General features: G+C 64.8%; 402 protein-coding genes, 3 tRNA genes and 6 pseudogenes (1 of these 411 cut by a window edge). 179 read left to right on the forward strand and 232 right to left on the reverse strand.

The genetic code is table 11. From position 1 onward, the window contains the following. On the reverse strand, positions 1-962 hold the 5' portion of the coding sequence (locus E1742_RS08585; RefSeq protein ID WP_134384487.1) for an SGNH/GDSL hydrolase family protein. 790 nt of this gene lie to the left of the window's left edge; 962 of the gene's 1,752 nt are visible here — the first part of the coding sequence; it begins with the start codon at positions 960-962; the stop codon falls past the left edge of the window. Beyond that, on the reverse strand, positions 959-1,090 hold the full coding sequence (locus tag E1742_RS27045) for a hypothetical protein (RefSeq protein WP_259772437.1): 132 nt from the start codon (positions 1,088-1,090) through the stop codon (positions 959-961). Before E1742_RS27045 ends, E1742_RS08585 begins: the two co-directional genes overlap by 4 nt. A gap of 305 nt (positions 1,091-1,395) precedes the next feature. On the opposite strand from E1742_RS27045, the gene E1742_RS08590 reads away from it, so the two are divergent. Beyond that, positions 1,396-2,073: a PEP-CTERM sorting domain-containing protein gene (locus E1742_RS08590; RefSeq protein ID WP_134384488.1), complete on the forward strand. Its 678-nt coding sequence runs from the start codon at positions 1,396-1,398 to the stop codon at positions 2,071-2,073. A gap of 392 nt (positions 2,074-2,465) precedes the next feature. Here the strand turns inward: E1742_RS08590 and E1742_RS08595 are convergent. Continuing rightward, positions 2,466-3,589, reverse strand: a protein-coding gene (locus E1742_RS08595; RefSeq protein WP_134384489.1) for an IS3 family transposase whose coding sequence is annotated in 2 segments (ribosomal slippage) — positions 2,466-3,349 and positions 3,349-3,589 — 1,125 coding nt in all. Because the reading frame shifts where the segments join, the coding sequence is not laid out codon by codon here. Between the two features lie 50 nt (positions 3,590-3,639). Here E1742_RS08595 and E1742_RS08600 point away from each other — a divergent pair. Next, complete coding sequence (locus E1742_RS08600) at positions 3,640-4,212, forward strand: hypothetical protein (RefSeq protein ID WP_134384490.1); 573 nt, start codon at positions 3,640-3,642, stop codon at positions 4,210-4,212. 123 nt (positions 4,213-4,335) lie between these two features. Here the strand turns inward: E1742_RS08600 and E1742_RS08605 are convergent. Beyond that, positions 4,336-4,412, reverse strand: a tRNA-Pro gene (locus E1742_RS08605). A 97-nt stretch (positions 4,413-4,509) separates the two neighbouring features. On the opposite strand from E1742_RS08605, the gene E1742_RS08610 reads away from it, so the two are divergent. Further along, positions 4,510-5,343, forward strand: a complete 834-nt coding sequence (locus tag E1742_RS08610; RefSeq protein WP_134384491.1) for an SIR2 family NAD-dependent protein deacylase — start codon at positions 4,510-4,512, stop codon at positions 5,341-5,343. On the opposite strand, the gene E1742_RS08615 is transcribed toward E1742_RS08610, so the two are convergent. Next, entirely contained in the window at positions 5,340-6,047 is a 708-nt protein-coding gene (locus E1742_RS08615; RefSeq protein WP_134384492.1) for a fumarylacetoacetate hydrolase family protein, read from the reverse strand. The two genes, E1742_RS08610 and E1742_RS08615, sit on opposite strands and share 4 nt — an antisense overlap. 20 nt (positions 6,048-6,067) lie before the next feature. Then, positions 6,068-6,679, reverse strand: coding sequence for a TetR/AcrR family transcriptional regulator (locus tag E1742_RS08620; protein ID WP_134384493.1), 612 nt, complete (start codon positions 6,677-6,679; stop codon positions 6,068-6,070). Between the two features lie 138 nt (positions 6,680-6,817). Here E1742_RS08620 and E1742_RS08625 point away from each other — a divergent pair, with 138 nt between their 5' ends. Beyond that, positions 6,818-7,318 (forward strand): GNAT family N-acetyltransferase, encoded by a 501-nt coding sequence (locus E1742_RS08625; protein WP_166793450.1) that lies wholly within the window; start codon positions 6,818-6,820, stop codon positions 7,316-7,318. Between the two features lie 162 nt (positions 7,319-7,480). Here E1742_RS08625 and E1742_RS08630 read toward each other — a convergent pair whose 3' ends face one another. The 3 genes from E1742_RS08630 to E1742_RS08640 are packed head-to-tail and all read right to left on the reverse strand — an operon-like array spanning position 7,481 to position 13,286. Beyond that, on the reverse strand, positions 7,481-8,902 hold the full coding sequence (locus tag E1742_RS08630) for an efflux transporter outer membrane subunit (RefSeq protein ID WP_134384495.1): 1,422 nt from the start codon (positions 8,900-8,902) through the stop codon (positions 7,481-7,483). Between the two features lies 1 nt (position 8,903). After that, entirely contained in the window at positions 8,904-12,056 is a 3,153-nt protein-coding gene (locus tag E1742_RS08635) for an efflux RND transporter permease subunit (RefSeq protein WP_134384496.1), read from the reverse strand. A 24-nt stretch (positions 12,057-12,080) separates the two neighbouring features. Then, complete coding sequence (locus E1742_RS08640) at positions 12,081-13,286, reverse strand: efflux RND transporter periplasmic adaptor subunit (protein ID WP_134384497.1); 1,206 nt, start codon at positions 13,284-13,286, stop codon at positions 12,081-12,083. 39 nt (positions 13,287-13,325) lie between these two features. Between E1742_RS08640 and E1742_RS08645 the strand changes: the two genes are divergently transcribed. Then, positions 13,326-13,625 (forward strand): hypothetical protein, encoded by a 300-nt coding sequence (locus tag E1742_RS08645; RefSeq protein ID WP_134384498.1) that lies wholly within the window; start codon positions 13,326-13,328, stop codon positions 13,623-13,625. Between the two features lie 144 nt (positions 13,626-13,769). Here E1742_RS08645 and E1742_RS08650 read toward each other — a convergent pair whose 3' ends face one another. From E1742_RS08650 to E1742_RS08675, 7 genes are all read right to left on the reverse strand, one after another. Next, a complete protein-coding gene (locus E1742_RS08650) occupies positions 13,770-14,531 on the reverse strand; it encodes a hypothetical protein (RefSeq protein WP_134384499.1) in 762 nt (253 codons plus the stop codon). Positions 14,532-14,639: 108 nt separating this feature from the next. Beyond that, positions 14,640-16,526 carry an MFS transporter gene (locus E1742_RS08655; RefSeq protein WP_134384500.1) on the reverse strand — a complete coding sequence of 629 codons (1,887 nt, stop codon included), beginning with the start codon at positions 16,524-16,526 and terminating at the stop codon, positions 14,640-14,642. A 108-nt stretch (positions 16,527-16,634) separates the two neighbouring features. Continuing rightward, entirely contained in the window at positions 16,635-16,778 is a 144-nt protein-coding gene (locus E1742_RS26125; RefSeq protein WP_166793451.1) for a hypothetical protein, read from the reverse strand. A gap of 70 nt (positions 16,779-16,848) precedes the next feature. Beyond that, on the reverse strand, positions 16,849-17,505 hold the full coding sequence (locus E1742_RS08660) for a DUF799 domain-containing protein (RefSeq protein WP_134384501.1): 657 nt from the start codon (positions 17,503-17,505) through the stop codon (positions 16,849-16,851). Then, on the reverse strand, positions 17,502-17,867 hold the full coding sequence (locus E1742_RS08665) for a DUF4810 domain-containing protein (protein ID WP_134384502.1): 366 nt from the start codon (positions 17,865-17,867) through the stop codon (positions 17,502-17,504). The genes E1742_RS08660 and E1742_RS08665 overlap by 4 nt, the downstream gene beginning before the upstream one ends. After that, positions 17,864-18,193, reverse strand: coding sequence for a hypothetical protein (locus tag E1742_RS08670; protein ID WP_134384503.1), 330 nt, complete (start codon positions 18,191-18,193; stop codon positions 17,864-17,866). Before E1742_RS08670 ends, E1742_RS08665 begins: the two co-directional genes overlap by 4 nt. Before the next feature lies 1 nt (position 18,194). Next, positions 18,195-19,160, reverse strand: a complete 966-nt coding sequence (locus tag E1742_RS08675) for a CsgG/HfaB family protein (protein ID WP_229466645.1) — start codon at positions 19,158-19,160, stop codon at positions 18,195-18,197. A gap of 235 nt (positions 19,161-19,395) precedes the next feature. On the opposite strand from E1742_RS08675, the gene E1742_RS08680 reads away from it, so the two are divergent. From E1742_RS08680 to E1742_RS08695, 4 genes are all read left to right on the forward strand, one after another. After that, positions 19,396-20,826, forward strand: a complete 1,431-nt coding sequence (locus E1742_RS08680) for a HAMP domain-containing sensor histidine kinase (protein WP_134384504.1) — start codon at positions 19,396-19,398, stop codon at positions 20,824-20,826. Continuing rightward, positions 20,819-21,409 (forward strand): hypothetical protein, encoded by a 591-nt coding sequence (locus E1742_RS08685; protein WP_134384505.1) that lies wholly within the window; start codon positions 20,819-20,821, stop codon positions 21,407-21,409. Before E1742_RS08680 ends, E1742_RS08685 begins: the two co-directional genes overlap by 8 nt. Beyond that, positions 21,406-22,788 carry a sigma 54-interacting transcriptional regulator gene (locus E1742_RS08690; RefSeq protein ID WP_371860213.1) on the forward strand — a complete coding sequence of 461 codons (1,383 nt, stop codon included), beginning with the start codon at positions 21,406-21,408 and terminating at the stop codon, positions 22,786-22,788. The genes E1742_RS08685 and E1742_RS08690 overlap by 4 nt, the downstream gene beginning before the upstream one ends. Positions 22,789-22,999: 211 nt before the next feature. Then, positions 23,000-23,317 carry a BON domain-containing protein gene (locus tag E1742_RS08695; RefSeq protein WP_134384506.1) on the forward strand — a complete coding sequence of 106 codons (318 nt, stop codon included), beginning with the start codon at positions 23,000-23,002 and terminating at the stop codon, positions 23,315-23,317. Positions 23,318-23,597: 280 nt separating this feature from the next. On the opposite strand, the gene E1742_RS08700 is transcribed toward E1742_RS08695, so the two are convergent. The 3 genes from E1742_RS08700 to E1742_RS08710 all read right to left on the reverse strand — a co-directional run bounded on the left by E1742_RS08700 (position 23,598) and on the right by E1742_RS08710 (position 27,066). Beyond that, positions 23,598-24,392 carry an APH(3') family aminoglycoside O-phosphotransferase gene (locus tag E1742_RS08700; protein ID WP_134384507.1) on the reverse strand — a complete coding sequence of 265 codons (795 nt, stop codon included), beginning with the start codon at positions 24,390-24,392 and terminating at the stop codon, positions 23,598-23,600. 75 nt (positions 24,393-24,467) lie between these two features. Then, positions 24,468-25,790: a homoserine dehydrogenase gene (locus tag E1742_RS08705; protein WP_134384508.1), complete on the reverse strand. Its 1,323-nt coding sequence runs from the start codon at positions 25,788-25,790 to the stop codon at positions 24,468-24,470. Positions 25,791-25,836: 46 nt separating this feature from the next. Next, positions 25,837-27,066 (reverse strand): pyridoxal phosphate-dependent aminotransferase, encoded by a 1,230-nt coding sequence (locus E1742_RS08710; RefSeq protein WP_134384509.1) that lies wholly within the window; start codon positions 27,064-27,066, stop codon positions 25,837-25,839. A gap of 174 nt (positions 27,067-27,240) precedes the next feature. Here E1742_RS08710 and E1742_RS08715 point away from each other — a divergent pair, with 174 nt between their 5' ends. From E1742_RS08715 to E1742_RS08730, 4 genes are all read left to right on the forward strand, one after another. After that, on the forward strand, positions 27,241-27,627 hold the full coding sequence (locus E1742_RS08715) for an Mth938-like domain-containing protein (RefSeq protein ID WP_134384510.1): 387 nt from the start codon (positions 27,241-27,243) through the stop codon (positions 27,625-27,627). Between the two features lie 80 nt (positions 27,628-27,707). Beyond that, complete coding sequence (locus E1742_RS08720; protein WP_259772438.1) at positions 27,708-28,175, forward strand: peroxiredoxin; 468 nt, start codon at positions 27,708-27,710, stop codon at positions 28,173-28,175. A 334-nt stretch (positions 28,176-28,509) separates the two neighbouring features. After that, positions 28,510-30,366 carry a PhoH family protein gene (locus E1742_RS08725; protein ID WP_134384511.1) on the forward strand — a complete coding sequence of 619 codons (1,857 nt, stop codon included), beginning with the start codon at positions 28,510-28,512 and terminating at the stop codon, positions 30,364-30,366. Between the two features lie 137 nt (positions 30,367-30,503). After that, a complete protein-coding gene (locus tag E1742_RS08730) occupies positions 30,504-30,704 on the forward strand; it encodes a heavy-metal-associated domain-containing protein (protein ID WP_134384512.1) in 201 nt (66 codons plus the stop codon). On the opposite strand, the gene E1742_RS08735 is transcribed toward E1742_RS08730, so the two are convergent. Further along, positions 30,688-31,437 carry a glutathione S-transferase gene (locus E1742_RS08735; protein ID WP_134384513.1) on the reverse strand — a complete coding sequence of 250 codons (750 nt, stop codon included), beginning with the start codon at positions 31,435-31,437 and terminating at the stop codon, positions 30,688-30,690. The genes E1742_RS08730 and E1742_RS08735 overlap by 17 nt on opposite strands. A gap of 97 nt (positions 31,438-31,534) precedes the next feature. On the opposite strand from E1742_RS08735, the gene E1742_RS08740 reads away from it, so the two are divergent. Continuing rightward, positions 31,535-32,296: a sulfite exporter TauE/SafE family protein gene (locus tag E1742_RS08740; protein WP_134384514.1), complete on the forward strand. Its 762-nt coding sequence runs from the start codon at positions 31,535-31,537 to the stop codon at positions 32,294-32,296. A 26-nt stretch (positions 32,297-32,322) separates the two neighbouring features. On the opposite strand, the gene cueR is transcribed toward E1742_RS08740, so the two are convergent. The 7 genes from cueR to E1742_RS08780 all read right to left on the reverse strand — a co-directional run bounded on the left by cueR (position 32,323) and on the right by E1742_RS08780 (position 45,727). Next, complete coding sequence (cueR, locus tag E1742_RS08745; protein ID WP_134384515.1) at positions 32,323-32,715, reverse strand: Cu(I)-responsive transcriptional regulator; 393 nt, start codon at positions 32,713-32,715, stop codon at positions 32,323-32,325. Continuing rightward, entirely contained in the window at positions 32,712-34,946 is a 2,235-nt protein-coding gene (locus E1742_RS08750) for a heavy metal translocating P-type ATPase (RefSeq protein WP_229466648.1), read from the reverse strand. The genes cueR and E1742_RS08750 overlap by 4 nt, the downstream gene beginning before the upstream one ends. Before the next feature lie 136 nt (positions 34,947-35,082). Next, on the reverse strand, positions 35,083-35,793 hold the full coding sequence (locus E1742_RS08755; RefSeq protein ID WP_229466650.1) for a FecR family protein: 711 nt from the start codon (positions 35,791-35,793) through the stop codon (positions 35,083-35,085). Between the two features lie 10 nt (positions 35,794-35,803). Further along, positions 35,804-40,081, reverse strand: a complete 4,278-nt coding sequence (locus E1742_RS26680) for a two-partner secretion domain-containing protein (RefSeq protein ID WP_229466652.1) — start codon at positions 40,079-40,081, stop codon at positions 35,804-35,806. Positions 40,082-40,090: 9 nt separating this feature from the next. Beyond that, the gene (locus E1742_RS08770; RefSeq protein ID WP_134384517.1) at positions 40,091-41,692 is read right to left on the reverse strand and encodes a ShlB/FhaC/HecB family hemolysin secretion/activation protein; all 1,602 of its coding nucleotides are present in this window, start codon (positions 41,690-41,692) and stop codon (positions 40,091-40,093) included. Positions 41,693-41,849: 157 nt separating this feature from the next. Beyond that, entirely contained in the window at positions 41,850-44,114 is a 2,265-nt protein-coding gene (locus tag E1742_RS08775) for a CHASE2 domain-containing protein (protein WP_134384518.1), read from the reverse strand. Further along, positions 44,111-45,727, reverse strand: coding sequence for an HD domain-containing phosphohydrolase (locus tag E1742_RS08780; protein WP_134384519.1), 1,617 nt, complete (start codon positions 45,725-45,727; stop codon positions 44,111-44,113). Before E1742_RS08780 ends, E1742_RS08775 begins: the two co-directional genes overlap by 4 nt. A gap of 233 nt (positions 45,728-45,960) precedes the next feature. Here E1742_RS08780 and E1742_RS08785 point away from each other — a divergent pair, with 233 nt between their 5' ends. Genes E1742_RS08785 through E1742_RS08805 form a run of 5 tightly spaced genes read left to right on the forward strand, consistent with a single transcriptional unit; the run spans position 45,961 to position 49,012 of the window. Further along, a complete protein-coding gene (locus E1742_RS08785; RefSeq protein WP_134384520.1) occupies positions 45,961-46,854 on the forward strand; it encodes an MBL fold metallo-hydrolase in 894 nt (297 codons plus the stop codon). 56 nt (positions 46,855-46,910) lie between these two features. Next, positions 46,911-47,366: a hypothetical protein gene (locus E1742_RS08790; RefSeq protein ID WP_134384521.1), complete on the forward strand. Its 456-nt coding sequence runs from the start codon at positions 46,911-46,913 to the stop codon at positions 47,364-47,366. 35 nt (positions 47,367-47,401) lie between these two features. Continuing rightward, positions 47,402-48,001 (forward strand): hypothetical protein, encoded by a 600-nt coding sequence (locus E1742_RS08795; protein ID WP_134384522.1) that lies wholly within the window; start codon positions 47,402-47,404, stop codon positions 47,999-48,001. Positions 48,002-48,009: 8 nt separating this feature from the next. After that, a complete protein-coding gene (locus tag E1742_RS08800) occupies positions 48,010-48,618 on the forward strand; it encodes a hypothetical protein (RefSeq protein WP_134384523.1) in 609 nt (202 codons plus the stop codon). 1 nt (position 48,619) lies between these two features. Then, on the forward strand, positions 48,620-49,012 hold the full coding sequence (locus E1742_RS08805) for a VOC family protein (protein ID WP_134384524.1): 393 nt from the start codon (positions 48,620-48,622) through the stop codon (positions 49,010-49,012). Position 49,013: 1 nt separating this feature from the next. Here the strand turns inward: E1742_RS08805 and E1742_RS08810 are convergent, their stop codons facing one another. The 10 genes from E1742_RS08810 to rpsF form a co-directional block, all read right to left on the reverse strand. Further along, a complete protein-coding gene (locus E1742_RS08810) occupies positions 49,014-49,541 on the reverse strand; it encodes a GNAT family N-acetyltransferase (RefSeq protein WP_134384525.1) in 528 nt (175 codons plus the stop codon). Further along, a complete protein-coding gene (locus E1742_RS08815) occupies positions 49,538-50,101 on the reverse strand; it encodes a helix-turn-helix domain-containing protein (RefSeq protein ID WP_134384526.1) in 564 nt (187 codons plus the stop codon). The genes E1742_RS08810 and E1742_RS08815 overlap by 4 nt, the downstream gene beginning before the upstream one ends. 40 nt (positions 50,102-50,141) lie before the next feature. Then, positions 50,142-51,122, reverse strand: a complete 981-nt coding sequence (locus E1742_RS08820; RefSeq protein ID WP_134384527.1) for a bile acid:sodium symporter family protein — start codon at positions 51,120-51,122, stop codon at positions 50,142-50,144. Positions 51,123-51,199: 77 nt separating this feature from the next. Then, on the reverse strand, positions 51,200-52,210 hold the full coding sequence (locus E1742_RS08825; RefSeq protein ID WP_134384528.1) for an inorganic phosphate transporter: 1,011 nt from the start codon (positions 52,208-52,210) through the stop codon (positions 51,200-51,202). 30 nt (positions 52,211-52,240) lie between these two features. Continuing rightward, on the reverse strand, positions 52,241-52,867 hold the full coding sequence (locus tag E1742_RS08830; RefSeq protein WP_134384529.1) for a DUF47 domain-containing protein: 627 nt from the start codon (positions 52,865-52,867) through the stop codon (positions 52,241-52,243). Between the two features lie 82 nt (positions 52,868-52,949). Then, positions 52,950-54,338: a replicative DNA helicase gene (locus E1742_RS08835; protein WP_134384530.1), complete on the reverse strand. Its 1,389-nt coding sequence runs from the start codon at positions 54,336-54,338 to the stop codon at positions 52,950-52,952. A gap of 187 nt (positions 54,339-54,525) precedes the next feature. Beyond that, a complete protein-coding gene (gene rplI, locus E1742_RS08840; RefSeq protein ID WP_134384531.1) occupies positions 54,526-54,978 on the reverse strand; it encodes a 50S ribosomal protein L9 in 453 nt (150 codons plus the stop codon). Positions 54,979-55,006: 28 nt separating this feature from the next. Then, positions 55,007-55,297, reverse strand: a complete 291-nt coding sequence (gene rpsR / locus E1742_RS08845) for a 30S ribosomal protein S18 (protein WP_107143310.1) — start codon at positions 55,295-55,297, stop codon at positions 55,007-55,009. A gap of 1 nt (position 55,298) precedes the next feature. Then, on the reverse strand, positions 55,299-55,619 hold the full coding sequence (priB, locus tag E1742_RS08850) for a primosomal replication protein N (protein WP_134384532.1): 321 nt from the start codon (positions 55,617-55,619) through the stop codon (positions 55,299-55,301). A 30-nt stretch (positions 55,620-55,649) separates the two neighbouring features. Continuing rightward, positions 55,650-56,042, reverse strand: a complete 393-nt coding sequence (gene rpsF, locus E1742_RS08855) for a 30S ribosomal protein S6 (RefSeq protein WP_134384533.1) — start codon at positions 56,040-56,042, stop codon at positions 55,650-55,652. Positions 56,043-56,511: 469 nt separating this feature from the next. Here rpsF and lexA point away from each other — a divergent pair, with 469 nt between their 5' ends. Continuing rightward, positions 56,512-57,180, forward strand: coding sequence for a transcriptional repressor LexA (lexA, locus tag E1742_RS08860; protein WP_134384534.1), 669 nt, complete (start codon positions 56,512-56,514; stop codon positions 57,178-57,180). Positions 57,181-57,389: 209 nt separating this feature from the next. Here the strand turns inward: lexA and E1742_RS08865 are convergent, their stop codons facing one another. The 19 genes from E1742_RS08865 to E1742_RS08955 form a co-directional block, all read right to left on the reverse strand. Beyond that, positions 57,390-57,767 carry a hypothetical protein gene (locus E1742_RS08865; RefSeq protein WP_134384535.1) on the reverse strand — a complete coding sequence of 126 codons (378 nt, stop codon included), beginning with the start codon at positions 57,765-57,767 and terminating at the stop codon, positions 57,390-57,392. 24 nt (positions 57,768-57,791) lie between these two features. Next, the gene (locus tag E1742_RS08870; protein WP_134384536.1) at positions 57,792-59,033 is read right to left on the reverse strand and encodes a cystathionine gamma-synthase family protein; all 1,242 of its coding nucleotides are present in this window, start codon (positions 59,031-59,033) and stop codon (positions 57,792-57,794) included. Between the two features lie 56 nt (positions 59,034-59,089). Beyond that, positions 59,090-60,613 carry an amidophosphoribosyltransferase gene (gene purF, locus E1742_RS08875; RefSeq protein WP_134384537.1) on the reverse strand — a complete coding sequence of 508 codons (1,524 nt, stop codon included), beginning with the start codon at positions 60,611-60,613 and terminating at the stop codon, positions 59,090-59,092. 38 nt (positions 60,614-60,651) lie between these two features. Next, on the reverse strand, positions 60,652-61,140 hold the full coding sequence (locus E1742_RS08880) for a CvpA family protein (protein ID WP_134384538.1): 489 nt from the start codon (positions 61,138-61,140) through the stop codon (positions 60,652-60,654). Positions 61,141-61,168: 28 nt separating this feature from the next. Then, entirely contained in the window at positions 61,169-62,191 is a 1,023-nt protein-coding gene (locus tag E1742_RS08885) for an SPOR domain-containing protein (RefSeq protein WP_134384539.1), read from the reverse strand. Positions 62,192-62,202: 11 nt separating this feature from the next. Then, positions 62,203-63,489 carry a bifunctional tetrahydrofolate synthase/dihydrofolate synthase gene (gene folC / locus E1742_RS08890; protein WP_134384540.1) on the reverse strand — a complete coding sequence of 429 codons (1,287 nt, stop codon included), beginning with the start codon at positions 63,487-63,489 and terminating at the stop codon, positions 62,203-62,205. Positions 63,490-63,609: 120 nt separating this feature from the next. Continuing rightward, positions 63,610-64,482: an acetyl-CoA carboxylase, carboxyltransferase subunit beta gene (accD, locus tag E1742_RS08895; protein WP_134384541.1), complete on the reverse strand. Its 873-nt coding sequence runs from the start codon at positions 64,480-64,482 to the stop codon at positions 63,610-63,612. A 182-nt stretch (positions 64,483-64,664) separates the two neighbouring features. After that, positions 64,665-65,495 carry a tryptophan synthase subunit alpha gene (gene trpA, locus E1742_RS08900; RefSeq protein ID WP_134384542.1) on the reverse strand — a complete coding sequence of 277 codons (831 nt, stop codon included), beginning with the start codon at positions 65,493-65,495 and terminating at the stop codon, positions 64,665-64,667. A 90-nt stretch (positions 65,496-65,585) separates the two neighbouring features. After that, complete coding sequence (gene trpB / locus E1742_RS08905) at positions 65,586-66,830, reverse strand: tryptophan synthase subunit beta (protein ID WP_134384543.1); 1,245 nt, start codon at positions 66,828-66,830, stop codon at positions 65,586-65,588. A 58-nt stretch (positions 66,831-66,888) separates the two neighbouring features. Continuing rightward, on the reverse strand, positions 66,889-67,575 hold the full coding sequence (locus tag E1742_RS08910; protein WP_134384544.1) for a phosphoribosylanthranilate isomerase: 687 nt from the start codon (positions 67,573-67,575) through the stop codon (positions 66,889-66,891). 11 nt (positions 67,576-67,586) lie between these two features. Continuing rightward, entirely contained in the window at positions 67,587-68,411 is an 825-nt protein-coding gene (gene truA, locus E1742_RS08915) for a tRNA pseudouridine(38-40) synthase TruA (protein WP_134384545.1), read from the reverse strand. 73 nt (positions 68,412-68,484) lie between these two features. Beyond that, positions 68,485-71,397, reverse strand: coding sequence for a motility hub landmark protein FimV (locus E1742_RS08920; RefSeq protein WP_134384546.1), 2,913 nt, complete (start codon positions 71,395-71,397; stop codon positions 68,485-68,487). 300 nt (positions 71,398-71,697) lie between these two features. Next, entirely contained in the window at positions 71,698-72,825 is a 1,128-nt protein-coding gene (gene asd / locus E1742_RS08925) for an aspartate-semialdehyde dehydrogenase (RefSeq protein ID WP_134384547.1), read from the reverse strand. An 87-nt stretch (positions 72,826-72,912) separates the two neighbouring features. Further along, positions 72,913-73,986, reverse strand: coding sequence for a 3-isopropylmalate dehydrogenase (gene leuB, locus E1742_RS08930; protein ID WP_134384548.1), 1,074 nt, complete (start codon positions 73,984-73,986; stop codon positions 72,913-72,915). A 10-nt stretch (positions 73,987-73,996) separates the two neighbouring features. Continuing rightward, on the reverse strand, positions 73,997-74,644 hold the full coding sequence (gene leuD / locus E1742_RS08935; protein ID WP_134384549.1) for a 3-isopropylmalate dehydratase small subunit: 648 nt from the start codon (positions 74,642-74,644) through the stop codon (positions 73,997-73,999). A gap of 50 nt (positions 74,645-74,694) precedes the next feature. After that, entirely contained in the window at positions 74,695-74,817 is a 123-nt protein-coding gene (locus E1742_RS08940) for an entericidin A/B family lipoprotein (protein ID WP_134384550.1), read from the reverse strand. Positions 74,818-74,997: 180 nt separating this feature from the next. Further along, positions 74,998-76,401, reverse strand: coding sequence for a 3-isopropylmalate dehydratase large subunit (gene leuC / locus E1742_RS08945; protein WP_134384551.1), 1,404 nt, complete (start codon positions 76,399-76,401; stop codon positions 74,998-75,000). Positions 76,402-76,705: 304 nt separating this feature from the next. After that, positions 76,706-78,589, reverse strand: coding sequence for a chemotaxis protein CheA (locus E1742_RS08950; RefSeq protein ID WP_134384552.1), 1,884 nt, complete (start codon positions 78,587-78,589; stop codon positions 76,706-76,708). Continuing rightward, the gene (locus E1742_RS08955; protein WP_134384553.1) at positions 78,589-79,431 is read right to left on the reverse strand and encodes a protein phosphatase CheZ; all 843 of its coding nucleotides are present in this window, start codon (positions 79,429-79,431) and stop codon (positions 78,589-78,591) included. The genes E1742_RS08950 and E1742_RS08955 overlap by 1 nt, the downstream gene beginning before the upstream one ends. 378 nt (positions 79,432-79,809) lie before the next feature. Here E1742_RS08955 and E1742_RS08960 point away from each other — a divergent pair, with 378 nt between their 5' ends. The 6 genes from E1742_RS08960 (at position 79,810) to E1742_RS08985 (ending at position 84,197) form a co-directional block, all read left to right on the forward strand. Continuing rightward, entirely contained in the window at positions 79,810-80,274 is a 465-nt protein-coding gene (locus E1742_RS08960) for a universal stress protein (RefSeq protein WP_134384554.1), read from the forward strand. Between the two features lie 88 nt (positions 80,275-80,362). Beyond that, entirely contained in the window at positions 80,363-81,007 is a 645-nt protein-coding gene (locus E1742_RS08965) for a response regulator (RefSeq protein ID WP_134384555.1), read from the forward strand. Between the two features lie 373 nt (positions 81,008-81,380). Then, complete coding sequence (locus E1742_RS08970; RefSeq protein WP_229466803.1) at positions 81,381-82,223, forward strand: Crp/Fnr family transcriptional regulator; 843 nt, start codon at positions 81,381-81,383, stop codon at positions 82,221-82,223. 175 nt (positions 82,224-82,398) lie between these two features. After that, positions 82,399-82,590, forward strand: coding sequence for a hemin uptake protein HemP (gene hemP, locus E1742_RS08975; protein ID WP_134384556.1), 192 nt, complete (start codon positions 82,399-82,401; stop codon positions 82,588-82,590). 60 nt (positions 82,591-82,650) lie between these two features. Further along, a complete protein-coding gene (locus tag E1742_RS08980; protein ID WP_134384557.1) occupies positions 82,651-82,983 on the forward strand; it encodes a hypothetical protein in 333 nt (110 codons plus the stop codon). A gap of 2 nt (positions 82,984-82,985) precedes the next feature. Next, a complete protein-coding gene (locus tag E1742_RS08985; protein WP_134384558.1) occupies positions 82,986-84,197 on the forward strand; it encodes a DUF2325 domain-containing protein in 1,212 nt (403 codons plus the stop codon). Between the two features lie 156 nt (positions 84,198-84,353). On the opposite strand, the gene E1742_RS08990 is transcribed toward E1742_RS08985, so the two are convergent. From E1742_RS08990 to E1742_RS09015, 6 genes and pseudogenes are all read right to left on the reverse strand, one after another. Beyond that, complete coding sequence (locus E1742_RS08990) at positions 84,354-87,107, reverse strand: TonB-dependent receptor (RefSeq protein ID WP_134384559.1); 2,754 nt, start codon at positions 87,105-87,107, stop codon at positions 84,354-84,356. A 316-nt stretch (positions 87,108-87,423) separates the two neighbouring features. Next, positions 87,424-88,788 (reverse strand): sulfite reductase subunit alpha, encoded by a 1,365-nt coding sequence (locus tag E1742_RS08995; protein WP_134384560.1) that lies wholly within the window; start codon positions 88,786-88,788, stop codon positions 87,424-87,426. A 5-nt stretch (positions 88,789-88,793) separates the two neighbouring features. Continuing rightward, a complete protein-coding gene (locus tag E1742_RS09000) occupies positions 88,794-89,780 on the reverse strand; it encodes an FAD:protein FMN transferase (RefSeq protein ID WP_134384561.1) in 987 nt (328 codons plus the stop codon). 2 nt (positions 89,781-89,782) lie between these two features. Then, entirely contained in the window at positions 89,783-90,601 is an 819-nt protein-coding gene (locus E1742_RS09005) for a DUF4198 domain-containing protein (RefSeq protein ID WP_134384562.1), read from the reverse strand. A 9-nt stretch (positions 90,602-90,610) separates the two neighbouring features. Next, the gene (locus E1742_RS09010; protein ID WP_134384563.1) at positions 90,611-91,126 is read right to left on the reverse strand and encodes a DUF2271 domain-containing protein; all 516 of its coding nucleotides are present in this window, start codon (positions 91,124-91,126) and stop codon (positions 90,611-90,613) included. A 17-nt stretch (positions 91,127-91,143) separates the two neighbouring features. Further along, a pseudogene (locus E1742_RS09015) lies at positions 91,144-91,830 on the reverse strand (PepSY-associated TM helix domain-containing protein); the annotation flags it as partial. A 181-nt stretch (positions 91,831-92,011) separates the two neighbouring features. Here E1742_RS09015 and E1742_RS09020 point away from each other — a divergent pair. Then, positions 92,012-92,509 carry a pyridoxamine 5'-phosphate oxidase family protein gene (locus E1742_RS09020; protein ID WP_134384565.1) on the forward strand — a complete coding sequence of 166 codons (498 nt, stop codon included), beginning with the start codon at positions 92,012-92,014 and terminating at the stop codon, positions 92,507-92,509. 85 nt (positions 92,510-92,594) lie between these two features. Here E1742_RS09020 and E1742_RS09025 read toward each other — a convergent pair whose 3' ends face one another. The 11 genes from E1742_RS09025 to E1742_RS09075 all read right to left on the reverse strand — a co-directional run bounded on the left by E1742_RS09025 (position 92,595) and on the right by E1742_RS09075 (position 107,729). Continuing rightward, positions 92,595-92,825: a hypothetical protein gene (locus E1742_RS09025; protein ID WP_134384566.1), complete on the reverse strand. Its 231-nt coding sequence runs from the start codon at positions 92,823-92,825 to the stop codon at positions 92,595-92,597. Positions 92,826-92,864: 39 nt separating this feature from the next. After that, positions 92,865-93,197 carry a KGG domain-containing protein gene (locus tag E1742_RS09030; RefSeq protein WP_134384567.1) on the reverse strand — a complete coding sequence of 111 codons (333 nt, stop codon included), beginning with the start codon at positions 93,195-93,197 and terminating at the stop codon, positions 92,865-92,867. Between the two features lie 209 nt (positions 93,198-93,406). Further along, positions 93,407-94,063 (reverse strand): ligase-associated DNA damage response endonuclease PdeM, encoded by a 657-nt coding sequence (gene pdeM / locus E1742_RS09035; protein ID WP_134384568.1) that lies wholly within the window; start codon positions 94,061-94,063, stop codon positions 93,407-93,409. A gap of 13 nt (positions 94,064-94,076) precedes the next feature. Continuing rightward, a complete protein-coding gene (locus tag E1742_RS09040; RefSeq protein WP_134384569.1) occupies positions 94,077-96,557 on the reverse strand; it encodes a ligase-associated DNA damage response DEXH box helicase in 2,481 nt (826 codons plus the stop codon). Continuing rightward, on the reverse strand, positions 96,554-98,206 hold the full coding sequence (locus E1742_RS09045; protein WP_134384570.1) for an ATP-dependent DNA ligase: 1,653 nt from the start codon (positions 98,204-98,206) through the stop codon (positions 96,554-96,556). The genes E1742_RS09040 and E1742_RS09045 overlap by 4 nt, the downstream gene beginning before the upstream one ends. Next, positions 98,199-99,362, reverse strand: coding sequence for a ligase-associated DNA damage response exonuclease (locus E1742_RS09050; RefSeq protein ID WP_134384571.1), 1,164 nt, complete (start codon positions 99,360-99,362; stop codon positions 98,199-98,201). Before E1742_RS09050 ends, E1742_RS09045 begins: the two co-directional genes overlap by 8 nt. A gap of 445 nt (positions 99,363-99,807) precedes the next feature. Next, positions 99,808-101,511 carry a RecQ family ATP-dependent DNA helicase gene (locus tag E1742_RS09055; RefSeq protein ID WP_134384572.1) on the reverse strand — a complete coding sequence of 568 codons (1,704 nt, stop codon included), beginning with the start codon at positions 101,509-101,511 and terminating at the stop codon, positions 99,808-99,810. Positions 101,512-101,638: 127 nt separating this feature from the next. Next, positions 101,639-102,016: an MAPEG family protein gene (locus E1742_RS09060; protein WP_229466655.1), complete on the reverse strand. Its 378-nt coding sequence runs from the start codon at positions 102,014-102,016 to the stop codon at positions 101,639-101,641. A gap of 16 nt (positions 102,017-102,032) precedes the next feature. Then, on the reverse strand, positions 102,033-105,401 hold the full coding sequence (locus tag E1742_RS09065) for a hybrid sensor histidine kinase/response regulator (RefSeq protein WP_134384574.1): 3,369 nt from the start codon (positions 105,399-105,401) through the stop codon (positions 102,033-102,035). Then, positions 105,398-106,549, reverse strand: a complete 1,152-nt coding sequence (locus tag E1742_RS09070) for a hybrid sensor histidine kinase/response regulator (protein ID WP_134384575.1) — start codon at positions 106,547-106,549, stop codon at positions 105,398-105,400. The genes E1742_RS09065 and E1742_RS09070 overlap by 4 nt, the downstream gene beginning before the upstream one ends. Before the next feature lie 202 nt (positions 106,550-106,751). Continuing rightward, positions 106,752-107,729: an aldo/keto reductase gene (locus tag E1742_RS09075; protein WP_134384576.1), complete on the reverse strand. Its 978-nt coding sequence runs from the start codon at positions 107,727-107,729 to the stop codon at positions 106,752-106,754. An 82-nt stretch (positions 107,730-107,811) separates the two neighbouring features. On the opposite strand from E1742_RS09075, the gene E1742_RS09080 reads away from it, so the two are divergent. After that, on the forward strand, positions 107,812-108,738 hold the full coding sequence (locus tag E1742_RS09080) for a LysR family transcriptional regulator (protein ID WP_134384577.1): 927 nt from the start codon (positions 107,812-107,814) through the stop codon (positions 108,736-108,738). After that, positions 108,735-109,241 (forward strand): free L-methionine (R)-S-oxide reductase MsrC, encoded by a 507-nt coding sequence (gene msrC, locus E1742_RS09085; RefSeq protein WP_134384578.1) that lies wholly within the window; start codon positions 108,735-108,737, stop codon positions 109,239-109,241. The genes E1742_RS09080 and msrC overlap by 4 nt, the downstream gene beginning before the upstream one ends. A gap of 141 nt (positions 109,242-109,382) precedes the next feature. Here msrC and E1742_RS09090 read toward each other — a convergent pair whose 3' ends face one another. Further along, entirely contained in the window at positions 109,383-110,222 is an 840-nt protein-coding gene (locus tag E1742_RS09090; protein ID WP_134384579.1) for an HDOD domain-containing protein, read from the reverse strand. Between the two features lie 570 nt (positions 110,223-110,792). Here E1742_RS09090 and E1742_RS09095 point away from each other — a divergent pair. Further along, positions 110,793-111,404 (forward strand): hypothetical protein, encoded by a 612-nt coding sequence (locus E1742_RS09095; RefSeq protein WP_134384580.1) that lies wholly within the window; start codon positions 110,793-110,795, stop codon positions 111,402-111,404. A gap of 129 nt (positions 111,405-111,533) precedes the next feature. On the opposite strand, the gene E1742_RS09100 is transcribed toward E1742_RS09095, so the two are convergent. Continuing rightward, positions 111,534-112,793 carry an MFS transporter gene (locus E1742_RS09100; protein ID WP_134384581.1) on the reverse strand — a complete coding sequence of 420 codons (1,260 nt, stop codon included), beginning with the start codon at positions 112,791-112,793 and terminating at the stop codon, positions 111,534-111,536. A gap of 60 nt (positions 112,794-112,853) precedes the next feature. On the opposite strand from E1742_RS09100, the gene E1742_RS09105 reads away from it, so the two are divergent. From E1742_RS09105 to E1742_RS09115, 3 genes are all read left to right on the forward strand, one after another. Then, positions 112,854-113,891 (forward strand): AraC family transcriptional regulator, encoded by a 1,038-nt coding sequence (locus tag E1742_RS09105; RefSeq protein ID WP_134384582.1) that lies wholly within the window; start codon positions 112,854-112,856, stop codon positions 113,889-113,891. Between the two features lie 139 nt (positions 113,892-114,030). Further along, positions 114,031-116,721, forward strand: a complete 2,691-nt coding sequence (gene mutS, locus E1742_RS09110; RefSeq protein ID WP_229466657.1) for a DNA mismatch repair protein MutS — start codon at positions 114,031-114,033, stop codon at positions 116,719-116,721. Next, the gene (locus E1742_RS09115) at positions 116,718-117,734 is read left to right on the forward strand and encodes a hypothetical protein (protein ID WP_134384583.1); all 1,017 of its coding nucleotides are present in this window, start codon (positions 116,718-116,720) and stop codon (positions 117,732-117,734) included. The genes mutS and E1742_RS09115 overlap by 4 nt, the downstream gene beginning before the upstream one ends. Before the next feature lie 60 nt (positions 117,735-117,794). Here E1742_RS09115 and E1742_RS09120 read toward each other — a convergent pair whose 3' ends face one another. Further along, positions 117,795-118,340, reverse strand: coding sequence for an FKBP-type peptidyl-prolyl cis-trans isomerase (locus E1742_RS09120; protein WP_134384584.1), 546 nt, complete (start codon positions 118,338-118,340; stop codon positions 117,795-117,797). A gap of 113 nt (positions 118,341-118,453) precedes the next feature. Between E1742_RS09120 and E1742_RS09125 the strand changes: the two are divergent. From E1742_RS09125 to E1742_RS09140, 4 genes and pseudogenes are all read left to right on the forward strand, one after another. Next, positions 118,454-119,583, forward strand: a pseudogene (locus E1742_RS09125) (ribosomal protein uL16 3-hydroxylase). 28 nt (positions 119,584-119,611) lie between these two features. Continuing rightward, a complete protein-coding gene (locus E1742_RS09130; protein WP_134384585.1) occupies positions 119,612-120,082 on the forward strand; it encodes a DUF7931 domain-containing protein in 471 nt (156 codons plus the stop codon). 341 nt (positions 120,083-120,423) lie between these two features. Further along, positions 120,424-120,708 (forward strand): hypothetical protein, encoded by a 285-nt coding sequence (locus tag E1742_RS27220; RefSeq protein WP_134384586.1) that lies wholly within the window; start codon positions 120,424-120,426, stop codon positions 120,706-120,708. Positions 120,709-120,854: 146 nt separating this feature from the next. Next, positions 120,855-122,360 carry a hypothetical protein gene (locus E1742_RS09140; RefSeq protein ID WP_134384587.1) on the forward strand — a complete coding sequence of 502 codons (1,506 nt, stop codon included), beginning with the start codon at positions 120,855-120,857 and terminating at the stop codon, positions 122,358-122,360. Positions 122,361-122,817: 457 nt separating this feature from the next. On the opposite strand, the gene bamC is transcribed toward E1742_RS09140, so the two are convergent. The 9 genes from bamC to E1742_RS09185 form a co-directional block, all read right to left on the reverse strand. Next, on the reverse strand, positions 122,818-123,936 hold the full coding sequence (bamC, locus tag E1742_RS09145; protein ID WP_134384588.1) for an NlpB/DapX family lipoprotein: 1,119 nt from the start codon (positions 123,934-123,936) through the stop codon (positions 122,818-122,820). Between the two features lie 131 nt (positions 123,937-124,067). Beyond that, on the reverse strand, positions 124,068-124,946 hold the full coding sequence (gene dapA / locus E1742_RS09150) for a 4-hydroxy-tetrahydrodipicolinate synthase (RefSeq protein WP_134384589.1): 879 nt from the start codon (positions 124,944-124,946) through the stop codon (positions 124,068-124,070). 97 nt (positions 124,947-125,043) lie between these two features. Beyond that, positions 125,044-125,607 carry a class I SAM-dependent methyltransferase gene (locus tag E1742_RS09155; protein ID WP_134384590.1) on the reverse strand — a complete coding sequence of 188 codons (564 nt, stop codon included), beginning with the start codon at positions 125,605-125,607 and terminating at the stop codon, positions 125,044-125,046. Between the two features lie 50 nt (positions 125,608-125,657). Continuing rightward, a complete protein-coding gene (locus tag E1742_RS09160) occupies positions 125,658-126,860 on the reverse strand; it encodes a tryptophan--tRNA ligase (protein WP_134384591.1) in 1,203 nt (400 codons plus the stop codon). Positions 126,861-126,892: 32 nt separating this feature from the next. Further along, positions 126,893-127,564: a site-2 protease family protein gene (locus tag E1742_RS09165; protein WP_134384592.1), complete on the reverse strand. Its 672-nt coding sequence runs from the start codon at positions 127,562-127,564 to the stop codon at positions 126,893-126,895. Positions 127,565-127,648: 84 nt separating this feature from the next. After that, a complete protein-coding gene (locus E1742_RS09170; RefSeq protein ID WP_134384593.1) occupies positions 127,649-128,272 on the reverse strand; it encodes an L-threonylcarbamoyladenylate synthase in 624 nt (207 codons plus the stop codon). 15 nt (positions 128,273-128,287) lie between these two features. Next, positions 128,288-129,160, reverse strand: coding sequence for a protease HtpX (gene htpX / locus E1742_RS09175; protein ID WP_134384594.1), 873 nt, complete (start codon positions 129,158-129,160; stop codon positions 128,288-128,290). A gap of 180 nt (positions 129,161-129,340) precedes the next feature. Then, positions 129,341-130,171, reverse strand: coding sequence for a 3',5'-nucleoside bisphosphate phosphatase (locus E1742_RS09180; protein WP_134384595.1), 831 nt, complete (start codon positions 130,169-130,171; stop codon positions 129,341-129,343). 86 nt (positions 130,172-130,257) lie between these two features. Beyond that, complete coding sequence (locus tag E1742_RS09185) at positions 130,258-131,133, reverse strand: alpha/beta fold hydrolase (protein ID WP_134384596.1); 876 nt, start codon at positions 131,131-131,133, stop codon at positions 130,258-130,260. A 166-nt stretch (positions 131,134-131,299) separates the two neighbouring features. Between E1742_RS09185 and E1742_RS09190 the strand changes: the two genes are divergently transcribed. Beyond that, positions 131,300-131,824 (forward strand): gamma carbonic anhydrase family protein, encoded by a 525-nt coding sequence (locus E1742_RS09190; protein WP_134384597.1) that lies wholly within the window; start codon positions 131,300-131,302, stop codon positions 131,822-131,824. A gap of 3 nt (positions 131,825-131,827) precedes the next feature. Continuing rightward, on the forward strand, positions 131,828-132,769 hold the full coding sequence (hslO, locus tag E1742_RS09195) for an Hsp33 family molecular chaperone HslO (protein ID WP_134384598.1): 942 nt from the start codon (positions 131,828-131,830) through the stop codon (positions 132,767-132,769). A gap of 80 nt (positions 132,770-132,849) precedes the next feature. Here the strand turns inward: hslO and E1742_RS09200 are convergent, their stop codons facing one another. The 4 genes from E1742_RS09200 to E1742_RS09215 form a co-directional block, all read right to left on the reverse strand. Then, complete coding sequence (locus E1742_RS09200; protein ID WP_134384599.1) at positions 132,850-133,701, reverse strand: PEP-CTERM sorting domain-containing protein; 852 nt, start codon at positions 133,699-133,701, stop codon at positions 132,850-132,852. A gap of 449 nt (positions 133,702-134,150) precedes the next feature. Then, complete coding sequence (locus E1742_RS09205) at positions 134,151-135,056, reverse strand: TauD/TfdA family dioxygenase (protein WP_206076741.1); 906 nt, start codon at positions 135,054-135,056, stop codon at positions 134,151-134,153. Positions 135,057-135,096: 40 nt separating this feature from the next. Continuing rightward, entirely contained in the window at positions 135,097-136,653 is a 1,557-nt protein-coding gene (locus E1742_RS09210; RefSeq protein ID WP_134384601.1) for an AMP-binding protein, read from the reverse strand. Continuing rightward, entirely contained in the window at positions 136,650-137,372 is a 723-nt protein-coding gene (locus E1742_RS09215; RefSeq protein ID WP_134384602.1) for a thermostable hemolysin, read from the reverse strand. The genes E1742_RS09210 and E1742_RS09215 overlap by 4 nt, the downstream gene beginning before the upstream one ends. A gap of 364 nt (positions 137,373-137,736) precedes the next feature. On the opposite strand from E1742_RS09215, the gene E1742_RS09220 reads away from it, so the two are divergent. The 3 genes from E1742_RS09220 to E1742_RS09230 all read left to right on the forward strand — a co-directional run bounded on the left by E1742_RS09220 (position 137,737) and on the right by E1742_RS09230 (position 142,386). Next, on the forward strand, positions 137,737-140,130 hold the full coding sequence (locus E1742_RS09220) for a TonB-dependent receptor (protein ID WP_134384603.1): 2,394 nt from the start codon (positions 137,737-137,739) through the stop codon (positions 140,128-140,130). Beyond that, on the forward strand, positions 140,130-141,245 hold the full coding sequence (locus tag E1742_RS09225) for a glycerophosphodiester phosphodiesterase family protein (RefSeq protein ID WP_134384604.1): 1,116 nt from the start codon (positions 140,130-140,132) through the stop codon (positions 141,243-141,245). The genes E1742_RS09220 and E1742_RS09225 overlap by 1 nt, the downstream gene beginning before the upstream one ends. A gap of 73 nt (positions 141,246-141,318) precedes the next feature. Beyond that, on the forward strand, positions 141,319-142,386 hold the full coding sequence (locus E1742_RS09230; protein WP_134384605.1) for an SDR family oxidoreductase: 1,068 nt from the start codon (positions 141,319-141,321) through the stop codon (positions 142,384-142,386). Between the two features lie 27 nt (positions 142,387-142,413). Here the strand turns inward: E1742_RS09230 and E1742_RS09235 are convergent, their stop codons facing one another. From E1742_RS09235 to eno, 6 genes are all read right to left on the reverse strand, one after another. Further along, entirely contained in the window at positions 142,414-142,884 is a 471-nt protein-coding gene (locus tag E1742_RS09235; protein ID WP_134384606.1) for an RES family NAD+ phosphorylase, read from the reverse strand. Next, entirely contained in the window at positions 142,881-143,375 is a 495-nt protein-coding gene (locus tag E1742_RS26685) for an Xre family toxin-antitoxin system antitoxin (RefSeq protein ID WP_229466658.1), read from the reverse strand. The genes E1742_RS09235 and E1742_RS26685 overlap by 4 nt, the downstream gene beginning before the upstream one ends. Positions 143,376-143,452: 77 nt before the next feature. Then, a complete protein-coding gene (locus tag E1742_RS09245) occupies positions 143,453-144,616 on the reverse strand; it encodes a hemin-degrading factor (RefSeq protein WP_134384607.1) in 1,164 nt (387 codons plus the stop codon). A 7-nt stretch (positions 144,617-144,623) separates the two neighbouring features. Further along, positions 144,624-146,885 (reverse strand): TonB-dependent receptor domain-containing protein, encoded by a 2,262-nt coding sequence (locus E1742_RS09250; RefSeq protein WP_134384608.1) that lies wholly within the window; start codon positions 146,883-146,885, stop codon positions 144,624-144,626. Between the two features lie 174 nt (positions 146,886-147,059). After that, on the reverse strand, positions 147,060-147,407 hold the full coding sequence (gene ftsB, locus E1742_RS09255) for a cell division protein FtsB (RefSeq protein ID WP_134384609.1): 348 nt from the start codon (positions 147,405-147,407) through the stop codon (positions 147,060-147,062). A gap of 61 nt (positions 147,408-147,468) precedes the next feature. Continuing rightward, positions 147,469-148,752 (reverse strand): phosphopyruvate hydratase, encoded by a 1,284-nt coding sequence (eno, locus tag E1742_RS09260; protein WP_134384610.1) that lies wholly within the window; start codon positions 148,750-148,752, stop codon positions 147,469-147,471. A 196-nt stretch (positions 148,753-148,948) separates the two neighbouring features. Between eno and E1742_RS09265 the strand changes: the two genes are divergently transcribed. Then, positions 148,949-150,298, forward strand: coding sequence for a glycerate kinase type-2 family protein (locus E1742_RS09265; RefSeq protein WP_134384611.1), 1,350 nt, complete (start codon positions 148,949-148,951; stop codon positions 150,296-150,298). A gap of 31 nt (positions 150,299-150,329) precedes the next feature. On the opposite strand, the gene kdsA is transcribed toward E1742_RS09265, so the two are convergent. Together kdsA and pyrG are read right to left on the reverse strand one after the other, a co-directional pair. Then, positions 150,330-151,184: a 3-deoxy-8-phosphooctulonate synthase gene (kdsA, locus tag E1742_RS09270; protein ID WP_134384612.1), complete on the reverse strand. Its 855-nt coding sequence runs from the start codon at positions 151,182-151,184 to the stop codon at positions 150,330-150,332. Beyond that, positions 151,181-152,872: a CTP synthase gene (gene pyrG, locus E1742_RS09275; RefSeq protein ID WP_134384613.1), complete on the reverse strand. Its 1,692-nt coding sequence runs from the start codon at positions 152,870-152,872 to the stop codon at positions 151,181-151,183. The genes kdsA and pyrG overlap by 4 nt, the downstream gene beginning before the upstream one ends. Positions 152,873-153,053: 181 nt before the next feature. Here pyrG and E1742_RS09280 point away from each other — a divergent pair, with 181 nt between their 5' ends. Continuing rightward, on the forward strand, positions 153,054-153,467 hold the full coding sequence (locus tag E1742_RS09280; RefSeq protein WP_134384614.1) for a PRC-barrel domain-containing protein: 414 nt from the start codon (positions 153,054-153,056) through the stop codon (positions 153,465-153,467). Positions 153,468-153,658: 191 nt separating this feature from the next. On the opposite strand, the gene E1742_RS09285 is transcribed toward E1742_RS09280, so the two are convergent. Together E1742_RS09285 and E1742_RS09290 are read right to left on the reverse strand one after the other, a co-directional pair. Next, entirely contained in the window at positions 153,659-154,123 is a 465-nt protein-coding gene (locus tag E1742_RS09285; protein WP_229466660.1) for a GNAT family N-acetyltransferase, read from the reverse strand. Between the two features lie 43 nt (positions 154,124-154,166). Then, complete coding sequence (locus E1742_RS09290; protein ID WP_134384615.1) at positions 154,167-155,333, reverse strand: hypothetical protein; 1,167 nt, start codon at positions 155,331-155,333, stop codon at positions 154,167-154,169. Positions 155,334-155,481: 148 nt separating this feature from the next. On the opposite strand from E1742_RS09290, the gene E1742_RS09295 reads away from it, so the two are divergent. Then, on the forward strand, positions 155,482-155,721 hold the full coding sequence (locus E1742_RS09295; RefSeq protein WP_134384616.1) for a hypothetical protein: 240 nt from the start codon (positions 155,482-155,484) through the stop codon (positions 155,719-155,721). A 14-nt stretch (positions 155,722-155,735) separates the two neighbouring features. Here the strand turns inward: E1742_RS09295 and E1742_RS09300 are convergent, their stop codons facing one another. Then, on the reverse strand, positions 155,736-156,227 hold the full coding sequence (locus tag E1742_RS09300; protein ID WP_134384617.1) for a GNAT family N-acetyltransferase: 492 nt from the start codon (positions 156,225-156,227) through the stop codon (positions 155,736-155,738). 36 nt (positions 156,228-156,263) lie between these two features. After that, positions 156,264-159,425, reverse strand: coding sequence for an error-prone DNA polymerase (locus tag E1742_RS09305; protein WP_134384618.1), 3,162 nt, complete (start codon positions 159,423-159,425; stop codon positions 156,264-156,266). A gap of 68 nt (positions 159,426-159,493) precedes the next feature. Between E1742_RS09305 and E1742_RS09310 the strand changes: the two genes are divergently transcribed. From E1742_RS09310 to E1742_RS09325, 4 genes are all read left to right on the forward strand, one after another. Further along, complete coding sequence (locus E1742_RS09310; protein ID WP_134384619.1) at positions 159,494-160,285, forward strand: PhzF family phenazine biosynthesis protein; 792 nt, start codon at positions 159,494-159,496, stop codon at positions 160,283-160,285. 123 nt (positions 160,286-160,408) lie between these two features. Next, complete coding sequence (locus tag E1742_RS09315) at positions 160,409-162,856, forward strand: TonB-dependent receptor plug domain-containing protein (protein WP_229466663.1); 2,448 nt, start codon at positions 160,409-160,411, stop codon at positions 162,854-162,856. Between the two features lie 156 nt (positions 162,857-163,012). Next, positions 163,013-165,163, forward strand: a complete 2,151-nt coding sequence (locus tag E1742_RS09320; RefSeq protein ID WP_134384620.1) for a bifunctional 2',3'-cyclic-nucleotide 2'-phosphodiesterase/3'-nucleotidase — start codon at positions 163,013-163,015, stop codon at positions 165,161-165,163. Next, a complete protein-coding gene (locus tag E1742_RS09325) occupies positions 165,163-165,864 on the forward strand; it encodes a tetratricopeptide repeat protein (protein ID WP_134384621.1) in 702 nt (233 codons plus the stop codon). The genes E1742_RS09320 and E1742_RS09325 overlap by 1 nt, the downstream gene beginning before the upstream one ends. A gap of 267 nt (positions 165,865-166,131) precedes the next feature. Here the strand turns inward: E1742_RS09325 and coaD are convergent, their stop codons facing one another. The 6 genes from coaD to E1742_RS09355 form a co-directional block, all read right to left on the reverse strand. Next, positions 166,132-167,289 (reverse strand): pantetheine-phosphate adenylyltransferase, encoded by a 1,158-nt coding sequence (gene coaD, locus E1742_RS09330; protein ID WP_134384622.1) that lies wholly within the window; start codon positions 167,287-167,289, stop codon positions 166,132-166,134. 65 nt (positions 167,290-167,354) lie between these two features. Then, the gene (locus tag E1742_RS09335) at positions 167,355-168,722 is read right to left on the reverse strand and encodes an ATP-binding protein (protein ID WP_371860214.1); all 1,368 of its coding nucleotides are present in this window, start codon (positions 168,720-168,722) and stop codon (positions 167,355-167,357) included. Next, a complete protein-coding gene (locus tag E1742_RS09340; protein WP_134384624.1) occupies positions 168,719-169,378 on the reverse strand; it encodes a response regulator in 660 nt (219 codons plus the stop codon). Before E1742_RS09340 ends, E1742_RS09335 begins: the two co-directional genes overlap by 4 nt. A gap of 106 nt (positions 169,379-169,484) precedes the next feature. Further along, complete coding sequence (locus E1742_RS09345; protein WP_134384625.1) at positions 169,485-171,005, reverse strand: DegQ family serine endoprotease; 1,521 nt, start codon at positions 171,003-171,005, stop codon at positions 169,485-169,487. 186 nt (positions 171,006-171,191) lie between these two features. Further along, positions 171,192-171,644: an Hsp20 family protein gene (locus E1742_RS09350; RefSeq protein WP_134384626.1), complete on the reverse strand. Its 453-nt coding sequence runs from the start codon at positions 171,642-171,644 to the stop codon at positions 171,192-171,194. 191 nt (positions 171,645-171,835) lie between these two features. Further along, positions 171,836-172,291, reverse strand: a complete 456-nt coding sequence (locus E1742_RS09355) for an Hsp20 family protein (protein ID WP_134384627.1) — start codon at positions 172,289-172,291, stop codon at positions 171,836-171,838. 247 nt (positions 172,292-172,538) lie between these two features. On the opposite strand from E1742_RS09355, the gene E1742_RS09360 reads away from it, so the two are divergent. The 3 genes from E1742_RS09360 (at position 172,539) to E1742_RS09365 (ending at position 175,175) form a co-directional block, all read left to right on the forward strand. Continuing rightward, a complete protein-coding gene (locus tag E1742_RS09360; RefSeq protein ID WP_134384628.1) occupies positions 172,539-174,437 on the forward strand; it encodes a M61 family metallopeptidase in 1,899 nt (632 codons plus the stop codon). Positions 174,438-174,537: 100 nt separating this feature from the next. Next, positions 174,538-174,732: a glutathione S-transferase N-terminal domain-containing protein gene (locus E1742_RS26690; protein ID WP_229466665.1), complete on the forward strand. Its 195-nt coding sequence runs from the start codon at positions 174,538-174,540 to the stop codon at positions 174,730-174,732. 2 nt (positions 174,733-174,734) lie between these two features. Beyond that, positions 174,735-175,175, forward strand: a complete 441-nt coding sequence (locus tag E1742_RS09365) for a glutathione S-transferase family protein (RefSeq protein WP_229466667.1) — start codon at positions 174,735-174,737, stop codon at positions 175,173-175,175. A gap of 135 nt (positions 175,176-175,310) precedes the next feature. Here E1742_RS09365 and E1742_RS09370 read toward each other — a convergent pair whose 3' ends face one another. The 5 genes from E1742_RS09370 to E1742_RS09390 all read right to left on the reverse strand — a co-directional run bounded on the left by E1742_RS09370 (position 175,311) and on the right by E1742_RS09390 (position 180,655). Beyond that, positions 175,311-175,775: a GNAT family N-acetyltransferase gene (locus E1742_RS09370; RefSeq protein ID WP_229466669.1), complete on the reverse strand. Its 465-nt coding sequence runs from the start codon at positions 175,773-175,775 to the stop codon at positions 175,311-175,313. A 62-nt stretch (positions 175,776-175,837) separates the two neighbouring features. Next, positions 175,838-176,605, reverse strand: a complete 768-nt coding sequence (locus tag E1742_RS09375) for an alpha/beta hydrolase family protein (RefSeq protein ID WP_134384629.1) — start codon at positions 176,603-176,605, stop codon at positions 175,838-175,840. 595 nt (positions 176,606-177,200) lie between these two features. Then, positions 177,201-178,676 carry a Y-family DNA polymerase gene (locus tag E1742_RS09380; protein ID WP_134384630.1) on the reverse strand — a complete coding sequence of 492 codons (1,476 nt, stop codon included), beginning with the start codon at positions 178,674-178,676 and terminating at the stop codon, positions 177,201-177,203. After that, the gene (imuA, locus tag E1742_RS09385; protein WP_134384631.1) at positions 178,606-179,394 is read right to left on the reverse strand and encodes a translesion DNA synthesis-associated protein ImuA; all 789 of its coding nucleotides are present in this window, start codon (positions 179,392-179,394) and stop codon (positions 178,606-178,608) included. The genes E1742_RS09380 and imuA overlap by 71 nt, the downstream gene beginning before the upstream one ends. A gap of 196 nt (positions 179,395-179,590) precedes the next feature. Then, positions 179,591-180,655, reverse strand: a complete 1,065-nt coding sequence (locus E1742_RS09390; RefSeq protein ID WP_166793452.1) for an extracellular catalytic domain type 1 short-chain-length polyhydroxyalkanoate depolymerase — start codon at positions 180,653-180,655, stop codon at positions 179,591-179,593. 171 nt (positions 180,656-180,826) lie between these two features. Between E1742_RS09390 and E1742_RS09395 the strand changes: the two genes are divergently transcribed. Then, on the forward strand, positions 180,827-181,558 hold the full coding sequence (locus tag E1742_RS09395) for a PRC-barrel domain-containing protein (protein ID WP_134384632.1): 732 nt from the start codon (positions 180,827-180,829) through the stop codon (positions 181,556-181,558). Positions 181,559-181,734: 176 nt separating this feature from the next. On the opposite strand, the gene hrpA is transcribed toward E1742_RS09395, so the two are convergent. Then, positions 181,735-185,919 (reverse strand): ATP-dependent RNA helicase HrpA, encoded by a 4,185-nt coding sequence (hrpA, locus tag E1742_RS09400; protein ID WP_134384633.1) that lies wholly within the window; start codon positions 185,917-185,919, stop codon positions 181,735-181,737. Between the two features lie 54 nt (positions 185,920-185,973). Between hrpA and argA the strand changes: the two genes are divergently transcribed. Then, positions 185,974-187,284 carry an amino-acid N-acetyltransferase gene (gene argA / locus E1742_RS09405; RefSeq protein ID WP_134384634.1) on the forward strand — a complete coding sequence of 437 codons (1,311 nt, stop codon included), beginning with the start codon at positions 185,974-185,976 and terminating at the stop codon, positions 187,282-187,284. Between the two features lie 34 nt (positions 187,285-187,318). Further along, the gene (locus tag E1742_RS09410; protein ID WP_107143414.1) at positions 187,319-187,591 is read left to right on the forward strand and encodes an oxidative damage protection protein; all 273 of its coding nucleotides are present in this window, start codon (positions 187,319-187,321) and stop codon (positions 187,589-187,591) included. Positions 187,592-187,773: 182 nt separating this feature from the next. Here the strand turns inward: E1742_RS09410 and E1742_RS09415 are convergent, their stop codons facing one another. Next, positions 187,774-189,186 carry a glycoside hydrolase family 5 protein gene (locus tag E1742_RS09415; protein WP_134384635.1) on the reverse strand — a complete coding sequence of 471 codons (1,413 nt, stop codon included), beginning with the start codon at positions 189,184-189,186 and terminating at the stop codon, positions 187,774-187,776. Positions 189,187-189,433: 247 nt separating this feature from the next. After that, positions 189,434-190,111 carry a ribose-5-phosphate isomerase RpiA gene (gene rpiA / locus E1742_RS09420; protein WP_134384636.1) on the reverse strand — a complete coding sequence of 226 codons (678 nt, stop codon included), beginning with the start codon at positions 190,109-190,111 and terminating at the stop codon, positions 189,434-189,436. Positions 190,112-190,241: 130 nt separating this feature from the next. Between rpiA and E1742_RS09425 the strand changes: the two genes are divergently transcribed. The 4 genes from E1742_RS09425 (at position 190,242) to E1742_RS09440 (ending at position 193,278) form a co-directional block, all read left to right on the forward strand. Beyond that, on the forward strand, positions 190,242-190,607 hold the full coding sequence (locus E1742_RS09425) for a response regulator (protein ID WP_134384637.1): 366 nt from the start codon (positions 190,242-190,244) through the stop codon (positions 190,605-190,607). A 1-nt stretch (position 190,608) separates the two neighbouring features. Beyond that, the gene (locus E1742_RS09430; protein WP_134384638.1) at positions 190,609-191,256 is read left to right on the forward strand and encodes a chemotaxis protein CheC; all 648 of its coding nucleotides are present in this window, start codon (positions 190,609-190,611) and stop codon (positions 191,254-191,256) included. 4 nt (positions 191,257-191,260) lie between these two features. Then, the gene (locus E1742_RS09435) at positions 191,261-192,229 is read left to right on the forward strand and encodes a sensor domain-containing diguanylate cyclase (protein ID WP_134384639.1); all 969 of its coding nucleotides are present in this window, start codon (positions 191,261-191,263) and stop codon (positions 192,227-192,229) included. Between the two features lie 110 nt (positions 192,230-192,339). Next, on the forward strand, positions 192,340-193,278 hold the full coding sequence (locus E1742_RS09440) for a CHAD domain-containing protein (protein WP_166793453.1): 939 nt from the start codon (positions 192,340-192,342) through the stop codon (positions 193,276-193,278). A gap of 70 nt (positions 193,279-193,348) precedes the next feature. Here E1742_RS09440 and E1742_RS09445 read toward each other — a convergent pair whose 3' ends face one another. The 10 genes from E1742_RS09445 to E1742_RS09490 form a co-directional block, all read right to left on the reverse strand. After that, positions 193,349-194,446: a protein-glutamate methylesterase/protein-glutamine glutaminase gene (locus E1742_RS09445; RefSeq protein ID WP_134384641.1), complete on the reverse strand. Its 1,098-nt coding sequence runs from the start codon at positions 194,444-194,446 to the stop codon at positions 193,349-193,351. Between the two features lie 5 nt (positions 194,447-194,451). Then, on the reverse strand, positions 194,452-195,270 hold the full coding sequence (locus E1742_RS09450; RefSeq protein ID WP_134384642.1) for a CheR family methyltransferase: 819 nt from the start codon (positions 195,268-195,270) through the stop codon (positions 194,452-194,454). Between the two features lie 2 nt (positions 195,271-195,272). After that, complete coding sequence (locus E1742_RS09455; protein WP_206076742.1) at positions 195,273-195,785, reverse strand: chemotaxis protein CheW; 513 nt, start codon at positions 195,783-195,785, stop codon at positions 195,273-195,275. Between the two features lie 8 nt (positions 195,786-195,793). Beyond that, entirely contained in the window at positions 195,794-197,719 is a 1,926-nt protein-coding gene (locus tag E1742_RS09460; protein WP_134384644.1) for a methyl-accepting chemotaxis protein, read from the reverse strand. A 34-nt stretch (positions 197,720-197,753) separates the two neighbouring features. Further along, a complete protein-coding gene (locus tag E1742_RS09465) occupies positions 197,754-199,394 on the reverse strand; it encodes a methyl-accepting chemotaxis protein (protein ID WP_134384645.1) in 1,641 nt (546 codons plus the stop codon). Positions 199,395-199,429: 35 nt separating this feature from the next. Beyond that, positions 199,430-201,550 carry a chemotaxis protein CheA gene (locus tag E1742_RS09470; protein ID WP_134384646.1) on the reverse strand — a complete coding sequence of 707 codons (2,121 nt, stop codon included), beginning with the start codon at positions 201,548-201,550 and terminating at the stop codon, positions 199,430-199,432. Continuing rightward, on the reverse strand, positions 201,547-201,873 hold the full coding sequence (locus E1742_RS09475) for an STAS domain-containing protein (protein WP_134384647.1): 327 nt from the start codon (positions 201,871-201,873) through the stop codon (positions 201,547-201,549). Before E1742_RS09475 ends, E1742_RS09470 begins: the two co-directional genes overlap by 4 nt. Before the next feature lie 57 nt (positions 201,874-201,930). Then, complete coding sequence (locus E1742_RS09480) at positions 201,931-202,299, reverse strand: response regulator (protein ID WP_134384648.1); 369 nt, start codon at positions 202,297-202,299, stop codon at positions 201,931-201,933. Between the two features lie 8 nt (positions 202,300-202,307). Beyond that, positions 202,308-203,447, reverse strand: coding sequence for a methyl-accepting chemotaxis protein (locus E1742_RS27225; RefSeq protein ID WP_443094117.1), 1,140 nt, complete (start codon positions 203,445-203,447; stop codon positions 202,308-202,310). Positions 203,448-203,761: 314 nt separating this feature from the next. Next, positions 203,762-205,000, reverse strand: a complete 1,239-nt coding sequence (locus E1742_RS09490) for a nidogen-like domain-containing protein (RefSeq protein WP_134384650.1) — start codon at positions 204,998-205,000, stop codon at positions 203,762-203,764. Between the two features lie 246 nt (positions 205,001-205,246). Between E1742_RS09490 and E1742_RS09495 the strand changes: the two genes are divergently transcribed. Then, entirely contained in the window at positions 205,247-205,939 is a 693-nt protein-coding gene (locus E1742_RS09495) for a helix-turn-helix transcriptional regulator (protein WP_166793454.1), read from the forward strand. 9 nt (positions 205,940-205,948) lie between these two features. On the opposite strand, the gene E1742_RS09500 is transcribed toward E1742_RS09495, so the two are convergent. After that, entirely contained in the window at positions 205,949-206,419 is a 471-nt protein-coding gene (locus tag E1742_RS09500; RefSeq protein WP_134384652.1) for a hypothetical protein, read from the reverse strand. A 351-nt stretch (positions 206,420-206,770) separates the two neighbouring features. On the opposite strand from E1742_RS09500, the gene E1742_RS09505 reads away from it, so the two are divergent. Then, positions 206,771-208,060, forward strand: coding sequence for an ATP-binding protein (locus E1742_RS09505; protein ID WP_134384653.1), 1,290 nt, complete (start codon positions 206,771-206,773; stop codon positions 208,058-208,060). On the opposite strand, the gene E1742_RS27150 is transcribed toward E1742_RS09505, so the two are convergent. The 4 genes from E1742_RS27150 to edd form a co-directional block, all read right to left on the reverse strand. Next, on the reverse strand, positions 208,048-211,470 hold the full coding sequence (locus E1742_RS27150) for a beta strand repeat-containing protein (RefSeq protein ID WP_134384654.1): 3,423 nt from the start codon (positions 211,468-211,470) through the stop codon (positions 208,048-208,050). The two genes, E1742_RS09505 and E1742_RS27150, sit on opposite strands and share 13 nt — an antisense overlap. Positions 211,471-211,759: 289 nt before the next feature. Further along, positions 211,760-211,852: a PEP-CTERM sorting domain-containing protein gene (locus tag E1742_RS09515; protein WP_134384655.1), complete on the reverse strand. Its 93-nt coding sequence runs from the start codon at positions 211,850-211,852 to the stop codon at positions 211,760-211,762. A 641-nt stretch (positions 211,853-212,493) separates the two neighbouring features. After that, complete coding sequence (gene eda, locus E1742_RS09520) at positions 212,494-213,120, reverse strand: bifunctional 4-hydroxy-2-oxoglutarate aldolase/2-dehydro-3-deoxy-phosphogluconate aldolase (protein WP_134384656.1); 627 nt, start codon at positions 213,118-213,120, stop codon at positions 212,494-212,496. After that, complete coding sequence (gene edd, locus E1742_RS09525) at positions 213,117-215,039, reverse strand: phosphogluconate dehydratase (protein WP_134384657.1); 1,923 nt, start codon at positions 215,037-215,039, stop codon at positions 213,117-213,119. The genes eda and edd overlap by 4 nt, the downstream gene beginning before the upstream one ends. Positions 215,040-215,249: 210 nt before the next feature. Here edd and pgi point away from each other — a divergent pair, with 210 nt between their 5' ends. The 4 genes from pgi to E1742_RS09545 all read left to right on the forward strand — a co-directional run bounded on the left by pgi (position 215,250) and on the right by E1742_RS09545 (position 220,272). Continuing rightward, a complete protein-coding gene (gene pgi, locus E1742_RS09530; protein WP_134384658.1) occupies positions 215,250-216,899 on the forward strand; it encodes a glucose-6-phosphate isomerase in 1,650 nt (549 codons plus the stop codon). Continuing rightward, entirely contained in the window at positions 216,896-217,780 is an 885-nt protein-coding gene (locus E1742_RS09535) for an SMP-30/gluconolactonase/LRE family protein (RefSeq protein ID WP_134384659.1), read from the forward strand. The genes pgi and E1742_RS09535 overlap by 4 nt, the downstream gene beginning before the upstream one ends. A 94-nt stretch (positions 217,781-217,874) precedes the next feature. Further along, entirely contained in the window at positions 217,875-219,347 is a 1,473-nt protein-coding gene (gene zwf / locus E1742_RS09540; protein ID WP_134384660.1) for a glucose-6-phosphate dehydrogenase, read from the forward strand. Positions 219,348-219,417: 70 nt separating this feature from the next. After that, entirely contained in the window at positions 219,418-220,272 is an 855-nt protein-coding gene (locus E1742_RS09545; RefSeq protein ID WP_134384661.1) for an SIS domain-containing protein, read from the forward strand. A 48-nt stretch (positions 220,273-220,320) separates the two neighbouring features. Here E1742_RS09545 and E1742_RS09550 read toward each other — a convergent pair whose 3' ends face one another. From E1742_RS09550 to E1742_RS09560, 3 genes are all read right to left on the reverse strand, one after another. Continuing rightward, entirely contained in the window at positions 220,321-222,246 is a 1,926-nt protein-coding gene (locus E1742_RS09550) for a PAS domain-containing hybrid sensor histidine kinase/response regulator (RefSeq protein WP_134384662.1), read from the reverse strand. Positions 222,247-222,367: 121 nt separating this feature from the next. Next, the gene (locus tag E1742_RS09555; protein WP_134384663.1) at positions 222,368-223,573 is read right to left on the reverse strand and encodes a multidrug effflux MFS transporter; all 1,206 of its coding nucleotides are present in this window, start codon (positions 223,571-223,573) and stop codon (positions 222,368-222,370) included. Positions 223,574-223,577: 4 nt separating this feature from the next. Beyond that, positions 223,578-224,207, reverse strand: coding sequence for an FAD/NAD(P)-binding protein (locus E1742_RS09560; RefSeq protein WP_134384664.1), 630 nt, complete (start codon positions 224,205-224,207; stop codon positions 223,578-223,580). Between the two features lie 94 nt (positions 224,208-224,301). On the opposite strand from E1742_RS09560, the gene pdxR reads away from it, so the two are divergent. Further along, entirely contained in the window at positions 224,302-225,792 is a 1,491-nt protein-coding gene (pdxR, locus tag E1742_RS09565; RefSeq protein WP_134384665.1) for a MocR-like pyridoxine biosynthesis transcription factor PdxR, read from the forward strand. On the opposite strand, the gene E1742_RS09570 is transcribed toward pdxR, so the two are convergent. Genes E1742_RS09570 through E1742_RS09590 form a run of 5 tightly spaced genes read right to left on the reverse strand, consistent with a single transcriptional unit; the run spans position 225,793 to position 231,877 of the window. Continuing rightward, positions 225,793-226,854 (reverse strand): ABC transporter ATP-binding protein, encoded by a 1,062-nt coding sequence (locus E1742_RS09570; RefSeq protein WP_134388106.1) that lies wholly within the window; start codon positions 226,852-226,854, stop codon positions 225,793-225,795. Positions 226,855-226,894: 40 nt separating this feature from the next. Continuing rightward, positions 226,895-228,703 carry an ABC transporter permease gene (locus E1742_RS09575; protein ID WP_134384666.1) on the reverse strand — a complete coding sequence of 603 codons (1,809 nt, stop codon included), beginning with the start codon at positions 228,701-228,703 and terminating at the stop codon, positions 226,895-226,897. Positions 228,704-228,713: 10 nt separating this feature from the next. After that, positions 228,714-229,799, reverse strand: a complete 1,086-nt coding sequence (locus E1742_RS09580) for an ABC transporter substrate-binding protein (RefSeq protein WP_134384667.1) — start codon at positions 229,797-229,799, stop codon at positions 228,714-228,716. Between the two features lie 25 nt (positions 229,800-229,824). Continuing rightward, on the reverse strand, positions 229,825-230,772 hold the full coding sequence (locus E1742_RS09585) for a Bug family tripartite tricarboxylate transporter substrate binding protein (protein ID WP_371860229.1): 948 nt from the start codon (positions 230,770-230,772) through the stop codon (positions 229,825-229,827). Positions 230,773-230,806: 34 nt separating this feature from the next. After that, positions 230,807-231,877, reverse strand: coding sequence for a porin (locus E1742_RS09590; RefSeq protein WP_134384669.1), 1,071 nt, complete (start codon positions 231,875-231,877; stop codon positions 230,807-230,809). A gap of 101 nt (positions 231,878-231,978) precedes the next feature. Between E1742_RS09590 and E1742_RS09595 the strand changes: the two genes are divergently transcribed. Both E1742_RS09595 and E1742_RS09600 read left to right on the forward strand, forming a co-directional pair. Further along, entirely contained in the window at positions 231,979-232,671 is a 693-nt protein-coding gene (locus E1742_RS09595) for a response regulator (RefSeq protein WP_134384670.1), read from the forward strand. Positions 232,672-232,676: 5 nt separating this feature from the next. Continuing rightward, a complete protein-coding gene (locus E1742_RS09600; protein WP_134384671.1) occupies positions 232,677-234,104 on the forward strand; it encodes a sensor histidine kinase in 1,428 nt (475 codons plus the stop codon). Between the two features lie 101 nt (positions 234,105-234,205). Here E1742_RS09600 and E1742_RS09605 read toward each other — a convergent pair whose 3' ends face one another. From E1742_RS09605 to E1742_RS09615, 3 genes are all read right to left on the reverse strand, one after another. Next, complete coding sequence (locus tag E1742_RS09605; RefSeq protein ID WP_134384672.1) at positions 234,206-235,267, reverse strand: hypothetical protein; 1,062 nt, start codon at positions 235,265-235,267, stop codon at positions 234,206-234,208. Between the two features lie 237 nt (positions 235,268-235,504). After that, positions 235,505-236,425, reverse strand: coding sequence for a methyl-accepting chemotaxis protein (locus tag E1742_RS09610; RefSeq protein WP_307721916.1), 921 nt, complete (start codon positions 236,423-236,425; stop codon positions 235,505-235,507). Positions 236,426-236,923: 498 nt separating this feature from the next. Next, entirely contained in the window at positions 236,924-238,180 is a 1,257-nt protein-coding gene (locus E1742_RS09615; protein ID WP_134384673.1) for a D-amino acid dehydrogenase, read from the reverse strand. 406 nt (positions 238,181-238,586) lie between these two features. Here E1742_RS09615 and tal point away from each other — a divergent pair, with 406 nt between their 5' ends. The 5 genes from tal to E1742_RS09640 all read left to right on the forward strand — a co-directional run bounded on the left by tal (position 238,587) and on the right by E1742_RS09640 (position 246,542). After that, on the forward strand, positions 238,587-239,519 hold the full coding sequence (tal, locus tag E1742_RS09620; RefSeq protein ID WP_134384674.1) for a transaldolase: 933 nt from the start codon (positions 238,587-238,589) through the stop codon (positions 239,517-239,519). Between the two features lie 156 nt (positions 239,520-239,675). Next, complete coding sequence (locus tag E1742_RS09625) at positions 239,676-240,875, forward strand: efflux RND transporter periplasmic adaptor subunit (RefSeq protein WP_134384675.1); 1,200 nt, start codon at positions 239,676-239,678, stop codon at positions 240,873-240,875. A 12-nt stretch (positions 240,876-240,887) separates the two neighbouring features. Next, positions 240,888-244,031: an efflux RND transporter permease subunit gene (locus tag E1742_RS09630; RefSeq protein ID WP_134384676.1), complete on the forward strand. Its 3,144-nt coding sequence runs from the start codon at positions 240,888-240,890 to the stop codon at positions 244,029-244,031. Continuing rightward, positions 244,031-245,464, forward strand: coding sequence for an efflux transporter outer membrane subunit (locus tag E1742_RS09635; RefSeq protein WP_229466810.1), 1,434 nt, complete (start codon positions 244,031-244,033; stop codon positions 245,462-245,464). The genes E1742_RS09630 and E1742_RS09635 overlap by 1 nt, the downstream gene beginning before the upstream one ends. Before the next feature lie 4 nt (positions 245,465-245,468). Next, positions 245,469-246,542 (forward strand): patatin-like phospholipase family protein, encoded by a 1,074-nt coding sequence (locus E1742_RS09640; RefSeq protein ID WP_134384677.1) that lies wholly within the window; start codon positions 245,469-245,471, stop codon positions 246,540-246,542. Between the two features lie 184 nt (positions 246,543-246,726). Here E1742_RS09640 and hemW read toward each other — a convergent pair whose 3' ends face one another. From hemW to E1742_RS09665, 5 genes are all read right to left on the reverse strand, one after another. Then, positions 246,727-247,968, reverse strand: a complete 1,242-nt coding sequence (gene hemW / locus E1742_RS09645; RefSeq protein WP_134384678.1) for a radical SAM family heme chaperone HemW — start codon at positions 247,966-247,968, stop codon at positions 246,727-246,729. Further along, positions 247,965-248,549 (reverse strand): RdgB/HAM1 family non-canonical purine NTP pyrophosphatase, encoded by a 585-nt coding sequence (rdgB, locus tag E1742_RS09650; RefSeq protein ID WP_134384679.1) that lies wholly within the window; start codon positions 248,547-248,549, stop codon positions 247,965-247,967. Before rdgB ends, hemW begins: the two co-directional genes overlap by 4 nt. A 107-nt stretch (positions 248,550-248,656) precedes the next feature. Further along, positions 248,657-249,391: a ribonuclease PH gene (gene rph / locus E1742_RS09655; RefSeq protein ID WP_134384680.1), complete on the reverse strand. Its 735-nt coding sequence runs from the start codon at positions 249,389-249,391 to the stop codon at positions 248,657-248,659. Between the two features lie 38 nt (positions 249,392-249,429). Continuing rightward, positions 249,430-250,362, reverse strand: a complete 933-nt coding sequence (locus tag E1742_RS09660; RefSeq protein WP_134384681.1) for a PP2C family protein-serine/threonine phosphatase — start codon at positions 250,360-250,362, stop codon at positions 249,430-249,432. A gap of 7 nt (positions 250,363-250,369) precedes the next feature. Continuing rightward, entirely contained in the window at positions 250,370-251,371 is a 1,002-nt protein-coding gene (locus E1742_RS09665; protein WP_134384682.1) for a serine/threonine protein kinase, read from the reverse strand. A gap of 88 nt (positions 251,372-251,459) precedes the next feature. Between E1742_RS09665 and E1742_RS09670 the strand changes: the two genes are divergently transcribed. Continuing rightward, positions 251,460-252,350 (forward strand): YicC/YloC family endoribonuclease, encoded by an 891-nt coding sequence (locus E1742_RS09670; protein ID WP_134388108.1) that lies wholly within the window; start codon positions 251,460-251,462, stop codon positions 252,348-252,350. 87 nt (positions 252,351-252,437) lie between these two features. Here E1742_RS09670 and E1742_RS09675 read toward each other — a convergent pair whose 3' ends face one another. Then, positions 252,438-253,310, reverse strand: coding sequence for an alpha/beta hydrolase family protein (locus tag E1742_RS09675; protein ID WP_134384683.1), 873 nt, complete (start codon positions 253,308-253,310; stop codon positions 252,438-252,440). A gap of 158 nt (positions 253,311-253,468) precedes the next feature. On the opposite strand from E1742_RS09675, the gene gmk reads away from it, so the two are divergent. The 3 genes from gmk (at position 253,469) to E1742_RS09690 (ending at position 256,741) form a co-directional block, all read left to right on the forward strand. Continuing rightward, entirely contained in the window at positions 253,469-254,110 is a 642-nt protein-coding gene (gene gmk / locus E1742_RS09680; RefSeq protein ID WP_134384684.1) for a guanylate kinase, read from the forward strand. Between the two features lie 69 nt (positions 254,111-254,179). Continuing rightward, on the forward strand, positions 254,180-254,383 hold the full coding sequence (rpoZ, locus tag E1742_RS09685) for a DNA-directed RNA polymerase subunit omega (protein WP_107143459.1): 204 nt from the start codon (positions 254,180-254,182) through the stop codon (positions 254,381-254,383). A gap of 63 nt (positions 254,384-254,446) precedes the next feature. Further along, positions 254,447-256,741, forward strand: coding sequence for a RelA/SpoT family protein (locus tag E1742_RS09690; protein ID WP_134384685.1), 2,295 nt, complete (start codon positions 254,447-254,449; stop codon positions 256,739-256,741). 64 nt (positions 256,742-256,805) lie between these two features. Here the strand turns inward: E1742_RS09690 and E1742_RS09695 are convergent, their stop codons facing one another. Together E1742_RS09695 and greB are read right to left on the reverse strand one after the other, a co-directional pair. Next, a complete protein-coding gene (locus tag E1742_RS09695) occupies positions 256,806-257,456 on the reverse strand; it encodes a transposase (protein WP_134384686.1) in 651 nt (216 codons plus the stop codon). A 245-nt stretch (positions 257,457-257,701) separates the two neighbouring features. After that, positions 257,702-258,261: pseudogene (greB, locus tag E1742_RS09700) on the reverse strand (transcription elongation factor GreB). A gap of 53 nt (positions 258,262-258,314) precedes the next feature. Between greB and E1742_RS09705 the strand changes: the two are divergent. The 13 genes from E1742_RS09705 to E1742_RS09765 all read left to right on the forward strand — a co-directional run bounded on the left by E1742_RS09705 (position 258,315) and on the right by E1742_RS09765 (position 277,446). Further along, the gene (locus E1742_RS09705; protein WP_134384687.1) at positions 258,315-259,733 is read left to right on the forward strand and encodes a sensor histidine kinase; all 1,419 of its coding nucleotides are present in this window, start codon (positions 258,315-258,317) and stop codon (positions 259,731-259,733) included. Positions 259,734-259,764: 31 nt separating this feature from the next. Beyond that, positions 259,765-260,412: a response regulator gene (locus tag E1742_RS09710; RefSeq protein WP_134384688.1), complete on the forward strand. Its 648-nt coding sequence runs from the start codon at positions 259,765-259,767 to the stop codon at positions 260,410-260,412. Between the two features lie 145 nt (positions 260,413-260,557). Continuing rightward, on the forward strand, positions 260,558-262,150 hold the full coding sequence (locus E1742_RS09715; protein ID WP_134384689.1) for a GGDEF domain-containing protein: 1,593 nt from the start codon (positions 260,558-260,560) through the stop codon (positions 262,148-262,150). A gap of 123 nt (positions 262,151-262,273) precedes the next feature. Next, a complete protein-coding gene (locus E1742_RS09720; RefSeq protein ID WP_134383509.1) occupies positions 262,274-263,599 on the forward strand; it encodes an IS4 family transposase in 1,326 nt (441 codons plus the stop codon). 199 nt (positions 263,600-263,798) lie between these two features. Then, complete coding sequence (locus E1742_RS09725) at positions 263,799-269,036, forward strand: calcium-binding protein (RefSeq protein WP_134384690.1); 5,238 nt, start codon at positions 263,799-263,801, stop codon at positions 269,034-269,036. A 622-nt stretch (positions 269,037-269,658) separates the two neighbouring features. Then, positions 269,659-271,131 carry a flagellin N-terminal helical domain-containing protein gene (locus E1742_RS09730; RefSeq protein ID WP_134384691.1) on the forward strand — a complete coding sequence of 491 codons (1,473 nt, stop codon included), beginning with the start codon at positions 269,659-269,661 and terminating at the stop codon, positions 271,129-271,131. Between the two features lie 77 nt (positions 271,132-271,208). Beyond that, complete coding sequence (locus E1742_RS09735) at positions 271,209-271,592, forward strand: flagellar protein FlaG (protein ID WP_134384692.1); 384 nt, start codon at positions 271,209-271,211, stop codon at positions 271,590-271,592. 150 nt (positions 271,593-271,742) lie between these two features. Next, complete coding sequence (gene fliD / locus E1742_RS09740; RefSeq protein WP_229466672.1) at positions 271,743-274,412, forward strand: flagellar filament capping protein FliD; 2,670 nt, start codon at positions 271,743-271,745, stop codon at positions 274,410-274,412. Positions 274,413-274,432: 20 nt separating this feature from the next. Next, positions 274,433-274,870: a flagellar export chaperone FliS gene (gene fliS, locus E1742_RS09745; protein ID WP_134384693.1), complete on the forward strand. Its 438-nt coding sequence runs from the start codon at positions 274,433-274,435 to the stop codon at positions 274,868-274,870. Between the two features lie 9 nt (positions 274,871-274,879). Beyond that, positions 274,880-275,206, forward strand: coding sequence for a flagellar protein FliT (locus tag E1742_RS09750; protein WP_229466674.1), 327 nt, complete (start codon positions 274,880-274,882; stop codon positions 275,204-275,206). Positions 275,207-275,220: 14 nt separating this feature from the next. Then, the gene (fliK, locus tag E1742_RS09755) at positions 275,221-276,345 is read left to right on the forward strand and encodes a flagellar hook-length control protein FliK (protein ID WP_229466676.1); all 1,125 of its coding nucleotides are present in this window, start codon (positions 275,221-275,223) and stop codon (positions 276,343-276,345) included. Continuing rightward, positions 276,335-276,685 carry an EscU/YscU/HrcU family type III secretion system export apparatus switch protein gene (locus tag E1742_RS09760; RefSeq protein WP_134384694.1) on the forward strand — a complete coding sequence of 117 codons (351 nt, stop codon included), beginning with the start codon at positions 276,335-276,337 and terminating at the stop codon, positions 276,683-276,685. The genes fliK and E1742_RS09760 overlap by 11 nt, the downstream gene beginning before the upstream one ends. A gap of 26 nt (positions 276,686-276,711) precedes the next feature. Further along, positions 276,712-277,446: a flagellar brake protein gene (locus E1742_RS09765; RefSeq protein ID WP_134384695.1), complete on the forward strand. Its 735-nt coding sequence runs from the start codon at positions 276,712-276,714 to the stop codon at positions 277,444-277,446. Between the two features lie 160 nt (positions 277,447-277,606). Here E1742_RS09765 and fliE read toward each other — a convergent pair whose 3' ends face one another. Continuing rightward, positions 277,607-277,948: a flagellar hook-basal body complex protein FliE gene (gene fliE / locus E1742_RS09770; RefSeq protein WP_134384696.1), complete on the reverse strand. Its 342-nt coding sequence runs from the start codon at positions 277,946-277,948 to the stop codon at positions 277,607-277,609. Between the two features lie 307 nt (positions 277,949-278,255). On the opposite strand from fliE, the gene fliF reads away from it, so the two are divergent. The 13 genes from fliF (at position 278,256) to fliR (ending at position 289,744) form a co-directional block, all read left to right on the forward strand. After that, on the forward strand, positions 278,256-279,983 hold the full coding sequence (gene fliF, locus E1742_RS09775; protein ID WP_134384697.1) for a flagellar basal-body MS-ring/collar protein FliF: 1,728 nt from the start codon (positions 278,256-278,258) through the stop codon (positions 279,981-279,983). After that, positions 279,976-280,974, forward strand: coding sequence for a flagellar motor switch protein FliG (gene fliG / locus E1742_RS09780; protein ID WP_134384698.1), 999 nt, complete (start codon positions 279,976-279,978; stop codon positions 280,972-280,974). The genes fliF and fliG overlap by 8 nt, the downstream gene beginning before the upstream one ends. 30 nt (positions 280,975-281,004) lie before the next feature. Beyond that, positions 281,005-281,754, forward strand: a complete 750-nt coding sequence (locus tag E1742_RS09785) for a flagellar assembly protein FliH (protein WP_134384699.1) — start codon at positions 281,005-281,007, stop codon at positions 281,752-281,754. A 9-nt stretch (positions 281,755-281,763) separates the two neighbouring features. Continuing rightward, positions 281,764-283,188 carry a flagellar protein export ATPase FliI gene (fliI, locus tag E1742_RS09790; RefSeq protein WP_134384700.1) on the forward strand — a complete coding sequence of 475 codons (1,425 nt, stop codon included), beginning with the start codon at positions 281,764-281,766 and terminating at the stop codon, positions 283,186-283,188. 34 nt (positions 283,189-283,222) lie between these two features. Further along, on the forward strand, positions 283,223-283,663 hold the full coding sequence (gene fliJ, locus E1742_RS09795; RefSeq protein WP_134384701.1) for a flagellar export protein FliJ: 441 nt from the start codon (positions 283,223-283,225) through the stop codon (positions 283,661-283,663). A gap of 51 nt (positions 283,664-283,714) precedes the next feature. Then, a complete protein-coding gene (locus tag E1742_RS09800; RefSeq protein ID WP_134384702.1) occupies positions 283,715-285,055 on the forward strand; it encodes a flagellar hook-length control protein FliK in 1,341 nt (446 codons plus the stop codon). 189 nt (positions 285,056-285,244) lie between these two features. Continuing rightward, positions 285,245-285,763, forward strand: coding sequence for a flagellar basal body-associated protein FliL (fliL, locus tag E1742_RS09805; protein WP_134384703.1), 519 nt, complete (start codon positions 285,245-285,247; stop codon positions 285,761-285,763). 23 nt (positions 285,764-285,786) lie between these two features. Then, positions 285,787-286,770, forward strand: coding sequence for a flagellar motor switch protein FliM (gene fliM / locus E1742_RS09810; RefSeq protein WP_134384704.1), 984 nt, complete (start codon positions 285,787-285,789; stop codon positions 286,768-286,770). Between the two features lie 26 nt (positions 286,771-286,796). Then, positions 286,797-287,216, forward strand: coding sequence for a flagellar motor switch protein FliN (gene fliN / locus E1742_RS09815; protein ID WP_134384705.1), 420 nt, complete (start codon positions 286,797-286,799; stop codon positions 287,214-287,216). After that, complete coding sequence (gene fliO, locus E1742_RS09820) at positions 287,213-287,881, forward strand: flagellar biosynthetic protein FliO (RefSeq protein WP_134384706.1); 669 nt, start codon at positions 287,213-287,215, stop codon at positions 287,879-287,881. The genes fliN and fliO overlap by 4 nt, the downstream gene beginning before the upstream one ends. Beyond that, a complete protein-coding gene (fliP, locus tag E1742_RS09825; protein WP_134384707.1) occupies positions 287,871-288,629 on the forward strand; it encodes a flagellar type III secretion system pore protein FliP in 759 nt (252 codons plus the stop codon). Before fliO ends, fliP begins: the two co-directional genes overlap by 11 nt. A gap of 8 nt (positions 288,630-288,637) precedes the next feature. Continuing rightward, entirely contained in the window at positions 288,638-288,907 is a 270-nt protein-coding gene (fliQ, locus tag E1742_RS09830; protein ID WP_134384708.1) for a flagellar biosynthesis protein FliQ, read from the forward strand. A gap of 6 nt (positions 288,908-288,913) precedes the next feature. Next, on the forward strand, positions 288,914-289,744 hold the full coding sequence (fliR, locus tag E1742_RS09835) for a flagellar biosynthetic protein FliR (RefSeq protein WP_134384709.1): 831 nt from the start codon (positions 288,914-288,916) through the stop codon (positions 289,742-289,744). A gap of 378 nt (positions 289,745-290,122) precedes the next feature. Here fliR and E1742_RS09840 read toward each other — a convergent pair whose 3' ends face one another. From E1742_RS09840 to E1742_RS09860, 5 genes and pseudogenes are all read right to left on the reverse strand, one after another. Next, positions 290,123-290,626 carry a hypothetical protein gene (locus E1742_RS09840; protein WP_134384710.1) on the reverse strand — a complete coding sequence of 168 codons (504 nt, stop codon included), beginning with the start codon at positions 290,624-290,626 and terminating at the stop codon, positions 290,123-290,125. 1 nt (position 290,627) lies between these two features. Beyond that, positions 290,628-291,020: a hypothetical protein gene (locus E1742_RS26390; RefSeq protein ID WP_206076743.1), complete on the reverse strand. Its 393-nt coding sequence runs from the start codon at positions 291,018-291,020 to the stop codon at positions 290,628-290,630. Between the two features lie 178 nt (positions 291,021-291,198). Continuing rightward, entirely contained in the window at positions 291,199-291,816 is a 618-nt protein-coding gene (locus E1742_RS09850; RefSeq protein WP_134384712.1) for a PAAR domain-containing protein, read from the reverse strand. A gap of 80 nt (positions 291,817-291,896) precedes the next feature. Beyond that, positions 291,897-293,046, reverse strand: a pseudogene (locus E1742_RS09855) (IS3 family transposase). Between the two features lie 38 nt (positions 293,047-293,084). Beyond that, the gene (locus E1742_RS09860) at positions 293,085-293,351 is read right to left on the reverse strand and encodes a hypothetical protein (RefSeq protein WP_206076744.1); all 267 of its coding nucleotides are present in this window, start codon (positions 293,349-293,351) and stop codon (positions 293,085-293,087) included. A gap of 450 nt (positions 293,352-293,801) precedes the next feature. Here E1742_RS09860 and E1742_RS09865 point away from each other — a divergent pair, with 450 nt between their 5' ends. Next, a complete protein-coding gene (locus E1742_RS09865; RefSeq protein WP_134384713.1) occupies positions 293,802-294,374 on the forward strand; it encodes a hypothetical protein in 573 nt (190 codons plus the stop codon). A 108-nt stretch (positions 294,375-294,482) separates the two neighbouring features. Here E1742_RS09865 and flgL read toward each other — a convergent pair whose 3' ends face one another. The 11 genes from flgL to flgB form a co-directional block, all read right to left on the reverse strand. Next, the gene (gene flgL, locus E1742_RS09870; RefSeq protein WP_134384714.1) at positions 294,483-295,706 is read right to left on the reverse strand and encodes a flagellar hook-associated protein FlgL; all 1,224 of its coding nucleotides are present in this window, start codon (positions 295,704-295,706) and stop codon (positions 294,483-294,485) included. A gap of 20 nt (positions 295,707-295,726) precedes the next feature. Beyond that, on the reverse strand, positions 295,727-297,733 hold the full coding sequence (flgK, locus tag E1742_RS09875; protein ID WP_134384715.1) for a flagellar hook-associated protein FlgK: 2,007 nt from the start codon (positions 297,731-297,733) through the stop codon (positions 295,727-295,729). A gap of 70 nt (positions 297,734-297,803) precedes the next feature. Next, a complete protein-coding gene (gene flgJ, locus E1742_RS09880; RefSeq protein WP_134384716.1) occupies positions 297,804-298,751 on the reverse strand; it encodes a flagellar assembly peptidoglycan hydrolase FlgJ in 948 nt (315 codons plus the stop codon). Positions 298,752-298,772: 21 nt separating this feature from the next. Then, positions 298,773-299,888: a flagellar basal body P-ring protein FlgI gene (locus E1742_RS09885; RefSeq protein ID WP_134384717.1), complete on the reverse strand. Its 1,116-nt coding sequence runs from the start codon at positions 299,886-299,888 to the stop codon at positions 298,773-298,775. Between the two features lies 1 nt (position 299,889). Beyond that, on the reverse strand, positions 299,890-300,543 hold the full coding sequence (locus E1742_RS09890; RefSeq protein WP_134384718.1) for a flagellar basal body L-ring protein FlgH: 654 nt from the start codon (positions 300,541-300,543) through the stop codon (positions 299,890-299,892). Between the two features lie 2 nt (positions 300,544-300,545). Beyond that, positions 300,546-301,328, reverse strand: a complete 783-nt coding sequence (gene flgG, locus E1742_RS09895; protein ID WP_134384719.1) for a flagellar basal-body rod protein FlgG — start codon at positions 301,326-301,328, stop codon at positions 300,546-300,548. Between the two features lie 117 nt (positions 301,329-301,445). Beyond that, entirely contained in the window at positions 301,446-302,189 is a 744-nt protein-coding gene (gene flgF, locus E1742_RS09900) for a flagellar basal-body rod protein FlgF (RefSeq protein WP_134384720.1), read from the reverse strand. 134 nt (positions 302,190-302,323) lie between these two features. After that, positions 302,324-303,862, reverse strand: a complete 1,539-nt coding sequence (locus E1742_RS09905) for a flagellar hook protein FlgE (protein WP_134384721.1) — start codon at positions 303,860-303,862, stop codon at positions 302,324-302,326. Between the two features lie 76 nt (positions 303,863-303,938). Next, positions 303,939-304,622, reverse strand: coding sequence for a flagellar hook assembly protein FlgD (locus E1742_RS09910; RefSeq protein ID WP_134384722.1), 684 nt, complete (start codon positions 304,620-304,622; stop codon positions 303,939-303,941). Between the two features lie 11 nt (positions 304,623-304,633). Continuing rightward, the gene (flgC, locus tag E1742_RS09915; protein ID WP_134384723.1) at positions 304,634-305,038 is read right to left on the reverse strand and encodes a flagellar basal body rod protein FlgC; all 405 of its coding nucleotides are present in this window, start codon (positions 305,036-305,038) and stop codon (positions 304,634-304,636) included. Between the two features lie 2 nt (positions 305,039-305,040). Beyond that, on the reverse strand, positions 305,041-305,457 hold the full coding sequence (gene flgB / locus E1742_RS09920) for a flagellar basal body rod protein FlgB (RefSeq protein ID WP_134384724.1): 417 nt from the start codon (positions 305,455-305,457) through the stop codon (positions 305,041-305,043). A gap of 150 nt (positions 305,458-305,607) precedes the next feature. On the opposite strand from flgB, the gene flgA reads away from it, so the two are divergent. The 5 genes from flgA to E1742_RS09945 all read left to right on the forward strand — a co-directional run bounded on the left by flgA (position 305,608) and on the right by E1742_RS09945 (position 308,182). After that, a complete protein-coding gene (gene flgA / locus E1742_RS09925; protein WP_134384725.1) occupies positions 305,608-306,294 on the forward strand; it encodes a flagellar basal body P-ring formation chaperone FlgA in 687 nt (228 codons plus the stop codon). A gap of 94 nt (positions 306,295-306,388) precedes the next feature. Beyond that, entirely contained in the window at positions 306,389-306,733 is a 345-nt protein-coding gene (flgM, locus tag E1742_RS09930) for a flagellar biosynthesis anti-sigma factor FlgM (RefSeq protein WP_134384726.1), read from the forward strand. 30 nt (positions 306,734-306,763) lie between these two features. Beyond that, the gene (locus tag E1742_RS09935) at positions 306,764-307,210 is read left to right on the forward strand and encodes a flagella synthesis protein FlgN (protein WP_229466678.1); all 447 of its coding nucleotides are present in this window, start codon (positions 306,764-306,766) and stop codon (positions 307,208-307,210) included. Positions 307,211-307,556: 346 nt separating this feature from the next. Continuing rightward, positions 307,557-307,901 (forward strand): PilZ domain-containing protein, encoded by a 345-nt coding sequence (locus E1742_RS09940; protein ID WP_134384727.1) that lies wholly within the window; start codon positions 307,557-307,559, stop codon positions 307,899-307,901. Between the two features lie 65 nt (positions 307,902-307,966). Continuing rightward, on the forward strand, positions 307,967-308,182 hold the full coding sequence (locus E1742_RS09945) for a hypothetical protein (protein WP_134384728.1): 216 nt from the start codon (positions 307,967-307,969) through the stop codon (positions 308,180-308,182). Positions 308,183-308,235: 53 nt separating this feature from the next. Here E1742_RS09945 and E1742_RS09950 read toward each other — a convergent pair whose 3' ends face one another. Together E1742_RS09950 and E1742_RS09955 are read right to left on the reverse strand one after the other, a co-directional pair. Further along, positions 308,236-308,712: a hypothetical protein gene (locus tag E1742_RS09950; RefSeq protein ID WP_134384729.1), complete on the reverse strand. Its 477-nt coding sequence runs from the start codon at positions 308,710-308,712 to the stop codon at positions 308,236-308,238. Beyond that, the gene (locus E1742_RS09955; protein ID WP_134384730.1) at positions 308,709-309,008 is read right to left on the reverse strand and encodes a hypothetical protein; all 300 of its coding nucleotides are present in this window, start codon (positions 309,006-309,008) and stop codon (positions 308,709-308,711) included. The genes E1742_RS09950 and E1742_RS09955 overlap by 4 nt, the downstream gene beginning before the upstream one ends. Positions 309,009-309,228: 220 nt before the next feature. Here E1742_RS09955 and E1742_RS09960 point away from each other — a divergent pair, with 220 nt between their 5' ends. The 3 genes from E1742_RS09960 to E1742_RS09970 are packed head-to-tail and all read left to right on the forward strand — an operon-like array spanning position 309,229 to position 310,665. Next, positions 309,229-309,768, forward strand: coding sequence for a DUF4256 domain-containing protein (locus E1742_RS09960; protein ID WP_134384731.1), 540 nt, complete (start codon positions 309,229-309,231; stop codon positions 309,766-309,768). Continuing rightward, complete coding sequence (locus E1742_RS09965; RefSeq protein ID WP_134384732.1) at positions 309,765-310,214, forward strand: helix-turn-helix transcriptional regulator; 450 nt, start codon at positions 309,765-309,767, stop codon at positions 310,212-310,214. The genes E1742_RS09960 and E1742_RS09965 overlap by 4 nt, the downstream gene beginning before the upstream one ends. Positions 310,215-310,239: 25 nt before the next feature. After that, positions 310,240-310,665 carry a VOC family protein gene (locus tag E1742_RS09970; RefSeq protein WP_134384733.1) on the forward strand — a complete coding sequence of 142 codons (426 nt, stop codon included), beginning with the start codon at positions 310,240-310,242 and terminating at the stop codon, positions 310,663-310,665. Here E1742_RS09970 and E1742_RS09975 read toward each other — a convergent pair. The 7 genes from E1742_RS09975 to flhF form a co-directional block, all read right to left on the reverse strand. Continuing rightward, the gene (locus E1742_RS09975) at positions 310,628-311,518 is read right to left on the reverse strand and encodes a hypothetical protein (RefSeq protein ID WP_134384734.1); all 891 of its coding nucleotides are present in this window, start codon (positions 311,516-311,518) and stop codon (positions 310,628-310,630) included. The two genes, E1742_RS09970 and E1742_RS09975, sit on opposite strands and share 38 nt — an antisense overlap. 83 nt (positions 311,519-311,601) lie before the next feature. Then, positions 311,602-312,009, reverse strand: a complete 408-nt coding sequence (locus E1742_RS09980) for a hypothetical protein (RefSeq protein ID WP_134384735.1) — start codon at positions 312,007-312,009, stop codon at positions 311,602-311,604. A gap of 20 nt (positions 312,010-312,029) precedes the next feature. Beyond that, positions 312,030-312,833, reverse strand: a complete 804-nt coding sequence (gene motD / locus E1742_RS09985; RefSeq protein ID WP_134384736.1) for a flagellar motor protein MotD — start codon at positions 312,831-312,833, stop codon at positions 312,030-312,032. 15 nt (positions 312,834-312,848) lie between these two features. Then, positions 312,849-313,595, reverse strand: a complete 747-nt coding sequence (locus E1742_RS09990) for a flagellar motor protein (RefSeq protein WP_134384737.1) — start codon at positions 313,593-313,595, stop codon at positions 312,849-312,851. Beyond that, the gene (locus E1742_RS09995; protein ID WP_134384738.1) at positions 313,577-314,308 is read right to left on the reverse strand and encodes an RNA polymerase sigma factor FliA; all 732 of its coding nucleotides are present in this window, start codon (positions 314,306-314,308) and stop codon (positions 313,577-313,579) included. The genes E1742_RS09990 and E1742_RS09995 overlap by 19 nt, the downstream gene beginning before the upstream one ends. A gap of 27 nt (positions 314,309-314,335) precedes the next feature. Next, on the reverse strand, positions 314,336-315,151 hold the full coding sequence (locus E1742_RS10000; RefSeq protein ID WP_134384739.1) for a MinD/ParA family ATP-binding protein: 816 nt from the start codon (positions 315,149-315,151) through the stop codon (positions 314,336-314,338). Beyond that, positions 315,144-316,619: a flagellar biosynthesis GTPase FlhF gene (flhF, locus tag E1742_RS10005; RefSeq protein ID WP_134384740.1), complete on the reverse strand. Its 1,476-nt coding sequence runs from the start codon at positions 316,617-316,619 to the stop codon at positions 315,144-315,146. The genes E1742_RS10000 and flhF overlap by 8 nt, the downstream gene beginning before the upstream one ends. 220 nt (positions 316,620-316,839) lie before the next feature. Here flhF and E1742_RS10010 point away from each other — a divergent pair, with 220 nt between their 5' ends. After that, complete coding sequence (locus E1742_RS10010) at positions 316,840-318,957, forward strand: TonB-dependent receptor (protein WP_134384741.1); 2,118 nt, start codon at positions 316,840-316,842, stop codon at positions 318,955-318,957. Between the two features lie 83 nt (positions 318,958-319,040). Here the strand turns inward: E1742_RS10010 and flhA are convergent, their stop codons facing one another. Then, positions 319,041-321,179 carry a flagellar biosynthesis protein FlhA gene (gene flhA, locus E1742_RS10015; protein ID WP_134384742.1) on the reverse strand — a complete coding sequence of 713 codons (2,139 nt, stop codon included), beginning with the start codon at positions 321,177-321,179 and terminating at the stop codon, positions 319,041-319,043. On the opposite strand from flhA, the gene E1742_RS10020 reads away from it, so the two are divergent. Further along, entirely contained in the window at positions 321,169-321,351 is a 183-nt protein-coding gene (locus E1742_RS10020; RefSeq protein ID WP_134384743.1) for a hypothetical protein, read from the forward strand. The two genes, flhA and E1742_RS10020, sit on opposite strands and share 11 nt — an antisense overlap. Positions 321,352-321,376: 25 nt before the next feature. On the opposite strand, the gene flhB is transcribed toward E1742_RS10020, so the two are convergent. Together flhB and E1742_RS10030 are read right to left on the reverse strand one after the other, a co-directional pair. Continuing rightward, positions 321,377-322,531: a flagellar biosynthesis protein FlhB gene (gene flhB / locus E1742_RS10025; protein WP_134384744.1), complete on the reverse strand. Its 1,155-nt coding sequence runs from the start codon at positions 322,529-322,531 to the stop codon at positions 321,377-321,379. An 85-nt stretch (positions 322,532-322,616) separates the two neighbouring features. Then, positions 322,617-323,642: a fumarylacetoacetate hydrolase family protein gene (locus E1742_RS10030; protein WP_134384745.1), complete on the reverse strand. Its 1,026-nt coding sequence runs from the start codon at positions 323,640-323,642 to the stop codon at positions 322,617-322,619. A 148-nt stretch (positions 323,643-323,790) separates the two neighbouring features. Here E1742_RS10030 and E1742_RS10035 point away from each other — a divergent pair, with 148 nt between their 5' ends. Beyond that, positions 323,791-324,336 (forward strand): MEDS domain-containing protein, encoded by a 546-nt coding sequence (locus E1742_RS10035; protein WP_166793455.1) that lies wholly within the window; start codon positions 323,791-323,793, stop codon positions 324,334-324,336. 1 nt (position 324,337) lies between these two features. Here E1742_RS10035 and E1742_RS10040 read toward each other — a convergent pair whose 3' ends face one another. Further along, the gene (locus E1742_RS10040; RefSeq protein ID WP_134384747.1) at positions 324,338-325,054 is read right to left on the reverse strand and encodes a pseudouridine synthase; all 717 of its coding nucleotides are present in this window, start codon (positions 325,052-325,054) and stop codon (positions 324,338-324,340) included. Between the two features lie 426 nt (positions 325,055-325,480). Here E1742_RS10040 and E1742_RS10045 point away from each other — a divergent pair, with 426 nt between their 5' ends. Continuing rightward, positions 325,481-325,711, forward strand: a complete 231-nt coding sequence (locus E1742_RS10045) for a hypothetical protein (RefSeq protein WP_134384748.1) — start codon at positions 325,481-325,483, stop codon at positions 325,709-325,711. Positions 325,712-326,046: 335 nt separating this feature from the next. On the opposite strand, the gene E1742_RS10050 is transcribed toward E1742_RS10045, so the two are convergent. The 4 genes from E1742_RS10050 to E1742_RS10065 all read right to left on the reverse strand — a co-directional run bounded on the left by E1742_RS10050 (position 326,047) and on the right by E1742_RS10065 (position 329,174). Then, the gene (locus tag E1742_RS10050; protein ID WP_134384749.1) at positions 326,047-327,051 is read right to left on the reverse strand and encodes a S49 family peptidase; all 1,005 of its coding nucleotides are present in this window, start codon (positions 327,049-327,051) and stop codon (positions 326,047-326,049) included. Positions 327,052-327,092: 41 nt separating this feature from the next. Beyond that, positions 327,093-327,404 carry a Rieske (2Fe-2S) protein gene (locus E1742_RS10055; RefSeq protein ID WP_134388113.1) on the reverse strand — a complete coding sequence of 104 codons (312 nt, stop codon included), beginning with the start codon at positions 327,402-327,404 and terminating at the stop codon, positions 327,093-327,095. 66 nt (positions 327,405-327,470) lie between these two features. Continuing rightward, entirely contained in the window at positions 327,471-328,133 is a 663-nt protein-coding gene (locus E1742_RS10060) for an HAD-IIIA family hydrolase (protein WP_134384750.1), read from the reverse strand. A gap of 102 nt (positions 328,134-328,235) precedes the next feature. After that, positions 328,236-329,174 (reverse strand): RluA family pseudouridine synthase, encoded by a 939-nt coding sequence (locus tag E1742_RS10065; RefSeq protein WP_229466816.1) that lies wholly within the window; start codon positions 329,172-329,174, stop codon positions 328,236-328,238. Positions 329,175-329,957: 783 nt separating this feature from the next. Here E1742_RS10065 and E1742_RS10070 point away from each other — a divergent pair. The 4 genes from E1742_RS10070 (at position 329,958) to moeA (ending at position 337,611) form a co-directional block, all read left to right on the forward strand. Continuing rightward, positions 329,958-333,191, forward strand: coding sequence for an Rne/Rng family ribonuclease (locus E1742_RS10070; protein ID WP_134384751.1), 3,234 nt, complete (start codon positions 329,958-329,960; stop codon positions 333,189-333,191). Positions 333,192-333,252: 61 nt separating this feature from the next. Then, positions 333,253-334,581: a chromate efflux transporter gene (gene chrA, locus E1742_RS10075; RefSeq protein WP_134384752.1), complete on the forward strand. Its 1,329-nt coding sequence runs from the start codon at positions 333,253-333,255 to the stop codon at positions 334,579-334,581. An 8-nt stretch (positions 334,582-334,589) separates the two neighbouring features. Beyond that, entirely contained in the window at positions 334,590-335,702 is a 1,113-nt protein-coding gene (gene moaA, locus E1742_RS10080) for a GTP 3',8-cyclase MoaA (RefSeq protein ID WP_134384753.1), read from the forward strand. A 1-nt stretch (position 335,703) separates the two neighbouring features. Further along, positions 335,704-337,611, forward strand: a complete 1,908-nt coding sequence (moeA, locus tag E1742_RS10085) for a molybdopterin molybdotransferase MoeA (protein WP_259772441.1) — start codon at positions 335,704-335,706, stop codon at positions 337,609-337,611. A gap of 15 nt (positions 337,612-337,626) precedes the next feature. On the opposite strand, the gene E1742_RS10090 is transcribed toward moeA, so the two are convergent. From E1742_RS10090 to E1742_RS10100, 3 genes are all read right to left on the reverse strand, one after another. After that, complete coding sequence (locus tag E1742_RS10090; protein WP_134384754.1) at positions 337,627-338,871, reverse strand: DNA recombination protein RmuC; 1,245 nt, start codon at positions 338,869-338,871, stop codon at positions 337,627-337,629. A gap of 144 nt (positions 338,872-339,015) precedes the next feature. Continuing rightward, complete coding sequence (locus E1742_RS10095) at positions 339,016-339,417, reverse strand: group II truncated hemoglobin (protein ID WP_371860215.1); 402 nt, start codon at positions 339,415-339,417, stop codon at positions 339,016-339,018. Between the two features lie 102 nt (positions 339,418-339,519). Further along, complete coding sequence (locus E1742_RS10100) at positions 339,520-339,840, reverse strand: hypothetical protein (RefSeq protein ID WP_134384756.1); 321 nt, start codon at positions 339,838-339,840, stop codon at positions 339,520-339,522. Between the two features lie 13 nt (positions 339,841-339,853). Here E1742_RS10100 and E1742_RS10105 point away from each other — a divergent pair, with 13 nt between their 5' ends. From E1742_RS10105 to E1742_RS26710, 3 genes are read left to right on the forward strand one after another with little or no spacing between them, the layout of a single operon-like run. Further along, the gene (locus E1742_RS10105) at positions 339,854-340,819 is read left to right on the forward strand and encodes a sensor histidine kinase (protein WP_166793456.1); all 966 of its coding nucleotides are present in this window, start codon (positions 339,854-339,856) and stop codon (positions 340,817-340,819) included. Further along, on the forward strand, positions 340,816-341,508 hold the full coding sequence (locus E1742_RS10110) for a response regulator (protein ID WP_229466680.1): 693 nt from the start codon (positions 340,816-340,818) through the stop codon (positions 341,506-341,508). The genes E1742_RS10105 and E1742_RS10110 overlap by 4 nt, the downstream gene beginning before the upstream one ends. Next, the gene (locus E1742_RS26710) at positions 341,505-341,825 is read left to right on the forward strand and encodes a hypothetical protein (RefSeq protein WP_229466683.1); all 321 of its coding nucleotides are present in this window, start codon (positions 341,505-341,507) and stop codon (positions 341,823-341,825) included. Before E1742_RS10110 ends, E1742_RS26710 begins: the two co-directional genes overlap by 4 nt. Before the next feature lie 84 nt (positions 341,826-341,909). Here E1742_RS26710 and E1742_RS10115 read toward each other — a convergent pair whose 3' ends face one another. Both E1742_RS10115 and E1742_RS10120 read right to left on the reverse strand, forming a co-directional pair. Further along, entirely contained in the window at positions 341,910-344,441 is a 2,532-nt protein-coding gene (locus E1742_RS10115; RefSeq protein WP_134384758.1) for an ABC transporter permease, read from the reverse strand. 142 nt (positions 344,442-344,583) lie between these two features. Then, positions 344,584-345,597 carry an adenosine deaminase gene (locus E1742_RS10120; RefSeq protein ID WP_134384759.1) on the reverse strand — a complete coding sequence of 338 codons (1,014 nt, stop codon included), beginning with the start codon at positions 345,595-345,597 and terminating at the stop codon, positions 344,584-344,586. A gap of 706 nt (positions 345,598-346,303) precedes the next feature. Between E1742_RS10120 and E1742_RS10130 the strand changes: the two genes are divergently transcribed. The 20 genes and pseudogenes from E1742_RS10130 (at position 346,304) to E1742_RS10220 (ending at position 368,092) form a co-directional block, all read left to right on the forward strand. Continuing rightward, complete coding sequence (locus tag E1742_RS10130) at positions 346,304-348,226, forward strand: PrkA family serine protein kinase (protein ID WP_134384761.1); 1,923 nt, start codon at positions 346,304-346,306, stop codon at positions 348,224-348,226. 99 nt (positions 348,227-348,325) lie between these two features. After that, the gene (locus E1742_RS10135) at positions 348,326-349,594 is read left to right on the forward strand and encodes a YeaH/YhbH family protein (protein WP_134384762.1); all 1,269 of its coding nucleotides are present in this window, start codon (positions 348,326-348,328) and stop codon (positions 349,592-349,594) included. 5 nt (positions 349,595-349,599) lie between these two features. After that, positions 349,600-350,843 (forward strand): annotated as a pseudogene (locus E1742_RS10140) (SpoVR family protein); the annotation flags it as partial. A 6-nt stretch (positions 350,844-350,849) separates the two neighbouring features. Beyond that, positions 350,850-351,131, forward strand: a complete 282-nt coding sequence (locus E1742_RS27465; RefSeq protein ID WP_443094118.1) for a hypothetical protein — start codon at positions 350,850-350,852, stop codon at positions 351,129-351,131. Between the two features lie 831 nt (positions 351,132-351,962). Next, positions 351,963-352,622 (forward strand): energy transducer TonB, encoded by a 660-nt coding sequence (locus E1742_RS10145; RefSeq protein ID WP_134384763.1) that lies wholly within the window; start codon positions 351,963-351,965, stop codon positions 352,620-352,622. Positions 352,623-352,702: 80 nt separating this feature from the next. Beyond that, positions 352,703-353,641: a MotA/TolQ/ExbB proton channel family protein gene (locus E1742_RS10150; RefSeq protein ID WP_166793457.1), complete on the forward strand. Its 939-nt coding sequence runs from the start codon at positions 352,703-352,705 to the stop codon at positions 353,639-353,641. Between the two features lie 4 nt (positions 353,642-353,645). Then, on the forward strand, positions 353,646-354,074 hold the full coding sequence (locus E1742_RS10155) for an ExbD/TolR family protein (protein WP_134384764.1): 429 nt from the start codon (positions 353,646-353,648) through the stop codon (positions 354,072-354,074). Between the two features lie 60 nt (positions 354,075-354,134). Continuing rightward, positions 354,135-354,569 carry an ExbD/TolR family protein gene (locus E1742_RS10160; protein WP_189568439.1) on the forward strand — a complete coding sequence of 145 codons (435 nt, stop codon included), beginning with the start codon at positions 354,135-354,137 and terminating at the stop codon, positions 354,567-354,569. A gap of 209 nt (positions 354,570-354,778) precedes the next feature. Beyond that, positions 354,779-355,999, forward strand: a complete 1,221-nt coding sequence (locus E1742_RS10165) for a tetratricopeptide repeat protein (protein ID WP_229466685.1) — start codon at positions 354,779-354,781, stop codon at positions 355,997-355,999. Positions 356,000-356,183: 184 nt separating this feature from the next. After that, positions 356,184-357,174, forward strand: a pseudogene (locus E1742_RS10170) (bifunctional riboflavin kinase/FAD synthetase). A 61-nt stretch (positions 357,175-357,235) separates the two neighbouring features. After that, the gene (ileS, locus tag E1742_RS10175) at positions 357,236-360,094 is read left to right on the forward strand and encodes an isoleucine--tRNA ligase (protein WP_134384765.1); all 2,859 of its coding nucleotides are present in this window, start codon (positions 357,236-357,238) and stop codon (positions 360,092-360,094) included. A gap of 98 nt (positions 360,095-360,192) precedes the next feature. Next, on the forward strand, positions 360,193-360,699 hold the full coding sequence (gene lspA / locus E1742_RS10180; RefSeq protein WP_134384766.1) for a signal peptidase II: 507 nt from the start codon (positions 360,193-360,195) through the stop codon (positions 360,697-360,699). 25 nt (positions 360,700-360,724) lie between these two features. Further along, positions 360,725-361,942, forward strand: coding sequence for a bifunctional phosphopantothenoylcysteine decarboxylase/phosphopantothenate--cysteine ligase CoaBC (gene coaBC, locus E1742_RS10185; RefSeq protein WP_134384767.1), 1,218 nt, complete (start codon positions 360,725-360,727; stop codon positions 361,940-361,942). Then, positions 361,942-362,391, forward strand: a complete 450-nt coding sequence (dut, locus tag E1742_RS10190; RefSeq protein ID WP_134384768.1) for a dUTP diphosphatase — start codon at positions 361,942-361,944, stop codon at positions 362,389-362,391. The genes coaBC and dut overlap by 1 nt, the downstream gene beginning before the upstream one ends. A 22-nt stretch (positions 362,392-362,413) precedes the next feature. Continuing rightward, entirely contained in the window at positions 362,414-363,514 is a 1,101-nt protein-coding gene (locus E1742_RS10195; protein ID WP_134384769.1) for a M48 family metallopeptidase, read from the forward strand. Continuing rightward, entirely contained in the window at positions 363,511-363,915 is a 405-nt protein-coding gene (locus tag E1742_RS10200; protein WP_134384770.1) for a surface-adhesin E family protein, read from the forward strand. The genes E1742_RS10195 and E1742_RS10200 overlap by 4 nt, the downstream gene beginning before the upstream one ends. A 52-nt stretch (positions 363,916-363,967) precedes the next feature. Next, entirely contained in the window at positions 363,968-364,987 is a 1,020-nt protein-coding gene (locus tag E1742_RS10205; protein WP_134384771.1) for an XdhC family protein, read from the forward strand. A 259-nt stretch (positions 364,988-365,246) separates the two neighbouring features. Then, positions 365,247-366,134 carry a DMT family transporter gene (locus E1742_RS10210; protein WP_134384772.1) on the forward strand — a complete coding sequence of 296 codons (888 nt, stop codon included), beginning with the start codon at positions 365,247-365,249 and terminating at the stop codon, positions 366,132-366,134. Next, positions 366,131-367,027 carry a DNA-3-methyladenine glycosylase family protein gene (locus E1742_RS10215; protein WP_134384773.1) on the forward strand — a complete coding sequence of 299 codons (897 nt, stop codon included), beginning with the start codon at positions 366,131-366,133 and terminating at the stop codon, positions 367,025-367,027. Before E1742_RS10210 ends, E1742_RS10215 begins: the two co-directional genes overlap by 4 nt. A 54-nt stretch (positions 367,028-367,081) precedes the next feature. Continuing rightward, the gene (locus E1742_RS10220; RefSeq protein ID WP_166793458.1) at positions 367,082-368,092 is read left to right on the forward strand and encodes a MerR family transcriptional regulator; all 1,011 of its coding nucleotides are present in this window, start codon (positions 367,082-367,084) and stop codon (positions 368,090-368,092) included. A gap of 793 nt (positions 368,093-368,885) precedes the next feature. Here E1742_RS10220 and E1742_RS10225 read toward each other — a convergent pair. After that, positions 368,886-368,962, reverse strand: a tRNA-Met gene (locus E1742_RS10225). Positions 368,963-369,196: 234 nt separating this feature from the next. On the opposite strand from E1742_RS10225, the gene E1742_RS10230 reads away from it, so the two are divergent. The 6 genes from E1742_RS10230 (at position 369,197) to E1742_RS10255 (ending at position 376,255) form a co-directional block, all read left to right on the forward strand. After that, a complete protein-coding gene (locus E1742_RS10230; RefSeq protein ID WP_134384775.1) occupies positions 369,197-369,784 on the forward strand; it encodes an NUDIX hydrolase in 588 nt (195 codons plus the stop codon). Further along, a complete protein-coding gene (gene aat / locus E1742_RS10235; protein WP_134384776.1) occupies positions 369,781-370,509 on the forward strand; it encodes a leucyl/phenylalanyl-tRNA--protein transferase in 729 nt (242 codons plus the stop codon). The genes E1742_RS10230 and aat overlap by 4 nt, the downstream gene beginning before the upstream one ends. A gap of 128 nt (positions 370,510-370,637) precedes the next feature. Beyond that, the gene (locus tag E1742_RS10240) at positions 370,638-371,366 is read left to right on the forward strand and encodes an arginyltransferase (RefSeq protein WP_134384777.1); all 729 of its coding nucleotides are present in this window, start codon (positions 370,638-370,640) and stop codon (positions 371,364-371,366) included. Between the two features lie 51 nt (positions 371,367-371,417). Continuing rightward, positions 371,418-372,461, forward strand: a complete 1,044-nt coding sequence (locus tag E1742_RS10245; protein ID WP_134384778.1) for a quinone-dependent dihydroorotate dehydrogenase — start codon at positions 371,418-371,420, stop codon at positions 372,459-372,461. Between the two features lie 8 nt (positions 372,462-372,469). Continuing rightward, on the forward strand, positions 372,470-373,516 hold the full coding sequence (locus E1742_RS10250; protein WP_134384779.1) for an aldo/keto reductase: 1,047 nt from the start codon (positions 372,470-372,472) through the stop codon (positions 373,514-373,516). A gap of 384 nt (positions 373,517-373,900) precedes the next feature. Next, positions 373,901-376,255 carry a TonB-dependent receptor plug domain-containing protein gene (locus E1742_RS10255; protein WP_206076745.1) on the forward strand — a complete coding sequence of 785 codons (2,355 nt, stop codon included), beginning with the start codon at positions 373,901-373,903 and terminating at the stop codon, positions 376,253-376,255. Positions 376,256-376,302: 47 nt separating this feature from the next. Here E1742_RS10255 and E1742_RS10260 read toward each other — a convergent pair whose 3' ends face one another. The 8 genes from E1742_RS10260 to E1742_RS10295 all read right to left on the reverse strand — a co-directional run bounded on the left by E1742_RS10260 (position 376,303) and on the right by E1742_RS10295 (position 383,048). Then, complete coding sequence (locus tag E1742_RS10260) at positions 376,303-377,235, reverse strand: CysB family HTH-type transcriptional regulator (RefSeq protein WP_134384781.1); 933 nt, start codon at positions 377,233-377,235, stop codon at positions 376,303-376,305. Continuing rightward, on the reverse strand, positions 377,232-378,308 hold the full coding sequence (locus tag E1742_RS10265; protein ID WP_134384782.1) for a sulfate/molybdate ABC transporter ATP-binding protein: 1,077 nt from the start codon (positions 378,306-378,308) through the stop codon (positions 377,232-377,234). The genes E1742_RS10260 and E1742_RS10265 overlap by 4 nt, the downstream gene beginning before the upstream one ends. Positions 378,309-378,320: 12 nt before the next feature. Beyond that, positions 378,321-379,196: a sulfate ABC transporter permease subunit CysW gene (gene cysW / locus E1742_RS10270; protein ID WP_134384783.1), complete on the reverse strand. Its 876-nt coding sequence runs from the start codon at positions 379,194-379,196 to the stop codon at positions 378,321-378,323. A gap of 2 nt (positions 379,197-379,198) precedes the next feature. Beyond that, a complete protein-coding gene (cysT, locus tag E1742_RS10275) occupies positions 379,199-380,080 on the reverse strand; it encodes a sulfate ABC transporter permease subunit CysT (protein ID WP_166793459.1) in 882 nt (293 codons plus the stop codon). A 241-nt stretch (positions 380,081-380,321) separates the two neighbouring features. After that, the gene (locus E1742_RS10280) at positions 380,322-380,960 is read right to left on the reverse strand and encodes a peroxiredoxin (RefSeq protein WP_134384784.1); all 639 of its coding nucleotides are present in this window, start codon (positions 380,958-380,960) and stop codon (positions 380,322-380,324) included. A 35-nt stretch (positions 380,961-380,995) separates the two neighbouring features. Then, entirely contained in the window at positions 380,996-381,550 is a 555-nt protein-coding gene (locus tag E1742_RS10285; protein WP_134384785.1) for an RBBP9/YdeN family alpha/beta hydrolase, read from the reverse strand. A 7-nt stretch (positions 381,551-381,557) separates the two neighbouring features. Next, on the reverse strand, positions 381,558-382,553 hold the full coding sequence (locus tag E1742_RS10290; protein WP_134384786.1) for a sulfate ABC transporter substrate-binding protein: 996 nt from the start codon (positions 382,551-382,553) through the stop codon (positions 381,558-381,560). A 111-nt stretch (positions 382,554-382,664) separates the two neighbouring features. Next, positions 382,665-383,048, reverse strand: coding sequence for a diacylglycerol kinase (locus tag E1742_RS10295; protein ID WP_134384787.1), 384 nt, complete (start codon positions 383,046-383,048; stop codon positions 382,665-382,667). Between the two features lie 111 nt (positions 383,049-383,159). Between E1742_RS10295 and E1742_RS10300 the strand changes: the two genes are divergently transcribed. Further along, positions 383,160-383,936 (forward strand): IclR family transcriptional regulator, encoded by a 777-nt coding sequence (locus E1742_RS10300; RefSeq protein ID WP_134384788.1) that lies wholly within the window; start codon positions 383,160-383,162, stop codon positions 383,934-383,936. 49 nt (positions 383,937-383,985) lie between these two features. Here the strand turns inward: E1742_RS10300 and E1742_RS10305 are convergent, their stop codons facing one another. The 3 genes from E1742_RS10305 to E1742_RS10315 form a co-directional block, all read right to left on the reverse strand. Continuing rightward, a complete protein-coding gene (locus tag E1742_RS10305; protein ID WP_134384789.1) occupies positions 383,986-385,170 on the reverse strand; it encodes a serine hydrolase in 1,185 nt (394 codons plus the stop codon). Positions 385,171-385,489: 319 nt separating this feature from the next. Continuing rightward, positions 385,490-386,182, reverse strand: a complete 693-nt coding sequence (locus tag E1742_RS10310; RefSeq protein ID WP_134384790.1) for a nitroreductase — start codon at positions 386,180-386,182, stop codon at positions 385,490-385,492. 19 nt (positions 386,183-386,201) lie between these two features. Next, complete coding sequence (locus tag E1742_RS10315; RefSeq protein ID WP_134384791.1) at positions 386,202-387,110, reverse strand: DMT family transporter; 909 nt, start codon at positions 387,108-387,110, stop codon at positions 386,202-386,204. A 413-nt stretch (positions 387,111-387,523) separates the two neighbouring features. On the opposite strand from E1742_RS10315, the gene E1742_RS10320 reads away from it, so the two are divergent. The 3 genes from E1742_RS10320 (at position 387,524) to E1742_RS10330 (ending at position 389,868) form a co-directional block, all read left to right on the forward strand. Then, complete coding sequence (locus tag E1742_RS10320) at positions 387,524-388,093, forward strand: phasin family protein (RefSeq protein ID WP_134384792.1); 570 nt, start codon at positions 387,524-387,526, stop codon at positions 388,091-388,093. Between the two features lie 168 nt (positions 388,094-388,261). Continuing rightward, positions 388,262-388,903 (forward strand): helix-turn-helix transcriptional regulator, encoded by a 642-nt coding sequence (locus E1742_RS10325; protein ID WP_134384793.1) that lies wholly within the window; start codon positions 388,262-388,264, stop codon positions 388,901-388,903. Next, positions 388,900-389,868, forward strand: coding sequence for a threo-3-hydroxy-L-aspartate ammonia-lyase (locus tag E1742_RS10330; protein ID WP_134384794.1), 969 nt, complete (start codon positions 388,900-388,902; stop codon positions 389,866-389,868). The genes E1742_RS10325 and E1742_RS10330 overlap by 4 nt, the downstream gene beginning before the upstream one ends. 72 nt (positions 389,869-389,940) lie before the next feature. On the opposite strand, the gene E1742_RS10335 is transcribed toward E1742_RS10330, so the two are convergent. The 6 genes from E1742_RS10335 to E1742_RS10360 form a co-directional block, all read right to left on the reverse strand. Continuing rightward, the gene (locus E1742_RS10335; protein ID WP_134384795.1) at positions 389,941-390,672 is read right to left on the reverse strand and encodes an ABC transporter ATP-binding protein; all 732 of its coding nucleotides are present in this window, start codon (positions 390,670-390,672) and stop codon (positions 389,941-389,943) included. Next, a complete protein-coding gene (locus E1742_RS10340) occupies positions 390,672-391,439 on the reverse strand; it encodes an ABC transporter ATP-binding protein (protein ID WP_134384796.1) in 768 nt (255 codons plus the stop codon). The genes E1742_RS10335 and E1742_RS10340 overlap by 1 nt, the downstream gene beginning before the upstream one ends. Positions 391,440-391,447: 8 nt before the next feature. Further along, positions 391,448-392,665, reverse strand: coding sequence for an ABC transporter permease subunit (locus E1742_RS10345; protein ID WP_134384797.1), 1,218 nt, complete (start codon positions 392,663-392,665; stop codon positions 391,448-391,450). 10 nt (positions 392,666-392,675) lie between these two features. Next, positions 392,676-393,605 carry a branched-chain amino acid ABC transporter permease gene (locus tag E1742_RS10350; protein WP_134384798.1) on the reverse strand — a complete coding sequence of 310 codons (930 nt, stop codon included), beginning with the start codon at positions 393,603-393,605 and terminating at the stop codon, positions 392,676-392,678. Positions 393,606-393,934: 329 nt separating this feature from the next. Further along, entirely contained in the window at positions 393,935-394,861 is a 927-nt protein-coding gene (gene ispH, locus E1742_RS10355) for a 4-hydroxy-3-methylbut-2-enyl diphosphate reductase (protein ID WP_189568433.1), read from the reverse strand. Between the two features lie 2 nt (positions 394,862-394,863). After that, positions 394,864-395,307, reverse strand: coding sequence for an FKBP-type peptidyl-prolyl cis-trans isomerase (locus tag E1742_RS10360; protein WP_134384800.1), 444 nt, complete (start codon positions 395,305-395,307; stop codon positions 394,864-394,866). 166 nt (positions 395,308-395,473) lie between these two features. Here E1742_RS10360 and radC point away from each other — a divergent pair, with 166 nt between their 5' ends. Then, positions 395,474-396,148 (forward strand): RadC family protein, encoded by a 675-nt coding sequence (radC, locus tag E1742_RS10365; protein WP_134384801.1) that lies wholly within the window; start codon positions 395,474-395,476, stop codon positions 396,146-396,148. Between the two features lie 66 nt (positions 396,149-396,214). Here the strand turns inward: radC and E1742_RS10370 are convergent, their stop codons facing one another. Further along, positions 396,215-398,236: an LTA synthase family protein gene (locus E1742_RS10370; protein ID WP_229466687.1), complete on the reverse strand. Its 2,022-nt coding sequence runs from the start codon at positions 398,234-398,236 to the stop codon at positions 396,215-396,217. Between the two features lie 441 nt (positions 398,237-398,677). Between E1742_RS10370 and rpmB the strand changes: the two genes are divergently transcribed. Then, positions 398,678-398,914, forward strand: a complete 237-nt coding sequence (gene rpmB / locus E1742_RS10375) for a 50S ribosomal protein L28 (protein WP_008451488.1) — start codon at positions 398,678-398,680, stop codon at positions 398,912-398,914. A 12-nt stretch (positions 398,915-398,926) separates the two neighbouring features. After that, positions 398,927-399,094 (forward strand): 50S ribosomal protein L33, encoded by a 168-nt coding sequence (rpmG, locus tag E1742_RS10380; RefSeq protein WP_134384802.1) that lies wholly within the window; start codon positions 398,927-398,929, stop codon positions 399,092-399,094. 377 nt (positions 399,095-399,471) lie between these two features. Here the strand turns inward: rpmG and E1742_RS10385 are convergent, their stop codons facing one another. The 5 genes from E1742_RS10385 to E1742_RS10405 form a co-directional block, all read right to left on the reverse strand. Then, complete coding sequence (locus tag E1742_RS10385) at positions 399,472-400,674, reverse strand: DesA family fatty acid desaturase (RefSeq protein WP_134384803.1); 1,203 nt, start codon at positions 400,672-400,674, stop codon at positions 399,472-399,474. 136 nt (positions 400,675-400,810) lie between these two features. Further along, on the reverse strand, positions 400,811-402,133 hold the full coding sequence (locus E1742_RS10390; protein WP_134384804.1) for a mechanosensitive ion channel family protein: 1,323 nt from the start codon (positions 402,131-402,133) through the stop codon (positions 400,811-400,813). Further along, positions 402,133-403,452, reverse strand: coding sequence for an RsmB/NOP family class I SAM-dependent RNA methyltransferase (locus E1742_RS10395; RefSeq protein WP_134384805.1), 1,320 nt, complete (start codon positions 403,450-403,452; stop codon positions 402,133-402,135). Before E1742_RS10395 ends, E1742_RS10390 begins: the two co-directional genes overlap by 1 nt. A gap of 73 nt (positions 403,453-403,525) precedes the next feature. Beyond that, on the reverse strand, positions 403,526-404,149 hold the full coding sequence (purN, locus tag E1742_RS10400; RefSeq protein WP_134388121.1) for a phosphoribosylglycinamide formyltransferase: 624 nt from the start codon (positions 404,147-404,149) through the stop codon (positions 403,526-403,528). A gap of 111 nt (positions 404,150-404,260) precedes the next feature. Then, positions 404,261-404,659 carry a barstar family protein gene (locus E1742_RS10405; protein ID WP_134384806.1) on the reverse strand — a complete coding sequence of 133 codons (399 nt, stop codon included), beginning with the start codon at positions 404,657-404,659 and terminating at the stop codon, positions 404,261-404,263. A 484-nt stretch (positions 404,660-405,143) separates the two neighbouring features. On the opposite strand from E1742_RS10405, the gene E1742_RS10410 reads away from it, so the two are divergent. From E1742_RS10410 to E1742_RS10460, 11 genes are all read left to right on the forward strand, one after another. Further along, positions 405,144-405,653 carry a glycine zipper 2TM domain-containing protein gene (locus E1742_RS10410; protein WP_134384807.1) on the forward strand — a complete coding sequence of 170 codons (510 nt, stop codon included), beginning with the start codon at positions 405,144-405,146 and terminating at the stop codon, positions 405,651-405,653. A 131-nt stretch (positions 405,654-405,784) separates the two neighbouring features. Further along, positions 405,785-406,594, forward strand: a complete 810-nt coding sequence (locus E1742_RS10415) for a spermine/spermidine synthase domain-containing protein (protein WP_134384808.1) — start codon at positions 405,785-405,787, stop codon at positions 406,592-406,594. A gap of 13 nt (positions 406,595-406,607) precedes the next feature. Beyond that, positions 406,608-408,377, forward strand: a complete 1,770-nt coding sequence (gene tfpB / locus E1742_RS10420) for a type IV pilus assembly ATPase TfpB (RefSeq protein ID WP_134384809.1) — start codon at positions 406,608-406,610, stop codon at positions 408,375-408,377. 66 nt (positions 408,378-408,443) lie between these two features. Further along, positions 408,444-408,519: transfer RNA gene (locus tag E1742_RS10425), tRNA-Lys, on the forward strand. Positions 408,520-408,906: 387 nt separating this feature from the next. Next, positions 408,907-411,939: a type VI secretion system Vgr family protein gene (locus E1742_RS10430; protein ID WP_229466689.1), complete on the forward strand. Its 3,033-nt coding sequence runs from the start codon at positions 408,907-408,909 to the stop codon at positions 411,937-411,939. Between the two features lie 7 nt (positions 411,940-411,946). Beyond that, positions 411,947-416,899, forward strand: coding sequence for an RHS repeat-associated core domain-containing protein (locus E1742_RS10435; protein WP_134384810.1), 4,953 nt, complete (start codon positions 411,947-411,949; stop codon positions 416,897-416,899). A 1-nt stretch (position 416,900) separates the two neighbouring features. Then, on the forward strand, positions 416,901-417,362 hold the full coding sequence (locus E1742_RS10440; RefSeq protein ID WP_134384811.1) for a hypothetical protein: 462 nt from the start codon (positions 416,901-416,903) through the stop codon (positions 417,360-417,362). 124 nt (positions 417,363-417,486) lie between these two features. Further along, entirely contained in the window at positions 417,487-417,777 is a 291-nt protein-coding gene (locus E1742_RS10445; protein WP_134384812.1) for a hypothetical protein, read from the forward strand. A 248-nt stretch (positions 417,778-418,025) separates the two neighbouring features. Continuing rightward, complete coding sequence (locus E1742_RS10450; protein WP_134384813.1) at positions 418,026-418,418, forward strand: hypothetical protein; 393 nt, start codon at positions 418,026-418,028, stop codon at positions 418,416-418,418. Between the two features lie 744 nt (positions 418,419-419,162). Next, positions 419,163-419,441, forward strand: a complete 279-nt coding sequence (locus E1742_RS10455) for a PAAR domain-containing protein (protein ID WP_134384814.1) — start codon at positions 419,163-419,165, stop codon at positions 419,439-419,441. Positions 419,442-419,576: 135 nt separating this feature from the next. After that, positions 419,577-420,290, forward strand: coding sequence for a PEP-CTERM sorting domain-containing protein (locus tag E1742_RS10460; RefSeq protein WP_134384815.1), 714 nt, complete (start codon positions 419,577-419,579; stop codon positions 420,288-420,290). A 91-nt stretch (positions 420,291-420,381) separates the two neighbouring features. Here the strand turns inward: E1742_RS10460 and E1742_RS10465 are convergent, their stop codons facing one another. After that, a complete protein-coding gene (locus E1742_RS10465) occupies positions 420,382-421,506 on the reverse strand; it encodes an acyltransferase family protein (protein ID WP_134384816.1) in 1,125 nt (374 codons plus the stop codon). Between the two features lie 355 nt (positions 421,507-421,861). Continuing rightward, positions 421,862-423,013 carry an L-dopachrome tautomerase-related protein gene (locus tag E1742_RS10470; RefSeq protein ID WP_134384817.1) on the reverse strand — a complete coding sequence of 384 codons (1,152 nt, stop codon included), beginning with the start codon at positions 423,011-423,013 and terminating at the stop codon, positions 421,862-421,864. A 266-nt stretch (positions 423,014-423,279) separates the two neighbouring features. Here E1742_RS10470 and E1742_RS10475 point away from each other — a divergent pair, with 266 nt between their 5' ends. Continuing rightward, positions 423,280-423,816, forward strand: a complete 537-nt coding sequence (locus E1742_RS10475; protein WP_134384818.1) for a hypothetical protein — start codon at positions 423,280-423,282, stop codon at positions 423,814-423,816. Here E1742_RS10475 and E1742_RS10480 read toward each other — a convergent pair whose 3' ends face one another. The 7 genes from E1742_RS10480 to E1742_RS10510 form a co-directional block, all read right to left on the reverse strand. Beyond that, on the reverse strand, positions 423,817-424,653 hold the full coding sequence (locus E1742_RS10480; protein WP_134384819.1) for a PhzF family phenazine biosynthesis protein: 837 nt from the start codon (positions 424,651-424,653) through the stop codon (positions 423,817-423,819). A 115-nt stretch (positions 424,654-424,768) separates the two neighbouring features. Then, positions 424,769-426,952, reverse strand: coding sequence for a metallophosphoesterase family protein (locus tag E1742_RS10485; RefSeq protein WP_206076746.1), 2,184 nt, complete (start codon positions 426,950-426,952; stop codon positions 424,769-424,771). Between the two features lie 118 nt (positions 426,953-427,070). After that, positions 427,071-427,994 (reverse strand): BON domain-containing protein, encoded by a 924-nt coding sequence (locus tag E1742_RS26715; protein WP_229466692.1) that lies wholly within the window; start codon positions 427,992-427,994, stop codon positions 427,071-427,073. A 213-nt stretch (positions 427,995-428,207) separates the two neighbouring features. After that, positions 428,208-428,894, reverse strand: a complete 687-nt coding sequence (locus tag E1742_RS10495) for a hypothetical protein (protein ID WP_134384820.1) — start codon at positions 428,892-428,894, stop codon at positions 428,208-428,210. Positions 428,895-429,083: 189 nt separating this feature from the next. After that, positions 429,084-430,865: a methyl-accepting chemotaxis protein gene (locus tag E1742_RS27155; RefSeq protein WP_134384821.1), complete on the reverse strand. Its 1,782-nt coding sequence runs from the start codon at positions 430,863-430,865 to the stop codon at positions 429,084-429,086. A 138-nt stretch (positions 430,866-431,003) separates the two neighbouring features. Further along, positions 431,004-432,719, reverse strand: a complete 1,716-nt coding sequence (locus E1742_RS10505) for a DUF8614 domain-containing protein (RefSeq protein ID WP_134384822.1) — start codon at positions 432,717-432,719, stop codon at positions 431,004-431,006. 354 nt (positions 432,720-433,073) lie between these two features. Then, complete coding sequence (locus E1742_RS10510; RefSeq protein ID WP_134384823.1) at positions 433,074-433,709, reverse strand: NAD(P)H-dependent oxidoreductase; 636 nt, start codon at positions 433,707-433,709, stop codon at positions 433,074-433,076. A 119-nt stretch (positions 433,710-433,828) separates the two neighbouring features. Here E1742_RS10510 and E1742_RS10515 point away from each other — a divergent pair, with 119 nt between their 5' ends. After that, entirely contained in the window at positions 433,829-434,731 is a 903-nt protein-coding gene (locus tag E1742_RS10515) for a LysR family transcriptional regulator (RefSeq protein WP_134384824.1), read from the forward strand. 145 nt (positions 434,732-434,876) lie between these two features. Here the strand turns inward: E1742_RS10515 and E1742_RS10520 are convergent, their stop codons facing one another. From E1742_RS10520 to E1742_RS10530, 3 genes are read right to left on the reverse strand one after another with little or no spacing between them, the layout of a single operon-like run. Then, on the reverse strand, positions 434,877-436,316 hold the full coding sequence (locus E1742_RS10520) for an efflux transporter outer membrane subunit (RefSeq protein WP_229466694.1): 1,440 nt from the start codon (positions 436,314-436,316) through the stop codon (positions 434,877-434,879). Between the two features lie 44 nt (positions 436,317-436,360). Continuing rightward, positions 436,361-437,947, reverse strand: a complete 1,587-nt coding sequence (locus E1742_RS10525) for a DHA2 family efflux MFS transporter permease subunit (RefSeq protein ID WP_134384826.1) — start codon at positions 437,945-437,947, stop codon at positions 436,361-436,363. A 19-nt stretch (positions 437,948-437,966) separates the two neighbouring features. Next, on the reverse strand, positions 437,967-439,121 hold the full coding sequence (locus E1742_RS10530) for an HlyD family secretion protein (RefSeq protein WP_134384827.1): 1,155 nt from the start codon (positions 439,119-439,121) through the stop codon (positions 437,967-437,969). A gap of 150 nt (positions 439,122-439,271) precedes the next feature. Between E1742_RS10530 and E1742_RS10535 the strand changes: the two genes are divergently transcribed. From E1742_RS10535 to E1742_RS10555, 5 genes are all read left to right on the forward strand, one after another. Continuing rightward, the gene (locus tag E1742_RS10535; protein WP_229466696.1) at positions 439,272-439,952 is read left to right on the forward strand and encodes a TetR/AcrR family transcriptional regulator; all 681 of its coding nucleotides are present in this window, start codon (positions 439,272-439,274) and stop codon (positions 439,950-439,952) included. A 98-nt stretch (positions 439,953-440,050) separates the two neighbouring features. Beyond that, entirely contained in the window at positions 440,051-440,233 is a 183-nt protein-coding gene (locus E1742_RS10540; protein WP_134384829.1) for a hypothetical protein, read from the forward strand. A 58-nt stretch (positions 440,234-440,291) separates the two neighbouring features. Next, a complete protein-coding gene (locus E1742_RS10545) occupies positions 440,292-440,585 on the forward strand; it encodes a DUF3144 domain-containing protein (RefSeq protein ID WP_134384830.1) in 294 nt (97 codons plus the stop codon). Positions 440,586-440,723: 138 nt separating this feature from the next. Continuing rightward, complete coding sequence (locus E1742_RS10550) at positions 440,724-442,043, forward strand: GH1 family beta-glucosidase (RefSeq protein ID WP_134384831.1); 1,320 nt, start codon at positions 440,724-440,726, stop codon at positions 442,041-442,043. A 73-nt stretch (positions 442,044-442,116) separates the two neighbouring features. Further along, positions 442,117-443,457 (forward strand): MFS transporter, encoded by a 1,341-nt coding sequence (locus tag E1742_RS10555; protein ID WP_206076747.1) that lies wholly within the window; start codon positions 442,117-442,119, stop codon positions 443,455-443,457. Between the two features lie 57 nt (positions 443,458-443,514). On the opposite strand, the gene E1742_RS10560 is transcribed toward E1742_RS10555, so the two are convergent. From E1742_RS10560 to E1742_RS10575, 4 genes are all read right to left on the reverse strand, one after another. Next, positions 443,515-444,537: a hypothetical protein gene (locus E1742_RS10560; protein ID WP_134384832.1), complete on the reverse strand. Its 1,023-nt coding sequence runs from the start codon at positions 444,535-444,537 to the stop codon at positions 443,515-443,517. 211 nt (positions 444,538-444,748) lie between these two features. Beyond that, entirely contained in the window at positions 444,749-445,561 is an 813-nt protein-coding gene (locus E1742_RS10565) for a TlpA disulfide reductase family protein (protein ID WP_134384833.1), read from the reverse strand. A gap of 24 nt (positions 445,562-445,585) precedes the next feature. Beyond that, complete coding sequence (locus tag E1742_RS10570; RefSeq protein ID WP_134384834.1) at positions 445,586-445,960, reverse strand: hypothetical protein; 375 nt, start codon at positions 445,958-445,960, stop codon at positions 445,586-445,588. A 188-nt stretch (positions 445,961-446,148) separates the two neighbouring features. Continuing rightward, positions 446,149-448,599, reverse strand: a complete 2,451-nt coding sequence (locus tag E1742_RS10575; protein ID WP_134384835.1) for a TonB-dependent receptor — start codon at positions 448,597-448,599, stop codon at positions 446,149-446,151. Positions 448,600-449,098: 499 nt separating this feature from the next. On the opposite strand from E1742_RS10575, the gene E1742_RS10580 reads away from it, so the two are divergent. Continuing rightward, on the forward strand, positions 449,099-450,673 hold the full coding sequence (locus E1742_RS10580) for a tryptophan halogenase family protein (protein ID WP_134384836.1): 1,575 nt from the start codon (positions 449,099-449,101) through the stop codon (positions 450,671-450,673). Positions 450,674-450,756: 83 nt separating this feature from the next. Then, complete coding sequence (locus E1742_RS10585; protein ID WP_134384837.1) at positions 450,757-451,773, forward strand: LacI family DNA-binding transcriptional regulator; 1,017 nt, start codon at positions 450,757-450,759, stop codon at positions 451,771-451,773. Between the two features lie 10 nt (positions 451,774-451,783). Here E1742_RS10585 and E1742_RS10590 read toward each other — a convergent pair whose 3' ends face one another. Beyond that, a complete protein-coding gene (locus tag E1742_RS10590) occupies positions 451,784-452,092 on the reverse strand; it encodes a DUF1272 domain-containing protein (protein WP_134384838.1) in 309 nt (102 codons plus the stop codon). Positions 452,093-452,156: 64 nt separating this feature from the next. Here E1742_RS10590 and E1742_RS10595 point away from each other — a divergent pair, with 64 nt between their 5' ends. Next, positions 452,157-453,152 (forward strand): GlxA family transcriptional regulator, encoded by a 996-nt coding sequence (locus E1742_RS10595; protein WP_229466698.1) that lies wholly within the window; start codon positions 452,157-452,159, stop codon positions 453,150-453,152. A 107-nt stretch (positions 453,153-453,259) separates the two neighbouring features. After that, on the forward strand, positions 453,260-453,859 hold the full coding sequence (locus tag E1742_RS10600; protein WP_134384839.1) for a hypothetical protein: 600 nt from the start codon (positions 453,260-453,262) through the stop codon (positions 453,857-453,859). Between the two features lie 91 nt (positions 453,860-453,950). Here the strand turns inward: E1742_RS10600 and lpdA are convergent, their stop codons facing one another. The 3 genes from lpdA to aceE are packed head-to-tail and all read right to left on the reverse strand — an operon-like array spanning position 453,951 to position 460,184. Beyond that, positions 453,951-455,795 (reverse strand): dihydrolipoyl dehydrogenase, encoded by a 1,845-nt coding sequence (gene lpdA, locus E1742_RS10605; RefSeq protein WP_134384840.1) that lies wholly within the window; start codon positions 455,793-455,795, stop codon positions 453,951-453,953. A gap of 12 nt (positions 455,796-455,807) precedes the next feature. Further along, positions 455,808-457,466 carry a dihydrolipoyllysine-residue acetyltransferase gene (gene aceF / locus E1742_RS10610; protein ID WP_134384841.1) on the reverse strand — a complete coding sequence of 553 codons (1,659 nt, stop codon included), beginning with the start codon at positions 457,464-457,466 and terminating at the stop codon, positions 455,808-455,810. A 21-nt stretch (positions 457,467-457,487) separates the two neighbouring features. Next, positions 457,488-460,184, reverse strand: coding sequence for a pyruvate dehydrogenase (acetyl-transferring), homodimeric type (gene aceE / locus E1742_RS10615; protein ID WP_134384842.1), 2,697 nt, complete (start codon positions 460,182-460,184; stop codon positions 457,488-457,490). 342 nt (positions 460,185-460,526) lie between these two features. Here aceE and folD point away from each other — a divergent pair, with 342 nt between their 5' ends. Continuing rightward, the gene (gene folD, locus E1742_RS10620) at positions 460,527-461,372 is read left to right on the forward strand and encodes a bifunctional methylenetetrahydrofolate dehydrogenase/methenyltetrahydrofolate cyclohydrolase FolD (RefSeq protein WP_134384843.1); all 846 of its coding nucleotides are present in this window, start codon (positions 460,527-460,529) and stop codon (positions 461,370-461,372) included. Position 461,373 lies beyond the last annotated feature (1 nt).

Genomic DNA, 461,373 nt, shown 5'->3' on the forward strand with positions numbered 1-461,373 from the left:
GCATCCCAGGCGCCAAGGCCAAGGCGATCAGCCATCGCGCGTACGCCGATGTTGAACTCGACAGCGGCCTGTGTCATCGCCGCCGTCCGGTCATCGTACGGCAGCAGGCAGCCGACAGCGACATTCGAACCGATGTCCTGGCGCGAGCGTACGATGTTCTCGAGGTTGATCAACGCCTGCAGCGCCGTCTCACGGCTGTTCACGTCATTGGTGCAAACGACGATATGCGAATCGTCCGTGTAAATGTCTTGCCACTGAGCTCGAGCATCCCACCAGTCCGCGGCCCGGATGCTGGAAATGCAGAACGGATAGATCACGTCGTACGGATTGCCCAGCAGCGTGTTCGTCCAGCCCACCACGCCGTTACTCGCGCAGTTGTTACGCAGTTTGATCGTGCCGGATACGTTGAACGTATCGGCGCGGTCGACAGTCGGCTTCCAACGCGGGATCAGGGCCAAATAGACCTCTTTCCCGCCCGTGCCGCTGTCGATTCGGTAGAAGCAAGCTTCGATCGTGATCGAAACGCGCGGGCCTTCGGTATCGCCGAACGCTTGCCAAGTCATCGTGGAGTCGGCCGCGTAGTAGCGCAGCGTGCCATTACCCGACGGGCAGGTGGCGGCCGTCAGCACCTCCTTGACGAAGGAGCCGTCCGTGTTCAGGTTCGGCGTCGCCGCCGTCATCCAGCGTACGGCCTTGTGGCGTGGCAAGTGCGCCATGCTGATCGTTGCGGCACTGATGCTGTCGCCGATGTACATGGCGGAACGGTGCACGTCCGGGCGTTTGCTCGGCCGGGACGTCGTTACCCGTATAGCCGTCGGCTTGTTCTTGGCCGTAAAGACGCCGCCGGCAAGCTCGGCCATCGCCAGCTTTGCAGCCAGCAGCCCGGCCTCGGTCTCGGGCGACTCGGTGATGATCGTGTTCGCCTCGTAGTCGCTCCACTTTGTCAGCAGTCGGATGGTCATGCAGTCCTCGGATGGTTGGGCCGGCGCTCCGGCAGGTTGTAGGCGCGATAGGCCGTGTCTTCTTGCAGCTGCGCCAGCTGGAAGCACAGCTGCAGCCAGGCCTTCAAGGCCGGGTCGGTCAGTTTCATGGTTCGTTCCTGCAGTCGGGCCGGCGAGTCTCCGGGATCAGGTCCCAGCCCAGGGCGCGCCGAATCTCTTCCGGCGTGGGCGGCGGCTCGGGCGACCAAGTGCGGCGCTCCATCCACTCGCGGACCGATTCTTTCGATGGGTGCGTGGTCGTGGTCATGGGCGCCTGGCAGAAACGACGAAGCCCGCGCCATTGCTGGGCGAGCGGCATAGTAATGTGACAATTCGTGAGTATTAGGCTGTTCTCTTCGATATAGAATCGACAGATAAATGCACTTCTTCCCTACCCACTCAAAGGAATAATTAGATGAAATCTCTGGCACGCGCAGCTCTTATGTTGGCTTTCTCAAGTGCAATGCCTGCGTACGCGGCACCGGTTCTTGTGGAATTCACAGCCGAAATTTCGAGCATGACCGATATGACTGTACAAAGTCATTGGATACCATTACAAAGCAGTAATGCATTGGGGTATGACATATCTGTCGGCGAAACAGTAAAACTTTATTTTTCTTACGATACAGAAACGGTCTTGCCTATAATTGACAGTCCTTATTACCCGACAGAACATTTCTCGTATGGCAACTTTCAGCAGTCGGTCAAGTTCGCTAATGGAACATCTGCGCTTTCTTACAGCAACCGCAACTGGGTACATACGTATGAATATTCCGACAGTCTTTTGATCCAGACGGGTGGCTTATTCGCGGGTAACAGTTCCAGCTTTAGCTATAGATTTGAGTGGGAATCGCCCTATGCTCCGGTGAACCAGGCCTTGCCTGGGGCCGACCAATGGTCCAGTGTGAAAGGCTTATTTGGGCTCGTTCTTCCTTCAGCCGGCTGGATTACAGTCGGAGGTGAAATTACTTCTGTTCAAGTCGTGTCGTCGGTGCCTGAGCCATCCACCTACCTGATGCTAGGAGCGGGCCTTGGCCTGATAGCCCTCTCCCGCCGGAAGCGCCGCACGGAAACTGAAAGCTCTTCGGCATAACGCCCGGAACGGCTGCCCTCGCTCGCCACCTCGTGCTGCGGCTACGATGAGTTGGGGTTGCCGGTTACAGCGTCCGGCGCCGGCCGCAGGTCATGCGCTCGGCTGAAAACGACGAAGGCCCCACGATCAGCGATGACGCGGGGCCTTCTGGTCTATCGTGTGGTGTCCGGAACCTCTCGGCTTTTATCCGGGGTATTGGCTACTGGTCTCCGCCTTGCGGTTGGGATCACCACACAGGATGGGGCTGGCTCCGTGGATTGCCGCCAGCGGCCAAGGGTTGCGACCCCTACGTTACCATCCTGTGTGGCGACTGGTTGAGCCAGTCAGGCGTCATCAAAATAGCCGGGTGAATCGCCACGAGTTTTCTAGACACTCGCGAGCCGCTTGAAATACTACTTTTCATACTCGACCGGCGACAAGTCATTGCTGAAGCTGTGCCGGCGCTTTGGATTGTAAAACATCTCGATGTAATCGAAGACATCCTGCTTTGCTTCTTCCCGAGTGCCGTAGGTCTTGCGCCTGATTCGCTCCCGTTTCAGAAGTTGGAAGAAGCTCTCGGCCACGGCGTTATCGTGGCAGTTTCCGCGTCGGCTCATGCTCTGCTGCAGGTTGTGCTCGGTCAGGAAGTCGCGCCAGTCGTAGCTGCTGAACTGACTGCCCTGATCGGAATGCACCATCACCGAATTCTTGGGCTGCCGACGCCAGACAGCCATCAATAGCGCGTTCATCGCCAGCTCGCGATCGATTCGGGAACTCATCGACCAGCCGACCACCTGACGCGAGAACAGATCAAGCACTACGGCCAAATACAGCCAACCCTCATGCGTGCGGATGTATGTTATGTCCGTCACCCAGATGCAATTCGGTTCTGCTACATCAAATTGGCGCTGCAAGTGATTTGGTGCCACCAGCGATGGTGCGCCGCCGCGTTTGTACTTGCGCTTGGCATAGCCTGTCTGCGAGCCAATCCCAGCGGAGCGCATCAGCCGATGGACGCGGTTAATGCCGCACTGCTCGCCAAGCTCGCGCAGATCGTCGCTGACCTTGCGGTAGCCGTACACGCTGCCGCTTTCAAGCCACGATTCCTTGATAGGGATGAGCAGACGCTTGTCTTCCTTGGCACGCTTACTTTCAGGATTCAGACGCCATGCATAAAAGCCACTCGGATGCACTTCGAGCACTTTGCACAGCCGGCGCACCGGGAATTGGTCCTGTAACTGAGCAATTAAGGTGTACCTTACCCGGACGTCTTGGCAAAGTACACCGCGGCCTTTTTCAATATGTCACGCTCCTCCGTGACACGCTTTAGCTCGGCCTTCAGGCGCCGCATCTCGTCGGACTGGGCATCGACAGCCTTGCGCTCTGCCTCGGGTACGCCATAGCGTTTCGTCCAAGCGTACAGGCTGTGGATGCTTATCCAGAGCCGTGCCGCTACCTCGCTTGCTGGATGACCGCCCTGCGCCACCTGCTTGACCGCTGCAATCTTGAATTCCTCTGTATACCGCTTGCCGCTCATACGTTCTCCTTGTGCCTGACATTATGGCTCAAGGAGTGTCTACAATAGTCGTGGCGATTCACATTGCTATAACGATTGTTGCTGTTTCGCTATACTGGTATGCGCTGGATCGAAAACTTTCTTCCGAATCAGCAGACTGGAGTGCGTTCGGGTCATACGTAGGCGGAGTCTTGGGTCCTGCGGTGTCTTTCGTCGCGTTAATTGCAGTGCTGCGCACGATTAGCCTCCAGCGCGACGCGGTAAATACCCAGCGGACACAATTCCAGCAGCTCGAAAAAATACAGCAAAACACGTTACTCTCGCAGCTCGATCAGCTGACACTAGCTAAACAGTCTGAGCAAGCAGACGTTCTGGCGTACAAAACTGCTGTGCTAAAAGTGGCGGAGCACCAGATTGGCTACTATATGGATGCGGGCCAGAAATTGGAGGGAAGGCTGGATATGCTGCAACAAGCGGCTACGCAGTCGACCGACGCAAATTCATGGATCGAAGCATTGAAAAAGGTTGCCGGGGATCGAGATATTGCTCAGTCGAGATTGAATGGCTTGCAAGCGTTCGTTTTGAAGTTCATGCTCAAGAAGCACACGACGATGAGATACAAATCGACGTCGAAAACAAGCTAGCAGCAGCTTTCAAACAATAGCCAGATTTCCGAAATGAAAAAACCCAGCACTGTATATTAGACAAGTGTCTAATATACAGTGCTGGGTTTATGTACAGCTTTCGCCGTAAGTCATTGAATCTATTGGTCGGGGCGAGAGGATTCGAACCTCCGACCCCATGCACCCCATGCATGTACGCTACCAGGCTGCGCTACGCCCCGACGAGTTGCGGATTATAGCAGAGGGGTTTGAGTTTTTGCTATGGTCTTTTGCGCAACGGCAGTTCGCCTGTGGAGCGTCGCGGCGTAGAATCCGGTCATGACACTTTCCTCCAACCTGCTCGATCGGGCTGCGGACCTGATCTGCCAGGCCGACGGCCTGATCGTCGCCGCCGGCGCCGGCATGGGCGTCGATTCGGGGTTGCCCGACTTTCGCGGCGATGCCGGCTTCTGGCGCGCCTACCCGGCGTTGGGACGGGCGCGGCTGGCGTTTACCGAAGTCGCCTCGCCCGCCACCTTCCGTACCGATCCCGCGCTGGCGTGGGGCTTTTACGGTCACCGGCTGGCGCTGTACCGCGCCACGCTCCCCCACGCGGGATTCGACCTGTTGCGGGACTGGGGCGCGGCGCGGCCGCACGGCGCCCTGGTCTTTACCAGCAATGTCGACGGCCAGTTCGGGCGTGCCGGATTCGATCCCGCCCGGATCTACGAATGCCACGGGTCGATTCATCACCTGCAATGCCTGCGCCCCTGCTGCGACGGGATCTGGCCAGCCGATGCGTTCGTGCCGGACGTCGATGCCGATGCATGCCGGCTGCGCAACGAGCCGCCGACCTGCCCGCACTGCGGTGGCCTGGCGCGGCCGAATATCCTGATGTTCGGCGACTGGGACTGGGTGGAAGAACGCAGTGCGCGCCAGGGGGAGCGGTTGCAGGCCTGGCTGGAGCGGGTGCGGCGGCCCGTCGTGATTGAGCTGGGGGCGGGGACGGCCGTGCCCTCGGTACGGCATTTCAGCCAGCAGGTTGTCGCGGGTGGCGGACGGCTGGTGCGGATCAATCCGCGCGAGTGGGAAGTGCCGACGTCACGCGACGTCGGCCTGGCCACAGGAGCGCTGGAGGGGTTGCGGGCCATCGCGGCCCGTCTTGGCGCTTAAACGTAGCGTACCGACAGCTCGGTCAACCCGTCGACGCGCCCGACCAGCGTCTGGCCCTTCTGCACGGCGCCGACACCTTCCGGCGTGCCCGTGAAAATCAGGTCGCCCGGCTGCAGGGTGAACAAGGTGGACAGGTTGGCGATCGTCTCGGGAATCGACCAGATCATCTCGTTGACGTGGCCGTCCTGCTTTGTCGTGCCGTCCACCTGCAGGCTGATCGCAGCCCCTTCGATGTCGGTCACGCCAGCTGCGGGGTGCACCAGGCTGACGGGCGCCGAATAATCAAAGGCCTTGCCGATTTCCCAGGGCCGGCCGGCGTCCTTCATTTTTCCCTGCAGGTCGCGGCGCGTCATGTCGAAACCGACGGCGTAGCCGAAGATATGCGCTGCGGCATCCACCACGGCGATGTTCGCGCCGCCCTTGCCGATGGCGACCACCAGCTCGCACTCGTAGTGAAAATTGGTCGTCTGCGGCGGGAACGGCAGCTCGGCCGTCGTGCCGGGTGCCACGGACACGACACCGTCGGCGTCACCGGGTTTGCAGAAGAAGAACGGTGGCTCGCGGTTCGGATCCGAGCCCATTTCGCGCGCGTGGCCGGCGTAGTTGCGGCCGACGCAGTAAACTCGCCGGACGGGAAAGCGGGCGTCGGTGCCGGCGACGGCAAGGGTCGCGCCCTGATGCGGGGGGAAGACGTAATCGGTCATGATGCTCCGTATGATGGACTTCAGGTAAACAACAGGGCCTTCATCGCCACCTGGACGGAGGCGGTCAGCGCGGCGCTGTCGATATCCGGGTTGTGCTGGGCGCGCGCGCTCAGCCCCTGGAATATCGTGATGATAGCGTCCATCCGTCCTTCCAGCAGGGCGTCGTCCACGGACAGGCCGTGCAGCTCCCTCCCGGCCTTGAAAATGGTGCGGAACTGCGCCCGCGTGCGGCGGTCCGCATCGTGCACGACCGCGGCGATCGTGGGATTGCGCGACGCTTCGGCCGTGATTTCCAGCGGCAGCTTCCAGGTATCCCGGTCCAGGTGTTCCAGCACGCTTTTCGGCACGTCGTCGAGCAGCGCCTGCAGCACGTCGCCGCGCGCTTCCAGGTCCTGCAGCAGTGCCGTCACGCGTTCGACGTTTTCCTCGACGAAGGCGGCGATGATCGCATCCTTGCCGTCGAAGTAGTTATAGATATGGCCGGCGCTCATGCCTGCGGCCTTCGAGATTTCAGCCATGCTTGCACCGTGGAAGCCGCTGCGGCTGAAACATGCCGTTGCCGCTTCCAGCACCTGGCGGCGCCGGCTGCGGGCGCGCTCAGGATCGTTGTGACGCTTTTCTGTGTTGCTCATCTGGTTTCCGCCTGCTCGGCTCGCTGTGGGCACCGTTGCCCTGTTTGTCTGATGCGCCGCACCCGGTCGTTGCGCCTGATGCTATTATTTCTACCGCAGTCCCGCTTTCGCCCACTGTCGTCTTTTTCAGGAAAGTACATGGCTACCCGGACCTCCCCTTCCCGTTCTATCGAAATGCGGCCGCTGGAACAGGCCGACCAGGGATTCATGGAACAGTTGTACGCCAGCACCCGCAGCGCGGACCAGCGCATGGACGGCTGCGATGCCCGTACCGAGGCGCTGCTGGTGGCACTGCAGTTCCGCGCCCGCCAGGCGCAACTGCGCACGCAGTACCCATACGGCGACATCGCCGTCATCCTGGAACGGGACCGCCCCATCGGCAGCCTGTACGTCAATTACGGCCCGGACGAGATCCGCATCCTCGACATGAGCCTGCTGCCCGAATACCGCAACCGCGGCATCGGCCTGGGCCTGCTGCGCAGCCTGCAGGCCCAGGGCGTACGCATGCGCGTGCCCGTGCGGATCGACCTGCTGCTGAGCAGCCCCGCCTATCGCCTGCTGCAGCGCTGCGGCTTCGTGCTGCGCGGGGCCAATGGGCTGCATAACAGTCTCGAATGGGTGCCGCCTTTGCTGACGTAATGCGACGGCACTTGAGGAGTACCGGTGTCAGACCCGATGGGGCGTAGCAGGGGTTTCAAGGAGCACAGCTCCTTGCCTGCGAAGCGGTGATGGCATGCATGCCATCACTCCTCCCTGACCCCGGCACTTATCAAGCGCCGCGGCGACGCATAGGAACAGCACTTACTGCCAGCCACCACCAAGAGCCTTGTACAACGTCACCTGATTCGTCGCCTTGGCCAGCCGCGCCGAAATCAGCCCCTGCTGCGCCGCATACAGGTTACGCTGCGACGTCAGCGACGTCTGGTATGCATCCGCGCCCTTCTGGTAACGTGCTTCGTAGATGCGGTAGCTCCTGGCCGATGCTTCGGCCAGTGCTGCCTGCGATGCTACCCGCTCGTCCAGCGTGCCCCGCTGCGCCAGCGCGTCCGCCACTTCGCGGAACGCCGACTGGATCGCCTTTTCGTACTGCGCCACGGCGATGTCGCGGTCGGCCTTCGCCACGGCCAGGTTGGCCTGGTTGGCGCCGCCCGAGAAAATCGGCAAGGTCAGTTGCGGCACGAAGCTCCACGCGCCCGAACCGGCCTTGAACAGGCCGGAAAGCGCCGTACTGGCGCTGCCCGCGCTGGCCGTCAGCGAGATGCTGGGGAAGAACGCGGCACGAGCAACGCCGATATTGGCATTCGCGGCCTGCAGGCTGCGTTCGGCCGACAGCACGTCCGGACGGCGTTGCAGCACCGTCGATGGCACGCCGGCCGGCAGGTCCGCCAACTGCGTCGCCGACGTCAGCTCGCCCACCGGCAGCAGTTCGGCCGGCACCGGAGCGCCGGCCAGCAGCGCCAGCGCGTTCTGGTCCGCCGCGACCTGCGCCGTGTAGACGGCCATGTCGTTGCGGGCCGATTCCACGCTTTGCTGCGCTTCGTACATGTCCAGGCCCGACGTGGCACCGGCCGCGAAGCGCCGGCGGCTCAGCTCATAGCTGATCTGCTGGCTCTTCAGCGTGTCCTGCGCCAGGCGCAGGCGCTCCTGGTCGGCGGCGAGCGTCAGCCACGCGTTGGCCACTTCGGCCACCAGCGTGATCTGCTGCGCGCGGCGCGCTTCCTGCGTGCCCAGGTACTGCTGCAGGCCCGCCTCGGACAGGTTGCGCACGCGGCCGAACAGGTCCAGCTCATAGGCAGCCACGCCCAGGTTGGCGCTGTACTGGCGCGTGATGTAGCCGTCGCCCGTGGGGCTCATATTGTCCGGCACGCGCTGCGCCGTCTGCCCCACCGACGCGTTCACCTGCGGCAGCTGCGCCGCGCTGGTGACGCGGTACAGGCCACGGGCCCGTTCGATGTTCAGGATCGATACGCGCAGGTCGCGGTTGTTCCCGATCGACAGTTCCACCAGCTTGCGCAGGCGGTCGTTGCCGATGAATTCACGCCAGCCGATATCGGCCGCTTCGCGCGCCTCTGTCGGCCGCGCGGCCGGCTGGTAGGCGTCGCCTTGCGGCCAGGCCGTCGTCACGGGCGCCGCGGGGCGCTCGTAGACAGGCGCCAGGCTGCAGCCGGCCAGCAGTGCGGCGATCGCCGCGGCGACTAAGCTCTTGTTCAACGTCTTGTTCATATCAGTGTGCTTCCTTAACAACGATTGCATCCGTGCCACCGTTGGCCTTCGCGGTGCGGCTGGCGAACCAGCTGCGCACCAGCACGAAGAACACGGGCACGAAGAAGATGCCGAGGAACGTCGCCGTCAGCATCCCGCCCAGCACGCCCACGCCGATGGCGTTCTGCGAACCGGAACCGGCGCCGCTTGCCACGGCCAGCGGCAGCACGCCCAGGCCGAAAGCGATCGACGTCATCAGGATCGGACGCAGGCGCAGCTTGACCGCCTCCAGCGTCGCCTCGCGCAGGTCGCGGCCTGCTTCCTGCAGCTCCTTGGCGAATTCCACGATCAGAATCGCGTTCTTCGCCGACAGGCCGACCACCGTCAGCAGGCCCACCTGGAAGTAGACGTCGTTCGACAGGTGGAAGCCCCAGGTGGCGATGACGGTACCCAGGATACCCAGCGGGATCACCAGCAGCACCGAAACCGGCACCGACCAGCTTTCATACAGCGCGGCCAGGCACAGGAACACGATCAGGATCGAGATCGAGTACAGCTGCGTGGTCTGCGAGCCGGACTCGCGTTCTTCCACCGACAGGCCGGTCCACTCGTAGCCGATGCCGGCCGGCAGTTGCGCCATCATCTTCTCGACTTCGGCCATCGCCACGCCCGACGATACGCCCGGAGCGGGACTGCCCTGCACGTTCACGGACGAGAGGCCGTTGTAACGCTCAAGGCGCGGCGATGCATACTTCCACTCGCCATGCGCGAACGCGGAGAACGGCACCATGTCGCCGGCGCCATTGCGCACGAACCACTTGTTCAGGTCTTCCGGCACCATGCGCGCATCGGCCTGGCCCTGCATGAACACCTTCTTCACGCGACCGCGGTCGATGAAGTCGTTGACGTACGCCGAGCCCCAGCCGACCGACAGCACGCGGTTGACGTCCGCCACCGTCAGGCCCAGCGCAGTCGCCTTCTGCTGGTCCACGGTGATCTTGTACTGCGGCGTATCTTCCTGGCCGTTCGGGCGCACGCCCACCAGCGCCTTGTTCTGCGAGGCCATGCCGAGCAGCTGGTTACGGGCCGCCATCAGCGCCTCGTGGCCCACGCCACCCTGGTCCTGCAGCTGCAGGTCGAAGCCGGATGCGTTACCCAGTTCCAGCACGGCTGGCGGGGCAAAGGCAAACACCATCGCATCGCGCAGCTGCGAGAACGAACCCATGGCGCGGCCGACGATCGAGCCGACGCGGTTTTCCTTGCCACCGCGTTCGGACCAGTCCTTCAGCTTGACGAACGCGATACCGGTGTTCTGGCCATTGCCGCCGAACGAGAAGCCGGCGACGGCAAACACGGAAGCCACGTTGGCCTTCTCGTCCTGCAGGAAGTGCTGTTCCACCTTCTCGATGGTTTTCAGCGTGCGCTCCTGCGTGGCGCCTGTCGGCAGCTGGATCTGCGAGAACAGCACGCCCTGGTCCTCTTCGGGCAGGAAGGAAGTCGGCAGGCGCATGAACACGAATGCCAGTGCGGCCAGGATGACGGCATAGACGATCATCGAACGGCCGGTGCGGCGGATCATGCTGGCCACCCAGCCCTGGTACTTGTTGGTACCCGCCTCGAACTTGCGGTTGAACCAGCCGAAGAAGCCGCGATCGGTCATGTGGTGACCTTTCTCGACAGGTTTCAGGAACGTGGCGCACAGCGCCGGCGTGAAGACCATTGCCACCAGCACGGACAGCGCCATCGCCGAAACGATCGTGATGGAGAACTGCCGGTAGATGACGCCCGTGGAGCCACCGAAGAACGCCATCGGCACGAACACGGCGGACAGCACCAGCGCGATACCCACCAGGGCGCCGGAGATCTGGCCCATCGATTTTTTCGTTGCCTCTTTCGGCGACAGGCCCTCGTCCGTCATGACGCGCTCGACGTTTTCAACGACGACGATCGCATCGTCGACCAGCAGGCCGATCGCCAGGACCATCGCGAACATCGTCAGCGTATTGATCGAGTAGCCGAACGCGGACAGGATGGCGAAGGTACCCAGCAGGACGACCGGCACGGCCATCGTCGGGATCAGGGTGGCGCGGAAGTTCTGCAGGAACAGGTACATGACGAGGAACACGAGCACGATGGCTTCGCCCAGCGTCTTGACGACTTCCTCGATGGACAGCTCGACGAACGGCGTCGTATCGAACGCGACGACGGCCTTCATCCCTTTCGGGAACAGCCTGCCCATCTCTTCGACGCGCTGCTTGACCGCTTCGGCGGTATCGAGCGCGTTGGCGCCGGTGGCCAGCTTGATGGCGATACCGGCGGCGGGCTTGCCGTTGAAGCGGGCGACCGTGTTGTAGTTCTCGCGGCCCAGTTCCATCTTCGCCACGTCGCGCAGGTGCACGGTGGCGCCGCTTTCCATCGTCTTCAGCAGGATCGCGCCGAACTGCTCGGCCGTCTGCAGACGGCTTTGTGCCGTCACGGTGGCGTTCAGCTGCTGGCCCGGGATGGCGGGCGCGCCGCCCAGTTCACCGGCCGAGACCTCGGCATTCTGCGCCTGCACGGCCGTCATCACGTCCGCCGGCGTCAGCTGGTAGCTTTGCAGCTTGGTCGGATCCAGCCAGATGCGCATCGCATACTGGGAGCCGAACAGCGTGACGTCGCCGACGCCGGCCACGCGCGACAGCGGGTCGACAACATTGGCGGCCACGTAGTCGCCCAGGTCGGCGTTGTTCATGCTGCCGTCCTCGGAGACGAAGCCCAGCACCATCAGGAAGTTCTTGGTGGCTTTCGAGACGACGAGACCCTGCTGCGTGACAGCGGTCGGCAGCAGCGGCGTGGCCAGCTGCAGCTTGTTCTGCACCTGTACCTGGGCGATGTCGGGATTGGTGCCGCTCCTGAACGTCAGCGTGATGCTGATGCCACCGGTGGAATCGGACGACGACGACATGTAGCGCAGGCCGTCGATACCCTTCATCTTCTGTTCGATCACCTGCGTGACGGCGTCTTCAACGGTCTTGGCCGAGGCGCCAGGGTACGAACCCGCGATCGAAATCGATGGCGGGGCGATGCTCGGGTACTGTGCGATCGGGAGTGTCTTGATCGCCAGGACACCGGCGAGCATGATCACGATCGCGACCACCCAAGCGAAGATCGGGCGGTCGATGAAAAATCTTGCCATTATTGAGTTCTCCTGCCTGGCGGATTAGTGGGCTGCCGGAGCAGCCGGTTTGGCCGAAGCGGTATTGGCGACGGCAGGTGCGACGGTTGCCGGTGCGCCCGGTTTCACCTTCTGCACGCCTTCGACGATGACGCGGTCGCCACTGGACAGGCCGGCCTTGACCAGCCACTTGTCGCCCAGCGTGCCCGTCGTCTGCAGCACGCGCTGCTCGACGATGCCTTGGCTGTTCAGCACCAGCGCGGTCGCTTCGCCCTTCGGATTGCGCGTCACGCCCTGCTGCGGCACGGCGATGGCATGCTCGTCGACGCCGTTTTCCACGACCGCGCGCACGAACATGCCCGGCAGCAGGTCATGCTTCGGATTCGGGAACAGCGCGCGCAGCGTCACGTTGCCGGTGCCCGGGTCGACGCTGGCGTCGGCGAACTGCAGCTTGCCCGGCTGGGCATACGTGGTGCCGTCCGCCAGCTTCAGCGTGACCTTGGCCTGGCCGCCGGCCTGCTTGAAGCCGCCGGATTCGAGCTGACGCTTCAGGCGCAGCATCTCTTCGCTGGACTGCGTTACGTCAACGTAGATCGGGTCGAGCTGCTGCACGGTCGTCATGGCCGTGGCCTGGCCGGCCGTCACCAGCGCGCCAGGGGTCACGGTCGAGCGGCTGATGCGGCCGGAAATCGGTGCGCTGACCTTCGTGTATTCGACATTGATGCGGGCCGCTTCCAGCGCGGCCTGGGCCGATTCCACATCCGCTTTCGCCTGCGCGTTGGCGGCGATTGCGTCCTCATAATCCTGGCGGCTGACGCCTTCGATCTCCACCAGTTCCTTGTAGCGCGCCACCTTCGGGCCGGACGTCAGCAGGTTTGCCCTGGCGCGCGCCAGCGTGGCCTTGGCCTGGTTGTAGCTGGCCTGGTACGTGGCCGGATCGATCTGGTACAGCGGCGTGCCGGCCTTGACGTCGGCACCTTCCGTAAACAGGCGCTTCTGGACGATGCCGCCCACCTGCGGGCGCACTTCGGCGACCAGGTAAGGCGACGTGCGGCCTGGCAGTTCGGTAATCACCGGCAGCGCCTGCGGCGCGACCGTGTAGACGCCGACCTGGGGCGGCGGCATCTGGCCGCCAGCGCCCGGGCCTGCGGCTTTCTTGTCGGAGTCGCAGCCGGCGGTCAGTGCCGCCGCGCATGCGAGGAAAAGGATGCCGGCCGACCGCAGCGGCGGGCTCGAGAGCGTGTGGTTCATACGGTCACTTTCTGATCTGAAGAGGGTGGTGCGAATAGAATGAACGATCATTCTAATACAAAACAGAAACAGCTGCACTTACTGACTCGTAAGTTATTTATCTGTCCGAAAGGAAAATGTCGGGTCGTGGACGTGGAGTGGGACGGCGCCGCGGTGGCGCGTCATCGACTGTGCTGCCACGGCCGGTTCTGCGGCCGGATGGCGATCGGGCGTCCGCCCGGCGTGGAAGAGATGCCAGTGATGTTGCCGCAATACAACGCAGCCCACCGGAAAGATGGTGCAGCAATCCTGCGCAGCCGGCACGGGGGCGGTGTCCGTCCATCCCGGAAGCTGGATTGACGGAGTGATATCAGGCATACCGCCCGCGCAAAGGCACCCGCAAGCTGCACGCCGGAAACAGACATCCGTCACCGATGCCAAGGGGGATCAGCGCATCAGTTTGTCCAGCGGCGCGCCAGGGGCAGTACCGCCGCGAGAGCGCCCTCAGGTCGCCGTCACCGGCGTAAAGTAAGTCGTCACACTCTGCAGATAGACGCCCGTGGCCGCCTCGAACCCGGAATCGATGCCGACATAGATCCACAGCTTGCCTTCCGCATCGGCCTTGACGGCGGGGCCCGTCACGTAACGGTACAGCTTGGCTGCGTACGGCGGGTTCTGCACGCAGGCCTGCCCGTTGGCCAGAGTGCCGAGGATGACGGACGTGGCGCCCGCGCCGGCCTGGTTGCCCTTGTCGACACTGAACTTGACCGTGCCGTTTTCCGTGACGGCTTTCGGCTCCGCAGGCGAGGCGCCGGCAACGACCCATACCGATTCGCCGGGCGAGCCGCCAACACCCATGCAGCCCGATGGCGCGTTGCTGAGCAGATTGACGGAATACGCGACCGTGTAGCTGGTGTTGGCGGCGAAGCCCGTCAGCTGCTTGCGCACGTACATGAACGCGTCGTCGCTGTTGTTGCGGGCGCTGAGGAACAGCGCTTTGCTCTCGGCAGCAAGCCCAAGGTTCAGGCTGGCGGTGGAGCGCTGCTCGGCCACCACTTCCGTGGGGGCCGTCTCAAGCGTGTAATCGCTGGTGCCCGCGACCCAGCCATCCATGCCCTGCTTGAAGTCCGTCGTAAACTGGCGCGCCCCCGCGGTCGGGGTCGCGCCAGTGGGCGTATCGGCCGGATCGTCGTCATCGCCACCGCAGGCGGCCAGCAGGGCGAGGATTGCAGCGGATATTCCGGTTTTCCAGAGTCGGGTCATCATGGCCTTTCTGTAGTGGGCAAAAGCCCTATTTTAGAAAGGAAAACATTTCTCGAGTGACCAACTTGTAACCAGTTGTACAACCTGGACTGTAACGCTTCGCTGTAATTCTCACTTCCAGCTGCCCCGCAAGGCGGCAACCTCCTGCCGCAGCAGCTCCGGCGTCACCTGCGCCGGCGCCACCGGCACGCCGATCGCCAGCGCGAGGCGCGAACGCAGACCCTTGCGGAACGCGCGCTCCAGCAGGCTGTCGCTGCTGCGGCTGAGCAGGTGGCCCCACAGCCCGCGCAGCGCCATCGGAATCACGGGCACGTGCGAGCGCTCGACGATCTTCATGATGCCGCCCTTGAACTCATTCATCTCGCCCGTTGTCGTCAGGCGCCCCTCGGGGAAGATGCAGACCAGTTCGCCATCGTGCAGCGCGTGGGCGATATCGACGTATGCCTTCTCCAGCAGCCACGGGTCTTCCTTGGCCGGGGCAATGGGTATTGCCTTCGCCGTGCGGAAGATCCAGCCCAGCAGCGGCGTCTTGAAGATGCGGTGATCCATCACGAAGCGGATCGGGCGCGGGCTGGCCGCGCCGATGACGATGGCATCGACGTAGCTGACGTGGTTGCAGACGAGGACCGCGGCGCCCTCCTCCGGGATGCGGCCCTTCTCGATGACTTTCACCTTGTGCACCGTGTGGATCAACAGCCAGGCCAGGAAGCGCATCAGGAATTCCGGCACCAGCGAGAAGATATAGACGGCCACGAGCGCATTCATCACGGCCGTGGCCAGGAACAGCTCGGGGATCGTCAGGCCCTGGCCCAGCAGCAGGATCGCCACGCCGGCCGCGGCCACCATGAACAGCGCGTTCAGGATGTTCATCCCGGCGATGGTGCGCGACAGGTGCCGCGGGTCGCAGCGCAGCTGGATCAGCGCGAACAGCGGCACGATGAAGAACCCGCCGAAGATGCCGATCATGACCACGTCCAGCAGGATGCGCCAGGCGCCGTGCTGCGCCAGCAAGCCGAAGGCGTCGACCGCGCTGGTGTTGGTATAGCCCTGGCTGGCGAAATACAGGTCGATGCCGAACAGCGACAGGCCGATGGAGCCGAACGGCACCAGGCCGATCTCCACCTTGTGGCCGGACAGCCTCTCGCACAGCAGCGAACCGACGCCGATCCCCAGCGAGAATACCGTCAGCAGCAGCACGAACACACTGTGGTCGCCATGCAGGTACGTCATCGCATACACGGGGAACTGGGCCAGCACCATCGCGCCGTAGAACCAGAACCACGAATTGCCCAGCATGGACAGGAACACGGAGCGGTTGCCCGCCGAATGCTTCAGGTTGCGCACCGTCTCCGTGAACGGATTCCAGGCGATGTTCAGGTCCGGCGCGGGTGCCGGCGTGACGGGGATGCCGTAACTGGCGATCAGGCCCAGCACCGCGAAGCCCACGGTGCCCGCCGCAACGAAGCCGATGCCCAGCGTCTGGTGCATGACGATGACGTCGCCGAACACCTGGCCGAGCAGGATGCCGACAAAGGTTCCCATCTCGACGACGCCGTTGCCGCCGGTGAGCTCCTCGGGGCGCAGCTGCTGCGGCAGATACGCATATTTGACGGGGCCGAACAGCGTGGAGTGCGTGCCCATGGCGAAGATGGCGAAGACGAGCAGCCACAGCGTGTGCGTCATCCAGCCCACGGCGGCAACGGCCATGATGGCGATCTCCAGCCATTTGACGAAGCGCACCAGCCGTGATTTCTCGAACTTCTCGGCGACCTGCCCGGCCGTGGCCGAGAACAGTACGTATGGCAGGATGAAGAGGCCGGGAATCAGGTTCGTCACCAGGGATGGCGACAGCGTCGTCCAGCTGGCGGCGTCGAACGTGAGGACGACGATCAGCGCCGTCTTGAACAGGTTGTCGTTGAACGCGCCGAGAAACTGCGTCCAGAAAAACGGGGCGAAACGGCGCTGCGTCAGCAGCGAAAACTGGCTCGACTGGCTCATGGGGGTCGGTCGGAGTTGAAAGAATCGACAACATACAGGACATCGGGCGCACGAACAATGCTGCCGCGCATGGTATCGGTTTGCGATACCGCCACCGTCTACGCGCCGCTACGAAGGCTGCACGCGGCAGCTCGATGGCGATGCGCGCGCCGGCGGCGTGGCTTGCAACGATGAAGCTGCCGCCAGTGCCTGCACCCGCTCGCGCATGCCGCTGAACGGCGTGCCGCAGTCCTCGACGCGGATGCAGTACACGTGGAACCTGGACGACCGGATGAAATGGGACGAAAAAAAACCGGTGACAGGCACCGGTTTTCAAAGGAGATCAATACTGCTGCTGGTCTGTCTTGTACTTCGCATCGTACGGACCGGCAGGCAGCCCGCGTCCCGCGCGCGCCACCGAGATGCCGTTGACGCTCTTGGCCAGCGGGATGTAGTTCGGCTTGGCCTTCTCGAACGCCGCCACGATCGCCTTGGCCAGCAGGCCGTTCTGGCCGCCCGCCGGGTCGTATGCCATCGTCTCGCTGTGCTTCCACAGTTCGTCGCCCGTCTTGCCGTTGCGCAGCGAGTAGCTCAGTTCCACCGTCGTCGTCGTCGAAATGACGGCGTATTTCGAGTCCCACCGTTCGATGACGACGTACAGCACCGCATCGGCGCCGAACAGCTCCGCCAGTTTCGGCGTGGCGCTGGCGTGCACCAGGTTGGCGTCGCCCAGGCCGTCGTCTTCCATCACGCGCTTGATCAGGTTGACGGGGAAGACGTAGTAGCCGCGTTCGGCGATGGGCTGCGAGATCGTCGACAGGAAGTAGTCGGGCGCGTCGACGTCGACGCTGCGGCTGACGACCGGCACCACCAGCACCGAGCGCGGGTCCGCCTGGCGGAACGCCGTGTAGTCGTTGTGGGCCTGGGGCGGCGTGGCGCAGCCGGTGACGACGATGGCGACGGTCGCCAGGGCCAGGACGCGTTGCAGGATCGATTTCATTGTTTTACCTCGCTGCCGGCGCTCTTCACTTCGGCGATCTTGATCATCCGGTTCATCAGCGTGGCCGACTCCGGCCATTTGGCCTTTTCCTTGCCAAAGAACGCGATGGCGTCCCGGTTTTTCCCCTGCTGCAGCAGCAGGTAGCCATATTCCGCGTACAGCCCTGGCGGCACGACACGGCTGGCCTTCTCGGCATTGACGATGCTGGCGTCCAGCGCTGCGGCCAGGACGTTCATCTCCGCCGGCGTCTTGTAATACTGGTACAGCGACTGTTCATACGTGCCCCAGTCGTATTTCGACTGCGGGGCGGTGGCGCAGGCCGTCAGCATCAGTGCCGCGGCCGCGATGGCGATACGTTTCATTGTTTTTGCTCCGACTGGACGGTCACGGTACTGGTTTCGCCGGCGCTGGCGAAGATCTGCTGCGCCAGCAGCACGGTCTGGCCCTGCTTCACTTCGACGCGGTGGACGCCTTCTTCGATCAGCAGCTTCTGCGCCACGCCGTTGTACTTGCCTGCGTCGCCGATCAGGATGCCGTCGAGGTAGAGCGCCGCACCGGCCGGAGCGCCCTGCACCGCCAGCGCGGGCCGCGCGGCGCCCGTGCGCACTTCGGTCGTCGGCAGCGCGCAGGCCGATACCAGCGCCGCCAGCGCGGCCGCCATCAGTGTATTCTTCAGAATAATCGTCATATCAGTTCTTCGCTTCCGTGATGAAGTAGCCCGTGCTGTTTTTCGGCAGCGTGCCCGAAACCACTTCGGCCACCGCGCCCTCGTCGCTTTCGGCTTCGCCGAACAGGCTGACCACCTTGACGGAAGCGACGGTCGTACCCGGCAGCGTGATCTCGAAGCCCGTCTGCGCGCTCTTGACCTTCTCGCCCTCGCGCATCACGGCAAACGTGTCGCCGACCTTGACGCCCTGGCGCGCGCCGCCCGACATGTACACGGTGCGGCCATCGCTTTTGAGGATGTCCGTGCGCCAGCGGCGCTCTTCCAGCTTGTTGATCAGGGCCGTCTGCACGTCCGAGATCGCGGCCGCGATGGCGCGGTCGTTCAGCGTGGCGTCGTAGTCGGCCTTGCTGCCGTAGCCGGCGATCTCGCCCGACTCGGTATTGGCTTCGCCCGTGCCCGTCGCCGTAAAGAACACGTGGCCCGTGCGCGCATCCGCCAGGCGCACTTCCACCTTCGCGCGTGCCGTCTGAATCTTCGTCGAGCTGAGGAAGCCCGCCTTGCCCGTCGTGCTGCGGCCGAACTCCGTGACGGAGCCCAGGATCAGCGTGTCGACGCCGATCAGCCCCGCGGCCGGCGCGCCGTTGATGCGCTGCTCGTCCTTGATCTTGTTCAGGTCCTGGCGCTCGAAGACCAGGAACCTGTTCGAGCCGACCAGTTTCGTGGCCAGCATGTCGGAAGCCTGCTTGCCCAACGGATCGCTGCTGGCGTCCGTCAGGAACGTGCGGCCGTAGCGGGTCTCGTTGGTAAAGCGGCCGATGGCAACCTTGCGCTTGAAGATTTTCTGCTGCGGCAGCGCGGCCGCTTTCTGGGCTTCGGCCTGCTGCACGCGCGAGACCGGGGCCTCGACGGCTGCCGGCGGCGTGCTGGTCGTGGCGCACGCACTCAGCAACAGCAGCGAGCCCGCTGCCATGAACGACTTCGTATTCACTTCAACCTCATCATTTATCGTTAAGTCGTCATCATATAATTTCCACGTGGAAATTTCACAAATATATCTTTCACCGTTGTGACAATTCGGGAGAATGTTTCACTGTCGAAAGTGTTAAGAGGAAATTGCCATGTGTTTCCGGAAAAACAAGAAATTACCCTCGCGGACGCCGTTTTCCCCTATCATTCCAGAGTTAACATTTCTATTACAATTCCGGCCACGCCGCCGCTCGTGCATGTCCCTCAAGCTATCGTTCCGCCAGCTGCTGCTGGGTGCCTTCCTGTTGATCGCCGCGCTGCTCAGCGCCACCTCCGTGCAGGCGCTGCTGACGCTCGAACGGCTGGCCGCGCAAAGCCGCGAGACGAGCCGCGATGCACTGATGCTGACGGCCAGCGCGCAGCAGCTCGCCGAGCGCAGCGTGGCGATGGAGCGCAGCGCACGCCAGTTTCTCGTGTTGGACGACCGGGTGTTCCGCGAGCGCTTCGCCGAGGCGTGGCGCGATGCGCTCGCGGCCCTGGACGTCATCGCCACGGCCCTGCCGGGCGCGGAACCGACGGCCTTTGCCGACTGGCGCCGCAACGGCCAGGCGGCATGGGAAGCGCTCGACATGCCGCGCGAGCGCCGCAACGCGCGCCAGTTGCGCCTCGATGCGGCGCTGGCGCAACTGCCCGCCATCAACGAGGAGCTGGCCGAACGGGTGAAGGATGAAGTCGACCGCCGCAACGGCGCCATCCTGACGGAGCTCGAAGAGCGCCGTACGATCCTGAAGGGCCAGGCCGCCGCATCGATCGGCCTGGCGGCCGTGCTGGCGCTGGGCTTCGGCATCTGGCTGGCGCGCCCCCTGCGCCAGATCGAGAACGCCATCGCGCGCCTGGGCGGCAACCGTTACGACATGCCCATCGCCGTCTACGGCCCGGCCGACCTGCGCCGGCTGGGGCGGCACCTGGACTGGCTGCGCCAGCGCCTGGGCCATCTGGAGGCGGACAAGTCGCGCTTCCTGCGCCACATCTCGCACGAACTGAAAACGCCGCTGGCCGCCCTGGTCGAAGGCGTGGCGCTGCTGGAAGACGAAGTGGCTGGCCCGCTGGCGCCGAACCAGCGCGAGATCGCCGGCATCCTGCGCCAGAATACCGTGTCCCTGCAGACCCAGATCGAGGATCTGCTGCGCTACAATGCCGCCAGTTTCGATGCCCAGACGCTGCGGCGCGAGCCGACCGACGTGCACGAGCTGCTGGCACGCGTCATCGACAGCCAGCGCCTGCAATGGCAGGCCCGCGCGCTGACCGTCACCACGGCCGGCACGCCCCCGCCGATCGCCGTCGACGTCGACAAGCTCGGTGTCGTCATCAGCAACCTGCTGTCGAACGCCGTGCGGTTCAGCCCTGCCGGGGGCACGATCCGTTTCGAACTGAACGTAACGCCGGCGGGGCGCGGCAGGCAGCTGCAGATCGACTGCATCGACGCCGGCCCTGGCGTGGCCCCACAGGACGCGGACCGTGTCTTCGAGCCCTTCTACCAGGGCGAACGCCAGCCGCCCGGCGCCCGCCGCGGCAACGGTATCGGCCTGTCGATCGTACGCGAATACGTGAGCGTACATGGCGGCACCCTGCAACTCATGCCCTCCTCCGCGGGGGCCCACTTCCGTATCGAACTGCCCTATGACTAAACTATCTGCCAAACGCGGCGTCCCGTTGTACCTGGCGATCTGCCTGCCGCTGGCGCTGCTGCTGGAAGGCTGCGCCCAGAAGCCCGTCGCCACGCTGCACTACCCGCTGACGCCGCGCGTTGCGCCGCTTCCTGTCGCCGTGGCGCCCGTCGTCCCGCGCGACGAAGTGGCCCCGCTGCTGGCCTATCACCAGTCGCTGCACCGCATGACGCAGGGTGAGCTGCTGAAGGAACTGTCGAGCATCATGCTGCAGCAGCGCACGCCCAAGATCGCGCTGCAGACGGGCCTGATCCTGATGCTGACACGCGGCGGCGGCGACCTGGCGCGGGCCCAGGCCAACTTCGACAGCGTGGTCGGCTCCACCGAGCCGGAAGCGGAAGGCCTGAAGCCGCTGGCGCAACTGCTGGCGAGCCACTGCGCCGAAGCACGCCGGCTGTCCGACGCGACCGACCGGCTGGCACTGCAGCTGCGCGAGACGCAGCGCAAGTCCGACCAGCTGAACGAGACGCTGGAAGCGCTCAAGGCCATCGAACGTGGCCTGCCCGTGCGACCCACCAGCGGCGCATCCGCGGGAGGGCGATGATGCCGAACGGTGCCCACCTGCTGCTGGTCGACGACGACCCCGACCTGCTGCGCCTCCTGTCGATGCGGCTGACGGCCAACGGCTACCGCGTCACGGCCGTCGGCAGCGCCGAAGCGGCGCTGGCGCGCATCTCGATCCAGCTGCCCGCGCTCGTCATCAGCGATATCCGCCTGCCGGAGCGCGACGGCATGGCGCTGTTCCAGCAGATCCGCAGCCAGTGGCCGGCGCTCCCGGTGATCCTGCTGACGGCGCATGGCACCATTCCCGACGCGGTGGAAGCGACGTCGCTGGGCGCCTACGCCTATCTGACCAAGCCGTTCGACGCCAAGGTGCTGCTGGAACGGATCGAGCAGGCACTGGCGCTGACGGCGCCGTCGGCCGCGCGCACGACGGGCGACGAAGCCTGGCGCTCGGAGATCATCAGCCGCAGCCAGTCGATGGCGGAGCTGCTGGCCGAAGCGCGACTGGTGGCCGCGTCGGACGCCAGTGTGCTGATCCGCGGCGAGAGCGGCACGGGCAAGGAGCTGCTGGCGCGCGCCATCCACCGCGCCAGCCGCCGCGCCAAGGCACCGTTCATTGCCGTCAATTGCGGCGCGATCCCCGAGCAGTTGCTGGAGTCCGAACTGTTCGGCCACGTGAAAGGCGCGTTCACGGGCGCCGTTACCAGCCGCGAGGGCCTGGTACAGGCGGCGGACGGCGGCACGCTGTTCCTCGACGAGATCGGCGACATGCCGCTGCTGCTGCAAGTCAAGCTGCTGCGCGTGCTGCAGGAGCGCGTCGTGCGCCAGCTGGGGTCGGACGCCGGCCGTCCCGTGGACGTGCGCATCCTGTCGGCCACGCACCGCGACCTGGACGCCGCCATGCTGGAAGGCCAGTTCCGTGAAGACCTGTATTACCGCCTGAACGTCATCACGCTGACATTGCCGCCGCTGGCCCAGAGGCGCGAGGATATCGGCCTGCTGGCGACCCAGTTCCTGCAGATGCTGGCGGCGAAATATGGCAAGGTCGTCAACGGCTTCGCGCCGGACGCCCTGGAGGCGCTGACGCGTTCCTCGTGGCCGGGCAACGTGCGCCAGCTATACAACGTTATCGAGCACGTTTGCGCGCTGGCAACGGCGCCTCTCGTGCCACTGTCGCTTGTACAGCGCGCCCTGCGCGTCCCCACGCTGGAGGTGCTCAGCTACACGGAAGCGAAGCAGCGCTTCGAGCGCAATTACCTCGTGCAATTGCTGAAACTCACTGATGGCAACGTGTCCGACGCGGCCCGCCTCGCTGAACGGAACCGTACTGAGTTCTACCGACTGTTACAGAAGTACGACCTGAACGCCAGCCAGTTCCGTGGCGACGGCAACCCTGTCGCTGACGAGCGACAAGAATAATCTGTTATAAATCAGTTGGTTAGGCTTGTAGGGCCGGAAACTGTCGCTGTATCACGACAGATCCGGCCCTTTTTCATTACTTGCCTGCAAGTTAATCTTGATGAATTTCTCATGTCATTGATTTCAAAGGATTTATTTGACCTGGCACGGCGCTTGCTCATACCTCGTCAACGTCTCAAGGCGTTCCTTTAAATGAAACTGGAGATTAACCATGACGAATTCGAAACTGATCGCTTCCCTGCTGATGGCCGCATCGATGAGCGTAGCTTCCGTAGCTTTCGCCGCCGAGCCACAACAGGACGCAGCCATGGCAGGTGCGGCAGCCGCTTCCGGCGACACCGCGCTGACCGCCAAAGTCAAGGCTGCGCTGGCTGACCAGAAACAGATTGGCGTGTCGAGCCAGCAAGGCGTCGTCGTCCTGAGCGGCACTGTCGCCAGCACCGACGAAGGCACCAAAGCCATCCAGGCCGCTTCCTCCGTCGAAGGCGTGAAGGAAGTCAAAAGCGAACTGACCGTCGCCAGCAAGTAAGCTGACGCAACCAACCCCGGCAGTCCCGGGCAACCGGGGCTGCTGTAGTAGCACCAGCAGTACCCGCAGTACCGCAGTAGAAGTAGCATCTGAGAGTAGCAGTACCTCCCCTTCCCGCGGATGGCACGCAAGTGTCGTCCGCGCTTTTTTTTGTGCGGTCCGGTTGATGCGGACCGTGGACCAGGCAATCCGCTGTCTGCGATGGCTTGCTGGCGTTGCCCAAGGGCCGGCACTTTTCAGGCATTCGCGCTGGCAGGGCGGTCCCCGGTGCTCCCGACAATCAGAAAAACTCGTCCAGCAGCCGGTAGAACGCGGCGCGGCCGGCATCGAAGCCGATGGGTTCCGGCGCAAAGTAGCGCTGCAGGAACGGCGCGATCCACTGTTCGCCCAGCTCCTCTGCGATATCGCGCACGGCCAGCACCAGATCCTGGTGGCGGTCGCCCACGCCCAGGCGGCCGCAGTCGATGAACCCGGCGAACACGCCACCGGACGCCAGCACGTTCGGCAGGCAGGCGTCGCCGTGGGTGACGACGAGATCCTCGTCGCGCGGCTTGCGTGCCGCCAGCAGCGCGGCCAGCTCGCCGGCCGTCCGGCCGGCATTGTCGTCATCGAAATCGTCCTCGTCCACCAGGCCAGCCGCCAGCCGGGCGAGCGCGCGTTCGATGCGGCCCGAGGCGCGATGGTCGAACGGGCAGTCGCGCGGATCGAGCACGTGCAGGCGCCGCAGCGCGTCGGCCAGCACGGCCACAGACTGCTCCGGCGGCACGTCCGTCAGATTGGCGCCGGGCACGGCGCCCAGCAGCAGCCAGTGCAGTCCGTCCACCGTCGTCATGTCCAGCACCGGAGGGCACGGGATGCCTGCCGCCGCCACCCAGCGTAGCCGGGCGGCTTCGTCCGCCAGCTCGGCCAGCACGTCCGCCGGCTCGGTCTTGATGAAGAACCGCGGCGCCCCGCCAGCTGCGGATTCGAGGCGATACACGGCCGCTGCCGAACAGCCGCCCGACTGCGTCACGATCGTAAAACCTTGCAGCCGCTCGCGCCAGGGCCCAGGCAACATGTCGACAGAACTATCCATGAGTCCCCTCGAAGTTGTACACCCCACAAAAAAAAGGACGGCCACGGCCGCCCTTCTCTCAACGCAACCAGCCAGTCAGCTGAGGTTTTCCAGCCTGATCTTCGTCACGCTGCCCAGCACCGTCGGCAGCCCTTCCATGCGGGCGATCGCGTCCAGCACCTTCTTTTCCTGCGTCTGGTGCGTCAGCATGATGATGTCGGCCTGGGTTTCGCCTTCGGCCGGTTCCTTCTGCATCATGGCGTCGATGGAGATCTCGCCGTCGGCCAGGATCCGGGTCAGGTCGGCCAGCACGCCCGGCTGGTCCGCCACGCGCATGCGCAGGTAGTAGCTGGTCGTGACTTCGGCCATCGGCAGGATGGCGATGTCGGCCAGTTCGTCCGGCTGGAACGCCAGGTGCGGCACGCGGTGTTCGGGGTCGGCCGTGGCCAGGCGGGTGATGTCGACCAGGTCGGCAATCACCGCCGATGCCGTCGGCTCAGCGCCCGCGCCCTTGCCGTAGTAGAGCGTGGCGCCAATGGCGTCGCCCTGCACCAGCACCGCGTTCATCGCCCCTTCCACGTTGGCGATCAGGCGCTTGGCCGGGATCAGCGTGGGGTGCACGCGCAGTTCGATCCCTTCGATGCCGTTGACCTTCGCGCGCTTGGCGATGCCGAGGAGCTTGATGCGGTAGCCCAGCTGCTCGGCGTAGCGGATGTCGGCCGCTTCCAGCTTCGTGATGCCTTCCACGTGCGCCTTCGAGAACTGCATCGGGATGCCAAACGCGATGGCCGACATGATGGTCGCCTTGTGCGCCGCGTCGACCCCTTCGATGTCGAACGTCGGATCGGCTTCCGCGTAACCCAGCGCCTGCGCCTGTTTCAGCACGGTGTCGAAATCCAGCCCCTTTTCGCGCATCTCGGACAGGATGAAGTTCGTCGTGCCGTTGATGATCCCGGCCAGCCATTCGATGCGGTTGGCGGTCAGGCCTTCGCGCAGGGCCTTGATGATGGGGATGCCACCGGCGACGGCCGCCTCGAACGCCACCATGACGCCCTTCTCCTGCGCCGCCTTGAAGATCTCGTTGCCATGCACGGCCAGCAGCGCCTTGTTCGCCGTGACGACATGCTTGCCGTTGGCGATGGCCTTGAGCACCAGTTCGCGTGCCAGGTCATAGCCGCCGATCAGTTCGACGACGATGTCGATCGACGGATCGTTGACGATGTCGAACGGGTCGGCCACGACGGCTACCAGCCCGCCGGTGCGCTGTTTTGCGCGCTCGATATTGCGGGCCGAGACGGCCGCCACTTCAATGCCGCGGCCAGCGCGGCGGCGGATTTCTTCCTGGTTGCGCTTGAGGACGTCGAAGGTGCCGCCGCCCACATTGCCAACGCCTAGCAAACCTACTCTTATCGATTTCATGTCTGTGCTTCTGATGCGGCGCCCGCTGGGGCGCCTGGTTGATCGGTCAGGCCTGGCCGTTACGGCGGCGGTAACCTTCCAGGAAGCGCGCAATGCGCCCGAAGGCTTCCGTCATGTCGTCCGCATTGGGCAGGAACACGACGCGGAAATGATCCGGCGCGATCCAGTTGAAGCCCGTGCCCTGGACGATCAGGACCTTGGTTTCGGCCAGCAGGTCGTAGGCGAACTGCTGGTCATCCGCGATCGGGTAGATCTTCGGGTCGAGGCGGGGGAACATGTACAGTGCCGCCTTCGGTTTGACCACGCTGATGCCGGGGATCTCCGTCAACAGCCGGTAGGCGAGGTCGCGCTGCTTCAGCAGACGCCCGCCGGGGCCGACCAGGTCATTGATGCTCTGGTAGCCGCCGAGCGCAGTCTGGATGGCAAACTGGCCCGGTGCATTGGCGCAAAGGCGCATCGATGCGAGCATGTTCAGGCCCTCGATGTAGTCCTTCGCGTGTCTCTTTTCGCCCGACAGCACCATCCAGCCGGCACGGTAGCCACAGGCGCGGTAGTTCTTCGACAGGCCGTTGAACGTGACGACCAGCAGGTCCTCGCACAGTGCCGCGATCGACGTGTGCCTGATACCGTCGTACAGCACCTTGTCGTAGATTTCGTCGGCGTAGATGATCAGGCCGTGCTCGCGCGCCAGCCCGATGATCTGCAGCAGCACGTCGTCGGGATACAGTGCGCCCGTCGGGTTGTTCGGGTTGATGACGACGATGGCCTTCGTCTGCGGCGTGATCTTGCGCCGCATGTCGTCGATGTCGGGATACCAGTCCTGCTGCTCGTCGCAGACGTAATGCACCGGGCGTCCGCCGGACAGGCTGACGGCCGCCGTCCACAGGGGATAATCCGGCGCCGGCACCAGCACTTCGTCGCCGTTGTTCAGCAACGCGTTCATCGCCATGACGATCAGCTCGGAGGCGCCGTTGCCCAGGTAGATATCGTCGATCGTCACGCCGGCGATGTTCTTTTCCTGGGTATAGTGCATCACGGCCTTGCGTGGCGCGAACATGCCTTTGGAATCCGTATAACCGGCCGCGTTGGGCAGCTGGATCTTCATGTCCTGCACGATTTCGTCGGGCGGATCGAAGCCGAACACGGCAAGGTTGCCGATATTGAGCTTGGTAATCTTGTGGCCCTCTTCTTCCATCTGGCGCGCTTTCTCCGGCACCGGACCACGGATCTCATAGCAAACTTCGGCCAGCTTGTTCGATTTCTGAATCGGTCGCAAAATCAATCCCTTATTTGTCGGGCGGCGGGTCGCTGCCACCCGTTTGCTGCAATGCGTAAATACCCATTCTGCCGAAACCGCCCCATTTAAGCAACCTCCAGCCCCGCCCGAGCCGGAAAACGGGGTGACAAGCGTTACAATAGGGCCTGTTTGGGACCAGATACGAGTCTTTTCATGAAGCTTCATGCCAGCAACACAAAGCAGTACCAGACCGTGACGGGTTATTTCCCCGGCGGCGTCGAGATCAACGCCCAGCCCTACGACTACAGCTTGCTGATGCTGCCCGAGACCGAGCCGCGCCCCTGGCCGGTGGCGTCGTTCGAGCAGCTGACGGTCGAGCATTTCGAGCAGCTGCTGGCCGAGCAGCCGGACGTCGTCATCCTGGGCACGGGCGAGCGCCAGCGTTTTGTACACCCGCGCATTTCCGCACCGCTGACGTCGCGCCAGATCGGTGTCGAGTGCATGGACACGAATGCCGCCTGCCGCACGTACAACATCTTGATGGGCGAAGGGCGCAAGGCGCTGCTGGCCCTGATCATTGAAAACAAACCTGAAAAATAACGGAACCCCTTGAAACGCGACTTCCCGGATGCAATATCGGGAAGATGTTTCGACACGTTCGCACTTGATGGAGAACCGCAGTGGCCGATAGCCCAAACCCCTCCCCTCTGGCAGATTTTTCCGCCGCCATGACCGGCGGCCAGACGTTCAGGCTGTCGGGCCGTCCGGCCAGAACCACCGTGCTGTATTTCTACCCGAAGGACAACACGCCCGGCTGCACGACGGAAAGCCTGGCGTTTCGCGACCTGCACGAGCAGTTCAAGGCGGCCGGCGCCGAGGTGTACGGCATCAGCCGCGATTCGCTGCGCTCGCACGAGGGCTTCAAGTCCAAGCTGGAACTGCCGTTCGAGCTGATTTCGGATCCGGACGAAGCCGTCTGCCAGACCTTCGGCGTCATGAAGATGAAGAAGATGTACGGCAAGGAAGTGCGCGGGGTCGAGCGCAGCACGTTTGTCATTGACGCTGACGGCCGATTGGTGAAAGAATGGCGTGGCGTCAAGGTCCCGGGACACGTCGACGAAGTGCTGGAATTTGTCGCGCGCCGCTGAAGGCGCAGCCTGCGATACACTGTCGGCACGGGACCATGCCCGGCGCGAACATGCCCGGCCGCCCTCCGGACGACCAGCTCGGGTTTTTCAGTTTGGTTTTTTTAGCTTATTCGGACACAGCCATTCAGCAACATCTTGAGTCGACCGCATTCTCCTCTCCTCACTGTTCGGTGGCCAGCCGGCCACCTGGTTTTATCTGCGTCTTCCCGTCTGTTTCTCCCCTTTTATCGTTTACCGGGCAATCTACCGCCCACCGGCATCCAACCATTCCGACAGTCCCATTCTCCGTGGCGCGCATTGCGCCATGGCGGAACCTTTTTAAGATGAGATCCTGATGCCACTGCCAAAACTGCCTACCAAGCCAGCGACCCTGCTGCTGGCCAAAGATTATCCCAAGGCGAGCGGAGCGAATCCGGTCCCGTTCCCTGAACATGAAGCCGACGCCGCGCCGAAGAAGTCGACGCGCTCCAAATCCGTCGAGCTGTTCGAACCCGTATCCCCGCCCGTGATGGCGGACATCCCGACACCGGCGCCGAAAAAAACGGCGCGCAAGACCGCCGCGAAAACGGCCGAGACACCGGCTGCAACACCTGCTGCAATACCGGCGGCGGTACCGCCAGCTCCACCGGCCGTGCCGGTCGCGCCCGTGACGGCGCAGGCCCCTGCTGCCAAAGCGCCGCGCGCCAAGGTCACGCCCATCAAGGCCGAAGGCCCGCATCCGGTCCACCACAAGGACAAGGAAGTCGTCATCAAGTCGTCGACGAGCCGCCATGCGGACCAGATCGGCGGCACCAAGCTGTTCGTGCTCGACACGAACGTGCTGATGCACGACCCGACATCGCTGTTCCGCTTCGAGGAGCACGACGTCTACCTGCCGATGATGACGCTGGAAGAGCTGGATAATCACAAGAAGGGCATGTCCGAAGTGGCGCGCAACGCCCGCCAGGTATCGCGCACGCTGGACGGCCTGGTCGCCAACACGGACGACGACGCGATCGAACAGGGCATTCCGCTGTCCAAGCTGGGCAACAAGGACGCCCGCGGCCGCCTGTTCTTCCAGACCCGCCTGCAGATCGCCGACCTGCCGGAAGGTCTGCCGCAGGGCAAGGCCGATAACCAGATCCTGGCCGTCGTCCGCTCGCTGGAAGCGGAACAGGAAGGCCGTGCCGTCGTGCTGGTGTCGAAGGACATCAACATGCGCATCAAGGCGCGCGCGCTGGGCCTGCCTGCCGAGGACTACTTCAACGACCACGTGCTGGAAGACACGGACCTGCTGTACTCGGGCATCGTGCAGCTGCCGGACGACTTCTGGAACAAGCACGGCAAGGACATGGAGTCCTGGCAGGAGAACAAGAACGGCTACAGCTACACGTACTATCGTGTGACGGGACCGTTCGTGCCGTCGCTGCTGGTGAACCAGTTCGTCTACCTGGAACCGAACAACGGCGAGGCCTCGTTGTACGGCCAGGTCAAGCAGCTGAACGGCAAGACGGCCGTCATCAAGGTGCTGCGCGACTACAGCCACAACAAGAACAACGTCTGGGGCGTCACGGCGCGCAACCGCGAACAGAACTTCGCGCTGAACCTCTTGATGGATCCGGAATGCGACTTCGTCACGCTGCTGGGCCAGGCCGGTACCGGCAAGACCCTGCTGGCGCTGGCCTCGGGCCTGGCGCAGGTACTGGAGACGAAGCTGTACAACGAGATCATCGTCACCCGCGTCACGGTGCCGGTCGGCGAGGACATCGGCTTCCTGCCAGGTACCGAGGAAGAGAAGATGAGCCCATGGATGGGCGCCTTCGACGACAACCTCGAAGTACTGAACAAATCCGATAACGACGCCGGCGAATGGGGCCGCGCCGCCACGCAGGACCTGATCCGTTCGCGCATCAAGATCAAGTCGCTCAACTTCATGCGCGGCCGTACGTTCGTCAACAAGTTCCTGATCATCGACGAGGCGCAGAACCTGACGCCGAAGCAGATCAAGACGCTGGTGACGCGCGCAGGTCCCGGCACGAAGATCCTCTGCCTGGGCAATATCGCGCAGATCGACACGCCGTACCTGACGGAGGGCTCGAGCGGCCTGACGTACGTGGTGGACCGCTTCAAGGGCTGGCAGCACAGCGGCCACGTCACGCTGGCACGCGGCGAACGTTCGCGCCTGGCCGATCACGCGAGCGACGTGCTGTAAGCGTCACGACGTCGTTTCCGAAGCCCGCCCGCAGCGATGCCGGCGGGCTTTTTTATGGTTAAACCGGAGGCACGCTTGACCTTCCCCCTATGGGAAGCCTTACAGTACGCCCATCGACCATCACAGAGGAGCAGCAAATGTACGAACTGGTAGTGGAAAACATGACCTGCGGCCATTGCGTGGCCAGCGTGACGAAAGCCGTCAAGGGCGTCGATGGCGCCGCGCGGGTCGACGTCGACCTGGCCGGCAAGCAGGTCAAGGTCGAGTCGTCCGCCGGCCTTGACGTCATCAAGGCCGCCATCATGGATGCCGGCTATCCCGTCACCGGCGCGCACTGAGCGAAGCTGGCGCCTGGCCGTCCAGCTCCGGATAACGCCGGAAAATTCCGTCCTCATTGAACGGGATGCGCCGCTTCGACTTCAGGTAGGCCTCGATGTTCGGCCGCGCGGCCACCATGTCGTGCAGCGCGATCAGCCGCGGCCACTGCGGTTCCAGCCGCGCCATCGTCTGCGGGAACGCATAGCGCAAGCCGGCGATCAGCTGGAACAGCGACAGGTCGACGTACGTCAGCCGCGCGCCCACCGCGAAGCCGCCCCGGCGCGGATTGTTCTCCAGCACCCGCTCGAAATAGCCGAGGAACTTCGGAATGCGTTCGGTCCGGAAGTCCTTCGCGCGCGCCTTTGCCTCTTTTTTCTGATCGTCGTAGTACAGGTTCATTGAAATCGGATGATGGCTGTCGTGCGCCTCGGCGACAACGTCCGCAATGGTCAGCTGCAGCTGGTTGCACCATAGCCGGCCTTCCTGTGTGCGCGGCGCCAGGGCATGCTTCGCGCCCAGGAACTGCAGGATGTTGGTCGTCTGGCCGATCAGCTGGGCACCCGCACGCAGCACGGGCGGTGCGAATGCCGGCATCGCTTCGATTGCCGCATCCAGCACCGCATCGATCTGCGGCATACCCTTCCTGCCGCGCCCCACGTCCTGGTACGGCACGGCGGCCTCCTCCAGCGCCAGCCGGACGAACTCGCCGCGGCCCTGGATCGTCGGCCAGTAGTACAGAATATACGGTTCCACCTTTCCTCCTGTCGGCTGTGACGGTATCCGATTCTAGCCCGGCGGCGGCGGCCCTGCCGGACGCTATAATCGCCCGACCACCCTATCGAGACGCTTCATGCCACCTGTCCCCCCGCTCGACCTGCTTACCGTCATCCTGATCGCCGCCGCCGGGCTGTTCGCCGGCACCCAGAACGCCCTGGCAGGCGGCGGCTCGTTCATCACCTTCCCCGCCCTGCTGCTGGTCGGCCTCAATCCGCTGGCCGCGAACATGACGTCGACGATCGCCATGTTCCCTTCCCAGGCCACGTCCGCCATCGCCGGGCGCAAGCTGGTGGCCGACGTGGGACCGCTGACCTTCCGGCAGATGTTCGTCATCAGCGTGATCGGCGGCATTGCCGGCGCCATCCTGTTGCGCATCACGCCACCGACATTTTTCGAGCGGCTGGTGCCCTGGCTGGTGCTGTTCGCCACGTCGATGTTCGCGTGGGGCGCCTTCCGCAAGCAGCCGCTGCACGCGGCCAGTTCGATGCCGCGCTGGGCGCTGGTCGTGACGCAGACGGCGATCTCGATCTACGGCGGCTACTTCGGCGGCGGCATCGGCTTCCTGATGCTGGCCGCGCTGACGATCGCCGGCCAGCAGATCCGCGCCGCGACGGCGACGAAGAACATGCTGGCCATGGCGATGAACGCGGCCGCCACGGCCATCTTCGCCTTTTCCGGCCTGATCAGCTGGCCGGCCGCGCTGGCCCTGTGCGCCGGCGGCATCGGCGGCGGCCTGCTGGGCTCCTGGCTGATCTTCCGGCTGCCACCACGGGCCATGCGCATCTTTGTCGTCTGCGTGGGGGCGGCGCTGACGGTCTATATGTTCTGGCGCTGACCGCCAGCCGCGTCAAGCGGCAGCGTTCATGCGTCGATGGCGAGTGTTTGCAGGATGGGGCAGTCCGGCCGGTCGTCGCCGTGGCAGCAGTGGGCCAGCCTCGCCAGCGTATCGCGCATCTCCGTCAGTTCGCGGATACGATCATCGAGTTCGGCTACGTGCGCCAGCGCGATGCGCTTGACGTCGCCGCTGGCGCGGCCGTCGTCGCGCCACAATGACAGCAGGTCGGCGATGCGCTCCAGCGAAAAACCCAGCTTGCGCGCGCGGCGGATGAAGCGCAGCACGTGCAGCTCTTTTTCACCATAGACGCGGTATCCGCTGTCCGTACGCGCCGCCGCCGGCAGCAGCCCGATGCTTTCGTAATAGCGGATCATCTTTGCGCTCACGCCCGACGCCGTCGCAGCCTGGCCGATGTTCATGTGCGGCTCCCGGTATCGTTGGCCGGCTTCCAACGCCGCAGCAATAGCGCGTTGCCGATCACGCTGACGGAACTGAGTGCCATCGCGCCGCCGGCGACGACGGGGTTCAGCAGCCCGAACGCGGCCAGCGGAATGCCGGCCAGGTTGTAGATGAAGGCCCAGAACAGGTTCTGGCGGATCTTGCGGAACGTGCGGCGCGAGATGTCGATGGCGTCCGCCACCAGCACCGGATCGCCTCGCATCAGTGTGATGCCGGCTGCATGCATCGCCACGTCCGTGCCCGTCGACATGGCGATGCCGACGTCCGCCGCCGCCAGCGCCGGCGCGTCGTTGATGCCATCGCCCACCATGGCGACACGCCTGCCTGCACCGCGCAGTGCGTCAATGGCGGCCGTTTTATCGGCCGGCAGCAGATTGGCCTGCACGCTGCCGATCCCTACCGCGCGCGCAACGGCGGCCGCGCTGCCCGCGTTATCGCCGGTCAGCATGACGGTATCGATGCCGCGTGCCTGCAGGCGCGCAACCGCGGCGGCGGCGCCCGCCTTGGGTGGATCGGTAAACGCCAGCAGGCCAAGCAGCGTGCCCGTGCCGGCATCGGCCAGCCAGGAGATCGTATGGCCGGACGCTTCCAGGCGCGTGGCGACGTCCGCGAGCCCGTCCAGGTCGATGCCGCGTTCGCGCAGCAGCCGCGAACTGCCGAGGAGCAGTTCGTGCCCTTCGACGATGGCTGCCAGGCCGCGGCCCGGCAATGCCGTCACGGCCTGCGCCGCCAGCCGGTCGGCCCCACTCGTCTCGGCGGCATCGACGACGGCGCGGGCCAGCGCATGTTCGCTGCCGCGCTGGATCGCGGCCGCCAGTGCCAGCAGCCGCGTCTCGTCGCCATCGGCTGGTGCCTGCAGCACGGTAAGCACGGGCCGGCCCTGGGTCAGGGTGCCTGTCTTGTCGAAAACCACGGTCGTGATGCCGTGCGCCAGTTCCAGCGCCTGCGCGTCCTTGATCAGGATGCCGTGGCGTGCCGCAACGCCGGTACCGGCCATGATGGCGGCGGGCGTCGCCAGCCCCAGCGCGCACGGGCAGGCAATGACGAGCACCGCCACCGCGTTGACGATGGCAGTCTCGCCGCCGGCGCCGGCCAGCAGCCAGCCGACGAACGTCAGCGCCGCCAGCACGATCACCACAGGGACGAAGGCCGCACTGACCTTGTCCACCAGGTGCTGCACGGGCGCCTTGGCCGCCTGCGCATCCTCGACCAGACGGATGATGCGCGCCAGCGTGCTCTCGGCGCCGATGGCCGTCGTGCGCACCAGCAGCAGGCCGTCGCCATTGATCGCGCCCCCCGTTACCGTGTCGCCGGGGTGGCGGGCGACGGGCAGGCTCTCGCCGGTGATCAACGCTTCGTCCACCTGGCTTTGTCCTTCGACGACGATGCCGTCCACGGCGACGCGCTCGCCGGGCCGGACGACGACCACGTCGTCCAACCGCACGGCGGCGATCGGCACGTCCGTCTCGATGCTGCCGCGCCGCACGCGCGCCGATTCTGGCCGCAATGCCTGCAGCGCCCGGATCGCCGATGCTGTCTGGCGCTTGGCGCGCGCCTCCAGCCATTTGCCCAGCAGGACCAGCGTGATGACGACGGACGACGCTTCGAAGTACAGGTGCGCCGCCTCGCGCGTCAGCAGCAGGTACAGCGACAGGCCATATGCCGCGCTGGTGCCCAGGGCCACCAGCAGATCCATATTGCCGGCACGGGCGCGCAGCGCCTTCCAGCCGGCACGATAGAAACGCGCGCCGAACAGGAACTGGACGGGTGTCGCCAGCAGCCATTGCAGCCACGCGGGCAGTACGCCATGCGGCAGGGACGGCAACAGCATCGGCAAAATCAGCGGCAGCGACAGCGCGGCCGACAGCAGCACCGGCAGGCCGGCGTTTTCGCCGCGCAGCCAGGCCAGCGGCGCCGCGGGCGGTGGAGCAGTAGTCTCCGGTTGCGCAGTCAGGTCGACCGGCGGCACGTGCGCTTCATAGCCGGCCCGCTCGACGGCGGCCACCAGCAGCGCCACGTCGACCGGCCCGGCCGTTTCGACGCGCGCGGTCTCGGTGGCCAGGTTAACGCTGGCCGAGGTCACGCCGGGAAGCGCGGCCAGCGCCTTTTCGACGCGGCCGGAGCAAGACGCGCAGCTCATGCCGCCGACGCGCAGGTCCGTCGATATCTGTGGGGTTGCAGTTTCACTCATGGGGACTCCCGATGCAGGATGCGGTTCGATGATATGACCGCCATGATCAAGTATCCCACGATGGGAAGGTCAAGCGCTTTCGTCCACGCCGGCATGGACGCAGGAACGGGGGGTGTCCCTATTTTCCCGGCAAACCTCAGCGGACCTCGCAGTCGACGGCAGCCGGTGGCCGCGCACCACCGCGACCCGGTGCATTCGGCCCCTCGGGCGCGCTGAACGCGGGCGGCGGCGCGAACCGCATGCCCGGGTCGGCGGGCACCGCCACGGGCGGCAGCGTCAGCCCCGGCACGTGGCCGAACTGCCCGGCGGCAAAGCTGGCGGCGCCGGCGGCGTTGGCCACGTGGATCATCCCGTCCAGCACCTGCAGATACAGGCCGGCGGTGCGTGCGGTGTCGCCGCCGTCCGTCACGTACTCGGCGATGAATGTCGTGCCGCGGATGCCGATCGTGGCGGTCGGTGTCTTCAGCTCGAACTTCTCCTTGCTGCGCTTGCCCAGCAGTCCCGTGACGGAGCGCAGGCCGCCCTTGACGAGGCTGAAGCGGGCCTGGTCGCCGTCCTGCTTCGCGTTGTCGAAGCTGAAGTTCTCGATTGTCAGCGTAGACGCCGGCCGCAGCGTGATCTCGCTGTTGTCGATGAAGCGCACCAGCGCATAGGTGTTTTTCTCCGTCACGAGCGTGTCGCCGTTCTCCACCTCGGATCTCACGGACAGGATCTTGACGGCGCCGCTGGCCTTCTTTGCCAGCAGTGGGCCGCTCAGCTGGATGACGGTACCGGCCACCGGCGCGGCCAATACGGTAGCGCCCAGCAGGACGTACAGCAGCAAGGCGGTCAGGAAGCGGAGTGCCACCTTGGCCGGGTCAGTTGCAGTAATTTTTAATGGCTGGCTTGTCATCTCGTGCTCCCGATGGCGTGGTGGCGCGGTTGTCGCCCCCTTTCCTCTCCTGGTCCCTGCCGTCTTCCTCCGGCACCGACCCGCTGCCGTCCGGCCCGTGCTTGCCACCCAGCTCCCGCGCGGGGCGGTTGATGGCGGCGATGGCTGCATTGGTTGCCAGCTGCACCGGCTTGACAGGGTCCTGCTGCGATGGCGGGGCGATGGCGGCGCATCCCGGCAGGGTTGGGGTCAGGCGGCATTGGTCCGCATCGGTCAACGCCGGCGGTGCGGGCGGATCGACCGGTTTCTCCTGACCAGGTTGATCCGGATTGCCCGGATTGCCCGGGTTGCCCGGGTTGCCCGGATTACCGGGATTGCCCGGATTGCCCGGGTTGCCCGGATTGTCGGGATTGCCCGGATTGCCCGGGTTGCCCGGGTTGTCCGGATTGCCTGGGTTGTCCGGATTTCCCGGGTTACCGGGGTTACCGGGGTTACCGGGGTTACCGGGGTTACCGGGGTTACCGGGGTTACCGGGGTTCCCGGGGTTACCGGGGTTCCCGGGGTTCCCGGGGTTCCCGGGGTTCCCGGGATTGCCCGGATTGCCCGGATTGCCCGGATTGCCCGGGTTACCGGGGTTCCCGGGATTACCAGGATTACCGGGGCTGTTCGTATTCGCCTGCTTCGTAATACGCTGGCCGGCGATGTTGTCGGTTTCGGCATAGATGTTCGCCCCCGCCCGCAGCAGCAAAGCTCCGCCGGCCCGCACCGATGCCTGCGGTCCGACAAACAGCGCGTCCTCCGGCGAACCGCTGGCGCCGGCCTCCAGCACGATATCGCCTGCGGTTGCAACAGTGCCGTAGACCGTCAACGGGCTGTGTGCCTTGACCGTGATATCGCCCCCGTCTGCCAGCACTTCGCCGCCGAGGCCGACGATGGTTGCGCCATAGTTGTTCAGCGTGATGTCGCCATGATTACCCTCCGCCAGTGCCAGGCGCTCCACCGTCAGCGTACGCCCCCGCCCCGGCGCATTGTTGACGATATTGATCGGCGCATTGCCATGGTCGGCGATGCTGGTCGCGGCCAGCGTGGTGACGGTCGTGCGCAGCGGCGCCGACTTCGTGCCGATGCTGCCGTCCACCCGCAGCGACAGCGCGATCGCCGCGATAGTGCCGGCCAGGTCGCCTCCGCTCGCCAGGCTCACCGAACCCGGGGCCTTGATCTCGACGGCGCCGATGCGGTTGGCCGGATTGTCCAGCAGGACGGCACCGGCGTTCGGCCCCGCCACCTCCACGCCGAGCATGCCCACGACGATGCCGCCGTCCGGTGCTTCGCTTTGCGTGATGCCTGCGCCCGTGAACAGGTTGATGCGCGTCGTGTCCGCATTGGCGTTGCTGTGCGGGGCGAAGCCGCCGTCCTTGCCCTTGTCGTCGCTGACGCCCACGCCGGAAATGCGGATGGCGCCGCCGGCAAGGTCGCCGATATTGACCGTCGTTGCCGCCACACGCCACAGCTGCGTGATCGACAGGCAGCCCGGCCCGCAGTCGGCAGCGCCCACGTCGATCGCGCCGCCGCTGAAGGATTTCAGCGACACCGTATCGGCATGGATCGTCTGCGCGATATCGATGCTGTCGGCCGTCAGCACCACGCTGCCAGCCTTCATTTCCGCCTGGTTGACGATACCCTTTGCCGCGGTCAGCCGCACCGCGTTGCCCCCCGCGTCCAGTCCGTTCACGGTCAGCGTTCCGCCGGTCCCGATGGCCACGTTGCGGCCGGCGTTTGCCGCCAGGGTGATGGCATCGACGGTCACGTCATCCGCAGTGTTCAGCAGCACATTGCCGGCGCCTTCGGCCCGCACGGCACCGATGCGGTTCGATTGCTGGTCGAGATAGATATTGCCACCCGATGCCACCAGGTCCAGGGACGGCGCCGCGATGCTGCTGTCGGCGCCTTGGGCGATGCCGCCGGGCGCCGTCAGCGTCACCGCGCCGGTGGCGAAGATTCCCGCCGCACCGCCGACATTGTCGATGTAGACGTTGTTGGCGTCGCGATAGCGGAACGTGCCGTCCCTGGCAGCTCCCGCCAGTGCGCCGACACGGTTGGCCATGTGTTCGAGCATGACGGACTGGCCACTGGCGACCAGCGTAACGGCGCGCACGGGAGCGCTCTGGGTGACGGTACCGCCCAGCGCCGTCAGGGCCAGGCCTTCGCGTGCCAACAGCATTCCGTCTACGGCGATGGCGCCGCCTTTCAATTCGACGAGCCCCGCGCCCGTGCCCACGCCGGCACCGGCGCGGGTATCGGTCAGGTCCAGCGCGCCCGTCACGGTCACGGTGCCCACGTATCCTTCGCGTCCGCCGATGACGACACGCGGCGCGGCGACCGCTCCCAGTTCGGCGTTGCCCAGCCAGGCGCCAGGCGCGCCCAGCGTGATGGCCGCGTCGCCGCCATACGTATCGAAGAACACCTGGTTGCCGCTTACGCTGCCGCCGGGCAGCAGATCCATGCCGTCCGCGCGCAGCGACACGGCGTTGCCTTTGACGCTGGCGCCGTCCGCCACGCGCAGCACGCCCCCTTCGCGCAGCGCCGCCAGCGTGACATCGCCGGCGCCGGCATCGATCCCGCCACCGACGGCCACGTCGGCGCCGCTCAGGTTGACATCGCCGCCACCGGTGCGCAGCGCGGCGCCCAGGCTGACGGCGCCGCCGGCGAAGTCGCCGCCCGCGGCCGGATCGGCGGCGCTCAACGTCAGTTTGCCGCCGTTGGTCTCGATGGCGGCGTTGACGGCGATATCGTGCCCGGCCTGCGCCGTCAGCCCGACACCGGCGCGGGCGATATTGACGGCATCGGTAAACGTGATGTCGCGCCTGGCCTGCAGGACGACGTCGGCGTGCGCGCCGTCGATCAACGACGTGGCGATTTCCGTGACGCCGCTGGCCGGCCCGGCATCGAAGCCGGCAGCGTCGTCCAGCGTGGCGCCGCCCGAGGCGACAGCCTTCACCTCGATATCGTAGGGATCGAGCAGCCACGTGCCGTTACCCGCCGGGCCGCGCGCATCGACGCGGATCCCCGCCACGTCGAGCTGGTGGCCGGACGTTTCGATGCGCCCGCCCTTGCCGCCGCCGGCGCCGCGCGCCGAGAGCGTGCCCTGCACGCGCGCCAGTTCGTCGCCCCACGCGACGATCGTGCCGCCCTGCCCCGCTTCCAGCGCGTCGGCCGCGATGACGGCATCCTTGCCGACAAACGTACGTGCCGCGTTGGGCACGGCGCCGTCGCCGCCCTGCCACGCGCCGCCTACCAGGACCATGCCGCCCCCCCGGGCGCCGCTGGCATCGACGCGGGCGTTGCCGGTCAGTCCCACCTGTTCGCCCATCACCTGGACCGTGCCGCCGGCGCCGGCACCGCGCGCACTGGTCACGCTGTCCGCTTCCAGCAACGCTTTGCGGCTGGCCTTGAGCACGATGCGGCCGTTCTCGCCAACGACGGCGCTGTCCGCATTCACCGTGCCGCGCTGGTGCACGAGTGCGCCGTAGATACCGATGCCGCCACCCGCCGCGACGATGCTGCCCAGGTTCAGGGCCCGGTCCTCCGGCGCCGACACGACCACGTGTACCGCCGGATTGGCCGAATCGACCAGTTGCACGCTGTGTCCCGCCGCCAGCAGTACCTCACCGCCCGGCGCCTGGATGATGCCAGTGTTCGTCACGTCCGGCGCGATCAGGTAGACCTGGCCGCCCTGCGGTGTGGTGATGCGGCCGTGATTGGCGACCGGCCCCGCCCCTGTGCCGGCGAAATGATTTCTACCGGCCAGGAAATCCGCATTCGACAGGTTCAGCGTGGAGGCCACCAGGCCGTTGACGTCGATGCGCGCATCTGGCCCGAACAGCACGCCGTTCGGATTGATCAGGTAGACCTTGCCGTTCGACTGCAGCGTGCCGAGGATGGCGCTGGGGTCCTGGCCCGTGATGCGGTTCAGCACCCGGCTGTCGCCATTTTGCTGGATGAAGCGCGTGATCTCGTCGCGACCGATGGAGAAGCTGGCCCAGTCGATGATCGTGTTCGGCGTGTTCGTGATGGAGAACACGTTGCCCTGCTGGCTGAACGCGGCCTGCCCCGCCGCTACCTGCGGCAGCGTGGGATTGGCCGACGCCGCCGGCACCACGGCGCCGAAGCAGGCCGCGACCAGCGCGGGCAGCAGGCGGCGGGAAGCGGAGGGCCGAAAACGGAGATCAGCGCAGGGCTGGGATCGGCGAGGAGCGGAAGTCATGATAGTGCCTCAATAGGAAAGGCCGAGCCGTACATGCAGGCGGTTGGCGTCGGCACGGCCGGTGGCTCCGGCGCGCACGACGTGCCCGTAATCGAGTTGCAGGTTCGCGTACGTGGAGACCAGCAGGCGCAGGCCGATGCCGGCGCTGCCGATTGCCGTGCTGGCGAGTTCTCCCGCCAGCGCGTGGTTGCGCCTGACCCAGGCGCTGTCATAGAACGCCAGCGCACGGCACTGGCTGGCGAACGCACCGCACAAGTTCGGCGTGTACAGTTCCAGGTTGGCGCCCAGCCCGCGGTCGTTGGCGAGCTCGCGTTCGGCGAAACCGCGCACGGAGCCCGCGCCGCCAGCGCCGAACTGCTCGCCCGGCACCAGCGCGTCGCGCGTGTACTGCCCGTTGACGATGGCGCGCGCCTGCCAGTCCCCCGGCAGCACGCGGCTCCAGCTGCCGCCCAGGCGCAGCAGCGTGTAGTTGTCGCGCGCACCGAGGCGCGCGCGCGTGAAGTCGGCCTGGCCGCCACGCGAGCCGCCCGGCACGTTGCGCACCAGCGTCACCGAACCGGCCAGTTCCGACCCCGGTCCCGCCGCGCTGCCCAGCCACGTCACGCTGACGGGATGTACCGTCACGTTGTTGCCCAGCTCCTGTCCCAGCAGCACGATGCTGTTCCTGAACGCCTTGTGCTCGACACCATACTGCAGTCTCGCTTCCAGGTCGCCGCGCCGCCGCAGGTTCTGCGTGTAGCGGGCGCCATACACGGCGCCCTGGCCGCTGACGGCCAGATTGAACACGCCCGCCGCCACCGTGCCCGAATCCACGTTCGAATAGCTGGCATAGAGGTCCAGTGCATCGCCCAGCGCATACAGAGGGATGTGATAGCCGGCGCCGTACACCCTGACGCGGCCGGGATGTTCGACGGTGGTGGTGTACTGCAGCGTCATCACATGGTCCAGGTTCCACAGGTTTGCATGCTGCAGCACGATGCCGGTGCGGGTGCGACCGGTCTGCGCGGTTCCGGTGTTGTCGATATTGACGATGGCCTTCCACGGCCGCTCGTCCGTCACCTCCAGCGCGGCATCGACTTCGCCTTCGGCATCCAGGCTGCCCTGCAGCTTCAGCGCCACCTTCTTCGACGGGTTGTCGTTGGCCAGCCGCAGGCTGTCGGAGATCGCGGCCACATTCGGCGTTTGCCCGCCCTCCAGCCCCGGCACGCTGCGCCGGATGTTCGCTTCATCGAAGTGGCGGTTGCCGCGCACCGTCACGCGCCCGACTTTTGTCTCGACCACACGCAGCCGCACGACGCCGCGATCCAGTTCCTGTTCCGGCAGTTCGACGGTGACGACCGTGTAGCCGGCGGCCCGGTAAGCCCCTTCCAGCGCTTCCAGCGCGCCCTGCACGTGGCCGAAGTCGCGAGCGCCGCCGGTGAACGGCGCGACCGCACCGGCGACGGTGGCCGGCGCCAGCAGCGTATTGCCGCTCACGTCGAACCGGCTGATGTCGAAGCGGATGACGTCGGGCTGCGCCGGCGCGGGCACGTCGGCGCGGGCGATGGCGGCAGCGGTAACGAGGGCGGCGCCTGTCAGCAGGCGACAAAGGCCCAGAAGGCGCAGGTTCATAGTGTCGGCTCGAAGTTCCTGATTGCGGCGTCGAGGCGGCCGGTCGCCGCGCTGACGCTGGTTGAATTATCCCGCATTTACCCACTCGAGCATTGCTTTTAACAATGCTTTCAAGCAATAAAGTCGGAAATTAAGCCGGAAATGCCACAGGTATTGGCTATTTGGTATCGAACGTCGTCACGCCATCCCAGTCGGGTCCCGGCGGATCGACGCGGTAGACGGCCACGCGCCGCTCGTACAGCGCGTACAACGCACGCTCGGGCGCCGCCGCGCGCAGCGCCGCCAGGCCCACCGCTGCGTCATCCCAGCGCCGTGCGCGCAGCAGCGCCAGCGTGCGGTGCCACTCGTCCAGCTCCGCACGCGTCGCCGGGTCGATGGTCGCATCCAGTCCGACCGGCTCGAAGATCGCAACGGGTTCGTTCTTGCCCTTCACGCGTACGAGATCGAGCTCGCGGTAGGCGAACTCCGGCGCCTGCGCCCGCGTCGCCGCGCCGACCGCGATGCCGGCGCCATAGACCTTCGTGATGCCTTCCAGCCGGGCCGCCAGGTTGACGGCGTCGCCCATCACCGTGTACGCCCGCCGGATCGACGAGCCCATGTCGCCCACGTGCATGGAGCCGCTGTTGATGCCGATGCCGATGCGCAGCGCCGGCCAGCCGCGCCGGCCGAATTCCCGGTCCAGCCGCGTCGCGCTGGCCTGCATCAGCAAGGCAGTCGCCACCGCGCGGCTGGCGTGGTCCGCGAATGCCACTGGGGCGCCCCAGAACGCCATCACGGCGTCGCCGATGTATTTGTCCAGCGTGCCGCGGTGGCTGTCGCGGATGTCCTGCGACATCGCGGTCAGGTAGCGGTTGATGTATTCGCGCAGCTCCCTGGGCGGCAGCCCTTCGGAGATCGTCGTGAAACCGCGCACGTCGACGAACAGCACCGTCAGATCGCGGGTTTCGCCCTCCATCGTGTAGCGTTCCGGGTTGTCCGCCATCTCCGCCACCAGCTCGGGCGCCACGTACTCGCCGAAGCGCGACACCAGCGCGCGGCCGCGCCGCACCTCGAAGAAGTAGCCCCACGCGACATTGAAGACGAACAGCGCGACGATCAGCAGCACGATGGCGGCCAGGTTCAGCACCGCGTCCTGCGCGCCGTACAGGTAAATATTGGCCAGCACGGCCAGCGCCAGCGCGGCGACCGACACGGCGATGGACGGCAACGGCGCCAGCACGGCCAGAGCGAACGTCAGCACGATACCGAAGGCCAGCACCTGCGCCAGCTCCGCGGCCACGGCGTAGTCCGGCCGCGCCTTGAAACTGTCGTCGAGGATGGATTTGACCAGGTTCGCGTGCACTTCCACGCCGGGGTAGACGGCGCTGACCGGCGTGGCCCGCAGGTCGTTCAGGCCGGCGGCCGTCGTGCCGACCAGGACGATGACGTCCTTCAGCAGGGCCGGCGGCACGGCGCCGCGCAGCACATCGACGGCCGATACGTAGCGGAACGCTCCCCCGTGCGGGCCGCCGCTGCCGCGAAACTGCACCGTCGTCGTCATGCCTTCGCCGACAGGGATGCGGATCGCGCCCTCGGGATGGAACAGCGCGATCGCATCGAGCCCGCCGCCGGCGCGTTGCGCGCTTGACAGGCTGTCGACGGACTCCATCCACAACGGCGCGATGGCACGCGCCTGCAGCGCCACGGCCACCGTGGCCAGCGACAGCGCGGGGTAATAGCCCGTCCCGATCTTCTGCAGCAGCGGCGTCGAGCGCACCACGCCGTCCGGGTCCGGCAGCACGCTGAAGATGCCGGCGCCCTGGGCGGCGGCCTGCAGCCGTGCGATATTGGCTTCGTAGCCGCGCGACTGATAGGCGTACAGCGTGCGTCCGTTCAGCGCTTCCTCGGTAAACGCGGGCCGCGGCAGCACGCCCTTGGCCAGGCTGCCCGATGTGGCGTAACCCAGCACGACGGGCTTTCCTGCCATCGCCGCCGCCAGCAGGCCGTCGTAGTCCATGCGCGTGCGCAGCGTTTCCAGTTGCGCGGCCAGGCCGGGCACGTCCTTCAGTTCGCGCTCGGCCAGGCGCCGCAGCACTGTGTAGCCCGAGCTGTTGTCCGGTTCCGGGAACGACACGTCGAAGCCCACGGCCGCGGCGCCGTAGCGGCGCGTCAGCTGCGTGACCAGCTGCGCCATCACGTCACGGCTCCACGGAAAGCGGCCGACGGCCGTCAGGCTGCGGTCGTCGATGTCGACGATGACGACTCTCGGGTCGAGCACGGGACGCTCGACGCGCATGCGCAGGTCGGCAATGAAGGTGTCGAGCCGCTCGACGGCATCGACGCGCAGCCAGCCGGTAACCTGCAGCGCCGCCAGGAACGTCAACACCAGGCCGGGCAACCAGCGTGTCCAATGACGACGGACCAGGCGCGCCAGGCCGGTCACGGCGTATAGCCGGGGATGGCCGACTCGTCGACGTCGTCGATCTGGGCCGGGTCCAGGTGGCCGCGGGCGAACTCCAGGTAGACCTTGCGGCGAACGAAGATGTCGAACAGGGCCGGGTCGATATGGCCGTTCAGGCTGAAGCGGCCCAGGATGGCCAGCGCCTCGGACAGCGCCTTGGGCTTCTTGTACGGCCGGTCGGTGGCCGTCAGGGCCTCGAAGATGTCGGCGATCGCCATGACGCGGGCGGGAATCGACATCTGGTCGCCGCGCAGCCCTTTCGGATAGCCCTTGCCGTCCATGCGCTCATGGTGGCCGCCGGCGAATTCGGGCACGTGGCGCAGGTGCTTCGGCCAGGGCAGCGACTCCAGCATGCGCACCGTCATGACGATGTGATTGTTGATGATGGCACGCTCCTCGGGCGTCAGCGTGCCGTAGCGGATCGTCAGGTTGTGGACCTCGTCGGCACCGAGAAACGGCTGCTCGACGCCTTCCGCGTCCGTCCACCGCCGCGCGGCGATGCGGCGCACGCGGTCTTCGTCGTCCGGGGCCATGCCTTCGCTGCCCACGTTGACGTGGCGCAGGAACGCGCGCTCGGCGCGCAGCGTGGCCTGTTCCTGGCGCAGCCTGGCGCCGATGGCGTCCGGGTCGCCGCCGGCGATCTGCTCCTTCAGCGCGCGCAGCTCGGCGTCGCGCAGCAGCACCTCGAAGCGCGTGTCCAGCAGCCCGATGCGGTCGTAGATCGTCTGCAGCTTGGTGGCCTTGTCGACGATGTGGACGGGCGTGGTGATCTTGCCGCAGTCGTGCAGCAGCCCGGCCAGCCACAGCTCCTTGCGGTCGGCGTCCGACATGCGGAAATTCGCCAGCGGGCCGTGCTCCGCCTCGCTGGCCGCATCCGCCAGCATCATCGTCAGCACGGGCACGAACTGGCAGTGACGGCCCGTGTAAGGCGACTTCTCGTCGATGCCGATGTTGATCAGGTTGACGATCCCTTCCAGCAGCTTTTCCAGCTGGCCGACCAGTTGCTGGGTCGTCAGCGCCACTGCGGCCTGCGCCGCCAGCGCTTCGATAAAGCGCTGGTCGGTGGCGGAAAAGGTGCCGACGGTCCCGCCCCGCGGGTCGCGCGCGTTGATCAGCTGGAGAACGCCCAGCAGTTCGCCCGTGTGGTCGCGCATCGGCACCGTCAGGAACGACTGCGAGCGGTAGCCGAAGCGCTGGTCGAACGCGCGCATGCCGGAGAAGTTGAAGCCGTCGGCCTGGTAGACGTCGGCGATGTTCACTGACTGGCCCTGGTTGGCCGCATACGCCGCCACCGATTCCAGATTGGGTTCGCCCTGTTCGCCCGTCAGCGCCACGGGCGCGATATCGCCCGGATTGCCGCTCGATCCCCCCAGGTGCAGCCCGAGCGTATCGTTGACGGACAGGTGGAAACACAGCGTACGCCCGTCACTGCTGGGCCGGTACAGCGTGCCGCCATCCGCATTGGTCATGCGCTTGGCGACCAGCAGTATCCGCTCCAGCAGCAGATCCGTGTCGTGGCCCGCGCCCAGCGCCACGGACAATTCCGTCAGCTGATCCAGCCGCTGCGCGATCTGGTCGTGATTCAGTTCATGCATATTCTCGGGGCTTTAGTTACCTCACGGAAATGAATATCTTAACAGCCTCACCAGCAACATGCATACTGTATACAGTTACGGACGCAACATCCGTTCGATTCCACGGGTAGCGCGATGTCGGACCAGTTGCGCTGCAAAACCCGCTATCATCGTGGATAACCGAAGGATAACGCCCCCGCGCGGACGGCGCAGCAAAATCGGGTGAATAAGAACAGCGATCAGGATTCTCGACGATGAAATGTAAATTCTGGGGGGTGCGCGGATCGATTCCGTCGCCCGGGCCGCGCACCGTGCGCTATGGTGGCAATACCACCTGCATCGAGGTGCGCAGCGACGACGGCACGCTGATCGTCCTCGATGGCGGCACCGGCCTGTTTTGCCTGGCCCAGGCGCTCGTCGCCTCCCCCCGGCGGCCCATCGAGGCACACATCTTCATCACGCACAGCCACTGGGACCATATCCACGGCCTGCCCTTCTTCACGCCGTTGTTCATCAAGGGGAGCCGCGTGCGCCTGCACGGCGTGACCGACCCGGAGACGGGCCGCGGCATCGAGCACGTGATGAACGTACAGCTGCAGAACAGCTACTTCCCCGTCAGCGAGGCGCAGATGGGCGCCCTGATCGATTACCGCACGCTGGCCGTGGGCGAGCCGTTCGCCGTGGGCGACGCGGTCGTGCGCAACGTCGTCATGGGCCACCCGGTCACGGACCTGGGCTACCGCATCGACTGCAACGGCAAGTCGCTGTTCTTCACGGGCGACCACGAGCCGCTGTACAACCTGTACCCGGAGGATCACCCGGAGCACCGCGCCTGCGCGGAGCACGTGGCCGAACGCACGGCGGCCATCGACGCGATGGTCCTGGGTGTCGACGTGCTGATCGCCGACTGCTCGTACACGAGGGAAGAGTATCCGGCCAAGACGGGCTGGGGCCACGGCACGTTCGACAGCGCGCTGGCGATGGCACTGCGCGCGGGCGCGAAGCAGCTGTACTGCACCCACCATGAACCCACGCGCAGCGACGACGAGCTGGAGGCGGCGTTCGCGGAAGTCATGGCACGGCATGCGGGAATGCTGAACGGTTTGCAGGTGTTCCTGGCCTATGAGGGCCTGGAAGTCGAGCTGTAACGGCGGCGTTATAAGGTCGGCGTTGTAACGGGCGGGTTTTTACGGAACAGGAAAGCATGGAACAGCTTCGGGGGATCGTCAGCGATCTGCGGCACGGCAAGACCGTCATGTACAAGAAGGAGACCGGCACCAGCACCCTGCACGCGGCGGTGTTCCGGCTGGGCGAGCAGCAATGCAAGATCGTCGCCAATCACCCCATCGTCATCAACGACGGCGACGAGATGATCCTGTCCGGCGCATACCGCAGCGACAAGCTGTTCATCGCGCTGGCGCACCGCAACGTGACGCGCCGCGCCGAGGGTCACGAAGGCTGGGCCACCCGCCTGGCCCTGACGGTGGTGCTGGTCGCCGCCGGCATCTGGCTCAGCACCGAACTGCTGGGCGGCGGCTACGCGCTGGTGCTGTGCGCCGCGCTGCTGGGCTCCGGCGTGCTGATGTCGTGGCGCTCGGTGCAGGTGATCCTGTCGATCCTGGCGCTGCGGCCGGCGCCGGCGAAGAAGAAAAAGAAGTGACGTCGCTGTTGTTCACGGCACGCGAAGGAGAACGGATGGCGGTAATGAACATAGCGGTCGATGGCGCAACGGTAGCGGCGGTCGATCTGGCGCGACTGGACATGTTCGCGGTGCACCTGTACGGCGACCTGACCAGCGCCGATGCGGCCTGCCTGTCCTGCCATGGCGGCACGTATCCGGACGACGGGCCGTCGACGTTCCGTATCTGGGCCGAACAGGCATTGCCCGGCCGGACCCCCATGGTAACGGTGACGTTTACCGACAGCGCTCCCGCTGCGCAGCTCACGCAGGGCAAGACGATCGCCGAGATGTTCCCGGACGAGCCGCACAGCGGGCGCACCGATTTCACGCCGACGCCGGCGGAGGAAGCAGAGCTGCGCAACCGGCCACGCGTGCGCGCAGGCTTCTCGTGGGCGCTGCGCACGTCGGGCGGCGACGACCTCGCCGGCCGCAATGGGAGCGACGACGATTCCTTCGCCTTCTCGGTCCTGTGGACGCCCGACTATCCGACCCAGGCGCGCGTGAATGGGTCGACCACGAATATCGACAACGTGCTGCGGCGTGCAGGCGGCACGGAACTGTACAACGGCATGCTGCACGTGGGCGACAGCGTCACGTTCCGCTGCGGCGATTAGGAGAAGACATGGCGGTGATGAGCATAACGGTCGATGGCGACCCGGTGGCGGTCGTCGACAACGGCGACCTGGCGATGCTGTCGGTGCACCTGCGCGCCAGCGTCACGGAGGAGCATGCGGCGGTGCTGTCGTGCGACGGCACGCTGACGGCGGGCCACGCGGACGGTTACCGCGTCTGGCTACCCGAGCTGGCGTTGCGCGACGGCCAGGTCGTGACGATACGGATGGACGACGATAACCGCATGCCCGTCACGCCCGCGCAGGCACCGGCCGTGCCGCATACGGGCCTGTCGCCGGAATCGGTGGCGACGCTGGGCAACGCCGGCTCGCCCACGGCGCGCGATGTGGCAGCCTCGCGCGGCCACGCCCGCGTGCGGCCCGGTTTCTCGTTCGCGCTGGCGACCTCGCGCGGCACCCGCTGCGACGTGCGCAGCGGCCCGGGCGACGAACAGTTCCAGTGCCTCGTCATGTGGACGCTGGACTGGGAGCCGGAATACGCCCGCATCCGTGCCCTGACAACCAACCGCGAACGCATCCTGCGCCGCGATCCCGGCACGCCGGTATTCGACGGCCGGCTGTTCCTGGGCGACGTCGTCACCATCCGCTGCGGGGGCTGAAATGCTGTCTCACGTCTTTATCGGCGTAACCGATTTCGAACGCGCCTTCACGTTCTATGCGCCGCTGATGGCGGCGCTGGGCCAGCCGCTGCGCTTTCGCGACGACACGCGGCCGTGGGCCGGCTGGATGCCGTCCGATGCGCCCCGTCCCCTGCTGCTGATCGGCGCGCCGCAGGACGGTCATGCCGCCACCGTCGGCAACGGCGCGATGACGGCGCTGCTGGCCCGGGACCGCGCTACCGTCGATGCGGCTCATGCGGCGGCGCTGGCGCATGGCGGCACCTGCGAAGGCGTACCCGGACTGCGGCCGGCATACCATCCGGATTATTACGGGGCGTACTTCCGCGACCCGGATGGCAACAAGCTGTGCGTATGCTGCCACGAGGCGGCGTAAATCAGGTTGCCGGCAGCCGCTTGTACATGACGGTGGTCGCGCCCAGGGAACCGTCGTCCAGCCGGGCATAGTCGGGAATCGTCCCGCTCACTTCGAAGCCAAGCCGCTCGTACAGGTGCTGGGCCCCGCTGCCCGTCCACGTATCCAGCACGAGCAGGGTACGGCCCAGTTCCCGCGCACGTTCCTCGGCCGCCGCCATCAGCCGCAATGCCATGCCGCGCCGGCGCGCGCCAGGATGCACCAGCATCTTGTTGATCTCGGCGCGGTGCGCGCCATTGGCCGGCATTGCCAGCGCCAGTTGCACGGTGCCGCGGACGCCGTTGTCGTCGCTGGCGACAAAGAGCGTGCGCGCGCCGGCATCGACCTGCTGCGCCACGGAGAGCCAGTATCGGCGGGCGTCGCTGACGTCGAACGGCGGCACGAAGCCGACGCTGGCACCGTGCAGCAGGCAGGCGTGCAGCAAGTCGGCCAGCGCGGCGGCATGGGCGCGCACGCCATCGCCATGCAATTCTTCGATAGTCAGTTTCATGGTTCGCATACCGCGATCAGGTAATGGGCCGGCGTGGGGCCGGGACACACGAAACGGGTGGGGCCGAACAGGCGAAAGCGCAGGCAGTCGCCCTGCTCCAGGCGATACGTCACGCCTTCCAGCGTGTAGTCGAGCGCGCCGTCCAGCATCCAGATGTGCTGCTCCAGCCCGCGCACGGCCGGCTGGTCGTAGTCGATGACGGCGCCGGCGGGCAGCCGCCCTTCGACCAGCTCCGCGCGCAGCCCCTGCGCCGGTGGCGACACCATGCGCCGCGTAAAGCCGCTGGCCGGATCGGTCCAGACGGGCTGCTGGCCGGCGCGGATCAGTTGCGCGCCCTGCTCTTCGACTTCGGCGATCAGGCGCGACATCGGCAGGCCGTACACGGTGCACAGCTTGCCCAGCAGCGCCGCCGTGGGGCTGCTCTCGCCCCGTTCGAGGCGCGACAGCGTGGCGCGGCTGATGCCGCTGGCGGCGGCGAGGGCGTCGAGCGACAGGCCGCGCTCCTCGCGCAGCGCGGCCAGGCGGCGGACCAGTTTGGATTCGAAATCGTCTTCTCTCATAAACGAGAGATTATCTCATTTATGATACGTCGGCAAGGGATCAGTCCGCGCGTTCGGCAAACCGTTGCGCCAGCACCGCGCAGACCATGAGCTGGATCTGGTGGAACAGCATCAGCGGCAGGATGATCATCCCCAGCGACGACGTGGCAAACAGCACCTTCGCCATCGGCACACCGGACGCGAGGCTTTTCTTCGAGCCGCAGAAGACGATCGTCACCTCGTCCTCGCGCGAGAAACCGAGGCGCCGGCTGGCCCAGAACGACAGTCCCAGCACGACGGCCAGCAGCACGCAGCACACCACACCGAGCGTGACGAGCAGTTGCGGCGAGAGCCTGTGCCACAGCCCTTCGTCCACCGCTTCGCTGAACGCCGTGTAGACGACCAGCAGGATGGAGCCCTGGTCGACGTATTTCAGCATCGGCTTGTGGCGATCGACCCAGCGGCCGATCCAGCGCCGCAGCACCTGACCCGCAAGGAACGGCACCAGCAACTGCAGCACGATCGCCAGCACTGCATCGAGCGACGAGCGGCCGGCGTGCCCCTGCACGACGAACGCGCTGACCAGCAGTGGCGTAATCAGGATGCCGAGGAAGTTCGAGGCGGAAGCGCTGCAGATGGCGGCCGGCACGTTACCCCGCCCCATCGCGGTCATGGCGATGGACGACTGCACGGTGGACGGCAGCATGCACAGGAACAGGATGCCGACGTACAGGTCGGGCGTCAGCAACGTCAGTGCGACGGGCTTCAACGCCAGACCGAGGATGGGGAACAGCACGAAGGTACAGCACAGCACCAGCAGGTGCAGGCGCCAGTGCGTCAGGCCGGCCACGACGGCTTCGCGCGACAGCTTGGCGCCGTGCAGGAAGAACAGCAGGCCGATGGCAAATGCGGTGACGTCCCCGAAGACCACCGCTGTCTGCCCGGTACAGGGCAGCACGGAAGCAATGGCGACGGTGATCAGGAGAGCCAGCGTGAAACTGTCCGGCTTGAGGCGGGAGAGGAAGGAGGACTTCGAAGACATCGGGCCATTCTAGCCCAGCCGGGCCAGCGATGCTTGGGGACAGGCCGCGCGGCCTGTCCCCGACGTAAAGCGTCCAGTTACATGATGTGCCGGCCAATCCACCACGCGATCGCCGCCACGAACGCCGACGCGGGAATCGTGAAGATCCACGCCCAGACGATGTTGCCGGCAACGCCCCAGCGCACGGCCGACAGGCGCTGCGACGAACCGACGCCGACGATGGCGCCCGTGATCGTGTGCGTCGTCGACACGGGCACGCCCCAGAACGACGCCATCAGCAGCGTGATCGCGCCGCCCGTCTCGGCGCAGAAGCCGCCGACGGGTTTGAGCTTGGTGATCTTCTGGCCCATCGTCTTGACGATGCGCCAGCCGCCAAACAGCGTGCCGAACGAGATCGTGCCATAGCAGGCGATGATGACCCACAGCGGCGGCTCGGCATCGCTGGCGGCAACGTGGCCCGAAGCGATCAGCAGCATCCAGATGATGCCCATGGTTTTCTGTGCATCGTTACCGCCGTGCCCCAGGCTGTAGGCGGCCGCGGAGGCGAGCTGCAGGCGGCGGAACCAGCCGTCGATCTTGCGCGGCGTCGACTTGACGAACACCCACGAGACGATCAGCATGATGATCGAGCCCAGGAGGAAGCCCAGCAACGGCGCGACAACAATGAACACGACAGTCTTGATCAATCCGCCGGCGATCAGCGCGCCGGTGCCGGACTTGGCGACCGCCGCACCGACCAGGCCGCCGATCAGCGCGTGCGACGACGACGATGGAATGCCGTAATACCACGTAATCAGGTTCCAGACGATGGCGCCGACCAATGCCCCGAAGATGACGTAGTGGTCGACCACGTCGGGGTCGATGGTTCCCTTGCCGATTGTCTGGGCCACCTTCAGGCCGACAATGAAGATCGCGATGAAATTGAAGAAGGCGGCCATCGCCACCGCCGTTTGTGGCTTCAGCACGCCGGTCGACACCACGGTCGCGATCGCATTTGCAGCGTCGTGGAAGCCGTTCATGAAATCGAAGACGAGTGCCAGGAAAATCAGTAGAGCCAGCGCATAGATGCTGATTTGTATGGTGTGCATATTGTTTTAACTTATCCTGTCGAACGGTGCTTACGCGTTCTCGACGATGATGCCTTCGATGATGTTGGCCACGTCTTCGCAGCGGTCCGTCACGGTTTCCAGGATCTCGTAGATGGCCTTCATCTTGATCAGGTTGCGCACGTCCGGCTCGTCGCGGAACAGCTTCGACATCGCGGCGCGCATCACGTGGTCCGCATCCGATTCCAGGCGGTCGATCTCTTCGCAGATGGCGACGATATCGCGCGCATTGTCCATGTTCGACAGCAGGGCCACGGCATCCTTGACCTTCTCGCAGCAGGCCAGCACCAGTTCGGCCAGGCGTTTCGCTTCCGGCGTCACGGCATGCAGGTCGTACAGCGATACGGTCTGGGCGGCGTCTTCCATCATGTCCAGGATGTCGTCCATCTTGGTGATCAGCTTGTGGATGTCGTCGCGGTCGATCGGCGTGATGAACGTCTTGTGCAGCAGGTCGACAGTGGTGTACGTGATCTTGTCGGCCTGTTTCTCGATGCTTTCGATCGCATGCACGCGATTTTCCAGGTCGTCGAAATTGGTCATCAGGCCCAGCATTTCTTTCGCGCCTTTGACGCACAGCTCCGCATGCTGATTGAACAGGTCAAAGAATTTGCCCTCGGTGGGCATCAAGCGTCCAAACATTTTGTTTCTCCGTTGGTTGGTGGTGCGGGGCCGTCGCGCGAGGACGGCCCTGTGGTTCACTGCGGCTTCAGACGACCCGTGATCAGTCGCCCTGGTAGACCGACAGATTACCGGTGTAGTTGCCGAATTTCGTGTACATGCCCATCCACGTGAGGCGGATCGCGCCGATGGGACCGTTACGCTGCTTGCCGATGATGATTTCGGCGGTACCCTTGTCCGGCGAATCGGGGTTGTACACCTCGTCGCGGTACAGGAAGATAATGACGTCCGCATCCTGTTCGATAGCGCCGGATTCGCGCAGGTCGGACATGACGGGACGCTTGTTCGGGCGCTGTTCCAGAGAGCGGTTCAGCTGGGACAGTGCGATCACGGGGCAGTGCAATTCCTTCGCCAAGCCCTTGAGCGAACGCGAGATCTCGGAAATCTCGGCGGCGCGGTTGTCGCCCGGCTGGGAACCCTGCATCAGCTGCAGGTAGTCGACGATGATGAGACCGAGCTTGCCGCACTGGCGCGCGAGGCGGCGCGCCCGTGCCCGCATTTCGATGGGGTTCAGCGCGGGCGTCTCGTCGATGTACAGCTGCGCCTCGTTCATCTTCTGGATGGCGTGCGTCAGGCGCGGCCAGTCCTCGTCGTTCAGCTTGCCCGTACGCAGCCGGTGCTGGTCGAGCTGGCCGACCGAACCCAGCATACGCATGGCCAGCTGGGCGCCGCCCATCTCCATCGAGAACACGGCCACGGGCAGGCCCGCTTCGATGGCGACGTTCTCGCCGATGTTGACGGAGAAAGCCGTCTTGCCCATCGACGGACGTCCGGCCACGATGACCAGGTCGCCCGGCTGCAGGCCGGACGTCATGCGGTCCAGGTCGATAAAGCCCGTCGGCACGCCCGTGATCTCGCTGCCGCTGTCGCGGCTGTACAGCTCGTCGATACGCTCGACCACCTGCGTCAGCAGCGGCTGCACGGCCGTCCAGCCCGACGAGCCGCGCGAGCCCGCCTCGGCGATCGCGAAGATCTTCGATTCGGCCTCGTCCAGCATCTGCTTGACTTCCTTGCCCTGCGGGCTGAACGCGTTGCCGGAGATTTCGTCGGCCACGGTGATCAGCTTGCGCAGCACGCCGCGGTCGCGCACGATCTCGGCGTAACGACGGATATTCGCCGCCGACGGCGTGTTCTGCGCCATCGCGTTCAGGTACTGCAGGCCGCCCACTTCCTCGGCCTTGCCCAGCATCGTCAGCGCCTCGAAGACGGTGATGACGTCGGCAGGCTTGCCGCTGTTGATCAGCCGCACCATCTGTTCGAAGATGATGCGATGGTCGTAGCGATAGAAGTCCTCCGCATGCATGAAGTCGGCGATGCGGTCCCATGCGGCGTTATCGCGCAGCAGGCCGCCGATGACGGACTGTTCTGCCTCGATGGAGTGCGGCGGGATGCGAAGGGAGTCGACTTGCGGGTCGGATGGGGCGGCGTTCATGGCGCGAATTATACCTGCTTCGGCTAGGCGAAGTTCACTAAAGAAATCTGGCAAAGCCGCTTCCACGGCGCATTTCTGGCGCATGCGCGGCGGCTTTGTGGAGACTCATGGCTGCAATAAAAAAGCCGGGCGAACCCGGCTTCTTTATAAGTACGACAATCTACCCGTGAAAAGATTCCCGGGTGATTCAGGCAGCGTCGCCCACGACAGCCACGGTCACTTCGACCACGACGTCGGTGTGCAGCGCCACGGAGACCGGGTGCTCGCCCGTGGTCTTCAGTGGGCCGGTAGGCATGCGCACGGCGGCTTTCTCGACTGCGAAACCAGCCTTCGTCAGCGCTTCGGCGATGTCGTAGTTGGTCACGGAACCGAACAGACGGCCGTCGACGCCGGCTTTCTGCGACACCGTCACGGTCATGCCGTTCAGCTTTTCGCCCTGGGCTTGAGCGGCGGCCAGCTTTTCAGCGGCGGCTTTTTCCAGCTCGGCGCGCTTGGCTTCGAACTCGGCAACAGCCGAGGTCGTTGCACGACGTGCCAGTTTTTGCGGGATCAGGAAGTTACGTGCGTAGCCGTCCTTGACCTTCACGACGTCGCCCAGGTTGCCGACGTTGATGACTTTTTCCAACAGAATGATTTGCATAGTTCTCTCCAGGATCTATCTGCCGCAATTAAGCGTGGTGCAGATCGGTGTAAGGCAGCAGGGCCAGGTAGCGGGCGCGCTTGATCGCGGTGTCGACTTGACGCTGGTAGTGCGCCTTCGTGCCGGTCAGGCGTGCTGGCATGATCTTGCCGTTTTCCTGGATGAAGTCTTTCAGCGTGTCTACGTCTTTGTAGTCCACTTGCTCAACGCCAGCGGCGGTGAAGCGGCAGAACTTCTTGCGCTTGAACAGAGGATTTTGCTGTTTGCGCTTCTCTTTCAGCTTTGCTTTGTTTTTGTCGAACTTTTTACCGAATGCCATTTTAGGCTCCTGTATCTAAATGTGGTGCTGTCAGGGCAGCACGGAAATCAATGATGTGAAATACCAGGCTCTTGCTGTGGCGATTTTTCTTGGCCAGAAAACCCGTGAACTCGTACGTCCCTCCCAGTGCCGCACCGCTGAAGCGGTTCGAGATCTCGCCCGCGGCAACCGCGGAGATTTCGAACTCGGCCAGGCGGGCGATGCCTGCCTCCATCTGCTGCGAACTGTGCTGCAATACTGCATTCACGAGTGGCAGACCGGCCGGGGTGTATCGCAATACTTCCCGCTCGGTGATGAGGCCGACAAACTGAAGGTGGTTCAAGGACTCCCTGCAATACTTACGCCGACAAACTTAAGCTGCTGCGGCTGCTGGAGCGGCGGCTGCTGGTGCTTCCGAGCGGTGGCTCTTGGCCGCGTCTTCACGCTGGACCGACTTCATCATTGGCGAAGGCGCGGTTTCCGCTTTCTTCATCTTGACGGTCAGGTGACGCAGCACGGCATCATTGAATTTGAATGCGGTTTCCAGTTCGACCAGGGTCTCGTTGTCGCACTCGATGTTCATGCAGATGTAGTGTGCTTTAGCCAGTTTCTGGATCGAGTACGCCATCTGACGGCGGCCCCAATCTTCCACGCGGTGCACGTTACCGCCGCGCGAGGTCACGCTGGCCTTGTAACGTTCGATCATCGCGGGCACTTGCTCGCTCTGGTCCGGATGGACGATAAATACGATTTCATAGTGACGCATGCAAACTCCCTTAAGGACTGTTGATAGCCCACCCCGGCGTCAAGACGGGTGTGGGAAGAGGTAAGCCCGCGACTATATCAGGGTTTTGACGGAAAATCCAGCATCCCAAGCCACCTCGGCCGGACGTCGGGCCGCCTCGGTGTCTGCGGCGCCGTCAGCGAAAAAAACCGGGGACAAGCACCGTTTCCTGGCTTCCATCCTGACGTGCCCGAAAAAACGGAGCCTGTCACCGGTTTCCAGAGTGCGTGTAAAAAACCGCTGCCAGGCACCAGTTTCGGCATCTGTTTCCCGTGGCCTTTTTCTGCCCCGACGTGGGGAAAACCGGAGCCTGTCACCGGTTTTGCGCGGCGTGCCTGCGCCGCACGAGACCAACTCATCACAAATATTTCGCCCAAACCAACAATTTCCCTTGCAATCCCACGGGTACTGTACAAAAATACAGACTGTCTATATAAACAGCCATTGCACCATGATCAAGCTCACCGCAAGACAGGAACAAATTCTCAATCTGATCAGGGATGCCATCGAAAACACCGGCTTCCCGCCGACCCGCGCGGAAATCGCGGCCGAGCTGGGTTTCAAGTCCGCCAATGCGGCCGAAGAGCACCTGAAGGCGCTGGCGCGCAAGGGCGCGATCGAAATGACGGCCGGCACGTCGCGCGGCATTCGCCTGCTGGGCGAGCGCCCTGTCGCGTCGCAGGGACCGAAACCGGCGGACCTGGGCCCGATGCCGCAGGTGCCGGCGTCGCTGCTGATGTCGCTGCCGCTGATCGGCCGCGTGGCCGCCGGCTCGCCGATCCTGGCGCAGGAAAACCTGGAGACGAGCTACAGCGTCGACCCGGCACTGTTTTCCGCCAGGCCCGACTTCCTGCTGAAAGTGCGCGGCGAATCGATGCGCGACATCGGCATCATGGATGGCGACCTGCTGGCAGTAAAGAAAGTGGACAGCGCCAAGAACGGCCAGATCGTCGTCGCCCGCATCGGCAATGAAGTCACCGTCAAGCGCTACCGCCGCACGGGTTCTACCGTGGAGCTGCTGCCGGAGAACCCGGACTTCAACGTGATCACCGTCGATCCGGAGAGCGATGAGTTCGCGCTGGAGGGATTGGCGGTCGGGTTGCTGCGCAGCTGGCACTGAGGCATCGGGCCATCTGGCGGCAGCTGCCTGGACGTCGTCAGCTTTGACGACGTTAGCTCTGGCGTCGCCTGCTTTGACGACGTTTTGACGTTGACAGCTCTTACCGCGTTGGCCCCACGTCGCCCGCCTATCACTGCCTGCCGCCACGTCGGAGGCAGTCACCTGCTGTAACTCGCATGGCTCACGACAGGTAACTGCCTCTGGTGTTTTTATTTGCCGGCGGCACGCAGCGCCACCGTCCGGTGCGCCAGATCCACGTACACGGCGTAAGCCTGGAAGAAGTCCGCGCCCAGGATATCATCGGCCTTGAAGCGGCCCGGCAGCGGCATCAGGTACGATTTGATCGCCGCCGGCTTTCCGCCAGACGCAACCGGCCCGTCCGGCAGCACCAGCGTTACGAATTCGCATGGTCGCGCGGGCCCGAACAGGTCGCACTTTTTCGTCGCGTCGCGTTGCGCCTGGACGGGGCCGGGCTTGACGATCGACAGGTTGGCTGCCGAATCGAACGTCAGCGGCACCGACACCTCCGCTCGCGCGCCAACAGCGGCCAGCAGCAGCGCGGCTATCGTGACGAGGCGCAGACTCATGCGTTCACCCTCCTGCGTTCACCCTCATGCCGGCAGCGCCGCCTTGAAGTCGTCCAGCAGATCGGCCGCGTCCTCGATCCCGACCGACACGCGGATCAGCGACTCGGCGATCCCCATTTGCGCGCGCCGCTCGGCGCCCATCTCGTAGAAGATCGTGTGCGCCACGGGAATGACAAGGGTGCGCGTGTCGCCCAGGTTCGACGCCGGCACGGCGATCTTCATCCGGTTCAGGAAGTCAAACAGGTCGATGCCGTCCTTGAGTTCAAAGCTGAACAGCGAACCGTAGGCGCGGAACAGTTCCGACGCGACGCCGTGCTGCGGGTGCGTCGGCAGGCCCGGGTAGTAGACGGCGGCCACGCGCGGATCGGCCGCCAGCATTTCCGCCAGCGCCTTCGCATTGGCGCAGGTGCGCTCCATGCGCAGCGCCAGCGTCTCCGCGCCTACGGCGATATGGTGCGCCGCTTCCGGCCCGAGCGAAGCGCCGAAGTCGCGCAGGCCCTTGGCGCGGATCTGCGTGATGCCCCACATCGGCTGCGCCGCCTTTTTATAGTTCTCGAAGATATTCGGGAAGCGGCTCCAGTCACAGACGCCGGTATCCGTCAGCGCTCCACCCAGTGCATTGCCATGGCCGCCGATCGACTTCGTCAGCGAGTTGACGACAAGGCCCGCGCCCACCGCCTTGGGCTGGAACAGGTACGGCGTCGTCATCGTGTTATCGACGATGTACAGGATGCCCCGCTCGGCGCACAGCTGGCCGATGCGCTGCAGGTCGGCGATCTGCGTGCGCGGATTGGCGATCGTCTCGACGAATACGATCCGCGTGTTGTCCTTCAGCGCGGCGGCGACGTTGGCCACGTCGGTCGCGTCGACAAAATCGACGCCGACGCCCTGCCCGGCCACCGTCTGCCACAGCGAGTTCGTATTCCCGAACAGGAACGACGACGACACGACATGGTCGCCCGAGCGCAGCAGCGCCTGGAACACGGCGCCGATGGCGGCCATGCCGGTGGCGAAGCACAGCGTGGCGACGCCGCCTTCCATCCTGGTGACCTTTTCCTCCAGCGCGGACACCGTCGGATTGCCCTGGCGGCCATAGCGGAAGCCCGGCTCGCGGCCCTGGAACACGGAAGCCAGCTGGCGCGCATCCGTGTAGCCGAATGCGACGGACGTGTGGATGGGTTTATGCAGCGAGCCCTGCTCGATGGGCTTCTGGCGGTCGCCGTGCAGGATCGTGGTCGTGAAGCCGTGGGTTTTCTTTTCGCTCATATGCACTGACAAAAAATAAGGGCCCGGAAATCCGGGCCCTTCAGTTTAGCAAACCATCACACTTCCGGGGTGGCCGGGTGCAGGTTCAGCTGGTTGATCGCGGCGCCTTCGACACCCGGCACTTTCGGGTTGTGGCGGGCCTGCTCGATGCGGTCCAGGTACGCGGGCGTCACGCCGCCTGTCACGTAGACGCCGTCGAAGCACGACGCTTCAAAGCTCGTCAGTGCCGGGTTGACGTCCGAAATGGCGCGCTTCAGGTCGTCCAGGTCCTGGTACACCAGCGCATCGGCAGTGATCTCGCGGCAGACTTCCTCGACCGTGCGGCCGTGGGCGATCAGTTCGTCGCGCGTGGGCATGTCGATGCCGTAGACGTTCGGGTACAGCACCGGCGGCGCGGCGGAAGCGAAGATGACTTTCTTCGCGCCGGAGTCGCGCGCCATCTGGACGATCTCGCGGCTCGTGGTGCCGCGCACGATGGAATCATCCACCAGCAGCACGTTCTTGCCCTTGAACTCGTCGCCAATGGCGTTCAGCTTCTGGCGCACGGACTTCTTGCGCAGCGACTGGCCCGGCATGATGAAGGTGCGGCCGATATAGCGGTTCTTGATGAAGCCTTCGCGATATTCCTTGCCAAGGCGCAGCGCCAGCTGGATCGCGGCCGGACGGGACGAATCGGGGATCGGCATGACGACGTCGATATCGTCGGCCAGCCCTTCGCGCTTGATCTTCTCGGCCAGGTACTCGCCCATTTTCAGGCGGGTGCTGTAGACGGAGGCGCCGTCGATGACGGAATCGGGCCGGGCCAGGTAGACGTATTCGAACACGCACGGGTTGAGCGATGCCGTGTCGGAGCACATACGGCTGTGCAGCTGGTGATCGTTGTCGATGAAGACCGCTTCGCTAGGTGCCACGTCGCGCAGGAAACGGAAGCCGATGCCTTCCAGCGCCACCGATTCCGAAGCGATCAGGTACTCGTTGCCCTGCTCCGTTTCGTTGACGCCAATGCACAGCGGACGAATGCCGTGCGGGTCGCGGAAGCCCAGCATGCCCACGCCGGCGATCTGCGCCACGGCGGCGTAACCGCCCTGCACGCGGCCGATCACGGCCTTGACGGCCTGGAAGATCGTGTCCGGATCGATCGAATAGCCCGTCGTGGCCTTCTGGATTTCGTGCGCCAGGACGTTCAGCAGCACTTCCGAATCGGAGTCCGTGTTGATGTGACGGCGGTCGTTCTTGAACATCTCGGACTTGAGCTGTTCCCAGTTGGTCAGGTTGCCGTTGTGGGCCAGCGTGATGCCGAACGGCGCGTTGACGTAGAACGGCTGCGCTTCCTCTTCCGACGACGAGCCGGCGGTCGGGTAACGGCAGTGGCCGATGCCGGTGTTGCCCAGCAGCGAGCGCATGTTGCGGGTACGGAAAACGTCGCGCACGAGGCCGTTAGCCTTGTGCATCGTGAACATGCTGCTGTAATTGGTCGCGATACCGGCCGCGTCCTGGCCGCGATGCTGCAACAGCAGCAGCGCGTCATACAGCAGCTGATTGACGGGTTGATGGGAGACGACGCCAACGATGCCACACATACTGTGCTCCTGAATGGGTGCTACGGATTTATGAAATTCTAAAATTGCACGTGCTGCGCAACGGCAGCGGGAAGAAAGGGTTTCACGGTGCGGACACCGCTCTCGGCCAGCGGGCTGAGCAGCGCATGTCGCCAGAAGTCCTGCTGCGGAATCGACGTCATCCCGCACAGTATGACGCCGGCCAGCACGATTACAAGTCCGCGTCCCAGGCCGAACAGGCCGCCGAGGCCGCGATCGGCCAACGTCAGCCCGCCCGCCTCGACCAGCGCGGACACGGCCATCGACAGCAAGCCCATCAGTATGCGTACGCCGATGAAGAGGGCGATGAACGCAACGATCAGGCGCACCACCTCGCCGGGTATCGCGGACGGCAGCAGCACCGCCAATGGCGCGCTGTACGTATTGGCGACCACGAACGCCACGATCCAGCCCAGCAGCGACAGCATTTCCTTCACCAGGCCGCGCAGCATGCTGACGACAATGGAGGCGACCAGCACGAACAAAACAAGGTAATCGAAAATCGTCACTGCGTCTCGTCAAATGCGGTTGCGGCGGTCAGACGGGCACGAGGCTGCCGGACAGGCCGATCTTCTGCAACCGCGCCCTGGCCTTTTCCGCCTCTTCGCGGCTGCCGAACGGGCCCACCTTCACGCGGGTCAGCTCGCCAGACGGCGACTTCTGCGTGAACGACTTGATGCCTGCGGCCTGCAGCTTGCCCTGCAGTTCATCGACCTTGTCCTTGGCCGACAACGCGGCCACCTGGATCACGTAACGGCTCGATCCTTCCGGCTCCGCCGGCTTCGCGGCCGCCTTGCCTTCCAAAATCGCCAGCGCGCGGGCGGCATCGTCCGGCTTCTGCTCGGGCTTGGCTTCACGCTTCGGCTCAGGCTTAGGGTCGGGCTTCACTTCGGGCTTCGCCTCGGCACGACGCGTTTCGGCCTTGGCTTCCGGCTTCGGCTCGGCCTTGCGCTCAGGCTTCACGTCATGTTTCGGCTCCGGCTTCGGCTCGGGCCTGGGTTCGGTTATCTTCGGCTCCGGCTTCGTTTCCTTCGGTTCCGTCCAGACCACGGGCTCGTTCGGCTCCACCTTGGCAAGCGCCACTTTCGGTGCCGCCTCGGCCGGCTCGACGATTTCCTCGCTCTGGTCGAGCGCTTCGTTCTGCGCGACCTTGTCGGCTGCCTTATCGGCCACCTTGTCGGCTTCGTTTTCCGCGGTCACGGCCGCGCCCTTGTCGTCCTCGGCGGTCTTTTCCCGTGCGGGAATCTGGATGGCAATATCGTTGGCCAGCGGCTTCGGCTCCGAATCGAGCACCATCGGCAGCCCGATGGCAACGGCCAGCGCCAGCGCGATGGCGCCGACGAGGCGGCGCCGGGCCCGTTTCTTTTCCGGGAGCACCGGATCGGGCACTTCCCGGCCGGAACGGCTGCGGCCGCGCGCGGCGGCGGCTTCGGCGCCGGCATGCGCGGCGCGTTTGGCGCGGGCACGCTCCGCAAGGTTGCGGTCGTCTGCGGCCCGGTAATAGCCACTGTCTTCAGTGGACTCCTGCTTGTTTTTACCAAATTTCGAGAACAAGCCCATGCGTGAATTTCTCAGTGGAGTGAGGATTTGCGTGCCGCCATGACGGCGCCAACGGTCAGGAACGATCCAAAGACCACAATTCTATCATTCTCCCCTGCCCGGCTCATCGCATTTGCAAACGCCGCTGCAGGGTCGTCGAACAGGTTGACGGTGCGATCCTGCCGGTCCGGCTGGATCATCTGCACCTTGGCAGCCAGCTCGGAGGCGCTGGCGGACCGGGGCGACGGCAACGTTGCCAGGCACCAGTGATCGACGTGTTCCGACATGGCCTTGACGACACCGTCGATATCCTTGTCGTGCATCGAGCCAAATACGGCGAACGTGTATGGGTGGTAACCCATATTGCCCAGGTTCTGGTTCAAGGCAGCGGCAGCGTGTGGATTGTGCGCCACGTCGAGGATGACGGTGGGACGGCCCGGCAACACCTGGAAGCGCCCCGGCAGCTCGACGGTAACGAGGCCGTGGCGCACGTCCTGCGCGCCCACCGGCAGTTCGTTCTTGAGCACTTCCAGCGCCGCCAGCGCGGCGGAAGCGTTGAGCAGCTGGTTGGCGCCGCGCAGGCTCGGATAGGCCAGCGAATTGCGGCGCTGGCTGCGCCCGCCGTAGTTCCACTGCTGCTTGTCGCCGGCATAGTTGAAGTCGCGCCCCATCAGCCACAGGTCGGCGCCGATGGCCTGCGCGTGGTCGATCAACGTTTGCGGCGGCACGGGATCGCTGCAGATGGCGACCTTGCCCGGCCGGAAGATGCCGGCCTTTTCAAAGCCGATCTGTTCGCGCGTGCCGCCCAGGTAATCGACGTGATCGATATCGACGCTGGTGACAATCGACACGTCGGCATCGACGACGTTGACGGCGTCCAGGCGGCCGCCCAGGCCCACTTCGAGAATCACGACGTCCAGCGGCGCCTTGCTCATCAGGTGCATGATCGCCAGGGTGGTAAATTCGAAATACGTCAGCGACGTGTCGCCGCGTACGGCTTCCACCGCGTCGAACGCCTCGACCAGCCGGGCATCGGTGGCCAGGTCGCCGTTGATGCGGGCGCGCTCATTGAAGTCGAGGAAGTGCGGCTTGATGTACAGCCCTACCTTGTAACCGGCTCGCAGCAGGATCGATTCCAGCATCGCGCACGTGGACCCCTTGCCGTTGGTGCCCGCAACCATGATGACGGGGCAGGAGAACTGCAGGCCCAGGCGTTCCTTGACGGCGCGCACGCGGTCCAGGCCCATGTTGATGACGGTTTCGGCGTGGCGCGATTCAAGCAGCGCGAGCCAGGCTGGGAGGGTGGTGGGAGTGGACATGACTTCCGGAAAATGCGGGGAAAGGCGGGATTTTACCAGCGGTACAAAAAAGCCGGGGACAGGCACTGCTGCGCGTCGTCAACGCGCGCAGCCGCCTGTCCCCGTGGTTCGGCTCGAAACTTACGCCAGAACTTCCACGGCCTGATTCTGCAGCAGGGCCAGCAGGCGCGCGATTTCTTCGCGCATCTTGCGGCGATCGACGATCATGTCGATAGCGCCCTTGGTCAGCAGGAACTCGGAACGCTGGAAGCCTTCCGGCAGCTTCTCGCGCACGGTGTTTTCGATGACGCGCGGGCCGGCAAAGCCGATCAGCGCCTTGGGCTCGGCCATGACGACGTCGCCCATGAACGCGAACGAAGCGGACACGCCGCCCATCGTCGGGTCGGTCAGCACGCTGATGAACGGCAGCTTCTTCTCCGACAGCTTGGTCAGCATCGACGTGGTTTTCGCCATCTGCATCAGCGACAGCAGGCCTTCCTGCATGCGCGCGCCGCCGGTGGCGGTAATGCAGATGAACGGCACTTTCTGTTCCAGCGCGACCTGGGCCGCGCGGGCAAAGCGCTCGCCGACGACGGAGCCCATCGAGCCGCCCATGAATTCGAATTCGAAGCACGCCACGACCACCGGCAGGCTCATGATGGAACCGCCCAGGCAGATCATCGCATCCGTTTCGCCGGTGGCTTCCATTGCCTGCTTCAGGCGGTCGGGGTATTTCTTGCTGTCCTTGAACTTCAGCGTATCGACGGGCAGGCTTTCCTGGCCGATCTCGTAACGGCCGCCGGCGTCCAGCAGCGCATCGAGGCGCTCGCGGGCGCGGATGCGCATGTGGTGGTCGCACTTGGGGCAGACGTGCAGGTTCGATTCCAGATCGGTACGATACAGGACGGCCTCGCAGGACGGGCACTTGACCCACAGACCCTCGGGCATCGTCTTGCGGGCGGCAGCGTCCGAACGCTGAATGCGCGGCGGCAGCAGTTTTTCCAACCAGCTCATATTTTCTCCTGTTGCTCTGTGACGTAGGGCGGAAGTGTAGCCTGTTCCATCAGCCGTGTCGAACATTCAACTTTGCCAACTTTACGTACGACCGTGAGATTTTATGCGGCCTGCGGTTCACATCAACGGCCGAGCCCGTGACAACATCGGGGTCAGGCACCGATGTTGTCACGGCTCGGCCGTTAGCGTTGCGCCGGCTCTTGCGCTTGCTCGTCCAGCGCCCTGCGGATGCCGGTCACGAAGCCTTGGACGGCCGCCGGCGCGCCTTCCGGCGTGCTCGCTTCGATCTCCTGGATGACGCGGCTGCCGATGACGACGGCGTCGGCCACCTTCGCCACCGCTTTGGCCGTGGCAGCGTCGCGGATGCCGAAGCCCACGCCGATCGGCAGGCTGACGTGCTTGCGGATCGCCGCGATGCGCTCGGCCACTTGCGCCGTGTCGATATTGCCGGCGCCCGTCACGCCCTTGAGCGACACGTAATACGAGAAGCCGCTGCCGACCTTGGCCACCTGGGCGATGCGCTCCTCCGTCGACGTCGGCGCCAGCAGGAAGATCAGGTCCAGGCCGGCGGCGCGCATCTTGCCGGCAAACACCTCGCACTCTTCCGGCGGGTAGTCGACGACGATGGCGCCGTCCACGCCCGCTTCCTGCGAGGCAGCGATAAAGGCGTCCACGCCGATACGCTCGATCGGGTTGGCATAGCCCATCAGCACGACGGGCGTGGTCTGGTTTGTCTGGCGGAACTCGCGCACGAACTCGAACGTGCGACGGATGCCGACGCCCTGCGCAAGTGCGCGCTCACATGCGCGCTGGATGACAGGCCCTTCGGCCATCGGGTCGGAAAACGGCACCCCCAGCTCCAGCACGTCGGCGCCGCCGGCAACGAGCGCGTGCAGCAGCGGCACCGTCTGTGCCGGCGACGGGTCGCCGGCGGTAATGAAGGTCACGAGACCGGTCTTGTTTTGTTCTTTCAGTGCTGCGAAGGTTTGGGCAATACGGGACGTTGGGGACATTTTTATTCTCGGCAAAGGTGGTTGTCAAAATCGGAGCCTGTCACCGGTTTTCCAAAACCGGTGACAGGCTCCAGTTTTCTTGCAGCGGACTCAGCTGAAATTCAGCCCCATCCGCTCCGCCACCGTATGCATGTCCTTGTCGCCCCGGCCGGACAGGTTCGCCAGCACGATCTTGTCCTTCGGCAGCGTCGCGGCCAGCTTGGCCGCATAGGCCAGCGCGTGCGACGATTCGAGAGCCGGGATGATGCCCTCGATATGGCAGCAGTCGTGGAAGGCCTGCAGCGCTTCCTCGTCCGTGACGGACACGTACTGCGCCCGGCCCGAATCCTTCAGCCACGCGTGTTCAGGCCCGACGCCCGGATAGTCCAGGCCCGCCGAGACGGAATGCGTCTCGATGATCTGGCCGTCCTCGCTTTGCAGCAGGTAGGTGCGGTTGCCGTGCAGGACGCCCGGATAGCCCTTCGTCAGCGATGCCGCGTGCTTGCCCGAGTCCAGGCCCTCGCCTGCCGCCTCCACGCCGATCAGCTGCGTGTCCTTCTGGTCGATGTACGGATAGAAAATGCCCATGGCGTTCGAGCCGCCGCCGATGCAGGCCAGCACGTAGTCGGGCTGGCGGCCCGTCATTTCCGGCATCTGCACGAGGCATTCCTCGCCGATGACGGACTGGAAGTCGCGCACCAGCATCGGATACGGGTGCGGTCCGGCGACCGTGCCGATGATATAGAACGTGTTTTCGATATTCGTGACCCAGTCGCGCATCGCCTCGTTGAGCGCATCCTTCAAGGTCTTCGAACCGGATTCCACCGGCACGACGGTGGCGCCCAGGAGCTTCATGCGGTAGACGTTCTGCGCCTGGCGCTTGACGTCCTCGCTGCCCATATAGACGACGCATTCGAGGCCGAAGCGCGCGCAGATCGTCGCGGTGGCGACGCCGTGCTGGCCGGCGCCCGTCTCGGCGATGATGCGCGGCTTGCCCATGCGTTTGGCCAGCAGTGCCTGGCCGATGACGTTGTTGATCTTGTGCGCGCCCGTGTGGTTCAGGTCTTCACGCTTGAAGAAGATCTGCGCGCCACCCGCCATTTCCGACCAGCGGCGGGCGTGATAGATGGGCGACGGACGGCCGACGAAGTGCTTCAGCTCATAACGGAATTCTTCGAGGAACTCGGGATCGCGGCTATAGCGGGCGTAGGCTTCGTTCAGTTCGGCCAGCGCGTAGGTCAGCGTCTCGGCAACGAAGGAGCCGCCGTACGGGCCGAAGTGACCCGTGGTGTCAGGCAGCTGGTAGTCGGTGGCGTGGAACAGGGCGGCGGGGCCGTTGGCATTCGGGGTTTTCATGTGAAGCTCTCTGTACTGGAACCTTCGCCCGCCGCCGCGCCCTGGAACGCTATGAACGCTACGGGATGGCTGGCTGGCCGGAGGTCGAGATGGATTCGGCGGCCCGCACCGCGGCAATGAACTGCGCGATCAGGCGGGCATCTTTGATGCCCCTGGCGGCTTCGACGCCACTGCTGACGTCAACCGCGTAGGGGCGCATGCTGGCCACGGCGCCAGTCACGTTGTGTACGCTCAAGCCACCACTCAAAACGGCCCGATGCGCGAGATCTTTTGGAACGAGAGACCAATCGAAAACCTTTCCTGCGCCGCCGTATGCATCGACAAACGTATCGAGCAGTACCCCGGCAAAGAGCGGGGAGGAAGCGCGGCATTGTGTCTCATATTCTAGCAGCTCGCTGCCGACCGTGTCCCCTTTTACACGGAACACGCGCACGAACGGGCGGTTCACCGCGGCGGCGGCGGCCGCGCACTGCTGCGCCGTCTCGTCGCCATGGAACTGCAGCAGCCCGACGGGCGCGGCCGCCACCGTCGCCGCCACTTCGTCGGCGGGAGCGTTGACGAACAGCCCGACAGCCGTCACGAACGGCGGCAGCAGCGCGATCAGCTCGGCCGCGCGCTGCGGCGTCACGTAACGGGGGCTTTTCGGGTAGAACACGAAACCGACGGCATCCGCGCCGGCGGCCACGGCGGCCTGCACGTCCTCTTCGCGGGTCAAGCCGCAGATCTTGATACGGGTACGCTGCATGATGGTCCTTGTCAGAAGGCGGGCAGGATGCGGGGCGTTTCCTGCGGCAGGCCCCATTTGGGATCGTAGTCGATATTGGCCAGATACAGGCCGTCCGGCATGAACGTGGGCGCCGCCACGGTGCGGTCGCGCCCCGCCAGCAGTTCGCCCAGCCATTCCGTGTCCTCGCGGCCCTGCCCCACATAGATCAGCGCCCCCACCAGGTTGCGCACCATGTGATGCAGGAAGGCGCTGGCGCGCAAGGTGAACAGGATCATGTCGCCATGCCGCTCGATCGCGATCTCGTGCATCTCCTTGACGGGCGTCTTCGCCTGGCAGCCGGACGCGCGAAACGCCGAGAAGTCGTGCGTGCCGATCAGCGGACGCACCGCCTCGCGCATGCGCTCGACATCCAGCGGACGGTGCATGAAGCCGGCGCGCCCCGCCAGGAGCGGCGCACGCACGGCATTGTTGTAGAGCAGGTAGTGATAGGTGCGCGAGCGCGCCGAAAAGCGCGCGTGGAAGTCGGCGGCCGGGTCGAACTCCGCTTCGCCGTACGCGACAACTTCGTGCAGCTCCTTGGCCCAGCGCACGCCGATCGACTCGGGCAGAAAGGCGTTGATGCCGCGCACCCAGGCATGCGGCTCGCGCTGCAGGTCCGTATCGAAATGGACGACCTGGCCCAGCGCATGGACGCCGGCATCGGTGCGGCCGGCGCAGGTGGTGCCGATATGCACGCAGGCGAACTTTTCGATCGCCCCCTCCAGCTTGTCCTGCACGGTCTGGCCGTGCGGCTGCACCTGATAGCCCTGCCAGTCGGTGCCGTTGTACTGGACTCCCAATGCGATGCGTTTCAATGCCTGCTCTTCTGACTCAATTGCGGAGCGGGCATTATACGCGCATGGCCAGGAGCGTCGGCACGGCGGCCGTTCAGCCCAGCTGCGCCAGCATCTCGTTGGCGCGGGCCACCTGGTCGTCGCTGCCGCCGCGGATGACTTCGTCGAGCAGCTCTCGGGCGCCTTCCTTGTCGCCGATCTCCTGGTAGGCGATGGCCAGGTCCAGCTTCGTGTCCATTTCCATCTGCAGGGCCGACATGGGTTCGGCCGTCGGGGCGTCGTCCGCTGCCGCTGCCGCCGTGACGGCATACGGGTCCGGCGCGGCGGTCTGCTCCTTCTCGTCCAGTTCCAGGTCGATGCCCGACAGGTCGAACTCCGGCGGAGGCGCCGCTGCCGGCTGGTCGGCCACGCGCGGGGTGTCGGGCAGCGCAAAGTCCTGCTCGTCCAGGCCCAGCGACGGTTCCTCGGACGGCCGTACGGCCGCTTCGCCAGGCGGCACCGCGTCCGGCAGGTTGAAGTCCATCAGATCCAGTTCGGCCAGCGGATCGGTTGCCGGCTCGTTGGCCGATGCCGTCTTGTCCGCACCCGGCAGGTCGAGGTCGAAGTCCATGGACAAATCGTCCAGTGACGACGGCGCGGCGGCGCCCGGCGCAGCGGCGGGCGCTGGTGTTTCCGGCTCGTCGAAAGCCAGATCGAGACGGTCGGCGGAAGCGTCCTGCGCCGCCTGCCCCGCTGCGGCCGCCTGCACGTCCGTCGTGCGGCGTGCCGTATCGTCGCCCAGGCCGCCCAGGTCGAAATCGAAGTGGTCGGCGTCGCTGCCGTCGGCCACGGTCGGCGCCGGTGGCGCGGCATCCGGGACGGCCGTACGGTCGTCGCCGAAATCGAAGTCCATCAGGTTTGCGGCCGCTGTCTCGTCGGATGCCGGGGCGGCAGCCGCGTCGGAGGGACGGGCTGTGGCATCGCTGTCGAAGTCGAGCGGACCGGCTTGCGCCGTCGCGGTTTCGTGGCGGCCCGGCTGGCCGAGATCGAGATCCAGGCCATCGTCCGGCGCCGCCTCGGCGCGGGCTTCGCGGCGCTGCTCCAGCATGCTGCTGAAGTCCGACAGCGCGCCGGCGTCACCGGCCGAATACGTGGCGGCCCCTGCCGCCGCCGCGGCAGCACCGGCCGCCACGGCATAATTGCCGGCGATGGCGCCATCGCCGCCGCTGTACAGCGGATTGTGCGGATCGATCGAGCGGCCCAGCGCCGCGGCCTGGGCCCAGTCGTCGCCCTGTCCACCGGTCAGGCCAAGCAGCTCGCTGGCCTGGGCCTCGAAAGCACGCGTGTCCTTGCGGGTCGCGTAGATCTCCAGCAGTTTCAGGCGGACAGCGTGGCGCTCGGGATGCGTGCGCAGCGCTTCCTTCAGGATTTCCTCGGCCTGCAGATCGCGGCCATAGGCGATATACACGTCCGCCTCCGCCACCGGGTCCACTTCGTTGGTATCGAGCTGGCTGGCCGATGGCGCGAAGTTCGAGTTGAACACACTGTTGCTGGTGTCGACGCTCTGGCCGCCCGCCTCCGCATACAGCGGCTGCGCCAGCGTGCCTGGTTCATCGAGCGGCACGGCGTCCTTGACGACGACCTTCTTCTCCTGCGCCTTGCGGCGGCGCGACAGCGTCAGCCCGACCGCGGCCAGCAGCGCCGCCAGCGCGACGCCAATGAGCGGCATGTTTTCCGTGATCGACGCCATGATGCCCGGTTCGGGCTTCGCCGGCACGTCGGGCGGCGTTTTCGCCGGCGTCGCGACGGGAGCGGCGGCGGGCGGCTTCGGCGTCAGGTCCACGGGAGCCATCGGCTGCGGGGCCGCCGGTGCATTGGCTGTATCAGCCTGTGCCAGCGCTGCCTTGTCCTGTGCGTCCGCGGCGGGCTGGTTTTTCACCGTCATCAGCTTTTCCAGGTCGCTGACGTTCTTTTCCAGTTCCTTCACGCGGGCAGCCGCATCGGCCACCTGCTGGTCCTTGGCGATCTTGTCCTCGACGGCAGCCGCGGCCCCGGTCTTGCCGGAACCCTCGCCCGCCTTGGACAGTTTGAGCTGGTCCTGGGCCTCGTTGGCGGCGGTCGGGCGCTCCTGCACCTTCGTCGTGATTTTGCCGGTGGCGCTCTGCGCCGTTTCCGGCGACTTGGCCGGTGTGCTGGCGGCGACCTGGCCCGCCAGGCGCGCACGGTAGGCGTTGAAGTCGGCCGCGTGGGCGACGACGACGCGCCTGGCCTCGCGCGGGCCGGTGCTGCGCACGGCATCGGCGCCCGGCACGGACAGGATGGCACCGGACTTCAGCCGGTTCATGTTCTTGCCGCTGAACGCTTCGGGGTTGGCGCGGTACAGCGCGACCAGCATCATGTCGAGCGAGATGCCGGCCGGCTTGAGGTCGCTGGCGATTTCGCTCAGCGTGTCGCCCCGCTTGACGCGTACGTCCGGCTGGTTCTGTTCCTCGCGGCGCTGCTGGGCGGTCGGTGTCTGGGCGGGGGCGCCCGCCGCGGGCTTCGTGGCACGTTCGCCATTGGTCACGTCGATGGGCGCGGCCACCTGCGGCGCCTGCGTGGAGCGGATCTCGGCCGGGTCCAGCAGGAACGTGTACTCGCGCACCAGGCGCCCTTTGGCCCATGTCAGCTCCAGCAGCATGTCGACAAAGGGTTCGTTGACGGGCTGGCTGGACGTGACGCGGATGAACTGGCGGCCGTCACGCTGCTCGATGTCGAAGCGCAGGTTCATCAACGCCGGGTTGAAATCGATGTTGGCGGCCTTGAACGCTTCCGCCGGTGCCAGCTTCGCGGTCAGGTCGCCTGCTTCCTCGGGCGTCACGGCGGTCAGCTCGATCTCGGCACGCAGCGGCTGGCCCAGGGCGGACAACACGGTCAGCTTGCCGAGGCCGGCGCCATACGCAGCGGGCAGGATGGCAGCGCCGATGACGGCACTGGCCAGTGTATTCAGCGCGAACGATGCGACCCTGGAGCGTTTTTGTACGGGCATATTTTTCTGGTAATAAGTTGGCAACGGGAAAAAAGTTACTTTCCCAGACGTCTCAACATAACACCATGGCCCCACGACATGCAAGCTCTGCACCTCTGCAGTAACCCCGCAGGACCGTCCCTGTAGACGGCTCGACAACACCACGCCCCAAGATGGCCCCTGCCCTCAATGTGGACACGGCCTCGACAGGAAACAGCTCCATGACAGTTTTCGTGCCTGACCCCGATGTTGTCATGGGCTCGGCGGCAGGGGCGAAAAAAAGCCGGGCGGTGCCCGGCTTGCTGGTGGCGCAGTGGACGCTTACTTGTCCAGCACGATGCGCAGCATGCGGCGCAGCGGCTCGGCGGCGCCCCACAGCAGCTGGTCGCCGACGGTGAACGCGGAGATGTACTCCGGGCCCATCGACATCTTGCGCACGCGGCCGACCGGGATCGTCAGGCTGCCCGTGACGGCGGCCGGCGTCAGGTCGCGTACCGACGCCTCACGCGTGTTCGGCACGAACTTGACCCACTCGTTGTCCCCCGCGATGATGTCGTTGATCTCGTCCAGCGGCACGTCCTTCTTCAGCTTGATCGTCAGCGCCTGCGAGTGGCAGCGCATCGCGCCGATGCGCACGCAAAGGCCATCGACCGGGATCACGGACGAACCGAAGTCCGCGCCGCGGCCCAGGATCTTGTTGGTCTCGGCGCCGCCCTTCCACTCTTCCTTCGACTGGCCGTTGTTCAGGTCCTTGTCGATCCATGGAATCAGGTTGCCGGCCAGCGGCACGCCGAACTGCTTCGTTTCTTCGCCGGACAGGCCGTGCTGGGTTGCCAGCACCTGGCGGTCGATTTCCAGGATCGCCGAAGCCGGGTTGTCCAGCAGCGGCTTGACGGCCGCGTTGATGGTGCCGAACTGCGTCAGCAGCTCGCGCATGTGCTGCGCGCCGCCGCCCGATGCGGCCTGGTAGGTCATGGACGTCATCCACTCGACCATATCCTGCTTGAACAGGCCGCCCAGGCCCATCAGCATGCACGACACGGTGCAGTTACCGCCGATGAAGTTCCTGACGCCCTTGACCATCGCGTCCTTGATGACGTTCAGGTTGACCGGGTCCAGCACGATCACGGCATCCTTGTCCATGCGCAGCGTCGATGCCGCGTCGATCCAGTAGCCGTTCCAGCCGGCCGCGCGCAGCTTCGGGAACACGTCGCTCGTGTAGTCGCCGCCCTGGCACGAGATGATGATCTCGCAGCGCTTCAGTTCTTCGATGTCGGTCGCGTCCTTCAGCGTGGTTTCGTTTTTCGCCATCGCCGGCGCCTTGCCGCCCGTGTTCGACGTCGAGAAGAACACCGGTTCGATGTGGTCGAAATCGCCCTCTTCCTGCATGCGCTGCATCAGGACGGAACCCACCATGCCGCGCCAACCTACCAGACCTACTAGTTTCATTTGGAATCCCTCGGATTATTCTGTGTGTTTTCTTGTAACGCCGCGCATGCCCGTTCGGCTTACCCGACCGGGCGCGCGGCACGCAAATTATTTCGCCAGCGCCGCGACGACGGCGTCGCCCATCTGTTCCGTGCCCACTTTCGTCGTGCCTTCCTCGAAGATGTCCGGCGTACGCAGGCCCTGCGCCAGCACGGCCTTGACGGCGTTCTCGATGCGGTCGGCCTGTCCGGCGCGGTTCAGCGAGTAGCGCAGCATCATCGCGCAAGACAGGATCGTCGCCAGCGGATTGGCCACGCCCTTGCCCGCGATGTCGGGTGCCGAGCCGTGCGACGGCTCGTACAGGCCCTTGTTGTTCGCGTCCAGCGATGCGGACGGCAGCATGCCGATGGAGCCCGTCAGCATCGCGGCCGCGTCGGACAGGATGTCGCCGAACATATTGCCGGTAACGATGACGTCGAACTTCTTCGGCGCGCGTACCAGCTGCATTGCCGCGTTGTCGACGTACATGTGATCGAGCGCCACGTCCGGATACTCCTTGTGCACGTCGCCGACGATGTCCTTCCAGAACTGGAACGTCTCGAGCACGTTGGCCTTGTCGACGGACGTCAGGCGCTTGCCGCGCTTCTGCGCCGCCTGGAACGCCACGTGGGCGATGCGGCGGATTTCGCCTTCGGCATAGCGCATCGTATCGAAGCCTTCGCGCTGGCCCTTGAACGGACCGTCCGGGCACTCGCGCACGCCGCGCGGCTGGCCGAAATAGATGTCGCCGGTCAGTTCGCGGATGATCAGGATATCCAGGCCGGACACCACTTCTGGCTTCAGCGTGGACGCGCCAGCCAGTTCCGGATACAGGATGGCGGGGCGCAGGTTGGCAAACAGGCCCAGGTTCTTGCGCAGGCCGAGAATGGCCTGCTCGGGGCGCAGCGGGCGCTCCAGCGTGTCGTACTTCCAGTCGCCGACGGCGCCGAACAGGATGGCGTCGGCCGCTTGCGCCAGCGCCAGCGTGGCTTCCGGCAGCGGATGGCCGGCCGCTTCATAGCCGGCACCGCCGACGGGCGCCGTCTCCAGTTCGAACTGTTCGTCCAGCGCGTTCAGTACCTTGACGGCCTGGGCGACGATCTCGGGGCCGATGCCGTCGCCCGGCAGGATTGCGATTTTCATGTTGTTGTTCTCAGATCGAGTTGGCCAGCCAGGGCTGGTTTGCCAGATGACGCTCCTCGAAGGCACGGATGCTGTCGGCATGACGCAAGGTCAGGCCGATGTCGTCGAGACCGTTCATCAGGCAGTATTTGCGGAAGGCGTCGACCTGGAAGGGATAGGAGATCTTGCCGTCCTTGGACAGGATGCGCTGCTGCTCAAGGTCCACCACCAGGCGGTAACCGGGGAAGGCCCTGACTTCGTTGAACAGATGATCGATCTGCGCTTCGGTGAGCACGACGGGCAGCAGGCCGTTCTTGAAGCAGTTGTTGAAAAAGATATCGGCAAAGCTGGGCGCGAGGATGGCGCGGAAGCCATACTGCTCCAGCGCCCACGGCGCGTGCTCGCGCGAGGAGCCGCAGCCGAAATTCTTGCGCGTCAGGAGAATCGAGGCGCCCTGGTAGCGCGGCTGGTTCAGCACGAAGTCCGGGTTGAGCGGACGGCGCTCGTTGTCCATGCCCGGTTCGCCGTGATCGAGGTAGCGCCACTCGTCGAACAGGTTGGGACCGAAACCGGTACGGCGGATCGACTTCAGGAACTGCTTCGGGATGATGGCATCGGTGTCGACGTTGTTGCGGTCGAGCGGAGCGACGAGTCCTTCATAGATCGTAAATTTTTCCATGGTGCTCTGCTGGTGGGCGGCGGCGCGCGCGTGACGTGCCGGCCGCGATGTTATTTTCTGCCGGCGCCTTCGACAACCTGGCCGACCTTCTGCACGTCCTTGCCGATGCCGGCGATCGTGTTGCAGCCGCTTAGGATCAGGGTGGTGAGGGCGATGGCGAAGATGGTTTTCATAATGATTCGAGCTGGATTGTTACTACAAAAATGCTGCAAGCGTGGGTCAGGAAGGAGTGATCGCTGGCAGGCGATCACGGCTGCGCAGGCGCGGAGCATGCTCCGCGAAACCCCTGCTGCGCCCCGGCGGGTCCGATCCCGGCCATGCGCCGTCGGGTTGTCAATGCCAGCGGCGCGCGATCAGCGCAGGCCGCGTACGTCGACAAAATGGCCGGCGATACCGGCAGCGGCAGCCATGGCCGGGGATACGAGGTGGGTACGCCCGCCCTGGCCCTGGCGGCCTTCGAAATTACGGTTCGACGTCGAAGCGCAGCGCTCCCCCGGATCGAGGCGGTCGGCGTTCATCGCCAGGCACATCGAGCAGCCCGGCTCGCGCCACTCGAAGCCGGCCGCCCTGAAGATGACGTCCAGCCCCTCGCGCTCGGCCTGCTCCTTGACCAGCCCTGACCCCGGCACCACCATCGCCAGGCGCACGTTCGACGCGCGCTGCTTGCCGCGCACGACGGCGGCCGCGGCGCGCAGGTCCTCGATGCGCGAGTTGGTGCACGAGCCGATGAACACCTTGTCGATGCGGATATCCTCGATTGCGGTATTGGGCTTCAACGCCATGTACGTCAGCGCCTTTTCCATCGCGTCGCGCTTGACGGGATCCTTTTCCAGGTCCGGATCGGGCACGCGGCCGTCGATCGACGTCACCATTTCCGGTGACGTCCCCCAGGTGACCTGCGGCCGGATCTGGGTCGCGTCGAGCGTGACGACCAGATCGAACTTCGCGCCCGGGTCGCTGTGCAGCGTGCGCCAGTAGGCCACGGCCTGGTCCCAGTGCGGGCCGGCGGGGGCGAACGGACGGCCCTTGATGTAGTCGATCGTGGTGTCGTCCACGGCCACCATGCCGGCGCGCGCGCCCGCTTCGATCGCCATGTTACAGACCGTCATGCGGCCTTCCATCGACAGCGCGCGGATCGCCGAACCGGCGAATTCGATCGCATAGCCGGTGCCGCCGGCCGTGCCGATGACGCCGATCACGGCCAGCACGATGTCCTTGGCGGTGACGCCCGGCGGCAGTGCGCCGTCCACCTGCACCAGCATCGATTTCGATTTCTTCGCCAGCAGCGTCTGCGTGGCCAGTACGTGCTCTACTTCGGAAGTGCCGATGCCGTGGGCCAGCGCGCCGAACGCGCCGTGCGTGGACGTGTGCGAGTCGCCACAGACGACCGTCATGCCCGGCAGGGTCGCGCCCTGCTCCGGGCCGATGACGTGCACGATGCCCTGGCGCTTGTCGTTCATGTTGAAGTACGTCAGGCCGTACGCCCTGGCGTTGCTGTCCAGCGTTTCGACCTGCAGGCGCGACACGGGGTCGGCAATGCCGTGCGAGCGGTCGGTGGTCGGTACGTTGTGGTCGGCCACGGCCAGGTTGGCGGACAGGCGCCATGGCTGCCGGCCCGCGGCGCGCAGGCCGTCGAACGCTTGCGGGCTGGTGACTTCGTGGAGGAGGTGGCGGTCGATGTACAGGATGGCGGTGCCATCCTCCTCGGTACGCACCACGTGGGATTCCCAGAGTTTGTCGTAAAGCGTCTTCATGATTGCTGCTTACTGCCTGTGTGTAAGAAGTTCCATTTTGATTATGCCACAGTTTGTGCGCTGCAAAACAAGCCGACTTCCGGCCTTGTGGGCCGGTGCCTCTTGATCCGGTGCGGCGCGCCGCTGGCGCCAGATATTGCAATGTCCTGCCAAAATTTCCTGAAAACCGGTGACAGGCTCCGATTAATTTGCAACATTACCAAATAACCGGAGCCTGTCACCGGTTTTTTTTGCTGTTGTTGCGGCAATAAAAAAAGCCTGCGAGGTCGGTCGCAGGCTTTTTGTACTACTTGCTTGGCAACTATGCTTATGCTGCCATGCGGACCGCGCCCCTGCAACCGTCCATCAGGAACGATAGGCCCACGACCAGTACCAGCTCGCCTTCGGCGGAGCGTGCCGTACCCGTGATGCCTTCGACGGCAATCGCGGTCATCGGCTTGATGACAAGGTCGGCGGTGCCATCGACGGCGCCCACGGCCAGGATGTAGGGCTGCGGCGAGTTGATGACGATACCCACGCGCTCCGGCGACAGCTCGTAACCCAGCGCGCCGGCCAGCGAGCGCACCGGCAGCGGACGGCCCTGGTCCTTCAGCACGGGCGCGCCGCCCACTTCCATGAACTCTTCCGGCAGCTCGACGACACGCTGGACGACGGCCATCGGCAGCGCCAGCAGCGCGCCGGACGTCGATACCAGCATGGTCGGCACGATCGACAGCTCGATCGGCAGGCGGATGGCGAACTTGGTGCCCTTGCCCAGCATCGACTCGATATGGATGGCGCCGCGGTTCTTCTCGACGGCGGTCTTCACCACATCCATGCCCACGCCGCGGCCCGACACCGACGACGCCACTTCCTTCGTCGAGAAGCCTGGCAGGAACACCAGCTGGTACGACTCGTCGTCCGTCATGTTAGCCGACGGCGAGATCAGGCCCTTTTCCGCCGCCTTCTTGCGCAGCGCGACAGGGTCCATGCCCTTGCCGTCGTCCTGCAGCACGATCATGACGCTGTTCGCTTCCTGCCATGCCTTGAGCAGAATTGTGGCGCGGGCGCCCTTGCCGGCGGCGACACGCGCATCGGGGCCTTCGACACCGTGATCCAGCGCGTTGCGCAGCATGTGCACGAGCGGGTCGTAGAGGCTGTCCACGACGACACGGTCCACTTCCGTTTCCGCGCCTTCGATGATCAGCTCGACTTCCTTGCCCAGGTCCTTCGCCAGCTCGCGCACCAGGCGCGGGAACTTCTGGAACAGGCGGCCGACCGGCTGCATGCGGGTCGCCAGCGTGGCGCGCTGCAGTTCGGTGGAGTAGCGCGATGCGCGCTCCAGCGTTTCCGTCAGCGCGGACATCAACGTGGCGGCCTGGCCCTCGAACTTGAACTGTTGCAGGCGTTCCAGCAGCACGGCAGCCTGGTTGGCGGCCTGCACGGATTCGCCGGCCACTTCCAGCAGCGCGTCCAGCTTGACCGCGTCGATACGGATACTCTCTTCCTTGGCCGGCGCGGCGTGCGCCGGCTTGGCTTCCTCGCGGCGTTCAACGCCATCCCACCTCTTGCCGCCCGCGTTATCGGCGGCCGGTGCGGCCACGGTGGCGTCTGCCGGTGCCTGGGCAACGGGTGCGGGTGCGGCAGGCGCGGCGGCTTCGCCGGCAGGCCGTGTGTACGAACCCGGCGGCATCACCGCTTCGTACATGCCTTCCCAGTCGAGGCCGCTGGCCGATCCGGTGGCGGGCGCAACGGTGGGTGCGGCGGCCGCGACGGGGGCCGCCGCAGGCGCTGCAGCAGGCGCGGCGGCCGGCTTGGTCGACGTGACCTTGCCTTCGATGGCGTCCGTCAGGATCTTGTCCAGCTCGGCCGGCATGGCCGGCAGGCTTTCCGGCGCGGCTCCATTGTTCAGTTCGGCCAGCTGGTCGGCCACGAAACCGGACGCCATCAGCGCCGCCTCGATCGACAGCGGCGTCACCGGCGCGGCACCGGTACGCAGCGCGTCGAACAGGTTTTCCGTCAGGTGGCAGGCCGACACCAGCGCGGGCAGGTTCATGAAACCGGCGCCACCCTTGATCGTGTGGAACGACCGGAACACGGCGTTCAGCGTTTCCTTGTTGGTTGGATCGCGTTCGAGGGCAAGCAGATGCTCCTCCACGTTGACCGCCAGGTCCATCGCCTCAACGACGAACTCTTTCAGCATATCGTCCATTAGAACCCCAGATCCGCAAGAAGATCGTCCACACTGTCCTGGCTCAGCGCCACGGCAGGCGCCGACGGGCCGCTCATCAACTCCACTTTCTCCACTTCTTTCTGCGCAATCTTCTCGCGCTTGTCGGGCGGTGCGTTGTCTTTCAGCAGCTGGGCCAGCTCGGCTTCCACTGTCTGCGTGATCTTCACGACCTTCTTGATCAGCTGGCCGGTGATGTCCTGGAAGTCCTGGGCCATCATGATTTCCAGCAGACGGGCCTTTTCGGCCTCGGTCGCTTCGGAGACAGCCTGGGCGAAGGCGCGCGAGTCGCCGGCCAGGGTCTTGAATTCGTCAATGCTGAGTTTGCCATCGAACAGCGCGGCCCAGCGGTCTTCCATTTCCTTCGACTTCTTCGACAGCACGTCCTGTGCCGGCATGCCATCGTCGAGCGTGTTCAGCACCTTGTTGGCGGCCTGCTCGGTCAAGGTGGCCACGTATTCCAGTCGGTCCTGGGCGTCCGAAATCTGGCTCGACGCTTCCGTCAGCGCCTTGTCATAACCCAGCTCGCGCAGCGAGTCGTGCAGCAGGCGGACAATGCCACCCAGGCGTTCGAACATCGTGCCATCGCCTTCGGCGGGGATGCCGGCCGGCGCGGCAGCGGCCGCTGGCGCCGCCGGGGTCACCGCTGCGGCCACAGGTGCGGCTTCCGCGGGTCCCTTCGAGGCGATCTCGTCGAACAGGCTTTCCAGGTCGTCTTCTGCAGCAGCGGCCGGCGCGGGTGCCGGGGCTGGTGTCGGAGCGCTGGCGCGCTGCGCAGACACTTCCTCGAATAATGCGTCGAAATCATCAGCGGCGTCGGTCATATCCCTGCTTCTCCATAATCAAAAATTTACTGCCGTCATAGATGCCAGAGACCTGTCATGATTGACGCTCGGCAATATTAACGCACTTCCGCGAGTGTAGCAGGGCGCCCCCCGCTTATTCAATCACCGCAGCGACAAAGGCGGCGCAAAAATGTGCGGCAGCAGCAAAAGCGCTACTTTGTGTTGTATTTGGGCTGCTGGAGGCGTTAGAACTAATACAAAACTGATTTTTGAAGCAATTTTGCGCAAGACTTACTGCACTCTTGAGCAAGATCAAATCTTTGCATCCAGACAAGGATGACAAACCGGACTACAATTACAGTGTGGGCACCCTGAAGGACGTACAGTCAGTAGCTATCTCGACAACCGGAGGCCGGGATGTACCGGAAAATTCTGATCACCACCGACGGATCGGCGGTTTCCCGCATGACAGCCTGCGCCGGCGTTTCGTTCGCCCAGCAGATGGGTGCCGAGGTGCTGGCCCTGTTTGTGGCGCCGGAGTACCAGTATCCCATATACGTGGAGATCATTCCGCCCAGTTATCCCAGCGAAGAAGAGTACCGGGCGGCATTGGTGCGTGCGGGGCGCGAGCACACGCAATCGATCGTCGACGCCTGCGCCCGCAAGAACGTCCACTGCGTCAGCATGACAGCTTTCTCGGAAAGCGCCGCACTGAAGATCGTGGAGGTGGCGCAGCAGACCCATTGCGACCTGATCTTCATGGGATCGCACGGCCGCAGCGGCTGGGGTCAACTGCTGCTGGGTAGTGTGACGAACAAGGTGCTGTCGCACTCCAGAATTCCGGTGCTGGTCCACCGCCTGCTGAAGGAACCCGCCGACTGACCGGCAGCGATTGCCGACGGGCTAGCCCAATACGACACCTTATATGCCAGCAACAGTAGCCACACGAGCAAACCGACTTCCCGACTCTATGATCAGAATTGTCATCGCCGACGACCACACCATCATGCGCGAAGGACTCAAGCGTATTCTCGACGGTGCCCCCGACATCGACATCACGGGCGAGGCGGTCGACGGCTTCGAGGTGTTGCGCCACGTGCGCCAGGGCGGCTTCGACCTGCTGCTGCTGGACCTGTCGATGCCCGGCCGCAGCGGTGTCGACCTGATCCGCCAGATCCGCAGCGAATCGCCCAAGCTGGCCATCCTGATCCTGACGATGCACGAGGAAGAACAATACGCCGTACGCGCCATCCGCGCCGGCGCGCAGGGCTACCTGACCAAGGAAAGCGCCGGCACGCAGCTGGTCGGCGCCATCCGCAAGGTCGCCTCGGGCCGCCCGTATATCAGCACCGAAGTGGCGGAACAACTGGCATTGAATATCATGATGCCCAATGAAAGCCTGTTGCACAAACAGCTGTCGGACCGCGAGTTCGAGGTTTTCTCGCTGCTTGTTTCCGGCAAGTCGATTACGGAAATCGCCAATGGCCTGCACCTGTCGGTAAAAACCGTCAGTACCCATAAAACGCGCATCATGCAGAAAATGGGAATGACGTCTTTGTCGGAAATGGTGCAATACGCAGTTGCGCATAAGCTACTTTCACCGTTCAAAACCTGATCTCACGGCCGTTCGCAAATCACTCCGTCCGCCACCCCGCGTTCACTCTGGGCGGGACCGCCCGCCAGTAGGAGTATTCCTACGCTTCTGCGCCAGCTCCTACGGGCGATTCAGCGCATACCGATATCCATCACCCGACCGCGTTGGCATACTGAAACCGTTCCAGTGAAGTTGCCGCGCAGCCACCCGATCCGTCAAGGACATGGCTGCGACAGCACAATAACCGGTAGTCGTACAGGCCGAATGCATCTATCCCAGCGGTTTGTATATCCAAAACGTTCGAAGCCAAAATGACCTGAACCAGGAGATGAGCATGCTCCCAACGCAATTGTCCGAAATCCGTACCGCCGCGCCAGGCACCCAAACTCCTGCCATGGAGGCGGGCCGCCAGCGCCAGGGACGGCTCTGGTCGAACCTGAAGGAAGTGTGCGATCTTCTCCATATCCCGTCGGCCTGCACCATCCAGTCCGAAGAACTGCTGTTTCAGCACGTGCAGTTCAAGACGGGCCAGCGCATCCACACGATCGGCCAGCCGTTCGACACACTGTATATCGTCAACTCGGGTTTCCTGAAGACGGTACTGATCGACGAGTTCGGCAACGAGCAGGTGCTGAGCTTCCCGATGAAAGGCGACATGCTGGGCGTCGACGGCATCCACAGCCGCCACTATGCGTCGGAAGCGGTCGCGCTGTCGGACTGCGACCTGATCCTGCTGCCGTTCAAGAAGCTGACCGCCCTGGGCCGCGTACACCTGGAACTGGAAAACATGATGTACGGCGTCATGAGCCGCGAGTTGGTACGCGAACAGGCGATGATCGGCATGCTGGGCGCGCTCAGCGCCGAAGCGCGCGTGGCCCGCTTCCTCGTATCGCTGGCTGACCGGTTTGCCCAGATGGGCTATTCCAGCAAGCTGTTCAATCTGCGCATGACGCGTCATGAAATCGGCAGCTACCTGGGCCTGACCCTGGAGACGGTCAGCCGTACGTTATCGGCGTTCAATGAAATCGGCCTGATCAGTGTGGACCAGCGCACGATCGGCATCAAGGATCCGGAAGCGCTGAAAACGCTGCGCCGCCTGCCGCCGTCCCGTTCGCGGGCGAAAAGCAGCGCCAGCCGCAAGGCCGCCGCCGAAGCCGTGGCACCGGCCGCACCCGGCGTCGCGACGCCCGGCGTAGCAACGCCCGGCACTTCTCTCCAGCTGATGGCTGCCGTCTGATTGCCGCATCGCCTGCGTCCTTGACCTCACCCAGCTTTGACCCGCCCCGGCGGGTCTCTTTTTTTGCACGTTCCGAAAAACCGCCGGCAAGCAGATTCCACTTGCATTTTCGGCAGCACTGTCGAATAATGCAAATGCGAATCATTCTTATTTAAGCTCACTGAAAGCCATCGCCATGCAGACACCGACCTTGCAAGCCACCCACGCAACCGTTTCGAACCAGTCCGCGGCGCGGCCGCCGCAGCCCGTCCAGCGCCTGACCACTGCGGGCCTGATGCAGGACCGCCGTGAAGTGGAAATCGAACATGCGGGGCGCATCTACCGCCTGCGCATTACCCAGCTCAACAAGCTGATCCTGACAGCCTGATTTCACGCATCCAGCCAGCCAGCCGCGAGGCAGCCAGCCACCGCCCAGAGGAGAGTCCCGATGGCCATCGACCATACCGATCCGATCTACCTGACCCCCGCGCCAGGCGGCGCGCAGCCTGAACTGATGCTGTCGGCCGTCCTGCACCTGATGTCGCATTACACGGCCAGCGAAGGCTCTGCCTGCGTCAAGCTGGCGGCCGTCATCGAACGGCACCTGAAGGCGCTGTCGACGCTGCCCGGCATGGCGCCCGTGCTGGCCGCGACCTGCCAGCAACTGTCCGAACAATGGGCCGGTATCGTCGAGCGTTCGCTCCCCCCGGCGAAGAAAAAGGAAGACAACTTCCTGTCCCGCTTCATGGCGCGGACCCGCCCTGCCCCCCAGGTGGTCTGACGATGTGCAAGGATCACAAGCTGCCGGCGCTGCCGGAAGAACCGGCACAAGCGTCGCGCCGCCGCCGTATCTGGGAACTGGCGCATACCTGCCATTGTCCGCTGATCGGCGTCTGCATTCCGCTGGGCGCGCTGCGCAAGCTCGTCGGCAAGGTTGCCGGCGGCAAGGTGCTGGCCGACGACTATGAGATCCACGTGGGCGCCGTCAGCGAATGCGGCACCCGCAATGTCCTGTCCGAAGCCGTGCAGAAGGAGCTGGAGCGCCGCTTCGCGCCCGTCATCGCCCGCTTCCGCGCCGCCCGCACCACGGAGCAGCTGGCCGAACTGTGGCAAGGCGCCGTTGCCAGCGGCGACGTGGCCGGGGCGTTCTGGGCCGGTCTCAGCCATCCCCGCTGCCTGCCTGCCCTGGAAGAAAAGATGTGCCGCGACCTGCACATGATCCAGCACCAGGCCGGCGCCTGTACGCGTGCCGACCTGCAGCGCTTCAATACGGTCATCGACGAGAACGCCAACATAACGCGCGAGCTGGCCAAACTGCAGCAGCGCAGCGCGGCAATGCAGCTGGAACGCACGGCGGAGCAGGACCGGCACGCGGCTGCACTGATGCAGCTGCGGGCCCAGCTGGTCGGACGCGACAGCATCATCGACTCGCTGCGGCAGGAACTGGAGCAGCTGCGCAACTCGATCCCTGGCCTGGAAACCCGTGAGCGCCTGGCCGCGCGCCTGGCGCAGACCGACGAGCGCGAACGGGCGCTGCGCGGCCAGATCGCGGATCTGCGCCGCGATCTGCTGCAGGCGCAGGCGCAACTGGACGCGGCAACGACGCCGGCGCAGGCCGATGCGTCCGCGCCGGCGCCCGCCGTCGTCGAACACATCATCCGCCTCCCCATCCGGCTGGCCGAGCGCAGCGTGCTGTGCGTGGGCGGCCGCAGCGGCAACGTGGCCACGTACCGGGCGTTGATCGAACGCACGGGCGCCCAGTTCGCCCATCACGACGGCGGCCTGGAGGATAATGCCGGCAAGCTCGAGGCCAGCCTGGCGGCCGCCGATCTCGTCATCTGCCAGACGGGCTGCATCAGCCACAGCGCTTACTGGCGCGTGAAGGACTTCTGCAAGCGAACGGGCAAGCAGTGCGTCTTTGTCGACAATCCGAGTGCATCGAGCCTGCAGCGCAGTCTGCGGGAGCTGTCGGAGACCGAAACCGACACGCTTTGAACCAGGTACGCCTCCGGCTGCCGGTATTGACGGCTTTTGCAGAGGGCCGGGGTCAGACCCGACAGGTCTGACCCCGGTACTTCTCAAGCGCCATCGCTCAAAAAAAACGCCCCGTGCGCATCAAGCGCACGGGGCGTTTTTCACTGAAGCATCAACTTAGAACGTGTAGTTGCCGGTCAGGTAGAACGTACGGCCCAGCGGGTCGGCGTAGCGTGGGTCGAAGCCGACCTGGTGGCCCGACGAGTTGCGCAGCGACAGCGGCGGCGAACGGTCGGCGATGTTCTTCACACCGGCGCGCAGCGACGCGTTCTTGTTCAGGATCCAGCGGCCCTGCCAGTCGAACGTCAGGAACGACGGCACTTCCAGGCGCAGCGACTCGTTCTTGCCGGTCGACAGGTTGCGTACCGTGGCCAGCGCATCGGTGTAGCCGTTGCGGTAGTTGGCGATCAGGCTGTTGGTGAACGCACCCGTTTCCAGGGTCGTCGACAGGCGGATGATGTGACGGAAGACCACGTCGTCGTCGGTACCGAAGATGTTCAGGTTGCTGGTCCAGTCATTCTTCGTGCCGGCTTTCGTGTAGTCGGCCTTGAGCATGTAGGTGCCGCCCAGCGTCGACGTCAGCTTGCCGAAGGCGAAGCGGTTCGTCACCGTCGTATCCCAGTCGATGCCGCGGTAGTGCGTCTGGCCGATATTGACCGACAGTTCCTTCTGCGCCCAGTAGGTGTTGCCCGTGCCTGGTTCCGTGTAGGTCGTGAACAGGTCGCGGAACGTGACCGGATCGGCGAAGATCTGCTGTTCGCTGATCGCAGACACCTTGTCGCGCATCTTCACATCCCACAGGTCGGCGCCGATCACGAACGTCTTGTTCGGTTCCCAGCGCACACCTACCGTGTACTGCTTCGATTTTTCCGGGCTCAGGTTTTCGTTACCACCCGACAGCACGTTGTACTGTGCGCTGCCCGGACGGCAGTAGTTGTCGTTGCCCAGCGGTGGGCAGGTGAAGCTGCCCGCCGTGAAGCCGGCATTGACCAGCGGCTGGCCGATGTCGAGCATGCTCGGCGCCTTGAAGCCGGTGCCGTACGAGCCGCGCACCAGCACGGTCGGGATCGGCGTCCAGCGCGCGCTCAGCTTGTACGTCGAAGCCGATTCCTTCTTGCCCATCTTCTTGCCGGTGATGCCGTTGTCGACGGCCGTGATGGCGTCGTAGCGGCCGGCAGCCGTCACTTCCAGCGATTTTACGACCGGCAGGGCCAGCTCGAAGAATGCGCCGTAGTTGTCACGCTCCAGGTCGTAGGCCGCCGGCGTGTTGTAGTTGTAGATCAGCCCGGCAGCAGCGGCCGCCGATGGCGACTGCTCGTAGTGGTACTGGCGATAGTCGGCGCCGATTGCCAGCTGGGCTTTGCCGCCGGCCATGTCGAACAGCTCGCGCGAAGCGTGGCCGTCGATGCCCTTCAGGGTCGTCGATGCGGAACGGACCGTGCCATGGAAGATCGAGTCCTCGATCAGGGCCTTGGTGGCGTCGCTCTGCGCGCCGATCGGTGCGAACGGGTCGAACGAGCGGTTGGCCAGCATGGCGCGGAATTCGTTGTTCAGCACATAGCCGCCAACATACTTCTCGTCGAACTTGTTGCGCGACCACGTCAGGCCCGTATTGAAGCTCCAGCCGCCGATATCACCTTCTGCGCCGGCAACGAAGTGCTGCGAGTCGGTGACGGTATTGCTATCGCGGGTGCCCCAGTCATACGTACGGTAGTTGCCGGACACCGACTTGACGCTGGCGGCTTGGGCCGACGTCAGGTACGGCAGCACGTTGGTGCGGTACATGTCGGAGTTGGTTGCGATCGTGAATGGCGCCGTGTTCGGCGCGATACGGGCCGTCAGGTCCAGACGCGTCCAGGCTGCTTCGGCAAACAGGCGGACGTTTTCCGTCAGGCGGAACGTGCCTTTCGAGAAGAACGCATCGCGCTTGCTTTGTGGAACGATTTCGATCGTCGACACGAAGTCGAAGGCGCAGTTCTGCGTCGTGGCCGTGTTGGCCAGGCTTTCGAAGTTCAGCGTCGGGCAGGTGCCATTCTTTTTCAGGTATGGGCTGAAGCCGATCGCGGGCTGCTTCGGATCGTTGAACGTGACGGACACGTTGGCCGGCACGGTTGAGGCGCTGGTACGGTCGTAGACGTAGTTGGTGCCGTTGTGGCCGAACGGCACGTAGGCGGTACGGGCGAAGTCACGGTCGGTCGACTTCAGCTGCACGCGCTCGTCGTGGCGGTACGATGCCATGATGTTGAAGCGATCCGTGTCCAGGTCGCCGTAGCCGCCCGTGATGCTGATATTCTGCTGGCGGCCGGCGTGGCTTTCGCCTGGCTGGCTGTAGGTCGCTTCGACGCTCAGCGTCTGGAGGTTTTCTTTCAGGATGAAGTTCATCACGCCGCCGATGGCGTCCGAACCGTACAGCGCGGAGGCGCCATCCGTCAGGATCTCGACGCGTTCGATCGCGGAGAGCGGGATGGCGTTCAGGTTGACGGAGCTGCCCGAACCTTGCGGCGCCACGCGACGGCCGTTCAGCAGGACCAGCGTGTACTCTTCGCCGATGCCGTGGATCGAGGCGGAAACGCGGCCGCCCGAGTCGGTGCCGGCGGCGATGGCGTCGACCGTAAAGCCCTGCATCGCAGGCAGGGTCTGGATCAGTTCAGCGACGTTGGTCGCGCCCGTGCGGGCAATCGTTTCGGCGGACAGGCGCTGCACCGGCAATGCGGTTTCAGCGGCAATGCGCTTGATCGCCGAGCCGGTGATCTCAACGCGCTGGATTGCCTGTTCCTGCGCGCTGGCAAAGCCCGTCAGCATGGCGGAACCCGCCAGTACACCGAGCGCCAGACGGACGGAACGGACGCCAATTTTCTGTTGCAACACCATAACTACTCCCTGTTCTAAGTGGACACAATGGCCAATGGCTGACGCGGACGTGGCGCACGAGGTGAGGTTCCGGGGGAAAGTCGACTACGCGCGACGAGCCCGCCTGACGGCAGCATTGCTCATCTAGAAAGTATTATGGATGAGTAAATAAACGTTGTTCTGCTGTTTTTGATCACATGTTGAAAATAGATAAACAAAACACGGAAGAAACGTATGTTTATCGGCGTTAATGGGAATGAGCTGAATTAAGTTTTGCAGCGTATGCCGTAATCTGTTGGATTTGCGTCACACTTGCAATATGACAGCGACGCTACAATCAATAAACGTCGCGCCGGTAGCGGCCTTGCAGTGCCAGCGCATCGACTCCTTCGGCGCCCAGGATGTCGCGCAAGGCGGCATCGACGCCGCCGGCCATTCCCCCCAGGCTGCCGCATACGTAGATCGCAGCATCCTGGCGCACCCACTCGACCAGTGCCGGCGCCTGCCGGCGCAGCACGTCCTGCACGTACAGCCTTTCCGGCTGGTCGCGCGAGAATGCCAGGTCGAGGCGCTCCAGCATACCCGTCTCGTACAGCGCATGCAGTTCGGTGCCGTAGTGCATGTCATGCACCGCGTTGCGCTCGCCGAACAGCAGCCAGTTGCGGCCTTGCCCGGCCCGCACCCGGGCACGCAGGTGGCCGCGCAGCCCGGCGATGCCGCTGCCGTTACCGATCAGGATCAGGGGGCGCGCGGCATTGTTTTCCAGGCGGAAGCGCCGGTGCTGGCGCAGCCGCAGTGCGATGGTGGTGCCGATATCGGCCTGTTCGCACAGCCAGCCCGAGGCCACGCCTGACGAACCGTCGGCATGACGGTGCAGCCGCACCAGCAGATGCACGCGGCCATCGGCCGGGATCGACGCGATCGAATATTCGCGCGGGTGCTCCGGGTCGCCCGGCGCCACAACCTGCACCAGGTCGCCGGACTGCCATGACGGCAGCGTGCCCTCGGCCGGTTCCAGCTCGATGTGCCAGACGGCGCCGCCGGCGCTGTGCGGGTTGAGCAGGCGCCGTGCGGCAATGCGCCACGGCGCGAACGCCGGCGCGCCCCAGTCCGGCGCGTCGCTGGTGCCGGCCAGGTGGCTGAGCTGCTGGCGCCACTGGCCGATCGCCTGCGCCGAGCTGCGATCGACATCGATGCGGTCGAACAGCGGCTGAGCGCCCTGGGCACGCAGCCATTCGTCAAGCGCGCGGCCAAAGCGGCAGAAGTGGCTGTAGGCCCGGTCGCCCAGCGCCAGCACGGCGTAGTGCAGATGCGGCAGCGCCACGGTGCGCGTCATCAGCCGCCCCGCGAACGCGGCGCCGGCATCGGGCGCGTCGCCTTCGCCATAGGTGCTGACGACAAACAGGATGCGTTCCGTGTGCTCCAGCATCGACTGCGTCACGTCGCTTAACTCGCAAACCCGTACCCCGATGCCGGCCAGCCGCAACGTGGCGGCGGTCTGCTCGGCCAGTTCGGCGGCATTGCCGGTCTGGCTGGCGTGGGCGACGATCCAGCTGTCCACCCCGGTCGCCGCACCGGCTGCGCGCTTGCGGCGATGGCGCAGCCACGGCAGCAGGCACGTGGCACCGTAAGCGGCAAAGCCGGCGGCCGTCAGCGCCAGCCGCGTGGGGTCGCCGGTCAGGATATCGTCGGGGAAGATCATTCGTCTCAGTCCAGCATCGCGCCGAAATGGCTGCTGACGGTTTCCAGCAGCGTGCCGTCGGCCTGGCGCACGAGGAAGCGCGCCGCGAGGCCGCGCCGCTCGGCCAGCCGCAGGCCCTCGTCCACCCCCAGCACCGTCAACGCGGTCGACCAGGCGTCCGCCGTCATGCAGCTGGCGTGGATGACGGTAACGGAGGCGATGCCGCTGTCGATCGGCATGCCCGTGCGGGGATCGATCGTATGCGGATAGCGGCGTGCATCGGTCTGGAAAAAGCGGCGGTAGTCGCCCGAGGTGGCGATCGCCAGGCCGTGCAGCGCCACCACGATCTCGCCGGCGTTTTCCAGCGGCTGTTCGAGGGAGACCCACCACGGCTGGCCGTCCGGCTTGACGCCGGCACCGCGCAATTCGCCGCCCACTTCAACAAGGTAGTGGCCGATGCCGAGGCGGTCCAGGCACCCGGCCAGGCGGTCCACGGCGTAGCCCTTGGCGATCGCCGACAGGTCAAGCTGCACGCTGCCCGGCTGCCATGCGCGGCGCCCGGCCGCATCGAGACGCACGTGCGCACGGTGTGCCAGCACGCCGGCCACCTGCGCCGCCGTCGGCGGCGCGAAGCCCGGTTCGTCGTAACGGTCGACGGGGCCGAAGCCCCACAGGTTGACCAGCGCGCCAGCGCACGGGTCGCAGGCGCCGCCGGTGGCATCGCAGACATCCAGTCCGAACGAGAGGACGTCGAAAAACTCCGGCGGCAGTTCGTGCCACGTGCCCGCCGGCGCCCGGTTGAAGCGGCCGAGGCTTGAGGTCGGCTCCCAGTGGCTCATCTGGGCGACGACGAGGTCAAGCTCGGCCTGCAGTCGGTCCCCCAGATCCGCTGGCCCGCCGACGGCGCGCACAGACCAGCCGGTGCCCATGCTGGTCCCGTGCCAGTCGGCGATCGTGCCGCCGGCGGGCGGCGGTGCGGACGATATCTCGTGCGGCAGCAGGACCCTGCGCATGCTTACTGCGGCAGCACTTCGACAGTGGCCGCGTAGGTCGCGCGGCGCGCCGGCATCTGCGGCGGCTGGCCCGGTTGCGCCGGTGCGGCGGCCGGCCAGCTGCTGCTGACGAGGTACATGCCGGCGGCGGGGATCGTAAACGTGATCTCGCCTTTCGCGTCCGTGCTCTGGCGGATCTCGCCCAGCGTGCCGCGGTAGCGCACGCCGCCCGGGATCAGGCTGAATGGCAGGTTGGCGGCCGGCTTACCGTCCAGCAGGAAGCGCCACGTCGCCTTTTCGCCCGCGCGCATGTCGTTCGGGTGGGTGACCGGCACCAGTTCAAGGCCGCTGCCCGAAGGCTTGAAGACGGCCGTATCGGGTTCGTTCGCGCTGACGAACGTCTCCAGGCGGCCATTGGTGCGCGATACCTTCAGGTCTTCCGCGTTGGCCGGCACTTCCTGAGCCAGAGCGGACTCCAGGCCGCGCCAGCGCTTCGTTTCGCCGTTGGCCTTCCAGCTGGCGAACGCCGTCTGCGAGACCAGCGCGATGCGGTACGTGCCGCTCTTCGCCATCTTCACGTCGAACGTGCTGCGCAGCTTGCCCGTGCTGGCGTTTTCCGGCGTGACGGCGGCACCATCGGGGCCGGTGATCCGGATGCCATCGAGCTTCAGCGGCACGTGGTCGATGTCGAACAGGCCTTCGGAGATGGCGGCATCCACGGTCACCCACGGCTCCTTGCCTTCCACCAGCGTCGACGACGGCAGCAGCCACGGCTTGTGGGCGTGCGCGCTGAACGCGGCGCCGGCCAGTGCCAGCGCAATCAGGGTCTTATGCAGTTTCATCGGTGGTCCTTAAGGTTTGACTTGCACGACGACGTTACCCAGTTCTTCCTTGCCCTTGGCGGCGAATTCCTGCGCCGACTTCGGCGGCCAGGCCAGCGACACCTTCACCAGTTCGCGCCCGCCCGCCTCGCGCGCCGCTTCCACCACCAGCTGGTACTGGCCGGCCGGCAGCTTGTTCAGCGCTTCCTTTGCGACCGGGAACGTCAGCGTGTGCTCGCCCGGCGCGCGCGTGGCGCCGGATACGCCGTCCAGCGGCAACGCCAGGTCGCGGCCCGTCTTGCGCCACCACTGACGCATGTCCTTGACCCACTTCGTGCCCGCGTTGTCCTTCTTCTTGGTGTCGTACAGCACGGCGAGGTTGGCGACCACTTTCTGGTCCGCGTTTTCCATCCACGCGGCGATGTACGGCTTGTGGTACTCGGCCACGTTCAGTTGCGGAATATCGAGTTTCAGGGCCAGGTCGGCCGCCATCGCCGATGCACTGAACAGCGGGATGCTGAGTGCGATGGAATAGCGTAATTTCATGTATGCCTCTAGAAGATTTAGTGAATGAACAGCAGCGCGATCACGGCGGGGATGAGAATGCCGAGACCGACCATCGGCCAGGTGAACGGCCGGTTTGCCGCGTGGAACTTGAGGATCAGCAGGCCCGTGATGCAGAACACGAGGCAGGCGCCGGCAAAGATGTCGATGAACCAGTTCCACGTAGCGCCCGTGTTGCGGCCCTTGTGGACGTCGTTCAGCCACGAGATCCAGCCGCGGTCCGTGTTTTCGAATTCGGCGGCGCCGTCCTCCAGCCCGATGCGGACCCACGCGTCGCCGCCCGCCTTCGGCAGCGGCAGGTAGACTTCATCGACGGACCACTCGGCCGCGCGGCCGCCCGCCTTGACGGACCAGGTGGATCGCAGCCAGTCCTCGGCGGCGGCGGGCAGCGGTGCCTTGTCGCCGTCGTGCTCCTGCGCGAACGCCTTCAGTTGCGCCAGCAGCGGCGCGGGCGCCGTGGCGTCCTTGCGCACGATCGTCGGTTTGGCCTCGATCTGCGCGGCATGGTTCAGCGTGATGCCCGTAATACTGAACAGGAACATGCCCAGCAGGCACAGCGCGGAGCTGATCCAGTGCCACTGGTGTAATTGCTTCAGCCAGACGGCGCGGCTGGCAGACCTCAGGCTGGCTGCCGTCTGGGGGGATGCGTTTTCGCTCAATTGATGTGCTTTCCTGCGCCGGCAAAGGTATAAGACTACAAATGATAATGATTATCATTTGGGGAGTCAATCGCATCCATGGCAGAGATACAAATCTCCTTGGGTGGCGTTATCAAATCAATATTGCATCGGTGTTCGATGGCGTACAGAGGTAAAGTCCACAATAGCGTATTGTCGAGTTTGTTCTGGACAAAACAGGAGAGCACCAATGACGACATTCACGAAAAACGAGCTGGACGAGCTGACCAAGCGCATCAAGGAAGTGAAGTTCGGCATGTTCACGACAAGTGACAGCGAAGGCTGCCTGACGAGCCGTCCCCTTACGAGCCAGCAGGTCGACGAGGCGGGCACCATGTGGTTCTTCGTCTCCGACCAGGAGGACTTCACGCGTGAACTGCCGAGCCAGCCGTCCGTCAACGTCAGCTTTGCCGACGTGGACGATCACCTGTACGTATCCGTCTCGGGCCGCGCCGAGCTGACGCGCGACCGCGCCAAGATGGAAGAGCTGTGGAAGCCGTCGGTAAAAGCCTGGTTCCCGCAGGGGCTGGACGACCCGCACCTGGTGCTGCTGAAGGTGTCGATGCAGTCGGCCGAATACTGGGATACGGGAAACAGCAAGATGGTGACCCTGTTCGCCATGGCGAAGGCGGCCGTGACGGGCAAGCCGCCGACCGATATTGGCGAGCACAAGCATCTGGGCCAGTAGAAGTTAAAGCAACGGACAGGCTCCCGCTGGGTGACTGTCCCATGCCCCCCAAAAAAAATCCGCCGAAACCGGCGGATCTTTTTTTTCACACGCCCGAGCTCGACTCGGGCCCGGGTGCCCCGCCCCCGGTGCCGGGCTGTTCGCCCTGGCGTGCGCCCTGGTCGGTGCTCTGGCGGTTGCCCGGAATCGGTTTGTCCACACGCCGCACTTCCGTTTCCGGGAGATCGATGTTGCCGATGCCCGGATGCTCGGTATCCACGAGCACGAAGGTCTCTTCGCTGGAGTGGGTCTTGCGGGAGTTGTCTGATGGCGTCATGCCTCGCCTCCTCGACAGAAGTCCTGGGAGTTCGTTGAATCAGCCCTGACGGTTGTCGCCGCGGCCGTCTGTCTGGCTGGGCTGGGTACCCTGATCGTTGCCGGCGGTGGCAGCGTTACCGCGCGTTGCGCTCTGGCGATTGCCGTTCTTGTGGCTCATGGCCCCGGCACGGCGTGCCTCTTCCGACGTGAATTCGTGCGCGGTGCCTTTTGCATGCGCCGCGCGCCCCCCTTCGGAAGCGATCTCGCGCTGGCGCTGCGGATCCATCGATGCGAAGCCACGGTTCCGGGTCGCGCTCTGCTTGTTGCCCGTGGTGCCCTGGGCCTCGCCTTGCCGACTACCTCGATTGTTACCCTGATTGGATGATGCCATGATCAATTCTCCTGAAGTGATGCAGTGGAATTTGGCGTAGTGAAGGTGTGAAGGTACGTATAGAGCGTGTAGAGAGGAGACCCGTGCCCGATCGCTCACCGACCAGCGACGATCATTGTTATAACAATCGGGCAACAGGAGCACCCATGGTAGTGCAAGCACTGAACAGGAAATATAGGACGCGTACAGGTCTGGCTGTAGGACAGCTCTTACCCCAATTCCAGTGGGAAAATAGTCTCCTCGACGGCGAGGTACAGCCTGTCGCCGGGGCCCGGTTCGATCTCATGCCCGCCCGTGAACGCGCCGAAGGACGGCAGCACGGCGCGATGCGTGCCCACCAGGAAGCATGGCAGGCGCATCGACTCGCGCCCGGAGCGCAGGCGGTAGACGGGATGCACGTGCCCGGCCAGCACATAGCCATCCGCCGCCAGGTCCGGATGGTGGCAGAACGCGAACGGGCCGACGGCATAAGGTTCGTCCACCATCTCGAGGCGCAGCTGCGCCGACGGGTCGCCGGCATGCTTGTCGTGATTGCCGCGCACGAGCGTCAGGCGCAGGCCGGGATGACGCGCACGCCATGCCAGCATGGCCAGCAACGTCGATGACGCGTGGGCAGCCTTCGCATGCAGGAAGTCGCCCAGGAACAGGATGTGCGCGACATCGTGGGCGGCCAGCAGCGTGTCGAGCGCCTGCAGGTTTTCCGTCGTCGTGCCGCGCGGGACGGGAATGCCCAGCGCGCGGAACGAGGCGGCCTTGCCGAAGTGGATGTCGGCGATCAGCAGCATGCGTTCGCGCGGCCAGTACAGGGCCTTCTGCGCCAGCAGCAGCACGTCTTCGCCCGCCAGCGTAATGGCAACGGCGCTCATGGTTCCGCCGCCCTCATGGTCCAGCCGCCTTCTCCAGCTCGCGCAGCACGCGCGCCACGCGGTCGGACAGCTTTTCCGTCGTCAGCTTCTCGCGGAAGCGCTCCACCATCAGCGCGAAGCCGAACGGCGTGGCCCGCTTTGTTTCGTGATAGCTGACGGCGCGGCCCCGCAGCGCTTCCAGTGTGGCGCGCAGCCGGTTCAGCTCCAGCTCCTGTTCCAGCACTTCGCGCTGCGCCTGCGTCAGCAGCAGGTTGGCGGCGTCGTGCTTGCGAAAGACCTCGAAGAACAGCGACGACGACGCCTGGATCTGCCGGTTGCTTTTCGGCTGGCCCGGATAGCCCTGGAACACCAGGCCGGCGATGCGGGCGATCTCGCGAAAGCGCCGCTGCGACATCTCCGTCGCGTTCAGGCTGGCCAGTACGTCCTCCAGCAGGCCATCGGTGCTGAACAGGTCCACGTCGCTGCCATGGGCGGGTGCGAAGACCGTCGGCCAGTCGACGGTTTCCGATGCCAGCAGCTCCAACCCGTAGTCGTTGACGGCAATGGAAAACGTGATCGGCCGTGTGCGTCCGATGCGGTAGGCGAACAGGGACGCCAGGCCGATGTGCACGGCGCGCCCGGCGAAGGGATAGAGGAACAGGTGGTGGCCTTCGCGGCTGTGCAGGCTCTCGATGACGGTGCGTTCGGGCGTTGGCAGCGCCGACCAGCGCGCCTGGATCTCCAGCAGCGGCGCGATCGCCAGCATTTCAGGGCCGCTGTAGACGCCTTCCGTGACGAGGCGCATCTGCGCCAGCGCCGCATGCGCCAGCTCGGACGACAGCGGCATCTTGCCGCCCTGCCAGCGCGGCACGGCGCCCTTTGCGCCCGTGGCCCGCTTCACGTAGGCCGTCATCTCGTGCACGCGGATGAATTCGAGGATACGGCCGCCGAACAGGAAGTTGTCGCCCTTGTTCAGGCGCGAGATGAACCCCTCTTCCACCGTGCCGATCCGTCCGCCGCTCTGGTACTTCACCTGGATCATGGCTTCCGAGACGATGGTGCCGATGCCCATCCGGTGGCGCCGGCCGATCGCGGCATCCGGCACGCGGTAGATGCCCTCCTCGTCCGGCAGCACGCGCCGGTATTCGGGATAAACGGTGAGACTCTGGCCGCCACGCGCCACAAAATCAAGCGCCCATTGCCATTCGTCTTCCGTCAGATGACGGTACGACCACGCGGTGCGCACCTCGGCGAACAGTGCCTCCGAACGGAAGCCGCCGCCCAGCGCCACCGTGACCAGGTGCTGTACCAGCACGTCGAGCGGCTTTTCCGGCACGCTGCGCGCTTCGATGTCGCGGTCCTTGACAGCCTGGATGGCGCCGGCCGCCTCCAGCAATTCGAGGCTGTGCGTAGGCACCAGCGTGACGCGCGACACCCGCCCCGGCGCATGGCCCGAGCGTCCCGCGCGCTGCAGCAGCCGGGCAATGCCCTTGGCGCTGCCGATCTGCAGCACCCGTTCGACGGGCAGGAAGTCCACGCCCAGGTCAAGACTCGACGTGCAGACGACGGCCTTCAGCTCGCCCTTCTTCAGGCCCAGCTCGACCCAGTCGCGCACTTCCTTGTCCAGCGAGCCGTGATGCAGCGCGATGATGCCGGCCCAGTCGGGCCGCGCCTCCAGCATGTTCTGGTACCACAGCTCCGCCTGCGAACGGGTATTGCAGAACACCAGCGTCGTCGCATTCTGCTCGATCTCGTCGATCACGGCGGGCAGCATCTGGATGCCGAGGTGGCCGGCCCACGGGAAGCGCGACGGGTTGGCGGGAATCAGCGTATCGACGCGCAGATCCTTGCGGATGCTTCCCTCCACGGTGGCCCCTGGCATGTCCGCGCCCAGCAGCACGTCCTTGGCGCGCGCCAGGTTGCCCAGGGTCGCGGACAGGCCCCAGACGACCAGCCCCCCGTTGCCGGCGGCGTGATTCCAACGGCGCAGCCGGGCCAGCGCCAGCTGCGTCTGCACGCCCCGCTTGTTCCCCATCAGTTCATGCCATTCGTCGACGATGACCATGTCCAGCATGGCGAACTGCTCGGCCGCATCGGCTTTCGACAGCATCAAGGTCAGGCTTTCCGGGGTCGTGATCAGCGTGTCCGGCAGGTGCTTCGCCTGGCGGGCGCGGGTCGCGGACGACGTGTCGCCCGTGCGCGCATCGACCACCCAGCCGGGCATCAGCTGCGTGCTCGATTCCGTCAGCGCGCGCAAGGTGTCCGCGGCCAGCGCGCGCATCGGCGTGATCCACAGCACGCGCAGGCCGCGCTTGCGCGAAGGTTTCGCCACCATTGCCCGCTGCAACGCGGCGAACCATACCGCGAACGTCTTGCCTGACCCGGTGGTGGCATGCAGCAGGCCCGATTCGCCGGCCAGCGCGGCCTGCCAGACGGCGCGCTGGAACGGGAAGACCTTCCAGCCGCGCGCATCGAACCAGGCCCCGGCCTGCCCTGCCGCCTCGCGCCTGTTCATGCCGCGAGGCTCGCCTGCGCCAGCAGGCCCTTGAGCGAGTCGAGCGTATCGGCTTCCTCCACGCTTTTGTCGTCGCGCCGGCGCAGGATGCGCGGGAAGCGCACGGCGATGCCGGATTTGTGCCGGGGCGATGCGGCGATACCTTCGAAGCCGATCTCGAACACCATGGTCGGCTTCACGCTGCGTACGGGTCCGAACTTTTCCACGGTCGTGCGCCGCACCGCGTTGTCGACCTGGGCGATTTCCGCATCCGTCAGCCCCGAATATGCTTTCGCGAAGGGCACCAGCATGCGCTGGCCATCCGCATCCACGTCCCAGACGGCAAACGTGTAATCGGTGTACAGCGACGCGCGGCGGCCATGGCCGGCCTGGGCGTAGATCAGCACCGCATCCACGCTGTACGGATCGATCTTCCATTTCCACCACGTGCCCACGTCCTTGGTACGGCCCACGCCATACTGCGCGCTGGCGGCCTTGATCATCATGCCTTCCACGCCGCGGGCGCGCGACTCATCGCGGATGCGGGCCAGCGCTTCCCAGCTTTCGGCTTGCACCAGCGGCGAGATGCGCAGGCGCGGGCTGCCGGCGCGCTCGACGAGCTGCTCCAGCAGCGTGCGGCGCTCGCATTGCGGCAGCTTGCGCAGGTCGACGCCGTCCAGCTCCAGCAGGTCGTACGCGACCAGCGCGGCGGGCAGCTCGGCCAGCAGCTTGGGCGACAGGGTCTTGCGGCCGATGCGCTTCTGCAGGTCGGCAAACGGAGACGGGTTGCCGTTGTCCTTGTCACCGCTTTGCCAGATCAGGATCTCGCCATCGACCACGGTGCCTTCGGGCAGGCGGATCGCCGCCAGTTCCGGGAAGCGCTCCGTGATGAGGTCCTCGCCGCGTGACCACACCCAGTTGTCGCCGCCACGGGACACGATCTGCGCGCGCATGCCGTCGTATTTCCACTCGACCTGCCAGTCGGCGATGTCGCCCAGCGTTTGCGGCGCCGCCTGCAGCTGGTGCGCCAGGAAGAACGGGTACGGCTGGCCGCCGCGCATGGCGTGTTCCTGGTCGGACTGTTCCGCGATCAGTTGCAGGAAGCCCTGCGCCGTGGGGCTGACGCTGCCGTCCGTCCAGCCCATCAGACGCTGGGCGATCAGTTTCGAATCGACTGCCGCGATGGCGGACAGCGCGCGCGTAACGAGCAGTTTCGAGACGCCGACCCGGAAACCGCCGCCGATCAGTTTCACCAGCAGGAAGCGCTCGCGCGTTTCCAGTTCGTCCCAGTAGTCGAACAGCGCCTGGCGGATCGTCTCGGGCGCGGCGCCGCGCAGCGGCGCGATGCGCTGCTCGATCCACGTGGCCAGGCCGATGTCGCTGCGGGTCTTCGGTTCCGGCAGGATGTGCGCGATCGTTTCGGCCAGGTCGCCCACGGCGTCGTAGCACTCGTCGAACAGCCATTCGTCCAGCCCCGCGTATTCGGTGGCGTACTGGCGCAGCAGCTTGGCCGGCACCGCCTGGCGCGGCTTGCCGCCTGCAAGGAAGTAGACGGCCCACGCCGCGTTTTCCGGCGCGGCGCTGGAGAAGTAGGCTTTCAGTGCGTCGAGCTTGCGGTTGGTGGCGGTGGTTTCATCCAGCTCGGCGTACAGGCGCGCGAATTCACGCATCGGCATCCTCCCGAGCATCCTCCCCAGCGTTGTCCACCTTGCGGCGCGCCTCGGCCGTGCCGGCGTCGCGGGCCGCATTGGCCTTGTCCTTGACGGCCCAGCGCTGCGCGACGGGATCCGGTTCGGTGGTCGCCACGCCTTCCGCCGCGGCACCCGCATCGGCGGCATTCTCCGCTTCGTCGTCGCCGTATTCGGTGTCGAAGCCTTTCGCATCCAGGCCGTTCTGGCACAGCCAGCGCACCATCGTGGGAATCGAGCCGTGCGTCACGACGACCCGTTCCGCTTCGGTCGCCTTGATCGCGCCCATCAGGCCGGGCCAGTCTGCGTGATCGGACAGCACGAAGCCGCGGTCCACGCCGCGCCGCCTGCGCGCACCGCGCAGCAGCATCCAGCCGCTGGCGAAGGCATCGCTGAAGTCGCCGAACCGCTTGACCCACGGCGAGCCGCCTGCGGAAGGCGGCGCGATGATGATGGCGCGTTTGATGTCGGCCTTGTCCACGTCGCTGACCATCTTCGTTTCGGGCAGCGGCACGCCAGCGGCGCGGTAGACGCGGTTGAGCGGCTCGACGGAGCCGTGGCAGATGATGGGACCGATGGAGGCATCGAGACCGGACAGGATGCGCTGCGCCTTGCCGAACGAGTAGCACAGCATCAGGCTGGCGCGGCCTTCGGCGGCGTTCTTGCGCCACCAAGCGTTGATGTCGTCGAACGTCTGCTGCTGCGGTTCCCAGCGGTAGATCGGCAGGCCGAACGTGGACTCCGTGATGAACGTATGGCACCGCACGGGTTCGAACGGCGCGCACGTGGCATCGCCCTCGACCTTGTAGTCGCCCGACGCCACCCACACTTCGCCGCCGCATTCGAGCCGCACCTGCGCGGAACCCAGCACGTGCCCGGCCGGGTGCAGCGAGATGCGCACGCCATTGTGCTCGACCACTTCGCCATATGCGAGGCCCTGCACGTCGATGTCGCCCAGGCGCGACTTGAGGATGCCGACGCCGGGCGCCGCGGCCAGGTAGTGGCCATGGCCCACGCGGGCATGGTCGCCATGGCCGTGCGTGATGACGGCACGGTCGACGGGGCGCCACGGATCGATGTAGAACCCGCCCGGCACGCAATACAGGCCTTCTCTTCGGACGACGACCATATCGGACATACGATGCTCCCTCAACGCTATGGTTCATTGTAGCCAGAGGGATCTTGCGTGTATGTCCGCCAGCGCACCAAGTGCGGCGGGGCGGGCGGGTCAGTGGCGTGACAGGGCAACGCGTATTTGCGACGGTGTTTGCATCGGTGACCGGCATCATTTTCCGGGCTTTGCCCGGAAAAATGGTGTCAGTCCCACAGGGGGCGGAATGGCGTCTGTCGCCGATTTTCGGGTCACCGGCGGCACTGCGAAAATCTGGAATAATGCTGAGGACAGACACGCATTTTTTCGGGCTTTGCCCGGAAAAATGGTGTCAGTCCCGCAGGGGGCGGAATGGTGGCTGTCACCGGTTTTCGGGTCACCGGCTGCACTGCGAAAATCTGGAATAATGCTGAGGACAGACACGCATTTTTTCGGGCTTTGCCCGGAAAAATGGTGTCAGTCCCGCAGGGGTTTAAGCGAGCTGCACGAACTCCGCCATGAACGTCTTGGTCGTATTTTCGGGGAACTCGATGGTGACCTGGTCGCCCGCGACGGACAGCACGGTGCCGATATCGAACTTCGGCACCTTGACCTGGCTGCCGACGGCGATCACGGGTGCCGGCGGCACGGACGGTTCCGGTGGCGGTTCGAACAGAGCCTCCTCGCCATCATCCATCTGCACGGATGGCGGCGATATGCAGTTGTCGCAGCAGTCGCAGTGCTCGAAGCCCGGCTGGTCGTCGGCAAAATAATCGAGCATCAGCTTCCAGCGGCAGTAGCCGCTCTGCGCGTAGCCGACCATCTGTTCCAGGGCTTCGCGGTCGCGCTCCTGCTTGTGCTGGTAGACGGCGGAGAGCTGGTCGAAGATTTCCGCCCTGGCATCCCTGTTCGTCAGCAGGTAATCGAGCTTGCGGTTCTGGCGCAGCAGCTTGCCGTCCTTGAGCAGCTTCAGGCAGACCTTGAGCTTGCTGTCAGCCATGTCCGGCAGCGCTTGGGCAATGACGCCCGCCTGGCACGGTACCAGCGGCGCGACGCTGTCGTAGACGGCACGCAGCTCCTCGGCTGTCGGGTAGTGCTTGACCAGGAAGAACTGCTGCAACCGCTTGTCGTCCTGGAAGTACAGCAGTGTGCATTCGGCCGGCTCGCCATCGCGGCCCGCGCGGCCCGACTCCTGGTAATAGGCTTCCAGGTTGGCCGGGACCTGCAGGTGGATCACGAAGCGCGTGTCGGTCTTGTCGATGCCCATGCCGAAGGCGTTCGTCGCCACCATCACGCGCCGCTCGCCGTTCATGAACAGGTCCTGGTTTTCCTTGCGTTCGCGGGCCGGCAGCTTGCCGTGGTACAGGGCGACGCTCTCGCCGGCCTGCTCCAGCGCCGCATGCATCTCTTCGGCCGCCTTGATGGTGGCGGCATAGATGATGCCCACGCCGGCCGTTTCGCGCACCAGCCGCAGCGCCTCGGAAATCTTCTCGGCCGGATTGGTGATCTGGATGACGCGGTAGTGCAGATTGGGCCGATAGATACCCGTATTGACCACGTGCATGCGCGCGCCCAGCTGGCGGCCGATATCGTCGATGACGTCCGGCGTGGCGGTGGCCGTCAGCGCCAGCACGGGCGGATTGTCCAGCGCACGCCGCGCCGCGCCGATCTCCAGGTAGGCGGGCCGGAAGTCGTGGCCCCACTGCGAGATGCAGTGCGCTTCGTCGATGACGAGCAGCGAGATTTCCGTGTCCTTCAGCACCTCGAGGAACTCCGGCGTTGCCAGGCGCTCGGGCGTGCAGAAAACGATGTTGCTGAGGTTATTGCGGATGCTGTCCAGCGCCTCCAGCTCCTCGCCGCGCGACAGGCTGCTGTTGAGCTGCGCTGCGCCGATGCCGATTTCCTCCAGTTTTTCCAGCTGGTCCTTCATCAGCGAAATGAGCGGCGAAACGACGATTGTCGTGCCCTTGAAGATGGAGGCAGGAATCTGGTAACAGAGCGACTTGCCGCTGCCGGTGGGCATGATGGCAAGCGTGTCGTTGCCCTCCAGCACACTGTCGATGACGCCGCGCTGGCCATCGCGCAGCTGGTCCACGCCAAACACGTTGTGCAACAGATTGCGGATTAGCCGCGCGCGTGCGGCGCCAATGCGCACCGCGGAGCGCTTCTCGGCGGCGCTCAGGTTTCTCGTTACCATGGATTTGTCCGGTTACTATCTTAGCAACCAATGTAGGCGCCGTACCGTGCAGATACCATAGGACGCGGCCTACAAATATCGTAGGAGTATGGCGAGAGCGCGCTCTCGCCCAGCCGCAAGCGGCCCGTCAATAATTACTGAGCAATGCGTACAGCACCATGACAAGCCCTGCCAGCGACACCAGCCACACCAGCGAGCGCACGTAGGGAATGCCCAGCGCATATAACGGCACGTAGACGATGCGCGCCACCAGGTACAGCCAGCAGCCCCACAGCGTCAGCGTACCCTCCGCCCCGCCCACGTGGGCCGCCAGCACGGCGGCGGCGAACAGCGGCAGCGTCTCGAACAGGTTCTGCTTGGCCCGTTCCAGCCGCGCCGTCACCTTGCCCGGCGGCGGTGCGCCGCCATCGCGGGCACCGGCGTTGTACGCGGCGCCCGTTTCCTTCGTGCGCAACGTCGAGTGCAGGAAAATCTGCACGATCGCCAGCACCAGTGTCCAGCCCAACAGAGTCAGTCCGTGCTCATGGTTTCCTTTCGAGGTGGTTGGTCCGTACGCTGTCCAGCGCGGCCTGCAGCTCCATCAGGTCGTAGGGCTTGCGCAGGCAGGCGGCAGGGAATTCCAGGTGATCCAGCGCTTCCTTGCCATAACCGGTCGAGAAGATCACGCGGATCGACCGCCCGGGCTCACTGGCCAGCACGCGCCGCGCCAGTTCGATACCGGACATGCCCGGCAGGCTCACGTCGGTAAACAGGATATCGAAGTCCTGGGTGCGCATCAGCTCCCAGGCTGCCTCGCCGTCCGACACGCCGGAGACGGTGTGCCCCAGCATGCCGACCAGCTCGCACACCATCTGCTGCGAATCCAGGTTGTCCTCGACAACCAGCACGCGCAGCGATGCGTCGCGTTCGATGCCCGGCGGCGGCTCCAGCAGCTCGCTGGCACCGCCCTCGCCCGCCGCGAGCGCGCTGCGCCGGCGCGCCTGCGCGAGCGATTGCTGACGGCGGTTGTTCAGGACGTGGCGCAGCTTGCGCGCCAGCTCTTCGCGCCGGTAAGGTTTGCTGAGCAGCTCCAGGCCCGCATCCAGACGGCCGCCATGGACGATGGAATTCTGCGGATAGCCCGACGTGAACAGCACGGCCATCTCCGGATGCAGCTCCTGCGCGATGCGCGCCAGCTCGGGGCTGCGCAGCGGGCCGGGCATGACGACATCGGTAAACAGCAGGTCGATATGCTCGCCCGATTCGACGATGCGCAGCGCCTTCTCGCCGTTCTCCGCCTGCAGCACGCGGTAGCCCAGCGCCGTCAGCATGTCCAGCACCACGGTGCGCACGCCCTCGTCGTCTTCCACCACCAGGATGGTCTCGCTGCCGCCCGTTGCCGGCCCGCTGCGCGGCGCGGTATCCTCCACTTCCGCCAGCATCGTGCGCGGCAGGTAGATCTTGACACTGGTGCCTTGCCCCGGCTCGCTGTAGATCTTGATGTGGCCGCGGCTCTGCTTGACGAAACCATACGCCATCGACAGCCCGAGGCCGGTGCCTTCGCCTTCAGGCTTGGTCGTGAAGAACGGCTCGAACGCACGCTGCAGCACATCCGGCGCCATGCCGCAGCCCGTGTCGGTCACGGACAGCAGCACGTACTGGCCCGCGGGCACGTCCACCAGGTTGTTGACGTAATATTCGTCCAGCACCGCGTTGCCCAGCTCGATCGTCAGCCGGCCCGCGCCCTGCATGGCATCGCGCGCGTTGATCGCCAGGTTGAGGATGACGTTTTCGATCTGCCCCGGGTCCACGAGGGTGTTCCACAGCCCGCTGCCGACAACGACGACCAGCTCCACCGCCTCGCCCAGCGCGCGGCGCAGCAGTTCGTCCATGTCCGACACCAGCCGGCCCAGGTCCGCCACCACGGGCTGCAGCGGCTGGCGCCGCGCAAACGCCAGCAGTTGCGACGACAGCTTGGCGCCCCGTTCGACGGCGCCGATAGCCATGTCGAGCCGGCGCCGCGCCACCGCATCGGACGGCATGTGCTGCGCCAGCAGATGCAGGTTGCCCGAGATGATCTGCAGGACGTTGTTGAAGTCGTGCGCGACGCCGCCCGTCAGCTGGCCCACCGCTTCCATCTTCTGCGCCTGGCGCAGCGCCTCCTCGGCCTTGTCGCGCTCCGCGATCTCGCGCGTCACGCGCTGCTCCAGCGTATCGTTCAGGTCGCGCAGCGCCGCCTCGATGCGGCGCCGCTCCGTGATGTCGATCTTGACGGCGATCAGCGCGACGGGCTGGCCCGACTCGTCGTCCAGCCGGCTCATGCTGCTGGCGATCCAGACCCATTCGCCGTCCCGGCGCAGGTAGCGCTTCTCCAGCGTGAACGGCTCGCCCGTTGCCACCAGGTGCGCCACCAGCGCGCTGTTGCCGGCCTTGTCATCCGGATGGATCAGATCATCCATGTGCAGGCCCAGCATCTCGCCCTCGGTGCGGTTCAGCATGCGGCACAGGGCGCCGTTGACGCGCTGGAAGCGCCCGTCCAGGCTCAATTCCGACAGGCCGACCGACGCCTGGCCGAAGATCGCGGCGAGACGGTCCTGGCTGGTGCGCAGCTGCTGTTCGATCTGCTTGCGCCCCGTGATGTCGAAGGCCACGCCGACATAGCGCCGCTGCGCGTCCGTGGCGCCTTCCACGGCCTCGCCCTGGCGCGCGACCCAGCGCACCTCGCCCGTATCGGGCCGGCGGATGCGGTATTCCGTGTAGGCCAGCGGATTGTCGCTGTCGTGCAGCCGGCGCGAGCCCATCTGCGCGTGGTCCCGCTCATCGACCAGCGACACCAGCAACTCCTGCGTCACCTCGACATCGTCGGGCAGCCCCCAGACGCGCCGGTACTGCTTCGACACCACCAGCTTGCCCGTGGCCGGGAACCATTCAAAGCTGCCGATGCCACCGGCCTGCTGTGCCATGCGCAGGCGCTCTTCCGTGACGATGCTGTCGGTAACGTCGATGCCGTCCACGAACACGCCGGTGACGCTGCCGTCGGGCGCGCGCAGCGGCTGGTAGACAAAGTCGAGGTAGCGCGATTCCAGCACGCCATCGGGCTGCTTCATCAGCTTCACCTTCAGCTGCCGGCCCACATAGGGCTCGCCCGTGCGGTAGACGCGGTCGAGCAGATCGACAAAGCCCTGCGCGCGCACTTCCGGCAACGCCTCCTCGACCGGCTTGCCGATGACGTCGCGCCCGCCCACGAGCTGCAGGTAGGGTTTGTTCGCCAGTTCGAAGACGTGGCGCGGGCCGCGCAGCACGGCCATGAAACTGGGCGCCTGCTCGAACAGGTCGCGCAGCAGCGCCGTTTCCTCGCGCAGCCGGCGGTTCTGCCGGTCGAGGTCCGCGCGGTCGCGCTCGCGCCGGCGTTCCTCCCGCACCCGCTCCGTCACTTCCACCACGGTGCACAGCACGCCGCCTACGCCGCCGCAGGTGTCGTACACCGGGGTATAGAACAGGTCGAACCAGACCTGCTCCGGCGTGCCGTTGCGCAGCACCGTCATGTGCGTGTTCGTATGCTGGCGCGTCTCGCCGCGCATGCCCGCCTCCAGGATGGCGCGGTTCCAGTCCCACAGTTCCGGCCACGCATCGGGCACGGTGCCGCCCAGGGCGGCCGGATGGCGCGCGCCGGCGATTTCCGCATAGCCGTCGTTGTAGACCATGACGTGCCGCGGCCCCCACATCAAGACCATCGCGATGGGGGAATTCAGGACGATATCGACGGTGGTGCGCAGCGCCGGTGTCCAGTCGCCCGGCGCGCCCAGCGCCGTGGCGCTCCAGTCGAGCGCGCGTACCAGGTCGCCAGTCGCCCCGCCGCCGCGCGGCACGTAGGGGACCAGGCCACTGGCCGCGGCGGGTGTGCAGTTCATGCCATCTGCCTCTGCGCGGATCGCGTAGTGCCGGCATCGGCCGGGCGCGGCGCATGCGGGCGCGGCAGGGTCACCGTCAGCACGGTGGTGCCGCCGGCGGCATCGGAGGCCACGGCCAGGTGGCCGCCATGGGCGCGCACGAACGTGCTGGCCGTGTACAGGCCCAGTCCGAGGCCCTGCCCGGACTTGCGCGCGCCGTCGCGATGCTGGAACGGCTCGAAAATGTGGGCCAGGCGCTCGGCCGGGATCACGCCGCGGTTGCCGATGGCGATGCTGAGCCGGTCCGGCGCGCGACCATCGATCTGCACGGTCACCGGCCCATCGGCCTCGCCATGCTGCAGTGCGTTGCCCAGCAAATTGGACAGCGCCTGCGCAAAGATGCCGCCGTCCACGGGCGCCACCGGGTCGCCGCTGTGCGTCACCTGCACGCGCGACGCCCGCTCCGGCACGGTGAATTCATCGGCGATCGTGCGGCACAGCTGGCCGATATCCTGCGGCGCCGGTTTCAGCTGCATCTCGCCGGCGCGGATGCGGGCCAGGTCGAGCAGCTGGTCCACCATCGACGTCATGCGCCGCGCGCTGCTCTGGATGCGCTGAGCGGTGACGGCCACTTTCGGGTGGTCCGTCATCATCGGCAGCAGCATGGCGCCGTTCATGACAACCGACAGCGGCGTGCGAAGGTCGTGCCCCAGCACGGCCATGAACATCTCGTTCATGTGCAGGGCGCGGCGCAGGTCGTCGAGCTGCTGCGACAGCTGCTTTTTCTGCTGATACAGCTCGACAAAGACATTGACCTTGCTGGTCAGCGCCTTCGGATCGATGGGCTTGTACAGGAAATCGACGGCGCCCGCCTCGTAGCCGCGGAAGCTGTAGCTGGGTTCGCGCGAGGCGGCCGTCAGGAAGATCAGCGGAATGCTGCGGGTACGCTCGCTGCCCCGGATCAGTTCCGCCAGCTCGAAGCCGTCCATGTTGGGCATCTGCACGTCCACCAGCGCCAGCGCCACTTCGTGCACCAGCAGCAGTTCCAGCGCTTCCGCGCCGGAGGCCGCCTTCAGCAGGGCAATGCCGGGCCGCGCCAGCAGCGCCTCGATGGCGATAAGGTTCTGCGGGACGTCGTCGACGACGAGGATATTGATCAAGGCGCTCACAACGGTTCTTGGGCTCGTTCGTTTTTCGGTCTGTTGCTCTGGGAGAAACGCAAAAAGCCGTCAGCCTGCCGCATTGCGCGGCAAGGCCCACGGTTGTCGGCGACGGTTTTGCGATGAGACCGGATGTTACATCATTTATCAAAATGACAGCGCATTGTTGAATTGGCACGCTTTCCAGCCCGGGCATGCCGCGGGCGCAGGATCATGCATTAAGCCCTTTCATGCCTTCCGGCGAATACCGTTCGCCGGCAGCAAGGCCAGGCGGAAACGCGGCAGCGATCTCGGCGATGTCTTGCGGGCCCAACGTCACGTCCAGCGCACCCAGGTTCTCCAGCAGCCGCTCCTGGCGTCGGGTGCCGGGAATGGGAATGACGTGCTCTCCCTGTGTCAGCAACCATGCCAGAGCCAGTTGCGCCGGCGTGCAGCCCCGGGCGGCGGCCAGCGCGGTAACGGCCGCGGCGATGCGCGCGTTGGCCGCCGCGTTATCGCCGGTAAAGCGCGGATTGAACGACCGAAAGTCGCCCGGCGGCAGCGTGGACGTATCGACTTTCCCTGTCAGGAACCCGCGGCCGAGCGGGCTGTAGGCGCACAACACCGCCCCTACTTCGCGGCAGGCCTGCAGCACACCCTCCTCGGGATCGCGCGTCCACAGCGAATATTCGCTCTGCACGGCGGCGACCGGGTGGATCGCGGCAGCCCGCCGCAACGTCGCCGGCGTCACTTCGCACAGGCCGATGGCGCGCACCTTGCCGGCGCGGACCAGCCCGGCCAGCGCGCCGATCGTCTCCTCCAGCGGCGCCAGCGGGTCGAGCCGGTGCGCATAGTACAAGTCGATGGTCTCGACACCGAGGCGTCGCAGCGACGCCTCGCATGCCGCGCGGATGTAGGCCGGCGAGTTGTCGATGCGCCGCTCGTAGCTGCCCGGCTTGCGTACCAGGCCGAATTTGGTGGCGATGCGGACCTGGCCGCGCCGCCCCGCCAGGAAGCGGCCCAGCAGCGTTTCGTTGTGGCCGAAGCCATACGCGTCCGCCGTATCGAACAGCGTGACGCCCAGGTCGGCCGCGCGCGCCAGGGTGCGCAGCGACTCGGCGTCGTCGCTGGGACCATAGAATTCGGACATCCCCATGCAGCCCAGGCCCAGGGCCGACACGTCTTCACCTGCGAGTTTGCGAGTTTTCATCGATTGCCTCCTGTTGGAAAGCGCTCAGTGTGGCGCTGCACGTGCAATGATGGAATGTCCCGTTTCGTGATACCTTTTTAGTATGAGGATCGATACCCGTGCATTGGAACTGTTCGTCGCCGTCGCCACCTGCCTGAGCTTTCGCCAGGCGGCCGAGGGACTGCACATGACGCAGCCGCCGCTCAGCCGCGCCATCCGCCAGCTGGAGGAACGGCTGGGCCGGCGCCTGTTCGAACGCGATACGCAGCGTGTCGCACTGACGGCGGCCGGCAAGGCCCTGCTGCCGCGCGCGCAGAAAATCCTGGCGCTGCTCGATGGCGCCCTGGCAGCGGTGCGGGCGCTGGAGGGCGGCAGCGCGGCGCCGCTGCGGCTTGGACTGACGACATCCGTCGAAGCCGGGTCGTTCCGGCTATTGACGGCGGCGCTGCCGTCGGCAACGCTGCACGCGGACACGTCACCCAGGCTCGTGGCGGCACTGCGCGCGGGGCGGCTCGACGCCGCCGTTATCGCGCTGCCGACGCGCACGGGCGACCTGGCCGTCGAACCCCTGGGCGCGCAGCCGCTGCTGGTGGCGCTGCCGGCCACGCATGCGCTGGCGCGCCGGCGGCGGCTCGCACTGGCCGATCTGGCGGATACGCCGCTGTACTGGTTCGAGCGGGCGCGCCAGCCGGCGTTTTTCGATCACTGCCATGCCGTCTTCGCCCGCCACGGCTTCGCGCCCCGGCTGCTGCGCGAGCCGCAGGACCACCACGTGCTGCTGGCCGGGATCGCGGCCGGCCAGGGCAGCGCGCTGCTGCCCGCGTCGTTTGCCGCATTGCGCCTGTCCGGCGTGGTCTATCGGCCCCTGCGCGAAGGGGCGGAGCTGGCCGTGCATCTCGGTCTCGCGCTGGCGAGCAGGCCGCACCCGGCATCGGACGAACTGCGGCGCCTGGCCCGCGCCCACCTGGGCGAAGCCGGCGAAATGCAAGTAAAATCGCCGCTTTCCTCTTCAGCCTTGACACCGACATGACCTTCCACCTCAGCGACACCGCTTACGGCACCGACACGCCGGAAGCCAAACAGACGATGTACGCGGACCTGCGCTCCCAGCTCACGGGCCTGGTGCACGGCGAAACCGACTGGATCGCCAACACGGCGAACTTCAGCTCCCTCGTCTTCAACACGATGCCGGGCCTGAACTGGGCGGGCTTTTATTTCCTCAAGACGCAGGACGAACTGGTGCTGGGACCGTTCCAGGGCAAGCCGGCATGCATCCGCATCAAGCGCGGCCGCGGGGTGTGCGGCACGACGGTGGAAAAAGGCGAAGCGATCGTCGTGGCGGACGTGCACGCGTTTCCCGGCCATATCGCGTGCGACGTCAACTCGCGCTCGGAGCTGGTGGTGCCCGTGTTCTCGAAGGGCGAGATCATCGGCGTGTTCGACCTGGACAGCCCGCTGCCGAACCGCTTCGACGCGGTCGATGCGGAAGGGATCGGATCGCTGGTAAAAATTCTGGAACAGACGCTGGAATAAGCGTGAAGCACTCCGGGTTTTCTCAGCGTCGCCGACCGCGAAAAAACCGGTGACAGGCTCCGGAAGCCAAAACCTGAAGTGTTTGAACATGTCCGGGACAGGCACTTTGGGGGCTGCCCGAGTGGCCTATTCCCGATCCTGTCAGACCAGCAGCGCGGCGCTCATTGACTTGGCCTGGTCGGCCGCCTCGTTCAGCAGCGCGGCGACGGCGGGCTCGTTGAGGTAAAGCGTCAACGCCGGCGTGCGGGTCAGCGCCAGGTCTTCCGTGTAGGGCAGCGGCGACGGCACCGGCGAGAGCTGGCGTGCCAGCAGGAGCGTGTCGCGCAGGCCCTGCGGCGGAATGCCGATGGCGCCGCCGCGCAGCGCCACGATGGCGATTGCCACCGGCTCCGGCACCTGCAGCTTCTTCATGATTTCGCGCGCGATGATTTCCTGCGCCGCCCCCATCCACTCGTCCGGATCGTCCAGCAGTCCGGGTATCGTATCGGCTCTTCCCAGCAGGTAGAAACCGGCCACCTCGTGCATGATGCCGGCGAACAGCGCCGTATCGGCATCGATCTTCGTGATGCGCTGGGCGATCACATACGCCAGCGCGGCCACGTGCGCCGTGTAGCGCCACAGCTGCTCGGCCTTGGCGCGCAGCGCCGGGTCGGCAATGCGGGCGCCGAACTGGCGCACCACCATGGCAGAGGCCAGCGAATAGAGATTGCGGTAACCGAGCCGCATGACGGCTACGCGCACGCTCGTGGCCAGTGCCGCACCGTTGGATCGGAATACGGCCGAATTGGCCAGCGCCACCGCGCGAGCGGCCAGCACAGGCTCGGCCAGCAGCTTGCGGATGACGTCCTCGTCGTGACACGCGGGATCGGCCAGGCATAACTGGAGCGACAAGGCACCGTTGACACTGGTCGGGAACACCAGTTCGCCGCGTTGTGCCTCCATGACAATGGCGGCAAAGTCCTTCAGTTTTTCCTTTTCCATGACAGCACTATAACCGCGAACGGCTCCGTTGAAATAGGGTGACGGTAAAAGAACCACTAAAAGTTGCTCATAGGCACAAGTCTATACGATGCGCGCGGCTGGCGCTTTATGCAAGCAATAATGCTGCGGACTTATCGGTTGTTTGCCCCTTTGCAACCACTGCGTGGCTGTCGCAATCTACACTTTCGAAACGCCAGCCAGTGGCCAGCGGTCGCGACTCGTTGCCGATTAACCACGCTGGTGCTGCAATGGATGCGGCGGAAAATAGGACCGAAGTTGAGCGCCGGCACCGGCGTAAATGGCTGGCGGACCAGCATCCATGCACGTTGCAAGGATGGCCCCACACGCACGGCGGTACAGGCGCCGGAAACGGCACGACGGCACCGAAGCGCAGCGGCCGATTTATCGTCATATGGTAGATGATTGTCGACGAGAAACAGTATACATTATTGCTTTTTGTTATTTCTTTCTTGATATTACCGCCGCGATGACGACGAACGTGCCGCAACGAACACTGTTGAACCGCCTGTACTTCTCCCGGTGCGCTGCGTCCCGGGACACAGGTCCTTCATGCTGACCGGCGCCGTGCTGGCGGTTGCCGCGCTTGCCTTACGGCTCGCCGGTGCCCAGCACGGCGAGTGGGCCGGCACCATGATCGCCGCACAGATTGTCCTGACGTTCGTTTTCCTACTGCTGGTGCTGCTGCGTTACGGCTTGTCCTACCCCGGCACCAACGTCATCGCGCACGGCAATGGCTACAACCACTGGACAATCCACATGGGCCCGGCCGTGTCGCTGCTGCCGTGGTACTACGCTCGCCAGCACTCGGCCTTCCTGCGCCAGGACGTCTACAAGATGCTGCACCAGATAGACCGCCACGGCATGACTGGCACGGTCCGGCTGGAAAGCCCGCTGCTGGCGGACCCCGTACTGCGCCGCCTCGCGGCCGCCAAGCTGCGTAATATCTTCCCCCACTGGACAGTCCACCAGCAGTTGCGCGACCGGCCCTTATCCGGCGTCACCGCCTGGCAGCTCACCCGGCTGCGCGAGGCGCTGCGCCGCCGCAAGGGCTCGCGCCCGTTCGAGCCTTTTCGCGGTGGGGCGGCGGTGGGGTTGATTACGCTGGCAGTGCGGCCCCGGCCTGCCGCCGTCGGGATGGATGAGTCGCGCAGGTTTGCGTGACACGCGGCGTCAAGACCTGGGCGCCAGAGTCTCTGCTGGCACTTGACCAGACCTGCTTGCTCTATATATGAGCTGCATGGAGACCCCATGATTGGCTCTTGGGACGGCAATCGTACTGTACTGAAGCTTCTACAATATTATTTTCGATGCAACGGCACCCGCCGCCATACCTTGACGCGGCAATTCAACCCGAACCCAGCGGGCAATGACGAGCGCGGCGAACAGCATCAGTGCGCCTGCGGTGATAAAGACACCGCTGACGCCGCCGAAGCCGAATACTATCCCGCCCAATGCGGCACCGACAGCTATCGACGATTGCACCGCTGCGACCACCATGCCGCCAGCGGCCTCGGCTTGGTCGGGAACGGCACGGGCTACCCAGTTGGACCACGCTACCGGTACGCCGCCAAAGGCAAAGCCCCATATAGCCACCAGAAGCATCAACCCTGTTCCGTGGACGGGTAGCCAGATCATGCCGAGCGCCGCTACACCGACCAGCGCAGGCATCAGCACCAACGTAGCGCGCAGGCTACGCTCTATCAGCCAGCCGGCCATCAGCGTACCAATGAAGTTGGCAACACCGAAACCCAGGAGCATCAGGGACAGGCCGTCAATGTCGGTGTTGGCTACGATTTCAAGCGCAGGGCGGATATAGGTGAACAATGCATATTGGCCCGTATGGGCAAGTACGCAGCCCATCATCCCTGGCCCAATGCCTGGCCGACGCAGCAATTCGAGAACCGTCGCCGTGCGAATCATCTTGCGCGGTGCCATTCGGGGCAGCGTAAACCATTGGAAGACAAGCGTCAGCCCACCCACAGCGGCTGCGGCGATAAATGCACTGCGCCAGCCATAAAGCCCCCCCAGGTAGCTCCCCAGCGGCACCGAAACCACCGTCCCGACAGCGATGCCGCTGAATATGATGGACAGCGCTCGCGGCACCAGCTTCAGGGGCACAAGTCGCATGGCGACGGCGGCCGCCATGCTCCAGAAGCCGCCGAGCGCAATGCCGAGCAGAATGCGCATGATCAGCAGCACCGTCAGGCTGGACGACATCGCCACCAGCGTGTTCGAGGCGATCATCAGCACGGTAAAACCCACCAGGACGACACGCCGGTCGAACCGACGTGTCAGACCTGGCACCAACAGCCCGGCGAACAATGCCACTATGGCCGTAACGGTCACTGCCTGACCAGCCAGTGCCTCCGATCCGCCAAGATCGGAGGCCATCGGCGTCAACAGACTGGCTGGCAGATACTCCGCCGTCAGCAATCCGAACACTCCCATGGCCAGTGAAAATACCGCCATCCAGGCAGGCGCCGAAGGCTCTGCCACGGACAAGCTGTGGACGTTATCTTTTTGTATGGCGTCTGAAACATCATTATTCATCTCGAACATCCTGGAAAATGGCTAAAGACAAAATGTTAGGCTTCAGGTTCAGGATGATCTATGATGGCAACTCCTGAAGTTTTGATCGAAAACCCGAAAATGACCGAGCAGGAGCAATTTTCCCTGTCATCCGATCTCATCAGTGAACTGCTGACCGGCATGCGCTTGCGGGGTGTCCAGTACCGTCGCGTTCAGACTGGCCCCACCTTTGGCCTGGACTTCGACAACAAGCCAGGGCACGCCTGCTTCCACTTCCAGGCCGTGGGCACCGCCTTCCTGCGCACCAGCGATGGAACGGTGCGGGAGCTGAGAGCGGGGAGCGCGGCGTTCCTGCCGCAGGGAAAGGGACACCAGCTGCTGTCAGATCTGGGTCATTCGGTTCAGGATGTCGAGAAATTCACCACTACGCCGCTTGGCGAGGCCGTCACCGGGATCGACACATGCCCGAGCACACACGCTGCTCCCGCCGCAGTGTTCTTCTACGGTTGCATGGAATTCGATCTGGGCGGAATGCAGGAACTGGGCAAATTGATGCCGATAGTCATGGTCGCCGATACCCAGGAGCAGCGTTACCCCGGATTGCTACCCATTCTTGACTCAATGAAACGGGAAATCTGCGCAGGCCGTCTGGGCTTTGCCGGCATTCTGGCTCGCCTTGCCGAGGTGGCGGCGGCAATGATTGTGCGTGGGTGGATCGAATGCGGTTGTGAAAACGCCTCTGGCCTCGTTGCCGCGTTGCGTGATCCGCGCCTGGCACGTGCAATCATGGCATTGCACCGCCAGCCTGGCCGTGAATGGACAGTTGCGGAGTTGGCTGCGCAATCTCATGTCTCCCGTTCCGTCTTCGCACAACGCTTTCAATCGACTATCGGTGTCCCACCGCTGCGCTATGCCACAGAACTGCGGATGCGCCTTGCGAGTCGGTGGCTGGCGCATGAAAAGCTGTCCATCGACGCCGTTGCCGAGCGTCTCGGCTACACATCCCAGGCTGCGTTCAGTCGTGCCTTCAAGCGCGTCATAGGTCACCCCCGGGTGTCAGTCGGCAGATGGCCTTATAAAACCCTCGCTCCGCGAGCCGCCTTTGCTCGCATTGACTGAAGGCGCGGATTGACTGGCGGCGCCGTGGTGGCCGCCGATCCAACCCGGCCACACATCCCAACCCCACCCCCGAAACAGGTAAAATGCAGCCCTGACAACGCGCAGCCCCTTGCCGCGCCAGCCTTACCGAATCCGAGAAATGAACGCCCCTTCCGAAATCAACGCCGCCGCCGTCAAGAACAGCCCTGCCGAAAAAGTCACGCCAATGATGCAGCAATATCTGCGCATCAAGGCCGAACACCCGACGATGCTGGTGTTCTACCGCATGGGTGACTTTTACGAGCTGTTCTTCGACGATGCCGAAAAGGCCGCGCGCGTGCTGGGGATCACGTTGACGGCGCGCGGGTCGCAGAACGGTGTGCCGATCAAGATGGCGGGCGTGCCGTTCCACTCGCTCGATGGCTATCTGGCCAAGCTGGTCAAGCTGGGCGAGTCGTGCGCCATCTGCGAGCAGATCGGCGATCCGGCCACCAGCAAGGGGCCGGTGGAACGCAAGGTCGTGCGCATCGTCACGCCGGGCACGCTGACCGATTCGGACCTGCTGCCGGAAAAATCGGAACGGCCGCTGCTGGCGATGTTCCTGATGGGCGGGCGCAAGCAGACGACGGCCGGCCTGGCGTGGCTGTCGCTTGCATCGGGCAACCTGCGCCTGATGGAGTTTGCCGGCGAGGCGCGCGCCGTCACCGCGCGGCTGCAGCAGGAACTGGAACGCATCGTGCCGGCCGAGATCCTGCGCGCCGACAGCGGCAACCTGTTCGAAGAAATCACGCAGTGCCACGTCAACAATGTGCCGGAATGGCACTTCGACGTCGTGCATGGCCACAAGGCGCTGCTGGACCAGCTGGGCGTGGCCACCTTGACCGGCTTCGGTGCCGACGGCATGGGCGCCGCGTTCGGCGCCGCCGGCGCGCTGCTGCGCTATGCCCAGTCGACGCAGGGCCGCGGCCTGCAGCACGTGAAAAGCCTGACGTGCGAAACGGAGAACGAATTCATCGGCCTCGATGCCGCCACGCGGCGCAACCTGGAACTGACGGAGACCATCCGCGGCCAGGAGTCCCCTACCCTGTTCTCGCTGCTCGATGGCTGCCGCACGGCGATGGGTTCGCGCCTGCTGCGCCACTGGCTTCATCACGCGCGGCGCGACCAGTCGGTGGCGCGCGCGCGCCACGATGCCATCGCGGCACTGATGCAGGACGATGCCACCGGGTCGCTGTCGTTCCACCTGCAGCACGTGCCGGACATCGAACGCATCACCACGCGCGTGGCGCTGCTGACGGCGCGCCCGCGCGACCTGGCGGCCCTGCGCGACGGCCTGCAGCAGCTGCCCAAGCTGCGCAAGTCGCTGGAACGGGTGCTGGCGCTGGACTCGGCCGACAGCCTGCTGCGCCGCATCCATGATGCGCTGGCGACGCCGGAACACTGCGTCGACCTGCTGGTGCGCGCCGTCATGCCGGAGCCGGCGACGATGGTGCGCGACGGCGGCGTCATCGCGCGCGGCTTCGATGCGGAGCTGGACGAGCTGCGCGGCCTGTCCGAGAATGCCGGCCAGTATCTGGTGGAGCTGGAAGCGCGCGAACGTGCGCGCACCGGCATCGCCAACCTGCGCGTGGAGTACAACCGCGTGCATGGCTTCTATATCGAAGTCACCAACGGCCAGGCCGACAAGGTGCCGGACGACTACCGCCGGCGCCAGACGCTGAAGAACTGCGAACGCTACATCACGCCGGAGCTGAAGGCGTTCGAGGACAAGGCGCTGTCGGCGCAGGACAAGGCGCTGGCCCGCGAGAAAATCCTGTATGACCAGCTGCTGGCCGATCTCGCGCCGTTCATCGTCACCTTGCAGTCGATCGCCCAGGGCATCGCCCAGCTGGACACGCTGACGGCACTGACCGAACACGCGCTGCGCAACAACTGGTGCGCGCCACGGCTGGTATCGCAGGCCTGCATCGACATCGCCGAGGGCCGCCACCCGGTCGTGGAAAACCAGATCGAGCGCTTCATCGCCAACGACTGCAAGTTCGGCGACGAGCGGCGCCTGCTGCTGATCACCGGCCCGAACATGGGCGGTAAATCCACGTTCATGCGCCAGGTGGCGCTGATCACGCTGCTGGCCTACATCGGCAGCTACGTGCCGGCCGCCAGCGCGACGCTCGGTCCCATCGACCGCATCTTCACCCGCATCGGCGCGACCGACGACCTGGCAGGCGGGCGCTCCACGTTCATGGTGGAGATGACGGAAGCGGCGACGATCCTGAACGGCGCCACCGAGCACTCGCTGGTGCTGATGGACGAAATCGGGCGCGGTACGTCCACCTTCGACGGCCTGGCGCTGGCCTGGGCCATCGCGCGCCACCTGATCGACACCAGCCGCAGCTTCACCCTGTTCGCCACCCACTACTTCGAGCTGACGCAGCTGCCGGAAAGCCACCCGACGGCGGCCAACGTGCACCTGTCGGCCGTCGAACACAAGGACAGCATCGTGTTCCTGCACGCGGTGCAGAGCGGACCCGCGTCGCAAAGCTACGGGCTGCAGGTGGCGCAGCTGGCCGGCGTGCCGCAGCCCGTCATCAAGGCCGCACGCAAGCACCTGGCACGGCTGGAATCGCAGGCGTTGGCACCGACGCCGCAGCTGGACCTGTTTGCCGCGCCGGTGCCGGACTGCGACGAGGAAGCGGCCGAAGGCGCGGAAGCAGCGGATGCACCGGCCGCCAGCCCCGCCCTGCAGGCGCTGATGGCGGCGCTGGAGGAACTGGACCCGGACGCGCTGTCGCCCCGCGAAGCGCTGGACCGGCTGTATCAGCTCAAGCGTCTGGCCGCCGCACCCGCATGAAGCGCGCCGCCGCGTCCCTGCTGGCGGCATTGACGCTGCTGTGCGCCGCCCCCACCCGCGCGGCGGACGACGAGGCATTCGAGTTTGCCGTGATCGGCCACACCTTCCCCGGCGAATCGGGCGACGACGACCTGCGCCGCACCATCGCCCGGGCCGACAAGGCAAAGCCGGCGTTCGTCATCGCGGCCGGCATCAAGTCGGCGGGCGAACCATGCAGCGACAAGCTGTACCTGCAACGCAAGGCGCTGCTGAACAAGTCGGACCGGCCGCTGATGCTGGTGCTGGCGGGCGCGGACTGGACCGACTGCCGCAACTCGGCCGGCCGCACGAACGCGCTGGAACGGCTGAACCGCATCCGGGAACTGTATTTCGACGGCCGCGATTCGCTGGGCGAGCGCAAGCTGGAACTGAACCGGCAGTCGACGATCACGAAGTTCCGCAGCTATGCCGAGAACGCGTACTGGGAACAGGGCGGCGTCCTGTTCGCCACGATCAACCTGCCCGCCAATAACAATCACTTTCTCAGCGAGGCAGGCCGCAACAGCGAATACGAGGACCGGTTTGTCGCCAACCGGGCCTGGCTGCAACGCCTGTTCAGCATGGCCAGGCGGCGCAAGCTGTCGGGCATCGTGCTGTTTTCCGACGGCGACCTGAAGGCCCACGTCGAACAGGGCTTTTCGCTGCTGGCCGGGTTCTCGTCGAAGCAGGACGGCTTCGGCGACACGCGCAAGCTGGTGCGCACGCTGGCGGAAAAGTACATGGGCAAGGTGCTGCTGGTCGATACGGCGCGACCGCAGGCGGTCGTGGCGGGCGAGGCGCCGGCCGGCACGCTCACGTGGCGCGGCAACCTGGGCCATGTGACGCTGACGGGCGAATGGAACGTCGTGCGGGTCGAACCGGGCGCTGCGACGCCGTTCACGCTTCTGGCGGAAGGCAAGGACGATGCGCGCCGCGAGCACGGCGGCAAACGGCCGGCAGCCGAGAAGCCCGAGAAGGCGGGCAAGCCGGGATAGTTGCACCCAAGCCGGGGGACGAACAAAACGGGCAGCCTGGGCTGCCCGTTTTTATCATGCTCAGTGAATCGGCTGGCTGCGGAAGTGGTCGCCCGCGCCGCCTTCGTCCTCATCGTCGTCGCCATGGTGGTGGCCATGGGCGCCGTGCACGTGCTCGTGCGCGATTTCCTCGTCCGTGGCGGCGCGTACTTCGGCAACCTTCAGTTCGAAACGCAGCGCCATGCCGGCCAGCGGATGGTTACCGTCCAGCACGACCTTGTCTTCGGCGATATCGGTCACGGTGAAGATCATCGCTTCCTCGTCGCTGTCGCCATCCGGCATGCCTTCGAACTGCATGCCCACTTCCAGCGGCTCCGGCAGGCGCGAGCGCGGCTCGACCTTCACCAGGTTCGGGTCGTAGTCGCCGAAGGCATCTTCCGGCTCGATCTGGATGGTGTTCTCGTAGCCGACTTCCTTGCCTTCCAGCTCTTCCTCGATCTTCGGCAGCGTGTTCTCGTAGCCGCCATGCAGGTACACCATCGGTTGACGGCCATCCTCGATCAGATTGTTCTGGGCATCGGACAGTTTGTACTGCACGGTCACGACGGTATTCTTGGCGATCTTCATCTTTGCATCCTTTCAGGTCTGGTTGCGCGATTATACCCGCACCTTCGCCCGCACCTTGTTTGCAGCCCCGCCATGACGCGCGGCGGCGGCGGCGAATAAACTATAATCCGGGCATGAAAAAACCCGCACCCCTCCGCCTTCTGGGCGACATCACGCCGGCGCAGTTCATGCGCGACTACTGGCACAAGAAGCCGCTGCTGATCCGCCAGGCCATCCCCGGCTTCAAACCGCTGCTGCCGTTCGAAGAGCTGGCCGAGCTGGCCACCAGGGATTACGTCGAGTCGCGCCTCGTCTCCCTGACCGACGGCCAGTGGGACATGCAGCACGGCCCGCTGGACGAACTGCCGCCGCGCACGCAGCCGGGCTGGACGATGCTGGTGCAGGGCGTCAACCTGCAGAACGACGCGGCCGATGCGCTGCTGCGCCAGTTCCGCTTCGTGCCCGATGCGCGGCTGGACGATCTGATGATCAGCTTCGCCACCGACGGCGCCGGCGTCGGCCCTCACTTCGATTCGTACGACGTGTTCCTGCTGCAGGCCGAAGGCCAGCGGCGCTGGAAGATCAGCGCGCAGAAGAACCTGGACCTGGTCGAGGGGCTGCCCCTGAAGATCCTCAGCAAGTTCAAGGCGGACGAGGAATTCGTGCTGGAACCGGGCGACATGCTGTACCTGCCGCCGCAGTATGCCCATGACGGTGTGGCGATCGGCGATTGCCAGACGTACTCGATCGGGTTCCGTTCGCCGTCGTACCAGGAACTGGGCGAAGCATTCCTGCAGTTCATGGCCGACTCGATCGACCTGCCGGGACGCTATGCGGACCCCGACCTGGCACCGTCGGACAAGCCGGCCGAGATTCCCAAGCACATGCTGGGCACGATCGCGGACGAGCTGAACAAGATGCAGTTCACGGAAGACGACTTCACGATCTTCCTTGGCGAATACCTGTCCGAGCCGAAGCATAATGTGTTCTTCACGGGCCCGAGAAACCGCTGCCGGCCGGCCGGTTCGCGCAAAGCGCGGCGAAAAAGGGCGTGACGTTGTCGCGCAAGACGCAGATGCTCTACCGTGGCAAGAACGTCTTCATCAACGGCGAGTCGTTTGCCGTCAACCGCGCCGACAAGGTCACCCTGGAGACGCTGGCAAACGAGCGCAAGCTGGACGGCGCTGCGGTTGCGGCCGCCTCCGAGGACGTCATGGAAGCGCTGTTTGCCTGGTACACGGACGGCTGGCTTGAACTGAACTGATCGCATCAATCAATCGATAGGGGGCACGATGGAACGACAGTCGTTCGATACCAGGGCCGGCTTCCAGGCCGCCCTCGACGCCGTCTTCGGCCGCGCCCGCCTGACGCTGAAAATGTTCGACCCGGACTTCGCCAGCTGGGACCTGGGCAGTGTACGCAACGATGCGCTGCTGCGCGCCTTCCTGCGTGGCGGCGGCCGCCTGCAACTCGTGGCACACAGCAATGTACGGCTGGAGCGGGACGCGCCCCGCTTCCTGCGGCTGCTGCAGGACTATGGTCATCTGATCGAGTGCCGGGTGACCAACCGCTCGCTGCGACACCTGACCGATTCGTTCTGCGTGGCCGACGAGCGCGACGTCGTCCGGCGCTTCCACTGCGATTTTTTCCGCGGCGAGGTGAATTTGGATGAACCTTCGTCAACCCAAAGTGTTCTGGAGCGTTTAGAGGGTATCTGGGCCGAAACGGCGCCGGGTTTGCACGCCGTCGTCACTGGTTTATGAGTGGAAAAACGGCTGCGGACTACGCCGCCCGGGCTCGTTCGACAACCCGGTGTGCGTTGTCTGGTTACCAGTATGTTGGCGTTCATCGCGGTGGGAAACGTAAAGTTGGTTTAAACTGCGGTACTGTTGCGAATTTGATATTGCTTTGCTGCAAAATAGTTATGAATTCGTCCTGTGCTGCTATTGCGACCCGCCAAGAATCGCTATAATATTCGGTCAGGAGTTTCCGTTGTCAGGGGCACCATATGGTCCGAACGACCACGAAACGCCCTACTGAGCGATAATTACCGGTAATTATTCATCGCAACACTGTTATTTTGTGAATTAATTAAGGAAAACAAATGAAAAAATCCCTGCTGATCGCCTCCCTGCTGGCTGTTGCTCTGGCTGCTTGCTCGAAAAAAGAAGAAGCGCCTGCTGCTCCAGTAGCAACCCCAGAAGCAACCGCTCCTGCTGCTGACGCTGCTGCTACGCCAGCTGCTCCAGCTGCTGACGCAACCGCAACCCCAGCTGCTCCAGCTGCTGACGCTGCTGCTTCGGCTGCTGCTGATTCGGCTGCTGCCGCTTCCCAAGCTGCTTCGGCCGCTTCGGACGCTGCTTCGGCTGCCGCTGCTGCTGCCAAGTAATTGGCCGCATAAGCCATCTCCGGATGGCTTGACGAAAAAACCGCCTTCGGGCGGTTTTTTTATGGGCGTAAAGCCCTGGATCGGCGCCCGATGACGTGCCGCCCGCCCGGCATTAAACTTTCGGCATTTACTGCCGTAAAGTAGGCATGACCGCCATACCGACACTTACCGGCCTGCGCCCTCGGACGCCCTACACGCCGACCCGGCGCGAGGCGACCGCAATTGGCAGCACTGCCGCGCCGTCGGCGATCGTCCATCTCAGTGCCGAAGGGAGCGCCGCAGCCAGCCAGGCGGCCGGCCAAGCAGGCACTGCGCAGAAATCACCGTCCGTCCGTTTCCGCGATGTCGGTGCCGCCATGCTGGAAGGCTTGAAAGGCGGCGCGAAAGTCGGTGGCAACGTACAGCCGGTGCCGAAAGACGCCACCCACGGGTTCACGCTCAGCGTCGCTACCGCGCGCGGCACCAAGGTGGATCTGTCGCTGGCCGCCCGGGGTGACGACCTTGTCACGCACATCTCGGCAGACGCCGAGCTTGGCGGCGATGAACGAGCAGCGCTGGCCGCGCTGGCGGGCGGTTTCCAGGACATGATCGACGGCATGACGCTGGACACGCCCAAGATCCGCCTGGGTGCGCTGGCCCAACTCGACACGACCGTGCTGCAGTCCATCGACCTCCACGCCGCAGTGACACTGCCCACGACGCCACCGGCCACGCAAACGCTCGGCTTTCACATCGACGCGCGGCAGCGCAGCATGCAGGCCGATGGACCAGCCGGCAAGGTCGACGTCACTGTCAAGACAAGCGTGCCGGAAAGCCTGGGCACGTCGAGGCAGCAGGCCCGCGCAATCGACGGCTATCTGAAACAGTTCGACCAGGCCGCCGCGCGGGGCCATGCCGATGCCGGGCTGGTAACGATGTTCAAGGATGCGTTCGCCGATCTGAGCCGTACGGCGAGCCGGGACGGGCCGCGCCAGCCAGGCGGCACTGCCTCGGAACAGGGGGCTCTGCCGGGTTTGCGCCCGCTGGCACGCGAGGATAAATCGGTGCTGACCGGCCTGGCCGATTTCAGCGCGCGTATCAGCCAGACGCCGCGGTACAACAACCCCGTGCATCGCGACGAGGTCGACAGCTTCGAGTACGAAGTTTCGCAACAGACGCGCACGGACGGCAAACTGTATGCGGACCGTTCACTGGGCCAGGTCCAGCAGTCGCGCCTGAAGGCGCAGTTCCACGCGCCGCTGCGCGAAGGCATGCCGCTGGCGTTCGACTTCTCGGCCCAGACCCAGAACTACCAGTACCACCAGGTCGACGATATGGCACGCAGCAGCGTCGACCTGGCCTACCGCAACGGTCGACTGCGCAGCGCCAGCATGGAGCAGACCGCCAGCCAGTCCGAGCGCATTCGCGAGTACGTGCTGGGCCGGGTGGTGTCCGATGAGACACGGCCGGCCGAACAGCGCCTTGTTCGCGATCTGCTGGCCGCGCTGTCGCCCTACCAGTCCGATCGGGACGGCGGCACGCACGACGCCAGCAGCGCAGCCAGCGAGGCGCGCCGTCTGGCGTCGCTGGACGCACTCGGCGAGAACTTCCTGCTGCTGGGCAACGCCACCGACCTCTCCATGCGGGCTGGACGGTTCCAGCCGGTCCCGTAAAAGACGGTGAACCGCCCTCGCGTGCGCGGGGCGCTCCAGTTCGCCGAACATCGCCACGGCGCAATCCTCCGGCGAAGTGAGGCTGGTGCCGTCGGCGTCAATCGGCAGGGTGTCTGTGCCGATGCGGAACCGACCCGTCCGCCGCCCGGTTCCAGGTGTGCGACCGGACAGAGCATCCAGTCCAGCTCACGCGTCTCGCGCCGCAACGCCAGCGCCCGACGGGCGCCCTCGACCGTCTCTTTCCACTGCGCCGGCAATTCGAGCATATCGATCAGCCCCACACCGGGCGCCAGTTCCAGGCAGCCCGCACCGCCAACGACCAGCAGGCGCGGCACGCCTGCTGCGGTGGCGCCCGCCGTATGTTGGGGGACCGTCGCTCCGGATCGGCAACCGACCGTGCCTGCCCGAGAGGCGGTCCTGCCAGGAGCATAAAAAAACCGGCCGAAGCCGGTTTTTCTTACTTCAGCTGCTCCTGCAGCAAGGTCAGAATCTTCTCGGCCGTGGCCGACGTATCGGCGACGCCCTTGTTGTCCTGCACCATGACCTGGCTGGTGTTGGTGTCCGGCGAGGCCTTGACGACGATGCGGTAGCGTTGCGCTTCCTTGTCCGCTTCCGACGAGCCCCAGCTGAACAGGCGCTTGATGAAGCCCTTCTTCTCGACCTGGTCCGCGACGTAACGCACAAAGTAGATGCCCTGCACGCGGTCGCGGTCTTCCACGGTAAAGCCGGCACGGTCCAGCGCCAGGCCGACGCGGCGCCACGAGCGGTCGAAGCCTTCGTCCGTCTCGACGTGGCGGGCGGCGCCCTCGCCTTTCAGGAATGCGTGCAGCGGCTGCACGATGGCGTTGTCGACGGCCGTCTTGGCTGCCGCCTCGTCCGTGCCGCCCAGGCGCGTCATCAGACGGGCCAGGAACAGCGCTTCCAGGTTCGGGTCGCTTGGACGGGTCGTCCATTGGGCGATTTCCTTCTGCGGGCCCGTCAGCACTTCCTCCGCGCCACGATGGCTGATGAAGATCTCCGTCGTGCCGTCGGCATTACGCTCGATACGGGTGCGATACTTGTCGCGCTCGCCGCTGGAGTACGCCGAATCGAATACCTTGCCGATGGTCCTGCGGATGAAGTCCTGCGGAATCTTGGCGCGGTTTTCGTTCCACTCCGTTTCCATGACGCCGGCGGTGGCGTTATCGAGCGACAGCGTGAAGCCGTTGTCTTCCCAGAAGGACTTCAGCTGTGGCCACAGCGTGTCGGCCGGCTGCTTGACGACCAGCCAGCGCTGGTTGCCGGCACGTACGACGCGGACGGCGTCGTTGCCCGTGCTGGCCACTTCGTTGCCGGCCGGCGCGGCGGCGCCTGCCGCAGGGGCGGCGCCGGTCGTGCCGGCGCGCTGGGCAGCGTATCCGGACGCGGTTGCGATGCCGCTGTTGTTGGTGTCGGGCAGCGCGTAGCGATTGTCTTTCTGCAGCTGCGTCAGGTCAGGCGGTACATCCAGCGTGGCGGCTTTCTTGGCCGATTTGTAGTCCACGGTGCTTTTGCCGACGACCGATTCAACCATGCCGCAACCGGTCAGGCTGAGCATGAGGGCGCCGAGCACGAGCCCGCGTTGCGGGGTGAGAAGAGCTTTCTGTGTCATGTGGTTACTGAGTAGAAGCTGAAAACCAGCTGGAATCTTCCTGACAATCACGGGCCCTGCGGCCCGCGGTCCGGGCTTTACTGCAATACGCCCGCGTCGCGCAGGGCAGCGCGCACGGTGGCGTGGAATTCGTCGGCAAGCGGCACGAGCGGCAGGCGGATGCCGGCCGGCATGCGTCCCATTTCCGCCAGCGCCCACTTTACTGGCACAGGATTCGGTTCCACGAACAGCTTCTGGTGCAGCGGGAAAAGGCGGTTGTTGATCTCGATGGCCTTGCCGATTTCGCCCGTCATGGCGGCGGCGCACATGTCGGCCATGGCGCGCGGCGCCACGTTGGCCGTCACGGAGATATTGCCCTTGCCGCCGGCCAGCATCAGCGCCATCGCGGTGGGATCGTCGCCCGAGAAAACGGCGAAGTCGCTTGGCGCCAGGCGCAGCAGGTCGAGGCCGCGGCCGATATTGCCGGTTGCATCCTTGACGCCGATGATGTTCCTGATCCCGGCCAAGCGCAGGATCGTCTCGTTCGACATGTCGGCCACGGTACGGCCGGGCACGTTGTACAGGATGACGGGCAGATCCACCGCTTCGGCAATCGCCTTGAAGTGGCGGTACATGCCTTCCTGCGTCGGGCGGTTGTAGTAAGGCACCACCTGCAGCGTGGCATCGGCACCGGCTTCCTTGGCGTAGCGGGTCAGGTTGATCGCTTCGGCCGTCGAATTGCCGCCGCTGCCGGCAATCACGGGAATGCGGCCAGCCACACGGTCCACGCACGCCTTGATCAACGCACAGTGCTCTTCCACGGTCACGGTGGCCGACTCGCCCGTCGTGCCGACGATGACGATGCCGTCCGTGCCTTCGGCGATGTGCCAGTCGATCAGCGCATCCAGAGCTTGATAGTCGAGACTGCCATCAGCCGTCATCGGAGTGACGATTGCTACAATGCTGCCCTTAATCATAGGAAAACCAATTGCAAAAAGATTTAAAACGTCGATTGTAGACGATAGGCTGTGCGTGTGGTGGTTTTCGGGCCGGAATCAACGCTCCAGCGCCCCGCTACCCCAGCAGCGCAGCCTCCCTGGGAAACTCCGCCTTGACAGCGCAGAAGCGCTGCACCATCGCTTGTTTCGGGTGGTTAACGATCCCATCTTCAAAAGCGATGACACGCAAGCCATGCTGGCGCGCGATGTCCAGCAATTCGCCCGGCTTCAGCAGGAAGTCGGGGTTGCCGGGCTTGCCGAACGCGGCATTGCCGTCCGCGAACGTTTCGTAGACCAGCACGCCGTTCGGCAGCAGGCTGTCGACAATGCCGGCAAACAGCGGGCGGTGCAGATAATTCGTCACGACAATGCCGGCGAAGCGCTGTGGCGGGAACGGCCAGGCTGCGCCCTCTTCCTCCAGGTCGATCTGACTGGTGACGATGCCGGGCGCCGTCGTGGCCGCGATGGCCGCCGGATCGCGGTCCACGGCGATCACGGCATGGCCCAGCGCCGCCAGGTGGCGCGAGTGGCGACCGTTGCCGCAGGCCAGGTCCAGCACCTCGCCGCCGGGAATCAGGGGAGCAAATCGTCGGACCCACGGGGAAACGGAGTCGATTGCTGCGTGGTTGGTTTCGTTCATGTGCGCTTTGCTCACGTGTTGTTGACTTGTTACTCGGTTCATTCATTGGCTCAGGCATGCGCCAGACCCATTGCCTCGCGCACGTCGCGCATGGTTTCCTGCGCCAGCTTGCGCGCCGTTTCATTACCGTCCGCCACGATGGCGCGCACCAGCGACGGATCGTCCAGGTAAGGCTGGGCCCGCTCATGCATGGGCTCCTGCTCGGCCAGCACGGCATCGATGACGGGCTGCTTGCATTCCAGGCAGCCGATGCCCGCCGAGCGGCAGCCCTTTTGTGCCCACTCGCGCGTGTCCGCATCCGAATACACCTCGTGCAGTTGCCAGACGGGGCAACGCGTGGGCTCGCCGGGATCGGTGCGCCGCACCCGCGCGGGGTCCGTCGGCATCGTGCGGATCTTCTGCGTGACGCTCTTGCTGTCCTCGCGCAAGCCGATGGCGTTGGCATGGCTTTTACTCATCTTGCGCCCGTCCAGGCCGGGCAGACGGGCCGCCGCCGTCAGCTGCGCCTGCGGCTCGACGAGGATCAGCTTGCGGCTGCCTTCCAGGTAGCCGAACAGCCGTTCGCGGTCAATCATCGACAGGCTGCCCGCCTCGTCCAGCATGGCCTTGGCCTGCGCCAGGGCGTCGTCGTCGCCGTCCTGCTGGTACAGCGTGCGCAGTTCCGCATACAGGCGGGCGCGTTTGCTGCCCAGCTTTTTCACGGCATCCTGCGCCTTCTGTTCGAACCCCGGCTCCTTGCCGTACAGGTGATTGAAGCGGCGCGCGATCTCCCGCATCATTTCCACATGCGGCACCTGGTCTTCGCCCACCGGCACGGTGCTGGCCCGGTAGATCAGCACGTCCGCCGCCTGCAGCAGCGGATAGCCGAGGAAGCCATAGGTCGACAGGTCGCGCCCGGCCGGGTTCTCGATGGCGTCCTTGTACGTCGGCACCCGGTCCAGCCAGCCCAGCGGCGTCGCCATCGACAGCAGCAGGTGCAGCTCCGCATGTTCCGGCACCCGCGACTGGATGAACATCGTCGCCTGCGTGGGATCCACGCCTGCCGCCAGCCAGTCGACCAGCATGTCCCATGTCGCCTTCTCGATGACGGACGGGTCGTCGTAATGCGTCGTCAGCGCGTGCCAGTCCGCCACGAAAAACAGGCAAGGCTGCTCGGCCTGCAGCCGGATCCAGTTCTTCAACGCGCCGTGGTAGTGGCCCAGGTGCATGCTCCCCGTGGGACGCATGCCGGAGACGACGCGATCGGGATACATGGGGGCCGGTGCCGCGTCAGTTCAGCAGCGGCTCAGTTGAGCAGCAGGTTAAGCGGCAGCACCAGCAGCGCGATCAGGCTGATCATGCCGCGCACCAGGGTCGTCAACAGCGAACTGAGCACGCCCGTGTACATCAGCAGGATCAGTGCGATGAAAATATACGGCGTGTACACCTCCAGCCGAGCATACCTGCGTGCGAGCTCGTTCGGCAGCAGCGCCGTGACGACGCGCCCGCCGTCCAGCGGCGGTACGGGAATCAGGTTGAACACGCACATGACGGCGTTGACGATGATGCCGCCCTGCGCCATCCCCGTCAGGAACGGTTCCGTCACATTCATGCCGTTCAGCAGCACGGCCCAGATGGCCCAGGCCAGCGCCATGACGAAATTCGACGCCGGACCGGCGGCGGCCACGAAGCCCATCTGCTTCTTCGGGTTGCGCAGACGGCTGTAGTCGACCGGCACGGGCTTGGCATAACCGAACGGCATGTGCAGGAAGTAATACGTCAGCAGCGGCAGCACGATCGTCCCGAACGGGTCGATGTGGCGCATCGGGTTCGCCGTCAGGCGTCCCATCTGGCTGGCGGTGGGGTCGCCGAAATAGCGCGCCGCGTACCCGTGCGCCGCCTCGTGCAACGAGATGGCGAAAAGGACGGGAATCGCGTACAGCGCGACATTGCGGATGACCAGGTCAAGTTCACTCATGGGGAAAATTTTACCAGACCGGCAACAGTCGCCTGCGGCAGGCCCGGTTTCAGGGGTCTAAAGTTGAGAAAAGAGGCGGCAGGCTTACAGCCCCAGGGTGGCGGGGTCGCCGCGGCCCAGCCGGACCAGTTCCGGTTCGTCGCCCGTCAGGTCGACTACCGTCGTCATCGCCATGCTGCAGGCGCCGCCGTCGATCACGAGATCGAGCTGCTTGCCGATGCGCTCGTTAATGGCTTCCGGATCGTTCAGCGGCTCGTCCTCGCCCGGCAGGATCAGGGTGGACGACAGCAACGGCTGCTCCAGCTCGCGCATCAGTGCCTCGACGATCGGCGTCTCCGGCACGCGCAGGCCGATCGTCTTGCGGGATGGATGCGACAGCCGGCGCGGCACCACGCGCGTCGCCTCCAGGATGAACGTGAACGGTCCCGGCGTGCCCAGCTTGAGCAGGCGGAACTGGCGGTTGTCCACGCGGGCATACTCGCCGATTTCCGACAGGTCGCGGCACAGCAGCGCCAGGTGATGCTTCTCGTCGATGCCGCGGATGCGGCGCAGGCGCTCGACGGCCGCCTTGTCGTCGAGGTGGCACACCAGCGCGTAGCAGGAGTCGGTGGGTACGGCGACGACACCGCCGCCGCGGATGATTTGCGCCGCCTGCCTGATCAGGCGGGCTTGCGGGTTCTGGGGATGGATCTGGAAGTATTGACTCATAAAGTGACGATGGCCTCAGCGGATCGACTGCAGCGCCGCAATGCGTTCTTCGAATGGGGGATGGGTAGAGAACAGCGACGACCAGCCGCCGCCGCCCGAAATGCCGGAAGCGGCCATGTTCTGCGGCAGTGCGCCCGGCTCCATGCCGCCCAGGCGGGCCAGCGCGTGCTGCATCGGCACCGAACTGCCGAGCAGCTGGGCCGACCCGGCATCGGCGCGGAACTCGCGACGGCGCGAGAACCAGGCCACGATGATCGAAGCCAGCAGGCCGAACGCAATCTCGCAGACGAATACCGTCACCATATAGCCGATACCGCCGCTGCGCCCTTCATTGCGCAGCAGTACCTTGTCGACGAAGAAGCCGACGATGCGGGCCAGGAACACGACAAACGTGTTCACGACACCCTGGATCAGCGTCATCGTCACCATGTCGCCATTGGCAATGTGGGCGACCTCATGGGCCAGCACGGCTTCCACTTCGTCGCGGTTCATCGATTGCAGCAGGCCCGTGGAGACGGCCACCAGCGCGGAATTCCTGAAGGCGCCCGTGGCGAATGCGTTCGGCTCGCCCTCATACACGGCCACTTCGGGCATGCCGATGCCGGCACGCTGCGACAGGGTCTGGATCGTCGACAGGAGCCACTGTTCGGTGGAATTCTGCGGCGCGTCGATCACGCGCGCGCCGGTGGACCATTTCGCCATCGGCTTGGACATCAGCAGCGAGATGATGGCGCCCGTGAAGCCCACCACGAGCGAAAACGCCAGCAGGCTGCCCATCTGCAATTGCCCGCCCGCGCCGGGCCGGCCGATGCCGAGCAGCGACAGCACGATGGACAACACCAGCATCACGGCGAGGTTGGTGGCGATAAACAGGACGATGCGTTTCATTTTTTCGGTTCTCCGCGTACGGACAAAATACAACTATATAAGACGACGATATGTCGGCAATATGACGCGCCTCCCCGGCCGGGGAAGCGCGACAGGGTCAAGATGGTGTTGGGCCGCGCCGATTGCAAGTGCGGCGGCCCGAGGCCGCCGGCGGCTTAAGACCGGCTTCAGCCCGCGGGCTCAGAACCAGTCGTGCCAGACGGGCGTGACATTGCCCGGCAGCGGCGGCAGCGCCGCGAAGTCGACGCGGGCCTCGCCGGGTGCATGGAAATCGGTGCCGCGCGAGGCCAGGAAGCCGTAGGCATTGGCCAGCTGGGCATAGACGGGATACTGGTCCGGCGTATGGCTGCCCGTCACCACTTCGATGGCACTGCCGCCCAGCTGCCTGAACTCGTCGAACAGGGCGTCCTGCTGGATCGGCGTGAAGCGGTAGCGGCCCGGGTGAGCGATGACGGCGATGCCGCCGGCGCCGCGGATCCAGCCGACGGCATCCTGCAGGCTGGCCCAGCGATGCGGCACGTAGCCGGGCTTGCCCTCGGACAGGTACTTGCGGAACACCTCGGCGATATTGGCGCAGTAACCCTCCTGCACGAGGAAACGGGCGAAGTGGGTGCGCGACATCAGCGCCGGATTGTCGACATAGCTCATGGCGCCTTCGTAGGCGCCGGGGATGCCCGCCTTGGCCAGCTGCACGCCGATTTCACGGCCGCGTGCGTCGCGCCCGGAACGCGTCGCCTCCAGCCCTTGCGCCAGCGCGGCATTGTTCTCGTCGATCTGCAGGCCGACGATGTGCACCGTCTCGCCACCCCAGGTGATGGAGATCTCGACGCCGGCCACGAAGCGCATGCCCTGCTCCGCCGCAGCGGCGCGGGCGGCCGCCGTACCGCCCACCTCGTCGTGATCCGTCAGCGCCCAGACGTCGACCCCGCCCTTGCGCGCATGGGCCGCGACCAGCGCGGGCGGCAGGACACCGTCGGAAACGTTGGAGTGGCAGTGCAGGTCTACTTTCATCGGGCTCTATGCGCAGGTGGACGTGTGTGAACGAAGTGCCATTGTACGCTGCCTGCCGCGCGCACGCGGGCGCGCAGGTTGCCGCATCAGGCCAGGAACGCCTCGATCATCGCCGCCAGCAGTGCCGGCTGGTCATGGTGCAGCATATGGCCCGCGTCCGGGATCTTTTTCGGCGTGACATTGGCGATATGGCCGATACGCCGGTCCACTTCGCGGCGCCCTTCTTCCGGGCCGCCCATCCACTCCCACATATTGGTATGTTCCGCCTCGACCCACAGCACCGGCGCGGTAATCCTGCGCCAGCAGGCCAGGATGTCCTCCACGTGATACGGCAGCGGGCTCGCCTGCTTGTGCACCGGATCGCCCAGGATTTCCCACTCGCCCGCGTCGTTCGGCGCCGACCAGTGCTGCGCCAGGAAGGCGGCGCGTTCGTCCGTCAGGCGCGGATTGGTCTTCTGCAGTCGGCTGGCCACGGCCCGCACGTCCGGATAGGCGCGCATGACGGGCGGCGCCAGGAGCTCGTCGAGCCACTTTGCGTACTTGCCCGGCGCATCCGCCGGCACGGCGCCCTTCAGTCCGAAGCCCTCCAGGTTGATCAGGCGGCGGATGCGCTCCGGGCGCACGCCGGCATAGATGCCGACCACGTTGCCGCCCATGCTGTGCCCCAGCAGGTTGACGGCGCCGTCGGGCTGGTAGTGGCGCAGGAGGGCGTCCAGGTCGGCCAGGTAGTCGGGGAACCAGTACGTGTCCGTGCCGGGCCGCTCCGTCAGGCCGAAGCCGCGCCAGTCCGGCGCGATCACGTGCCAGTCGCCGGCCAGATGATCGACGACGAACTGGAACGATGCGCCCACGTCCATCCACCCGTGCAGCATGAAGATTTTCGGGGCGCCATCTCGGCCCCAGTGGCGCACGTGGGTGCGCAGGCCGCGCACGGTGAGGAATTCGGAACGGGAAGGTGTCATCTGATGCCTTGAAATAACGGCCCGGGGCGCAATATGCGCGCCCTGGCGCCGGAAAACGTCGTGAGACCAGCATAATAGCACGATCGTGCGAAAATGCATTGCCGCATGAGATCGCGCCATGAGGGCGTAAAATACTGCCACTATTTCCCCTCAAACAAGGACTGCCATGGCCATATACCAGCTGGGCGAGCACGTGCCCGAGATCGACGACTCCGCTTTTGTCGCCGACAGCGCCACCGTGATCGGCAAGGTGACGTTGCACCCGAACAGCTCCGTTTGGTTCGGGGCGACAATCCGCGGCGACAACGAACGGATCACGATCGGCACCAACAGCAATGTCCAGGAAGGCACGGTGATGCATACCGATATCGGCCACCCTTTGACGATCGGTGCCGACGTCACCATCGGCCACCAGGCCATGCTGCATGGCTGCACGGTGGGCGATGGCGCGCTGATCGGTATCCAGGCGGTGATCCTGAACGGCGCGAAAATCGGCCGGGGCTGCCTGGTGGGCGCGGGAGCGCTCGTCACGGAGGGGAAAGAATTTCCGGACAATATGCTGATCATCGGTTCGCCGGCGAAAGCCGTGCGGGCGCTGACGGCGGAAGAAGTGGCGCGCCTGAAAGGCAGCGCCGACAGTTATGTGCAACGGGCACGGCTGTTCAAGACACAACTCAAAAAGATTGGATAAAGCATGACCCAGGATACGCTGCAAAAATTCATTTTCGACAACGCTGCCGTACGGGGCGAACTGGTCGATATTTCCGCCACATGGCGTGAAATCCAGTCGCGTCACGCGTACCCCGTTGCCGTCAAGCGCCTGCTGGGCCAGATGGTATCCGCCGCCGCGCTGCTGTCGGCCAACCTGAAGTTCAACGGCGCCATCGTCATGCAGATCCACGGCGACGGTCCCGTGCGCCTGCTCGTCGTCGAGTGCGACTCGCAGCTGCGCATGCGCGCCACGGCCAAGCTGGACGATACCGCCGCCGTTGCCGACGATGCCACGCTGACCGACCTGCTGAACCAGACCGGCCGCGGCCGCTTCGTCATCACGCTCGACCCGGCCGAGAAGGTGCCCGGCCAGCAGCCTTACCAGGGCATCGTGCCGCTGGACGGCGAGGACGTCGCCACCGTCATCGAGCACTACATGCTGCGCTCCGAGCAGCTGGACACGAAACTGTGGCTGGCCGCCAGCGACGACACGGCCCGCGGCCTGCTGCTGCAGAAGCTGCCGCTGCACGGCGGCAAGGCCGAAGCCAACCCGCTGACGCACGAGGAAGCGCTGGAGACCTGGAACCGCGCCTCCATGCTGGGCGCGACGTTGAAGGAAGAAGAGATGCTGGCGACGACGATCGACGTCCTGCTGCAGCGCCTGTTCTGGGAAGAAACGATCCGCGTGTTCGATCCCGTGCATCCGTCGTTCCACTGCACCTGCAACCGCGAAAAAGTGGGCAATATGCTCAAGATGCTTGGCCGCGAGGAAGTGGAAGCGGCGCTGGCCGAACAAGGCAAGCTGGGCATCAACTGCGATTTCTGCGGCAAGCACTACGACTACGACGCCGTCGACTGCGCCCAGCTGTTCGCCAGCGACGCCCCGGCCGAAGCGCTGATCCACGCGACCGAGGCGAAGCACTGACGCCGCAGCCGGGGCAATCGCCTCGGCAACGAGCTACATGCGCCTGCCGGGTACTAGACGGTGTCACTGACACAGGCTGTTCAGGCCCTGCCTGGCTTCCAGGCTCGGGCCCTGGCGCGAATACCCATCAGAGCCAGCCCCGCACCCATCATCCAGAATGCTGATGGTTCCGGTACAGGCCACGGCAGCGCGGCCCCCGTATGCTGGTCAAGGTGGAGCGACAGATAACCGTCGCGGCTGCTGCCGCTGCCGTTCAGGTATGAGACTTCGTAAGGAATCGTCTCGTCAAGCGAACGGTTTTCCCCGGCCAAGCTCACGATGTTGTGGTATGCCTCATCGAAGGCGAAGTATTCAACGCCACCGTTGGCGTCCCGTATCAGGACAGTCATGTTGGCATGCGCGTTATACCATTGATCAAAGCCCGCTTCGCCCTCGATGACGGCACTGCTCGACATGGCGCCAAAGAAACGCACGCCCGTGTTGGGCGCCAGGGTGAAATGGTAGAGGTCGCTCCCCGCCGATACGTCCCCGCTGCGCAATACCGACAGATCCTCCTCGGTGGTAACGGCGGTATCGATCCGCAGTGTCGTAAGCGCCGGGCGCCCGGTCAGCGTCATCGCATACGTGTACCCGTCCTCGAAAAGGGTTAGCGCCTGCGGCGAGCCCACCGCATCGAGCTGCTCTTCCACGCGATCCATCCAGAACCCGTCCTGGGTAGCCACGTTCATCCGCACCGTGTTGTACGGGCGGTACTGGTAGCGCATCGGCCACCATGTCAACGCCGCATCGATGCCGTCGCTCGGATCCAGATCGGTGATTTCGATGCCAAAGCCCCCTACGCTGCTCGTCCCTCGAACGTCCGCACTCGCAAGCCCCGGCGCCATGGCGGCCAGGCTTAATACGCCCATCATCACAACTTTCGTCGGTTTCATCGCTGTCTCCGTTATCGTTGCTGGAGCGGTTTACTTTACCATTAATTACAAACGATGATAATTCTAATTACCTATGGTGGCCACAAGCTTTTTTGGTGCAACGAAGTTGTGCGCTCAACGATATATTGGGGCATTGCGAGCTGCGACGCCCAAGGCTACGCCAGCGATACCGCTACAAGAGGCACACTGGCAGCCAGGTATGAGCCAACCGGAGCAGGCTCACCATGCATTGCACCTGATCCGGCTTGAACCGCGTTACACCGGCGTCACCATCTCCACGGAAATTGCCTCCCCGACGACGCACTTCGGGTAAACGCCAGCCTCCTGAGAGACGAACGGCCTGGCCGCAAAGCCAACCGGCCCTCGAGGCAACACCAGAAATACTATACCGTCCGAAGGTCGGGCAGCAGCCTCAACTGAACTGCATCAGCATCTGTCAGGTTTCATTTTCAGCGGTAGCTGAGCGCGTTGTAGATCGTGCGGCGCGTGTCTTCGATGCGGCGCCGGCCGTGCATCACGCGGGCGTTGTCGATGACGACGATGTCGTTGTCCTGCCAGCCCACGTTCACCGTATGCCGCGTGCACACGGCATCGAGCGACGCGCGCATCTCGTCCGACAGCGGGGTGCCGTCCGCGAACGCGATCGTGGGCTGCTCGTAGTTGAACGACGGCCCGAAGATGCTGTTGGCGAAGGCCGGGCGGCCGGGGCTGAAGGGCGAGCGTTCCAGGATCGCGGGCGTGCGGAAGCTGTACGTCACCGAGTCGTCCGCGTGCAGTTCGACTTTTGTGTTGGCGCCGTGGTTGGCGAGGGCCAGCAGGCGCGCGTAGCAGGTTGGCGTGTCGGACGCTTCAGGACCGCCGGTGTAAGCGTGCCGCACATAGTTCTTCCACAGCGCTTCGCCCACGCGACGGGTGTAGACGATGTCCTGTGCCCGCAGCGCCGCGCGCATCTGTGGCGCCAGGTCGTTGAACACGGCGGCGCCGTCGCAGACGGTGGTCTGCGAACCGATGGCCGGTGCCTGGGTGCAGAAGAACCAGCACAGGTCGGGCCAGAACGGGCTGTTGCCGTTCTCGCAGTGCAGGCCGATGGCGTCAACGCCCGCGTCGACCTTCTGCGCCAGCACCTTGCCGTCCTTGTCGTGGAACTGGCGGGCCGGATCGAGGCTGATGCGGCTGCTGTGGGCGCGCACCAGGTCCGAGAAGCCCTGCACGTCGCAGGGAAAGCCACGCAGGATGACATAGCCGTACTGCCCCAGCCAGCCGGCCAGTTGCGCCTTGCCGATCGATGCCAGCGTATCGCCGGCGTCGCCCTTGACCACGAGACCCGACTGGCGGGTATGAACTTCAGTTTGCACGTCATTCTCCAAAAGTATGAGGTTGATACAGCGTGTTGGCTTATGCCCGGCGGGCGCGCACATGGCGCTCGATATCCTGGCGGCGCGGCCGGCCGGTGACGGTGAACAGGCTGGCGCGCAGGGCCGGTGCATCGGCTTCGAACACGAAGGTGCTGGCCCGTTCGACACCGGACAGCCAGCGCTCGCCGTGGCGTTCCAGCTCGCGGCGCAGCGCGATCGGATCGGCGCCGGCCGCCGTCAGCACAAAGGCCGACAGCGTTTCCTGCCCTTCGCCCAGCAGCACGACGTCCGCCACGCCCGGCACGCTGCGGTAAGACGCCTCGGCCGGTTCCGGCGACACGTTGCGGCCGTGCGCCGTGATGATCAGGTTCTTCTTGCGGCCGATGATGGTGATGTAGCCGTCGGCGTCGATCTCGGCCAGGTCGCCCGTCCACAGCCAGCCTTCGGCATCGGTATGGCAGGCGCTCGGATCGCTGCCGCTGTAGCCGGCAAACAGCGACGCGCTGCGGATGCCCAGCTCACCGTCCGGCCCCAGCCTGCAGGCGACGTGCGGCAGCGGTTTGCCGACGCTGCCGATGCGGTTCGCCGCCCGGGTATTCCACGACACGACGGAGCTGTTCTCGCTCAGGCCATAACCCTGCAGCACGGGGATGCCCCGCTCCGCCAGCCGGGCGATCGTCTTGGCGGCAACCGGCGCGCCGCCGGCGGCAATCAGCGGCGGCGTGGCGCGGCCGAACAGCGCCTGGCACAGGGCCCCGCTGTCCAGGTGGGCCATGCGGTGCGCCGCGCTGGCCAGCACTTCCACCAGCGAAGGCGGCAACGTCATCGCACTGGGGCGGGCACGCCGCATCAGCGCCAGCTTGTCGGCCGCCACCGCGCCCGGATCCCCCAGCGGCGCCTCGCCCGCGGGTGGCAGCACGACGGTGCCGCCGGCCGAAAACGGCATGTACAGCGCCGTCACCTGTTCGATCAGGAGGCTGAACGGCACCAGGTTCAGGTAGCGTTCATAGTCCTGCGGCGTGGCGTTCCCCCACAGCGATGCCAGCAACGCATCGAGCCCATGCTCGCGGATGCGCACGCCCTTCGGCGAGCTCGTGGTGCCGGACGTATGAATCACCTTGCAGACCCGGTCTGCCCCGGTACCGGCAACTGGCCCCTGCGCACCCGCGGGTGCGCTCTCGATCAGCTGGCGGATGGACAGGCACGGCACCGAGCGGAATGCCTGCGGCGCGCTGGCGCGCCAGGCGTCGAAGCGGCGCCGGCCCTCGTCGTCCGTCAGCACGACGCTGCACGGAGCCAGCAGGTGCGCTGCCTGTTCCGCGCTGAACGCCAGCGGTACCGGCACTTCCACATAGCAGCCCAGCAGCAACGCCAGGTCGGCCTCGATCCACGGCACCGAATTGGCGGCCACCAGGCCGACGGTGGCACCCGGCGGGCAGCGGCCGGCCAGCGCCGCCGCCAGTGCGCCGCACTCGCGCTCCAGCGTGCCGTATGTGACGGCCCGGTGCGACGCCACGGTGCTGCTCAACTGGACGATCGCCGTGTCGTCCGCACGCTCGCGCATTACGCTGCGGATCCTGTCGATGAAATGCGTCATGCTGCTTCTCCCATCAGATGCGCCACCGGCGCCGTGTTCGCGGCCTGCGGATCGCTCATCCGCGCCGCCACATTCTCGAGTCCATCGGCCGACGGGTCGGCCAGCAGGTGCCGGTTGTAGCGGCCGCAGACCGCGTCGAAGTAGTGCCCCACCCTGTCGACACGCAGCAGCCCCGTGACGGGACTGGTGTCGTAGTAGGTGCCCCAGTTCACCCCCGGCGTTTCCGGCAGGCGGGCGGCATCGGCCACGGCCAGCTCGTGGAACTGCAGTTTCAGGCTGGCGAAGCTGCGCCGCAGCTTGGCCGTGACGGTGCAGATGACGCCGCGCAGGCCCAGGTACCAGCACACCAGCGGCAGCGCGCGCATCAGCTCCGTGCCCATCGACGGCTCCACCGTCGCCAGGGCCGTCACCTCGGCGATATCGCCGCGTGCCACGTCGCGCTGGAAGATGTCTGCCACTATCTGCTCCAGCGGCCGGTCCAGGTAGTGCTCGGAGAACAGCGCCGCGCGGCCGCCGAACGACAGCCCGGCACAGGCCAGTGCCTTGTCGGTGGCGCGATCGATGCAGACGATGAAGCGGTGCGGCCGGGGCGCAATCGTTGCGCCATATGCGTGCCGGTAGACGGTGCGCGCCAGGGCGACCGAGGCATCGTAGTAACGGTCGTTCGGGCCGACCAGTTTGAAGACCAGGCTGCGGCCGTTCTGTTCAAGCTGGAACATGGCGGCCCCCTGCGGTATTGGTGCTATCGGACGTCAAGAGGTAGTCGAACGATACTGGTGTACTCATGTTGTTCCCTGGGTTTGAAGATGACACTGGAGAGGTAGACGAATACGCCTTCGCCCCGGCCTGCTGGTGGAGAAGCCGAACCAGCGAAGGACATGGTACCGATCGTTTGTTGGACAAACTGAGGGGATGTTGAGGGCATTTGTAGCGCTTCGTCGGGACCTTGTGACGTACTGCCGCGTAGCACGGAACGGTCCGCAACGGGGTGATAAATATCAGTTCGTCATCATCGCGTCACACGGTGCCGCTACCCTGCGCCTTTTTCCCTTGTGGTTATCCTTTGTAGAGGCAGGCAGACGAATGAACAGGAATCTGAAGGCGGCGGCAGCCGCATGTGCGGCACTCACCCTGGCCCCGCTGGCGCTGGCGGAGAACGTGGCGGCGGCGGTAGCAACGATGGCCGCACCGGGCGCGGACAGCGCGGCCGATGCGGCGGCCGCCGATGCCGCCGCAGCCGGTCCCATCGCCACGGTGGAAATCGCCACGCGCCGCACGCGCTCCTCCGTCGCACTCAAGCAGGACGAGATCCAGAAGATCCTGCCCGGTATCAATCCGCTGAAGGCCCTGCAGACGCTGCCCGGCGTGAACTTCCAGACGGCCGACCCATGGGGCAACAACGAACAGAATCTGTCGCTCTCCGTACACGGCTTCTCCGGCCAGCAGCTGGGCTACACGATGGACGGCGTGCCACTGGGCGACCAGCAGTACGGCAACTACAACGGCCTGTCGCCGCAGCGCGCCGTGATCTCGGAGAACGTGCGCGGCGTCGTGCTGTCGTCCGGCGCGGGCGACCTGGCCACCGCGTCCACCAGCAACCTGGGTGGCACCATCGAGACGTTCTCCAGCGACCCGCTGGCCACCCGCAACTTCGCCGCGCAGCAGACGGTGGGCAGCCACAAGACATCGCGCACGTTCCTGCGCTACGACACGGGCAAATTCGGCGACAGCCGCGCCTACATCTCGGCGCTGCACCACGAAGCGCGTGCGTGGGACTTCGAAGGCCGCCAGGGCGGCGACCAGCTGAACGCCAAGTTCGTCAACGACAACGCCACCGGCAAGCTGACCCTCTTCCTGAACTACAGCGACAAGATCGAGCCGAACGAGGACAGCACCGTCCACGTCGCCGGCGAAACGTCGGCACCATACACCCGCCCGTTCCTGTACCCGGACTTCCCCGCCGCCCTGTCCTACCTGTCGCCGACGGGCGCCACGCCGGCCGCCGAAGGCAACAACTACCGCAACTACTACAGCGACGCGCAGCGCGAGGACTGGCTGGGCTACGCACGCTACGAGTGGAACCTGTCGGACAACGTCACCTGGATGAACCAGGTCTACTACCACTACGACGACGGTGTCGGCGTCGTCGCCGGTCCGATCGGCGTGGCCGGCCTGCCGGCGCTGTTCGCCGTCTACTATCCGAACCAGAACCTGAAACAGGTGTTCGGCAACTCGGGCTACGCCACGCGCACGACGGAATACCGGATCAACCGCGCTGGCGTGCAGTCGATCCTGCGCGCGGAGCTGGGCGCGCACAAGGTGCAGGGCGGCCTGTGGTTCGAGCACAATGAATCGCAGGCGTACCGTCGCTGGTATGCGCTGGACGTCAACAATCCAAGCTCGCCCTACGACCGTCCGTCGAACCCGCTGATCACGCAGTACGGCAGCGAGATCGAGAACAAGGTCGTGCAGCTGCACCTGCAGGATGAGTGGCAGGTCCGTCCCGACCTGGTGCTGCAGGCCGGCTTCAAATCGAGCCTGCAGTTCGCGCATGGCGACTTCCCCGTGCAGCCGAAGATTGGCGCGATTGCCGGCGGCTCGAAGGCGCTGCCGGTCGGCGATATCGATACGAAAAAATGGTTCCTGCCGCAGCTGGGCGCGCGCTGGGACCTGAACGCGCAGGACCAGCTGTTCGTCAACGTGCAGAAGAACATGCGCCAGTTCGTCACGTACGGCGGCGGCGGCGCGTCGCCATGGAGCCTCGCCAGCCAGCAGGCGTTCGACCTGTTCAAGGCCGAAGCGAAGCCGGAGACGTCGGTCACGGTGGAAGCGGGCCTGCGCGGCAGCCGCACGTTCGGCGGCGGCATCATCTCAGGGCTGGACGGCCAGGTCAGCGTCTATCACGTCAACTTCAAGGACCGCCTGCTGACGATCAGCCCGACGCCGGTGATCTCCTCCATCATCGGCGGCAACCCGGTGCTGGCCAACGTCGGTAGCGTCAAGACAGACGGCATCGACCTGTCGGGCACCCTGCACTTCGGCCGCCGCTTCTCGATCTACAACGCGCTGTCGTACAACCGCTCGCAGTATGAGGACAACTACATGAACGGCGCGGCCACCGTGCCGACCAGCGGCAAGAACGTCCCCGGCAGCCCGGAATGGATGGACAAGTTCGTCGCCACGCTGAACCTGGGCCAGACGGAGATTTCGCTGCAGGGCGAATACGTCGGCAAGCGCTATGCGACGTACACCAACGACCTCTCGGTACCGAGCTACTTCCTGATGAACCTCGCGGTCGGCGGCAAGCTGCCGTTCCTCGACGGCTTCGTGAAGAACGCCCGCTATCGTGCTACCGTAACGAACCTGGCGGACCGGACGGGCAGCCTGAACGTCGTCGTCGGCGCGGCCGACAAGACGTACAACACGTTCCCGATCCCGCCGCGCCAGGCCTTCCTGACCGTGATGGCGGATTTCTGATGACGGACTTTATTCTTCCCCGGCGCCACCTGTCGCGGCGCACCTTTATCGCGGCCGCTGCGGGCACGTTGCTGCTGCCGGCCGTCCACGCGGCCGATGCGAAAGCGAAACCGCTGGTGTTCGCGCACCGCGGCGCCTCGGCGCTGCGGCCCGAGCACACGCTGGCCGCCTACGCAAAAGCCATCGCGGACGGCGCCGATTACATCGAGCCGGACCTCGTCTGCACGAAGGATGGTGTGCTCGTCGCCCGTCACGAAGCCGACCTGACGGAAACGACGGACGTGGCGAAGCGCAGCGAGTTCGCGTCGCGGCGCACCAGCAGGAAGCTCGATGGCGAGACCCACACGGGCTGGTTCGTCGACGACTTCACGCTGGTGGAGCTGAAGACGCTGCGCGCGGTGGAGCGCATTCCGCAGTCGCGTCCCGGCAGCGCGCAGTACGACGGCATGTTCCAGCTGCTCACGTTCGAGGAAGTCATCGACTTCGTCGCCGCGCAGTCGGCCACGACGGGCCGCCTGATCGGCCTCGTGCCCGAGCTGAAAAGCTCGACGTATTTTGCCGCGCACCGGCTGGCGCTGGAGGACCGCTTCATCGCCACGCTGGCGGCACACGAATACACGCGCCGCGCTCCTGTCGAGATCCAATCGTTCGAGGTGGCGAACCTGCGCTACCTGCGCGACAAACTGGGTCGCCGCGCCAACTTGCGGCTGATGCAGCTCGTCGGCGTGGGCGCCATGCAGCCCAGCGACGTAATCGCCGCGGGCGGCAAGCTGACCTACGGCGCGATGGCCACGCCGCAGGGCCTGCGCGACGTGGCCGCCTATGCCGACACGTTCGCGCCGCCCACGCGCGCGCTCATCCCGCTGAAGAAGGACGGCAGCCTGGATGCGCCCACGCCGATTGCCACCGACGTGCGCGCTGCCGGGCTGCGGCTGGAGACCTGGACGTTCCGCCCCGAGAACCGCTTCCTTGCCGCGGACTTCCGCAACGCGGCCGGGGAGCACGCGCGCAACGAGGCCGGATCGGTCGCGGAGATCCGGCGCTACCTGCAACTCGGTCTGGACGGCTTCTTCACGGACGACCCGGCACTGGGCCGTGCCGCGGTGGACGGCTGAGGCGCGCACGCCCACCGCAAGCAGGTTTGCGCGATGCCATGTAAAGTCATGCTTTATCGATCGGAGATACAACATGACCAACAAGGCACTCATCATCGGCAGCAGCGGCGTCGTCGGCAGCGCGCTTGCGGAGCGGCTGCTCGAGCAAGGCTGGAACGTATCCGGCGTCTCGCGCGGCCGTACGGCCACCGTGCCCGGCGTGACGCAGATCAGCGCGGACCTGACCTCGCGGGATGCACTCGACGCAGCGCTTGCCGGCGTCGATCCCACGCACGTCTTCATCACGGCCTGGTCGCGCCAGGCCAACGAGGAAGAGAACATCAAGGTCAACGGCGCCATGGTGGCGAACGTGCTGGCGGCCATCGGCCCGGCCGGCACCGTGCGCCACGCCGCGCTGGTGACGGGGCTGAAGCACTACCTCGGCCCGTTCGACGCCTACGGCAAGGGCGCCGTGCCCGTGACCCCGTTCCGCGAGGAGCAGGGCCGCCAGGACGTTCCCAACTTCTACTACGAGCAGGAAGACCGCCTGTTCGACGCGGCGAAGCAGTTCGGCTTCACATGGAGCGTGCATCGTCCCCACACGATCATCGGCTACGCCGTCGGCAATGCGATGAACATGGGGCAGACGCTGGCCGTCTATGCAAGCCTGTGCAAGCACACGGGCCAGCCGTTCGTCTTCCCCGGCAGCCGCGCCCAGTGGGAAGGCGTGACGGACCTGACGGACGCACGCGTGCTGGCACGCCACCTGCAATGGGCATCGACGAACGACGCGGGCAAGAACGAGGATTTCAACGTCGTCAATGGCGACATCATCCGCTGGCAGTGGCTGTGGCCGAAGCTGGCAGACTATTTCGGCGTGGAGGCGGCGCCGCTGCCGGCGGCCATCAGCCCCCTGGAAGACCGCATGGCGGTTGCGCCGCGGCTGTGGCGCGAGATCGCGCAGCAGCACGGCCTGGCCGAAGCGGACGTCACGAAGCTGGCCTCCTGGTGGCATACGGACGCGGACCTGGGCCGGCCAATGGAAGTCATCACGGACATGACGAAAAGCCGCAAGGCGGGCTTCCTCGATTATCAAGGCACGCCGGACGCGTTCTTCGACCTGTTCGAGCGGCTGAAACGCGAGAAGCTGATTCCAGGCTGAGTATCTGGGGCCTGGCTCCCGCCGAAGTCAGCGCATGCGAGGATCGACCAGCCACTTGCGCTGCATGACCGCGCCGATCCGCGCAGCATCCGCATGGCGCGGATTGATCAGCACATTGCGCTCCTCCGGCACCAGCGCGGATGGCACGTCCAGCAGCGCCGTCCGCCCTTCCCTGCACCATGCTTCGCCGGCCTGTACGCTGGGCAGTCCATACGGATCGGCATCCCAGCCGGCCGGCACCGGGTCGAGCACGGTGCGCGCGGCATACACGTCGTCCGGCACGTCGATCCGCACCAGGTACCGGTTCCACGGAAGCCGTTCCACCGCCAGGTGCGCCAGCGTCTCCAGTGAAGCCAGCGCGATATTGGCCGATGTGTAGACGACCGGCGTGCCGCGCAGGTTCCAGCGCCCGCCCGTGGTCTCGGCACCCTTGCCGCTCAGGTCATCGGCCGAATACGCAGGCGTGACCGCGGCAATGCGCCACAGCGCGCAGGTCATGCATAGGCTCCGCTCTGCGTCATGTCGAGCAGGTTGGCGATGTATTTCTGGCCCTCGACGGTGTCGAGGTAGCTGGCGGGCGTCTTGCCGCCCAGGGCGGGAACGGAGGTGTTGAGCCAGCGCGACAGCCAGGCGAGCGTATCGAAGCCTTCCGCGTTGCCGGACTGTTCGACCATCGTCTGCACCTGGCCGATCAGTGCTTTCACGCCCAGCACACGCTCCGATTCGTCCGGCGGCAGCGGGCGGTTCTCGCGTACCTTGCGGTTCAGCGTGGCGCGCGGAATACCCAGCGCGTCCATCAGGCTTTCCTTGGAGACAGCAAGCAGAGCCGACAACTCCGCCACCTCGCGGGCGGCAACGCCTTCCCGGATCAATTCGATGCGATATTGCGGCCCCGCCTGGAACAGCCGTACGAAGCTTGCACATTCGCCATCGCCCCCCTGCCGAGCGGTACGACGGCGCTCAGCCACCGATTTGTCTGCTGCGCCCATAACTGTCTCCAATGAGCCATCAGACTATCTCAAATGATCCGACGAGGCAAGCACGCTCCACCGGCGCGTGATGCAGCTCAGCCTTGCGGCAAGGCAGCTGTCAGCTCGGTCCAGCCCAGCGGCTGCGGCTGGCCCCGCTCGCGCACGCCGAAGAACGTTACCGCCAGCTCCCCCTGGTCGTCGAAGAATTCGACGGACGTGACGCCGGCGCGCTGCAGCACGTAGCCGGCGCGGAACGTGCCATCGCGCAGGTGCAGATTGAAGTCGGGATCGAGCACATTGAACCAGCCGCCGCTCGCGGCGACTTTGCCGATCTTGCCGATCTTGCCGCTGTAGATCTGCGTGACGGCGCCGTTGCCGACAAAGGCCATGATTGCCACGCCCTTGGCCGCTGCCTGTTCCAGCAGCTGGCGTACGGCATGCGGCGCAATCCTGCGGGCCGCGCCGGCAGGCGCCAGGCGTAGCGCCTGCTCGCGCGACATGCCGAATTCGCCGACGATGCGGTTGAACTGGTGCACGTCTGTCATCTCCTTCCACGCGAGCTGGAATTCCTTGACGTCGATTGCGCTGTCCGGTTTTGGGGCGGGCTTCGGCGCGGCGGGAACGATTGCCAGCTTGCCGTCCTGCTGCGGATGACGGAACTCGGCCACCAGCTTGTCGAACACGGGAATGGCCGCGTCGTTCTTCAGGTAGACCTTGTGGACGGCCGTGCCGGCGGCATCGAAGAACTGCAGGCTGCGGCTGACGGCGCCGTCGCGCCCCGGCTGTATCACGGCGAAGGCATGGCGCCATTTCGGGAACTGGAAGCGCAGGTCGATGGGGCCGCCCAGGTAGCCGCCGGCGATATTGAGTTCGCGCGCCTCGCGCTCGGCATCCTTGGCGCCGTCGTCTCCCTGCTTGGCCTGGGCGATGCGCGTGGCGGTGCCGGTCACTTCGATGACGGCATTCTCGTTGCGCGTCAGCGCCATCACGCGGCCCAGGTCGAGCGCGCGGCGCATGATCTCGCGCGGCGCATGCGCCGTGTCGGCAAGGCGGGTGACGGTGTTGCCGATGCCGGTGGCCAGCAGTTCCGCTTCGGAGACCTGCAGCGTGCGCGACGCGTCGCGCATCTGCACCGTGGGCTGCTCCTTGCGCAGCGCGGCCCACCGTTCGGCCAGGGTGGGCGTTTGCGCGAAGGCGCAGGGTGTGCCGATGGCCATGGCGCCGGCCAATGCCAGCAGATTGCGTCGTAGTGTTTTCATGATGTCCTCAGTAAATCAGTTTGAAGGTGACGGCCGCATAACGGCCGGGGCGCGCCTGGCGTTCGATGTCGGCCAGCGTTGCCGCCGTGGTGCCGGCCGGCAGGCTGCGCGAGTTGGCGTAATCCCAGTATTTCTTGTCCGTGACGTTGTAGATGCCGGCCGTCAGCTCGGCGTTGCCGCCGACATTCCAGTAAGCCGCCAGGTCCATGATCGTGTAGGACGGCACGGCAAAGCGCGTGCCCACCGCTGCGCTGGCGGCCGCGAACACGTCGGCATCGGCCCGCTTGGCGCCGACGTGGACCAGCGACACCGATGCCCCACCGCGCTTGCCCGGATCGTCCCACGCCAGCGTGGCGCTGGCCTTGCGGGGCAAGGTGGACGCCAGTTCGGCCTCCATCCCGCTGGCCTCGTTGCGTGCCTTGCTGTGCTGGACGCCGGCCACCAGCGCCAGGCTGGTGCCGTTCAGCGGTGCCGACCACTGGCCGAAGTCGAAGCGCGCGGACGCCTCGCCGCCCCAGGTCTTCGCATCGCCCACGTTTTCCGGCCGGTACAGGCCAAAGGTGATGGTCGGGTAGTTGACGGGATCGGGCGGCTGCGCCGCATATTCGATCAGGTTGTCGTAGCTCGTATGGAACAGCGCGGCACTGACGCGCACGCCGCGGGCCACCTGCCCTTTGATCCCCAGCTCGAACGCGTTGCTGGTCTCCTTCTTCAAGCCGGCATTGCCCAGCACTGCATAGCCGTTGCTGCCGCCCGTGTAACTGAAGGAATCGTAGGTGCCCGTACGCTCTGCCGCCGTGGGCAGGCGCGTGCCGCGGCTGTACTGCAGGTAGGCGGACCACTCCGGCCGCAGCGCATATGCCAGCGCCAGGCTGGGCGTGAAGTAGCCGTCGCTCTCCTCGCGCACTTCCCCGGCCGCGCCGGGCACCGCGACGGCATAGGTCGACAGGTTCTTTGGTTTCAGCTCCCGATGGTCATAGCGCAGGCCCGGCGTGATCGTGAAGTCGCCCAGTGCCAGCTCGCCGCGTGCATAGGCCGCCAGCTTGCGCGTGTCCGTATCGGCCATGCGGTTCTTGCTCATGATCTGGTGCGCGCCCGTCGCGATGACGGTCCGATCCTCGCGCCACGGTCGGCGTGTCTCGATCGACTCGGCGCTGAAGCCATACGCCAGCCCGTGCGCGCCAAACCGCTTGGTCGCGTTGGTCGTAACGCCCACGCTGTCGTTCTCGAAGCCCGTCGCGATGTCGCGCACGTAGGGCTGGTTGCCGGTGATGTAGCGGGCATGCGTGGCGTCGGCCACTTCCGCGTCCTGCACGTAGATACGGCTTTCGAGCGTATCGAACCAGGGGGTCGTGCCGGTGAAGCGGTGATCGATGCTGGCCCGGCTGCGGCGCGTGCGTGAGTCCTGCGCCGCGCCTTCCGGGTACGAGGCGCCTTGCTTGTTGTCGAAGCGGCGCCGGTGCTGGGCGCGATAGGCATCGATGGTCGCCACCAGCGTGTGGCCCTGCCGGGGCGAGTACGCCAGCTTGGCCAGCAGCGCATCCGAATTCCAGTCGTCCGGATTCACAGCCACGCTGCCGCTGGACTCGAGCGCGCTGCCGTCGCGATGCACCAGCAGCGCCAGCGCTTCCCATGCGCCGCTGTGCACTGCGCCCGTCAGCGCATGCATGCGCATATTGGCCGCGCCGTCGTAGCCGAACTTGTAATCGGCATGGACGGGGTGGGTGGCGCTGACGTAATCCTCCGGCGCCTTCGTGACGAACGTGACGGCGCCGCCCAGTCCCGGCGTGCCGGCGCGCGTGGCCGTCGTGCCGGAGCTGATCTCCACCGTGCGGAACGTTTCGGGGTCGAAGTAATCGCGCCCGACACCGAACGCGTTGGCGGTCATGCCGTCCGGCTTGGGCGCCGCATCCGGCAGCGCGATGCCGTCCAGGTCGAGGCTGACGCGGTTGCCTTCCACGCCGCGGATATTGAAGCCCGTGTTGCCGGCGCCGTCCCACACGTTGCCGCTGCCGCTGGCGGCGCCCGGCACGCTGACGAGCGGCGCATAGCGCGCCATGTTCTGCATGTCGGTGGCGCCGCGGCGCGTCAGGTCGTCCGCGGTCAAGGCGGTCGTGGTGCCCGGCTCGTCGATGCGTTTGCCGGTGATGACGACGGTGTCGACGTCGTCGGCCGCAGGGGCGGCGTATGCGTGGGGAGCGAGTGCGGCAGCCAGCAGTGCGGGAAGCAATGCCAGCCGGAGAGTGTTACAGCCAGGAGTTGCGGCCATGTCAGTCCAGATAAGAGTTCAGTGAAAAGCTGGCTCTTGAACCTGGCGAGTGACCTCGCGAGACCGGGCAAGATTGCTGGCGCTATCCTGCCATGTTAATACGAATGATTCTCATTTTCAAGTAGACGTTATGTTGATTTCCGGTCCGGCATGGTGCTGACGTGTCTGCCAGAGTCAGTGCGGCCTGGCGTCCTTCGGCTTCTCAGGTGGTGGCGGCGCGGGCGTGACGCCCTCGCCAGGCATGTCCTGGCCCTTGCGCAGGATCTGAACGTAGATCTCGTTCTGCTTGATCATCGACAGCTCGAAACGGGCCCGTTCCTCGACGGCGCCGGTGCCGTCCTTCAGGTCGCGCACTTCGGAATCGAGCTTGGCGTTACGGCTCTTGAGGCTGTCGTTCTTCTGGTGGGCCGCATCGACCTGCTGCTCCAGATCGGCGACACGGAGCCATCCGCCCTTTCCCAGCCACAATGGATATTGAATCAACAGCAGCAGCACTGCCAGGGCAAGGGTAATCAGACGCATAAAATGGAAAACCGGCCGGTAGAGCATACCGGCCGGAAATAAGAGTTGCGGAGAGTTGCGATTACTTCAGATTATAGAACGCTTCGCGACCCGGGTAGCTGGCAATATCGCCCAGATCTTCTTCGATACGCAGCAACTGGTTGTATTTCGCCATACGATCCGAGCGCGACATCGAACCCGTCTTGATCTGCAGTGCGTTCAGGCCGACGGCGATGTCGGCAATCGTCGAGTCTTCCGTCTCGCCCGAGCGGTGCGAGATGACGGCCGTGTAGCCGGCGCGCTTGGCCATTTCGATGGCGGCGAACGTTTCGGTCAGCGTACCGATCTGGTTGATCTTGATCAGGATCGAGTTGGCGACGCCCTTCTGGATGCCTTCCTTCAGGATCTTGGTGTTGGTGACGAACAGGTCGTCGCCGACCAGCTGCACCTTCTTGCCCAGCGCGCCGGTCAGCGTGGCCCAGCCTTCCCAGTCGCCTTCGGCCATGGCGTCCTCGATCGAGATGATCGGGTACTTGTCGCACCACGTCGACAGCAGGTTGGTGAAGTCCTGTGCCGACAGCGACAGGCCTTCGCCTTCCAGCTCGTACTTGCCGTTCTTGTAGAACTCGGACGCGGCGCAGTCCAGGCCCAGCGCGATCTGCGTGCCTGGCTCGTAGCCGGCTTCCTCGATGGCCTGGATGATCAGCTTGATCGCTTCCTCATGGTTCTGCACGGACGGTGCGAAGCCGCCTTCGTCGCCCACGGCCGTCGTCAGGCCCTTCTTGTGCAGGATCTTCTTCAGCGTGTGGAACACTTCGGCGCCGTAGCGGATCGCTTCCTTGAACGTCGGTGCGCCCACGGGAATGATCATGAATTCCTGGATGTCCAGGTTGTTGTCGGCGTGCGCGCCACCGTTGATGACGTTCATCATCGGCACCGGCATCTGCATCGAGCCCGAACCGCCGAAGTAGCGGTACAGCGGCAGGCCCGCTTCTTCCGCGGCGGCCTTGGCGACGGCCATCGACACGGCCAGCATCGCGTTCGCACCCAGGCGCGATTTGTTTTCGGTGCCGTCCAGGTCGATCAGCGTACGGTCCAGGAAGGCCTGTTCGTTCGCGTCCAGGCCCATGATCGCTTCGGAGATCTCGGTGTTGATGTTCTCGCAGGCCTGCAGCACGCCCTTGCCGAAGTAGCGCTTCGGATCGCCGTCGCGCAGCTCGATGGCTTCGCGCGAACCGGTCGACGCGCCCGACGGCACGGCTGCACGGCCCATCACGCCCGACTCCAGCAGCACGTCGCATTCCACGGTCGGATTGCCGCGCGAGTCGATGACCTCACGGCCGATAATATCAACGATAGCACTCATAACACTTCTCCAAAGTAGACAAGAAACCGGTGGGCACGCACGTCGGGAACCTGCCGCAAACGTGGTGCGCATGTCAAAATTGCAGCAAGGGTAACAGAGGATCGCCTTGTAGGGAAGCGCGACGACTCACTACAAAAAGTGTCGCCGCCGCGCCCTGCCGGGGCGGTCGACGCATTACGCCAGCGCGAGGGAAGATATGCACGTCGCACACTCGGACACGAACGAAGGGGCACGCGACCTGCTGCGCCGCATGCTGGACGCGGCCATCGCCGCCGCCCAGCCCGGGCTGTGCATCCCCGCAGCCCTCCCCGCGCCGCCGACAGGCCGGCTGATCGTCATCGGCGCCGGCAAGGCATCCGCGGCGATGGCGCGAGCCGTCGAGCAGCAGTGGACCGGGGCGTTGGCCGGCCTGGTCGTTACCCGCTATGGCTATGCGGTGCCGTGCGAGCGCATCGAGATTGTCGAAGCGGCGCACCCGGTGCCCGATGCGGCCGGGCTGGAGGCCGCGCGGCGCATGCTCGAAAGCGTGCAGAAGCTGACCGAAGACGACACCGTACTGTGCCTGATCTCCGGCGGCGGCTCGTCGCTGCTGCCGTTGCCGCTCGATGGCATCACGCTGGAACACAAGCAGCGCGTCAGCGCCGCCTTGCTGAACTCCGGCGCCACGATCGGCGAGATGAACTGCGTGCGCCGGCATCTGTCCGCCATCAAGGGCGGCCGGCTGGCGGCGGCGTGCCACCCGGCCCGCGTCGTCACGCTGCTGATTTCGGACGTGCCGGGCGACGACTCGACCGACATCGCCTCCGGCCCCACGGTAGCCGACCCGACCACGTGCGCCGATGCGCTGGACATCGTGCGCCGCTACGGCATCGACCTGCCGGCCGCGGTGACGGACGTGCTGGCGAGCGGCCGCGGCGAATCCGTCAAGCCGGGCGATCCGCGCCTGGCACGCGCCGAGGCGCACCTGGTCGCCACGCCGCGAATGGCGCTGGAAGCGGCGGCGCGCGTGGCGCGTGAAGCTGGCGTGACACCGTACATCCTGGGCGACAGTATCGAGGGCGAAGCACGCGACGTCGGCAAGGTCATGGCCGCCATCGCGCGGCAGGCTGCGGCGCACGACGAGCCGTTCGCCACGCCGTGCGTGCTGCTGTCCGGCGGCGAGACGACGGTGACGGTGCGGGGCAACGGCCGCGGCGGGCGCAACGTGGAGTTCCTGCTGGCGTGTGCGATCGCGCTGCGCGGCGCACCGGGCATCCATGGCCTGGCAGCGGATACGGACGGCGTCGATGGTCAGGAAGAGATCGCGGGCGCGGTGATTGCGCCGGACACGCTGGCGCGCGCCTGGGCCGCCGGCATCCGCCCCGCCGACAGCCTGGCCAACAACGACGGCCACGGCTTCTTCCAGGCGCTGGGCGACAGCGTGGTCACGGGCCCGACGCTGACGAACGTCAACGACTTCCGCGCGCTGTTGATCCTGGGGATTGAAGCTGCCGAGACGGCTGATGAGTTCCGGGGTCAGGGGCCGTCGATCGCGCCGGAAGCATAAAAAAAGCCGGCTTGTCGCCGGCTTTTCAGTCTTACTCGAAGCTGTTCTCGAGGAAGCCGGCCTTCTTGGTGATGCGGTCCAGCTCGATCAAGGTGGACAGCAGGTCCTTCATGCGGCCCAGCGGCACGGCGTTCGGACCATCCGACAGCGCGGTGGCCGGCGTCGGGTGCGTTTCCATGAACAGGCCGGCCACGCCGACGGCGACCGCCGCGCGCGACAGCACGGGCACCATCTCGCGCATGCCGCCCGACGACGTGCCGTTGCCGCCCGGGAGCTGCACGGAGTGCGTCGCGTCGAACACGACCGGCGCGCCCGTTTCGCGCATGATTGCCAGCGAGCGCATGTCGGACACCAGGTTGTTGTAGCCGAACGAGGCGCCGCGTTCGCAGGCCATGAAGTTGTCTTCGTTGAGGCCCTTCGCCTTCGCGGCGGCACGGGCCTTGTCGATGACGTTCTTCATGTCGTGCGGGGCCAGGAACTGGCCCTTCTTGATGTTCACGGGCAGGCCGGACTGTGCACAGGCCGTGATGAAGTCCGTCTGGCGGCACAGGAAAGCCGGCGTCTGGATCACGTCGACGATCTTCGAGACGATTTCGATCTCTTCGATCGAGTGCACGTCCGTCAGCACGGGCACGCCCAGCTCGCGCTTGACGTCGCCCAGGATTTCCAGGCCCTTGTCCATGCCGGGGCCGCGGTACGACGTGCCGGAGGAACGGTTGGCCTTGTCGAACGACGACTTGTAGATGTAAGGAATGCCCAGTTCAGCGGTCATTTCCTTCATGGCGCCGGCGACGTCGAACGCCATCTGGCGCGACTCGATCACGCAGGTGCCGGCGATCAGGAAGAACGGCTGGTCCAGCCCGACATCGAATCCACACAGTTTCATGCTGCATCTCCTTGCTCGGTTACGGCAGCGCCGCTGTTGGCGGCCGTGCGCGACACGCTCTTGTGCGCCAGCGCCGCCTCGATGAACGACTTGAACAGCGGGTGGCCGTCGCGCGGCGTCGACTTGAATTCAGGGTGGTACTGCACGCCCATATACCATGGGTGCGCATTGGCGCCTTCGCGCGGCAGTTCCATGATTTCGCACAGGTCTTCCGTCGGCGTACGTGCCGCCACGACCAGGCCCGCTTCTTCCACGCGCGGCAGGTAGTGGTTGTTCGCTTCGTAGCGGTGGCGGTGACGCTCCGTCACGACGCCGCCGTAGATCTCGTGCGCCAGCGTACCCGGCTTGACGGCGCAGGCCTGTGCACCCAGGCGCATCGTACCGCCCAGGTCCGAGTTGGCATCGCGCTTTTCCACTTTGCCGTCCTGGCCCTGCCACTCGTCGATCAGCGCGACGACCGGCTGGTCGGTGTCGGCATCGAACTCGGTCGAGTTGGCGTTCGTCAGGCCCGCCATATGGCGTGCGTATTCGATGAGCGCCACCTGCATGCCCAGGCAGATGCCCAGGTAAGGCACCTTGTTCTCACGGGCGAACTGCGCCGCACGGATCTTGCCTTCCACCCCGCGCTTGCCGAAGCCGCCCGGCACGAGAATCGCGTCGTACTTGGCCAGGTCGCCCGGGCCCTTTGCCTCGATCTCTTCCGAGTCGATGTATTCGATGTTGACGCGGCTTTCCGTGTGGATGCCGGCGTGGCGCAGCGCTTCCGTCAGCGACTTGTACGATTCGGTCAGGTCGACATACTTGCCCACCATGCCGATCGAGACTTCCTGCTTCGGGTGCTCCAGCGTGTAGATCAGCTTCGACCAGACCGACAGGTCGGCCGGGGCCGGGTCGATGTCCAGCGCCTCGCAGATGATCGCGTCCAGGCCCTGGTCGTGCAGCATCTGCGGCACCTTGTAGATCGTGTCGACGTCCCAGACGGAGATCACGGCGCGCTCTTCGATGTTCGAGAACAGCGAGATCTTGGCGCGCTCGTCTTCCGGGATGGCGCGGTCGGCGCGGCACAGCAGCGCGTTCGGCGAAATGCCGATCTCGCGCAGCTTCTGCACCGAGTGCTGCGTCGGTTTCGTTTTCAGTTCGCCTGCGGAGGCGATGAACGGCACCAGCGTCAGGTGCACGAACGCGGCGTTCTTGCGGCCCGCGCGCAGGCTCAGCTGACGTGCCGCTTCCAGGAACGGCAGCGACTCGATGTCGCCCACGGTACCGCCGATCTCGCACAGCGCCACGTCGTAGCCTTCCGCGCCGCGGCGGATGTAGTCCTGGATTTCGTTCGTGATGTGCGGGATCACCTGCACCGTCTTGCCCAGGTACTCGCCGCGGCGTTCCTTGCGGATCACGGATTCGTAGATCTGGCCCGTGGTGAAGTTGTTCACCTTGCGCATGCGGGTCGAGATGAAACGTTCGTAGTGCCCGAGATCCAGGTCGGTTTCGGCGCCATCGTCCGTGACGAAGACTTCACCGTGCTGCATGGGGCTCATCGTGCCCGGGTCCACGTTGATGTACGGGTCCAGCTTGAGCATGGTGACTTTGAGGCCGCGCGATTCGAGGATCGCGGCGAGGGAGGCGGCGGCAATCCCTTTTCCAAGGGACGACACAACGCCACCAGTGACGAAGACAAATTTGGTCATTGCGAGATCGGGCGCCGGGAAGGCGCGATGCGGGAAATTGAAATTATAGCCTAAACCGCCCGACCCTTCATCATGCAACGGTCGAAATTACGCTGTAGCAACCCACTTCATTGTGCGCAAACGAACAGACCCGCCAGCCGCGTCGGGCCGAAAATGGTCATTATTTCAACAGGAGGTCACCATGAGCTTTGTTAATGACGTCGTCGGCACCAATAACGAACAGGGCCCAGGCCCACGCCTGATGGGGGCGGACACGCTGATCGGCGACCACATCCACAATATGCAGAACGAACATCTGGGCACCGTCAAGGAAATCATGCTGGACATGCAGACGGGCCGCATTTCCTACGTCGTGATGGCGTCGGGCGGCGTGCTGACGATCGGCGAGAAGCTGTTCGCCGTGCCCTGGGAAGCGCTGGCGCTGGACCCGGCCAACCACCAGTTGCGCCTGAACATTGCCAAAGAGCGCATTGAAGCGGCACCTGGCTTCGACAAGGACCACTGGCCGGACATGGCGAACGACGCCTGGGCCACGGAAGTGCACAGCTACTACGGAACCGGCGCATCGGCCGGGCAGCACCAGAGCCTGCGCTGACGGTGGGCGGCCTTTGGCCGCCACTTCGGTGCCCCGCGCATTGGCGGGCACCCTCAATGCCGGTTGCGTCCTGCGCGGGCCGCCGGCGGGCAGCCTGCCTGCCCGGAATCGGCCATAACCCGGCCGCGGCGCGCCCTCTTCGGAGGGCGCGTTTTTTTGCTGTGACGTCAGGTTTTACGCCAGTCGTAAATTCAGCCGTACCGCATCGGCGTCCAGGCGATGCCGTTCTTTTCCTCGCGCGGCGCGGCCGGCACAAAGCCGAGCCGCACGTACATCGGCAGCGCGTGATCGGAAGCGTTGACGGTGAAGACGCCCGGATTGCCCAATGCCAGCGCCTCGTCGCGCGCCAGTTCCCACAGCCGGCGGCCCAGTCCCTGTCCGTGCAACGCACGGTCGACAAACAGATGGAACAGGTGGCCGTTGTCGCGCATGGCGACGAAGCCGGCCAGCGTGTCGCCGCGCCACGCCAGCCGGTAGCGGAACGACGGCGCGGCCAGGTAGCGCGCCTGCGCGGCCGCGTCGATATTGGCGACAAACGATCCGGCGCCCCGCCCTGCCGGGTCGACCGTCAGGAACGGCAGCAGGTCCATGACGAGGGCGCCGAGGATCGGCGCATCCGCGACGGTGCCGGGGCGAATGACGATGGCGTTGTCCATCGCATCATTCTGCCAGAACCTTCGCGGCCCGCCGATCGGTTCGTCAATTCACCCACAGCAGCCGGCGCAGGTAGCGCATGGCGGCGCTGTCGGTCTGTTCCGGCTTGCCGGCATACGACTGGATGAACGCGTTCAGGCCCGATGCGGGATGGGCCGCGTCGATCTTGCGGCAGTAAGCTTGCCACGCCTGGCGGTTGGTGGCCTCAAGCGGATATTTCGGCGCATTGCGGAACAGCGCGGACACCGAGAAGCCCTGGCCTTCCGGACACACGCGGGCCATGGCCGCCATCACGCCGGACATCTTCTCGCCCAGCGGCAAAAGAGTCTTGCCCTCGACCAGCGGGATCAAGTGAGACATCAGTTCACCCCAGACGCGGAAGTCGTCAGCATCCATCGGCACGGGAAAAACCGTGTTGACCTGACGCGGATTGGCCAGCCATTCCAGGTCGTCGTCCCGTTCGGCCAGCACGGCGCGGCGCATTTTCTCCGACGTATTGATCCCCTGCACCAGCAGCCGGTGCGCACGCTGCATGCCTTCCGGATGGGCCAGGAAGATCGCGCGGCTCGATGTACCCTCGCTTTCCCGATACTGGTACGACAGCGCCATCTCCATCAGCGCCTCGGCAAAGTAATGGTAGCTGAGCGACCACGCGATGTCCGACTGGTCGGTGCGGATCGCCGCCTTGCGGTTGTACTCGTCCTCGTAATAGCTCTCGTCTTCGGACGGCGCCTGCAGCTTGAGCTGGCCGTCCCGCCGTGCCGGGATGGCGAAGAAATTGCGTTCCGCGGTACTGATGCTGCCGTCGCCGTTCAGGTCCCGCGCCCACGTGGCCGGCACCAGCAGCAGGCCGTCCGCGCTCGAGCGGATGCGGATCTTTTCCAGCATCTGGCGGCTCTGGCGCAGCTGGTCGCGCGCGTGCGTCAGTTCGGCGCGCACGGCCAGCGCGATCTCGGTGTTGGAAGGCTTGTTCTCGCCCATCCGGCGCGAGCCCTGCTCGACAAACGTCCAGACATGCTGGACCAGCGCCACGTCCTTGCAGATGACGAAGGCCTGCTGCTCCTGCACGCTCATGCGCAGGCTGCGCTTGACGTTCGTGCAGGTCTTGTCGAAGGCGGCGGAGCTGGTCAGGTCGGGCTGGGCGGCCGAAGCAGTACCGGCCAGCAGGAATGACGACAGCACGGTTGGCAGCAATGAAGCGGTAAATCGCATGGGATCCTCGATCGAAGTAAATGTTCGCCAAGGTTAGCCAAACGAAGCTATTGGCTATTGCGTACCGTTAATCCTTGTCGAATGGAGGCGCGATTATACTGGCCAAGCCACCCGTATTGTCAAATTCGCAATTCGCATACCGGCCCTGATGCCGGTGTCCGTCATCCGTTTCAACGTCGGCGCAGCGGCCGGCGCACCATCTTGTCCTGCCGGCGAGTTCTCGGCGCCCCGCTGTATCGACGGTGTCGGCGACGCGCGCCGCGTCAAGCCGCGCCTGCACCGCCCGGCGTGGAACGGGCACGAGGCCCCCGCCACGAGCACACGGGACCCCGGCGCGCCGCTGCTGCGCTGCCAGCGCGGCGCCGGGCCGCTCAAGCAGCTGCGTTAGTGCGGCGACGCGCGTTACAGCTCGCGCCCCAGGAACAGCACCCCGTCCAGCGGATTGTAGACGTAGGGTTCGATGGCGACGAATCCCAGCTCGCGGTACAGCCCCACGGCCGCCGTCATCGTTGCCAGCGTGTCGAGGCAGATCTGCCGATAGCCGGCCTCCTTCGCCTCGGCGCAGATGCGCTCCGCCAGGCCCCGCCCCAGCCGTTGCGCGCGGGCCGCCGGCCTCACGTACAGCCGCTTCATCTCGCAGCGCGCCGCATCGACGGGCCGCAGGGCGACGCAGCCGACAGCCGTTGCGCCATCCCACGCCAGCAGCAGGCGTCCGCGTGGCGCCGCGTATTTGCCGGGCAGTTCGGCCAGCTCCGCCTCGAAATTCTGGAAGCACAGGTCCACGCCCAGCGCCACCGCGTATTCTCGAAACAGTTCGCGCACCACGGGCAGATTGTCCGGCAGCACGGCCGGCCGGATGTCGATGGTCACAGGTACAGCGGCATTGTCTGGCATGACGTCTCCTCCGATTGATGGCGCCATGCTACCGCATCAGCAGAAGTCGCGGCTGGCCGTCGGCAGCTTGCCCAGCATCGGCGACAGGTCGACCAGCCGCTTGGCGACCAGGTGGCGCACGATGCCTTCCTGCTGCCACACCCCATATACGCCCAGCAGCGATGCGCCCAGCACCTCGCGCCGGTACCGGTCGACGAGGTCGGGCCAGACGATGACGTTGACGTTGCCCGTCTCGTCCTCGATCGTGACGAACAGCACGCCCTTGGCCGTGCCGGGACGCTGGCGCACGGTGACGATGCCGGCGCCGCGCGCGAGCTGGCCGTCGGCGAACGTGTTCAGCACCTCGGCCGGCAGGAAGCGCTTGGCCAGCAGCTGGGAGCGCAGCAGCGCCAGCGGATGCCGCCCCAGCGTCAGCCCCTGGGCGCGGTAGTCGCCGATGATGTCGTCGCCTTCGCTCGGCGCGCGCAGCCGGGGCGCCTCTTCCACCGCCGTGGTGGGGCGCAGCAGGTCCTTGTCGGGCACCGCGCCCACCGCTTCCCACAGCGCCTGGCGGCGGTTGCCGGCCAGGCTTTGCAGCGCGTTGCCCGATGCCAGCACCTGCAGGTCGTGCCGGTCGAGCCGCGCCCGGCGCGCCAGGTCCGCCACGTCCGCGAACGGCTGCAGCGCGCGCGCCTGCTCGATCCGTTCGGCCGCCTCGGCGCGCATGCCGCGCAACAGGGACATTCCGAGACGCACTGCCGGCTGCACGCGGGCGTCTTTTTCCTCCAGCGTGGAATCCCAGCCGCTGACGGCGATGTCGATGGGCCGTACCTCGACGCCATGCCGCTTCGCATCCTGCACCAGCTGCGACGGCCCGTAGAATCCCATCGGCTGGCTGTTGAGCAGCGCGCACAGGAACGCGGCCGGCTCGTGGCACTTGATCCACGAGCTCACGTACGTCAGCAGCGCGAAGCTGGCCGCATGCGATTCGGGAAAACCATATTCGCCGAAGCCCTGGATCTGTTCGCAGATGCGCTCGGCGAACTCGATGTCGTAATCCCGCTCCAGCATGCCCGAGATGATGCGGCCGCGGTACTTGTCCATGCCGCCCTTGCGCTTCCATGCCGCCATCGCGCGGCGCAGCTGGTCAGCCTCCCCTTCCGAGAAGCCGGCGGCAATCATCGCCACCTGCATCACCTGCTCCTGGAAGATCGGCACGCCCAGGGTGCGCTCCAGCGCTTCGTGCAGGCCTTCCGGATAATCGATCAGGCTCGGGTCGAGCCGGCGCTGCAGATAGGGATGGACCATGCCACCCTGGATGGGACCGGGCCGTACCAGCGCAACTTCGATGACGAGGTCATAGAAGCGGCGCGGCCGCAGGCGCGGCAGCATCGTCATCTGCGCGCGCGATTCGATCTGGAACACGCCGATGGTATCGGCCTCGCACATCATGTCGTACGTAGCGGTGTCGTCGCGCGGGATATCCTGCATGCGGAACTCCTCGCCGCGGCGCTCGCCGATCAGGTTCAGGGCGCGGCGCAGCGCCGACAGCATGCCCAGCGCCAGCACGTCCACCTTCAGCAGGCCCAGTTCTTCCAGGTCGTCCTTGTCCCACTGGATCACGCTGCGGTCCTTCATCGTCGCGTTCTCGATGGGGACGAGGCGCGACAATTTGTCCTGCGCGATGACGAAGCCGCCCACGTGCTGCGACAGGTGGCGCGGGAACCCCAGCAGCCGCTGCGCCAGGCTGGCCCACTGGTGCGCCATCGGCGTGGTGGGATCGAGGCCGCATTCGGCAAAGCGGTTCAGCAGTTCGTGCTTGCTGTCGAACCAGTGGTGCGCTTTCGCCACCTTCTCGACGATAGCCAGGTCCACGCCCAGCGCCTTGCCCGCGTCGCGCAATGCGCTCTTGGGCCGATAGCAGATCACCGTGGCCGCCAGCGCTGCCCGGTGCCGGCCGTATTTGGCGTAGATGTACTGGATGACTTCTTCGCGCCGCTGGTGCTCGAAGTCCACGTCGATATCGGGCGGCTCGTCGCGCTCGCGCGAAATGAAGCGCCCCATCAGCAGATTGCTCTCGGCCGGATTGACCTCCGTGATGCCCAGGCAGTAGCAGACGGCGGAGTTGGCGGCCGAGCCGCGGCCCTGGCACAGGATCTCCTGGCTGCGGGCAAAGCGCACGATGTCGTAGACCGTCAGGAAGAAGAACTCGTACTTCAGCTCCGCGACCAGTGCCAGTTCTTTCTCGATCTGGTCCTGCACCTTGGCCGGCACGCCTTCCGGGAAGCGCGCGTGCGCGCCGATATACGTTTCCTGGCGCAGGTACGACGAGGGCGTATGCTCCGGCGGTATCAGCTCGTTCGGATATTCGTAGCGCAGTTCGTCCAGCGAGAATTTGCAGGCCTGCGCGATGCGGATCGTTTCGGCCAGCGTCTGCGGCGGATAGACGTTGGCCAGGCGCAGGCGCGAACGCAGGTGCTGCTCCGCGTTCTGCGCCAAGTCGTAGCCGCATTCGAACACGGGCTTGCCCAGCCGGACGGCCGTCAGCGTGTCGTGCAAGGGTTTGCGCGAGCGCACGTGCATGCAGACGTGGCCCGCCGCCACGACGGGCATGCCGTGCTGCAGCGCCACCTCGTCGATGCTGAGGCGGTGGCCTTCGTCGAACGCACGCTGCAGCAGCACGAGGCCCAGCCACGCACGCCCCGGGAACGTGGCCGCCATCCATGCCGCCCCGTTGTGCAGGCGGTCGATGTCCGCCGTGTCCCAGACCGGGTACGCGGGCAAGAGGATCAGCAGGCAATCCGGCAGACCTTGCAGGTGCGCCCGCTCCGGCGGCGGCGCGGCAAAATCGGCCGGATGCAGCAGGTAATGGCCCTTCTCCGCGCGGGTGCGGCCCAGGGTGATCATCTCCGACAGGTTGCCGTAGCCGTTGCGATTCTGCGCAATCGCCAGCAGCGACAGCGCGTGCGAACCGTCCGGGTTCGTCAGCCTGAACCAGCTGCCGATCAGGAGGTTCTCGTTCCAGCCCGCCGCCTTGGCCTCGCCATGGGCGCGCACGACGCCGGCCAGCGAGCACTCGTCCGTGATCGCCAGCGCCGTGTAGTCCAGCTGCATGGCGCGCGCCACCAGCTCCTCCGCATGCGAGGCGCCGTGCAGGAACGAGAAGTTCGTCATGCAGAACAACTCCGCGTACGGCGGCAGGGTGGTAAACGTGGACATCGGCGATCCGTTGATACTGTATAAACGTACAGTATTATACCGTGCACCGGCTGCGTTATCCTGTACGGATGACACGACAACTCGAACTGCTCTGCTTTGGCACCCGTCCCGGCGAGGGCAACGCGGCACTGGTGCTGCTGGACGACGGCAGCAATGCGGCCCAACGCCAGGCGCTGGCGGCAGCCAGCGGCGTAAGTGCCTGCGTCTTCATCGACGTCCCTGCGTACTCCCCCACGCTCGATTTTTATTACCCTCACATGCGCAGCCCTTTGTGCGTGCACGCCACGCTGGCGGCGGCGCGCGTGCTGCTGGACGCCACGGCGGGCCCGCTCGTCGTGCGCACGGCATTGCGTGGACAGACGCTGACGCTGCACCGGCAGTCCGATGACGTGTATGTGGAACTGGCTTCGCAGCCAGCGCCAGCGCCGCCGTTATCCACTGCATTGGCGGCTCGGCTGATACCCGGAATCGCGCTAGCATCCACGCCGGCCATTGCCTCCGTCGGCAGTCCGAAGCTGCTGCTGGAAGTGCGCGACAGTGCGGCGCTGGAGGCGCTGCGGCCCGACCTGGCGGCGATTCATGCATGGGGCAAGGAGCACGGCATCGGCGGCTGCTACGCGTGGTGCCGCCGGCCGGACGGCGCGCTGGAAGGACGCAACTTCAATCACCTGGACGCGGCGCACGAGGACAGCGCGACAGGCGTGGCGGCAGGCGCGTTGACGGTTTTTCTGGGCGAATCGCTGCGGCTGTATCAGGGCGCGCATCTGGGCAAACCATGCCTGTTGCGGACCGTGCTGGAGAGAGAAACGCTGCTGATCGGCGGAGCAGTGGAGTATGCGCGCAGGGACGGCAAACTATAGTAGCGTGCCACCCGCACAAGTGTAAATAACGAACTTGTGCGAAATTGTTACACTCGCAAAATTGGTCTTAGTGCAACGCGGGCCTGCCGATTAGAATCATTTTTTTCCTTCGGAGAGCGCCCCGTGTTTTCGACCCCAGCCAAGATTCGCACCCACCTCCGCCCCGTCCGCCAGGCAGTCCTGTTGAGCTTGTACGGCAGCGCTATCTTCGCCGCCGCATCGGGCGCGCACGCCCAGAACACCGGCACGCCGCCGGCCGCCATCGCGCCGGCCGATTCGTCCCTGCAGGTCGTCAACGTGGTCGGCTCGCGCCGCGCCACCAGTTCGGCGACCGATACCGTCTCCCCTGTCGACGTGATCCCGCTGTCGGCCGCCGCCGAACGAGGCGGCCAGTTCGATCTGTCGCAGACGCTGACCAATATTTCGCCGTCGTTCAACTCCACGCGCCAGACCGGCGCGGATGGCGCCGACCTGGTGGACTCCGCCGCGCTGCGCGGCCTGGGTTCCGACCAGACGCTGGTGCTGGTGAACGGCAAGCGCCGCCACACGTCCTCGCTGGTCAACCTGTTCGGCGCGCGCAACCGCGGCAACACGGGCACGGACATGAACGCGATCCCGATGCTGGCGATCAAGGACGTGCAGGTACTGCGCGACGGCGCCGCCGCCCAATACGGCTCGGACGCCATTGCCGGCGTGATGGACATCGGCCTGAAACGCAGCATCGGCTGCGAAGCGGTGGCCGGCTACGGCCAGTATTCCGCCGGCGACGGCAAGAACTACCTCGCCTCGGCCTACTGCGGCTTCGCGCTGGCCGGCGGCGTCGTCGGCGTGACGGGCGAATACCTCGACCGCGGCCGCTCGGACCGTTCGGAGCCGGACAATCCGCGCATCATCGGCGACTCGAAAACCAAGAACAAGACGCTGTACGTCAACGGCGACATTCCGACCGGCGTGGCCGGCGGCTCCGGACGCTTCTACTTCACCGGCGGCGTGCAGACGCGCGACGCCTCGTCGGCCGCCTTCGGCCGCGGCGGCGTCGGCACGGAGGATATCCCGTCGCGCAATTCCGCCGCCATGTACCCGGACGGCTTCGTCCCGTTCATCAACGGCGACCTGGATGACCGCTACGTGATCCTGGGCCACCGCGCCAAGCTGGGCGAGTGGAACACGGATCTGTCGCAAACGTATGGCTACAACCGCCTGCGCTACGCCATCGCCAATACGCTGAACGCGTCGATCGCCAATGCCGACCTGCTGGCCGGCGGTCAGGGTGTCAGCCCGACTTCCTTCGAGGCGGGCGGCTTCTCGTTCGCCCAGTACACGACCAACCTGGACTTCAACCGCTACTTCACCGGCATGGTCGGCGATGGCCTGAACGTGGCGTTCGGCGCCGAGTACCGCGTCGAGAAGTACAAGATCGAAGCCGGCGAACCGGGTTCGTACATCGACGCGGACGGCGTCGGCATCGGCGGCAACGCGGGCAGCCAGGGCTTCCCCGGTTTCCAGCCAGGCGACATTACCAACGCGCGCCGCCACAGCACGGCGGCCTACCTGGACCTGGAAGCGGACATCAACGCGCAGACCAAACTGCAGGGTGCCGTGCGCTGGGAAAAATACAGCGACTTCGGCTCCACCGTCACCGGCAAGCTGGCCGGCAGCTACCGAGTGGCGCCATCGGTGCTGCTGCGCGGCTCGGCCAGCACGGGCTTCCGCGCGCCGTCGCTGCAGCAGGCCTACTTCTCGTCCACGTTCACCGACTTCATCGGCGGCGTGCCCACCGACGTGGTGCTGGCCCCGAATGGCGGCGCCGTCGCCAACCTGGCCGGCATTCCGAAGCTGAAGGAAGAGAAATCGCGCTCCTTCACGCTGGGCACAACGTGGACGCCGACGGACGCGATCTCCGTCACGGCCGACCTGTATCACATCAAGATCAAGGACCGCATCGTGCTGTCCGGCCGCTTCGACGCGGACAATTATCCCGAACTGGCGGCGCGGCTGGGGACATTGGGCGTAGGCCAGGCGCAGTTCTTCGTCAACTCCGTCGACACCAAGACGCAGGGCGTGGACCTGACCGCATCGCACAAGGGCACGGTGCTGGGCAACCGCCTGACGACGTTCCTGGCGGCGAACTTCAGCAAGACGGAAGTGGACGGCATCCATGCGCCGCAATCGCTGGCCGGCTACGAGGACGTACTGCTGTCCGAGCGCGAACGCCTGTTCATCGAACAGGGCGGTCCGCGCCGCAAGGTCACCCTGGGCTTCGACTACATCACGGGACCGATCCAGACGGACTTCCGCATCATCCACTTCGGTCCGCAGACCTTGGGCACCTTCAGCGGCACGGCGGCCGGCGTGCCGAACCTGAAGTACGAAGCGAAGACGTCGGCCGACCTGTCGCTGACCTACACGATCAACCAGAACGCCAAGATCACCGTAGGCGGCAACAACATCTTCAACGTCAAGCCGACGTCGCAGAACGCCGACGAAACGGACAACGGCTTCAAGTACGACAGCGTGCAGTTCGGCCTGAACGGCGCCTCGTACTTCGCGCGCCTGCACGTCAAGTTCTGACGTACAAGCTGTTGCCGGAAATCGGGGACTGTCCCCGTTTTTTGGCAATTTCTTACGGCCCTGCACGCCGCCCGGCTGTGGGGCTTTTTGTTGTCATCGCGCAGTCATATCGCGCGGTTACATTCGCCGTTTTGAATTTTTCTCGACAGGATCAGCATGAACACGAAGCAGAGGACGGCGAATCAGGTAATGGTGGCGGCGCTGGTCGCTGTGGGTCTGGTCAGCCTGGGCGGTTGCGGCAGCAATGACAACAACTGGGCCGAGCCGACGCCACAACCGCCCGCGCCCGGCAAGATCGCCGAAGGCACGACCGTCACGTTCGCGCTAATGGAAACCACCGACCTGCATTCGAATGTCCTGAGCTACAACTACTACTCGCTGGCCGAGGACACGAGCCTGGGCATGGAGCGCACCGCCACGCTGATCCAGGCGGCACGCGCGGAAAACCCGAACAACGTGCTGCTGGACGACGGCGACGTCATCCAGGGCACGCTGCTGGGCGACCTGCAGGCCGTCACCGCACCGATCCCCTGCTCCGGTACGCTCGCCGTGCACAAGGCGATGAACGCGCTCAAGTACGACGGCGGCGGCATGGGCAACCATGAATTCAACTATGGCCTGCCGTTCCTGTCGCAGGTCACCAACACCGACTTCAATATCCCCGGTGTGACCAAGCCGACGGGCACCTGCGGCGCGCCGGCCTTCCCGCTCGTCCTCAGCAACGTAACGGGCGTCGCCAGCGGCAAGCCGATCTTCCAGCCGTATGCCGTGCTGCCGCGCACCTTCAAGGCCACGGCGCCGGACGGCAGCAGCGTGGACGTCAAGCTCAACGTGGGCATCATGAGCTTCGTGCCGCCGCAGATCCTCGAGTGGGACCAGAAGAACCTGGCCGGCAAGGTCGCCGTCAGCGGCGCGAAGGAAGCAGCGCAGCAGTACATTCCCGAGCTGCGCGCCAAGGGTGCCGATGTGATCGTCGCGCTGTCGCACGGCGGCCTCGATCCGAGCCCGTACAGCCCGAAGATGGAAAACCAGAGTTATCACCTGGCCGGTACCGGCATCGACGCGCTGATGGTCGGCCACTCGCACCTGATCTTCCCGAAGGGGAAGGAGACGGGTGCGGCGGCGCTCGATCCCTCGCTGGCCGCGCTGCCGGCGGGCGCCAATATCGACGCCATCAACGGTTTTGTGAACGGCGTGCCGACCGTGATGGCGCAGAGCTGGGGCAGGCGCCTGGGCATCATCAGGATGACGATGGTCTACCAGGGCGGCAAGTGGGTCACGCAGCCAACGAAGACCACCGTCGAGTCGCGCGGCTTCAAGTACACGGATGGCACGACGCTCGTGAAGGCCGATCCCGCGATCGCCTCGCTGGTGGCGACCGAGCATGAGGCCACGATCGCCTATGCCAAGCAGCCGCTGGGCGTGACGACGGACTTCGAGATGTCGTCGTATTTCTCGCTGGTGGGCGATGTCTCGGCCATCCAGCTGGTGAACCAGGCGCAGATCGACTACGTGAAGAACTTCATTGGCACGTCGACCGACCCGGTGCTGTCGTCGTATAAAAATATTCCCGTGATCTCGTGCAGCGCGCCGTTCAAGGCGGGCCGCAACGGACCTTCCGACTTCACCGACGTCGCGCCAGGCGCCAGCGCCGCCGCGCCGGTCGGTCTGCAGGTGCGCAATCCGGGCGACCTTTACCTGTACAGCAATAACAACCTGCAGGCCGTCAAGATCAAGGGCGCCGACCTGAAGGCGTGGCTGGAAGCGTCCGCAAAACAGTTCGGCCAGATCGATCCGGCCAGGACGGCGGAACAGGACCTGGTGCCAAGCTACGGCACGATCTACAACTACGACGTCTTCTACGCCGAGAACAACGCGCTGACCTATCAGATCGACGTGACGAAACCGGCGGGCAGCCGCATCGTCAACCTGGTCTACCAGGGCAAGCCTGTGGCGGACACGGACGACTTCATCGTCGCCACCAACGACTACCGCGCCGGCGGCGGCGGCAACGTGCCCGGCATCGACGGCAGCAAGACCATCATCAAGTCGCCCGACGCCAACCAGACGGTGGTCAGCAACTACCTGCAGAAGGTCGGCAAGGCCAGCGGCAAGGTGACGCTGGCCGGGAACGGCAGCGCGCGCAGCTGGTCGTTCGCGAAAGTAAAGACCGCCGGTCCCGTGATCCTGCGCTCCGCGCCGGGCCAGCTGGCACTGGCGCGCAGCAGCGGTATCGCCGCCGTCACGGCCGAAGGCGGCCTCGATGCGAGCGGCTTCGCCAAGTACACCATCGACCTGTCGAAGTGATGACGGTACGGTGCGCTTGTGCGATCGTGCTGGCGGCGGCGCTGGCAGGCTGCGGCCATGAAGCCGTGCCGACGTCGGCGCAGATCGAGGCGCTGGCGATGACTGCGGCGCAGCGTGGCGACCCGGCGGCCGAACAGCGGCTGCAGCGGCTTGCCGTGCAGGGCGCGACGGTGGCGCAGCGTGAGCTGGGCATCCTGTATCGCGCCCGCCCGGCGGCCCGCGCCGATGCGCAACGCCTGCTGCTGCAGGCCGCGCAGGCCGGCGACGCGCAAGCGGCGTTTCATCTGGGGGAGCTGTATCGCGTACCGGCCGCCGGCATCGCGGCCGACCCCGCTGCCGCGTGGCCGTGGTACCAGCGCGCCGCGGAAGGCGGCCAGGCGAAGGCCGCGTTGCAGCTCGGGCTGATGGCAAAGAACGGCAACGGCGTGCCACGGGACGCGGCGGTGGCCGCACGCTGGCTGCAGCTGGCCGCGGAACTGGGCAACGCGCACGCGATGTTCCTGCTGTCGTACGCCTACCGCGAAGGCGAAGGCGTGACGCGCGACCCGGCCAGGGCGGCCGTATTGCTGGAGGAAGCGGCGGAACACGAGTACCCGCCGGCGCTGCAGGAACTGGCGCTGACCACGCAGGACCCGACCCGCGCGGGGCACCTGATGAAGGAAGCAACCGAGCACCGGCGCAATAACTGGAACCGGTTCTAGGAAAACCTCGGGACAGCCCCAATGGCGTGAAGTTAAGGTATCTGGGATCGTGGTAGCGGCTGAGAAGGGCCGGGCCAGGGAGGCGTGGTGGCGTGCACGCCCCCGCCGCTACGCAGGCAGGAGCGATGCTCTTGAATTCCCTGCTTCGCCCCGCCGGGTCCGGCCCCGGATCTCATCAGCCGCCGACACGGCCCGCGTGAAAGCCGGATCAACTTAACGGCATTAGCGTCAGTCCCCTGGATACGCCGGCAGCAAGCGCGGAATCGATCACTTGCCGGGAACAGACCCCAGCGTCGCCAGCTCTCGCGTCATGTTGACGATGGCCAGCTCGTTATACTGGTCGGCGAACCAGCGGTTGCCGAACAGCTGACGTCCCTCGGCCTTGCCGCGCAGGTGCGCCAGGACCTGGCCGCGCTGGCTCGTGTAGTGATCTTCCTCCACGTGCGCATACTCGGCGCGGATGCCGCGCGCATAGTGCTCGTACACTTCCTGATCCTGCCCCAGGATGGCCAGGTCCACGCCCAGCATGATGTCCTTCAGCGGATGGGTAACCGCGCCGCCCTGGAAATGATCCGTCGCGCGGATCAGCTGCGCCACTTCGTCGGCAACCGAAGAGTCCCAGGCCAGATCGCTCTCCAGCCAGAGCCGTGCGCTCGCCTCCTCGTTGGAGACGCCGTCCGCGGCCGCGTGCGTGTACACGGCATCGTGGAACCAGAACGCGGCACGCACGATGTCGACATCGCGCTGGGCGGGCCGGGTATTGGCGCTCCAGGCGCGCACTTCGGACAGGCCATGCACCAGGTGATCGAGGTTGTGATAATGCCGCTCGGCGCCGCCGTAGGCTTCCGCCCCGGTCAGGCGGGCGAACCACGCCTGCGCGTTGGCCGCCGCCGCATCGTCGCCGGCCGGCCACATCGACTGCCATTCCTTGTGCAGCCAGTCGAGGATCCACGAACGGTACGCGGGACCGGGGACGAACTTCTTCATCGTCCAGTTCCACCCCACCGGGCCTTCCAGCGCCTTGACGAAGCTGGAGCTGACGGAACCCAGGTCGCGCGGGGGCATGACGAACAGCGTCTTGGCGCCGCCGATCACTTCCACGTTGGTTTGCTGGATCAGGTTTTCGTAATCGAAATCGGCCGTCGTGCGGATGCCGCGGATCAGGTAGTCGATGCCGTGCTTGCGCGCCACGCGGGCCGTGTAGTCGCTTTTCACCGTCACGACCTGCACGTTGTCCCACCGGCGTTCGGCGCAGCTTTCCAGCACGATGGCGCGGCGCTCCTCGGCGGAGAACCGCGGCGCCTTGGTCGAATTCTCCGACAGGAAGACGACCACTTCCTCGGCAATCGAACGGGCCTCGCCAATGACCCACATATGGCCGTTCGTGATCGGGTCGAGAGTGCCCGAGAAACCGATTTTTTTCATCCGCTGCCCTGTTGGCCAAATGTCAATAACGCCATTCTAGCCGACCGGCGCGGCCGATGCGATGGTCAGGCCGGCGCCTTCGCCGACGCAGCCGGCTTGCCGCTGGCCGGCTGCGCCGGCGGGAACGCCACCTGCACCAGCAGGCCGCCCAGCCGGGGCGACGCATCGAGCGTCAGCGTGGCGCCATGGCGCTCGGCGATTGCCTTGATGATCGCCAGTCCCAGGCCACTGCCGGTGGCCGTGCTGCCCGGCACGCGGTAAAAGCGGCTGAACACGCGCTCGCGCTCTTCCGGCGAGATGCCCGGCCCGCTGTCCTCGACGACCAGCGTGGCGCCGCCGTCGGCAGCGCGCACGGACACGTCCACCGTGCCGCCCGCCGGCGTGTACTTGACGGCGTTGTCGATCAGGTTGCGCAAGAGGACCAGCAGCGCATCGCCCTGCCCCTGCACGACGGCTTCTTGCGCTTCGTGCATGCCGACGTCGATCTCGCGCGCGGCCGCTGCGCCCACCATGTCGCCCAGGGTGCGCTTGGCCAGGTCCGTCAGGTTGACCGGCTCCAGTTTCGCCTCGGTCGCCTCCTGGCGCGCCAGCACGAGCAACTGCTCGACGAGGCGGGTGGCGCGTTCAATCCCCGCCGTCAGGCGGCCGATGGCAACGGAACGCGCGGCGTCGTCCTCGGCGCGGTCCAGGCTGAGCACCTGCAGCTTCAGCGCCGCCAGCGGCGAACGCAGTTCATGCGCCGCGTCCGCGACGAAGTGCTGCTGCGCGTCGAACGCCGTGCGCACTCGTCCGAACAGCAGGTTCAGTTCATGCACCAGCGGTTTCACCTCGTCCGGGAGATCCGATTCGGACACGGGCGACAGGTCGTCCGCCTGGCGCGACGCCACCTGGCGGCGCACCCGCGCCACGGGCGCCAGCGAACCGCTGACGACCCACCAGACCACCAGCATCAGCACGGGCGCCATCATCGCGATGGGGCCGACGGTGCGCAGCGCCAGCGCACCGGCCATGCGCTTGCGCACGGCCATGTCCTGCGCGATCTGGACGGTCTGGTTGCTGGTCTGGACGGAGAACACGCGGTACGTGGTGCCCTTGGCCTTGACGTTCGAGAAGCCCAGCACCGCCCGCTGCGGCAGCTCGGCGCGCGAAATCGAGCGGAACACCTGGATGCCGTCCGGCGTCCAGACCTGCACCACCATGTCGTCGTTGCCCGGATCGGCGCTGGGGCCATGGGTGGAATTGGCCAGCGGGACGCCGGAACGCAGCGCCAGCGCCATCTGCTGCATGTGGTAGTCGAAGATCTGGTCGGCGTCGTGCAAGGCGCTGCGGTAGGCGATCATCGCCTGCGCCAGCGCGGCCATCGTGATGGCCGCCAGCAGGAACCACAGCAGGCGCCCGCGCAGCGAGTGCGAGACACTGACCTTCGGCATCATACTTTCGGCACCATGTAGCCAAGTCCGCGCACGTTCTGAATCAGTTCGCTGCCCAGCTTCTTGCGCAGGCCGTGGATATACACTTCGACGGCATTGCTGTTGACTTCATCCTTCCAGCTGTACAGCTTTTCCTCCAGCTGGGCGCGCGACAGCACGATGCCGGGGCGCGCGATCAGCGCTTCCAGCACGGCCCATTCGCGGGCGGACAGGCTGACCGGCTGGCCTTCGGCCAGCACTTCGCGGGTCTGCGGATTGATGGAGACCCCCTTGTGCTCGAACACGGGTTCGGCGCGGCCGGCCGAACGGCGCAGCAGTGCGCGGATGCGGGCCAGCAGTTCGTCCAGGTCGTACGGTTTCAGCACGTAGTCGTCCGCGCCCGCATCCAGGCCGGCGATGCGCTGTTCGACGGCATCGCGCGCCGTGGCCACCAGCACGGGCGTGAGCTCCTTGCGCGTGCGCATCGAGCGCAGCACTTCCAGCCCGTCCTTGCGCGGCAGGCCCAGGTCCAGCAGCACCAGGTCGTACGTCTGGGTCTGCAGCGCGGTATCGGCCATCGCGCCGTCCTTGACCCAATCGACGGCGTAATGCTCGGCCCGGAGCAGGTCCAGTACCACTTCACCGATCATCACATCGTCTTCCACCAGCAGCAGCCGCATAATCGTTCCTCTCTGTGTTTATCGGCCGCCCGCCGGGTCAATCCGGCTGGCGGCATCGCCATGGCGGCGGGCGCAGTTTATACCACGCGGGTCAGCCGAGCAGGCTTCAGCCCAGGCGCACGGGGATGAAAATCCGTTCCTCGCCGCGCTGGATCAGCAGCGCTACCGAGCGGTCCGAACGCGACACCACGTCGCGCACCTGCTCCACCGACGTGACGGTACGGCCGTTCACGGACAGCAGCACGTCGCCCGGCATCACGCCGGCGCTGGCAGCCGCGCCGCCGGCATCCTCGATCACGAGGCCGGCCGGGAGACCCATCTGGCGCCGTTCGAGCTGGTCGAGCGGGCGCAGTGCGAGACCCAGGCGCAGCTTGTCCGCCGGAGCGCGTTGCTCGGCGCTGGCGAGGACGCGGTCGTTGGCGTTACCCAGCTTGCCCGTCAACGTGACGGCCTTGCCCTGGCGCCAGACGTCCATCGTCAGCTTGTCGCCCGGCTTGGCCAGTGCCACCATGGCGGGCAGATCGCCCGACGCCACGATCTTCTGGCCGTTGACGGAGCGAATCACGTCGCCCGGTTTCAGGCCGGCCTGCTCGCCCGGACTGCCCGGCTGGATATTGGCGACCAGCGCGCCTTCCGGCGTGGGCAGGCCGAACGAGTCGGCAAAGCTCTGGTTCACCTCCTGCACCGTCACGCCCAGCCTGGCATGCACGACCTTGCCGGTCGCGACGATCTGGTCCTTGATGCGCGTGGCCAGGTCGATCGGGATGGCGAACGACAGGCCCTGGTAGCCGCCCGTCTGGCTGTAGATCTGCGAGTTGATGCCGACGACTTCCCCCTTCGTATTGAACAGCGGGCCGCCCGAGTTGCCGGGGTTGACGGCGACGTCGGTCTGGATGAACGGCACGTTGCTGTCGTCCGGCAGCGAGCGGCCCTTGGCGCTGACGACGCCGGCCGTCACGGTGCTTTCCAGGCCGAACGGCGAACCGATGGCCAGCACCCACTCGCCCACTTTCAGGTCGGTGGAACGGCCCAGCGGCACGACCGGCAGGTTTTTCGCATCGATCTTCAGCACGGCCACGTCGGTCTTCGGATCGGAACCCAGCACCTTGGCGCGGAACTCGCGGCGGTCGGTCAGCTTGACCGACACCTCGCTGGCGTCGCGCACGACGTGAGCATTGGTCAGGATAATGCCGTCGGCACTGATGATGAAGCCTGAACCGACACCATGGCTGGGCGCCTCGTTGCCGCCGCCGCGCTGCGGGCCCTGGAAGCGACGGAAGAATTCGAAGAACGGGTCGTCTGCAAACGGTTCGCCGCGCCCGTCATAGGCGGCGCGCACGCGCCCGGTCGTGCTGATATTGACGACGGCCGGACCGTTGCGCGACGCGATTACGCTGAAATCAGGCAGCGCGATCATCGGCGCCGGCGTCGGCGCGGGCGCACCGGCAGCCGCGTTGGTTGGTGCTGCGGCAGCCGGTGCTGCGGCGGCCAACGCCGGCGCCGGCGCGGCCTCGGCCGCATTGTTCCGTTGTACCGCGATCGCCGCGCCGGCGCCCAGCACGCCGACCGCGCACAGCGTCGCGACCAGGCGCTTCATCGTCATCGAGACAACAGTAGTCTTGCTCATCGCTGTACTCCACATGAATCAGTTATCGATGTCAACAATATGAGGCCACAAGCTTAGTCCGTCCTTAATCGCGCCGGCGATGCGCCCGGTGCGGTGCCGCCAGACGCACAAAGGCCGGGTTGCCCCGGCCTGTTACTGCATGCTTGACGCGGACCGGAGCCCGGTTTTCCCGCGTCTGCCGTCGGCTTACGCGGCGTCGCGTTTGTCGTCCAGCGCGGTGACGGTGGCACCGGCCCCGTCGATGGCGATCTTGCGTGGCTTCATCGCTTCGGGCACTTCACGCACCAGGTCGACGGTGAGCATGCCGTTGTTGAACGACGCGCCCGTCACCTTGACGTGATTGGCGAGCTGGAAGCGCTGCTCGAAGTCGCGCGCCGCGATACCGCGATGCAGGAAGGTGCGCTCGACGGCATCCTTCTGCTTGCGGCCCACCACGACGAGCGAGTCGCGCTCCGACGTGATGTCGATTTCGGAACGGTCGAAGCCGGCCAGCGCCATCACGATGCGATACTGGTCTTCGCTGACCAGTTCGATGTTATAGGGCGGATAGCTGGGCTGCGTGTCGTTGTTCAGCAGCTGGGCCAGGCGATCGAAGCCGATGGCGGTACGGTACAGCGGAGTCAGGTCAAAAGTACGCATTTCTTATCCTCCTGAGAAGCGATAGTGTTTGCGGCCCCCATCCGGGCAGCCGCGGGTACAAAACAGTGCAACGATTTCGACGGTCCTGATTGGCGGGCACCGTGCGGCGCCCGCCGGCACCGGAATCAGGCATTCAGCCATTCCGGCATCAGCGCGTGGACCCGGGCGAACCTGGACTGGCCGGCGCCGCGTCAGGCCGCGCGTTGCTCTTCGATGGCGGGCACGTCGGCGTTCGCGACGCCATCGATGGCGATCTTGCGTGGCTTGAGCGCTTCGGGCACTTCACGCACCAGGTCGATGGTGAGCATGCCGTTGTTGAAGGACGCGCCCGTTACCTTGACATGGTTGGCCAGCTGGAAGCGCTGCTCGAAGTCGCGTGCCGCGATGCCGCGGTGCAGATAGGTGCGCTCGGTGCCGTCCTTCTGCTTGCGACCGACGATGTGCAGCGTGTCGCGTTCGCTGGTGATGTCGATTTCCGAACGGTCGAAGCCGGCCAGCGCCATGACGATGCGGTACTGGTCTTCCGACACGAGTTCGATGTTGTAGGGTGGGTAGCTGGGCTGTGCCTCGGCGTTATTCAGCATCTGGGCCAGGCGGTCGAAGCCGATAGCGGTACGGTACAGCGGAGTCGGATCAAAAGTACGCATGATGGATATCCTTTCAAAGTTAAGCGATACCGGAAGACGCATCGGACGATCCGCAGCGGCATGCCGCGGTGCTCCGTGTGTCTTCAAGAGCCGCGGTCCCCATCCGGGCAACCGCTGAATCCAATATAGAACTGCCGGAATCGGTTTCAAGGGAGTTTCTGCAAAAATTTTTGCTGTTACTTTCTGAAACATTTCACATTTCCCACGTGCTACACTCGCCCGCTGGATGACTCTGACCACACGCCCCATGCCCCTGCACTTTGCTCCGCGCGCAGCGATCCTGCCGCTGCTGCTGGCCACCGCTTTCTGCGCCAAGGCCGACCCGCTGCCCCCTTCGCTCGACCAGCCCTACCCGGGCACGATCCGGATGAAGATCGACGCTTCCGATACGGCCCGCAATATCTTCCGCGTCCAGGAAACCATTCCGGTCAAGCCGGGCAAGCTCACCTTGCTGTACCCGCAATGGGTCACGGCGCAGCATGGTCCCACCGGCGCGCTGCATCAGCTGGCCGGCCTGAAAGTCACGGCGAACGGCAAGGCCGTGCCGTGGAAGCGCGACCCGCTCAATGTCTATGCGTTCCAGATCGACGTGCCGAAAGGCGCGCAGGCTGTGGAAGTGGAATACCAGCACCTGTCGCCCACCGAAGGCGGCCAGGGCCGTATCGCCGTGACGCCCGATATCCTCGGCATCCAGTGGCAGTCGATGACGATGTATCCCGCCGGTTACCACACACGCCGCATCCCTATCCAGACCACGCTGACACTGCCCGCCGGATGGCAGTACGGCACGGCGCTGGAGACGGCCAGGCGCACGGGCGACCAGATCGAATTCAAGACCACCGACCTGGAAACCTTCATCGACTCGCCCCTGTTTGCGGGCCGGTATTACAAACAGTTCGACCTGGATCCGGGCGCCAAAGTTCCCGTCAGGCTGAACGTCGTAGCAGACTCGGCCGAAGCGCTCGACGCCAAGCCGGAGCAGATCGAGCTGCACCGCGCGCTGATCAAGCAGGCTTACAAGCTGTTCAACTCGCAGCACTACACGCATTACGATTTCCTGTTTGCCCTGTCCGATGAATTCGGCGGCGTGGGCCGCGAGCACCACCAGTCCAGCGAGAACGGCGTCAAGAGCAATTACTTCACCGAGTGGAGCAAGACGGAAGCCGTGCGCACGCTGCTACCGCACGAATTCACGCACTCGTGGAACGGCAAGTTCCGCCGCCCGAAGGGCCAGGACGTGCCGGATTTTAATTCTCCGCTCGATAACAGCCTGTTGTGGGTCTACGAAGGTCAGACGCAATACTGGGGACAGGTACTCGCGTCCCGCTCGGGGCTGGTGAAACTGTCCAGCGTGCGCGACATGATCGCCGCCACCGCGGCGACGTACGCGAACGTGCAGGGCCGCTCGTGGCGCCCGGTTGTCGACACGACCAACGATCCGATCATCAGCCAGCGCCGGCCGCAGGTCTGGCCGAACTGGCAGCGCAGCGAGGACTATTATGCGGAAGGCGCGCTGATCTGGCTGGACGTGGACACGAAGATCCGTGAACTGTCCGGCGACAAACGCTCGCTGGACGACTTTGCGCGCGGCTTCTTCGGTGTCGACGACGGCGTCAACGTGGCCAAGCACTATACGTTCGACGACGTCGTCAAGGCGCTGACGGCGGTGCAGCCGTTCGACTGGGCGCCGTTCCTGAAGAAGAAGGTGGAGGAAGTCGGCCCCGCGCCACTCGACGGCCTGGCACGCGCCGGCTGGAAGCTCGTCTATACCGACACGCAGACGGAGTTCCTGAAGGGCATCGAAGAGCAGAGCAAGACGGCAAATTTCCAGTTTTCGCTGGGCTTCTCCGTCGGCAGCGACGGCAAGATCGTCGGCATTGTCTGGGATGGGCTCGGCTTCAAGGCCGGCCTGTCGGGCAATACGACGCTGCTGGCGGTCAACGGCCGCGCCTACAAGCCGGAGCTGCTGCGTGCCGCCGTCACGAAAGCGAAGACGGATAGCAAGCCGATCGACCTGCTCGTCAAGCACGGCAACGACTACCGCACCGTTTCGCTCGATTATCATGGCGGCCTGAAATATCCGCGCCTGGAGCGCATCGCCGGCACCCCGGATCGTCTGGAAGCCATCCTGCAGCCGGTCAAGTAAGCGCATTCGGCATTGCGTGCACGGGCGCACGTTCCTGACGGGACGTGCGCCCGTGTTACGTGCGCTTCAATACAGCTCCTCAAACGAAATGGAGAATCCGATGATCACGTTGCATACCTGGACGACACCGAATGGCCGCAAGCCGCTCATCATGCTGGAGGAACTGGGTGTGCCTTACCGGATCGTTCCCGTCAATCTCGCGGAACGCGCGCAATTCCGCCCGGAATTCCTGGCAATCTCCCCAACAACAAGATTCCCGCGCTGGTCGACGAGGAGGCGGACGGCGGGCCGCTGACGATGTTTGAAAGCGGTGCCATCCTTACTTATCTGGCGGAGCGGCATGGCCGGCTGCTGCCCGCGCAGGGTCCGGCCCGCTACCAGGTGCTGACGTGGCTGCACTGGCAGATCGGCGGCGTCGGCCCGATGATCGGCCAGCTGGGTGCGTTTTCCCGGCAAGGCGATAATCCGGACGCCACGACGCACTTCGTCCGGGAAGCCGAGCGCCTGCTGGGCGTGCTCGAAGGCCAGCTCTCCCGCACCGGCCACCTGGGCGGCGACGGGTATTCGATTGCCGATGTCGCGCTTTATCCGTGGATCGTGGCCGCCGGCGAAAGGCTGGGGCCACAGCTTGGCGAGACACTGGCCGGCAAGGCGTCTCTGCAGCGCTGGCTCAAGTCAGTCGGCGAACGGCCTGCAGTGCAGAGGGCGATGGCCTGGCAAGGGACGGCGCAGGGCTGAGCTTTCCCGTGTGCCGCCGCAGCCCTGGTGGCTGGGTGCGCGGACTCGCCTGTGTCAGCGGCCGTCGGTCGTTTGGCTGTCGAATGTTTCAGCTGATGCTCCGTGAAACCGGCTGGCGGCAGTGAGACGGCCGGGTCAGGCCATCCCGCGGCACCAGTCATCGCGACCCAGCAGGTATTCGACATTGCGGCCGTCGTCGCACAGGCCGAGGCGGCGCCAGCCTTGCGCGGCATAGAAGCGGTCCGCGCGCGTGCCGGCCGCTGTCGTCAGCGCGACGCTGTCGTGGCCCGTGGCGAACAGCCAATCGACAGCCAGACCCAGCAAACTCCGGGCCAGTCCCCGTCCTTCCCAGCCCGGCTGGACGAACAATGCCCAGATCGATCCATCGATGCTGTCCGCATAACAGAACGCCACGATGGCGCCATCGACCTCGGCAACCCAGCCGCGTCCCGAATGGTCCAGGTAGTCCTCGTACATTGCAGCGGTGATGCGGCCAGGGTCGGACAGCACATTCTCGGTAACGGCCAGCCGGATGGCCGACATGGCGGGAATGTCGGCCCGTTCGGCGCGGCGGAACAGTGGCGGCGGGTGCGTTGGCATGGACTGGTGAATAATGACGGCGTTGACTGGAGTACGTGACGCGGCGATGCAGTCGCCGTTCGTTACCCCGCCCCATCCAGGTACCGCGTGCTCCACGCCGCAATCAGGTTGGCGACGTAGACGGCGTCCTCGCGTCGCGTCAGCAGGTGGTCGGCACTGTCCAGGCTGATATAGCTTTTCGGATGCTTCGCCGCCTTGAAGATGTTCATCGCGTTCTCGATACCCACCGTTGTGTCGCCAGGCGCGTGCATGACCAGCAGCGCCTTGCGCATCGCCGCGATTTTCGGTTGCAGCGTGTGCTCCGCCACGTCCTCCAGGAACTGCCGGCGGATGCGGAACGGCCGCCCCGCCAGCTGCACCTGCGCTTCGCCGGCGGCGACGATCGTGTCGAGCTGCGGGCCGAACAGGTGCGTCACGTGCGACGGATCGCTGGGCGCGGCGATCGTCACGACGGCGCGGACTTCCGGCACGTTGCCGGCGACGGCCAGCGTGGCCGCGCCGCCCAGGCTGTGGCCGATCAGGATCTGCGGTGCCGCGTAGTGCGCGCGCAGATAATCCGCCGCGGCGACCAGATCGGCGATATTCGACGAAAAATTCGTGTTGGCGAAATCGCCTTCGCTGGCACCCAGGCCTGTGAAGTCGAAGCGCAGCACGGCGATGCCATGATCCGTCAGCGCCTGTGCGATGCTGCTGGCCGCGAACACGTCCTTGCCACAGGTGAAGCAGTGCGCAAACAGCGCGTAGGCGCGGATCGTGCCTTGCGGCGAATCCAGCCGCGCCGCCAGCAGGGCGCCGCTGGCACCGGGGAAGTCGAGTCGTTGTGCCTGCATGGATGTTCCTGTCGCGATCGATGCCCGTACTCTGCACGGGAAACGGCCGTGTGGCAAGGGAGCGGTCTGCACACGCCGTGTACGGTTGGGTATGTCAGCGTTATGTGTGGGTGTGGGGCATCAGGCGGTTGTTCGTAGAGCTGCTCGTGCGGCTCCTCGATGGTTGCATCAGGTGGTTGCTTGTCGGGCTGCTCGGCGGTTGCTCGGCGGTTGCTCGGCGGTTGCTCGGCGGTTGCTTAAGCGGTTGTATCAGCCGGTTGTATCAGCCGGTTGTATCAGCCGGTTGTATCAGGCGGCTGCATCAGCGACTGCATCAGCGGCTGCATGAGGCGGCGGCCTGGGCGGCTGGATCAGTGGCTATCTCGGGCAACGGTTCGGCGACGGCGCGGCGGCTGTTCGGCGGCTGCATGAAGCGGCTGCGGCAAAGTCAGTATCCGAGGGCTGCGCAAGGGACCGCATCAAGAAACAGCATCAGCGCATGGCCGGCTGGGCTGCATGAAGGTCGGCTTGAACGGCTGAGTGAAGGACAGCATGATGGGCGACATGAACCCGCGTTCGATACCGCGTGGCCCTGACGTGCTGGCGGTAACCGCCGTCAACCAAACAAGCCGTGCAGATACCAGCGCGGCTCGGAGTCCTCCTCCGTGCCCGTCAGGCGTTCCCGATATACCCAGTAGTGCGCGTTGTCCTCGCCTTGTGCGATGAAATAATCGCGCGTTTGCGTTTCGCCCCACCACCCTGCCTCAATGCGCTCGGCCGACGACACCATCCGCAGCGGGGAGCAATAAAACGGCCGGTGGTCACGCACCAGCAGCGCGATCGGCTTGGCCAGCAGCCACGCAGGCCGCGGCAGGCTGCCGGGCGGCAGCGCCGCCGCCACGTCTGCCGGACGCACCTTCTCCTGCACGGGTGCCCAGCCGTTGGCATATTCGGGCCGGTGGTCGGCGCGGGGGACGGCCTGCAGCACATTATCGGCGCCCAGCCGGGCCACCAGCAATTCAAAAAGACGCAAGCGGTCTTCCTTGCTGCCGCCCGGCTCCGGGAACAGCGAGTCGCTGTGCGGCGCCATCGGCTTGACCTGCAGCGCTTCCAGGCACAGCCCGATGACGGGCGCATCCAGCACCAGCTTGCCCAGCTTTTCCTTTAGCAAGCGCACCAGGTGATCGTCGCGCCAGACGGCTTCGGCCAGCATGATGTCGATCGCCGTGGGCGGCCGCGCCACCCTGCCCCGTTCGTGTTCCAGCAGCAGGCTGATACGCTCGACGGCGAACTGGCGCGCGCACAGCCAGCCCGTCATCTGCTGCAGCAGGCGGCGGGCACCGGCCAGCAGCAGGTCGGCATCCTCGATGCGGCCGAACAGTTCCAGCTTGGCGCGAAAGCTGGGCGGCGCCTCGATCCAGCGGAACATCTCGGCCGTATGGCCGCGCGCGGCATCGAGCACATCCAGCAGCGCACGGCCGCAACGGCGCTGCAGGCCGGGCCGGGGCAGCTGCATCAGGTTGCCCACGGTGAGACAGCCGATGCCCTCCAGCCACGCCAGGTACGGCCGTGCCGGCAGCAGCAGGCTGACCGGCAGGCCCTGCAGCCGGCGCTCCATCTTCTCGATTGTTAAAGAACGTCCCGCCCCGCTGCGTGCCAGCAGCCAGGCGCCGCGCGCCGTGGGAGCTACACCGAGCACCGCCGTAAAACCCAGCGCGCGCAGGCTATCCCGCACCAGTGCGCACAGCCGGCGAATGCCGCCGAACAGACGCAGGCTGGCGCCCACATCGAGCAGCAATGTTGCTTCCTCGCCCTCCGTCACCTGCGGCGTGTACTGCAGCAGGGCCATCGCCACCGCGTGCAGGGCCTCGGCCTCCTGAACGGGCGCGCGTTCATGCAGCGCGATCTCCGGTGCCAGCATCAGCGCGCCGCCGCGGCGCATGCCGGGCCGCACGCCGGCACGCGCCGCCAGGCTCGAGACGGCCAGCACCACCTCGTGTTCCAGCACGGCCGTGCCGACGTCATCCGACCAGCGCGGGCAGAACACTTCGAGCGGGAGCCGGGGCAGATGCAGGCCGATCCATAGTCGCATGTCGTTGCAGTAAAGAAGGTGTCAGGGGCAAAAACAGCGGCGCCTCCCGTTGCGGCCCCCGGCGTTTGATAAAACCGATTTCCATCCCGCCCGCGGCCGCCCGCAACGACAGGCGCAACGGCGCGGGAGAAGCATCCTGCGCGGCCGCCAGCGGCCGCAACAGGCAGAACAGGGTATCGCCGCTTTGCGCCGCCAGATGCAGCCGACGCAATGCCTCGCCCCGCACATGCTGCTGCCACAGCAGCAGCGCACCGCAGCAGCCGCTGCGTAATATCTGCTCGGCCGCCCATAGCGCGTCCGTGCTTTTGCCCGTGTTGCGGATCCAGATCAGCTGGGCCGGATCGATGCCCAGTGCCGCCAGCGCCAATGCCTGCGGTGCATGGGGTGGTTGCAACATGACGATGGGCCGTCCGGCAGCCGCCACCTTCGTCAGCGCGGGCCGCAGCAGGCGCAGTTCGCCGACACCCGGCTGCGGCAGCAACAGCTCGAACAATGTCCCCGTGGGCCAGCCGCCCCCCGGCAGTTGGGTCGACAGGGCCGGATAGCCCGTGTCGACACAGCGGTCGGTGGATTGCGCCAGTTGCGACGCAAGCCAGAGCGAGGGATGCAGGACTTCCGGCGCCGCGATCTGAGCAGTGCGCTGGGCAGTGCCTGAGGCAGTGCCCAGCGCACTGCACGAAACAGCATGCGGAGCAATGAGCGGATCGGAGCGGGCCATGGATGACAATCTTCATATACTGTACATGCATACAGTACCCGCCAGTTCGGCGTTTGACAAGGATTTTCTTGTCAGAGTGTCTAAACCATTGCTTTAACTGGTGCGCCGCAAGCCGTTGATTCTAAGCAGAAATTATCCATTTCGGAGACAGCCGAAATAAGACAGTTGCTCAACGGTATCGTGCGTGCGTCCGGCCTCAGCGCCGATGTTTTGCAAAAAACGCCAGCATCATCCGGCTCGCATCCGGCCCCGCTTTCGCGTTGAACGCCAGCCGCTCGTCGCCGCCGCTCCAGGCGTGCTCCAGTGCGTCGATATGCGCCTCCCGAACCACCAGCTTGCGGCCCAGGTAGTAGTCGCGGATGACGTGGCCATTGCGGTTGCCGCGGCGGCCCGCCGGTTCGATGCGGATGCGCGGCGCCGTGTCCGCGGGCAAGCCGTTCAATAGCAAGCTCTGCTGCACCAGTTGCCCCTGGTTGACGGAACGCACCACGCTGTCCGCCGCGCCGTGGATCAGGATCGTCGGCATCGTCGGGAAATCGGCACGACGCATCAGCACTTCGCGGATGGCCTCGGCCGAACGGGCGCCGCCGCCATGCTGCATGACGCCAAGCGCGCCGATGGCGCCGTTGCCGGCGCCGAACACGGGGCCGGAGTGCAGCCCCACGGCCGCGATGATGTCCGGATAACTCAGCGCCATGATATTGGCCATGCCCGCACCGGCCGAGATACCGCAGGCATACACCCGCTGCCGGTCGATGGGATATTGTCGCAGCACCTTCGCCAGTACGGTGGCGACAGGCTGCACGTCACCGCCACCGGCCTGCGTGGCGCGGTCGAACCAGCGCCAGCAGCGGTGCGCGTGCACACTCGTCGATTGCTGCGGATACAGCACCGCATAGCCCTTCTTTTCCGCCAGCAGGTTCATCCGCGTGCCCTGCGCAAATTCCGTGGCCGTCTGCTGACAGCCGTGCAGCATCAGCACGAGCGGCAGGCCGTCCCGCAGCGCTTCCTCCGGCACCGTTTGCGGCAGATACAACCAATAACTCATCCGTCGCGGCGGTGCGTCCGGCAGCGCGACCGTTTCATGCCCGAGCAGCCATTTGCCGGGCGCGGCGGGTACGGCAGCGGCGCGCCTTGCGGCTGCCTTGCGGACCGTCTTGCGGGCCGGCGCCGCGGTAACCGCCGGTAACGACAGCAGCCCCGCCATCATCTTGCCGGCGGCCCGCTGCTGGGTCTTGCCCAGCTTTACCAGGCTGCGCATCAGCCCCGCCCCACTTGCCCTGCTGCCACGTTTTGCCATGCCAGCTTCCCCCGTGAAGAGCCCACACTATTGACTTATAGTAATAACAAGAAAATGTCGCTTGCGCTATTCTGGCATGCGCACCGCCGCGTTATCCGGCGGATTTCACCACAGGATTCACAGGAGACCACAATGAGCTATCTCGACCGAGACCCGTTTGGCATTTACCGTGACCGCAGCACCAGCGATGGCCCTGGGCCACGCCTGATGGGCGCCGACACCCTGATGGGCGAAGACGTCTATAACCGCCAGGAAGAAGACCTGGGCGACATCAAGGAAATCATGCTCGACATGCAGAGCGGACAGATCGCCTATGCCGTGCTGTCGTTCGGCGGCATCCTGGGCATGGGTGACAAGCTGTTTGCCGTGCCTTGGCAGGCGCTGCAGCTCGATACCGTCAACAAACGCTTCATCCTCGACATTCCGAAGGAACGGCTGGAAAGCGCACCAGGCTTCGACAAGGACGCCTGGCCCGATATGGCCAGTCCCGAATTCGGCAGCCAGATCCACGGCTTCTACGGCACCCAGCAGGCAATGCCGGGCCAGATGACGTCCACCGGCAGCGTGATGGGCAGCGGCACCAGCACGATGCAAAGCGGCAGCAGCTATGGCCAGAGCGGCAGCCTGTCGGGCGACGCCAGCGGCAATATGAGCGGCAACAGCATGTCCGGCAACCAGGGCGCGAGCCTGGCGTCGGGAACCGGCCTGTCGAGCCAAAGCGGCAGCCTGGGCAGTGGCAGCTCGGGCCTGGGCAGCAATACGCTGGATCTGGGCAGCGGCTCGGATCTGACCGACAAGAACGTCAACCAGGTCGGCGGGCTGTCGAACCAGAGCGCCAGCATGGATCCGAACAAGAAATATTAAGCGGCCGGCAGCGCAGGCCGCCCTGCATTGCCGCGAACGAGGCTGATAAATGTCGGAAGGGCCGGGGTCGACCCGTCGGATCTGCCTGCTCTCCGGCTCTCATCACAATGCGGCGCAGGCAAACATCGGTGACGGCTTTCCCTGGACATGCCCAGGGAAAGCCTGTCACCTGCCCACTAGCGTTGCATCGATTCCCATACCTTGAACAGCCGCTTGACGGATACCGGCATCGGCGTGCGCAACTCCTGCGCGAACAGCGACACCCGCAACTCCTCCAGCAACCAGCGAAATTCCACCAGCTTCGGATCGGTGTTCTTGCCGGCCGACTTGTCGCGCGCCACCCTCAGGTAAGGCTGCGCGGCCTGCTGCCATTCGGCCATCGATTTCGCATCGCGGGCCGCATCGGCACGCAGCTTTTCCAGGCGGACGTTCATCGCCTTCAGGTAGCGCGGGAAGTGCGCCAGCTGGGAAAACTCCGTATCGAGCAGGAAGCGCTTGTGCACGAGGCCCTTGAGCTGTTCCTGCATGTCCGCAGCCGCCTGCGGGTTGATGCCCTGCAGCCGCTTGGGCAAGCCGTGAAACTCCGTCAGCACCTGCGAGACGAGGCGGGCGATCTCGTTCACCAGCAGCACGAGGCGCGACTTGCCCTCGTCCTTGCGCTTGTTGAACGACGCGGCATCCGTTGGCAGCGGATCCTGCAGGCAGGCGATGTCGATTGCCTTGGCAATGATCTGGTCGCGCAGTTCCTCCTGCGTGCCCATCGCCATGAACTGCATGCCCATCTGCTGCAGGTTCGGGATGCTCTTTTCCACGAACTTGATCTGGTCCTTCATCTGCAGCGCGAACAGCCGGCGCAGCCCGACGCGATGCGTGCGCGCCGCCACGTTCGGGTCGTCGAACACCTCCAGGTCGCAATGACCGACCTTGTCGACCAGCGCCGGGAAGCCGATCAGGGTCAGCTTGCCCTGCACGATCTCCAGCAGTTCGGGCAGTTCGCCGAACGTCCACGCCGTGATGTTCGTATGCGCCGCGGCGGGGGCCGGCGGTGCGGCAGGTGCGGGCGGCGGCGCACTGCCCGGTTTGCCGCCGGCCTTGACCTCGCCGGCGATGCCGCCGTGTGCCGCGCCTTTTGCCGGTTTTGCGCCGCCATCGAGCCGCGCCAGCGATGCGCTCGACGCCGGCGGCGCATTCTCCGCCATCTTCTGGAAGCTCTGGCGCGCCTGGAGCCCGTACTCGGCCTGCAAGGTCGCCAGGTTGCGGCCCATGTCCAGCTGGCGTCCGTGCTCGTCGAGCACCTTGAAGTTCATGAAGTGGTGCGCCGGCAGCTGCTCGGGCTTGAAGTCGGACGTCAGCACGTTGATCGTCACCTGCTCGCGGATGTCGGCGATGATGGCGTCGATCAGGTCACCGCGCCCGAACGATTCTTTTGCTGCGATCCGTTCGCAGAACTTCGCCGCGTAATCCGGCAACGGCACCATATGGCGGCGCTGCTTCTGCGGCAGGGATTTGAGCAGCAGGTGCACCTTCTCCTTCAGCATGCCCGGCACCAGCCACTCGCACCGTTCGCGCGACAGCTGGTTGAGCGCATACAGCGGCACGTGCAGCGTGACGCCGTCGCGCACCGTGCCCGGCTCGAAGTGATACGTCAGCGTCATCTCGATGCCGGCAGCCAGCATCTTCTTCGGGAACAGCTCCGTCGTCACGCCTGCCGCCTCGTGGCGCATCAGGTCTTCCTTGACGAGGTACAGCAGCTTCGGGTCGGCCTGCGTGGCCTTCTTGTGCCACGCCTCGAAACCGGCGCCGTTGACCACGTCGTGCGGAATCAGCTTGTCGTAGAACGCTTCGATCAACTGCTCGTCCACCAGCACGTCCTGGCGGCGCGACTTGTGTTCCAGCGTCTCGATTTCCTTCACGAGCTTGTGGTTGTAGGCGAAGAACGGTGCGCGCGTGTCGTAGTCGCCGGCCACCAGAGCGTCGCGGATGAAGATTTCGCGCGCCTCGGCCGGATTGTGCAGCGCGTAGTTGATGCGCCGCTGGCTGTACACCGTCAGACCGTACAACGTCGCCTTCTCTGCCGCCGTCACCTGCGCCTGGCGCTTCTCCCAGCGCGGCTCGCCCCACGATTTTCTCAGGAGGTGGGCGCCGACCTTCTCCAGCCATTCCGGCTCGATCCTGGCGATCGTGCGCGCATACAGCCGCGTCGTCTCGACCAGTTCGGCCGCCATCACCCACTTGCCCGCCTTCTTGCCCAGCGAGGAGCCGGGCCAGATATGGAACTTGATGCCACGCGCGCCCAGGTAGCCCGGGTCGTCTTCCATCTTGAAGCCGACGTTGCCCAGGAGGCCCGTCAGCAGCGCCATATGCAGCTGCTCGTACGTCGCCGGTGCCTCGTTCAGGCGCCAGCCCTGTTCCTTGACCAGGGTGAGGAGCTGCGAGTGCACGTCGCGCCATTCGCGCAGGCGCACCTGCGACAGGAAATTGCTGCGGCAGTTGTCCTGCAGCTGGCGGTTGGTTTTCTTGTGTTCGATGGCGTCCGCAAACCAGTGCCAGATCTTCAGGTACGACAAGAACTCGGACTTCTCGTCGTTGAATTTGGCGTGCGCCTGGTCTGCGGCCTGCTGGTGCTCGATGGGACGGTCGCGCGGGTCCTGCACGGACAGCGCCGATGCCACGATCAGCACCTCCGTCAGGCACGCGCTCTCCTGCGCCGCCAGGATCATGCGGCCCACGCGCGGGTCCAGCGGCAGCTTGGCCAGCTTGCGGCCCAGCGGCGTCAAGCGGTTGTCGTCGTCCACCGCGCCCAGCTCCTGCAGCAGCTGATACCCATCGGCGATGGCGCGCGCCTGCGGCGGCTCGATGAACGGGAACGTCTCGACGTCGGTCAGGTGCAGCGACTTCATGCGCAAGATAACGGCCGCCAGCGACGAGCGCAGGATCTCGGGTTCGGTGAACTTCGGCCGCCCGTTGTAATCCTGCTCGTCGTACAGTCGGATGCAGACGCCGTCGGCCACGCGGCCGCAACGGCCGGCACGCTGGTTGGCCGCCGACTGTGCGATCGGCTCTACCTGCAGCTGTTCGACCTTGTTGCGGTAGCTGTAGCGCTTGACGCGCGCCGTGCCGGCATCGACGACGTAGCGGATCCCCGGCACCGTCAGCGACGTCTCGGCCACGTTCGTGGCCAGTACGATGCGGCGCTGGTTCGTCGTGCGGAACACGCGGTCCTGCTCCTCGACGGACAGGCGTGCGAACAGCGGCAGGATCTCCACGTGCGGCGGATGGTGCTTGCGCAGCGCCTCGGCGGCATCGCGGATCTCGCGCTCGCCCGGCAGGAACACCAGCACGTCGCCCTGCCCCAGGCGGCACACTTCATCGACGCCGTCGACGATGGCATCCATCAGGTCGCGCTTCTCCTTGGCCGCGGCGGACGTGCGCAATTGCGGCTTGGCGGCGTTCGCGCCGGGCGGCAGCGTCATCGCCTCGCGCTCGACGGGGCGGTAGCGGATCTCCACCGCGTACAGGCGGCCCGAGACCTCGATGACGGGCACGCGCGGCTTGCCTTCCTGCGAGAAGTGGCGCGCGAAGCGCTCCGCATCGATCGTGGCGGACGTGATGATGACCTTCAGGTCGGGCCGGCGCGGCAGCAGCTGCTTCAGGTAGCCGAGCAGGAAGTCGATATTCAGGCTGCGCTCGTGGGCTTCGTCGATGATGATCGTGTCGTAGCCCTTGAGCAGCGGGTCCGTCTGCGTTTCGGCCAGCAGGATACCGTCCGTCATCAGCTTGACGTACGCGCCCTTGTGCAGCGTGTCGTTGAAACGTACCTTGTAGCCCACGTGCTCGCCCAGCGGCGAGCCCAGTTCCTGGGCGATGCGTTTCGCGGTGGACGACGCGGCGATCCGGCGCGGCTGCGTGTGACCGATCAGGCCATTCTGGCCGCGCCCCAGTTCCAGGCAGATCTTCGGCAGCTGCGTCGTCTTGCCCGACCCCGTCTCGCCGGAGACGATCACCACCTGGTGGCGGCGCAACGCCTCGGCGATTTCCTCGCGGCGGCCCGAGACAGGCAAGTCCTCGGGAAAGCGGATCGGCGGCAGCGGATTGCGGAACGCCCGTTCCGCCTCGCGTTCGGCGCGCTGCGCTTCGCGTGCGGCGCGGGCGGCCGCCTGTTCCTGCGTCTCGGGTGTCTTCGGCCCGTTCGGCTGACGGCGCTGGCCCGACTCTCCGCGCCGCGCCGCCTCGCCGGGCGCGCGTGCACGCCCCTCGCGCGGCTGGCGCGGCTGGCCGTCCGGCGCGGGCCGGGTATCCTTGGGCTTCTCGACGGGGGTGACGGGAGAGGAGGAAAGGGACTGCTTGCTGGCTTCTGACATTGTTTTTTACATAGTTTTGCGGTGAAAACCGCGCAGCGAATTATAATGCGGCCAATGGAAAACCCTACCGAATTCGTCCACTGGCTGCGCTCTGTCGCACCGTACATCCATGCCTTCCGCGGCAAGACCTTCGTGATCGCCTTCCCGGGCGAGCTGGTGGCCGCCGGTGCCCTGCCGGTGCTGGCGCATGACCTGTCGCTGCTGCACGCGCTGGGCATCAAGGTTGTCGTCGTCTACGGCTCGCGCCCGCAGGTTGCCGAACAGCTGGCCCTGCGTAACGTCGCAGGCCGTTTCCACAACGGCATCCGCATCACCGACACCGCCGCGATGGAATGCGCCAAGGAAGCCGCGGGCGAACTGCGTCTCGATATCGAGGCCGCATTCAGCCAGGGTCTGCCGAATACGCCCATGTCGAACGCGGCGATCCGCATCATTTCCGGCAACTTCGTCACGGCGCGTCCGCTGGGCGTCATCGACGGCGTCGACCTGGAACTGACCGGCATCACCCGCAAGGTCGACGCCGAAACGATCCACTCGATCCTCGGCACCGGCGGCCTGATCCTGCTGTCGCCGCTGGGCTTTTCGCCTACCGGCGAGGCGTTCAACCTGACGATGGAGGACGTGGCCGTCTCCGCCGCCGTGGCGCTGCACGCCGATAAACTCATCTTCATCACGGAAACCGAGATGATGCGCGACGCGGCCGGCACGGATATCCGCGAGCTGTCGTCGCACCAGGCCGAAGCCGTGCTGCAGGCCGGATTCCTGCCGCCGGAGACGGCGTTCTACCTGCAGCATGCCATCAAGGCGTGCAACAGCGGCGTGGAACGCTCGCACATCGTGCCGTTTGCGATGGACGGCTCGGCCATGCTTGAACTGTTCACCCACGATGGCGTGGGCACGATGATCAGCCACGAGAACCTGGAAAGCCTGCGTCCCGCCACAATTGAGGACGTCGGCGGGATTATCAAGCTGATCGAGCCATTGGAGGCGGATGGAACGCTCGTCAAGCGGGGGCGCGAACTGATCGAACGGGAAATCAATTATTTTTCCGTCATCGAGCATGACGGCGTGATCTTCGGCTGCGCCGCGCTGTATCCGTTCCCGGAAGAGAAAATGGCAGAAATGGCATGCCTGACCGTCAACCCGGAAGTGCAGGCGCAGGGCGACGGCGAACGCATCCTGAAACACCTGGAAAACCGCGCGCGCGCGTCGGGCATCACGAAACTGTTCGTGCTGACGACCCGCACGGCGCACTGGTTCATCAAGCGCGGCTTCGTGCCGGCCACCGTCGACACGCTGCCGAAAGACCGCCAGCGCATGTACAACTGGCAGCGCAAGTCCCAGGTCCTGGTGAAAACCTTATAATTCCCCTTTAGCGACAATCACAGGAGCACCCGCGATGGCCCGTACCGTCCACTGCATCAAACTGAACAAGGAAGCCGAAGGCCTGGACTTCCCCCCTTATCCGGGTGAACTGGGCAAGAAAATCTATGAATCCGTGTCGAAGGAAGCATGGGCCGCCTGGCTCAAGCACCAGACGATGCTGGTCAACGAAAACCGCCTGAACCTGGCCGACGTGCGCGCCCGCAAATACCTGGCCGCACAGATGGAAAAGCACTTCTTCGGCGAAGGCGCCGACCAGGCCATGGGTTACGTGCCGCCACCGGCCTGAGCCATAGCGACAAAACGAAACGGCGCCTCGGCGCCGTTTTTTTATGGCCAGAACCGGAGCCTGTCACCGGTTTTTCCTGAAAACCGGTGACAGGCTCCGATTATTCGAGTGTTGCCTGAAAAATGGGGTCTGTCCTTTTTTCAAGCAACTTCCACAAAACCGGAGCCTGTCACCGGTTTCTCTTACTTTGCGGCGTTGACGATCGTGCCGATAACGTCCGGGAATGCCTGTGCGCCCGTTGCGCGGTTGAAGAGGCCGGACTGGTGGTTGTCCGTGTAGCCGTTGTCCCAGTACATCGGCACGAGGCCATGCGTGAAGGCCGAGCGGGTGATGTACTGATCCCAGTATTTCCGGTGCGTGCCGGCCGCGTCGTATTCCGAGCGCAGAATGGCCGCGTATTCACCCAGGATGACGGGCACGCCCTGGTCGATGAAGCGTGTCTTCATTTTCTGGAACTGAGCATCCGTATAGGGCTCGTTGGCCCAGCCCGACGGGTTGGCCGCCTGGCCCCACTTCCAGCTGCCCGAATTGGCGTCCAGCGTGAAGTCGTACGGATCGTAGTAATGCACCTCCATCATCAGGCGGCCGGCGGCGACGTCGCCAGGCATCGCAGCATTGCACGAAGTCGCATGATCGATATTGGTATTAAAGCCCTGTACGACCAGGTGGCGCCTGGCATTGTTGCCGCCCGTGTTGCGCACCGCCGTGACGAAGACCTGGTTGAACCCCTTCTGCACGTCGCAATATTCGACCGTGGGCGCGTTGTAGTCGCCATCGACCATCACTTCGTTGGTGCCAGCGAACAGCAGCGTATCGTCGTGATTCCTGAAGTTATTGGCAATCTGCGTCCAGAATTTCGTCAGCCGCGCGTTGGCCTCCTTCTGCCGGGCATAGGTCGGCTGCAGCCAGCCGCCGTCCCAGTGGACGTTGATCATCGCGTACAGCCCGGCGTTGTGGGCATAGTTGACGACCTCGGTGACGCGCTCCATCCACTGCGGGCTGATGTTGTCTCCCGCATCGGCATACTGCTTCCACGATACCGGGATGCGCACGCTTTTGAAGCCGGCGGCCCGGATGCCGTCGATCAGCGCCTGCGTCGTGCGCGGATTGCTCCACGCCGTCTCGTTGAAATTCGTGCTGCCCCAGACATACGTGCCACCGACCGCTTCCAGCGAATTGCCCAGATTCCAGCCGGGCGCCATATTCTTCGACAGCTGCATGCTGGTCAGGCTGCGCATCACGCCCACGCGCACGGCGCGGGCGGCACCCGAATCGAAGCTGCCGCTGCCGCTGGTGAACTTGATCCAGTACCAGTACGCCCGTCCCGGCACCGCGCCCGTGTCCGAGTAGCTGGTAACGCCGCCCGCCAGCTGGGCGATACGGCTGCGGCCGGCCGTGTCGATGTCCGCATCGCGGTACACCTGCACGGCGCTGACGGGACCGTTGATGGTCCAGCGCAGCTCGACGCCGTTGCCGGCCCCGGTGGCGCTCAGGCAGACGGTGGCGCCGCCGCCGCTGCCGCACTGCGTCTGCGCCTGTACCAATGGGGCCGCGCCGACGGCCAGCGCGACCAACGTTCCGATTAGCGATCTCATCTTCTTCTACCTTTCAGGAAAGGGCCCGGCCGGTGTCTCCTCCGGATGCGGGCATGTGGGGAAAGCGTTGTTGTAGGGGTATTGTCGGAGGGGGGCGACGACGCGGCAATTGTGAAATCCGCCAAGGACGGACATAAAATCGCGTGCAAAGAAAAAACGGCGCCGCAGCGCCGTTCACCCCTCAAAACCCGGGACAGTCCCTGGTTTTAAAGAAATTTCCTGGAAACAGGGGTCTGTCCCGGGTTTTTTAATACTGCTGCTTGCGTACGCCCTCTGGCGTGCCCAGCAGGCAGACGTCTGCGCCGCGGGCAGCGAACAGGCCGACGGCCACGACGCCGACGATCGCGTTGATGCGCGTTTCCAGCGCCACCGGGTCGGTGATCGACAGGCCGGCCACGTCGACGATGTTGCCGCCGTTGTCGGTGACGAACGCTTCCTCGGAGCCGGCTTTCGTGCGCAGCTTCGGCTGGCCGCCCAGCGCGGCCAGCTGACGCATGACGGCATTGCGCGCCATCGGCAGCACTTCCACCGGCAGGGGGAACTTGCCCAGGGTTTCGACCAGCTTGGAGCCGTCGGCGATGCAGACGAACTGCTTCGACACGGAGGCAACGATCTTCTCGCGCGTCAGCGCCGCGCCGCCGCCCTTGATCATGGCGCCCTGCGCGTTGATCTCGTCGGCACCGTCGATGTAGACGGCAATCGAGTCGACGTCGTTCAGGTCGAACACGGGAATGCCGTGGCCGGCCAGGCGCGCGGCAGTCGCTTCCGACGACGCCACGGTGCCCTTGATGCGGTCCTTGATCTTCGCCAGCTCGTCGATGAAGAAGTTGGCCGTCGAGCCGGTGCCGACCCCGATGATCTCGCCATCGACAACGTAGTCGATGGCGGCGCGGGCGGTGGCTTGTTTCAGTTCGTCTTGGGTCATGATTGCAATGGTAGGATGGGGAATCGGATCGGGCGTCATTCTACCAGCAGCACATGACAGGTACGCCGGGACGCCGGACCCGCGACCGTTGTGCGAAAATGGGCCTTCGACAAGACTTGCAGACAACCACATGCCGAACCCCATCGTATTGATCGTCGACGACAGCCGTGTTTCCCGCCTGGTCACGCGCCAGCACATCCTGGCCCGCCATGCCGACTGGACCGTCGTCGAAGCCGGCACCGGCGAGGAAGCACTCGCCAGGGCGCCGGAACTGCAGCCCCAGCTGGTGCTGCTGGACGTGAACATGCCAGGCATGGGCGGTGTCGCTGCGGCTGAACAGATGCGCCGGCTGCTGCCGGCGGCCCATATCTCGCTGCTGACGGCCAATGTGCAGGAAGCCACCCGCAAGCGCGCCCAGGATCTCGGCATCGGCTTCATGGAAAAGCCCATTACCGAGGAACGCATCGCCCGTCTGATCGCCCCGCTGGAAGGCTGATATGGTTGAACTGTCCGAACTGGAGCATGACGCCCTCGTCGAGATCTTCAATATCGGCGTGGGACAGGCCGCGGCCGCCATGAGCGGCATCGTCGGCGAGGAGGTGACGATGTCGGTGCCGTCGATTACCTTCCTGTCGCGCATAGAAGCGGCCCAGCTGCTGGAGGATGCGCACCGCCGCAGCGGCAGCATGCAGGGCACTGGCGAGCGCATCTGCGGCGTCAGCCAGCATTACGAGGGCGCATTCCAGACCGAAGCCATCCTGATGTTTCCGGAAGACAAAAGCCTGGAAATCGTCCGGCTCATGGTGGGCGAATCCGTGCCGCTGGCCGAGCTGTCGGAAATGGAACAGGAAGCGATGAGCGAAATCGGCAATATCATCCTCAATTCCTGCGTCGGCACGCTGGCCAATATCTTCCAGCAAGAGCTGCATGGCTCGCTGCCCGTCTACCAGGTGGGCAGCAGCGACGAGATCCTGGACGCCACCGGCAGCCGCGCCGAAACGGTCGTCATGATGCTGCACATCGACTTCATCCTGGAAAAGCACCAGATCCACGGCTATGTTGCATTCATTCTCGACGTGACGGCACTGCACGACCTGAAGGAACAGATCGACCGGTATCTGGCGCGGGCGATGGGACAGCATTGACAGCATGACCGATACTACTCGCCTGCAATTACTGGAAAGCGTACTGGAAGCGGTCAGCGTCGGCGCCGTCGTGCTCGATGCCGACGGCCGCATCGTGCTGTGGAACCGCTGGATGAGCCGCCATTCGGGCTGTGCCACCCACAAGGCCGTCGGCACCGAGCTGTTCGACCTGCTGCCGGAGCTGCGCGGCGGGCGCGTGCAGGCGGCCGTCACGCAGGCCCTGCAGAACAATTTTTCGTCGCTGCTGTCGCAGACGCTGAACCGCTCGCCCTTCCCCCTGTTCGCCAGTCCCGCCGCGGCAGCACGCGGCGAACGGATGCAGCAGGCCGTCGCCGTGACGCCGCTGACGTTGCCCATCGGCGGGCGCCACTGCCTGATCCAGCTGTCCGACGTCAGCATGGCGGCCGGGCGTGAGAAGCTGCTGCGCGAGCAGACGGAGATGCTGCGCATGCAGACGTTCTCGGACGGCCTGACGGGCGTCGCCAACCGGCGCGCATTCGACGTGGCGATCGACCGCGAAGTGCGCCGCGCCAAGCGTTCGGGCAGCACGGTGTCGCTGCTGATGATCGACATCGACTACTTCAAGCCGTATAACGATCATTACGGCCACCAGCAGGGCGACCAGTGCCTGATCCAGGTGTCGAGCGCGCTGCAGGCCCAGTTGCAGCGCTCCGTCGACATGCTGGCGCGCTACGGCGGCGAGGAATTTGCCGTCATCCTGCCCGACAACGATCCGCGCCAGGCCATGCAGATGGCCACCACGCTGCACGGGCGCATCGTCCGACTCGCCCTGCCCCATGAATACGCAGGCGGCCCGGACAAGCAGATCACCGTCAGCATCGGCGTCGCCACGCTGGCGCCGGACCGCCATGGCGACGTGGCGGCGCTGATCGGGGCGGCCGACCACGCGCTGTATGCCGCCAAGCGGCAGGGCCGCAACCGCATCGTCGCCGCGCCGCCCGAGCTGCTCTAGTCCACCGGGGCGCCGCAGCTTTCCGGTGCGTGGTAGCCTGTAACCATCAGGCGCACCGTACCGTGGCCAGGCCCCGGTCTCCCGCGCGCCGCCAACCACAAGGAATGACGATGCTGACCAAAACCGATCTCCCCGTACGTGCCGAACCGGTGCGCCTGCGTCGCGACATGACGCTCGAAGATGCCTATCGCCGTATCGGCCTGAACTGCCTGCGCCAGATCCGCGCCAATGCCGCGGGCGCGCAGCACAAATCCGTGGAAAGCCTGCACCAGATGCGCGTCGGCCTGCGCCGCCTGCGCGCAGCGCTGGACCTGTTCGGCAACCTCGTCGCACTGCCCGAGCCGATGCGCGCCGGCCTGGATGCGCTGGCGCAGCAGCTGGGCGCCACGCGCGACTGGGACGTGCTGGCCACCTCCACCCTTGCCGGCTTCGACGCCGCTGCCGAGCAGATCGCCAGCCTGCAGGTCGCGGCGCAGGAACGCTCGCAGCGTAGCCATGCCGCACTCTCGGCCGCGCTGGAAACGCCGGTGCACATGCAGCTGCTGACGGAAGTGGAAGACTGGTTCGAACAGCGACGCTGGCGCGAGCAGCCCGACTTCGATGCCGGCGCGCTGCAGCAGAAGGCCACGCGCGCCGCCGTGCCGCTGCTGGCCCACGCACAGCGACGCCTGCGCAAACGCGTCAAGGGTCTCGAGGACGGCAAGGCGCCGGTCGAGGGCGAGGCTGCCCACGCCCGCCACCGCGTGCGTATCGCGGCAAAAAAGGCGCGCTACGCGGCGGAGTTCTTCCATTCGATCCTGCCGGGGCGGAAGATGAAGCGCTACATCGGCAGCCTGTCAGGCCTGCAGGACAGGCTCGGCGAGCTCAACGACCTGGCGGTGGCGGAAGGACTGCTGGCGCAACTGGCCGAGCATCCGGGCCGCAATGCCGTGTCGCGCGAGCAGATCATGTTTGCACGGGGATTCGCGGCGGCGCGATCGGCCGCCTGCGTAAAGGCTTTGCACAAGCCGCTCAAGGCGCTGGTGAAGTTGCGGCCGGTGCGGGGGTAAGTTTTACGTCCGCGACAGGCACCTGTTTCAGGGTCGGAGACCCAAACACAGGTGCCTGTCCCCAGCTTCTTCAGCGGATCTGCAGCTGCGCCAGAATCTCGCGGTCGATCGATTTCAACGGCACGCTCTTCTCCACCCCGCCGCGCTTGACGGCTTCCTTCGGCATGCCGTAGACGACGCAGCTTTCCTCGTCCTGCGCCACCGTGCGGGCACCGGCGTTGCGCATTTCCAGCAGGCCGGCCGCGCCGTCGTCGCCCATGCCCGTCATGATGATGCCCAGCGCGTTGGCGCCGGCGTTGCGGGCGACGGAGCGGAACAGCACGTCCACCGACGGCCGGTGCCGGTTCACCAGCGGGCCGTTGACCACTTCCACGAAATATTGCGCGCCGTCGCGGCGCAGCAGCAGGTGGCGCCCGCCAGGCGCGATCAGCGCGCGCCCCGGCAGCACACGGTCGTTGTGGCGCGCTTCGATCACATTGATCTGGCAGACTTTATCCAGCCGTTCCGCGAACGCCGCCGTGAATTTTTCCGGCATGTGCTGGACGATGACGATGCCGGGCGTAACACGCGGCAGCGCCGTCAGCACTTCCTCCAGCGCCTGGGTGCCGCCCGTGGACGTGCCGATGGCAACGATGCGCTCCGTCGTCTGCAGCGGCGTGCGTGACTCCGCCAGGGCCGGCAGGATCGCGTCGGCCGTCAGCTTCGCCGGCGCCTGCTGCGGCGTGGCCCCCACCGACGCCCGCGCCGCCAGCCGCTTGACGTTGGCCTGCGCGGCGGCGCGCACGGCCGCGACCAGTTCGTCCGCGCTGTCGTTGAGGAATTCCTTCAATCCCAGGCGCGGCTTCGTGATGACGGCGACCGCTCCGGCGGCCATTGCCGCCATGGTCGTTTCCGCGCCCCGCTCCGTCTGCGTCGAGCAGATCACGACAGGGGTCGGGCGTTCGGCCATGATCTTGCGCAGGAACGTGATGCCGTCCATGCGCGGCATTTCCACGTCCAGCACGATCACGTCCGGCCAATGATGCTTCATCCGTTCGATGGCCAGCAGCGGATCGGCCACTGCGTGCAACAGCTCGATGCCGGGCGCCGCCTGCAGCAGCGCGCCCACCATCTTGCGCACCACCGCCGAGTCGTCCACCACCATCACCCTGATCGGATTCGCCGCCATTGTCCTTACGCCGCCTTCTTGTACACCGAGGGCATCACGGGCCGCACGGCATCGCTGATCTCGTTCAGCGTTTCCGAGTGACCGATGACGAAATGGCCGCCCGGTTTCAGGGGCGCCGTCACGCGCGCCACCACCTGGCGCTTGGTGTCGCCGTTAAAGTAGATCATCACGTTGCGCAGGAAGACCATGTCGAAGGCGCCCAGTTCCGGCAGCGCCGTGTTCAGGTTCACCTGGCGGAACGTCACGCGGCTGCGCAGCGTGCGGTCGACCAGCAGTGTGCCCTGCTGTTCGGCGATGCCCTTCAGGCAGAAGCGGCGCAGGTAGTCCGGCGGCACGTGGGCCGCCCGTTCCATCGGGTAGTGGCCCGTACGGGCGCGCGCCAGCACGCGGGTGCTGATGTCGGACCCCACCACTTCCCACGGCGTATTGCCCAGCGTGTCGGCCAGTACCATGGCGATGCTGTACGGCTCCTCCCCCGACGAGCACGCGGCGCTCCAGACGCGGAACGGCGCACCGGTGCGCAGGTTTGGCCGCGCCGCTTCGGCCGTGGCCTTGAGCAGCTCGAAATGGCGCGCCTCGCGGAAGAAGTACGTCTCGTTCGTCGTCAGCAGGTCGACGGCGATCTGCACCTCGTCCTGATGACGACCGCTCGACAGCATGCCGAGGTAGGCCGCATAGCTGGCCATGCCGTGGTGCGCCAGCCGCTTGGCCAGGCGGCCGCTCACCAGCGCCTTCTTCGCGTCCGACATCGTGATGCCGGCGATATCGAAGATGAAGCGCTGGAACTGCGCGAACTCCGGCTCGCTGATCGGGTAGGCGCCCATGCTCAGGCCGCAGCCGCGTCGGCAGCCTGCTCCGGCAAGGTCGCCAGCGCTTCCAGCGCCAGCACGTGATCGACGTTGAGCAGGATGACGAACTTGCCGTTCAACTTGCCCATCCCGGCGATGAAGTCGCCGCGGATACGCGTGCCGAACGACGGTGCCGGCTCGATCTCGCTGGCCGCGATGTCCAGCACGGCGCTGACGGCATCGACGACGACGCCCGTCACCTGCCGCTCGCCCTCGTTCTCCGTCTCGACGATGACGATGCAGGTGCGCTTGCCCGGCACGGCCAGCGGCCGGCCGAAGCGCGCCGCCAGGTCCATGACGGGAACGACGGCGCCGCGCAGGTTGATCACGCCGCGGATACAGTCGGGCATCATCGGCACTTCGGTAATTCCGGAGAATTCAATGATCTCCTTGACCGCCATGATGCCGATGGCGAACGCTTCGCCGCCCAGCATGAAGGTCAGGTATTGGGCGGTCTCGTTCGCGCCCGTGACGGATGTTGTCTGCTTCATTTTCATGCTCAGAATTTGGTGAAGTTCGCTTCGTCCGGCTCGCCGTGGACAGCGAAGCTGTCCGCCAGCTTCAGCGACGTGCGGCGGCCGTTTCGTACGCCCTGCGGCCGGCGCGATGCAACGGTCAGCGCGGTGCCGCGCGCGCCGCGGGTACCGTCCAGGTGGAAGAAGCCGATCGCCACCTGCAGCTGTTCCGCCTGGCTGCTCATCTCTTCGGCCGTCGCGGCCAGTTCCTCGGAGCTCGACGCGTTCTGCTGCGTGCCCTGGCTCATCTGGCCAACGGCGGCGTTGATCTGGCCGACACCGGCCGATTGCTCTTCCGAGGCCGCCGTGATTTCCTGCACGAGGTCTGACGTGCGGCGGATATTCGGCACCATCTCGTCCAGCAGTGCGCCGGCCCGTTCGGCCAGTTCCACGCTGTTGCTGGCGACTTCGCCGATTTCCTGCGCCGCCACCTGGCTGCGTTCGGCCAGCTTGCGCACCTCGGCCGCGACGACGGCAAAGCCCTTGCCATGTTCACCGGCACGCGCCGCCTCGATGGCCGCGTTCAGCGCCAGCAGGTTGGTCTGGTACGCGATATCGTCGATGATGCCGATCTGCTTGGCGATCCGCTTCATCGCGACGACGGTGGCCTTGACGGCTTCGCCGCCTTCGGCAGCCTCGCGCGCCGCCTTGCCGGCCATGCCGTCGGTGACGCGGGCATTTTCCGTGTTCTGCGAAATGGAAGCCGTCATCTGCTCCAGCGACGCGCTGGTTTCCTCGACGCTGGCGGCCTGCTCGGACGCGGCCTGCGACAGCGACTGCGCCGTGGCGCTGACTTCTTCCGACGCCGATGCCAGCGATTCGGCGCTGGCATTGACCTCGCCGACCACTGCGGCCAGCTTGTCCATCGTGCCGTTCGAGTAGTCCTTCAACTGGGCGAATGCGCCTTCGTAGTCCTTGTCGATGCGCTTGGTCAGGTCGCCCTCGGCCAGCGCCGCCATCACGCGCACCACGTCGGCGATGCTGGTGCCGGTCGTCGTCACCAGCTGGTTCAGGCCATCGCCCATCTCCTTCTGGAAGCCCTGCATGCCCGTAGTGTCGACGCGTGTATCGAAATTGCCGTGATTGGCTGCCTCGACGACGGCGCGCTGGCCGTCGATGACCTTGCGCAACCTGGTCACCATCTCGCTCACGGCATGCAGCATGCTGTGGCGGTCGCCGCGGCGAACGCGCACGTCGGCCGACAGGTCCCCGGCGGAAATCTGCTTGAGCAGCTCGGCCGCGTAGGCCGGCTCGCCGCCGATCAGGCGCGTGATCGTGACGGTGATCCACGTCGCCATCAGGATGCCGGCCAGGATGGCGATGGCGCCCAGCGTGAGCTGCTCGCGACGGGCGCTGTCGGATGCTTCGATGGCGGCCTTGGCGCTGGCATCCATCGCCTCGTTCTGGTGGTTGATGATCTTGGCGATCGATTCGGTATACGCCGCCTGCACAGCTTCCACCTGGCTTATCAGCAGCGCGCGCGCTTCGTCGCGCCGGCCTTCGCTGATCATCGTCAGGTACTGGTCCTGCAGCACCCGGTAGCGCTGGCGATGTTCCTGGGCGGTTTGCAGCGCCTCCTTGCCGCGGGCGGACGCCACAGTGGCCTCCAGCCTGTCGAAATTGGCGCGCAGTTCGACGCGGTTCGCTTCGATCGTCGCCAGCTCGCGGCGCTTCTTGTCGGCGTCGTCGAAGATGGCCAGGTTGCGCATGGCGATGGCAATCTCGTGGATATTGCCGATCAGGTCATAGCTGCGCACCACCTTCGGGTACTTGTCGGTGATGACGGTATCGACATTGCCGCTGATGGTGCCGATACTGCGCAGCCCCAACAGGACCATGCCGATGAGGAGGATGCTGACGGTGCCGAAGGCGATGGCCAGCCGGACGCTGAGTTTCAGATTACGGAACATGATGACTCCAGGCGGCGGCGCCGCCGGTTAGAGGTTAGAAGCGGGTGAAGCTGGCTTCGTCGGGGGCGCCTTCGCTGGCGAAAGCCGGCTTGCTCATCGCGATGCCGGGGCGTTTCTTCGCTGCCGCGGCGCGCTTCGGCGCCGTCGGGGTGGCGCTCTTGCGTGCGGCTGCGCCGTCCCCATGCAGGTGGAAGAACGCCATTGCCTGCTGCAGCTGCTCGGCCTGGCTGCTCATTTCCTCGGCCGTTGCCGCCAGTTCTTCCGAGCTGGAGGCATTCTGCTGCGTCGTCTGGCTCATCTGACCGACGGCCGCATTGATCTGACCCACGCCGGCCGACTGCTCTTCCGAGGCAGCCGTGATTTCCTGCACCAGGTCGGAGGTCTTGCGGATGTTCGGCACCATCTCGTCCAGCAGCGCGCCGGCCCGTTCGGCCAGTTCCACGCTGGACGTGGCCACTTCGCCGATTTCCTGGGCCGCCACCTGGCTGCGTTCGGCCAGCTTGCGCACCTCGGCCGCCACGACGGCGAAGCCTTTACCGTGTTCGCCGGCACGCGCCGCTTCGATGGCCGCGTTCAGCGCCAGCAGGTTGGTCTGGTAGGCGATGTCGTCGATGATGCCGATCTGCCTGGCGATCCGCTTCATCGCGGTCACGGTGGCCTTGACCGCTTCGCCGCCTTCGGCCGCCTCGTTGGCGGCCTTGCCGGCCATGCCGTCGGTAACGCGGGCGTTCTCGGTGTTCTGCGAGATCGATGCCGTCATCTGTTCCAGCGATGCGCTGGTTTCTTCCACGCCGGCAGCCTGTTCGGAAGCGGCCTGCGACAGCGCCTGCGCCGTCGCGCTCACTTCTTCGGAAGCGGAAGCCAGCGACTGCGCGCTGCCGTTCACTTCACCGACCACCTGCGTCAGGCGGCCGATCATGTTGCGCATTGCATCCAGCAGCTGGCCGGCCTCGTCGCGCGAGTTGCCTTCCACCTTGACCGTCAGGTCGCCAGCCGCCAGGCTGTCCGCCACTTGCACGGCCTGGCGCAGCGGACGGGTGATCGACAGCGTGATCAACGTGGCCAGCAGCGTTGCCAGGGCTGCCGCAAGGCCAGCCACCATCAGCATCAGCGAACGGGTTTGCTCGTATGTCGCGTCAGCCTGTTTCGACTGCGCATCCATCAGCGTGTTCTGATGGTCGCCGAGCGCATCGAGCGCATCGGCGAGCTGCGTGTTCGTTGCCATGAACTCTGTCTTCAGGTAGTCGGTCGCCAGCTTGCGGTCGGCGCGCTCGAGCTGGAAGAACTTCTCGTACTTCGGCTCCAGTGCGGTGCGCGCATCCGCGATATTCTTGAACAGCACGCGGCCCTTTTCGCTGACCAGCATTTTTTCGATCTGAGCCAGCCGCGTCGCGATGCTGGCACGGTTGCCTTCCACGATCTTGCGATACCTGGCGCTTTCCTCGTCGGTGCTCGCCAGCAGCATGGCGCGCAACTGCCGGCCCGTGTCCACGCTCGCGCGGATCATGTCCTTGGCCATTACCACCTTCGGGTAAGCGTTGCCGGTGATCTGGTGGGTGGCGTCGTTCAATGCCTCCATGCGCTGGACAGCCAGCCAGGTCAGGCCGGCCAGCAATGCGACGATGGCGCCGAAGGCCAGCGCCAGACGGATACCGATTTTCAGATTTTTAAGCACGATGGCTCCAGACTATTCAGATTTAGGTTTCGTTTTTACGCGACCGCGGCATTACGCTCGGTCTCGACGCCATTGAGCAGCGCCGCCATGTCCAGGATCAGCGCCACGTCGCCGTTACCCAGGATCGACGAGCCGCTCAGGAAGCGCACGCCGGAAAACACTTTGCCCAGCGGCTTGATCACCGTCTGGAATTCGCCCAGCAGGCTGTCCACCACCAGCCCCGCCTTGCGGCTGCCATAGCGCACCACGACGATGCTCTGGCGCCGGGCCGGCACGCCTTCCACCGCGAAGCGTTCGCGCAGCCGCACGAACGGCATGGCCTGTCCACGCAGATCGACGTAATCGCGGGTCGGATCGTCGTTGAACTCGATGCATTCCTCGACCATGTCCATCGGGATGACGAACACGGATTTGCCGAGGCCCACCTGGAAGCCGTTGATGATCGCCAGGGTCAGCGGCAGGCGCACGGTGACCGTGGTGCCGACGCCTTCCGTGCTGGCGATCTCCACGCTGCCCCGCAGCGCGACGATATTGCGCTTGACGACATCCATGCCCACGCCGCGTCCGGACAGGTTCGTTACCTGCTCCGCCGTCGAGAAGCCCGGCTCGAAAATCAGGCCGAAGATTTCCTTGTCCGACAGGACGCGGCCCGGTTCCACCAGCCCGCGCTCGATGGCCTTGGCCAGGATGCGGTCCTTTTTCAGGCCGCCGCCATCGTCGCTCACTTCGATGACGATGCTGCCCGAATCGTGATACGCGTTCAGCGCCACGCAGCCCTGCGCCGGCTTGCCGCGCGCCGCGCGCACGTCCGCCGGCTCGATGCCGTGGTCCATCGCGTTGCGCACCAGGTGGGTCAGCGGGTCGCCGATCTTTTCCACCACAGTCTTGTCCAGCTCCGCGTCCTCGCCCGACAGTTCCAGGCGGATGTCCTTGCCGATCTCGCGCGACAGGTCGTGCACGACGCGCTGGAAGCGGTTGAACGTGGCGCCGATCTTGACCATGCGCAGCTGCAGCGCGTTGTCGCGCACTTCCTCCACGAGACCGGACAAGGTCGACGTGCATTCCAGCAGCTCCGGAATCTGCGTACGGCGTGCGATCAGGTTGGCGCCCGCGCCGGCGATGATCAGCTCGCCCACCAGGTTGATCAGGCGATCGAGCTTGTCCGCATCGACGCGCACGGAGCGGCTTTCCTGGCGTGGTTCGTTGGCCTGCTTCTGCTTCGACAGCGCCGCTTCCAGCACCGGAGCGCGCACGGCGCCCTGCGCCACCAGGATCGTACCCAGCGGAGCGGCCTGCGCGCCGCCGGCGCTCTGCACCGCCAGCGCCTGTTCCAGCTCGTGCGCCGTGATGCTGCCGCTGCGCACCAGCATCTCGCCGAGAAGGCTGCGCTGCTCCGGCAGGTCGTCGATCAGCTGTACGTATTCGGACACCTTGGTGCGCGGCGGCAGGATACGGATCTGGCAATCGTCGCGCACGAAGTCGAACACCTCGTCGATGGCCGCCTTGTCCGCCACCGTCAGGAAGCCAATCTCGAAGCCGAGATAGCACGATTCGGCATCGAACGCGTCGGCCGCCGGCAGCGCATCGTCCAGCAGCGCGATGTCGGTAATCGTGCCCATCTGGCCCAGGTAGCGCAGGAACGACAGCGGGTCCATCCCATTGCGCATCACGTCCGGGCCGAAGCGCAGCGAGATGTGCCACTGTTCCGCCGTCGCCGGTGCAGCGGCCGCACTGGCCGCCGGCCGCTGCGCCGGGGCGTGCGCGCGGCTGTCGCCCAGGTAGGCCTGCAAGCGCGCGGCCAGGGGCGCGCCCTGCTGCGCCAGCGCCGTGTCGCCTTCCAGCCTGCCTGCCTCCACCGCGTCGACCAGCGCACCGATATGGTCGCAGCAGGCCAGCAGCAGCGTCACCAGGTCGTCCGTCACGGGCACGCTGCCGGCACGTACCTTGTCCAGCACACTTTCGGCCACGTGCGTGAAGTCCACCACGGCATCGAGCCCGAACATGCCGGCCGAACCCTTGATCGTGTGGGCCGCACGGAAGATCGCGTTGACGGCCTCGTCGCCGTCGATCGCCACGTGCAGCAGGCCATGTTCCATGGCCTCCAGCAGATCGCGGCTCTCGGCGATGAACGTATGTATCAGTTGGTCCAGGTTCATGCCTGCTCTCCTTCGAAGCGTGCGGACAGCCCCGTCAGCGCGAACACATCGCGCACTGCCGGACTGCAGGCGACCAGGCGCAGCACCTGTCCCTGGCGTTCGGCATCGCGCTGGGCGACCAGCAGCAACTGGATGCCGGCGCTGTCGAACTCCGTCACGCCCGACAGGTCGAGCGCCAGTGCGCGCGATCCGGCCACGGCCGCCTGCAGGGCGCCGTACAGCACGTCCTTCAGTTCCGCGGCGCGGTAGATCGTCATCTCGCCGTCGATTTGCAGGGCAACAGGGACCCCTTGGCCCGCCGCGCCAATTTCGCCATTCGTCATCAAATACTCCCCGGCGTTAAGCCGGATGTTCGTGATTGGGTTGTGTGGTTGCCGCCGTTACGGCATGACCAGCTTCTGCACCGCGGCCAGCAGGGAGTCCGGCTTGAACGGTTTGACCATCCACGCGCGTGCGCCGGCGGCCTGGCCTTGCGCCTTCTTGTCTTCCTGCGACTCGGTGGTCAGCATCAGCACCGGCGTGAACTTGTAGGCCGCGCGCGTCTTGAGTTCCTTGACGAACGTGATGCCGTCCATGTTCGGCATGTTGACATCGCTGATGATCAGGTTGACCTTCTGCCCCGTCAGCTTCTTGAGCGCGTCGACGCCGTCGACGCCTTCGATGACGTCATAGCCAGCCTGCTTCAATGCGATGCCGACGACCTGGCGGATCGACAGGGAGTCGTCCACGACCATGATGGTTTTTGCCATGAGAGTTCCTAGAAAAATGTGATTTCTTCAGCCTGCTGGGGAGCAGGTTTCGAGGCGCTCCGATGGAGCGTGCGTTCTTCCGCCATTGCATACGTGCTTTCCAGCTCGGCGAGCAGGCTGCGGGCCTGCAGCACGGGGACCGCGGTGCCGGCAACGCCCTGGCGGTGTTCGTCCAGGTAGGCCGGCAGGCGGGCGATGTTCTGCTGGACGTGCGACATGATCTGGCTGACGCGGTCCTGGAACTGCAGCTGCACCAGCGCGTCCGCCACTTCGGCCTTGATGCCCACGCTTTCCTGCTCCAGCAGGTCGGACGACTGCGCCAGCGCATCGGTCACGCCGCGGAAATTGTTCAGCACCTTGTCGATGGTCTGGCCGGATACCTGCACGGAGCGCTCCTCGTCGCGCATCGAATCGCCGGCCGCCTGGCACGTGCTGTCGATCGCGCTGCTGATCTGGCTCACCTGCCGGGCGATGTGCCGGCCCGCTTCGGCGGAACGGTTCGACAGCATGCGCACCTCGTTGGCGACAACGGCAAAGCCGCGTCCTGCCTCGCCGGCCCGGGCCGCCTCGATCGCCGCGTTGAGCGCCAGCAGGTTGGTCTGCATGGCGATGCTGGCCACGTTTGCCGCCATCTCCTGCAATTGCGCGGTGATCTGCTGCAGGCCCTGGATTTTCTCCAGCATGACCGATTTGCTCGACGCGGCACTGGCCAGCATGTCCAGCAGCGAGCGCAGTTCGCGTTCGCTGTCGGCGAACACGTCGACGATGCCGCCGCCTTCGCGGTTGCGCGCTTCGCCCGATGCGGCCAGCGCCTGCTCCAGTTTGAAGACGATGCCGGAGAAGCGTTCGATCAGCGCAACGACCGCCGCTTCCATCTGCTCGCGCGACGCGCCGATATGCGACGCCCAGACGCCCGCCACTTCGTTGCCGAAGTCCTGGCGGCTCTGCAGATAGGCGTCCAGCGTGGCGCCGCCGGTGTCGCTGGCCCGGCCGTGCAGGCTCAGGCCGGCCCCGGCGGCCAGCAGCCCGGCGGCGATCAGCCAGCCATGCCACTGCCATCCCGCCAGCGGCACGACGGCGCAGGCGGCCAGCGCGGCAATCAGCGCGGGATAGAGGTGGACAAGCCGGTATTTCTCGAACGGACGCACTGCGAACTCTCCAGGAGCGGTATTGAAATCAAGGTTGCAACACTCGCTGCCAGGGTGGCGAACAACGTTGCGGCATGCGGCCAGGTGTGAATCACATGGCGGGCGCGGTTCACAATCATTGCAGATGATATTGCCGCAGCGCAAGCACCGCATCCGTTTTTCCGGTAGAAGGTCGCGGAAAACAGACAGGGCTTATTTGAATGAAAAGCCAATAAGGAACGAGACTGTTTTAATGTCATTCCTTATCGACACGGGCATGGCGGGAGAATAAAAAAAAGCCGGCTGAGCGCCGGCTGCAAAGGACTGAAAAACGATCAGTCGCGACGGCGACGGGCGGCGAAGCCCATCATGCCGAGCCCGGCCAGCAGCATGCCGTAGGTGGCAGGCTCCGGTACCGGCAGCACCTCGACGGTCAGCGCCGTCTGCGTCACCGTAGCATTGCCGACACCGTCGAACCACAGACCGGTTGCAAACGCGATCGGGCTGTCCGGGTTGATGGCGGCGTCCGTTTCGATTCCGGTGATACGGAATTCGTCCACCGATTTGCCGAACTCGAAATGCTCGCCGCCAGCCACGTTGGAAGCGAACAGTTTCCACTCGCCGCCTTCTTTCAGCCAGATGTCGTAGCGGCCGTCGCCTACGCCCGGCAGCAGGGTCACACCGTTGACCAGCGGGCCGTTGCTGATCAGGTAGTCATAGCCGGTGGCGACGATCGGGTCGATCCAGATCGGCGTGCCGGTACCGACCGGCATGTTCTCGAACACCCAGCCGGCGCTGCCGTCGTCGATATTGTCTGGCAGGACAGGGTTGTACGGCGCGCTGCCCGGCAGTTCGTCGCTGCGCACCATGAAGCGCCAGACGCCGTCCGTGCCCACGTTGCTGGTGTTGACGAGACCCGTCACGTTCTGCGTGCCCGAACCGATCAGCGAATACGAATTGGTTGCCGCGCCCGCGTTCCAGCCGGCCACGGCGGCCCTGCCGCCAAAGCCGTTGGTGCCTTCGCTGGCGTCGCCCGTCGTCCACTGCAGCTGGCCGTAGCGGAATTCCATGTCGAAGTCGCCCGCGTGGCCCGTCGTCGCCGACTGGTCCTTCAGCACCAGCTGGAAGGTGTTCTGCTTGTCGTTGTGGTGGTCGTAATAGCCCACCGTGTCCCAGGTCACGACCAGCGTCTTGCTGTCCGGCGTGGCCATGTAGACGTTGTTCATGAACGGATTCGGCAGGTTGTCCGTCTGGTTGCGCGTATCGACGTCGGCCCAGAACGGGGCGATCATCGCCGCGCTGGAGATCGGGAACAGCGACGGTGTGAAACTGCTCAGCGCGCCTGTGAACGAAATATTGCCGTTGTTATTCACCCAGTAATTCGAATAGGCGTTACCGAAGAAATTAATGCGGAACGGCAGGGTCAGCTGGCTGGACGACCCGTCGTCATTTGGCGCCATCACGAGCGTGCCGAAGTCCCGGTCGCCGCCGAAGCCGGACAACAGCGGATCGGCGTAGGCCGTGGTGCTGGCAAAGGCCGCCAGCAGGGACAGTGCGAGGAGAGTACGTTTCATTATTTTCCCTGGTGTATTGAGTTGATTATCGACATTGGTGGCTGAACGCGGTGCGACATGCAGCCGTGATTGTGAGATAAGCAAAACGAATTGGGTATCACATAAGCAAGTGATTGATATCGGCTTATATTTATGTTATTTTAATAAGTTGCATTTCTATAAATACACCGCTTTTACCTGGCCACAATGGTGCCGCACATCCGCCCGAGGGACGACCCGATGCAACTGGAAGTGTTTGAAGCAGCGATGTCTGGCGACGACGACATGTTTTTTGCCACCGCGCTCGCCTGGCTGCAACGCGACATCGACTTCGATGGACTGCTGTGGGGCACGCGCACGGCTGGGCGCACAGATGCCGTGTTGCGCGTCCATGGCCGCCCTGCCGCCATGGCGCACGAGCACGGCCGGATAGCGGCGTCGGACCCCGTCACGCTGCGGGCCATGGCCGCGCCCGACGAGGTGCATGCGCTGGCGACCGGCATCGTCTGCGCGGCCGATGCGCAGGCGCTGGCGTTCTGGCATGGGTATGACACGCGCCAGCTGATGATCCTGGCGAAACCGGACCACGCGGACGAGGCACTCGGCATCATCGGCGTGCTGCGCGCCAGCGACGAGCCGTTCCCGGCCGACCAGCGGCGGGCGATGCGCCGCACCGCGCAGGCAATCCTGCTGGCGCAGCAGTTGCGTGAAGCGAAGGCGACCCGGATGGCGGCGCCGCCACAGCCCGCCCCCGGTGCTGCATTGACGGAGCGCGAGATGGCCGTCGCCCAGGCTTACGCGGACGGCCGTTCCGTCAAGGAGGTGGCACGGCTGATGGGAGTATCGGTATCGACGGTGCAGTGCCACCTGGCGCGCGTGTATCGCAAGCTCGACGTACACAGCAAGATCGCGCTGCGCAAGATACTGGGCGACCGCCGTGCGCGGCCGCGGGTGGCTTGAGGGGCCGCTTCAGCGCACCGGACCGGCAGGCTGGGCCGGTGACTGGGCCTTGTCCTGGGCGATCAGCGTGGCCAGTTGGGAAGCGGTGCCCACCAGTTCCATCGTCACCACCTTGTCGGCAGGGATCATCAGGTTTTCGGGACCGTGCCAGTCGTTCTTCTTGCGGCTGACCAGGCGGTTGCCCTGGACGCCATCGGGCCCGGTAAAGGGCTGGACGTAATACACATCCTCCAGCTGCACGTGCGCCGGACCGACCTGGCGCAACACGCCGAAGAACATCTGGCCGTTCTGCAGCTGGACGGCGTAACGCTGTCCGGGCGTGCCGGCATCGAAGGCAGGCCGCGCATGCTGCTGCCACGCAACGGCGGCCTGCACCACGAGTGCCGCTACCGCCAGCGCTGCCAGCAGCAGCCCTGCCGCGCCAAACCGGCTTCGCGACGCGCCGGCCGCCGGCGCCTGCAATTGCCCGTCAGCGCTCATGCTGCCTCCCCGTGCCGGTTCATGGCGGCAGGCGCTCGGTCATCGAGAAGGAAAAGGTAACCCGGTTGGTACGGGTCGACGCAAGTGAATAAGGAATGGAGGGTCGGCACGGCGTCTCGAAAATGAATGGTTGTTCGGTTTCCGCACGCCGCTGCAAAGCCCGGCAAACACCTCGCCGACTGGCGCACGGGCGCTGGCAATCGGCACCGATTATATCGCGAAATGGCACAATTATTAATACGGCAATATCCTGACCCGGCAGATCAAAACCATCCGCCGGGCATGCGCCGACAAAAAATTAAACTTTTGCTATGATCCTGCATCACCGTCCGCGCCAGGTCGTCCAACCATATGTCCTCCACCATCTACCGCTTCGGTCCGTTTGCACTGCATCCGGCACAACGCCGCCTTCTGGCTGGCGGGACGGAGATCGTGCTGCAGGCGCGCGCCTTCGACGTTCTGCATGTCCTGGTGGCGCGCCAGGGCGTCCTGGTGCTGAAACGCGAGTTGCTGGACACGGTGTGGCCCGGCGCGGTAGTGGAAGAGAACAACCTGCAGGTGCACATCTCGCAACTGCGCAAGACCCTCGGCCACGACGCCATCAAGACCGTGCCGGGGCGCGGCTATCAGCTTGCCCTGCCGTGCGCCAGCGAAGAGACGGCCGTGCCGGCAGGACCGCCACCGTCGCCGGCGCTGTTGTACGGCCGGGATGACGACCTGGAAGACTGCCTCGACCTGCTGCGCAACGCGCGGCTGGTGTCGATCGTCGGCGCCACGGGTGTCGGCAAGACGTCGCTGGCGCGCCACGTGGCGGCCCGCCTGCATGTCTCTTTCGATGGCCGGGTAACCTGGGTGGACCTGGCGCATGCCATGACGGCCGCGGATGTCGAAGCCGCGCTGGCCCGCGTGGAACCAGGCTGTCGCCTGCTCGTGCTGGACAACGCCGACCAGGTCAGCAACGCGACGGCGCAGGAGGCGGAGCGTCTGCTCGCACAAGCCCCGGCGCTCCGCCTGCTCGTCACGACGCAGGTTCGGCTGAACCTCCGGGAGGAATCGGTGTATCGGCTGGCATCGCTGGCGGTGCCCACGGGCGGCAACCCCGCCGTGGAGGCGCTCAAATATGGCGCGGTCGCGCTGCTGCAGGCACGGATCGCCGCGCGTGACCGGCACTTCATGCTGGACGACGGCAACATCGGCACAGCCATCCGCCTGTGCCGTCGCCTGGACGGCCTGCCGCTGGCGCTGGAGCTGGCCGCGGCGCGCGTACCGGCGTTCGGCCTGGAAGGGGTACTACGGTCGCTGGACGACGGCCTGTTCCTCCTCAGCGGCGGTACGCATGCGGCACCGCCCCGCCATCGCGCACTGCACAGCGCACTGGACTGGAGCTACGGCCTGCTGCGGCCGGGCGAGCAGGCGCTGTATTGCGCGATGGCGCGCTTGCCCGGCTGGTTTGCCCTCGACCAGCTGGGCAGCGGTACGGCTGGCCGGACCAGCCTGTTCGATGCCGTCGACACACTGGTCGACCGCGCCTTTGTCGTCTTCGACGGGGCGCGCCCACGGCCCTACACGCTGACCGAGACCGGGCGCGCCTTCGCGCTGGCAAAGCGGCGCAACGGCGCCGCCTCGCTTCAGGCCTCCTGACGCTGGCGGTGGGCCCGCGCGGCGATCAGCCCCAGGCCGCACAACAGCAGCATCCACGTCCCCGGCTCAGGCACGGCGCTGACGGACAACGCGTAGTTGAACGCAAAGCCCGCAGGACCGGCGAACGTGTAGCCCGCTGTCAGCACCACGTCCTGGTAGCCCAGTTCCAGCTTGCCCAGGGCGAACGTCCCGTCGTCGAAGAACGTCATCGCATCGTCGAGCGACGTGAACGTGTGGGCAAACAGCGTGTTACCTTTGATGGTCAGCGTCAGGTCCAGCTGTGTCAGCCCGGTGCCCGAACCATCGGCACCCAGCAGCCCTAGCGTGAGATAGCGGTCGCCTCCGGCGTAGACGGAGAAACTGGCGCTGGTTTCATATTCCAGCACGCCAGTGCCGGAATATGATGCCCCCTGCGTGCCAGCGCCCAGCAGCGGGGCACCGGCCAGCATGGCGGTGCCACCTGGCAAAGCCGTGGCGTAGGATGCGGCCTGGACATCGCTTGGGACGGCCAGTGTCGGGATGGCAGTGCCCACTTCCGCCGACGTCGCGACAGTGGCCCCGCCGGCGACCTGTGCCGTGGCTGCCGTCGTGACGTTCATCAAGTAGTCCCAGTTGGCCGTGCTGCGAGCCGTCGCGCTGCCGCTCGCGCCCTCTGCCCGCGCCAGCGCATCCGCACGCAGGCCGGATGCCTCGGCCGTCGCCGTGCTCGGGCCGCCGGTCGAAATCGATGTCGCAGTCGCCTGGCCGTTGCCTGCGGGTGCGTCACCGAGCTTGATCCCGCCACGGGCACTCGCCAGCGCGGTCGCCGCACCGCGCGAGGTGGCGCTCGCGGTTGCGACGGCATCGCCGCCACGCGCAGCGTGCTCGTACCACCCGCCATAGCCACCCGAGGCAGTGGCGGCCGCGGTGACGGCCGCGGTACCGGTACTGCGGCCGACCGCTTCGCTGACTGCGCGCGCGCCGATGGATACACCGTCGATCAACCGTGCCTGGTTGCCGTTGCCGGCCTTCGCCGTGCTGGTGACGAGGACGGTACTGTTACCTTCCACGCGCGCCCGTGCCGTCGCGTCGCCGCCGCCGGCCACGGCGGGCGCCAGGGCGGCGAACGTTTCCGCGCTCCCGCCGGTGGCTGTGGCACGTCCGTCCAGGGCGCCGTTGCCGGCGAGCGTCAGCTCCGCCAGGGCGCTGCCGCCCGGAGCGCGCCGCGCACGGGCCGAAGCGGCAGCGCCGCCCGTTGCCTCGACCACCGCGGCTGTTGTCGTTGCGGCGGTCGTCGACAGCACCAGCGCACTGTGCGCGTTGCCGCCACCGCCGGTGGTGTCTTCCGAGGAGCGGTCCTGTTCGCCCGTGCGCCCGCCGGTCGAGCGCACCTTGACCAGGATTTCGCGTGCCTTGGTGTCCTGCAGCGTCAGCAGCGACTCCGCCGCGCCTCCGGCACCGAGGCTGACATCGTTGTCGTCTGCACTGCCGCCTACGGCCGTCTGGGTCAGCCACAGCTTGCCCGCCGTCGATCCGCTGACCGCATCGACCAGGCGCACCGAGCCGCCATTGACGCCCGAGCTGCCTGTCGCCATGCCGATGACATTCACGTGACCGGTGGCCGAGACGCCGCTGGCGGCCACGTTCAACCGGGCGCCCACGTTGCGACCGAATGCCTTCGCCTGAACGGTCACGGAGGCATTGGTCGCGTTACTGCCGCGCGCCACCGCGTTGGCGCTGCCGGCAATGGTGCCGCTGCCGGCATAGGCCGAGCTCATCAGGAACAGCAGCGATGATTTGCTGTTCAGCACTTCCACGATGGACGTACCGTTGCCACCGGTCCTGCCGCCGCCGCCAACGGCGGTCTGGCGCAAGTCGACGATACCCGTGCTGTCCGCACCACTATTGATCGTGGCGATGGCGTTGCCGCCGTCACCGTTCCTGGCACCCATATAGCCCGCGCCGCCCGTCCCTGCCGTTGCCGTGATGTCCCCCTGGACGTAACCGCCATTGGACACGGCCGTGGTCGTCACCTGCACGTCGCCGCCACGTCCACCTACGTAACCCGAGCCGGCGGCATCGCTGCCATCCCTGGCCTCGGCCTTGTGCACGACCGTCACGTTCTTGCCTCCCGTCGAACGGGCACGCAGGTCGCTTGTCGCCGACGCACCCGACGCACCGTTACCGGGTTTCGGCTGCTGGAAGCGGGCCTGGCCGCCAGTGACCACACTGCTGGCATCCACAGTACCGGTCGCGACGATGTCGAGCCGCCCGGTGGCGCTGCCGCCCGTAGCGGACGCCGCGTTCGCGGTGCCGTCGCCGGCGTCGCCACCCTTCGCGCTCAAGCGCCCGGTAACGTCACCCTGGCCACGCAGCAGCAATTCGGCTTGCGCAGTGCCGCCCGCACCGGCCGCCCCACGATTGCCGGTCGCGCCTCCGATACCCCCGGTGGCCGTGACCGTGCCGCTGACGGCTGCCCGGGCCACGGTCGACGTCAATTGCAGGCTGGCGGTCGCGTTGCCGCCGCTTGCAGCGATGCCGTTCGCGGCGCCGCCGCCATAGCCGCCCTCGGCCTTGACGCCGACAGTCAGTCCGCTTGCACGGCCGTCGGACAAGGCCAGCGTGCTGGAGGCATCGCCGCCGCGGCCGCCTGCGCCGGCGTCCTGCTTGTAGCGCACACCACCGGAGCCGCCGCCACCGCCGACGGCCGTTTGTTGCAGGGTCAGCTGGCCTGTGGTCGAGCCCGTGACCGCGTTGTTAAGCTGCACCGCGGCGCCATTGCCACTGGTGCCGCGGGCGCTTTCGCCACCGACCCCGCCGGTGGCGGTGGCTGCGACCCGCACCGGTCCACTGACGGAGCGGCCGGACGCGCTCGCGCCGGCCTGGCCGCCTGCGCCGCCCGCAACGGCACCGGCCGCACCGCCGGTGCCGCCTGTCGCCGTGGCAGTCACGTCCACGGCACCCGCGCCGGCCGCGACGCCGCTCGCCTGCGCAGTGGCACTCGCGCCTGCACCGCCATTGCCGTCGATACCGCCCTGAGCGCCGCCGGCACCCCCAACACCGCCTTTGCCACCGGTGGCCAGTGCCACCGCCGTGGCCGCACCGCTGGCAGGTGCGGAATTGGCTACCGCCTGCGCCGCACCGCCGTCACCGCCGACGCCACCGTTGGCACCGGCACCGCCCACGCCGCCGGCACCGCCAGCGCCGCCCTTCGCTTCCGCACGCGCCGGCACCGTGCCCGTCGGTGTATGGGTGGCGTTAGCCGCGCCGCCAGCGCCGCCAGCGCCGCCCGGCTGGCCGGCAGCGCTGCCATTGGTACCGGCCGTACCGGGGGTGCCGTTGACGACGGCGGCGTAGCCCTGCTGGGCCAGCAGTGCAAGCAGCAAGGGGGTGGCGCGCAGCACGCTGCGCGGTGTGGTGCCGAGGGACATGAATGATTCTCCGGTTAGTTTAAGCGCGGGGACGCACCCCGTCACGCTGCAGTATCCGATGTCCTTTAGACAAAGTCCTTGGTAAAACCTTAAGCGTTCTGAAGCGCGACTTCGGCAAGAGCGGTGGGCGCCCGGATGCCGCCGGCTTGCCACTGATGCTACCGCGGGGATGGAGGAAAGGTAAAAGAAAAGTGCATCGCAAACGGGGGCACGCCACCAGCCAACCGGCGTCGAGCCCCGCGTGGGGTCAGCGGGCGTGCAACCGGTCACCCGGCCGCCCGCAGCATGCTCAGGCGCGTGCCTTGCGGCGCACCAGGACCACCGTCAGGCCCAGCAGCATCAGCATGCATGCCTGCGGTTCCGGCACGGGGGCGATGCCCAATGCGTACTGGAAAGAGTAGCCGCCCGGCCCCGTGTACGTGAAGCTGGCCGATACGAGCAGATCCTGGCTGCCGGCGCGTTCCCGGCGCCGCCGACGGCTCTGGCCTCATATTGCTGGACGGGAGCTGCCACGACGACATGTTCGCCCTGGCCGCCGGCCGTGCCATTGCCGCCCGGTGTGGCCCCGTTTGATGCCCGGCGTTCGGGGCGCACCAGTAGCGCCACACGCCTGGCTGACCACGATGGCAGGCAGCAACGGAGCGAAGTGGTGAGGACATAAACCATTGGGGTCTGATGGGCTGGGAACGATGCATGGGATCTCGCGTAGATGAGCGCCCGCCGGACGGCGGCGCCGGATCACGATGGCGCGCCGGTCAACAACGCAGGCAAATGCCGACCGCTGCGATTGTGTATTCGATAATTAATGTGCTATTAAATAAATATCACTATCGAATACCTAGTCGTGCGCTATATATCGCCTCACGCGGTCCTGCGTTATCAGGCCGGTGTCGGGTCCGGCATTCGAACAATTGCCGGCGCCGACAGTCGGGCCGGTGTCCAGATGTCGGGCCTTATCCCGGTGTGGAACTGCGCCATGAAAAAAAGGCACCCGCAGGTGCCTTTCGTTCATGCCGCTTGAAATCAGCCGCGCAATGCGCTCGCCGCCTTGGCCAGGGCCGTGATATGGCCCCAGTCGCCGGCCTTCATCGCATCCTTCGGCGTCAGCCACGAGCCGCCCACGCAGGCGACGTTCTTCAGCGCCAGGAAAGCCGGCGCCGTTTCCTGCGAGATGCCGCCCGTCGGGCAGAACGTGATGTCCGGCAGTGGTCCGCCGATGGCGTTCAGCATGCCCACCCCGCCGGCCGGCACGGCCGGGAACAGCTTCAGTTGCCTGAATCCCTGTTCGCGCGCCTTCATCACTTCCGACGGCGTCATCACGCCAGGCAGCAGCGGCAGGCCGGACGACTTCTGCGCGGCGATTAGCGCGTCCGTCAAACCGGGCGAGACGCCGAACACGGCGCCCGCGTCGCGCGCAGCGGCGAATTCCTCCGGCTGCGTCAAGGTGCCGACGCCGACGATGGCGCCTTCAACTTCGCTCATGGCGCGGATCGCGGCCAGGCCGTGCTGTGTACGCAACGTCACTTCCAGCACGCGGATGCCGCCGGCGACAAGGGCCTTGGCCAGCGGCACGGCGTGGTCGGGATCGTCGATCGCAATCACGGGGATCACGGCCGAGGTACGCATAATGTCGAGCAGGTTCATGGTCATGGCGCTTTCTTTACGAGGAAATCTTCATCGGAACCGGGCACGGTATTGCCCACATTGTCGCCACCGTGCAGTTCCACGGTGGTGTCGCGCGGCGACGGCAGGCCGAACGTCGTCGCGCCCTGCTCCGCCGCCGACACGGTCGCACGGAACATGCCGAACAGTTCCCGGCCCATGCCGACGTGGCTTGGCGTCAGGTCGGCCTGCGCCTGCGCGCGCGCATGCCATTCCTTGCTGTCGACCTTTGCCTCCAGCACGCCGGTGGCGGCGTCCAGGTGGATGATGTCGCCGTCGCGCACGAGGCCCAGGGGGCCGCCGGCCAGGATCTCCGGCGACACGTGGATCGCCGCCGGCACCTTGCCGGAGGCGCCGGACATGCGGCCGTCGGTCACCAGCGCCACCTTGCGGCCGGCATCCTGCAGGTTCGCCAGCGCCGGCGTCAGCGCGTGCAGTTCCGGCATGCCGTTGGCACGCGGGCCCTGGAAACGCAGCACGGCGACGAAGTCGCGGTCGAGCTGGCCGGCCTTGTAGGCGGCCATGAAGTCCTCCTGCGAGTTGAACACCAGCGCCGGCGCTTCGACGGAACGGTGCTCGACCTTGACCGCCGAGACCTTCATCACTGCGCGGCCCAGGTTACCGTCCACCAGCACCATGCCGCCATCCTTCGAGAACGGCTCGCTGGCGGGACGCACGACGTTCAGGTCGCCCGACACGGCCGGCGAATCCTTGAAGACGACGCCCTTGCCGCCTTCGGCCAGGAACGGCTCCTTGCAGTGGTTGCGCAAGCCTTTGCCCATGATCGTCGTCACGTCTTCGTGCAGCAGGCCGGCATCGAGCAGCTCGCGGATGACGAAGCCCGTGCCGCCAGCCGCGTGGAAGTGGTTCACGTCCGCGTCGCCGTTCGGGTAGATGCGCGCCAGCAGCGGCACGACGGCGGACAGATCGTTGAAGTCGTCCCAGTCGATGACGATGCCGGCCGCCTTGGCAATGGCCGGCAGGTGCAGCGTGTGGTTGGTCGAGCCGCCGGTTGCCAGCAGCGCGACGACGGCGTTGACGATGCATTTCTCGTCGACGATATGGCCGACCGGGATGTATTCGTCGCCCTGCTCGGAAATCAAGGCGGCGCGCTGGGCCGCGGCTGCCGTCAGCGCGTCACGCAGTTCCGTACCTGGCGTAATGAAGGCGGCGCCCGGCAGGTGCAGGCCCATGACCTCCATCAGCATCTGGTTGCTGTTGGCGGTGCCGTAGAACGTGCAGGTGCCGGCGCCGTGGTAGGACTTGGCCTCGCCTTCGAGCAGCTCCTCGCGGGTGGCCTTGCCCTGTGCGTAGCGCTGGCGGATGGCTGCCTTTTCCTTGTTCGACAGGCCGGACGTCATCGGGCCGCCCGGAATGAACACCGCCGGCAGGTGGCCGAAGTGCAGTGCGCCGATCAGCAGGCCCGGCACGATCTTGTCGCAGATGCCGAGATACACGGCGCTGTCGAACATGTTGTGCGACAGGGCGATGGCCGTGCCCATGGCGATGGCGTCGCGCGAGAACAGCGACAGCTCCATGCCCGGCTGGCCCTGCGTGACGCCGTCGCACATGGCGGGCACCCCGCCGGCAAACTGCGCCACCGCGCCCACGTCACGCACGGCGTCCTTGATGATCTTCGGGAAGTATTCGAATGGCTGGTGCGCCGACAGCATGTCGTTGTAGGACGAGACGATCGCCACGGAAGCCTTCTTGACTTCCTTCAGGATCAGCTTGTCGTTGGCGGGGAAGGCGGCGAAGCCGTGGGCCAGGTTGGTGCAGGACAGCGAGCCGCGCTGCGGACCCTTGACGCGGGCCGCTTCGAGGTGCGCCAGGTAGGCGCCGCGCGACGGACGGCTGCGCGCGACGATGCGCGCGGTGACTTTTTCGAGGACTGGGTGCAAGGCCATTATGCTTCCTTATCGATGAATTCCCGAAATTTTACTACAAACGCCGACAGGCGTGTTTTTATGCAGGTTTGCATAGCGGCGCGGCCGCCTCGCGGGACCCGGCGTACGCGACTTCGAACGGTATTTTTGCGGCGCAACGGATAAACGCGTAGTGAAGTTACCCTCTTTTCCTGTATAGTTTAGCCAATATTCCCAACTGACCCAGAACCCATGCGCCAGCCAGCCCTCACGACCACCGCCTCCTTTCAAGCCCTGGAATCCCACGCCGTCGACGCGAAAGCGTGGCAACTGCGCGACCTGTTCCGGGCCGATCCGGAGCGTTTTCCGAAGCTGACCGTCGACGCGGCCGGTCTGTTCCTGGACTACTCGAAGAACCGCCTGGACGCCAGGACGATGGAACTGCTGCTCGACCTGGCCCGTGAACGGGGCGTGGAAACGCAGCGCGACGCCATGTTTGTCGGCGACAAAATTAATCTTACCGAACATCGCAGCGTGCTGCACACGGCCCTGCGTATGCCGCGCGGCAAGGAGCTCGTCGTCGACGGCCAGAACGTCAACGCCGATGTGCACGCGGTACTCGACCGGGTCAAGGCATTTACCGACAAGGTCCGTGCGGGCACGTGGCTGGGCTACAGCGGCAAGCCGATTACCGACATCGTCAACATCGGCATCGGCGGCTCCGATCTGGGCCCCAAGATGGCCGTGCTGGCGCTGCGTTCGTACGCCCACCCGCGCCTGAAGATGCATTTCGTCTCGAACGTGGACGGGCATGACATGGATGAGGTGCTGGCGCAGGTAAGCCACGAGACGACGCTGTTCATCGTCGCATCGAAAACCTTCACTACCGCCGAGACGATGCTCAACGCACAGACGGCGCGCCGCTGGTTCCTGTGCGAAGGCAAGGAAGAAGACCTGGCGCGCCACTTCGTGGCCGTCTCCACCAACACGGAAGCCGTGGCGAAGTTCGGCATCGACGTCGAAAACATGTTCCCGTTCTGGGACTGGGTGGGCGGGCGTTACTCGGTCTGGTCGGCCATCGGCCTGCCGGTCGCGCTGGCCGTGGGCTTCGGCTACTTCCAGACGATGCTCGACGGCGCGCATGCCATGGACGAGCACTTCCGCACCGCGCCACTGGAACAGAACATGCCCGTGCTGCTGGCGCTGGTCGGCTTCTGGAACCGGCAATTCCTGGGCGCCGCATCGCTGTCGATCGCGCCGTACCACCAGGACCTGAACCGCTTCCCCGCCTACCTGCAGCAGCTCGACATGGAAAGCAACGGCAAGCGCGTGACCAAGGGCGGCCAGCCCGTCGATACGCCCACCTGCCCGATCGTCTGGGGCGAATGCGGCACCAATGCGCAGCATGCGTACTTCCAGCTGCTGCACCAGGGTACCGACATCGTGCCGATCGACTTTATCGCCGCGCTGCGCGCCACGCACGACCTGGAAGGCCACCACGATGCGCTGCTGGCGAACTGCTTCGCCCAGTCGGAAGCCTTCATGAAGGGCAAGACGGCCGCCGAAGTACGCACGGAGCTGCAGGCGCAGGGGCTGCCTGATGCGAAGATCGACGAACTGGTGCCGCACAAGACGTTCCCCGGCAACCGGCCGTCCAACACGATCCTGATGGACCAGCTGACCCCCGCCACGCTGGGCGCGCTGATCGCGCTGTACGAGCACAAGACCTTCGTGCAGGGCGTGATCTGGGACATCGCCAGCTTCGACCAGTGGGGCGTGGAGCTGGGCAAGGTGCTGGCCAAGAAAATCCAGGCCGAGCTGGAAGGCGACGTCGACCAGGCGGCGCACGACAGCTCGACCAATGGCCTGATCGTCATGGCAAAAGGAGCCAAGGTCCAATGAGCGATTTCGACATCGTCTGGGACGAGCCGATGCAGGTCGGCGAGGGTCCCCTGTGGGAGCCGCGCGAAGGGGCGCTGTACTGGGTCGATATCGACGGCTTTGCCGTGCACCGGCTGGACACGGCGTCCGGCCGGCATACGGCATGGACGATGGCGACGGAGCCTTCCGCGCTGGCCCGCCATGCGACTGGGGGCATCGTCGTCGCCACGCGCGCCGGCTTCGTCCACCTGGACCCGGCCACGGACACGATCACCGATATCGCCCCGTCGCCCTTCGACCAGACCAAGGCCCGCTTCAACGACGGCAAGGCCGACGCGGCCGGCCGCTTCTGGGTCGGCACCATCTACGAGCCGCGCGACCGGCCGGCCGCCGAGATGTACGTGCTGGAAAAAGGTGCGGTACGCCTGGCCTGGTCCGGCGGCATGACCAATTCGAACGGGCTGGGATTCAGCCCGGACAACCGCACGATGTACCACGCCGACACGACGTCGCACACGGTGCGCCGCTTCGACTTCGACCCCGCCACGGGCAGCGCCACGAACCTGCGCCCGCTGATGAAGTTCTCCGAGGACAAGACCAACAACTACGGCGGCCGGCCCGACGGCGCGGCCGTGGACAGCGAAGGCAATTACTGGGTCGCCATGTTCGAAGGCGGCCGCATCGTCAAACTGTCCCCAATGGGCGAGCTGCTCGACGAGATCGCCCTGCCCGTGCGCTGCCCCACGATGGTGGCGTTCGGCGGCCCGGACCTGCGCACGCTGTACATCACCAGCGCGGGCAAGCGTCCCCAGGCGGAGCTGGAGCAGTATCCGCTGTCGGGCAAGGTGCTGGCGCTGCGTGTGCCCGTTGCCGGCCTTGAACAACCGGCGTATGTTGGCTGAGGGAGCCTGACAGACCGGCCGCTCCTGTAGTATATTTTCACCAGACGCTCCATATCCGGTAGTATATTTCCACAGAATTCACAACTTATATATTATGGCTCTCACCGACTTTGACCTGGTTCTGTTTGGCGGCAGTGGCGATCTCTCGATGCGCAAACTGCTCCCTGCGATGTTCTCCCGCGACCTGTGCGGCGACCTGCCGCCAACGGCCCGCATCATCTGCATCGGCCGGCACGACAACACCACGGAAGAATTCATCGACACGGTCAACGCGACGTCGCGCCCGCACATCAAGTCGAACAAGGCCACGCCGGAAGCGTGGGAGCGGTTCACGCGCCGGATCGTCTACGTATCCGTCAACGCCACCGACTCGGGCTCCTACCAAAGCCTGGCCGCCGCCCTGCGCGACCAGCCCGGCCTGACGCGCGTGTACTACCTGGCGACGCCGCCGGCGCTGTTCGCGCAGATCTGCGACAACCTGAAGGAAAACGGCCTGGTCACGCCGGAATCGCGCGTGGTGCTGGAAAAACCGCTGGGCCGCGACCTGGAATCGGCCAAGCAGATCAACCGCGAAGTGGGCGAAGTGTTCGAGGAATCGCAGATCTACCGGATCGACCACTACCTGGGCAAGGAAACGGTACAGAACCTGCTGGCGCTGCGCTTCGGGAACATCCTGTTCGAGCCGCTGTGGCGCCGCGAATGGATTTCGGACGTGCAGATCACCATTGCCGAGAAGTTGGGCGTGGGCAACCGCATCGGCTACTACGACACGTCCGGCGCGCTGCGCGACATGCTGCAGAACCACCTGCTGCAACTGCTGTGTATCGTGGCGATGGAGCCGCCGGCGTCCACGGCGCCCGATGCCGTGCGCGATGCCAAGCTGCAGGTGCTGCGCTCGCTGAAGCGCTTCACGCCGACCACGCTGGCGCAGAACATCGTGCGCGGCCAGTACCGCGCCGGCCACGTGGACGGCCAGGCCGTGCCGAGCTACCGCGACGAGCCGGAAGCGCCGCAGCATTCGCGCACCGAGACGTTCGTGGCGATGAAGGCGGAAATCGACACGTGGCGCTGGGCCGGCGTGCCGTTCTACCTGCGCACGGGCAAGCGCATGGCCGACAGCCTGGCCGAGATCGTCGTGCGCTTCAAGCAGATCCCGCACTCGATCTTCAACCAGCCGACATCGTCGTTCCAGCCGAACTCCCTCGTCATCCGCCTGCAGCCGGACGAAGGCCTGCGCATGAACCTGATGGCCAAGACGCCGGGCGAAGGCATGCGCCTGAAACCGGCCGAGCTGGAACTGGACTTCCGCGAAACCTTCAAGACGCCCCGCATGGACGCCTACGAGCGCCTGCTGCTCGACGTGCTGCGCGGCCAGCTGACGCTGTTCATGCGCGGCGACGAACTGGAAGCGGCGTGGGAATGGGTCGAACCGATCCTGAACAACTGGGAACAGGACGACACGGCACCGCTGCCTTACACGTCCGGCACGTGGGGCCCGGCCGCGGCCAGCGCGCTGATCGGCCGCGACGGCCTGCAGTGGCGCGAGGAAGCGCTGCCGGAAGACTGATCGGACTATCTTGGGCTTGCCACCATCCCCATCGCAGTTGACACCGCAGCCGACGCAGCTGACACCACTGATGCTATTGGACTCCATCCGCACGCAGCTCGACTCGCTGTCCAAATCGGAACGCAAGGTCGCGCTGGCGGTGCTCGACAATCCGTCGCGCACCGTCAGCTCGAACATCACGGCGCTGGCAAAAAGCGCGGCGGTGTCCGAGCCCACCGTCGTGCGCTTCTGCCGCACGCTCGGCTACGACGGCTGGCATGAGTTCAAGCTGAAGCTGGCGCAGGGGCTGGCGCTCGCCCTGCCCGGCCTGAACGAGGCGCCGTCGCAAGGCGACCTGGCGTCGGATCTCGTCAATAAGATCTGCAGCCGTTCCATCAACACGCTGCTGGACCTGCGCAACAACCTGCACCACGAACCCGTCCAGGCGGCGCTGGACATCCTGTCGCGCGCCAAGAAGATCGAGTTCTACGGCCAGGGCACGTCCGGCATCGTGGCGGCCGATGCCCAGCACAAGTTCTTCCGCTCGGGCGTCCCCACGGTTGCCTACTCCGACCCGGCGATTCACAGCATTGCCGCCGCGCTGCTGAAAAAGGGCGACTGCGTTGTCGCCATCTCCCAACGCGGCAACAGCCCGGCGCTGGTGCGCTCGGTGCATCTGGCCAGGGATGGCGGCGCGGACGTCATCGTGCTGGCGCCATCGGGCACGCCGCTGGCCGACCTGGCCACGGTGCTCATCCCCATCGACCTGATCTTCAATACCGACCCGTACACCCCCATCTCGGCACGCCTCGCCTACCTTGTCGTCATCGACGTGCTGGCCGTCGGCCTGGCGCTGCAACGGGGTCCGGACTTCCGCCGCCAGATGCAGAACGCGCAAAAGGCGTTGCAGGAGTTCGAGGTACAGTTCGATTCCTTTATCGGCTAGGGCCGGCACTGCCGCCCGGCGACAGTCGATCCCCTGCTGCGCGCGGCTTCAGTCGGCCGCCCGGGGAGGAATCCTGCGCGGCCTGATCCCGCCAAACACCCTGGCAAAGGCTTCGAGCTCGACAGGCTTGACAAAGTAATGGTCGAAGCCCGCTTCGTTGGCGAGGGTCCGGTCCCGTGCCGTGCCGAACCCGCTCAGTGCGATCAGGACGGGCGGCGGGTTCGCCACGTTGCGGATGTCGACGGCCAGATCGTGTCCGCTGCCGTCCGGCAGGCCGATGTCGAGGACGCAAGCGTCGGGAATGGACGATCTGACGGCATCGAGCGCGGCGCCCGCCGTGTGGGCAAGCGTGACCCGGTGCCCCGCCGCCGTCAGGAAAAACTTCAGCATTTCGGCGGCATCCACGTTGTCGTCGACGAGCAGCACCGACAGGCGCACTGGCGCATGCGGTACCTCGACCAGCCGATCCGCGACGCGGCGCTCCGGCGTGGTCTGATCCTGCGCAAGCCTGGGCAGGCACACCCTGAAACAGCTGCCATGGCCGAGCCCCGCGCTTTCGCACCCAATAGCGCCGTCGTGCAGATGGACGATACTGCGTGCCAGTGCCAGGCCGATGCCCAGGCCGCCCATGGCCCGATCCGATGTCGTGTGCACCTGCTCGAACAGGTCGAAGACGAACTGCTGGGCGGCGGGATCGATGCCGATGCCGTTGTCCGCCACTTCGATGCACACGACACCATCGGCGACCGACATCGCCACGCTAATGGCACCGCCGGGAGGCGTGTACTTGGCGGCGTTATTGAGAAGATTGGCAATGACCTGGATCAGCCGTTTTTCATCGCCCTTGACATGGGCCAGGGCGGGCGCCAGCGTGATCGCCAGCGTGTGCTGACGGCTTTCGATCAGCGGGCGCACCTGTTCGATCGCACAACTGACGACCGCTTTCATGTCCAGCGATGCGAGCTGCAACGTAACCTGCCCACGCGATACGCGTGACACATCCAGCAGATCGTCGATCAGCGCGGTCATGTGCCTGACCTGCCGGATAATGACCTGGCTCGCCTTCCGTGCCGCGGTGGCGTCGAACTTGCCCAGCGACAGCAACTCCGCGGCAGCACTCACCGGCGCCAGCGGGTTTCGCAGCTCGTGCGCGAGCATCGCCAGAAACTCGTCCTTGCGGCGATCGGCGTCGCGCAACGCCGCCTCCATGCCCTGCCGTTCGCCCACATCATGAAACACGATCACGGTCCCACCGGCCATGCCGTCCCGGCCGGGAATGGCCGACTGCCGCGTTTCGACGACATGCCGGGTACCGTCGCGTGCGCGCAGTATCCGCGTCGACCGGGGCGGCGTGCCCTTGATTTCCTCCCGCGCCAGCCTGGCCTCGTCCGCACTGTATTCGCCCGGCGGCACGATGTCGAACACCTGTTCGGTACGCAGTCCTCTTGCATCCTCGCGTGACCAGCCCATGAAGTGCTGGGCCTGGTCGTTGACATATTCGACCAGGCCGGCGTCATCGACGGAAATGACGCCGACCGCGATCGCGTTCAGCGTCAGCTCGGCGCGCTCCTTCTCGCGCGCCAGCCTGTCCTGCAGGTCCTTCAGGTTGGTGAGGTCGCGTGTCATTTTGCAAAAGCCCTCGAGCCGGCCATCGTCGCCGCGAATGGCGATCACCTCGACCAGCGCCCAGAACAGCGATCCATCCTTGCGCTGGCGCCACGCCGACTCCTGGAAGGTGCCATTCCTGGTCGCGTCCTCGAGGTTGTGCCGGGGGTGGTCCCGCTGCCGGTCCGCTTCCGTGTACAGCATCGCCAGGGGCTGCCCGATCGCCTCGTGCGCCGGATAGCCCTTCATGGCTTGCGCCGCAGGATTCCAGGTCTGGATGATCCCGGCCGTATCGAGCAGGAAGATCGCATAGTCCGAGACTTTCTCGACCATGCGGGAAAAACAATGTTCATGGAACGGATCCGCCATTTCCCCCTCGCCAGTAGTTACGCAAAATTGCGCACGGCGCTCGGCTGCCGCACGTCAACTATATGCCGAACGAGGAAGCGCTGGCGGACGCCTCGATCCGGGGAACCAGGATGGGGTCAGGTCAAGTCTGCGCCAGCCCGACCTGGGCCGGCCGCCGCAATCCCGCCCACACCGCCGCGAACCCCACGCTGCAAATTGCCGTCACGACCACCATCGGCGCCGCTGTTCCGTTGGAAAAGCAGCCGGTGACGAAGCTGCACACGGCCGTCAGCGCCATCTGCACGAAGAAGAACAGCCCCGAGGCCGATCCCGCTACGGACGCGTAGGGCTGCAGCACGCCGAACTGGCAGGCCGGGATGGCGATACCGACCGACAGCATGATCAGCAGGAACGGCGCAACGATGGCCGGCAGCGCGAGCGGGAGCAGCGTGGTCGCCCCCAGCAGCAGCGCCGCGCCGCACAGGTTCAGCGCCACGGCCCACGAGATCACGCGGTCGGCGGGATGGCGCGCCGACAGGCGCCGGAACAGGTTGGAGCCGGTGACGTAACCCGCCACCGTCAGCCCGAACACCAGCGCGTAGGCCGTCTGCGACAGGTGCATGGTCCGCTGCAGCAGCACCGACGACTCCGCGATGAACGGGAAGTAGGTGCAATAGACAAAACTGATCGCCAGCGCATAGCGCAGGAAGTACGGGTCGCCCAGCAGGCGGCGGTAGACCGCCAGCGGCCGTTCGCGCTGGCCGCCGGCCGTGACGGCCAGCGTTTCCGGCAGCAGCAGGGCTATCAGTGCCAGCGACACGGTGCCCAGCAGTGCCAGCGCGATGAACACCCAGCGCCAGCCCAGCGCGATGTCGATGGCGCTGCCGATCAGCGGCGCCACGATGGGCGACAGGGCCATGCCCATCGAAATCCGGCTCAGCATCCTGGCCTGCGTGGCCTTGTCGAACCGGTCGCGCACCATGACGCGGCCGACGACCGTGCCGCAGCAGCCGCCCAATGCCGGGAACATGCGCGCCACGATGATGGTTGCGACGTCGCCGGCGATCACGCAGACCACGGTGGCAAGCAGGTACAGTGCGGTCCCCCACAGCAGCACCGGGCGGCGGCCGACGCGGTCGCACAGCGGGCCGCAGACCAGCATGGAGACGGCATAGCCCACCATGTACAGCGTCAGCGTCAGCTGCAGGTTGGCGTCCGAGGCGCCCAGCGTATCGGCCATCGCCGGCAGCGACGGCAGGTAGGCATCGATGGTCACCCTGGGCAGGCAGACCACGATCAGCAGGATGGCCGTCCAGGCCCACGGTTTGAGCGTTCTGTTGTCGGACATCGGTTCAATCCAGTGCAGGTGCGGCGGTGCGGCCGGTCGTCAGCGCCTTGTGGTCGGGCGCCAGCGACGACAGCACGTCGCTGGCGATATGGCGTGCGCGGCGGGCGATCATTTCCGTATTGCCCACCGCGAGCAGCACCGAGTCGGCCAGCAGCACGCTCTCGCCATGGCGGATCCGGTAACGCTCGCCGCGCCGGATGGCGTCCGCCGCGTGTGGGATCACTTCGATCTCCAGTCCCTTCTTGACGGCGGCGGCGCAGGTCTCGACGAAGAAATCGCCGAGGAAGCGGCCGAACATGGGGCGCGGCGCATAGGCCGTCGCCAGGTCCGTGGCCGAGACGGACTTCAGTTCGTCCTCGTGGTGCGCCTTCCAGCGCAGCCAGGCGGAAAAAGTCGAATAATCGTTGGCCGAGACGGACATCGTCTCCGCATTCCGGTTGAGCAGGGCCGTGTCCACATCGGCCTGGTATGCCAGTCCCGGTCCGATCTGCTCGCGCGGCTCGAAGACGACGACGCGCATCGATGCGGCCTGCTCGCGTGAGACGGACGAGACAATCTGATGCAGGAAGGCGACACAGGCGCCACCGGCACCGACCACCGCCACGGTGAATTTTTCTTTAGCAAAGATTGTCATGCAGGCATCCGGATGAAAGTGAGCGATTTGGCAAGTCTATGGTCACCGTGGTCTAATACTAAGTACCATTTATTTCATCGTTCATTGGACCACTATGGCACGAGGCAAGACGGAATTCGCCCTGGACCTGCCCTGCCCCGCCGGCCTGCGGGGCGGAGCGCCGGCGGGCGACAGCAAACAGGACCTCGTCTATGCCACCTTGCGCGATGCCATCCTCGGCCGGCTGATCCCCGCCGGCAGCCGCCTGCCGTCCACCCGCATGCTGGCCCAGCGCTGGGGCCTGTCGCGCGGCACGGTGGAGATCGTCTACGACCGCCTGAGTTCCGAAGCATATGTGTCGCGCACGCCGGGGTCGGGCACGCGGGTCAGCGCCGTCGTGCCGGACCGCTACCTGATGGCGATCGCTCCGGGCGTGCACCCGCTGGCCGTGCCCGCGCCGCGCGCCCCGGCCGCGAGTGCGCCGCCCGCCGGGCCGCCCGATCCCGCCGTACAGGTGGGCGTGCCGTTCATGGCGCGCCTGGCCGATCCGGCGCTGTTCCCGTTACCCGCATGGTCGCGCCAGATCGCCCGCGCGCTCGATCGCGCCGGCGTCGAGCTGCTGTGTTGCGCCGATCCTGCCGGCCTGCCGGTACTGCGCGAACAGATCGCCGACTACCTGCGCAAATACCGGGGCATCGGCTGCAGTGCCGACGACGTGATCGTCCTCACCGGCATTCGCCACGCGCTCGACCTGGTGGCGCGCAGCGTGCTGCGGCCCGGTGACAAGGTCTGTGTCGAAGACCCGGGCTACCCGGCCGCGCTGCAGATCTTTGCCAGGGCCGGTGCATCCGTCGTTCCGGTCCCCGTCGGGCCGCACGGACTGGAATGCGCGCTGCTGGACGGTCATGCCGATACGCGGCTGGTGTACGTGACGCCGGCGCACCAGTCGCCCACCGGCGTGACGATGTCGGTCACGCGGCGGCTGGAACTGCTGGACTGGGCGGAGCGTCACGACGCCTGGGTCATCGAGGACGATTACGACAGCGAATTCAATTACCTGAACGCGCCGCTCGCCGTGCTCAAGTCCCTGGACAGAGAGTGTCGCGTGATCTACACGGGCAGCTTCAACAAGACGCTGTTCGCCGGCCTGCGCGTAGGCTTCGCGGTGGTGCCGCCGCAGCTGAAGGGCCAGCTGCTGGCGCTGTGGCAGACCACGGGCCGCTCGGTCGGCGTGACGGAACAACTGGCGCTCGCGTCATGGCTGGCCGACGGCCTGTTCGTGCGGCACCTGCGCTCGGCGCGGCGCGCGTACCAGGAGCGGCGCGATGCGATCCTGGCGGCGCTGGCGGCGGGGGCGCCCGGTCGTTACACCGTCAGCGGCCACCATGCCGGTTTCCATTTTGTTCTGTGGCTGCCCGAGGGCAGCGACGAGGCGGCGTTCTGCGCCCGCGCCGCCGCCACTGGCCTGCAACTGCAAGGCTTGCGCAGCCTGTGCAGGGAGGTCGTGCTGCCGCCGGCCATCGTGGTCGGCTACACGGCGCTGACGATGGCGCAGGCGCGCCACAGCGCCCGGCTGCTGGCCGGGCTGCTCAGCGCATCGGACTAGTCAGAACACCCACAACTTCTCGACCGGCATCTGCAGCCAGTACATGCCATCGTTCAGGCGATGGCGCGAGTAGGCCCGCACGCTGATGTCGCCGGACTTGAACAGGCATTCCCACCGGTCGCCTAGGTACATGCACGTGACCAGCGGCAGCGGCAGCGCGTTGTCGACCTGCCCGGCGCTGATGCGCACTTCCTCCACGCGCACCAGCGGCGCAATGTCGGCCAGGCGGGTGCCGCGGGCGGTGCCCTGCAGCCGCGTGCCCGCCACGTCGAGGATGACGTTGCTGCCATCGCGCTGCACCAAGGTGCCGGGCAGCCGGTTGTTACTGCCCATGAACTCCGCCGTGAACAGCGTGTCCGGCGTTTCATACATGGCCTGCGGCGTGCCCTGCTGCTCGATGACGCCGTTGTTCAGCAACAGGATGCGGTCCGAGATCGCCATCGCCTCTGCCTGGTCGTGGGTGACCATCAGCGCGGACAGGCCGAGGCGTACGATCAGCTCGCGCAGGAACGCCCGCGCCTCTTCGCGCAGCTTGGCGTCCAGGTTCGACAGCGGCTCGTCCAGCAGGATGACGGGCGGGTTGTAGACGAGCGCGCGGGCAATCGCCACGCGCTGCTGCTGTCCGCCGGACAGTTGATGGGGGTAGCGCTCGCCCAGGTGGGCCAGGCCCAGCTGCCCCAGCACCTCCGTCACGCGCGTTTTGATTTCTCCGCCGGGCATCCGGCGCAACGTCAGGCCATAGGCCACGTTGTCGAACACGGTCTTGTGCGGCCACAGCGCGTACGACTGGAACACGAGGCCAAGGTTGCGCTGTTCGGCCGGCATCTCGAAGCGATTGGCGCCGTCGTACACGCGGCGCGTGCCGATGTCGATGGTGCCCTGGCGTGCGCTTTCCAGCCCGGCTACGGCGCGCAGCAAGGTAGTCTTGCCGCTGCCCGATGGCCCCAGCAGCGCCACCACTTCGCCTTTTTGCAGGTGCATCGACACGCCCTTCAGGATCGGGTTGGCGTGCGCGCCGGTGCCGTAGTCCAGGTGCAGTTCGTCGACGGTCAGTTCGTTCATGTGCAGGTCCCGTTTCATGGTCAGACTCCTCTTTCTGCGTTTAGTCGTGCAGCTTGACGCCGAAGCGCAGCGCGATGCCGAGGCCGATGGCCACCAGCGTGATGTTGATGAAGGACAGCGCCGCGACCAGTTCCGTCGAGCCGCCCGCCCACAGCGAGACAAGCATGGCGCCGATGACCTCGGTGCCGGGCGACAGCAGGTAGACGCCCGTCGAATATTCGCGCTCGAAGATCAGGAAGATCATCAGCCAGCTGCCCAGGAGGCCATAGCGCACCAGCGGCAGCGTGACCTGGCGGACCACCTGGCCGCGGTTGGCGCCGACGGCGCGCGCCGCCTCTTCCAGCTCGGGGCCAACCTGCAGCAGCGCGGTGGAAATCAGGCGCATGCCGTAGGCCATCCACACGACCGAATAGGCCAGCCAGACGGCGAAGATCGTCGAACGCAGCGAGCGCAATGCCGGGATCAGATGTGCGGACAGCCACGCCGCCACCGGGTTGTCGGCCGCCTGCAGCATGCCATCGAGCCAGCTTGGCACGAACAGGAACACCCACAGGAACGCCAGGCCCGCCAGCAGGCCGGGAACGGCGCGCGGCACCAGTACGCTGTAGTCGAGGAAGCGGGCGATGCCGTCCTGGCGGCGGTGCATCGCCAGCGCGATGAAGCTGTAGCAGACGACGGCCAGGCCGCCGCCCACGACGCCGATCAGCACCGTATTGACGATGGCGCGGATCAGCGACGGCTGTTCCAGGATGTCGCGGAAGTGCTGCAACGTCAGCACGCCCGCCAGGCTGACGCCCTCTCCCCAGTATTCGACGAACGAGCGCAGCGCGATACCGGACAGCGGCATGACGATGGTCAGCAGCAGCCACGCGCCCAGCAGCGCATAGGCCAGCCACTTCCAGCGGCCCAGCGGCAGCGCCTTGCTGCGCGCGCCCTTGCCCTTGATCGACACATACTTGTTCGCCGAGCGCAGCAGCCAGCGCTGCAGCATCACCAGCGGCATCGTCACCATGACGAGGCAGACGGCAACGGCGGCCATCAGGTGATACGATGGCGTGCCCAGTTTGTTGGTCAGTTTATAGAGGTAGGTCGGCAGCACCAGGTGGCCTTCCGGATCGCCCAGCACCAGCACCAGCCCGAACACCTCGAAGCCGAGGAAGAACACCAGCACGCCCGCATACGCCAGCGCGGGCATGATCATCGGCAGCGACACGGACATCATGACCCGCAGCGGCGAAGCACCTGCCACGCGGGCTGCCTCCTCCACGTCGGAGCCCAGGCTGCGCAGCGCCGACGACGCGTACAGATACACATGCGGCACGTGCGTCAGCCCGGCGATGACGACGATGCTGGTGAACGAATACACGTTCCACGGAATGAAGCCGATGATCGCCTTGATCCACGTCGAGTAGAAGCCTACGGGCCCCATCGAGACGACATAGCCGAAGCCCATGACCATCGGCGACACGAAGATCGGCACCAGCAGCAGCGGCGCGATCCAGTTGCGCCCCGGCAGATCGGTGCGCACCATCAGGAAGGCCAGCATGCCGCCCAGCGGCACGGCGATCGCCGCCAGTCCGGCCGCCAGCATCAGGCCGTTCCTGAACGCCATGCCGAAGTCCGGATCGTCGACGATGAAACGGTAGGCGTCCAGCCCCAGTTCCTTTTCCGGCATGAAGAACGGCGCGGACAGGAAGCTCTGGTAGAAGATCAGGCACAGCGGCGCGAAAATGGCCAGTGCGGTCAGCACGACCACCAGTGCGCGCAGCCAGTTCACGCGCGGGCCGCGCGCAGCCGCGAGGGCCGGGATAGTGGCGCCCTGGGCGAGCGTCGAAGTAGCGTTCAGCATGGCGTGCTCCTTACTTTTTGCCGGCGGTTTCTTTCCAGCCCTTCAGGAATGCCATGCGCTTGGCAGGGGCCAGGTATTGCAGCAGTGCCGGCGAGACGGGGATCGGCTTGACATTGGCCTGGCCGATGGTCTTGATCAGGTCCGCGCTGGTCGTCTCGCCCGTCACGTCGGCGCGGATTGCGTACAGTTTCGAGTCGTTGGCGATGATCGTCTGGCCCCGCTTCGACAGCATGTAGTCCAGCCACAGCTTGGCCGCGTTGACGTTTTTCGCCGCCTTGTTGATGAAGACCACGCGCGACACGATCTGCGTGTAGTCCTTCGGCAGCACGACGCCGATCGACGGATCGGTCTTGGCGCGCACCAGCGCATAGGAGCCCAGAACGTTGTAGCCGATCAGGTTCTCGCCGGACGAAATGCGCTCCATCATCGTGCCGGTGGACGACTGTACCCGCACCTTGGCCACACCGAACGCCTTCTGCAGGTCGGCGAATTTCGCGTACGTCTGCGCATCGTGCGTCATGAACATGAAGCCGACACCGGATTTCTCGATATCGTAGGTCGTGACCTTGTCGCGGAACTTCGGCTGCTGGATCAGCCGCGCGAAGTCGTCGTGCGTCTGCGGCACTTCGTTGGCGGCCAGCAGGCGCTTGTTGTAGACAATCGCGGCCGGCTCGAACGTGGTGCCGTAGGCCTTGTTCTCCCACACGGCCCACGCGGGCAGGCCGCCCGCTTCGACGGACTTGTACTGCAGCGCGCTGCCTTCGCTGGCCAGCTTCATCTGCAGGTCCATCGCCGAGGACCACATCACGTCGGCCGTGTTGCCGCCCGCGGCGCGTTCGGAGATGAAGCGGTTGTAGACTTCCGTCGAATTCATGTCGTTGTATTCGACCGAGATGCCGGGATACAGCGCATTGAAGTCGCGGATCAGCGGCTGCGTGGCCTTGCTGTCGGTGGCGCCGTAGACCACCAGTTTGCCCTCCTTCCTCGCGCCCTCGATCAGCTTCTGGTAGTCGGCCGGGTAGCCTGCCGGCACCTGGGCCAGGGCGGTGCCCGCGGCCAGGGTCAGCAGGACTGCAATTGCGGTTTTCATCGTCATGGTTGTCTCCGTGTGTTATGAAGGTTCAGCGCATCAGGCCAAGCTGGCTGGCGCGCTTGCCGTAGTCGTCCACGGCTTTTTGTACGTAATCGGTCAGTGCCGGGCCGGTCAGGCTCAGCGGATACAGGCCGGCGGCGGTGCGCAGCCGGGCGAAATCGGGCGTCGCCATCATGCGGTCGAACGTCTGCACCCAGCGGCGATAATCGGCCTCGGACGCCTGGGGGCCCATCCAGATGCCGCGGATCGTGGGCCAGACCACGTCGTAGCCTTGCTCGCGCGCGGTCGGCACGCCGGCCAGCGCGCCGGGCAGGCGCCCTTCCGAGAGCACGGCCAGCACCCGGACCTTGCCGTTGGCGGACATCAGGTGCGCTTCCGACGCATCGCCGGACACCACGTGCACGAAGTCCGCCTGCATCGCCGTGAAGGCTTCGCCGCCGCCCTCCAGCGCCACGAAGCGCAGCACCTTCGGATCGATGCCGGCACTGCGTACCAGCAGCGCCATCTTGAGCCAGTCCTGGCTGCCGATGGTGCCGGACACGCCGATCAGCACCCTGGACGGGTGGCGCTTCAGCGCCGCGATCAGGTCGGCCAGCGTGCGGTACGGCGAGCCGCTGCGCACGGCGATCATGCCGTAGTCCGCGCCCAGCGCTGCCACCCAGCGTACGTCCGCCGGCCTGGCCTTGCCGAACTTGCCTTGCGCAAGATTGAGCAGCGAACCGCCGGAGAACGCCACCAGCGTGTTGGCATCGCCGCGCCGCGACGACACCAGCGAATGCCAGGCCACGGCGCCGATGCCGCCGGGCAGATAGCTCAGGCGCAGCGGCCGGCCGGCCTGGTCGGGCAGCCCCTTCAGGCCGTCGCGTACCAGCTTGCACGTCAGGTCCATTGCGCCGCCCGGCTTCGACGGCACGATGCATTCGATCGCGCCGTTCGGCCCGCCGGCTGGCGCTGCGGCGCCGACGCGCGCGAGCATCGCAAGGAAGCACAGTGCAAGAAGGCGGCGCATGTCAGAACCGGTGCTGGATGCCGACGATGGCGCCGCGCTGCGTATCGCCGAATCCCGGATCGTCGCGCGACAGGCCGACCAGCTGGTCGTGCTTCGCCTTCGCATACGCTACCGTCGCATACAGGTCGGTGCGTTTCGACAGCGCATAGCGGTAGCGCGCCACCAACATCAGCGGATCGGCATCCGCACCCGCTGCCGTGTTCTTCACGTTCATGTAGTAGACGGCGCCCGTCAGCGTCACGTTCGGTACCGGCTTGTACGCGACGCCTGTCCAGTACGTGTCGCCCTGGACGTCCGCTGTCGCGCCGGCGCCGGGTTCGAGCCGGTAATCGCGGCCGGCCACCCAGAACTTGACGTTGCCCATCGTGTAGTAGGCGCCCAGGTGGATCACGCGGGCTTCGTCGCGCCGGCCCGTGAGCGGGACGCTGTTGCCATTCTCGCGTTCCCACGTGGCCATCAGGCCCAGGCCGTCGGACTCATAGCTGACGGCGGCGGCAAGCTTCCTGCTGTCGCTGCCGGACGCCGTTTGCTCGCCGAGCGCGTATGACAGGCCATACTTGACGTCGCCCGTGCTGCCGGAATATTTGACCAGGTTGTCGAAGCCCGTCGTCATGCCGTATTTGCTGGGGCCCGTCGCGTTGCCCGTTGTCGCCCACGAGTAGAACGGGGCAAAGCCCATCGGGTCGAAGCGGATCACGGTGTCATACACGCTGGTGAACGAGCGGCCCAGCACGAGGCGGCCGAACTTGCCTTCCAGCCCCACATTGGCCTGGCGGCGGAACAGCTGGCCGTCAATGCCGCCCGTGTCCATCAGGATGCCGCCTTCGAGCTGGTAGACGGCTTTCAGGTCGCCGCCCAGGTCTTCGACGCCCTTGATCCCCCAGCGCGAGGTGTTCATGCCGCCGGAGCTGACGCGGGTCATCGAGCGGCCGTTCGGTGCCGCATCGGAAGCGTAGTCGATGCCTGTGTCGAGCAGGCCGTAGAGGGTCACGGCGGATTGGGCGTGGGTCGCTGGTGCGGCCAGGCAGGCCACGGCGGCCAATGCGCCGCAGGCGATGGTGGTTCTTTTCACGGATTGTCTCCTGGGTTTATAGTTATTGCGCTTGCCCTCGTGGCGGGGCATGTGGGTACTATAGAATCGTCAACCTTTCAAAATGCTTTCAGGCCCCAGACATGCGCATCCTCCTGGTAGAAGACCACACCGAACTGCAACACTGGCTCGCCAGGGCGCTGCGCGATGCGCATCTTACGGTGGAATGCGCCGATAACGGGGCCGATGCGGACGCGCTGCTGCACACGCAGGAATACGCGCTGGTGATTCTGGACCTGACCTTGCCGCGCATGGATGGCCTGGAGGTGCTCAAGCGCCTGCGCGCACGCGGCGGTGCCGTCAGCAAGACGCCCGTGCTGATCCTGACGGCGCGCGGCGGCCTGGAAGACCGCGTGCAGGGCCTGAACCTGGGCGCCGACGATTATCTCGCCAAACCGTTCGAGCTGGTGGAGCTGGAGGCGCGAGTCAAGGCGCTGCTGCGCCGCGGCCTGGGCAACGAAGCACTGGTGTACCGCTGCGGCGAGCTGGCGTTCGACACCGTCTCGCGCATGTTCAGCTACTACGGCAACAACCTGGCGCTGACGCCGCGCGAACACGCCGTGCTGGAAGCGCTGATCACCCGCAGCGGCCGCGCCGTGGCGAAGGAAAAGCTGTTCGACGAGGTGTTCGCGCTGGCGGACGACGCCAACCTGGACGCCATCGAACTGTACATCCACCGCGTGCGCAAGAAGCTGGAGAGCGGCCAGCCCGGCGCCGCCGCCATCACGACCTTGCGCGGCATCGGCTACCTGCTGCAGCCGCGCGACGCCGCATAGCGGACATGGGAAGCGTGCCGGAACGGTCACGCCACGGTGCCGGCAGCCTGCGCGGCCAGCTGCTGCGCTGGCTGCTGCTGCCGCTGATCGTGCTGGAGGTATTCAACACCGTGTCGGCGTATCACAACGCGCTGGACGCGGCGGACGTGGCCTACGACCGCTCGCTGCTGGCCTCGACGCGGGCGCTGGCCGAACGGGTGTCGATCGTCGGCGGCAAGGTGGTGGCGGACGTGCCATACGTGGCGCTGGACAGCTTCGAGACCGATACGCTGGGCCGTATCTACTACAAGGTCACGGGCCTGCGCGGCGAGACGGTGTCCGGTTACGACGACCTGCCGCCTGTCCCCGCCAACGTGCCGCGCTCCGAAAGCTATCCCGCGCTGGTGCGCTTCTACCACGCCGACTACAACGGCCAGCCGGTGCGCATCGCCGCGCTGCTGCAGCCCGTGTACGACGACTCGATGCGCGGCATCGCGCTGATCCAGGTTGGGGAAACGCTCGATGCGCGGCGCGGGCTGACGAACAAGATCCTGCTCGACACGGTGCTGTGGCAGGCCGGCCTCGTGGCGGCGGCGGCGCTGCTGATCTGGTTTGCCGTGCGCCTCGTGCTGCGGCCCCTGATGCTGCTGAAACGCGAAGTGGAGTCGCGCAGCGTGTCCGACCTGTCCGACCTCGACGCCACCCTCGTCCACAAGGAAGTGCGCCCGCTGGTGGCGGCGATGAACGCGTCGATGTCGCGCATCCAGGGCCTGATCAACAGCCAGCGGCGCTTCATCGCGGACGCGTCGCACCAGCTGCGCACGCCGTTGACGGTGCTGCGCACGCAAACGGAAATGGCGCAGCGCGAGATCGGCCGCCACGGCGCGCCGCCGCAAGTGACGACGCTGGTCGACAGCATTGCCACCACGACCGACGCGGCAGTCCACCTCGCCAACCGCTTGCTGACGCTGGCCCGCATCGAGCACAGTAAAGGCGGCCTGGCCGAGCCGGTCGCGCTGCGAGCGCTGGTGCAGGAGATCGCGCTGGAGCTCGCCCCGAACGCGGTGCGTGCGCGCATCGATCTCGCACTGGAAGCGCCGGAGGAAATCGTCGTCTCGGGACAGGCATTGCTGCTGCACGAGATGATATCGAACCTGGTGGACAACGCGCTGCGCTATACGCCGGCCGACGGCAGCGTCGTGCTGCGGGTGCTGACGACCGATGGCGGCGCGGTGCTGGAGGTGGAGGATGGCGGTCCCGGCATCCCGGCGGCGGAGCGCGAACGGGTGTTCGCGCCGTTTTACCGGGCGCCTTCGTCGATGGCCGCCAACCCCGGCGGGGCCGGGTTGGGGCTGGCGATTGTCAGCGATATCGCCGCGCTGCATGGCGCCGCGATATCGCTGCATGATGGTACCGGAGGTCGCGGCTTGCTGGTGCGGCTGGAATTGCACTGAGCGAACAGCCGCGCATCGGTGGCCGGGACCCGCCCGCTATCATGGAGAACTTCGGCGACCGTTCGGCAATTATCCGACAACCGCCGAGAAGCGCCGGCTATTTACATGTGCAGCATGTACCAGGTGCCCTTGTCGCCGCCCGCGGCCCAGGTACCGGCGATTTTCAGCGGCGACTCGAAACTGCCGGTAAAGCCTGGCCCGCTGATGCCGTTGCCGACCAGCGAGAAGCTGGCCACACCTTGCGCATCGACCGTACCGGAAATGTCAAATGCGATATTGTAGTTGTTATTGCAATGCCCGTTCACCACCCCGTTGCTGGCGATCCTGACGGAGCAGATACCCTCGGCCGTTCCGGTAAACCAGACCTGCCAGACGCCGGTGAAGCGTTCCACATTCAGTTTTTGTCGACCGGTGGCAGCCTGCGCATAACCGGCCAGTTCCGAGTTGAACGATTGCGTCCGGACAGGCTTGGCGGGATCGACCGGGGTCGTCGTGCCAACGATGTCGCACTTCAGCTCAACACCGGTCACGGTGTCGCGCCAGCAGGTTTGATTGCTGACAGTTGTGCTGCGCGGGAACTTGTAAGTTACGGCGGTGACCGTCTTCACAGCAGTAAACGTGCCTGCCCGGACGGTCAGGGGCTCGACCGCCACGACCGAACCTTTGGCCGTCACGGCGGTATGTTCGTCGGCGTCGTTGGTGCAGGTACGGGTCGTACTCGTTTCCCAGGTCTGCCCGAGGGTCAGCGTGGCCGGGATTTCGGCAAAAGCAGGCGTGAAGACGTAGCCGCAGGGCTCCCCGACCGACTTACGTGCGCCGTCCACGGTGTACTGCGTGTAGGTGCGGTTCTCACCGTCCTGCTCCACTTCGGCGCGCGCATACGCGCCATCGGCATCGATATGCGTCGTGACGACCGATCCCCACGACACACCGCTGGCATCGGGCTGGCCGGCGACCGAATAACGCCAGGCAACGTAGTTCGACTCGAAGTCCTTGACCGTCTGCTTGGCGCTACGGTAACTGGCCTGCGCCGGCGGCGATGTCGGCCCTCCCTGCTCACCGCCACCGCCACCGCAAGCTGTCAGCATCGTTGCTACGGCAAGAGCGGCGATAAACGTGTGTTTCGCCTGCTGCGGTAGTGTTACCTGTTCTACTTTTTTCACTTGCTATCCCAGTAATTTCCAATATCAAATTATAACTTCCAAGAGGAAATTATGGGAAAAGCAAGCATGGCGGCCAGCCTGGACGTTGTGCAGTTGTAACAACGCGTTGCAGGTATCTCGGTAACGGGCCTGCTGGCCGGCGGCCGGCACGCTGGATGCACGTTTGCCTGCGCCGATTACCAGCCTTCGTCAGGAAGCGGCGGACGGCACAGGCCTGGCCAAAGCGGATGGAGGCGCTTAAGCCTGCTGCAGCCGCATCTGTTTGGATCGCGATGCGCGCGGCTTGGTGGGGCGAGCGTCGAGCCGGAACACCGCCACCGCGTCGGCCAGACTGACGGCCTGTTCGCGCATCGTTTCCGATGCCGCGGCCGACTGTTCGACCAGCGCGGCGTTCTGCTGCGTGACGGCGTCCATCTGGCCGACCGCCTCGTTGATCTGCTCGATCCCCGCCGTCTGCTCGATGGCGGCGGACACGATCTCGCCCATGATACCCGGCACGCACCCGACGCTGGCGACGATCTCCGTGATCGTCGATCCCGCCTGTGCCACCAGCGTCGCACCGTCCGAGACGCGGGCAGTGGACTCGCCGATCAGGTCCTTGATTTCCTTCGCGGCGGCAGCGGAGCGGTGCGCGAGATTGCGCACTTCGGTGGCGACAACGGCAAAGCCGCGGCCTTGTTCACAGGCCCGCGCCGCCTCGACGGCGGCATTGAGTGCCAGTATATTGGTCTGGAACGCGATGCTGTCGATGACGTTGATGATGTCGCCGATCTTGTCGGCCGACGCCCGGATCGCATTTATCGTGCCGACCACCCTGTCGATCACGCCGCGACCCTGGCGCGCGACGGCCGATGCGGACTGCGCCAGCTGATTCGCCTGCCGCGCGTTGTCGGCGCTTTGCGTGACGGTGGACGTCAGTTCCTCCATCGACGACGCCGTTCCTTCCAGCGAACTTGCCTGCTGCTCCGTGCGCGCCGACAGGTCCAGGCTCCCGGCCGCCACTTCCGCCGCCGCCACGGTGATGGTCTCCGTGCTGGAGCGGACGGCGCTGACGGTCGATGCCAGGCTTTCGTTCATCGCTTTCAGCGCCGCCAGCAGTTGCCCCGTTTCGTCGGCGGCATTGACGTCGATGCGGCTGGTGAGATCGCCTGCGGCCACCGTGTTGGCCACCTCGAGCGTGCGGGCACACCGGCGTGATAATGGACATCGCGATCAGCCACGCCGTGCCGCCCGCGAACAGCAGCGCCAACGCACCCAGGGAGTGCGTCAGCGCGATCGAGTGGTCGTAGGCGTCCTCGGCCTCCTTCGCCGACTGGTCGGTCAGTTCCCTATGAAACTGGATCAGGTCGTGGGCGGCGGTTTCAGCCGCACCAGAACGGGGCGCAGCTCGCCCGCCAACAGGCACGCGCGCCATCCGCGTCGCCTGCCTTCGCCAGTGCAATTAGCCGGTCCTGCCCCGCGATGTAGAGTGCCGTTTCCTCGCGCATCTGCGCCAGTCGCGTGCGGCCGCGCGGGCGGTCCAGCACGCGATGGAAGTACTGCCGGGCGCTCCTAACCGACAGATATTCCGATACCTACAAAAAATCCGCCTCTACGCAGTTGCTCTTTTGCAGTGATCATCGATTATCGCATTAGCTGAACGGCCACCACACGCAGTCAGGCGGCCAGCGCCGCCCTTCTGCGTCCCGCCGCCGGCTCCACGGCAGCATAGACATCGTGCGCCACCATTTCCGCCGTGGCGGCAGCCAGCGTCCAGCCAAGGTGTCCGTGACCCGTGTTGTAGAACACGAACGGCGTACGGCCGCGGCCCACGCGCGGCATCGTGTCCGGCATCATGGGCCGCAGGCCGGCCCAGGGCACCACGTCTTTCGTGGCCACGCCCGGGAAGCAGCGCTCGACCCAGTCCACCAGCGGCCGGATGCGCTCAAGCCGGATGTCGCGGTCGAAGCCGGCGAATTCCGCGCTGCCGGCCACGCGCAGCCGGTCCGTGCCGAAGCGGCTGGCCACGAGCTTCGTCGCGTCGTCCAGCAGGCTGACGGTCGGCGCTGCGGCCTGGCTGGCCGCATCAGGCAGGTGGACAGTGATCGAATAGCCCTTGACGGGATAGACGTTGACGCGGTCGCCCGCCATCGCAGCCAGCGCGCGGCTGGCGGTGCCTGCGCAGACGACAACCGCGTCGAAGCGGTAGCTGTCCTGCACTCCGGCGTGGCGCACGGTGACGGTTGCGCCCGGCTCGCCGGGCGACAGCGCCAGCACGTCGCGCCCGCACATCATCGTCACACCGTGCCGTTCGCAGGCGCGCGCCAGGCCAGTTGTGAACTTGTGGATGTCGCCGCTGCTGTCGCTTTCCGTGTAAAAGCCGCCGTAGTAGTCGCCGTGCAGCGTGGGCTCGATGGCCCGCATCTCGTCCGGCGTGACGCCGCGGCGCGGCAGGCCGCCCAGCGCCAGCAGCCTCGTCACCTGCGCCGCATGGTCGAAGCCCGCCTTGTCGCGGTAGACGTGCAGGATGCCGGCGCGGCGCTGGTCGAAGGCGATGCCTTCCGCCGTGGCCCAGGCAAACAGGTGCTCGCGCGCGGCCACCGCCATGCGCGCGGTGGCCACGGTGTTGTCGCGGTAGCGCGGCACCGCCGCCAGGAACTCGGCAAACCACGACAGCTTGTGCCACGTGGGGGCCGGGCGCACCAGCAACGGCGCGTCGCGGCGCAGCATCCACGCGAAGCCCTTGCGCACGGTGCTCCAGTGATTCCAGACTTCCGCGTTGGATGCGGACAGCTGGCCGCCGTTGGCATACGACGTCTCCATGGCGGGGTAGCGGTGCTTCTCGAATAGCGTGACGGCCAGCCCCCGCTGGGCCAGCGCATAGGCTGTCGTGACGCCGGTGATGCCGCCGCCGATGACTGCGATGGTTTTCATGTGTTTTGAGATGGCCTGTTCCGGCGCATTGAGGCTGGAGGCCGCGCACGCGCGCCGCCTCCCCCTCTGGACCGGGGATTCACGCCCGCTGCGCGATCGGCGCACCGGCGTTTGCTCCTTCGGTGCGCCGGGCGCGCCCTTGCGCCGGCAGCTCTTCAGAGTGCGGATGCGGTACCGGTTCCTTGTGCCTGAGAGATTGTCGGGGCGATCGCTCCTTCGCCGGGGTCCCCCGATACCGCGTCAACGTTGGTCTTTAGCTCACCGCGGCAAGCATACCGCACTTGCACGCTCTTGTATCAGTGGACGACAAATTGACAACATTGCCGGCCTCAGGGCGCCAATGGCGTGCGCACCGGCTCTTTCGGTACAATAGTCTTTTGCCCCAACCTCTACCTTCGGCACAGTCATGAATCAACTCGAACAGCTCAAGCAATACACCAAGGTCGTTGCCGACACCGGCGACTTCCAGTCGATCCAGGCATACACGCCACGCGACGCCACCACCAACCCGTCGCTCATCCTGAAGGCGGTGCAGAAGGACGAATACAAGCCGCTGCTGGAAAAGATCGTGCGCGACAACCCGCATGCCTCGACGGGCGAAGTGATCGACCAGCTCTTGATCGCATTCGGCGGCGAGATCCTGAAGATCGTCTCGGGCCGCGTCTCGACGGAGATCGATGCGCGCCTGTCGTTCGACGTCGAGGGCAACGTGGCCAAGGGCCGCGAGCTGATCGACCTGTACGAGCGCGCCGGTTTCGACCGCGAACGCGTACTGATCAAGATCGCGTCGACCTGGGAAGGCATCAAGGCCGCCGAGATCCTCGAGAAGGAAATGATCCACTGTAACCTGACGTTGCTGTTCTCGCTGCCGCAGGCCATTGCCTGCGCCGAAGCGGGCGTGCAGCTGATTTCCCCGTTCGTTGGCCGCATCTACGACTGGCACAAGAAGCAGACGGGCATCGAGTACGAAGGCGCGGAAGATCCGGGCGTGCAGTCCGTCAAGCGCATCTACAACTACTACCGCAAGTTCGGCTACGAGACCGAAGTGATGGGTGCCAGCTTCCGCAACACGGGCCAGATCCTGGAACTGGCCGGCTGCGATCTGCTGACGATCAGCCCGGACCTGCTGCAGAAGCTGGCCGACAGCAACGCACCCGTGGAGCGCAAGCTGTCAACTGAGACGGCAACGGGCAGCGCGGCGAAGATGTCGCTGGACGAGAAGACGTTCCGCTTCATGCTCAACGAGGATGCGATGGCCACGGAGAAGCTGGCCGAAGGCATCCGCGCCTTCTGCGCCGACTCGGGCAAGCTGAAACAGATCATCACCGGCATGCGTTAAGCGCGGTCGGGCGGCACTGCCAAAAGGGAGCTTCGGCTCCCTTTGTTTTTTCCGCAACATGTACAAAACGTTACAGATGGCAGTGATATACAATGTTTCTCCGCCCTCCGGCACAGGAGGGATGCCTGCACGCCACCTTCTTCTTATGAGCCATCCATGAGATCTGTTCCCCGCTGCACCGCTCCCGTCACCTCCACCATTACCGCCGTCCTCACGCTGTCGCTGCTGGCGGCATGCGGCAAGAAAGACACCGCCCCACCTGCCCCGCCGCCGCCCACCGTTTCCGTCATCACCGTCGCGCCGGCCGCCGTTGCCGTGACCGACGAGCTGCCGGGCCGCGTGGAAGCGTCGCGCATCGCCCAGGTGCGGGCGCGCACGCCCGGCATTGTGCTCAAGCGCGTGTTCCAGGAAGGCGGCGACGTCAAGGCGGGCGAAGTGCTGTTCCGTATCGACCCGGCCGAGTTCCAGGCCAACTACGCGAGCGCGCAGGCGGCCGTGGCCAAGGCCGAGGCGAACCTGGCGCAGGCCGACCTGAAGGTCAGGCGCTACAAGCCGCTGCTGGCCGCGCAGGCCGTCAGCCAGCAGGAATACGACGATGCCGTGACGGCGCAGAAGCAGGCGTCGGCGGATCTGGCCACCGCCAGGGCGGCACGCCAGACAGCCGGCCTGACGCTGGGCTATGCCACCGTGACGGCGCCCATCTCCGGCCGCGTGGGCCGCGCCCTCGTCACCGAAGGCGCCCTGGTCGGGCAAGGCGAAGCGACGCCGATGGCCACCGTGCAGCAGCTCGACCCGATCTACGTGACGATTACCCAGTCGTCCACCGAGGTGGCGCAGTTGCGCCGCGCGCTGGCCAGCGGCCGGCTGAAGAGCGTGGGCCAGGACCAGGCCCGTGTCACGCTGCTGATGGAAAGCGGCGAAGAGTACGGGCAGCCAGGCAAGCTGCTGTTCTCCGACGTGTCGGTGGACGAGACCACCGGCTCCGTCTCGATGCGGGCCGAGTTCCCCAACCCGAAACGCACGCTGCTGCCGGGAATGTACGTGCGCGCCCGACTGGAACAGGGCGTCAACGAGGCGGCCATCGCCGTGCCGCAGCAGGCCGTGGTGCGCGGCGCCGAAGGCTCGTCCGTCATGATCGTCGGCAGCGACAACAAGGTCGTCGCCCGTCCCGTCAAGGCCGAAGCGTCGAGCGGCGACAAGTGGATCGTCAGCGAGGGCCTGAAAGGCGGCGAGCGGATCATCGTCGAAGGCTTTCAGAAGGCCAAGCCGGGAGCGGCCGTGACGCCGCAGCCGTGGCAGCCAAAGGCGCCCGCCAACGGCGCCCCCGCGGCCCCGGCCGCGCCGGCAGCGAAATAAGCGGGAGCCGCGATGCCAAAATTCTTTATCGACCGCCCCGTCTTCGCCTGGGTGATCGCCCTGTTCATCCTGCTGGGCGGCGCGCTGGCGATCGCGCGGCTGCCGGTGGCGCAGTACCCGACCATCGCGCCGCCGTCGATTGTCGTGACCGCCAACTATCCCGGCGCCACCGCGCAGGTACTGGACGACGCCGTCACCAGCGTCATCGAGCAGGAGATGAACGGCGCCGATGGCCTCCAGTACGTGGAGTCGCAGAGCGACGCCAGCGGCGGCGTGACGATCACCGTCACGTTCCTGCCGGGGACGAACCCCGATCTGGCTGCCGTGGACGTGCAGAACCGCATCAAGCGCGTGGAGTCGCGCCTGCCGCAGGCCGTCACGCAGCAGGGCGTGCAGGTCAACAAGGCGCGCTCGAACATCCTGATGTTCGTCGGCCTGTATTCCACGGACGGGCGCATGGACCCGACGGCCATCGGCGACTACATGGCCCGTAACGTCGTCAACGAGATCAAGCGCATTCCCGGCGTGGGCCAGGCGCAGCTGTTCGGTACCGAGCGCGCGCTGCGCGTGTGGGTAGACCCGGACAAGCTGACAGGCCTGAAGCTGAACATGAGCGACGTCACCGCCGCGATCCGTGCGCAGAACGCGCAGGTCACGTCCGGCACCATCGGCGACCTGCCGAATCCATCCTCGCAGGCCTATGCGGCGCCCGTCGTCGTCACGGGCCAGCTGACGTCCGTCGAGCAGTTCTCGAAAGTCGTCCTGCGCGCCAATCCGGACGGCTCCACGGTGCGCCTGGCCGACGTGGCCCGGCTCGAAATGGGCGGCGCCACGTACAACATCAGCGCGCGCCTGTCCGGCCAACCGTTCGTCGCCATCGCCGTGCAGCAGTCGCTGACGGGCAACGCGCTGGAAACGGCCAACCTGGTCAAGGCCAAGATGGAAGAGCTGTCGAAGTTCTTCCCGCCGGGCCTGAAGTACACCGTGCCGTACGATACCTCCACGTTCGTCAAGATCTCCATCGAGGAAGTGGTCAAGACGCTGCTGGAAGCGGTCGTGCTGGTGTTTATCGTCATGTACGTGTTCCTGCAGAACTTCCGCTATACGATCATCCCGACGATCGTCGTGCCGATCGCACTGATGGGCACTTTCGCAGCGATGCAGCTGTTCGGCTACTCCATCAACGTGCTGACGATGTTCGGCATGGTGCTGGCGATCGGCATCCTGGTCGACGACGCCATCGTCGTCGTCGAGAACGTCGAGCGCATCATGAGCGAGGAAGGCCTGTCGCCGCGCGATGCAACGAAAAAGGCGATGTCGCAGATCACCGGCGCCATCATCGGCATCACGCTGGTGCTGATCGCCGTATTTGTGCCGATGGCGTTCTTCGGCGGCGCCGTGGGCGCCATCTACCGCCAGTTCTCGCTGTCGATGGTGGCGGCAATGGGCTTCTCGGCGCTGATGGCACTGACCTTGACGCCGGCGCTGTGCGCAACGATGCTCAAGCCCGTCGAGGCAGGCCATCACGTCGAGAAGCGCGGCTTCTTCGGCTGGTTCAACCGCGGCTTCGCGAAGACGGCGACGAGCTACCAGGGCGTAATCGCCCGCATGCTGACCCGCACCGGCCGCTTCATGCTGATCTTCGTCGCCTTGCTGGCCATCGTCGCGTGGCTGTACATGAAACTGCCGTCGTCGTTCCTGCCGAACGAGGACCAGGGCTACATCATCACCAACGTGCAATTGCCGCCGGGCGCGTCGCGTCCCCGCGCGGAAGCCGTGCTGGCGCAGGTCGACGCGTACTTCCGCAACCAGCCCGAGGTCGCCCGCACGATCGCGGTGGCCGGCTTCTCGTTCTCGGGCAACGGCCAGAACGCGGGCCTCGTGTTCGTGCCGCTGAAGGACTGGGACGAGCGCGGCAAGGGCCAGTCGGCGGACGACCTGGCCAAGCGCGCGATGGGTGCGCTGTCCGGCATTCCCGACGCGGTGGTCTTCCCGCTGTCGCCGCCGCCGATCCGCGAACTGGGTAACGCCACCGGCATCACGGCGCGCCTGCAGGACCGCAGCGCCCAGGGCCACGACGCGCTGATCGCGGCGCGCAACCAGTTGCTGGGCATGGCGGGCAAAAGCCAGGTGCTGAGCGGGCTGCGGCCGGAAGGCATGGAGGATGCGCCGCAGCTGCAGGTGGACATCGACCGCGAGAAGGCCAATGCGCTGGGGGTGACGTTCGCGGACATCAACAGCACGCTGTCGGCGGGCCTCGGTTCGTCGTACGTCAACGACTTCAACGCGGCCAACCGGCAACAGCGCGTGATCGTACAGGCGGACCAGAAAAGCCGCATGCAGCCGGGCGACATCCTGCGCCTGAACGTGCGCAGCAGCGGCGGCAACATGGTGCCGTTCGCGTCGTTCGCCACGACGAAATGGATCAACGGCCCCGTGCAGCTGGTGCGCTACAACGGCTACCCGGCCATCAAGCTGACGGGGGACGCGGCGCCGGGCCGCAGCACGGGCGAGGCGATGGAAGAACTGGAGCGCCTGGCCGCCCAGCTGCCGCCGGGCTTTGGCATCGAATGGACGGGCCAGTCACTGGAAGAGCGCACCTCCGGCTCGCAGGCCCCTGCCCTGTTCGCGCTGTCGCTGCTGGCCGCGTTCCTCGTGCTGGCGGCGCTGTATGAAAGCGAATCGATTCCGATCGCCGTGCTGCTGGTGGTGCCGTTGGGGGTGCTGGGCGCGCTGCTGGGTGCCCACATCCGCGATTTGCCCAACGACGTCTACTTCAAGGTGGGCCTGATCGCCATCATCGGCCTGTCGGCCAAGAACGCGATCCTGATCATCGAGTTTGCCAAGGACCTGCAGGCGGGCGGTATGGGCCTGATCGAGGCGACGCTGGAGGCAGTGCACCTGCGCTTCCGCCCCATCATCATGACGTCGCTGGCGTTCATTCTGGGCGTGCTGCCGCTGGTGATCGCCACCGGCGCCGGGTCGGCCAGCCAGCGCGCCATCGGCACGGGCGTGATGGGCGGGATGATCACGGCGACCGTGCTGGCCGTGTTCCTGGTGCCCGTGTTCTTTGTCGTGATCCGCAAGATTTTCAAAGGCAGCGAACGCCAGCGCCGCCTGGCCGCACACGAACTGGATATGCCGGAGAAGAAATGATGACGAAACCAGCAATGATCAAACCTGTCCTGAGCGTGCTGGCCGCGGCCGTGCTGTCGGCATGCTCGCTGGCGCCCACGTACCAGCTCCCCGCCGCCCCCGTCGCGGGGGACTTCCCCGTCAACGCGCCTGGTGCCGGCGCCGCCGCGGCACCCGCCGCGGACGGAAAGGCCGCCGTCGACACGGGCTGGCGCGACTTCTTTGCCGACGACCGGCTGCGCTCCCTGATCGCCACGGCGCTGGGAAACAACCGCGACCTGCGCACGGCCGCGCTGCGCATCGAGGAGGCCCGCGCCGCGTACAACATCACGCGCGCAGACCGCCTGCCCAGCGTGAACGCGGGCCTGACGGGCACGCGGGCACGCGGGGCCGACTTCCGGAACACGCCGGGCCAGGGTGGCGTGGGCGAGTACTACGACGCCGGCATCTCGATCCCCGCGTTTGAGCTGGACTTCTTTGGCCGCGTGCGCAACCTGTCGGCCGCGGCGCTGTCTTCGTATCTCGCCACCGACGAAGCCCGGCGCGCGGCGCAGATCAGCACCGTGGCCGAAGTGGCGAAAGCGTATTTCACGGAGCGGGCGTATGCCGAACAGCAGCGGATCGCGCAGGCCACGTACGAAGCGCGCCGCCGCACCTACGACCTGACGCGCCAGCGCCTGGAAGTGGGCGCCTCGTCGCTGCTGGATCTGCGCCTGAACGAAACGCTGATGGAAACGGCACGCGCGCAGGCGCTGGCGCTGGCCCGCCAGCGCGCGCAAGCGGAAAACGCGCTGACCCTGCTGGTGGGCGCGCCGCCCGCACAGGCGGCCTCCGGCCCGATGGCGGACGACCGCCAGATTGACGCGATGAGCGCCGTGCCGGCCGGGCTGCCGTCGGACCTGCTGACCCGCCGCCCGGACATCCGTGCGGCCGAGCAGCGCCTGCGCGCGGCCAATGCCAATATCGGCGCGGCGCGGGCGGCCTTCTTCCCGCGCATCTCGCTGACGGCGGCGCTGGGCAGCAGCAGTCCGGAGTTCTCGGGGTTGTTCGACAGCGGCACGAAGACGTGGTCGTTCGTGCCGCAGCTGGCCGTGCCGATCTTCGACGCGGGCCGCAACCGCGCGAACCTGAACCTGGCCGAGGTGCGCAAGGACATCGCCGTGGCAGATTACGAGCGCACCATCCAGGTGGCATTCCGCGAAGTGGCCGACGCACTGGCCGCACGCAGCTACCTGGCTGACCAGGTGGCCGCGCAACGGGCCATCCAGGAAGCCCAGGCGGAGCGCCTGCGGCTTCTGCAGCTGCGCTTCGAGAACGGCGTGGCCAGCACGCTCGACGTGCTCGATGCGCAGCGCGAGCTGTTCGACGCCGAACAGCAGCTGGTGCAGGCGCGCCTGCTGCGCACGACCAGCGCCATCGACCTGTATCGGGCGCTGGGGGGAGGATTGCAGTAGTCGTATGGATGCACCCATCGTTATCCGGCTCGGCCAGCGCGCCCGCCAGCGCATCGCCACCGAAGGCCTGCAAGCGCTTGATGTCGCCATCGTTCCCGCTGCCGCCGGCGGGCCGAAGGGTCTGATCCTGCACGGCATCGACAAATGGCTGTTCGGCGAATGGCTGCCCGCCGCACCGCGCGAACGCCGCCTGATCGGCGCGTCGATCGGTGCGTGGCGCATGGCCGCCAGCGCGCTGGCCGATCCGGTCGCGGCGCACAAGCGCCTGGCCCACTACTACACGCACCAGACCTATCCCGACAAGGTGGATGCCGCATACGTCAGCCGCACCGTGCGCGCCCTGCTGGACGATGTGCTGGACGGGCACGGCGGCGAGGCGCTACGGCATCCGCTGCATCGCCTCGCCGTCATCACGGCGCGCGGCATCGGCCCGCTGGCCGATACGCGCGGCGTACGCTGGCGCGAAATGGCCGGCTTCCTGCTGGCGGCGGCCGGCAATGCCGTCTCGCGCGCACGGCTGGCGCAGGCAATGGAGCGTGTGGTGTTTCACGATGCACGCGACGACAGTGCGTGGCTGCGCGAACAATTCGACGCCTTCGGGACGGCGTTCGCGGCCCTGGACGAGACCAACCTGCATGCGGCGCTGGTCGCCTCGGGCTCGATCCCGCTGGTTCTCGAAGCGGTCACGGACATCCCGGGTGCGCCGCCGGGCACGTACTGGGACGGCGGCCTGATCGACTACCACCTGCACCTGCCGTATCGGCGCGATCCCGGCCTGGTGCTGTATCCGCACTTCACGGACTACATCGTGCCGGGCTGGCTCGATAAATCGCTGCCGTGGCGCCGCGTGAAGGATGCCGCACTGGACAACATGGTGCTCGTCTCGCCGTCGCCCTCATTTCTGGCTCGCCTGCCGAACGGCAAGATGCCCGACCGCGCCGACTTCCAGCGCTACGGGCAGAACCACGCCGCCCGCATCCGCGACTGGACGTTCGCCATTGGAGAGAGCGAGCGGATGGCGGAGACGCTGGCGCGGTGGGCGGAGAAGCCGGATCTGAAGCTGGCGTCCGGTTTCTGACTACAACGGCCGAGCCCGTGACAACCTCGGGGTCAGGCACGGAAACTGTCACGAACTCAACCGTAACGTGGTGAATCGCCCGATTGTTGTCAAAATCGACGACGTGTTACCGCACGTAGCGATGAGTCCGTGACAGTTTTTGTGCCTGACCCCGTTGTTGTCACGAGCTCGGCTTTTGGCAGTCTTACAGCAGGAACATCTCCTGCAAGTCATTGAGGAAGCGCTGCCCCAGCTCGGTGGGGCGGATGATGGCGTGGTCGCGGTACAGCAGGCCCTTGGCCTCGGCGGCATTGAGCTGCTTTTCGATGGTATTCAGCGCCAGGCCCGTGCGCTCGGCATACAGGTTCGGCGTGAAGCCTTCGCGCAGGCGCAACGTATTGAGCATGAATTCGAAGCCCATCTCGTCGCGCCCGATCTCGCGCTCTTCCTGCACGGGCGTGCCGGCTGCGACCTGCTCCATGTACGACTTCGGCTGCTTGTACCGGGCCTGGCGCAGCACGCGGTGCGGGAACGACAGCTTCGAGTGCGCGCCCGCGCCGATGCCGAGATAGTCGCCGAACTGCCAGTAGTTCAGGTTGTGGCGGGCGCGATGGCCCGGCTGCGCGTAGGCCGACACTTCGTAGTGGCCGTAACCCGCATCGGCCGTCATCTGCGCGATCAGGTCCTGCATGTCGGCGCTGGCGTCGTCGTCCGGCAGCTGCGGCGGGTACTTGGCGAAGACCGTGTTCGGTTCCATCGTCAGGTGATACAGCGACAGGTGCGGCGGCCGGTAGGACAGCGCCGTCTCCAGGTCCGTGCGCGCCTCGGCCAGCGTCTGTTGCGGCAGCGCGTACATCAGGTCGAGGTTGAAGTTGTCGAAGTTCGCCTGTGCGATCTCGACGGCGCGGCGCGCCTCGTTCTCGTCGTGGATGCGGCCCAGCGACTGCAGGTGGTGGCCGTTGAAGCTCTGGATGCCGATCGACAGCCGGTTGATGCCGCTGGCGCGGTAGCTGCGGAACTTCTCCGCTTCAAACGTGCCGGGATTGGCTTCCAGCGTGATCTCGGCATCGCTGTCCAGCGGCAGCAAGGTGCGCAGATCCGACATCAGCCGGTCCAGGCCCGCCGCCGACATCAGGCTGGGCGTACCGCCGCCGACAAACACCGTATATATCTTCCTGCCCCAGATCAGCGGCAGCGCCATTTCCAGGTCGGCCCGCAGCGCGTCGAGGTACTGCCGCTCCGGCACCTCGCCCTTTGCTTCGTGCGAGTTGAAGTCGCAGTAGGGGCACTTGCGCACGCACCACGGCCAGTGGATGTACAGCGACAGCGGCGGCAGCGCGGACAGGTTCAGCGCGCCCGGCTGCAGGTACTGCGCGGCGACGCCGGCAGCGCTGTCGATGGTGCGGGTCGGTGCGGTCTTCACGCCGACGGGTTTGATCGGGATCATTTCAGCTTGTCTACCAGTGCACGTAGCGCCTGGCCGCGATGCGACAGGCGGTTCTTTTCTTCCGGCGCCAGTTCGGCCGTGCACTTGCCCAGTTCCGGAATAAAGAAGTGCGGGTCGTAACCGAAGCCACCCGCGCCTCGCGCTTCCGGCACGATGACGCCGTTCCACCGGCCGTCGGCAATGACGGGTTGCGGGTCGTCGGCATGGCGTACGAACACCAGCACGCAGTAGTAATACGCCGACTTGTCGTCATGCGCGGCGAGATCGGCGATCAGCTTTTCGTTGTTGCGCGCGTCCGATTTCGGCTCGCCCGCGAAGCGCGCCGAGAAGACACCAGGCGCGCCGCCCAGCGCATTGACGCAGACACCGGAATCGTCGGCCAGCGCTGGCAATCCGGTTAGGCGCGACGCGTGCCGCGCCTTTGTCAGCGCGTTCTCGACAAACGTGAAATACGGCTCTTCGGCCTCCGGCACGTCGTACTCGCCCTGGGCGTGCACTTCGAAGCCGACAGTCGACAGCAGTTCGTTGAATTCCTTCAGTTTGCCCGCGTTATTGGAGGCGAGGATGAGTTTCTGGGTCATGGCAATGAGTCGGCGGCAGCAATGTTTTCCGAAAACCGGTGACAGGCACCTGTTTCCACAATCTGGAAACTGGTGCCTGTCACCGGTTTTTTCGGGGAGGCGGTATTTTACCCCGCCAGCCCGAGGGTCTGCTTCTGCAGCGCGATCAGGTCGCGGATACCGCCCTCGGCCAGGTCGAGCAGGCGGTTCATCGTGGCGCGGTCGAACGCGGCGCCTTCGGCCGTGCCCTGCACTTCGACGAAGTGGCCGGCATCGGTCATGATGACGTTCATGTCGGTGTCGCAGGCCGAGTCTTCCGGATAGTCCAGGTCCAGGACCGGCATGCCCTGGTAGACACCGACGGAGATGGCGGCAACGAAGTGCTTGACGGGGACGGCTGGCAGCAGGCCTTTGTCCACCAGCTTCGAGAACGCGTCAAACGCGGCCACCATCGCGCCCGTGATCGACGCCGTGCGCGTGCCGCCGTCGGCCTGGATCACGTCGCAGTCGAGGTGCAGGGTGCGTTCGCCGAATGCCTGCAGGTCGAACGCGGCGCGCAGCGAGCGGCCGATCAGGCGCTGGATCTCCTGCGTGCGCCCGCTTTGCTTGCCCTTGGCCGCTTCGCGGTCCATGCGCGAATGCGTCGAGCGGGGCAGCATGCCGTATTCGGCCGTCATCCAGCCCTGCCCTTTGCCCTTCAGGAAGCCCGGAACCTTCTCTTCGATGCTGGCGGTGCAGATCACCTTCGTGTCGCCGCATTCGATCAGCACGGAGCCTTCCGCGTGCCTAGTGTAGTTGCGGGTCAGGCGCAGCGTGCGCAGCTGGTCGACGGCGCGGCCGCTGGGGCGGGATGCAAATGTCATGGTGTTCCTGTTCTGGTTATCTGAGGATTATCTGAGGATTATCCAAGTAAGCGCGATGATTTTTCGATGGCGCCGCGGATTTCGGCGATGGCCTTGTCGATCTCTTCCTCGTCGAACGGGTCGAAGCCCGTGCCGGGCGTGATCGTCGAGCCGTGCAGGTCCCCCGGCAGCGCATCGGTCGAGATGAGCGACGGCGTCGTCATGACTTCCGTCGGAACGTCGCTGGCGCCGGCGCCGCCCTGCCAGGTGATGGCCAGGCCGGTCGCATTGTCGCCCGCTTCGCCGCCGCGGCGCAATGCCGCCTGCAGCAGCTCGGGCACGGCGCGCACGACGGCGCGCGTGGACAATGCATCGACCAGGTCCGGTTCGTCCAGCACGGCCCACAGGCCATCGGAGCATAATAGCATCGTGTCGCCCGGCCGCAGGCTGGCGCGCGGCGAAACGTCCACCCGCGGCGCCGTGGCTGCGCCCAGGCAGTTATACAGCTTGTTGCGGTCCGGGTGCGTGGCCCGTGCCGACTCGGGCACCTTGCCCTTTTCGATCAGGTTCCCGACGTGCGAGTGGTCGCGCGTGCGCGCCAGCACGCAGCCGTCGCGCAGCCAGTACAGGCGCGAATCGCCGCAATGGGCCCACGTGGCCGTATTGTGCTGGATGAGGCAGACGACGATCGTCGTGCGCGGCGTGTCGGGCATCCCCTGCTGCTGCGCGTAGCGGTGGATTTCGCGGTGCGCCGCCATGCAGGCATCCTGCAGGAAGCGCTCCGGCCCCTTGACGTAGGGCGTGGCCTGCTGCTGGAACAGGGCGGAAATCGTCTGCAGCGCCACCTGCGCCGCCGCCTCGCCACGCAGATGGCCGCCCATGCCGTCGGCCAGCACCAGCAACAGCGCGTCGCGCGTGAAGCTGTAACCCATGCGGTCCTGGTTGACTCTGCGCCCGCCGATATGGCTTTCCTGATAAACGGAAAATTGCATGGCAGTGCTACGGCTGCAAGGTGTCGGGTGCGCCGGCGGGACGCCGCCAGCGCGCCGCCAGCCGCCGTGCCAATCCTTGCAGGCCGCGCGGCGCCGGTATTGCCTGTGCGGCTGGCGCATGGTCCTGCAACGGCTCCTGCAGCGCCTTCTGCAGCGCGAACAGGCTTTGCGGCCGGGCCAGCGGATCGACCTGCAAGGCCCAGCGCACCAGGTCGACGAGCTGCCGCGAATAGCGCTCGCGCAGCCGCTCGAAGTGCGCGTCCATCCGGTCGTCCTTGCGGCGCGCGTCCGCCGGCTGCGGCGGCGCGCCTGCCATGCAGGCGAACATCGACGCGCCGATGCTGTACGCGTCCGTCCACGGCCCCAGCGCTTCGGTCTTCACGTACAGCTCTGGCGCGGCAAAGCCGGGGGTATACATGGGCTGGAGCGTCGGGATATCGGTATTCACGGTCTGGCGCGCCGCGCCGAAATCGAGCAGCATCGGCGTGCCGTCGGTGCGCAGGTAGATATTGGCCGGTTTCAGGTCGAGATGCAGCAGCTGGCTCGCATGCACCTCGCGCAGGCCCTTGAGCACCTGCGTGAAAATCTGGCGGATGAATGCCTCGCCGATCCGGCCGCCCTTGGCGTGCTGGCGGCCGATGAATTCCTGCAGCGAGTGACCGGAGTCATAAGCCATGACCATATAAACTGTGTCGTTGGCGCGAAAAAAATTCAACACTCTCACAACATTTGGATGCGAAATGCGCGCCAGCGCCCGGCCCTCTTCGAAGAAGCATTTCAGGCCGATGCGGAAGATGGCGAGGTTGTTTTTCGATACGGAGGGCGCCAGTTCACCGGCTTGCCGCAATGCGAGGGCGCTGGGCAGATACTCCTTGATGGCGACCGCATTGCCGTCGCCGTCATAGGCGAGATAAACAATACTGAACCCGCCTGACGCAATTTTCTTTACAATGCGGTATCCAGCTAAAGCCATCCCATCCGGCAATGGGGCGTTGTTTTGTGCAGCCATAGGTTTCCTCGCCTCAACACCCGGATTGTGTGGACAAAACCAACTAATGTAAAGCTAAAATCGGGGATATCCATTGAGCATTTCCAGCATGACGGGCTACGCGGTTGCCACCAGCGAAAGCGCGGCGGGAACTCTGACAATCGAGATCAAGAGCGTCAATTCCCGTTTTCTTGACCTCCAGTTCCGCATCAACGACGACCTGCGCGCACTCGAACCCGATCTGCGTGCCGCCATCATGGCCGCCATCACGCGCGGCAAGGTCGAGATCCGTCTCAGTTTCGGCCGCAAGGCCGCCGGTGCCGGCACCCAGGCGCTCAACGTGCCACTGCTCAGCGAGCTGTCGCGCCTGCAGTCCGAAGTGAAGAGCCACTTCGCCGGCGCCCAGGCGATGTCCGTGGCCGAACTGCTGCGCTGGCCCGGTGTCGTCGAGGAAGCACAGATCGGCCAGGACTCGCTGCAGGCCGACGTCGCCGCGCTGATGGGCCGCACGGTGCAGGCGTTCGTGACCAGCCGCCAGCGCGAAGGCGCGGCGCTGGAAGCGATGCTGATTTCCCGCATCGAGGCGATGGAAGCCATCGTCAAACGCATCACGCCGCTGATTCCCCAAGTCGTGGCAGCGTTCCAGCAAAAGGCCATCGAGCGCATGCAGGAAGCGCTGGGCCTGGCATCGCAGGGCTCCAACAGCAGCCTGTCGCGCCAGGACGCGATGGAGCGCATCCGCCAGGAAGTCATCCTGTACGGCATCCGCATCGACGTGGCCGAAGAGCTGGGCCGCCTGTCGGCGCACCTGTCGGAAACCCGCCACATCCTGAAAAAAGGCGGCCAGGTGGGCAAGCGTCTCGACTTCATGATGCAGGAGCTGAACCGCGAAGCCAACACGCTGGGCGCCAAGGCCTCCGTCAAGGAGCTGGCGGACGCGTCGATGGAACTGAAGCTGCTGATCGAGCAGATGCGCGAGCAGGTCCAGAACCTCGAGTAACCGCCAAAAAAAACCGGTGACAGGCTCCGTTTCTCAAAAACCGGAGCCTGGCACCGGTTTAAGAAATGGCGGGTGCCCCGCCATTTTTCAGGCAACTTTGCCCGGCAGTCCTTCGAACCAGTCCAGCGTACCGCTCCACAGCGGCTGCGCGTGCGGACGGAAATATCCCATGTGCCCTACCTTGCCGAGACCGGCGCGGCCGGTGTCGATGTCGATGCCGCGCCATGGCGCGTTGCGGTAGCCGGCCATGAACGCGTCGCGCGACGCCGGTGGCGCCCACAGGTCGTCGGTGGCGTTGACGGCGACGATCGGCGCACGCACGGCGGCAAAGCCATCGGCGACGGCGCCCATTTCCGGGTCGTCGAAGAAGTAGCGCGGGAAGCGGCACCAGTAGCGCCACTGCCGGTAGACGCCCAGCGGAATGTCCTCGCCCATGCCCAGCCGGCTCCATGCCAGGTAGCCGTGTTTTTTTGTCAGCAGCGGGCCGGCGATGCGCCACATGAACAGCACCTTCAACCGCTCGAGCGGCGGCATCCAGCCGTGCCAGCCGGCGCCGGTGCCGAACACGTACATGCCGTCGACTTTCGCATGATTGGGCAGTAGGCCGAACGCGTGGCCACCGTACGAGTGCCCCACCAGCAGCAGCGGCACGCCCGGCTGCGCGGTCGCATCGACGACGGCGGACAGGTCCAGCCGCGACCAGTCGAGGAAGTCGCCGTCGAAGCCTGCCAGCGTCGCCGGCTTCGACTGGCCGATGCCGCGATAGTCGAACGTGGTGATGGTATAGCCGCGCGCGGCCGCGAATTCGGCAAAGCGGCGATAAAAGCCCTGCGGCACGCCGGTGGCGGCGGCCACGATGACGCGCGCCTTTTCCGCGCCGTGGGCCGGATAGCGGATGACGCCGAGCGGGTAGCCGTCCGCCGCCGGAATCGTCAATGGCTGGGGTGCTGGTGCGGTCATCCATCTCTCTGTGTGTTTTATTTGAGGCACCACTGTAGCGGGGCGCGCGGCGTGCCATCAAGCGTTCGATTCGAAAGGTTGTTCGAAATCGGACCGCAAAATCGGTTGCTCTTGGTAAAATAGATCTTTGGGCGCGTCCCTTTGATTCGAGATTGCAAATGAGCCAACACTTCTCCGGCAGCCTGTTCATGGTTGCGGCGCCGTCCGGCGCGGGCAAGTCCACCCTGGTCAATGCCCTGCTGGCGCAGGAACCCACCATCAAACTGTCGATTTCGACGACCACGCGGCCGCCCCGTCCGGGCGAAGAGCACGGTCGCGAGTATTTCTTCACGACGGCCGAGGATTTCGTCAAGCGCGCTGCCGCGGGGGAATTCCTGGAATGGGCCGAAGTGCACGGCAATTACTACGGCACGTCGCGCATTTTCGTGGAAGAGCAGATGCGCGCCGGCACCGATATCCTGCTGGAGATCGACTGGCAGGGCGCGCGCCAGGTGAAGAAGCAGTTCCCGCAGGCGGCCGGCATCTTCATCCTGCCGCCGTCCATTGCCGCGCTGGAAGAACGGCTGCACAAGCGCGGCCAGGACGAACCGCACGTGATCACGCGCCGCCTGCTGGCCGCGGGGGGCGAAATCGCGCACGCCCCGGAGTTCGAATATGCTATTATCAATGAAGAGTTTGCGGTCGCCTTATCCGAACTGAGCGCGATCGTTCGGTCGGCCCGTTGCCGGTTTGCGCAACAGGCGGCCCGCAATGCATCGTTGTTTGCCCAGCTGGGTATCCATGCCGAACACGCCGACTAGGCCGTCCGCGCAGCAAAAATTCACCCGTTATCGTCAAGTCAATTCACGACAAAGTTTAGGAGTTACACCATGGCCCGTATCACCATCGAAGATTGCCTGCAGAATGTGCCGAACCGCTTCCAGCTGACGCTGGCCGCAACGTACCGCGCCCGCCAGCTGCTGCAGGGCCATACGCCGAAGGTCGAAGCCAAGGACAAGCCGACCGTGCTGGCCCTGCGCGAAATCGCTGCCGGCAAGGTTGGCCTGGAAATGCTGAAAAAGGTCCCAATGTAATTCGGGATTGCCTCCCATCGTTCCACCCAGGTTCTCCCAGAATTGACCACACGTCGAACTTCCATGAACCTGACCTCCGCCGAGTCCGACATCGTATCCGGCAACAACGCCGCTGAACGGCCCGCCACGCGGGCCCGGCGTCCGGCCCGCGCACGGCCGGACGGCGAAGGTCCTCCCGTCATCTCCACGTCTCCCCTTGCCGCGCCATTGACCCCGGCAGGCGTCGCCACGATCACCCATCTGACGGAAAAGCTCGCCGAATACATGGCGGAGGCCGACCTGAAAAAGGTCAAGGAAGCCTATCGCTTCTCCGACGAGATGCACCTGGGCCAGGTGCGCAAATCGGGCGAGCCATATATCTCGCATCCGATCGCCGTTGCCGAAATCTGCGCGGACTGGAAGCTCGATGCGCAGGCCATCATGGCCGCGCTGCTGCACGACGTGATGGAAGACCAGGACGTCAAGAAGGAAGAACTGATCGAACGGTTCGGCGCGCCCGTCGCCCATCTGGTGGACGGCCTGTCGAAGCTGGAGAAGATCGAGTTCCAGAGCCAGATCGAGGCGCAGGCGGAAAACTTCCGCAAGATGCTGCTGGCGATGGCGTCGGACGTGCGCGTCATCCTCATCAAGCTGGCCGACCGGCTGCACAATATGCGCACGCTGGACGTGATGGCGCCGGCCAAGAAGCAGCGCATCGCCGGCGAGACGATGGAAGTGTACGTGCCCATCGCCCACCGTCTGGGCCTGAACAATATCTACCGCGAGCTGCAGGACCTGGCGTTCTCGCACCTGTACCCGATGCGCTATACGGTGCTGGCGAAAGCCGTGCGGGCGGCGCGCGGCAACCGGCGCGAAGTCGTCGGCAAGATTCTCGACTCCGTCAAGAACACGCTGTCGATGGCCGGCATCGAAGCGGAGGTGTACGGGCGCGAAAAGACGCTGTACGGCATCTACAAGAAGATGCGCTCGAAGCACCTGACGTTCTCGCAGGTGCTGGACGTGTACGGCTTCCGCGTCGTCGTCGACAGCTTCCCGAACTGCTACGTGGCGCTGGGCACCCTGCACTCGCTGTACAAGCCGATGCCGGGCAAGTTCAAGGACTATATCGCCATCCGCAAGCTGAATGGCTACCAGTCGCTGCACACCACGCTGATCGGTCCCTACGGCACGCCGGTGGAGTTCCAGATCCGCACGCAGGAAATGCACCGCACCGCCGAATCGGGCGTGGCGGCGCACTGGCTGTACAAGAACAGCGACGCCAACATGACGGACATGCAGCAGCGCACCCATGCGTGGCTGCAGTCGCTGCTCGACATCCAGCAGCAGACGGGCGACTCGGCCGAGTTCCTGGAACACGTCAAGGTCGACCTGTTCCCCGACTCCGTCTACGTGTTCACGCCGAAGTCGAAGATTATCGCCATGCCGCGCGGCGCCACCCCGATCGATTTCGCGTATGCGATCCATACCGGCATTGGTGACCACACGGTTTCCGTGACGATCAACGGCGAGCCGGCGCCGCTGCGCACGGAGCTGCGCAATGGCGACATCGTCGAAGTGGTGACGGACCCGGATTCGCGCCCGAGCCCGAGCTGGCTGAGTTTCGTCCGCACGGGCAAGGCGCGTTCCGCCATCCGCCATCACCTGCGCACCATCAACCTGCCCGAGTCCATCAACCTGGGCCGCCAGCTGCTGCGCCAGGCGATGGCCGCGATCAGCCTGTCGCCGGACCTTCCCGAGTCGCTGATCGAGCGGCTGCTGAACGAGTCGTCGGCGAAGTCGCTGGACGAGCTGTACGCCGACATCGGGATCGGCAAGCGCATGGCGGCGCTGGTCGCGCGGCACATCTTCGGCCTGCTGGGCGGCGAGTCGGCCAGCGTGCCGGTGGATCACAACAGCGCGTCCGACCTGGACCCCGTCACGATCTACGGCAGCGAAGGCGTCTCCGTCCAGCTTGCCGCCTGCTGCCTGCCGATCCCGGGCGACCAGATCGTCGGCCAGCTGCGCCGCGACCAGGGTCTGCAAGTCCACACCAACGACTGCACGGTGGCCAAGCGCCAGCGCCAGAAGGAACCGGACCGCTGGATCGCCGTCAAGTGGGGCACGGAACTGAACCGCCGCTTCGACAGCCGCATTCGCCTCCTGATCAACAACGAAAAAGGCATCCTTGCGCGTGTAGCGGCCGAGATCGGCGAATCGGACGGCAACATCACGTTTGTCGGCATGGACGAGGACAAGGAACACGTCCTGCACCAGCTGCGCTTCACCATCCAGGTGAAGGACCGCGTGCACCTGGCCGGCCTGCTGCGCAATGTGCGCAAGGTCAGCGGCGTGAATCGCGTGGCCCGAGAGCGAGCGTAAAAAAAACCGGTGACAGGCTCCGATATTCAAAACCGGTGACAGGCTCCGGTTTTTCTACGTCCCGTCATTGCACCTCCGATTTTCGGGGCCTGCCCGGCCGGCGACGAGGTAACCCGGCAACAGAAGCTTCTTTCAGTGCTTCACGTATGTTGTTCAGTTCGAAGTCGCTGAGGTTGCAAGCGCTGAGTTGCCGGTAGTGCAGCTGCCGATCCTGATCCGTTCTCCCCAGCTGAAGATATAGCTCATGTCTATCTAACAGGGAGTCGTCTGCGAGGCCCGCGTTCCCACGATAGCTGGACCATCGATATTGATCGAGGCGGTCCGCCATGCCCGCGCGGATTGGGTTCGCCTCGATATACCGCTGGCAATTCAGCAGGTAGTGCTCCGTCGGTACGGGACAAGACCAGTACCGACCTTCCCACGTGGTTCCGGTACGGCCGAGCCGCCTGTTCAGATACAAGCCGTACTGCTGCCCCAACAGCCTGACCATGCGAGGTGCGGCCGTAATGTCCGCGAAGGAGGCAAGAATATGGACGTGATTGGTCATCAGCACATACGCGTGAACCGAACATCCGCTTGTACAGGCGTGCTCCCGCAATCGCTCCAGATAGACCAGGTAATCAGACTCCGTATGGAAGCACGGCTGTCTGTTATGACCGCGCTGTACGATATGAAGTGGCATTCCCGGCAAAAGAAGACGAGCACGGCGCGGCATACGATACCTCCGGACGAGACTGCCGCTATTGTGTTAGCCCATCATCCATCGGTACCTGCGCGACCGCAAACATCCATGCAGTCCCCGCCAACCCAAAAACCGGTGCCAGGCTCCTGTTTTCAGGCTCCTGTTTCCCATCCGGGAATTTGCTGGACGGATTCGATCGCGCGATCGAATGCTGCTGAATTGAAATCGGAGCCTGTCACCGGTTTGGTTTTTTGAAATCGGAGCCTGTCACCGGTTTTTTAGCTGGTTGCCGCAGGGTACGTAACTTCCAGAATCTCCAGCTCCTCTACTCCGGTCGGCGTATGCAGTGTCACCACATCCCCTCCCGCGCCTTGGTGATGGTGCGGGCGATGGGTGAGATCCAGCTGACTTTGCCCTTGAGCGGGTCGAATTCGTCGATGCCGACGATGGTGATCGTGTTTTCGTCGCCGTGCTGGTTGCTGTAGGTGACGGTGGCGCCAAAGAAGATCTGGTCGCTGCCGTGGTGCACGCTCGGGTCGACGACTTCGGCCAGGTCGAGTCGCTTGGTCAGGAAGCGGATGCGGCGGTCGATTTCGCGCAGGCGGCGCTTGCCGTAGATATAGTCGCCATTTTCCGAGCGGTCGCCGTTCGACGCGGCCCAGTGCACCACTTTCACCACTTCCGGCCGCTCGACGTCGATCAGCTGCAGCAGCTCATCCTTGATGCGCTGGTAGCCGGCCGGCGTCATGTAGTTCTTCGACCCGGGCGGAATTGCCGGTGCCTGGACGACGTCATCGTCATCGTCCTGGTCGGTTTCTTTCACAAATGCTTTGTTCATGAGAAGTGCGTTTCACGTATCATCCTGCTAATGCGGAACGATTGTACACATATATGAGCACAGCCCCTTCCTGTCACGACGCGCTCTGGCACGTCGCCCGCTCCGAGCTGTATGTGATCGATCCCGCCACCCTGGGCATCCGCGCCGCCAACCCCGCCGCCTGCCGCAATACCCGCTACAGCGCCGACCAGCTGACGGCCTTGCGCCTGGTCGATATCGCTCCGCAGCTGGCCCAGGACGACCTCGACGGCGGCGGTGCCGACGGCAAGCCCGTCAGCACTCACTTCGCCCGCGCCGACGGCAGCCGCTACCCCGTGACCTTGCACCTGGTCCGCATCCGCCACGACGATGCCCCTGCCCTGCTTGCCTGCGTCGACGACGACAGCACCGCCATGGCGCTTGCGCGGGTACAGTCGCGCTTTGACGCGATCGTTTCCCACACGCCCGGGCTGGTCTACCAGTTCCGGCTCGACGCAGACGGCAACGCCAGCTTCCCGTACGTCAGCGAAGGATGCCAGGCGCTGCTGGGGCTGCCGCCGGCCGAGCTGGCCGCGCAGCCCGAGCGCTTCCTCGAACTGGTCCTGCCCGAGGACCGCCAGTCCTACCTGGACGCCATGCTGTCCTCGGCCGGCACGCTGTGGGGCTGGAACTGGGAGGGCCGCATCTGGATCGACGCCTGGAAAGACGTCAAATGGATCAACCTGCGCGCGACCCCGCACAGCCTGCCGAACGGCGCCGTGCAGTGGGAAGGCATCATGACCAATATCACCGAGAGCAAGCTGGAGGGACTGGAAGTGCGTGCCAGCCGCGCCCGCCTGGCTGAGCTGACGGCGCACATCGAGAAGGTCAAGGAGCAGGAGCGCACCCGCATTGCCCGCGAAATCCACGACGACCTGGGCGGCAACCTGACAGCCATCAAGATGGCGCTGGCGATGCTGTCGGCGCGTCTCCCGGACGGCGACCAGGCCCTGCACGACAAGGCGGCCTATGTCGACGAGCTGGCCGACCGCACCATCGACGCCGTCCACCGCATCACGCTCGACCTGCGGCCGTCCATCCTCGATTTCGGCCTGGTCGCCGCGCTGGACTGGCAGGTCAAGGAGTTCTCCGCCCAGGCCGGCATCGCCTGCGCTTTTCAGTCCGATGCAGGGGAAGTGCAGCTCGACGCCGATCAGGCCACAGCCCTGTTCCGCATCGTCCAGGAGGCACTCACCAATATCGCCAAGCATGCCGGGGCGACGCGCGTGACGGTGCGGCTGCAATGCGGCCGGGAACACGTCGGCTTGAACATTTCGGACAACGGCCGCGGCATCGCTCCCGCGGACCGCAGCAAGCCGGCCTCGTTCGGCCTGCGCGGCATGGCCGAACGGGCCCGCGCGCTGGGCGGCACGCTGCACGTCACGCCGGCGGAAGGCGGCGGTACCGTCGTTGCCATTAAAATCCGCCGCCAGGGCTACAATAGCGCACCATGATGTTGCAATATCGAAACACGCAGAGGCCAGCATGAACCAGAAAGCCCTTATCAAGGTCTTTATCGCGGACGACCATGCAATCGTGCGCGAGGGGCTGAAACAGATCCTGGCCGATACCAAGGACATTGTCGTCTCCGGCGAAGCCGAGAACGGCAGCGATGCATTACGCCTGTTCCGCAAGTCCGGCTGTCACGTCGTTCTGCTGGACATCTCCATGCCCGACCGCAGCGGCATCGAAGTGCTCAAGCAGATCAGGAAGGAAAAGCCCGAGCTGGCGATCCTGATGCTGTCGATGCACCGCGAGGACCAGTACGCCATCCGTTCGCTGAAAGCGGGTGCGGCCGGGTATCTGACGAAACAAAGTGCACCAAAAGAGCTGGTAAATGCCATTCGGCAAGTCGCAAGCGGGTTAAAATATATCAGTCCCGCATTGGCCCAGGAGCTGGCCAACCACGTGGGCGACGAGCACCAGGCTGCACCGCATGAAACATTGTCGGATCGCGAATACCAGACGCTGACGATGATCGCCTCCGGCAAGACGGTGGGCGTCATCGCCGAAGAGCTGTCGCTGTCGGTGAAGACCGTCAGCGAGTATCGCGCCCGCCTGCTCGTCAAGATGAAGCTCAAGAACAGCGCGGAACTGACGCACTACGCCATCAGGAATGGCTTGCTCGACTGATGAACGCTTAATAAGTTTCAATGCTCTGAAGTAAGCCGCCTTCCACCCCTTTCTCGGTGCTTCGGCGAGCTCAGCAGTAACCTATGATTCAGTCAACAAGTATGAATCAAGCAATCAGTTATCAATGTGAAGGCTCCGGGCCAAGATGTCGAGCAAACCCACCACCACCGCCAGCGCCGAGCAGAATCCGGCAGAGATAGCACGCGAAGCGTTCCGCCGCCTGGCGATCCGCCGCATCGCGCCGACGCCGGAAGCCTACCGGGACATCTATAACGAAATCGCCGGCATCCCGACGCCGGCGCCCGTCGGTCCGACCACCGCTCCCGCAACCGCACCCGACACAGGTCCGGAAAACGTCCTGACGCGCTTTGCTGCCCGCATGACGGAACAGCCGGGCGAACTGGCGGACTTCGGCCGCCGCTTCAACCGGGCCGTCAAGGCGCGCGACTGGGAAGCCTACGCGGCAACCTTGTCGCAGCTGGCCGAGCGGCCGGTGCGCAAGGCCGGCGGCATCGAGCTGGCGCCGATGCCTGAGGGCGAACAGACGCGCCTGCTGCGCGACCTGCTCAGCCGCACACTGACGCTGGCCGTCGCGTCGCTGCTGTCGGGCACGCCGCTGGCGGCGGAGGCCGAATCGCTGGGCTCGGCAACGAAGGAAGCGCACACGGAAGCGGACCTGTCGGAAATCGCCGTGCGCCTGAAGCAGTTGTGCTACCAGATCGAACTGAAGAGCGGCGACACCGCAGAACAGCAGGAACTGCTGCTGCGCCTGTTCCGCCTGCTTCTGGAAAACGTCAGCGAACTGCTGGAAGACGACTCGTGGCTGCGCGGCCAGGTCGACTCCGTGCAGGCGCTGATCGAAGGCCCGCTCGATGCCCGCGCGCTGGAAGCGGCCACGCGCAGCCTGAAGGACGTCATCTACAAGCAGAGCCAGCTCAAGCACAGCATGACCGACGTGCGCGTCACCGTGAAAAACATGATGATGACGTTTATCGACCGTCTCGGTCAGGTGGCCGCCTCGACGGGCGACTTCCACGAAAAGATCGGCAATTACTCCGCCAAGATCAGCCAGGCGCAGGACATCGGCGAACTGAACACGATTCTGGACGAAGTGCTGCAGGAAACCCGCATCGTCCAGAGCGAGGCGCTGAAGGCGCGCGACAACATGGTCACGGCGCGCCAGGAAGTGCAGGATGCCGAGGCGCGCATCCACGCGCTGGAAACGCAGCTGCAGCATATGAGCGAGCTGGTGCGTGAAGACCAGCTGACGGGCAGCCTGAACCGCCGCGGCCTGGACGACGTGTTCGAACGGGAAACGGCCCGCGCCGACCGCCGCGGCACGCCCCTGTGCATCGCCGTGCTGGACCTGGACGACTTCAAGAAGCTCAACGATACGTACGGCCACATCGCCGGCGACGGCGCGCTGAAGCACCTCGTCAAGATCGTCAAGGAAACGCTGCGTTCGATGGACGTCATTGCCCGCTTCGGCGGCGAGGAATTCCTCATCATGCTGCCGGAAACGACGGTGGACGCGGCAGTGGCCACCATGACGCGACTGCAGCGCGAACTGACGAAGCATTTCTTCCTGCACGATAACGAAAAAGTGCTGATTACCTTCTCCGCCGGTGTGGCATTGCGCCGCCCGCACGAGGAACAGACGGAACTGGTCAAACGGGCCGACGAAGCCATGTATACGGCAAAGAAAACCGGTAAAAACCGCGTGGTCGTAGCGGAATAACAATTGATTTAATCAATACACAAAGAAAAGCCCGGTTCACCGGTAATGCCGTTCAGTTAAGACTGAACGGCATTTCTATTTTGCGGTTGTAAACGCCCCGCATCACTGTTAACCTTCGTCGCCATGTTCGACGACACCCTGCATTTCCTAGCGAATCATCTCGAGTCTCCTGATTGGGCGAGGCTGGGAGAGCATTTGCCGTATGAATGGGTCGAGCAGGCGGTGTTGAGCACGGAGGCGGCCAGTATCCGACATCGGCGTCTACCCGCTGAGCAGGTCGTGTGGCTGATGGTCGCGCTGGCTTTGTATAGGCACAAATCCATCAGCGAAGTGCTCGATGATCTTGGTTTGGCGGTACCGGATTCACAGACGCCATTCGTCAGCAAGAGTGCTGCGGCACAAGCCCGCCAACGCGTCGGACAAGCACCTTTGAAATGGCTATTCGAGCGTTCGGCCAGGCACTGGGTTGCGCAGGACAAGAAGGCCTATCTGTTCAAGGGGTTGCAGTTGTTCGCCATGGACGGAACAACCTTGCGTACGCACGACACGGTGGAAAATCGCGAGCATTTCGGGGCGCAAAGCTACGCGAGCGATACGGTCGCAAGCTATCCTCAGGTGCGAGGTGTCACCGTGACATCGCTCCCTACGCACTTGGTACACAGCGCCGTGTTTGGGCCGTACTCGACCAATGAAATGCTGTATGCAAAGCAGCTGCTTGGCACCATTCCGAATGAATCACTGACGGTTTTCGATCGAGGTTTCCTGTCAGCCGAGATCTTATGTGGCCTGACAGGCAGCGGCGCTGAACGGCACTTCATCATCCCGTCCAAATCGAATACCAAGTGGGAAGCAATCGAGGGCGAAAGCGAAGATATGCTGGTGCGCATGCGCGTCTCGCCCCAAGCCAGGGCCAAGTGCCCAGAGTTGCCCGAGTTCTGGGAAGCGCGGGCAATCACCGTCGTTGACGCCCAAGCACGCAAGCGCATCTTGCTGACGTCGCTACGCGACCGCCGTCGCTACAAGCCAAGTGATATCGCCCTCTGCTACGACAAGCGCTGGGGAATTGAGACGAGTTACCGGGAGCTCAAGCAGACCATGCTCGGCACAGCGCTGACGCTGCGCTCGAAAACCGTGGACGGGGTATATCAGGAAATCTGGGGCACTCTTATTGCTTACAACCTAATCCGGCTCGAAATCGCCAAAGCCGCACTGGCCGTCAAGTGTGAACCGACCGAGGTAAGCTTCATCCGCGCTTTTCACCTAATCCAGTTTGAACTGCACTGGGCAGGGGTCACCAGGTCGTACGGAAAACTGCCTGCATCAATGAAGCACCTACGAGAAAGGTTGGTTAGCCTCCTGAACGACGAACGGCCCGGCCGCAAATGCGACCGGGCCGTCAAGGCAACGCCGAAGCGTTACGCCGTCCGGAAGGTCAAGAAGCTACCTTAACTGAACGGCATTACGGTTCACCGGGCTTTTTTATTAATATCGCCGGCGCATCGGAACAACGGTCTCGCACTTATTTTAACCATAACTTAACACGCGGAAAATATTTCCTTTAGAATAAAACGCGCCCGCGGCCCGACCGGCCGCGCGCCCCCACGCCCCCGGGCCAACGCGTATTTATTCACGAAAAAGGAAGAAATCCATGACGGGTGTCCGTACTTTTGCCACCACCAGCGCCGCGTCCGCACTGGCCGCAGACAATATTCCCACCGAGGGCAGCGACGTCCTCTACGGCAGCATCGTTGACGGGCTGGGCGGGAATGATACGATCAATGGCACGACCGGCAACGATTCACTGATGGGCGGCGCCGATCACGACGTCCTGACGGGCAGCAATGGCAACGACACCCTCGTCGGTGGCGCCGGCGCCGATACCTACGAGTTCGACGAATATTCGGGCAGCGACGTGATCGTTCTCGATCCCAGCGAGCCGGGACAGGCCGACCGCATCAACCTGCGCAATGTCGACGAATCGGAGCTGGAATTCTTCCAGCGCATCGGCAACGATCTGATTATCAAATGGCAGAAGGACAATACCGGCGCGGTCCAGCAGGTAACGCTGAAGGACGTTTATTCGGACCCGTCGCATCAGCAGATAATCTTCGAGCTCGATAAATTCCTCGACACCGTCCCTGTCGAATACACCATGAGAGAGGTATTCGAGCGTTATACGATGTTCCTGACGGCGGGCGACGATACCCTGGGCCCGTCGGACCTGGCTGAACGCGTCAATGGCGATGCCGGCAACGACCGTCTCGAGATGGGCGCCGGCAACGACTTCGCCAGTGGCGGCGTGGGCGACGACACCCTGGACGGCGGCACCGGCAACGACAGCCTGTCCGGCGGCGCCGGCAACGACACCTTCTTGCTGCGCATCGGCGCGGGCGTCGACACGATCGTCAGCAGCGACAACACCGTCGGCCGTATCGACCTGCTCAAGTTCGAGGACGTTCCCTCGACCGGCCTGACCGCCGTCATCCGCTCCGGTGCCAACCTGATCCTGAAGTACGGCGCCACGGACGAAGTCACGCTGTCCAACCACTTCAGCGCTGCGACGGGCGCCATTACCCATGTCGAATTTTCCGACGGCCAGACGTGGGACATGGCCCAACTGTACGCCGCCTACGATATCGACCTGACCGCCGGCGACGACACGGCCGCCTTTCCCGCCAGCCTGGCCGAAACGGTACACGGCGGCGCGGGCAACGACATCATCGACGGCCGCGGCGGCAACGACCTGATCTACGGCGACGACGGCAACGACTCGCTGACGGGTGAAGTGGGTACGGACACGCTGCACGGCGGTACCGGCACCGATACGCTGGCCGGCGGTATCGACAACGACGTGCTGCATGGCGACGCCGGTAACGATTTGCTGTCCGGCGACGCCGGCGACGATGTCCTGTTCGGCGGCGCCGGCAACGACACGCTGCAGGGCGCGGTCGGCAACGATACCGTCGACGGCGGCAGCGGCGACGACAGCATGGTGGAGTCCAGCGGCAGCAATACGTTCATCCTGCGCGTGGGCTCCGGCCGCGACAGCATTTCGCTGGCCGGGAACACGATGGCCAACAAGGTCGAGACGATCCGCTTCGAGGACGTGGCCTCGACGGCACTGACCGGCGTCCAGCGTGCCGGCGCCAACCTGGTGCTGACCTACGGCTCGGGCGACAGCGTCACGCTGGTGTCGTTCTACAACAGCGCATTTGCCAAATTCTCGACGCTGGAATTCTCCGACGGCGTCAGCTTCCGCCCCGACCAGCTGGCCGCCAGCTACGCCATCGACATGGCGGACACGGCCGAGAACTTCACGTTCACCGACGCCATTGAAACGATCCACGGCGCCGGCGGTAACGACACGATCGCAGCGGCGGGCGGCAACGACGTGGTCTATGGCGAAGCGGACAACGACAACATCAACGGCGGCGCCGGCAACGACACGATCTTCGGGGGCGACGGCGCGGACATCCTGAACGGCGTCGACGGCGACGACGTGCTCGACGGCGGCACGGGCAACGACACGATCAGCGCCGGCACCGGCAACGACACGGTGCTGCTGCGCATCGGGTCGGGCCTGGACAGCGTCACCTTCGGCGACAGCACCGTCGGGCGCATCAAGACCCTGGTATTCGAGGACGTCGCGTTCGGCGCGCTGACGGGTGTGCAGCGCAGCGGCCTGAACCTTGTCCTGTCGTACGGCAGCGCCGACCAGGTCACGCTGGTGAACTACTTCAGCGGTACGACCGCCGAGATCAACGAGATCCGCTTCAAGGACGGCAGCTACACGGTGGCCGATATCCTGTCCAGCTATCCGCTGAGCCTGACGGACGCGGCCGACAACGCCATCTTCACGCGCAACTGGAACGAATCGATCGACGCCGGTGCCGATAACGACACCGTGGATGGGCAAGGCGGCAACGACGCCATCCGTGGCGAAAGGGGCAACGACTCGCTGACGGGCGGCGCCGGCAACGATACGCTGGTGGGCGGCGCGGACAACGATGTGCTGATCGGCGGCGTGGACAACGACATCCTCACCGGCGACGCGGGACGCGACACGCTGACGGGCGACGCCGGCGACGACCGCCTGTCCGGCGGCCTGGACGCCGACGCGCTGAATGGCGGCATCGGCAACGACACGCTGGACGGCGGCGCGGGCAATGACGCCCTCGTCAGCGGCACCGGCAACGACATCGTCGTGCTGCGTGTCGGCTCCGGCGTGGATACCGTCGACCTGACCGACGCCAGCGCCATCAAGAGCAAGATCCTGCGCTTTGAGGACGTGACGTTCGACGCCCTGACGGCCGTCAAGCGTGTGGCCGGCAACCTGACGCTGCAATACGGCGATGGCGACAGCGTGACGGTGACGAACTTCTTCGGTGCCAACAAGTTCAACGCGATCGAATTTGCCAACGGCGTCACCTTCACGCCGGCCCAGCTGTTTGCAAAATACGATATCTGGTTCTCCGAAGGCGCCGACAACGGCACGTTCAGCGACGACGTCGAGACCATCCATGGCGGCGCCGGCAACGACACGATCGCCGCGCTGGGCGGCAACGACGTGCTGTACGGCGACGGCGACAACGACAACCTGCAGGGCGGCGCCGGCAACGACACGCTGTTCGGTGGCGACGGCAGCGACGTGCTGACCGGTGACGTGGGCGACGACCGCTTCGACGGCGGCGCGGGCAACGATACCTACAACAGCGGCGCCGGCAATGACGTGTACGTGCTGCGCGTGGGCTCAGGCGTCGATACGATCAACACGGCCGACAGCACTGTCGGCCGCATCAAGACGCTGGTCTTCGAGGACGTGGCATCGACGGCACTGGCCGGCGTGCAACGCAGCGGCCTCAGCCTGATCCTGAACTATGGCAATGGCGACCAGGTCACACTGGTCAATCATTTCTCGGCGGCCGCCAACGAAGTCAACGTCTTTACCTTCTCCGACAAATCCGTGACGGCTGGCGAACTGCTGGCTGCCTACCCCCTTCGGCTGACGGTCGGCGCCGACACGGCAACGTTCCCGCGCAATACGGACGAGACGATCTACGCGGATGCCGGCAACGACACCGTCGATGCCGCCGGCGGCAACGACGCGATCTACGGCGAGGCCGGTGCGGATTCGCTGACGGGCGGCAGCGGCAACGACACGCTCTCCGGCGGCACGGAAAACGACGTGCTGATCGGCGGCGCCGACAACGACGTGCTGACTGGCGACGCCGGCCGCGACACGCTGACGGGCGACGCCGGCGACGACGTGCTGCGCGGCGGCGTGGAAGCCGACAGCCTGGTGGGCGGCATCGGCAACGACACACTGGACGGCGGCGCCGGCAACGATACGCTGACGGGCGACGCCGGCAACGACCTGTACCTGCTGCGCGTGGGCTCCGGCAATGACACGATCAACCTGGCCGACACGACCACGGGTCCGAAGATCGAGACGGTGCGCTTCGAGGACGTCAACTCGGACGCATTGACGGCAGTAAGGCGCAGCGGCGGCAACCTGATTCTCGAGTATGGCAACGGCGACAGCGTCACGTTCACGGCGTATTACACCGGCAACAAGTTCACCACCCTGGCGTTTGCCGACGGCGTCAGCCTCGACCATGACGGCCTGTTTGCCCGCTACGCCGTGCGCCTGACGGAACTGGCCGACAGCGCGGCATTCACGGACACCCCGGAAACCGTCTACGGTGGCGCCGGCAACGACGTCATTACCGCGCTGGGCGGCAACGATGTCGTCCATGGCGAAGGCGATAACGACAACCTGAATGGCGGCGTCGGCAACGACTCGCTGTACGGCGGCGCCGGCAACGACAACCTGACCGGCGACGTGGGCGACGACGTGCTGGACGGCGGCACGGGCAACGACACGATGACGAGCGGCGCCGGCAACGACACGTTCCTGCTGCGCACCGGCGACGGCGTCGACACGCTCAACGTGGCGGACACCGTCGCGGGACGGGTCGATACGATTGTCTTCGAGGATATCGGCGCCCTGAATATGGCAGGCGTGCAGCGCGTGGGCGCCAATCTGGTGCTGAACTACACGGCAGCCGACCAGGCCACGATCACTAACTTCTTCAGCGGCCCGACCCAGGTCGTCAACACGCTGAAGTTCGCGGACGCCACCTGGACCGTGCAGGAGTTGCTGGACAATTACTACATCAATCTGTCGGTGGCGGCCGATACCCTGACCTTCTCCGCACTGGGCGAAGCCGTCAAGGCGGGCGCCGGTAACGACGTGCTGGACGGCGGTGCCGGCAACGACCGCCTGTACGGTGAACTCGGCAGCGACAGGCTGACGGGCGGCATCGACAACGACGAGCTGTACGGCGGCGACGGCCTGGACACCCTGCTGGGCGGCACGGGCGAAGATGTGCTGGAAGGCGAACTGGGCGTGGACTCCCTGCTGGGCGAAGCCGGCAACGACGTGCTGCGCGGCGGTGCGGGCAACGACATCCTGGACGGCGGCGCCGGTGACGACCTGCTGGACGGCGGCGTCGACAACGATGCGCTGACGGGCGGCGTCGGCAACGACACCTATCTGTTCCGCCTGGGCTCGGGCGTCGACACGGTCACGGCAACGGACAGCACCGTGGGCCGCGTCGAAGTGGTGGCATTCGAGGACATTGCGGCATCGCAGCTGACGTCCGTGGTCCGCAGCGGCAACAACTTCGTGCTGACGTACGGCACGGCGGACAAGGTGACGGTGGTGAACCAGTTCCTGTCCGCCACGTACGCCGTCAACGCCTTCCAGTTTGCCGATGGCCAGGTCTACACGGCGGCCGAACTGCAGGCGCTGGGCTCGGCCATGACGGCCAGCGCGACCGAGGCCGCGCTGGTGGGCGTGGCACCGCTGGAGCCGGTGCTCTAAGGTTCGTCACCGTTGTATACAAAGGGTCTGCGGATGCAGGCCCTTTTTTTGTCTGCAGCGGATGTCGCAGGCAGCACATCGGGGCAGGCACTGATGGCGCTAACTTGAGGCGCAAAGGCCAGCGAGCCGCAGGCTGTTTCAAAACCCGTACCCAAGAACTGGGTCAGACCCGCCGCGTCTGACCCCGGCTCTCCGCCGTCGGGTCAGTTTTATGTCGGCGGCATGCTGCGGTCAGTCCTTTACTTCGCGGCATCCGGCGACTGGCGCCGATTCGCTCAACGGCCCGCCCCCGCCGTGCTACCCGACGCATAGCGATAGCAAGCAATCAACAACATGCAACGCAGGCATGCCAACGTACCCACAATGGACCCAGCCGCAAATATATTGACGCGAAAAAAATTTTATTTCACCCTAAAGATCGCCGAAACCCTGTCGTCTAAGCGTGCCCGACCCATGCCAGAGTGTCCACAGCGCAAAAAATTCTCTCAAAAAACCCCTAAAGCTTCCCGTGTGGCAACCGTTACCAGTTACAACAGCGGCTTGAACGTCACGGAACAGCGAGACGGGCCAAAGTGAAAGAGCAAATCGCCACATACAGCAGCACCAGTTTTGGAGAAATACCATGGCATCCGTAATCAATACCAACGTCGCATCCCTGAACTCGCAGCGCAACCTGAGCTCGTCGTCTTCCGCACTGGCTACCTCCCTGCAGCGTCTGTCCTCCGGTCTGCGTATCAACAGCGCCAAGGACGACGCGGCTGGCCTGGCGATTTCCGATCGTATGAACTCGCAGATCCGCGGCATGACGCAAGCAACGCGTAACGCCAACGACGGCGTGTCGATGGCGCAAACGGCTGAAGGCGCACTGTCCTCGTCCGGCGACATCCTGCAGCGTATCCGCGAACTGGCAGTGCAGTCGTCGAACTCGTCGAACTCGGCTTCCGACCGTCAGGCACTGCAGACTGAAGTGACCCAGCTGGGCTCGGAACTGAACCGTATCGCACAAACCACCACGTTCAATGGCCAGGCGCTGCTGGATGGCTCGATGGGCACGGCGAACTTCCAGGTTGGCGCCGATGCCAACCAGCTGATCTCCGCCAACGGCGCGAACTTCCTGACGAGCACCTACGGTAACAACCGTGTGGAAAACGCCCAGTCGGCTGTTTCGACCAGCAACTCGTCGGTCGCTTCGAGCGTTGTCGTCTCCGGTGGCCGTGGTACGAAGACCGTCACCACCGCCAACGGCGATTCGGCAAAAACCATCGCCGCCAACATCAACAAGCAGACCGCCGACACCGGCGTGACCGCTACGGCGAAGACGCAAGTCAACATCAACACGGGCAACGGCGCTGTCAGCTTCAAGCTCAATGCCGACAATACCGCGGCGAACGCGGTGGACATCAACTTCACCGTCGGCGGCACGGGCTCGACGTCGGCAGACTATGCATCGGGCATCAACGCCATCAACGCCCAGTCGGCCAAGACGGGCGTCACCGCTGAATACGACCAGAAGAACGGCGGCATCAAGCTGACGCACGCTTCCGGCGAAACGATCAACATCGAGAATAAAACCACCACCGCCAAGTTCGACGTCTCCTCCTACACGGCAGCAGGCGCCACCAGTGGGACTGCGGATATCAAGGCCGCCGCTGCAAAGGGTATCGCCAACGGCAATATCACGTTCGACTCGGAAACCAGCTTCGCCGTGACGGACGCCGGTACGGGACTGGGTGTTGGTGCAGCGGCAGGTGCAACGACGGCGCAAGCGTCGACGCTGAAAGCGGTTTCCGAACTGGACGTGACGAGCTTCGACAACGCCCAGCTGGCAATCAAGATCGCCGATGCCGCACTGGCAAGCGTGAACACCCAGCGCGCCGCTTACGGTGCTCTGCAGTCCCGCTTCTCGTCGGCCATCTCGAACCTGGCATCGACGACGGAAAACCTGTCGGCATCGAAGAGCCGTATCGTCGATACCGACTTTGCAGCGGAAACCGCCAGCATGACCCGCGGCCAGATTCTGCAGCAGGCAGGTACCGCGATGCTGGCCCAGGCCAACTCGCTGCCTAACGGCGTGATGAGCCTGCTGCGCGGCTAATCCCCGACAGTCGTTTCAACATGGTTCCCCGCCTGGTTTTCCAGTCGGGGAACTTTTTCCGTTTATAGGAGCCCATCATGACGATCGATACGCTGGGTGGTCTGCCGGGTGGCGCGGGACGCGGGCTGGTCGGCAACGACACGACCGCGAACGCGACGCAGCAAGCGGCCGGCATCCGCCCGCCCGTGGTGGCAACGCAGACGCCGGACGCCGTCAAGGCCAAGGATGCGCCCGTCCCCATGGACGAGCTGAAAGATGCTGTCGGCAAGCTCAACGCGAACATGCAGGCCAACGCGCGCAGCCTGCAGTTTTCCATCGACGAGGACAGCAAACGCACTGTCGTCAAGCTGATCGATGTGAACACGCAGGAAGTCGTGCGCCAGTACCCCACCGAGGAAGCGCTGCGCCTGTCGAAATCGCTGGACAGTTTACTGGGCCGGCTGATTCACCAGGCTGTTTGAAGTACCGGGCCGCTGCCCGTCGCGGGCGGCCTTTCTCCCCTCCGCAGTCGTCCGCCAGGCATCGCCTGAACTGGCACCTTTTTTGCCCTCTCAAGTCTCGTTAGATTCTGCCGATAAAGACTTATATTATCGCTTTCTCAGGAGCAAGCCGTGGCAACTTCAGGAGTCTCAGCGTCTGGCGGCATGATCGACGTCGCCAGCATCGTTTCCCAGCTGATGCAGGTCGAATCGCAACCGCTGACCAAGTACGACCAGAAAACGGCCTCCTACCAGTCCAAGCTCAGCGCCTATGGCTCGCTCAGCGGCGCAGTGGGCGTGTTCCAGTCCGCCCTGGGCGGGTTGACGAAGTCGACCGACTTCAAGGGCCTGTCCGCCACGGCCAGCAACAGCGACGTGCTGACCGCCTCGGCCGGCGCGAAAGCCGTGGCCGGCAACTACAAGGTCAATGTCACCCAGTTGGCCCAGAGCCAGACGTTGACGACGCTCGGCCTGGCCAGCAGCAAGTCGTCCATCGGCACGGGCGCGAAGACGACGATCTCGTTCCAGTTCGGCAGCGTCAGCGGCGGCTTCGGCCTGGCCGGCACGACGCTCAACAGCACAGTGGCACGGGACGGCATCAGCAACGGCTCGCTGACGATCAACGGCACGGCCATCGCCACCGACAGCACGACCACCAGCGCCCGCGCGCTGGCCGAAGCCATCAACGCGAAAAGCACGACGACGGGTGTCACGGCCACGGCCACGCCCGCTTCCACGTCCGGCACGCTGTTTGCCGGCTTCGGCAACGTCCGGACGGGCGCGGATGGCGGCTACTCGCTGTCCGTGGGCGGCGTGCAGCTGGCTGCGCAGGGCGCCAACACGGCAGCCGGCGCCGGCATCACGGCCGCATCGCTCGACACCGCGCTGACCGACCCCAGCACCGTCCTGACGGCACTGACGAACGCCGGTATCACCGTCAGCGGCAAGGCCGCGGACGGCACGCTCAAGTTCACCCGCGCCGACGGCGCCAACCTGACCGTCGAGGAAGCCGTGACCGGCAGCGCGGCGGCGGTATCGGGCGGGATCGGCAACGGTGGCGGCCAGGTCAACGGCGGCTCCAGCACGACGGCCGTCAGCGGCATTTCGCTCAGCTCCACCGATGCCAGCCCGATCACGATCGCCGGCAGCAATCCCGCCGCAGCAGGCCTGACGGCCGGCACGGGTGGCAGCTACCTGGGCGGCGCGTTCACGCAGGACGCCAGCATCGCTTCCGGTGTCGTGACGATCGATGCCACCAACAACTCGATGGAAGGCATCCGCGACGCCGTCAACAAGGCCGGCCTGGGCGTGACCGCCACCATCGTCTCGGACGGCAGCGCCAATCCGTACCACCTCGTGTTCACGTCGAACGCGACGGGCGCGAACGCGTCGATGAAAATGACCTTGAGCGGCGACGGCGCCGATCCGCCGGACAGCGCGCTGGCGGACATGCTGAGCTACGACCCGGCCGGGTCGCAGAAGATGACGCAGACGTCGGCGGCGCAGGACACCAAGCTGACGGTGAACGGCATTGCCGTGACGAGCCATTCGAACAATGTTGGCGAGGCCGTCCAGGGCGTCACGCTGACCGTCACGCAGACCGGCTCCAGCACGCTGAACGTCAGCAAGAACACGGGTAGCGTGAAAACCAACGTGGAAGCGTTCGTCAAGGCGTACAACGACCTGAACGGCACGCTGAAGAAGCTGACGGGCTACAACGCCGACACGAAAACGGGCGGTGCCCTGCAGGGCGATTCGACCGCGCAGTCCGTGCAGTCGCAGGTGCGCCGCATGATGACGACCAGCATTACCGGCCTGACGGGCAGCCTGACGACCTTGGGCCAGGTCGGCATCAGCTTCGCCAAGGACGGCACGCTGAACCTGGATTCGGGCAAGTTCTCGAAAGCGCTGGAGACGTCGTTCGACGATATCGGCGCCCTGTTTGGCGCCGTGGGCCGCTCGACCGACACGCTGGTGTCGTTCACCAGCTCGACTTCCGCGACCAAGCCGGGCACCTATGCGCTGACGGTCACGCAAATGGCCACGCAGGGCGCCCTGACGAGCAGCGCGGCCGTACCGGCCAGCACGACCATCGCGGCCAATACCACCTGGTCGGTGACGCTCAACGACGGCGAGCCGTCGAATTCGAAGAACACCACCACGGTGACGATCCCGGCAGGCACCTACACGGCGGCCGAACTGGCCAAGGTGATGCAGTCGTCGATCAACGGCGCTTCCGCCTTTTCGTCGGCGGGCAGCTCCGTGACGGCCTCGATCGGCACGGACGGCAAGCTGCTGCTGTCGTCGGCGAAATACGGCTCGGCGTCGAACATTGCCGTGTCCAGCGTCAGCGGCACCACGACCGACAGCCTGTTCGGCGGCGCCACGCCCACGGCGGGCAAGGACGTCGCGGGCACGCTGGGCGGGCACGCCGTCACGGGCACTGGCCAGACGCTGACGGGCCTGGCGGGCACCGACGTGGAAGGCCTGGTCATCGATATCACCGGCGGTGCCGCGGGCGATCGCGGCACCGTCAGCTTCTCGCAAGGTTACGCGTATCAGCTGAACAACCTGGCAACGACGATGCTGGGCAAGACAGGCCAGATCACCAGCCGTACCGACGGCATCAACAAGTCGATCGCCGATATTGCCAAGCAGCGCGCCACGTTCGCCGACAAGCTGACGGGCATCGAAGCCCGCTATCGCGCGCAGTACAGCAGACTGGACGTCATGCTGTCGCAGATGCAGACGACGTCCAGCTACCTCACGCAGCAGTTGGCAGCCATTTCCGCCAACAGCTAAGACAGTAATAGGAGAAACACATGTTCGGAAGCCCACAACGCGGCGTCAACGCGTACGCCAAAGTCGGTCTGGAAACCGGCATCGCGGCCGCTTCGCCGCACAAGCTGATCGTGATGCTGTACGACGGCGCCATCGTTGCCATCCTGAACGGCATGACGCACATGAAGGCCGGCCATATCGAAGAGAAGGGCAAGGCCATCTCGAAAGCCATCCAGATCATCGACAACGGCCTGCGCGCCAGCCTCGACCGTGAAGTGGGCGGCGACATCGCCCGCAACCTGGATGCGCTGTACGAGTACATGAGCTCGCGCCTGCTGATGGCCAATCTGCAGAACAGCACCGAGATCCTGGAAGAAGTGCGCGGCCTGCTGGCCGACCTGCGCGATACGTGGAAGCAGATCGGCGACGAGCCGACCGGCGCGGCGCCGCTGCGCTCCCCTTCGATGGCCAACGGTTAAGGAACGACGATGACGAATCAGGATGTGCTGACCGTGTACGCGGCCATGGGTGAACTGACGAGCCAGATGGTAGCGGCCGCCAACGAATCGGACTGGGATCGGCTGGAAGCGCTGGAGCAGCGCGTGTCCGCCCACGTGGCCCTGCTGAAGACGACCGAAGGCAGCATCAAGCTCGAAGCCGAGCAGCGCAAGCGCAAGGTCTCGCTGATCAAGCAGATGCTGGACGACGACCGCAAGGTGCGCGACATGATCCAGCCGTGGATGGCGCAACTGTCCAGGCTGATCAACAGCACCGGTACCGAGCGCCGCGTCGTCAACGCGTACGGCGCCGTCTGAAGGACTGAAACGCCGTGCAGCGGCTCGATACCCCCGGGCTGCGGCCCCTGGCACCGGTCGGCTCGACGCCGATCGTTGCCGACCCGCGCCAGGCGGCATTCCAGCGTGCGCTGCAACCCTTCGTCGGCCAGGTCGTGCAGGGCGCCGTGCTGGCAAAGATGTCGGACGGCTCCTTCCTCGTCCGCGTGGCCGATACCAATGCCCGGATGATGCTGCCGGCCGGCGCCGACGTCGGTGCCGATGTGCCGATGACCGTCGTGGCGGCGCAGCCCCGGCCGCTGCTGCAGGTGGGTACCGAGCCGGCCCAGAGCCCGGTCGTGCACACGCAGACGGGTGCCCCGACCAGCTCGGCGGCCACGCTGCTGAGCAAGGCGCCGCTGACGCCGCGCGAACAACTTCCCCAGCTCGACCGCAATACCCCCCAGCCCACCCTGAGCCCGGCCGCGCGTGCCATCGCGACGGCGCTGACGCAGGCGTACACGGCGCCCGGCGCGCCCGTGATCATTCTCGGCAAGACGCCGCTGGCCGGTCCCGGCACACCTGTTCCCGAACAGCTGGGCAAGCAGCTGCAGAATGCGCTGGGCGAGTCCGGCCTGTTCTATGAATCGCACGTGGCCGAGTGGGCCGCAGGCAAGCGGCCGCTGCAGGACCTGGCGCGCGAACCGCAGATGCAGCGGCACGCGGAGGCTCAAATGCGGCAGTCGCCGGCCGAAAGCGCCGCCCGGGCGCTGGCGGGGCCGGACCTGTCGGCGTCGCAGATGATCAACCAGCAACTGCACACGCAGGAGCAAGGCAAGGTGCAGTGGCACGGCGAGGCGTGGCCGGGCCAGCCGATGCAGTGGGAAGTGCGGCGCGACGAAAGGGACGAGCGATCGCAACGCGACGCTCGCGAAGGTCACGAGGACGCGCCGGTGTGGCGCAGCGGCGTGAAGTTCCGCTTTCCGCTGCTGGGCAAGGTGGCGGCTAACGTGACGATGGTGGGCGACCAGGTGCACGTGCAGGTGCAGTCCGATGACGACACGACAACGGAAACGCTGCGGGCGTGGGCCGGCATGCTGCAGGGGGCGCTGGACGCCGCCGGCGCGCCGCTGACGTCGCTGTCGATCGGCACCACCGAGGGGCCAGTCGATGCACAGTGACGACAGCGCGCCGCGCCGCCCCATGCAGAGCGCCGTCGCGCTGGCGTACCGCGACGGCCAGGGCGCGCCGAAGGTGGTGGCGAAAGGCCGTGGCCTCGTTGCCGAACAGATCATTGCCGTTGCCGCCGAGGCCGGCGTCTACGTGCATGAATCGAAGGAACTGGTGTCGCTGCTGATGGACATCGACCTCGACCGGCAGATCCCGCCCACACTGTATCGCGTCATTGCGGAACTGTTGGCCTGGCTTTATCATATTGAATCGGCGCAAAAGTCTGGCCTGCCACCGCCCCCGGCACCGGCCCTTTCCGCTCCCCCCACCACCTCAAGCACACTACCCTGATGTACCCTTTTCTTTTTGATGCGGACATGGACAACTGGCACGATTTCGAGGTGGGATCGCGTCGGGAAATCCTTGCTCTGCTGCGCGGCATTTCCGAAAAAAAGCAGATGATCCGCATGCTGCCCCTGGGCGACAGCGACATGTGTGTCACCACCATCCTGCACGTGGACGGCGATACCGACACGGTGCTGTTGGACCGTCCCTCCGATCCGGAGGAAACGGCCCGGCTGATGTCTGGCCGGCCCGTATCGTTCGAGACGACGCTGGACAACATCCGCATCATCTTCGGCACCGAAGTGATGCAGCTGGGCATGCTGGACGCCGTGCCGGCGCTGAAGATCCCGCTGCCAAGCAGCCTGATCCGCCTGCAGCGGCGCGAGTTCTACCGCATGCCGACACCGGTCGGCAATCCCGTACGCGTGACGATTCCGATGCCGGAAGCGCAAGGCGGCGGCGAAGCGGCGTTTCCGCTGTCCGACATCAGCTGCGGCGGCATCGCCATCCTCGACAACCGTTTCGTGCTGGGCGATTCGATCGGCCAGGAATACGCCGGCTGCCGCATCGAGTTGCCGGAGATCGGCCCGATCGTCACGGGCCTGCAGATCCGCAACGCGCAGGAGATGACGTTGATGAACAACAAGGCCAACCGCCGCCTGGGCTGCCAGTTCATCGACATCAGCACCGCCGCGATGAGCGCCGTGCAGCGCTACATCACCAAACTGGAACGCGAGCGCAACGCCCGCATGGCCGGGCTGAACTGAGCTGAGCTGAGCTGAGAAAGCAAAGCGGCGGCAAAACCGGTGCCAGGCTCCTATTTTTCGCAGAAAAATAGGAGCCTGGCACCGGTTTTGCCAATTCAGAAAATAGGAGCCTGTCACCGGTTTTTCGTTCGGCGAAATCCGGGATGGTCCCGGAGGCTTCTTACACCTGCATGTTCATGATGTCGTGATAAGCCGAGACGAGCTTGTTGCGCACCTGGATCGTGGCCTGCATATTGATGCTGGCTTTCTGCATCGAGATCATCACGTCCGACAGGTTGACGGAGTCGTCGCCCATCTGGAAGCGCTTGCTCAGGCCTTCCGCTTTTTTCTGGCTGACGGCGACCGTGTCGAGCGCGCCCTTCAGCGCGTCCGAGAAGTCGACCTTCGCAGCGGAGGCTTCCGTCTGAATGACGGGCGGCGTCGCCTGGGGCCGCGTTGCCGCCGCTTTCAGCTGCGCGATCATCGATTGGATCTGGCTGCTGTCGATACCGCCTGTCTTCATGATTAACTCTCCAAAAATGCTGTTGCTGCGCTGTTGCTCTACTACAACCGGCTGAGCAGCGTTCAATCGGACGCGGCATTTTGCCTTGCTACAATAGGTGCTTGCTTACGGGAACGATGTTCCCTCGCACTGTCAGGCTTCCAGAATAGCAGCACCAAGGCAAGCCACTGCCACGAGCAGGCCCGGAAACCAGCCTCTTTTCCCGGGATTAAATTGCCGTAAGGCAGCCGATAATGTGCATCAGGCCCCGCTCCACAGCGCTGAGGCCCCGATCAACAGACGACCTTAACGCCCCTGGAACGCATACATGGCTGCAGCCGCCGAAGCACTCGATATCGACGCATCCGCCGACGCCGGAACCGAAGGCAAGGTGCCCTTCTACAAGACCGCGATGGGCAAGAACATCATCCGCGGCGGCGCCGTCGCAGCCATCCTGATCACCATCCTGATGATCTGGCTGTGGAACAAGGAGCCCGACTACAAGGTCCTGTTCAGCAATTTCTCCGACCGCGATGGCGGCGCCATCACGGCCGCGCTCGACCAGATGCAGGTGCCCTACAAGTTCAGCGAAGGCGGCAACGCCATCCTGATCCCGGCCGAAAAGGTGCACGACACCCGTCTGCGCCTGGCATCGCAAGGCCTGCCGAAAGGCGGCAACGTCGGCTTCGAACTGATGGAAAACCAGAAGCTGGGCGTGTCCCAGTTTTTGGAGCAGGTCAATTACCAGCGCGCGCTGGAAGGCGAGATGGCCAAGTCCATCGAATCGCTGGGCGCCGTGCAGTCGGCCCGCGTCCACCTGGCGATGCCGAAGCCATCGGTATTCGTGCGCGAGCAGCAGAAGCCGACGGCGTCCGTCATCCTGACGCTGCACCCGAACCGTGCCATCGATCCGGGCCAGGTCAGCGCCGTTGTGCACCTGGTGGCCTCGTCCGTGCCGGAGCTGCAGCCCGCGAACGTGACGGTCGTGGACCAGCAGGGCAACCTGCTGTCGGACCAGAACAAGAACAGCAACACGGCCATCAAGAGCCTGGATGCGACCCAGCTGAAGTACGTGCAGGAACTGCAGAACCAGGTCATCAAGCAGGTCGAGAACATCGTCAAGCCGATCGTCGGCGAAGGCAACGTGCGCGCCGAAGCGGTCGCGGACGTGGACTTCTCCGCCGTCGAGCAGGCGGCCGAGTCGTACAAGCCGAACTCGTCGCCGGCCCCGTCGGCCATCCGCAGCCAGCAGAGCAGCGAAACCAACGGCAACACCAACGCGAACCCGAACGGCGTGCCGGGCGCCCTGTCGAACCAGCCGCCAGGCGTGGCCACCGCGCCGCTGACGACCACGCCACCGGGCGAAGCCCCTGCCCCGGGCACGGTGCCAGGCGGCACGGCAGCGGCCGGCACGGGTCCGATGCACAAGGAATCGACGACCAACTATGAAGTCGACAAGACCGTGCGCTACGAGCAGAAGGCCATCGCCGGCCTGAAGCGGATGACGGTCGGTGTCGTGGTGAACTACCGCCGCATCGTCGGCCCGGACGGCAAGGTGACGGTGCGTCCGCTCAATGCCGACGAACTGGCCAAGATCAACAGCCTGGTGCGCGAAGCGATGGGCTACAACCAGGACCGCGGCGACTCCGTCAGCGTGGCCAACGCGCCGTTCGACGGTGTCGACAAGGCGGCCGAGCCGGCGCTGGACTGGTGGCGCGATCCGGCCAACCTGCCGATGGCGAAAGAGCTGGCGAAATTCCTGATCACCGCGCTGATCCTGCTGTACATCCTGATGCGTGTGGTGCGCCCGATGATGCGCCCCGTATTCAAGAAAATCGACGAGATCAATGCGCCGGAGCCGGAACCGGAACCGGAAATCATCGAAGAGCCGACTGGTCCGACCGAAGAGGAAATCTTCGCGCAGCAAATGGCCGAAATGGAAGAAAGCACCGCGCGCACCTACCGCGACAACCTGGCCCTGGCCAAGAAGCTCGCCGCAGAAGATCCGCGCATTGTCGCCAACGTAATCAAGGCATGGATAGAAGCAAATGACTGATAGTACCGGACTGCAAAAAGCAGCGATTCTGATGCTGGCGATGGGTGAAACCGAGGCCGCCGAAGTGATGAAGTTCCTGGGGCCGCGCGAAGTGCTGAAGCTGGGCGCCGCCATGGCGACGATGAAGGGCGTGCCGCACGAGCAGGTTGTCGACGTGCTCGATGACTTCCGCGACGAAGTGGCCGCCGCCTCCACCGTCGGCCTGGATTCGGACGAGTACATCCGCCAGGTGCTGACCAAGGCGCTGGGCGACGACAAGGCCTCCGTGCTGCTGTCGCGCATCCTGGGCGGCAAGGACGCGTCCGGCATCGAAAGCCTGAAGTGGATGGATTCGCCGTCCGTCGCCGAACTGATCAGGAACGAGCACCCGCAGATCATCGCGACCATCCTCGTCCACCTGGAGCGCGACCAGGCCTGCGAAATTCTGGGACACTTCACGGACCGACTGCGCAACGACGTGGTGCTGCGTATCGCCACCCTGGACGGCGTGCAGCCGGCCGCGCTGCGCGAGCTGAACGACGTGCTGACGAAACTGCTGTCGGGTAACGAGAACATCAAGAAGTCCACGCTGGGCGGCGTGCGCGCGGCGGCCGAGATCCTCAACTTCATGAGCGGCGAGCAGGAAAACTCGGTGATGGACAATATCAAGAACTACGACAACGACATGGCGCAGCAGATCATGGACGAGATGTTCGTGTTCGACAACCTGATCGACATCGACGACCGCGGCATCCAGCTGCTGCTGCGCGAAGTGCAGTCGGAAATGCTGATCATCGCCCTGAAGGGCGCGTCGCAGGAACTGCGCGAAAAGATCTTCAAGAACATGTCGGCCCGCGCCAGCGAAATGATGCGGGAAGACCTGGAATCGAAGGGCCCCGTGCGGCTGTCGGAAGTGGAAACGCAGCAGAAACAGATCCTGCAGATCGTGCGCCGCCTGGCGGACGAAGGCCAGATCGTGTTGGGCGGCAAGGGCGAGGACTCTTTCGTTTAAACTACAGTTTTGCACTGAACGAGGTACTGGTTGGCCCACATTCCGAAAGAGCAGCAGACGGCGTTCCAGCGCTGGGAACTGAAGTCGTTCGGCGACGAACGGCCCAGCACGCTGGCCGCACGCCAGCGCGAGGAAGCCGAAGCCCGCGCCGCCGCCGAGGCGGCTGCGGCCGAGGAAGCGGCACGCCAGGCGGAATACGAAGCCTTCCTGAACGCCCCTGCCCCGCCTGCCTATCCGACGGAAGAGGAACTGGCCGCCATCCGCGAGGAAGCGCGGCTGCAGGGCTACCAGGACGGTTACGCGGAAGGCCACCGCGCCGGCGAGGACGAAGCCATCCGCGAGGGCGAGGAAGCCACCGCCACCGCGCTGGCGCCGCTGGCCGGCCTGGCGGAACAGTTTGCCGAGGCGCTGCGCGGCGCCGACCAGCTGATCGCGCAGGATGTGCTGGAGCTTGCCATGCACCTGGCCCGCACGATGGTGCGCCAGGCATTGCCCGTCAAGCCGGAACTGATCGTGCCGATCGTGCGCGATGCCGTGGACACGCTGCCAAGCGTGCAGCAGCCGGCCGTGCTGATGCTCAACCCGGAGGATGCTGCCGTCGTGCGCACCGCCATCGGCGAGGAACTGGCCAAGGACGGCTGGCGTATCGCCGAGGACGAGTCGATCGCCCGCGGCGGCTGCCGGCTCGACACGGCCACCAACCAGGTCGATGCCCAGATCGAATCGCGCTGGACCCGCCTCGCGGCGGCGCTCGGCAAAAATGTGGCGTGGCTGGATTAGGGAGTGCCCATGGACGCGAATGTGACTGAACAGGCCGGCGCGGCGTTGCACGCCGGCCGCTGGCGTTCCTACCTGTCCGACTGCGCCGCCGTGGCGGACTTCGTCGAGCCCATGCAGGTGGCCGGCCGCGTTACCCGCGTTGCCGGCCTCGTCATGGAGGCCGTCGGCCTGCGCCTCGCGGTGGGGGCGGCGTGCACCGTGCCGCTGCCCGCGGGCGGGCGCGTAGAGGCGGAAGTCGTCGGCTTCGAAGGCGGCCGCCTGTTCCTGATGCCGCAAAGCGACGTCGAAGGCATCGTGCCCGGCACCCGCGTCTTTCCCGCCGAACCGCTGATCCCGCGACCTGGCTCCGTGTCGAGCGCCACGCCACGGCGGCGCACGAGCGACCGCGCGCGTCAGTTGCCGGTCGGGCCGGAACTGCTGGGCCGCGTCGTTGACGGCGCCGGCCGGCCCCTCGACGGGCTCGGTCCCATCCACGCTTCCGACAGCGCGCCCATCAACGTGCGCCCCCTCAATCCGCTGGGCCGCGCCCCCATTGTCGAGACACTGGATGTGGGCGTGCGTTGCATCAACGCCATGCTGACGGTCGGCCGTGGCCAACGGATGGGCCTGTTCGCCGGTTCCGGCGTGGGCAAATCCGTGCTGCTGGGCATGATGGCGCGCTACACGGCGGCCGACATCATCGTTGTCGGACTCATCGGCGAACGGGGCCGCGAGGTCAAGGAATTCATCGATCATATCCTGGGTGAGGAAGGCCGCGCCCGCTCCGTCGTCATCGCCGCGCCGGCCGATACGCCGCCGCTGATGCGGATGCAGGCCACCGCCTATTCGACCGCCATCGCCGAGCACTTCCGCGACAAGGGCCAGAACGTGCTGCTGATCGTCGACTCGCTGACCCGCTACGCGATGGCGCAGCGCGAGATCGCGCTGGCCATCGGCGAACCGCCCGCGACCAAGGGCTATCCGCCATCCGTGTTTGCCAAACTGCCGGTGCTGGTGGAACGGGCCGGCAACGGCGAGGAAGGCGGCGGCTCGATTACGGCGTTCTATACGGTGCTGACGGAAGGCGACGACCAGCAGGACCCGATTGCCGACTCGGCGCGTGCCATCCTGGACGGGCACATCGTGCTGAACCGGCGGCTGGCCGAAGCGGGCCACTATCCCGCCATCGACATCGAACAGTCGATCAGCCGGGCCGCCCACTCGATCACCTCGCAGGAACACCAGACCCAGGCCCGCCGCCTGAAGCAGCTGTTTGCCCGCTACGAACGCAGCCGCGACCTGATCGCCGTGGGCGCCTACACGCCCGGCACCGATCCCGTGCTGGACCAGGCCATCAAGCTGCACGACCGCATCGAGCATTTCCTGCAGCAGCGGATCACGGAACGGGTCGATATGGCCGAGAGCTTGGGGCAATTGGCCACGCTGTTCGACTGATTGAATCCGTTGCCTGTTGCCTATAATCAGCAATATGGCCTCGACTTCCCAACTTGAAACACTGATCGACATGGCGCGTCGCGAAACCGACGACTGCGCCAAGCGGCTGGGTGCCGCGCTGAAAGCCGTCACCGATGCGGAAGAGAAGCTGAAGATGCTGATCGGCTACCGCGACGAATACGGCCGCCGCTTCGACGCCGCGCAGCAGGGCGGCATCACGCCGATGGCTTACCGCAACTTCCAGGCGTTCATGGAAAAGCTCGACACGGCCGTGAAAGGCCAGGAAGAGATGGTGCGGCATGCCCAGAAGCGCGGCGAGATGGAAAAGACAAAGTGGCAGGAAGCCGAGCGCAAACGCATGTCCTATTCGACGCTGCGCGACCGTGAAGCGGCCCGGCAGCAAAAGATCGAAGCCAAGCGCGACCAGAAGGCCATGGACGAGCACGCTGCACGGCAGGCCTTCTACAAGCGCTGATCCCGGCGTACCGATTCACGATTTACCAGCGAAAGAGCAAGGCCGCGTCCCATGCAGACCCAGTCCATCCAGAACACTCTACTGAACACCAGCGTACCGACCGGGCAGAAGCGCGCCGAGGGCGACCTGGACTTCAAGCAGGCGCTGGCGCGTCAGGTCGAGCGCCAGCCCCTGCCGCAGCCCATCAAGGTACCGATGAAGTCGGCGCCGATGACGAAACCGGCACCGACCGCCCAGGCGCAACCGTCCAAACCGGTCACGCCGAATCCGGCTGCAAAGACCAGCCAGGCCAACGCGGCGAACCAGGCCAAGCCGGCGCAGCAGACCAGCCAGGCCAAGGCGGCCGACGCGGCGGAGCAGGCGCAGGAAGCGGACGCGGCCGACAGCACGCGCGATACCGCAGCGGCGGACGCAACGGCAGCCGCCGCGACCGCAGCGGCGGCCGAGGCTGCACCGGCAGAGACCACTGCACAACCGGCCGATGCCGCGGCGGCCGAAGCAGCAGCAGCCGCCGCCGCAGCCGTCGATCCGATGGCCAACATGCTGGCCATGATCGCCGCATACAACCAGCAGACCCAGGCGGCCAGACCAGCCGAAGGCACGGCCGACGTGCCCGCCGAAGGCGGCACGGCCGGCGATCCGCTGGCCGCGCTGCAGGACGAGACGGCAGATGAAGCCGGCAAGGGCGGCAAGCCCGATGCGGGACTGGGCGCCGATACGGGCGCGGCGGGCAAGGGCAAGGCCGATGCGGCCGCCCTCCCCGGCGCCGATGCACGGGCGCTGGATGCGGGCAAGCTGGAATTGTCCGCCGGCGCCGTCAAGACAGAAATGAAGGCCGAAGCGTTTGCCGCCAAGCTGGCGGACGCGGCGGCGGCAACCCAGCCCGTGCTGCCGCAGGCGACCCAGACGCTGGTCGCCACGGCCCAGGCGGCCGACGTGGCCGCGTCGAACCAGTTGCAGGCCCGCGTCGGCAGCAGCGCCTGGGAGCAGCAGCTGGGCCAGAAAGTCGTCTGGATGGTGGCCGGTGGCGACCAGAGCGCCTCGCTGACGTTGAATCCGCCCGACCTGGGTCCGCTGCAGATCGTGCTGAACGTGTCGAACGACCAGGCCAGCGTGAGCTTCATGGCCGCCGAGCCGGAAACCCGCCAGGCACTGGAAGACGCGATGCCGAAACTGCGTGAAACGATGAGCGAAGCGGGCATCCAGCTCGGCGAGGCCAGCGTCTCGACAGGTAGCCAGGACCAGCGCCAGGCGTTTGCCGAACAGGCCGAAGCGCGCGCCGCGGCCGGCAGCCGGCGGTTCAATAACGGCGGCGGCGAAGGTCCGGCGCAGGCGCAGCCCGAGCCGGTGGTGCGGCGCGCCATACTGGGGGCGGTCGACACGTTCGCCTAGTGGCAGCATAATGCGCGGTGGAAACAAAAGAGTGGCGGCAATTCCGCCCTCTGCTCGCGCGATGTTGGCGCGGCGGTTGCCCCTAGAATGACATAATCGAGCCGGCGTCGTATCCGGCCAGGCTTGGAACTGCGCGGACCTGCCCCGCCGCGCATCTCCTTCAACCCGGGGCAGTGTGAAAGCGAGAAGATGAAGGCTGATGCGAAAGCCGAAGCGGCACCGGCCGGTGGCGGTTCCAAGAAAAAACTGATCATGATTATCGTGGCCGTGCTGATCCTCGCCATCGGCGGCGGCGGCGGTGCTTACTTCATGCTGAAGGGCCAGGACGACAGTGCCGAGCACGACGACGAGCCCGTCAAGAAGAAATCGAAGAAGAAAAAGAAGGAAGCCGGTCCGCCCGTGTACGTGCCGGTCGAGGCGTTCACCGTCAACCTGCAGCCGGAGGAAGGCGAACAGTACCTGCAGCTGGCGTTTACGCTGCAGGTGCCCGATGCCGAGCAATCCGAGGGCATCAAGAACAATATGCCAAAGGTGCGCAGCCGGATACTGCTCCTGCTATCCTCGAAGAAGGCGTCGGAAATCAATACACCCGAGGGCAAGCAGCAGCTCAGCAAGGAGATTCTCGAACAGGTCAACGAGCCGTTCGAGGAACATGGCGACGAGCAGGAAGTCTCGGAAGTATTATTTACCTCGTTTATCATCCAGTAAGCACACAGCGAACATAAAGAGTCATGGCCGATAATTTTCTCTCCCAGGAAGAAGTCGATGCCCTCCTGAAAGGCGTGAACGGCGATCAGGATGACGTCGCCGCGCCCGAGGAAGTCGCGGGAGTCAGAACCTACAACCTGGCAACCCAGGAGCGCATCGTGCGCGGCCGGATGCCCACGTTGGAAATTATCAACGAGCGTTTCGCCCGTCTGCTGCGCGTGGGTCTGTTCAACTTCCTGCGCCGCAGCGCGGAGGTGTCGGTCGGATCCGTCCGCGTGTCGAAGTACAGCGAGTTCATTCGTAACCTGGTCGTGCCGACCAACCTGAATCTCGTGCACATGAAGCCGCTGCGGGGCACGGCGCTGATGGTGTTCGATCCGGGCCTTGTGTTCCTGCTGGTGGACAACCTGTTCGGCGGCGACGGCCGCTTCCACACGCGCGTCGAGGGCCGCGACTTCACGGCCACCGAGCAGCGCATCATCCTGCGCATTCTCGATATCGTGTTCGAGGCGTACACGAAGTCATGGGAACCGGTGTTCCCCGTCGAATTCGAGTACATTCGTTCCGAAATGAACACGCAGTTCGCCAACATCGCCACGCCGAACGAGGTGGTGGTGGCGTCGACGTTCACGGTCGAGCTGGGTTCCGTGTCCGGGCAGATCCACTTCTGCATGCCGTACTCGATGATCGAACCGATCCGCGATGCGCTGACGTCGTCGCTGCAGGGCGAGGCACTGGAAGTGGACAAGCGCTGGATCCGCCTGATGACGCAGCAGATCCAGATCGCCGAAGTGGAACTGGTGGCACGGCTGGGCACGGCCAAGGTCAGCTTCGACGAGATCCTGAACATGCGGGTGGGCGACGTGATTCCGCTGAATATTCCGGAAACGATCGAGGCAACCGTGGATGGCGTACCAGTGCTGGACTGCACGTACGGCGTCCTGAACGGACAATACGCGCTGAAGGTGGAGAAACTCCTCGCCAACAGCGATAATCTCAGTAAATAAGATTTGCGGTAACGCAGGAGCGAAACATGTCTGACAACCAAGACGATCAAACAGCCGACGACGATCTGTGGGGTGCCGCGATTGCCGAGCAGGCCAAGGCCGAAGCGGAAGCGCTGCAAAGCCAGGCCGCGACGGCCGCCGTGTTCAAGGATTTCTCCAAGACGGCCCCGAAGACGGAAACGCACAACGATATCGACTTCATCCTCGATATCCCCGTCCAGCTGACGGTCGAGCTGGGCCGCACCAAGATCGCCATCAAGAACCTGCTGCAGCTGGCGCAGGGCTCCGTGGTGGAACTCGATGGCCTGGCCGGCGAACCGATGGACGTGCTGGTGAACGGCTGCCTGATCGCCCAGGGCGAGGTGGTGGTCGTGAACGACAAATTCGGTATCCGCCTGACGGACATCATCACCCCTTCCGAACGCATCCGAAAACTGAATAAATGACCTACGCGTCCTGCAAGGCGCTGTCGACGACGCTGCTGGCTGGCATTTTGCTGACCAGCAGCTTTGTCGTTTCTGCGCAGACCTCTTCCACGCCCGTCGTCACGGCGCCCATCAACCGTACCGTGGCGCCCGTCAAGGCAGGCGAACCGGCCACTGTGCCGGTCGACCCGGCCATTGCCGGCGCACCAGCCACCGCGCCCGTCGCCGAGACGCCGGACCCGGCCGCGCCGGCCCAGCCGCGCGCCACGACGCCGGAGCAGCAGGCCGCGCTGGCCGGCGCCCGGCCCGTCACGCCGACGGCCATGCCGGCCGCGCCGTCCGCTGCCGGCAGCCTGTTGCAGACCGTGGCCGCGCTGGCCGCCGTGCTGGCGATCGTCATGGGCCTGGCCTGGATGCTGAAACGCTTCGGGCCGAAGACCGTCACGGGCGGCTCGGCCGTCAAGCTGGTGGGCGCGATGTCGGTCGGCACGCGCGAGCGCATCCTGGTCGTGGAAGTGGGTGACCAGTGGATTGTCGTGGGCGCCTCCCCGGGGCGGATGAACGCGCTGGCGACGATGCCGCGCCAGGAAGCCGCGGCATCCATGCCGGGACCACATCCGAACCTGCCGGCCACGAATTTCTCCGAGTGGTTCAAACAGACGATCGAAAAGCGCAATGGCAAGTAATTCGAGGAATCTCTACTGCGCCGCTGCGCTGGCGGCCGGCCTGCTGGCGCTGCCGCTGATCGCGGGCGCCGCGCCGACGATCCCCGCGTTCACCACGAGCGCGGCGCCGGGCGGCGGCACGCAGTACGGCCTGACGATCCAGACGCTCATCCTGATGACGTCGCTGACGTTCCTGCCCGCGGTGCTGCTGATGATGACTGGCTTCACCCGCATCGTCATCGTGCTGGGGCTGCTGCGCCAGGCGCTGGGCACGCAGACGGCGCCGCCCAACCAGGTGATGGTCGGCCTGGCGCTGTTCCTGACGTTCTTCGTCATGGGCCCCACGTTCGACCGTATCTACACGGAAGCGTACCAGCCGCTGCAGGCCAACCAGATCACGATGCAGCAGGCGATGGAACGGGGCTCGGCGCCGTTGAAGACGTTCATGCTGAAGCAGACGCGCCAGGCCGACCTGGCGCTGTTTGTCAAGATCTCGCGCAGCCCCGCGCTGCAGGGTCCCGAAGACGTGCCGCTGCGCATCCTGATCCCGGCATTTATCACCAGTGAACTGAAGACGGCGTTCCAGATCGGCTTTGCCATCTTCATCCCGTTCCTGATCATCGACATGGTGGTCGCCTCGGTGCTGATGTCGATGGGTATGATGATGATGTCGCCGGCCGTCATCTCGCTGCCGTTCAAGATGATGCTGTTCGTGCTGGTCGACGGCTGGCAACTGCTGCTGGGCTCGCTGTCCCAGAGTTTCTACTAGGAGGCGCCATGACACCGGAAAGCGTCCTGTCGATGGGCCGGCATGCAATGGAAATCACGTTGATGGTGTCGGCGCCGCTGCTGCTGGTGGCGCTCGTCATCGGCCTGATCGTCTCGATCTTCCAGGCGGCCACGCAGATCAACGAACAGACCCTGTCGTTCATCCCGAAACTGGTGGGCGTGTTTGTCGCGCTGGTCGTGGCCGGTCCGTGGATGATTTCCGTGATGACGGACTATATGCGCGAGATCTTCACCGGCATCCCCAATATGGTCGGGTAACGGCCGATGCTGGTGCTCACCGCGGCCGAGATCAATACGTGGATCGCCGGCCTGATCTGGCCATTGACGCGCATCCTCGGCCTGATCACGGCCTCACCGCTGTTCGGCAACCCGCGCATCCCGCAGACCGTCCAGCTGAGCCTGGGCATCGTGATCGCCATCGGCATCGCGCCGCTCGTCCCTGCCGTCCCCGCCGCCGACCCCGCCTCATATGCCGGACTGCTGATCCTGGCGAAAGAACTCATCACGGGCGTGGCGATGGGCTTCGCCATGCGCATCGTCTTTGCCGCCGTCGAGATGGCGGGCGAAATCAGCAGCCTGACGATGGGCCTGGGCTTCGCCAGCTTCTTCGACCCGATGTCGCAAGGCCGCTCGTCCGGCATCGCCCAGTTCCTGACGTGGATCGCCACGATGTCGATGCTCGTTGCCAACGTCCACCTGCTGCTGCTGGAAGCCCTCGCCGAAAGCTTCTTCACGCTGCCGATCGCCAGCACGACCTTCCACGGCGGCGGCTTCTGGGACCTGGCCACGTGGGGCGCGAAAATCTTCAGCGCCGGCCTGCAACTGTCGATGCCCGTCATCGCCGCCCTCCTCATCACCAACGTCGCACTGGGCATCCTGACCCGCGCCGCGCCGCAGCTGAACCTGTTCGGCATCGGCTTTCCCATCACCCTGGGCGCCGGCTTCCTCGTGCTGATGATTGCGCTGCCGTATCTGTCGACGCCACTGATGAATCTGCTCGGATCGGGGACGGAGAAGGCGCGGCATCTGTCGCGGGCGTTTGCCGGTAAGGGGGATGTGCCGGCGAAGCCCATCCTGGCGCCGCCTCGGCAGTAGCCTTAGGGTGTCTGACCAAACTTCGCGACATATCTTCAAAAGATGAGTGTTAAGGAAAGCGAGAGGAAGGCCTGCTTGATAACTCGTTGCACAGCGCTATTTTGCTGTTGTCCGCCTTTCGGGGTCTACGGCAAGTTGGAAGATGAGCTTCTATAAAGCGCAGAAGGGTCTTAGGAACAATCGGTTCGGCCATGGCATCGCTTCGTATGCGTACACGGCCGTTCTTAGCGCCCGGTTCCCGGCCGCTTACATCCGCTCCGCCCCAATCTGGCGCAACGCGGGAAAACACACCTGAAGGCGGCCGTAGCGGTAGCGGGCATCACAGCGATGGATAGCCGTACACGTTGTAAAGCGCCATTGGCCCAGTTAGCCGGGCGACTATTGCGCAGTGGACTGGACTTCGCCCGGGCTCCCCATTTCACTGATACGCTTGAGGGTAACGCGTTTGAACACCGGCTTGCATTGACCACAGTAGAAATCCCTGATACCGACCTTCCCGGAAATCGACTGCGGACGCACGACCCCGCTGAAGGTGAGCACTTGCAAAGCTTCGCGGTCGGGCGCTCCTTTGACGGGATTGCTGGCAAGACCGCTTGAGTATTCGGCGATAAAGGTCAGCAATTTTTTCTTCGGATCGTATGTCAGTTTTTGAATGGTTGCGGGGGCCGGTTCGGAGCTGCCGATGGCGACCATGACCTGACCGAACGTTTCCGCTTCGCGTTGGTAGAGCGCAACATTGTATCCAGAAACAAAATGTGGATCGTCAGCGCCTTCGGTCTGCATATTCGAATAGTAGCCGAGCAGGCGCGCCGACGCCGGCTCTACAGCGCGCGCCGTCGGAACGAGGCATGCGGCGATCAAAAAGGTAGCAAGAAACTTCATATCAGTGTCCGGTGGTTGACCAGTGCGGTTTGTCAGCATTTCCGCCGACGAATTTTTTGACGCCATACGTCAGTCCAACAGCTTTAAGCTGCAGGTTCATGCCGGTGCGCGGCATGGTGTTGATCTCCGTGATCGAGCCATCCTTGTTGGCGATGTTCAGCGTGCCGGTCCAGGTAATCGACATGTCGATCGCTTCGCCTCTTGTATGCAAGGTGTTTAGGGCGGGCGGTGTATTCGCGGCCAGCCCTCCGATACCGAACCCGGCCGACATCTGGCGCGCCGCGTTCACGGAAGCCGCCAGCGTAGGGTGGTCCCATTTAATGTTAACGCCTGCCATCGGCGGTACCATCGCCGGATCGAAACCGTTCTTTACGATCCTGTGTGCCCAGTGCATGAGGTATGCGCGTTCAGGTGGTCGGTAGGTCGCCGCTATGGTCTTGACACCCCCTGCCGCCTCAATCGCAGCAATGAACGCGTTACAGTTGTCCCGGAAGTCAGGCTTAAGAGTTGATGTTTCGCGGCTACCCGGAAAGCGGCCGCACCACACAGGACCGCTGAGCTCAGGCGCGACGCTAACAGTCGCAGGCGTAGTGTTCGTGGTCGGTGTGAGCGGTGCTGTCGTGTTCATAGTAGGGTACTTCTATCGTCGCGTTCTGTGGGTGGTCCGAGCATGCCTTTTCGGTCATGCCGTCGGCGTCCGTGGTACCTATAAGCTCAGTACCGTCGTCCAGGGTGATACGGTAGCGCGTATACGCAAGCGCCTTTCCTGTCGATTCATCCTGAACACGGAAGGCGAGGTCGAATTTGTGATCATGGTGAGCGTCACCCGCAGGCGACGTGGCGGGTATTTCACCGAGGGCTGCGTCAAGGGCAGCAGACGTGGCGGCTGCCGGGGGGCTGACTGTTCGCGGCGCAGCGCCACCGCTATATTCGACAGTGTCGGTAAACTGGGTAGCGATCAAGACAGCCCCGCACGCTGTTTTCATACCCGCAAGCGCCACTCCCTTCCCGTAGAAGGTAGTGGTCATGGCACCCTCGCTGATGGGGAACGTACCTTTGCATTTAGGACAATATGTTTTATGTCCGATAAAGGCAATCGGCTTGCCGAAACAGATGTCGGTAGGACTTCCTTCAAGTACCGTTCCGCCGTGACTCGTCGGATCACCGAGCCTGATAATTTCTCCTGCCATGGGTGCACCATATAATATTAAGTGCCAGAGCCTAACATGCTCTTACCTATTTGTCACTGAAGTGAATCGCCACGAGTTTTCTAGACACTCGCGAGCCGCTTGAAATACTGCTTTTCATACTCGACCGGCGACAAGTCATTGCTGAAGCTGTGCCGGCGCTTTGGATTGTAAAACATCTCGATGTAATCGAAGACATCCTGCTTTGCTTCTTCCCGAGTGCCGTAGGTCTTGCGCCTGATTCGCTCCCGTTTCAGAAGTTGGAAGAAGCTCTCGGCCACGGCGTTATCGTGGCAGTTTCCGCGTCGGCTCATGCTCTGCTGCAGGTTGTGCTCGGTCAGGAAGTCGCGCCAGTCGTAGCTGCTGAACTGACTGCCCTGATCGGAATGCACCATCACCGAATTCTTGGGCTGCCGACGCCAGACAGCCATCAATAGCGCGATCATGCCAGCTCGCGATCGATTCGGGAACTTATCGACCAGCCGACCACCTGACGCGAGAACAGATCAAGCACTACGGCCAAATACAGCCAACCCTCATGCGTGCGGATGTATGTTATGTCCGTCACCCAGATGCAATTCGGTTCTGCTACATCAAATTGGCGCTGCAAGTGATTTGGTGCCACCAGCGATGGTGCGCCGCCGCGTTTGTACTTGCGCTTGGCATAGCCTGTCTGCGAGCCAATCCCAGCGGAGCGCATCAGCCGATGGACGCGGTTAATGCCGCACTGCTCGCCAAGCTCGCGCAGATCGTCGCTGACCTTGCGGTAGCCGTACACGCTGCCGCTTTCAAGTCACGATTCCTTGATAGGGATGAGCAGACGCTTGTCTTCCTTGGCACGCTTACTTTCAGGATTCAGACGCCATGCATAAAAGCCACTCGGATGCACTTCGAGCACTTTGCACAGCCGGCGCACCGGGAATTGGTCCTGTAACTGAGCAATTAAGGTGTACCTTACCCGGACGTCTTGGCAAAGTACACCGCGGCCTTTTTCAATATGTCACGCTCCTCCGTGACGCGTTTGAGCTCGGCCTTCAGGCGCCGCATCTCGTCAGACTGAGCATCGACAGCCTTTCGCTCCGCCTCGGGCACGCCATAGCGCTTCGTCCAGGCGTACAGGCTATGGATGCTTACTCCGAGCCGCTCCGCCACCTCACTCGCTGGGTGCCCACGCTGGGCTACCTGCTTAACTGCTGCAATCTTGAATTCCTCTGTGTACCGCTTGCCGCTCATACGATCTCCTTTTGCCCGATATTATGGCTCAGAAGTGTCTACAATAGTCGTGGCGATTCAAAGGTGGGATGCAGATCCACCCGTTGCCGCAGCGCTTTGAGCAGTTGCCCGAGAGTCGCTTTAGAGTGCCGCTCAAGCAGGGTCTGAAGCTGCTCTACAGTCAGCAGTGGCTCGCCTTGCAGTGGGAACGTCAGGCAAGTGCCCATCAAGCGCTCGACACTCTGTCCGGCGATCACCGCAATGCCCAATGTCTTCAGAACATGATCCTGGACAGGCTTGTACCCTGATTGGACTTCGTCTTTCATGATCTCCTCTCATCCAGCGAAATGCGCTGAATGGCTGCGTCGCAGTATAGTTTAGACCTAGCGCCCAGCACATGACGGGTTAGCGTCCGTCTTAGGGCGCCGCTACGCTGGCCCGACTGAACCACCGTTGATCAAATGTACAAGGCCGATAGTGACAAGAGCCTCTGGAACACAAAGTCTTGGCCATCGCAGACATTTGCAAGCCGCCTGACAATGGTTACTTCTGGCCGAAAGCGGCCGCCCACAATGCCTCAGTGTACGGTGTTGTTGTTCTCAGGACAAGCGGCGAGTTTTGTCTGGAGATTTTATTTACACCTCTGGAGACAGTCCATCATTACTGCGCCGGACAGGCAATGTGCAGAGAGGTCATAATTGGGCCGCTCGCCGTTCGAAACGCCTCAGAAACTACGTTATCAGTATAAGTATGCTTATCAGAAAATCGAAGACTTTATGAAGACCATTGCCCGAATTGTTTTTGTTATTGGCGTCTTTCTGGCCTGGGTCCTTCCGTTGGCAGCCGTACCGTTTGTCAACATAATGCCGTATTTATTCAGCTCGACATTTGGCGAGCGCTTTCTGATATCACTGGCCACGACTGCCCTGCTTGCGGTCTGCTGGTGGTTCGCATGCAACGACGGCAACCGGCGCTCGCTCGTAAGCCCCCGACGGGCGAGGAAGGATGCACTGAACCTTGCGCTTGGCACCGTGGCGGTCACCTGCATCCCCGCGATTCTCGGCGCGAATGTCTTGGGAATATTCGTGACAGGACTCAAAAACCAACCCGTCAGACACACGCTGGAAGTCGTTGACATTACGGAGAAAACACGAAAGGAGCCTCGCACGCGATGGGAGCTGGCGTGCGCGCGAAGTGAGGCGCGCTTTGAAGTGGTGCTCGCGGACAAAATGCTGGCCGTCCCGGCTGTGCAAGTGGGCTCGCGGGTCACGCTGTCCGGACGGCGTAACTTCGTGGGAACGTATGTGGAGCAGGTGGCGGTGACGCCTAAGGCCGAGCCCACCTGTTGAGACGCGTCACCTGACGCTTGTGGGCCGATGATGCGTGCAGGTATAGCCGGGAAAACGATCAACCACGCGCCCGGGCGGTTGGCGGGACATGCCTGCCGCCCCCAGCGCTTAATTGATGTAGTTGAACAGCGAAAGACTAGTAGCAGTCTTAAAAGTCTGCTGCGCCGCCTGCAAACTGGTGGTCTGCTGCGCAAACCGCGAAGCGGCTTCGATCGGGTCGACTTCGATCAGGTCCGACACCTGGGTCTGGTACTGGATGTCCATTTCCGAGCCGGCCGAGTCCAGGTAGTCCAGTTCCTTGCCGCGGGCGCCGACGGAGGCGCGGACGGACAGCACGTTATCCGAGGCGTTCTGGATGTTCTGGTTGGCTTCATTCAGCGCGTTGGTCAGCTTGGCGCCGGCCGTCGGGCCCGTGCCCGTCGAGCGCAATGCGTTGATGACGTTCTGGATCGACGTGAAGACGGACTGGTTCTTGCTCGGTTCGACGGCGAACTGGTCGCCGGCGGCGGGCTCGCCCTTGACGTCGAACGTGATGCCTTCGAACGTGATCGGCTCGCCGGCCTTGTAATCCGTTGCGGGCAGCACGGGCGTGTTGCCGTTGGTGACGTCGACAACGGAATACTGCATCTTGCCCGTCGTGGCGTCTTTTGCGAACGACAGCGTGTAGTCGTGGCCCTTGACCGTCCCCGTCACGGTGCCCGGCGAGATGATGCCCGTGCCGGTGTTGCCGGCGCCGGTCGGCTTCGTCAGGAACGTGCCGTTGCCCGTCAGGTTGCGCTCGAAAATGGCGCTGCCCGAGGCGCTGATGGCCATCTTGCGGCCCGATCCCACCTGCAGCTCGCGCTCGCCCTGGTCGCCGTAATAGTCGGCGCCGGTGGCGGTCTGGGCGAACGGCAGCGTGTTGGTCTTGTAGCCGGCGAAGACGTAGCCGCCCGTGCCGTCGGCCGTGTTGGCCTGGCCCAGCAGGTCGCCCATGCGCGCTTCCAGGTCGACGGCCAGCGCTTCGCGGTCGGCAATCGACAGCGCCGGATTGCCGGCGTACAGAATGGTGTTCTTGACGTCGGTCAGTAGCTCCCCTACCGTTCCAAGCGTGGTATCGACCTGCGCCAGCGACGACAATGCCGTCTGGCGGTTGGTCTTGTACTGGTCGTTGATTTCCAGCGACTGCGTCACTTCCAGTGCGCGCGCCGAGGCGACAGGGTCGTCGGCGGGCGTCAGCACGCGGCGGCCCGTCGACAGCTGCATCTGGGTCTTCAGCATGTTCGATTGCAGCGTGCCCAACTGGTTGGTGCCGCGGTCGTACATCATGCTGGTGCTGATACGCAAACTCATGGTCCTGTTCCTTCCTTCGATTACCGGATCTGCAGCAGCGTGTCGAACATCTGACCCGCGATCTGCATCACCTTGCCGGCGGCCTGGTAGGCCTGCTGGTAGCGCAGCAGATCGGCTGCTTCCTCGTCCAGATTCACGCCGGACACGCTTTGCTGCGACGCCATCGCCTGGTTTACCGTTGTTTCGGCAGCCGCGCTGCCGACCTGCAGTTCACGCGTCTTGTTGCCGACGTAGTTGACGGAGGCCGCATAGCTGCCCTGGAACGTGGCGCTGTTGCCGTTCAGGATATTTTTCGTTTGCAGGCCGGCCAGCAGCACCCCGTTGCGACCATCGCCCACGCCCGTCGTGTTCGGGCCGACGGTAAACTTGTCGCCCTGCTGTGGCGTGCCGCCGATGGCGAAACTCATGCCGTTGTAGCTGAGCGTGGCGCCCGTCTCGAAGCGCACCGGCGTGCCCGGCGCGAACGATTCCGTCGTGCCGTTGGCCCGCGTCAGGACGACGTTGGTCGTCCGGCCTGCCGGGAAGCCCGCCAGCTCCGGCCGCGTGTCCGCGCCTGCGGGAGCCGGCTGGAGCGTCAGGTCCATGGGCGCCGCCAGCGCATTGCCCGGCGCCAGGTAGGTCGCATCGACGGTACCGGCGCTGATCGTGCCGGTGCCCTTGTTGCCGACGGGCGTGGACGTGGCGATCGGCGCCGCCAGCGCGACCTTGTGGTAATCCGTGATGGCCACGCCGAATTCGGCTGCGGCCGTGTACGTGGGGCGCACTTCGAAGCGGTCGCCCGTCTGCGGCGTGCCGGAGAAGTTGTACGTGACGCCGTCGATTTCCATCGACGTACCGGCCGGATTGGCCAGGATCGGTGCGACGGCCGGGTTCAGCGGCGTGCCGTCGGCACGCTCGATGTTGTAGTAATTGTTGCCGCCGGCGGTGGTGACCTTGACCTTGTAGTCGGCGCCCGTCAGCTTTGACGCATCCGTGACGGTGCCGTCGATCTTCGCCGTGCTCAGCGGCGAATTGCGCGTGTCGTAGCCGATATACGCCTTGATGGGCTTGAAATAGTCGCCGCCCGGCTTGCCGTCCAGGTCCTGGCCCAGGCGGTGCTGGTCGTTGAACGCATCCGTCATCCCGGCCGCGATCAGGCCGATCTGGTTCTGCACGCGATCCAGGGTTTCGTTGCGGAACGCCATCAGGCCGCCCAGCGCGCCACCCGTGAAGGTATCGTCCGGCAAGGTCGACACCTTGCCGGCCGTCTGGTAACCCACGACGGTACGGCCGGGGTCGGTCGTCGACGGGATGGCGGCCAGTTGCATGCTGCCGACGCCGACGACCAGCGGCTGGCCCGAGCCGATCGACACGTTGAGCATATTGTTGTCGCTCGGCAGCACGGTGACCTTCACTTGCTGGTTCAGGTCGCGGATCAGCTGGTCGCGCTGGTCCAGCAGGTCGTTCGGGGGATTGAGCGGGTCCATCGTGGCCGCTGCGATCTTCTTGTTCAGGTCCGCGATCTGGGTGGTAAACGCATTGATCGAGTTGACGGTCGATTCGACGGAGCTGTTCACGCCTTCCTGCAGTTCCGACAGGCGGCCCGACACTTCATGGAAGCGCGCGGCCAGCGTCTGCGACGACGACAGCATCGATTCGCGCGCGGCCTGCAGCGACGGCGTCGAGTTGGCCGTCTGCACGCCCTTGAAGAAGTCCTGCAGCGCCGGCGAGAGGCCGATGGTGCTGTCGGACATCATGTTGTCGATCTGGCTGATCTGGCCCAGGTAGGCGTCCACGGAGCCCTGGTTGGCCTGGGCGTTCAGCACCTGGGTGTTCAGGAAGTTGTCGTAATAGCGCTTGATCTGAGCAACCTCGGTGCCCGTGCCGATATAACCGACGCCCTGGTTAATCGGTGGCAGCGTCCCCTGGACGATGCCCTGGCGGCTGTAGCCGGGCACGCTCGCATTGGTAATGTTGTGACCGGTCGTGGCGAGGCCCGTCTGGGCCGCCATCAAGCCGGTCTTGCCGATGCTGAGGAGGTTGCTCATGTGGTCTGCTCTTTCCTGTCTGATCTAGGTAACGACGCAATCGCGGAAAACTTGAATGCCTGCACAGTCATCAGACCAGTGTCTTGTTGATAACGGCCGCCAGCTTGCTGGCGTAGTTCGGGTCGGTGGCATAGCCGGCCTTCTGCAGGTTGCGGGCGAACGCCGTGGCATCGCCGCCGCTGGCCAGCACTTTTTCGTAGCGCGGATTGTTCGTGATCAGCCTGGCGTAATCCTTGAAGCTGTCCGCATAGCTGTCGTAGGCGCGGAAGCGCTCGATCCTGCGGGTGGGCTGGCCGTTCACGTATTCCGTCGTGGCCACGTCCACCGTCTTGCCCTTCCAGCCGGCGCCGGCCTTGATGCCGAACAGGTTGTGGCTGGTGCTGCCGTCGGCAGCCTTGATCTCGCGGCGGCCCCAGCCGCTTTCCAGCGCCGCCTGGCCCAGCATGAACTTGGCCGGCACGCCGGTGGCGCGGCTGGCTTCTTCCGCGTGGGCGGACAGTTTGTCGGCAAATGCCCGCACGTGCGCATGGCGCGACGTGCTGGCCGTCGTGGCCGCCGGTGCCGCCGCCGCATTGGCCGCGGCGTTGCCGCCGGCGGCCGCAATGGAACGCTGCAGCTTGGCCGCGTCGATCATCGAACGGGTCAGGCCGCCTTCGGGCATGGCCGCGTCCGCGCTGATAGCCGCGTTGTTGCCATTGATCCCCGCCGTCTTCGACAGCTGGCGCACCAGCACGTCCGCCAGGCCGATGCCTTTCTTGGCAATGTTCTGGCTGGTCTGCTGGTCCAGCATCGTCGTGAACATCTTCGTCTGCTCGTTGTCGAGCATGCCTTCCTGCGGCGTCGCGTCGCGCATGCTCTTCAGCATCATGTTGACGAACATGGCTTCGAACTGCGTCGCGGCAGCCTTGGTCGCTTCAGCCGAGCCCGCCCTGGCGCCCTGGCGCAATTCGGACAGGCCCTTGCTGTCGATTGCGAGGCTGGCGGTAAGGTCTTTGGGGGTGCTCGTCTGACGGATCATGGCTGCCTCGATGACTTATTGTTAGATGATTTCCAGCTCGGCGCGCAGCGCACCGGATGCCTTCATGGCCTGCAGGATGGCCAGCAGGTCTTGCGGCGACGCGCCGATGGCATTCAGCGCCTTGACGACGTCGGCCAGCGCCGCCCCGCCCTGCACCATCAGCACCTTGCCCGGCGCCTTCTGGATGTCGACCGAACCGGGGTTCGTCACGGCCGTCTGGCCGCCCGACATGGCGTTCGGCTGGCTCACCTGCGGGTCGGCCGACACGGCCACCGACAGGTTGCCGTGCGAGATCGCGCACGTCTGCAGCGTCACCGCCTGGTTCATCACGACGGAGCCGGTACGCGCGTTCATGATGACCTTGGCGGCCAGCGCGGACGGCCGCACGTCGATGTCTTCCAGCTGGCCGATGAACGTCACGCGCTGGTCCGAAGCGGACGGCGCCTGGACGCGGATGACGCGGCCGTCCAGCGCGTAGGCGATGCCCGTGCCGTACTTGTTGTTGATGGCTTCGACCACACGGCTGGCGGTGGCGAAGTCCGTGCTGTTCAGTTCCAGGCGGATCTGGCCGCCCTCGCCCAGTGCCGTCGGCACGGCGCGTTCGACGGTGGCGCCGCCGGAAATGCGGCCCACCGACAGGTGGTTGACGACAACCGAGGCGCCGCCGCCGGGCGACTGCGCGCCGACGCCGCCCACCAGGATATTGCCCTGTGCCATGCCGTAGATGGCGCCGTCGGCACCCTTCAGAGGCGTCATCAGCAGCGTACCGCCGCGCAGGCTTTTCGCATTACCCATCGACGAGACGGTCACGTCCAGCATCTGGCCCGGCTGGGCGAACGCCGGCAGCGACGTGGTGACCATGACGGCCGCCACGTTCTTCAGCTGCAAATTCGTGCCAGGTGGCAGGGTCACGCCCATCTGCTGCAGCATGGCGGCGATGCTCTGCACGGTGAACGGGGTTTGCGTGGTCTGGTCGCCGGTGCCGTCCAGGCCCACGACGATGCCGTAGCCCATCAGCTGATTCTGGCGCACGCCCGCGATGGTGGCGAGGTCCTTCAGGCGCTCGGCATGGGCGACCGGTGCCAGCAGAGCAATGGAAACGCCCAATGCAGCGAGGGTTTTGGCAAGGATGGTCATATCAGAACGGCAGCAGGCTCAGGAAGAAACGCGACGCCATCGACGACAGCTCGGCGCGGTCCAGGTGCGTATTGGTACGGTACTCGACACGGGCGTCGGCAATGGCCGTGGACGACACGGTGTTGCCCGCACCGATCGAGTCGGGATTGACGACGCCGGAGACGCGGATGAATTCCGTGCCCTTGTCCATCGACACCTGCTTCTCCCCGGCGACAACCAGGTTGCCGTTCGACAGCACTTCCACCACCGTCACACCCATCGTGCCGGTAAACGTGTTCGAAGCCGTCTGGCTGGCCGCATCGGCCGACTTGTTTTCCGTGCTGGTGCCGATATTGGCGCCCAGTCGGCCCTGCAGCGGACCCGGGATGCCGAAGTTGGCGCTGCCGGTGCGGCTGTTCGAGCTGGCGCCGTTCTTCACCGCCGACGTACGCTCGGTGATGTTGACGTTCAGGATGTCGCCCACGTGACGGGCACGACGGTCCTCGAACGCGGGACGGTAGCTGGCGGTCTGGTAGATTGCGCCGTTGGCGGTCGCTGCCGTCTGCAGCGGCGGGATCGGCCGTGCCGACGTAGGGCCGGCAACGATCGTCGTCGGCGTGCTGGCGCAACCGGCCAGCGCGGCAAGGATGAAGGCGGAAAGAGCGAGCTTATTCATGATTACATCTGCGACAGTTTCTGCAGCATCTGGTCGGACGTGGTGATGGCCTTCGAGTTGATCTCGTACGCGCGCTGCGTCTGGATCATGTTGACCATCTCTTCGACCACGTTGACGTTGGACGTCTCGACATAGCCCTGCAGGATGACGCCGGTGCCGTTCTGGCCCGGCTGGTTCTGCTGGGCGGCGCCGGATGCGCCCGTTTCGACGTACAGGTTCTCGCCCAGCGACTGAAGGCCGGTCGGGTTGATGAACGTGGCCAGTTGCAGCGAGCCGATCTGTTGCGCGGCCGCCTGGCCGGCCAGTTGCACGGAGACGGTGCCGTCCTTGCCGACGGTGATGTTGTCGGCGTTGATGGGGACGGTGATCGGCGGCTGCAGCACGTAGCCGCTGGAAGTGACCATCTGGCCGTTGTTGTCGCGCTGGAACGAGCCGTCGCGGGTGTAGGCCGAGGTGCCGTCCGGCATCAGCACGGTAAAGAAACCGTTGCCGTTCACCATCAGGTCCTTGTCGTTGCCGGACGCCTGGGGGTTGCCCTGGGTGTGGATGCGCTCGATCGTGACGGGACGGACACCGGTACCGATCTGCATGCCCGACGGCAGCTGGGTCTGCTGCGAGGAATTGGCGCCGGGCTGGCGCACGTTTTGGTACAGCAGATCCTCGAACACGGCGCGCGACTTCTTGAAGCCGTTGGTGCTGACGTTGGCGAGGTTGTTCGACACCGTGTCCATCTGTGTCTGCTGCGCTTCCATGCCGGTCTTGGCAATCCAGAGCGAACGAATCATGTGCTTTCTCCCGTAATGCCGGCGAAGGGAGGCTCCCCCCGTCCGGACAACTGGAAGCTCTGGCACTGACTGACCTAATGAGCTTCCTCCGATGAAAGCATTATGCGCGGCAACGAATCAATTCAAAGCGAGGATCTGGGTGGCTTTCGCCGCGTTATTCTCGGCGTTCTTCAGCAGGCTCATTTGCGTGTCGAACGATCTTGCCAGGGCGATCATATTGACCATCGCATCGACCGGATTGACGTTGCTGCCTTCCAGGCAACCTTCCGCCACGCGCACGTTCGGGTCGGCCGCGGCCGGCTCGCCGGAGTTCTGGCGGAACAGGCCGTCGTCGCCGCGCACCAGTCCCGAGGTCGGCGGATTGACCAGCTTGATGCGGCCCAGCACGTTGGCCGGACCCGGCTGGGTCTGGCCGTTGTCGATGCCGCTGACAGTGCCGTCGGCGGAGATCGAAATGTCCATGTTCGGCGGCACGGCGATGGGGCCGTTCTCGCCCTGCAGCATCTGGCCGGAACTCGTCTGCAGCATGCCGTTTTCGTTGATCTTCAGGCTGCCGTTGCGGGTGTACGCTTCCGAGCCGTCCGTCGACTGCACGGCCAGCCAGCCTTCGCCCTTGATGGCAACGTCGAGCGAGCGGCCCGTCGTTTCAATGGGACCGGCACGGAAGTCGGCGCCCACGGTGTCGGCCACCACGAACGTGCGCGTCGGCAAGCCTTCGGACACGACGGGAACAGCGCGGAACGCGTCGATCTGGGCACGGAAGCCCGTCGTGGTGGCGTTGGCAAGGTTGTTCGACGTGGTGGCCTGCTGGTCCAGGATGTGCCTGGCGCCGGTCATTGCTGTGTAGACGAGTTTGTCCATGGTGTGCTCTGTATGGCACAAAGTGCCGTTGACGATGGATGAAGCGGTCGCGCAGTGCCGGGGTCGGACCCGATGGGTCCGACCCCGTTTTTCCGTCGCGGACTGCAACAGCTAAGCGGGCAGGCTTACTGGCATTAACGCAGATTCACCAGGGTCTGCAACACGGAGTCTTCCGTCTTGATCGTCTGCGCATTGGCCTGGTAGACGCGCTGCGCGGTGATCATGTCGACCAGCGCTTCGGTCAGGTCCACGTTCGACGCTTCGACGGACGACGCGCGCAGCTGGCCCATGCCGCCCTCGCCCGGCACGCCGATCTGCGGCACGCCGGAACCGGAGCTTTCCGCCCACGCGTTGTTGCCCAGCGGGGTCAGGTTCTCGACGCTGGTGAAGTCGGCGAGCACGATCTGCGCCAGCGGACGGGATTTACCGTTGCTGTACTGGCCCAGGATGACGCCGTTCTCGTCGGCGGCGAAACGCTGCAGGCTGCCGGACGAGTAACCGTCCTGCGTCGACATCTTTTCGCTGGTGGCCGTGCCGTACTGCGTGGTGCCGTCGAACGTCGTCGTGATCGGGATGAGCAGTTCGGAACCGTTGTCCGGGTAGACCGGCAACGTGATTGTGAATGGCATCGTCGTCGGCGGCGTGGCCGCGGCCATTGCAGCCGTGTCGAGCTGGCCCGACGTGGAAAAGCGCAAGGTGCCCACTTTCTTGGCCTGAACGTTGACGGCGCCCGCAAACGCGGACTCGATCATTGCCGGCGTGTAGTTTGCCATATTGCCAATATCGGTCGTGCCGTTGTACAGCGCGCTCACGGCTGCGGTGACGGAAGCCGGCGGCGGCGGCGTCAATCCATTGAGCTTGGCGGTCACGGCGGCGCCCAGCGCGTCGGCATAGGCGACGCGGGCAGCGGTCGGATCGGTGCCATTCGCCAGGGCGTTTTGCAGCGCGGTGCGCGCAGCGGTAACCGTTGGGTCTGTTGCCGTTGCCGTCATGATGGCCTTGGAGTCGACTTGCACGCCGTCGTTGGCGGCATACACGTCCCAGTCGCCGCTGCCCAGGCTGACGTAATACATGCCCATCGTGTGCTCGTTGCCCAGCGAGTCGTATACCGGCATCACCGTCTGTTTCGTGTACGACGTCGGGTCCGTTGCGTCGAACGGCTGCGTCTTTGGTGCCGTCGAGTTCGAGCTCAGGTTGATCTGGAAGTTCGCCTTGGTCGTCTGCACCGGGGCCAGGTCGGACGAGTCGATCGTGATCGGCACGGGTGCGCCCTGCAGGATGACGCCGTCCTTGTTGGCCAGATAACCCGTCAGCGCCGCGCCCTGGGCGTTGACGATGCCGCCGTTCTTGTCCATCGAGAACTGGCCGTTACGGGTGTACTGGATGGCGCCGTCCACCGTCGTGCGGAAGAAGCCGCCGCCGTTGATGGAAATGTCCAGGGGATTGTTGGTCGTTTCGATATTACCTTGCGTGAACTGCTGCGCCAGGCGCGCCACCGTCACGCCGATACCGGGATTGTTGCCGCTGATACCGTTCAGGGAATTGGCGTACAGGTCGGCAAACTGCGCTTCCGAGCTCTTGAAGCCGACCGTGCTGGCGTTGGCGATGTTGTTGCCGATGACGTCGAGCGACTTGGCTGCGCCGTTGAGACCGCTAAGACCTTGTTGGAACATGATTTTCCCCTGTCAGAGATGGGCTGGAACTGATTTGAATGATGAGGTAACGGCGCTGGTGTTCTGGAACCGCGCGTTACAGAACCTGTTTGATGTCGTCCATGGTCAATTGACCGAGGGACGGCACGTTGAGCTTGGCGCCAGTGGGGCCCGTCGAGACGCTGGCGACGGTGCCGAAGGCCAGCGTGCCGGCATCCGTCAGCGTCTTGCCGCCGGTCGAGGCCGTCAGGGCCAGCGTATAGTTGCCGTCCGCGGCCGTGGTGCCGTCGGCCAGCTTGCCGTCCCAGATCAGGGGCTGCACGCCCGGCTCGACCGCCTGCATCGAAATGGTATGGACGACCTTGCCGCTGGCGTTGCGGATCTCGACATCGACCTTGTCCGCATACGAGCCCAGCTCGACACCGAAAATCCCCTTGCCTTCCGCGACCTGCATCGTCTTGCCGGCGGCCAGGACGCCGTGGTTGATCATGTTGACGGCCTGGGCGGAATTGCTGGCCGCATAGTCCGACTTCAGCGACGCCAGCGTGTCGTTCAGCTTGTTGATGCCCGTGACCGTGTTCAGCTGGGCCAGCTGGCTCGTGACCTGGGCGTTATCCAGCGGGTTGAGCGGATCCTGGTTCTTCAGCTGCGTGATCAAGAGGGTCATGAACTTATCCTGCTCGGCGGAGATCTTGTCGCCCGACGTCGCTTCCTTCGGGTTGACGGCGTTCATCAGTGCCGAGGCCGGCGACGTAGCGTTGTTGGTGGTGGTAATCGACATGGCAGCCTGGATTATTGACCGATGGTCAGGGTTTTCATCAGCAGCGACTTGGCTGCGTTCATCGTTTCCACATTGTTCTGGTACGAGCGGGAAGCGGACAGCATGTTGACCATCTCGTCGACGGTGTTCACGTTCGGCATTTCGACATAGCCTTTCTCGTCGGCCAGCGGGTTCTTCGGGTCGTACATCATCTTCATCGGCGACGGGTCTTCGATCACCTGCTTTACGCGCACGCTGGTGGCCGTGTTGTCCGCGCTGGGCGTTGCTTCGAAGACGACCTGCTTGGCGCGGTAGGCCTGGCCACTGGCGCTGGTGGCGCTGTCGGCATTGGCGAGGTTGCTGGCCACGACGTTCAGGCGCTGCGACTGCGCGCTCATCGCCGAGCCGGACACATTAAAGATATTGAACAGAGACATGATTACTGTCCTCCCTGGATCACGGACAGCAAGCCCTTGATCTGGCTGTTGATGAAGTTGACGCCCGCTTCGTAGCGCAGCGCGTTGTCGGCGAACTGGTTGCGCTCGACGTCCATGTCGACGGTGTTGCCGTCCACGGCGCCCTGCACGACACCGCGGTACTGCAGCGGCGTGCCGTCGGCCGTCGTGCCGGCACCTTGCGGCGGCAGCGGATAGTGCTTCGGCGCCGTCGTCGTCAAAGGCCCGCCCTTGTTGACATCGAGCGCCGCCTGCAGCGCGGATGAAAAGTCGATATCGCGGGCCTTGTAGTTGGGCGTGTCCGCATTGGCGATATTGGAAGCGAGCACGCTCTGGCGCGTCGAGCGCAGGCTCAGTGCCGTTTCGTTGAATCGCAGGTGATCGTCGAGTTTGCCTAGCATTTTACGCTTCCTCCATCGGTAACAGGATCGATGATACGGATGCTCCACGGCAAATAAAGCGATGAGAAGCACGACCTTTCCCGTCCTGTTCGCCGCTTTCGTCCGGCCGCCACGGCCTATCATGGCAACATTCACGCAAAGTATTGCCACATGAAAACTCTCACTTCAGCACTTTTACTGTCAGCGATTACGGGTGCCGCCTCCGCTGCGCAAATCCAGGATCCGGCCAAGCTGCGCCAGACCGTGGACCAGTTCCTGCAGGTGCAAAGCGCAGGCCTGCCCGGCAAGGTGACGGTCACGGTCGGCAACGTGGACGGGCGCATGAAGCTGGCCGCCTGCCCCGCCCCGGAAGCGTTCCTGATGCCGGGCAGCAAACCATGGGGCAAGACAACGGTGGGCGTACGCTGTGCGGCGCCCTCGCCTTGGACGGTATATATCCAGGCGAACGTGTCCGTGCTGGGTCATTACATCGCTGCCGCATCGCCCGTGCCGCAAGGCCAGCCGATCGTGGAAAGCCAGCTGGCGACGATCCAGGGCGACCTGACGACGCTGCCGGCCAGCATCGCCACGGACAAGGCGCAGGTGCTTGGCCGAACCAGCAATATTGCCATTTCCGCCGGCATGCCGCTGCGGCTCGACAGCCTGCGCATCAAACCCGTCGTGCAGACGGGCCAGCTGGTGCGGCTCGTGTCGAGCGGACCCGGTTTTAAGGTATCGGCGGAAGCGAAAGCCGTGGCCAACGCCGCGGACGGCCAGGTGGTGCAGGTACGCACGGCCGGCGGACAACACATCAGTGGAATCGCCCGCGCAGGCGGAATGGTCGAAGTAGCATTTTGAAAATTTCGGCCGGGGACGCTAAAGTTCGCGCCACCCATGCCGTTATAGGACTCGTACACCGGAGTAAAAGCTCCCACCAGACGAGGAAGATGCTGTGAAAATCAACGATCCATTGAAGAGCAACAGTTTGCCGGGCAACACGCCGGCAAACAACGCCCGCACGAACGCGGCCGCGACGGCGGACACCGCCGGCACCGCGGCCAGCACGGCGGCAAAGACGACCGCCGCCAACGTGGCGCAGGCCGGCTCGGACAATGTACGCCTGTCCTCGCAAGGCCAGGCGCTGGCGGCAAGCAGCAGCAGCGGCGTGTTCGACACGAAGAAGGTCGAACGCATCAAGCTGGCCATCGCCGATGGTCAGTTCCAGGTGAATTCTGAAAAAGTGGCAGATGGCTTGCTCGATACGGTCAAGGATCTGCTGCACTCTCGAAAGCGATAGGACATGATGAACGGTGCCCCCCATACTCCCATGCACAGCCTGCGGGCCGAGCACAAACTGATCACCGCGCTGCACGACGTGCTGCGGCAGGAACAGGAGCTGTTGGTGGCCGCCGATATCGAGAGCCTTGACAAGCTGACGCCGCGCAAGGCCGAACTGATCAACGAAATGGCCTTGCTGGCCAACCAGCGCCACCGCGCGCTGGGCGCCGCCGGTTGCGCACCGCGCGAAGCCGGGATGGAGACGTGGCTGGACGCCCACGGCACCGAGGACGACCGCAAGCTGTGGAACGACGTGCTCGGCCAGACCCGCGAAGCCAAGGAACTGAACCGCCTGAACGGCATGCTGATCAACCGCCAGATGAGCCACACGCAAGGCGCGCTGCAGGCGCTGCGCCCGCAAGCGCAAGCCGGCGTCTACGGCCCCAGCGGCCGCACCGCGACCAACACGGTGTCGCGCGGGTTTGTTGCGCGGTGAGCGGTTGGGACATGCAAGAACAGAACCGGGCGCTGCCCGGTTTTTTTCGCCCCGCTATCGACCCGCTCCAGCATGAAAACCGGTGACAGGCTCCGGTTTTCATTCGCCTGCCTTACCCGGTGACTGGTTCCGTTTCAAACCGGAACGAGTCACCAGTTTCTGGAAAATCGATTCCGCGCATGACCCCGCCGTTCTCGTTACCGAGCGGAACAATGTGTGAATGAAGACACTCTTCGGTATTGCACTTGCCCGATGCGCGGCTGCGTGCCGTTGTGCGGTATGCTGTCTATACGCTTCTCGAATGAGAAGCATCTTTTGATCGAGAACTTAACCGGTGCCAGAACCGATGTCGGAAGAACGCCGCGCCCACGTGCGCCGGCTGCTGCAGGTCGATGCATTCGTGACCACCGAAGGTCTCGAGCAGCGCTGGCGCGCGCAGATCATCGACATCGCCCGCATGGCCACGGGCTTCATCACCGCCGAGGAGTTGCCGGAACGGACCCGCTACCGCCTGCAGTTTCGCTTTCCCGGCAGCGACATCCAGGACGAAGTCGAGATGACGCTTGTCTACTGCCATACCGTCGGCACGCAGGGGCGCTTCCACTACGGCGCGCGCATCCTGGCGGTGTCGCAGGAATGCGTCGATCGTATCGTCGAATACGTCACGCGCGGCAATCCGCGCATGCGCTAGCGGCGGTTACAATCGCTAACAAGCTCGCTGGGAAGCGCCCTGGCGGGGCTCGTAAAATCGTTTTCATGAACCGGCGCGCCGACTCCTCCACTGCCGAAAAACTGCATATCGCCCTGCTGACGAAAGAGGCCTTCGGCCTGGAAGCAGCGGAGCGGTACATGCGTTTTTCCGGCCTCGACCCGCGCCAGCTGAACGATGTACTCGCCCGCACGGCCGAACAGCGCAGGGCCGCCACCGCCTTCGGCGACTCCCATCCCGACCGGCGCTCGCGGCCGCGCTGAACTCGCCCCGCACCGCGGAACTCAGCGTTCCCGTAAGGGTAGTGTATCCGGCGCTAACGTGACGAAGGCGAAGCCATCCGGCGGATCGAATCCAGAGTTCGGCTGGCATCGAGCGAAACCGTTGCCTCGCGGCGCGTCAGTGCAATCGGAACACCGTCCGGCCCGGTGCAGGTCATTGCGGCAGCGGCCTCGTTGTGTAGGCAGATCACCGCCGGAATGGCACGTCCAGCCTTGCTGCTGGGCAGGAATGGCTGGGCCGTCAGCGTTGCCCCATCCAGCGTGACGCGAACGGGAAATCCGATGGACGGGCGCGGCCCGGACTGACCGCCGTCCTTGCCATCGACATGCTGCAACGGTGCGGCTGAACCGATCATCATGCCCAAACCGTCAGCGTCCAGGTGCATTTCCGTCCGGGTCCCGGTATCAGAGGCCGTCGCCCAAACGCCCGTGACGCTGTCTGGCAGTCCGCCCGCGGCGTTGGCGCAGCAATGCAACAACGCCGCGAGCGCGAGAATAGCGCTTCGCATCATGCGCCGGCCGCCTTCAACCAGTCCCGTCCGCGCGCATCCAGTGCGCGGGCAATGACGTCGGGCGGCAGCGTGTAGACGGTGGCCCAGCTGGCGCGGCCGTCCGCCGTGTTCGACGGGAAGCTGGCCGTCTCAATGGGCCAATGGTACTTGCGTTTCAACGCGCGGACGATGGCGGCCAGCGTGACACGCCCGCGCAAGGGTTCGGCACCGAGCTGGTCGGCATTGGATAACAGCACGGCAAGGACGGCCCCGCGCGCGGTGCGCGGACCGGGGAAGACAGGAGTTTTCTGTGGCATGGCGCCATTCTAGCGGCACAGCACCGCACGCACCCATGAGCACGTGTCCACCTCGGGGTCACACCCCTACAAGGACACGGACTCAGCAGTTGGGAATAGATGAGCTCGTGCCTATGTCGGGGGGTGACCCCAGGGTGGACACGGACTGGGCTATGACCTTGGCTTTGGCACGCGAGGACGATTGTGATAGCTTTGCATCGGTTCGCTTCCGGAGACTACGATGACGGCTGATCAGGCGTTGCTGCAGGAGTTACAGGCGCGGTTCGAGCGCAACATGGCGCGCCATCGGGGCGTCGCGTGGGCCGATGTGGCAGCCCGGCTCGACGCCGCGCCTGCCGCATTGACCGCCCTGCGCGCAATGGAGGACAGTGGCGGCGAGCCGGACGTTGTCGGCCACGACGAGGGCACTGGCCGCATCGTCTTCTGCGACTGCGCCGCCGAAACGCCGGCCGGACGGCGCAGCCTGTGCTACGACGGCGCCGCGCTGGCGGCGCGCAAGGAAGCGAAACCATCCGGCAATGCCGTCGACATGGCAAAGGCGATGGGCATCGAGCTGCTGACGGAAGAGCAGTACCGCGCGCTGCAGCAGCTGGGCGACTTCGACCTGAAGACATCGTCCTGGATCGTCACCCCGCCGGACATCCGCAAGCAGGGTGGCGCCCTGTTCTGCGACCGGCGCTACGGCCGCGTCTTCACGTATCACAACGGCGCGCAGTCCTACTATGCCGTGCGCGGCTTTCGCGGCGCGCTGACCGTATGAACGACACGAGGCGCCTGCAGGAGCTGGTGCGCCTGCGCCGCGTGCGCGACCGCATGGACCGCGAGTATGCGCAGCCGCTCAATGTCGAGGAACTGGCGCGGGGCGTGAACATGTCGGCGGGCCATTTGAGCCGGCAGTTCAAGCTGGCCTATGGCGAATCGCCCTACTCCTACCTGATGACACGCCGCATCGAGCGGGCGATGGCGCTGCTGCGCCGCGGCGACATGAGCGTGACGGATGTCTGCTTCGAGGTAGGCTGTTCGTCATTGGGCACATTCAGCACCCGCTTCACGGCGCTGGTCGGCGTGGCGCCGTCCGTCTACCGCGGCGAGTCCGCCAACGCCACGATGGGCATCCCACCGTGCATCGCCAGGCAAATTACGCGTCCGGTCAGGAATGAAGAAGCGGCGCCGCCAGCGCGTCGTTATGCTGGCATCTTCAGATGACGAACCAGAACAAAGGAGATCCACGTTGGACATCTCGATTCACTCGACCTTCCTGCCCCACACGGACGCCGAAGCCTCGCTGGCGTTCTACCGCGACACGCTCGGCTTCGAGGTGCGCAACGACGTGGCCTACGGCGCGCTGCGCTGGATTACCGTGGGACCGAAAGGCCAGCCGGGCACATCGATCGTCCTGTCCCCGCCAGGTGTCGCACCGGGCACGACCGAGGAGGAGCGCCGCACGATCACGGAAATGATGGCCAAGGGAACGTATGCGATGCTGCTGCTGGCCACGCAGGACCTAGACGCCACGTTCGACAAGCTGCAGATGCGCGAAGTAGACATCGTGCAGGAGCCGACCGACCAGCCGTACGGCGTGCGCGACTGCGCGCTGCGCGATCCGGCCGGGAACATGATCAGGATTCAGCAGGTGAAGGCGGCTGTCGCCGCGTGAGGGTCAGCAGGCGCCGCCACAGCGATACGGGCTGTCCGCCCTGCCCTGCCGCGATGGGGACTGAAATTCTGTCGCGGTAAGGGAACCGGTCACCATGCTCTTTGGGACAGGTCATGAACGCGCGGCAGGTCAGGAGTTCGATGCGCTCGGGTCGCGTGAGGTCGTCTTCGGCCGGCTCTGCCGGGTCGAGCCGCGCCAGGTCCGTTGGCGCATCCACATTGAAATGATAGTGACCGTCCAGCGCATAATCGCGCCGGAATGCCGTTCGCCAAGCCGAGTTGCCGCCCCATCCATGCGCCAGATCGTGCGTCGGGCGGCGCTCGCGGCTGTACGCCCAATACAGTGTGGATGCCTCCGCAATTCCGGGCGTCAGCACGTCGCCACCGGCCACGACCGAGACGCCGCCGCGGACGACCAAGAGCGAGCCCAACATGAGACACGGCCAGTGCCATGTCACTATTCGAGGCGTCGCACGCAGATCGGGAGCCGCCACTGTGTTGACTACCTCGTGATAAAAAGGCGTGTAACTGTGTGGACGTATCGCATCGATACCGAGCCTGCCCAGAAAATCCTCGACCTGCGTCATGGACAACATAGCGTCGCCATCTTCACGGCTGGCCGCCTGGAGCAGCCGGTCACACAAGCGGCCCAACGCATTCAGGCGCCAGAGCTCCTGCTGGCTCACTGCCGGCACGGCGCTGCGGCCCCGCTCCCGCAAGGAGGCCAGCCAGGTGGTTTCCTCGACGTTTGCCGCCAGCCATGCCGTCAGCAGGCCGGCGACTGCGTCGTCACGCGCGTCGTCGACTGCTTCGATGAGGAAGCGATAGGGACATGCCTGCGTCATGCCAAGCATAATGCCGAAAATTCTGCATGACACGCCATCAGGACTCCATGAAGAAATAGCGACGGTCGTTCAGCAAGCGCCGCCATAATCCACTACAGGCTCTCATACTTGCCATCGTCGCGGACGCACAGCACGCAGGTCAGGAACCACCGTCCGCTCGCCCGCTGCAGCACGTACGCGCAATCTTCACCTGTCGACGCTCCCCGGGTCATGACGAGGCAGGTATCGTCCACGTACTCGACAGCCACGACCTGCTCTCGCGCGGTATGCACCGGCTCGGCACTCAATGCCACAGGCCGCGCTTCCAGCTCGGGCGGGCAGTACTTGCTCAGCAGGACGCGGTACGCGACCTCCGCCGCGGTCAGGCCGGTACTGCGGTCGCGCTCAAAGGCGCGCCATGCGAACAGCGACCACGCCTCGTGGTCCTCGATGAATGCATGGATGAAAGGTTCCGGTTCGAGCAGCGCGACAGGCCCGGCGATCGGTGCGTAGGAAGACATCGAAAAGGATCGCAGGCCGATTACTGCGCCGGCTGGGGTGCCGCCGGCGCCGGCGCCGCCTCAGCCGCCGTCGGAATCTCCGTCTCCGGATCGGGCACCCCGGACAAGATGGTCACCGCCACGCGCCGGTTGCGCGCACGGCCAATCGGGTCGTTGTTGTCCGCAACCGGCTGGTTGGACGCATGACCGACGGCCGTCAGCCGCTCCGGCGCCACGCCGGACTCGATGAACAGCCGCACGACGGTGGCGGCACGGATCGACGACAGCTCCCAGTTCGACGCATAGATATTGCGGATCGGCTGGTTGTCCGTGTGGCCTTCCACCTGCACGGCGTGCGGGTCGTCCTTCAGGAGGCTGGCAACGGCCTGCAGCGCTTCGCGCGACGCTTCCGTCAGCTTCGCTTCGCCCGGATCGAACAGCACGGAGGCGTTGATCTCGACGGACACGCCGCGGCTGTTCTGCGTGACGCGTACCTTGCCTTCCTTGACGAGCGGCGCCATCGTGGAAAGCAGGTCCTGGGCCAGCTTCGTCATGCGCACTTTTTCCTGCACGATCATGGCGCGGCGGCGGATGGCCTGGGGCGTGGCTTGCGGCGTCGTCTGCACTTCCGTGTTCTGAACGATGGCCGCGCCGGCGCCGCCGAAGGCGTCGCCCAGCGCGTCCGAGAAGACCTTGTACTTGCCCGTATTGACCACCGAGATCGCATACATCACAACAAAAAACGCGAACAGCAGCGTGATGAAATCGGCGTACGAGATGAGCCAGCGCTCGTGGTTTTCCGGCTCTTCGTCGTACGGTCGGCGGGCGCGGCGGTATTGGCTCATGGCTGAACTTTGGCGTCAGTGATCGCGCATCAGCGTGGCGATGCGCTCGTCCATGATGCGGGTGAAGTCGCCCGTGGCGATATCGTGGAACACGGCCGCGGCGATTTCCTGCTGGTGCACCTGGGCCGTGACGATGTTCTTCAGCTTGTTGGCGATCGGGTAGAAGAACAGGTTGGCCAGGCCGACACCGTAAATCGTGGAGACGAACGCCACCGCGATGCCGGGGCCCAGCTTGGCCGGGTCCGACAGGTTTTCCATCACGTGGATCAGGCCCAGCACGGCGCCCAGGATGCCGATCGTGGGCGAGTAGCCGGCCGCCGATTCCCACACGCGCACGGCCTGGCGCTCGGCCGTCTCGAACGCGGTGATTTCCGTGTCCAGCAACTGGCGCAGTTTGTCCGGCTGGATGCCGTCGATAATCATGCGCAGGCCCTTGGCCATGAACGGATCGGTGGCGGCGGCCATATGACGCTCCAGCGCCAGGGGACCGGCGCGGCGCACCGTCTGGTTCCACGTCTGGATGTCTTTCTTCAGGGCGGCGCGGGTATCCGCCGGGGGACGGATCACCCAGCGCAGCATGACGATGCCGCGCCGCAGGGTACCGGGGCGCGTCTGCAGCAATACGGCGCCCAACGTGCCGATGACCACGATGGCAAACGCGGCCGGCTGCACCAGCGAGGAAAGCTTGCCACCCTCGAGCGACTGTCCGACGATCAGGCCAGCCAGCGCCAGCAGTATGCCGGCTACGCTGGACCAGTCCATGCCTGCTCCCTCAAGGTGGCGCGCAGCCGCGCGACGGCCTGCGTATGCAGCTGCGATACGCGCGATTCGGAGACGCCCATGACGGCGCCGATTTCTTTCAGGTTCAACTCTTCCTCGTAGTACAGGCCCATCAGCAGCTTCTCGCGCGGCGGCAGCGCATCGATCGCATCGATGACGGCCTGGCGGAAGTCCGTGTCCATCAGCGCGCGCAGCGGATCGGCATCCTCGTCGTGCGCGTAGCGGTCGAGGAAGCTGTCGCTGCCGTCCTCGTTCTTGAAGTCCTCGTAGTACACCAACTGGTGGCCGCCGCCTTCGGACAGCATCTCCTGGTAGTCCGCCAGGGACAGCTTGAGCGACTTCGCAACCTCGGACTCGCTGGGCGGCCGCCCCAGCTTCTGCTGCAGCGACGCCATGGCCGTCTCGATCTTGCGCATGTCCTGGCGCATCGTGCGCGGCATCCAGTCGCTGCTGCGCAACTCGTCCAGCATGGCGCCGCGGATACGCATCACCGCATAGGTCTCGAACTGCGCACCATGCGTCTCCTCATAGCGTCCGATTGCGTCGAGCAGGCCGATCATGCCTGCCTGTACCAGGTCATCGACTTCCACGCTGGGCGGCAATTTTGCCTTCATGTGGTGGGCAAGGCGCTTCACGAGAGGCATGTGCTCCGTCAGCAGCGAATCCTTGTTCACCTTCCCTTTGACCGTGTACATAAATTGTTCTACTTGTTATCGGCTCATTCAGTTGACGCTCCCCGCGAATCCCTCCGGCGCGCCGGCCAGGGCAAAGCGGCCCGCCATTTGACGGAACGCCACCGAGGCACCGGCCAGCGGAAACGCATCCACCACGGCGCGGCCCAGGCGCGCGGCGCGATGCAGATACTCATCGGCAGGCACGGACCCCATGGACACAAGATTGACCGCCAGGTAACGGCTTGCCGCCTGCGCCATATTATCGTAAACCACCCGTGCCTCAGCTTCCGACGCGCCCGTGACGACAATGCCGAACGGGCGACGGCCCAGCTCGTGATTCAGGCGCTTGATCATCATGTAGGCGTTCTTGATCGACGTGGCGCTGTTCGACACCTGCACGACGATTTCCGAACTGGCCATGACGGGCACGGGGAACGCTTCGCCGTCGAATTCGCCATCGACAAGGACGATGCCGGCCTGCGTGGCCATGACGTCGAATGCCTTGGCCAGGCGGCGGCTTTCGGCGGGACCGTTGCGTGCTTCGCCGCGCGTCATCGACACCACGTTGAAGCCCTGCGGCACCTGGTGCACGACCTGGTTCAGGCCGCACTCCTGGCGCGCCACGTTCAGCAGGCTGGCGCCGTTGTCGACGCCGAGGCGCGAAGCGACACCGTGCGCGCTGGCGCAGGCGTCGACCAGCAGCACGTCGTTGCCGTTGCGGGCCAGCGAGGCGCCCAGGTTCACGAGCATCGCGCCCTTGTCGTCCTGCGGGGTGGCGGACAGGAACGTGACGATACGGGGCCGCGGCGGCCCCGCCAGCATGCGGCGCAGACCTTCGGCCTGGTCGAAATCGAAGTTAGCCAAGGTACACCTCGCGCGTTGCATTGTTGCCGGCCGCTGCCATCAGCATCGGCAGGTCGCTGTCGGAAAACTGGCTGACGTCCTTTTTCGAGCGGAAGGCCCGTTCGATCAGTTCGTCCGGCTTGGCCAGGTGCAGGTCTTCCGGCACGCGCTGGCCGTTCGACACGTAGAACAGGTTCAGTTTCTGGCGGATCACGACGTCCAGCACATTGCCGATCGACGCCGCTTCGTCCAGCTTCGTCATGATGGCGCCGGCCAGGCCCGTGCCCTGGTAGGCACGCACCACTTCGGCCAGCGTTTCCTGCGTCGACGTGCTGTTCAGGCACAGCAGGCGTTTGACGTCCACGTCGGTGCCCTGCAGCATGGCGACCTGTTCCGTGACCATCTGGTCGCGCTGGCTGACGCCGACGGTGTCGATCAGCACGGTATGCTTGTTGCGCAGTTCCTTCAGCGCGATGCGCAGGTCCGCTTCGTCCTTCACGGAGTGCACCATCACGCCCAGGATCTTGCCGTAGATGCGCAGCTGCTCGTGCGCGCCGATACGGTAGGCGTCCGTCGTGATCAGGGCCAGCTTTTCCGGGCCGTGGCGCATCACGCAACGGGCCGCCAGCTTGGCGGTGGAGGTCGTCTTGCCGACGCCGGTCGGGCCGACCAGGGCAAACACGCCGCCCTTTTCGATCAGCGCGTCTTCGTTGGCGATGACGTTCAGGTTGCGGGCCAGCACGGTGCGGATCCAGCGCAGGCTTTCCTCCGCGGAGCGGCCGGCCGGCATTTTTTCGATCAGCATCTTGGCCAGGGTGGCGGAGAAGCCGGCACCCAGCATTTCACGCAGGACAGTGGCCTTGTGCGGTTCGCGCTGTTGCGACGAGCCCCACGACAGCTCGGCCAGCTGCGTTTCCATCATGCCGCGCATGGCGCGCAGTTCCGTCATCATCGTGCTCATTTCCGCAGCCGCGTTGGCCTTGGCGGAGTTGACGGCGTCGGCCACCATCGCCGAGATGCGGTCCATGTCGACGGCGGGAGCGGCCGGTGCGAAGCCCGGTGCCGGGCGAACCTGGGCCCGGGCCTGCGCGCGCGCTTCCATATTGGCCTGCGCTTCCGCTTCCATCTGCGCCTCCATCTGCGCCTGCATGCGGGCCTTGATGGCGTCCTGCATCTGCTGCTGGGTCGGTTGCGAACGGGCTGCGGCCGGACGTGCCGGTTGCGGACGTGCCGGTTGCGGACGTGCCTGCGGCGGCGTCATCATCGGCGACGGCGTGTAGGTGTCTTCAATCTCGAGCTCGGGCATGGCGGGCGCCGTGTCCGCGGCCGGCTGTGCCAGCGATGCGGCATCGTCGTTCGCCAGCGCCAGGATCTCGACCACCCCATCCATCGGGCGGTTGGACAGGATCACCGCATCGGGGCCAAGCGCTTCGCGCACTTTGCGCAGGGCTTCACGCGATGTAGGTGCGGTAAATTTTTTGACGTTCATGCTGCTGCTCCAGGCGAGATTTTCTCTGATGGAGTGATTATTGACGATGCCAACAGGAAATCATCCGGGGAAAAGGATGGGAAAAGCCCTGCAATTCGCCGTCGTCCCCTGCGGGGAGAGCGACTTGCAGTTTTGCCACCATCCATGCGAAGATGTGAATGATAATAATTCGCATTTGCGGAGACTTTCCGCCACATGCACCACTTCAGAGAGAAACACCATGAATTCGAACAGGAACCCGCTGGCGCTGGCCGTTCTGGCCGCGCTGGCCGCCTCCCCTCGCGCCCACGCCGCCCCGGTTGACGAGGCCGACGCGCCCGTCAGCGTCGTCACCGTCACCGGCGCCCGCAGCGAGCCGTACAACCCGACCTCGGCCATGACCGCGACGAAGATCGACGCGCCGCTGCGCGACATTCCGCAGACGGTCAACGTCATTCCCGCGCAGCTGCTGCGCGACCAGTCCGCAAGTTCGATGGAGGATGCGATGAAATTCGTGCCGGGTGTGGGCCTGTCGCATGGCGACGGCCAGCGCGACCAGGTCACGCTGCGCGGCTTCTCCGCCATTTCCGACCAGTTCGTGGATGGCCTGCGCGACGATGCGCTGTACTTTCGCGACCTGTCCAATATCGAGCGCATCGAAGTGCTGAAGGGTCCGGCCGCCGTGCTGTACGGGCGCGGCTCGTCCGGGGGGCTGATCAACCGGATCAGCAAGAAGCCCGGCGCGAACAGGCGCGAGGCGACGGCCCGGGTGGGGAGCGATAACCGCCGCCGTGGCGAGCTCGACCTGGCGGCGACGGAAGGCACCATGGCGTTCCGCGTCACGGGCGCCGTCGAACGCGCGGACAGCTACCGCGACCAGCAGTTCCTCGAGCGCGACGCCATTGCGCCATCGCTGCAGTTCCAGCTGGGCGCGGCCACGACGTTGCTGCTGCAGGCCGAGCACCTGTCCGACCGGCGCGTGACGGACTTCGGCGTGCCGTCGTACAAGGGCCGCCCCGTCAACGTGCCCGAGAGCACGTATTACGGCGCCGCCAACGCGCGCGACGCCGACTACTCGCATGCGGAAGTGACGGCGCTGGGCTTCACGCTGGAGCACCGCTTCAGCAACGCGCTGGCGCTGCGCAACGCCTATCGCCACCAAGACTACACGCTGGCGCGCTACAACACGCTGGTCGGCAGCGTCAACGAGGCGGCGCTGACGGCCTCGCTGAACCGCACCAATCTGCGGCGCGAGGAGGACAGCTGGTTTAACCAGACGGAACTGACACAAACGGCGCATGTCGCAGGCATGCGCCATAAACTGCTGTACGGCATCGAGGTGGGCAAGCAGAACAAGGACCAGGTCAACCGGTCGCAAAGCAATGTCGCTACCGTCGCGCTGTTCAATCCCGTGCTGCCGGTCCTGCCGAAATACCTGAACGTGGCACCCGGCACGGACAACCTGGGCATCATGAAGACGGCCAGCGCGTACGTGCAGGACCTGGTGGCGCTGTCGGAACAGTGGAAGGCGCTGGCCGGCGTGCGTTATGACCATTTCGAGCAGCGCACCGTCGAGCGCCGCGCGGGCCAGGCCAACCTGGACCGCACGGACGTGGCGTGGAGTCCCCGCGCGGGCCTCGTCTGGCAGCCATCGGCCATGCAGTCGTATTACGTGTCGTTCAGCAAATCGTTCCAGCCGTCGGCGGAGAACTTCCCGCTCGCTGCCAGCAACGCGCAGATCGAGCCGGAAAAGACAACCAACAAGGAAGTGGGCGGCAAGTTCGATTTCCTAGGCGGCGCGCTGTCGGCCACGGCATCGCTGTTCCGCCTCGAGCGTACCAATATCAAGGCGACCGACCCCGTCAGCAACCGCCTGATCCCCATCGGCGAGCAGCGCACGGACGGGCTGGAACTGACGCTGACGGGCCAGCTGCCGCAAGGCTGGCAGGTGTGGGCGGGCTATGGCTTCCTGGATGCCGAGGTGACATCGTCGCCGGCGCTGGACAACAGCGACAACGTCATCAAGGGCGTGCCCGTGCAGGGCAAGCGCGCCACGCTGACGCCGCGCCACAGCGCCAACCTGTGGCTGGCGAAATCGTTCGGCAACGGTCTGCGCGCCGGCGCTGGCGTCAACGCGGCGAGTGTACGCTTCGCCAACCCGGGCAATACCGTCGCCCTGCCCGGCTACGCCACGGTCGATGCGATGGCCGGCTGGAAGCTGGGCCGCGTGGACCTGCAGCTGAACGTGTACAACCTGCTGGACCGTTCGTACATCGTCTCCGGCCACGGCAGCTCGCCGAACCTGAGCCTGCCAGGTTCGCCACGCTCGGCGGCCCTGACGGCCCGCTACCAGTTCTAGGAAAATTCCGGGACAATCCCGGACCATAAACCGGTGACAGGCTCCGATTTTTTAATCGGAGCCTGTCACCGGTTTTTTGCTGGTCAGGTGTTGCCCACCAGCGCGGTGACGCGGATCGTTTTCGATTCCGGAATCTCCGCATGCGACAGCACTTTGAGCTGCGGCAGCGCGCGGCGCAGGAAGCGCGACAGCAGCGGACGCAGCGGACCCGGCACCAGCAGCACGGGCGTGACGCCCAGCGCTTCCTGCTGCTGCGACGCCTGGGCGGCCTGCTGGGCGATCGTGTCGGCCAGGCCCGGCTCGATGCCGGCGCCGTCGGCGCCGCCCGTGGCCAGCGCCTGCATCAGCAGGCGTTCGAGGCGGTTGTCCAGGGTCATCACGGACAGCTCGCCGTTGCCCGGGAACAGTTGCTGGACGATGGCGCGACCCAGTGCGATACGCACCAGCGCCGTCAGCTCGCCCGGGTCCTGCGTGTGGGCGGTGTGCTCGGCCAGCGCTTCGATAATCGAGCGCATGTCGCGGATGTGCACGCCTTCGGACAGCAGGTTCTGCAGCACTTTCTGCAGCGCCGACAGCGAGAGCATCTTCGGCACCAGGTCTTCGATCAGCTTCGGCGCTTCCTTGCCCAGGTGATCCAGCAGCGCCTGCACTTCCGTGCGGCCCAGCAGTTCCGACGCATGCGTCGTGATCAGGTGGTTCAGGTGCGTCGCGACGACCGTGCCCGCATCGACCACCGTGTAGCCCATGCCCTGCGCCTGGTCGCGCAGGCTGGCGTCGATCCACGTGGCCGGCAGGCCGAACGCGGGGTCCGTCGTCGCCAGGCCCGGCAGGTTGCCGCTGGCCATGCCCGGATTGATCGCCAGGAACTGGCCGTTGAACGCTTCGCCGGCGCCCACTTCCACGCCCTTCAGCGTGATGCGGTAGGCCGACGGCTTCAGTTCCAGGTTGTCGCGGATGTGTACAGGCGGTGCAAGGAAACCCACTTCCTGCGCGAACTTCTTGCGGATGCCCTTGATACGCTTGAGCAGCTCGCCGCTTTGCGCCTTGTCCACCAGCGGAATCAGGCGGTAGCCCACTTCCAGGCCCAGCGTGTCGACAGCCTGCACGTCCGACCAGCTTGCTTCTTCGTTCTCGGCCGGCGCGGCCTGGCCGCCCGCTGCCGGGGCGCCGCCTGCGGCCGTACCGCCGCCGCCCGCTGGACGATCCGCCGTGCCGTTCGCTTCCGCCTCCTTGCGCTTCTTGTCCAGCATGTAGCCGGTACCGCCCAGCGCGGCACCCAGCGACAGGAACATAAAGTTGGGCATGCCCGGGATCAGGCCCATGCCGCCGATGATGCCGCCCGTGATGTACATGACTTGCGGCTTGGCGAACAGCTGGCCGACCATCTGCGTGCCGACGTCGGTATCGCTGGCCACGCGCGAGACGATGATACCGGCCGCGACCGAGATCACCAGCGACGGGATCTGGGCCACCAGGCCGTCGCCGATGGCCAGCAGCGTATAGACCTTGGCCGCTTCGCCCACAGGCATGTCGTGCGACAGGATACCGATCAGGAGGCCGCCGACGACGTTGATGACGGTAACCATGATGCCGGCCACGGCGTCGCCGCGCACGTACTTCGAGGCACCGTCCATCGCGCCGTAGAATTCCGCTTCCTGGGAAACTTCGCTGCGGCGCTTGCGGGCATCCGCTTCGCCGATCAGGCCGGCGTTCAGGTCGGCGTCGATCGCCATCTGCTTGCCGGGCAGCGCGTCCAGCGCGAAGCGGGCGCCCACTTCGGCGATACGGCCCGCGCCCTTCGTCACGACGACGAAGTTAATGATGGTCAGGATGATGAAGACAATGATACCGATCGTGTAGTTGCCGCCGATCAGGAAGTGGCCGAAGGCCTCGATGACCTTGCCGGCGGCGGCGCCGCCCGTGTGGCCCTCCGACAGCACGATACGGGTGGACGCGACGTTCAGCGACAGGCGCAGCATCGTCGATACCAGCAGCACGGCGGGGAACGCCATGAAGTCGAGCGGCTTGACTGTGTACAGCGCAGTCAGCAGCACGATGATCGACAACGCGATATTGAAGCTGAAGAACAGGTCGAGGACGATTGCCGGCAGCGGCAGGATCATCATCGCCAGCAGCATGATGATCAGGATCGGCGCGGCCAGGCTCTTCGTATTGGCACCGCCGATACCGCTCATCCATGCTGGCAATCTTATGCTGTTCATCAAACGTTCCTCTCGCTGGTGGGATTGGTTCCCGGATGCTGAGATTATTGATGATGCAGTGAGGAAACGATGCGGCGAAAAGGCCGGGGAAAACCCCGCTATTCGCGCGTCGTGGGCCCGGATGTGGGAAAAACGTCATCGGCGGGCACGTCGCTCCGGCGTGAAGACCTGAAGCGAGGTGCCCGTCCCGAGGCTGCTTACTGTGGCGGCTTCCTGGATGCCGGGTCGTTCGGGTCCATGTCGGCCGGCACGTCGAGCCTGGTCGGACGGTCCGGATAACGGCCGCCCGGGCGGTAGGCGCGCAGCTGGTAGACGTAGGCAAGCACTTCGGCCACGGCCGCATACAGGCGGGCCGGAATTTCGTCGCCGATGTCGGTGTGCTTGTGCAGCGCACGGGCCAGGGCCGGGGCTTCCAGGATCGCCACCTTGTGCTCCTTGGCCAGTTCGCGGATCCTGGCCGCCACTTCGTCCGTGCCCTTGGCCACCACCTTCGGCGCGCCGTTCGCGCCGTCCGTGTACTTCAGCGCCACCGCATAGTGGGTCGGGTTGGTCACGACCACGTCCGCCGTCGGCACATCCTGCATCATGCGGCCCTTGGCCATCTCGCGCTGCATCTGGCGGATCTTGCCCTTGATCTGTGGGTTGCCATCGCTTTCCTTCGACTCCTGGATCGTTTCCTGGCGCGTCATCTTGAGCTTGTCGGCATAGTGCCAGATCTGGTACGGCGCATCGATGACGGCGATAAAGCCCAATGCGCCCACCAGCCACAGGAAGCTCGTTGCCATCATGTCCAGCAGGTGCACGCTGCTTTCGTGCAGCGGCTCGTTGGCCAGGCCGAACATGGCATCCGCGTGCTTCATGATGACCATGTATGCCACGGAGCCCACGACGATTGTCTTGACGATGGCCTTCAGCAGCTCGACCAGGGAGTTCTTCGAGACCATGTTGGTGATGCCGCTGATCGGGTTGAGCTTGCTGAACTTCGGCATGAACGCCTTGGAGCTGAACAGCCAGCCGCCGACAAATATGGGCGAGACAAGCGCCACCACCATCACGGCCAGGCCGATCGGCAGGAACGTGATCAGCACGTTGACGATGTCCGTCAGGATGCGGGTAATGAGAATGTCCGGGTGGTAGGCCTGCTCGCGCGTCAGCGACAGGCCCGACTTGAGCGTGGCGCCGAGACGGGCCGCCATCGAGGAGCCCATCATGTAAAGACCGGCGCCTGCCGCCAGCAGGACAGTAAATGTGGCAACTTCGCGGGACCGGGGAACGTCGCCTTCTTCACGCGCCTGCTGGAGGCGCCTCTCTGACGCTGCTTCTGTCTTTTCCGCTCCGCTGTCTTCTGCCACGCGCTGCTCCCGGTTCGATTAACAGGCGCCATTATTGCGGACGGCACGCCGCCGTCATCGCCCGAACAGCGGGACGATGCCCGTCCTATTCCGTTTTCTCGACGGCAACCTCGGGGGCCGGCGGCACGTAGCCCGTCGGCCGCACCGTCTGGTCGATGGCGCCGAACACCGACTTGCCGTCCGCATCGAGCATCTCGATGCGGACCGTGTCGCCGAACGCCATGAACGCCGTGACCGGCTTGCCCTCGGCAATCGTTTCCAGGATGCGCTTTTCGGCAATGCACGAATAGCCCTTCTTCGCATCCTTGTTCGACACCGGCCCGGTGCCCAGAATCGTGCCGGTCCGCAGCCTGCGCGTGCTGGCTGCATGGGCGATCAACTGGGCGAAATTGAACGTCATGTCCTTGCCGACATGGGGCTGGCCGACCAGACGCCCGTTCCACGACGCGCGCAGCGGCAGGTGCACCTTGGCGTCCTGCCACGCCTCGCCCAGCTCGTCCGGCGTAACGGCAACGGGGCTGAACGCCGTCGCGGGCCTGGACCGGAAGGCGCCGCAGCCACGGACGAGCTCGTCCTGCAGGAGATGGCGCAGCGACACGCCGTTCGCCAGCATCAGCAGGCGGATGCGCTGATACGCGTCGTCCGGCGTGGCGCCCATCGGCACGTCGTCCGTGACGGCGGCCAGCTGTGCCGCGAAATCGATGCCCCAGGCTTCATTGGCGACGACGATGTCGTCCGTCGGGCCCAGCAGGTCGTCGCTGGCGCCCTGGACCGTCGGCGGCTGCCGCCGGAACGACGCCGGCATTTCGCCACCCTCGGCCTTGCGCAGCAGCTCCACGTGGTGCAGGTAGGCGCTGCACTCGGCCCACTGGTAGGCGCGCGGCAGCGGTGCCATGCAGCGGCGCGGATCGAACTCGAACGTGCGGCGGGCCTTGCCGTCGTTGAGCTGGCGCGACAGCGTGTCCAGCTGGGGCGCGATGAATGCCCAGTCGTCCAGCGCCCGCTGCAGGGATGCGGCAATGCCGTCCGCCACGACGGCGCTCTTCAGGTCGCGGGCAACCACGATCAGCTGGCCGTCGCGGGTACCATCATTCAAGGTTGCAAGTTTCATGGATGAAAGATCGTGTTTCGTCTGGACGAGACTGTAGCAGATGGCCCAGCGAGCCGCTGTTGTGCGCGGGTAATATCGCTCTTATGATAAGTTGTCCGCTGGAGGCAGAACCATCGTGAATGAATACTCAGCAACAAAGCGCAGGGCCGTGGACGATTTCTGGACCACGCAAGCACCCTGCACCCACTGCCTGCAACTCTACGACAGCGACGAGGCGCTGCTCGATGCGCTCGAAGGCTTCATCGCGACCGGCATCCGCCAGGGCGATGCCATCGTTGTCATCGCTACCCCGTCGCATCGCCTGGAACTGGACCGCCGGCTGGCCTACGCGGGCTTCGACCCGGCTGCGGCAGCCGAGCGCGGCCAATACCTGCCGCTCGATGCGGCCGAGCTGCTGGCGCGCTTTACCGACAACGGGGTGCCGGACGAGGCACGCTTTCGCTGCGTGATCGACGGCCTGCTGCTGCGTGCCCGCAAGCATTACCCGACCGTGCGCGCGTTCGGCGAGATGGTGGGACTGCTGTGGGCGGACGGCCATTACGCCAGCACGGCCCGGCTGGAAGAAATGTGGTCGCGCGTCTGCCACGACAACAACCTGGCGCTGTTCTGCGCCTATCCCAGGGCCGGGTTCGACGCCGCGCCCGCCTTCGCGGCGCAGATCGAGGCGGCCCACTCGCAGGCCTGCCCGTTCTGACTCACGCGGCCGCCAGCAGCGCCAGCTGCGCCTCGTCCAGGTAGCACCATTCGCCCTCTTCCAGATCCAGCGACGCCAGTTCCAGAGCGCCGATGGCGGCGCGATGCAGTGCACTGCAATGGTTCCCCGCCGCGGCCAGCATGCGTTTGACCTGGTGGTACTTGCCCTGCTCCAGCACGATTTCCAGCAGATGGTCGCCACGCTTTTCGCACACCAGCGCCGCCAATGGCGCCGGCTCGTCGTGCAACTGCACGCCCGCCAGCAATTGCGCAATCAGCTCGTCCGTGACCGGTTCGGCCGTGGTGGCGTGATACACCTTCGGCACGTGCCGCTTCGGCGACGACAGCGCGTGGATGAACGGACCGTCGTCGGACATCAGCAGCATGCCCGTCGTGTCGTGGTCGAGCCGGCCGACGGGCTGCACGTCGCGCCAGGTGAACTGCTCGGGCAGCAAGGTCAGCACGCCGGGACGGTGGCTCGGCTTGCGCGAACACTCGAAGTTGGCGGGTTTGTTCAGCGCGATATAGACGTGCTCGCGGTAGCGCCACTCCTCGTCGAACACGGTCAATACCAGGTTGTCCGTCTCGACCGGACTCTTGTAGTTGTCCTGCACGGCGCCGTTGACGGCCACTTCGCCGTCTTCGATAAGGGTGCGGCAATACTTGCGGGTGCCGAAGCCTTGCGATTGCAGGATGCGATCCAGGGATAATTTGCTCATGGGCCGGCATTCTACCGGATTTGACTCCGCCACCTCGATGCGCTTTTGATGCATATCAAGCTGCATGGAAGGCCCGTTGTTAAACTGAAATTACAGTAGGAATTTACTGAACAGCTCGCCGGGATTCCTAACCCGGCTGTACGCAGCACGTCGCCAGGTTCGTATCGCCTGTCCAGGACCGGCGTGATGCAAAGCATTGCAGTTACGGTGCAGCATTAGGATGCCAGCCGATGAACGCCAGCCGATGAACGCCCGCCAGACCGCAGTTCGCGACACTTCGACCGAACAATACAGCAATTTCCGCAGGAGAATGTGATGACGAACGAAACGCCCCGCCAAACCAGTGCACCGGCCAGCGCACGCACCCAATCCCCCGGCAGCAGTACCGTCCGCACGACGGGACGAGCTGCGAGCCAGGCGACCCGGATGGCAATCGCCCACCGCACGGCCGCCCAGCTGGCAGCAAACCTGCTGGTGAATCGGGTACGCCTGCGCGCCGGGCGCGACTGGGAAAGCGCCCTGTGCCCGGCAATGCCACAGTCCGGCTGGCTGGCCGCGACGGAACACGATCTGATGACGTGGCTCGACACGGGAGGGTTTGCCGCCGGCGAGTTACCGCCGGCGGGCGTCGGCGCCCAAACGAAAACGGCGGCCTGAGCCGCCGTTTTCTTGCCCATCACAGGACATGAACGAGGAATTGAATTCTCTCTGGTCTGCATCAATGCAGTTAAGTAGTTCCGCTTACGCAAGTGAATGCGAGCAAATAGGACTCGTGCAACTTCGTATAACAAGGTGCAATGAAGTGCAACGAAGTGCGTCCAATTACTGCTTTCTTCATTACTGCGCTGGTTGACTTCGCCCTCCCTTGGAATGAACTACACACCTACTATAGTCCAAGCGGGAGATTTATCAAGAAGTTCGCGAAGAAATCGAATTCATGGCCCGCTGTCCCGCTGATTGCCGCTGTCTCCATCGGAGACGGCGGCAGTTGACTACTTCAGCGACACGCGTCCCGCCTCGCCGACCGCCGCCTTGAATGCGCCGCCGCCCATGGCGGCGCCGAATTTCTTCAGCACGCGTTCCGGCAGGCCTTCATGCTGGGTATAGTCGATGATGTCCTCGGCCTTGACGATGTCGCGTGCCACGCTGTCCACGCTGCCGAAATCGTCTGCCAGGCCCATCTTGACGGCGCGCGCGCCCGTCCAGAACAGTCCCGAGAACGTTTCCGGCGTTTCATGCAGGCGCGTGCCACGACCGGCGCGCACCACGTCGATGAACTGCTGGTGGATCTCGTTGAGCATTTCCTGCGCGTGCTCCTTGTGCTTGGCCGACTGCGGGCTGAACGGATCCATGAAGCCCTTGTTTTCACCGGCCGTGAGCAGACGGCGCTCGACGCCCAGTTTCTCCATCGCGCCCGTAAAGCCGAAGCCGTCCATTAGCACGCCGATGGAACCGATGATGCTGGCCTTGTTGACGTAAATGCGGTCGGCCGACGCGGCAATGTAATAGCCGCCGGACGCGCAGATTTCATCGACGACGGCGTACAGGGGCTTGTCCGGGTAGCCCTTGCGCAGGCGCCCGATCTCGTCGGCGATCATGCCGGCCTGGACCGGGCTGCCACCGGGGCTGTTGATGTGCACGACGATGGCAACGGAACTCTCGTCGGAAAACGCCTTGTTCAGCGCGGGGATGACGACGGCCGCGGCGCCGCTGCCTTCCGATTCGATATTGCCCTCGATTTCGATCAACGCCGTGTGCCGGCCCACTTCCGTGTCGGCGCCCAGAATGCTGAGGTTGAAATAGCTGGCAATCGCCAGGAAGACGAGCACGAGCAGGAACACCTTGAAGAAGATGCTCCAGCGCCGGTTGGCACGCTGTTCCTTGATCGTCGCAAAGACGAGTTTCTCCAGCACTTCCCGTTCCCAGTTGATGGGCAGCTGCCCGGGAGCAGGCGCGGGCGGTACGGGCGGTTGGGTTGGGGGAAGATTGTCACTCATGGATAAATGTCGATGGTGAAACGCTGAAAAGGAAAACGACGTCAGGCGCGCGCGGGGCGGACGAAATCGTCCGGCTGCCAGTACAGCTTGCCGTCGCGCTCCGTGACGGCGATGGGCCGCAGGCGCCCGCCCCGGCAGGGTCCGCCGGCACACTGGCCGGTCGAGGGAATATAGACGGCGCCATGCGTCGAGCACATCAGATACATCTTGCTCGACTCGAAGAACTCCCCCGGTGCCCAGTCCAGTTCGATCGGTACATGGGCGCAACGGTTCAGGTAGGCGTATGCCGCGCCGCCGTGGCGGATGACGAACGCGTTGGCGTCCTCGCCGCCTGCCGTGACGGGAAAGCGCATGCCCAGCCCACCGGCGACGACGGCCTCGGCCTCGCAGATCAGGATCTCTTCGCTCACGGCCGTGCTCTACGCGTTGGCATCCAGCCAGGCGTGCAGCTCGGGCACGTTCCTGGCGGAGAAGAGGGGCTGGCAGGCGTGCAACTGGTCGACCGGATGGGCGCCGTACTCGACGGCAATACCAGCCGAACCTGCGTTCTGGGCCATCAGCAGGTCGTGCGTCGTGTCGCCGATCATGACGGTGCGCTTCAGGTCCTGGCCCAGTTCGCGCGTCAGTTCCTGCAGCATGGCCGGGTGCGGCTTGGAAAACGTCTCGTCGGCACAGCGGGTCGCGGCAAACGTGGTCAGCAGCTTGGCCGCGTTCAGTGCCCGGTTCAGGCCGACACGGCTTTTGCCGGTGGCGACTGCCAGGAAATAGCCCTGCTGCGTCAGTGCCTCCAGCATTTCCAGCACGCCGTCGAACAACGTCAGCTCGTGATCCTTGGCCAGGTAGTGATAACGGTAGCGCTCGACCATGCGCGCATAATATTTCGGGTCGACGCCTGGCCCCAGCACGGCCTGCATCGCTTCGGCCAGGCCGAGGCCGATCACGTGCGACGCCGCCTCGCGGCTGGGAATGGGCAGGCCGAGGTCGCGTGCCGCCGCCTGGATGGATTTGACGATCGTTGCCGTACTGTCCATCAAGGTGCCGTCCCAATCGAAGACGATCAGGTCAAATTGCTTTCTTGCCATGTAATCCGGCTGCGCCGGCTCCTGTAGAGATCGGGACGTCGCGCCTGGGCGCCCGTCCGGTGAGGTGGTGCTCAACTGCGGTTGCTCAACTGCGGTTGCTGCTCAACTGCGTGGTTGCCCCAAGCTTACCAAGAATTTTTCGCATTCGGGCGCCAGCGGGGCATTCAGGGTCATCATTTTGCCCGTGTCCGGGTGCGTAAAGCTGATCTGGTGGGCGTGCAGGAACATCCGCTTCAGGGCGCCGCGCCTGCCGTCACCCTTCTGTAATGCCTTGTTGAGCGCGAAATCGCCATATTTGTCGTCGCCAGCGATGGGAAAGCCCGACGATGCCAGATGAACCCGGATCTGGTGGGTACGCCCCGTCTTCAGCTCCGCTTCCAGCAACGCGAAGTTGTCATATTTCCTTAACAATGTGAACACCGTATGCGACGCCATGCCGTCGGCCTGCACGGCCACGCGGCGCTCGCCATCGGCCGTCGTGTACTTGTGCAGTGGCAGCTTGACGTGCTGGCGCTGATTTTTCCAGTCGCCCACGGCCAGGGCCAGGTAGCGCTTGTCCGTCACGCCGTCGCGCATTTGTTCGTGCAACGACGTCAGTGCGGAGCGCTTCTTGGCCAGCAGCAATAACCCCGACGTTTCGCGGTCGAGCCGGTGCACCAGTTCCAGGAACTTGGCATCGGGACGCGACGCGCGCAACTGTTCGATGACGCCGAACGACACACCCGAGCCGCCATGCACGGCGACACCGGCCGGCTTGTCGACGACCAGCATATGGGCATCCTCGAAGACGATCGGGAACTCGGCCGCCGGCACCGTGTTTTCCGGCTTCTCCGCCATCCGCACGGGCGGGATGCGGACAATGTCGCCAGCGGTCAAACGGTACAACTGGTCAATGCGGCCCTTGTTGACACGCACCTCGCCGGAGCGGAGGATGCGGTAGATGTGGCTTTTCGGTACACCTTTGCAAACACGCAACAGGTAGTTATCTATCCGCTGTCCGGCCTCTTCTTCGCCGATCGTGACGAATTGCGCTTGCGGCAGGACTGTATTGGGGAAGTCGCAGCGGGTTTGTGCCCGGGCCCGGGGGCCCCCTTTTGCGTTGTCTTCCCAGAAAATCTCTCTAAGTCCTTCATTTTGAATATATAATCGTTTTGCCGTAGCGAAGCTGTACTCGAAGTAGTACTTCAAGCTGCTGCAGTGTAAGAAGAAAACCACAATTCTACACAGGGGCGCATCCGCTGGCCTCGCCTAATTGCAAATTCAGCGGAAATAAATGTATACGCACATTCGGGCGCGGGTCAGGGTTACGACCTCTGTCGTCATCGGATTATGGCAGTCTGAAAAGCCAGCCGCGCGTTGCATTTGCCGCCTGCGAGGCTTGCGACAAGCACCCTTCGCGGCGACAACTGCCTGCGATCGCGACGGTTCCGAAGGCTGCCTCATGCGCACGGATGCTGGATTAGATTGGCTGGAAGATAGGATAAGTCCGGCGAGCAAGCACTACAGTCGTTGCTCGCTGGTTGATGGAACCGATAACGCTTGCCGTTTCGCCAGGCACCATACAAGATGCCTGGCTCGACGATTTGCGCACGCCCGCATTCTCCCGTCCCGACGTGCTCGGTATGACAGGATGAGTTGCAGGTGGTGCGAACTCGGCAGGACGATCGGCCCCATGCGCCCTGCTGCGGCAGCCGCGCCACCGCGCGCTGCCGCACGACGAGGCATTTCCCCGCAGCCTCCTTAATTCTCGCGTATATCCTTGTATGGTTGCCGCCTCCACGGGGGCGGCATTACATGGCCCAAGGGTCGCGGAGTTAAATAAAAATGAAACGCATGTTGTTCAACGCCACGCAGCAGGAAGAGCTGCGCGTGGCAATTGTCGACGGTCAGAAACTGATCGACATCGACATCGAAACCGCCGGACGCGAACAGCGCAAGTCCAATATCTACAAAGGCGTCATCACCCGCATCGAACCGTCGCTGGAAGCGTGCTTCGTCAGCTACGGCGAAGATCGGCACGGTTTCCTCCCATTCAAAGAAGTTGCCCGCACGTATTTCCGTGAAGGCGTCGACGTACGCAATGCCACCATCAAGGAAGCATTGCGCGAAGGCCAGGAAATCATGGTCCAGGTCGAAAAGGAAGAGCGCGGCAACAAGGGCGCGGCCCTGACCTCGTTCATTTCGCTGGCCGGCCGTTATCTCGTGCTGATGCCGAACAACCCGCGCGGCGGCGGCGTGTCGCGCCGTGTCGAAGGCGAAGAGCGCCAGGAACTGCGCGAGACGATGGACAAGCTGGACCTGCCGCAGGGCATGTCCGTGATCGCCCGCACCGCCGGCATCGGCCGCAACGTCGACGAGCTGCAGTGGGACCTGAACTACCTGATGCAACTGTGGCGCGCGATCGAAGGCGCGTCGAAGTCGGCCTCCGGCGCCTTCCTGATCTACCAGGAAAGCTCGCTCGTCATTCGCGCCATCCGCGACTATTACCAGCCCGACATCGGCGAGATCCTGATCGACACCGACGAGATCTACGAGCAGGCGCACCAGTTCATGAGCCACGTGATGCCCGACATGGTGCACCGCGTGAAACGCTACAGCGACGACGTGCCGCTGTTCTCGCGCTTCCAGATCGAACACCAGATCGAAACGGCGTATTCCCGCACCGTGCCGCTGCCATCGGGCGGCGCCATCGTGATCGACCACACGGAAGCGCTGGTGTCCGTGGACGTCAACTCGGCGCGGGCAACGCGCGGTTCCGACATTGAAACGACGGCCTTCAACACCAACTGCGAAGCGGCCGAGGAAGTGGCCCGCCAGTTGCGCCTGCGCGACCTGGGCGGCCTGATCGTCATCGACTTCATCGACATGGAAGTGGCGAAGAACCAGCGCGAAGTGGAACAGCGCCTGAAGGACGCGCTGCACCATGACCGTGCCCGCGTTCAGATGGGCAAGATTTCCCGCTTCGGCCTGATGGAACTGTCGCGCCAGCGCCTGCGCCCTTCGCTGTCCGAAGGTTCGCACGTGACGTGCCCGCGCTGCTCCGGCACCGGCCACATCCGCGATACCGAATCGTCCGCCCTGCAGGTGCTGCGCATCATCCAGGAAGAGGCGATGAAGGAAAACAGCGCCGCCATCCACGTGCAGGTGCCGGTCGACGTGGCCGCCTTCCTGCTCAACGAGAAGCGTGGCGAAGTGCTCAAGATCGAGAACCGCCACCGCATCACCGTGATCCTGGTGCCGAACAAGCACCTGGACACGCCGCACTACAAGCTCGAACGCATCAAGCATGACGATCCGCGCCTGGAAGAAACGGCCGCCAGCTACACAATGGCGGAACAGGCCGATACCGACATGGCCTTTGCCAAGCGCCAGAAGGAAGACGCCAAGCCGCGCCAGGAAGCCGTCGTCAAGACGATCACGCCAAGCCAGCCGGCCCCGATGGTCGACCGCACGCCGGCCGAGCCCGTGGCGCCGGTCGCGCCGCCTGTGCCGGTGGCAGCTGCACCGGCCGAAAAAGGCTTCTTCGGCAAGCTGATGTCATTCTTCACGGGCAAGCAGCCGGAACCGGCTGCACCGCCAGCCCCGGCCATCGTGACGAAACCGGTCGCGCCAGCCGAGCGCGGCGACAAGAACGCCCGCGCTCCGCGTGGCCGTGGCCGTAACGGCAAGGGCGGACGCGAGGAACGCGAACCGGGCAGCCGCGAGGAAGCCGGCAAACCCGCCGTCGCCGCCGAGGGCCGTCCGCCGCGTGCACCACGTCCGCCCCGGGAACCACGCGAGCCGCGTGAAAACCGCGAGCCGCGCGAAGTCGTCGAAGGCCAGGCAGTGCCTGCGCCACGCGGCGAACGCGCCGAGCGTCCGGAGCGCGCGGAACGACCTGAGCGCGCCGAACGTGCCGAACGTGGCGAGCGTCCTGAACGCGCACCGCGTCCACCGCGCGAGCCGCGTGAGCCGCGCGAAGCGAAAGTCCAGCCGGCCGAAGCGAAAGCCGAGGAACTGGCGCTGGCAGCCGCCGGCGTCGGTCCGGTCGGTACCGGCAGCGGTCCCGTTGTCGACACGACTGATCTGCTGAAACCGGCCGTCGCCAGCCAGGGACCGGAAGGTGAAGAGTTCGAGGGTGGCGAAGGTGGCGACGAGCCGCGCCGTCGCCGTCGTCGCGGCGGCCGCAACCGCAATCGCCGCGAGCGCGAAGGCGCCGAGGGGATCGAGGGTGCGGAAGGCGAAACGTCGTTTGAAACGACGACCGTTGCCAGCGTCGTCGTGTCCGAGGCTGTCACCGTAACGACTACGACGATGGCCCAGTCCGACGACGTTGCCGAAGGACGTGCGCCGGCTGCTGTCGAGCCGGCTGCTGTCGAGCGTGACGCTGCCGAACCTGTTGCTGCCGAACCTGTTGCTGCCGAACCTGCTGCTGCCGAGCCTGCTGCTGTCGAGCAAGTCGCTGCGGCCCAGGAAGCCGTACCAGCCGTTGCCGAGCCGGTGCAGAAGGCTGCCGAAGCCGAGCCTGTCGCTGCACAGCCCGCAGCACCAGTTGCCACGGCGCCTTTCGCCGAGGAAACCGCGCCCGTGGTCCCTGCCCCGGTCGTGGCGCAAGCTGCGGTCGAGCCGGCACCTGCCGTCGAGCCTGCTGAAGCGGAAATCGTCGATGCACCGGCCGCCGAGCCACTGCCGCCAGTGTCCGCACCTGCGCCGGCGCCCGTCGAGCAGGCCCCGGCCGTGACGCCGGCTCCCGCTGTCGAGGAAGCACACCCTGTCGCGCAGGCTCCGGTTGTGGCGGAAGAAGCTGCACAGGTGCCGGCCCAGGCGCTGGCCGAACCGGGTGCGGAAACGCCGACGCCAGCACAGGCGACGGCACCTGCACCAGCGGCCAAGCCGGCCGACCTGGATGCGCTGCTGGCGTCCGCCGGCCTGACGATGGCGGCAACCGACCCGGCCAAGCTGCGCGCCGCGCAGGAAGCGGCTGCCCAGGAAGCGCCGCCACCGCCGGTACGCCGCCAGCGCAAGCCGGCACCCGTGGTGGTCGATGAGCCGCTGGTGCAAGTGAACACCCGCAACTGATCGGCCACGCGCCACCGAAAAGGGAAGCCTCGTGCTTCCCTTTTTTTATCCATCGACCGCCATGCATCCAGACCTTCCTGCTCCCGTCAGCCTTGCCACGGCGGCGCGCTACTGGCTCAAGCTGGGCTTCATCAGCTTTGGCGGCCCCGCCGGCCAGATTGCGATGATGCATGCCGAACTCGTCGAGCGACGCCGCTGGATTTCGGAGAACCGCTTCCTGCATGCACTCAACTACTGCATGCTGCTGCCGGGGCCGGAGGCGACGCAGCTGGCGATCTACATCGGCTGGCTGCTGCACCGCGTGCGCGGCGGCCTGGTCGCGGGTCTGCTGTTCCTGCTCCCTTCCCTGCTGCTGCTCATCGGGTTGGGCTGGGTGTACATGGCGTTCGGCAACGTGCCCGCCGTGGCCGCCGTGCTGTATGGCATTAAGCCAGCCGTCGTCGCCATCGTGCTGGCGGCCGCCTGGCGGATCGGCCGGCGCACCTTGCGCAACGGCCTGCTGGCGTCGATCGCCGCCGTGGCGTTCGGCGCGATCATGCTGGGCGTGCCGTTTCCGCTGATCGTACTTGGCGCTGCCGCCGCCGGCTGGCTCGGCGGCCGGCTGCGGCCGCAGGTATTCGCACTGGACAATGGCGCTGCGCACGCCGGCGCCGGCGCTCCGGCACTGATCGGCGACGATACGCCGACGCCGGCGCATGCCCGCTTCGGCTGGCGCCACCTCATCCTCACGTCCGTCCTGGGTATCGGGTTGCTCGCCGCCAGCTGGAGCCTTCTTGCCGCCGCTACGGGCGCAGACCAGCCGCTTGCGCAGATGGGCTGGTTCTTCACCAAGGCTGCAATGCTGACGTTTGGCGGCGCCTATGCGGTGCTGCCGTACGTCTACCAGGGCGGCGTCGACACCTATCACTGGCTCACGCCAACCCAGATGATCGACGGCCTGGCGCTGGGCGAAACGACGCCGGGGCCGTTGATCATGATCGTCGCGTTCATCGGCTTTGTCGGCGGCTGGACACACCACGTGCTGGGGGCGGCGCCATGGTCGGGCATTGCGGGCGCGCTGGTGGCGGCGTGGTTCACGTTCGTGCCATCATTCGTGTTCATCCTGGCGGGCGGGCCGCTGGTCGAGGCAACGCGCGGCAATATCCGCATGACGGCGCCGCTGACGGCCATCTCCGCGGCGGTCGTCGGCGTCATCGCCAGCCTGGCCGTGTTCTTCGGCAGGCATGTATTTCTGGCAAGTGGCGAGGCCGACTGGGCAGCTGCGGCAATTGCCACCATGGCGGCAATCGCACTGCTGCGTTACCAGATGGGAACAGTCAAGGTGCTGTTGGCCTGTGCAATCTGCGGCCTCGTGCTATCTTATCCGGGTGGAACCACCCAACTAATGTAGTAAAAGTAATGACTGAGAAGATTATCATGCTGTCGGATGAGCGCGCGCGCGCGCCCGCCATCCCTGCCGCGCTCGAACCGGCCACGGGAGACCTGCGCGACGCCCTGGCTCGCCCCCTGCACGACCTGCGCATCTCCATCACCGACCGCTGCAACTTCCGCTGCGTGTATTGCATGCCGAAGGAAGTATTCGACAAGGATTACCAGTACCTGCCGCACTCGTCGCTGCTGACGTTCGAGGAAATCACCCGCCTGGCGCGCGAATTCGTCGCGCACGGCGTGGAGAAAATCCGCCTGACGGGCGGCGAGCCGCTGCTGCGCAAGAACATCGAAAAGCTGATCGGCATGCTGGCCGAACTGCGCACCGTGCACGGCAAGCCGCTCGACCTGACGTTGACGACGAATGGCTCGCTGCTGGCACGCAAGGCGCAGTCGCTCAAGGATGCCGGCCTGAACCGCGTGACCGTGTCGCTGGACGCGATGGACGATGCCGTCTTCCGCGCCATGAACGACGTCGATTTCGCCGTGGCGGACGTGCTGCACGGCATCGACACGGCGCATGCCGCCGGCCTGGGCCCCATCAAGGTCAACATGGTCGTCAAGGCTGGCAGCAACGAGCAGGAAATCCTGCCGATGGCCCGGTATTTCCGGGGCACCCCGCACATCCTGCGCTTCATCGAATACATGGACGTGGGCGCATCCAATGGCTGGAACATGCAGGACGTGATTCCCTCCGCCGAGATCGTGCGCCGCATCGGCGCCGAGATGCCGCTGGCGCCGGTGGACCCGAACTACACGGGCGAGACGGCGGCGCGCTGGCGCTATGCGGACGGCCGGGGTGAAATCGGCGTCATTTCGAGCGTCACGCAGGCGTTCTGCAAGGACTGCACGCGCGCCCGGCTGTCCACCGAAGGCAAGCTGTACACGTGCCTGTTCGCCACCCGCGGCCACGACCTGCGCGCACTGCTGCGCTCGGGCCGCACCGATGCCGAGCTGTCCGCCGCCATCGGCGCCGTCTGGCGCGTGCGCGGCGACCGCTATTCCGAACTGCGCACGGTCAATACGGACGGCCTGGTCCGCTCCGGCGAGCGCAAGGTCGAAATGTCTTATATTGGGGGATGATTTGACGAGCAGTACCACTTCTTACGACGACGTATCGGGCCTGATCCTGGCCGGCGGCCGCGGCACCCGCATGGGCCGCGTCGACAAGGGCCTGCAGCCATTCCGCGGCGCCACGATGGCCGCTCACGTCCTGCGCCGACTGGCGCCACAGGTGCGCTCGGTGACGATCAATGCCAACCGCAACGAGGAAAGCTACGCGGCACTGGGCGTTGCCGTCCGGGCGGACGAGCTGACGGGCTTCGAGGGTCCGCTGGCCGGCCTGCAGACGGGCCTGCGCCACTGCGACACGGACCTGCTCGTCACGGCACCCTGCGACTCGCCATTCCTGCCGCAGGACCTGGTGCAGCGCCTGCGCGAAGCGCTGGTGACGCAGGAAGCGGACCTGGCCCTTGCCGTGACGATGGAAGCGGACGAAACGGGCGCCGCCCACAAGCAGCCCCATCCGGTGTTCAGCCTGATCCGCAAGAGCGCTCTGCCCCACCTGGACGCCTACCTGGCCGAAGGCGGCCGGCGCATGGACGGCTGGCACAAGTCGATCAAGGTGGCCGAGGTGCTGTTCAACGATGCCGCGGCGTTCCGCAACATCAATACGCTGGCAGAACTGCAGCACGAGGAACAGGCGAACGGCGCACCGACGTTGCAGGACGTCGTGAGCTGCCTGTCCGGCTACGATCCCCATGCGGTACCCGTGCGCCAGGCGCAGCACATCATTCGCGAATTCATCCAGCCCGTGCGCGCCGTCGAGAAGGTGGCGCTGCGCGCCGCATTGGGCCGCGTGCTGGCGGCCGATATCGTCTCGCCGATCAGCGTTCCGGCGCACGACAATTCGGCAATGGACGGCTTCGCGTTTGCCGGCGACCAGCTCGATACCGAACATCCGACCACGCTGCAGGCGATCGGCGCCGTCTATGCCGGCCGCCCTTCCGACCTGCGGCCCGAGCGGGGCCAGTGCGTGCGCATCATGACGGGCGGCGTCATGCCGCCCGGCTGCGACACCGTGCTGCCGCAGGAACTGGCCGCCGGCATCACCGAGGACAGCGTGACGATCGCGCCGCGCACGATCAAGACCGGCGACAACCGCCGCTTCAGGGGCGAGGACCTGATGGAAGGCAGCCCGGCGCTGAAGGCGGGCAGGATCGTCCGGCCCGCCGATCTCGGCCTGATCGCGTCGCTTGGCATTGCCGAGGTGGCCGTGCGGCGCCGGCTGCGCGTGGCGTTCTTCTCCACCGGCGACGAACTGCGCTCGATCGGCGAGCCGCTTGCCGCCGGCTGCGTCTACGACAGCAACCGCTACACCCTGCACGGCATGCTGACGCGCCTCGGTGTCGAGCTGGTCGACATGGGGATCGTGCCTGACGACCCGGCTGCGCTGGAAGCGGCGCTGCGCGATGCGTGCGAAAGCGCCGATGCCGTCATCACGTCCGGCGGCGTGTCGGTCGGCGCGGCCGACTATACCAAGCAGATCATGGCAACCCTGGGCGACGTGACGTTCTGGACGATCGGCATGCGTCCGGGCCGCCCGATGGCATTCGGCAAGATCCGCTCGAACGGCCACAGCGCTTTCCTGTTCGGCCTGCCCGGCAATCCTGTCGCCGTGATGGTGACGTTTTACTTTTTTGCCCGCCACGCGCTGCTGCGCATGATGGGCGCAAGCGCGGGCGACGACCTGCTGGTGCAGGCCCGCTCGTTCGGCCCCATCCGCAAGAAGCCGGGCCGCACGGAATACCAGCGCGGCATCCTCACCGTCAACGCGGACGGCGCGCGCGAAGTGCGCATTACCGGCTCGCAGGGCTCCGGCATCCTGCGTTCGATGTCCGAAGCGAACTGCATGGTGGTGCTGCCGGATGAACAGGGCAATGTTGCCGCGGGGGACCTGGTCGACGTGCTGCTGTTCGAGGGGCTGGTATGACCAGCTGAAGCGGACTCAGCTGTCGGCTTCCGGCAGCTCCACTTCCTTACCCAGCAGTAGTTGCGCCGCCTCGGCCGGCAGCGCCTCCACCGACTTCAGCTTGCGCGCCATCTGGCGGCTGCGCATTTCCGCCGTCTCGATATTTTTCGCGGCGCGCTCCAGCGTGGTTTTGGTGGCGGCCAGCACGTCGCCGAACTTGCCGAACTCCGTCTTGACGGCGCCCAGCACCTGCCATACCTCCGACGAGCGCTTTTCCAGCGCCAGGGTGCGGAAGCCCATCTGCAGGCTGTTCAGCAACGCCGTCAGCGTGGACGGGCCGGCGATGCTGACGCGGTTGACGCGCTGCAGCTCGTCCGCCAGGCCCGGGCGGCGCATCACTTCCGCGTACAGCCCTTCCGTGGGCAGGAACAGGATGGCGAAATCGGTCGTCTGCGGCGGGCAGACGTATTTCTCGGCGATGGTCTTCGCCTCGCCCCGCACGGCCCGCTCCAGCTCCTTGCCGGCTGTCGCGACACCTTCCGCGTCCGCCCGGTCGGCCGCTTCCAGCAGGCGCTCGTACTGCTCTTTCGGAAACTTCGCGTCGATCGGCATCCAGACGGGCGGGCCGCCATCCTTCATGCCGGGCAGCTTCAGCGCGAATTCCACGCGGGCATTGGTGCCCGCCACCGTTTCGACGTTCTTTGCATACTGGTCAGGCGTCAGCACCTGCTCCAGCAGCATTTCCAGCTGCACCTCGCCCCAGGTGCCGCGCGTCTTGACGTTCGTCAGCACCCGCTTCAGGTCGCCAACGCCCAGCGCCAGCTGCTGCATTTCGCCCAGGCCCTGGTGCACGCGCTCGAGCCGGTCCGACACCTGCTTGAAGGACTCCGTCAGGCGCGATTCCAGCGTCGCATGGAGCTTCTCGTCGACGGTCTGGCGCATCTCCTCCAGCCGGGCGCCGTTGTCGGTCTGCAGGTCGCGGATGCGCGTTTCGAGCGTCATCCGCACTTCCGCCATGCGCCGGGCGTTCGACTCCGTCAGCACTTCGATCTGGCGGCGCATGCCGTCCAGCTGCTGCACGGTGGCGGCGTGGCTTTGGCCCAGCGTATGGCTCATCTCCTGGCGCTGCGCCTGCGCCGTTGCCTGCAACTGCATGCGCACCTCGCGCTCGACGCGGTCCAGCCGCTCGGCAATATCGGCTCCGCCGCGCGGACGCAACAGCAGGGCCACCTGCAGCAGGAGAATCAGAAGGGCCAGGCCCAGCAGGATATACAGTTCCATCGTTCAGTCCACGGCTAAAAAACACTGTGCAAATATACAGCATCACAGCCATGGCGAACGGCAAACTGTTTCCCAAAAACGTGGACAGTCCCCGATTTCTGGAAATATTTCCTCAAACAGGGGTTTGTCCCGGGATTAGTTGCTTCAGTCGGGCTTGTTGCGCATCCAGTCGGCGGTCTGGTAGAACGACTGCATGAGGCGCAGGCGCAGGTCTTCCGGAATGCCGACGTCTTCCATGGCCCAGGCCATGGCGCGCAGCCATTGGTCGCGCTCGCCCGTACCGACGGCGAACGGCAGGTGCCGGGCGCGCAGGCGCGGGTGGCCGAACTGTTCCTGGTATAGGTCGGGCCCGCCCATCCAGCCCGTCAGGAACCAGAACAGCTTGTCGCGCGAGCCGTCCGTCGAAGGGGGATGCATGGCGCGGATGCCGGCGAATTCCGGCTCCAGTTCCATCAGGTCGTAAAAGCGGTCGACCATCTCGCGCAGCTTGGTTTCGCCACCGATAACGTCGTACAGAGTGCGGTTTTGTTCAGGGTTTTGCGTCATGCCCGCCATGATAACTCAGCGCGCACAGCCTGATTGATGTAGATCAAGCGGATTTCCAATACCCCTCAAGACCGACGAGTTTGGGGGGAAGATGGACACTTGTCAGGAGTTTCTACAGCCATGCGCGACGATCGCTTCGAACGCAAAGCCGGCGCTTTCTTCGCCGCACAACTCCGCCGCTATCGCAATGGCGAGCGCGCTGCCGTGCAGGCGCTCGTACTGGGCTGGGCGGGGCTGATCTGCCATCCGCTGTTTTTCCTGGTGTTTGGCTGGATCCTGCCGCAGGCGTATCAAAGCCCGGGCCTGCGCGCCGCCGGCACCGCGCTCGGCGTGGCCGGCATTGTCGCGGAACGGATGGGGTCGCGTTACTGCGAACTGTACGTACCCGTTGCCGTCACGTTCCTGCTGCCGTTTTTTTTCCACCTACATGTTCCTGATGAACGACGCCACCGGCGCTTGGGTCCAGTGGCTGGCCGTCGCCATTGTCGCGCTGTTTCACATGCCGACGCCGATGGCGCTGCGCTGCTACGTCACGGGCACGGTGCTGGCCCTGGCCTGCGCGATACTGCAGGGCCGCGGCCATGTGATCCTGTCCACGGCATTCCTGCACCAGTTGCCCGTGCACTGGTTCCTGATCGGTCTGCTGTGCGTGGCCCGCCTGGGCCGCTCTGCGCTGGAGCAGGAAAAACTGGCGGGCATGGGTGAAGGGCTGGGCGCCGTCGCGCACGAGATGCGCACGCCGCTGGCCAGCATGGATGCCAATGTGCGCGGCCTGACACGCATGCTGCAGGGCGAGCCCGGCACCGGCTCCGGCTCCGAGGAAGCGCGCCAGGCCATGACGCGCATCCAGTACGAAGTGCGCCATATGAACCACCTGATCGACCTCTTCCTGCTGAGTGCGAACGCCGTGCGGCGGCGTCTCGATCCATGCGAATCGGTGTCAATGGCGGACGCCGTGCAGGCCGTGCTGCGCCGCTACCCGTTTTCCAGCCCGGCCCAGCGCAGCGCCGTGGCCGTGGACGTGCGCTCGAATTTCAACTTCGCTGGCCAGTACGAACTGACGGTCGTCATCCTGCTCAATCTGCTGCGCAATGCATTGAAGGCGATCCACCGCGCCGGCAAGGGCCGCGTGCGTATCGTCGTGGACGGCCAGCGCAAGCCGCCGCGGCTGCTGTTCATCGACACCGCCTGCGGCATTGCAGCGCGCCATCAACGGTTTATCTTCCAGCGCTTTTACGCTTACCCGGCCTATACCGGCACGGGCGTGGGCCTGGCGCTGTGCCGCCAGATCATGCACGCCTGGAACGCCCGCATCCGCTGTGTCTCCCGCGAAAGCGCCTACGCGATCTTCGTGCTCGAATTTCCCATCCAGCGCGCCAAAGTGCCATCAGGTGAACCATGAGACTACCCATCTTCTCCCACCCCACCACGACAGTGCTGGTCGACGACAGCGATTCTTTCCTGAAGAGCCTGTCCTTCCAGCTCGATCCCGTGCTGCCGAGCAAAACCTTCCACGACACGACGATGGCGCTCGACTGGTTCAACGCAAGCACGCGTCGTGCCGACTTGCCGCTGCACGTCAACTTCGACATCCTCAACCAGACGCCGGACCAGCCCAACGTGGCCGTGGACGTGCGCAGGATTCACGACCTGTGCGCCAGCGCGCACCGCTTCACGATCCCTTCCGTGCTGGTGGTCGACTATTCGATGCCGCAGATGAATGGCGTGGAGTTCTGCCGCCAGATCGAATACCTTCCCTGCAAGAAGATCCTGTTCACAGGCGCGGCCGACGAAAAGATCGCCGTCAACGCGTTCAACGAAGGCCTGATCGACCGCTTCATCCGCAAGAGCGACGACGACGCGCTGGACCGTCTGGAACAGGAAATCCTGGCGATGCAGCGGGCGTTTTTCGTGGACCAGGCGGAAACGCTGCGCGACCTGCTGTCGCTGCACGATTATTCTTTCCTGCGCTGCAATACCTTGGGGGTCTGGTGCGCGAGCTGTACGTCAAGCACGGCTATGTGGAGCACTACCTGCATTCGAGCCCGACGGGCATCCTGTTCCTGGACAAGCATGGTCGCGCTACCTTGATGGTCATCGAAACGGAACAGGGCATGCATGCGCAATACGAGGTGGCGCGGGACAACGAAGCGCCGCAGTCGTTGCTGACAGCGCTGCAGGAACGCCGCGTGCTGCCCTTCTTTCCGCCCGAAGCAGGCGCCGGTATGTATTCCAACGCGGCCGGGGAACAGTGGCACCGCTACTGCGCCGCCCCGCAAGTGCTGCAAGGCCGCGAACGCTACTACTGGGCCCTGTTCGAATTCCCCGGCCATTACCTGGAAAGCCCCGTCTATCCGTTCAGCGAGTTCCTCAACTCGCGGCACCCGCCCTGCGACCTGGCTGCTTGAAGCACCGGGCGCCTGCCGCGAAAACCCGGGACAGCCATTATTTTCAGGCAATGCTTGCTGAAAATAGGTGGCTGCGCCCGGTTTTCAGGCCTCGCGCAACGTCTGCAACGGCGGCTGGTTCAGCACATTGCGCAACCCCAGCCAGCCGCCGGCAATCGCGCACAGCGCGCCCGCCGCCAGGCCGGCCAGCCAGACAACCGGGCTGAACATCCACTCGAACTTGAACTGGTACGTGGCCAGGCCCCAGCCCATCGCCGCGGCGCCGCTGGCGGCGAGCAGCCCCGACAGGGAACCCACCAGCAGGAACTCAATCAGTTGCGCCTGTGACAGTTGCTTGCGCGTGGCGCCCAGCGCCCGCAGCAGGCCCGCCTCGCGGGTGCGCTCATCCTGGGAGCCCATCAGTGCGGCGTACAGCACCAGCACGCCGGAAGCGAGCGTGAAGGCAAACAGGAATTCGACGGCGCGCACGACCTGGTCGAGCACCGACTGGATCTGGCGCAGCACGCCGCCGACATCGACCACCGTCAGGTTGGGGAAGTCGCGCGACAGTGTATTGGCCAGCGCCGCGGCCCGCTTCGGCAGGTGGAACGCCGTGATCCACGTCTGCGGCGTCTCGGCCATCGCGGCCGGGTTGATGATGACGAAGAAGTTTACCCGCATCGAACCCCACTCCAGCTTGCGCAGGCTCGTGATCTTCGCCTCGACAGGCGAGCCGGCGATATCGAAGCGCATCGAGTCGCCCAGCTTCAGGTTCAGCGTTTTCGCCAGCCCTTCCTCGACGGACGCCTCGGCCACGCCTGCCTTGTCCTCGTACCAGCGGCCGGCCACGATGTCGTTCTGCGGCGGCGTCGCCGTCATCGTCGACAGGTTGAACTCGCGCTCGGCCAGACCACGGGCGCGCTCTTCCGTGTACGTGGCCGACGTGACGGGTTTGCCGTTGACAGCCGTCAGGCGGCCGCGGATCATCGGGTACAGCGGCGCCTCCAGTGCACCGCCGGCCTTCAGCCGGGCGGCAATGTCATCCTTCTGGTCGGGCTGGATATTGATAACGAAATGGTTCGGCGCATCGGGGGGCGTCGCGTTGCGCCACGCGCTCATCAGGTCGCCACGCACGACGGTCAGCAGCAGCAATGCCATCAGTCCCAGCGCCAGCGACACGACCTGCACGATGGTGGCACCGGGGCGGCGCTGCAGCGACGTGACGGCAAACCGCCACGCCTGGTGATTGACGGCCCCACGCACCCGCTTCAGCACGACCAGGCCGAGCCAGCCGGCCAGCGCGAACAGGCCGAAGGCAGCCAGGAAACCCAGCGCCGTCATCGCCGCCAGTTTCACGTCGCCGGCCTGCCACAGCAGCAGCAGGAGGAAGGCGAGCAGGCCGAGGCCGTACGTCGCCAGCGCCATCGGCTGCGGTGCCGCCGCCTCGCGCCGGATCACGCGGTTGTGCGGCACGTTGCGCAACTGCAGGATCGGCGGCAGCGCGAAGCCGGCCAGCAGCAGCATGCCGACGGCCAGGCCCTGCAGCGCCGGCGCGAACGTGGCCGGTGGCAGCTCGACCGACACGAGCTGCCCCAGCATTTCCAGCAGCACATAATGGCTGGCGAAGCCCACCAGCACGCCCAGCGCGCTGCCGGCCAGGCCCACCAGCAGGAATTCGATCAGGTAGATCGCCGTCACCTGGTTCTGGGTCAGGCCCAGGCAGCGCAGCATGGCGCAAGCGTCCAGGTGACGCATCATGAAACGCCGCGCCGCCATAGCGACCGCCACGGCCGCCAGCAGGGCCGACAGCAACCCCACCAGCGACAGGAAGCGGTCGGCCCGCTCCAATGTCGCACGCATTTCCGGCCGGCCGTCCTGCAGCGAGTCGATCCGCACGCCGCGCGCCGCGCCCGCCTTGATCTGTGCCCGCAGCCAGTCGGCGTAGGCGGTGACGTTGGCGGGTCCGTCCTCGCCCTCGCCCGCCAGCAGCAGCCGGTAGGTGACGCGCGCACCGGGCTGCACGAGGTTGGTCGACGCCAGCTCGTCGAGCCGCACCATCACGCGCGGTGCGAAGTTGAGGAAGCCCGTGCCGCGGTCCGGCTCCGAGGCGATCAGCCGGGCAACGCGGAACGTGCGGTCGCCCAGGCGCAGCGGCGCGCCGACCTGCGTCTTCAGCGCGCCCAGCAGCGCGGCGTCGAGCCACACGGTGCCGGGTGCCGGAATGTCGGCCGCGGGGGTGCCGACGCTGTCATTGGCCTGGTCCACGCTTGTGGTGACCTTCACTCGGCCCCGCAGCGGATAGCCCGGGCCGACCGCCTTCAGCGACGCCAGCACGGACTGCGCGGCATCGCCCTCGCCCGCCTGGGCCATGCTGGGGAAGACGACGGTTTCGGCCTGGACCAGCCCGCGGCGACGCGCCTCGTCGCGCCATTGCGGGCGCACGGGCTGGTCGGCGCCAACGACAAGGTCGGCACCCAGCAATTGGTGCGCGTCCCGGTTCAGGCCGGCGCGCAGGCGGTCGATGAAAAAGCCCGCGGCAGAGAGCGCCGCGACGGCGACGACAAGGGCAACGAGAAGGAAGCGAAGCTGGCCGGCCCGCCAGTCGCGGGCGGTCATGCGGAGGGCTTGGAGGAACATGAGATCTGATTGCTTTCGTTGGCGGACGCTTGCCTTGCAGCCTGGAAGCGTTGAGATTCGCTTGATGCGCCGGAACACTTGCGAAGGGCCGGGTCAGACCCGTTGGGTCTGACCCCGGTACTTCTCAAGCGCCATCGATTGCTTACACGACGTTAAACGCCGTGAAATAGGCATCGACCTCGTCGAGGAACTGCTGCTTCTTCGCAGGCTCCAGGAACGACGCGGCAAAGCTGTTGCGCGCCAGCTCGTGCGCGTGTTGCAGGCCCAGCGGCAGCGACTCGAAGGCGGCAACGAAGTTGGCGTTCAGGTAGCCGCCGAAATATGCCGGGTCGTCCGAGTTGACGGTGGCAACCAGGCCCGCGTCGAGCAGTTCCAGCAGGTTGTGTTCCTTCATCGTGTCGAACACGCGCAGCTTGATGTTCGACAGCGGGCACACCGTCAGCGCCGTTTTCTCGGCGGCGATGCGGCGCGTCAGCGCGGCATCTTCCAGGCAGCGTACGCCGTGGTCGATGCGCTCCACGTGCAGCACGTCCAGTGCCGTTTCGATGTACGCCGGCGGGCCCTCTTCGCCCGCGTGCGCCACCAGATGCAGGCCCAGCTCGCGGCAACGGGCGAAGACGCGGGCGAACTTCTCCGGCGGGTGGCCCACTTCGGACGAGTCCAGGCCCACGCCGATGATCTTGTCCAGGTACGGCAGCGCCGCGTCCAGCGTCGCCAGCGCGTCTTCTTCCGACAGGTGGCGCAGGAAGCACAGGATCAAGGTCGCGCTGATCGGGCCTTCCTGGCAGGCACGATGAATGCCGTTGATGACGTCGCCGATCGGCACGCCGCGCGCCGTGTGCGTTTGCGGGTCGAAGAAAATCTCCGCGTGGCGGACGTGATCGGCCTTGGCCTTCGCCAGATAAGCGGCCGTCATATCGTAAAAATCCTGCTCCTTGAGCAGCACGCTGGCGCCGGCGTAATAGATGTCGAGGAACGATTGCAGGTCCTTGAAATCGTAGGCGGCCCGCAGGGCCTCGACCGATGGATATTCCAGCGTGACGCCATTGCGTTCGGCCAGCGCGAAAATCAGTTCCGGTTCGAGCGAGCCCTCGATATGGATATGCAGTTCGGCTTTCGGCATGTTCTGCACGATGTGCAGCAGTTGGGTGTTCATTGTTTTTCCTTTGATGGGGCAAGATATCTGCGCATTCCCGCAGTTTAGCGCAAGACGCCGGCGACTATTGACCGGTACCCGGCCTGCACACGAGAAGAAAACGGCAACGGCACTGCAACCGGCGAGCACCGGGCCGCATCCTGACCGCATCGCGCGGCAACCAGCCGGCAAAGAAGCACAACCGGCCGGCAATGGCGGCGTGCCGTTGGCGCACGGTTTGTGCGGTGTTCAGCACGGCTTTAGCAACCATGCTACTGTGACGACCAGCGTGAAGCATTTTGCAACAGTGCCGTGAACGGCAGCCGGAGGGCTTCTGCGTGTGGCCTTTTTTTCGTTTGGCATCAACCGCTTGGAACATGTTTTGACGATGCTGGATATTGTTTTGACTTCCTGCACCATTAGAGCAATAATAAATTTCACAAGCGTAAGATGCGTTTATGCGTACACACACGCAAGCCGGGCTCTACCCACAGCACGGCCAATAAGAAATCCAGCTCGGTACGCGCAAGCCGTACCCCGACGAAGCTGATTGAAAACAACAATATCAAGGAGTTTGCACCAGGGATCAGGCCAGCAGCCAGCCGTGAAGACTGCCGACCACAGTAGGGCTCTTCGAACACCCATTGCGCGCGCCGCCCACGGTGAGCGCCGCAGCTGCAGGTATCGAGAGTCCGTGACGAGTAGGTTTACATCAGAGGACATGCACATGACCATCTTTGACAACTACGCAGCACGGTACGAGCGCACCCGGGAAGAGGAAATGTCCCTCTCCGAATATCTTCAGCTTTGCAAACGAGACCACCTCACCTACGCGACGGCGGCGGAGCGCATGCTGGCCGCGATCGGCGAGCCGACACTCGTCGACACGCGCAACGACACCCGGCTGTCCCGCATCTTTGCCAACAAGGTCATCAAGATTTACCCCGCCTTCCGCGAGTTCTACGGCATGGAGGAAGTGATCGAGCAGGTCGTCTCCTACTTCCGCCACGCGGCCCAGGGGCTGGAGGAACGCAAGCAGATCCTGTACCTGCTGGGGCCCGTGGGCGGCGGCAAGTCGTCGATCGCGGAGAAGCTCAAGTCGCTGATGGAGCAGGTGCCGTTCTATTGCATCAAGGGCTCTCCAGTCAACGAATCGCCGCTGGGCCTGTTCAACGAGCAGGAAGATGGCGTCATCCTGGAGGAAGACTACGGCATCCCGCGCCGCTACCTGCGCAGCATCCCGAGCCCGTGGGCCGTCAAGCGCCTGCATGAATTCAACGGGGACATCAACCAGTTCCGCGTCGTCAAGCGCTACCCGTCGATCCTGAAGCAGGTCGCCATCTCCAAAACGGAGCCGGGCGACGAGAACAACCAGGACATCTCCTCCCTCGTCGGCAAGGTCGACATCCGCAAGCTGGAAGACTACGCGCAGGACGACCCGGATGCGTACAGCTACTCGGGCGGCCTGTGCCTGGCCAACCAGGGCCTGATGGAATTCGTCGAGATGTTCAAGGCGCCCATCAAGGTGCTGCACCCGCTGCTGACGGCCACGCAGGAGGGCAACTACAAGGGCACCGAAGGCTTCGGCGCGATCCCGTTCGACGGCATCGTACTGGCCCACTCGAACGAATCGGAGTGGAAGACCTTCCGCAACAACCGCAACAACGAAGCGTTCCTGGACCGGATCTACATCGTCAAGGTACCGTACTGCCTGCGCGTGTCCGACGAGATCAAGATCTACGAAAAGCTGCTGCGCAATTCGTCGCTGGCCGAGGCGCCCTGCGCACCCGGCACATTGCGCATGATGTCGCAGTTCGCCATCCTGTCGCGACTGAAGGAGCCGGAGAACTCGTCGATCTTCTCGAAGATGCTGGTCTACGATGGCGAGAACCTGAAGGACACCGATCCGAAGGCCAAGTCCATCCACGAATACGTCGACTACGCCGGCGTGGACGAAGGCATGAACGGCCTGTCGACCCGCTTCGCCTTCAAGATCCTGTCGAAAGTGTTCAACTTCGATTCGACGGAAGTGGCGGCCAATCCCGTCCACCTGCTGTACGTACTGGAGCAGCAGGTCGAACGCGAGCAGTTCCCGCCGGAGACGGAACAGAAATACTTCTCCTATATCAAAGAGCACCTGGCGCAGCGCTACGTGGATTTCATCGGCAAGGAAATCCAGACGGCCTACCTGGAAAGCTATTCGGAGTATGGCCAGAACATCTTCGACCGCTACGTCACCTTTGCCGACTTCTGGATCCAGGATCAGGAATACCGCGATCCGGACACCGGCGAGAGCTTCGACCGCGAGTCGCTGAACGCCGAGCTGGAGAAGATCGAGAAGCCGGCCGGCATCAGCAATCCGAAGGACTTCCGCAACGAGATCGTCAACTTCGGCCTGCGCGCCCGCGCCAACAACGGCGGCAAGAACCCGGCCTGGACGAGCTACGAGAAGTTCCGCACCGTCATCGAGAAGAAGATGTTCTCGAACACGGAGGAGCTGCTGCCCGTCATCTCGTTCAATGCCAAGGCCAGCGCCGAGGACGCGAACAAGCACGCCGACTTTGTCGCGCGCATGGTGGAAAAAGGCTACACGGCCAAGCAGGTCCGCCTGTTGTGCGAGTGGTATCTGCGTGTGCGGAAGTCGTCGTAACGCCGGCGGTGCGATAATAAAGGCAGCTTGTAATGCGGCGCGGTCGACAGGCCGCGCCGGCTGCTCCACCGGACTCATCGCTGCAGTAGGAGGCTCCTTTTGACTTATCTCATCGACCGCCGTTTGCAAGGCAAGAACAAGTCCGCGGTCAACCGCGAGCGCTTCTTGCGACGTTACAAGAGCCAGATCAAGGACGCCGTCGGACGCGCCATCAAGGGCCGCTCCATCACCGACATCGAAAATGGCGAGAAGGTTTCGATCCCCGTCAAGGACGTGAACGAGCCCAGCTTCGGGCATGCCCATGGCGGCGTGTGGGAAGTGGTCAACCCGGGCAACCAGGAATACCAGAAAGGCGACCAGATCGCCCGCCCGAAAGGCGGCGGCGGGGCCGGGCGCGGCAAGGCCGGCAACAGCGACCAGACCACCGAGGACGACTTCATCTTCGAGCTGTCGCGCGAAGAATTCATGAATTACTTCTTTGAAGACCTGGAACTGCCGAACCTCGTCAAGACGCAGCTGACCGCCACCACGGACTTCAAGACCCAGCGCGCCGGCTATACCGTGTCCGGCACGCCATCGAATATCCACGTGCTGCGCTCCTTGCGCGGCGCCCTCGGCCGGCGCATTGCCGTGGGCGGGCCGTCGCGCCGCCAGCTGGCCGAAGCCGAACAGGAACTGGAAACGCTGCTGCTGGACGGCGCGCCGCTGGACGACGTCCGCGTCGTCGAACTGAAGAAACAGATCCACCACCTGCATACGCGCCTGCTGGCGATTCCGTTCATCGATCCGTTCGACCTGCGCTACAGCAACCGCATCAAGGTGCCGAAGCCGATGACGCAGGCCGTCATGTTCTGCATCATGGACGTGTCCGGCTCGATGGACGAGCAGCGCAAGGACACGGCCAAGCGCTTCTTCATCCTGCTCTACCTGTTCCTGAAGCGCGTGTACGACAAGATCGAGGTCGTCTTCATCCGCCACCACACGGCGGCGGCGGAAGTGGACGAGCACGAGTTCTTTCACTCGCGCGAATCGGGCGGCACCGTCGTGTCGTCCGCCCTGAATCTGCTGAACAAGATCATCGACGAGCGCTACGGCGCGGGCCAGTGGAACAGCTACGTGGCGCAGGCATCGGACGGCGACAACTGGGACAACGACTCCGTGCTGTGCCGCCAGATGCTGACCAATACCATCATGCCGAAGGTGCAGTATTACACCTACGTGGAGATTACGGACGGGCCGCCGCAGAACCTGTGGGAGCAGTACGCGCAAGTGCCGGACCACCACGCGCACTTCGCAATGCAAAAAATTGTCACGCCGGCCGATATCTATCCGGTGTTCCGCGAACTGTTCAAGAAGCAGCCAAAATGAACCAGATGACGAAACGACCGCCCCACCCGCGCGCGCTGCCGGAGCAATCGGAATGGACGTTCGAGCTGATCGAACAGGCGCACGAGGAAATCCGACGGGTCGCCACGGGCTTCGGGCTCGACACCTACCCCAACCAGCTGGAAATCATCACGGCCGAGCAGATGATGGATGCCTACACGTCCGTCGGCATGCCAGTCTCGTATAACCACTGGTCGTTCGGCAAGCATTTTCTGGCGACGGAAAAAGGCTACCGGCGCGGCCAGATGGGCCTCGCGTACGAGATTGTCATCAACTCGAACCCGTGCATCGCCTACCTGATGGAGGAAAACAGCCTGACGATGCAGGCGCTCGTGATCGCCCATGCCGCGTACGGCCACAACTCCTTCTTCAAGGGCAATTACCTGTTCCGCACGTGGACGGACGCCGATGCGATCGTCGACTACATGGTGTTCGCCAAGAACTATATCGCCGAGTGCGAGCAGCGCCACGGCATCGATGCCGTCGAGCTGCTGCTGGACTCGTGCCATGCGATCCAGAACTATGGCGTGGACCGCTACAAGCGTCCCGCCAAGCTGTCGCTGGCCCAGGAGCAGCAGCGCCAGTCGGAACGGGAGGCGTATCTGCAGTCGCAGGTGAACGAGCTGTGGCGCACGCTGCCCAAGCGCGACGAGGAGGAAACCGTCGCGCAGACGCCGCACCGCTTCCCCAGGAGCCTGAAGAGAACCTGCTGTACTTCATCGAGAAGTACGCGCCGCTGCTGGAGCCGTGGCAGCGCGAACTGGTGCGCATCGTGCGCAAGATCTCCCAGTATTTCTATCCTCAGCGCCAGACGCAGGTGATGAACGAGGGCTGGGCGACGTTCTGGCATTACACGATCCTGAACCAGCTGTACGACGAAGGCGTCATCGGCGACGGTTTCATGATGGAGTTCCTGAAGAGCCATACCAACGTCGTCTACCAGCCGCCCGTGCACAGCCCCTACTACAACGGCATCAATCCGTATGCACTGGGCTTTGCGATGATGACGGACATCCGCCGCATCTGCGAGAACCCGACGGCCGAGGATCGCGAATGGTTCCCGGATATCGCCGGCAGCGACTGGCGCAAGACGCTCGACTTCGCCATGCGTAACTTCAAGGATGAAAGCTTCATCGCCCAGTACCTGTCGCCACGGCTGATCCGGGAGTTCCACTTCTTTGCCGTGCTGGACGACGACAAGAACGAGAAGCTCAACGTGTCGGCCATCCACGACGAGATGGGCTACCGCTACGTGCGCCAGCAGCTGGCCGACCAGTACAACCTGGGCAACCGCGAGCCGAACATCCAGGTGTGGTCCGTCAATACCCGTGACGACCGCGCACTGACCTTGCGGCACACCCAGTTCAACCGCCGGCCGCTGAACCAGCAGGCCCATGAGGTGCTGAAACACGTGGCACGGCTGTGGGGCTTCGACGTGCATCTCGACACCGTCTCGCCGGAAGGCAAGCTGATCAGCACGCTGGAGTGCAAGCGCGAGAAGCGCGGGCGGATGATCTGACGCTCAGACGAGCATCGCTGCGCGCCCGAGCGGCGCGTGGGACCGAAGCCCGTCGCCAGAAAGATCGCTACTCGACAGGTATGCTGCCGGCAAGCTGCCAACGTTGGCAGTTGCCCGCGCCGGGCCAGGTACCTGGCGGCGCCTCGCGCTGGCGGAAAACGGGTCGCTGCCTGGCATCGGCCTGGTGGTGCCGGACGGTTTTCGCCTCGCCAAACTCGGATTCATTACTTTTTCCGACCTCCTCATTGCCCTCTCTGCACCAATCTGGGGCACCTTGCCTTCAGATATAAGCCCAGCCGCTGCTACTCTGGCATATAGTGGCGGAAGCCGGGTGTGCGGCCTGACCAGTCTCTCCTGAAATCGTTTGCCGGTCAGGCCACTAGTGAGCCCCAGTGACGTAGTAGATTTTCAAAATTGATAAAAATATACGCTCGAATCGCCCATGTGCACGGAATTTGCATATACTGAAACGGCGACTGGAATGACCCGGATGCTTGCATGCGAGAAAGACCGTTGACCAAATTTTATGCAACTTTATGCGGATAGCTGGGTCTGATTATTCTGTTTTTCGAGCATTACGAAAACTATTCCGCGCCTGCCGTCCGGTTCGCTCGACGGTACCGGCGAGGTGCTTTCAGAGTGCGCCAGAACGGTGCACGGATGCTTTACACAAGTGCGCTAAAGGCATGAAATTTAACCGGATTTTGGAGATCAAAATTCTATGTAAAATGAAGAATTCGTATGTATAATTCGCCGACGTCCCGGGTGCGGCTGTAGCTTTGTGTCGCCATTTTGGGGGTTCAAGTAAGAGTAGGATTGGAGAAAGCAGGCATGAATTTTAGTGATAACGGGAAGGTCAAGAAGAACTATACCGGCATCGTGGTAGTGGTGGCCTTGCACATTGTGGCTGCTTACGGGATCGTGTCAGGCTTGGGCAAACGGATGATCACGAAGATGATCGAACCGGTTGAAACCAAGATCATCGAGGAGGTTGCCCCTCCTCCACCTAAAGAGCTGCCGCCGCCACCTCCACCGCCAGAAATGAAGGCACCACCGCCGCCATTCATTCCGCCGGTTGAAGTGAACGTACAGCAACCACCACCGCAGCAGAACGTGATCGCGAATGCGACCAACGTGAAGCCGGCAACGAATCAGTTGACCCCGCCAGCTCCGCCGGCTCCGCCAGCACCGCCGGCACCACCGGCACCGGCTGTCCGCACCGCGGCTGTGGTTGACTTCAGCACGTGCCAGAAACCGGAATGGCCAAAATCTTCTCTGCGTAACGAAGAAACGGGTACGGTAACTCTGCAGTTCCTGATTGGCGTCGACGGCCGGGTCGCCGACTCCAAGATTCTGAAGTCCAGCGGCTTCCGCGACCTGGACAAGGCCGCGGTAGCAGGTATCAGTAGGTGCAAATTCAAGCCAGCCACGGTTGATGGCAAGCCGCAAGAGGGCTGGCAGAGTATGCAATACGTCTGGACGCTGGAATAACCAACCGAGACAGAGTCTCAATTAGCAATTTCGTTGGCGTTACGTTCAGCGAACTGATCTTTTATCAATTTGGAGGAAGCATGTTTAAGAATACCCGTTTGTCCGCTGTACTGGCCGCTGTGCTGTTCTCGGTGACCGCAGCAACCGCCCTGGTCAGCGCACCGGCCCTGGCCGACGCGCCAGCCCCGGCAGCCGCTGACGCGCCTGCAGCAGCGCCGGCAGCGGATGCGGCAGCCGCACCAGCAGCAGACGCAGCACCAGCACCGGCAACCGACGCAGCCGCTCCAGCAGCAGCCGGCGCCCACGGTGCAGGTCAGGAAGAAATCGAAAACCCGTTCGGCATCAAGGCCGTGTGGCATTCCGGCTGGGTAGCGAAAGGCACGATCGTCATCATGTCGATCATGTCGATCGGCTCGTGGTACATCATCATCACCAAGCTGCTGGACCAGATGAAAATCATGCGTCAAGCTAAAGACGTGCATGCCAAGTTCTGGAAAGCATCGTCGGTCGCCGCTGGCGCCTCGACGCTGGCAGAAGGCTCGCCATTCCGCTTCATCGCTGAAACCGGCATCAAGGCTTCCGGTCACCACGACGGCGCCCTGCTGGAACAAATCGATCTGTCGACCTGGGTGACGATGTCGATCCAGCGCGCTGTCGACAAAGTCCAGTCGCGTCTGCAAGACGGCCTGTCGTTCCTGGCAACCGTTGGTTCGACCGCACCGTTCATCGGTCTGTTCGGTACGGTCTGGGGTATTTACGGTGCACTGACGAACATCGGTATGACCGGTAACGCGTCGATCGACAAGGTGGCAGGTCCGGTCGGTGAAGCACTGATCATGACGGCATTCGGTCTGGCAGTCGCAGTTCCTGCCGTTCTGGGCTACAACTGGCTGGTACGTCGTAACAAGAGCGCAATGGAAGAAATCCGTTCGTTCTCGGCCGACGTGCACTCCGTGCTGATCTCCGGCGCCATGTCCACCGCCGACTCCGCTGCTCGCGCAGCCAAAAAAGTAGGCTAATACCATGTCGATGTCCGTAGGCTCCGATAGCGGAGACGAAGACCAGGTAATGTCAGAAATCAACACGACGCCTCTCGTGGACATCATGTTGGTTCTGCTGATCATCTTCCTGATCACCAGCCCGGTGGTCCTTAAACTGCAGAAGATTGCTCTGCCAGAAGAGGTCAACCAGGCGATCCAGACGAAGCCGGAAAATGTCAACATCGTTGTCAACAAGGATGGCGACATCTACTGGAATCAGAAGAAAATGCGGGACACGAATGAGTTGTTCGATTTTCTGAAGGTCGAGGCAGTGAAGGTACCGCAACCGGAAGTGCACGTACGTGGCGACAAGGAAGCCAAGTACGAGTCCATCGGCCGCGTGATCTTCACGACCCAGCGCGCTGGCATCCAGAAGGTTGGTTTCATTACCGAACCGCCTGACAAGATGTAAGGCCCCTGCCCGGCCATGGCTTGTTCGTGAGCCGGGCAGTCTTCTATAAGGAACACACCCATGAGTATGAATGTCGGTTCGGGCAGCGCAGCACCAAACGCTGATCCGGAACCAATGATGGAAATGAACATGACACCGCTCATCGACGTGATGCTGGTGCTGATCATTATGCTGATTATTACGATTCCGAAGGCGAACCACTCGGTTAACCTGAACATGCCGGTGGGTACCCCGCCGCCACCGACCAAAGAGCCGGTGGTTGTTCAGATCGACGTGGACTTCGACGGCACGATCCTGTGGGATGGCGCCGTGGTTCCGGATCGTGCGCAACTGGAACAGAAGCTGATGAACGTGGCGGCACAGGGTGATCAGCCGGAAGTGCACCTGCGTCCCAACAAGCTGGTCAACTACGAGTCCGTGGCAGGCGTGATGGCTGCGGCCCAGCGTCTGGGTGTCACCAAGATCGGTCTGGTCGGCAACGAGCAGTTCCAGTAAATGGAAAGTCGGAAGTTCCCTGCCATCGCGGCAGTGACTCGTTGAAGCGCACGCCGTATGCACTTCGTGCAGCGTGCGCTTCAGCTTCCGTCACAGCCTGGCACGGATCGTGCAATCGATGGCAGAGCTTCCTGGAGTGCGTCTCTTTATTTTCCCCGATAGGCAGGTTATCCTGCCTATTCGTTTTTTTGATGAAAGAAATCTCGCCTATGTCCAAGTTCCGTCTCGCTCATCTCGGCCTTGCAATGGCCGCCCTCGGTTTCTCCGCAGCAGCGCCTATGGTGGGTCTGGTGCCGGCAGCGTACGCTGCCGACACCGTGCGTGCCGAAGTGGGCAAACCACTGCAGGAAGCGCAGCGCCTGGTGAGTTCAGGCAAGGCCCGCGAAGCGCTGACCAAGCTGCAGGCTGCCGACGCCGTTAGTGGCAAGAGCGACTTCGAGAAATACCAGATCGAACGCGTACGCGCCGCCGCCGCCGCCAGCGCTGGCGACAACGCGACCGCCATCCGCGCATTCGAGACCCTGATCAACTCGGGCCGCCTGTCCGCTTCGGAAAAGCCGAAGTTCACGGAAGGCCTGGCCGGCATGTACTACCGCGCCAAGGACTACCCGAAAGCCATCACGTGGATCCAGAAGTCGCTGCAGGACAACCCGAACAACGCCACGATGAAGCAGCTGCTGACGCAGACGTACTTCATCAGCGGCCGTTATGCGGAAGCGGCGAAGGAACTCTCGCAAGGCCGTCAGTCGGAAGAAAACCTGCAGATGCTGGCCAATATCCAGCTCAAGCAGAACGACAAGGCAGGCTATGTGCAGACGCTGGAAAAGCTGGCCGGCCAGTATCCGAAAGCGTCGTACTGGGCCGACCTGCTGAACCGCGTGCAGGGCAAGCCTGGCTTCTCGTCCACCTTGAACCTGGACGTCATGCGCCTGAAACTGGCACTGGGCCAGTTGTCCAAGCCATCCGAGTTCATGGAAATGGCCCAGCTGGCACTGCAGGCCGGCAACGCGCCTGAAGCCATCAAGATCATCGATCAGGGCTACAAGAAGGGTGCACTGGGCACGGGCACGGATGCCGCACGTCACCAGCGCCTGAAGGATCTGGCGAACAAGACGCTGGCTGACCAGACGGCCAACCAGGCCACCCAGGAAGCCAACCTGATCAAGGAGAAGGACTCCGACGGCCTGTTCAACATGGGTTATGCACTGACCTCCGGCGGCAAGGCCGACAAGGGCATTCCGTTGATGGAGCAGGCGATGAAGATCGGTACGCCGCGTCGTCCGGAAGAACAGAAACTGCACTACGGCATCGCTCTGTTCAATGCTGGCAAGAAAGCCCCTGCACTGGCCGCACTGAAGAACGTCAAGGGTACTGCCGGCGAAGCCGAACTGGCCCGCTACTGGACGCTGTACATCAACAACCCGATGTAATAGCGACAACAACACCGGCCCGGCCGGTTTTGTCAAAGCGCCCCTGCCCCGCAGGCGGCGCTTTTTTCGTTTACGGGGTCGCAACGGGGCCCCGCTGGTGCGCTGCGGCATTTCCATATGTGAATTGGTCAAACAATCCGTATAATCGCTGGTTCAGGCAACAGGATTCGAGCTCGACACCCTCATGAAGGTATTTCGCGGACTACCCAACGCAGCGGCGCGCGCGCCCTGCGCTCTCACCATCGGCAACTTCGACGGTGTCCATCGCGGCCATCAGGCGCTGCTGGCACGCGTGCGCGCCGCGGCGAAGTCGCTGGGCCTGGAAGCGGCAGTCATGACGTTCGAGCCACACCCCGCGAATTCTTCGCGCACAAGGCGGGTGACATGTCGAAGGCGCCGCCCCGCATCGCCAACCTGCGCGACAAGCTGGGCTCGCTCGCCACGAACGGCATCGACCGCGTCATCGTCGAACACTTCAGCGACTCGTTTGCCTCGCTGTCCCCCAGGACTTTACGGAACGCGTCCTGGTGGACGGCCTGCACGTCAAATGGCTGATGGTCGGCGACGACTTCTGCTACGGCGCCCGGCGCGCCGGCAATGTCGCCATGCTGATGGAAGCGGGCCGCCGGCACGGCTTCCACGTGGAGGCGCTGCCGACGGTAATGAACGGCGACATCCGCATCTCGTCCTCCGCCGTGCGTACGGCGCTGTCGCAGGGCGACTTCGGCCAGGCGGAGCAACTGCTGGGCCACCCTTACTCGATTTCCGGCCACGTCATCCACGGCGCCAAGCTGGGCCGCACCATCGGCTATCCCACGCTGAACCTGCGCGTGCCGCACCGCCCAGCGCTGGGCGGCATCTTCATCGTCCAGGTGCATGGCCTGGCCGACGGGCCGCTGCCGGCCGTTGCCAGCCTGGGCGTTCGTCCCACCGTCGAGGATGCGGGCAGGGTGCTGCTGGAAGTCCATATTTTCGATTTCGCCGGCCACTGCTACGGCAAGCAGGTCAAGGTTGAATTCCTGCGCAAGATCCGCGACGAGGAAAAATTCATCGACCTGCCCACCCTGACGGCCGCCATCGACCGCGACGCCGCCGAGGCGCGTGCCTTCTTTGCCGCCCGCGGCACCCACGTGGAAGAGCGCAGCGGCGCCATCACGGCCACCGACCGAATTTGAGTGGCGCAAGCCCCCTGCTGCCCCGTCACTCACCAATACACGTACCAGAGAAACTACCGACATGTCCGACAACAAAGCCAAGAAGGCCGAGAGCAAATATCCGGTCAATATGACCGAAACGCCATTCCCCATGCGAGGCGACCTCGCCAAGCGCGAACCGGGCTGGGTGAAACAATGGCAGGACAAGAAGATCTACCAGCGCATCCGCAAGGCTGCCGCCGGCCGGCCGAAGTTCATCCTGCATGACGGCCCGCCGTATGCCAATGGCGACATCCACCTGGGCCACGCCGTCAACAAGATCCTGAAGGACATCGTCGTCAAGTCGCGCACGCTGGCCGGCTTCGATGCGCCGTACGTCCCGGGCTGGGACTGCCACGGCATGCCGATCGAGATCCAGATCGAAAAACTGTACGGCAAGAACCTGCCGACGGCCGACGTGCTGACCAAGGCGCGCGCCTACGCGCTGGAACAGATCGACAAGCAACGTGCCGGCTTCATCCGCCTGGGCGTGCTGGGCGAGTGGGACAACCCGTACATGACGATGGCCCACGGCAACGAAGCGGACGAGCTGCGCGCGCTGGGCAAGCTGCTGGAAAAAGGCTACGTCTACCGCGGCCTGAAACCCGTCAACTGGTGCTTCGACTGCGGTTCCGCGCTGGCCGAGGCGGAAGTGGAATACCAGGACAAGCGCGACCCGGCCATCGACGTCGGTTTCCCGTTTGCCGAACATGACAAGCTGGCGGCCGCCTTCGGTCTGGACAAGCTGCCGGGCGAGCGTGGCTTTGTCGTCATCTGGACGACGACGCCATGGACGATCCCGTCCAACCAGGCACTGAACGTGCACCCGGAAGTGACGTACGCGCTGGTGCAGACCAACCGCGGCGGCGACATGCTGATCCTGGCCGCCGACCTGGTCGAAGCCTGCCTGGCACGCTACAAGCTGGAAGGCACGGTCGTTGCCACGACGACAGGCGCCAGGCTGGAAAACATCCGCTTCAAGCATCCGCTGCACGCGCGCGACGCCTTCTACGACCGCTACTCGCCCGTCTACCTGGCCGACTACGTGACGACCGACAGCGGTACCGGCATCGTCCACTCGGCGCCCGCCTACGGCCTGGAAGACTTCATTTCCTGCCGTCAGCATGGCATGAAGGATGACGACATCCTGACGCCGGTGATGGGCGACGGCAAATACGCGTCGACCCTGCCGCTGTTCGGCGGCATGACGATCTGGGAAGCATCCAAGCCGATCTGCGAGGCGCTGCGCGAAGCCAATGCACTGTTCGAACTCAAGATGTTCGACCACAGCTACATGCACTGCTGGCGCCACAAGACGCCGATCGTCTACCGCGCCACGTCGCAGTGGTTTGCCGGCATGGACCTGCAGCCGATCGACGGCGGCCCGACCCTGCGCGAAACGGCGCTGGAAGGCATTGCCGCCACCAAATTCTTCCCCGACTGGGGCCAGGCGCGCCTGCACGGCATGATCGCGAACCGTCCGGACTGGACCCTGTCGCGCCAGCGCCAGTGGGGCGTCCCGATGGCGTTCTTCGTCCACAAGGAAACGGGCGAGCTGCATCCGCGCACGCCGGAGCTGCTGGAACAGGTGGCGAAACGCATCGAAGCCGGCGGCATCGACGCCTGGCTGGCGCTGGACCCGGCCGAGCTGCTGGGCGACGACGCGGCCATGTACATGAAGAACAAGGACACGCTGGACGTCTGGTTCGATTCCGGCACGACGCACCAGACGGTGCTGCGCGGCTCGCACAAGGAGCAATCCGCGTTCCCGGCCGACCTGTACCTGGAAGGCTCGGACCAGCACCGCGGCTGGTTCCACTCGTCGCTGCTGACGTCGTCGATGCTGAACGGCCGTCCACCGTACAAGGCACTCCTGACGCACGGTTTCACCGTCGATGGCGAAGGCAAGAAGATGTCCAAGTCGCTGGGCAATACGCTGGCACCGGACAAGATCTCCAATTCGCTGGGTGCGGACATCCTGCGCCTGTGGATCGCGTCGACCGACTACACGGGCGAGCTGTCGATCTCGGAAGAAATCCTGAAGCGCGTGACGGAATCGTACCGCCGCCTGCGCAACACGCTGCGCTTCCTGCTGGCGAACACGTCGGACTTCGATCCGAACACGAATGCCGTGGCCATCGACGAGCTGCTGGAAAGCGACCGCTACGCGCTGGCCAACCTGGCCGTGCTGCAGGCGTCCGTCGAGCAGCATTACGAGAACTACGAGTTCCACCCGGTCGTCTCGAAGCTGCAGAACTACTGCTCGGAAGACCTGGGCGGCTTCTACCTGGACATCCTGAAGGACCGCCTGTACACGACGGCCGTCGATTCAAAGGCGCGCCGCTCGGCGCAGACTGCCTTGTGGCACATCACGCAAAGCCTGCTGCGCATGCTGGCGCCCGTGCTGACGTTCACGGCCGAGGAAGCCTGGGCGAACTTCGCCGGTGCCGAGGCATATGCCGCGTCCGACGAAACCATCTACACGCAGACGTGGTGGCAGCTGCCGGCCATTGCCGACAGCGAAGCGCTGCTGGCCAAGTATGCGGTGATCCTGGCCGTGCGCGCCGACGTGACGAAGCGCCTGGAAGACCTGCGCGCGTCCGGCGCCATCGGCTCGTCGCTGCAAGCCGAGCTGGAGATCCGCGCATCGGGCGACAAGTACAACCTGCTCGCCAGCCTGGGCGACGAGCTCAAGTACGTGTTCATCACGTCGCTGGCGAAAGCCGTCGAAGCGGCCGCCGGTGAAGCCGAGGCGGTCAGCGTGGCAGCGTCGAACGACGCCAAGTGCGAGCGCTGCTGGCACTACCGCGCGGACGTCGGCAGCCACGCCGACCACCCGACCCTGTGCGGCCGCTGCTACAGCAACCTGTTCGGCGCCGGCGAACCCCGCAAGTACGCCTAAGCAGCAAATCATTGCCAAGAAAACCGGAGCCTGTCACCGGTTTTCAAAAAAACCGGTGACAGGCTCCGGTTTTTTCTAAACCCTTCAACCGACGTCCCATGGCCAAGAGCAAAAAAACATTTTCCAGCAAACCTTCCGGCAGCCTCGTTCCATGGCTGGGCATTGCGGCGTTGATCATTCTGATCGACCAGCTGACGAAGATCACGATCACCAAGCTGTTCACCTATGGCGAGGAAAAAGTGATCACGAGCTTCTTTAACCTCGTGCTGGCATACAACAAGGGCGCCGCGTTCAGCTTCCTGTCGAACGAGTCCGGCTGGCAGCGCTATTTCTTCACGGCCATCGGCATCGGTGCGGCGCTGTACATCGTTCACCTGCTGCGCAAGCACGCCGGGCAGCGCATGTTCTGCTGGGCACTGGCTTTGATCCTGGGGGGCGCCGTCGGCAACGTCATCGACCGCGTGCTGTACGGCCACGTGATCGACTTCCTCGACTTCCACTGGCGCGGCGTGGGCCACTTCCCCGCCTTTAACGTGGCCGACAGCGCCATCTGCATCGGCGCCGCGCTGTTCATCCTGGACGAACTGCGCCGCGTCAACAAATAGCGTCATCAAGCCAACCGGAGAGCAAATGGAACTGACGGGTAAAAAGATTGTCCTCGGCCTGTCCGGGGGCGTCGCCTGCTACAAGGCGGCCGAGCTGTGCCGTGCGCTGACGAAACAGGGCGCCTCGGTCCAGGTCGTGATGACGGATGCGGCGCTGCACTTCATCACCGCCGTGACGATGCAGGCGCTGTCCGGCAAGCCCGTGTATTCGAGCCAGTGGGATCCGCGCGTGGGCAACAATATGGCGCACATCGACGTCACCCGCGACGCCGATGCCATCGTCATCGCGCCATGCTCTGCCGATTTCATGGTCAAGCTGGCGCACGGCGTCTGCGACGACCTGCTGTCGACGATGTGCCTGGCGCGCCCACGCCACGTGCCGCTGCTGGTGGCGCCGGCGATGAACGTCGAGATGTGGACCAATCCGGCCACGCAGCGCAACGTCAACCAACTGCGCGAGGACGGCATCTGCCTCGTCGGCCCCGCCGCCGGCGAGCAGGCATGCGGCGAAACCGGCATGGGCCGCATGCTGGAACCGGAACAACTGCTGGCCGAGATCGTTGCCGCGTTCCAGCCCAAGATCATGGCCGGCAAACGCATCCTGATCACGGCCGGCCCCACCTTCGAGCCCATCGATCCGGTGCGCGGTATTACCAATCTGTCGTCCGGCAAGATGGGCTACGCCGTAGCGCGCGCCGCCCGTGAGGCCGGTGCCGAAGTCACGCTCATTTCCGGCCCGACGGCCCTTGCCACGCCGTTCGGCGTCACCCGCATCGACGTGCAAAGCGCGCAGCAGATGATGGACGCGGTCAACCGCAGCATCGACGGCCAGCACGTTTTCATTGCCGTGGCGGCCGTGGCGGACTGGCGCGTCGCCAATCCCAGCACGCAGAAGGTCAAGAAGACCGAATCGGGCGTGCCCGTGCTGCAGTTCGAGGAAAACCCGGACATCCTGGCGACGATCGCCGCGCGCACGACGCTGGCCGGCCATCCGTACTGCGTCGGCTTCGCCGCCGAATCGGAAAATCTGGTCGAGTTCGGCGCCGCCAAGCGCGAACGCAAGGGCATCCCGCTGCTGGTTGGCAATATCGGTCACCAGACATTCGGCGCGGACGACAACACGATCATCCTGTTCGACGAGCACGGCCATACGATCCTGCCGCGCGCGGACAAGCTGAGCCTGGCACGTCAGCTGATCTCCGAAATCTCCAAACGCATCAACAAACACTCGCTGTTCCAATAATGAAATCCATCGACGTCAAGATCCTCGACCCGCGCATGAAAGACCAGCTGCCGGCCTACGCAACCCCTGGAAGCGCCGGCCTCGACCTGCGGGCCTGCCTGGACGCGCCCATCACCATCGAGCCGGGCCAGACAGTGCTGGTGCCCACGGGGCTGGCAATCCACATTGGCGACCCCGGCTATGCGGCAATGATCCTGCCACGCAGCGGCATGGGGCACAAGAACGGCATTGTTCTTGGGAATCTGGTAGGCTTGATCGATTCCGACTACCAGGGTCAGCTGATGGTGTCGACGTGGAACCGGGGTCAGCAGAGCTTTACGCTGAACCCGATGGAACGTCTGGCCCAACTGATCGTCGTGCCCGTCCTGCAGGTGGGCTTCAACGTGGTGGAGGAGTTTGGAGACAGCGCACGAGGCGAAGGCGGCTTCGGCAGCACCGGCAAACACTAAAAACAATATGAAGGAAGGATACATGGCAGGAGCCGTCATCCCACGCATCACATCAACCACGCGGTCTGGTCTGGCCGCATTGACGGTGGCCCTGCTGCTTTCGGCCTGCGCTACAACGGCCCCTCCTTCCCTGCCGCCCGTCGTCGATACGGGCCCGGCCGAACCGCCCGCCCCGCTGGTCACGCCGCGCATGATGGCCGCACGCGACGCCGTACGGTCGATGGTGACGTTGCAGGACCGCCTGTATCGCGTGGCGGCGCCGCTGCTGATCAACAATGCCGAGCTGTGCCGCACTCAGGCGCGCAGCCTGCTGGGCTTTACCGCGAAAAACAAGTGGTCGTACCCGGGCGAATACGCCGATGCCGCCGAGGCGGTGCTGGGCTATGGCGATACGCTCCAGGTGTCCGGCGTGCTGGCGGGCAGCGGCGCCGCCCGCGCCGGCCTGCGCAAGGGCGACGAACTGATCGCCGCCGACGGCAAACCGCTGCCCACGGGGCGCGGCGCCGAAACCCAGGCTGCCACCGTGTTCGGCCCGCTCGTCTCGAAGCGGGCACAACTTTCCATGACGATCACCCGCGGGGGGACCAACCAGGTACTGAAGGTGCCCGTCACGCGCGCCTGTGCCATCCGCGTCGACCTGGGCAATGCCGACAACGTCAATTCCTATGCGGACGGCACGCGCGTGGCCGTCACGCGCGGCATGATCGACTTCGCCCAGAACGACGAAGCCATTGCCTACGTGCTGGCCAAGGACATCGCCCACAATGTGCTGGGCCACCCGGGCAAGCTGCGCAGCACGGCAACGATCGGCAGCATGATCGACAACCTGACGTCCGTGCGGCCGGATCTGTCGCTGCTGATCGGCACGTCCGGTATCCGGCCGGTCCCGGCGCATATGGAAGTGGCGGCCGATACGCTGGCGCTGTACATGCTGGCGCGTGCCGGCTTTCCGATCGAGCGCTACAAGACGTTCTGGTTGCGCCTGGCCGCCCAGTATCCGTCAACCGTACTGAACGGCTACATGGCCATCCATCCCAATATCGCGCAGCGCACAACGGCCATCGACAAGACGATCGCCGCCATCCGCAGCAAGCAGTCCGCGCGCAAGCCGCTGGTGCCGTGAACGTCCGTTCCGCCCTCCCTGCCCTGTTGCTGTGCAGCCTGACGCTGCCGGCGCAGGCCGCCCCGTGGACAAAAGTACGCACGGACAAGGACGGAACGCTGTACGTCGACAAGGCGTCGATCAGCAAGGTCGACGGCGGGCGCAAGGTGTGGACGCTGGAATCGTTCCGCAAGCCGCAGTCGGCGCCTGACGGCAAGCTGTACCTTTCCGTGCGGGCGCACCAGCTGTACGACTGCGAGGCCCGGACGGTCACCCTGCAGGCGCAGCTGTTCTATCCGGAGGCGATGGCAAAGGGCGAGATCGTGGGCAGCTACAAGTTCGAGGCATTCGACGCGGAAAACGTCGAACCCGGCAGCCGCTACGACGGCGCCTTCAAGCTCATCTGCGGACGCCGCAAGTAGCGCCGCCGGCGTGTGCCGACGTGTTCCCGGGCGCCATAGTATAGTCTGGTCCATGGACAGCATCGACCTCGAAGTTCTCAAAACCAGCGCAACATGGATCGCGGCGGGACACCGCTGCGAACTCGTTACCGTCATCAAGACCTGGGGCTCGAGCCCCCGCCCGATCGGCGCCACACTGGCCATCTGCGACGACGGCCGCGTCGTCGGCTCCGTCTCCGGCGGCTGCATCGAAGACGACCTGATCGAACGCGTGCGCAACGAAGGCATCACGCGCACGCTGCCGGAAATCGTCAGCTACGGCATCACGGCCGACGAGGCACACCGCTTCGGCCTGCCTTGCGGCGGCACCATCGAGCTGGCTATCGAACCGCTCGGGCCCGGCAGCCGCATCGGCGAACTTCTCGCAAGACTGGAACAGCACCAGCTGGTCGAGCGCCGCGTCGACCTGCGCACGGGCGCCGTCACGCTGGACAAGGCCGCGGCCGGCAGCGTGCTGACGTTGAGCGACGACGCACTCGTCACGCAGCACGGCCCGCGCTGGCGCCTGCTCATCATTGGTGCGGGACAGCTGTCGCGCTTTGTCGCGCAGATTGCCAGCGCCATGGATTATCACGTGACCGTCTGCGATCCGCGCGAGCAATACCGCAGCGGCTGGACGTTGCCGGACGTGCGGCTGGTCCATGCAATGCCGGACGATCTGGTACAGGAAATGCGGCTGGACACGCGCAGCGCCGTCGTCGCGCTGACGCACGACCCGAAGCTGGACGACCTGGCACTGATGGAAGCGCTGAAGTCGGACGCGTTCTACGTGGGCGCCATCGGCTCGCGCGCCAACAACGCCAAGCGGCGAGAGCGGCTGCTGCAGTTCGACCTGACGCCATCCCAGCTGGACCGCCTGCACGGGCCGATCGGGCTGTACATCGGCAGCAAGACGCCGTCCGAAATCGCCATCTCCATCCTGGCCGAAATGACGGCAGTGAAAAACGGCGTCCCGCGCGAACTGCAGGTCAACCACGCCGCGGCGCTGGAAGCCCCCGGCACGGCCGCCTGCGCCATCACGATGCAGACTTAATTCAGAAGCAAGAACCGGCTGGCGCCACCCCAACATTCGGGTGACAATACTGCACTGCCCGTGACAACATCGGGGTCAGGCACGAAAACTGTCACGGCCTCGACAGAATGCCAAACCTGGCAGAATTCGCAGAGTTTGCGCCCCGCCGGCAGGTGGGCCGTCGGCTACACAGTCTGCCCCAGCCACCAAGGCCGAGCTTGTGACAACATCTGTGCCTGACCCCGATGTTGTCAACAAGCTCGACAATTACAACGATCCTATGTCCACAGCTAACTTGCTCCGCCTGTTCCTGCTTGCCGCCATCTGGGGTGGCTCCTTCCTGTTCATGCGCATTGCCGCGCCGGTGCTGGGGCCGGGCTGGCTGATCGAACTGCGGGTGGTGTTTGCCGCGCTGTTCCTGGCCGCGATCGCGCTGATGCTGAAGAAGTCGCTCGATTTGCGCCGCTACTGGAAGCACTACGCCATCCTCGGGCTGTTCAATGCCGCGATTCCGTTCGTGCTGTTTGCGTATGCGGCAAAGACGCTGTCGGCCTCGCTGCTGTCCGTGCTGAACGCCACGGCGCCGATGTGGGCCGCGCTGATCGCCGCCGTGTGGCAGCGCCAGATGGTGACGCCGCGCGTGCTGCTCGGGCTGGTGCTGGGGACGGCCGGTGTCGCCTTGCTGGTCGGCACCGACCGGCTCAGCACCCAGGACGGCGCCCTGCTCGCCATCGGCGCGGCGCTGCTGGCGCCGTTCAACTACGGCATCGCGACCGTCTACGCGAAGTCCGCCCCGGCCGTGGAGCCGTTCTCGAACGCCCATGGCAGCATGTGGGCGGGCGCCGTGCTGACGTTACCTGCGCTGTTCATGTTCCCCCAGCCGGCGATGCCGTCCACCGGCATCCTTGGCGCGGCCATCGCCCTGGGCGTACTGTGCAGCGGCGTCGCCTACCTGCTGTATTACGGCCTCGTGCGCGACGTCGGCCCTACCTCCGCACTGACGGTGACGTTCCTCGCGCCGCTGTTCGGCATCCTGTGGGGCACGGTGTTCCTGCAGGAAGCGGTCGGCTGGACGACATTGGCTGGCGCCGGCATCGTGATCGCGGGCACGATCCTGGTCACGGGCTACCGCCCTGCCTGGAGCCGCGCCGCCAAAGCCGCCGCATGACGGCATCGTTCGACATCGTCCTGCCGCCCGGCTACCGGGCCGGAGACGTGCTGCGCTTCCACAGCCGCGATACGGAAAACGTTGCCGAGGAAGTCACGCCGGCATTGCTCCGCAAAGGCGTGATGCTGGACGGCGTTCCCGTCGTGCTGACGGCGCCGTTGTGCGACGGCCCCGGCCCCATCGTCTGCCAGGGGCACGCCGACGGCGAGTTGACGCCAACATTGCGCCAGCACATCCACGACGCTCTGCTGAACATCCTTGGCCTGCGCATCGATCCCGGGCCGTTCCTCGATGCGGTCCGCGCCGATCCGCTGATGGGTCCGCTGGCGCGGCGCCGGCCCGGCCTGCGCATCGTGCAGTCCGCCACCGTGTTCGAAGCGCTGACGTGGGCCATCATCGGCCAGCAGATCAACCTGTCCTTTGCCATCGCCCTGCGCCGCACGTTCATCCTGCAGGCCGGCCGACAGCACAGCAGTGGCCTGTGGTGCTACCCGGAAGCGTCCGACGCGGCCCGCCTGACGTCCGATGCTCTCACCAGCCGGAAGTTTTCGCGCGCGAAAGCGGACACCCTGCTGCGGTTCGCCGGTCTCGTCGCCAGCGGCGCGCTGGACCTGGCACCCGGCCCTGACAACACCATCGAACATATCGGCCAGCGCCTGCTGGCGATCAAGGGGATCGGCCCGTGGACGGTCAACTACGGGCTGCTGCGCGGCTACGGCCATGCCGACTGCTCGCTGCATGGCGACGTGGCCGTCCGTGCCGCGCTGCAGCGCATGCTGGGCGGCGACGCCCGGCCGGACGTCGCCCGCGCCGAACAATTATTGCAACGGTATCAACCGCATCGTACGATGGCGGCGGCTCATCTGTGGGCCAGCCTCGCGCCTGAAGAATAGCTTGACCCTGACGCAACGTCAGGCTTCAGGATGGCACCAGATGACGGAGCGACCATGCTGAAGATAGGACAACTTGCACGACACGCGGGCCTGACGGTCCGCACCCTGCACCACTACGACAGCATCGGCCTGCTTTCGCCATCCGCCCGTTCCGACAGCGGCTACCGCCTGTACAGCCGCGACGACGTCGCCCGCCTGCATCAGATCCAGGCGCTGCGCTCGTTCGGCATCACCTTGGCCGATATCGGAACCTTGCTGGCTGGGGCCGGCGTTTCCTCCCTTTCCATCGTCGACCGCCAGCTGGCCGCCCTCGACCGGCAGATCAGCGAAGCGGCGCGGATGCGCGAGCAGCTAAAGCGTATGCAAAAGCAACTCGCTACGGGAGAAACACCGGATCTGGCTTCCTGGCTGACCACACTGGAGCATATGACCATGTACGAGAAATATTTTACGCAGGACGAGCTGGCGAATCTGGCGCTGTATCACGACGTTAATGTGAAAGCGGAATGGCGCACACTGGTGGACGAAGTGGCCGCGTTATCAGCCGCCGGTATTGCGCCCGATAACGCGGCGGCAAAATCGGCCGGGATGCGCTGGATCGAGATGCTCGAGCGTGATACCAACGGCAGTCCGTCCTTAATGGCAAGGCTCAATATCATGCATGACAGCGAACCGGCATTGCAACAGAGCACGGGTATTACACCAGCGATAAGGGACTTTATCGGCCGCGTCATGGGCGAAATTAAGTTGGAAGCCTGGTCGCGTCACCTGCTTCCGGACGAGCTGGAGCAAATGCGCCGTCATCAGGCCACCCGTGCAAAAGAGTGGCCGCCGTTGATCGAATCGGTCAGTCGCCAGATGCAAGCCGATCCGTCCGCGGCGTCCGTCGATGCCGCAATACTGGGCGGGCAGTGGATGTCCTTATTCCACGATATGGTCGGCAACCGCCCGGAGACCATCGCCCGGTTCCGAACCGCGATTGAAACCGAACCGATGCTGCGCATCGGCCGCGGGATGACGGATGAGATGCTCGCCTGGCTGCGTCAAGCCTTGCACCGGGACTGAGACAGGCAAACAGGGCCGTATCCACCCGGAGCCCGAAGCAGCCGATGGTTTGTTCTTGTCAGGGTAGAACAGGCAATACGTGCCGATAGCCGTTTTGACCTGGTAGATCTGCGCCGGATCGTTGGGGGCACTGAACAATTCAACCCGGGCGGCTTCGTACCATTTCAGGGGTACGGCCAGATGGGCGGCGAGAAATGCGTCGTCCAGCTTCTTTCGCAGCGATTTTCCCTCTGCGCCCGATAACAGGTTTTCGCCAGGAGGTCGCATATCCCGGTCGATTTTCCCCGCCATTCCGATCAGCGCAGCCGTATCGATGACGGCCGCCTCTGTTTTAGTCTCGACCGTATCCGGCCCTGGTGGTTCCATCATGACAGCGGCCGGCACAGGGGCCTTGCGCGGTTTATCCGCCACCCTATGCGCCGGCCTGGCGATAACATTGCCTGGAACCGGGGGAAGAGGAACCGTCTGCTCCGCTCTTGCAACCGGCGCAATAAAGACGATATCGATGCGGCCCGCGCTGCTGCCCCGATCCCGCAGTATGCGTTGGCCCAACATTACCAGCGCTAATAGCAGATGGAAAAGAATGATCAGTGCCAGCGCCAGGGCCCGTGCGCGGGCACCTGAGTAAACAGCGGTCATCGTTGTCCCTTTATGGTTTTATTACCGGATAACTGAGAGCAGTTTAACCGGCCAAACCATAAAACAGCTGTTGGTAAAAAAATATTACAAACAAATAATGCGGAGGACGAAAAAAAGCCGTCATCGCTTGCGCAGATGACGGCTTTCTAAAATTTGGTTGCGGGGACAGGATTTGAACCTGTGACCTTCGGGTTATGAGCCCGACGAGCTGCCAGACTGCTCCACCCCGCGTCTGATGAACGTATTATAGGACACGCCGGGCGATTAGGCAATATCAATCCGCACTTCCCGTACGATAGGACCGGTTTATCCGTCAGCAGGCACCTTGCGCACCGATGCGCCAGTACGCGACGGACGCCAATCAGTGTAAAGTAAGCATCAGACAACCGGGCCTCGCCAGCGCCCGGGGCCGCGCCATCCGCCGGCCCCGGGCGCTGACGGGGCCCACCCAACTTCACGAATGTTATGAAATTCTGTTCCGAATGTGCTCACCCGGTCGAGCTGATGGTGCCGCCCGGCGATAACCGTCCCCGTTATGTGTGTCCCCAGTGCGCCACGATCCACTACCAGAACCCGAAGATGGTGCTCGGCACGGTTCCCGTCTGGGAACGCGACGGCGAACCGCAGGTCCTGCTGTGCCGGCGCGCCATCGAACCGCGCTACGGCTACTGGACGCTGCCGGCAGGCTTTATGGAGAACAGCGAAACGACTGCCGCCGCCGCCCAGCGCGAGACCGAGGAGGAAGCCGGCGCCAATATCGAACTGGGTCCGCTGTTCGCGCTGATCAATGTGGCGCACGTCCATCAGGTACATATGTTCTATCTGGCGACGTTGCGCGACCTGGACTTCGCGCCGGGCGAGGAAAGCCTGGAAGTGCGCATGTTCACGGAAAGCGAAATCCCGTGGGACGACCTGGCGTTCCCGACGATCCACGAGACGCTGGCGTTGTTCTTTGCCGACCGGGCCCGGATGCGCGCGCGCGGCAGCGACCATGGATACGGCTTTCACACCCAGGACATCACGCGCCCGATGCGCGCCGCCGGCGAACCATGATTCCCTGGCTCGGCGCTCACACCCCGTTCCCGGACGTCTCCGAGGCACTGACCACCGAGGCGCCGGGGCTGCTGGCCGCAGGCGCCGACCTGTCGCCGCAGCGGCTGCTGATGGCGTACCGCAACGGCATCTTCCCGTGGTTTTCGGAGGGCCAGCCCATCCTCTGGTGGAGTACCGATCCGCGCATGGTCCTGATGACGGCCGATTTCAGGGTGTCCGACAGTCTGAAAAAGACGCTGAAGAAGGTCGAACGGAGCAGCCGTACCGACGGGCGCTGGCAGGTGCGGTTCGACAGCGCGTTCGAGCCGGTCATGCGCGCCTGCGCGGCACCCCGCCGCGATGGTCCGGGCACGTGGATTTCCGAGGAGATCGTCGAGGGATACACCGGCCTGCACGCGCTGGGCTTTGCCCACTCGTCCGAAGTGTGGCTCGATGGCGAGCTGGTGGGCGGCGCCTACGGCGTGTCGATCGGCCGCATGTTCTATGGCGAATCGATGTTCGCGCGTGTGACGGACGCGTCCAAGGTAGCGCTGGCCTACCTGGTCCACTTCCTCAGGCTGCAAGGCGTGGCCATGGTCGACTGCCAGCAGGAGACGGCGCACCTGGCATCGCTGGGCGCGGCGCCGATTCCCCGCAGCGAGTTCCTGGCCCATCTGCGCGAAGCCATCGCGAAGCCGCGCATCCGCAACTGGCAACCCGTGCCGCCGTTCGTCGCCGCCACCTGACGCTCCTTTGGCAGCCGCGCACATGGCTGCAACGGAACGCGTTATGATATGTTTCACAGGCACCGCGCACCGCGCCGGTACCGACGTTTTGACAACGCACCCCAACGCACGCTGATCACAGGTTCTGCATGACGCAGCTAAACGACCTTCCCTTCGCGGCCCTCCAGTTCTACACGACGGCGCCCTACCCTTGCAGTTACCTGGACTCGCGGCAAGCCCGGTCCCAGGTGGCGACACCGTCGCACCTGATCAACGCGGACGTCTACTCCGAACTGGTGCGCAATGGCTTCCGGCGCAGCGGCATTTTCACCTATCGGCCGTACTGCGACGGCTGCCAGGCCTGCATTCCCGTGCGCGTCGTCGCCGACGCATTCGCCCCCTCGCGCGGCCAGCGCCGGGCCTGGGCGCGGCACGAGCACCTGCAGACGGGTGTGGCCACACTGTCGTTCTCGGACGAGCACTATGCGCTGTACCTGCGCTATCAGAGCACGCGCCATGCCGGTGGCGGCATGGACCAGGACAGCCGCGACCAGTATGCCCAGTTCCTGCTGCAAAGCCGCGTCAACACGCGCCTCGTCGAGTTCCGCGAGCCGGACGGCACGCTGCGCATGGTCAGCATCATTGACGTGCTGTCGGACGGGCTGTCGTCCGTCTACACGTTCTTCGACCCCGACGTGCCGGGCGCGTCGTTCGGCACCTATAACGTCATGTGGCAGATCGCCCAGGCGCGCGAGCTGGGCCTGCCGTACGTCTACCTGGGCTACTGGATCGAGGAAAGCCCGAAAATGAGCTACAAGATCCGCTTTCAGCCGCTGGAAGCGCGGCGCAAGGGTGTATGGAGCGTGCTGGAGGCCTGAACCCCGCCGGGTGCAAGGTAAAATGGCGGGAATTCACCTGCAGATCCCGTCATGTCCGATAAATTCCTGTATTCCCTGCTTCGTCCCGCACTGTTCTCGATGGACGCCGAAAGCGCCCACCACTTCACCCTCAACAACCTCAAACGCCTGTCGAAACTTGGCCTGCTGCGCGCTGTCGTGCAGCCGCCGAAGCCGGACCCGCGCACGGTCATGGGCCTGCTGTTCAGGAATCCCGTCGGCCTTGCCGCGGGCCTGGACAAGGACGGCGCCTATATCGACGCGCTGGCCGACCTGGGCTTCGGCTCGATCGAAGTGGGCACCGTCACGCCGCGTGCGCAGCCCGGCAATCCCCTGCCGCGCATGTTCCGCCTGCCCGCCGCGCACGGCATCATCAACCGCATGGGCTTCAATAACGGCGGCGTCGACGCGTTTGTCGCCAACGTCCAGTCGTCGCGCTTCTACCAGAGCAAGGCCGGCGTGCTGGGCCTGAACATCGGCAAGAACGCCGATACGCCGATCGAGCGCGCGGCCGACGACTATCTGCACTGCCTGGAAAAGGTCTACCCATACGCCAGCTATGTGACGGTGAACATCTCGTCGCCGAACACGAAGAATCTGCGCCAGCTGCAGGGCGGTTCGGAGCTCGACGGCCTGCTGGCGCAGCTGAAGGACGCACAGGGGCGCCTGGCCGACCGGCACAAGCGCTACGTGCCGCTGGCCCTGAAGATCGCGCCCGACATGGACGGCGAGCAGGTGAAAAACATCGCGGATGCGCTGGTGCGCCACCGCATCGACGGCGTCATCGCCACCAATACGACGTTGTCGCGCACGGCCGTGGAAGGCATGCAGCATGGCGCCGAGACTGGCGGCCTGTCCGGCGCGCCCGTGTTCGAGCTGTCGAACGGCATCATCCGCCTGCTCAAGGCGGAACTGGGCGACGCGCTGCCGATCCTCGGCGTGGGCGGCATCATGCGCGGCGTCGATGCGCAGGCCAAGATCGCCGCCGGTGCCCAGCTCGTGCAACTGTACAGCGGCCTGATTTACGCCGGCCCCGCCCTGGTGCGCGACTGCGCCGACGCCCTGCGCAAATCATAGGAGAACCCATGGAAAAAATCAGACTCGGGCGCACCGACCTGGAAGTCTCGCGCATCTGCCTCGGCACGATGACGTTCGGCGAGCAGAATTCGGAAAGCGACGCGCACAGCCAGCTGGACCTGGCACTGGCGCGGGGCATCGACTTCATCGACACGGCGGAAATGTATCCCGTCATGCCGAGTGCGGCCACGCAGGGATCGACGGAGCGCTTCATCGGCACGTGGCTGAAGAAATCCGGCATGCGCGACAAGGTGGTGCTGGCCACGAAGGCGGCCGGCCCCAATCCGAACACGCACTGGATCCGGGGCGGCAAGCAGAATTTCGACGAGGCGAACCTGCGCGCGGCGGTGGAAACCAGCCTGCAACGGCTGCAGACGGACTACATCGACCTGTACCAGCTGCACTGGCCGAGCCGCAACGTGCCGATCTTCGGCGCCACCGCGTTCGAGCCGCAGAAGGAGCGCGCCAGCGTCGCCATCGAAGACACGCTGGCCGCGCTGGGCAAGCTGGTCGATGAAGGCAAGATCCGCCACATCGGCGTATCGAACGAGTCGTGCTGGGGCGTCTGCGAATTCATCAAGCAGGCCGAGACGAAGGGACTGCCGCGCATCGCGACGATCCAGAACCTGTACAACCTGACGGCGCGCCATTTCGAAACCAGCCTGCTGGACGAAACGTGCTTCCGCGAGGACGTCAGCCTGCTGGCCTACAGCCCCCTCGCCTTCGGGCAGCTGACGGCCAAGTACCACGACAATCCGAAGGCGCACGGCCGCCTGACGATCTTCCCGCCGACGTGGAGCCCGCGCTACCTGCGTCCTTCGGTGCTGTTGGCGGTGGCGCAATACACGCAACTGGCCCGCGACAACGGCCTGACGCCGACGCAACTGGCGCTGGCCTGGTGCTACTCGCGCCCGTTCGTCGCCTCGACCATCATCGGCGCCACCACCCTGGCGCAGCTGGAAGAAAACATCGCCGCGTACACCGTCAGGCTGCCGCAGCATGTGCTCGAAGCGGTGGACGCGATCCACGCCAGTCTGCCGAACCCTGGCCAGTAAGCCGCGCGAAAACCGGAGCCAGGCTCCGGTTTGATCTACCCGCGCAGAAACCGGTGACAGGCTCCGGTTTTTCTGAAGAAAACACCGCCGCGTACACGGTCAAGCTGCCGCAGCATGTGCTCGAAGCGGTGGACGCGATCCACGCAAGTCTGCCGAACCCGGGGCAGTAAGCTGCGCGAAAACCGGTGCCAGGCTCCGGTTTGATCGACGCCGCGCGGAAACCGGTGACAGGCTCCAGTTTTCCGCTCGTGGAAACAGGAGCCTGTCACCGGTTTTTCTGGTAACTCATCTATATACGAAATATTCATAAGCAAAGCGCGTAGCAATCGTTCGTGCGCGGGTGGCGGGGCCTTAAGATAGCGGCATCGATAACCTTTTCCGCTAATGATGAGCACACGCCACAAGAATTCCCTCCTCGTCTTCTCGCTGATCGCCGCCGCCACGGGGCCTGCCGTTGCGCAGGAAATGCCGGCCGCCGGCGACATGCAGACCGTCGTGGTCACCGGCACCTACGCTAAAAACCGCCGCAGCGCCGATTCCGAGTCGCCCATCGACATCATCGGCGCCAAGGAGCTGCAGGCCACCGGATCGGCCGAGCTGGCTTCCGTTCTCGCGCGCGTGCTGCCGTCGATGAACTTCCCGCGCCCGTCCGGCGCCGATGCGTCCGATGCCGTGCGTCCCGCGCAGTTGCGCGGCCTGGCGCCGGACCAGGTGCTGGTGCTCGTCAACGGCAAGCGCCGCCACACGTCCGCCGTCATCAACGTCAACGGCACGTCCGGCCGCGGTTCCGCGCCGGTCGACCTGAACGCGATTCCGCTGGCCGCCATCGACCATATCGAAGTGCTGCGCGATGGCGCGTCCGCGCAATACGGGTCAGACGCCATCGCCGGCGTCGTCAACATCATCCTGAAAAAGGGACCGAAGGGTGGTGAAGTCGAAGTGGGTTACGGCGAGTACCAGGAAGGCGACGGCACACAGAAGACGATCAAGGCATCCGGCGGCTTCGCGCTGGGCGATAAAGGCTGGCTGCGCCTGGCGGCGGAAGCGGCCGACCGCGATCCGACCAACCGCGCCGGCGCCGATTTCCGCGATCCGAAGGAACCGCTGTACGGCCAGGTCACGCAGCGCTACGGCGACTCGGACACCAAGCCGCGCAACGTGATGTTCAATGCGCAGTACCAGGTAGGCGAGAACACGGACCTGTACGCGTTCGGCCAGTACGGCAGGCGCGACACGGAGGCGGCGGCCACGTGGCGCACATCCACGCGCTCGCCCCTGTTCCCGCAAGGCTTCCTGCCGTTGCAGAACAGCGAATCGACCGATGCGTCGCTGGTGGCGGGCCTGAAGGGTGACTTCGGCGGCTGGCGCTGGGATGCCAGCGTGGACTACGGCCGCAACAGCTTCTGGCTCGACAGCGACAACACGGCCAACGCGGACCTGCTCGCGCAAAGCCCGACGCACTTCCACCTCGGGAAGCTGACCAATACGCAGTCGGTCGCGAACTTCGACCTGGCGCGCGAGATTCCGGTCGCGGTCTTCAGCGGTCCGCTGACGGTGGCGACGGGTATCGAAATCCGGCACGAGGAATACGAGATCGGCGCCGGCGACGAGGCGTCGTACTTCGGCGGCGGCGCGCAGGGCTTTGCCGGCTTCCGTCCCGTCAACGCGGGCAAGAACAGCCGCAGCAACCAGTCGGCCTACGTCAACCTGGAAGCGCAGGTGACGCCGAAGCTTTCCGCCGCCCTGGCAACGCGCTACGAACACTACACGGACTTCGGCAGCACGACGTCGGCAAAGGCTTCGGCACGTTACGCCTTCAACGACAAGGTCTCGCTGCGCGGCACGGCCTCCTCCGGCTTCCGCGCACCGTCGCTGGCGCAGCAGTTCTACACGATCACGACCACCAATTTCTCCGTCATCAACGGTGTCAACACGCCGATCGAGACGGGCACGTTTGCCGTCAACAGCGCGGCCGCGCGCGCCATCGGCGCGACGCCGCTGAAGGCGGAAAAGGCGCGCAACTACAGCATCGGCCTGCAGCTCTCGCCGACGCGCAACTTCAACACCAGCGTGGACGTCTACCGCATCTTCGTGGACGACCGCATCGCGCTGTCGGCCAACATGACGCTGCCGCCAACGCTGCGCAACGCACTGGCCGCGCAGGGCGTGCAGGTTGGCGCGGGCCGCTACTTCACCAACGCCATCGACACGAAGACGACGGGCGTGGACGTCGTCAGCACGTATCGTCTGGACCTCCAGAACCGCGACCGCATCGACTTCACGGCCGCGTACAACCACAACAAGAACGAAGTGGAAAACGTGGCCGCCAACCCGGCGCTGCTGACCGCGAACAACCTGCTGCTGATCGACCGCCAGACAGTGCTGCGTACCACGGTCGGTTCGCCGAAAGACAAGCTCAGTCTCGGCGTGGATTACACCACAAGCGTATGGAACGCCCACGCGCAGGCGACGCAGTACGGCAAGTTCACGGTCCCGCAAAACAACCCGGCCTACGACCAGACGTACGGCCGCCAGTGGGTGCTGGACGTTTCGGGCAGCATCAAGCTGGCGCAGAACTGGCGCATCACCGCCGGCATCGACAACCTGACGGACAGCTACCCGGACAAGACCACGTCGGCCAACAACCTGAACGTGGCCGGCATCTACCCCTACAGCATCTGGTCGCCGGCCGGGTTCAATGGACGCTACTACTATGCCAAGGTGGCGTACAGCTGGTAAGCCTGCAAGAAAAAAGGAAAAAACCGGTGACAGGCACCGGTTTTTTTCTATGCCGCCTCGGCCCCCAGCAACGCCTGTTCGATATCGCCGCGTTTGAGCTCCGGCGCGAACTGCGCGATGAACTCGTACGCATAGGTGCGCAGGTAGGCGCCGCGGCGCACGGCGAGGCGCGTGGTGTTCGACGCGAACAGGTGCGACGCTTCGATCGCGCGCAGGCCCTGGTCGCGGCCATGGTCGAACGCCATCGAGGCAACCAGGCCCACGCCCAGGCCCAGCGCGACGTACTGCTTGATGACGTCCGAATCCATCGCCGTCAGCACGATGTCGGGACGCACGCCCGCCTTGTCGAACGCGTCGTCGATATGGCCACGGCCCGTGAAGCCCACGTCGTACGTAATCAGCGGGAACTCGGCCAGGTCTTCCAGCCGTACCGGCGTGCGCTGCAGCAGCGGGTGCCCTTCCGGTACGACGATCAGGTGGCTCCAGCGATAGCACGGGAACGATACGAGGTCGGGGAACTGCGACAGGCCCTCGGTGGCGATGCCGATATCGGCCTTGCCCGACAGGACCCACTCGGCGATGTGTTCCGGCGCGCTTTGCTGCAGGGCGATGCGCACGTCCGGGAACGCCGTGCGGAAGTGCTGCACGGCGCGCGGCAACGCATAGCGTGCCTGCGTGTGCGTGGCCGCCACCGTCAGCGTGCCGGTGCTTTTTCCCTTGTATTCGAGGCTGGCCTGCTGCAGGTTCTCCGCCTCGATCAGCAGCCTGTCGATGATTTTCAGGATGCCCTTGCCGGGCTCCGTCAGGCCCGTCAGGCGCTTGCCGTTGCGTTCGAAAATGACGACGCCCAGTTCATCTTCCAGTTCGCGGATCTGGCGGCTCACACCGGGCTGCGACGTAAACAGCGCATTGGCCACTTCCGTCAGGTTGTAGTTGCGGCGCGCGGCCTCGCGGATGGAACGCAGCTGCTGGAAATTCATATCGCGGCTCCTTCGTCGACAAACACGTGCAGGCGTTTTGGCCGCACCACCAGCGTCTCGCCCTCCTTCAGATCCAGGTGGCGGAAGCGGTCATTGGAAATGGTCGCTTCGATGATCTGGGCGTTGTCGGCGCGTTCCAGGTCCAGCTGGGCCAGCGGGCCGATCGCGTGCGCGCGGCGCAGCTTGACGACGATGCCCTCGGCGCCCTGCGCATAGCGGTCGATCTCCAGGTCGTGCGGCCGCACGTAAGCCGTGCCCTTGCCGTCCTGGACGCCGCGATGCTGGTCTGGCACGTCGAACTGCACGCCTTCGCTGGCCAGCACGCCGTCATGCACGCGGCCATGGAAGACGTTGACGTTGCCGAGGAAGCCGTAGACAAACGGCGACGCGGGATGGTTGTACACCTCGTCCGGGGCACCCAGCTGCTCGACACGGCCCTTGTTCATCAGGACCACCTGGTCGGCCACTTCCAGCGCTTCTTCCTGGTCGTGCGTGACGAAGATCGACGTCACGTGCAGGTCGTCGTGCAGGCGGCGCAGCCAGCGGCGCAGTTCCTTGCGCACCTTCGCGTCAAGGGCGCCGAACGGCTCGTCGAGCAGCAGCACGCGCGGCTCGACGGCCAGCGCGCGCGCCAGTGCGATCCGCTGGCGCTGGCCGCCCGAGAGCTGCGGCGGATGGCGGTCCGCCAGCCAGTCCAGCTGGACCAGTTCCAGCAGGTCTTTCACCTTGCGGCGGATCTGGTCTTCGGACGGGCGCTCGGCGCGCGGCTTCACGCGCAGGCCGAAGGCGACGTTCTCGAACACCGTCATGTGCTTGAACAGCGCGTAGTGCTGGAACACGAAGCCCACCTGGCGCTCGCGCACGTGGCGTGCCGACGCGTCCTCGCCATCGAGCAGCACCTGGCCCGAATCCGGGTGCTCCAGGCCGGCGATGCAGCGCAAGAGCGTCGTCTTGCCGCAGCCCGATGGGCCCAGCAATGCCGTCAGCTCGCCCGCCGGGAAGTCCAGCGATACGTTGTTCAGCGCGGTGAAGTCGCCGAAACGCTTGTTGATGTTCTTGACTGCGATCGTCATGTCTTGCTCCGCTCAGTGTTCAGTGCTGTCGTCGGCACGGCTTTCGTGCAGGCGCCATTCGATAAAGGACTTCAATGCCAGCGTGACCAGTGCCAGCAGCGCCAGCAGCGAAGCGACGGCAAAGGCGGCCACGAAGTTGTACTCGTTGTAGAGGATCTCGACCTGCAGCGGCATCGTGTTGGTCTCGCCGCGGATATGGCCCGACACCACCGAGACGGCGCCGAATTCGCCCATGGCGCGGGCGTTACACAGGATCACGCCATACAGCAGGCCCCATTTGATGTTCGGCAGCGTGACGCGGAAGAACGTCTGCCAGCCCGACGCACCGAGCACCACGGCAGCTTCCTCTTCCTCGCTGCCCTGTGCCTGCATCAGCGGGATCAGTTCGCGCGCGACGAAGGGGAACGTGATGAAGATCGTGGCCAGCACGATGCCGGGCACGGCGAACAGGATCTTGATGTCGCGCGCCATCAGCCATTCGCCGAACCAGCCCTGCGCGCCAAACAGCAGCACGTAGATCAGGCCCGAGATCACAGGCGACACGGAGAACGGCAGGTCGATCAATGTCAGCAGCAGGCTCTTGCCGCGGAATTCGAATTTCGCCACGGCCCACGATGCGGCCACGCCGAACACGAGGTTCAGCGGCACGGCAATGCCGGCCGCGATCAGTGTCAGCTTGATGGCCGAGATGGCGTCTTCGTCGACGATGGCCTCGACGTACGTCTGCCAGCCCTTGCGCAGCGCTTCGGTGAAGACGGCAACGAGCGGCACGAACAGGAACAGCGTGAGGAATGCCAGCGCGACGGCCAGCAGCACCCAGCGTACCCACGCGGGTTCGAGGACGTCCGAGACGGTGGGCAATTCGCCGCGGCGAGAGGATGTGCTCATAATTATTTCCCCGACTTGCCGCGCGCCCAGGCCTGCAGCAGGTTAATTGTCAACAGCATGAGGAACGAGACGACCAGCATGACGACGGCAATGGCCGTGGCACCCGCGTAGTCGTACTGCTCCAGCTTCGTGATGATGAACAGCGGCGTGATCTCGGAGACCATCGGCATGTTCCCGGCAATGAAGATGACGGAGCCGTATTCGCCGGTGGCGCGGGCGAAGGCCAGCGCGAAACCCGTCATCAGCGACGGCATGATGGTCGGGAAAACCACCTTGACGAACGTCTGCAGCGACGAGGCGCCCAGCGACGCGGCGGCTTCCTCCAGCTCGCGCTCCGCGTCCTCCAGCACGGGCTGCACGGTGCGCACGACGAACGGCAGGCCGATAAAGGTCAGCGCCAGCACGACGCCCAGGGGCGTGAACGCGACCTTGATGCCCAGCGTGCCTTCGATGAAGGTGCCGAGCCAGCCGTTGGACGAATACAGGGCGGTCAGCGTGATGCCGGCAACAGCCGTCGGCAGCGCGAACGGCAGGTCGACCAGCGCGTCGACGAAGCGCTTGCCGGGAAAGCGGTAACGCACCAGCACCCACGCGACGATGCCGCCAAAAATAACGTTGATGAAGGCAGCAATCAGCGAGGCGCCGAACGTCAGCCGGTACGATGCCATCACGCGTTCGGACGTGACGGCGCTCCAGAACGCCTCCCACGTCATCGTGAACGTCTTGAGGAAGACGGCGGACAACGGGATCAGGACGATCAGCGTCAGGTAGAAAATCGTGAAGCCCAGCGAGAGCTTAAAGCCCGGCATGACGCGGTACGGCGCCCTGCTCTTCGTCGCGGCTTGGATCGGCACCGGCTGTGCGGCCGGCAGGACTGCGGACATGGTGGCCCCTCTTATTACATTTTCGGATAATGAGGCCGAATAATCGCAGAGGAGCGTAATAACCCAAACTACGCTTTTGTCATTTGCTTAGATGCCAGATGGGATATGAAAGCAAAGACCGGGAGCAACCCCGATGACAAAACCGGTGACAGGCTCCTGTTTTCGCATGGCGAAAACAGGAGCCTGTCACCGGTTTTTTGAAACAGGGGTCTGTACCGGGTTTTGCCCGGGCGTCAGCCCATTACTTGTTTGGCTGGGGCGTCAGGCGCAGGTACGGTTTCGGGGCCGTGAAGCCTTTCGGGTACTTCTGCTGGATGACTTCCGGATCCTGTACCGTCAGCGGGATGATGACGTCGTCGCCGTCCTTCCAGTTGCCCGGCGTGGCGACCGTATGCTTGTCGGTCAGCTGCAGGGCGTCGATGACGCGCAGGATTTCGTCGAAGTTGCGGCCCGTGGTCAAAGGGTAGGTGATCTGCAGGCGGATCTTCCTGGCCGGGTCGATGACGAACAGCGAGCGCACCGTGGCGGTGGCGGACTGCTCCGGGTGGATCATGTCGTACAGCGTGGCGACCTTGCGGTCCGCGTCGGCGACGATGGGGAAGCCGACCACCGTCTTCTGGGTTTCCTCGATGTCCTTGATCCACTCGGTGTGCGAGTCGGCAGTGTCGACCGACAGCGCGATCGCCTTGACGTTGCGCTTGTCGAATTCAGGCTTGAGTTTCGCCGTCAGGCCCAGTTCCGTCGTGCAGACGGGCGTGAAGTCGGCCGGGTGGGAGAACAGCACCACCCAGGAATCGCCGGCCCACTCATGGAATTTGAGACGGCCGATGCTGGAGTCCTGTTCGAAATCGGGGGCGGTATCGCCAAGGCGTAGCGTCATGTAAGTCTCCGGAAAAAAGTGATCTTGAAAGTTCGTCAATAAGCGGACAGTGCATTGTGCGCCCGTTCGGCCAGCGCTTGCAACTGCTGCTGGCCGTACAGCCAGTCGCCCAGGCCGGATTCGGCATTGATATGGCCCAGCTCTCCGGCCTCGATGAAGGTGCTGCCCCAGCGTTCGGCCCAGCCGCGCGCCCGCTCCAGCGTCATCCACGGGTCGTTGGCACTGGCGATCATGATCGACGGGCACGGCAGCGCTCCGTGCGGCAGCAGGTCGGCCACGCCGAACTTGTCCGGGTCCGCCGGTGCCACCAGCAGCAGGCCGGCGACGTGCCCCGGATCGCGCGCCACACTGCGCACGGCAGCCAGGCAGCCGAAGCTGTGCGCGACGATCAAGGTGGGCCGCCGCTCGGCTTGGCGGGCCGCATCCACGCGGCCGCTCCAGGCAGGCAGATCGGGCTCGCTCCAGTCGCGCTGCTCCACGCGCTGGAACGACGGGTACAGGCGCTGCCAGCGGCTTTGCCAATGGTCTGGCCCGCTGCCATGCAGTCCGGGCGCCACGAGGACGCGGTATGGCGCAAGCGTCGGCATCATGCGTCCGTTATTTCTGGTAGATCTGGTCGAACACGCCGCCGTCGGCGAAGTGGGTTTTCTGCGCGCGCGCCCAGTCGCCCGCCACGTCGCCCAGCGTGAACAGTTTCACGTTGGGGAACTGCGCCGCATACTTCTTGGCTTCCTTTTCCACCGTCGGGCGGTAATAGTTCTTCGCGATCAGCTCCTGCGCCGCATCCGTGTACAGGAAGTTCAGGTACGCCTCGGCCACCTTGCGGGTGCCGCGCCGGTCGACGACCTTGTCGACGACCGACACCGGCGGCTCGGCCAGGATGGAGACGGACGGCGCCACGATCTGCACCTTGTCCGGGCCCAGTTCCTTGATGGCCAGCAGCGCTTCGTTCTCCCACGCGATCAGCACGTCGCCGATGCCGCGCTCGACAAACGTCGTGGTGGCGCCGCGCGCGCCGGAATCGAGCACCGGCACGTTCTTGTACAGTTTTTTCAGGTATTCGCGCGCTGCGGCGTCGCTGCCGCCCGGCTGGCGCAGCGCGTAGCCATACGCCGCCAGATGATTCCAGCGGGCGCCGCCGGACGTTTTCGGATTCGGTGTGATGACCTGGATGCCTGGCTTGACGAGGTCCCCCCAGTCCTTGATGCCCTTCGGGTTGCCCTTGCGGACGAGGAACACGATCGTCGACGTGTATGGCGCGGCATTCTTGCCCAGGCGCTTCTGCCAGGCCTTGTTGACCAGGCCGCGCTCGGCAATGGCGTCGATATCGTAGGCCAGCGCAAGGGTGACGACATCCGCTTCCAGGCCGTCAATGACAGCGCGGCCCTGCTTGCCCGAGCCACCATGGGACTGCTTGATCTTGACGTTGTCACCCGTCCTGGCTTTCCAGTCCTTGGCAAAGGCTTCGTTGACGTCCTGGTACAGCTCGCGCGTCGGGTCGTACGACACGTTGAGCAGGCTGATGTCGGCCGCCTGCGCGGTCAGGGACAGCGCGAGCGCGGCGGCAACAGCGGTGATTTTTTTGGACAGCATGAGCAACCCCTTTATGTTCGGACATCGCAGCGTACCCGCCGGCCTTATAAAAGAGAACTAATGTTTAGTTTCATCCATATACCTCATACTTATATAGATGCACCAAACGACTCAATAAAACCGATTGAAGAGCACGACAAGCCAGGTGGCACCAGCCAGCAGGCAACTCAGCAGCACGGCGGCGCTGCCGAAGTCCTTCGCGTTCTTCGACAGCGGATGGCGTTCCAGCGAAATGCGGTCCACGACCGCCTCGATGGCCGAATTGATGAGCTCGACAATGAGCACGAGGGCCAGCACCCCCATCAATGCCAGCTTCTGGAATGGCGACACGGGCAGCGCCAGCGCGACGACGGCGCCGGCAACGAACAGCATCAGCTCCTGGCGAAAAGCGTGTTCATGACGCCACGCGGATTTGAGCCCGTCCACCGAATAGAAAAAAGCCGACAGGATGCGCTTGGCGCCACTCTTGCTCTTGAATTCACTGACAGGTTCCATGGGGCATCGCTTCGTTAAAGTGCGCCATTATAGCGCCCGTCCCCTGGCGCCGAATTCCCATTTTTTTCACATCATGGTATAAAGAGGCCGTCGGATACCGCACTGCACAATATGAAAATCGAAACCCTCCCGGAACAGAAGACCACCATTCAGGTCATCGAACGCATGGTCGCCCTGCTCGATGCACTGGCAAAATATCCCGATCCGGTCAGCCTGAAAGAATTGTCGAAGGTATCGGGCCTGCATCCGTCCACGGCCCACCGTATCCTGAACGACATGGTGCTGACGCGCTTCGTCGACCGTATCGAACCCGGCACCTACCGCCTGGGCATGCGCCTGCTGGAGCTGGGCAACGTGGTGAAGAGCCGGCTGTCGGTGCGCGAAGCGGCGCTGGAGTTCATGCGCTCGCTGCACAAGAAAACGCAGCAGACGATCAACCTGTCCGTACGCCAGGGCGACGAGATCGTCTACATCGACCGCGCGTTTTCCGAGCGCTCCGGCATGCAGGTCGTGCGCGCCATTGGCGGGCGCGGCCCGCTGCACCTGACGTCGACCGGCAAGCTGTTCCTGTCCGTGGACGAGCCGAAGGCCATCCGCGCGTATGCCACCCGCACGGGCCTGGCGGGCCACAACAAGAATTCGATTACCGACCTGGCGAAACTGGAACGGGAGCTGTCGCTGGTGCGGTCGCGCGGCTATGCGCGCGACAACGAGGAGCTGGAACTGGGGGTGCGCTGCATGGCTGCCGGCATCCGCGACGACAGCGGCAAGCTCGTCGCGGGGCTGTCGATCTCGGCGCCGGCCGACCGGCTGCAGGAGGAGTGGCTGGAGGATCTGGTCAATACCGCCAACCAGATTTCGGCGACGTTGGGTTATCGGGTGGAATAAGCGCCGGGGTCTGGCGGCCCGCAGGCGGCGCCCCCGGAAGCTTCCGAGGTTACATCCCCGCAGTGGGCCTTGGCGCGGCAATGCTGCTGCCGAAGCCGCCCGAGCCGGCCATCGTCCCCATCGAGCCGCCGGCACCGACATCGGAGAAGCCCGGCGGTTTCAGTGCCGTCAGCCATTTGCGCATGCGCATCGCATCGGCCACGCGGGCGGCCGTGCCCTTCGCATCGAGCAGGACCATGATCACGGCGCGGCCTTCCACAACGGCCTGCATCATCACGCAGCGCCCCGCTTCGTTGATAAAGCCTGTCTTCTGCAGGCCAATTTCCCAGCCCGAGTTCGGCGTCACGAGACCGTTCGTCGTACCGAACTGGACCGGACGGCCGTTGCGCTCGATGATCGCCTTCGGATCGGTCGAGTATTCGCGCAGGATCGGGTGCTCATAGGCAGCCAGAGCCAGCTTGGCAAGGTCACGTGCACTTGCCACGTTCTGCTTCGACAGGCCGCTGGAATCGACATAACGCGTGTCGTTCATGCCCAGCGCGCGGGCCTTCGCATTCATTGCCTCCACAAACGCCGGCAGCCCGCCCGGGTAGTTGCGGCCGAGGGCGGACGCGGCCCGGTTTTCCGAGCTCATCAGCGCGATGTGCAGCATATTGCGGCGCGTCAGGCGGTCGCCCACGTTCAGGCGCGAGCTGGAGAACTTGGCGCGGTCGACGTCGTCTTCCGTCACCGTCAGCACTTCTTCCATATCCTGGTTGGCTTCGACAACGACGAGACCCGTCATCATCTTCGTGATCGAGGCGATCGGCAACGCGACATTGGCGTTCTTTTCAAACAGCACTTCCGAGTTGCTCTGGTCGAGCACCAGCGCCACGTTCGACTTCAGGTCGAGCGGATCGCGCGTCAGGTTCAGGCCGGCCAGGTCGCCCATCGTCGGCCGCGCCACGGCCGCGCTCACATTGGTCATGCGCTGGTAGACGACCTTGCGCTTGCCGCGCTCGGTGACGACCCGGCGCACGATGCGCTCGCGCGGCTCGGCCGAGAACGTGGCGGCACGGCGCGCGCCGGCCTTGGCCGCCTTGGCCTTCCTGGCCGTCACTTTCTTGACCGTGGCTTTCTTGACCGTGACTTTCTTGACACTGGACTTCTTGGCGCTCTGCGCCGCCTCGACGGTGCCGACCGGCACCGAAAGGAACAGCGCCGAGATCAGCGCGCCCACGACAAGTTTAAGCATAATTCATCCCCGCGAAACACGGCAGCTGCGGATCCCTCGAAAACCCGGCTGCTTTGATGAGAGTCCGCACGGTCGGCGCTGAGCGCGGCGATGGCGGAACGACCGGTGCCTTGCGGCCTACCGGGCTGTACGGCGGCGCATGGCGCCAGGCCGCGATTGTCGAGGTCCCAAATATGTGTTGCAGTGTAGCAAAATACGGAGCGTGCGCAACCTGAATTCACATTGTCGCGTTCAAAGTCTGATCAAGGATAAAACACTTTGCCGATTCCTGATGCAAGCGCGCAACGACGTTCTTCCAAAACGCAACACAATGTTAGCGCTATACAAATGTAACGAAACGGTCCAGGGGCTCGCGCTCCGTCACCAGGCTGTTTTCAATTTTTGTCTCATCGGCAACCCCCAGCGCCATCCCGCACACCACCATTTCATTGTCCGGCAATGCCAGCTGCTGCGCAATGATGCGATGGAATTGTGTCCATGCCGCCTGGGGACAGGTGTCCAGCCCGCGGCCGCGCGCTGCGATCATGACATTCTGCAGGAACATGCCGTAATCGAGCCATGACCCCTGCTCCATGACGCGGTCGATCGTGAAAATCAGGCCGACGGGCGCGTCGAAGAAGCGGAAATTGCGCGCATGTTGCGCGGCCATCCCTTCCTTGTTCTCCCGTTGCAGCCCCAGCAGCGCGTACAGGTCCCAGCCCACCTTGCGGCGCCGGTCGATGTACGGCGACTTCCACTCGCGCGGGTAATACACATACTCTTCCTTGTGGCGCGCGTTCTCGGCCGGGTCGAGGTAGGCGGCCGTAACGGCGTCGCACAACCCTTCCCGTGCGGCGCCCGTCAGCACATAAACCTTCCAGGGTTGCGTGTTCGTACCGGAAGGCGCCCGGCGCGCCACTTCGAGGATGGCGGCAATTTCCTCGCGCGGCACCGGCGTGCGCAGGAACGCGCGGATCGAGCGGCGCGACGCGATGGCGGCATCCACCGCCTGCTGTTCGGGTGTCTGGATCATCTGGGCCTTTGTTTAAAAGTCATTTCTTCCTGCCGACGACAAAATACACGCCCAGCACGGCCAGCGCCATGCCGGCAATGCCCAGCGCGCTGAACGCTTCGCCGAACATCAGCCAGGCCATCACGGCCGTGGTGGGCGGTGTCAGGTACAGCAGGCTCGTCACTTGCGTGGCGTCGCTGCGACGGATCAGCGCGAACAGCAGGAAGATCGCGCCGATCGACAACGCCAGTATCGACCACAGCAGCGCGCCGATAAAGCTGGGTGTCCAATCCACGGCAGCGAGTTCCGGCGTCAGCCCTTCGAATGCAATGGCAAAGGGCAACACGACGACACCGGACGCGGCAAACTGGATCACGGTACCGACACGCAGGTCGAACTGCGGACAATAGCGCTTCTGATACAGCGTGCCGGCGGTAATGGAGCACAGCGCGCCGACGCACAGTGCCAGTGCCGGCCAGCTGAGGCCGACCAGGGTCATCTTCGCCGCGACGACAAGCGCCACCCCGGCGATGCCGAACATCAGACCCAGCCATTGCCGCGGCCTGACGCGCTCGCCGACCAGCGGTGCCGCCATCGCCGTCAGGATAGGCTGCATGCCGACGATCAGCGCCGTCAGCCCGGCAGGCGTGCCCAGTTTGATGGCACACCAGACGCCGGCAAGATAACCCGCATGCAGCAGCACACCGGCCACGGCAATATGCAGCACCTTGCCGCTCGGCCATGGCGCACGCAATAACACGATCAGTGGAACAAGGATGACGAGCACGCCGGCAAAGCGCAGCAGCAGGAATGTCAGCGGCGGCGCATAAGGCAGGCCGAATTTGGCGACGATAAAACCCGTGCTCCACAGAAACACAAAGAACAGCGGGACCGGCGACAGGAATGAATGTCCTGCGGACTGTGGCGCGGCAATGGACGAATGGGTCATCGCGGCAGTCTACCATGGGTAAAACGACACGACCGGACGCCCCTGAAAATGCCGTGACGCAATGCAGCACAATGCATCGCAGAAATGATTGCGCTCCCTTGGCAGAAACCCTTGTCGATACCCTTGTGCAACGCACAAAATACGCTTGACTTAAATTTCGTCACCCGTAAAATGAACGATGTTGCGTTGCACAATAGCTGTTCGGACCAGAAACAATTGCCGCGAATAAAAAGTCGTAATAGCGCTGCATCGCCGCAAGGCGGGTGGCAAACAGCAAGTAGTCTGAAACGTAGCTGCAACTTGGCTGCAAACTTCGTTGCAACTTAGCTGCAATTTCCCACAGGAACCGCTGAGAAGCCCCGGCAAATATCGCAAGGGGTCATTCACGTCCACTACTATATTTGGAGAGTCATATGTTTTCGATCCCTGAGCAATTTTCCAATGCGACCAAGGCCAACCTCGAAAGCCAGTACGCTATTTTCTCTGCACTGACGAACAAGGCGTTCGAAGGCGTTGAAAAGCTGGTTGAACTGAACCTGTCCGTTGCCAAGCAGTCGCTGGAAGATTCTTCGGCCGCCGCAAAGCAGCTGTTGTCCGCCAAGGACCCGCAGGAGTTCTTCTCGCTGACCGCCGCGCGCGTCCAGCCGAACGCCGAGAAAGCCATTTCCTACAGCCGCAGCCTGGCATCGATCGCCACCGGCACGACGGCCGAGTTCTCCCGCGCCGCCGAATCGCAGATCCTGGAAACGAACCGCAAGGTGATCTCGCTGGTTGACGAAGTCAGCAAGAACGCACCGGCCGGTACCGAAAACGCCGTGGCCCTGTTCAAGTCCGCCCTGGGCAGCGCGAACGCCGGCTACGAGCAGTTCACCCGCACGGCCAAGCAGGCCAGCGACGCGATCGAAGCCAACGTCAACGCCGCCGTGAGCCAGTTCACCAGCGCCGTGAAATCGGCACCGGCCGCCAACACCGCAGCCGCTTAAGCTTCACGAAGTCATCGCCGGGGGCAGACCCCGGCCATCGCTGTACCAGGTCTCCTCGGCATCCGTGGATCCTCTCAGCGGATGTCCTTCAGGGCCCCGGACACGTCCGGGGCTTTTTTTGCGCCAAAAGTATACAGATTGTCCATTTAGAGATAATCTGTATACATCATGACGACACGCACTGCGGAACAACGACACCTGCTCGAGCAGGTGCAACAGATTGCCGAAGGACTCGGCCGTTCGCTGGCGCCATTCTGCGAGGTCATCGTCAACGACCTGCTCGACGCGGACCGGGCCGTGGTGGCGATCCACAATAACCTGTCCGGTCGCGCCGTGGGCGACCCTGCCACGGAGCTGGGTGTGGCACGCATTGCCGACCCCAGCGTGCCCCAGGTGCTGGCCAACTACCCCAACCGGTTCCCCGACGGGCGCCCGTGCAAGGGCACGTCCATCGGCATCCGCGACAGCCATGGCAATTACGTGGCGGCGCTGTGCCTGAACATGGACCTGACGCCCGTGCACGCCGCCCAGGCGCTGCTGGCGCAGTTCGGCAGTACGAGCGCCCCGGCGGTGTCCGAATCGCTGGCCCCGGCCGGTGCCGCGGCGATCCGCCAGCACATCGACGCGTTCGCGGCCCGCCACGGCACGACGGCCCGCGGGCTGAAGGCCGATGCGCGCCGCGCGCTGCTGCGCGAGCTGAAGGATGCCGGCCTGACCGACCTGCGCCGCGCCATGGAAACCGTGGCCACCCACCTCGGGGTGTCGCGGGCGACCGTCTACAAAGATTTCAACTTCGGAGGAACAGCATGACCGACCTGACCTTGCCCACCTATGACGACGTCGTCGCAGCGGCCGCCCGCATCGCCGGCATCGCCCATCGCACACCCGTGCTGACGTCGCGCACGATCAACGAGGAATTCCGGGCGCAAGTGTATTTCAAGGCTGAAAACCTGCAGCGCACGGGCGCCTTCAAGTTCCGCGGCGCCAGCAATGCGCTGTCGCGCCTGTCGCCCGCACAAAAAGCGGCCGGCGTGGTCGCATTCTCGTCCGGCAACCACGCCCAGGGTATGGCGCTGGCGGCGCGGCTGCTGGGCGTGCCCGCCACGATTGTCATGCCGCATGACGCACCACCGCTGAAGATTGCCGCTACGCGCGGCTATGGCGCCACCGTTGTCTCGTACGACCGCTACACGGAAGACCGCGAACAGATCGGCCGCGATCTGGCGCAACGGCACGGGCTGACGCTGATTCCGCCGTACGATCACTTTGACGTCATCTGCGGCCAGGGCACGGCGGCCAAGGAGCTGTTCGAGGAGGCGTGCGAGCTGGATTACTTCTTTGTCTGCATGGGCGGCGGCGGTCTGTTGTCAGGCTCGGCACTGGCCACGCGGGCGCTGTCGCCGAAGTGCAAGCTGTACGGCGTGGAGCCGGAAGCAGGCAATGACGGCCAGCAGTCGTTCCGCAAGGGCGAGATCGTCCATATCGACACGCCGCAGACCATCGCGGACGGCGCCCAGACGCAGCACCTGGGCCAGCTGACGTTCCCGATCATCCGGCGCGACGTGGACGACATCCTGACGGTCACGGACGCACAACTGGTGGAAGAAATGCGCTTCTATGCGGCGCGCATGAAGATCGTCGTCGAACCGACGGGCTGCCTGAGCCTGGCTGCCGCCCGCCAGATGAAGGACGAGCTGGCCGGCAAGAAGGTCGGCATCCTGATCAGCGGCGGCAACGTCGACATCGAGCGCTACGCCAAGCTGCTCGCGCAGTAAGTAAAAAAAACCGGTGACAGGCTCCGGTTTTCCCGAAAACCGGAGCCTGTCACCGGTTTTTCCGCCGGTTGTTTACTCGCCGAGGTAGGCCGCCTTGACGCGCGGGTCGTGCAGCATGTCGTCGGCGTTGCCCGTCATCGTGATCGCGCCCGAATCCATCACGTAGCCGCGGTGGGCCGCCTGCAGCGCCAGCTTGGCGTTCTGCTCCACCAGCAGGATCGTGATGCCTTCTTTCGACACGTTGCGGATGACTTCGAAGATCTTGTCGACCATGATCGGCGACAGCCCCATCGACGGCTCGTCCAGCAGCAGCAGGTGCGGGTGGCACATCAGCGCGCGCGCCATGGCCAGCATCTGCTGCTCGCCGCCGGACAGCGTGCCGGCCAGCTGGCCGGCACGTTCCTTCAGGCGCGGGAAGATGTCGAACCATTTGGCGATATCGGCGTCGATGCCAGCCTTGTCGTCCCGCGTGTAGGCGCCCATCATCAGGTTTTCCTGGATGGTCATGCGGGTAAAGACGCCCCGCCCTTCCGGCACCATCGCCAGCTTGCGCTCGACGAGGTGGAAGCTCTGCGTGCCCTTCAGCGACTGCCCCAGGTACGAGATCGTTCCCTCGACCTTGCACGCCGGCAGCGTGCCGGTGATCGCCTTCAACGTGGTCGTCTTGCCGGCGCCGTTAGCGCCGATCAGCGTGACCAGTTCGCCCTCGTTGACCTCCAGGTCGATGCCCTTGACGGCCTTGATGCCGCCATAGGCCACCTTCAGTCCGGAAATCCTGAGGACATTGTTTGCTGCATTGACCATCAGTGCGACCCTCCCAGATAGGCGTCGATGACAGCCTGATTGCTTTGTATTTCATGCGGCAGCCCTTCGGCGATCCGCTTGCCGTACTCCAGCACCGTGATGCGGTCGCACAGGCCCATCATCAGCTTGACGTCGTGCTCGATCAGCAGCACCGTCTTGCCTTCGTTCTTGATCTTCACCAGCAGCTCGCGCAGCGCCAGCTTTTCGGTGGCGTTCATGCCGGCCGCCGGTTCGTCCAGCGCCAGCAGTTGCGGGTCGGTCGCCAGCGCGCGGGCGATTTCCAGCCGGCGCTGGTCGCCGTACGACAGGTATCTGGACGTGCGGCTGGCAAACTGGCCGATGCCGACAAAGTCCAGCAGCTCCTGCGCACGCCGGCGGATCGACGCCTCTTCGTCGCGCGCCGCCTTGTGGCGGAAGATGGCACCGAACACGCCCTGGTGCGAGCGCACGTGTCGCCCGACCATGACGTTTTCCAGCGCCGTCATCTCGCCGAACAGGCGGATGTTCTGGAACGTGCGGGCAATGCCCGCCTTGGCTACCGTGTGCGGGGCCGATGGCGAATACGGCTTGCCGGCCAGTTCGAACGTGCCCGTATCGGGCTGGTACAAGCCCGTGATGACGTTGAAGAACGTGGTCTTGCCGGCCCCGTTCGGGCCGATCAGGCCGTAGATCTGGCCCCGTTCGATCTTGATGCCGACATCGGTCAGCGCCTGCAGGCCGCCAAACCGCTTGTTGACGCCCTGGATATTCAGAATGACTTCGTTCATACGTTTCCTCAGGCGGGCACGACGCCGGACGATTGATCTTTGGTGTCGGAATCGGCATCGGGCCGGTCCTCGTGCTTCGGCGACGGCCACAGGCCGGCCGGACGCGTCAGCATGATCAGCACCATCGCCAGGCCGTACAGCAACTGGCGCAGCACTTCGGCTTCGATCAGGATCTTGCCGAACAGCTGCTGCTGCAGTGGCTCCACCACATGACGCAGCACCTCCGGCAATGCCGCCAGCAGCGCACCGCCCAGCACGACGCCGGGGATGTGGCCGATACCGCCCAGCACCACCATCGCCAGCACGGCAATCGATTCCGTCAGCGAGAACGATTCCGGCGAGACGAAGCCCTGGAACGACGCGAACATCGCCCCGGCCACGCCGCCGAACGACGCGCCCATGGAAAACGCCAGCAGCTTGACGTTGCGGGTGTTGATGCCCATCGCCTTGGCGGCGATCTCGTCCTCGCGGATCGCCACCCAGGCACGGCCCAGGCGCGAATGCTGCAGGCGCGACGTCATGAAGATCGTGGCGATCGTCAGCAGCAGGAACAGGAAATAGTAGGCGTTCACGGACGGGATCGAGAACGAGCCCACCTGCACCATCGCGCCCGAGCCGGCGGCGCCGGCCAGGTCGACACCGAACACCTTGATCGGATCGATCAGGTTGATGCCCTGCGGGCCGTTGGTGATGTTGATCGGGTCGTTCAGGTTGTTCATGAAGATGCGGATGATCTCGCCGAAGCCCAGCGTGACGATGGCAAGGTAGTCGCCGCGCAGCTTCAGGGTCGGTGCACCGAGGATCGCGCCGAACATGGCAGCCAGCAGCGCGGCCAATGGCACGATGAACCAGACGGACAGGTGAATGCCGTTGGTGCGGATATCCTCGCCCAGCACGGCCGCCAGCGCTTCGCCGGTGCCCGGATGCAGGTTGATCAGCGACTCCAGCAATGCGGCGAACTGGGGCGAAGCCAGCAGGCCCGTCAGGTAGGCGCCCAGCGCGTAGAAGGCGATGTAGCCCAGGTCCAGCAGGCCGGCAAAGCCGACCACGACGTTCAGGCCCAGCGCCAGCATGATGTACAGCAGCGCCAGGTCGGCGATGCGGACCCAGGAGTTGCCGTAGTTCTGCGCCAGGAACGGGAAGGCGATCATGACGACCAGCAGCAATGCGATGCTGGTCCACGCTTTTTGCGGATTCTTGCTCGTATCGAAATTCAGCAGTGCCATGGTGTTCCCCTTAAGCGCGGTCGGCCACGCGCTCGCCCATGATGCCGGACGGGCGTACCGTCAGCACCAGGATCAGCACGATGAATGCGAAGATGTCCTGGTAGTGGCTGCCCAGGAAGCCGTTCGTGAAGTCGCCGATGTAGCCGGCGCCCAGGCTTTCGATGATGCCGAGGACGATGCCGCCGATCATGGCCCCGTAGATATTGCCGATGCCGCCCAGGACCGCGGCGCAGAACGCCTTCAGGCCGGGGATCGTGCCCATGGCAAACTGGATCGACGCATAGTTGGCGCCCCACATGACGCCGGCCACGGCCGCCAGCGCGGCGCCGATGGCGAACGTGTAGACAATGACGCGGTTCGAATCGACGCCCATCAGGCCCGCCACGCGCGGATTTTCCGCGACGGCACGCATGGCGCGGCCCATCTTGGTGCGCTCGACCAGCAGCACCAGCCCGCCCATCGACAGCGCGGCAAGCGCCAGCAGCAGGATCTGCGTGATGCTGATGACGGCGCCGCCGACGGCGATCGGCTCGGTGGACAGCAGCTGCGGGAATGGCAGCGGGTTGCGGCCCCAGATCATCATGGCGAACGTTTGCAGCAGGATCGACATGCCGATGGCCGTGATCAGCGGCGCCAGCCGGGGCGCATTGCGCAGGCGGCGGTAGGCGATGCGTTCGATCAGCACGTTGACGATCATGCAGCAGGGAATGGCGCCGACAATGGCGATCAGCAGTTGCAGGCCGCCGGACATTTCAGGGAAATGCGCGCCGAGGATGTTCAGGATCGTCAGGCCGATCATGGCGCCGATCATCAGCACGTCGCCGTGGGCGAAGTTGATCAGGTTCAGCACGCCATACACCATCGTGTAGCCCAGTGCGACCAGCGCATACATGCTGCCCAGCACCAGCCCATTGATAATTTGTTGGATAAAAGTATCCATCGTGAGATTGCCCCTTCAGTGCGCGGCCATGGAGAAATCGTGTTGTCCCATACCCTGCCGCTGCGTAATAAAAACGGCACCCGGGAGGTGTCCCGCGTGCCGCCGTGTTCCGCCCTGTTCAACAATGCATTGAGCATCGCATCCTGAACGATCCTGGTCCCGCCCGCAGTGCAGAAAAGCGGTCGGAATGGCAATTTTTCCAAGCGTTCGCAATGATAGCGATTCTTAACGAAAACTAACTGTGGAAAAATCGGGACAATTCTAAATTAAATTCTGGCGACAAGTGGCTTTCTCATCAATAGTGATCGGGAAGTGTTGTATGAATGTCGTTACGCCAGACCTTTCGGCAGCGGGAACGTGACGTTTTCTTCCACACCTTCCAGGGGCCGCACGCTCTTGACACCGAGTTCCTTGAGCCGGTTGATCACGGCCTGTACCAGCACTTCCGGTGCCGACGCGCCTGCGGTCACGCCAACGCGCCGGAAACCGTCCAGCCACGTGGGGTCGATCTGCTCGGCGCGGTCGACCATGTAGGCAGGGGTGCCCATCTTCTGCGCCACTTCGCGCAGACGGTTCGAGTTCGAGCTGTTCGGGCTGCCGACGACGATCACCACTTCCACCTGCGGCGCCATGAACTTCACCGCTTCCTGGCGGTTCGTCGTGGCGTAGCAGATGTCGCCCTTCTTTGGTTCCTGGATATTCGGGAAGCGGGCCTTCAGGGCAGCAATGATCTCCGCCGTGTCGTCCACCGACAGCGTGGTCTGCGACACGTACGCCAGATGGTCGGGATTGGCCACGTTCAGCGTGGCGACATCCTCGACCGTCTCGACGAGGTGCATGCCCTCTTCCGCCTGGCCCATCGTGCCTTCCACTTCCGGGTGGCCGTCGTGGCCGATCATGACGATCTCGTAGCCGGTCTTGCGCATTTTCGCCACTTCTACATGGACCTTCGTCACCAGAGGGCACGTGGCGTCGAAGATCGACAGGCCGCGCGACTCCGCTTCGGCCCGCACGGCCTTGGAGACGCCGTGCGCGGAAAACACCAGCGTGTTGCCGGCCGGGACGTCGTCTAGATCCTCGATAAAGATGGCGCCCTTGGCGCGCAGATCGGCGACGACGTAGGCGTTGTGGACGATTTCATGCCGCACATAGATGGGCGCGCCGAATTGCGTCAGCGCCCGCTCGACGATTTCAATGGCGCGGTCGACGCCGGCGCAAAAGCCGCGCGGCTGGGCCAGCAGGAGTTCTTTGTCCATGATTACAACACCGAGATGAGGTTTACTTCGAACCGGACCGGCTGGCCGGCCAGCGGGTGGTTAAAGTCGAAAAGGGCGGAATCGTCGTTCAGCTCGCGCAGGATGCCGGCAAAGCGGCCGCCGCCGGGCGCCGCGAAGTCGACCAGGTCGCCCACCTTGTAGTCGGCACCGGGCACGGAATTCTCGTCCAGCGTGGCGCGCGAGACGGGCCGGATCAGCTCGGGATTGCGAGGGCCGAAGGCCACGCCCGGCGCCAGGTCGAACGTCTTGTGGGTGCCTTCAGGCAGGCCGATCAGCAATTCCTCCAGCACCGGCGCCAGCTGGCCCTGTCCCAGCATCAAGGTGGCCGGGTTGCCGTTGAACGTGGTGACGATGTCGGTGCCCTCCAGGGTGGCCAGACGGTAATGCAGGGTAAGGTAAGCGGAAGCGGTGACGACGTTGGACATGGCGATTCTTTGAACGGGCAAAGCGTTATTGTATGCCAGCTTGGGTTCGGGCTGTTCGCCAGGCGCCGCTGACCGTGGGGCATTTCCGGCCCCGGGTACGGAGCTGTATCAGAACGTCGTGCCGCCGGGCTGCCGATAATGACTCCTCACCGGCTAAGGAGGCACCATGGCGATCTCGGACTGGCCCGAACAGCAGCGCCCGCGCGAGCGGCTGATCCGCGACGGCGCAGGGGCGCTGTCGGATGCGGAGCTGCTGGCCGTGTTCCTGCGCGTGGGCGTGCGCGGCAAGAACGCCGTCGAACTGGCCGGCGACATGCTGCGCCACTTCGGTTCGCTGCAGGCGCTGTTTGCCGCCAGCCTGACGGAATTTACAGCCATTCCGGGCCTGGGCAGCGCCAAGTTCGCGCAGCTGAACGCCGTGCTGGAGCTGGCGCGGCGGGCGATCACGGAACAGTTGCGCGCCGGCGAAGCGTTCGGCTCACCGCAGGCCGTCAAGGAATACCTGCGCCTGGCACTGGTCGGCCAGCCCTATGAATCGTTTCATGTGTTGTTCCTGGACGTCAGGAACCGGCTGATCGAGGCGCGCGAGATGTTTCGGGGCACCCTGACGCACACCAGCGTCTACCCGCGCGAAGTCGTGCGCGAGGCGCTGGCCTATAACGCGGCCAGCGTGATGCTGGCGCACAACCACCCGTCCGGCGTCCCCGATCCCAGCGAATCGGACCTGCTGTTGACGCGCACGCTGGTGCAGGCGCTGGCCCTGGTCGATATCCGCATCCTCGACCATTTCGTCGTTGCCGGGCACCGCGTGCATTCGTTTGCGGAGCATGGGCAGATATGATCCAGCAGACTGTTTCGGCGTTCTGGGGCCAGGCCCGGCGGGTCTGACCCCAGCCGTCCTCAAGCGCTATGGCTTTGTGATGCGATAACGCTGCTCGCGGTACAGCATCGACGGCAACATCACGTGCGCCATTGCCCGCTCCACCTGCGCCTTGTCCGGCGGCGTGCTCAGGAGCTCAAGGCGGCCACTGGCCGCATCGTACTTGCCCGCCAGCGGTCCGTGATCCGGCTGCAGGATCGTCGCGCCCGTGTCGTCCAGCCACGTGAAGTTGTTATCGAACTGCAGCAGCGCACGGCCCGGAGTCGTGCTGTCGCGCACGAAGTCGCGGCCGATCATCGGGTGCTCGCTGGAGACGCCCAGCAGCGACAGGAGCGTCGGCCCCAGGTCGATCTGGCTGGCGATCGGCTTGATGGTTTTTGGTTGGATGTCCGCGCCCAGGATCAGGCCCGGGATATGGAATTTGTGGATCGGCACCAGACTGTCGCCATAGACGCGGTTGTCGTGGTCGGCCACGATCAGGAATACCGTGTCCTTCCAGTAGGCCTCCTGCTTGGCCGCGCGGATGAATTTGCCCAGCGCGAAATCGGCATACTTGACGGCGTTATTGACGGTCTGCTTCGGCTGCTCGTGCAGCGCGATCTTCCCGTCGGGGAACTCGAATGGCTCGTGGTTCGACGAGCTGAAGATCAGCGTGAAGAACGGCTTGTTGCCCGCGTGCAGCGTTTTCAGGCGCTCCAGCGACTTGTCGAACAGGTCCTCGTCGGACGCGCCCCAGCTGCCTTCGAACTTGGGCTTCATGTCGCTGCGGTCCGTCACCTTCTGGAAGCCGTTGCCCGTGAAGAACTGGCGCATATTGTCGAAGTGGGCTTCGCCGCCATACACGAACTCGGTGTGATAGCCCTGCTGGCCCAGGCCCAATGCCAGGGTGTAGAAATTCTGCTGCGCCAGCGACAGTTTGACGACGCTGCGCGCCGGCGTGGGCGCATAGCCGGCAATGACGGCCTCGATGCCCCGCACGGACCGGGTGCCGGTGGCATACAGCTGCTCGAACCACCAGCCCTCGCCTTTCAGCTTTTCCAGCTCCGGCGTGACGGCCAGGCCGCCCAGCGACTTGACGAACGTCGCGCCCAGGCTTTCCTCCAGCACGATGACGAGGTTTTTCGGCCGCTCGCGGGCGATGGCGGCCTGCTGGCGGTGCAGTGTCGGCAGCTCCGGCGACCTAAACTGGTAGTCCTTCAGCCACGGGGCGGCGCGGACCTGTGCCAGCACCTGCTCGCGCGGCATCTCGCCATAGATCTCGGACGAGCGCGCTTCCTTGCGCATCGACGTCAGCGCGTCCAGCACGGACCAGGGCGAATTGATGATGACGGAATTGACCATGGCATCGCCCGTCAGCGCAAACAGCGCCGGGTTGGCGGGGCGGTGATCGGTCGTCGAGCGGATCTGGATGGCGACGATTAGCACGGCCAGCGGCCAGGTCAGCAGGATCTTGCGGGTGGACCAGGCCGGCGCGGCCGGGGCGCTTTTCAGGACGCGCCAGAACGTCACGCCCAGCAGGATCGTCAGCCCAAAGCCCAGCAGGACGGTTGTGCGGTAGCCGTTCCACAACGTTGCCGCCACTTCGCGGGGATAGACGAGATATTCGATGAACAGCCGGTTCGGCCGCACGTCGTACTGCAGGATGAAGCGTGGCGTGGCCAGCTCCAGGAACACGAGGACGATCAACGCCAGCGTGGCCCAGAACACGTTGACGCCCCGCCATGCCCGCGCCGCCCCCTGGCCACGGGAAAACGGTGCGAAGAACGGCACCAGCAGCAGCGGGAGAGCGAGGAAATAGCCCAGCAGGATCAGGTCGGCACGGACGCCCTGCACCAGAATGTCACCCACGATCCCCGTGGCGGCGACGCGCTGCCACTGCCACCCGATCAGGCCGATGCGCGACAGCGACAGGATCAGCATACCCAGCACCAGCATTTGCAACAGCGTGGCGTAAGGCCCGGCCCACCGTGTCACCTGCGCGAGGCGGGCCGCGCCACACGTCAAAACCTGTCCTGCTGCCGCTGTTACTGCCTTTGCTGACTTCGTCATGGAGATTTCAAAAGGAAGGAATCGGATGGCTGCCGCCGCAACGGCCGATAAAGCCGGATGAGCATGCCGGACGGCTTTATACAACAGGCCGTTGTAACCCGGCGTTAGGTGTGCGTAAAGAATTTGTTAACCGGGGTTAAGCGGAGGTGACGCGCCGACACTTTTTCGTGGACTCAGTGCAACAGACGCCAGTCCAACCGGGCAGCCACGACCCGGCACGCTGTGCCGCCGGGTTTGGCCCGTGTCCCCCCGGCGTCAGATGGAACGGTTGCAGCCGACGGTTTTCCGTTAGATATCAAGGACTTCCCGTAACTCAACGGCAAACGTTAAATATTACAACGGCGTCGAGACACAATTGTTTTTCGCAAGTGATTGAAAAAGCTGAGTTTTTTGGGTATAGTCTTGTTTTTTCCGATTTCGGAAGTTACTAAGGAGTGCGCCATGGCACGTGTTTGCCAAGTCACTGGGAAGAAGCCGATGGTCGGCAACAATGTTTCCCATGCAAATAACAAAACCAAACGTCGTTTCCTGCCGAACCTGCAGAACCGCCGTATTTTTGTTGAATCTGAAAACCGCTGGGTCTCCCTGCGTCTGTCCAACGCCGGTCTGCGCGTGATCGACAAGGTCGGCATCGATGCCGTCCTGGCCGACATGCGCGCTCGTGGCGAAAAAGTCTAATAGGGAGCTATCATGGCAAAAACTGGCCGCGACAAAATCAAGCTGGAATCGACCGCTGGTACCGGTCACTTCTACACGACCACCAAGAACAAGCGCACGATGCCTGGCAAAATGGAGATCATGAAGTTCGATCCTAAAGCCCGCAAGCATGTGGCTTACAAGGAAACCAAGATCAAGTAATTGATCGGGTCCCACAGAAAAACCGCTCATCGAGCGGTTTTTTTTCGCCTGGCGTTGCGAGGACAGGCTTTTTTGGGAACTGGTTCCTGTTTCAAGACTTCATCTGAAACAGGAGCCAGTCCCGACGTGCAGCCTCCCCTGGTCGCCAGCGACGAAGCACCGCGACCAGTATACGCCTGTCGAGAGTGCATCGGGTAGAACGTCGGGAGCAGGCACCTGGCCCGAGGCTGGCGCCCCGTTACTAGAGCCAGGCCCCGGCGGCATTGGAAACGAGCAGTGCCTCTCCCGCGATCGGACGGAACGCCGGGGACAACCGCACGTCCCCGTCGGCGCAAAAAAAAACGGCCCCGAAGGGCCGTTCATCGTTGCTGTCACCGTCAGGCATAGCTGCGCAAGCGCATGGAGAAGTCCTGCAACGCCTTGATGCCGGACGCCTCGGCGCGCTGGCACCAGTCCTGCAGCTTCTGGACCAGCTCGTCGCGCGTGAAGTGCGAACGTTCCCAGATCACGCCCAGTTCGACGCGCATATTGTGCATCGTCTCCAGCACCTTGCTGTGTTGGAACAGCTCAGACAGCTGCGCCTGCTGCGGTGCCTCCAGCTTGGCCGGTTCGCGCTGCATCAGCTTGCGGGCCGACTTCAGGAACGTCGACTCCAGCTGGGCCTTGTGCTTCAGGTGCCCCACTTCTTCCGCCCAGGCATGCTTGACCGATGCGGCGTACTTTGCCATGACGTCGTAGCGGTTGGCGATCACGGCCTGCAGCGTCTCGACGTCCGCATGCGCCTTGTTCGTGGCGAACTTCGGCTTCGGCGGCATCTTCTTGACCTTTGCCAGGCCGACCATTTCCATCATGCGGATGTAGCCCCAGCCGATATCGAACTCATACCACTTCGACGACAGCTTGGCCGACGTCGCATACGTATGGTGGTTGTTGTGCAGCTCTTCGCCACCGATCAGGATGCCCCAAGGGAGGATGTTGGTGGCCGCATCGGAGCAGTCGAAGTTGCGGTAGCCCCAGTAGTGGCCGATACCGTTGATGATGCCGGCGGCGGTCACGGGAATCCACAGCATCTGCACGGCCCATACCGAAATACCCTTGACGCCGAACAGCATGACATTCAGGATCAGCAGCAGCGCCACGCCCTGCCAGCTGTATTTGGTGTAGAGGTTGCGCTCGATCCAGTCGTCCGGCGTACCGTGGCCATACTTCGCCAGCGTTTCCTTGTTCTTCGACTCAGCGCGGTACAGCTCGGCGCCTTCCCAGAACACCTTCTTGATGCCGCGCGTGACGGGGCTGTGCGGATCTTCTTCCGTATCGCACTTCGCATGGTGCTTGCGGTGAATCGCAGCCCACTCCTTGGTCACCTGACCGGTCGTCAACCACAGCCAGAAACGGAAGAAGTGCGACGGAATGGCGTGCAGCTCCAAGGCGCGGTGCGCCTGGTGGCGGTGCAGGTAGATGGTGACAGCGGCGATCGTAATATGTGTAACGATCAGTGTGTAGATCACGGTTTTCCATGGGGAGAGCCCCGTGACGCCTTCGTTCAAAAACTGCAGGACAGCATTCAAGCTAAATTCCATTCAAGCTCCAAGAGTGACTCCCGATTCTGTTGCACCGGTGCGCGGGAATCGGCGCCGCCGGTTGTACGACATATTCTGTCCGTCATTGTACGCCGATTCCGAAATAACGAGCAGCACGATACCTTCCCGCCACCGCTCATTCTGGTCGAACTTCCGGCAGGGCTCCGGCAGTCGATATCGGACCGACAATACGCATTTCGCGCTGCGGGAACGGCACCGAGATGCCGTGCTCTTTCAGCGCCTTCCAGATGGCCCGGTTGACGTCCGACGTGACACCGCCGCGGCCGTTTTCCGGGTCGGCGATCCAGAAGCCCAGCTGCAGTTCCAGGCCATCGGCACCGAAGTTGAGCAAGGTGGCGGACGGCGGCCGCTCGCTCAGCACCCGCGGCACGGCAGCGGCCGCCTCTTCCAGCAGCTTCAGCACGAAGTCCAGGTCCGTTTCATACGATACCGAGACCTTCGTGCCGATCCAGACGTATTTGCTCGTCAGCGACGAGTTCTGCACGACACCCGACACCAGCATTTCGTTCGGCACGATGGACTCGATGCCGTCCAGCCCCTGCAGCACGGTGTAGCGCGTGTTGATGCGGGCGACGCGACCGCTGAACTTGTCGACGGTGATCATGTCGCCAATTGCCAGGCTGCGGTCGAGCAGAATGATAAAACCCGACACGTAATTGCTGGCGATCTTCTGCAAGCCAAAGCCGAGGCCGACACCCAGCGCACCGCCGAACACGGACAGCACGGTCAGGTCGATCCCCACCATGTTGAGGCTGAACAGCACGGCCACAACGATCAGCACGGCCCGGCCGACACGCGCCATGACGACGCGCAGATTCGAGTGCAGCGTCTCGACGTGCATCAGCCGCTCTTCCAGCGCCGCACCGGCCCACATCGCCAGCACCAGCGTCACGATGACGGACAGGGCCGCCTGCAGAATATCGGCCAGCGTCATCCTGTTCTTGCCGAGACGGATTTCGATGTGGTCGAGATAACGGTGGATGTCGTCCCAATAGCCGAGGACGTACAGCGCAACGGCGATCCAGACTACCAGCTGGAAGATCTTCTCGAACGTCAGCAGCGCCGCACCGACTTCGCCATGGCGCGAGAACACGCGGCGCAGCAGGTAGAACCCGAAGCGGATCACGGCCAGCGAGCCGAAGATGGGCAGCGCCAGCTTGATGAGGTTGATATGGTGCCAGCGCGCCAGCACCACCTGCGACAGCGCCAGCAGGCAGACAATCGCCAGCGGACCGACGACGCGGCCGAAGCTCTCCATGCCGAACTGGCGTACGCCCGTGCGCGAGCCGTCGCCGCGTAACCACTTGTGGATCAGGCGCGACAGCCCCCAACCGGCCAGGATCGACGCGGCAATGGCTCCCAGCTGCCACATGATGCCAGGGTCTTGCAGATCCCCCAGCAGATCGTTGAAGAGATTGGTCAGGCGCTGCTGGTTCATCACGCCACGTCGCTGCCTTCGGCTTCCTCTTCAGCTTGCTCGACTTTCGCGGCTTTCGCGGCCATCGGCTTGCGCTCGAACACGGCGGCAAAGAAGCCGTCCGTCTGGTGGCGGTGCGGCAGCAGCTTCAGGTAGTCGCCCATCTCCAGCGCGATCTTCTGCTCGGCCAGCACTTTGCTCATCGGCACCAGCTCGAAGTCCGGGTGCGTGGCGATGAACTGTTCCGCCACCGCATCGTTTTCTTCGTTCAGCAGGCTGCACGTCGCATAGACCAGGCGGCCACCAGCCTTGACCAGGCGCGCGGCGCCGTCCAGGATAGCGACTTGCTTGTCGTGCATCTCGGCGATGGCGCTTTCCGGCTGGCGCCATTTGACGTCCGGATTACGGCGCAAGGTGCCCATGCCCGAGCATGGCGCGTCGACCAGCACGCGGTCGATCTTGCCGGCCAAACGCTTGATTTTCGCGTCTTTTTCGTGGGCGATGGCGACCGGATGCACGTTCGACAGGCCCGACCGGGCCAGCCGCGGCTTCAGCTTCGCCAGGCGTTTTTCCGACACGTCGAAGGCGTACAGGCGGCCCGTGTTGCGCATCTGCGCACCCAGCGCCAGCGTCTTGCCGCCGGCACCGGCGCAGAAGTCGACGACCATCTCGCCGCGCTTGGCACCCAGGATCTGCGCCAGCACCTGGCTGCCTTCATCCTGGACCTCAATCGCGCCTTCCTTGAACAGCGGCAGGTTCTGGATCTGCGGCTTTTTCAGCACGCGCAGGCCCAGCGGCGCGAACGGCGTGGGCGTGGCGGCGATCGGCGCTTCGGCCAGTTGCGCCATCACCTTGTCGCGATCGGCTTTCAGCGCATTGACGCGCAGGTCCAGCGGCGCAGGTGTATTCAATGCATCGGCCAGCGCCAGCGCTTCTTCTTCGCCATATTGCGCCACCAGCTTCTCGTACAGCCACAGCGGCAGGTTACTGCGCAGCGACTTGTGCAGCAGCTTGCGGTCGATACCCTTCATGCGCTGCAGCCATTCCACCTCTTCCGGCGCCAGGCCCGGCAGCGCGTCGACACCGACGGCGTCCGCCATGCCCAGCAGCATCAAGCGCCGCATCGTCGAGCCGCCGCCCGCTTCGGAGAAATCGGTAAAGAAATTCTTGTTACGCAGCACCGCATAGATGCACTCGGCGATGGCGCCGCGCTCGCGGCCGCCCAGACGGGGGTGGTCCTTGAAGTAGCGCGACAGGGTGGTATCGGCCGGCGCCGTAAAGCGCAGAATCTCGCGCAGCACCTCTTCGGCGCTGGCAAGAACAGCTGGTGGCAATCTCATGTGAATCCTGGTGTTGAGTACAGATTAAAAAAGGCGAATCCGAAGGGAATCGACAAGGCGATTCCCCGGACAGTCAGTGCGCCGGACGAGGGTTGTGCGGGCCGTAGACCTGGCCATCCTCGACCGTCAGTGTATCGTCGATAAACCAGCGGATGGCGCGCGGATACAACACGTGTTCCTGCTCCAGCACGCGCGCGGACAGCGTCTGCGCCGTATCGCCCGGCAGCACGGGAACGGCAACCTGGTCCACGACGGGGCCATGATCGAGCTCGGCCGTGACGAAGTGAACGGTGGCGCCGTGCTGCGCATGCCCGGCGGCCAATGCGGCCTCGTGCGTGTGCAGGCCGGGGAAATGCGGCAGCAGCGACGGGTGGATGTTCAGCATCCGCCCGGCATAGCGTTCGACAAAGCCCGGCGTCAGGATACGCATGAAGCCGGCGAGCACGACGAGGTCGGGCGCGTAGCCGTCGATGACGTCGGCCAGCGCCGCATCGAACGCTTCGCGCGTGGCGTATTCCTTGTTCGGGACGACAGCGGTGGCAATGCCGTGGGCGGCGGCAAATTCAAGGCCTTTCGCATCGGCGCGGTTGCTGATCACGGCGGCAATCCGGGCTGGCCAGCGCTCGGCCTGTGCCGCGCGGACCACCGCTTCCATATTGCTGCCACGTCCGGAAATAAGGATGACGATGTTTTTCATGGCCGACATTGTACCTGCTGCTTGTCGGGCGGGCCAAGAAAGCCAGCCGGTCGGCGACACTTTATGCTGCGGCGCAGCACACGCAAGCCGCGTGCACAGGCAAGGTAAACCCTACTCGAAGGAGTAAAATACCCGGAACGGGACTTTCTTTTCAGTCCAGTAATCGGCGGCATCGCGGAACACGTCCAGCAGCGTTTCGCGCGCTTCGCGGTCGAATTTCTGGGTGTTCGGCAATTGCTCGAGCACGATGACAAAGCCCGTCTGGGGGCCGGCCTTGAACATCGTCTCCGTCAGCGTTTCACGCAGCGCGTCGAAGTTCTTGCCGCAGGGTTTGGGAAAGCGGAACGATTCCGCAATGATGCCAAGGACTTGCTGCTTGGTCAGGCCAGCGTTGCAGTGCGCATACAGAAAATGCTGACCCAGGCGGCCGGCCTCCTCTTGCAGTTCAGTGACCCGGAAGGCCCTGATGGACTGGACGAGGTTGGGCGGCACGGTTAAGAACAAACTCATTTTTCCCTCAAATCGACCTGTGGGACGCCCGAAAACGCTTGCGCAGCGGTTGTTCCAGCTTCCCCTTTATTATGTAAGGTAATGTTGTGTTTTTTGCTATAGTGAAGGCACCTATACGCGGACACTGACACTTTGACGGACGCAACCTTCTGGACGCGCACGTTTCTCTCCGTCAATTCGATCCCAAGGCTATAAGGGTAACGTGTTGTACAGCATGAATCAACTTGAATGTGGTTCTGCGCGCAAGATTTGTTAAAAACCGAGCATCTTCCACCCATTTTCAGCTCATTTTAAGCATCGTTGCCGAGAATTTCGTCCCTGCCTCAAAGCACCGGCACTACCCTGCGTTACAAATTGTTGCCATGCACTTGGGCGCCAGGGCGGCGTCCGCGTTACCATTAACATGCGCGGTTCCTCCCAAAAATGCAGTGAACCGCCACCGGGCAAATCAAGGTAGTTCACTCTCCAGAACGAGGTATTTCAAATGAAGCTGCAAGCCAAACTGATGTCAGCGGCAGTGCTGATCGGTAGCCTGTCCGCCGCGCAGGCGGCCGATTTCGAGGATTATGGCCGCGTCGTGCGCGTCACGCCACAAGTCGAGCGCATCAACCAGCCCCGCGAGGAATGCCGCACGGAGTATCAGCAGGTGCAGGTACAGCCGCAGCGCAGCGCGGGCGGCTCGATCATCGGGGGTATTGCCGGCGCCGTACTGGGCAGCAACATCGGCAGCGGTAGCGGCCGCACCGCGGCCACGGCCGCAGGCGCCATTGCCGGCGCCATCGCAGGCGACCGCATCGGCAACCAGAATGTCGGCGCGGGCGGCGTGCAGGAACAGGCCGTGCGCCAGTGCCGCATGGTCGACAGCTGGGAATCGCGTACCAACGGGTATGAAGTCGTGTACGACTATCGCGGCCGCAATTACACCAGCATCATGTCGTTCGACCCGGGCGAGCGGGTGCGCCTGCGGGTATCGGTCGAGCCGATGCAGCGCTGACCGACGACATTCAGCCCCCGACTGCCGGCCCTGCGCCGGCAGTTTTGTTTGCAGTGGGCTTGCTAGCGAGCAAGCCCACACGGGATAATGGGGCGCGTTCCGCCCTGCCCTGCCGTGCCACACATTTCCTTATGCTGATCAAACGTAAATCCATCGAAAAAGAAGAATCGTCGCGTCCGGCGTCGAAAGCCCCCGCCAAGGCGGCCCCGCGCAAGCCGCGCTACGCTCCTGTCACGTTGTCCGAACAGGATGGGGTGCGCTACCTGCACTTCGGCACGGAATGGGTGCAGGGTGCGATGCGCATCAGGAAGCCCGACTGGCCGGAACTGGAATACGCGCAGCAGATGATGGCGTGGATGTTGTGGAACGACGCGCCCCGCGCCATCGCCCAGCTGGGCCTCGGCACCGCCGCACTGACGAAATTCTGCTACAAGACCTTCCCCGCGGCGCAGGTGACGGCCATCGAACTCAATCCCCACGTGATCGCCATTTGCCAGTCGATGTTCAAGCTGCCCGACAATGACGAACGCCTGCACGTACTGGAAATGGATGCGCTCGACTTCGTGTCCGACCGTGCCAACCACGGCTCGCTGGACGCGCTGCAGGTGGATTTATATGACGCCACCGCGCGCGGCCCCGTGCTGGACACGCCCGAGTTCTACCAGGCGTGCGCGGCGTGCCTGAACGATACGGGCATCATGACGGTCAACCTGTTCGGCGACCATCCAAGCTATGCAAAGAACCTGAAGGCGATGAAGTTCGCGTTCCCGCAAGTGGTCAAGCTGCCCGAGGTCCATGATGGCAACGTCGTCGCCATCGCGTTCCGCACGCCCCGCCCTGTCGACGCCGCCGCGCTGGCCGAACGGGCCGCGCGGATCGTCGCGGAAACGAAACTGCCCGCGAAATCGTGGGTGAAAGGCGTGCTGGCCAGCCAGTCCTGACACGGAACAATCCATGCCGAAATCGCTTGACCTGCAACAGATCTTCACTTGGCTGCTGGCCGACGGCATGGTCGAGAAGGCGCACGTCAAGGCGCACTTCGCGCAGGCGCAAGGCATCCTGCGCAACACGGCCGGGTCGATGCATCCGCTGTCGGCCGTGGCCCACTGCAAGCTCGTCTCCACCAGTGCGCCGCACCGGCTGCTGACACTGGACGTGCTGACGGAATGGCTGGCCCAGCGCGTCAACCTGCCGCTGTTTCGCATCGATCCTTTGAAAGTGGACTTCACCCGCGTGGCGGACGTGATGACCGCCAGCTACGCGGCGCGCTTCAATATCCTGCCGGTGGAAATTTCCGGCGACACGCTGACGGTCGCCACGGCCGACCCGTTCGCGCTGGAATGGGAAACGGAAATCGCCAAGGTCTCGCGCCGTTCGATCCGACGCGTGATCGCCAATCCCCTCGACATCGCCCAGTACACGTCGCAGTTCTTCACCTTGGCGAAGTCGATCCGCGACGCCAACAAATCCACCGGCCAGGACCTGGCACTGCGCAACAACTTCGAGCAGCTGGTGGAGATGGGCAAGACCAACCGCCAGGTGGACGCCAACGACCAGCACGTCATCAATATCGTCGACTGGCTGTGGCAATACGCGTTCGAGCAGCGCGCGTCCGACATCCACCTGGAGCCGAAACGCGACATCGGCAATATCCGCTTCCGCATCGACGGCGTGCTGCACCAGGTGTACCAGGTACCGGCGGTCGTCATGATCGCCATGACGGCCCGCATCAAACTGCTGGGGCGTATGGACGTCATCGAAAAACGCCGGCCACAGGACGGGCGCATCAAGACGCGCACGGCCGGTGGCCAGGAAATCGAACTGCGCCTGTCCACCCTGCCGACGGCCTTCGGCGAAAAACTGGTCATGCGCATTTTCGATCCGGACGTGGTCGTCAAGACGCTGCCCGAACTGGGCTTTCCGCCCGACGACGCGGCCCGCTGGGATGCGCTGACGCAGCGCCCGCACGGCATCATCCTCGTCACCGGCCCGACGGGCTCGGGCAAGACGACCACGCTGTACACGACCTTGAAGGCGCTGGCCACCAGCGAGGTGAACGTCTGCACGGTGGAAGACCCGATCGAGATGGTGGAACCGTCGTTCAACCAGATGCAGGTGCAGCCGAGCATCGACCTGTCGTTCGCGGACGGCGTCAAGGCGCTGATGCGGCAGGACCCGGATATCATCATGGTGGGCGAGATCCGCGACCTGGCAACGGCGGAGATGGCGATCCAGGCCGCGCTGACGGGCCACCTGGTGCTGTCCACGCTACACACGAACGACGCGCCCTCTGCCGTCATGCGGCTGCTGGAACTGGGCGTGCCCTACTACCTGCTCGAAGCGACGCTGATCGGCATCATGGCGCAGCGCCTGGTGCGCACGCTGTGCGCCGAGTGCAAGGCGCCGGACGGCGAGGTCGCCGACGACATCTGGGCCGGCATCGGCGGCGCCTGGCATTTGCCGAAGCCCGAGCAGGTCTACCGCCCGGTCGGCTGCCCCGACTGCCGCCAGACGGGCTACCGCGGCCGCACAGGCATCTACGAGCTGCTGACGGTCACCGAGGCCTTTAACGACCTGATCGGGGAGGAAACGGAAATCGGCGTGCTGCGCCGCCAGGCGGTCGTGGACGGCATGAAGCCGCTGCGCATCGCCGGTGCGCACAAGATCATCGAAGGCGTGACAACGGTGGAGGAAGTGTTGAAGGCAACCGCCGCGCTGTCATGACGTTGAAATATTGTCGCGCCTACCCTTGCAGGGCGCAATCGGCCTGTATATAATACGGCCTCTTTCGGGTCGTTAGCTCAGCTGGTAGAGCAGCGGACTTTTAATCCGTTGGTCGCAGGTTCGAATCCCGCACGGCCTACCACGAATTCGCAGTACCAAAAAAGGCGTTACGAGCAATCGTGACGCCTTTTTTGCATTTGCGCCAGAGCGCACTTTCCCTCCTGCCTATCGTTCTTAAACGATAAGCCCCAATCACCACAGAAACGCCTGCACAGTGCAAGTGCGCAAGCACTACTTGCGCCTTGTCATGAGCTATTTGAAATTTCTTCATTAAAGTCGGGCAGGTCGCTGCAGGTTCGCGCACACCTCAACGCAGTGCCCGAGGCGAACGTGACAAAAAAGCAATGATCTAATAAAATATTCGATTGCCCGAATCAATGTGGTTCATTGCAATGTGCAAGCGAGTAGTTCTCGCAGCCACTGCCCTCTCTTGAATAACACTGCCCAGCTCAACTGATGAGCGATGACGATGACTGACCTGCAAGCACTGCTGGAAACCCACCAGAGTACCCGACTGTTGCGCTTATCGTTCCCCGAGGACGATGGCCCGCAAGCCAAACTGATGGTCAACCGGTTTGAGGGCACGGAATACCTGTCGCGCGACTTCGAATTCAAGGTGGAACTCCTGAGCGACGACGCCAGGATCGAACTCGAGGCGATGCACGGCAAGCTGCTGTGCGTGTCGCTGGTACAGGCGGACGGCAGCCTGCGGCCATTCACCGGTTACGTGGCGTCGTTCAGGCTGGTCAAGACGGACGGCGGCGTGGCGTTCTACGAGGCCGTCCTGCGGCCGTGGCTGGCCTACCTGCGCCTGCGGCGCAATAACCGGTTGTTCCATGGGCAAAGCCTGCGCGACCAGACCGAAGCGATCTTCGCCGGTTACGGCGGCCTGCCCGCCTGGGAATGGGAAGTCGCGGGCGAACAGCCGCAGTTCACAATGGCCACGCAGTGGGACGAAACCGATCACAACTATCTGTGCCGGCGCTGGGAAGCGGCAGGGTACAGCTACTGGTTCGAGCACAGCAGCGAAGGCCACAAGCTCAAGGTGTGCGACGACACCCGCATGAGCCAACCGATCGACGGCCCGGCACCCGGCATCCGCTTCCAGCGCGCCGGCGGCGTGGCCGAAGAGGACGCGATCGGCGACTGGAGCCCGCTTCGCCAGTGGACATCCGCCCAAACGGCGGTGAGCGGCTTCGACTTCAAGAATCCCCGTCCAGTGCATGCGGACAGCGTCACCATCGAACAGCAGGGCGACATTCCGCAGCTGGAGGTGCACAGCTATGAAGGCCATTACGGCTTCAGGCACCAGTCCGGCGCCGACGATCTGTCGCGGTTGCGCATGGAAGAAATCGAAGCGCGCGGCAAGCGGTACGAAGCACAGGGCAACAACCGCCGCGTCGCGCCTGGCAGATGGTTCAACCTGCTCGACCATTTCAGCGAAGGCGAAGACACCGAATTCCTGATACTGGAAGTACACCACGAAGCCAGCAATAACTATCTGCAAGGCAAGGGTGCGGTATCAAGGTACAAGAATCGCCTGCTCTGCCAGAGCAAGGCCCTGCCCTGGCGGCCGGGCCGCGGTTTCAACAGCACGGATACCAGACTGCTGGCTTTGCAGACCGCCATCGTGGTCGGTGCGGAAGGCCAAGGCAGCCTGAACGTGGACGAGTACGGGCGCGTCCAGGTCAAGTTCCACTGGGACCGCGACGACAGCGGCAGCTGCTGGGTACGCGTTGGCAGCAACTGGGCCGGCGGCGAAAAGGGCCTGGCCAGTCATCCGCGGGTCGGCTCGGAAGTGATCGTGCAATGGCTCGACGGCAATCCCGACCATCCGATCATCACCGGCGCGGTCTTCAACCAGGGCTATATGCCGCCGTGGAAGCTGCCCGAACAGCGGGCGCTGACCGGCCTCAGAAGCCGGGAGCTGAGTGCGGATGGCGGCAATACGCCCGGCGGTCGCAGCAATCACCTCGTGCTGGACGACACGCAAGGACAAATCCAGGCTCAGCTCAAGAGCGACCATCTCGCCAGCCAGCTCAGCCTCGGCCATATCAGCCGCATTGAAGACAATGCCGGCCGCAAGGACGCGCGCGGCCAGGGTTTCGAGCTGCGCACTGACGGCCACGGCGCGGTACGCGCGCAGCAGGGCCTGCTGCTCAGCACCGAGGGACGGCCGAACGCCCGCGCCCATATCACCGACATGGAAGAGACGGTGACGCGCATCGCGCAGGGCAAGGAGCTGCACGACAGCCTGTCGCAAGCCGCGCAACAGTCGCAGGCGCACCAGCCTGGCGACCAGGACCAGGTGATCGCCGCCCTGCAGGCGCAGATCGACGCCCTCAAAGGCCAGGGTGGCACGCCGGCGCAAGGCGAATTCCCCGAATTCCAGGCGCCCCACCTGACGCTGGCCAGCCCCGCCGGCATCGAAACGACCACGCAAGGTTCCACCCATCTGATGAGCGTGGAGCACAGCGCGGTGACCAGCGGCGGCCATATCAGCCTGAGCGCGGGCAAGAGCCTGCTCGTCAGCGTCAAGGAAGCGGTGCGCATGTTTGCCTACAAGGCCGGCATGAAGCTGGTGGCGGCCAGCGCCGACATCGACATTACTGCGCTGAAGGACAGCGTCAACATCCTGGCCAAGCTCAACATCACTCATACCGCCAACAAGATCACGATCACGGCAAAGGAAGAGGTGGTGATCAACGGCGGTTCCAGCTTCAGCCGCTGGAACGCGTCGGGCATCGTCCATGGCACCAGCGGCAACTGGACCCAGCATGCGGCGCACCACAGCTTTGTCCCCGGCAAGAGCGAAGGCACGCCGACCTTGCCACAGCCTATGCAGCTGGCGCCGGGACAGCTCGACCTGCATCACCAGTACGTGAATACGCAAGGCAGCAAGAAGGGAGGCATCCGGCAAGGCGACTACACCGTCGTCGACGCCGAGGGGGGCGTCCACCAGGGCACGCTCGATGGCGACGGCTTTGCCAGCGTGGCCGGCCTGCCGATGGGGATGGCCACGGTCACCTACGGCAAGGACCCGCGCGACCCATGGGATGAAGGCAGCGTCCTCGGCAAGGGAGACGAATGGCCGGCTGCGGCACTGCCCGAGGCGGGCGCCGCCGCTACGGCGGCAACGGCCGGTCGGCCAGCGCTGGCGGCGGGGGCTGGACTGCTGTCCAGTGCCGCCGCAGCAGCAGGCAGCCTCAAAGGCGCAGCAGGCAAGATCGGGGCGATGGCGCAAGCCGCACACCAAGCATCAGGCGCCGCGCAGGCGCTGAAAAAAGGCGGCGCACAAGCTTTGCTCGCGCCAGTGGGGCAGGCAGCCATGGCCAATGTCGCGGGCAAGCTCCCCGGCGGCGCGGCGGCACTGAATGCCTACGGCGCGCTGAGTGCCGACAAGCCTGCCGCCGCGGTCGCGTCTACCCTCGGCTTGCCCGGATCGCTGCCCCGCATCGGCGCCGAGATCCCGCCGACGCCCCTGAAGACATCCATCGTTTAACAGCGCCATGACCGAACCTACGAAGCCCACAGCGCGCGCGCCTGAAGTCGCCGTCGCACCACTGAACACGATCGACCAGCAAGACGTCGGCGCCGCTGCCGCCGCCTTCGACAAATGGCTGCGCAAGATCAGCTACGACTACGTCACGCTCGAGCGTCTGAGCACGGTCGCGGGCAGCCTGCCGGTGATCGGCAACATCATGGCGCTGATCGACGCCATCATGGATATGGTGGGAGTAATCCAGAAGACCGTTGCCAAGGAGAAGATCGAATTCCTGGCATGGGTCAGCCTGGGCATCAACCTGATCGGCGTCGTGCCGGTCCCTCCGGCGATGAGCGCCGCGCGCATGAGCCTGCGCCCTGCCCTGCACCTGGTCCGGCAAAAGCTGGCACTGGGCGTCAAGGATATCGGCGCCGCGCTGATCGAGGTGCTGATCGTGCACCTTAACGCCAGGCTTGCCGGCGAGATCGAGACCTTTGTCGACAGTGCGATGGCCAAGTTGTCCGGCATCCTGGACGATTGCGCCGACCTTGCCGACGGCATTGCCGACGACCTGATCAAGATCCTCAACCGCTGCATCGGCAAGGAACCGCTGTTCGCGGTCGCATCGCCGGCAGAAGCGGAGCGCAAGCAGCACGACCCCAAGGTGCAAAGCAGCTGGCGCCGCATGTTGAGCGCCCTGGACCGGGAATGCAAGAAGGCCGCGAACTATGCCGCCGCCGCGGCAGCGAGCCATCTGCCGCAGAGCGCGGTTGCCGGCGTAACGGGCATCATCACCCACCTGACCAATTTCAAGCCGGCGTTTCGCGGCAAGCTTGCCGCACTGGCCGACGAACAGACGCAGATGAGCATCCGCTGGATCCTGATGCGGCTGCGCGACGCCGTCGTCAAGCACAAGAAGCGCTATGCGGCGCTGGTGCCGTCCGCCAAAGGCGCGCAGCACAAGAAAAACAACCCCGGCCACGAGCTGGGCGCGACAAGCCGGCAAAGCCCGGCCAAGGGCGACGCCAATCAGTGCAAGCTGTGCCCCGCGAAAGCCGCCACCGCGCACTCGGTCAGCTTCGCTACCGGCGCCGAAACCTTTATCCACACCGACTTCGTGCTGGGTGCGCCGCTGCCCATCGAGTGGAGCCGCACCTACCGCAGCCAGCTGACCGCCTATGACCGCGGCAATCTTGGCGCGCGCTGGCTCACCCCGTACAGCACCCGCATCGACGTCGTCGGGCAGGGCAAGCCCACCGCCCTGCTCTATCACGCCGCCGATGGCCGCAGCCACTGCTATCCGTTCCTCGCCGTCGGCCAGCAGCACCACGACCCGGTCGAGCAGATCACGCTGACCCGCATGAGTATCACCCTGCTCACGCTCGACTTCGGCAGGCCGCTGCCGGAAGGCGAACCGAGCCCTTGGCGAGAAACCTATGAACTGACCGACACCGTGCGCACCAAGGCTGCCGAGATGGGCAGGCAGCATTTCCGGCTGATCTCCCTGCATGCCAAAGACGGTGCCGCCCTCGGCCTGCGCTACGATCATGTCGTCGCGGGCGAGGAAGTGCTCAGCGACATCATCAGCAAGCAGGGCGACACCATCGTCGCTCACGCCGGCACACAAGTCGACGCCGACAGCGGCCACATCGTCGCGCTGTGGGAAATCCGGGATGGCCAGCTGGTGCGCCAACTGGCGGCCTATGATTACGACGAGCACGGCGACCTGATCCAGGCCCAGGACGAGAACGCGGCTGCCTGGCACTACCAGTACGACCGCCACCTCGTCACCCGCTACACCGATCGAACCGGGCGCGGCATGAACCTCGCCTACGACACTAGCATCGACAGCGGCGCCCAATCGAAAGCGATCCGCGAATGGGCGGATGACGGCAGCCACGACACCCGCCTGGAATGGGACAGGAACATCCGCCTGGCCTATGTCACGGATGCGCTGGGCAACGAGACCCGCTACTACTACGACATCGCCGGCTACACCTACCGCACCGTGTATCCGGACGGGCTGGAGGAATGGTTCTTCCGCGACGACGCCAAAAACGTCGTCCGCCACATCCACACCGACGGCAGCAGCGAACATTTCCGTTACGACGACCACGGCAACCTGCTCACGCACACCCGCGCCGACGGCAGCCAGGTCCACTTCGAATATGACGCCCAGCACCGCCTCACGGGCATTCTCGATGCCGAAGGCGGCACCTGGAAGCGCGACTACGATGCCCAGGGCCGCCTGGTCGAGGAAACAGACCCACGCGGCAACAAGACCCAATACGCGTACGACAAGGCCGGGCGCCCCGTGGAAGTCACCGATGCCAAGGGCGGCGTCAAGAAACTCGCCTATACCCCGGACGGCCAGCTCGCCAGCTATACCGACTGTTCCGGGCACAGCAGCCAGTGGGAATACGACGAGCGCAAGCGGCTCATCAAAAGCATCGACGCCGCCGGTAACGTCACGCGCTACAGCTACACGCCGCTTAGTGCCGAGACGCTGGCGCTGGCGCACAGCGAAAGCAGTGGCAACCATCCAGGTCAGCTCGAGGCAGTCATCCACCCCGACGGCACCGAAGAGCAACTGCGCCACGACGCCGAAGGCCGGCTGCTGGCGCACACCGATGCACTGCAACGCAGCACCGCCTACCGCTACACGGCGGCAGGCCTGATCGCCCAGCGCACCGATGCGCTAGGACAAAGCCTGCAATATCGGTGGGACGCACTGGGCCGCCTGTCCGCGCTGGAAAACGAAAACGGCAGCACGTACCACTTCCAGTACGACCCGGTTGGGCGCCTGCTGCAGGAACAAGGTTTTGACGGCAAAGCAACCGAGTACCGCTACGACGAATCGACCGGCGTGCTGGCGGAAACGATCGAAGCCGGCGTGACGACACGGCTGCAGTTCGACCCGATGGGCCGTCTCGTGCAGCGCCGGGCCGCAGCGCCTGGCCAGCCCGAGCAAATCGAAACCTTCGCCTACAACGCCAACGGCCAGCTGGCCGAAGCGCAGAACGAGCACGCCCGGCTGCAATGGTTCTACGATGCCACCGGCAATCTGGTGCGCGAACACCAGCACTACCAAGGCCCGTTCCATCCCGACAAGCGCACGGCAGTCTGGCACCACCGCTATGACGAACTCAACGGACGCACCGGCACCACCCGCCCCGACGGTCACTGCATCGAGTGGCTGACCTACGGCGCCGGTCACGTACACGGCCTAATGCTCGACGGCCAGGAGCTCGTGTCCTTCGAGCGCGACGCGCTGTACCAGGAAACCGGCCGCACGCAGGCCAATGGCCTGCTGCAAACGATGAAGTACGACCCAGCGGGCCGTTTGATCGAACAGCAGCTTGGCGCGATAGCACAGCTCAGCCGGAAGGACCGGGAGTTCATCCCGACGATGTCGCGTCCCGACGCCCAGGTCGGCATGCAGGCGGCGATCCGCCGACGCTACCGCTACGACCCATCCGGCCAACTTACGGGCCTCGACGACACTCGGCGCGGCCACATCGAATACCGCTACGACCCGGTCGGACGGCTGCTCGCCGCCAACAGCGCCATGGGGCATGAAACCTTCGCGTTCGACCCGGCTGGCAATATCCAGGTGCCCAACACTACGCAACACCAGAGCAGCGCTACCCGTGTCCCGCTGCCAAAGGTGCTGGACAATCTGCTCAAGGAGTACGCCGGCACCAGCTACCGCTACGACGAACGCGGCAACCTCGTCGAGCGCAGGCAGAATGCAGAACGTGACACGTTTGAATGGGATGCGTTCAATCGGATGACGCGTGCAATCACCCGGCACGGCGTCACCACCTTTGCCTACGATCCGCTGGGAAGGCGCATCGCCAAGCACAGCCAAGCGGTGGAAGGCAGCGGCCCTCGACAGGCAACCCGGACCATGTACGGCTGGGATGGCGACACGCTGGCCCTCGAGAGTAGCCTGCACCACGGTCATGCAAGGGGAGAACGGACGGTGCACTATGTGTACGAGCGCAACAGTTTCGTACCGCTGGTACAGGCCACGCGAAGCCAGGCGCTTCGCCTGGCCCCCACCACCGACGTCAAGGCGCTGATGGCTGGCAACGATGACCAGTACGACATTGCACTCGATCCGCTATGGAACGGGGAATCCGAGCAGGAAGCCGAGCCATTCAGTAAAGACGAGATCGCCTTCTATCAATGCGATCATCTAGGCACGCCGCAGGAGTTGACAGATTGCGACGGCAAGATTGCGTGGTCGGCGCAGTACAAGGCGTGGGGGCAAGCGAAGGAAGCAATCAGCGAAGCGGCATATAAGGCCGGGATTCGCAATCTGATCCGGTTCCAAGGGCAATACTTTGATGATGAAACGGGGCTACATTACAACCGGCATCGGTTTTACGATCCACTTAGCAGCAGATTTGTAAGCAAAGATCCAATCGGATTGCTAGGTGGCTTTAATACTCATACATATGCACCTAACCCTATTCAATGGATCGATCCACTGGGTTTGACACCGAAGAAACCGAATTCTGCCAAGATCGGTTGCTCCAGTTGCGATCCATGCCAAGGTCGTAATCCTGCCGCAGTGGCGCAATCTTGGCAAGGTACTGATCCATACAACGGGGTAGACAACTATAAGAACACTATCGTGAAAAAAGGCACAGTATTCTATACGCTCTATCCACATGGCAATGCCCCGGGGAACTACCTAGTGAAATCTGACGCAGTTTTAGGGGCCCGTACTGCTAGGCAGTACAATGATTCAGTACAGGTTGCTCACAGAGGAAATTGGAAACACCGCGACGCACGACCTATGCGGACTAAAGTTCACGGTTACGTTCTTACGAAAGACACGTGCATGGCAGTTGGCGTAGCAAAAAATAATCCAAACCTTGGCAGCGGTGGCGCCACACAATATTTCATTGAAGATAGAGATAAGCCGAACCTTGTAGATACCGGGCGCATCATGGAATATAGGAACTGAAATGTATACAGCTAAATTAGATTTGCAAAATGGCTTAATTTTCGTTAATTCAGCGCCGATAGTGGTTGACGAAAATGGCATCCTCGTCACCTCAATTACGAAGCTCTGTTCGCCACCGTTTGAAGCAGCTGAGGGGCGAACATGCTATCGACTTTTACATAAAGTCAGCATTTTCGGGAGATCGGCTGACCTCGTGATTGAAGTAGGACAAAGAATGGTGTGCGCCGTAGCATTTCTGTTTGATTACATCGAGTTTTTTGAATCTAGCATACTTGAATCCAAAACACTAAAGGCGTTTGAGAAGTCTCTAAACGTAAAGTTCTTGAGCGATCACCCAAGCACTGCCATTCTGGAATTCAGCAAATGGGGGCAAGCCAAATTCTTTTATGACCATAAGCAAGGCGACCTAAGTTTGGATATAATTTTCATTCCCGACCTACGGAAACATGCTTTCCCTGAGTGACTCGAAAACATAACTTCAACAATCTAGGTGCGTTTGCGGGTCCAAGTGCAAAGCTTAGCCGCAGGCGAATTAGTTTATACCTTGGTTATGCTTACAAAAGGGACGTTATAGGAAGTGCGATGCCATGGAAATTATTTCAACTCGCGATCTGCGCACATGCGACGTACCCCAAGGAGATTTCAACTGGTCTGCATTCTCAAAATTTGCATTAACGTTCGATCCACTCACCGAGGTTACAGATGATTCCACTCAAGTATCTGTGAGATCAACGCCAGCTCTCATCTGGACTGTTGTAGAGTTGAGGTACTTTCTCTACTGTTGGCAACGTGTTGAAAACAATCAGGGCGGCCTAACGCCAGAATCTATTGAGAGCGTTCAAACAGCTCTGAATATTTCGCTCAAAGATTTGATTTGATACCGGCACCAAGAATATCGGCAGGCAACAAATTAAAGAAAATAGACCGTATCACGTTAGCTATTTGAGGATCCCGGCACAGTCCCAGCTAGGAGCACGAGGTCGATCAGCGGTGTCGAAATTCGATTGTAATATCGGCCACCGAACTGCCGGCTCCTACCTTGACCACTCGGCGTGACTCCCTTGGGCTACTTGGAGACTGAAAATTCTGTACCAGGTATTTTTATTGAAACTTTAAGGAGGTAGAAATGCAATCCAGAGCAATCTTCGCCGCTGCAAGCATAATGCTTGCGAGCTCTATGGCAATGGCCGGGCCGGCTCCGAAAGCTGTCGATTTGGCCAAACTTTATGGGCATTTCGAGAAAGCTGGTTATTCGTCTCTGGAGCTCATGAAGGCTACAAAGCAGGTATTAATTTCAGGTATAGTCCTTGAGGTTGCCGAATCATTTAGCGGCAATTCAATATTGAAAGTTGGCACGCCTGCCAACCCGCAAGAATTGGCCAGGCTTAGCGCTGCCGATGACGCTCAGGAGGACAAGCTGAATGCGTTGCAAGCGGGAATTAAGTTCAAGGCAGTTTGTGATCTGGCATGCTCCTCAGGTGTACGATACATGTCCTTTCAAAACTGCGTTATTAAATAGGGCTACCTGACATCGCATCATACAGCGCGTGCCTAGGGTGCGCAATCAATGGCGCCACGGAAAGTTCGTACGACAAATTATGATTAATTGGCTAGAAGGAAAGATCGATCTCGGTGCGACGAATATTGGGGTTAGTTCCAATCGCTTAGAGCTCGACTCTCTCGCCGAGCAGGGCTGATTCATAAACCAAAAGATGCTGGTGACGGCAGGGCTTACTTCTATGTCGAAACTATGGTGCAAGGAATGAGATTTGGCGTCTTCATCAGCTTACAAGACAAAAGAGTTAACTCGTTGGTATTCCACTGGCTAGACTGCCCTTGCACAGGGAAAGGATGGGATGGCGTAAGTGATGAGTTGTTGCGAGAAGAATATTGTCTGCTTTTGAAGTTTGTGCAAAAGACTGGCGCAGGTCGACCGGATGAAAAACAGGAAAGGCAGAGTACGTGGCGCTTTAAATGGGGGCAGGTTGTCGTCAGCTGTCAACAACGAGACTTCGTTGCAGCCATCAGCATGGAGCCCCGCTGAGGTCGCGCGATCGGAAGTTCGACGACACCTGTCATTTATTCGCGCGCACGGGCAGAAACAAAGGTGGTACGAACGCCAGCCTCTTAAGCACCACGTGCCACAATAGCAAGTGGCGCTGTGCCAAGCGGACTCCCGACGCGCAAGGGCCCACAAGACGCAGTTGAGCTCAAGCAGCGAGGCCCTTATGCACGAACGTCACCGATCCCACTGGAGTACCAAATGTCATTAAAAATCATCACAGTCGGCGACATGACCGACCACGGCGGCTCAGTGATCAGCGGTTCGCCCAACCACGACATCCGCGGCAAAGCGATCGCCAGACTGGGTGACAAAGTCGCCTGTCCGCTGGTCTACCCGGGCGGCAAACCGCATGGCATCAACAAGATCACCACCGCCCACGACACGCTTACGGTGGACGGCATCCCCGTGGCGGTCGAGGGGTGCACGACGGAATGCGGATGCAAGCTGATTGGCAGTGCGCCTGCAACGGTCGCCTGAAGGTCAAACAGGATCAGAACACACTCTGGCGGAGGTTTTGAAGCTTGGCCGTACGCCTCATCACGAGATACATTTACGACAATTAGCTAACCGCAAAGCGGTAACATGGTGCTCTTTTGATATCCCGGAGTCCTCATGCAACTGCTGGCCCTCGCCGCTGCCGCCCTGTCGCTGTCGCTTCCCCTCTCCACTCAAGCCCAAACCACGGCCAACGCCTACCTCAGCGGCTTCCGCTATGAGCTGATCGACCTGGACCTGAATGACGGCATCGCCGCGCAGCTGACCTTGGTCGATACCGGCCTGAATGTCATGGCAGGTTATTACGGGACGCCGGATAACAGCACGCCGCCGGATCCGTTTCACTACCTGAACACAGAGGGGACCGTGGATGTCACGGTCGCCGCGGGTAGCGCGACCGGCACGCTGGCGGCGACGTCGGCCAACACGTCGGCATCGCTGCAAGGCGACCAGGGCGCCCTGTTTGCCCAGGCACTTTGGGGCAGAAATTTCACGCTGACACCCAACAGCCGGCTGGTCCTGCACGCCGACGCCCACGTGGACGGCACCCGGGATCCGACCCGCGCCGGCATCGGCTACGCCGCGGTGTTTTTCACGTGGGGCGATGAGGAATTCTATGTGGAAGACGGCCTGTCGACCTACCAGGGCGACTCGGAAAGCCGTGCGCTGACGGTAGCGTTGTCGAGTGGCGCGGAGGAATTGAGCGGCAACTACGGCTTCACGACGGGCGTCTATGCCACCGTGACGTCGGTGCCGGAGCCATCCACGTACGCAATGCTGGTATTGGGTCTGGCCGGTATCGGCTGGAGCGTCGGGCGCAAAGCGAAGTAAATCGTCATGCCGGGCGCGGTGCAGCCTATTCCACGCCGCCAAGCCGCCGGGCCAGCAACGGCACACCAGCATGGAGCCGAACGCCAACCCCTCAGCGAACGGAAACAAACCGTTCCGCCTGCACCGCAGCAGGCCGCACCACGACTTGGCCGGTGACGAACTGCACGAGCCGGCCCAGCGGCACCTCCACCCAGCGGTGGAACACGGCGCCCGCCCACAGGCTGGCAGCCCAGGCGACCAGCATGCCGAAAGCCTGCGGCTCCGGTTCGGGGGAGACAAAGCGCGTGAACGCGGCATTGACCAGCAGGCAGACGGCGAAGTGGACAAGGAAGACAGCATACGAGATCCGTCCCATGCCGTTGATGGCGGACCAGACCGGCCCGTTCGACGTCGTCGTGCTGCGCCCGAACAGCACCAGCACGCCGGTCACCAGCAGCGCCAGCGCAATGCGGCTCCTGAAGTCCAGCATCAGCGCGACGAGCGCCGGTACTACCACCATCAGCACGAGCAGCGCAACGGCGGCCGGATGGCGGCGGCGGTCGCCTGCCCACCATGCCATGACGCCCAGGCCGTAGCTGCCGAAGAAGTACGGCGCCCAGTTGTCCCAGTCGCCATCGAGATTGAAGTGCAGCAGCGACAGCGCCACGCCCAGCGCCACGGCAACGGGCATCAGCCAGCGCGACGGATGGTCCCCGGCAATGCGGCCGGCGGTCCACAGCATCAGCACGAGCAAGGCATACAGCTGGAAGTCGATCGCCACGTACCAGGCGCCCGCCGAGACGGAATCGAACCCCAGCACGCCATGCAGCAGCAGCGCGTGTGCGCCCAGCTGGTCCAGTGTCGGCGGCGCGGAAATGGAGTCGTGCGTCATCCACGTGCCCGCCCAGTCCGACGCGACCACGGCCAGCAAGGTGGCGGCAATGAACGGCGGCGCCAGCTTGGCATAGCGCCGGCCGATGGCGGCCAGCGGGCGGCTGTGCCCGGGCTGGCCGGTGGGCGCGAGAGATTTGGCGGCCAGGAAGCCGCCGATGACGAGGAAGACCTGCACGGCGATGCGGGCGCTGTCGCCCAGCCAGTCGATCAGCTCCGGCCACAATGGGCGGGCGCGATCGGCCATCGGGCCGTAAAATGCCAGGTGGTGCAGCACGATCAGTTGCGCCGCACCGGCTTTCAGCAGGTTGATCAGGCCAAATTGCGATTGGCTCTTCTTTGCCATCCCTGGCGTCACATGCACCGCAGCGCTCATCCGCATCCTTTGCAGCTTACTCATCAGCAAGTATTACAGCTTGATGAATTATCAACAGGGCGTGATGATAGCCGAGTTAGCCCGGCGGTGCCGTCTCTTACATCCGGTTACAGCTGGCGGCCATGATCCAACCACCCAGCTCTGGGTCGTAATACTGTGCCGATGCGGCACGCCGCGTAACCCGGCGCACATGATAGAGACTACCCGTCCCCTCGCAGAACCACTGGATTGTCGCAACGCCGTTTACAGCAGGCGTCAGCATCGGCTGGCAGGTCGCCAAGGCCGTCCGCGGTACCGCATGCGGCTGAGCCAGGGCCGATCCGCCTTACTTCCCTTCCCGCAACCGCCACAGCGACGTCGGCAACGCAATCGGCACCCCTGGCTTGAAGAACGCCGAGTCCTGGATGCGCGACGTCGTCACGTAAATGCTGCCGTCCGGCCCCTGGCTGAACGTGTCCGGCCAGCGCAGGCGCGCGTCCTGGATCAGGATGCCGGGGCGGGCATTCGGGCCGGTCGCCAGGTTGCGGATCTTGATCGAACTGTCTTCGGGCGACGTGACGTACATGCGTTCCGTGCCATTCGCGATCCACAGGCCGTCGGCCACACCGTTTTTGCCATAAACCTGCACCTGCGACGAGATGTCGTCGCCGCGCCAGCCTGCTTCCGTCAGCGCGCTGGTGGCGATGCGGTACAGCGTGTCGCCCTTGATCGCCTGCCAGTAAAGGTATTTGCCGTCCTTCGACAGCGCGATACCGTCGGCGGAGAATTCCACGCCCTTGCCGTCCGGCCGGCGCAGCGGCTTGCCGTCCGCCTTCACGACCAGGCCTTTCTTTGCCTGCGTCGACGGATCGCCATCGAGCAGCCGCTTCGCTTCGCCCGTGCCCAGGTCCACAACGACGATGGCCCCACGCACGCCCGAGTCGGTGATGTACGCCCATTTGCCGTCCGGCGAGAAGCGCACGTCGTTCAGGTAGGAGCCCTGCAGCGCCACGCTCTCGTCGAAGCGGATGTTCTGCAGCACGGTGCTGGTGGCAAGGCTGACGCGCACCAGTTTCGGCCCGCCCGGCACGATCGTCGCCTGCGCCGGCGCGGCCGGATCGAGCACCCAGACATTGCCCTTGCCGTCCGCGACGACGCTCTGCACGCAGACCCAGTGCTCGCCCGGCGACAGCTCGTCCTTGCGGGTGTTGCGCCATGCATTCCACGTCTCGTTCGGGAACGGCTTGAGCGTCCCGTCCCTGGCCAGTTCGGCCACGGAGATGGGCGAGTCCTCCGTCCAGCGTGGGAAGTTGACGAAGATGCGGTTGTCTTCCGAGATGGTCACGCCGGTGACCTGATGACCGAAGTCGGCCACCTTTTCAATCGAGAAGCCCTTCGTCGTGGGCGTGAGCTGGGCGAAAGCGGAAGTGGGAGCCAAAGCGGCCGCGTACAGCGCGGCGGAGGCCAGCACGGCGGCGGGCCAACGGTAGTAAGCCATCTGAATTCCTTTCGTTGGGAGGAACTGCACACTGGACAATCGCGCCGATGATGCCACAGGCGCTGGATGTTTCGGCAGGGTAGCGAATCGGGCTCAGCTTCGCGCGGCGCGACCTCTGTGGCTTGCGCCGTCAAGGTCCACCGGGCATTGTTTCAGCGTGGATTTTGGTGAGACTTCAGCGCCGGCCCGCCTGCTACCATCGCGTTTCCTTCAATGCCCGCTTCCCTGGGCCCGCCGCTGGCCGGCAGTCAGCAGAGAACGAGACCATGGCAAATCGCGCTTACCTGTGTGGACTGAACCAGAATTTTTTCGAGGACGACGACGTCGAACTCGTCCCCCTGCTGGAACGGGGCTACGCGCTGCCGCTGCTGTGGTTCACGCTGTTCCAGCCTGGGGACATCCGCATGTACAGCCACGTGCCCATCCTGCTGACGTCGCGCGAAAAAGCGCTGGCGAACCTGGCGCGGCGTGCGGATGCCATGAAGGCCTTCCTGGGAGAGCCGGCCACCATCGTCGATCAGTGGCGCACGTTCATCGAACAGAACGACTACGCCAACTATCTCGTCAACACGCATGAACTGCAGATGATGGAGAACGAAGAGGGAGCGTTCCACCGCGACCTGCAGCAGTGGTTCGCGCAGTTCGAAGCGCTCGCCGACGGCACGGCCGGCACACGCCAGCTGGGCGTCGTCGCGCAGGCCAACGAGGCGCTGGCCCAGTTCCCCTACCGCGGTGACCCGTACCACCTCGTCGGCATCACGTTCGACCGCGCGACGCCGTGGGACGAACGCAGGAAAGCCTGATCAGCCGATCAGCCGTGCGCTGCCTGACACCTGCACGGAACTGCCCGGCTCGGGACCGATGTCGACGTGCAGGTGGCACGGTACGCCCATGTCCTCACCCTGGACGATGTCGATGGCGCCGCCGTGCGGCCAGTCCGCGTCGCGCAGGTAGCCGGCCAGCGCGGCGGCCGCCGCGCCCGTGGCGGGATCCTCGTAGACGCCACCGGAAGCGAACGGATTGCGCGCATGGAAGCGCTGCGCACTTCCAGCATGAACCAGGGCGATGGTGGCGAAGCCTTCGCGCAGCATCAGCATGCGGCCGGCATCGAGGTCGTAGCGCATCGCGGCCAGCGCCGCGCGCGAGTTGAGAGGGATGATCAGGTGGCCGGCGCCCCCGTTGGCCAACGCCGGCGCCAGGCGAGGATCGAGGTCCGCCGCCGTATAACCGAACAGCACCAGCGCCTCGTCGATCAACGTTTGCGGTACGGGCGCGCTCGACGTGGGCGGCGATTGCAGGCTGGCCGCGACGCCGTCGGCCGTGCGCGTGCCCTGCACGGTAATCGACACGTGGTTGGTCGTCAGCGGGAAGACGCCGTCGCCCTGCTGCAACGCCAGCACGGCGCCCAGCGCGATGGTCGCATGGCCGCAGAACGGCACTTCCGATTCGGGCGAGAAGTAGCGCACGCGCCAGCCGTTATCGGCGCGTACCGCAAATACCGTTTCCGAGTAATTGACCTGTGCGGCGACCGCCTGCATTTGCGCCGCTTCCGGCCAGGTGCTGCCGATCCACACGCCGGCGGGATTGCCACCCTTTTCTCCGGCGCAGAACGCCGCCACCCTGGTTACCTCGTCGATCATTGTGTTCCTCCTGTACTGCCCAGTATAGCGTTGCACAGGTAGCCCGAGAAGTAGCCGGGTGCGTCGAAGTTCAACGCCGGGGAGGGGCACCCGAAGGTGCCGGTCCCCAGGGTCACTAGTTGAAGCTCAGCGCAGCGCTGTTGGCGTTGCTGACCTTCTTGCCCTTCAGGTCGATCGTGAAGTGCTCGCTGGGCTTGGCCGAACCGAGGCCCTTGAGGATGCCGAAGACCTGCTTGAACTGGTTCTGGAACGGCACGCCGACCGAATTCTGGTCGGAGATCTTGTCGCCGGTCTTGACAATCGCCGCCGGGCTGGCCGGGAACGCGGCCATCAGCACCTTGTACTGGCTGACGCGCTCCGTTCCCATGTCGCGCAGCGCCAGTTCGCCCGCATACACGGTGCGGTGGAAGTCGCCGTAGAAGATGTAGGGCGTGATCTTCGCGAAGTCGTCCAGCTTGAACCCGGCCTTGCCGGCCAGCGCTTCGGCCTTGACGGTGGCGGCGGCCCAGTCGCTTGACAGCTGGGTGGCGGCGACACCGCCGGCGGCAGCGGTGTCCCTGGCGGCGCAGCTGGCGGTCAACGGCAGCACGCCCGGTGCGTCCTTCAGCTGGGCCAGGGTCACCTTCGTCTGCAGCTGCGACAGGATCAGCATCTGCCGGCCGTTCAGGTTCATCGCCGCTTCCTTCATCTCGCAGGGCCAGTATTCGTCCATGAAGCGCAGGCGCGACAGCTCGCCGAAATAGTAGTGCGTGAATTCGCCGTACGATTTCGTGTCGAGGATGGCGCGGTCCCAGCGCTTCGCCACGTCCGCGCTGGCCGTGCTGCCCTGCAGGTAGTCGTACTCGGCCTGGTACAGCGGGAACAGCTCGTTGAAGCGCGGCACGCTGTTCAGGGGAATCGTCTGCACGTCGATCGTGTCCTTGTCCTTGTAGCTGACGATCTTGTACGCGGCGCCGTACACGGCCAAGGATGGCGACTGCACGTTGACGAAGAAGTTGCCGTTGGCGTCCGTCACGTCGTTGGTGCCGTTGAAGTGCATGTGGCCGCCCACATGCATCGGCAAGCCGGTTGCCGTCACGGCGGCCGTCGTCGCCGCATCCGGCACGCGCGCGGTCTGGAACGCGCCGGACTTGAAGACGGCCTTCATCGCGCCGGTCTGGTTGGCGTAGAAGTCCATCGTCGGATAGTGCGAGAACGCCATCAGCTGCTTGTTCTCCGCCTTGGCGCGGGCGCTGACGGCCTTGATCCAGTCCATCAGGTGCTGCTTGTGCGTGACGACCTTGTTCCAGCCCGCATTGCCGGCGCCGTCGAAGCCCTTGATGTTCTTCGGATTGGCCGGATCGAATTTCGCGTTCGGGACGAACACGTTGCCATCGATTGCCAGCAGCCACAGGCCCTTGACGGGTTCGACGAGGTAGGACGTGTCGAACATCATCGTGCACTTCGTGTAGGCCTTGCCCAGCTTTGCTTCGCCGGCGGCCTTGTACGCGCCGCCCGTGCCTTCGGCACAGATCTCGAACTGGCGATTGGCCAGCGTGCCCTGCGTCGCCGCTTCGTCGTAGCTGTATTTGCCGCCCGTGTATTTCGAGAACGGCGTTTCCCACAGCACGTCCGCACGGTTCGGCATGAAGCCGTAGTCCGACAGCTTGGCCACCAGCTTCTCGTAGCCCTGCTCCATCAGTTCATCCGTGCAGACGACCGTCGGGTCCTTCGCCTTGCAGGCTGCGTTGCCGGTTGCGTAGACCTTCTGTTCCTTGCCTTCTTTCGTCAGGAAGTCGTTCTTGCCCGCTTCCATATCGTCGTGCGGCTCGTTCGGATCGTGGTTGCCGGGCGCGATAAAGAAGCGCATGCCCTTGGCCTGGTATTCCTTGAGGATGTCGGCGATGCCGTTGATATTGATCGGCTGCGCATCGTCGGAGAAGTCTCCCGGCAGCGCAACGTGGCGGATGCCCTTGGCGTACGCGTCGTCCAGCGCGGCGCGGAACGCGAAATAGTTTTCGTTGAACAGGCGCGTCGACGTCAGCTCGGCGTACATCGTGCGGATCGTCGCATTGCGGCCGTCCTTCATCGGAACGCCGGCAAACTGCGCGCTCTTGAAGTCGCCGTAGACGTTCTCGAAGTGGACGTCCGTCATGAACGCCACGCTGGTGGTGGCAACGACGGGCGGCGTGGGGACGGGGGTCGGTTCCTGCGGGACGGTGACGACGGGCGCAGGGTCGTCGTGGTCGCTGCCGCAGGCCGACAGCAGTGCCAGCGTCATCGCCGCGGCAGCGACGAGCAATGGACGGGTCTTGATCATGCATCTACTCCGGACAGGTAAAACCCAGCATGGTGCCTGCCGATTTTGACCGGATGATGACGCGGGTTAAAAGGTAAAAAGGCGGGCCGCAGCCCGCCTGTATCCGCCGAAGGACGGATTATTTCTTGACCTGGATGGAGCTCTTCACGTCGGACACACCCTTGACACCGCGCGCCAGTTCGACGGCGCGGTCGGCTTCGGCTTTCGATGCGACGAAGCCGCTCAGCATGACGACGCCCTTCTGGGTTTCGACATGCACGTCCATCGCCTTGGCGGTCTTGTCCGCGGCCATGTCGGCCTTGACCTTGGCCGTGATCATCGTGTCCGTGACGGCAGGCGATGCAGCCACGTCGGCGGTTTTATCGCGGGTGGTCTGGGCCAGCTCCGACGTCTTTTCCTTGGCTGCCTGCGCCATTTCGACAGTCTTGTCCTTCGCGGTCGCGGCCACGGCGGCAGTCTTCTCGCCCAGGCGCTCCGCGCCGGCAGCCGTCTTGTCGCCCAGGCGCTCCGCGCCGGCGGCCGTACGGTCGCGCACGTCCGCGGCGTTGTTGGCCACCGTGCCGCGGTCGGCGTTCGGCACGAGCACAGCCGTGCGGCCGTCGCCCGTCGTGCCGGCTGCATTCGTGCCAGCGGTCGTGCCCATCGTCGTGCCGGCGCCCGTCGAGGCGAGCGCATTGGCCTTCGACGTGCGCGCCTGGTTCTGGCAGGAATCCTTGGCGTCGCCGCTCATGTCGTCGCAACGCTCCTTGGCCAGCTCATATTGCGCATCGGCCAGCTTGCGGTTGGCCTTGTCCAGGTCCTTCGGCGTGTTGCGGTATTGCGCAACGGCGTCACGCTCGGCCTTGGCGCGTGCCACCTTGGCTTCTTCCTCGCAGATGTCCTGTGCGTTGTCCTTCAAGGCGTTGCACTGCTTCTTGGCCGCCTTGTAATCGGACTCAGCCTTGTTGTGGGCGTTCTTGTACCCCGCGGTATCCATGTTCTGGGCAAATGCAAAACTTGCGCTGGCTGCGGTAGCCAGGGTCAGCAATACGATCTTCTTCATGTTGGTCCCCTTTAGGATTGGTTGGCACAGACATTAGACGCCACAGCCGCGCTGCAGTTCTGTGCGGCGACGTACACAGATCGGGAGGTTGTTGTTTATTTGTCGCGTAAAGCAAAACCCGGGACAGGCCCGGATTCGAGGAAACAATTCAGTGCGGGCAGCACGCCGTTTTGCGGGCAATATTGCCGCAGATCTAGGCGCTGGGGCCGGGTTTCAGTCCTGCAGCAGGCCAGTGCGCCACAGCGGTACGACCTGTTCGAAAGGGGTGCGGCCCGCACTGAAAACGTGGCCCGACGGCGCCAGCTTCAGCCAGGCGCGCGTGTCGTGCGACCCGTGGTTGTGCGGCTGCGCGTCGCGTACCGACTGGATCCACGCGTGCACCCGACCATAGTCGGCCGGGCGCGAACGCTGAATCCAGGCCAGGGCCACCAGATCTGCGAAACCTTCCTCGCGGCGCGTCTCGCGCTGCTGTTTCGACAGCTCGACAAGCGCCGGATCGCCGGCGTGTTCGTTGCCCGCTTCCGTGAAACCGGCCGGCAGCGCATGCCAGCTGCCCTGGACGATACGCCAGCAATGGCCCAGCTCGTGCGCCGCCATCGCCTCGATCAGTACGTCGCGTTCGTTTTCGGCCACATTCTGCAGGATGGTTTCCGCGTAGGGATTGCCGCGCATCGACAGCACCATCTTGCAGCGCCCGTTGGCGTAGCCCATCGCCAGGGGTACGTCGTTCGGGCCGGCCTGGGGCTGGACGATGATATCGACCGGCAACTGCTGTGCCTTGGCATAGGCGATGACAGGCGCGGCGGCATTCAGCCAGCGTGTCTCCTGTGCCGTCAGCTGGGCGGCGTGGGCCGTAACGGCGGTCAACGAGAGCAGGTAAAGGGAGAAGGACTTGAGCATGGCGAACTCCGATTGCGACGATTCACTATACATGCCTTGCGGCAATTTGTAACACCGAAACCGGGGCTGTTACAAAATTTTGCCTTGAAGAAATGCGAAGCTTTGTCAAAAAATAAGGCCGCGCCACCGCGACGGGCGACACGGCCTCCAAGGGCTACCACGGGGGTGAAACGGAACTAGCGCACTACCTCAGAACTCTTCCCACGACTCATCCGGCTGGGTGCGCGCGTTGACGGTTTGCCTGGCTGCCGGCCGCACCGGCGCGCGCACCGGTACCGCTCCGGACACCGGCACAGAGATCGGCGTGGGCGCGGGTGCCGCACGTGCCGCAACGGCGTCCGGGGCCGCGACACACGGCGGCGGCGCGGCCTTCGGTTTGCGCGCGCGCGCGCCGGCAGCCTTGCCGGTCAGCTTGAACACGGCGACTACCTGGGCCAGGTTGCCAGCCTCCTCCTGCAGCGACGACGCGGCGGCCGCCGCCTGTTCGACCAGGGCGGCATTCTGCTGCACCACCTGGTCCATTTCCACGACGGCGGAATTGACCTGCTCGATTCCCGCGGTCTGCTCGATGCTGGCGGTGGAGATCTCGCCCATGATGTCGGTTACGCGGCGCACGCTGTCGACGATCTCGGCCATCGTCGCGCCGGCCTGATCGACCAGTTTCGCGCCCGCGTCCACGCGCTCGACAGAGTCGTCGATCAGCGCCTTGATTTCGCGCGCGGCGCCTGCGGAGCGCTGCGCCAGGCTGCGCACTTCCGTTGCGACGACGGCAAAGCCACGCCCCTGCTCGCCCGCCCGCGCCGCCTCGACGGCCGCGTTCAGCGCGAGGATATTGGTCTGGAACGCGATGCCGTCAATGACGCCGATGATGTCGACGATCTTCTTCGACGACTCGTTGATCGACGCCATCGTCTGCACGACTTCGGCCACGACGGCGCCGCCCCTGGTTGCCACTGCCGATGCCGACAGCGCCAGCTGGTTGGCCTGCCGCGCGTGGTCGGAATTCTGCTTGACGGTGCTTGTCAGCTCTTCCATCGACGAGGCGGTCTGCTCGATATTGCCTGCCTGCGTTTCCGTGCGGCGCGACAGGTCGTGATTGCCGGCGGCGATTTCGCGTGACGCGGTGGCGATGGTCTCGGTCCCGTTGCGGACCTTTGTGACGATATTGACGAGGCTGTCGCGCATGCCGCGCATCGCGAACAGCAGGCTGGACGTGTCACCCGGCCGGGTCTCAATGCGCACGGCCAGGTTACCGGCGGCAATCGCCGCGACGATCGACGACGCATAGGCCGGCTCGCCGCCCAGCTGGCGCGTCAGGCTGCGGCCGATGCCCCAGGCGGCGGCCACACCCAGCGCGATGGCGACCAGGCCGACACTGAGCATCAGCACGCTGAAGTCGTGCGCCACGGCGCGGGCAATGCCGGCCTGCGCCACGCTGTCCTGCTCTTCCAGTTCGATCAGCCTGTTGATGGCGGCAAGCCACGCAGCGAACGCGGGGGCGGCCTGCTGGTGCAGCAGGGCGGTGGCTTCCGGCAGTTTGTCCGACTGACGCAGCGCGACGACGGCGGCAATCAGCGGCAGCGTTTTCGCCTCTGCCGCCTTGATGCCGGCCACGGCGCTGCGCTCGGCGGCCACGGTGTCGGCGCGACCGGCCAGCAGTGCATCCAGCGGCGTGGCCGCGCGGCGATACTTGTCAGCCAGGCTGAATAATTCGCCCAGGTGGCGCTTGACGGTGGCCGCATCGCTGGCCAGCACCACGTCGCGCAGCGAGATGGCGCGGTCGTGCACGCTGCCGCGGAAATCGAGCGCATGGCGCTGCTTGACCGCGTTGACTTCGGAGAGATTGGTGAGGATGGTGTCGATCTGGCCCACCCGGTGCATGCCGAGCGCGGTCACGATCACCAATAACAGCAGGACGAGACCGAAACCGATCGATAAACGCGTACTGATTCTGGTGGCGTTGATGCCCATGTATTCCCCCGTGACTGTTGTAGTACAGCAAGGAGTTCACGGTAGCATGGGCCTCAACGCCTTTCCATCAGGCATCAGGCGAAACTGCAGAAGGTTTGCTGCAGGCCAAATCCGCATCGGCCTGCAGCAGGCTTTGTCTTACCGTGCCAACAGCGCCTGTGCCGTCGGGAACGACGGACGGATATCGTTGGGTACCGACTTCATCTTGTTCAGCGCCTTCTGCACGTCCGGACGGATGACGACGTACTTGGTCATCATCGCCTTGGCGCGGGCATAGTCGCCGGTCGCTTCGATCGTCAGGAACTCGCGGTCGAGGTCCGTGACGGCCTGCTTGATCTTGGCGTAGTTCACCGAGAACGTGCCGTTGCCGTGGGAGACATAAGCACCCTTGTCGAGCAGGTAATTGACCTGGATGGCCATGCCGCGCGCGTGCGAGTCGGTCAGGCCGAAGTGCAGCGTACGGAAGGCCGACGCCAGGAACGTCGTGTGCAGCTTGCGCTGCGCCTCTTCGCCCTGCCCCAGCGAATCCTTCAGCTGGCCCTTGTCCATCATGTACATCAGGGCGTACAGGCCCGTCACGTCCGCCTTGGCTTCCTCGATGGTGGCGTAGGTTTCCTTCAGGTCCTGGCGCGGCGTCGATTCCACGCCGTTCTGCTTTGTCTTGTGCGGGCCCAGGCCGTGCGTGATCTCGTGCGCCAGGATGTGCGTGAAGAACGAATTGAAATCGACGTCCTTGCGGTCCTGCGGGCGCAGCACCAGCTGGGCGATCGGCTGCAACGTCGCCTTGAATTTGGCTTCCTGCACGTTTTTCAGCATGACGCGCTTGGAACCGCGCTGGCTGATGATGCGTTCGTCGTTCGGCAGGTTGTAGGCGGCCGTCTGCACGCCCATATTGCCGTCGCCGGCGCCGAACACCTGGTTGACCACCACCATCGGCGCCACGGCGCCCACCTTCGGGTTGCGGTACTGGGCGTCCAGCGGCAGGTTGTCTTCCAGCTCCTGCATGTGCTTGGCGAAGAAGTTCAGCTTGTCCGTTTCCTGCTGGTCGCGCAGGCTGACATACGCCTCGAACGCGGCCTTGTAGCCGAACAGCTCGTCGTTGTAGGTCTCATAGGGGCCGATCGTCACGTCCACCGGCGAATCGAGGTCCATCCAGGCGAAATCGGACGCCAGGTAGTCGTTCGTCAGGAACGCTTCGGCGCGCAGGGTGAGGAACTTTTTCAGCGACGCGTTGTCCGTGGCATCGGCCGCTTCCTTCAGCAGGATCGACAGTTGCGTCAGCTCGGTCTTGTACTCTTCCGAATACTTAACGGTCTGGAACTTGCCGTCCTTGCCCTGGCGAATCGTGGTGAAGAACCACTGGGCGTCCCGTTTCTCCTGCGCCGGCAGGCTGCTCATCCACTTTTCCAGTGCCGCCTTCTTCGCGGTCTCCGGGTAGAAGTTCGCGCCTTCGATCTTGCGCGCCGGGATCTTGATCTTGCCGATCTGCGCCGGCAGGAACGAGGTATTACCGTCCAGGATGGACCATGGGCCCTTGTTTAGCCAGAAATAGTCGACACGGGCGCGGCCCAGTGGCGAATTGTCGTTCTGCAGTGCCGCAAGCAGGGCTTCGTTGCCGGACCAGCGCTGGCGCAGCTGCAATATGTCGACAATCTTGGCCGCTTCGATCAGCTTGGCAATGGCACGCCGGTCGCCGGCGGACAGCGCGCCCGCATTGACAACCAGCTCGACCGGCGCATAGCGCGCCGTCATTTTGTTCAGTTGAGCAACACCGGCAGGCGCGGCGGCGGCACTGCCGATGGCGGTGCCGGCGACGACCGTGCCGACCAGCAGCGAGAGGAGTTGTTTTTTCATGGGGACCTGCTTTTCGGTGAAAAAAGGTCCACATTGTAAACTGCTCCGGCCCGCCGCACACTTCCCGCTGTGATTGCCGACAGCAGGTGTCGCCGATGCGCTACCGGACCCGCCAGGTTTTGCCTGTGCCGGGCCCTCACGCTGCGGCTGTATGCCAGCGCGACACGGCGCGCATCGTCGGCTCGAAGCCGTGGACATCCGCGCCGTATTACGGCAACGATTCCGACCGCCTGCCCGCGACCGGCAGGCCACGCCGAAGCGGACAACCTTCGCGGCATCTTGCCGGAGCGGCTCGGGCTCCCTGGCCCCTGAGGCACCGCCGGTCCCGGCGATGCCTCAGGGTTCGCACCTCCGTTACGCGACGTCGGTAACGAACTGCTCGCGCGGACGGCGCACTTTCGGCAGGTTGACGAGCCAGTCCTGCTCGGCCTTGCGGTAACCCAGCGGCAGCATGACGACGCTGCGCAGGCCACGGGCGCGCAGATCCAGGATCTCATCCACGGCGGCCGGATCGAAGCCTTCCATCGGCACGCAGTCCACTTCCTCGAACGCGGCCGCGATCACGGCGGCGCCCAGGCCGATGTACGCCTGGCGGGCGGCGTGCTGGAAGTTCACTTCCGGACCGCGCGGCGGGTACGTTGCCAGCAGCTGCTGGCGGTAGGCTTCCCAGCCTTCGTTCTTGAAACCGCGCACTTCGTTGGTGTAATCGAACATGCCGTTGATGCGCTCGGGCGTGTAGTCGTCCCATGCCGCGAACACCAGCAGGTGCGAGCCGTCCGTGACCTGCGCCTGATCCCACGACACCGGCTTGATGCGTGCGCGCAGGGCCGGATTCGTCACGACGAGGATCTCGAACGGCTGCAGGCCGCTCGACGTGGGCGCCAGGCGGGCCGCCTCGATGATGCGCTCGACCTTGTCGGTGGGAACGGCGCGTTGCGGGTCCATCGCCTTGGTGGCGTAGCGCCACTGCAGTTTGTTCAGCAATTCCATTGTGCTTCCTTCCAGAGTGAATACAGCCATTGTATTTTTTCCTCGCGCGCGGATAAACTACGCGACAGGAAAATCATTTGTTCTCTTGCGGCTAAAATCCTCGGCTAATCGGAGTCTCCATGCCACGTCGTTTCGATCATCTCGCCGATGTCGAGGTCCTGCTCACTGTCGTCGAGCACGGCTCGCTGACGGCGGCCGCCGTCGTGCTGGCAACGACGCCCTCCGTGCTGTCGCGCGCCGTGGCGCGGCTGGAGGGGCGGCTGGGCATGCAGCTGCTGCGGCGGACGACCCGCAGCATGAGCCTGACGGAAGCCGGCCGCCAGTATGTGGAAGAGGCGCGCGCCGCGTTTGCACTGCTCGACAAGGCCGAGCACGCCATCCAGGGCAGCGCCAGCCAATTGACGGGACGCGTGCGCCTCAGCGCCCCGACCAGCTACGGGCACCAGCGCCTGCCGCCCATCCTGGCCACGTTCGCGCGCCAGTACCCGCTGGTACAGGTAGAACTGAACATCACGAACCGCAATGTCGACATGGCGGCCGAGGGTTTCGATCTGGCCATCCGCTCCGGTCCCCTGCCCGACAGCAGCATGGTGGCGCACCGGCTCGAGGACGCCCGCGTGGTGCTGTCCGCGTCGCCCGCCTACGTGCGCGACGCGGGGCCGCTGAAGACCTTCGACGACCTGCAGCGCCAGCGCTGCATCGCCTTCCTGCGCCCCAGCACGGGACGCGTGTCGCCATGGCACCTGCGCGTGAACGGCGAGGAAATCGACTGGATCCCGCCCTCCGCGCTGGCGGTATCGGATGACGTGATGGGCGTCGTCAGCCTGGCCGAACAGGGCCTGGGCATCACCATGTGCCCGCAATTCATGATCGCGCGCAGCGTCGAAGCGGGCCGGCTGGTGGAGGTGCTGCCGCAACTGCCGTGCCGCAACCGGCCGTTCTCCGTCATCTTCGCGCCGCATCGCAACCTCTCCCCCGCCGCCCGCGCGCTGATCGACACGCTGGTAGCAGCAACCCGCTAAAAACCGGTGACAGGCTCCTGCTTCTCAATCGGGGCTTGTAAAACCGGTGACAGGCTCCCTTTTTACGGGCTTCTGTCCCCAAAAACGGAGCCTGGCACCGGTTGCAAGATCAAATCGGAGCCTGGCACCGGTTTTGGGTTTGTTGTCAGTGCGCTTGCGCCAGCGTGGCCAGCGCGCCTTCGGGTTTCCAGCCGGCGCCCAGGGCGCGGGCGACGGAGACGGCGGCCAGCAGGCGCTGCGTGTCGATCTGTACGCCGGCGCGGTCGGCCGCCAGCGCGCTGCGCTGGGCATCCGTCACGTCCAGGTAGGTCGACAGGCCGCGCTCGTAACGGGCGTGGGCGACGAGATACGCCCGCTGCGACGCTTCGCGCGACACGCTCTGCACCTTGCCCTGCTGCTGCTTTTGCTGCACGTCCGACAGCGCGTCTTCCACTTCGCGCAGCGCCGTCAGCAGACGCTCCTGGTGGTTCGCCAGCGCTTCGCCGTAACGGGCCTGCGCTGCGGCCAGGTTGGCCTTGTTGCGGCCACCGTCGAGGATGGGCAGCGACAGCGCCAGAGGCCCGGCGCTGAACTGGCGCGAGCCGCCCTTGACGATGTCGGACAGTTTCTCGGACGCGAAACCGAAGTTCCCCGTCAGGGAAACGGACGGATAGAACGCCCCTTCGGCCACGCCCACCTGCGCGTTGGCCGCCTTCAGGTTCGCCACGCTGGCGGCGAGGTCGGGACGCTGGCCCAGCAGGCTGGCCGGCAGGCCGACGGGAATCGCCGGCGGCTGCGGCAGGGCCGACTGCTGCGCGGCCGGCAGCACGGCCGTCGATGGCGACGCGCCCAGCAGCACGGCCAGGCCGTGCTCCAGCGTATTGCGCTGGCGCTGGACTTCTTCCAGGTCCGCTTCCGCGTTGGCGCGTTCGATGCGGGCGCGGGAGGTGTCGAGTTCATTGGACAGGCCCGCGTCGAAGCGCGCCGTCACCAGGCCTTCCGTTTCGCGGCGCGTTTCCAGCGCGCCGCGCAGGATGGCGATTTCCGCATCCAGCCCGCGCAGCTGCCAGTACGTGGTCGCCACTTGCGACGTCAGCATCAGCATCACGCCATCGCGGTCCGCCTGCGCCGCCAGCGCCTGCGCGTCGGCCGCTTCCACGGCACGGCGCACGCGGCCCAGCAGATCGAGTTCGTACGAGAACGCCGTGCCGACCGAGTAGTTGTTGCCACTGATGGAGCGGCGGCCCAGCGCGATGCCCTGCGCCGTGTTGGCCGACGTGCGAGAGTTCGAGACACCCGTGCTGACGTCCAGCTGCGGACGCTCGCCGGCGCGCGTCACGCCCAGCTGCGCCTCGGCCTGCAGCAGCCGCTGCGCCGCCGCCTTGACGGTGGGGCTGTCGCGCAGCGCCCTCGCCTCCAGGTCGGCCAGCGTGGCGTCGCCGAACACGCTCCACCAGTCCTGCGGCAGGCGCGCCGTGTCGGTGGCGGCGGCATGGCGGAAGCCCGCATCGGCCACATTGGCCGGCGCCTTGAAGTCGCTGCCGACGGTGACGCAGCCGGACAGCAGGAAGGTCGCGGCCATGACGGCCAGCGGGAGTTTTTTCATACGATTGAACATAGCGTTACCTCTTGTATTTTCAAAGGCGCGGATCAGTGACCGCCGCCGCCGCCACCGGGGGACTTGACCTTGTCGGACAGCCACAGGATCAGGATGCAGGACAGCAGGATGCCGCCGACGATGAAGAAGCCGTCGTTGTAGGCCATCACATAGGCCTCGCGCCGGACGATGCCGTCAATTGCCTTGAGAGCCATATTGGCCGCGCCGGAAGGATCGAAGCCCTGGCCGATAAAGGCTTGCGTCATCTGGTCCAGGCGCTCCTGCGTCGCCAGCGAGAAGCCGGTGATCGATTCGCCCAGGCGCTGCGAGTGGAAGTGTTCGCGCTGCGACAGCGACGTGGCCAGCAGCGCGATACCGATCGAGCCGCCCAGGTTGCGCGTCATGTTGAACAGGCTCGATGCGGACGGCATGTCCTTCGGCGAAATGCCGTTCATGGCGAAGTTCGACAGCGTCAGCATGACGAACGGCTGGCCCAGCGCGCGGATGATCTGCGACAGCATCAGCTGGTCGTAGCCGGTCGAAGCGTCCATGTACGCGTTCATCAGGCACGAGCCGCCGAACAGCAGCAGGCCGAAGGTGCACAGGATGCGGTTGTCGATCGTGCCGGACAGCTTGGCAACGAACGGCATGATGAACAGCTGCGGCAGGCCGACCCACATGATCACTTCGCCGATCTGCATCGGCGAATAGCCGGCAATCTGGCCCAGGAACAGCGGCAGCAGGAACGACGAGCCATACAGGCCCATGCCCATCACGGCCGACAGCACCGTCGCCACGAGGAAGTTGCGCTGGCCGTACAGGCCCAGGTTGACAAACGGCTGCTCGCGCGTGGTGCTGGTGACGACCCAGCCCAGCAGGCCGACGATCGCCAGGCCGGCAAACGTGACGATGAAAGCGGAGTCGAACCAGTCCTTGCTGTTGCCCTCTTCCAGGAAGATGGTCAGGCAGCCCAGGCCCAGGGCCATGAAGCCGATGCCCAGCCAGTCCGCGTTCCACAGCTGGTCGAGGCGGAATTTTTCCTTGTCGAGGCCATAGGCGATACCGGCCATCAGCAGCAGGCCCGGCACCCAGTTGATGTAGAAGATCGACGGCCAGCCATACAGCTCCGACAGGTAACCGCCCAGCGTCGGGCCCATCGCCGGCGCCAAGGTCGCGGTCAGGCCGAACAGCGCCATGCCGGTCGAGCGTTTCGACGGCGGCAGCTTCGTCATCACCAGCGTCATCGCCATCGGAATCAGCGCGCCACCCGTGAAACCTTGCGCCATGCGGAATACGATCATGCTTTCCAGGTTCCAGGCGAAGCCGCACAGGGTGGAGAAGACCAGGAACAGCGCCGTGGTGCCCAGCATGTAGCCGCGCAGCGAGAACACGCGCGTCAGCAGGGCCGTCAGCGGAATGACGATGATCTCGGCCACCAGGTAGGCCGTGGAGATCCACGAACCTTCTTCCTGCGTGGCCGACAGGGAGCCGAGGATGTCCTTCAGCGAGGAGTTGGTGATCTGGATGTCGAGGACGGCCATGAAGGCGCCCAGCATGCCGGCGGCCACCGCCACCCACGTGCGTGGCGAGATGGCGCCCTCCGCCTGCCCGTAGGCAGGGAGTGTATTCGTCGAGCTCATTGCGAGCGCTCCCGGAAAATCAGTGTGCCTGCGTGGTGGCGGCCTGCGCGTGCTGCGCCGGCGCCTCTTCGCCCAGTTCCACCTCGGCGATGACGGACATGCCCGGTACCAGGCGGCCCGACAGCGCCTTCAGGTCTTCGTTCTTCAGCGTGATCTTGACCGGCACGCGCTGGACGATCTTGGTGAAGTTGCCCGTCGCGTTATCGGCCGGCAGCAGCGCGAACTGGTTGCCCGACGCCGGCGAGAAGCTGTCGACGCGGCCGACGAGTTCCTTGCCCGGCAGCGCATCGACGCTGATGTGGACCGGCTGGCCGATCTGCATCTTGGCCAGCTGCGTTTCCTTGAAGTTGGCGGTGACCCAGACATTGTCCTGCACCAGCGCCGTCAGCTGCTGGCCGGGCTGCACGCGCTGGCCCACTTCGACGCTGCGCTTGCCCACGCGGCCCGAGACCGGCGCCAGCACCGTGTTATAGGCCAGCTGCTGTTCGGCGTCCTTCAACTGCACCTTCAGGACGTCGATCTGCGCCTTCAGCACATCGCGCGCCGACGTCGCGGCGGCAATCTGCGCCTTCGCGGCGGTGGCGCTGTCCTTGCGCGCGGCCACGTCGGCCAGCGCGCTGGCGCGGGTGGCGGTGGCGGCGTCCAGTTCGGCTTTCGAGACAGCCTTCATCTGGCTCGTGTACAGCTGGCTGTAACGCTGCGCGTCCTGGTTGGCGCGCACCAGCATGGCCTCGGCCTGCTTGATCTGGGCCTGCGCGGCACTGGCCTGCGCGTTGACCTGCGCGACCTGCGCGTCCGCCTGCAGCACCTGCGTTTCGGCGCTGGCGATCTGCGCCTGGATCTGCTCGACCTTCACGCGCTGGTCGAACGGATCCAGCTCGGCGATGACGTCGCCCTCCTTGACCACCTGGTTATCGTCGATCAGCACCTTGGTGACGATGCCGGCAATGCGCGACGAGACCGGATGGACGTGACCCGCCACGTACGCGTTCTCCGTCTCGACGAAATGCGCGCTGCGGTACCACATGCGGCCACCCGCAGCGAGCGCCGCCAGCGCAATCACGCCGGCGATGATGACGACCTTGCGGTTCGGCTGCTTCTTTGCCGGCGCCGCGGCAGCCGCGGGAACGGCGGCAAGCACTTTTGGTTCGGCTGGATTGTGCTGGTTGGACATGGTGGGCGCTCCGAAAAATGAAATTGGGTCTGTGCATTATTCGACAAAGATTGGCTGAAGTCAAGAAATGAAACGATTGCATTTCATTTCTAGGTGGCATAAAGTATGGCCATCTGATAGCCTCCCCTTTTCCCCACCATGTCGCGAAAAATGTCTGACGAGCAAGCGCTGGACGTCCCTGCCGATGGCTGTCCGTTTACCAACCGGACGGCGGGCCGGCCGCGCGCGTCGGAGGCGGAAGCACGCATGCAGGACCTGATGACCGTGGCGGCCGAGCTGTTCCTGGAAAAGGGCTATAGCAAGGTCAGCCTGGAAGCGATTGCCCGCAAGGCGCACGTTGCCGTACGCACGATCTATGTGAAGTTCGGCGGCAAGGCCGGGCTGTTCCGTGAAATCCTGCGGTCCGGCCGCGAGAGTTATTTTGCAACGATGGAAGACCTCGAGACGAATCTCCGGCCCATGCGCGAGATCCTGATCGACTTTGGGGCACGCATGAACGAGCTGGTCTCGTCACCCGGGGCGATCAACCTGCACCGCATCGTCATTGCCGAAGCGGCGGCCGACCCCGAGCTGGCGGAGGCCTTTTTCGACGCCGGACCGCGCCAGACGCGCGAAGCACTGCGCACGTTCTTCTCGCGCGCCGACATCCGGGCACAATTGCGTGCCGACATGCCTGCCGAACAACTGTCCGTGCATTTCCTCAACTGCCTGATGGGCGACCAGCTGAAGCGCTACCTGTTCATGCCCCAAGGCTGCGGCGAGCACCAGAACCTGCTCCTGGTCGAGCAGCGCGTCGACCTGTTCCTGATGGGTGCGCAACGTCCCGCCTGACCCGGGGCTGCTCTGCGGTATGTGCGCTGGCGCACGGTAGACCGGGCGCAGCTGGCGGATAATGCTTTCCTCAAGAACATAATTCGTAGGGAGGCAGTATGAGCAGGATCGATCGACTCGAATTCAGCCAGAAGGTAGCGTCGCTGAATGAATGCATCCGCGGGTTCCAGGCCAATCCCAGCAAGGAACAGCTGGACCGCGCCATCAGCGAGCTGCGCGCCTACGCGGAGGCGGCCAACGGCGGCGAAATGGAGATTCCATCGCATTTTGTGGCGAACTGAGCCACATCACACACGACAACCGGGCAGATGCCCGGTTTTTTATTTCCCGAGGATTGACATGAGCACGCAAACCGACGACCAGCAGTTCTGGCAACTCATCGACAAGTTCATCCAGCACGCCAACGAACAGGGCCAGGCCAGCGGCGCCCCGCCCCACGTGGCCGGCGCCGCACTGATGTTTGCCGCCGCGCGCTTCAATGCCTACGTGCTGGCCCGCAGCGCCGCAAACGCCGAGCAGTTCCGCGACAACATGCCCGGGGCGCTGGAGTATTTCCGCAAGCAGTTCGACAAAATGATGAACGAAAACATGGCCGACTACGCGACGAACTTCGACAAGTACGAGTCCCGTTGAGCCGTCAGTCGCGAAACAAGGGCGTTGCGGATTGACACGTCCGCCGCCTTGCGGTTTAATGCCTGGACCGTCTTGAAAACGATTTCATGATATCGGCTTCTTCCTGACCCCTTCCACGCCTCTTAAACAGACACCACGATGACCGACCAATTGCAATTTCCGCCATCCTTCACCTGGGGCGTCGCCACCAGCGCTTTCCAGATCGAAGGCGGCGCCGCCGCCGACGGCAAGGGCCCGTCGATCTGGGACACGTTCAGCCACACCCCCGGCAAGGTAATCGACGGCAGCAATGGCGACGTCGCCTGCGACCACTACCACCGCTATGCGGAAGACGTGGCGCTGATGGCCAGCCTGCACGTGGACGCCTACCGTTTCTCGATGGCATGGGCACGGGTACAGCCGGCTGGCAAGGGTGCCTGGAACGAGGCGGGATTTGCGTTTTACGAAAAGCTGCTGGACGAGCTGGACAGCAAAAACATCGCCGCCCACGTCACGCTGTACCACTGGGACCTGCCACAGGGGCTGCAGGACGAAGGCGGCTGGCTCAACCGCGACACCGCGTATCACTTCGCCGACTATGCAGCGGAAGTGGCGCGTCGTTTTGGCCATCGGGTGAAAACGATTGCAACGCATAACGAACCATGGTGCACGGCCAATCTGGGGTACGGAAACGCCCAGTTCGCCCCTGGCGTGGCCGACCTGAAGCAGTCGATCCAGGTGTCGCATCACCTGCTGCTGTCGCATGGGCTGGCAATGAAGGCGATGCGCGCCGTCGGCGGTTCCGCCCAGCTGGGCATCGTGCTGAACCAATGGACGTCGGACCCGGCCACGGACAGCCAGGCGGACCGCGACCTGGCCGCGTTCGAATACTCGCGCTCGGTGGAATGGTTCATGGACCCGATCTTCAAGGGCCACTACCCCGCGCTGGCATTGGAAGCCCACGGCGCCAACGCTCCCGAAGTGCGGGACGGCGACTTCGACATCATTCGCGGGAAAATCGACTTTCTCGGCGTGAATTACTACTTCCGCCACTTCGCCAGCGCGGAAACACCGCCACGCCAGCCTGAAGCAAAGCTGGGCACGACGGACATGGGCTGGGAAATCTACCCCCAGGGCCTGACGGAGCTGCTCGTCAAGCTGAAGGGCCAGTACGAACTGCCGCCAATCTACATTACGGAAAACGGCATGGCCAACCCCGACCAGGTGACGGACGGGCGCGTGGCGGACGCAAAGCGGATCGATTATGTGCAACGCCATCTGGCGGCATTGCACGATGCGATGCGCCAGGGCGTCGACGTGCAGGGTTATTTCTACTGGAGCCTGCTGGACAATTTCGAGTGGAATTCCGGCTACGCCAAGCGCTTCGGCATCATCCACGTGGATTACGCCACGCAGCAACGCACGCCAAAGGACAGCGCGTTGTGGTACCGCGAATTCATCGACGGCCAGCGCCGCTGATCGCGCCTTTTGACAGAGACCCCGCAGCATAGCGGGGCACTACAATAATCAGACACCCGAACCAGGAGACACCATGCCCACAGAGGCCACGACCTACCCGCCCGGCGCCGCTGCGGCCTCCCCCGCCGCCATGCGCCGCGTGAGCCCGCTGCTGTGGGTGCCGAGCGGCTACTTCACGATGGCGCTTGCCTATGTGATGCTGACGAACGTGACGGCCATCATGTTCAAGAACCTGGGCATGGACAACGGCCGCGCCGCCGAATACGCCAGCTACCTGATCCTCGCATACACGATCAAGCCGCTGTTCGCGCCATTCGTCGAGATGTACCGGACCAAGAAGTTCTTCGTGCTGTGGACGCAGATCATCCTCGGTGCCGGCTTCGGCGCGGTGGCGCTGGCGATGTCGCTGCCGAACTATATGGTGATCATGGTGGCGCTGTTCATCGTGCTGTCGTTCGTCGGCGCCACGCAGGACATCGCGGCGGACGGCGTCTACGTGACAAGCCTCGATGCGCGCTCGCAGTCGCTGTACTGCGGCATCCAGAGCCTGTCGTGGAACGTCGGTCCGATCGTTGCATCGGGCGGCCTCGTCTACCTGTCCGGCTGGCTGCACACGAACACGTTCCACCACGACGCCGGCGTCTTCGGTCCCGGATGGATCGACAGCTGGCGCATCATTTTCTTCATCGTCGGCGGCGTGACGCTGGCGATGGCGTTCTGGCACATGAAGACGATGCCGGACGGAGCAAAAGCGGAAAACGCGCCGACCTCGGTGGCGGACGCCTGGTTCATCCTGAAGGATTCGTTCGTCACGTTCTTCCAGAAGCGCGACGTCTGGCTGATGATCGGCTTCGGCTTCCTGTTCCGCCTCTCCATCGGCCTGTTGGAAAAGATCGGCCCGTTCTTCATGGTCGATCCGGTCGCCAAGGGCGGCCTGGGCCTGTCGAACGAGCAGCTGGGCCTGTTCTACGGCACCTACGGCCTCGTCGCCGTGCTGATCGGCTCACTGCTGGGCGGCATGTTCGTGGCAAAACGGGGCCTGAAGCCGACCCTGTTCCTGCTGTGCTGCGCCGTCAACATTCCGAATGTGACGTTCCTGCTGATGGCGTATTACCAGCCGACCGACGTCATCGTCATCAGCGCCGGCGTCGCCATCGAAAAATTCTTCTACGGCTTCGGTTCCGTCGGCTTCATGATCTACCTGATGCAGCAGCTGGCGCCGGGCAAGTACACGACGACGCACTACGCGTTCGGCACCGGGCTGATGGGCCTATGCATGATGGTCACGGGGCTGGTGTCGGGCCACCTGCAGCAGATGCTGGGCTATGTGAATTACTTCTGGTTCGTGATGGCGGCGACGATTCCGTCGTTCCTGGTCACCTGGTTTGCGCCGTTTCACCATAAGGAAGACTGAAGGAGCGTATTGGCACGTCTCATGGGCAGCCCAGCGGCTGCCCCTCCCCTCGCAGGATCAACTCAGCGCGCAATCCTGCACGACGTGATACGCATCCTCGCCGAGCCCTTCCAGCGATGCTGCCAGGATGACCGCCTTGGCCAGCACCACCTCCGGACCGGCCGGAGTAAACAGCGAGACCGACTCGGCAATCAGGACCGCCGAGAATTTGACCATATCGAACCACGACAGCTGTTCGGCCGCCGCCACGACGATGGCTTTGATGAGATCAGGGTTGGCCAGCGACGTGAAGGCATGCGCGATCGCTTTAGCAACGCTGTAGACGTCCGCCGGATGCATCAGCTGACGGGCCAGATCCTCGACAACGCCCTGCTCCATGCCGCGCAGCGCGGCAAGCACTTCTTCGCTGGCGGCGATTGCCTGAAGCTGCGCGCGGCTGAAGGCCCGATAGGACAGCAGTGAAATGACGACGTCGACAAACAGGACGATGCACGATGTCGTGCAGCTGGACGTGCCGGCCTGCTGCTCCGCCGCCGGCGCACCGCCGGCCCTTACGGGCGCCGGTGCGGTGGGGGCGCCGACGCCGGCGGCCGCCCTGTCCGGCGTGTAGGTTCCCAGCATATAGCTCTTGATGTCCTGCTCGCGTGCGTCGATGGCCTCGGCGTGTTGCGGCAGCAGCCGTTTCACCTGGTCGAGCGCCGCGTCGAGCGCGTTGTCGTCCACGAGGATACCGTCGCAGTTTTCGATGTCCGGGTCCTTCAGATCGGTAACGTCGATCGATGCCCTGACATACGTGCCGTCGATCCTGCGCGCGTCGCATCCGAGCAGCACCCTCGGGTTCTGGCAGGCGTCCAGATACGATCCGGCCGGGAGCACATTGGCAGTACCGCCAGCCGCCGGCACGATTTGCAGGGCGCCGTTCTGGCAGGCGATCTGATAGTTGTCATGATCGGGAAGTACGACACTGAGATTTCCCGCTAGGGCGCTGCCGTCCTTCGCTTGCGCGACTAGCGTGATCTGGATGTTCCTGACGGATTTGATATATGAACCCTTGGGCGGATTCGAGGAAGAATAGGTCATCGCAATTCCTTTCAATGTGCAAGCGCCGCTGGCAGGTGTCGGATACGACTGCGTCAATCAGCTTACCCCGGCGTCTCAGGCAACGCGTGTCCCATACTATTGGTCCACCTTTCTGGCACGATTGAAAGCACCATATCGCGCGTGCATTTACTCCGCGCGCGTGAAGTGTCTGGAAATGTAATTGGCGCAATATGGTGGCCGGAGCCGGTCGTTACCGCCGCTCGCTCAGGGCGGCGATGTGTTCGCGCACAGCCGCCTGCGACAACTCACCGACATGCCGAAACCGCAGCGTGCCTGCGGCGTCATAAAACAGCGTCGTGGGATAACCCGGGGAATGGGTGCGGGTGCCAAGCTCCCTGGCTGGATCGAGGACGACGTTCCGCAGTTCCAGCCGCTGTCCCGACAGGAAGCGTTGCACCTCTTGCTCCGACTCGCCCTGATTGACAAAGACGAACGTGACCCCGGGGTGTGCGTGCTGGGCTGCCTTCAGTGCCGGCATCTCGCGCCGGCACGGGCCGCACCACGTCGCCCACAGATTGACGACAAGCGGACGCCCCCTGAAGCGGTCCAGCGCAACGACGGCACCGTCCAGCCGGCGCACGTCCATCGAAGGCAGCGGCTGCAGCTGCGGGGCCAGCGCGCGGTTGAACATCGTGCCACCGAACCATACCGCCGCCCCCGCCAACGTCGCAACGAGCAACGGCCGACGCAACGGCACATTCGTGCGCACCGAGACCATACCAACGACCAGCGCTGCAAACCATCCCGCCCAGGTGGCAAAACCACCGTCTCGGAAATTGAACGCGGATAAGGGCGAATCGACGTACAGATCCGCGTTACGCAGGACAAAGACCAGCCGGGCAACGACAAACCCAGCCACGGTCATCTTCCAAAAAGCGGCACCGGGATCGACTCCGCGAAAACGCCGGAACCACGCCCCGGCCGCATTGGCGGTGCCAAGACCCGCCAGCGCCAGCAGCGCGTAGGCGGGAATTACGATCGGGCCCAGCTGGATGCTATCCAAGGTATTCTCCAGAGCGGAACAGCTTTATCGCCCGTTTGCGTACAGCTCGCGCGGTACGAAAATGCGGTGGCCCAGGGGCTGCGTGAAACTCAGACCATTCACGGTTTCCAGGAGCGTACTGCGGCTGAGGCATTGCTGCACGTCGAACGGCGCGCACGCGGGAATATCGACTTCGTGATAAGTGCTCGCGCCGTAGATGCGCATGGCGTAGTGCGGGGAGAAATCGAGCCAGGGGACTGGCTGGCTCCCATACCGGTAAATCCTTACCGTGAACCCATCCTGCAGCGGACGCTCGAATGAATAAACCAGCACGTCGCGCCAGGTCAGACGCCAGCCCAACAGCACCCCGGCCAAGATCAGCAGGCCCCACGGCACCAGCCTGAACGCAATTCCACGCATCCGCATCCTCTGATTACTTATTAGTCGGTGTACTCACCCCATCATGGCCGGCTTTTTCCCGGCCGATGCGGCAGCGGGAGTGTACACGCACCGGGCCGGGACCTCGCCAATTCGCATGGCAAGGCAAGCACCGTCGCGCATAAAAAAACCCCGGCCGCAGCCGGGGTTCAAGGCAAAACAACCGAAACTCAGAACGTATAACCGGCGTTGAAGCCGATCGTACGTGGCGGCAGGTATTGCGCCTGCCAGACGCCTTGCGGGTTCTGCGCACTCGTCTTGATCTCCTTGTCCGTGGCGTTGCGCACGAAGACGTCGACGTAGTATTTCTTGTCCGCGTCGTAGCGCAGGCCCAGGTCCAGCTTCGAGTACGAACCCTGGCGGTCCGGCGCACCCAGGTTGAACACCGACAGCCAGCTGGCCGATTCCCAGTGCGCCGACAGGCGTGGCGTCAGCGTGCCGGCCGGCAGCTGGAAGACGTGCTGGTACATCAGCTGCGTGCTCCACTTCGGCGAGTGCGGCATCGTGTTGCCCGTCACGTCCAGGCAGTTGGTGATGCCGGGAATCGAGCAGGCCGGCAGCTGGTAGTCGTTGCTGCCGCCAACCAGCTCGCCCAGTTCCGCGTTTGTGTAGGCGGCTGTAAACTGCAGGCGGTCGGCCTTGGTCAGCTTGGCGGCGATCTCCGTCTCGAAGCCCCAGACGTCGGCGCCTTCGGCGTTATACGTCGACAGGCTGTGGCTGCCGTCCGGATTCGTGACCGGTGCGCTGAACTGGAAGCCCTTGAACTTCTCGTAGTACAGCGCGTTGTTCATGCGGATCATGCCGTTCAGGAACGTACTCTTGCTGCCCAGCTCGTAGTTCGTCAGCGTCTCCTGGCCGTACGGCTTGCCGCCATCCTGCAGGCCGCCTGATTTGTACCCCGTCGACACGCTGGCGTACAGCATCGACGTCGGCGTGATGTCGTAGCTGACGCGGCCCAGCCACGTGGCCTTGCTGCCGCTGAACGAGCCGCTGTTGTACGAGCTGATCGCGAAGCCCGAGCCTGGATCGGCCGGGTTCGTGCTCGGGCTGATCGGCACTTGCGGGACGCTCGCGTCGCCGCTCCAGCCCCAGCCGAGGCCGCCGATATTCTGGCGCTTGTCCTTCGTGTAACGTGCGCCGGCAGTCAGGTGCCACTGGTCCGTCACGTTCCACGTGGTCTGGCCGAACACGGCTTTCGAATCCACCGTCTGCTTCGGCTGGATGAACGAGCCCTGCCAGTTGACGGTGCCCTGCTGGGTGCCGTTCATGATGGGGATGTCGAAGCGCATCGCGTTGTTTTCGCGGCCGTAGTACAGGCCCAGCAGCCAGTCGACCTGCTTCTTGCCCGTCGACTGCAGTTCGACCTCGTGGCTGTAGCTCTTGTACTTCGACAGCAGCGTGTTGTTCGCCTGCGAGTTGCCGCCCGTGGTGAAGCTGGTCGGGATGTACGAGCCGCCGTCCTGGTCGTAGGTCGACGAACCGTGGAACGACGACCATCCGGCGATGTAGGCCAGCGCCATGTCGGGATTGATGGCCCAGTCGACGCGGCTGCGCACCGAATTCGAATCGCGCTTCAGCGATGGCGCCGTGTCGATCAGCGCGGACCACAGGTCCTGGCCGGCGCGTGGCGTCTGCATCAGGTTCATGCTCGGGGTGCCGCGGTCCTGATAGCGTTCGTACGCCAGGTTCCAGTGCAGCGACGGCAGGATTTCCCACAGCAACGACAGGCGCAGTGCCGTCTGGTCCTGGGCGCTGTACTTCTTGCCGCCCTGGACGAAGTTGGCGTTGCTGATCGGCTGGAAGGCGATCGGATTGCCAGGATGCGCGGCATTCCATGCCGCGATCACCGGGGCGGCGGCGGCCTGCTGCTGTGCCAGCGGGATGTTCGGCGGCGCCTGGTAGTCGACATAGCCGTCATGCTGTTCATGGACGAACGCGACGCGCATCGCGGCGGTGTCGGACAGCGGGATATTGAACGCACCGCGGCCGCCGACGCGGCTGTAGTCGCCCATGCCCGCCTCGACGTAGCCAGAGTTGCTGCCCAGTGTGGGCTTGGCCGTCTGCATGTTGACCGCGCCAACGGTCGAGTTGCGGCCCCACAGCGTGCCCTGCGGGCCGCGCAGCACTTCGATGCCTTCCAGGTCGAACAGCAGCGTCGTCGCGCCTTCAGGGCGCGGCGAGTAGATGCCGTCGACGAACACGGCCACTTCCGGATCGGCGTATTCGGTCTTCGCGCTGTCGTTGCCGATACCGCGCATCGTCATCGTGATGACGCCATGGTCGCCCTGGCTGGTGGCCGAGAAGCCGGGCACCAGGTTGACGACATCCTGGATCGTCTGGACGTGATTGTCGTCGAGGGCCGCGGCGCTGATGGCCGTCACGGCAACCGGCGTGCGCTGCAGCGACGTGCTGCGCTTCGTCGCCGTCACATACACCTCGGGGATCACGGTGGAGTTCGCCTCAGCCGCCTTCTGCGCCTGCTGCTGTTCCTTTGGGGCTTCCGGCGTGGCGTTGACGCCGGCGGTCTGTGCGTAAGCGGTGTTCAGCCCGGCGAGCAATGTCAGCACGGCGAGGCGGATCGGCGTTCCCGGCAAGCGGGACCGTGGGGTGCGGGTGTTCATAAGTCTCCTTTGTTGCCGCGCAACAGATCAGCTGTGGCGCTAACATATTGTTTGAATGCAATTTCTTGCAGCTGAAAACGTTTTCAGCTAAATTGAAAACGATTTCGTGTTTTATGAAACCGTTTTCATACTAGCCAAGTTAGAATGTTGATGTCAATTTAAAAATGTGGGGAAACCACTTTGTTCCGGCTACCCCTGTGGGCTTCTGGCAACAACGAGCCGTAACGATACCCCTATGGCGCAACCATTTCGCATAGCCCATCGCTGTCGCCGCAACGTCAGGTCCAAACGGCCCAGCCTGTATCCCACAGCGGTAACGGGCACCGCCGTGGGACACGAGCCCAACAGCAACGCTGACGAGCCACTGATGAGGACGTTGACAACATCGGGGTCAGGCACAAAAACTGTCACGGGCTGCGCTGCGAGCGCGCATGGCCTGGCTGCCAGCGGCGGATGATACGAACGGAGCGCCAGTACCGCTAATTAGAAGGAGAATAACTTGCAGCCAATTCGCAACGTTCTGGTCGTCGGCGGCGGCACCGCCGGCTGGCTGGCCGCCGGCTTCCTGGCCAGGACGCTGGGCACGGCGGGCGGCGGTATCGCCGTCACGCTCGTGGAATCGAAGGAGATCGGCATCATCGGCGTCGGCGAAGGGACGTTCCCTTCGATTCGCGGCACGCTGTCGATCCTCGGCATCGATGAGGGACGCTTCATCCGCGAATGCAACGCCACCTTCAAGCAGGGCGTGCGCTTCAACCACTGGGTCCGTCCCCCCGGCACACCCGGCGCCGACCACTATTTCCACCCGTTCAGCCAGCCCAGCCAACGTCCCGGCGGGCCGGAGCTGCTGCCGTACTGGCTGATGGGCGCGGCCGGTCCCGACGTGCCGTTTGCCGCCGCGGCTACGATGCAGAAGCACGTGGCGGACATGCGACATGGCCCCAAGCGCACGACGGATGCGGATTTCATGGGCCCCCTCAACTACGCCTATCACTTCGACGCGGGCGCGTTTGCCGCCCTCCTCGCCGCGCACGCGCAGACGCTGGGCGTGCGCCGCATCGAGGCAACCGTCGACCAGGTGAAGCTCGGTGCATCCGGCGCCATCGCCGCCGTCGTCACGCGCGAAGCGGGCGAACTGGCGGCAGACCTGTACATCGACTGCACGGGCTTTCGCGCCCGGCTGATCGGCGAGGCCCTCGGTTCGCCGTTCAGGAACATCAACGACACGCTGTTCGTCGACCGGGCACTGGCGATGCAGGTGCCGTACGACCGGCTTGATGCGCCGATCCCGTCGTACACGATCTCCACGGCGCACGAAGCGGGTTGGACGTGGGACATCGGCCTGCACGAGCGCCGCGGCATCGGCTACGTCTATTCGAGCCGCCATACGAACGACGACCGCGCCGACCAGCTGCTGCGCCAGTACATCGGCCCCGCCAGCGACGGCCGCGAACCGCGCATGCTCAAGCTGAACGTGGGCTATCGGGAAACCCAGTGGAAGAAAAACTGCGTGGCGATCGGCCTGTCCGGCGGCTTCCTGGAGCCGCTGGAGTCGTCCGGCATCGGCCTGATCGAAGCGGCCACTTATCTCGTCAGCTACCTGTTCCCATACGACGGCAACCTCGCACCGGCGGCGAAGCTGTTCAACGGCCAGATGAAGGCGCGCTACGAGCGCATCGTCGATTTCGTCAAGATGCACTACTGCCTCTCGCAGCGCACCGACAACGCGTTCTGGATCGAGAACGCGCACGCGTCGACGATACCGGAGTCACTGCGCGAGCAGCTGTCGATGTGGCGTTCGCGCCCGCCGCACCGGCTCGACTTCGTCACCGACATCGAGATGTATCCGCCATCGAGCTGGCAGTACGTGCTGTACGGGATGGAGTTCCCCACGCAACAGCTTGCCCACCGCGCGGCGCTGCCGGACCTGGCGGCCGCGCAGCGCGAATTCCAGACGATCGCCCAGCTGTCGCATCATGCGCTGGCCGACCTGCCGGCGCATCGCGCCCTGGTGGAGCATTACCGCGCACGCGGCACCAGGGCGGCACAGCCCGCACGGCGGCTGTACGTCTAGCAAACGAGGGCCGCGCGTATGCTAACCTTCGGCATCGCGCGGCCGATCCCGGCGCCGGCACCATCATCAGACAACGATAACAATTGAGCTCAGACGACCACTCCAACCCGACCACCCTGCTCGACGTGGCCCGTGCGGCCGGCGTATCGGCCAGCACCGTGTCGCGCATCATGAACGGTACCGCCCGCGTGGCCGAGGACAAGCGCAAGGCCGTGCTGGCCGCCATCGAGAAGATGCAGTTCGCGCCGAACCAGATGGCACGCAGCCTGAAAAAAGGCAGCACGATGACGATCGGGATCGTCGTGCAGGACATCAGCTCGCCCTTCTTCGACGAGACGCTGCGCGGCGTCGACGACGCGCTCAAGGGCACCGGCTACACCAGCGTCATCGTCAGCGGCCACTGGAACGCGGACGAGGAATCGGACCGCATCCGCCTGCTGCTGGCGCGCAAGGTGGACGGCATCATCCTGCTGACGGGCCGCATTTCGGACGAGACCGTACTGCACTTCGCCAACCAGCGCCCCATCGTGGCCACGGGACGCTCGCTGCGCACGTCGAACGCGATCGGCTTCAAGGTCGATAACGAACACGGCGCGTGGCTGGCCACGCGCCACCTGCTCGACCTGGGCCACCGCCGCATCGTCTTCATCACCGGCCCCGCGTCCAGCAGCGACGCCAACGAACGCCTTGCCGGATACCGCCGCGCAATGGCCGAAGCGGGCGAAGCGGTCGATCCGCAACTGGTCGTCGAGGGCGACTTCCATGAACCGAGCGGCCTGGCGGCGGTCAACCGGCTGCTCGAACGCGACGTGCGATTCACCGCCGTTTTCGCGGCCAACGACCTGTCGGCCTATGGCGCCCGCCTTGCGCTGTACCGCAAGGGCATCCGCGTGCCGCAGGACGTGTCGCTGGTGGGCTTCGATGACCTGCCGGGATCGTCGTACACGGCGCCGCCGATGACGACCGTGCGCCAGCCGCTGTACGACCTCGGCAAGGCCGCCACCAACGCGCTGCTGTCGCTGATGGGGCGCGAAGCCTTCGACGAGGGCGTAGCGCCGGTGGAGCTGGTCGTGCGCGAGACCACGCAGGCGGCGCAGTAAAACCGGAACATCAACGGTCAGCGGGCGCGATTCGCGCAAGCGCCGCCGCAAACGCGGCATGCGCGGCCGGGTCCACCGGCCGGTACTTCGCCTCGGTCCGTGCGGGATCCTTGCCCAGGTAGTTATCCCCTTTCCAGTTGCGCACGGGCCTGACCGGCCGCGGCACGAAGCCGCCGCCGCAATTGGGGCAGACATTTTGCAGCAACCCGTCCACGCAGTCCGCGCAGAAGGTGCATTCGTAGGAACAGATACGCGCATCCGGCGCGGCGGGCGGCAGTGCCTTGTCGCAGTGTTCGCAAGTGGGTCGCAGTTCGAGCATGGCCGTCTCCTTGTTGACTGGCCGATGTTAATCCGCCCGCGGTTGACAGGAATGACAGCCATGGATGAATATCTGCCACATGCCCTCCCCTGTCGACATCTGGCTGCTCGTATTTCCCGGCTTCGTGCTGCTGGACGCGACCGGCCCGATCCAGGTCTTCGCCAGCGCGAACGATGAGGCGCGTGACGCGGGGCTGCCGCCGCCGTACCGTATCCACCTGATCGCCCAGGGTGGGGGCGCCGTCATGTCGTCGGCCGGCGTTGCGATGATTGCAGCACCACTGCCACGCGGCGGCATCCCCGGCAGCACGCTGATCGTCTCCGGTGGCGGCGGCGCCGACCTGCCCTCCACCACCGACGCCGCGGGATGCGCGGTCCTGCGCTGGGTCACGCGTGCCAGCATTCTCGCCGCGCGCTGCTGCTCGGTGTGCACGGGCGCGTTCGTGCTGGCGCGCGCCGGCCTGCTGGACGACCGGCGCGCCGTCACGCACTGGCAGGACGCGGCCGCGCTGCGCTCGCAGCATCCGCTGGTGCGGGTGCAGGACGATGCGATCCACGTCCGCGACGGCAAATTCCACACGTCCGCCGGCATCAGCGCAGGCATGGACCTCGCGCTGAGCCTTGTCGAGGAAGACCTGGGCCGCAGGGCCGCGTTGGCGGTTGCGCGGCGCATGGTGCTGTTTCTCAAACGGCCTGGCGGACAACGCCAGTTCAGCGCCGAACTGCTGGCGCAATCGGCCGCCGAGGGGGTGGCGGCGCAGCTGACGGCCTGGTTGCGTCCCAGGTTGCACCAGATGCTGGATGTGGACCAGATGGCGGCCGCGTGTGCGCTGTCGGTACGAACGCTGCATCGCAGGCTGCGTGCCGAGGCGGACATCACGCCGGCGCAACTGCTGGCGCAATTGCGCATGGAGCTGGCGTGCCAGCTGCTGGAACGGCCGGGCGTGACCGTCAAGGGTGTGGCGCGGCGCAGCGGCCATGGCAGCGAATACAACCTGCGGCGGGCGTTCGTGCTGCGGCTGGGCGTATTGCCGGGCGACTATCGGAAAAGGTTTTCGTGACTGCGGCAACGGGTTCGTCGCCAACAACGTTTGTCGTGCATCAACGACAATGACTGTTGCACATGTGACATTTGGCGCCTCGGTATCAGCTCATGAATGGGAGCCATATGCCAACTGTCACCATCCACATCGCAGGCCGCGGTACGCGGCTGGCTGACGGCAGCCCTTCCATGGCGGGCCATATGTGGATCGGCCTGGAAAACGGTACCACCGTCCACAGCTACGGCTTCGGCCCCGCCGGCGCTTACGAAGGCCAGCCGTTCGCGCCCGGCCGCTTCTACGACGACGACCATGAGACCTACCCGGCCCGCCACTACCAGAAGCGCATCGCCATCAGCGCCAGCCAGTACGAAGCCATGCGCGACTTCGGCCGCGAACCCGCCAGATACGGTTTTGCCTCCTACTACAACGGCTTCACCAACAGCTGCGTGCACTTTGCGTGGAAAATGCTGGAGCACGGCGGACTGAATCCCACCCATTACGAAGGCGACGTCTGGCCCACCAATAATATCGATCATGCCGATACGATCGACAGGCCGGACGGTCGTGACGTCGCCGGCCCTGCCCGTGCCGGGACGGGCGCGCGCCTGTGGCAATGGCTGCGGCCATTGTCACAGTGGTGGGTGATACGGATCGTCGTGGGATTGGTTCGTGCCGCCGTGACCAGGCCCTGGCCAGGCATCGTGGTCGGCAGGGCGGCCGCGTAGGCGGACAGCCCACGCGTTACCCATCGCTCGCCGGACGGCGCCGCCATAAAAAACGCCACCCGCAGGTGGCGTTTGTCTTTCGACGTCCCGCTCAGCGCTTGCGCGGCGGCGGCAGGTCCGTGCAGACCCCTTCGTACACTTCGGCGGCCATGCCGATCGACTCGCCCAGCGTCGGGTGCGGGTGGATCGTCTTGCCGATGTCCGTGCCGTCGCAGCCCATCTCGATCGCCAGCGCGATCTCGCCGATCATGTCGCCGGCGTGCGTGCCGACGATCGTGCCGCCGATGATGCGGTGCGTTTCAGCATCGAACAGCAGCTTTGTGAAGCCTTCTTCACGGCCGTTCGCCACGGCACGGCCGGAGGCGGCCCACGGGAAGTGGCCCTTCTCGACCTTGATGCCCTTGGCTTTGGCTTCGTCTTCCGTCAGGCCGACCCATGCCACTTCCGGATCGGTGTAGGCAACCGACGGGATCACCTTGACGTCGAAGTGCGACTTCTGGCCGGCAGCCGCTTCGGCGGCCACGTGGCCTTCGTGCACGGCCTTGTGCGCCAGCATCGGCTGGCCCACCAGGTCGCCGATGGCGAAGATGTGCGGAACGTTCGTGCGCATCTGGCTGTCCACGCTGATGAAGCCGCGGTCGGTGACCTGCACGCCGGCCTTGTCGGCGGCGATCTTCTTGCCGTTCGGGCTGCGGCCCACGGCGACCAGCACCATGTCGTACAGCTGCGGCTCGGGCGCTGTGGCGCCTGCTTCCGCCGCTTCGAACGTGACCTTGATCCCTTCCGGCAGCGCTTCCACGCCGACGGTCTTGGTCTTGGTCATGACGTTGTCGAAGCGGTGCGCGTTGTACTTCTGCCAGACCTTGACGGCGTCGCGGTCCGCGCCCTGCATCAGGCCATCCATCATCTCGACCACGTCGATGCGCGCGCCGAACGTCGAGTACACCGTCGCCATTTCCAGGCCGATGATGCCGCCGCCGATGACGAGCATCCGCTTCGGCATGAAGCGCAGCTCCAGCGCGCCCGTCGAATCGACGATGCGCGGGTCTTCCGGCACGAACGGCAGCTTCACCACTGCCGAACCGGCCGCGATGACGGCCTGCTTGAACTGCACGACCTTCTTCGTGCCGTCGGCGCTGGTGACTTCGATGTGGTTCGGGCTGAGGAACTGGCCCACGCCCTGTACCACTTGCACCTTGCGTGCTTTCGCCATGCCCGTCAGGCCGCCCGTCATCTTGTTGATGACGCCTTCCTTGTACGCGCGCACTTCATCGATATCGATTTCCGGCCGCGCGAACTTGACGCCATGCTTGCCCAGGTGCGCGGTCTCGTCGACCACGGAGGCCAGGTGCAGCAATGCCTTGGACGGAATGCAGCCCACGTTCAGGCAGACGCCGCCCAGCGTCGCGTAACGCTCGACGATAACGGTGTTCATGCCCAGATCGGCCGCGCGGAACGCGGCGGAGTAACCGCCGGGACCGCCGCCCAGCACCATCATGTCGCATTGGATGTCGGCCTGGCCGGAGAACGAACCGGCGCCTGGCGCAGGTGCCGAGGCGGGCGCGGAGGCCGGTGCCGGCACGGCGGGACCGCCGTACACGGCCCCCGCCTGGCCTGGCGCGGCGCCCGTCTCTTCCGGCTTGGCGACCGGCGAGGCCGGTGCACCGGCGCCCGCAGCGGCGGGGGCGGATTCGCCACCCTTTGCTTCGAGCAGCATCAGCAGGCTGCCTTCGGAGATCTTATCGCCGACCTTGATGCGCAATTCCTGCACCACGCCGGCGTGCGTCGACGGGATTTCCATCGACGCCTTGTCCGACTCCACCGTCACCAGCGACTGGTCGACCTTGATCGTGTCGCCCGGCTTGATCATCACCTCGATGACTTCCACTTCCTTGAAGTCGCCGATGTTGGGTACCTTCACTTCTACGATGCTCATCGATCGGTCTCCTTACAGCAGGATCTTGCGCATATCGGCCAGGACGTCGGCCAGATACACGGCGAAGCGGGCACCGGAGGCACCATCCACGACGCGGTGGTCGTACGACAGCGACAGCGTCATCATCAGGCGCGGCGCGAACTGCTTGCCGTCCCACACGGGCTTCATCTGGGCCTTCGACAGGCCAAGGATCGCCACTTCCGGCGCGTTGACGATCGGCGTGAAGTGCGAGCCTCCGATGCCGCCCAGCGACGAGATCGTGAACGTGGCGCCCTGCATGTCGGTCGGCTTCAGCTTGCCTTCGCGGGCCTGCAGCGACAGCTCCGTCATCTCTTTCGCGATCTGCGTCACGCTCTTCTGGTCCGCGTTCTTGATGACGGGGACGACGAGGCCGTTCGGCGTGTCGGCCGCGAAGCCGATGTTGTAGTACTTCTTCAGGATCAGGTTCTCGCCCTTCTCGTCCAGCGACGAGTTGAACGACGGGTACTTCTTCAGTGCCGCGACGGACGCCTTGATGACGAAGGCCAGCATCGTCAGCTTGGTCGCATCCTTGTTCTTGGCGCTGGCATTGTTCGACTCGACGCGGAACGCTTCCAGGTCGGTGATGTCGGCATCCTCGAACTGCGTCACGTGCGGGATCATGACCCAGTTGCGGTGCAGGTTCGGGCCGGAGATCTTCTTGATGCGCGGCAGCGGCTGCAGTTCCGTTTCGCCGAACTTGGAGAAGTCCAGCGACGGCCATGGCAGCAGGTTCATGCCCGCGCCACCGCCGGCGGCAGCCGTCGGCGCGTTTGGCGCGGCCGTCGCGCCGGACATGACGCCCTTGACGAAGTTCTGCACGTCCTGCTGGGTGATGCGGCCTTTCGGACCGGTACCCGGCACGCGGCCGATATCGACGCCCAGTTCGCGGGCGAATTTACGGACCGACGGCGACGCGTGGGCCAGCTTGCCGGAGACGCCCGGCGCGGCCGGCGCTTGCGCAGCCGGTGCCGCAGGGGCCGGCGCAGCGGCCGCAGGCGCCGACGCAGCAGCCGGTGCCGCAGGTGCGGCAGCAGCGGCAGCCGGCGCGGCTGGAGCAGCCGCGCCGCCGGTGGCTTCCACCACCAGCACCAGCGAACCTTCCTTGACCTTGTCGCCAACCTTGACCTTGATTTCCTTGACCACGCCGTCATGCGACGACGGGATCTCCATCGATGCCTTGTCCGATTCGACGGTGATCAGCGACTGGTCCTTCTTGATCGTGTCGCCGACTTTTACCATCACTTCGATGACTTCGACTTCCTTGAAGTCGCCGATGTCCGGCACCTTGACGTCCACCGGACCGGCCGACGCCGCAGGTGCGGCGGCAGGAGCCGGTGCGGCAGCGGCAGCAGGTGCCGGCGCAGCGGCAGCCGGCGCCGGCGCGGCAGCGGCAGGGGCAGCAGCGCCGGCGCCTTCGGCTTCGACCATCAACAGCAGCGAACCCTCGGCAACCTTGTCGCCGACCTTGACCTTGATTTCCTTGACGACGCCAGCCTGCGACGACGGAATCTCCATCGACGCCTTGTCCGATTCCACGGTGATCAGCGACTGGTCGACCTTGATCGTATCGCCTACCTTGACCATCAGTTCGATGACTTCGACTTCCTTGAAATCGCCGATATCCGGGACTTTCACTTCCACAATGCTCATAGCGTTTGCTCCGTATTCTCGTTATTGGGTCACCGGATTTGGCTTGTTCGGATTCAGGCCGTACTTGACGACCGCCTGTTCGACAACGGACAGGTCGATCTTGCCTTCGTCGGCCAGCGAGCGCAGTGCTGCAACGGTAATGTAGTAGCGGTTCACCTCGAAGAATTCACGCAGCTTGGCGCGGCTGTCCGAGCGGCCGAAGCCGTCCGTGCCCAGCACCTTGTACGTGCGGCCCTTCGGCATGAAGGCGCGGATCTGCTCCGCATACAGGCGCATGTAGTCGGTGGTGGCGATGATCGGGCCTTGCGTGTCCTGCAAGAGGCCGGTCACATAAGGCACGCGCTGCTCCTTGGTCGGGTTGACCAGGTTCCAGCGTTCCGCATCCTGGCCTTCGCGGGCCACCAGCGTCAGCGACGGTGCGGACCAGATGTCGGCGGCGACGCCCCAGTCTTTTTCCAGCAGTTCCGCGGCGAACATCGACTCGCGCAGGATCGTGCCGGAGCCGACCAGCTGCACGCGTTCCTTGGCGTCCTTCGAGCCTTCCTGCAGCTTGTACATGCCCTTCAGGATGCCCTCTTCCTGGCCGGCCTTCAGGCCCGGGTGCGCGTAGTTCTCGTTCATGATGGTGATGTAGTAGAACACGTCTTCCTGTTCCGTCACCATGCGGCGCAGGCCGTCATGAATGATGACCGCCAGCTCGTGGCCGAAGGTCGGGTCGTACGGCATGCAGTTCGGGATCGCGGCGGCGAACAGGTGGCTGTGGCCATCCTCGTGCTGCAGGCCTTCGCCGTTCAGCGTGGTACGGCCGGCGGTGCCGCCCATCATGAAGCCACGGGCGCGCATGTCGCCTGCGGCCCATGCCAGGTCGCCCACGCGCTGCATGCCGAACATCGAGTAGTACGTGAAGAACGGGATCATCACGCGGTTGTTGGTCGAGTACGACGTCGCCGCGGCGATCCACGAGCTCATGCCACCCGCTTCGTTGATGCCCTCTTGCAGGATCTGGCCGGCCTTGTCCTCGCGGTAGTACATGACCTGGTCTTTATCCACCGGCTCGTACAGCTGGCCCTGCTGGTTGAAGATGCCGATCTGGCGGAACAGGCCTTCCATGCCGAACGTACGCGATTCGTCGACCAGGATCGGCACGATGCGCTGGCCCAGGCTCTGGTCGCGCAGCAGCGCGGTGATGATACGAACGAACGACTGCGTCGTCGAGATTTCACGGCCTTCCGGCGTCGCTTCCAGGACTGCCTTGAAGGCTTCCAGCGGCGGCACGACCAGCGTTTCGTCGGCCTTCATGCGGCGGTGCGGCAAATAACCGCCCAGGGCCTTGCGGCGCTCGTGCAGGTACTTCATTTCCGGCGCGTCGTCGGACGGCTTGAAGAACGGGATCTCGGCCAGCTTGTCGTCCGGGATAGGAATGTTGAAGCGGTCGCGCATTTCGCGGATGGCTTCGTCGTCCAGTTTCTTGGTCTGGTGCGCCGTGTTGCGCGCTTCGCCGGACTTGCCCATGCCGAAGCCCTTGACGGTCTTGACCAGGAGGACGGTCGGACGGCCTTGCGCTTCCTGCGCTACCTTGAACGCGGCGTAGATCTTGTGCGGATCGTGGCCGCCGCGGGTCAGGCGCCAGATGTCGTCGTCGCTCATGTTGGCAACCATCTCCAGCAGCTTCGGATGCTTGCCGAAGAAGTGCTTGCGCACGTAGGCGCCGTCTTTCGCTTTATAGTTTTGATATTCGCCGTCGACGGTTTCCATCATCACGCGCTGCAGGATGCCTTCCTTGTCCTTGGCCAGCAGCTCGTCCCAGCCCGGGCCCCAGATGACCTTGACGACATTCCAGCCGGCGCCGCGGAAGTCCGCTTCCAGTTCCTGGATGATCTTGCCGTTGCCGCGCACCGGACCGTCCAGGCGCTGCAGGTTGCAGTTGACGACGATAACCAGGTTGTCCAGCTGCTCGCGCGCGGCCATGCCGATCGCGCCCATCGATTCCGGCTCGTCCATCTCGCCGTCGCCGCAGAAGGCCCAGACCTTGCGGCCGTCGGTATTGGCAATGCCGCGGGCGTGCAGGTACTTCAGGAAGCGCGCCTGGTAGATCGCCATCAGCGGGCCCAGGCCCATCGAGACGGTCGGGAACTGCCAGAAGTCCGGCATCAGTTTCGGGTGCGGGTACGACGACAGGCCCTTGCCGTCGACTTCACGGCGGAAGTTCAGCAGCTGCTCTTCCGACAGGCGGCCTTCCAGGAACGCGCGGGCGTAGATGCCGGGCGACGAGTGGCCCTGGATGTACAGCAGGTCGCCGCCATGCTCTTCGCTTGGCGCGCGCCAGAAGTGGTTGAAGCCGATGCCCAGCATGTTCGCCAGCGAGGCAAACGAGGACAGGTGGCCACCGAGGTCGCCGTCGGCGCGGTTGGCCTTGACGACCATCGCCATCGCGTTCCAGCGCATCCACGAACGCAGGCGCTCTTCGTATTCCAGGTTGCCCGGGCAGTGCGCGCCCACGTGGGCGGGAATCGTGTTGACGTAGGCGGTGTTGGCGGAGAACGGGATCAAAGCGCCGCGGCGGCGCGCCAGATCGACCATGCGCTCCATCAGGTAGTGGGCCCGTTCCGGTCCTTCGTTTTCGAGGACGGCTTCAAGCGCCTCGAGCCATTCCTTGGTTTCCAGTGCGTCCGGATCGTTGGCGGTTTGGGCCGTGACCTGGTCAAGTTGAGCTGACATGTATCTAGTCTCCTAAGTTTGATTGAGCCCGAACCGATGCAATGACCGTCGCGGACGCGTGGGGGTGATTATTTACTAAGACATATGTGAAGTGTGAGGATTCTAACAGTGAATTCCGGCTTTTTCAAAATACGCAATGGCTTTTCATGATGTGAAATCAACCTATGGGAAAATGGTGCGGTGCCGCATAAATACTGGCTTTCCGGCGACTTGTCGACGGGCAACTGACCGCGACAACACGGTTTTCGGGCCCGGTTTCCGCCATGCCCCCGCCACTGGCATCGAACTCGTTCGGCGCCGATTTATAATGTCGTTCTTTCCTTCCCACCACAGCACATCACCATGCCAGCACAACTGATCGACGGAATCGCCCTCTCCCAAAAACTGCGCGCCGAAATCGCTTCCCGCGCCGCCGCACTGACCGCCCAGGGCCGGCAGCCCGGCCTGGCCGTGATCCTGGTGGGCGAGGACCCGGCCAGCCAGGTCTATGTGCGCAACAAGGTCAAGGCCTGCGGCGACGTGGGGATCCATTCCGTGCTGGAGAAGTACGACGCCGACCTGACGGAAGCGGCCCTGCTGGAGCGCATCGCAGCGCTGAACGCCGACCCGGCCATCCACGGCATCCTCGTGCAGATGCCGCTGCCGAAGCACATCAACCCGCACAAGGTCATCGAGGCGATCAGCACGTCCAAGGACGTCGACGGCTACTCGGTGCTGTCGGCCGGCGAACTGATGACGGGCCTGGACGGCTTCCGTCCCTGCACGCCATACGGCTGCATGAAGCTGATCGAGTCGACGGGCTTCGACCTGCGCGGCAAGCATGCCGTCGTGATCGGCCGCAGCAACACCGTGGGCAAGCCAATGGCCCTGCTGCTCTTGCAAGCCAACGCCACCGTCACCATCTGCCATAGCGCGACGCCGGATCTGGGCGTCTACACGCGGCAGGCCGACGTCGTGGTGGCGGCGGTAGGCCGCCGTAACACGCTGACGGCCGACATGGTGAAGCCCGGTGCAATCGTGATCGATGTCGGCATGAATCGCGACGATAATGGCAAGCTGTGTGGCGACGTCGATTTTGCCGCGATCAGGGAAGTGGCCGCGCACATTACGCCCGTACCGGGCGGCGTGGGCCCGATGACGATCACGATGCTGTTAATGAATACCATCGAGTCGGCGGAGAAGGTGTAAG

The sequence above is a fragment of the Pseudoduganella plicata genome (assembly GCF_004421005.1).
In the GTDB taxonomy this organism is placed as follows: Bacteria; Pseudomonadota; Gammaproteobacteria; order Burkholderiales; family Burkholderiaceae_D; genus Rugamonas; species Rugamonas plicata.

What these genes read in the sequence shown, in the direction of transcription:
- E1742_RS08980 (WP_134384557.1), top strand. Translation starts at nt 82,651, where the DNA reads ATGGCCATCGACCATACCGATCCGATCTACCTGACCCCCGCGCCAGGC.
- E1742_RS08730 (WP_134384512.1), top strand. Translation starts at nt 30,504, where the DNA reads ATGTACGAACTGGTAGTGGAAAACATGACCTGCGGCCATTGCGTGGCC.
- imuA (WP_134384631.1), bottom strand. Translation starts at nt 179,394, where the DNA reads ATGGCCCGCTCCGATCCGCTCATTGCTCCGCATGCTGTTTCGTGCAGT.
- E1742_RS09635 (WP_229466810.1), top strand. Translation starts at nt 244,031, where the DNA reads ATGACGAAACCAGCAATGATCAAACCTGTCCTGAGCGTGCTGGCCGCG.
- E1742_RS08820 (WP_134384527.1), bottom strand. Translation starts at nt 51,122, where the DNA reads ATGTCTTCGAAGTCCTCCTTCCTCTCCCGCCTCAAGCCGGACAGTTTC.
- E1742_RS10600 (WP_134384839.1), top strand. Translation starts at nt 453,260, where the DNA reads ATGCCAACTGTCACCATCCACATCGCAGGCCGCGGTACGCGGCTGGCT.
- hslO (WP_134384598.1), top strand. Translation starts at nt 131,828, where the DNA reads ATGACCCAGGATACGCTGCAAAAATTCATTTTCGACAACGCTGCCGTA.
- E1742_RS09890 (WP_134384718.1), bottom strand. Translation starts at nt 300,543, where the DNA reads ATGAATAAGCTCGCTCTTTCCGCCTTCATCCTTGCCGCGCTGGCCGGT.
- E1742_RS09980 (WP_134384735.1), bottom strand. Translation starts at nt 312,009, where the DNA reads ATGTCTTCCTACGCACCGATCGCCGGGCCTGTCGCGCTGCTCGAACCG.
- E1742_RS08620 (WP_134384493.1), bottom strand. Translation starts at nt 6,679, where the DNA reads ATGAGCAACACAGAAAAGCGTCACAACGATCCTGAGCGCGCCCGCAGC.
- rplI (WP_134384531.1), bottom strand. Translation starts at nt 54,978, where the DNA reads ATGCAAATCATTCTGTTGGAAAAAGTCATCAACGTCGGCAACCTGGGC.
- E1742_RS08990 (WP_134384559.1), bottom strand. Translation starts at nt 87,107, where the DNA reads ATGGTGTTGCAACAGAAAATTGGCGTCCGTTCCGTCCGTCTGGCGCTC.
- hemP (WP_134384556.1), top strand. Translation starts at nt 82,399, where the DNA reads ATGCAGACACCGACCTTGCAAGCCACCCACGCAACCGTTTCGAACCAG.
- E1742_RS10165 (WP_229466685.1), top strand. Translation starts at nt 354,779, where the DNA reads ATGTCCAAGTTCCGTCTCGCTCATCTCGGCCTTGCAATGGCCGCCCTC.
- coaD (WP_134384622.1), bottom strand. Translation starts at nt 167,289, where the DNA reads ATGAAAAAAATCGGTTTCTCGGGCACTCTCGACCCGATCACGAACGGC.
- E1742_RS08700 (WP_134384507.1), bottom strand. Translation starts at nt 24,392, where the DNA reads ATGGATAGTTCTGTCGACATGTTGCCTGGGCCCTGGCGCGAGCGGCTG.
- E1742_RS09190 (WP_134384597.1), top strand. Translation starts at nt 131,300, where the DNA reads ATGGCCATATACCAGCTGGGCGAGCACGTGCCCGAGATCGACGACTCC.
- E1742_RS08660 (WP_134384501.1), bottom strand. Translation starts at nt 17,505, where the DNA reads ATGAAATCGATCCTGCAACGCGTCCTGGCCCTGGCGACCGTCGCCATC.
- E1742_RS10435 (WP_134384810.1), top strand. Translation starts at nt 411,947, where the DNA reads ATGACCGAACCTACGAAGCCCACAGCGCGCGCGCCTGAAGTCGCCGTC.
- mutS (WP_229466657.1), top strand. Translation starts at nt 114,031, where the DNA reads ATGAACGCCCCTTCCGAAATCAACGCCGCCGCCGTCAAGAACAGCCCT.
- E1742_RS09955 (WP_134384730.1), bottom strand. Translation starts at nt 309,008, where the DNA reads ATGCCACAGAAAACTCCTGTCTTCCCCGGTCCGCGCACCGCGCGCGGG.
- E1742_RS09555 (WP_134384663.1), bottom strand. Translation starts at nt 223,573, where the DNA reads ATGTCCGACAACAGAACGCTCAAACCGTGGGCCTGGACGGCCATCCTG.
- E1742_RS09355 (WP_134384627.1), bottom strand. Translation starts at nt 172,291, where the DNA reads ATGCGTACTTTTGATCCGACTCCGCTGTACCGTACCGCTATCGGCTTC.
- E1742_RS09800 (WP_134384702.1), top strand. Translation starts at nt 283,715, where the DNA reads ATGCAGACCCAGTCCATCCAGAACACTCTACTGAACACCAGCGTACCG.
- E1742_RS09690 (WP_134384685.1), top strand. Translation starts at nt 254,447, where the DNA reads ATGAACCTGACCTCCGCCGAGTCCGACATCGTATCCGGCAACAACGCC.
- tal (WP_134384674.1), top strand. Translation starts at nt 238,587, where the DNA reads ATGAATCAACTCGAACAGCTCAAGCAATACACCAAGGTCGTTGCCGAC.
- E1742_RS08955 (WP_134384553.1), bottom strand. Translation starts at nt 79,431, where the DNA reads ATGACCGACGCCGCTGATGATTTCGACGCATTATTCGAGGAAGTGTCT.
- E1742_RS10545 (WP_134384830.1), top strand. Translation starts at nt 440,292, where the DNA reads ATGAGCACGCAAACCGACGACCAGCAGTTCTGGCAACTCATCGACAAG.
- E1742_RS26685 (WP_229466658.1), bottom strand. Translation starts at nt 143,375, where the DNA reads ATGGGCGCAGCAGACAAATCGGTGGCTGAGCGCCGTCGTACCGCTCGG.
- E1742_RS10095 (WP_371860215.1), bottom strand. Translation starts at nt 339,417, where the DNA reads ATGACGCAAAACCCTGAACAAAACCGCACTCTGTACGACGTTATCGGT.
- E1742_RS09220 (WP_134384603.1), top strand. Translation starts at nt 137,737, where the DNA reads ATGAACAGGAATCTGAAGGCGGCGGCAGCCGCATGTGCGGCACTCACC.
- E1742_RS10345 (WP_134384797.1), bottom strand. Translation starts at nt 392,665, where the DNA reads ATGGCACTGCTGAATTTCGATACGAGCAAGAATCCGCAAAAAGCGTGG.
- E1742_RS09715 (WP_134384689.1), top strand. Translation starts at nt 260,558, where the DNA reads ATGTCGAGCAAACCCACCACCACCGCCAGCGCCGAGCAGAATCCGGCA.
- E1742_RS09410 (WP_107143414.1), top strand. Translation starts at nt 187,319, where the DNA reads ATGGCCCGTACCGTCCACTGCATCAAACTGAACAAGGAAGCCGAAGGC.
- E1742_RS08695 (WP_134384506.1), top strand. Translation starts at nt 23,000, where the DNA reads ATGACGAATTCGAAACTGATCGCTTCCCTGCTGATGGCCGCATCGATG.
- fliR (WP_134384709.1), top strand. Translation starts at nt 288,914, where the DNA reads ATGCTGGTGCTCACCGCGGCCGAGATCAATACGTGGATCGCCGGCCTG.
- E1742_RS08910 (WP_134384544.1), bottom strand. Translation starts at nt 67,575, where the DNA reads ATGCAGCGTACCCGTATCAAGATCTGCGGCTTGACCCGCGAAGAGGAC.
- E1742_RS09325 (WP_134384621.1), top strand. Translation starts at nt 165,163, where the DNA reads ATGACGGTACGGTGCGCTTGTGCGATCGTGCTGGCGGCGGCGCTGGCA.
- E1742_RS09020 (WP_134384565.1), top strand. Translation starts at nt 92,012, where the DNA reads ATGACGACATTCACGAAAAACGAGCTGGACGAGCTGACCAAGCGCATC.
- E1742_RS09725 (WP_134384690.1), top strand. Translation starts at nt 263,799, where the DNA reads ATGACGGGTGTCCGTACTTTTGCCACCACCAGCGCCGCGTCCGCACTG.
- flgA (WP_134384725.1), top strand. Translation starts at nt 305,608, where the DNA reads ATGAAAACTCTCACTTCAGCACTTTTACTGTCAGCGATTACGGGTGCC.
- E1742_RS10290 (WP_134384786.1), bottom strand. Translation starts at nt 382,553, where the DNA reads ATGCTGTCCAAAAAAATCACCGCTGTTGCCGCCGCGCTCGCGCTGTCC.
- lspA (WP_134384766.1), top strand. Translation starts at nt 360,193, where the DNA reads ATGGCCAAGAGCAAAAAAACATTTTCCAGCAAACCTTCCGGCAGCCTC.
- E1742_RS09265 (WP_134384611.1), top strand. Translation starts at nt 148,949, where the DNA reads ATGCACGTCGCACACTCGGACACGAACGAAGGGGCACGCGACCTGCTG.
- E1742_RS10340 (WP_134384796.1), bottom strand. Translation starts at nt 391,439, where the DNA reads ATGAACGAAGTCATTCTGAATATCCAGGGCGTCAACAAGCGGTTTGGC.
- E1742_RS08645 (WP_134384498.1), top strand. Translation starts at nt 13,326, where the DNA reads ATGAACGATCATTCTAATACAAAACAGAAACAGCTGCACTTACTGACT.
- E1742_RS10595 (WP_229466698.1), top strand. Translation starts at nt 452,157, where the DNA reads ATGAATATCTGCCACATGCCCTCCCCTGTCGACATCTGGCTGCTCGTA.
- flhA (WP_134384742.1), bottom strand. Translation starts at nt 321,179, where the DNA reads ATGAACAGCATAAGATTGCCAGCATGGATGAGCGGTATCGGCGGTGCC.
- E1742_RS10060 (WP_134384750.1), bottom strand. Translation starts at nt 328,133, where the DNA reads ATGGCAAGAAAGCAATTTGACCTGATCGTCTTCGATTGGGACGGCACC.
- E1742_RS10465 (WP_134384816.1), bottom strand. Translation starts at nt 421,506, where the DNA reads ATGGCAAAGAAGAGCCAATCGCAATTTGGCCTGATCAACCTGCTGAAA.
- E1742_RS10390 (WP_134384804.1), bottom strand. Translation starts at nt 402,133, where the DNA reads ATGAACCAGCAGCGCCTGACCAATCTCTTCAACGATCTGCTGGGGGAT.
- E1742_RS08865 (WP_134384535.1), bottom strand. Translation starts at nt 57,767, where the DNA reads ATGAGTCTGCGCCTCGTCACGATAGCCGCGCTGCTGCTGGCCGCTGTT.
- zwf (WP_134384660.1), top strand. Translation starts at nt 217,875, where the DNA reads ATGGCTCTCACCGACTTTGACCTGGTTCTGTTTGGCGGCAGTGGCGAT.
- rph (WP_134384680.1), bottom strand. Translation starts at nt 249,391, where the DNA reads ATGACATTTGCATCCCGCCCCAGCGGCCGCGCCGTCGACCAGCTGCGC.
- E1742_RS10330 (WP_134384794.1), top strand. Translation starts at nt 388,900, where the DNA reads ATGACCGACCTGACCTTGCCCACCTATGACGACGTCGTCGCAGCGGCC.
- E1742_RS09580 (WP_134384667.1), bottom strand. Translation starts at nt 229,799, where the DNA reads ATGACGATGAAAACCGCAATTGCAGTCCTGCTGACCCTGGCCGCGGGC.
- E1742_RS09705 (WP_134384687.1), top strand. Translation starts at nt 258,315, where the DNA reads ATGAGCACAGCCCCTTCCTGTCACGACGCGCTCTGGCACGTCGCCCGC.
- E1742_RS09370 (WP_229466669.1), bottom strand. Translation starts at nt 175,775, where the DNA reads ATGCCAACGCACCCGCCGCCACTGTTCCGCCGCGCCGAACGGGCCGAC.
- E1742_RS09225 (WP_134384604.1), top strand. Translation starts at nt 140,130, where the DNA reads ATGACGGACTTTATTCTTCCCCGGCGCCACCTGTCGCGGCGCACCTTT.
- E1742_RS08615 (WP_134384492.1), bottom strand. Translation starts at nt 6,047, where the DNA reads ATGACCGATTACGTCTTCCCCCCGCATCAGGGCGCGACCCTTGCCGTC.
- E1742_RS09965 (WP_134384732.1), top strand. Translation starts at nt 309,765, where the DNA reads ATGAACGACACGAGGCGCCTGCAGGAGCTGGTGCGCCTGCGCCGCGTG.
- E1742_RS09285 (WP_229466660.1), bottom strand. Translation starts at nt 154,123, where the DNA reads ATGGACAACGCCATCGTCATTCGCCCCGGCACCGTCGCGGATGCGCCG.
- E1742_RS09480 (WP_134384648.1), bottom strand. Translation starts at nt 202,299, where the DNA reads ATGGCAAAAACCATCATGGTCGTGGACGACTCCCTGTCGATCCGCCAG.
- E1742_RS10285 (WP_134384785.1), bottom strand. Translation starts at nt 381,550, where the DNA reads ATGATGCCGACGCTTGCGCCATACCGCGTCCTCGTGGCGCCCGGACTG.
- rpmG (WP_134384802.1), top strand. Translation starts at nt 398,927, where the DNA reads ATGGCAAAAACTGGCCGCGACAAAATCAAGCTGGAATCGACCGCTGGT.
- E1742_RS08705 (WP_134384508.1), bottom strand. Translation starts at nt 25,790, where the DNA reads ATGAAATCGATAAGAGTAGGTTTGCTAGGCGTTGGCAATGTGGGCGGC.
- E1742_RS09665 (WP_134384682.1), bottom strand. Translation starts at nt 251,371, where the DNA reads ATGGCTGCACAAAACAACGCCCCATTGCCGGATGGGATGGCTTTAGCT.
- E1742_RS09045 (WP_134384570.1), bottom strand. Translation starts at nt 98,206, where the DNA reads ATGCGTGAATTCGCGCGCCTGTACGCCGAGCTGGATGAAACCACCGCC.
- E1742_RS08665 (WP_134384502.1), bottom strand. Translation starts at nt 17,867, where the DNA reads ATGAAACGTATCGCCATCGCGGCCGCGGCACTGATGCTGACGGCCTGC.
- E1742_RS09850 (WP_134384712.1), bottom strand. Translation starts at nt 291,816, where the DNA reads ATGGCAGGAGAAATTATCAGGCTCGGTGATCCGACGAGTCACGGCGGA.
- E1742_RS09585 (WP_371860229.1), bottom strand. Translation starts at nt 230,772, where the DNA reads ATGCTCGCGCGCGTCGGCGCCGCAGCGCCAGCCGGCGGGCCGAACGGC.
- E1742_RS09310 (WP_134384619.1), top strand. Translation starts at nt 159,494, where the DNA reads ATGACACGACAACTCGAACTGCTCTGCTTTGGCACCCGTCCCGGCGAG.
- flgJ (WP_134384716.1), bottom strand. Translation starts at nt 298,751, where the DNA reads ATGATCCGTCAGACGAGCACCCCCAAAGACCTTACCGCCAGCCTCGCA.
- E1742_RS09450 (WP_134384642.1), bottom strand. Translation starts at nt 195,270, where the DNA reads ATGGGCGCCTACCCGATCAGCGAGCCGGAGTTCGCGCAGTTCCAGCGC.
- E1742_RS10210 (WP_134384772.1), top strand. Translation starts at nt 365,247, where the DNA reads ATGTCCACAGCTAACTTGCTCCGCCTGTTCCTGCTTGCCGCCATCTGG.
- E1742_RS09345 (WP_134384625.1), bottom strand. Translation starts at nt 171,005, where the DNA reads ATGAGCAAGACTACTGTTGTCTCGATGACGATGAAGCGCCTGGTCGCG.
- E1742_RS09710 (WP_134384688.1), top strand. Translation starts at nt 259,765, where the DNA reads ATGAACCAGAAAGCCCTTATCAAGGTCTTTATCGCGGACGACCATGCA.
- E1742_RS09995 (WP_134384738.1), bottom strand. Translation starts at nt 314,308, where the DNA reads ATGTACACGGTCAAAGGGAAGGTGAACAAGGATTCGCTGCTGACGGAG.
- E1742_RS08685 (WP_134384505.1), top strand. Translation starts at nt 20,819, where the DNA reads ATGACTAAACTATCTGCCAAACGCGGCGTCCCGTTGTACCTGGCGATC.
- E1742_RS09140 (WP_134384587.1), top strand. Translation starts at nt 120,855, where the DNA reads ATGACCGCCATACCGACACTTACCGGCCTGCGCCCTCGGACGCCCTAC.
- E1742_RS26715 (WP_229466692.1), bottom strand. Translation starts at nt 427,994, where the DNA reads ATGAAGAAGATCGTATTGCTGACCCTGGCTACCGCAGCCAGCGCAAGT.
- E1742_RS09495 (WP_166793454.1), top strand. Translation starts at nt 205,247, where the DNA reads ATGTCTGGCGACGACGACATGTTTTTTGCCACCGCGCTCGCCTGGCTG.
- rpsF (WP_134384533.1), bottom strand. Translation starts at nt 56,042, where the DNA reads ATGCGTCACTATGAAATCGTATTTATCGTCCATCCGGACCAGAGCGAG.
- E1742_RS10450 (WP_134384813.1), top strand. Translation starts at nt 418,026, where the DNA reads ATGCAATCCAGAGCAATCTTCGCCGCTGCAAGCATAATGCTTGCGAGC.
- purN (WP_134388121.1), bottom strand. Translation starts at nt 404,149, where the DNA reads ATGAAAAACATCGTCATCCTTATTTCCGGACGTGGCAGCAATATGGAA.
- bamC (WP_134384588.1), bottom strand. Translation starts at nt 123,936, where the DNA reads ATGCTCAGCCTGACCGGTTGCGGCATGGTTGAATCGGTCGTCGGCAAA.
- ispH (WP_189568433.1), bottom strand. Translation starts at nt 394,861, where the DNA reads ATGGACAAAGAACTCCTGCTGGCCCAGCCGCGCGGCTTTTGCGCCGGC.
- E1742_RS09090 (WP_134384579.1), bottom strand. Translation starts at nt 110,222, where the DNA reads ATGGAAAAGGAAAAACTGAAGGACTTTGCCGCCATTGTCATGGAGGCA.
- E1742_RS09860 (WP_206076744.1), bottom strand. Translation starts at nt 293,351, where the DNA reads ATGAAAGACGAAGTCCAATCAGGGTACAAGCCTGTCCAGGATCATGTT.
- E1742_RS09100 (WP_134384581.1), bottom strand. Translation starts at nt 112,793, where the DNA reads ATGAATAATGATGTTTCAGACGCCATACAAAAAGATAACGTCCACAGC.
- E1742_RS08770 (WP_134384517.1), bottom strand. Translation starts at nt 41,692, where the DNA reads ATGAACCTGCGCCTTCTGGGCCTTTGTCGCCTGCTGACAGGCGCCGCC.
- E1742_RS10540 (WP_134384829.1), top strand. Translation starts at nt 440,051, where the DNA reads ATGAGCAGGATCGATCGACTCGAATTCAGCCAGAAGGTAGCGTCGCTG.
- E1742_RS09200 (WP_134384599.1), bottom strand. Translation starts at nt 133,701, where the DNA reads ATGAAACCGACGAAAGTTGTGATGATGGGCGTATTAAGCCTGGCCGCC.
- E1742_RS10230 (WP_134384775.1), top strand. Translation starts at nt 369,197, where the DNA reads ATGAAATTCTGTTCCGAATGTGCTCACCCGGTCGAGCTGATGGTGCCG.
- E1742_RS09075 (WP_134384576.1), bottom strand. Translation starts at nt 107,729, where the DNA reads ATGAAAACTCGCAAACTCGCAGGTGAAGACGTGTCGGCCCTGGGCCTG.
- E1742_RS08825 (WP_134384528.1), bottom strand. Translation starts at nt 52,210, where the DNA reads ATGCACACCATACAAATCAGCATCTATGCGCTGGCTCTACTGATTTTC.
- E1742_RS09500 (WP_134384652.1), bottom strand. Translation starts at nt 206,419, where the DNA reads ATGAGCGCTGACGGGCAATTGCAGGCGCCGGCGGCCGGCGCGTCGCGA.
- E1742_RS09945 (WP_134384728.1), top strand. Translation starts at nt 307,967, where the DNA reads ATGAACCGGCGCGCCGACTCCTCCACTGCCGAAAAACTGCATATCGCC.
- E1742_RS09660 (WP_134384681.1), bottom strand. Translation starts at nt 250,362, where the DNA reads ATGCAATTTTCCGTTTATCAGGAAAGCCATATCGGCGGGCGCAGAGTC.
- coaBC (WP_134384767.1), top strand. Translation starts at nt 360,725, where the DNA reads ATGGAACTGACGGGTAAAAAGATTGTCCTCGGCCTGTCCGGGGGCGTC.
- E1742_RS08795 (WP_134384522.1), top strand. Translation starts at nt 47,402, where the DNA reads ATGGCGGTAATGAACATAGCGGTCGATGGCGCAACGGTAGCGGCGGTC.
- msrC (WP_134384578.1), top strand. Translation starts at nt 108,735, where the DNA reads ATGACCTTCCACCTCAGCGACACCGCTTACGGCACCGACACGCCGGAA.
- E1742_RS08835 (WP_134384530.1), bottom strand. Translation starts at nt 54,338, where the DNA reads ATGAACGCCGCCCCATCCGACCCGCAAGTCGACTCCCTTCGCATCCCG.
- E1742_RS09215 (WP_134384602.1), bottom strand. Translation starts at nt 137,372, where the DNA reads ATGTTCCAGCTTGAACAGAACGGCCGCAGCCTGGTCTTCAAACTGGTC.
- flgB (WP_134384724.1), bottom strand. Translation starts at nt 305,457, where the DNA reads ATGCTAGGCAAACTCGACGATCACCTGCGATTCAACGAAACGGCACTG.
- E1742_RS09765 (WP_134384695.1), top strand. Translation starts at nt 276,712, where the DNA reads ATGGACAACTGGCACGATTTCGAGGTGGGATCGCGTCGGGAAATCCTT.
- E1742_RS10055 (WP_134388113.1), bottom strand. Translation starts at nt 327,404, where the DNA reads ATGCGCTTTCCCGTCACGGCAGGCGGCGAGGACGCCAACGCGTTCGTC.
- flgL (WP_134384714.1), bottom strand. Translation starts at nt 295,706, where the DNA reads ATGAGTTTGCGTATCAGCACCAGCATGATGTACGACCGCGGCACCAAC.
- E1742_RS09210 (WP_134384601.1), bottom strand. Translation starts at nt 136,653, where the DNA reads ATGACGCATTTCATCGACAGGATCCGCAGCGTAATGCGCGAGCGTGCG.
- E1742_RS09230 (WP_134384605.1), top strand. Translation starts at nt 141,319, where the DNA reads ATGACCAACAAGGCACTCATCATCGGCAGCAGCGGCGTCGTCGGCAGC.
- E1742_RS10480 (WP_134384819.1), bottom strand. Translation starts at nt 424,653, where the DNA reads ATGATCGACGAGGTAACCAGGGTGGCGGCGTTCTGCGCCGGAGAAAAG.
- hemW (WP_134384678.1), bottom strand. Translation starts at nt 247,968, where the DNA reads ATGATCCCGATCAAACCCGTCGGCGTGAAGACCGCACCGACCCGCACC.
- E1742_RS09280 (WP_134384614.1), top strand. Translation starts at nt 153,054, where the DNA reads ATGAGCTTTGTTAATGACGTCGTCGGCACCAATAACGAACAGGGCCCA.
- rdgB (WP_134384679.1), bottom strand. Translation starts at nt 248,549, where the DNA reads ATGACCCAGAAACTCATCCTCGCCTCCAATAACGCGGGCAAACTGAAG.
- pyrG (WP_134384613.1), bottom strand. Translation starts at nt 152,872, where the DNA reads ATGACCAAATTTGTCTTCGTCACTGGTGGCGTTGTGTCGTCCCTTGGA.
- E1742_RS10405 (WP_134384806.1), bottom strand. Translation starts at nt 404,659, where the DNA reads ATGAGTTTGTTCTTAACCGTGCCGCCCAACCTCGTCCAGTCCATCAGG.
- E1742_RS08790 (WP_134384521.1), top strand. Translation starts at nt 46,911, where the DNA reads ATGGAACAGCTTCGGGGGATCGTCAGCGATCTGCGGCACGGCAAGACC.
- E1742_RS09560 (WP_134384664.1), bottom strand. Translation starts at nt 224,207, where the DNA reads ATGACAATCTTTGCTAAAGAAAAATTCACCGTGGCGGTGGTCGGTGCC.
- E1742_RS10510 (WP_134384823.1), bottom strand. Translation starts at nt 433,709, where the DNA reads ATGGAATTGCTGAACAAACTGCAGTGGCGCTACGCCACCAAGGCGATG.
- E1742_RS09975 (WP_134384734.1), bottom strand. Translation starts at nt 311,518, where the DNA reads ATGCTTGGCATGACGCAGGCATGTCCCTATCGCTTCCTCATCGAAGCA.
- pgi (WP_134384658.1), top strand. Translation starts at nt 215,250, where the DNA reads ATGCGCCAGCCAGCCCTCACGACCACCGCCTCCTTTCAAGCCCTGGAA.
- E1742_RS08780 (WP_134384519.1), bottom strand. Translation starts at nt 45,727, where the DNA reads ATGCATGAACTGAATCACGACCAGATCGCGCAGCGGCTGGATCAGCTG.
- E1742_RS10010 (WP_134384741.1), top strand. Translation starts at nt 316,840, where the DNA reads ATGAATTCGAACAGGAACCCGCTGGCGCTGGCCGTTCTGGCCGCGCTG.
- E1742_RS10440 (WP_134384811.1), top strand. Translation starts at nt 416,901, where the DNA reads ATGTATACAGCTAAATTAGATTTGCAAAATGGCTTAATTTTCGTTAAT.
- E1742_RS09055 (WP_134384572.1), bottom strand. Translation starts at nt 101,511, where the DNA reads ATGGTAACGAGAAACCTGAGCGCCGCCGAGAAGCGCTCCGCGGTGCGC.
- accD (WP_134384541.1), bottom strand. Translation starts at nt 64,482, where the DNA reads ATGAGCTGGTTGGAAAAACTGCTGCCGCCGCGCATTCAGCGTTCGGAC.
- chrA (WP_134384752.1), top strand. Translation starts at nt 333,253, where the DNA reads ATGCATCCAGACCTTCCTGCTCCCGTCAGCCTTGCCACGGCGGCGCGC.
- cueR (WP_134384515.1), bottom strand. Translation starts at nt 32,715, where the DNA reads ATGAACATCGGCCAGGCTGCGACGGCGTCGGGCGTGAGCGCAAAGATG.
- E1742_RS09475 (WP_134384647.1), bottom strand. Translation starts at nt 201,873, where the DNA reads ATGACGAATGGCGAAATTGGCGCGGCGGGCCAAGGGGTCCCTGTTGCC.
- E1742_RS09490 (WP_134384650.1), bottom strand. Translation starts at nt 205,000, where the DNA reads ATGAAACGTACTCTCCTCGCACTGTCCCTGCTGGCGGCCTTTGCCAGC.
- fliF (WP_134384697.1), top strand. Translation starts at nt 278,256, where the DNA reads ATGGCTGCAGCCGCCGAAGCACTCGATATCGACGCATCCGCCGACGCC.
- E1742_RS09425 (WP_134384637.1), top strand. Translation starts at nt 190,242, where the DNA reads ATGCCGAACCCCATCGTATTGATCGTCGACGACAGCCGTGTTTCCCGC.
- E1742_RS08750 (WP_229466648.1), bottom strand. Translation starts at nt 34,946, where the DNA reads ATGAGTGAAACTGCAACCCCACAGATATCGACGGACCTGCGCGTCGGC.
- eno (WP_134384610.1), bottom strand. Translation starts at nt 148,752, where the DNA reads ATGAGTGCTATCGTTGATATTATCGGCCGTGAGGTCATCGACTCGCGC.
- E1742_RS09320 (WP_134384620.1), top strand. Translation starts at nt 163,013, where the DNA reads ATGAACACGAAGCAGAGGACGGCGAATCAGGTAATGGTGGCGGCGCTG.
- E1742_RS27465 (WP_443094118.1), top strand. Translation starts at nt 350,850, where the DNA reads ATGGGCTACCGCTACGTGCGCCAGCAGCTGGCCGACCAGTACAACCTG.
- htpX (WP_134384594.1), bottom strand. Translation starts at nt 129,160, where the DNA reads ATGAAACGCATCGTCCTGTTTATCGCCACCAACCTCGCCGTGATGCTG.
- E1742_RS08830 (WP_134384529.1), bottom strand. Translation starts at nt 52,867, where the DNA reads ATGTTTGGACGCTTGATGCCCACCGAGGGCAAATTCTTTGACCTGTTC.
- E1742_RS08635 (WP_134384496.1), bottom strand. Translation starts at nt 12,056, where the DNA reads ATGGCAAGATTTTTCATCGACCGCCCGATCTTCGCTTGGGTGGTCGCG.
- E1742_RS10215 (WP_134384773.1), top strand. Translation starts at nt 366,131, where the DNA reads ATGACGGCATCGTTCGACATCGTCCTGCCGCCCGGCTACCGGGCCGGA.
- E1742_RS08785 (WP_134384520.1), top strand. Translation starts at nt 45,961, where the DNA reads ATGAAATGTAAATTCTGGGGGGTGCGCGGATCGATTCCGTCGCCCGGG.
- E1742_RS10070 (WP_134384751.1), top strand. Translation starts at nt 329,958, where the DNA reads ATGAAACGCATGTTGTTCAACGCCACGCAGCAGGAAGAGCTGCGCGTG.
- E1742_RS10535 (WP_229466696.1), top strand. Translation starts at nt 439,272, where the DNA reads ATGTCTGACGAGCAAGCGCTGGACGTCCCTGCCGATGGCTGTCCGTTT.
- E1742_RS10370 (WP_229466687.1), bottom strand. Translation starts at nt 398,236, where the DNA reads ATGACGAAGTCAGCAAAGGCAGTAACAGCGGCAGCAGGACAGGTTTTG.
- fliS (WP_134384693.1), top strand. Translation starts at nt 274,433, where the DNA reads ATGTTCGGAAGCCCACAACGCGGCGTCAACGCGTACGCCAAAGTCGGT.
- E1742_RS10350 (WP_134384798.1), bottom strand. Translation starts at nt 393,605, where the DNA reads ATGGATACTTTTATCCAACAAATTATCAATGGGCTGGTGCTGGGCAGC.
- E1742_RS10115 (WP_134384758.1), bottom strand. Translation starts at nt 344,441, where the DNA reads ATGTTCCTCCAAGCCCTCCGCATGACCGCCCGCGACTGGCGGGCCGGC.
- E1742_RS09050 (WP_134384571.1), bottom strand. Translation starts at nt 99,362, where the DNA reads ATGTCCGATATGGTCGTCGTCCGAAGAGAAGGCCTGTATTGCGTGCCG.
- E1742_RS10555 (WP_206076747.1), top strand. Translation starts at nt 442,117, where the DNA reads ATGCCCACAGAGGCCACGACCTACCCGCCCGGCGCCGCTGCGGCCTCC.
- asd (WP_134384547.1), bottom strand. Translation starts at nt 72,825, where the DNA reads ATGAAACTAGTAGGTCTGGTAGGTTGGCGCGGCATGGTGGGTTCCGTC.
- purF (WP_134384537.1), bottom strand. Translation starts at nt 60,613, where the DNA reads ATGTGTGGCATCGTTGGCGTCGTCTCCCATCAACCCGTCAATCAGCTG.
- E1742_RS09455 (WP_206076742.1), bottom strand. Translation starts at nt 195,785, where the DNA reads ATGAAGCAGACAACATCCGTCACGGGCGCGAACGAGACCGCCCAATAC.
- E1742_RS10280 (WP_134384784.1), bottom strand. Translation starts at nt 380,960, where the DNA reads ATGACGCTACGCCTTGGCGATACCGCCCCCGATTTCGAACAGGACTCC.
- E1742_RS09575 (WP_134384666.1), bottom strand. Translation starts at nt 228,703, where the DNA reads ATGCTGAACGCTACTTCGACGCTCGCCCAGGGCGCCACTATCCCGGCC.
- E1742_RS09290 (WP_134384615.1), bottom strand. Translation starts at nt 155,333, where the DNA reads ATGCGATTTACCGCTTCATTGCTGCCAACCGTGCTGTCGTCATTCCTG.
- E1742_RS10455 (WP_134384814.1), top strand. Translation starts at nt 419,163, where the DNA reads ATGTCATTAAAAATCATCACAGTCGGCGACATGACCGACCACGGCGGC.
- E1742_RS09630 (WP_134384676.1), top strand. Translation starts at nt 240,888, where the DNA reads ATGCCAAAATTCTTTATCGACCGCCCCGTCTTCGCCTGGGTGATCGCC.
- E1742_RS09365 (WP_229466667.1), top strand. Translation starts at nt 174,735, where the DNA reads ATGTTTGAAAGCGGTGCCATCCTTACTTATCTGGCGGAGCGGCATGGC.
- E1742_RS10295 (WP_134384787.1), bottom strand. Translation starts at nt 383,048, where the DNA reads ATGGAACCTGTCAGTGAATTCAAGAGCAAGAGTGGCGCCAAGCGCATC.
- fliG (WP_134384698.1), top strand. Translation starts at nt 279,976, where the DNA reads ATGACTGATAGTACCGGACTGCAAAAAGCAGCGATTCTGATGCTGGCG.
- E1742_RS09545 (WP_134384661.1), top strand. Translation starts at nt 219,418, where the DNA reads ATGCTATTGGACTCCATCCGCACGCAGCTCGACTCGCTGTCCAAATCG.
- E1742_RS10090 (WP_134384754.1), bottom strand. Translation starts at nt 338,871, where the DNA reads ATGGAACTGTATATCCTGCTGGGCCTGGCCCTTCTGATTCTCCTGCTG.
- dapA (WP_134384589.1), bottom strand. Translation starts at nt 124,946, where the DNA reads ATGATTAAGGGCAGCATTGTAGCAATCGTCACTCCGATGACGGCTGAT.
- leuB (WP_134384548.1), bottom strand. Translation starts at nt 73,986, where the DNA reads ATGAAAATCGCAATCCTGCCGGGCGACGGCATCGGCCCCGAGATCGTC.
- E1742_RS08630 (WP_134384495.1), bottom strand. Translation starts at nt 8,902, where the DNA reads ATGAACAAGACGTTGAACAAGAGCTTAGTCGCCGCGGCGATCGCCGCA.
- E1742_RS09935 (WP_229466678.1), top strand. Translation starts at nt 306,764, where the DNA reads ATGCACAGCCTGCGGGCCGAGCACAAACTGATCACCGCGCTGCACGAC.
- E1742_RS08970 (WP_229466803.1), top strand. Translation starts at nt 81,381, where the DNA reads ATGGAGGCGGGCCGCCAGCGCCAGGGACGGCTCTGGTCGAACCTGAAG.
- lexA (WP_134384534.1), top strand. Translation starts at nt 56,512, where the DNA reads ATGATCAAGCTCACCGCAAGACAGGAACAAATTCTCAATCTGATCAGG.
- E1742_RS09170 (WP_134384593.1), bottom strand. Translation starts at nt 128,272, where the DNA reads ATGAGTCAATACTTCCAGATCCATCCCCAGAACCCGCAAGCCCGCCTG.
- E1742_RS10445 (WP_134384812.1), top strand. Translation starts at nt 417,487, where the DNA reads ATGGAAATTATTTCAACTCGCGATCTGCGCACATGCGACGTACCCCAA.
- cysT (WP_166793459.1), bottom strand. Translation starts at nt 380,080, where the DNA reads ATGTCCGCAGTCCTGCCGGCCGCACAGCCGGTGCCGATCCAAGCCGCG.
- fliO (WP_134384706.1), top strand. Translation starts at nt 287,213, where the DNA reads ATGACCTACGCGTCCTGCAAGGCGCTGTCGACGACGCTGCTGGCTGGC.
- trpA (WP_134384542.1), bottom strand. Translation starts at nt 65,495, where the DNA reads ATGTCCCCAACGTCCCGTATTGCCCAAACCTTCGCAGCACTGAAAGAA.
- fliQ (WP_134384708.1), top strand. Translation starts at nt 288,638, where the DNA reads ATGACACCGGAAAGCGTCCTGTCGATGGGCCGGCATGCAATGGAAATC.
- E1742_RS09155 (WP_134384590.1), bottom strand. Translation starts at nt 125,607, where the DNA reads ATGAACGAAACCAACCACGCAGCAATCGACTCCGTTTCCCCGTGGGTC.
- E1742_RS10205 (WP_134384771.1), top strand. Translation starts at nt 363,968, where the DNA reads ATGGACAGCATCGACCTCGAAGTTCTCAAAACCAGCGCAACATGGATC.
- flhF (WP_134384740.1), bottom strand. Translation starts at nt 316,619, where the DNA reads ATGAACGTCAAAAAATTTACCGCACCTACATCGCGTGAAGCCCTGCGC.
- E1742_RS08590 (WP_134384488.1), top strand. Translation starts at nt 1,396, where the DNA reads ATGAAATCTCTGGCACGCGCAGCTCTTATGTTGGCTTTCTCAAGTGCA.
- E1742_RS09245 (WP_134384607.1), bottom strand. Translation starts at nt 144,616, where the DNA reads ATGAAAACACTACGACGCAATCTGCTGGCATTGGCCGGCGCCATGGCC.
- E1742_RS09120 (WP_134384584.1), bottom strand. Translation starts at nt 118,340, where the DNA reads ATGAAGATCGCCAAGAATACCGTCGTGACCGTGCAGTACAAACTGTCC.
- E1742_RS08940 (WP_134384550.1), bottom strand. Translation starts at nt 74,817, where the DNA reads ATGAAAACCATCTTCGCCATCGCCCTCACCACCCTGATCCTAAGCGGC.
- E1742_RS09375 (WP_134384629.1), bottom strand. Translation starts at nt 176,605, where the DNA reads ATGCAGGCACAACGACTCGACTTCCCCGGTGCCAGCGGCGCCCTGCTG.
- E1742_RS10305 (WP_134384789.1), bottom strand. Translation starts at nt 385,170, where the DNA reads ATGCTTAAACTTGTCGTGGGCGCGCTGATCTCGGCGCTGTTCCTTTCG.
- E1742_RS09180 (WP_134384595.1), bottom strand. Translation starts at nt 130,171, where the DNA reads ATGAAAGTAGACCTGCACTGCCACTCCAACGTTTCCGACGGTGTCCTG.
- E1742_RS10360 (WP_134384800.1), bottom strand. Translation starts at nt 395,307, where the DNA reads ATGTCCAACGTCGTCACCGCTTCCGCTTACCTTACCCTGCATTACCGT.
- E1742_RS09625 (WP_134384675.1), top strand. Translation starts at nt 239,676, where the DNA reads ATGAGATCTGTTCCCCGCTGCACCGCTCCCGTCACCTCCACCATTACC.
- E1742_RS09950 (WP_134384729.1), bottom strand. Translation starts at nt 308,712, where the DNA reads ATGATGCGAAGCGCTATTCTCGCGCTCGCGGCGTTGTTGCATTGCTGC.
- E1742_RS10530 (WP_134384827.1), bottom strand. Translation starts at nt 439,121, where the DNA reads ATGTCCAACCAGCACAATCCAGCCGAACCAAAAGTGCTTGCCGCCGTT.
- E1742_RS27220 (WP_134384586.1), top strand. Translation starts at nt 120,424, where the DNA reads ATGAAAAAATCCCTGCTGATCGCCTCCCTGCTGGCTGTTGCTCTGGCT.
- E1742_RS08690 (WP_371860213.1), top strand. Translation starts at nt 21,406, where the DNA reads ATGATGCCGAACGGTGCCCACCTGCTGCTGGTCGACGACGACCCCGAC.
- E1742_RS09025 (WP_134384566.1), bottom strand. Translation starts at nt 92,825, where the DNA reads ATGACGCCATCAGACAACTCCCGCAAGACCCACTCCAGCGAAGAGACC.
- E1742_RS08625 (WP_166793450.1), top strand. Translation starts at nt 6,818, where the DNA reads ATGGCTACCCGGACCTCCCCTTCCCGTTCTATCGAAATGCGGCCGCTG.
- E1742_RS10240 (WP_134384777.1), top strand. Translation starts at nt 370,638, where the DNA reads ATGACGCAGCTAAACGACCTTCCCTTCGCGGCCCTCCAGTTCTACACG.
- E1742_RS09960 (WP_134384731.1), top strand. Translation starts at nt 309,229, where the DNA reads ATGACGGCTGATCAGGCGTTGCTGCAGGAGTTACAGGCGCGGTTCGAG.
- E1742_RS08950 (WP_134384552.1), bottom strand. Translation starts at nt 78,589, where the DNA reads ATGGACGATATGCTGAAAGAGTTCGTCGTTGAGGCGATGGACCTGGCG.
- E1742_RS10590 (WP_134384838.1), bottom strand. Translation starts at nt 452,092, where the DNA reads ATGCTCGAACTGCGACCCACTTGCGAACACTGCGACAAGGCACTGCCG.
- E1742_RS08640 (WP_134384497.1), bottom strand. Translation starts at nt 13,286, where the DNA reads ATGAACCACACGCTCTCGAGCCCGCCGCTGCGGTCGGCCGGCATCCTT.
- E1742_RS10045 (WP_134384748.1), top strand. Translation starts at nt 325,481, where the DNA reads ATGGCAATCGCCCACCGCACGGCCGCCCAGCTGGCAGCAAACCTGCTG.
- moaA (WP_134384753.1), top strand. Translation starts at nt 334,590, where the DNA reads ATGACTGAGAAGATTATCATGCTGTCGGATGAGCGCGCGCGCGCGCCC.
- E1742_RS09720 (WP_134383509.1), top strand. Translation starts at nt 262,274, where the DNA reads ATGTTCGACGACACCCTGCATTTCCTAGCGAATCATCTCGAGTCTCCT.
- E1742_RS08870 (WP_134384536.1), bottom strand. Translation starts at nt 59,033, where the DNA reads ATGAGCGAAAAGAAAACCCACGGCTTCACGACCACGATCCTGCACGGC.
- E1742_RS09505 (WP_134384653.1), top strand. Translation starts at nt 206,771, where the DNA reads ATGTCCTCCACCATCTACCGCTTCGGTCCGTTTGCACTGCATCCGGCA.
- E1742_RS09300 (WP_134384617.1), bottom strand. Translation starts at nt 156,227, where the DNA reads ATGCCAGACAATGCCGCTGTACCTGTGACCATCGACATCCGGCCGGCC.
- E1742_RS10260 (WP_134384781.1), bottom strand. Translation starts at nt 377,235, where the DNA reads ATGAATTTCCAGCAGCTGCGTTCCATCCGCGAGGCCGCGCGCCGCAAC.
- E1742_RS09235 (WP_134384606.1), bottom strand. Translation starts at nt 142,884, where the DNA reads ATGACCTGCGCGCTGTGGCGCATTGCCGCGGTCACGCCTGCGTATTCG.
- E1742_RS09360 (WP_134384628.1), top strand. Translation starts at nt 172,539, where the DNA reads ATGCCCCTGCACTTTGCTCCGCGCGCAGCGATCCTGCCGCTGCTGCTG.
- E1742_RS09335 (WP_371860214.1), bottom strand. Translation starts at nt 168,722, where the DNA reads ATGATGCCGAAGGTCAGTGTCTCGCACTCGCTGCGCGGGCGCCTGCTG.
- E1742_RS10130 (WP_134384761.1), top strand. Translation starts at nt 346,304, where the DNA reads ATGACCATCTTTGACAACTACGCAGCACGGTACGAGCGCACCCGGGAA.
- E1742_RS10040 (WP_134384747.1), bottom strand. Translation starts at nt 325,054, where the DNA reads ATGAGCAAATTATCCCTGGATCGCATCCTGCAATCGCAAGGCTTCGGC.
- pdxR (WP_134384665.1), top strand. Translation starts at nt 224,302, where the DNA reads ATGGCACGAGGCAAGACGGAATTCGCCCTGGACCTGCCCTGCCCCGCC.
- E1742_RS10470 (WP_134384817.1), bottom strand. Translation starts at nt 423,013, where the DNA reads ATGGCTTACTACCGTTGGCCCGCCGCCGTGCTGGCCTCCGCCGCGCTG.
- E1742_RS10475 (WP_134384818.1), top strand. Translation starts at nt 423,280, where the DNA reads ATGGCAAATCGCGCTTACCTGTGTGGACTGAACCAGAATTTTTTCGAG.
- E1742_RS09750 (WP_229466674.1), top strand. Translation starts at nt 274,880, where the DNA reads ATGACGAATCAGGATGTGCTGACCGTGTACGCGGCCATGGGTGAACTG.
- tfpB (WP_134384809.1), top strand. Translation starts at nt 406,608, where the DNA reads ATGCCGAAATCGCTTGACCTGCAACAGATCTTCACTTGGCTGCTGGCC.
- hrpA (WP_134384633.1), bottom strand. Translation starts at nt 185,919, where the DNA reads ATGTCAGAAGCCAGCAAGCAGTCCCTTTCCTCCTCTCCCGTCACCCCC.
- E1742_RS10145 (WP_134384763.1), top strand. Translation starts at nt 351,963, where the DNA reads ATGAATTTTAGTGATAACGGGAAGGTCAAGAAGAACTATACCGGCATC.
- E1742_RS10310 (WP_134384790.1), bottom strand. Translation starts at nt 386,182, where the DNA reads ATGATCCAGACACCCGAACAGCAGGCGGTGGATGCCGCCATCGCGTCG.
- E1742_RS09615 (WP_134384673.1), bottom strand. Translation starts at nt 238,180, where the DNA reads ATGAAAACCATCGCAGTCATCGGCGGCGGCATCACCGGCGTCACGACA.
- E1742_RS09640 (WP_134384677.1), top strand. Translation starts at nt 245,469, where the DNA reads ATGGATGCACCCATCGTTATCCGGCTCGGCCAGCGCGCCCGCCAGCGC.
- flgG (WP_134384719.1), bottom strand. Translation starts at nt 301,328, where the DNA reads ATGATTCGTTCGCTCTGGATTGCCAAGACCGGCATGGAAGCGCAGCAG.
- rpoZ (WP_107143459.1), top strand. Translation starts at nt 254,180, where the DNA reads ATGGCCCGTATCACCATCGAAGATTGCCTGCAGAATGTGCCGAACCGC.
- E1742_RS09030 (WP_134384567.1), bottom strand. Translation starts at nt 93,197, where the DNA reads ATGGCATCATCCAATCAGGGTAACAATCGAGGTAGTCGGCAAGGCGAG.
- E1742_RS10195 (WP_134384769.1), top strand. Translation starts at nt 362,414, where the DNA reads ATGGCAGGAGCCGTCATCCCACGCATCACATCAACCACGCGGTCTGGT.
- E1742_RS09535 (WP_134384659.1), top strand. Translation starts at nt 216,896, where the DNA reads ATGAGCGATTTCGACATCGTCTGGGACGAGCCGATGCAGGTCGGCGAG.
- E1742_RS09165 (WP_134384592.1), bottom strand. Translation starts at nt 127,564, where the DNA reads ATGAGTGAACTTGACCTGGTCATCCGCAATGTCGCGCTGTACGCGATT.
- E1742_RS10430 (WP_229466689.1), top strand. Translation starts at nt 408,907, where the DNA reads ATGACTGACCTGCAAGCACTGCTGGAAACCCACCAGAGTACCCGACTG.
- E1742_RS09460 (WP_134384644.1), bottom strand. Translation starts at nt 197,719, where the DNA reads ATGTTCCGTAATCTGAAACTCAGCGTCCGGCTGGCCATCGCCTTCGGC.
- E1742_RS10335 (WP_134384795.1), bottom strand. Translation starts at nt 390,672, where the DNA reads ATGGTCAATGCAGCAAACAATGTCCTCAGGATTTCCGGACTGAAGGTG.
- dut (WP_134384768.1), top strand. Translation starts at nt 361,942, where the DNA reads ATGAAATCCATCGACGTCAAGATCCTCGACCCGCGCATGAAAGACCAG.
- E1742_RS09295 (WP_134384616.1), top strand. Translation starts at nt 155,482, where the DNA reads ATGCCGGTGTCCGTCATCCGTTTCAACGTCGGCGCAGCGGCCGGCGCA.
- E1742_RS09940 (WP_134384727.1), top strand. Translation starts at nt 307,557, where the DNA reads ATGTCGGAAGAACGCCGCGCCCACGTGCGCCGGCTGCTGCAGGTCGAT.
- E1742_RS10550 (WP_134384831.1), top strand. Translation starts at nt 440,724, where the DNA reads ATGACCGACCAATTGCAATTTCCGCCATCCTTCACCTGGGGCGTCGCC.
- E1742_RS09010 (WP_134384563.1), bottom strand. Translation starts at nt 91,126, where the DNA reads ATGAAATTACGCTATTCCATCGCACTCAGCATCCCGCTGTTCAGTGCA.
- E1742_RS08805 (WP_134384524.1), top strand. Translation starts at nt 48,620, where the DNA reads ATGCTGTCTCACGTCTTTATCGGCGTAACCGATTTCGAACGCGCCTTC.
- E1742_RS10395 (WP_134384805.1), bottom strand. Translation starts at nt 403,452, where the DNA reads ATGAGATTGCCACCAGCTGTTCTTGCCAGCGCCGAAGAGGTGCTGCGC.
- E1742_RS10325 (WP_134384793.1), top strand. Translation starts at nt 388,262, where the DNA reads ATGACGACACGCACTGCGGAACAACGACACCTGCTCGAGCAGGTGCAA.
- E1742_RS10250 (WP_134384779.1), top strand. Translation starts at nt 372,470, where the DNA reads ATGGAAAAAATCAGACTCGGGCGCACCGACCTGGAAGTCTCGCGCATC.
- E1742_RS08725 (WP_134384511.1), top strand. Translation starts at nt 28,510, where the DNA reads ATGCCACTGCCAAAACTGCCTACCAAGCCAGCGACCCTGCTGCTGGCC.
- aceF (WP_134384841.1), bottom strand. Translation starts at nt 457,466, where the DNA reads ATGAGCATTGTGGAAGTGAAAGTCCCGGATATCGGCGATTTCAAGGAA.
- fliJ (WP_134384701.1), top strand. Translation starts at nt 283,223, where the DNA reads ATGGCCTCGACTTCCCAACTTGAAACACTGATCGACATGGCGCGTCGC.
- E1742_RS10265 (WP_134384782.1), bottom strand. Translation starts at nt 378,308, where the DNA reads ATGACGATCGCAGTCAAGAACATCAACAAGCGTTTCGGCGACTTCACC.
- E1742_RS09395 (WP_134384632.1), top strand. Translation starts at nt 180,827, where the DNA reads ATGAGCTATCTCGACCGAGACCCGTTTGGCATTTACCGTGACCGCAGC.
- aat (WP_134384776.1), top strand. Translation starts at nt 369,781, where the DNA reads ATGATTCCCTGGCTCGGCGCTCACACCCCGTTCCCGGACGTCTCCGAG.
- E1742_RS09095 (WP_134384580.1), top strand. Translation starts at nt 110,793, where the DNA reads ATGCTGACCGGCGCCGTGCTGGCGGTTGCCGCGCTTGCCTTACGGCTC.
- E1742_RS10575 (WP_134384835.1), bottom strand. Translation starts at nt 448,599, where the DNA reads ATGAACACCCGCACCCCACGGTCCCGCTTGCCGGGAACGCCGATCCGC.
- E1742_RS08920 (WP_134384546.1), bottom strand. Translation starts at nt 71,397, where the DNA reads ATGCCCGTACAAAAACGCTCCAGGGTCGCATCGTTCGCGCTGAATACA.
- E1742_RS09305 (WP_134384618.1), bottom strand. Translation starts at nt 159,425, where the DNA reads ATGTCCACGTTTACCACCCTGCCGCCGTACGCGGAGTTGTTCTGCATG.
- E1742_RS09990 (WP_134384737.1), bottom strand. Translation starts at nt 313,595, where the DNA reads ATGGACTGGTCCAGCGTAGCCGGCATACTGCTGGCGCTGGCTGGCCTG.
- flgK (WP_134384715.1), bottom strand. Translation starts at nt 297,733, where the DNA reads ATGAGCAACCTCCTCAGCATCGGCAAGACCGGCTTGATGGCGGCCCAG.
- lpdA (WP_134384840.1), bottom strand. Translation starts at nt 455,795, where the DNA reads ATGAGCATCGTAGAAGTGAAGGTACCCAACATCGGCGACTTCAAGGAA.
- E1742_RS08810 (WP_134384525.1), bottom strand. Translation starts at nt 49,541, where the DNA reads ATGAAACTGACTATCGAAGAATTGCATGGCGATGGCGTGCGCGCCCAT.
- E1742_RS09760 (WP_134384694.1), top strand. Translation starts at nt 276,335, where the DNA reads ATGCACAGTGACGACAGCGCGCCGCGCCGCCCCATGCAGAGCGCCGTC.
- E1742_RS26680 (WP_229466652.1), bottom strand. Translation starts at nt 40,081, where the DNA reads ATGACTTCCGCTCCTCGCCGATCCCAGCCCTGCGCTGATCTCCGTTTT.
- E1742_RS10525 (WP_134384826.1), bottom strand. Translation starts at nt 437,947, where the DNA reads ATGAGCTCGACGAATACACTCCCTGCCTACGGGCAGGCGGAGGGCGCC.
- E1742_RS09865 (WP_134384713.1), top strand. Translation starts at nt 293,802, where the DNA reads ATGAAGACCATTGCCCGAATTGTTTTTGTTATTGGCGTCTTTCTGGCC.
- E1742_RS09730 (WP_134384691.1), top strand. Translation starts at nt 269,659, where the DNA reads ATGGCATCCGTAATCAATACCAACGTCGCATCCCTGAACTCGCAGCGC.
- leuD (WP_134384549.1), bottom strand. Translation starts at nt 74,644, where the DNA reads ATGGAAAAATTTACGATCTATGAAGGACTCGTCGCTCCGCTCGACCGC.
- E1742_RS10160 (WP_189568439.1), top strand. Translation starts at nt 354,135, where the DNA reads ATGAGTATGAATGTCGGTTCGGGCAGCGCAGCACCAAACGCTGATCCG.
- E1742_RS09340 (WP_134384624.1), bottom strand. Translation starts at nt 169,378, where the DNA reads ATGCGGCTGCTGCTGGTGGAAGACGATGTGATGATCGGTGAAGTGGTA.
- E1742_RS08960 (WP_134384554.1), top strand. Translation starts at nt 79,810, where the DNA reads ATGTACCGGAAAATTCTGATCACCACCGACGGATCGGCGGTTTCCCGC.
- E1742_RS10255 (WP_206076745.1), top strand. Translation starts at nt 373,901, where the DNA reads ATGATGAGCACACGCCACAAGAATTCCCTCCTCGTCTTCTCGCTGATC.
- E1742_RS09350 (WP_134384626.1), bottom strand. Translation starts at nt 171,644, where the DNA reads ATGCGTACTTTTGACCTGACTCCGCTGTACCGTACCGCCATCGGCTTC.
- E1742_RS10485 (WP_206076746.1), bottom strand. Translation starts at nt 426,952, where the DNA reads ATGATCAAGACCCGTCCATTGCTCGTCGCTGCCGCGGCGATGACGCTG.
- rpiA (WP_134384636.1), bottom strand. Translation starts at nt 190,111, where the DNA reads ATGACCCAAGACGAACTGAAACAAGCCACCGCCCGCGCCGCCATCGAC.
- E1742_RS09105 (WP_134384582.1), top strand. Translation starts at nt 112,854, where the DNA reads ATGATGGCAACTCCTGAAGTTTTGATCGAAAACCCGAAAATGACCGAG.
- argA (WP_134384634.1), top strand. Translation starts at nt 185,974, where the DNA reads ATGGAAAACCCTACCGAATTCGTCCACTGGCTGCGCTCTGTCGCACCG.
- E1742_RS08885 (WP_134384539.1), bottom strand. Translation starts at nt 62,191, where the DNA reads ATGGGCTTGTTCTCGAAATTTGGTAAAAACAAGCAGGAGTCCACTGAA.
- E1742_RS08800 (WP_134384523.1), top strand. Translation starts at nt 48,010, where the DNA reads ATGGCGGTGATGAGCATAACGGTCGATGGCGACCCGGTGGCGGTCGTC.
- E1742_RS09470 (WP_134384646.1), bottom strand. Translation starts at nt 201,550, where the DNA reads ATGAACCTGGACCAACTGATACATACGTTCATCGCCGAGAGCCGCGAT.
- E1742_RS08965 (WP_134384555.1), top strand. Translation starts at nt 80,363, where the DNA reads ATGATCAGAATTGTCATCGCCGACGACCACACCATCATGCGCGAAGGA.
- E1742_RS10220 (WP_166793458.1), top strand. Translation starts at nt 367,082, where the DNA reads ATGCTGAAGATAGGACAACTTGCACGACACGCGGGCCTGACGGTCCGC.
- E1742_RS10050 (WP_134384749.1), bottom strand. Translation starts at nt 327,051, where the DNA reads ATGAGTGACAATCTTCCCCCAACCCAACCGCCCGTACCGCCCGCGCCT.
- E1742_RS09430 (WP_134384638.1), top strand. Translation starts at nt 190,609, where the DNA reads ATGGTTGAACTGTCCGAACTGGAGCATGACGCCCTCGTCGAGATCTTC.
- E1742_RS08610 (WP_134384491.1), top strand. Translation starts at nt 4,510, where the DNA reads ATGACACTTTCCTCCAACCTGCTCGATCGGGCTGCGGACCTGATCTGC.
- E1742_RS10460 (WP_134384815.1), top strand. Translation starts at nt 419,577, where the DNA reads ATGCAACTGCTGGCCCTCGCCGCTGCCGCCCTGTCGCTGTCGCTTCCC.
- aceE (WP_134384842.1), bottom strand. Translation starts at nt 460,184, where the DNA reads ATGTCAGCTCAACTTGACCAGGTCACGGCCCAAACCGCCAACGATCCG.
- folC (WP_134384540.1), bottom strand. Translation starts at nt 63,489, where the DNA reads ATGTCCACTCCCACCACCCTCCCAGCCTGGCTCGCGCTGCTTGAATCG.
- E1742_RS08715 (WP_134384510.1), top strand. Translation starts at nt 27,241, where the DNA reads ATGAAGCTTCATGCCAGCAACACAAAGCAGTACCAGACCGTGACGGGT.
- E1742_RS10315 (WP_134384791.1), bottom strand. Translation starts at nt 387,110, where the DNA reads ATGACCCATTCGTCCATTGCCGCGCCACAGTCCGCAGGACATTCATTC.
- kdsA (WP_134384612.1), bottom strand. Translation starts at nt 151,184, where the DNA reads ATGAAACTGTGTGGATTCGATGTCGGGCTGGACCAGCCGTTCTTCCTG.
- E1742_RS26390 (WP_206076743.1), bottom strand. Translation starts at nt 291,020, where the DNA reads ATGCACTGGGCACACAGGATCGTAAAGAACGGTTTCGATCCGGCGATG.
- E1742_RS09435 (WP_134384639.1), top strand. Translation starts at nt 191,261, where the DNA reads ATGACCGATACTACTCGCCTGCAATTACTGGAAAGCGTACTGGAAGCG.
- E1742_RS09160 (WP_134384591.1), bottom strand. Translation starts at nt 126,860, where the DNA reads ATGTATCCCGATCGCGTCGTCTCCGGCATGCGTCCCACGGGGAGCATG.
- E1742_RS10020 (WP_134384743.1), top strand. Translation starts at nt 321,169, where the DNA reads ATGCTGTTCATCAAACGTTCCTCTCGCTGGTGGGATTGGTTCCCGGAT.
- E1742_RS08670 (WP_134384503.1), bottom strand. Translation starts at nt 18,193, where the DNA reads ATGACGATTATTCTGAAGAATACACTGATGGCGGCCGCGCTGGCGGCG.
- flgF (WP_134384720.1), bottom strand. Translation starts at nt 302,189, where the DNA reads ATGGACAAACTCGTCTACACAGCAATGACCGGCGCCAGGCACATCCTG.
- E1742_RS10505 (WP_134384822.1), bottom strand. Translation starts at nt 432,719, where the DNA reads ATGAAAAAACAACTCCTCTCGCTGCTGGTCGGCACGGTCGTCGCCGGC.
- ftsB (WP_134384609.1), bottom strand. Translation starts at nt 147,407, where the DNA reads ATGCGTCTGATTACCCTTGCCCTGGCAGTGCTGCTGCTGTTGATTCAA.
- E1742_RS10110 (WP_229466680.1), top strand. Translation starts at nt 340,816, where the DNA reads ATGAGACTACCCATCTTCTCCCACCCCACCACGACAGTGCTGGTCGAC.
- E1742_RS09670 (WP_134388108.1), top strand. Translation starts at nt 251,460, where the DNA reads ATGACGGGCTACGCGGTTGCCACCAGCGAAAGCGCGGCGGGAACTCTG.
- E1742_RS10105 (WP_166793456.1), top strand. Translation starts at nt 339,854, where the DNA reads ATGAACGACGCCACCGGCGCTTGGGTCCAGTGGCTGGCCGTCGCCATT.
- E1742_RS09840 (WP_134384710.1), bottom strand. Translation starts at nt 290,626, where the DNA reads ATGAAGTTTCTTGCTACCTTTTTGATCGCCGCATGCCTCGTTCCGACG.
- E1742_RS09080 (WP_134384577.1), top strand. Translation starts at nt 107,812, where the DNA reads ATGAGGATCGATACCCGTGCATTGGAACTGTTCGTCGCCGTCGCCACC.
- E1742_RS09570 (WP_134388106.1), bottom strand. Translation starts at nt 226,854, where the DNA reads ATGAACGAACTGACCGTCGACGAACTGCACCTGGACTACGGCACCGGC.
- E1742_RS09595 (WP_134384670.1), top strand. Translation starts at nt 231,979, where the DNA reads ATGCGCATCCTCCTGGTAGAAGACCACACCGAACTGCAACACTGGCTC.
- E1742_RS10410 (WP_134384807.1), top strand. Translation starts at nt 405,144, where the DNA reads ATGAAGCTGCAAGCCAAACTGATGTCAGCGGCAGTGCTGATCGGTAGC.
- E1742_RS10570 (WP_134384834.1), bottom strand. Translation starts at nt 445,960, where the DNA reads ATGCGTGGAATTGCGTTCAGGCTGGTGCCGTGGGGCCTGCTGATCTTG.
- E1742_RS27045 (WP_259772437.1), bottom strand. Translation starts at nt 1,090, where the DNA reads ATGAAACTGACCGACCCGGCCTTGAAGGCCTGGCTGCAGCTGTGCTTC.
- E1742_RS09440 (WP_166793453.1), top strand. Translation starts at nt 192,340, where the DNA reads ATGCTGACCAAAACCGATCTCCCCGTACGTGCCGAACCGGTGCGCCTG.
- pdeM (WP_134384568.1), bottom strand. Translation starts at nt 94,063, where the DNA reads ATGAGCGCCGTTGCCATTACGCTGGCGGGCGAAGACGTGCTGCTGCTG.
- E1742_RS10320 (WP_134384792.1), top strand. Translation starts at nt 387,524, where the DNA reads ATGTTTTCGATCCCTGAGCAATTTTCCAATGCGACCAAGGCCAACCTC.
- E1742_RS09735 (WP_134384692.1), top strand. Translation starts at nt 271,209, where the DNA reads ATGACGATCGATACGCTGGGTGGTCTGCCGGGTGGCGCGGGACGCGGG.
- E1742_RS09445 (WP_134384641.1), bottom strand. Translation starts at nt 194,446, where the DNA reads ATGGCGGCGAATCCGATCAGGGTGATGGTGGTGGACGACTCGGCGGTG.
- E1742_RS26690 (WP_229466665.1), top strand. Translation starts at nt 174,538, where the DNA reads ATGATCACGTTGCATACCTGGACGACACCGAATGGCCGCAAGCCGCTC.
- E1742_RS09130 (WP_134384585.1), top strand. Translation starts at nt 119,612, where the DNA reads ATGGAACGACAGTCGTTCGATACCAGGGCCGGCTTCCAGGCCGCCCTC.
- fliM (WP_134384704.1), top strand. Translation starts at nt 285,787, where the DNA reads ATGGCCGATAATTTTCTCTCCCAGGAAGAAGTCGATGCCCTCCTGAAA.
- E1742_RS09040 (WP_134384569.1), bottom strand. Translation starts at nt 96,557, where the DNA reads ATGAACAGGCGCGAGGCGGCAGGGCAGGCCGGGGCCTGGTTCGATGCG.
- fliP (WP_134384707.1), top strand. Translation starts at nt 287,871, where the DNA reads ATGGCAAGTAATTCGAGGAATCTCTACTGCGCCGCTGCGCTGGCGGCC.
- E1742_RS10155 (WP_134384764.1), top strand. Translation starts at nt 353,646, where the DNA reads ATGTCGATGTCCGTAGGCTCCGATAGCGGAGACGAAGACCAGGTAATG.
- edd (WP_134384657.1), bottom strand. Translation starts at nt 215,039, where the DNA reads ATGGCCTTGCACCCAGTCCTCGAAAAAGTCACCGCGCGCATCGTCGCG.
- rpsR (WP_107143310.1), bottom strand. Translation starts at nt 55,297, where the DNA reads ATGGCATTCGGTAAAAAGTTCGACAAAAACAAAGCAAAGCTGAAAGAG.
- E1742_RS09390 (WP_166793452.1), bottom strand. Translation starts at nt 180,655, where the DNA reads ATGCGCAGCCTGGTAAAGCTGGGCAAGACCCAGCAGCGGGCCGCCGGC.
- E1742_RS10495 (WP_134384820.1), bottom strand. Translation starts at nt 428,894, where the DNA reads ATGCTCAAGTCCTTCTCCCTTTACCTGCTCTCGTTGACCGCCGTTACG.
- E1742_RS27150 (WP_134384654.1), bottom strand. Translation starts at nt 211,470, where the DNA reads ATGTCCCTCGGCACCACACCGCGCAGCGTGCTGCGCGCCACCCCCTTG.
- E1742_RS10520 (WP_229466694.1), bottom strand. Translation starts at nt 436,316, where the DNA reads ATGAAAAAACTCCCGCTGGCCGTCATGGCCGCGACCTTCCTGCTGTCC.
- cysW (WP_134384783.1), bottom strand. Translation starts at nt 379,196, where the DNA reads ATGAGCACATCCTCTCGCCGCGGCGAATTGCCCACCGTCTCGGACGTC.
- E1742_RS09115 (WP_134384583.1), top strand. Translation starts at nt 116,718, where the DNA reads ATGAAGCGCGCCGCCGCGTCCCTGCTGGCGGCATTGACGCTGCTGTGC.
- E1742_RS09000 (WP_134384561.1), bottom strand. Translation starts at nt 89,780, where the DNA reads ATGCGCAGGGTCCTGCTGCCGCACGAGATATCGTCCGCACCGCCGCCC.
- E1742_RS08995 (WP_134384560.1), bottom strand. Translation starts at nt 88,788, where the DNA reads ATGATCTTCCCCGACGATATCCTGACCGGCGACCCCACGCGGCTGGCG.
- E1742_RS09415 (WP_134384635.1), bottom strand. Translation starts at nt 189,186, where the DNA reads ATGAGATCGCTAATCGGAACGTTGGTCGCGCTGGCCGTCGGCGCGGCC.
- fliN (WP_134384705.1), top strand. Translation starts at nt 286,797, where the DNA reads ATGTCTGACAACCAAGACGATCAAACAGCCGACGACGATCTGTGGGGT.
- E1742_RS10415 (WP_134384808.1), top strand. Translation starts at nt 405,785, where the DNA reads ATGCTGATCAAACGTAAATCCATCGAAAAAGAAGAATCGTCGCGTCCG.
- E1742_RS10515 (WP_134384824.1), top strand. Translation starts at nt 433,829, where the DNA reads ATGCCACGTCGTTTCGATCATCTCGCCGATGTCGAGGTCCTGCTCACT.
- flgC (WP_134384723.1), bottom strand. Translation starts at nt 305,038, where the DNA reads ATGTCTCTGTTCAATATCTTTAATGTGTCCGGCTCGGCGATGAGCGCG.
- E1742_RS09905 (WP_134384721.1), bottom strand. Translation starts at nt 303,862, where the DNA reads ATGTTCCAACAAGGTCTTAGCGGTCTCAACGGCGCAGCCAAGTCGCTC.
- E1742_RS27155 (WP_134384821.1), bottom strand. Translation starts at nt 430,865, where the DNA reads ATGGGCATCAACGCCACCAGAATCAGTACGCGTTTATCGATCGGTTTC.
- E1742_RS09885 (WP_134384717.1), bottom strand. Translation starts at nt 299,888, where the DNA reads ATGACCATCCTTGCCAAAACCCTCGCTGCATTGGGCGTTTCCATTGCT.
- radC (WP_134384801.1), top strand. Translation starts at nt 395,474, where the DNA reads ATGGCGATCTCGGACTGGCCCGAACAGCAGCGCCCGCGCGAGCGGCTG.
- eda (WP_134384656.1), bottom strand. Translation starts at nt 213,120, where the DNA reads ATGACCATGAACCTGCTCGACATTATGCGTACCTCGGCCGTGATCCCC.
- E1742_RS09600 (WP_134384671.1), top strand. Translation starts at nt 232,677, where the DNA reads ATGGGAAGCGTGCCGGAACGGTCACGCCACGGTGCCGGCAGCCTGCGC.
- fliL (WP_134384703.1), top strand. Translation starts at nt 285,245, where the DNA reads ATGAAGGCTGATGCGAAAGCCGAAGCGGCACCGGCCGGTGGCGGTTCC.
- fliI (WP_134384700.1), top strand. Translation starts at nt 281,764, where the DNA reads ATGGACGCGAATGTGACTGAACAGGCCGGCGCGGCGTTGCACGCCGGC.
- E1742_RS10300 (WP_134384788.1), top strand. Translation starts at nt 383,160, where the DNA reads ATGAAAATCGAAACCCTCCCGGAACAGAAGACCACCATTCAGGTCATC.
- E1742_RS08680 (WP_134384504.1), top strand. Translation starts at nt 19,396, where the DNA reads ATGTCCCTCAAGCTATCGTTCCGCCAGCTGCTGCTGGGTGCCTTCCTG.
- E1742_RS09185 (WP_134384596.1), bottom strand. Translation starts at nt 131,133, where the DNA reads ATGACACCTTCCCGTTCCGAATTCCTCACCGTGCGCGGCCTGCGCACC.
- E1742_RS10120 (WP_134384759.1), bottom strand. Translation starts at nt 345,597, where the DNA reads ATGAACACCCAACTGCTGCACATCGTGCAGAACATGCCGAAAGCCGAA.
- E1742_RS10385 (WP_134384803.1), bottom strand. Translation starts at nt 400,674, where the DNA reads ATGGAATTTAGCTTGAATGCTGTCCTGCAGTTTTTGAACGAAGGCGTC.
- gmk (WP_134384684.1), top strand. Translation starts at nt 253,469, where the DNA reads ATGAGCCAACACTTCTCCGGCAGCCTGTTCATGGTTGCGGCGCCGTCC.
- E1742_RS09910 (WP_134384722.1), bottom strand. Translation starts at nt 304,622, where the DNA reads ATGTCGATTACCACCACCAACAACGCTACGTCGCCGGCCTCGGCACTG.
- E1742_RS10245 (WP_134384778.1), top strand. Translation starts at nt 371,418, where the DNA reads ATGTCCGATAAATTCCTGTATTCCCTGCTTCGTCCCGCACTGTTCTCG.
- E1742_RS10560 (WP_134384832.1), bottom strand. Translation starts at nt 444,537, where the DNA reads ATGACCTATTCTTCCTCGAATCCGCCCAAGGGTTCATATATCAAATCC.
- E1742_RS09250 (WP_134384608.1), bottom strand. Translation starts at nt 146,885, where the DNA reads ATGGCCGCAACTCCTGGCTGTAACACTCTCCGGCTGGCATTGCTTCCC.
- E1742_RS09675 (WP_134384683.1), bottom strand. Translation starts at nt 253,310, where the DNA reads ATGACCGCACCAGCACCCCAGCCATTGACGATTCCGGCGGCGGACGGC.
- motD (WP_134384736.1), bottom strand. Translation starts at nt 312,833, where the DNA reads ATGAGCCAATACCGCCGCGCCCGCCGACCGTACGACGAAGAGCCGGAA.
- E1742_RS08655 (WP_134384500.1), bottom strand. Translation starts at nt 16,526, where the DNA reads ATGAGCCAGTCGAGCCAGTTTTCGCTGCTGACGCAGCGCCGTTTCGCC.
- E1742_RS09380 (WP_134384630.1), bottom strand. Translation starts at nt 178,676, where the DNA reads ATGCGACTATGGATCGGCCTGCATCTGCCCCGGCTCCCGCTCGAAGTG.
- E1742_RS08985 (WP_134384558.1), top strand. Translation starts at nt 82,986, where the DNA reads ATGTGCAAGGATCACAAGCTGCCGGCGCTGCCGGAAGAACCGGCACAA.
- E1742_RS09065 (WP_134384574.1), bottom strand. Translation starts at nt 105,401, where the DNA reads ATGAACTGCACACCCGCCGCGGCCAGTGGCCTGGTCCCCTACGTGCCG.
- trpB (WP_134384543.1), bottom strand. Translation starts at nt 66,830, where the DNA reads ATGAAAACCCCGAATGCCAACGGCCCCGCCGCCCTGTTCCACGCCACC.
- fliE (WP_134384696.1), bottom strand. Translation starts at nt 277,948, where the DNA reads ATGAAGACAGGCGGTATCGACAGCAGCCAGATCCAATCGATGATCGCG.
- E1742_RS09695 (WP_134384686.1), bottom strand. Translation starts at nt 257,456, where the DNA reads ATGCCGCGCCGTGCTCGTCTTCTTTTGCCGGGAATGCCACTTCATATC.
- E1742_RS08650 (WP_134384499.1), bottom strand. Translation starts at nt 14,531, where the DNA reads ATGATGACCCGACTCTGGAAAACCGGAATATCCGCTGCAATCCTCGCC.
- E1742_RS09005 (WP_134384562.1), bottom strand. Translation starts at nt 90,601, where the DNA reads ATGAAACTGCATAAGACCCTGATTGCGCTGGCACTGGCCGGCGCCGCG.
- E1742_RS08815 (WP_134384526.1), bottom strand. Translation starts at nt 50,101, where the DNA reads ATGAGAGAAGACGATTTCGAATCCAAACTGGTCCGCCGCCTGGCCGCG.
- E1742_RS10150 (WP_166793457.1), top strand. Translation starts at nt 352,703, where the DNA reads ATGTTTAAGAATACCCGTTTGTCCGCTGTACTGGCCGCTGTGCTGTTC.
- E1742_RS08740 (WP_134384514.1), top strand. Translation starts at nt 31,535, where the DNA reads ATGCCACCTGTCCCCCCGCTCGACCTGCTTACCGTCATCCTGATCGCC.
- E1742_RS10030 (WP_134384745.1), bottom strand. Translation starts at nt 323,642, where the DNA reads ATGAAACTTGCAACCTTGAATGATGGTACCCGCGACGGCCAGCTGATC.
- E1742_RS09550 (WP_134384662.1), bottom strand. Translation starts at nt 222,246, where the DNA reads ATGGCGGATCCGTTCCATGAACATTGTTTTTCCCGCATGGTCGAGAAA.
- rpmB (WP_008451488.1), top strand. Translation starts at nt 398,678, where the DNA reads ATGGCACGTGTTTGCCAAGTCACTGGGAAGAAGCCGATGGTCGGCAAC.
- folD (WP_134384843.1), top strand. Translation starts at nt 460,527, where the DNA reads ATGCCAGCACAACTGATCGACGGAATCGCCCTCTCCCAAAAACTGCGC.
- ileS (WP_134384765.1), top strand. Translation starts at nt 357,236, where the DNA reads ATGTCCGACAACAAAGCCAAGAAGGCCGAGAGCAAATATCCGGTCAAT.